This is a genomic window from Streptosporangium sandarakinum, assembly GCF_050942225.1.
In the GTDB taxonomy this organism is placed as follows: Bacteria; Actinomycetota; Actinomycetes; order Streptosporangiales; family Streptosporangiaceae; genus Streptosporangium; species Streptosporangium nondiastaticum.
On sequence record NZ_CP192034.1, the window covers coordinates 946,852 to 1,404,127 of the forward strand.

Consider the following 457,276-nt stretch of genomic DNA (forward strand, 5'->3'; position numbering starts at 1 on the left):
CCAGATCGTGGCCGAGCGGTTCGGCGACTCCCCGATCGCGTTCGGCTGGCTGTCGGCGAGCATGGCGATCGGCTCGGTCGTCGGCGGGCTGATGTCGGGCTGGGTGGGCCGGATCCGGCGGCAGGGCCTGGCCCTCACGTTCGTGATCGCCGCCTGGGGGCTCAGCGTCGCCGCCTCCGGCCTGGCGGGCGCGCTGTGGGCGATGGTCGCACTGCTCGCCTTCGGCGGGGCCGCCGACCTGGTCTCCTCGGTGTGGCGGCAGACGATCCTGCAAACGCACGCGCCCGACGAGATGCGCGGGCGGATGCAGGGGGTGTTCATGGTCGTGGTGGCCGGGGGACCCCGCCTCGGGGACCTGCGCGCCGGGGCCACGGCCACGTGGTTCGGCGCCACCGGGGCCTGGGTCGGCGGCGGGATCGCGTGCGCGCTCGCCGTACTCGTGGTGGGGCTGGCGGTGCCCTCATTCAGGGGTTACCGTGCGGGCACACGCGAGGTTTGACCTGTTCGGGAAGCATTGGACATGCTGCGGTGTTGCCGTCCTATGCCACCACGGACTCGATCTCCCAATAGGGTCGGGGTCTGAGACTTCTTCCGTCCCGCGTTGCCCTTCGCGGAACGTCGCGTGATGGACGAGGCATCGAGATAGGACGGAGGAGCCTTGACCGCACACGGCCTGATCGACACTACGGAGATGTACCTCCGCACCATCTTCGAGCTGGAGGAAGAGGGGATCGTCCCGCTGCGGGCCCGGATCGCCGAGCGGCTGCAGCAGAGCGGCCCCACCGTCAGCCAGACGGTCGCCCGCATGGAGCGCGACGGCCTCGTCCGCGTGGAGGGCGACCGCCACCTGGCCATGACCGATCTCGGCCGCACCCTGGCGACGCGCGTCATGCGCAAGCACCGCCTGGCCGAATGCCTGCTCACCCAGGTGATCGGGCTGCCCTGGGAGGAGGTGCACGTCGAGGCGTGCCGCTGGGAGCACGTCATGTCCGAGTCGGTGGAGGCCCGGCTGGTCTCCCTGCTGAACAACCCGACCGAGGACCCCCACGGCAACCCCATCCCCGGCCTCGACGAGCTCGGTGTCGAGGGCCCCGGGAACGGCTGGGAGTCGCTGCCGTCGATGGCCGCGCTGGCCGGACCCAGAGATATACCCGTCGTCGTCCGCCGAATTAGCGAACAAGTGCAAAGCGATCCGGCTGTGATGCTTAAACTCAAGCAAGTTGGGATACAACCCGGACGCGAGGTAACGCTCGCGGCGAGCGACGACGGTGTGCGGGTGACAGGTGACGACGAGGCGGAGAACCATCTTGCGGAGCTTCCGCGGGAGATCGCCGCGCACGTCTTCGTCTCCACTCGCTGACCAGGGCCCCTCTGCTTGGTTGGATCCCCCTGGGGAGCCCCTCCGCTTCCACTCCCAGGCCGAGACTGCAGCTGGAGCAACCGTGGTTCGCTTTGCGCACACCCGTCCTCAAGGGGTGGTCACCGGATGAAGCGGTGGGGGGATCTCTCACCGGAAACCGCCGACCACCTCACGGCCGGTTCCGTTCTCGACCACGCCGAGATGGCCGTGGTCGTCACCGACAGATTCAGCAACATCCTCTACCGGAACCCGTTCGCCGAGAGGCTCTTCGGCCGCCCCGCGGCCGCGGCCTCCCGGGAACAGGCGTTCTCCCTCGGCGTCATGGAGAAGGATCACCCGCTCGCCGGTGAGCTCGCCAAGCACGTCCTCAAGGGCGGGGTCTGGGAGGGCACCTTCGACGTCCGTCGCGGCGACGGGACGATGATCTACGTCCGGGCGCAGGCCGTGCCGCTGCGCCACCCCTCGGGGTCGGTCAGCGGCATCGTCATCACCGCCCGCGAGGCGATGCGCAGCAACGAGCGGGAGAAGGACCGCTTCGGCCTGCTGGAACGGATCGGCGAGCGGCTCGCCGGGTCCCTCTACGTCGAGGAGACGCTCAAGCGGGTCGCCGAGATGCTCGTCCCGCAGTTCGCCGACCACTGCTTCATCGAGCTGATGGAGGGCGACCGGCTGACCCGCAGGGTCTCCACCCACGTCCAGGGCTGGAGCCCGCCGCCGGACACCTGGGCGCCGCTCGGGGCCGAGATCCGCTACCCCCCGGGTCACTACGCCGACATCGCGCTGCGCCGCCAGGAGACGGTCCTGGTCGAGGACTTCGCGCAGACCAACTACCCCAGCCCCGGCGAGGCCAACACCCGTCTGGCCGCCGAGATCGGGCTGACCTCGGCCATCGTGGCGCCGCTGTGCGTGCGCGGCGAGACCCTCGGGCTGATGTACCTCGGGCTGTCCAACCTCACCGACCGGCGCAGCCCGCACTACGACGCCTTCGACCGCGACTTCGTCGGGGCCATCGCCACCCGCGTCGCCGTGGCCGTGGACAACGCGCTGCTGTTCGAGGAGGAGCGGCACACCGCCGAGTCCTTCCAGAAGTACCTGCTGCCCCCCGCGCCGCTGCCCGAGCTCGACGGGCTGGAGATCGCGGTCCGCTACTACCCGGCGGCCCCGCTCGCCAGCCACGGCCAGGGCATCCAGACCCAGGTGGGCGGCGACTGGTACGACGTCATCCCGCTGTCGGCGGGCCGGGTCGGCATCGTCATCGGCGACGTCGAGGGTCGCGGCGCCAAGGCCGCCGCCGTCATGGGTCAGCTGCGGGCCGCGCTGCGCGCCTTCGCCCAGGACGACAAGCCGCCCGCGGAGATCCTCGCCAAGCTCGACGAGTGGACCCGCATCATCGCCACCCCCGAGCGCGACGACAGCGGCACCGACGTCAGCGTCCCGCCCATCGTCACCTGCCAGTACCTCGTCTACGACGCCTGGTCGCGGCAGCTCTCCTTCGCCAACGCCGGCCACGCCCCGCCGCTGCTGCTGCACAACGGGGTCTGCCGGGAGCTGCAGATCGAGGAGGTGGGCCAGCCCCTCGGCGTCCGCGCCAAGGGCATGCACGCCGACCTGGTCTACAAGGAGGAGACCCGGACCCTGCCCCCGGGCGCCGCGCTCGTCCTCTACACCGACGGCCTCGTGGACCGCCGCCCGGTGCGCGACGCCGACGGCCGGGCGCCCACCGAGGAGGAGACCTTCGACATCCTCCGTGGGCGGCTCGTCCAGGAGTCGGGCTCGTCGGTGGAGCGCATCGCCGACGCGGCGACGATCGCGGTGCCGGGCGAGATCGACGACGACATGGCGATCCTGGTGGTCAGGTCCGCCCCCGACGACCTCGACGTCGAGGAGCGCACGTTCCCGGCCCAGCCGATCATGGTCGGTGAGGCCCGCCGGATGGCGTTGGACGCGTTCACCGGCTGGAGCGTCCCCGAGGAACGCGCCGAGCTGGCCTGCCTGCTGGTCTCCGAGGTGGTGACCAACGTCGTGCTGCACGCCGCCACCGCCAGCGTCCCCCGGCGGGAGCTGCCGATGGACGGTCCCTCGCTGTCGTCGCTGTCGTTCGACGAGTCATGGGGCGACGGCCCCGACTTCGACGACGAGGTCACCGCCGAGAAGGAGTTCACGCTCCGGCTGCGCCGGGGCCGCGACGCGGTCTGGGTGGAGGTCTTCGACCAGGACCTGCGGCTTCCCCGGATCCGCAGCGCCGGGGAGAACGACGAGGGCGGCCGGGGTCTGTACCTCGTCGACCAGCTCGCCAGGCGCTGGGGGTCACGGCCCACCAAGGAGGGCAAGGCCGTCTGGTTCGAGATCCCCACCAAGACCCGCTGAGGCCCCGGTCCGTCGAGGTTCCGGCCCATTGGGTCCCGGTCCATCGAGGTTCCGGTTCGCCGAGGTCCCGCCGAAGCGCCGTCCCGCCGCCGAACCCTCCCCGGCGGCGTCCGGCCCGGTGGCCCTCCGGCCGTCTCCTCCGCCGGGGCGGTGGTACGGCGCGCGCGGCTGGTCGGCCTCCGCGCGAAGTGCTTGACTCGTGGGCATGGAACTGGCCTTCGAACGGCGCGGGGTGGGTCCGCCCCTGATCCTGCTGCACGGAATCGGGCACCACTGGCAGGCGTGGCTGCCGGTGCTCGACCGTCTCGCCGCCGAGCGGGACGTCGTCGCCGTGGACTTCCCCGGCTTCGGCGTCTCACCGCCGCTGCCGCCCGGCACGCCGTACACCCCCGAGGCGCTCGCCGACGCGGTAGAGGCGTTCTGCGGGGTGCTCGGCCTGCGCGAGCCGCACGTCGCGGGCAGCTCCCTGGGCGGTTACGTCGCCCTGGAACTCGCCGCCCGAGGGGTGGTCCGCACCGCCACCGCCCTCTCCCCGGCCGGGTTCTGGAACCGTACCGAGCTGGCCTATGCCCGCGCGGTGCTCCGGGCGGCCAGGTCGCTGGCGCGCGAACTGCCAGCCGGACGCGCCCGTCCCCTCGCCGAGCACCGGATCGGCCGGACGCTGGCGATGGGCCTGATGACGGCCCATCCGGACCGGCTGCCCGCCGAGGCGATGACGGCCGCCACCGAGGCGCTCGCCGGAGCGCCGGGGTTCGACGACGTCCTCGACGCGTTCCTGTGGACGATGCCGCCCGCTCCGCCGAAGGTGCCGATCACCATCGCCTGGGGCGAGCGCGACCGGCTGCTGCCCCGGCGCCAGGCCGTGCGGGCGGCCCGGTGGTCGGGACAGCGGGTACGGCTGCTGCGGGGATGCGGGCACCTGCCGATGAGCGACGACCCCGGACTGGTCGCCCGCGTCATCCTGGAGGGCTCCTCCGGCTGAACCCGCGCCGGGGTGTACGGCGCGCGGCCGGGCTTACCGGGTTCCGCGGCGGCGGTTGCGCAGCGCCGCCACTCCCGCGACCACGGCGGCCAGCGCGCCCGCCGTCACCGCCGTCGCGGTGTGGCGGCGCTGCTGCACGGCGGTGCCGGCCAGACCCCAGACCAGCGTGGCGGGATAGGAGATCGAGCGGGGCCCGACGGCGGTCACGGCCGTGGCGACGGCTCCGGTCACGGCCAGTGCCGGGACCGCCCAGCGGCGCTGCGGGTCGGCCGCCGCGGGGCCGTCGACGGTGCCGTCGAGCACCGAGATGGCCGACGCCAGGGTGAGCCAGCCCGCGAACCCGGCGAGCGGTTCCCGTACCGCCCAGCGCCACCCGTCCCGCCGCCCGCGGTCCCCGCGGGAACCGTCCCCGGCGGCGTCCGGGGTACCGGGGCGCCCGGCTTCGCCCGTGCTCCCCGAGCCTCCAGTGGGGGCCCAGGAGCCGGTCCCGCCGCCGAAGGGTCCCTCGGTGGCCTCGGCCCACTTCCGCTCCTCGGGGGTGTCCCGGCCGGTGAGGGCGTAGGCCGCCATCGCGGACGCCCAGGTGACGCCCACCAGGGGCAGGAACGCCCGGGTGCCCTGCGCGCGGCTCCACAGGCCCGCGCCGAGGTAGCCCAGCGCGGCGGGCAGGGCGAGGCGGCCGAGGACGTGGTCGGCGCGCCGCCGCGGCATCGCCTGGTAGGCGGCGTAGGCCAGTGAGCCCGCGTAGATCGGCCCCCAGATGCCGAAGGCCCGGCTGGGCGGGACGATCGCCGACGGCGACCGGTCCGCGTCGCCGTAGTTCCCGGTGGCCCCCAGCGTCAGGCCGGTCACCACCGCCCCCGCCGTCAACGCCTGCCGTGCCGCGCCCTGCCGCATGCCGTCTCCCATGTCCCCGAATCCACCGCGAGTGGCCCGGCGAGACGCGTCGCGTCTCGGCCGACCGGGTTCCCGCGTGCCGCGATGGCCCTTCGACGGGCTCACTTCCCCGGACGGGCCCGCCCATTCGGCGCGGACCCGGTGCTCGGCGGAGACGGCCGGCGCGGGCCGGCTCGCGGCCGGCCCGTCCCGGAGGTACGGCGGACCACGGAAACGCCCGGCCGGCGGGCAGGGCCGGTCACCGGCCGGGAGGTCCGGGCGCGGTCAGCGGAACGTCCGGCCCCACAGGGCGAGGACCACCAGGATGAACACGATCACGATGCCGGCGTAGCCGACGGGGCCGAGCCGCAGTGCCCGCCGCATCCGGTTGAGACCCCAGGCGAACAGGATCGCCAGGAAGATCAGCAGAATCAGCCCGCTGTCCATCACCACCGCCTCAGGGAGTCCACGCAGACCAGTATGCGTCGACGGAGCCGATCACGCGGCGGGTAACGGCCGGATGCGATCACATGAGATCGTTGCACCTCATGAACGCTTCACCGAAGATATCGCGCATCCTGCCGGCCGCCGCCCTCGCCGTCGGTCTTCTGGCCGGGCTGACCGCCTGCTCCGGTGACGGTGACGGCGGCGAGTCCGCCGCGCCGGCTCCCGCCGCCTCGGCGACCGAGCCTTCCACGGCGCCCGAGACGGCCTCGGAGCCGCCCGCCACCGCCCTGCCCACCGCCACCGCCCTGCCCACCGTGACGGCCACGCTCACCGCCTCGCCCGCCGCGACGCCGAGCGTCTCCGGCATGCGGGGGCTGGACGGGGACCTGGTGGGGGACGTGCAGCTCCAGGGAAGCGACGCGATCACGGTGGCCCCCGAGGGCGAGGCCGCGCGGCAGGCCGGGCTCACGCCGTTCACCGAGGTGCTCGACGTGCAGGGCGGCATCTGCACGAAGGGTTCGCTTCCGCACCGGTGCACCATGGACCAGCTCCGCAAGGCGCTCAAGGCAGGGAAATCCCTCTACGCCAAGGTCACGATCAAGGACGGCTTCGCCATGCGGGTCGAGGAGATCGTCCCGGACTGACCGGGGCGCGGAAGCCGAAGAGCCGGCCTGGGAGGCCCGGAGGCCGGCCGGAACCTCAGAAGCCGAAGGAGCGGCCGATGATCTCCTTCATGATCTCGGTGGTGCCGCCGTAAATGGTCTGGACGCGGCTGTCGATCCACGCCCTGGCGACCGGGTACTCCAGCATGTAGCCGTAGCCGCCGTGGAGCTGGAGGCAGCGGTCGATGACCCTGTTCTGCAGCTCGGTGGTCCACCACTTGGCCTTGGCCGCGTCCACGACGCCGAGCTCTCCGGCGTTGAGCGCCCGGACGCACCTGTCCACGTAGTGGCGGGCGATATCGACCTCGGTGTCCAGCTCGGCCAGCACGAACCGGGTGTTCTGGAAGCTGCCGACGCTGCGCCCGAAGGCCGTGCGGTTCCTGCAGTACTCGATGGTCGTCCGCAGCACGGTCTCGGCGGCGGCCACCGCCGCCACGGCGATCGACAGCCGCTCCTGCGGGAGGTTGGCCATGAGCTGGTAGAAGCCCTGCCCCTCCTGCCCGCCCAGCAGGTTGGCGGCGGGGACCCGGACGTCGTCGAAGAACAGCTCCGCCGTGTCCTGGGCGTGCATGCCGATCTTCTCCAGGTTGCGGCCCCGGGTGAAGCCCTCCATGCCCCGTTCGACGACGAGCAGCGAGATGCCCCGGGCGCCCGCGTCCGGGTCGGTTTTGGCGACCACGACGACGAGGTCGGCGTTGATGCCGTTGGTGATGAAGGTCTTGGAACCGTTGACGACGTAGTGGTCGCCCTCCCGCACCGCGGTCGTCCGTACGCCCTGCAGGTCGCTGCCCGCGCCGGGCTCGGTCATCGCGATGGCGGTGATCAGCTCGCCGCTGACGAACCCGGGCAGCCAGCGGGCCTTCTGCGCGTCGTCCGTCAGGCCCAGCAGGTAGGGGGCCATCACGTCGTTGTGCAGGGAGAAGCCCAGACCGGACGCGCCGGCCGCGATGATCTCCTCGACGATCACGGCGTTGTAGCGGAAGTCGGTGATGCCGGCTCCGCCGTATTCCTCGGGCACCGTGAAGCCGAACATGCCGACCTCGCCGGCCTTCTTCCACACCTCGCGGGGGACGATGCCGTCCTTCTCCCACCGGGCGTGGTGCGGGACGACCTCGCGGGCCAGGAACTCGCGCACGGTCTCGCGGAAGAGCAGGTGCTCCTCCTCGAACAGGTCTCGCTGCATCGACGGATCCTCCCGGGGCGGTCCTGAGGTCGTGCGTAACAGAATACGATTCTGTTGCCGCCGCGGTACAGTCCGGCCGATGACGCCGGCGCGGCTCCCGTCCGGGCCCCGACCGGCCGGAACGCGTCGCTCCCGCAGGGTGTCCTCCCGGGGGACGGCGCATCACAACTGCGCCACGGTCCCCTGTGGATTCGCTGATCCCGCTGCGCCAAAGATGTCGAAAACCGTACGATCTACCCTTGGTTTGCTATGGGTGGCCCCAAACAGCGGCCCCGGCGATCGGAGTGTTGTGGTGGTTCGGTGGCGGTCCAGGCTGAGCAAGCCCGTCGCGGTCTCGATGCTGGGGCTGCTGGGCGGGGCACTGGTCGTGCTCCCCTCGGGACAGGCGAGCGCCAACGCCGCCGAGCTGGTGGTCGACTACCAGTGCACCGGTAACGGTCCGGACAGCATCGCGCAGAGCGGCCCGGTGCGTCTGCGGACCCGGGTGTCGGTCCCGACGACGCTGACCGTGGGCCAGCCGCTCAACATCGGCTGGAAGCTGGGCTACCTCGGCAACGCCAGGTTCGGCTCGCCCGGCTTCTTCGCGCCCGGCGCCGCGGTCACCGCCACCGGCACCGTGGCGCTGTCGGGCGTCTGGAGCGGAGACCTGAAGCCGGTGGGCGCGGTGGAGCAGCCCCGCCAGCTCCAGCCGGGCACCATCCTGAAGCTCCCCGAGACGATCTCCGACTTCGCGCACACCGACCAGGCCGGGACCCTCAAGGTCACGCCGCGGAACATCGTGCTGGACTTCACGCCCCCGGCCGGCGAGGTCATGGTCAACGACGACGACCCCCGGGTGGACTACTCCGGGGGCGGCTGGAAGGACCTGAACGACCAGCCCATCCAGAACAACGACTACCACTACGACCTGCACCGCACCGAGGAGAAGGGCGACACCGCCTCCTTCACGTTCACCGGCACCGGCATCGAGTACGTCGCCCAGCGTGACTACCGCGCCGGGAAGGTCCGCTTCTACATCGACGGTGAGGCCGCCACCCCCGCCTACGTCGACGCCTCCAAGAAGGCCGACGGCTCCCCGTCCACCGACGCCGGCAAGGGCGGGCTGACCCTGTGGCGCTTCCGCGGGCTCAGCTACGGCAAGCACCTCGTCCAGGTGGTCAACGACGAGCAGGGCAAGTGGGGGCAGCTCGACGCGTTCCGGGTGATCACCAAGGAGCTGGCCGCCCCGCCGAAGGCGCACCGGGTCACCTGCAAGATCGTCAGCAATCCGGTGTCGGTGAACGTCGTCATCTCGGACCCCTCGTCGACGACCCCGCCGCCGAACACCACCCCGCCGACCTCTCCGAGCCCGACGGAAGACCCGACCAACACGCCGACGGGCGGCCCGACCACCCCTAACCCGCCGACGTGCCTCCCGACGAACCAGCCGCTCGTCCCCACGGTCACGCCGACGCCCACCCCCACCCCGACGAGCACGCCGACGGCGACCCCGGATCCCACCGCGACACCGACCTCCACGGAGGACGCTCCCGCCGTCGCGGATGACCCGAACGTGGCTCCGGAGGGCTTCGACAAGGCCGCGAGGACCCCCACCCCGCCGGAGACGCCCGCGCCGACCGACCCGCCGACGGAGCGGATGCCGATCGCCCCGACGCTGACCCCGGCCCCGACGCAGACGCCGACGTGCCCGCCGGCCACCCCCACGAACACGCACACGAGTACGTGGAGCCCGACGCCTACCCCGACATGCGTCATCATCACTCCCACGCCGACGCCCACCTCGACGGTCACGCCGACCCCTACGCCCACCGTCTCGTGCTCGCCGACGGCGAGCCCCACGCGGACCACGCCGACCCCCGCGCCCACCCAGACCACGCCCACGCCGACCCAGAGCAACAACGCCAACGGCAACACGTCGACCCCGAAGCCGACGCTGACCGTGACGGCGACCGTCACCCCCACCAGGACCGCCCCCACCACCCCGCAGGTGGCGATCACCCCCTCGGGCGGCGCCCAGACCGGTGAGGCCCCCGAGGAGGAGGGCGGCCCCTCGGGTCTCATGCTGGTCGGCGCCGGAAGCGCCATGCTCGCGGGCAGCGGGATGGGCGGCGTCGTGCTCGTACGGCGGCGCGCGGCACACGCCCGCGGCCGGAGCTAGGTAAGGAGGCGCCGGATGTACTCAGGGCCCTCGCACGGCGGCCCCGGACCCTACGGGCACGACCCCCACGATCCGTACGGCGCCGGCCGCCCGCCCAGGAGCGCACGGAGGCTGCTGATGCCCGCGCTGCTCGTGGTCGGGTCGCTCGGCGGGATCGGAGCGATCATGGCGGGGCTGCTCACCTTCCTGTCCCCGGCGGACGAGGAGGAGTACTACCGGGCCTCGGAGTCGCAGTCGGCGACCGGCACGGCGCCGCAGAACCCCCCGCCGCCGGTGGCGGCGGGGGAGGAGAACCCCGCGCTGACGCTCTCGGCGGCCGTCGGGCCGGGCGGGCTGGACGGGCCGCTGACGGCCGCCGCCCCGACGGCGCCGCCTCCGCTGCCCGTGGTCCAGCCGCCGGAGCCGCTCAGGACCGCCGCGGGCGTGCGGCCGAACAAGCTCTCCATCGGGAAGATCGGCTTGCTGGCCCCCCTGACGCAGCTCGGGGTGGACGCCAAGAAGGAGGTCCAGACCCCTCCGCTGAGCAAGCCGAAGCTGGCGGGCTGGTACAGGCACGGACCCGTCCCCGGCCAGCAGGGCCCCTCGGTGATCCTCGGCCACGTGAACACCAAGAGCGGTCCCGCCGTGTTCAGCCGCCTGAAGGAGATCAAGCGCGGCGACAAGATCAAGGTGTCGCGGTCGGACAAGGCCGTGGTGGAGTTCACCGTGGACGGCGTGGAGCAGGTCAGCAAGAAGGCGTTCCCGTCCAAGCGGGTCTACGGCAACACGGGTGAGGCCACCCTGCGCCTGATCACCTGCGGCGGCGTCTACAACCCGAGGATCGGCCACTACACCGACAACATCATCGTCTACGCCACCCTCTCCAAGGTCGTCCGCCGCTGACCGCCGGACCGAGGCGGCGTACGCGCGGCCGTACCGGGGCGGGCGGAGCCGGATCGGCACCGGCACGCCGGGCCTGCCGTACGGCGTCGCCGCTGGTCGGAAGGCCGATCGTTACCCTGGAGGGAACGGGGCCGTATCCGCCCGCGACGCGTGCCGTGCCGCGGGCGGGGAGCCGGGGACCGAGGGTCGCGGCGGGGCCGGAGGGGGTGTCGCGCATGGACGGGCGGGTGGAGCAGGTCCGCGAGATCCTGCACGAGGCGGCCGAGACGCATGACCGGGTCTATCGGATCACCGACGGCGTCGACGACGACTGGCCGTACTGGTACGCCGACTGGCTGGTCAACCTCTCGGAGCTGCCGGAGGCGCTGGGCACCGAACCGCTCCGCAGCCGGCTCGTCTACGAGCTGGTCAGGCTGGACGCGGAGTACGCGACGGCCGACCGGTCGGAGCCCTGGGAGGTCTTCTACGCGCGGGGCCTGGTCGACCGCCTCCGTCCCGGCCGCGGCCCCCTGTCGTAGCGGCGCGGCGCCGGAGATCCGGGAGGACCGATGGACGAGTCGAAGCTGCGGAGGCTGGTGGAGCGGGTCACCGGTGACATGGGGGCGGCCTTCGGGGCGGCGACCGTCATGCTGGGAGACCGGCTGGGCCTGTGGAAGGCCCTCGCCGGGGCCGGGCCCCTCACCCCGGAGGAACTGGCCGGGCGCACCGGCACGGACCCCCGGCTCATCGCCGAGTGGCTCGCCGCCCAGGCCGCCGCCGGGTACGTCGACTACGCCGACGGCGTGTACACGTTGACCGACGAGCAGGCCGCCGTGTTCGCCGACGACTCCAGCCCGGCGTTCATGGTCGGGTTCGCCGAGGTCATCGGATCCGTCCACCGCGACGAGGCCAAGGTGGCGCGGGCCTACCGCGGCGAGGAACCGCTCGGCTGGGGCGACCACGACCCGGCGCTGTTCCGCGGGGCCGAACGGTCCTTCCGGTCCGGCTACGCCGCCAACCTCACCGTGAGATGGATCCCGGCGCTCGACGGCGTGGAGGCTCGGTTGCTGGCCGGCGCCCGGGTCGCCGACGTCGGCTGCGGGCACGGCACCTCGACGCTGGTGATGGCGGCGGCCTACCCGGAGTCCCGCTTCACCGGGTTCGACCAGCACGGGGAGTCGATCGCGCGGGCGCGCGGGCTGGCGGAGCGGGAGGGGCTCGCCGGCCGGGTGAGGTTCGAGCGGGCCGATGCGTCGGCCTACCCCGGCAACGGTTACGACCTGGTGTGCCTGTTCGACTGCCTGCACGACATGGGGGATCCGGTGGGGGCGCTGCGGCACGTCCGCGCCACGCTGGCCGGTGACGGCACCGTGCTGCTGGTCGAGCCGTTCGCCACCGGCAGGCTGCCCGACGACTTCACCCCGGTCGGGCGGGTCTTCCGCAACGCCTCCGCCACGGTCTGCGTGCCCAGCGCGATATCGCAGGGCGGCACGGAGGTGCTGGGCGCGCAGGCCGGACCGGAGCGGCTCCTCTCCGTCGCGCGCCGGGCCGGCTTCACCCGGGCGCGCGAGGCCGCGGCCACCCCGATCAACCTGGTGCTGGAACTCAGACCCTAGGCGGCCCGGCCCGCGGAGGACGCGGGCCACCCGGGCCGCACGTCCGCCCACGCCGTACCCGGTGGGAGGAACGGGCCCCGCGCCTCCCACCGGCCGGATCCGGATCACTCGATCGCGGCCAGGTCCACGATGCGCATCCTGTCCGCGAGGCGGACGGCCAGCAACCGGTCGTCGCCGCCGTTGGGAATCGTCAGGCTCACATAGGTCTGCTTCTTGATGTGCCGCCCCCGGATCACTCTCGCGGGGATCGTGCGCTTCTCCGGCCGCACGCCGAGGTCGGCGGACCTTCCGGTGTCCGCGTCGTACAGCGCCACCCCCGCCGGAGCGGCCTCCCTGCCGTTGAGCTGGAACATGAAGAACCGTCCGAGGCCCGCCTCGGCGCCCGGCGCGGACCGCGTCGGCAGCTCGCGCTCCCCGGAGCCGTCGCGGTCGCGGACGAACCACGTCGCGGAGACGCCGTTCCTCGTCTTGACGCCCACGCACCGCTCGACCCCGCACCGGACCTGCTCCTCCCCGGGGTTGACCACGGCGTCGCGCCGCTCGCCGGTCTCGGCGTCGAGCAGCTCCCGGAAGACCACCTTCCCGCGGTGGACGCCCACCCAGGGCCACCGCAGGATGCGGTGCCGTTCGGCGCCCTTCACCGGCCGCGGCCGACCGCCGCTCAGCGGCACCCGGTGGACGCCGCCCTTCTCGTAGGCGAAGACCACGTCCGAGCCGGCGACGGTCAGCCCGTTGATGTGGCCCTCCTTCATGACGTCCCCCAGGGGGACGTCGGTCACCGGCCGGGGCCGGCCGCCGGTGACCGGGACCGTCCAGATCCGGGCGACCCGCCGCCGGCCCGGCTCCTTGTACGACGACCACCACACGATGTTCCCGCCCCCGGCGGCGACGTCGTCGGCGTAGATGGCCGAGCCCTTCGTCGGTGGGATCTCGGTGATCCGGGTGGGCCGGCCGCTGTCCAGGTCGTAGCGCCACAGGAACTGGCGTTTCCCGTCCAGCGCCGTCGTCATGACCAGCAGCGTGCGGTCGTCGAGGAGCAGTTGCGGCTCGTACTCGCGGCCGTCCGGCAGCTTGGCCGGGAGGTCGTGCACGGCCTTCGGCCACACCTTCGTGACGGACGGCGGCATCTCGTCCGCCGGAGGCTCGGCGTGCTTCGTCGCGCCGGGAGAGGCGGACGGCCCGCTCTCGCCCGTCACGGGCGGTGGCGCGGCCGGTCCGCGGAGGGTGTTCACCGCGGCGCCCGCGCCGATCACCACGGCCGCCACCGCGGCGGCCGAGAGCAGAGCCGCCGTCCGGGTCCGACGGCGGCGGTGGCGCGCCTCGACGGCCGCGGCCAGCCCGGCCGACGCCCGCGGCGCCTGGTCCGCCGCCCCGGACAGGACGCGGCTCAGCGTGTCTTCGAGGTGGGTCATCGTGTGCTCCCGTCGGTCACCGGTGCGGAGGAGAGGGCGGCGCGCAGTTTGTCCAGGCCACGGAACGCCTGGCTGCGCACGGTTCCCGTGGAGATGCCGAGCACCTCGGCGATCTCGGAGTCGGAGAGCTGCTCGTAGTACCGCAGCACCAGGACGGCGCGCTGCCTGCGCGGCAGCTCGGCGAGCCGCAGCCAGAGGCCCTGCTCCTCGTCGGAGGGGAAGAACGTGTGCCCGGCCCGTTCCGGCGGCGTCCAGGTGAGACGCTCGCGCCTGCGGCGCCGCCACAGGCTGATGTGCAGCCGCGCCATCGTGGTACGGACGTACCCCTGCGGTTCGTCCTTGCGCCGGACCCTCGGCCAGGCGCCGCGCAGCCGTACCAGCGCCTCCTGGACCAGGTCGGCGGCGTCGTGGGGGTTTCCGGTGAGGACGTGGCCGTACCGGAGTAACGCGTCCCCGTGTTCCGCCACGAAGCCCTCGAACCCGGATGCGTCATCCAATGGTCGTCCCTTTCTCATTCGTCATGACCCGGACGACCTTCGGGGTGGATGCGTTGCACGGCGGCCGGCACCGATTCCGGCGTGCGGCGCGCGTGACGCCGATGTCCGGCCGTTAGCCGTTCGGCCGGAACGGGTAGATCCACACCAGTCTCCCCCCGTGAGAACGAGTGGCGGGAGTGACACTGGTGAGCACTGTCCGGGCCGGAGCGGCGGCCCTTCTCATCGCAGTGGCGGCGGTCGGAGCGCTGAACCACCAGAACGCGGGCGGACGGCACGGCAGGCCGGGTGGCGACCGGCACCACGTGAAGTCGCTGTTCGACCGGCACGGCAAGTCGCTGTTCGACCGGCACGGCAAGTCACCGGGCGGCTGGCGCACGAAGTCGAGGACGGGCTGGCACCCGCGGCAGGGGGCCGTACGGCGGGCACAGACGGAGTCCGGCCGCCACGCCCGGCCGGGCGGCGGGCGTCCCGCGACGCACCGGGACTCCGACGCCGACGAGTACCGCGACTCGGGCGGCGAGAGCAGCACGAGATCAAGGAGCGAGCACCGGGTGAGCTCCGCCGCCGACTGGCGTCTGGGCCCGCTGGACGGCCGGACCATGCGTCCGGTGGCGTACCGGGCCGAGTACCCCGGCGGCGTGGCCGGCGGGGCCGAGCGCCACGGCAGGGCGCCGATCGTCATCGCGCACCGCGGAGCCAGCGCGCTGCGGCCCGAGCACACCCTCCTCGCCTACAACCTCGCCGTCCGCTCGGGGGCCGACTACATAGAGCCGGACCTGGTCTCGACCAAGGACCACGTGCTGGTGGCCCGGCACGAGAACGAGCTGTCGCAGACCACGGACGTGGCCCTCCACCCGGAGTTCGCCGCCCGGCGGACCACCAAGGTGATCAACGGTGTCCGCCGTACCGGCTGGTTCACCGAGGACTTCACCCTCGCCGAGCTGCGCACCCTGCGCGCCAGGGAGCGGCACCCGGGTCGGCGGGGTGGTTCCGTCTACGACGGCAGGGCGGCGATCCCGACCCTGGACGAGATCGTCCGGCTCGCGCAGCGGCGCGGCGTCGGCGTCTACGCCGAGACCAAGTTCCCGAGTTACTTCGCCTCGATCGGGCTGCCGCTGGAGGAGCCGCTGCTGGCCACCTTCAGCCGGTACGGCTGGGACGACGCGGCGGACCCGGTGTTCATCGAGTCCTTCGAGACCGGCAACCTGAGGAAGCTCGGCGCCATGACGCATCTGCGGCTGATCCAGTTCATCGGCGGCAGGAGGGCGCCGTTCGACCTGGTGGCGGCCGGTGACACGCGGACCTACGACGACATGGTCACCCCGGAGGGGCTGCGGGAGATCGCCGGTTACGCCGACGGCATCGGCGTGAACACCCGGCGGATCGTGCCGCGCGCCCCCGACGGGAGGCTGGGGCCGCCGACCTCGCTCGTCGACGACGCCCATGCCGCCGGGCTGCTGGTGCACGTGTCGACGGTCCGCGCGCAGAACGGCCGGCTCCCGGCCGACTACCGCCTGGGCGACCCCGCCGTCAGGGGGTACCGGGGCGCCGCGGGTGACGTGGCCGGCTGGCTGGACCGGCTGTACGGCCTCAAGGTGGACGGGGTCTTCGCCGACGATCCGGGCGTCGCCCGCGCCGCGCGGGACCGCCTGTTCCCACGCGTGTGACCGGCGGGGGGCCGGTGACCGGATTGCTCGTTATTCGCCGAACCGGTCCGGGTATATAGGGATATATCGATCTGTCCCCCGCCGTTGAGTGGGGGTGCCGGATGCCGAGCAGGACGCGCGGCGGTCTGCTGGCCGTGCTCGCGGGCGGAACCGCGTTCGCCGCCCTGTACGGCGCGCACCCGGCGTCCGACCGGCCACCCGTCACCGCCCCGGCCCCGGCACTGGTGCCCGGACCGGGGCGGAGCGCGTGCGCGGACAGGAAGCCGATCGTCATCGCGCACCGCGGTGCCAGCGCGCTGCGGCCCGAGCACACCCTCCTCGCCTACGACCTCGCCATCGGGACGGGCGCCGACTACATCGAGTGCGACCTGGTCTCGACCAGGGACCACGTGCTGGTGGCCCGGCACGAGAACGAGCTGTCGCAGACCACGGACGTGGCCCTCCACCCGGAGTTCGCCGCCCGGCGGACCACCAAGGTGGTCAACGGCCGCCCGAGGACCGGCTGGTTCACCGAGGACTTCACCCTCGCCGAGCTGCGCACCCTGCGCGCCCGGGAACGCTGCCCCGGCCAGCGGCCCGGCAGCGCCGCCTACGACGGCCTGGACCGGATCCCGACCCTGGACGAGATCGTCCGGCTCGCGCAGCGGCGCGGCGCCGGGCTGCACATCGAGACCAAGATCCCCTCCTACTTCGCCTCGATCGGGCTGCCGCTGGAGGAGCCGCTGCTGGCCACTCTCGCCCGGTACGGCTGGGACGACGCGACCGACCCGGTGTTCATCCAGTCCTTCGAGACCGGCAACCTGAAGAAGCTCCACGCCATGACCCGGCTGCGGCTGATCCAGTTCGTCGCCGACGCCGGCGCGCCGTACGACCTGGTGGCCGCCGGGGACCCGCGCACCTACGACGACATGGTCACCCCGGCGGGCCTGCGGGAGATCGCCCGGTACGCCGACGGCGTCGGGGTGGTCACCCGGCGGATCGTCCCCCGCGGGCCGCACGGCAGGTCGCTGCCGTCCACCTCGCTCGTCACGGACGCCCACGCCGCGGGGCTGCTGGTGCACGTGTCGACGGTCCGCGCGCAGAACGGCCGGCTCCCGGCCGAGTACCGCCGGGGCGACCGCCGGGACCCGCGCTACCGGAGCCTTCCGGGTGACGCGGCCGGCTGGCTGGGCCGGTTGTGCGGGCTCGGGGTGGACGGGATCTTCGCCGACGATCCGGGCGTCGCCCGTGCCGGGCTGGACCTGGTGCGGGCGACGCACCCGGCGGCGGTCCGGCCGACCGGCGCCGGTGGTGGCGCGACACGGGCCGCCGGGGCCGCCGTGACAAGCGACGTGGGGGTCCGGGTCACCGGGACGGGGGCCTCCGGGACGCGGGCCGACGAGGATCCGCTGAAAAGTGGTGGATCACTCCGAAGACGGGTGGATACCATCACGGCATGACCTGGCGACAATGATTCACGACCTGAGGCCTGAGCGGGGCACGCTGCCGCGGACCGCCGGGGATGCCGAGCATCCCGTCCGCGAAGCATCCCCGTGAGAAGGACCTCATGATCACCACTTTGCCGCGTGCCTCGGACGCACGCGTGCGGCGGCTGGCCGCCACACTTTACGCGTACACGTTCCTGGACGACTTCACCCTGCTCTACCCGCTCTACGCCCTGCTGTTCGCCGACACCGGTCTGTCGACCGCCGAGATCTCCTCGCTGCTGGCCATCTGGTCGCTCACCTCCCTGGTGATGGAGATCCCATCCGGGGCGTGGGCCGACACGGTCTCCCGCCGGCTGCTCCTCGTCCTGGCGCCGCTGCTCGCCGGGGCCGGCTACGCCCTGTGGTTCCTGTTCCCCTCCTACGGCGCCTTCGCCGCGGGCTTCGTGCTCTGGGGCACCGCGGGGGCGTTGCAGTCGGGAGCGCTGGAGGCGCTGGTCTACACCGAGCTGGAGCGCGAGGACGCCGTCGGCCGCTACGCCGGGATCATGGGCCGGGCCCGCGCGCTCGGCACCGGCGCCGTGATGGCGGCCACCGCCCTGGCCGTCCCGCTGTTCGCCGCGGGCGGCTATTCGCTGGTCGGCGTGGCCAGCGTCCTGGTCTGCCTCGTCTGCGCGGCCGTCGCGGCCGCCTTCCCCGAGCACCGTACGCACCGTTCCCACCGGGGGACGGGCGGCCGGGACGGCGACCCCGCACCGGACGCGCGCGACCGCGCCTCCGGGCCGGACGCGCCGGACGCGCCGGACGTGCCGGACCGGGACCGTGCGCCCGGGTCGGACGCGCGGGACCGTGACGGCGGTCCCGGAGGGGACGCGGAGGACCGGGACGACGGCACCGGGGAGGACACGGAGCCGTCGTCGCCGCGCGCCTACCTCGGCATGCTGCGCGCGGGCCTGCGGGAGGCGCGCGGTGACCGGGCCGTACGGCGCGCCCTGCTCCTGGTGCCCGCGGTGGCGGCCCTGTGGGGAGCGCTGGAGGAGTACGTCCCCCTCCTCGCGGCCGGCACCGGGGTGGCCACGGAGACCGTGCCGCTCCTGGTGCTCCTCGTCTCCGCGGGGGTCGCGGCCAGCGGCTTCCTCGCGGCGGCCGGGAGCCGCCTGACCGGCCGGGGGCTCGCCGTGCTCCTCGCCGTGGGGGCGGTGGCGCTCGGCGCGGGGGCGGCCGCCGGGAACGCGCTCGGGTTCTTCGCCATAGCGGCGGCCTTCTGCGTCTTCCAGACGGCGACCGTACTGGCCGACGTACGGCTGCAGAACACCATCGCGGGCCCGGCACGGGCCACCGTGACGTCGGTCGCCGGCCTGGCCACGGACGTGGCCAGCCTCGGGGTGTACGGGGGTTACGCCGCCGCCTCGGCGGTGGCCGGGCACGGCATGATCTTCACTCTCTCCGCCGTGCCGTACCTCCTGATCGCCCTGTTCCTCGCGAGCCGACGTGACTCCGGACGGAGTCGGCGGGACCCCGGACGGAGTCGGTGGAACTCCGGACGGAGCCGGCGGGACCCCGGGTGACCTCCCGCGGCGCCGGGAGCGGCTGACGCGGCGGCCGTCGGCCGGGCGGCCAGGCGGCCGCCGGTTCGACGGGCCGCCGGCCGATTGACCTGCGGTTCGGCGGGCCGCCGGCCGGGTGACCTGTGGTTCGGCGGGTCGCCGGCCGGGTGAACGGCGGCCCGGCGGAGCCGTGGGAGCGGTCCATCGTGGCACCGGGAGGGTGCGCTCTCCTCCCGGTGCCGCGGTGGGACCCGGCCCTCCCCGCGGCCAAGGGGAAGGTGGCCGCGACGGGGCTGGAAGGAATTTGTGCCCGTTTTGTGGAGTTGCGTGCATCTCTAGGCCACCGTTCATAGGATCTATGCCGAACCGTGACCATGGTTTGGAATCGTGGACGACCGCCCCGGGTGGCCGACCGGCCACGTGGAGAGAACGGAGAGCACCGTGCTGGAGTCCAGGACGCGGCGCCGCGTCGCGGCCAAGATGACCGCGATCGCGGTGGCGGGCGCGGGCGTCCTCTTCGGTGCCGTCCCCGCCATCGCCTCCCTGGTCGCCACGCCGAAACCGGTCACCTACACCTGCACCGCGCTCACGGGCGGCGGCGCCTCGGCCACCCACACCTTCCAGGTGGAGCTGGCCGGTCCGGCCACCGCGCCCACGCCCAGCTCCACCGCCGTGGTCACCTTGAAGATCGGCTCGCCGGCACCGGCCCTGGCCGCCCCCACCGCGTTCGGCGCGGGCGACCGGATCGCCGTCGACGCCGACGTGGTCGTCACCGGCTCGCCGCTGCCGTCCCCCGTGGCGACGCCGTCGGTTCAGGCCACGACCACCTCCGGAGCGGTGGCCTCCGGCGGGTCGATCACGTCGTTCCCGACCATGCTGGTCACGGTGATGCCGACCGCGACCGGCGTCTTCGCGGTCCGCCCCGACTCCTTCACCCTCCTCCACGTCCCGGCCACCGGCACGGGCACGGAGAACGAACTGTACGACTGCGTCGTCGACCAGACCTCGGCCACCGGCGCCGCGGTCCTGGTGACCGTCCAGGCCACGAGCACCGGCACCGGCACGCCCACCTCGACGTCCACCGGCACGTCCACCCCCACCCCCACCCCCACCCCGACCGACACGGCCACCGAGACCCCGGACCCGGTGGTCACCATCACCACGACCCGCACCGCCGGGGACGACGAGGACGAGCAGATCGAGAAGACCCCCGGCGGAGGCGCCTCCACCGGCGGCGGCGGCGAGGCCGGGCCGGACGCCCGTGTGATCATGCTCGGCGGTGCGCTGATGGTGGCGGGCGCCGCCGCGGGCGGCCTGATGCTGCGCCGCCGCACGGCGACCAGGGGCTGACCGGGGTGACCCGGTGACGCTCCCGACGCCGCCAGGCCGCCCGCCGATGCGCCCCCGCGGACCGGTGCCGCCGTACCCGGGGCGACCGGCCGGCCCGCCGTACCCGCCGCACGAGGGGTACGGCCCGCCGTACGACGGGCGGTGGCCCGGCGGCCGGACCGACGACGGCGGGAGGATGCTCCGGTCGGTGCTCATCCTGGCGGGCATCGCCGGGGTGGTCACCGTGCTGGTGGGCCTGCTGCTCATGCTGGCTAAGCCCGAGGAGTACGGCCTGGCCGACCGGCGCACCGCGCTGCCGCCGCGCAGCCAGGTGAACGCGAGCGCCGGCCCCTACTTTCAGGCGCCCCCGACCGCGCCGCCGCCCACGCCGGCCCTGCCGCCCGCGCCCCCGATGCAGCCCTCGACGCCGGTCCGCGTGGTCATCCCGAAGCTCGGCGTCAACGCGCCGATCAGGTCCGTCGGGCTGGACCGGCAGGGCGCGATCGAGGTGCCGCCGATCGGCAAGCCGAACCTCGTCGGCTGGTACCGCTCCGGGCCCACCGCGGGGGAGGCCGGACCGGCGATCATGCTGGGGCACAAGGACACCTGGTCCGGCAGCGCGGTCTTCAGCCGCCTCGACGAGATCCGCAACGGCGACCTCATCGAGGTGCATCGCAAGGACGGCGTGATCGCGATGTTCACCGTGGGCGGGCTCGAACAGGCGGAGAAGTCGGTGTTCCCGACCCAGCGGGTGTACGGCCGGTCGCGTGACGCCCAGCTTCATCTGATCACCTGCGGTGGCACCTACGACCGCAACACCGGCCACTACACCGACAACGTCATCGTCTACGCGACGATGACGGGAACGCGGCGAGAATGAGCCCTGCCTTCCCGGCCGCCCGGCGGCCCCCGCGCCCGGTCGTCTCCGCCGCCCGGTTCCCCGGGGCGCCGCGACCCGGTGCCGCCGCGAGGACCGCGGACACGGAAACCGCCGCGGAGCCCGCCGCGAAGACCGCGGCCGTGAAGACCGCCGTGGAGTCCGTCGCGGACTTCGCGCGCCGGCGGCGGCACGGCCTGATCCTGGGCGCCCTGATGGCCCTGGCGGCGACGGCCTACTCGACGCTGAGCCTGGTCAAGTTCGCCACCTTCAAGGCGAGCGTCTTCGACCTGGTCATCTTCGACCAGGCGGTGCGCGGCTACGCGCGTTTCGGGCCGCCCGCCGTGCCGTCGGTCGGCATGTCCTACGGCATGGGCATGGACTTCCTCCAGCTCGGCGACCACTTCTCGCCGATCCTCGCGGTCCTGGCGCCGCTGTACTGGCTGTACGACGACCCGCGGACGCTCCTGGTCGCCCAGGCGGTGCTGCTCGCGCTGGCCGCGATCCCGATCCGGCGTTACGCCGAGCGCCGCCTGGGGGCGGTCCCGGCCCACCTGGTGGCGGCCGCCTACCTGGTGTCGTGGCCGGTCGCGCAGGCCGCCGGGTTCGACTTCCACGAGGCGGCCTTCGTCCCGCTGCTCAGCGCGATCATGATCGAGCGGTTCGACGCCGGCCGTCCGGCCTGGGGTGTGGTGGCCGCCGCCGGCCTGCTGCTGGTCAAGGAGGACATGGGGCTGCTCGTCGCGGGGTTCGGAGTGTACCTCTTCCTCACCCGGCGGCGGCTCGAAGGGGCCGCGTTCGTCTTCTTCTCACTGGGCGCGCTGGTGATGATCCGCGGCGTGCTGATGCCGATGGCCGGGTCGCCCCCGGCGGGGTTCCACTGGGCCTACGGCGCCTGGGGCACGAGCCTGGGGGAGGTCGTGCTGGGCGTCGCCCGCGACCCGGCGGGGGCGCTGTGGCAGATGGTCAGCCCCGAGGTCAAGGTCGACACCCTGGCGTTCCTGCTGTGGCCGGTGCTGCTGACCGCGCTGGCCTCGCCGCTGACCCTGGTGGTGGTCCCGCTCGTGGTGGAGCGGTTCCTGTCCGACCGGCCGCAGTGGTGGGGGGCGGACTTCCAGTACAACGCCTTCGTCGTCGCGATCCTGTTCTGCGCCGGGGCGGACGGCGTCCACCGGCTGCGGGGCCGGCTCGCGGCCCGCCGGGGGAGGCTGGCCGGGGAGGAGGCGACCGGGCGGCCCGAAGCCGGACGGACGGACACCGAGCGGCCGGAGGCCGGACGGTCCGAAGCCGGTTCGCCCGAAGAAGGGACGTCCTCGGGGAACCGGTCCGTGGACGGTCCGGTGAACCGGCGCGTCCGGTGGGACCCGGTGCCGCACTGGGCGGTCGCGATCCTCGTGGTCGGCCTCACGCTCGTCCCGAAATTCGCCCTGGGCAACCTCGTCGAATCGTCCTTCTACGAGGGCGAGCCGCACGTCGCCGCGGCCCGCGAGGCGGTCGCCGCGGTCCCGGACGGAGTGGTCGTCGAGGCGGTCAACAGCGTCGGTCCCGCGCTCACCGCGCGGACGACCGTACTGCTGTGGGGGCCGCAGAGCCACAACGCGCCCTGGGTGGTGGCCGACGTGGCGCGGTGGAGCTACCCGTTCGGCGACTTCGACTCGCAGCGGCGCCGGGTGGACGAGGCCCTGGTGAACGGCTACCGCAAGGTCTACGACCGCGACGGATACATCGTGCTGAACCGCCCCTCCTGAACACGACAGTGGGAAGGCTTCTCCTGTAATCTCCTAATAACCGAACATTGCTCGGTTTCATGAGCAGGAGGCACTGTGGCAGAGGCGTACATCGTCGGGGCCGTCCGCACCCCGGTCGGCAAGAAGAAGGGCGGGCTGTCCACCGTCCACCCCACCGACCTGGCCGCGCACACGCTCAGGGCGCTCATCGACCGCACCGGCGTCGACCCGGCCGCGGTGGAGGACGTCATCATGGGCTGCGTCATGCAGTTCGGCCCGCAGAGCATGGACATCGCGCGCAACGCCTGGCTGTCGGCGGGCCTGCCTACGAGCGTCGCGGGCGTCACCATCGACCGCCAGTGCGGCTCCTCCCAGCAGGCGGTCCACTTCGCCGCCCAGGGAGTGCTCTCCGGCACCCAGGACCTCGTGGTGGCCGCCGGCGTGGAGTCGATGAGCGTCGTGCCGATGGGCTCGTCGATCACCGCCGCGCTGGAGAAGGGAATGCCCTTCCCGTTCGGTGAGGGCTGGGTCGAGCGGTACGGCAAGCAGGAGATCTCCCAGTTCCGCGGCGCCGAGCTGATGTGCGAGAAGTGGGGCTTCGAGCGCGAGGAACTGGAGCGGTACGCCTACGAGAGCCACCAGCGGGCGGCCAAGGCCATCGCCAACGGCCACTTCCGGGACCAGATCGCCCCGATCAACGGCGTCGAGGACGACGAGGGGCCGCGGCCGGACACCACACTGGAGAAGATGGCGTCGCTCAAGACCCTCCGCGAGGGCGGGCGGATCACCGCGGCGACCTCCTCGCAGATCTCCGACGGCTCCGGCGCGCTGCTGATCGCCTCCGAGAAGGCGATCCGCGACCACGGCCTGGTCCCCAGGGCCCGGATCGTCACGCTGGCGCTCACCGGCGACGACCCGGTCTACATGCTGACCGCGCCGATCCCGGCGACCCACAAGGCCCTGCAGCGGTCCGGGCTGTCCATCGGCGACATCGACGTCACCGAGATCAACGAGGCGTTCGCCCCGGTCCCGCTGGCGTGGATCAAGGAGCTGGGCGCCGACCCCGCCAAGGTCAACCCGAACGGCGGCGCCATCGCCCTGGGCCACCCGCTGGGCGGCACCGGCGCGATCCTGATGACCAAGCTGGTCCACGAACTGGAGCGCACCGGCGGCCGGTACGGCCTGCAGACGATGTGCGAGGGCGGCGGCCAGGCGAACGTCACCATCATCGAGCGGGTCTGACCCGCCGGGGCTCCCGAGGAGTTCCCGAGGGGAGCGCGCGAGGCGAAAGGCCGCCCCGGCCCGGTCTTCCGGGTCCGAGGCGGCCTTTCGCCCGTCACCGGCCGGGCGGGCCCGCCGCCAGGAGGACCCGCCCGCCCTCAAAGGGACGCGCTTTCGAGAAGACGCGCCTTCAAGGGAACGCGCTTCCAAAGAGGCACGCCTTCAAGAAGACGCGCCGCGCCGAGGGGGCCCGCCGTCAGCGGCCGCCCTTGCCGGGGATCCGGCGTGGCTGGTGGGTGGGCCTGGCCGGAGTGCGGGGCATCGCCACGCGCCGGGGCGCGGCCGGAAGCCCGCGGCCGGGCGGGAGGGCGCGGGGCGAGCCCCCGGGCGTGCCGTCCTCGCCAGGCCGGTCGGGGTCCTGGGACTGATGGGTGAAACGGATTCGCATGTGCCACTCCTCGAAGATCATGAAGACGCGGCCGAAGGCCGTGCCGGAGACTCAGCCGCCGCGTCGAACGAACGGGCCAGAGAGCTGAGCGCGGGCGGACCAGTCATCGCTGGTCGACGCCGGCTTCTAGGAGTTGATCCACATGCGGCCACCGTACGGCGGGCCCGCCGTACGGTGCAATCCATTTATCCCGCCCGGGACCGGGCCGGGGGCGCGGTGGCGCGCCGTGTCCCCGAGCCGGTCCCGGCGGATCTCCCCCGATCTCCCTTGGTTTCCCCCGATCTCCCCGAGCCCCGGTGGTCCCCGGCGGATCGGGGCCTCGGCGGTCCCGGTGAATCGGTGGCTCCGGTGGTCGTCAGCGGATCGGCCGGTGCACGTTCTCGGCGGCCGACGGGCCGGGCTCGGCGGCCGCGATCCACGGGCCCTCGATCGAGGGGTCGATGATCCCCTCCTCCAGGAACGCGTACCGGTCCTCCAGCACGCGCGCGGCCAGTCGCGCGTCGCGGGAGTCGGTGTTGTCCCACAGCCGGTCGAACAGCGCGTCGGCGCGGAGCCGCGCCTGGTGGCAGAAGGCGTCGGCCAGCTCGACGGCCCTGATGCCCAGGTCGGTGGCGTCCTCCCGGGCCCGGACGCACGTCGCGGTGATCGCGAACAGCTCGGCGCCGATGTCCACGATCCGGCTGAGGAAGCCCTGCCGGTGCTCCAGCCTTCCCTGCCAGCGGGACATGCCGTAGAAGGTGGACCGGGCCAGCCTGCGGCTCGTCCGCTCCACGTAGCGCAGGTGCGCGGCCAGCGGCCCGAACTCCGCGTAGGAGCCGGGGACGCTGCCCGGGCCCGTGACCAGCGTCGGCAGCCACCGCGCGTAGAACCCGCCCGCCTTCGCCGCCGCGCGGAGCCGCGCCGCGGTGTCCAGGGACGGGTCGATCACCCCGCCGGCGGCCGACAGGTGGGCGTCCACCGCCTCGCGGGCGATCAGCAGGTGCATGATCTCGGTGGACCCCTCGAAGATCCGGTTGATCCGCAGATCCCGGAGGAACTGCTCGGCCGGAACACCGCGCTCACCCCGCGCGGCCAGCGACTCGGCCGTCTCGTAGCCGCGCCCGCCGCGGATCTGGACCAGCTCGTCGGCCACCCGCCACGCCATCTCCGAGGCGTACAGCTTGGCCAGCGCCGCCTCGATCCGGATGTCGTTGCGCGCGTCGTCGGCCAGTCGGCACGACAGGTTCGTCACCGCCTCCAGGCCGTAGGCCGTGGCCGCGATGAAGCCGATCTTGGTGGCCACCGCCTCGTGGCCGCCGATCGGCCGGCCCCACTGCTCCCGCGCGCCGCTCCACTCCCTGGCGATCTTGACCGCCCACTTGGAGATCCCGGCGCAGACGGCGGGAAGGGAGAGCCGCCCGGTGTTGAGCGTGGTCAGCGCGATCTTCAGGCCCTGGCCCTCCCTGCCGATCAGGTTGGCCGCCGGGACGCGCACCCGGTGGAACCTGGTCACACCGTTCTCGATGCCGCGCAGGCCCATGAAGGCGTTACGCCGCTCGACCGTGATCCCGGGGGTGTCGGCCTCGACGACGAACGCGGAGATCCCCCTGTCGGTGCGGGCCATCACGACCAGCAGGCTCGCGATGACCCCGTTGGTCGTCCACAGCTTCACGCCGTCCAGCACGTAGTCGTCGCCGTCCCGTTCGGCCGTGGTGGCGAGCCGCGCCGGATCGGAACCGACGTCGGGTTCGGTCAGCAGGAACGCCGACACCTCGCCCTTCGCGCAGCGGGGCAGGAAGGCCCGCTTCTGCTCCTCGGTGCCGAACTGCTTGAGCGGCTTGGGCACCCCGATCGACTGGTGCGCCGACAGCAGCGTCCCGAGGGCCGGGTTGCAGGACCCGGCGAGCATCAGCGCCCGGCCATAGTCGAGGTGGCTCAGCCCGAGCCCGCCGTACCGCTCCTCGATGGTGATCCCGAACGCGCCGAGCTGCGCGAGATCCTTGATCACCTCGTCGGGTATCCGGGCGGTCCGCTCGATCAGCGCCGGGTCCACCCGGGTCTCCAGGAAACGCCGCAGGGCGTGCAGGAACCGCTCGCCCTTCTCGGACTCGGCCTCCGGCGGGACCGGTGCCGGATGGACCAGATCGAGGCGGAAGTCGCCCAGGAAGAGCTGCCTGCCGAAGCTGGGCCGGGTCCACTCCTTCTCCCGGGCCTGCTCGGCCACCTCACGTGCCTTGGCGTAATCGGTCATGCTGACCTCCTCGGACGCGGATGCTTCGAGGTTACGCCCCGGTAACAGACCGGAGAAAGGCCAGGTGGCCCCCGGGAACCCGGGTGGTTCCCGTCGCCGAGGGAAACCCCGGGAACACCGGGGACGCCGGGAGGATGGTCCGGCGGGAACACCGGGAACAGCAGGAAGAAGGCCCGGGAGATCGGGCGCCCGCGGCGGACCGCCGTCCGGCCGGACCGCCGGTCCCTACCGCGGCACGCGGGCGACGCAGAAGACCGTCTGCCCGAAGGGCGGGCGGATGAAGCGCTCGATGAAGCGGGTGGTGGGCACCACCGTGCGGTCGTAGATCTTCACCAGCCGGGGGTCGGGGTAGCCCACGCCGCCGCGGCGGACCGCGGCCCACCAGGCGATGCCGCCGAGGAAGTTGATCGGCTTGAGCACGCCGATGTCCAGGCCCGCCCGGGAGACCGTGCTGCGCAGCGTGGCGGGGGTGTAGCGGGTGACGTGGCCGACCTTGCGGTCGAAGTCTCCGTAGAGCTGCATGTAGCCCGGGACCCAGATGATGATCCGCCCACCGGGAACGGTCACCTTGGCCAGGGAGCGCAGCGCCTCGACGTCCTCCTCGATGTGCTCCAGGACGTTCATCATCACGACGGTGTCGACCTTCTCGCCGATCGGGATGTCGGTCGGCAGGCCGAACTTCAGCACGTCGATGTCGTCGCGGCCGGCGAAGCGCTTCTTGAGCTGCTCCACGCAGTAGGGGTCGAAGTCGCTGACCACCAGCCGGTCGAGCCGGGGCAGGAACTGCTCGGCGAAGTGCCCGAGGCCGGAGCCGATCTCCAGCATGGACCGGCCCACGTGCGGGGCGACCATGTCGAACTCGTACTGCCGGTAGTTCTTGGCCTCGTCCCCACCCAGGTGGTTCTCCAGGGCCTCGTCGCCGGCCGCGGGTTGCACTACGCGGTCATACCCAGACATGAGGTTCCGTCCAGCTCGATCACTCAGGAGCCGCGGCACCGGCTGGCGCACGCGGCCATGGACAGCCCAAGAGTCTAGTGGCCGTCACCCCGGGACGGCCTCGCGAACGGGCCGCGCCCCCCGGGACGCGCGCCCGTCCGGCTTCCACACCTCCGTTCGGCTTCCACACCTCCGTTCGGCTTCCACACCTCCGTTCGGCTTCCACACCTCCGGCCGGTTTCCGCGCCTCCGTCCGGCCTCCACGCCACCGGACGCACCCTCCTGACCGGCCTCGCACCTCTGACCGGCCCGACACCCTCCTGATCGGCCTCGCACCTCTGACCGGCCCGACATCCTCCTGGCCGGCCTCGCACCTCTGACCGGCCCGGCACCCCACCCGCCCTTCCGCCACCCGGACCGGTCACCGTTCGCCCGGCGGGGGGACCGCACTCCTGGTACGGTTCCCTGCGTCCCGGGCGGGCAGGGGCTCTGCCCGCCGTCCACCTCGGCCAGGGAGGCGGGAGGCCGTTCCCTCCGGTGAGCGGAGGAGTCACGGAAACCACCTTCGTCGGCCGTCACGCCGAGACGGAACAGGTGACCCGCCTGGTACGGCGGGCCCGCCTGGTCACGCTCACCGGGCCGGGCGGCGTGGGGAAGACCCGGCTGGCACACCGGGTGGCCGAGATGATCGGGGCGGAGACCCCCGGCGGTTTCCGGATCGTCGACCTGTCCTCGCTGACCGACCCGCACGAGCTGCCGCGCACCGTCGCCGCCGTCCTGGGCCCCGCGCCGGGCGACGAGTCCCTCCCGCCGGTGCCGGAGGCCCTCGCCGCGCGGCTGGACCCCCGCGGGTCGCTACTCGTGCTCGACACCTGCGAGCACCTGGCCGAGCCGGTGGCCCGCCTGACGGTCGCCCTGCTGGGCGCCGCACCGCGCCTGCGCGTGCTGGCCACCTCCCGGCGGCCGTTGGGCCCGCCGGGCGAGCACGTCTACCCCGTCCCGCCGATGCGGACCGAGGACGCGGTGGCCCTGCTGCGCGACCGCGCGGCCATCGGCCCCGCCCCGGCCTCCTTCCCCGCCCCCGGTCTCAACCCCGACTCCGGCCAAGGCTCCGGCTCCGGCCAAGACCAAGGCCCCGGCTCCAGTCAAGGCACCGGTTCGACCCCGGACCCGGACGGGCTGGCCGCGCTCTGCGAGCGGCTCGACCGGATCCCGCTGGCCGTCGAGCTGGCCGCCGTACGGTTGCGCGCCGCGCCGCCCGCGTTCTCGCCCGCGCTGCTCGCGCGGTCCCTGGACGACCGCTACGCCGTACTGACCGGAGGCGGCGGCCCGGTACGGCACCAGTCGATGCGCGCGGCCATGGGCCGGAGCCACGAGCTGTGCGGTCCGGCGGAGCGGCTGCTGTGGGCACGGCTGTCCGTCTTCCCCGCCGGGTTCGACCTGGAGGCGGCCGAGCGGGTCTGCGCGGGCGGGCCGCTCCCGGCCGGGGCGGTGCTCGACGCGCTGACCGGCCTGGCCGACCAGTCGCTCGTGCGGAGGGAGGAGCACCCGGCCGGGGCGCGGCTGCGCATGCTGGACACCGTCCGGGAGTTCGGCGCCGAATGGCTGCTCCGCCTGGGGGAGACGGGTGATCTCAGGGGCCGCCATCGTGACCACTACCTCCGTCTGGCCGGGCGCTGCGCCGCCGAGTGGCCCGAGCGGCAGGTCGAGTGGGCCGGGCGGATGCGCGCCGAGCGGCACAACCTCCGCGCGGCGCTCGACCTGTGCCTGGCCGATCCCGCGCGGTCGCGGGCCGGCGCGACACTGGCCGGCTCGCTGTGGTTCCTGTGGATCTGCTGCGGCCTGCCGGACGAGGGCCGCCACTGCCTGGACGCGGCGCTGCGCATGCACGCCGAACCCGGCCCGGAGCGGTTCCGCGTCCTGTGGGCCCGATCGTGGGTGGCCCTGCGCCAGGGGGATCCGCAGACCGCCGGGCGGCTGCTCGACCTGCTGCGCGCGGAGGACCGCGAGGGCCACGCCACCGGCCACGCGCTCCAGATCGAGGGCCTTATCGCCCTGGTACGCCGCGAGTTCGTCCGGGCCGCCCGGCTGTTCGGCCGCGCCGCGGACGGGTGCGCGACCGGCGGCGCGGAGGGCCCCGGCGGTGTGGAAGGCCCCGGCGGTCCCGGCGGCCGTGGGGGCGGCATGTCCCCGGAGCCGCCCGCCTGCCACGCGCTGGCCGCCCTGAGTCTGCTGGCCGCGGGCCGGGCGGGGGAGGCCGCGGAGACGCTGGCCCGCGACCGGCGTCCGCGCGACGATCCCGGCGGGGAATGGAGCCACGCCCAGACGGAGTACGCCCTGGCCTGGATCGAGCGGATCGGGAACCGCGGCCGTACGGCGGCGCGCCACGCCCGGACGGCGCTGGCGGGGGCGTGGCGGCTGGGGGACCCGCTCCTGACGGCGGCCTGCCTCGAACTGGTCGCCTGGACCGCCACCACCCCGCCGGGCGCGGCCGGGAACGCGGAGGCGGAGGCCGCCGGCGGGCGCGTGGCGGCCGGGCTGCTGGGAGCGGCCCAGGCCGCCCGGGACTCCCGGGGGGCGCGGGCGGCCGGCTGGCCGGTCGACGCCATGATCCGCGGGTGGGCCGCGGCGGAGGCCGTCCGGGTGCTCGGCGGTGCAGGATTCGACACCCGCTTCACCGAGGGAATGGCCTTTGACCTGGCCTTCGCCGTCGATTATGCGCTGGGGGAGAAGAATCCGTAACCGCCGCCGCCGGCTCGGGTCGGCTTCGCCGCCGCTTCCGTGGTTGGCTTGCCACCTCACGCGGGGGGTGCGGAGCGGTGGGGGAGACACGCACGTGCCGGGGGAACGTCCCGGCGGAGATCAGCAGCCTCGTCGGGCGGCGCGAGGAGCTCGGCGGGATCGCCGCGCTGGTCGCCCGGTCGCCGCTGGTGACCCTCACCGGCGTCGCCGGGGTGGGCAAGACCAGGCTCGCGCTCGGGGCGGCCGGCGTGCTCGGCGGCTCCTTCCCCGACGGAGCGTGGTTCGCCGAGCTGTCGGCCGAGCAGAACGGAGCCCTCGTCGGCCACCGGGTCGCCGCGGTCCTCGGCCTGCCCGAGCAGGCGGCCCACCCTCAGGCCGAGGTGCTGGCCGGATTCCTCGCCGACCGGCGGCTGCTGCTGGTCCTGGACACCTGCGACCACCTGCGCGGCGCCTGCGCGGAACTGCTGCGCCCGATCCTGGCCCGGGCCCCGCACGTCCGGGTGATCGCCACCTGCCGCCGCCCGCTCGGCGCGCCCGGCGAGCGGGTCCTGCGGGTCGGGCCCCTGGACGCGAGCGGTCCCGGCTCCGACGCGGTGCGGCTGCTCGGCGAGCGGGCCCGCGCCGCGGTACCCGGCCTCACCCTCGACGAGGCGGAGGCGACCCGGATCTGCCGGCTGCTGGACGGCGTCCCGCTCGCCATCGAACTCGCCGCCCGGCGGCTGCGGGCCCTGTCGGCCCGGCAGGTCGCCGACCGGCTGGGCGACCGCCTCGGGCTGCTCACCGGCGGCGGTCCGGCGCCGTTCGGGCGGCACCGGACGCTGCGCACCGCGGTCGGCTGGAGCCATGAGCTGTGCTCCCCCGCCGAGCGCCTGCTCTGGGCCCGGCTGTCGGTCTTCCCCGGAGACTTCGACGCCGATGACGCGCGCGCGGTGTGCGGCGACGAGGCGCTCGCCGACCCGCCGCTGGCCCGGCTGGCCGAGGCGTCCCTGCTGGAGAGGCGCGGAGACCGCTACCGGATGCTCGGCATGACCCGCGACTACGGCGGGGAGTGGCTGCGCCGCCTGGGCGAGGAGGACGCCCTACGCCGCCGCCACCGCGACCACTACCTCGCCGCCGCGCGCCGCGCCGGGGCCGAGTGGTACGGCCCGCGCCAGCGGGAGTGGGCCGCCTGGACCCGCCGGGAGCTGCCCAACCTGCGGGCGGCCCTCGACCGCGACGACGGTCCCGACCTGCCCGGCGCCCTCTGGTTCGCCTGGTGCTGCCTCGGCCTGGCCGATCCGGGCCGCCGTTACCTCGACCGCTCGCTGCGCCGGCACACCCGGCCGGGCCCGGCGCGGACCCTGGCCCTGTGGGCGCGGGCGCAGGCCGCGCTCTCCGCCGGCGACGCGGCGGCGGCCCGCGCCGGAGCCGTGGAGGCATACGAGGCCGCGACGGCCGGGAACGACCCGGACATCGCGGGGCGGGCGCTCCAGTGCGCCGCGGCGGCCACCCTCGCCCTCGGTGACCCGGGGAGGCCGGGCGCCTCGTGGTCGCGGCGTTCGAACTGCTCGGGCGGGCCGCCCGGGACGACCTCGGCCTCGCCCTCGCCGAGGTGACGCTCGCCCGGACCCTGTGTGCGCGGGGGCGTTCGACCGGGCGGTGGCGATACTCGACCGGCGGGCGCGCCGCGCCGTACGCGGTGAGCTGTGGACGCGCGCGGAGGGCGAGCAGGTGCGCTCGCTGGCCGAGCTGGGCCGGGGGACGCGGGCGCGGCCGAGACCTCCGCGCGGGCGGCGCTCGACGCCAGGTGGCGTCTGGGCGACGGGACCGGCGCCGCCCTGGCGATGGAGCAGCTCGCCGCGGCGGCGGCGCGCCGTGGTGACGGGCGGCGGGCCGCCTGGCTGCTGGGGGCGTCCCGGCGGGCACGGGAGGACTCCGGCGCGTCGGTGAACGGAGTGTTCACCGGCGACGCGGCCACCGGCGGCGGACCCGCGCACGGCACCACGCTCCCGGACGCCGCGGGCGGCCCGTCCGGATCCGGTGCGCCGGTGGGCGGGTCACCGGGGTGGGATGGGTCCGGTCACGGCACGCCGGTGTACGGCGGGCCCGTGTACGGCACGCCCGGCTTCGCGGTCGGGCGGGAGCGGACGGAACGGAGGGCCCGGGCGCTGGCGGGCGACGTCGCGCACGATTGGGCGTTCGCCCGTGGGCTGGCCACGGCACCGGGGGTCGCCGTGGCGCTGATCCGGAACGCCGGTGACGCCGTCCATCCGCCCACCGGACGCGCCTCCTCCCGGACCTGACCCTTCCGGGACCGGCGCCGGATCCTTCCGGGGCCCGCGCCGGTCCGCCGGATCCGGCGCGCCCTCCCCGGTCCGACAAAAGGGATGTTTCCGTAATTTCCCTACGCGTGGGGGAAGTTCGGCCTCGGCGCGGCGGTGAGATATGCGCCGGAGGAGAAGGAAACCCCCACCGGCAAGGGGCCTGTGGCCCGGTCCGTGACCCTGACGGGATGCGATTCCTGAGCGACCCACGTTCAGCAGGAAGCCCAGCAGGAGGGAGCGCGAACCGGTGGAACCCCATCCATGGTGGCGAGGGAACCTGCCCGCGGAACCGAACCGTTTCGTCGGACGCCAGGCCGAGGTCACGAAGGCGCTGAAACTCCTGGCCGACACGTCGTCGGTCACGATCACCGGCGCGGCGGGCGTCGGCAAGACACGGATCGCCCTCAGGGCGGCGGCGGAGTGCCGCGACTTCCACCCGGACGGCGCCTGGCTGGTGGAGCTGTCCGGCGAGCGCGACGGCGGCCTGCTCCCGCACGCCGTCGCGGCCGTCATGGGCATGCCCGAGCGGTCCGCCCGGCCGCAGGACGACCTGCTCGTCGAGTTCCTCGCGGGAAAACACCTCCTGCTGATCCTCGACTCCTGCGACCGGCTCGCCGCCGCCTGCCGTGAGCTCGCCGTCCGAATCCGGGCCGAGGCGCCGGGCGTGCGCCTACTGCTCACCTCCCGGCGGCCGCTCGGGCTGCCGCATGAGGCGGTGCTGCCCGTGGAGCCGTTCCGTCCCCCTGCCCCGAGGACCTTCGCCCCGCGGACTCCGGCCCCGCGGACTCCGGCCCCGCGGTCCCCAGAACAGCGGACCCCAGAACAGCGGACCCCAGAACCGGAGACTCCGGATCCGTGGACCTCCGCCCCGTACCCGGCCGACGCCGCGACCGACGACGCGCTCCGGGTCTTCCTCGACCGGGCCGAGGCGACGGCGCCCGGCCTGGTGACGGGTGAGGCGGCCATCGGGGCCGCCGAGCGGATCTGCCGGCTGCTGGGCGGCGTCCCGCTCGCCCTGGAACTCGCCGCCGGGCATCTCCCGGCGGCCCCGCGCCCCGCCGGGCCTCTCCCGGCCACTCCTCCTTCCGCCAGATCCCTTCCGACGCCCCCGTCTCCCGCCGGGTCCCTTCCGGCCGGATCACCTTCCGCCGGGTCCCCGGCCGGACCGGTGGAGTGGCTCGCCGACCGGCTGGAGGAGCGGTTCGAGCCCCGGCCGGCCGCCCACCCGCCGTTCTTCCGCCCCCAGCGGCTGCGCGCCGTGATCGACTGGAGCCACGAGCTGTGCTCCCCGGCCGAACGGCTGCTCTGGGCCCGCCTGTCGGTCTTCGCCGGCCCCATCGACCCGGAGTCCGCCCGGTGGGTGTGCGGCGACGAACGTCTCAACGGCGTGCCGGACCTGCTGGCCGGCCTCGCGGCCAAGGGGCTGCTCACCCCGGTCCCCGGCGGCTACCGGCAACCGGAACCGGTCAGGGAGTACGGCGCGGAGCGGCTGGCCCGGCTCGGGGAAGAAGCCCGGATGGTCCGGCGGCACCGCCACCACCACCTCGGGCTGGCCCGTCGCGCCGAGGCCGGCTGGTACGGCCCGGCGCAGGAGGAATGGGCCGCCCGGCTGCGGTTCTCGCTACCCGACCTGCGCCGCGTGCTCGACTCGCCGTCCGATCCGCTGTCCGCCGAGCTCGCCGGGATCCTGTGGATCATCTGGCACTGCATGGGCCGGCTGAACGAGGGCCGCCGCCACCTGGGGCGGGTGATCGCCGCCGCACCGGTGGCCGATCCCGGCCTGCCCCGGCTGCTGTGGGCCGACGCGTGCGTGGCCGCCGCCCAGGGAGACCCGGAACGCGCCCACCGCAGGGCCGAGGCGGCGTTGTCGGCCGCCCTCGACTGGTCCGACCACGCGGCCGCCGGGTACGCCCGGCTGGCACTGGCCTGCCACGCCCTGCTCACCGGTGCCCTCGGTGAGGTACGGCCCGCCGTACGGCGCGTCCGCGAGCACTTCCACCGTGCCGGGGTGATGACCGTCGGGGAGCCGCTCGCCCTGGTGGTCGCGGCGATCGCGGATACCTGGCGCGGCGAGTTCGCCCGGGCCGTCACCACGCTGGAGGAGGCCGGGCGGCAGTGCGAGGCCCGCGGCGAGCTCTGGGCCCGCGCCCAGTGCGACCACGTGCTGTCCATCGCCCGGCTCGGCCTGGGGGAGGCCGACGAGGCGGCGCGGGCGGCCGGGCGGTCGCTCGCCGCCCGGTGGCGCCTGCGCGACACGGCGGGCGCGGCGGAGGCCCTGGGCCAGCTCGCGGTGATCGCCTCGATCCAGGGGGACGCCCGCCGTACGGCCCGCCTGCAGGGCGCCGAGAAGCGGATGCGCGGCCTGTCCGGGGCGCGCGGACCCGGCCGGGAGAGCGTGTGCGAGCCCGGGACGGTCGCCGAGCGGACCGCCCGGCAGCTCCTCGGCGACGACGCCTACGACGCCGCCTTCGCCGAGGGATGCGACGACGACCCGGGCTCCGCGGTGCTCCACGCCCTCGGCTGAGGGGCCGGCGCGATCGGCGCGTGCCCGGGGAACCCCCGCGGGTCCGGGGCTTCCCGGGAGGGGCCGCGGCCGTGGGGCGGTTCGTGCGGGGACTCCCGCGGAGCCCCGGGGGGCTTCCCGGGGACGCCGCGATGCGGTGGAATCTTGGGGCGCGCCCCCGATCCCGGGGCGGCACCCCCCCCGAAGGAGCCCCCGGCGGACGACGACGAGGCGATCGCCCGTTCCCTGGACGGCGACCTGGCGGCCTACGAGGTCCTGGTCGCCCGCTACAGCGCGCTCGCGCACCGCACGGCGGCGATGCTCGGGGCCGGCGACGAGGCCGAGGACGTCGTCCAGGAGGCGTTCGTCAAGGCGTACCGCCACCTGGGCGGTTTCCGGCGCGGCGCGCCGTTCCGCCCCTGGTTGCTGCGGATCGTGGCCAACGAGACCCATGACCTGACCCGTTCCCGGGGCCGCCGCGCGGAGCTGGCCGCGCGGGTCACCGAGCTCGGCCCGCCGGGCGCGTCGCAGAGCTCCGAGGACGCGGCCGTCGCCACCGACCGGCGCGCCCGGCTCCTCGACCTGGTGCGCGCGCTTCCGGAGCGGGAACGCCAGGCGGTCGTCTGCCGGTACTTCCTGCAGCTGTCCGAGGCCGAGACCGCCCAGGTGCTCGGGCTGCCGGTCGGCACCGTCAAGTCCCGGACCTCCCGGGGCCTGCGCCGGCTGCGCGAGGAGGTGGACCGTGACCTCACCTGACGACACCCCGCCGGGCGTCCCGTCCGAGGGCGCCGGAGCCGGTGGCGGTGTGCCGTCCGGGTCCGATCCCTCCCGGGCCGCCGCGCCCGGTGACACCGGCGGTGTCGAGGCCGCGCTCCTGGCCCTGGGGGAGGCGCTGGAGGTCCCCGCGCCGCCCCCGGCCGAGGTGGCGCTGGCCGTACGGGCCCGGCTCGAAGCCGCAGGGGAGGGCCGTCCCGCCGGGGCGCCCGGCGGCGGTCCGCGCCCGGAACCGTCCTCCCGCCCCGGACCGCGGCGCGCGCCGGGGCGGCGCGGTGACGGGCGGGGGCCGGGGCGCGTCACCCGGCGGCGCGCGGTCGTCGCGGTCGTGGTCGCCGCCGCCCTCCTGTTCGGGGTCACCCCGGCGGGGCAGGCGGCGGTCGCGCGGGTCCTGCGGTTCGCCGGGATCGAGCTGCGTGTCGGCGGCCCCGGGCCGCTGCCCTCCGGGGTGGCCGAGCCGCTTCCGGGAGAGCGGCGGGTCACGCTGGAGGAGGCCCGGCGGCAGGCGGCCTTCCCCGTCTCGGTCCCCGCCGGACTGGAGGACCCCGCCGACGTCCGGGTCGCCGACGGCGGCCGGGTGGTGTCGCTGCTCTGGCCGGGTATCCGGCTGGACGAGTACGACGGCGTGCTCCAGGTCGTCTTCCGCAAGGAACTGGGGCCGCCCTGGCCCGATCAGGTGACGGTCGGCGCCTCGACGGGATGGTGGATCCCGGGCCCGCACGGCCTGGTCTACCTGCCCCGCACGGGGGTCGGTGAGGCGCCCGCCCGTCCTCGCCGGGCGGACCCGACCCTCATCTGGCAGAAGGGGAGGACGGGCCTGCGCCTGGAGGGGGTCGCCGACCTCCGGCGTGCCCTGGAGATCGCCCGGTCGGTCCGCTGAGCCCCTGAGTCCGCCGAGCCGGGTTCCGCCGTACGGCTCAGGCCGGGGACGCCAGCCAGGCGTCGATGTCCGCGAGCAGATCCCGGCGCACGTGCTCCGGGGCCGCCGACGCCCGGATGGACTGCCGGGCCAGTTCGGCCAGCTCGGCGTCGGCGAAGCCGTACACCTCCCTGGCAAGCTCGTACTGCCGCAGCAGCCGAGAGCCGAACAGCAGCGGGTCGTCGGCGCCCAGCGCGATCGACACGCCCGCGTCGAACAGCCGCCGCAGCGGCACGTCCTCGGCCCGCTCGGCCACGCCGAGCCCGACGTTGGAGGACGGGCAGACCTCGCAGGTGATCCCCCGCTCCGCCAGGCGCTCCATGAGCCGCTCGGACTCGGCCGCCCGCACGCCGTGCCCGACCCGGTCGGCGCCGAGCAGGTCGACGCACTCGACCACGCTGCCGGCGCCCAGCAGCTCCCCGCCGTGCGGCAGGGACAGCAGCCCGGCCCGCTTGGCGAGCCGGAACGCCCCGTCGAAGTCGCGGGCCCGGCCCCGGCGCTCGTCGTTGGACAGCCCGAACCCGACCACGCCCTGGTCCATGTGATGGGCGGCGAGCCGGGCGAGCGTCTTGGCGTCGAGGGGGTGCCGGGTGCGGTTGGCGGCCACCACGACGGCCACGCCGATCCCCGCGTGCCCGGCGGCCTTGCGCGCGGCGTCGAGCATCAGCTCCAGGGTCCGGGTGAGACCGCCGAACCTGTGGGCGTACCCCGACGGGTCCACCTGGATCTCCAGCCAGCGCGACCCCTCCGCGGCCTCGTCCTCGGCGGCCTCCCGCAGCAGCCGGTAGACGTCGTCCTCCCGCTGCAGGACCGACCGGGCGATGTCGTACAGCCGCTGGAAGCGGAACCAGCCGCGCTCGTCGGTCGCCCGCAGCTTCGGCGGCCAGTCCTGGACCAGCGCGTCCGGCAGGTGCAGGCCGTGTCCCCGGGCCAGCTCCACCAGGGTGGTGTGCCGCATCGAACCGGTGAAGTGCAGGTGGAGATGAGCCTTGGGCAGTGCGCGCAGGGGACGTGCCATTTCCATATGGTGCCCTACCCGCGGCGCTCCCGCGCACCGTACGGCGGGGCGGCCCGATGCAGGAGGCTGCCGGGGCGGCTGGGGCTCCAGGGAAAGACGGGTTTCACCACGCGGTTACTCTACGCCTCTTTGCGATTACTTCACGTTGTTGGGGCCGGGTCGCAGACGGCGGCCCCGCACGAGCAGGAGGCACCAATGAGACGCGTGACCACCACACTCGGCGCACTCGCCGCGGCCGCGGCGCTCGCCCTGACCGTCTCCCAGCCCGCCCAGGCGGCCCAGGGGGCGCTGATCATCAACGGGGCGGTCTACTACGACCCCAGCGGCTGCTACGGCTCCGACGTCTTCCCGCTCGACGTCGAGAACCAGACCGACGACTACGTCTACATCTGGAACGGCCCCTACTGCACCGGGGAGGTCGTCCTCGTGCTGAGCCCGGACACCGCCGCCGTCGTGGAGGAGGGGGTCAGCGTCTCCGTCGAGTGAGCCGGGCCCGGCCGCGGGGGTTCGCCTCCCCGCGGCCGGGCCGGCCGTACGGCTAGCGCGACTGGGTGAGGAACTTGGCGACCCGGCTGACGCCCTCGACCAGGTCGTCGTCGCCCAGCGCGTAGGACAGCCGGAAGTAGCCCGGGGTGCCGAACGCCTCGCCGGGCACGAGCGCGACCTCGGCCTCCTCCAGGATCAGCTCGGCGAGCTCGGCGGACGTCTGCGGCCGCCGGCCGCCGAAGTCCCGGCCCAGCAGCTCCTTGACCGACGGGTAGGCGTAGAAGGCGCCCTTCGGTTCCGGGCAGAGCACGCCGGGGATCTCGTTCAGCATGCGGACCATGGTCCTGCGGCGGCGGTCGAACGCCTCACGCATCTCCGCCACGGCCGACAGGTCGCCGGCGACGGCCGCCAGCGCCGCGGCCTGGGCCACGTTGGAGACGTTGGAGGTGGCGTGCGACTGCAGGTTGGTCGCGGCCTTGACGACGTCCTTGGGGCCGATCAGCCAGCCGACCCGCCAGCCGGTCATCGCGTAGGTCTTGGCGACGCCGTTCAGCACGACGACCCTGTCGCCCAGCTCGGGGACGGCGGTGGCGATGCTCACGAAGCTCGCGTCGCCGTACGTCAGGTGCTCGTAGATCTCGTCGGTGACGACCCACAGGTCGTGCTCGGCGGCCCACCGGCCGATCGCCTCGACCTGCTCGGGGCTGTAGACGGCGCCGGTCGGGTTGGACGGCGAGACGAACAGCAGGACCTTGGTCCGGTCGGTGCGGGCCGCCTCCAGCTGCTCGACGCTCGCGAGGTAGCCCGTGGTCTCGTCGGTCACGACGTCGACCTGGACGCCGCCGGCCAGCTTGATCGCCTCGGGGTAGGTCGTCCAGTACGGCGCGACGACCAGGACCTCGTCGCCCGGGTCGAGCAGCGTGGCGAACGCCTCGTAGACCGCCTGCTTGCCGCCGTTCGTGACCAGCACCTGGGCCGCCTCGATCCGGTAGCCGGAGTCGCGGAGCGTCTTGTCGGCGATGGCCTGCTTCAGCTCGGGAAGGCCGCCGGCCGGGGTGTACTTGTGGAAGCGCGGGCTCCGGCACGCCTCGACGGCCGCATCGACGATGTAACCGGGAGTCGGGAAGTCCGGCTCGCCCGCGCCGAAGCCGATGACCGGGCGGCCCGCCGCCTTCATCGCCTTGGCCTTGGCGTCCACGGCGAGCGTGGCGGACTCGGAGATCGCGGAGATACGCGCTGAGATGCGAGGACGGGTCATGGCTCCATGGTTACAGAACCGTGGCCCGCCTTCCGACGCACATCCATGATGTGGACGTCCGCGCGCCGGACCGGCGAAGCCGCCGGAGACGCCGGGCCGTACGCCGGGCCCGGCACGGGGATGCGACCCGGCGGGTCGAAAGGAGGCGTGACCAGGACGATCGTCCGCCGGTTCGACGTACGGGCCATTCCCACGTAGACTCCGGCATGGTCTTACCGCCCTCCGCGTGAATCGGCGGTCAAGACCGTGAGCCACGGACAAACTTCGGTCCAACCGATGTATGGTGGTTCATGTCTTAGGGCACTAGCGCAATTGGTAGCGCACCGGTCTCCAAAACCGGCGGTTGGGGGTTCGAGTCCCTCGTGCCCTGCGAGGAGCGGTCCGCGCATCAGGGCGTCTAGCGCGCCGCAGGCATGCGTTGGACACGACGGATTTCGGGTGAGGACTGTGGCGATCGACACGCGCGGCGAAACCGCAGACAAGCCGAGCGGTGAGAAGAAGGCCAAGCGTACTTCTCCTGCCCTTTTCTACCGACAGGTCATCGCTGAGCTGCGCAAGGTCATCTGGCCCACGCGCAAGGAGCTCATCTCTTACACCGTCATCGTCCTGGGTTTTGTTCTGATCATGGTCGCGATCGTGGCCGGTCTCGACGCGATCCTCACCGAAGGTGTGCTGCGGATCTTCGGCGGAGCCTGATCCGCCGCCAGGCGCGCTCATCCCCGCGTCGTACCGCGGTAAGTCAATAGCCATCGACGGAAAGAGAATGAGTCACCGTGTCCGAGTCTTCACAGACGGCCGGCGAGCACCCCGAGGACCGGGTGAGCGAGCCGGAAGAGGCCGTCGACGTCGAGGCGAGCTCGCCGGTCGAGCCCGCCGAGACTGACGTCGAGGCCGACACCGAGGCCGAGGAGGCCCCGGTCGGCGCCGTCGATGAGGACGGAGACGTCCTTCCCGACGTCGACCCGGTCGAGGAGTTCAAGCGCGAGCTGCGGGGCCAGTACGGCGAGTGGTACGTCATCCACTCCTACGCGGGCTACGAGAACCGCGTGAAGTCGAACATCGAGACCCGCACGCAGTCCCTCAACATGGAGGACTACATCTTCCAGGTCGAGGTGCCGACCCATCACGTGACCGAGGTCAAGAGCGGCAAGCGCCAGCTCGTCAAGGAGCGGGTGCTGCCCGGCTACGTCCTCGTCCGGATGGAGCTCACCGACGAGTCCTGGTCCGCGGTGCGCAACACCCCCGGCGTGACCGGCTTCGTCGGCCTGTCCAACAAGCCGAGCCCGCTGAGCATCGACGAGGTCGCCAAGCTGCTCGCACCCGAGCCGTCCGAGGAGACCAAGAAGACGACCTCCAAGGCCGCCGCCGCGACCGTCGACTTCGAGGTCGGCGAGTCCGTCACGGTCATGGACGGCCCCTTCGCGACGCTCCCCGCGACGGTCAGCGAGATCAGCGTCGAGTCGCAGAAGCTCAAGGTGCTGGTGTCGATCTTCGGTCGTGAGACCCCGGTCGAGCTGTCGTTCAACCAGGTCTCGAAGATCTGACCGGTTCACATACACTAAGTCGTTCGGTGGCCGTGTCCGCGAAGCACGGCCCGCCGACATGCTCCCGCACGCTCTGCGCGGGAGCCGCGTCAACCCGAAGAGGACCCGGAGAGAACCATGCCTCCTAAGAAGAAGATCGCGGCACTGGTCAAGGTCCAGCTTCCCGCTGGCCAGGCCACGCCCGCCCCGCCGGTCGGTACCGCCCTCGGTCCGCACGGCGTCAACATCATGGACTTCGTGAAGCAGTACAACGCTGCCACCGAGGCCCAGCGCGGCAACATCATCCCCGTTGAGATCACCATCTTCGAGGACCGCACCTTCACCTTCGTCACGAAGACGCCCCCGGCGCCTGAGCTGATCAAGAAGGCCGCCGGTGTGGCCAAGGGCTCGCCCGTCCCGCAGAAGGACAAGGTCGGCAAGCTGACCCGCGACCAGCTGCGCGAGATCGCCCAGACCAAGATGCAGGACCTCAACGCCAACGACATCGAGGCGGCCGAGAAGATCATCGCCGGCACCGCCCGGTCGATGGGCATCACGATCGCCGACTAGTCACGGCGAGCCGGGCGTGAGCGGGCGTGGACCGAGGAGGTCCACCGGTCCCGTGAGTGCCCCGGAGGCGGGCGCGACCGACGTCGCGCCGGCACCACGACCTCGAAGCAAGTGGAGGGGCCAGGCGCTGGCCCGTACCACGGACACTCGGATCCAGGAGTGAGCAAGTGAAGCGCAGCAAGGGCTACCGCAACGCAGCGGCCCAGATCGACCGCGAGAACCTCTACAGCCCCGCCGAGGCGGTCAAGCTGGCCAAGGAGACCAGCGTCGCCAAGTTCGACGCGACCGTCGAGGTCGCGCTGCGGCTGGGCGTCGACCCCCGCAAGGCCGACCAGATGGTCCGCGGCACCGTCAACCTCCCGCACGGCACCGGTAAGACCGCCCGGGTCCTGGTCTTCGCGACCGGTGACCGTGCCGAGGAGGCCCGCGCCGCGGGCGCCGACATCGTCGGCGCCGACGAGCTGATCGACGAGGTCGCCAAGGGCCGTCTCGACTTCGACGCGGTCGTCGCCACGCCGGACCTCATGGGCAAGGTCGGCCGCCTGGGCCGCGTGCTCGGCCCGCGTGGCCTCATGCCGAACCCCAAGACCGGCACCGTCACCCCGGCCGTCGGCAAGGCCGTCACCGACATCAAGGGCGGCAAGATCGAGTTCCGTGTCGACCGGCACGCGAACCTGCACTTCATCATCGGCAAGGTGTCGTTCACCGAGCGTCAGCTCATCGAGAACTACGCCGCCGCCCTTGAGGAGGTGCTGCGTCTCAAGCCGTCCGCGGCCAAGGGTCGCTACGTCAAGAAGGTCGCCTTCACCACGTCCATGGGCCCCGGCATCCCGGTCGACCCGAACGTGACGCGGGTGGCGGCCGCCGACGCCGAAGCCTGACGGCGATCACCTCTTCGAACGCGAGAGTCCGCGCGTAGACCCCGCCACGGCGGGGCTCCGCGCGGACCCCGGGGCCTCAACCGAATCGGCCATTCGGTTGAGGCCCTTCGTGTTTCCTTCGTCCCTGCGGACGACGCGGACGACACGTTCGCCGCGTAGTGTCTGGGGCAGGTTGAGGGGGAAACGAAGGGGTGATGATTAATGCGCCGATATGCTCCCGCACTCGCACTGGGAGCGGCCGCGCTGGTCACGGCCACGGGATGCGGTGCGCAGAGCGCCGGCTCCGGCGTGACGAGCGCCGGCTCCCTCGGGAACATCAAGCTGGCAGCCGCCGACGCGGTGCTGCAGAGCGCGCAGAAGGCGGAGGAGGCCACCTCCTACACCGCCGACCTGGTGGCCGAGACCACCGGCGGTGACCAGGGGACGGGCAAGATCCAGGGCACCGTGCGCTACCAGAGCAAGCCCGCGCTCGCCGCGGACGTCACACTGAGCACGATCGCCTTCGGCGGGCAGAACGTCCCCGGTGGGGTGCGCGCGATCCTCACCGACGACTCGGTTTACGTGAAGTCGGAGACGCTGCGGCAGTTCGCCGACACGACCAAGCCGTGGGCCAAGGTCTCGCTCACCGACCTCGGTGCCGGGGAGCAGGCGAAGATCCGCGACTTCATGGCCCAGGCCCAGCAGTTCGACCTGGCCGGGACGGTCAAGATGCTCACGACGTCCGAGGACGTCAAGGCGGTCGGCACCGAGACGGTCGGCGGCGTGGAGACCACCCACTACAGCGGCACCTTCCCGGTGGACAAGGCCGCCCAGGCCATCGACCCGGCCAAGCGCGAGCAGCTCCAGCGGCAGCTCGCGGAGGTCAAGGACGTGAAGTTCGACCTCTGGGCCGACGCCCAGAGCCTGCCCCGCAAGGTCACGATGAGCGGCTCGGAGCAGGGCACCACGTTCAACGCGACGGTGCTCTTCAAGAACTTCAACGAGCCCGTGCAGGTCGCGGCCCCGCCCGCCGACCAGGTGGAGGAGCTGCGCGGGCGCACCGGCGGCAACTGACGTCGCCGCCTGGCCCGACCGATCTCTCGTACGGCCCGCGCCCCGGCCCCTTCCGGCCCGGGGCGCGGGCCGTACGGCTTCGAGGGCGGAAACCGGCGGTTCGCGGGCCTGTGAGGCGCCGTACGGCCCGGCGCGGCCGGGAGCGGGGGGAGATCGCCGAGGGGAGGCGGCCGGGGGCCGGACGTGGTTCGTACGGCGATTTGGCACATGTTCCGGCAGGGCGTATGCTGTCCGTGCCGAAGACCGCCGGTCGTCGTCATGCCTCATGGTGTGTCGACCCAAGGATCCACGTCGTGGACGGCCCGCGTAGGTGTGTAGTGAGTTTCCATTGGGAAAATGCCTTCCTTATGTGAGCCCCGTGCGCCTGCGCCGGGGCTTGTTCTTTTCTCGGGCCTTTGCCGGCGGCACATATGGAAGGAGGCCCATGGCGAAGGCGGAGAAGGCGACGGCCGTAGCCGAGCTCAAGAGCAGCTTCGAAGGCTCGAGCGCCGCCGTTCTGACCGAGTACCGCGGTCTCACCGTCGCGCAGCTCAAGCAGCTGCGCGTCTCTCTCGGTGAGAATGCGAAGTTCGCCGTGGTGAAGAACACGCTGACCAAGATCGCGGCCAACGAGGCCGGGATCAACCAGCTCGACGACCTGCTCGCGGGTCCGTCGGCGATCGCGTTCGTCAAGGGCGACGTGGTCGAGGCTGCCAAGAGTCTGCGTGACTTCGCCAAGGCCAATCCCCTCCTGGTCATCAAGGGCGGTGTCGTCGACGGCAAGTCGATGACGCCGGACGAGATCAGCAAGCTTGCCGACCTTGAGTCGCGTGAGGTTCTCCTCGCGAAGCTGGCCGGCGCTCTGAAGGCCAAGCAGGGCCACGCGGCCGCTGTCTTCAACGCGCTGCCCACCAACATGGCTCAGCTGGCCGAGGCTCTGCGTGCGAAGCGCGCGGAGGCGGGCGAGTAGGTCCGCGCAGGCGGTCCGGGGGATTAGCGCACACGAACCGCGGTCCCAGTTCTTAAGTTTTTAGATCCATACGGAGGAAACCATGGCGAAGCTCACCACCGACGAGCTGCTCGACGCTTTCAAGGAGATGACCCTCCTTGAGCTGTCCGACTTCGTGAAGCTCTTCGAGGAGACCTTCGACGTCAAGGCCGCCGCCCCGGTCGCCGTCGCGGCCGCCCCGGCCGCCGGTGGCGCCGCCGGTGCCGCCGAGGAGGCCGAGGAGCAGGACGAGTTCGACGTCATCCTCGAGGCCGCCGGCGACAAGAAGATCCAGGTCATCAAGGAGATCCGCGCCCTGACCAGCCTGGGCCTCAAGGAGGCCAAGGACCTCGTGGACGGCGCTCCCAAGCCCGTCTTCGACGGCAAGGTCAACAAGGAGCAGGCTGAGAAGGCCAAGGCCGCCCTTGAGGGCGCCGGCGCCACCGTGACCGTCAAGTAAGACCGTCGCGTAAGAAGTATCACCGCGGAAAGAGCGGGTCCACCAGGTGCCGGTGGCCCGCTCTTTTCGTGTCTCCGGGGTCCTCTCCGGCCCTTCCCGGGTCCTCGCCGGGCGCTTCCCGCACTCCGCTCCCCGGTCCTTCCCAGGGCTCTCCCCGCCTTCCGGTCCCCGGCCCTTTCCCGCTCTTCCTCCGCGCCTCTCGCCTTCCGCCCCGGGTTCCTCCCCACCCATGTGCTCTTCCGCGTCCTCCTCGGTGTGGAAAGGCCGATGGCTCCGGCCGCCGGCGGGTTATGATCCGCCCGATGGGGCTCACCGGCCCGGTGGCCCGCGCCGTACGGCCGCCGGCTCGCGTCACGCGGGCCGGGATGGGAGGTGGGGTTCCGATGAACGCCTCCCGGCGTCGCCTCCCGGGGCCCGCCGGTCTCGCACCGGGCCTGCTGGTCCTGGTGCTGCTCGGGGCGGCCCTGTGGGCGGGCGTGGGCCTGCGGGAGGCCCGGGCGGCGGCCGACGACCGCGAGGCGGTGCTCAGGGCGGCGAGGGAGCACGCCATGACCCTGATGTCGGTCGGATACCAGAACGTCGACGCCGACATGCGGCGCGTCCTCGACACCTCGACCGGGCAGGCGCGGGCGGAGTACGCCCGTGACGCCGCCTCCCTGCGGGAGACCACGGTCAGGGACAGGCTCCTGCGGACCGGGGCGCTGCGCGCCTCCGGGATCGTCTCGCTGACGGGGGACACGGCCGTGGCGCTCGTGGTCGGCGACGCGGTGGTCCGGGGGGACGGGAGCGAGAGCGCCCCCCGGGAGCAGTTCTACCGGTGGCGGATGCAACTGGTCAGGACTTCCGGAGGCTGGCTCGTGTCGAGGGTGGAGCAGGTCGCGTGAGGGGCGGATCCCGGACGGTCGCCGCGGCGCTGGGCGCCGTCGCGCTCGTGCTCGCGGTGGTGACCTGGGTCGTGTACGGCGACCTGAGCCGGCTGCGCCAGGAGGAGGCCGACGGTCGCGAGGCGCTCGCGGCGGCCCGCCTGGCCGCCCCCGACATGCTCTCGTACGACTACCGCACGATCGAGCAGGATTTCACGCGGGCGGCGGGATACACCGCCGGCGGCCTCACCGAGCACTACCGCCAGCTCGCCAAGTCGCTGGCCCCGCAGGTCAGGCAGGAGCGCACGGTCCAGCAGGTGACGGTGGCGGGCGCGGCGGTGGAGTCGGTGCGGGCCGGCCGGGTCGACGTGCTGCTGTTCACGAACGTCGGCACGGTCAGGACCCCGCCCGGCGAGAGCGAGCCCCGGCGGCAGGTCATCCAGAACCGTGCCCGGTTGGGCATGGTGAAGCAGGGTTCACGCTGGCTGGTGGCGGAGCTGTCCACCCTGCTTGGCACCCCTCCTCCCGCCTGACCGGCGTGGCGCGCCGGTCAATTATCGGCAAAATCCATGTTTGGGTTCAGCGCCGATCGGGGTAGATGAGCCACGGTAGTGTCGATCGTCGGCCCGGCATGGGCTAGCGTTCGAGCCGTCGTGCGACTGAGCGTTAGCCTCGGCGGGTCGTCGGGTATCGTCCTGAGGCCGATGGTGACGCGCGGTTCGCGGCGGGGAGAACTCCCGGCGTCTCGGCCGTTCCTCGGCTGAAATGTCAGCTCGCGGGCTTGACGTTTCGGCGCTGACGGGCGATGCTGCGACCAACGTGGAGCATGCAGCGAGAGTGGACTGGACAGGTGTATGCCGTTCGGCTACACTGCCCCTTTGCGCTGCCCTTTGACGACCCGCTTCTTTTGGTGCTCCGATGCATGGTCGTCTGGCGTGCGTGTAGTCAGTCCGCCGCGAGCCCTCGGAAGGACATCTGTTGGCAGCCTCGCGCAACGCCTCCGCCGTACCCGCTGGTCCCCGTCGTGTGTCGTTCGCACGCATCCAGGAACCGCTTGAGGTTCCCGACCTTCTCGCTCTGCAGACCGAGTCGTTCGACTGGTTGCTGGGCAACGAGAAGTGGAAGGGGCGGGTCGAGGCGGCTCGCCAGGCCGGGCGCAAGGACGTTCCGGCCCAGTCGGGTCTCGAAGAGATCTTCGAGGAGATCAGTCCCATCGAGGACTTCTCCGGGACCATGTCCCTGTCGTTCCGCGACCACCGGTTCGAGCCGCCCAAGTACTCCGTTGACGAGTGCAAAGACAAGGACATGACCTACTCCGCCCCGATGTTCGTCACGGCGGAGTTCATCAATAACACCACCGGTGAGATCAAGAGCCAGACCGTGTTCATGGGCGACTTCCCGCTCATGACCGGCAAGGGCACCTTCATCATCAACGGCACCGAGCGTGTCGTGGTCTCCCAGCTGGTCCGCTCTCCCGGTGTCTACTTCGACCGCAGTGTCGACAAGACCTCCGACAAGGATCTGTACGGCTGCAAGGTGATCCCCTCGCGGGGGGCCTGGCTGGAGTTCGAGATCGACAAGCGTGACAGCGTCGGGGTGCGCATCGACCGCAAGCGCAAGCAGGCGGTCACGGTGCTGCTGAAGGCGCTGGGCTGGACCAGTGAGCAGATCCTGGAGCGGTTCGGCCAGTACGAGTCGATGCGCGCCACGCTGGAGAAGGACCACACCGCCGGTCAGGACGACGCGCTGCTGGACATCTACCGCAAGCTGCGGCCGGGTGAGCCGCCGACGCGGGAGTCGGCGCAGGCGTTGCTGGAGAACCTGTACTTCAACTCCAAGCGCTACGACCTGGCCAAGGTCGGCCGCTACAAGATCAACAAGAAGCTGGGCGTCGACGCCGACATCACCCAGGGCACGCTGACCGAGGACGACATCGTCGCCACGATCGAGTACATCGTCAAGCTGCACGCCGGCGAGACCTCCATGCAGGGGGCCGGTGGCGGTGAGATCGTCGTGGAGACCGACGACATCGACCACTTCGGCAACCGGCGGCTGCGCAACGTGGGCGAGCTGATCCAGAACCAGGTCCGGCTGGGCCTGGCGCGGATGGAGCGCGTGGTGCGTGAGCGGATGACGACCCAGGACGTCGAGGCGATCACGCCGCAGACCCTGATCAACATCCGCCCGGTCGTGGCGTCGATCAAGGAGTTCTTCGGCACCTCCCAGCTGTCGCAGTTCATGGACCAGACCAACCCGCTGGCCGGCCTGACGCACAAGCGGCGTCTGTCCGCGCTGGGTCCGGGTGGTCTGTCGCGGGAGCGGGCCGGCTTCGAGGTCCGTGACGTCCACCCCTCGCACTACGGCCGCATGTGCCCGATCGAGACGCCCGAGGGCCCCAACATCGGCCTGATCGGCTCGCTGGCCTCCTTCGGCCGGGTCAACTCCTTCGGCTTCGTCGAGACTCCCTACCGGAAGGTCGTCGACGGCCGGGTCACCGAAGAGGTCGAGTACCTCACCGCCGACGAGGAGGACCGGCACGTCATCGCGCAGGCGAACACGCCGATCGCCGCGGACGGCAGCTTCCTGGAGGACCGCGTGCTCGTCCGCCGCAAGGGCGGCGAGTTCGAGTCCGTGCGCGCCTCCGAGGTCGGCTACATGGACGTCTCGGCGCGCCAGATGGTGTCCGTCGCCACCGCGATGATCCCGTTCCTGGAGCACGACGACGCCAACCGCGCGCTCATGGGCTCCAACATGCAGCGCCAGTCGGTGCCGCTGCTCAAGAGCGAGGCGCCGCTGGTCGGCACGGGCATGGAGTACCGCGCCGCCACCGACGCCGGTGACGTGATCAACGCCGAGAAGGCGGGTGTGGTCGAGGAGGTCTCGGCCGACTACGTCACGGTGATGAACGACGACGGCACCCGCACGACCTACCGGGTGGCGAAGTTCAAGCGCTCCAACCAGGGCACCTGCTTCAACCAGAAGCCGATCGTGGCCGAGGGTGACCGCATCGAGGCCGGTCAGGTCATCGCCGACGGTCCCTGCACCGACGACGGTGAGATGGCGCTGGGCAAGAACCTCCTGGTGGCGTTCATGCCGTGGGAGGGCCACAACTACGAGGACGCCATCATCCTGTCCCAGCGGCTGGTGCAGGACGACGTGCTGTCGTCGATCCACATCGAAGAGCACGAGGTCGACGCCCGCGACACCAAGCTGGGCCCCGAGGAGATCACCCGGGACATCCCGAACGTGTCGGAGGAGGTGCTGGCCGATCTCGACGAGCGGGGCATCATCCGCATCGGCGCCGAGGTCGTGCCCGGTGACATCCTGGTCGGCAAGGTCACCCCGAAGGGGGAGACCGAGCTGACGCCGGAGGAGCGGCTGCTGCGCGCGATCTTCGGGGAGAAGGCCCGTGAGGTGCGTGACACCTCGCTGAAGGTGCCGCACGGTGAGCAGGGCAAGGTCATCGGTGTGCGGGTGTTCTCCCGTGAGGAGGGCGACGAGCTGCCGCCGGGCGTCAACGAGCTGGTCCGGGTCTATGTGGCGCAGAAGCGCAAGATCACCGATGGGGACAAGCTCGCGGGCCGGCACGGCAACAAGGGCGTCATCTCCAAGATCCTCCCGGTGGAGGACATGCCGTTCCTGGAGGACGGCACCCCGGTCGACATCATCCTCAACCCGCTCGGTGTGCCGGGCCGGATGAACGTCGGGCAGGTGCTGGAGACCCATCTGGGGTGGATCGCCGCCCGGGGCTGGGACATCTCCGGCATCGAGGAGGCCTGGGCCGAGCGGCTGCGCGACAAGGGCTTCGCCGAGGTCGAGCCGCGCACCAACGTCGCCACCCCGGTGTTCGACGGCGCCAGCGAGGAGGAGATCGTCGGCCTGCTCGGCAGCACGCTGGTCAACCGCGACGGCGGCCGCATGGTCGGCCCGAACGGAAAGGCGCAGCTGTTCGACGGCCGCTCCGGTGAGCCGTTCCCGCACCCGATCTCGGTCGGTTACATCTACATCCTGAAGCTGCTCCACCTGGTGGACGACAAGATCCACGCGCGGTCGACCGGCCCGTACTCCATGATCACCCAGCAGCCGCTCGGCGGTAAGGCCCAGTTCGGCGGCCAGCGCTTCGGTGAGATGGAGGTCTGGGCGCTGGAGGCCTACGGCGCCGCCTACGCCCTGCAGGAGCTGCTGACCATCAAGTCCGACGACGTGCTGGGCCGCGTGAAGGTCTACGAGGCCATCGTCAAGGGCGAGAACATCCCCGAGCCGGGCATCCCCGAGTCCTTCAAGGTGCTCATCAAGGAGATGCAGTCGCTGTGCCTGAACGTCGAGGTGCTCTCCAGCGACGGCATGTCCATCGAGATGCGCGACACCGACGAGGACGTCTTCCGCGCGGCGGAGGAGCTCGGCATCGACCTGTCCCGGCGCGAGCCGAGCAGCGTCGAAGAGGTCTGATCTAGAAGCTGAGGAGGGGATTACAAATGCTGGACGTCAACTTCTTCGACGAGCTTCGGATCGGACTGGCGACGGCCGACGACATCCGTCAGTGGTCGCACGGCGAGGTGAAGAAGCCCGAGACCATCAACTACCGGACCCTCAAGCCCGAGAAGGACGGCCTCTTCTGCGAGAAGATCTTCGGTCCGACCCGGGACTGGGAGTGCTACTGCGGCAAGTACAAGCGCGTCCGCTTCAAGGGCATCATCTGTGAGCGCTGCGGCGTCGAGGTGACCCGGGCCAAGGTGCGCCGTGAGCGGATGGGCCACATCGAGCTGGCCGCGCCGGTCACGCACATCTGGTACTTCAAGGGCGTGCCGTCCCGTCTGGGATACCTGCTCGACCTGGCCCCGAAGGACCTGGAGAAGGTCATCTACTTCGCGGCCTACATGATCACGCACGTGGACAAGGAGCTGCGCGAGCGTGACCTGCCGTCGCTGGAGGCGAAGATCTCCGTCGAGCGGCAGCACATCGAGCAGCGCCGTGACGCCGACGTCGAGGCCCGCCAGAAGAAGCTCGAAAGCGACCTGACCGAGCTGGAGGCCGCCGGCGCCAAGGGCGACCAGCGCCGCAAGGTCCGCGAGGGCGCCGAGCGTGAGATGCGCCAGCTCCGCGACCGGGCCCAGCGCGAGCTGGACCGCCTGGAGGAGGTCTGGAGCCGCTTCAAGAACCTCAAGGTCCAGGACCTCGAGGGCGATGAGCTGCTCTACCGCGAGATGCGCGACCGCTTCGGCCGCTACTTCCGCGGCGGCATGGGCGCCCAGGCCATCCAGGAGCGCCTGTCCAACTTCGACCTCGACGCCGAGGCCGAGAACCTCCGCGAGACGATCCGCAGCGGCAAGGGCCAGAAGAAGGCCCGCGCCCTCAAGCGTCTCAAGGTCGTGTCCGCGTTCCTGAACACGCGCAACTCGCCCAACGGCATGGTCCTCGACTGCATCCCGGTCATCCCGCCGGACCTGCGCCCGATGGTGCAGCTCGACGGTGGCCGGTTCGCGACCTCGGACCTGAACGACCTGTACCGCCGGGTGATCAACCGGAACAACCGCCTCAAGCGTCTCCTCGACCTCGGCGCGCCCGAGATCATCGTGAACAACGAGAAGCGGATGCTCCAGGAGGCCGTCGACGCGCTGTTCGACAACGGCCGCCGCGGCCGCCCGGTCACCGGTCCCGGCAACCGCCCGCTGAAGTCCCTCAGCGACATGCTGAAGGGCAAGCAGGGCCGGTTCCGCCAGAACCTCCTGGGCAAGCGTGTCGACTACTCCGGCCGTTCGGTCATCGTCGTCGGCCCGCAGCTGAAGCTGCACCAGTGCGGTCTGCCCAAGCAGATGGCGCTGGAGCTCTTCAAGCCGTTCGTGATGAAGCGCCTGGTCGACCTGAACCACGCGCAGAACATCAAGTCGGCCAAGCGGATGGTCGAGCGGGCCCGCCCGGTCGTGTGGGACGTCCTCGAAGAGGTCATCACCGAGCACCCCGTGCTGCTCAACCGCGCGCCCACCCTGCACCGCCTGGGCATCCAGGCCTTCGAGCCGCAGCTGGTCGAGGGCAAGGCCATCCAGATCCACCCGCTCGTCTGCACCGCGTTCAACGCGGACTTCGACGGTGACCAGATGGCCGTGCACCTGCCGCTGTCGGCCGAGGCGCAGGCCGAGGCCCGCATCCTGATGCTGTCCACCAACAACATCCTGAAGCCGGCCGACGGCAAGCCGGTCACCATGCCCACCCAGGACATGGTCATCGGCCTGTACTCGCTGACCACCGAGAAGGACGAGAGCGAGAACGCGCCGGGTCAGGGCCGGATCTTCGGCTCGGTGTCGGAGGCCCTCATGGCCTTCGACCGCCGCGAGCTGGACATCCAGGCCAGGATCCAGGTCCGGGTCGACGGGGACGTCCCGCCGCCGCGCGGCTGGCAGGGCCCCGAGGGCTGGGAGCCGGGCGACCCCTACCGCCTGGAGACCACGCTCGGCCGCTGCCTGTTCAACCAGACGCTCCCGGCGAACTACCCGTACGTCAACTTCCAGGTCGGCAAGAAGCAGCTCTCGGCCATCGTCAACGAGCTGGCCGAGAAGTATCCGAAGGTGGAGGTGGCGGCCGCGCTCGACGCGCTCAAGGACGCCGGCTTCTACTGGGCGACCCGGGCCGGTGTGACGATCTCCATCGAGGACGTCATCGCGCCGCCGAACAAGGCCACGATCATGGAGACGTACGAGCGCCGGGCCGACAAGGTTCAGCGCGAGTACGAGCGCGGTCTGATCACGGACGAGGAGCGCCGCCAGGAGCTCATCGAGATCTGGACCCACGCCACCAGCGACGTGACCGACGACATGCAGCAGGCGTTCCCGAAGAGCAACCCGGTCTGGATGATGGTCCAGTCGGGTGCCCGAGGAAACCTGATGCAGGTCCGGCAGATCTCCGGCATCCGCGGTCTGGTGTCCAACACCAAGGGTGAGACGATCCCGCGTCCGATCAAGGCCTCGTTCCGCGAGGGCCTGTCGGTGCTGGAGTACTTCATCTCCACCCACGGACAGCGGAAGGGTCTGGCCGACACCGCGCTGCGTACCGCCGACTCGGGTTACCTGACCCGTCGTCTGGTGGACGTCGCGCAGGACGTCATCGTCCGCGAGATCGACTGCGGCACCGACCGCGCCGTCCCGCTGCACGTCGGTGAGCGTGACGCCCAGGGCAACCTGGTCAAGGCCGAGAACGCCGAGAGCAACGTGCACGGCCGCATCCTGGCCGAGGACGTCGAGGTGGACGGCAAGGTCATCGCGAGCGCGGGTGTCGACATCAACGACATCCACGTCACCGCGCTGGTCGAGGCCGGAGTGGAGACCGTCAGGACCCGCAGCGCCCTCGTCTGCGAGGCCAAGATCGGTGTCTGCGCCACCTGCTACGGCCGTTCGCTCGCGACCGGCAAGCTCGTGGACGTCGGCGAGGCGGTCGGCATCATCGCCGCCCAGTCGATCGGTGAGCCCGGCACCCAGCTGACGATGCGTACCTTCCACACCGGTGGTGTGGCGGGTGCGGACATCACCCACGGTCTGCCCCGTGTCCAGGAGCTCTTCGAGGCGCGCGTCCCCAAGGGCGTCGCCCCGATCAGCGAGGCCGAGGGCCGGGTCCGCATCGACGAGACCGACAAGACCCGGAAGATCGTCATCGTTCCCGACGACGGTTCCGACGAGGTCGCCTACCAGGTCTCGATGCGGTCGCGGATGCTGGTCTCGGAGGGGCAGCACGTCAAGGTGGGCCAGCAGCTGGTCGCCGGTGCGGTCAACCCCAACGAGGTGCTGCGCATCCTCGGCCCGCGGGCCGTGCAGCTGCACCTGGTGGCCGAGGTCCAGCAGGTCTACCGCTCGCAGGGTGTGTCCATCCACGACAAGCACATCGAGATCATCGTCCGGCAGATGCTCAAGCGCGTGAACGTGCTGGAGTCGGGTGACACCGACATGCTGCCCGGTGAGCTCGTCGAGCGGCCCCGCTTCGAGCGGATGAACCGCGAGTGCGTGGCGGAGCAGGGCACGCCGGCCTCCGGCCGCCCGGTTCTGATGGGCATCACCAAGGCGTCGCTGGCCACCGAGTCCTGGCTGTCGGCGGCGTCCTTCCAGGAGACGACCAGGGTGCTCACGGACGCGGCGATCCACGCCAAGTCCGACTCCCTGCTCGGCCTCAAGGAGAACGTCATCATCGGTAAGCTCATCCCGGCCGGTACCGGCATGCCGCAGTACCGCAACGTCCGGGTCGAGCCGACCGAGGAGGCCAAGGCCGCGATGTACACGGTCGGCGGCTACGACGGCTCCGCGGCGGACTACACCTTCGGCTCGGGCTCCGGCGAGGCCGTGCCGCTGGAGGAGTACGACTTCGGTCAGTACAACCGCTGAGTGTGACGCCGACGGCGCCCGTCCCCTCCGGGGGGCGGGCGCCGTCCGCTTTTCCGCCGGATTCTTATTGATCTCTCTTGACCGGAATGTTGCGGTGGAGGCCGGATGTTAACGAGAAGAACGGCCGGAGAAGTCCCGCACGACCGGTAAACTCGTCATGGACCCAGCAGCGGCCGGCGGTGAGTCGGTCGCGGGAGTCATGGCACGAATACGGGTGTCCGATGAGACGGCCGGCAGGCGCAATGGTTTTGACGCGTTGCGCTTGACTGGGTAGTCTTGCCCATCGTGCCCATGTCTTCATGGGCTCTCATGCGTGCGCGTCGACAGGTTCCCACGGGGAGTCGGCAGAGGCGCCGTGTGGCCCCCTCCACCGGGCAGGTTCGGAGATGGCGCGACAAGTGCGCGACACGCCCGACCGCGTGGGTCGGAGTGGGCGGCCACTTCGCAGGTCATGACACCGGCAGTACCTGCAAAGGCAACAACATTCGAATCACCGGCAAGCACGAACGGAGACGCGGTGCCTACGATTCAGCAGCTGGTCCGCAAGGGCCGCCAGGATAAGGTCACCAAGACCAAGACCCCGGCGCTCAAGGCCAGCCCCCAGCGACGCGGCACCTGCATGCGCGTTTACACCACGACCCCCAAGAAGCCGAACTCCGCCCTCCGCAAGGTCGCGCGTGTCCGGCTCACCAACGGCATCGAGGTCACGGCCTACATTCCGGGCGTCGGCCACAACCTTCAGGAGCACTCCATCGTGCTCGTGCGTGGCGGTCGTGTGAAGGACCTGCCGGGTGTTCGCTACAAGATCATCCGTGGCTCGCTCGACACCCAGGGTGTCCGCAACCGCAAGCAGGCCCGTAGCCGTTACGGCGCGAAGAAGGAGAAGTAAGAATGCCTCGCAAGGGTTCTCCTGGTCGTCGTCAGCTCATGGCTGACCCGGTCCACAACTCGCCGCTGGTCACCGCGCTCATCAACAAGGTGCTCCTGGACGGCAAGCGCTCCATCGCGCAGTCCATCGTTTACGGCGCCCTCGAAGGTGCTCGGGAGAAGACCGGCAACGACCCGGTCGTCACCCTGAAGCGCGCGCTGGACAACGTCAAGCCCACCCTCGAGGTCCGCAGCCGCCGCGTCGGCGGTGCGACCTACCAGGTCCCGGTCGAGGTGCGCGCCGCGCGCAGCACCACCCTGGCCCTGCGTTGGCTGGTGCAGTACTCCCGCGCCCGCCGCGAGAAGACCATGACCGAGCGCCTCATGAACGAGCTGCTCGACGCCAGCAATGGCCTCGGCGCCAGCGTCAAGAAGCGCGAGGACACCCACAAGATGGCCGAGTCCAACAAGGCCTTCGCCCACTACCGCTGGTAACAGCGGGTTCGACGAGACGACGAGGACGCGAGAGAAGTGGCCACCACGACCGCTCTTGACCTGGCCAAGGTCCGAAACATCGGCATCATGGCCCACATCGACGCGGGCAAGACCACCACGACCGAGCGCATCCTGTTCTACACCGGCATCAACTACAAGCTCGGTGAGGTCCACGAGGGCGCAGCCACGATGGACTGGATGGAGCAGGAGCAGGAGCGTGGTATCACCATCACCTCCGCTGCTACGACCTGCGAGTGGCTCGGTCACACGATCAACATCATCGACACGCCGGGCCACGTCGACTTCACCATCGAGGTGGAGCGCTCGCTCCGCGTCCTCGACGGCGCCGTCGCCGTGTTCGACGGTGTGGCGGGTGTCGAGCCGCAGTCCGAGACGGTCTGGCGCCAGGCCGACGGTTACGGCGTGCCCCGTATCTGCTTCGTCAACAAGATGGACCGCGTCGGCGCGGAGTTCCACCGCTGCGTCGACATGATGGTCAGCCGGCTGAACGCCACTCCGGCGGTCCTCCAGCTTCCCTGGGGCGTCGAGGCCGACTTCAAGGGCGTCATCGACCTGGTGAAGATGAAGGGCCTGCTCTGGAGCGCCGAGGCGGCCAAGGGCGAGATGTACGAGGTCGTCGACATCCCGGCCGAGTACGCCGACGCCGCCCGTGAGTGGCGCGACAAGCTCGTCGAGACCGTCGCCGAGAACGACGACGAGCTGATGGAGCTCTTCCTGGAGGGCACCGAGCCCACCGAGGAGCAGCTGGTCGCGGCCATCCGCCGCGCGACGCTGGCCAGCGCCATCAACCCGGTCCTGACCGGCACCGCGTTCAAGAACAAGGGCGTCCAGCCCCTGCTCGACGCGATCGTCGCCTACCTCCCGGCGCCGACCGACATCCCGGCCTTCAAGGGCCACGCGGTCGGCAACGAGGAGGAGACCGTCGAGCGTCACGCGGACGTGAGCGAGCCGTTCGCCGCGCTGGCCTTCAAGATCATGAGCGACCCGCACCTCGGCCGTCTCACCTACATCCGCATCTACTCGGGCACCCTCGAGTCCGGCTCCGGGGTCATCAACTCCGTGAAGGGCCGCAAGGAGCGGATCGGCAAGATCTACCAGATGCACGCGAACAAGCGCGAGGAGCGCCCGTCCGCGCACGCCGGTCAGATCGTCGCCGTGATGGGCCTGAAGGACACCACCACCGGTGACACCCTGTGCGACCCGGCCCACCAGGTCGTCCTGGAGTCGATGACGTTCCCGGCCCCGGTCATCAACGTCGCGATCGAGCCCAAGACCAAGGGCGACCAGGAGAAGCTCAGCACCGCCATCCAGCGGCTGGCCGAGGAGGACCCGTCCTTCCAGGTCCGTCGTGACGAGGAGACCGGCCAGACGGTCATCTGGGGTATGGGCGAGCTCCACCTGGAGATCCTCGTCGACCGGATGCGCCGCGAGTTCAAGGTCGAGGCCAACGTCGGCCGGCCGCAGGTCGCCTACCGGGAGACCATTCGCCGCAAGGTGGAGAAGGTCGACTACACCCACAAGAAGCAGACCGGTGGTTCCGGCCAGTTCGCCCGGGTCATCATCGACCTCGAGCCGCTCGGCGAAGGCAACGACGGTTACGAGTTCGCGAACAAGGTCTCCGGTGGCCGCATCCCGCGGGAGTACATCCCGTCGGTGGACGCGGGCGCCCAGGAGGCCGCCGAGTTCGGTGTTCTCGCCGGCTACCCCATGGTCGGGGTGAAGGTCACCCTGCAGGACGGCGCCTTCCACGAGGTCGACTCGTCCGAAATGGCCTTCAAGATCGCTGGATCGATGGCCTTCAAGGAGGCCGCGCGCAAGGCGGACGCCGTGATCCTGGAGCCGGTGATGGCCGTCGAGGTCACCACCCCCGAGGACTACATGGGCGACGTCATCGGCGACCTCAACGGCCGCCGCGGGCAGATCCGGGCGATGGACGAGCGCGCCGGCGCGCGTATCGTCCAGGCGCTCGTGCCGCTCTCTGAGATGTTCGGCTACGTGGGTGACCTTCGTAGCAAGACGCAGGGGCGCGCCAGCTTCAGCATGTTGTTCGACTCCTACGCGGAAGTGCCTGCGCACATCGCCAAGGAGATCGTCGCGAAGGTGCGGGGCGAGTAAGTCCGGCATCCGTTCCGGTGGCGGAGGCGATCTGATCGCCTCCCTGCCGGGGGTGCGGGGAGCGAGTGCTCGCCGGCCGGTCCCGTGAGGGACCGGCCTCCCCAAGCCCGAGTGAAAAGACGCAAGTCAAGTCAGAATCTCTAAGGAGACAGACAGTGGCCAAGGCCAAGTTCGAGCGGACCAAGCCGCACGTAAACATCGGCACCATTGGGCACATCGACCACGGCAAGACCACTCTGACCGCGGCGATCACCAAGGTGCTCCACGAGCGTTTCCCTGAGCTCAACGAGGCGACCCCGTTCGACAAGATCGACAAGGCGCCCGAGGAGAAGGCCCGCGGCATCACGATCTCCATCGCGCACGTCGAGTACCAGACCGAGAAGCGCCACTACGCTCACGTGGACTGCCCCGGTCACGCCGACTACGTGAAGAACATGATCACCGGTGCGGCCCAGATGGACGGCGCGATCCTCGTGGTCGCCGCCACCGACGGCCCGATGCCGCAGACGAAGGAGCACGTCCTCCTGGCCCGCCAGGTCGGCGTCCCCTACATCGTCGTGGCCCTCAACAAGGCCGACATGGTCGACGACGAGGAGATCCTGGAGCTCGTCGAGCTCGAGGTCCGTGAGCTTCTCTCGGCCCAGGAGTTCCCCGGCGACGACCTGCCGGTCGTCCGCGTCTCCGCTCTCAAGGCCCTTGAGGGCGACGAGAAGTGGGGCGACAGCATCATCGAGCTCATGACCGCCGTGGACGAGAACGTCCCCGAGCCGACCCGTGAGACCGAGAAGCCGTTCCTCATGCCGATCGAGGACGTGTTCTCGATCACCGGTCGCGGCACCGTCGTCACCGGCCGTATCGAGCGCGGCATCGTCAAGGTCAACGAGACCGTCGACATCGTCGGCATCAAGGACACCAAGACCACGACCACGGTCACCGGTGTCGAGATGTTCCGCAAGCTCCTCGACGAGGGCCAGGCCGGTGACAACGTCGGTCTGCTCCTCCGCGGCATCAAGCGCGAGGACGTCGAGCGCGGCCAGTGTGTCATCAAGCCGGGCACCACGACTCCGCACACGGAGTTCGAGGGCCAGGTCTACATCCTCTCGAAGGACGAGGGTGGCCGCCACACGCCGTTCTTCAACAACTACCGTCCGCAGTTCTACTTCCGTACGACTGACGTGACCGGCGTTGTGAACCTGCCGGAGGGCACCGAGATGGTCATGCCCGGTGACAACACCGAGATGACCGTCCAGCTCATCCAGCCGATCGCGATGGAGGAGGGCCTCAAGTTCGCGATCCGCGAGGGTGGCCGTACCGTCGGCGCCGGCCGTGTGACGAAGATCATCAAGTAGTACGATCGCGGAGTGGCGGTCGGCCCTCGACTCAGAGGGCCGGCCGCCGCACCACGAGGTGGCCGTGCCGTACGGCGCGCGCCGCCGGGCGAGACCCACGAACCGTGATCTCGCAGTTGGTTCGGCCGAAGTGACCGAAGTAACTGCCAGATCACGGAAGAAAGCGCAGACCGTAAGCGTCTGCTACGTGGGGCACGGACGAGGACGCCACGCCGGAGACGGCGCGGGCCGCCAGGCCCGGCGGACTCGGCCATCACATAGCGGCCACAGGCCGCACGCAACTTTTTCAGACGACAGCGAAGGACACCGAGGCCATTATGGCGGGACAGAAGATCCGCATCCGGCTCAAGGCCTATGACCACGAGGTCATCGACAGCTCGGCCAAGAAGATCGTCGAGACGGTGACGCGGACTGGCGCTAAGGTCGCGGGCCCGGTTCCGCTGCCGACCGAGAAGAACGTGTACTGCGTCATCCGCTCGCCGCACAAGTACAAGGACAGCCGCGAGCACTTCGAGATGCGCACGCACAAGCGGCTCATTGACATCATCGACCCGACGCCGAAGACGGTCGACTCGCTCATGCGACTCGACCTTCCCGCCGGCGTTGACATCTCGATCAAGCTCTGAGGGAACGCACTGACATGGCTAAGCAGATCAAGGGCGTCCTGGGCAAGAAGCTCGGCATGACCCAGGTCTTCGACGCGGACAACCGGATGGTCCCGGTGACCGTCGTCGAGGCCGGTCCGTGCGTGGTGACCCGCGTCCGCACCACCGAGAAGGACGGCTACTCCGCCATCCAGCTCGGCTTCGGGCAGGTCGACCCCCGGAAGGTCAACAAGCCGCTCGGCGACTACCTCCGCAAGCACGACATCACCCCGCGCCGTTACTTCGCGGAGATCCGTACCGACGACGCGAGCGACTACACCCTCGGCCAGGAGCTTCTGGCCGACACCTTCGAGGCCGGCCAGTTCGTCGACGTGACGGGCAAGAGCAAGGGCAAGGGCTTCGCCGGTGTCATGAAGCGGCACGGCTTCGGGGGTCTGGGCGCTTCGCACGGTACCCAGCGCAAGCACCGCTCGCCGGGTTCCATCGGTGGCTGCGCCACCCCGGGCCGCGTCTTCAAGGGCCTGCGCATGGCCGGTCGGATGGGCAACGTCCGCACCACCATCCAGAGCCTCAAGGTCCACGCTGTGGACGCCGAGAAGAATCTCATCCTGATCAAGGGTGCGATCCCCGGCGCCAACGGCAGCCTGGTCCTCGTCCGCACCTCTGCCAAGAAGGGGGCTGCCAAGTGAGCACCATTGACGTCCTCGACGTGCGCGGGGCCAAGTCGGGCACCGTCGACCTGCCCGAAGACATCTTCGGCGCCAAGGTCAACATTCCTCTGATCCACCAGGTCGTCGTGGCCCAGCTCGCCGCTCGCCGGCAGGGCACCCACAAGGCCAAGACCCGCGGTGAGGTCAGCGGCGGCGGCAAGAAGCCGTACCGCCAGAAGGGCACCGGCCGCGCCCGCCAGGGCTCGACCCGCGCCCCGCAGTTCGCCGGCGGTGGCACCGTCCACGGCCCGGTCCCGCGGGACTACAGCCAGAAGACGCCCAAGAAGATGAAGGCCGCCGCGCTGCGCGGCGCCCTCTCCGACCGGGCCGGCGGCGGCCGCATTCACGTGGTCAGCGGCCTGGTCGAGGGCGAGACCCCGAAGACCAAGGCGGCCCTGGAGTCGCTGCGGAAGATCACGCAGGCTCGCAGCGTCCTCGTCGTCGTCGACGAGGGTGACGAGCTCACCTGGCTCAGCCTGCGTAACGCTCCCGAGGTCCACCTGCTGGACGCGGGACAGCTGAACACCTACGACGTGCTCTGCTACGACGACGTCGTTTTCACCCAGGCGGCGTACGACCAGGTCGTGGCGCGTCTGGGCAAGAGCGGGAAGGAAGACGCCTGATGGAGAAGATCGCCGACCCGCGCGACATCATCATCAAGCCGGTTGTCTCCGAGAAGAGCTACGGCCTGATCGACGAGCACAACAAGTACACGTTCCTGGTGCGGAAGACGGCCAACAAGACGCAGGTCAAGATCGCCATTGAGCAGATCTTCGGCGTCAAGGTGGCCAGCGTCAACACCATCAACCGCCAGGGCAAGCGCAAGCGGACCAAGTTCGGCTTCGGCCAGCGTCCCAGCACCAAGCGCGCGATCGTGAGCCTGGTCGAAGGCGACCGGATCGACATCTTCGGTCAGGTCGGCTGACCCGCTCGCACGTAAGTACCCGGCCGGAGCGCCCCCCGTCCCACGACGGGGGGCATTCGGCCGGATCAACCGACAAAGGATGAACGAAAAAGATGGGCATCCGTAAGCTCAAGCCGACGACCCCGGGTCGCCGCGGCGCCAGCGTCTCGGACTTCGCCGAGATCACGCGCAGCACGCCCGAGAAGTCGCTGCTGGCGCCCCTGCACAGCAAGGGCGGCCGCAACGTCCACGGCAGGGTCACCACCCGCCACCAGGGCGGCGGCCACAAGCGCGCCTACCGGATCATCGACTTCCGGCGCCACGACAAGGACGGGATCCCGGCCAAGGTCGCTCACATCGAGTACGACCCGAACCGCACCTCCCGCATCGCACTGCTGCACTACGCCGACGGGGAGAAGCGCTACATCCTCTGCCCGACCGGTCTCAAGCAGGGCGACCTGATCGAGAACGGCCCCACGGCCGACATCAAGCCGGGTAACTGCCTCCCGCTGCGCAACATCCCGACCGGTACCTTCATCCACGCGGTGGAGCTCCGTCCGGGCGGTGGCGCCAAGCTGGGCCGGTCCGCCGGTGCGCAGATCCAGCTTCTCGCCAAGGAGGGCCAGTACGCCACGCTGCGCATGCCCTCCGGCGAAATGCGCCAGGTCGACGTCCGCTGCCGGGCCTCCATCGGCCAGGTCGGCAACGCCGAGCAGGGCAACATCAACTGGGGTAAGGCCGGCCGTATGCGGTGGAAGGGCAAGCGCCCCACCGTTCGCGGTGTCGCGATGAACCCGGTCGACCACCCGCACGGTGGTGGTGAGGGTAAGACCTCCGGCGGCCGTCACCCGGTGAACCCCAAGGGCAAGCCCGAGGGTCGTACTCGTGCGGCGAACAAGGCCAGCGACCGGCTGATCATCCGCCGTAGGACCAAGCGGAAGAAGCGGTAGGAGCAGCCAAAATGCCACGTAGCCTTAAGAAGGGTCCCTTCGTGGACGACCACCTTCAGAAGAAGGTGGACTCGCAGAACGAGAAGGGCACCAAGAACGTCATCAAGACGTGGTCGCGGCGCTCCATGATCGTGCCCGACATGCTCGGTCACACGATCGCCGTCCACGACGGCCGCAAGCATGTCCCGGTGTTCGTCACCGAGTCGATGATCGGTCACAAGCTCGGCGAGTTCGCCCCCACGCGGACGTTCCGCAGCCACGTCAAGGAAGACCGCCGCAGCCGGCGGTAAGCGCCTCAGCGAAGCAGAAGTAAGAGGAGTAAGCGATGGAAGCCAGGGCTCAGGTGCGGTTCGCGCGCCACACGCCCATGAAGGCCCGCCGTGTGGTGGACCTCATTCGCGGGCTGCCCGCTTCGGAGGCGCAGGCCGTGCTGCAGTTCGCTCCCCAGGCGGCGAGCGAGACCGTGTACAAGGTGCTGTCGAGCGCCATTGCGAACGCGGAGCACAACTTCAAGCTCGACCGCGACACGCTCTTCGTGAGCCGTGCGTGGGTCGACGAGGGCCCGACCCTGAAGCGGTTCCGTCCCCGCGCCCAGGGTCGTGCCTATCGGATCAACAAGCGGACGAGCCACATCACCGTGATCGTGGAGTCCCGCGAGCCGAAGGGGAGGACCCGCTAGTGGGTCAGAAGGTAAACCCGCACGGGTTCCGCCTCGGCATCACGACCGACTTCAAGAGCCGGTGGTATGCCGACAAGCTCTACAAGTCGTACGTCGCCGAGGACGTGGCGATCCGCCGCATGCTCAAGAAGGGCATGGAGCGGGCCGGCATCTCCAAGGTGGAGATCGAGCGGACCACCGACCGGGTACAGGTCGACATCCACACCGCCCGTCCGGGCATCGTCATCGGCCGCCGCGGCGCCGAGGCCGACCGGATCCGCGGTGACCTCGAGAAGCTGACCAAGAAGCAGGTCCAGCTGAACATCCTCGAGGTCAAGAACCCCGAGATCGACGCCCAGCTCGTCGCGCAGGGTGTGGCCGAGCAGCTGTCCAGCCGTGTCTCGTTCCGGCGGGCCATGCGCAAGGCGATGCAGTCGGCGATGAAGAGCGGCGCCAAGGGCATCCGGGTGCAGTGCTCCGGCCGTCTGGGCGGCGCCGAGATGTCGCGTTCGGAGTTCTACCGCGAGGGCCGCGTGCCCCTGCACACGCTCCGCGCCGACATCGACTACGGCCTCTACGAGGCCCGCACCACCTTCGGCCGCATCGGCGTGAAGGTGTGGATCTACAAGGGTGAGGCCCCGACCAGCCGCGCCGAGCGCGAGGCGGCCGCCGCCGGCGCCCGCGCCGGTCAGCGTCGCGACCGCGACGACCGTCGTGGCGGCGCCGACCGTCCTCGTCGTGGCGCCGGTGACCGTCCGCGCCGCGGTGGCGCCGGTCGCGGCGACCGCGCCCCCAGGAACGAGGCGGCCTCGCAGGCTGCCCCCGAGACCGGCCCGGCTACGCAGCCGGGTGCTGAAGGGAGCTGACCATGCTGATCCCTCGCAGGGTCAAGCACCGCAAGCAGCACCGGCCTGACCGTCACGGCGCCGCCAAGGGTGGCACCAGGGTCGTGTTCGGCGAGTTCGGCATCCAGGCGCTTGAGCACTCCTACGTGACCAACCGCCAGATCGAGTCGGCTCGTATCGCGATGACCCGGCACATCAAGCGTGGCGGCAAGGTCTGGATCAACATCTACCCGGACCGTCCGCTGACCAAGAAGCCGGCCGAGACCCGCATGGGTTCCGGTAAGGGTTCGCCGGAGTGGTGGATCGCCAACGTCAAGCCCGGCCGCGTCATGTTCGAGCTGTCGGGCGTCGCCGAGCCGGTGGCTCGTGAGGCTCTGCGTCGTGCGATGCACAAGCTCCCGATGAAGTGCCGGTTCGTCAAGCGTGAAGTGGGTGAGGCGTGATGGCTAAGGGCCTGACCGCCGGTGAGCTGCGGGCGGAGGACCAGGACACCCTGGTCCAGAAGCTGAAGGAAGCCAAGGAGGAGCTGTTCAACCTCCGCTTCCAGGCCGCGACCGGCCAGTTGGAGAGCCATGGGCGGCTGCGCGCCGTCCGCCGCGAGATCGCCCGTATCTACACCGTGATGCGTGAGCGGGAGCTCGGCATCGTTACGGTTGAGAAGGAGTCGATCGATGGCTGAGACCGCTGAGAGCACGACCCAGGCGCGGAACTACCGCAAGACCCGTGAGGGCCTGGTCGTCAGCGACAAGATGGACAAGACCGTCGTGGTCGCCGTTGAGGACCGCGTCAAGCACCCGCTGTACGGCAAGGTCATCCGCCGGACGACCAAGTACAAGGCGCACGACGAGGCCAACGCCTGCGGCGTCGGCGACCGCGTCCTTCTGATGGAGACCCGGCCGCTGTCGGCCAGCAAGCGCTGGCGGGTCGTCGAGATCCTCGAGAAGGCCAAGTAAAGAACGCGCGCCCCGTGGGGAGTGATCCGTTCACTCCCCACGGTGGTGTCCAAGGGGGCGAAGAAGACCTTCGCCCCGCCTGCGGCGGCGGCCCGCAGGCGGCAGAACCCCGTCGCACCGCGTAGGCTGCGACGGGCGGACCCGCCCGCAGGGCTGTCCCGGGGGAAAAAGACCCAGCAGGTTCCGCAAGGCTCACCCGAGGGTGAGAACCGGCGAGACAAACAGGAGTACAAGTGATCCAGCAGGAGTCGCGGCTCAAGGTCGCCGACAACACGGGTGCCAAGGAGATCCTTTGCATCCGGGTGCTCGGTGGCTCAGGCCGGCGCTACGCGGGAATCGGCGACATCATCGTCGCCACGGTCAAGGACGCCATTCCGGGCGGCACCGTGAAGAAGGGCGACGTCGTCAAGGCGGTCGTCGTCCGCACTGTCAAGGAGCGCCGCCGGCCCGACGGCTCCTACATCCGCTTCGACGAGAACGCCGCCGTCATCATCAAGGACAGCGGTGACCCTCGTGGCACGCGTATCTTCGGTCCGGTCGGACGCGAGCTGCGTGACAAGAAGTTCATGCGCATCATCTCGCTCGCGCCGGAGGTGTTGTAAATGCCGAAGCTTCACGTGAAGAAGGGTGACCTGGTTCAGGTCATCGCCGGCAAGGACAAGGGTGCCAAGGGCCGGGTGATCGCCGCCTTCCCGCGTGATGAGCGCGTGGTGGTCGAGGGCGTCAACCTGATCAAGAAGCACTCCAAGGAGACCCACCAGGGCCCGCGCGGCGCCAAGACCGGCGGTGTGCAGACCATGGAGGCTCCCATCCACGTGAGCAACGTCAAGAAGCTCAAGGATGACGAGAAGCCTGCCAAGAAGGAGTCGGCCAAGTCCGCCTCCGACGAGTCGGGTGAGGACAACTGATGACCGCTGAGACCACCGAGACCGTCCAGGCCGCGCGGCCCGCCCCGCGCCTCAAGCAGCGTTACCGCGAGGAGATCATCGCGAAGCTGCGCGAGGAGTTCGGGATCGAGAACATCATGCTGGTGCCCACGATCACCAAGATCAAGGTGAACATGGGCGTCGGCGAGGCCGCTCGCGACTCGAAGCTCATCGAAGGCGCCGTCCGCGACCTCACCGCGATCACCGGTCAGAAGCCGGCCGTCGTCCGGGCCCGCAAGTCCATCGCCCAGTTCAAGCTGCGTGAGGGCATGCCGATCGGCGCCCACGTCACGCTGCGCGGCGACCGGATGTGGGAGTTCCTGGACCGGCTGCTGTCGCTGGCGCTGCCGCGTATCCGCGACTTCCGCGGTCTGTCGCCCAAGCAGTTCGACGGCAACGGCAACTACACCTTCGGCCTCACCGAGCAGGTCATGTTCCACGAGGTCGACCAGGACAAGATCGACCGCCAGCGGGGCATGGACATCACGGTCGTGACCACCGCTAAGACCGACGACCAGGGCCGGGCGCTGCTCAAGCACCTCGGATTCCCCTTCAAGGAGGCCTGATCATGGCGAAGACGTCGCTCAAGGTCAAGGCTGCTCGCAAGGCCAAGTTCGAGGTCCGGGCGTACACTCGGTGCTCGCGCTGTGGTCGCCCGCGCGCCGTTTTCCGGAAGTTCGGCCTGTGCCGCATCTGCTTCCGCGAGATGGCGCACCGGGGCGAGCTGCCCGGCATCACCAAGTCGAGCTGGTAGCCGTCCGCGCGGCCGTACGGGTCCCACAGGGACACGTGGAGCCGCGCGGCGCCGCCGGCCACATCAGTAAGTCCATTCACCGGGCGCCGTTCCAGGCGCCCATGACCGCACCGCAGGTCCCCTGGGGAAACCGCGGTGAGGAAGGCCACCGGCCATGACGATGACCGACCCGATCGCAGACATGCTCACGCGTCTGCGAAACGCGAACTCGGCGTACCACGACACCGTGGCGATGCCGTACTCGAAGATCAAGGCGCACATCGCCGAGATCCTCCAGCAGGAGGGTTACATCCAGTCCTGGAGCGTCGAAGACGCCAAGGTTGGAAAGAACCTCGTGGTGGAGCTCAAGTTCGGGCAGAACCGTGAGCGTTCGCTCTCTGGCCTGCGCCGGGTCTCCAAGCCCGGCCTGCGGGTCTATGCGAAGAAGGACAACCTGCCTCGGGTTCTGGGCGGGCTGGGCGTCGCGATCATTTCGACGTCCGGCGGTCTGATGACCGACAAGCAGGCCAGCAAGCGTGGAGTGGGCGGGGAAGTCCTCGCCTTCGTTTGGTAGAAGGGAGAAGTCACAGCATGTCGCGAATCGGACGGCTGCCCATCCCTGTACCGAACGGCGTGGACATCGCCATCGATGGCCGGAATGTCACGGTCAAGGGCCCCAAGGGCACGCTTTCACACACGGTCGCTGAGCCGATCGAGGTCGCCAAGGGTGAGGACGGCAATGTGACCGTCACGCGCCCCAGCGACGAGAACAAGATCCGTGCGCTGCACGGCCTGTCCCGCACGCTGATCGCCAACATGGTGACCGGTGTGACCCAGGGATACTCCAAGACCCTGGAGATCGTGGGCGTCGGTTACCGCGTCCAGGCCAAGGGCCCGACCCAGCTTGAGTTCTCGCTCGGCTTCAGCCACCCGGTGATCATCGACGCGCCGGAGGGCATCTCCTTCCGCGTCGAGAAGCCGACGCTGTTCCACGTGGACGGCATCGACAAGCAGAAGGTCGGCGAGATCGCCGCGAACATCCGCAAGCTGCGCAAGCCCGACCCGTACAAGGGCAAGGGTGTGCGCTACCAGGGCGAGGTTGTCCGCCGCAAGGTCGGAAAGGCTGGTAAGTAGGCATGGCTGGCAAGACTGCGTTCGGCAAGCACACGGCCGCCCGCGCCGTCTCGCGGGCCCGCCGCCACGGCCGAGTCCGCAAGAAGGTCGTCGGTACGGCCGAGCGTCCCCGCCTGGTCGTCAACCGCTCCACGCGGCACCTGTTCGTCCAGATCGTCGACGACGCTCAGGGCCACACGCTGGTGAGCGCCTCCACCATGGACGCCTCCCTGCGTTCGGCCGCCGGCGCCAAGACCGACAAGGCCAAGCAGGTCGGCGAGCTTCTCGCTCAGCGGGCCAAGGCCGCCGGGATCACCGCCGTCGTGTTCGACCGCGGTGGCAACCGCTACGCGGGTCGCATCGCGGCCCTCGCGGACAGCGCCCGCGAAGGCGGGCTGGAGTTCTGATGGCCCGTCTTACGAATGAGAAGAGGAACCACTAATGGCTGGAGCACCGCGTCGCGGTGGTGCCGCCGGTGGCGAGCGGCGTGATGGTCGTCGTGACGACCGCCGCGGTGGCAACGCTGACAAGGGCGTCTCGTACATCGAGCGCGTCGTGAAGATCAACCGAGTGGCCAAGGTCGTGAAGGGTGGTCGGCGCTTCAGCTTCACCGCCCTCGTCGTCGTCGGCGACGGCAACGGTCTGGTCGGCGTCGGCTACGGCAAGGCCAAGGAGGTGCCCGCGGCCATCGCCAAGGGCGTCGAGGAGGCCAAGAAGCACTTCTTCCGCGTGCCCCGCATCCAGGGCACCATCCCGCACATCGTGCAGGGTGAGGAGGCGGCCGGTGTCGTCTTCCTCCGCCCGGCCTCGCCCGGTACCGGCGTCATCGCCGGTGGTCCGGTGCGCGCCGTGCTGGAGTGCGCCGGCATCCACGACGTGCTGTCCAAGTCCCTGGGCTCGGACAACCCGATCAACATCGTGCACGCCACCGTGGCGGCTCTGAAGGGCCTCAGCAGGCCCGAGGAGATCGCCGCCCGCCGTGGCCTGCCGATCGAGGACGTCGCGCCCAAGGCCATGCTCAAGGCTCGTGCCGAGGGCATCGCCGAGGCCGCGGCGGCTAAGGCGGTGAGCTAGGCGATGGCACGCCTGAAGATCACTCAGGTTCGCTCGAAGATCGGTGGCAAGCAGAACCAGCGTGACTCGCTGCGCTCGCTCGGTCTGAAGCGCATCGGCGATGTCGTCGTCAAGGAGGACCGCCCGGAGATCCGCGGCATGGTCTCCGTGGTGACGCACCTCGTCACCGTGGAAGAGGTCGACTAGACATGGCAGAGAACACTCCGCTCCGTATTCACCACCTGCGGCCGGCTCCCGGCGCCAACAAGTCGAAGGTCCGCAAGGGTCGCGGCGAGGCGTCCAAGGGCAAGACCGCGGGTCGTGGCACCAAGGGCACGCACGCCAGGACCACCAACACCCCCGGTTTCGAGGGTGGCAACGTTCCGCTCCAGCGTCGCCTGCCCAAGCTGAAGGGCTTCTCCAACGCCATGTTCAAGACGACCTACCAGGTCGTCAATCTGGACAGGCTCGGCGAGCTCTTCCCCGAGGGTGGCGACGTCACCATCGAGGCGCTGATCGCCAGGGGTGCGGTTCGCAAGAAGCAGCCGGTGAAGGTGCTCGGTACCGGCGACATCTCCGTGGCGTTGAACGTGCAGGCGCACGCCTTCTCCGCCAGCGCGAAGGAGAAGATCGCCGCTGCCGGTGGCTCCGTCTCCGAGCTGTAGGCATGGCATGACGTGGCGCGGGGGCTCATAATGGGCCCCCGCGCCCGTAGTGCGTTAGAGTTCGCTGGACAGTGGGCTTCGACTACTCACGCGGGCTCGTTGACTTGAGATAGTAAAGATGCGCCACCCCCGCACCATAGTTGACCGACCTCGCCTTTCAGGCGCGCAGGAGGGACCGTGCTGACCGCGTTTACCCGAGCGTTCCGTACGCCGGACCTGCGTAAGAAGCTGCTCTTCACACTGGGCATCATCGCGCTTTTCCGACTCGGCTCGGTTCTTCCGACCCCGGGTGTAAACAACGAGAACATCGCCCGATGCCTCCAGCAGGCGCAGGCCGGCGATTCCGGAAACATCTACGGCATGGTGCAGCTGTTCAGCGGTGGCGCCCTGCTGAAACTTTCAGTGTTCGCGCTGGGCATCATGCCCTACATCACCGCGAGCATCATCCTCCAGCTCCTCGTGGTGGTCATTCCCCGGCTGGAGGCGCTGAAGAAGGAGGGGCAGGCGGGCCAGACGAAGATCACGCAGTACACGCGTTATCTGACGATCGGCCTGGCGATCCTGCAGTCCACCGCCTTCATCGCCCTCGCGCGCAGCGGGCAGCTGTTCCCGCAGTGCCGCGAGGAGATCCTCATCGACAAGGACAACATCTTCGCCATCGTCACGATGGTGCTGACGATGACCGCCGGCACCGGCGTCATCATGTGGCTGGGTGAGCTCGTCACCGACCGCGGCGTCGGCAACGGCATGTCCATCCTGATCTTCACCCAGGTGATCGCGGTCTTCCCGGCCGAGCTGCTGAACATCGCCCGCCAGAAGGGCGCCTTCGTCTTCGCGGTGGTGATCATCACCGGTATCGCGATGATCGCCCTGGTGGTCATGGTCGAGCAGGCGCAACGCCGGGTCCCCGTGCAGTACGCCAAGCGAATGGTCGGCCGCCGGATGTACGGCGGGACCTCGACCTACATCCCCCTGAAGGTGAACCAGGCGGGCATCATCCCCGTCATCTTCGCCTCCTCGCTGCTGTATCTCCCGCAGCTGCTCACGACCCTCTTCAGCAACTCCGCGGAGGAGCCGAACCAGGTCGTCCAGTGGATCGAGCAGAACCTGGTGCGGGGCGACACCCCGGCGTACATGGCCACCTTCTTCGTGCTCATCGTCTTCTTCACCTACTTCTACGTGTCCATCACCTTCAACCCCGTTGAAGTGGCCGACAACATGAAGAAGTACGGTGGTTTCATCCCGGGCATCCGCCCGGGCCGGCCGACGGCTGAGTACCTGAACTATGTGCTCACGAGGCTGACCGCTCCCGGCGCGCTGTACCTGGGCCTGATCTCCATGGTGCCGATCGTCGCGCTCGCGGTCGTCGGTGCGAGTCAGAACTTCCCGTTCGGAGGAACGAGCATTCTGATCATGGTTGGTGTCGGTCTCGACACCGTGAAGCAGATCGAGAGCCAGCTTCAGCAGCGCAACTACGAAGGCTTCCTGAAGTAGTGCGTCTCGTCCTGGTCGGGCCCCCCGGAGCGGGTAAGGGGACGCAGGCCCAGTTCATCGCATCGAACCTGTCCATCCCGAAGATCTCGACAGGTGACATCTTCCGTGCCAACGTCTCGGGCGGCACGGAGCTCGGCAGGATTGCCAAGGAGTACATGGACCGCGGCGACCTCGTGCCCGACGAGGTGACGATCGCGATGGTCCGCGACCGCCTCTCGGAGAGCGACGCGCAGGACGGTTTCCTGCTCGACGGCTTCCCCAGGAACGTGCCCCAGGCCGAGATCCTGAAGAAGATGCTCTCGGAGTTCGGCGCGGCCCTCGACGTCGTCCTCGAGCTCGTGGTCGACGACGAGGAGGTCGTGCGCAGGCTGGCGGGCCGCCGTACCTGCGGCCAGTGCGGCCGCATCTGGCACGTCGACTTCGACGACAAGAAGGACGACGTCTGCGACGTCTGCGGCGGCCGGCTGTACCAGCGTGAGGACGACTCCGAGGAGACCGTCCGCCACCGGCTGGAGGTCTACCAGGAGCAGACCGCCCCGCTCGTCTCCTTCTACGCCGACGAGAACCTCCTGGTCGGCGTGGACGCCACCGGACCGGTGGAGGAGATCACCCAGCGCGCGATGGAGGCCCTGCGTCCCTTCGCCGACTAGCGGCCCGACCACGTCCCGGACCGGGAACGGCCCGGCTCGGGTCCCGTTCCCGGGGAACGACCCGCGGAGCCGGGACCGGAAGTCCGGAGACATGTCATTCAGCACGCCACCCATGGAAACCCCACGGGTGGCGTGTTGTCATTTAGGGCAGAATCGGGGGAATTGGGCCCCTCGACCGCCCGTTGAACCACCCCAGGGGGTGCGCACGTGTTCAAGAAGAACAGGCACGGAATCCAGCTGAAGACGCCCGAGCAGCTGGAGAAGATGCGGGCGGCGGGCCTGGTGGTCGGCCGGACGCTGCAACTGCTCCGCGAGAGCGTCCAGCCGGGGATGACCCCGCTGGACCTCGACGGCATCGCGGAGAAGGCCATCAGGGACGAGGGCGCGATCCCCTCCTTCAAGGGCTACCAGGGCTTCCCGGCGACGATCTGCGCGTCGGTGAACAACGAGGTCGTCCACGGGATCCCGAGCGACCGGCGCCCGCTGCGCGAGGGCGACATCATCTCGATCGACTGCGGGGCCATCCTCGACGGCTGGCACGGCGACTCCGCCGTCACGATCCCGGTGGGCGAGGTGGATCCCAAGCTGACCGAGCTGATGCGGGTCACCGAGGAGGCCATGTGGCGGGGCATCGCCGCGCTCACCGTCGGCCGCCACCTCTCCGACATCGGCCACGAGATCGAGAGGTACGTCCGCTCCCAGGGCCGCTACGGCATCCCCCAGGAGTACGGCGGGCACGGCATCGGCACCGAGATGCACATGGACCCGTGGGTCGCCAACCACGGCCGCCCGGGCCGGGGGCCGCGCTTCGAGGCGGGCATGTGCCTCGCCGTGGAGCCGATGCTGAACCTCGGCACCGACCGGACCAGGGTGCTGGCCGACGACTGGACCGTCGTGACCGTCGACGGAAAGGCCTCCGCGCACTTCGAACACAGCGTCGCGGTGACCGATAATGGTCCGTGGGTACTGACCGCCCTTGACGGGGGAAGAGAGCGGCTTGCCGACCTGTTGGGAGACGCGGGCTAGGCGATCTGCCCGCCGGTGAGCGGATGTGATGCCGATGGCGGTTGGTCCGGAGATGCGAGCCTCTGACGGAGACCGTGACAGGGTCGCCGCGGCGCTGAGGGAGCACTACGCGCAGGGCCGGCTCACCACGGAGGAGTTCGACGAGCGTCTGGAGCAGCTCTACACCAGCAAGACCTACGGCGAGCTGGCCCGGCTGACCTCCGACCTCCCCGACGTCGACCTGCGGAGCCTTCCCGAGCCCGTCTCCCGGCAGCCGGAGCGGAGCGGGAAGGCCAAGTCCGGCAAGGGGTCCGGCGACCTCAAGGAGGCGTGGCAGGCCTGGGCGGTGGTCGGCGCCATCAACTGGGGGATCTGGTTCTTCGTCGGCCTGGTGAGCGGTCTCGACTTCGCCTATCCCTGGCCGCTGTGGGTGATGGGGCCGTGGGGCATGGTCCTGCTGGTCATCACGATGTTCTCCGGCTCGGGCCGCCGCCGGGATCCCTGACGGTCCCCCGGCGCCGGGCCCGGCCCGGCCGGCGCCGTACGGCCGGGCCGTGGCCGTACGAGACCCTCATCTTCCGGAAAGGCCCTCCGGCGGTCCGCCGCCGGAGGGCCTTTCCGGCGTTGTGCGTGATCTTTACCCCCTGAGGATCTTGGTCCCCGGGCGGCCGGGTACATGATCGCCATCGGTGGGCCGTGAGGTGGGGGTGGGCGATGGGGCCTGGTCGCGACGTCGCGACGTGCGTGAGAGTCCTCGGGATGTGCGCGGCCGTGTTCGTGCTCTCCGGCGGCGCCGCCGCGGGGGACGACGTGAGCGTCACCCCGTCCACGGCCCGCCCGGGACAGCTCGTGATCGTCTCCGTCGACCCGTGCGTCGCCCCCGCCGTCGCCTACTCCGCCGCCTTCGACACCACCTCCGCCCGGCTCGGCGACCACGACGGCGCGATGTACGGCACCGCCCGCGTCGGCTTCGACACCACCCCCGGCTCCTACGTCGTCACGGTCCGCTGCGTCCGGGGCGGGCCGTACAACGGCACGTTCACGGTGGGCGCGCCGCTGCCAGCCGGGCACTCCGGCGGGGACCCGGACCGGGAGGCGGAGGCGGCGTCCGCCGTCCGGACGCTGTGGCTGTTCGGGGCGCTCGCCACCGTGGTGACGGTGCTGGGGGCGGGGCTGACACTGGCGATCGGCCGCCGGGCGCGCGGCGACCGCGAGACCTCGCCTGCGCAAGGGGACGGCCCGATCTGAGGTATCCTGGATAGCGGTTGTGTCAAGGTACCGGCCGTCTGTTTCGCATTTCACCGCCCGGTGCCGTACACTCCTTCTTCGGTTCACTATGACCATTGCGCGTCGGCGGTTCGCAACCGTCGCTCTCATCGAAGCGCGTGGTCGCGGCTGCTTAGTGTTCCGATGCCTCAGACGACCGATCAGTGAAACGCGAGGGCCATGGCCAAGAAAGACGGCGCCATCGAGATCGAGGGCACTGTGGTTGAGTCGCTCCCGAATGCGATGTTCCGGGTGCAGCTCGACAACGGCCACAAGGTCCTGGCCCACATCAGCGGGCGGATGCGAATGCACTACATCCGGATCCTTCCCGACGACCGGGTTGTCGTCGAACTGAGCCCCTACGACCTCAGTCGTGGGCGGATCGTCTACCGATACAAGTAAGCGTCTGAGGGACGAATTAGGACTATGAAGGTCAAGCCGAGCGTCAAGAAGATCTGCGACAAGTGCAAGGTGATCCGCCGGCACGGTCGCGTCATGGTGATCTGCGACAACCTGCGCCACAAGCAGCGCCAGGGCTAGTCGAAGAGCAAGGCCTTACATGAGTCCGCTCCACGTGGCGGACTCGTCCCATGTGGGGCCGAAGAAAGCAAGCGCGTCTCACACCCGTGCAGGCGGCCCTCACCGGGCCGGACCACGCGGGAGACCCCCGGTCGGAGGCCGGGGCCCTCGCCCCTGGGCATGGGGAGGGGCAGTGCGGCGCAGGACCTCCGCCACAACGAAGGAGAATGCCCGACCATGGCTCGCCTGGTTGGCGTCGACCTCCCCCGCGACAAGCGGCTGGAGATCGCTCTCACCTACATTTACGGAATCGGCCGCACCCGCGCGCTGGAGGCCCTCAAGGCCACCGGTGTGAGCGGCGACCTTCGCGTTCACCAGCTCACGGACGACGAGCTCGTCCCGCTGCGTGACTACATCGAGGCCAACTTCAAGATCGAAGGTGACCTCCGCCGCGAGGTCCAGGCCGACATCCGCCGCAAGATCGAGATTCAGTGCTACCAGGGCATCCGGCACCGCCGCGGCCTTCCCGTGCACGGTCAGCGCACGCAGACCAACGCGCGTACCCGCAAGGGCAAGAAGAAGACCGTCGCCGGCAAGAAGAAGCCCGGTAAGAAGTAGTCCGCGCAGCCGCAGGACCGAAGACCTCAGGAGTGAAGGCAAGCAATGCCTCCTAAGAGCCGCCAGGGCGCGCCCAAGAAGGTGCGTCGCAAGGAGAAGAAGAACGTCGCTCATGGGCACGCCCACATCAAGAGCACGTTCAACAACACGATCGTTTCGATCACCGACCCGAACGGGAACGTGATCTCCTGGGCCAGCGCCGGCCACGTCGGGTTCAAGGGCTCTCGTAAGTCCACCCCGTTCGCCGCCCAGATGGCCGCTGAGAACGCCGCCCGCCGCGCCATGGAGCACGGCATGCGCAAGGTCGACGTCTTCGTCAAGGGCCCCGGCTCCGGCCGTGAGACCGCGATCCGCTCGCTGCAGGCGACCGGGCTCGAGGTCGGGTCCATCCAGGACGTCACCCCCGTGCCGCACAACGGCTGCCGTCCGCCCAAGCGCCGTCGCGTCTGACGCCCAGGAGAAGATAGAAAATGGCTCGTTACACGGGTGCGGACTGCAAGCTCTGCCGCAGGGAGAAGACCAAGCTCTTCCTCAAGGGCAAGAAGTGCGAGTCCGCGAAGTGCCCCATCGAGATCCGTCCTTACCCGCCGGGTGAGCACGGCCGCGGCCGTCCGAAGGAGTCTGAGTACCAGCTCCAGCTTCGTGAGAAGCAGAAGACCCGCCGCATCTACGGCATCCTCGAGAAGCAGTTCCGCAACTACTACGAGGAAGCCAACCGCAAGGGCGGCAAGACCGGCGAGAACCTCCTCCAGATTCTGGAGAGCCGTCTCGACAACGTGGTCTACCGCGCCGGCTTCGCCGAGTCCCGCGACGCCGCCCGCCAGCAGGTGCGCCACGGCCACTTCCTGGTGAACGGCAAGAAGGTCGACATCCCGTCGTACCGCGTTCGCGAGCACGACATCGTCGAGGTGCGGGAGCGTTCGCGCAACCTCCTGCCCTACGAGGTCGCCCGCGCCACCGCCGGTGACCGCACCTTCCCGGCCTGGCTGGGTGTGGCCCCCGAGGCCATGCGCATCCTGGTCCACCAGCTCCCGGTCCGTCAGCAGATCGACACGCAGGTCCAGGAGCAGCTGATCGTCGAGCTCTACTCCAAGTAGCGCTCACGCGGGTGCCGTACGGCTGAGCCGTACGGCACCTATGCTGTTTGTAGCGAGCGACGTCAAATAGCGGGCGTCGCCATCCAGGGGGAGAACCCACATGCTGATCGCTCAGCGTCCCACCCTCCTCGAGGAGTCCCTCGAGGAGACCCGCTCCAAGTTCGTCATCGAGCCGCTGGAGCCGGGCTTCGGCTACACCATCGGCAACTCGCTGCGCCGCACGCTGCTGTCGTCCATCCCGGGCGCGGCCGTGACGAGCATCCGCATCGAGGGCGTGCTGCACGAGTTCTCGACCGTCCCGGGGGTCAAGGAGGATGTCACCGACATCATCCTGAACCTCAAGGAGCTGGTCGTGTCCTCCGAGCACGACGAGCCGGTCGTGATGTACCTGCGCAAGCAGGGCCCCGGCGACGTCACCGCCGCCGACATCGCGCCCCCCGCGGGCGTCGAGGTGCACAACCCCGAGCTGCGCATCGCCACCCTGAACGGCAAGGCGAAGCTGGAGATGGAGCTGACCGTCGAGCGCGGTCGCGGCTACGTCTCCGCCGCGCAGAACAAGCAGCCGGGCCAGGAGATCGGCCGTATCCCGATCGACTCCATCTACTCCCCGGTGCTCAAGGTCACCTACAAGGTCGAGGCGACCCGTGTCGAGCAGCGCACCGACTTCGACCGTCTGATCCTGGACGTCGAGACCAAGCCGTGCATGAAGCCCCGCGACGCGGTGGCCTCGGCCGGTAAGACCCTCGTCGAGCTGTTCGGCCTCGCCCGCGAGCTGAACGTCGAGGCCGAGGGCATCGACATCGGCCCGTCGCCGACGGACGCGGCCCTGGCCGCCGACCTGGCGCTGCCGATCGAGGAGCTGAACCTCACGGTCCGCTCCTACAACTGCCTCAAGCGCGAGGGCATCCACACCGTGGGTGAGCTCGTGGCCCGCAGTGAGCAGGACCTGCTGGACATCCGCAACTTCGGTGCGAAGTCCATCGAGGAGGTCAAGCAGAAGCTGCACGAGATGTCGCTCGCGCTCAAGGACTCCCCGCCCGGGTTCGACCCGACCGCGGTGGCCGGCGGCGGCTACGACGACGACGACAGCGCGTACGTCGAGACCGAGCAGTACTGAGTTTCATCATCGGGGGTCCTAGGACCCGCCGGCCCGACCCCGGTACCTCGTACGGCCGGGGCGGGTTAACTACAAGGAGATCGAAATGCCTCAGCCCACCAAGGGTGCCCGTCTCGGTGGAAGCCCTGCTCACGAGCGGCTGATCCTGTCGAACCTGGCCACCCAGCTGTTCCAGCACGGCCGGATCACCACCACGGTCGCCAAGGCCAAGCGGCTTCGCCCGCTGGCCGAGCGGCTGATCACCAAGGCGAAGAAGGGCGACATCCACAACCGTCGCCAGGTGATGACCGTCGTCCGCGACAAGGGCGTCGTCCACCACCTGTTCACGGAGATCGCCCCGACCTTCGCCGAGCGTCCCGGTGGCTACACCCGGATCACCAAGATCGGTAACCGCAAGGGCGACGCCGCCCCGATGGCCGTCATCGAGCTGGTGTCCGAGCCGCTGAACACGGTCCGCACCACCACGGCTCCGGCCGCCCCGGCCCCGAAGGCGGAGGAGACCGAGGCCCCCAAGGCTGAGGAGACCCCGGCCGCCGAGGCTCCGGCCGAGGAGACCACCGAGGCCCCGAAGGCCGAGGAGGCCGAGGCCAAGAAGGACGAAGCCTGATCCGTCAGGCCCGCTGAACGGGCCCGGCATCCCCTTTCGCGGGTGCCGGGCCCGTTCCGCGTTCAAGGGCTCCACGTTGGGGGCTCTGAGCTCAAAGCGCGCTTCATGGGAGGAACATCGTGGTACGGCTGCGCCTGGACCTCGCCTACGACGGCACCGACTTCTCCGGCTGGGCCAGGCAGCCGGGACGGCGGACGGTCCAGGGTGAGATCGAGGAGGCGCTCGGGAAGGTCCTCAGGATCCCCGAGCCGCCGGCGCTGACCGTGGCCGGCCGGACCGACGCGGGGGTCCACGCCCGGGGCCAGGTGGCGCACGTGGACGTGGACGCCGGGACGCTGGGCACGCTGGACAGCCGGCATCGCCGGACCGAGCCCCTCCCCGGCCTCGAAACGGCGGAGGGCGTCGCCGTACGGCTTCCCGTGCTGGGCCGCAGGCTCACCGGAGTCCTGCCGCCGGACGTCAGGGTGTACGGCGTCACGGTGGCCCCGGAGGGCTTCGACGCGCGGTTCTCCGCGGTGTCCCGCCGCTACGCCTACCGGGTCTGCGACGCGCCCGGCGGGGTGGACCCGCTCCGGCGCCACGAGGTCATCTGGTACGGCCGGCCCCTCGACCTCGGCAGGCTGAACGAGGCGGCGCGGACCCTGCTCGGCGAGCACGACTTCGCCGCGTTCTGCAAGAAGCGCGAGGGCGCCACCACGATCCGCGAGCTGCAGCGGCTCGACTGGGTGCGGGAGGGCGACGTCCTGGTGGCCACCGTGGTGGCCGACGCGTTCTGCCACTCGATGGTCCGCGCGCTCATCGGGGCGCTGCTGCCCGTCGGCGAGGGCCGCCTGCCGGTGGACTGGCCGGGCGGGGTGCTGACCCGGGCCGTGCGCGACTCCGGAGTGCGCGTCGCGCCGGCGCACGGCCTGTGCCTGGAGGAGGTGCGCTACCCCGAGCCCGGGGAGCTGGCCCGGCGGGCCAAAGAGACCCGCCGGGTGCGCACGCTCAGTCGGTGACGGCCGCGCCGCCGGTCTGACCCGCCTGCCCGGCCACCGCGCGCTTCTCGACGGCCTTGGCGGTCTGGTCGCGGAAGGCCCCGCTGACCCTGCCGAGGATCTTCTCCTTGGCCGCCGGGGTGTGGCCGTCGCTGAAGGTGGCGTAGCTGAAGACGATGTAGCGGCCCCACACCATCCCCGACGCGTAGCCACCGGCGATGCTCACGCGCTCGGCCCCGGAGCCGGCGGACCCGGGCAGGCCGCGGAACCACAGGTTGCTGCCGAGGTTCTTCTCCTGGTCGGCCGCGATGGCCGACGCCCGGTCAGGCAGTATGGCGATCCCGGTGGTCACGGCGTACTTCCGCTTCTTGTCCACGTACGTCGCCCGCAGCACCTGACGGCAGTCGCGGTTGCTCAGCGCGCTGGCGAACTTCCCGGCCGCCGCCTCCTGGCACTGCTTGGTGACGTCGGTCCTGACCCGGACGAAGGTGGCCGAGCCCACGGTGACCTTCTTGGTGAAGGCGTCCTTCACGGTCATCCTGCCGGGGTCGGTCTTCTCCGAGTTGATCACCTGGGTGTCGGTCAGCTTCGGTTCTTCCGCGGCCGCCGGGTCGTCCGTGGGCCCGGCCTCCCCGGCGGTGGGGACCGGTTCGGCCACGGCCGGCGGCTTCGGGTCGTCGGAGGACCGCTGGACGAGGACGACGCCGGTGCCGACGCCGGCCGCCAGGACCACCGCCGCGGCCGCCAGGATCACGACCCGGTTCCGCCGGGCGGAGGGGGCGCGGTGGACGGCGCGGGCGGGGTGGGCGCCACCGCCGAGGGTGGGGTGAAGGGGCCGCGCTCCTGCGCGACCGCCTGCATCGGGACGGGCGGCTGGGCCGCCTGCGACGCGGGGATGGGCGGGAAGAGCGGCGGCAGCTCCGGTATGCCGCCGGGCGGGGTCGCCTCCTCGGCCGGCGCCGGGCCGGGGCGCGCGGGGAGGCGGCCCCCGCGGTCCCGGGGGCCGCCGCGCCCTCGCGTGCCGGGTCCGGCGTGCCGGGCCGGGCCTGTCCGGCGGGCGCCTGCGCGGCCGCGTCCGGTACGGCGGGAGCCGCGGGGAGGGAACCGGGGGAGCCGGGGGCGGCCGTTTCGGCGTGCGCGGCCGGGCCCCCGGTGCGGGCCCGTCCTGCGCCGTACCGGCGGGATCGGCGGGCCGCTCCGCGGCGGCCGGGCGACCGGGCCCGGCCGTACCGGCGGGATCGCCCCCGGGGCCGTCCGCGCCGGGCGGCCGTACGGCGGCGTCACCTGACTCGCCGGGACGGCCCGCGGCGTCGTCGTGCTCGGTCCAGACCGGTTCGCCGGTGGCGGCCGGCCACCTCGGGGCGTCGTGGGCCCCGGGCTCGGTGGAGGGCCAGACCTGCATCCCGGCGGCGGCGGCGGTGAAGGCCGGCGGCGGCTGCCAGGGCGGGGCCCCCGGCACGATCGGCGCGGTGGTCAGCGGGACGGGGCCGCCGGGCCCGTCGCCCGGACCGCCGGGCCGGCCCGGCGCGCCCGGCGGGGCCGGTGGACCCGCCCAGGCGGGGCCGGACGGGGACGGGGCGGGCCCGCCCGGTCCCGCCGGCGGGGCCCACGGCGGCGAGGAGGGGCCCTGAGGGGTCTGGGGAGCCTGCGGGGCCGCCGCCCACGGCGGCGCCCCGGATCCGGCGCCCTGAGCGCCCTGAGCGCCTTGGGCGCCCTGGGGGCTCTGCGGGGCCGCGGGGCCCGCCCAGGGCGGGCCGGAGTGCTCCGGCGGCACGGGTGCCCCCGGCTGGGGGACGCCTCGCCGCGAGGCGGGGGGCTGTGGAGGACCGGAGGACTGTGGAGGCTGGGAGGGCTGTGGGGTCGACACCTCGTCGTCGGGGTCGGCGTACCAGTCGTAGGGGGCGCCGTCGTCGGGGACCGTCCACGGCTGGGCCGCGCCCGGAGCCCGCTCCGGCCACGCCGAGGGGTCGCGGGACTGGTCGTAGGGCTGGTCGTCACCTGAGGGGGTGGTCCGCTGCACCGGCGGCGAAGGCTGGCCGAAACTCGGCGGCGGCGTCGTCGGTGCGGCCGAACGTTCGGCTTCGCGTTCGTGCTCGGACCCGGATTCCTGGCCACGCATACGGGGAAGCGTAGCGATAGCCGCAAGATCGTCAGGCGGGTATGGACGTCCGCGCCCTTTCCGGCCCGCCCGTTTCCGGGCCGGAAGCGGGCGGGCGGGCGTTCTGTCAGGGGCGCTTCCCGGTCAGCGAGCGCGCCTCCAGAACGGGCGTGACGGTCGCGTCGACGGCCCCGAAGGCCGCCTGGTTCAACTTCTTGACCTCGGTCTTCTTCGGCAGGTGCCCGTCCTTGTACTGGAACCAGATCAGCACGGCGTAGTGGCCGTGGGCCCATCCGCCGGCGAACGCCTCGCCGCTGCCGAGAGATTTGGTGACTTTGTCCTTACCGGGCAGCGCCTTGAGATATTCCTCCAGGGACTTGCCCCGCACCGTGGAGACGACCTTGGACGCCGCGGCCGACGTCTTGAGGTTGGCGACCCCGACGGTGCCGATGATCTTCCCTGAGGAGTCGCGGAAGCTGGCCCGCAGCAGCTGGGTGCACTTGCCGTCGGTGAGCGCCTTCTGCAGCTTGTCGCCCACCACGGCGTCCTTGCACTTGGTGTCGTTCCTGCGGACGGTCATCTCGAACCGCTGGCCGCCGTGGGCGACCTTCTTCCGCTTGAACACCTCGTTGAGGGTGAGCCTGCTGGGGTCGGTGGCCCGCGAGGCGGCGAACCCGAACTTGCCGCCCGGCGCGTCGGGCAGCTGCGCGCCGGAGGTCCGGGCCGGCGGACTCGCGGTGGCGGCCGGCGGGACGTCGTCGGAGCCGGCGAGGGCCGCCAGGCCGAACCCCGCGGCGACCAGCACGGCCAGTCCGGCCCCGATGAAGATGAACGGCCGGTAGGAGCGGGGGCCCTCGTCATAGGGGCTCCACGCCTGGCGCGGACGCTTCGGCGCCCCGGCCCGCTCATCGGCGCGCGACGCCCCCGTCGGCGGCCGGGGGGCCCGCTCGTACGGCGCGGCGCCGGGCCGGGCGCCCTCCCCGGGGAGGCGGCTCCGTGGCGTTCCGGCGCGCCGTACGGCCGTCCCGCCTCGTCGCGGGATCCGGAGGGGTCGCTCGGGGGCTCGAACGCGTCGCGCGGCTCCCGCGGATAGGGCGGCTCGGACGCGGGGTTCCGTTCGCGCGCGTACGGCGGCTCGGGCATGCGGTAGGGCTGCTGCGCGGACGCGCCGCCGGGCTCCGAGGGGTCGTACGGCTGTTCGTGCGGCCTGCCCGGCGAGGCGAACCAGCCGCCGTCACCGGCGGGCGGGCCCCCGGGCCGGTCGTGCGACGCGGGCCCGGGCGGGCGCTCACCGCGCGAGGGCGGTGTCGGCGCGTCGGGCAGGACATACGGCTGGCGGCGCGGCGGTTCACCGGGAAAACCCATGCGCCGAGACTAGGCCATGTGCTGCAGATCTTCCGCCCGCCGGAGGCCCGCCCGCGCGGATCGGTCTGGGACCCCGCCGGGGTCCCGCCCCGCGCGGCGCGGCCTGGGCGCGGTCTAGCTGTAGCCGAAATCCTGCGTCCACCAGGGGCCGTCCGGGCCCTCGGCCAGGCCGACGCCGGTGGCGGCGAGCCTGCAGTCGAGGATGTTGCGCCGGTGGCCGGGGTTGGCCATCCAGTTGCGGACCGTCTCGGCGGCGGTGAAGTAGCCGCGGCCGATGTTCTCGGCGCCCCCGTCGTGGTAACGGACCGCCTCCATCCGCTTCCAGGGCGAGGCGCCGTCGGGGGAGTTGTGGGAGAAGAGTCCGCTGGTCGCCATCTCGGTGGAGTGGGCCCGGGCCGATCTGACCAGCCGCGAGTCGATCCGCAGCGGCGCGCAGCCGGCCCGTCTGCGCTCGGCGTTGGTCAGCCGGACGACCTCGCGCTCCATCGTGCTCAGGGACGTCATGACCCGGGTCGTGCCCGTGCCGTCGCCGTTGAGGTAGCGGGGGGCGTCGTCGGTGGGGTCGGTGAGGGGGTGGCGGGGACCCCTGCTGGCGCGCGTGGTCGGCTGCGGCGACGGTGTCACGGGGGCGGTGGGGCGCACGACCCGGGCGAGCGGGGCCCGGCCGCCCAAGCCCTCCGATCCGGAGGCCGAGGGGGAGGGCCGCGCCGGGTCGGAGTTGTTCAGGTACACCTGGCCGGTGGTCGTCACCTCGCGGCTGTTCCTGCCGAGCAGGAAACCCAGCAGCAGCACGAGGGTCAGGCATGCGAACAGCCCCATGCGGCGAAGGCTGGACCGATGGGTGCGCCGGGGGTGAGGGAACTGCCACATACCGCTGTCAAAGATAGAGATGTTTCGGAAGAGGAAGAAGAGAATGCCCGGAACGTAGCGGAACCGTTCTGCGGGCCCGGGCGCGGCGATCCCGGAGCAGTCGCCGGTCATGGGTACACTGGTCGCAGGCACCGGCGTGCGGCCGGGTCTTTTTGACCCATGTCCTTCACCGCCGGTATCCTCTTAGTTCGTTGTGTGCGAATTGGTCTCCTCCATCAAGACCGATACGCGGCGCGTCCGGCGTCATCTCCTGAGGATTGGGAGACGGAAGGTCCGGGCTGTCGTGTGCCCGCACCTACCGACCAAGCCGCTGTCGTTTCCGACAGTCCCGAAGACGCGAGCAAAGAAGGCATACGACCGTGCGCACGTACACACCCAAGCCTGCTGAAGTCGAGCGTCAGTGGCACATCATCGATGCCACCGACATCGTGCTCGGCCGGCTGGCAAGCCACGTCGCGATCCTGCTTCGCGGTAAGCACAAGCCGACCTTCGCCAACCACGTCGACACCGGTGACTTCGTCATCGTCATCAACGCCGACAAGGTCGCGCTGACCGGCAACAAGCTGGAGCAGAAGAAGGCTTACCGTCACTCGGGCTATCCCGGTGGTCTGCGTTCCATGACCTACGGCGAGCTCATGGACAAGCGTCCTGACCGCGCCGTCGAGAAGGCCGTGCGGGGCATGCTGCCCAAGAACGCCCTCGGCCGAAAGATGATCAAGAAGCTCAAGGTCTACTCCGGCTCCGAGCACCCGCACCAGGCCCAGAAGCCGGTGCCGTTCGAGCTGACCCAGATCGCCCAGTAGTCGCCCAGCTGCTTATCGCCAGCAGCGTCGGCCCGATGGCCGGCGCCAAGTAGGAAAGTAAGAGGAGAACCGTGGCTGAGCCCACCGGTGTCGAGACGCCCATCGAGGGCGAGCAGGAAGCTTATCTGTCGGAGGAGTTCCCCTCCGAGTACACCACCGAGTCCGTTGCCGGCGGCGAGGCCGCCGTTCGCAAGCCCATCACGACGGGCAACTCCTACGGCACCGGCCGCCGCAAGGAGGCCGTCGCCCGTGTCCGCATCGTGCCGGGCACCGGCAAGTGGACGATCAACGGCCGTCCGCTGGACGTCTACTTCCCGAACAAGGTCCACCAGCAGATCGTCAACGAGCCCTTCGTGACGCTCGGCGCCGAGGACCAGTTCGACGTCATCGCCCGCATCGACGGCGGCGGCGTGACCGGCCAGGCCGGTGCCCTGCGCATGGGTCTCTCCCGCGCGCTGGCCACGCTGGACGTCGAGGTCAACCGCCCGCCGCTGAAGAAGGCCGGCTTCCTGACCCGTGACGCCCGCGCCACCGAGCGCAAGAAGTACGGTCTCAAGAAGGCCCGCAAGGCTCCGCAGTACAGCAAGCGTTAAGTTGGGGCGCCTCTTCGGCACCGACGGGGTCCGTGGGGTCGCGGGGAGCGACCTCACGGCCGAGCTGGCCATGGAGTTGTCCGTGGCCGCGGCTCATGTCCTCGGCGATGCCGGAGCGTTCAACGCCGGTACGGGGCGGCACGACCGCCCCGTCGCGGTCGTGGGCCGGGACCCGCGGGCTTCAGGAGAGTTCCTGGAGGCCGCCGTGGTCGCCGGCCTTGCGTCGTCCGGCGTGGACGTCCTCCGGCTCGGCGTGCTGCCCACCCCGGCGGTCGCTTACCTCACCACGGCTCTCGGAGCCGACACGGGCGTGATGATCACCGCCTCCCACAACCCCGCCCCCGACAACGGGATCAAGTTCCTCACCCGCACCGGTCACAAGCTGCCCGACACGGTGGAGAACGAGATCGAGCGGCGGCTCGGCGAGAAGTGGGACCGCCCGGTCGGTGCCGCGGTCGGCCGCGTGCGCGAGGCGTACGGCGAGGCCGATCGTTACGTGTCCCACCTGCTGTCCACCATGACGGGCCACTTGGACGGCCTGCGGGTGGTCGTCGACTGCGCCAACGGCGCGGCCCACGTGGTCGCCCCCGAGGCCCTGCGGAGGGCCGGCGCGACGGTCGAGACCATCGGCGCGAGCCCGGACGGCCTCAACATCAACTCCGGGGTCGGCTCGACCCACCTGGAGCGGCTCCAGGAGGCCGTGGTCTCCGGCGGGGCCGACGTCGGCATCGCCTACGACGGTGACGCCGACCGCTGCCTGGCGGTCGCGCACACCGGCGAGGTGATCGACGGCGACCAGATCATGGCGGTGCTCGCCCTGGCGCTGCGCGCCGAGGGCAGGCTGGCGGCCGACACCGTGGTCGCCACGGTCATGTCCAACCTGGGCTTCAAGATCGCCATGCGGAACGCCGGCATCGAGGTGATCGAGACCGCAGTGGGCGACCGCTACGTGCTGGAGGCCATGAAGGCGGGCGGCTACAACCTCGGTGGCGAGCAGTCCGGCCATGTCCTGATGCTCGACCACGCCACCACCGGCGACGGCGTGCTGACCTCCCTCCAGCTGCTGCAGGTGGTCGCCCGCGAGGGCAGGCCGCTGGCCGAGATCGCCTCGGTGATGACCCGGATGCCGCAGGTCCTGATCAACGTCAAGGACGTCGACCGGGCCAAGGCCTCGGTTCCGGAGCTGTCGGCGGCGGTCGCCGTGGCGGAGTCCGAGCTCGGTGAGACCGGCCGGGTGCTGATCCGGCCGAGCGGCACCGAGCCGATGATCCGCGTCATGGTGGAGGCCGCCTCGGCGGAGCAGGCCGAGCTGATGGCGGGCCGCCTGGCCGAGGTCGTCCGTACGGCCTGCGCCTGACCGCCGGACCCCCGGACACGCGAACGGCCCCCGCCCGGCATGCCGCCGGGCGGGGGCCGTTCGCCGTTCCCCGGCGGTCGCCCGGAGGCGGCCGTGAGGATCAGGTGAAGGTCATTCGTCGCCGGTGAGGGAGAAGCCTCGCAGGCGATGGCCGGCCCAGACGATCGCGCCGACGGTGACGACCAGCAGGGCGACGGCGGCGAAGCCGATCGTGATCCCGGTGGACAGGAACGCCGAGGACGACACCTGGTCGGCGACGGTCTGGGCCCACTGCTGGATGGAGAACCTGCGGGCGCCCGGCACGAAGTTGCCGACCACGCCCTCCCACACCAGGGCGTAGGCGATGCCGATCGTGACCGCGTGCCGGGTGATGATGCCCAGCAGCATGAACACCGCCGCGTACGCGATGCCCCCGGCCAGGGCGCCGGCGGCGAAGCCGTACGCGATGCCGGACTCGGAGCCGACCAGCAGGTAGGACGCGGCGAAGGTCGGGACGGCGCCGAACAGGGCGAGCAGGGAGGCGGCGACGACGAACTTCGTCCGCGCGATGACCGGCCGGGAGATCGGCTTGGACAGCAGGTGGACGACCGTGCCGTCCTCGATCTCCGGGGCGATCACCCCGGTGCCCGCGATCAGGCCGAGCAGCGGCAGCATCGTGCCGATGGCGAAGGTCTGCATGAGCGTGACCGCCGCCTGCTCACCGGCCTCGCCGATCCACCGCAGCAGCACGGCCAGGCCGAGGAGCACCAGCGGGAGCAGGACGAGCAGCCAGATCCTTCTGCGGCCGAGCAACGCGCGGTAGGAGATCCCGGCGATGACACCGTTCATCAGCTGCTCCTGTCGATCAGGTAGGAGAAGACGCTTTCGAGGTCCTCGTCGGCCGGGGAGACCTGCGTGATCCGCACCCCGGCGTCCCTGGCGACCCTGGGCAGCAGCCGGGTGAACCGCCGGAAGTCGACGGCCTGCACCTCCAGGCCCTGGCCGGTGAGGGAGACCGCGCTGGAGGAGGGGTCGGCGACCAGGGCCGACGCCAGGCGGCGGTCGTCGCTGGAGCGGATCCGGAACACGTGGGGCCGGTCGGTCATCCTGCGGCGGATCTCGCGGAAGTCGCCGGAGGCGGCGTGCCGGCCGGCGACCATGACCTCGATGTGCTGGGCGACGCGCTCGACTTCCTCCAGGATGTGCGAGCTGAACAGGATGGTCTTGCCCGCCGCCCCCATGCCGGTGACCAGGTCCATCAGGTGCATGCGCTGGCGCGGGTCCATGCCGTTGAACGGCTCGTCGAGCAGGAGGACCTGCGGGTCGTGGACGAGGGCGGCGGCGACCTTGATCCGCTGCCGCATCCCCTTGGAGTAGGTCTCGATCCTGCGGTCCCTGGCGGGTTCCATCTCGACCAGGGCGATCGCCTTGCGGGCGGCGTCCTCGGGGTCGGGGAGGCGGTGCAGCCGGGCCCCGGACAGCACGAACTGCCAGCCGGTGAGGAAGCCGTAGGCGGCCTCGCGCTCGGGGACCAGGCCGATGGAGCGGTAGATCTGGTGGTTGCGCCAGATCTTCGTCCCGTCGAGGGTCACCGTTCCGCTGGACGGGGCGAGGAACCCGGCCATCATGTGCAGGAGCGTCGACTTGCCGGCGCCGTTGGGGCCGAGCAGGCCGGTGACGCCGGGTCCGATGGTCATGGTGACGTCGTTGACGGCGACGACGTTGCCGTACCAGCGGGAGACCTGGGCCAGTTCGATCCTCATCGCGAGGCCGCCTTCCGGTAACGCAGGATCAGGGCGGTCACGGACAGGGCGATCAGCGCGACCACGGCCAGGATCGTCACGACGACGCCGGCGCCCGCCGGGTAGGTGGTGGGGCCCGAGGCCTTCGCGCCGAGGAGGCCCACCTGGACCGCGGCGTCCACGAGGAAGAACGGATTGATCACCCACGCCCACGCGGCGGCGGTGTAGTCGTTCACCGACTCCAGCATCGCCGCGAGCGCGCCCGAGACCGCCGAGGTGAGCAGGTAGAACGCGATGACCGCGGCGACGCCCAGGCCGCGCCGGGGGGTGAAGGAGGCGATCGCCACCCCCAGACAGGACAGCGTCACCGCGAGGACGACCGCCCCGGCGAGGGCGGTGAGATAGTCGGAGGTGTGGGCCGGGCCGGGCGGGTCGATGACCAGTTCACCGACGAACAGCACGGTGAGCGGGACGGCCAGGACCAGGAACATCGCCGCGGTCATCGCCGCGACCTTGGCGCCGACGTAGTCGAGGAGCCGCACCGGCCGCGACAGGTAGAGCGGCAGCACCCGGAAGCGCAGGTCGGGCGCGACGGTGTACGGCGACTGCGCGGCGAGGAAGACGGCGAGCACGACCTGCATGGTGACCGCGTAACCGGTGTAGGAGATGATCGGGTCCCGCTTGATCAGCGCCATGACCCCGATGGAGACGACCGTCGGGAACATCATGATCGTCGCGAGCGCGAACGGGATGATCTTCGAGCGGGCCGGGCGGCCCAGCCCGAACACCCCGCGCAGGGTGTGCAGGGTCAGCGCCCCGGCGGCGTGGGCGCGGCCCAGCCGTACCCCGTCGTAGTGGCGGTAGCCGATGTCGTGGATGACCCCCGCGGGGGCCGCGGAAGGCGCGCCGGAGGGCGCTGGAGGCGTCTCGGGCACGGCGGTCCTCTCACGGGTGCGGCCGGGACCCGCCGGGGGCCCCGCCGGGCGGCTGGGCGTGTCCAAGCCGCTCCGGTCGTCCGGCAGGTCGGGTGTGCCGGGGCTGTTCCGGTCGTCCGGCAGGTCGGGTGTGCCGGGCCGGTTCCGGTCGTCCGGCAGGTCAGGCATCGGCGGGCTCCCGGAAGACGTCCTCGATGCGCTGGCGGCCCTGCTCCATGCGGACGAGGTGGAGGTCGAGGTCGCAGACGGCGTCGCGGAGCGTGTCGAAGGTCTCCGGCGTGCGGACGTCCACCAGGAGCGTACGGCCGTGCGGGGTGACGGTCTCGCCCAGCTCGGTGAGCCGGGCGGCCAAGGCGTCGCGGCCCTCCTCCACCTCCACCATGACGGTCCGGGTGGTCTGCGTGAAGTCGGAGATGGGGGAGGAGCGCAGCAGCCTGCCGCCGTCGATCACGATGACGTGGTCGCAGATCCGCTCCAGCTCGCCCAGCAGGTGGGAGGTGACGAGCACGCTGATGCCGAACTCGGTGCCGATCCTGCGGATCAGCGCCAGCATCTCGTCGCGGCCCTGGGGGTCGAGCCCGTTGGTGGGTTCGTCCAGGAAGACCAGCCGGGGGTCGTGCGCCAGGGCCTGGGCGAGCTTGACCCGCTGCTTCATGCCGGTGGAGTAGCCGCCCATGGCGCGGTAGCGCTCCTCGTACAGGCCGACGTGGCGCAGCACGTCGGCGGCGCGTTCGCGGGCCGCGGTGCGCGGCAGGCCGGCCATCTGGCCCATGTGGACGGTGAACTCCGTGGCCGACAGGTCGGGGGGCAGGCAGTCGTGCTCGGGCATGTACCCGACGGCGCCGCGGATCTCGGCGCCCCGGGTCGTCACGTCCATGCCCAGCACCTCGGCCCGGCCGGCCGAGGGCGCGAGCAGGCCCAGCAGGATCTTGATCAGCGTCGATTTGCCCGCGCCGTTCGCGCCGACCAGGCCGGTCACGCCGGGGCCGACGTCGACGGTGAGCCCGTCGAGCGCCGTCACCCGGGGAAATCGTCTGGTGAGTCCCTCGGTGGCGAGGATAGTCATACCCGGACACTATCCACCGGCCGCGCCGGGAGCCTCCGCCGTGCGGACGAATCCGCCTCGGCCGAAAGGCCGGTCCGGCCCTACCGGCCGCCCCGCCGAAGCCCCGGCCCCCCGCCGCGCTCCAGGCCGCGCGGCCCGCGCGCGGGGAACCGTACGCCGAACCGCGCCCAGTAGGCCCGCTGGACGACCAGGGTGACCGTACCGGAGATGACCATGCCGGCGATGTTCACCGCGAGCTGGGTGACCGAGCCCGCCACGTCGGCCCAGCGGCCGAGGGCGACGGCGACGGCGAGGTATCCGGCGGCGGGCACGGTGGTGACCGAGATGAAGACGCCCACCAGGGCCGAGGACTTGCCCGCGGTGACCGACAGCACCCCGGCCGCCCCGGCCAGCAGGGCCACGACGAACGACCAGCGGTCGGGCTTGACGATGAACTCGATCTCCTCGTGCCCGCGCAGCGTGCCGGTGTCGATCCAGCCCAGCGCGCGGAAGGCCAGCGCGCAGGCGAGCGTGACCGCTATGGCGACCGCGAACCCGGTGAGGAGCGTGCGCAGGGCACGGACGATCAGGTGCCGGTCGCCCCTGAGCAGCCCGAAGCAGACGGCCGCGACCGCGCCGAACTCCGGGCCGAGCACCATCGCGCCGACGATCAGGATCGGCGAGTTCACGATCACGCCGACCGCCGCGATCTGTGTGGCGATCACCAGGAACGCCAGGAAGGCCCAGCTCAGCTCGGTGTCGTCCTCGACCCGCTGGGCGAGCTCGTCCCAGACCACCGCGTCGTCGCCGTGGCCGGGCGCCTCCTCCTCCGCGCGGGTGGCCACCTCGGAGACCGACAGGTCGACCCGTTCGCCCGCGATGGACCCGAGGGTGTCCAGGTCGAGGTCGCGCAGGCAGTCGATCATCTCGCTGGCGGCCTCGCGGGCGATGTCGAACTCCACGAGGTCGCCCTTGGGGGAGCGGGCCGCGCCGTGCAGCACGACGACGTTGGCCACGCCGACGGCGCCGTCGAGCAGGCTGAGGACCTCGTCCGTCCGTTCGGACGGGCTGATCACGCGGAGATGCAGCACGCGACTCCCCCTACCCGTCAGATGCGGCGCAGTCCCACCCGGCGGACGGAATGGTCGGCGCCCTTGTGCAGCACCAGGTCGGCCCGGCCCCGGGTGGGGGCGATGTTCTCGACGAGGTTGCGTTCGTTGATGTCGCGCCAGACGTTCCTGGCGAACTCGGTCGCCTCATGATCCGACAACTCGGCCAGGTGCCGGAAGTAGGAACGCGGATCCTCGAAGGCGGTACGGCGCAGCTTGTGGAAGCGGTCGAGGTACCAGTTCCGGACGTGCTCGACCTTCGCGTCCACGTAGATGGAGAAGTCGAAGTAGTCGTTGACCGCGAGGGCGGCGGGCGGGGCGGGCTGCAGCACGTTGAGCCCCTCGACGATGAGGATGTCGGGCCGGCGGACGGTCTGCGTCGCGCCGGGGACGATGTCGTACTCCAGGTGGCTGTAGACCGGGGCGGTCACCTCGGGCCGGCCGGCCTTGACGTCGGCGACGAACCTGACCAGGGCCCGCCGGTCGTAGCTCTCCGGGAAGCCCTTGCGGTGCGTGATGTCCCGGGCGGCGAGGACCGCGTTCGGGTACAGGAAGCTGTCGGTGGTGATCAGGTCCACCCGGGGGTGCTCGGGCCAGCGGGCCAGCAGGGTGTGCAGCAGCCGGGCGGTGGTGGACTTGCCGACGGCGACGCTGCCGGCGATGCCCAGGACGTACGGCGCGGGCCCGGCGCCCGTTCCGAGGAAGGTGCTGACCGCCGCGCTGCGCTGCCTGCCCCCGGTGAAGTGCAGGTTGAGCAGCCGGGTGAGCGGCAGGTAGATGTCGGTGACCTCGGCCAGGTCCATCGGGTCGTCGACGCCGCGCAGCCCCTTCAGCTCGTCCTCGGTAAGCGTCAGCGGCGTGTTCCTGCGGAGTCCGCTCCACTGCTCGCGGCTCAGCTCCACGTACGGAGTCGCCTCCCAACCGTTGGTCATAGCCAGCAAGCGTACTGATCGGTCGGGTGCCGCTCCGCGCGGGTCCGGGCATGCTGAGCTCCGCTCAGGGCAAGGTTCTGCCCGATGGCGGGCAGGATTCTTGGTTTCTCTCGGGGGTTCTCCATAGGCTCGTCGGTCGATCTCACAGGAAGAGGGAGGTTGGACATGTGCGGAATAGTGGGATATGTCGGTCACCGGCCGGCGGTCGAGGTCGCCGTCGAGGGTCTGGGCCGGCTGGAGTACCGGGGCTATGACTCCTCCGGTGTCGCGCTGGTCGGCCCCGGCGGGGAACTGGCCGTGGAGAAGCGGGCCGGAAAGCTGGCCAACCTGCGCTCGGCGCTGATGTCGCGGCCCCTCCCCGAGGCGACGGTCGGCATCGGGCACACCCGCTGGGCGACCCACGGCGCGCCGACCGACCGCAACGCCCATCCGCACACCGACTGCCGCTCCAGGATCGCAGTGATCCACAACGGCATCATCGAGAACTTCGCCGAGCTCCGGGCCGAGCTGGAGGACGACGGGCACAAGCTGCTGTCGGAGACCGACACCGAGGTGGTGGCGCACCTGCTGGAGCGGCACGCCGCCGACGGGCTGGCCGAGGCGATGCGCCGGGTGTGCCGGAGGCTGGAGGGGGCGTTCACGCTGCTGGCCGTGTCCGCCGACGAGCCCGACGTGGTGGTGGGCGCCCGCCGCAACTCGCCGCTGGTGGTCGGGCGGGGCGAGGGGGAGAGCTTCCTCGGCTCGGACGTGTCCGCGTTCATCGCCTACACCCGCGAGGCCGTCGAGCTGGGCCAGGACCAGGTGGTCGAGCTGCGCGGCCCGGGGATCACGGTCACCGACTTCCACGGCGCCCCGGCCGAGACGCGTGACTACCACGTCGGCTGGGACGCCTCCGCCGCCGAGAAGGGCGGCTACGACCACTTCATGCTCAAGGAGATCGCCGAGCAGCCGCGGGCGGTCGCCGACACGCTGCTCGGCAGGATCGGCTCCGACGGGCTGCTCACCCTGGACGAGATGCGGCTGTCGGACCAGGAGCTGCGGGACGTCAGCAAGATCATCGTGGTCGCGTGCGGCACCTCCTACCACGCCGGCCTCATCGCCAAGTACGCCATCGAGCACTGGGCCCGCGTCCCGTGCGAGGTCGAGCTGGCCAGCGAGTTCCGCTACCGCGACCCCATCCTCAACCGCGACACGCTCGTCATCGTGATCAGCCAGTCGGGCGAGACCATGGACACGCTGATGGCCGTACGGCACGCCCGCGAGCAGCGGTCGCGGGTGCTGGCCATCTGCAACGTCAACGGCTCCACGATCCCGCGCGAGTCCGACGCCGTCCTCTACACGCACGCCGGCCCGGAGATCGCCGTCGCCTCCACCAAGGCGTTCCTCACCCAGCTCGTCGCCTGCTACCTCGTGGCCCTCTACATCGCCCAGGTCCGCGGGGTGAAGTTCGGCGACGAGATCACCCAGATCCTGGACCGGCTGGCCGGGATGCCCGCCAAGGTGGAGGAGGTGCTGGCGACCATGGAGCCGGTCCGCGCGCTGGCCCGCTCACTGGCCGACGAGCGGTGCGTGCTCTTCCTCGGCCGGCACGTGGGCTTCCCCGTCGCCCTCGAAGGGGCGCTGAAGCTCAAGGAGCTGGCCTACATGCACGCCGAGGGGTTCGCGGCCGGGGAGCTGAAGCACGGCCCGATCGCGCTGATCGACCGGGGCCTGCCCGTCGTGGTGGTGGTCCCCTCCCCGTCGGGTCAGCGCGTCATCCACGACAAGATCGTGTCCAACATCCAGGAGATCCGGGCGCGCGGGGCCAGGACCATCGTCATCGCCGAGGAGGGGGACACCGCGGTGGAGCCCTACGCCGACACGCTGATCCGCGTCCCCGCCGTGGAGACCCTGCTCCAGCCGCTGGTGGCCGCGGTGCCGCTGCAGGTCTTCGCCTGCGAGCTGGCCACCGCCAAGGGCCACGACGTCGACCAGCCCCGCAATCTGGCCAAGTCGGTCACCGTGGAGTAGCCCCTTTCATGATGCCGCCGCCCGACCCCGCCCGCCCCGGGCGGGGCGGGGCGACGCGGTGACGCGGCGGCCGGGAGACGGGTGCGGACGGTAGCCTGAGGCGGTGATCGTGGGCATCGGGGTGGACGTCGTGGACATCGCCCGGCTCGAAAAAGCGCTGGCGCGGACCCCCGCCCTGCGGGAGCGGGTGTTCACCGAGGCCGAGCGGGACCTGCCGACGCCCTCCCTGGCCGCGCGGTTCGCGGCCAAGGAGGCGGTGGCCAAGGCGCTCGGCGCCCCGCCGGGGCTGGACCACCTGGAGGCCGAGGTGCGCCGCGGCGCGCACGGCCGCCCGGAGCTGCACGTCAGCGGCCGGGTCGCCGAGGTCGCGGAGCAGCTGGGCGTGGGGCGCTGGCACCTCTCGCTGACCCACGACGGGGGCGTGGCCATCGCCTACGTGATCGCCGAGGCCTGACCGCGGCCGGCCGGCGGGTCGGCCGTACGGCCCGGCGGCGCGGCGGCGCGGGCCGGGAACGCGGCGCGGACGGAACGGACGCGGCGGGACACGGGGCCGCGCGGTGGCGGCGGGCCGGCCGTACGGCGGGCCGTGCCGGAGCATGCGCCGGAGATCGCCGCGGGATAGCGTCGGAGCCATGCTGACCGCGTACACCTCCGATCAGATAAGGGCCGCCGAGGCGGCGCTCATGGCGAAGCTGCCCGAGGGGACGCTCATGGAGCGGGCCGCCGCGGGCCTCGCGGTCGTCTGCGCCGGAGCCCTCGGGAGGGTGTACGGCTCCCGCGTCGTGGTGCTGGCCGGCGGCGGCGACAACGGCGGCGACGCCCTGTACGCCGGGGCGCGGCTCGCCGCCAGGGGCGCCCGGGTGCACGCCGTGCTGGCCGGGGCGCGGGCCCACGAGGGCGGGCTCGCGGCCCTGCGGCGGGCCGGGGGCCGGGTGACGGACCTCGGCGGCGCGGCCGGGGAGACCCCGGCGGGCCCGGCGGGCGGTGGGACGGCGGACTCCGCGACGGACTCCGCGCGAGGGTCCGGGAAGGGCTCCGTGCGGGGTTCGGCGAAGGGGCCGGCGGTGGGCGCCGGGGTGCGGCGCCTCCTCGACGGAGCCGACCTCGTGGTGGACGGGCTGGTGGGGATCGGCGGGACGGGCGCGCTGCGCGAGCCGTACGCGACCCTGGCCCGGCTGGCCGCCGAGGGGCCCGCGACGGTGGTCGCGGTGGACGTGCCGAGCGGGGTGGACGCGAGCACCGGGCGGGTCGACGGGCCGGCGGTCCGGGCGGACGTCACCGTCACGTTCGGGGCCCGCAAGATCGGCCTGCTCACCGATCCGGGCGCGGCCCGCGCCGGCCGGGTGGAGCTGGTGGACATCGGGCTGGGACCGTACCTCCCCGACCCCGGGGCGTCGGCGCTCACCGACGCCGACGTGGCGCTGATGCTGCCCCGGCCGGGGGTGGAGTCCGACAAGTACCGCCGGGGGGTCGTGGGCGTCGCGGCCGGAAGCCACCGCTACACCGGCGCGGCGGTGCTGGCCGTGGGCGGGGCGGTGCGGGCCGGGGCGGGCATGGTCCGCTACGCGGGCCCCGCCGAGCCGGTGGCCCAGGTGCGGGCGCGCTGGCCCGAGGTCGTCATCACCCCGCTCGAACCGGGCGAGGGTGTCGGCGAGGTGGGGCGGGTGCAGGCGTGGGTGCTCGGGCCCGGCCTGGGCACCGGCCCGGAGGCGCTCGCCGTCGCCCGCTCGGTGCTGGCGAGCGACGTCCCGGTGCTGGTGGACGCCGACGGCCTGACGCTGGTCGCCGAGAACCGGTCGCTGCTGCGCCGCTCCGCGCCGGTGCTGATAACCCCGCACGCGGGCGAGCTGTCGCGGCTGCTGGACGTGCCGCGGTCGCGGATCGAGGCCCGCCGGGTGGAGTACGCGCGGCGGGCCGCGGACGAACTGGGCGTGACGACCCTGCTGAAGGGCTCGACCACCGTGGTCGCCGAGGACGAGCGGCCGGTCAGGATCAACCTCACCGGCAGCTCGTGGCTGGCCACCGCGGGCACCGGCGACGTGCTGGCCGGGGTCGCGGGCGCGCTGCTGGCCGCCGGGCTGGGACCGTACGACGCGGCCTCCTGCGCGGCGTACCTGCACGGGCTGGCCGGGCGGAACGGGCCGGTCTCGGCGTGGGACGTCCTTTCGGGCGTCCCGGGGGCGGCCAGGGAGGTCATGGACCGGCTCGGGGAGGACGACAGAGCTGCCAAACTGGAAAGATGAATTTCCCGACGACGCCCGCCGAGGCGCGGGTGGACCTCTCCGCGATCCGGGACAACGTCGCCCTGCTGGCCGGCCGGGCCCCCGGGGCGGAGGTCATGGCCGTGGTCAAGGCCGACGGTTACGGGCACGGCATGGCCGCCAGCGCGCGGGCCGCGCTGGAGGGCGGGGCCGCCCGGCTGGGCACCGCCCAGATCCGTGAGGCCCTCGCACTGCGCGACGCCGGCGTCACCGCGCCGGTCCTGGCGTGGATCATCACGCCCGGGGAGCCGCTGGACGAGGCGGTCGGCCGGGACGTGGAACTGTCGGCGGCGGTCCCCGGCCTGGTGGACCGGATCGCCGAGGCGGCGGTCCGCGCCGGCCGGGTCGCCCGGGTGCACCTGAAGATCGACACCGGTCTGTCGCGTGGCGGCGCGGCGTTCGGCGACTGGCCCGCGCTGCTCGACCGGGCCCTGGCCCGTCAGGCCGAGGGGACGATCGAGATCGTCGGGATCTGGTCGCACCTCGCCTGCGCCGACGATCCGGGGCACCCGTCGGTCGAGTCCCAGCTCGCCGTCTTCGACGACGCGCTGGCCATGGCGGAGAAGGCGGGCGCCGCGGGCTCCCACGTGATCCGGCACATCGCCAACTCGGCGGCGACGCTGACGCTGCCGCAGGCGCGCTACGACATGGTCCGCCCCGGCATCGCGGTCTACGGCCTGAGCCCGGTGCCCGGGCTCGGGGATTTCGGTCTCCGCCCGGCGATGACCCTGACCGCGCGGATCGCGCTGACCAAGCGGGTTCCGGCCGGAACCGGGGTGTCCTACGGACACCTTTATGTCACGGATCGCGAGACCACGCTTGGACTGGTACCCCTCGGGTATGCGGACGGCGTTCTGCGATATGCGACAAATCGGGCGGAGGTGATGGCGGGTGGGCGACGCCGCCGCATCGCCGGACGGGTCTGCATGGACCAGTTCATGATCGACGTGGGGGACGACCCGCTGGCCGAGGGCGACGAGGTGATCCTGTTCGGCGACGGCTCACGCGGCGAGCCGACCGCCCAGGAATGGGCGGATTCCCTCGGCACGATCTCGTATGAGATCGTGACCCGGATCGGTTCGCGGGTCCCGCGCGTTCACCGGTGAGAGGCACGTCAGGGGGTCGTATGAGCACTGCCACACGGCGAAGGGTGGGGGTCGCCGGCGCGCTCGTCGGCGCCGCGTCCGCCGGGGTGGCCGCCGCGGCCTTCGCCAAGCGCTACGCCATCGGCCGCATCAGGCTCCGGCCCGACCTGGAGGCCGGCGAGCCGTTCGGCGAGCTGCGCGGACGGCCCGCCGCGGTCACCGCCTCCGACGGCCTCGTCCTGCACGCCGAGGTCGACGGCCCCGAGGACGCCCCGCTGACCGTGGTGTTCTGTCACGGCTACACCCTCAACCTCGACTCCTGGCACTACCAGCGGCGCGACCTGCTCGACTCCTACCGGATGGTGCTGTGGGACCAGCGCTCCCACGGACGCTCGCCGCGCGCGCCGGTCGACGACCACGGCTCCCTCATCGACCGGCTGGGCGAGGACCTCGCCGAGGTGATCGAAGAGCTGGTGCCCGGCCCGTGCGTGCTGGTGGGCCACTCCATGGGCGGCATGACGATCATGGCGCTGGCCGACCGCCACCCCGAGCTGTTCGAGGAGAAGATCAGGGGGGTCGCGCTGATCTCCACCTCCGCCGGCAGGCTGGGCGAGGTCTCCCTGGGACTGCCCGCCCTGCTGGCCAGGGCCGTGCACACGGTCACGCCGGGCACGGTCTCGCTGCTGGGCCGCCGGGGCGCGCTGGTGGACCGCGGCCGGGAGGCGGCCAACGACCTGGCCTTCCTGATGCTGCGCCACCTGGGCTTCGGCGACGCCACCAACGTCAGCCCCACGGTGGTGGACTTCGTCGAGTCGATGATCCGCTCCACCCCGTTCGAGGTGATCGCCGACTTCTACCCGGCGCTGATGGCCCACGACAAGCTGGCCGCCCTGGGAGTGCTGGACGACGTGCCGACCTCCATCATCGTGGGGGACAAGGACTGGCTGACGCCGGTGGACCACAGCAAGGCCATGGCGGCTGCGCTGCCCCGCGCCCAGTTCACCGAGGTTCCCGACAGCTCGCACCTGGTCCAGCTCGAACGGCCTACCGTGGTCAACGACGCACTGCGCGACCTGATCAAGCGGGCCCTCGCCGACGAGGCCGCCGCCAACGCTGCCAACGCCGCCGAGGCCGACAGGACCGCCGGGGCCGGCGGCGACGGCGGCGACGGCGCCGGGGGCCCGCGCGGGTGACCGGGCCACCGGGCGCGGTCCGCAGGACGCGACCATCGCAGGGGAGTTGATCGAGAAGTGAGAATCGCGGCTACCGCCGAGGAGATGCGGGAGCTCGGCAGGGAGCTGGCCGGGCTGCTGCGCCCGGGCGACCTGGCGGTGCTGTCCGGGCCGCTGGGCGCGGGCAAGACGACCCTGGTCCAGGGGATCGCGGACGGGCTCAAGGTGCGCGGCCCCATCACCTCGCCGACCTTCGTCATCGCCCGGGTGCACCCCTCGCTGTCCGGGGGCCCGGCGCTCGTGCACGTGGACGCCTACCGGCTGGGCGGCGACCTGGAGGTCGACGACCTCGATCTCGACGCCTCGCTGGAGGAGTCGGTGACGGTCGTGGAGTGGGGTGAGGGCCTGGTCGAGGGCCTGGCCGAGGACCGGCTGGAGATCTCCATCGAGCGCGGCGAGACCGGCGAGGAGCGTGCCGTACGGCTGCGCGGGGTCGGCGCCCGGTGGGAGGGCGTCGTCTGACGGAACCTCGCGCGTCCGCTCCGCGTCCCAGTTGGTATAGATCAATGATTGTCCCAAGCGGGTTTGCCCTTGTTTTAAGGGGAACAGGTGCAGTGGTGCCGGGCGAGGGTCGTCGGCCGGAGTGGGAAGTGGAGTGCGACGGTGCCAAGCGTCAAGCATGCCGCGGTTCTGGGGGCCACTCTGGGCGGCCTCACTCTTCTCGGGGTGACCGGATGCACGGCCGAGGCGGACTCGGGGTCGGGGGCGACCACCTCGCCCGCGGCGTCGCAGACGTCCGTCAGCAGGGGTGACATCGAGGTCCAGCTCCAGCCTGCCCGGGTGAAGGCCGGGCAGAAGGTGTGGATCCTGGCCAACTGCCCGATCCCCCAGGGCGGACCCGAGCACCGCGGCACCGGGTCGTCCCGGATCTTCCGCACCGCGGTGACCCTCGACCCGATCCTGGTCACGCCCAGTCCCGCCCCCTCGTCGAGCGCCGCGCCGACCGCGCGGCCGTGGGTCCGGGGCCAGGCCACCGTGGCCCCCGGCACCGCGGCCGGCGTCTACGAGGTCAACGCCCGGTGCGAGGGCACCAACGACACCGGCAAGGCGAGCCTCCGGGTGGTGGGCGACGCCAAGCCCAGCGCCAAGCCCACCGCGGAACCCAGCGAGGAGGCGTCCGACGAGCCGACCCGCAAGCCGAAGCCCCGGCCGACCCGGACCGTCATCAGCACCCGCGCCCCCTCCACCGGCGGCGGCGGCACCGCGGCCGGTGGCCCGGAGGACGACGGCACGCCGCTCGGGGTGCCCGGGGTGCTGCTGGCCGCCGCCCTGCTGGGCGGCACGGGGGTCGTGATCGCCCGGCGTCGCCGCCCGTAACCGCCGATGGCCGCCCCCACCCGCTGGTCACGCGTCATCACCGCCGGGATCGTCACCGGCTTCGTCATGGTGCTCTTCCACCGGGGCGCCGACGTGGACGTCCCGGACATCCGCGACACGGTGGTGCCCGAACGCGTGGAGATCCCCTCGCTGGGCATCAAGGCGCCCCTGATGAAGCTCGGGGTCAAGAACGGCGAGGTCGAGCTCCCGCCGTACGACAAGCCGAACGCGGCGGGCTGGGTCAAGGACACCGCGGTGCCCGGCGACGAGGGCCCCGCGGTGATCCTCGGGCACGTGGACACCAAGACCGACCCCGCGGTCTTCTACCGGCTCAAGGACATCCGCGAGGGGCAGGTCGTCAAGGTCAGGCGCAGCGACGGCGAGGTCGCCCAGTACCGGGTGGACTCCGTCGAACGGGTGAGCAAGGACCGCTTCCCGGCCGACAAGGTCTACCTCCAGGACGGCCTGCGGCTGATCACCTGCGGCGGGGACTTCGACTGGGACAGCCACGAGTACCGCGACAACGTCATCGTCTACGCCACCCTCGTCGAACCGGCCGACCCCAGGACCTGACCCCGGGAGCGGCCGGGGGCGCCCGGCCGTCCGCCGTACGGGAGACGCGGGCGCGTCGGCCGGCACCGGCGGAAACGACGGGGCAGCCGGTGAAAACGGCGAGAAAATCGTCGTGAAATCCGCCGCTCCTACTCTCACAGCCAGAGATCAAGCAAACGGTCCCGGCAGTGGGAGAGAACGGCATGACAATGCTCGACAGCGGGACACGTGCCGAGCGCACGGAGTCACCCGCGAGTCCAGACCAGGAAACCGCGATAGCGATCGACGGCCTGGTGAAGGCCTACGGTGCCCACCTCGCCGTCGGTGGCCTGAACCTGACCGTGCCCGCCGGGGAGGTCTTCGGCCTGCTCGGCCCCAACGGCGCGGGCAAGACGACCACGGTGGAGTGCCTGGTCGGCCTCAGGGAGCCGACCGAGGGCCGGATCAGGGTGCTCGGCCTCGACCCGCTGCGCGACCGGGCGGAGTTCGTCCGGCGGGTGAGCGTTCAGCCCCAGGAGGGGGCGCTCTTCGCCACGCTGACCGTGACGGAGACCCTGCGGCTGTGGGCGTCCCTGCACGCCGCGCCCCGCACCGTGGCCGGCACGCTCCGGCGCATCGGGCTGGAGGAGCAGGCCGGGACGCGCGTCAAGGCCCTCTCCGGAGGCCAGCGCCGCCGGCTCCTGCTCGGTGTCGCGGTGATCGCCAACCCCGAGGTGCTCGTCCTCGACGAGCCCGCGGCCGGGCTCGACCCGCAGGCCCGCCAGCAGCTGTGGGAGCTGATCAGGGCCGAGCGCGCCGAGGGCACCACGGTCCTGCTCACCACGCACGACATGACGGAGGCCACCGAGCTCTGCGACCGCGTCGGCATCGTCGTCGGCGGCCGGATGGTCGCCCTGGGCACCCCCCGCGAGCTGGTCCACCGGCTGGGCGCGGCCCACGAGGTGTCCTTCGAGACCGGCGCCGACCTGGCCGCCGTCTCGGCGCTGGAGTGCGTCACCGGCGTCTCGGCGGAGGGCGGACGGGTGACGGTCACCACCTCCGACACCGACGAGGTCGTCCGCGTCGTCGCCGGGCTCGACGCCCGGCACATCGAGGTCCGCACCGGCCACCTGGAGGACGTCTTCCTGCGGCTGGCGGCCGGGCACCACGAGAGCGTCCCCGCCGGGCACCACGAGAGCACTCCCGCCGGGCATCGCGAGAGCGTCCCCGCCGGGCGGAACGGGGGCGGGCGATGACGGCCGTCACCCCGCCCGCGGCCGGAGGCCGGCCCGGCGCCTTCGCGGAGCTGACCCGGGCCAGCGCCCGCGAGCTGGTCAGGGACCCGAAGAGCTTCTTCTTCGTCCTGGTCTTCCCCCTGCTGTTCATGGCGATGTTCCTGTTCATGGGCACGCTCAACCCCTCGGAGGGCGGCGGCTTCGACCCCGTCCGGTCGGGCATCCCCGTGGTGCTGATGATGGCGTTCATGTCGCTGGCCTTCTTCGGCACCGCCACCCCGCTGATCACGATGCGACAGCAGGGCACGCTGCGCATGCTCGGCACCACGCCGCTGCGCCGGACGACCTTCATCCTGGCCCAGGCGCCCGTCCGGCTGGCCATCGCGCTCGCCCAGCTCGCCGTAATGTCGGCCGCCGCCCTGGCCACGGGTTTCCTGCAGCCGTCGGCGATCGGCAGGCTCCTGGTCACCTGCGCGCTGGGCCTGGTCATGCTCTTCGCGGCCGGCTACCTGGTGGCGGCGCGGATGCGCAACGCGGAGCTGGCCAACGGCGTGCTGGCGCTGGCCATGCCGGTGCTGCTGATGCTCTCAGGGGTCTTCCTGCCCATGGAGATCCTGCCGGAGGCGGTGCGCACCGTGGCCGGGCACCTGCCGACCACCTACTTCGCCGACGCGCTGCGCCAGGACCTGACCGGGGTGGCCGGGGGACCGGTGGTCACGAGCTGGCTGGTGATGGCCGGGGTGGCGCTCGTCGCCGCCGCCGGGGCCGTCTCCCTGTTCAGCTGGACGGACGGTGAGAAGCGATGAGCGCCACCGGAACCGAGACGGCAGGCACCACCGCACCCGAGACGACAGGCGCCACCGCACCCGAGGTGACGAGCGTCGCCGGCCCCGAGGCGACCCCCGCCGCCGAGCCCCTGGGCGCGCTGGCCGAGCTGGACCGCCTGATGGGCCCGTACGGCCTCGCCAGCCGCGTGCGGCGGCTCCCCAACCACCCCGGCGAACCCCGGTTCGCGATCTTCACCGCCTCCATGGGCGACCTGACCGCGGTCTCGCCGAACATCGCCGAGTCCGCCGCGGGCTCCGACATCCGCGGCGGCATGGACGGCGCGGGCGGCGGCCTCGGCACCGAGCGCGCCGGCCGGCTCTGCGTCGCCGAGTCGCTGGAGCGCTACTCCAGCTGCGTCTTCGACGAGGCGGCCCTGCGCTGGGCCACCGCGGAGGAGCTCGGCGACGAGGCGCTCGACCTGGGTACGGTGCCACGCTGCTCCCCCCGGGAGCTGGCCCACCCCAAGAGCATCGTCACCGCCCCCGACCCGGCCGGGCCGATGCGCTGGACCAGGGGCTGGTCGCTGACCGGGAACCGGCCGGTGTGGGTGCCGGCGGTGATGGTGTGGATGCACATCCGGGCCAAGTCCGCCGCCGAGCGGCTCACGATGCCCATCTCGACCGGCTGCGCGGCCCACTCCGACCTCGCCTCGGCGCTGGTGGGGGCGATCTGCGAGGTGGTGGAGCGGGACGCGATCGCCCTGACCTGGCTGCAGCGCATCCCCTGGCCGCGCATCGAGCTGGACGAGATCCCCGGGCGGCTGGCGCCGTACGTGGAGCGGCACCGGGCCGGGCACGTGCGGACGCACTTCTACGACGCGACCACCGACCTCGGCGTCCCGACGGTCTACTCCATCGACCTGACGCCGGACAACGAGGTCCTGGGCCAGCTCGTGATGTGCAACACCGACCTGGACCCGGCCGTCTCGATCGGGAAGATCATGCGGGAGTCGGCGTCGTCGCGGATCGCCATGCAGGTGCCCCGGCCCCGGCCGGCCGATCCCGACGAGTTCCTGCACGTCTTCCACGGCGCCTCCTACATGGGCGCGCCCGAGCGGGTCGGCGACTTCGCCTTCCTGCTGGACGGCCGGGAACGCCGGCCGCTGTCGGCCATGCCGGACCTGTCCACCGGGACCGCCGCGGGCGACCTGCGCCTGCTGGTCGAGCGGCTCGGCGCGGCCGGCTGCGACGTGATCGCCGTCGAGATCACCACGGACGAGGCCAGGGACGTCGGCTTCCGGGTGGTCCGGGTGATCATCCCGCAGCTCATGCCGCTCTCCTTCGTCCACACGGCCCGCTACACCGCGCACCCCCGCCTGTACGAGGCTCCGGCCCGGATGGGTTACCCGGTGCACGCCGAGGCCGACCTCAACCCGCTGCCCCAGCCGTTCGCCTGACGAGGAAGGACACCGCGATGCACGAGCTCCACATGATCACGCTGGGCGGCTTCGGCGCGGCGGTGGCCGGCCGGGTGCGCGAGCTCCGGGACGGCGTCGCCGTCACCCCGGCCGACGAGCACGGCCACCTGGATCCCTCGCTCTGGCCGGCCGCCAGGGTGCGGGTGCTGGCCTCCTTCCGGCCCGCGCCGCGGCTGGAGGAGACCCTGGACGGCGCGTCCTTCGCCTACCGGACGCCCTGGTTCCCCGTCGTGCTGGAGCACCCCCGCCTGCGGGTCGGACCGGTCGCCGCCCCCGGGCACGGCGCCTGCGCCCGCTGCTTCGCGACGCGCCGCCGCCAGCACGACCCGACCCACCACCTCGGCGCCGTGCTGACCGGCGCCTATGACGCCGACCCCGCCCTGGGGCCCGGAGGTCACCTGCCGCACCACACCGAGCTGGCGGCGCTGCTGACGGTCCGGCTGACGGACTCGCTGCTCGCCGACGGCGGCGCCGCCGAGGCCGGGCACGTGCGCCACGTCCACCTGCTCGACGGGACGCTGGGCCGTTCCACGGTCGTCGGCGTGCACGGCTGCCGCCGCTGCCGTTCCACCCCCGACCAGCGCGAATCGACCTGGCGCGACCTCGCCGACGAGCTGCCGGAGCTGCTCGCCCCGGCCGCCGGACACTAGTGATGGGACGAAACATGGCCAAGCCGAGCCTGGTCCCCGCGGAGGCGATGAGCCACGCGGTGGCCACCGACCCCCAGTTCCGGATGCCCCGGCGCCCCCGCCTGGTTCCCGGCCTGGTGACCCTCCCGCTGCCCGACGGCCTGCTCGTCGAGGGCACCCCGACCCGGCAGGCGCTGCGCGGTACCGCCGCCCGGGACCTCATCCCCCGGCTGCTGCCCGAGCTGGACGGCCGCAGGGAGGCGGCCGAGCTGGCCGCGGACCTGGGGCTGTCTCCGGCGCACCTGCACCAGGCGGTGTCGCTGCTGTACACCTGCGGGATGCTGGAGGACGCCGCCGGGCCGGCGGTCCCCGAGGACACCCCGGAACCCGTCGCGACCTTCCTGACCCGGTCGATCGATTCCAGCCGGGTGAACGTCTCCGGGGGCGAGGCCGTACGGCGGCTCGCGGCCTCCGAGGTCGCCCTGGCCGTCGCCGACCCGGTGCTGGCCGGCGCGGTGCGGCGGCTGCTGCTCGCGGCGGGGGTGGGGACCGTGCGGCCCTGGACCGGCGACCCCGCGGGGGTGGATCTCGTCATCACCTCCGGTGGAGAGCCCACGGCCGGAGGGCTCACGGACAGAGAGCCCACGGCCGGAGGGCTCACGGACAGAGAGCCCACGGACGGAGAGCTCGCGGACAGAGAGCCCACGGACGGGGAGACCCCGCCCGGTGGGGACCCGTCCGGGGCCGGGGCGCCGGTGCTGCCGGTCCGCCTCGCCGGTGACGTCGCCTGGCTCGGGCCGTACGTCGACACCTCCTTCACCGCGTGCCTGTCCTGCGTCACCGCGCAGCGCGACGCGGCCGAGGACGGCGGCGGGCCGGCCACCCTGGACCGGGGGCTCGCCGCGGAGACGGCCGCCGCGCTCGTCACCGCCGACGCCGTCGCCCTGCTGTCGCGGATCGGCTCCACGCACGTCCTGCACGGGCTGGTGAGGGTGGATCTCGGCACCTGGCACCAGCGCTCCTACCCGCTGGCGGCGCTGCCGGACTGCCCCCGGTGCGGCGGCGGCCCCGGGCTCGACCCCGGCTCCCGCCCCGACCTCGATTCCGATCCCGGTTCCCGCCTCGACCCCGGGACCGATCACGGCTCCGACCCCGACTCCGGCTCCGACTCCGGCTCCGCGACCGGAGCCGGACCCGGGACCGAGGTTCCGGTCGCGCTCGGGTACGAGGAGTCGGTCAGCTTCCCGCCCCGCCGCCTGACCAACCCGCGCGACCACCAGATCCACTACCGGCCGGGCAACCTGGCCCTGCAGGTGGAGTGCAAGCGCTGGCCCTCGGCCCGCCACGTGGAGCTGCCCGACGAGCCCTTCGGCCCGGTCCGCGGCCCCGTGCCCGCCACCGCGCGGGTGCCGCGGCCGGTCCGGCTGGACGCGGCCACGCTGGGCGCGCTGCTCCGGCGGGCCGGCGGCCTCCGCGACGACGGCGCCGCCGCCGCGCGCAAGGTGCAGCGCTGGGCGCCCACCGGCGGCAACCTCGGCTCCCCCCAGCTCCATGTGATCGTCCGCGACGTGTCCGGCCTGGACCCCGCGGTGTACGGCTACCGCGCCGACACCCACCGGCTGGCCGTGCTGTCCTGGGCCGACCCGTACGCCGAGGTGGCGGGGCTGCCCGACGCCGAAGCCGTGGTCGTCGTCACCGGGGCGCTCGCCCGGGTCGCGTCGAAGTACTCGACCTTCGCCTGGCGGGTGCTGCACCTGGACGCGGGCGTCACGCTCACCCAGCTCCGGCTGGCCGCGGCCGACCGCGACGTCGCCACCCGCGTGGTGACCGCCTGGGACGACGCGGCGCTGGCCGCGCTGCTGTCCGCCGAACTCGACGAGGAACCGGTCACCGCGGTCCTCGCGATCAACCCGCTGGAGTCCCGATGACGACCTCGCTGCGCGACCACACCACGCTCTTCGCCCTGTTGCGGGAGCAGAGCAGGCTGACCGCCGAGGACGTGCGGACCGGACCGAGGCGGAACGGCGAGCCGGTCCCGCCGGTCGGCCCCCGCCGGCCGGTCCCCGCCGGGCTCACCGAGGTCCGCCCGGTGGCGGCCCCGAAGTCCGGACGACCGCTGGAGGACGTCCTGCGGACCCGGGTGTCGATCCGGGACTACGCCGAGCGGCCGGTCCCCGTCGAGGTGGTCGCCGCCGGCCTGGCGACGGCGTTCCGGCTGGACCGCGAGGCCTGGCCCGAGGAGTGGGCGGACGGCAACGGCCTGGGCGTGCTGGTCGCGGCCCGCCGGGTCGCCGGCCTGGCACCCGCCCTCTACCGGGCCGACGAGGACGGCGCCCGCCTGGTGCCGCTCGCCGGGCTAGCCGACGGGCGGGCCGCCGAGGAGATGGTGCTGCAGATCGAGTACGCCGCCAGCCCCGTCATCCTCGCGGTCACCGGCTCGCTGTCCACCGCGCTGCGGCGGCACGGCGCCCACGGCCACCGCACGCTGCTGGCCAGAGCCTCCGGCCTGGCGTACGCGGCCCTGGTGGAGAGCTGCGCGCACGGCCTGGCCGGCAGCGTCTTCGCCGGGTTCCTGCAGTCGGGCATGCGGCCCCTGGTCGACCTGGACGGCTACCGGCAGCGGCAGCTGTTCGCGGTGTCGCTGGGCTACCCGGCCGCCCCCTGAAGACCCCCGTGCGGCGCCCGCCGTACGGAGAGAAGCCCCGTGCGGCGCCCGCCGTACGGAGAACGAGGAAGAACCCACGGAGAGGAAGAACGAGATGGGTGACGCCAAGAAGAACGAGCCGGTGGACCTCTACGCGGAGGACCTGACCGACGTGGAGGCCGAGGACCTCCCCGGCGAGACCGCGCTCGCCTCCCTCAGCTCGCTGACCACCGCCGGCTCGGCGTCCTGCCCGGCCAGCTCCGCCAGCTCGCTGACCACGGCCGGCACCTTTGGCTGACCGGTCCCGCTGACCCCCTGAACCGTCCGAGGAGAGTCGGAAGTGGAGATGGATCTTTTCGCCGAGGAGATCAGTGACGACGAGCTGTACCTGTACCAGCTCGACGAGACCACGCTGCTGGCGTCCATGAGCACCGCCAGCACGCTGGCCTGAGCGTCCTGCCTCCGCCCCCGCACGGGGGACGCGGGGTGAGTCACCACCCGGCATTCCTCGGCAGACCGCACGACCTCAAACCCCCCAACCCCTTGAGAGGACCGACCACCATGGCCGACGAGAACGACATCGACCTGTTCGCGGAGGAGCCCGAGGAGCTCGCCGTCGAGGAGCTCGCCGACACCAACCTGCTGGGCACCTGGAGCAGCGCCGGCTGCGCCGGGACGGCCTCCTGCCCCGCCTCCACGGCCTCCAGCGCCTCCAGCGGCTCGTCTTTCGGCTGATCGACAAGGAGGAACGAGATGAACGACCACGACAAGGACCAGATCGACCTGGCGGCTGAGGACCTGGCCGCCGAGAGCCTCGACGAGGTGACCGCGGCGGGCTTCACCACCGCCAACACGGCCTTCACGGCCGGCTCGGCCAGCTGCCCGGCGTCGTCGGCCAGCACCGGGTCGTCCTTCTCCAGCACCGGCAACTGATCCGGGAACGGCGCGGGGACGGGTGCCCCGGGAACGAAGGCAGCGCTCCCGTGGCACCCCACCCGGCCCTCCCGGCCGGCAAAGGCTTCTGACCACGGGGGCTCCCGACCACAGCGAGGGAGCTCCCGGCCACCACGAAGAGAAGAGAGAACCATGAGCGACGTCAGCAAGGACCGGATCGACCTGGCGGCCGAGGACCTGGGCACCGAGGAACTGGACGAGGTGACCTCGGCGGGCTTCACCACCGCCAACACGGCCTTCACCGGCGGCACCGCGAGCTGCCCCGGCTCGTCGGCCAGCACCGCCTCCACCTTCTCCAGCAGCGGGGGCTGATCCCCGTGAACGCGGGAGCGCCGGGACCCGCGAAGGTCCCGGCGCTCCCAGCGCTCTCAGCGCGATGCGGCTCCGATCCGCGAGCCGTCGAGGGTGAAGGCAGCACCCTCGACGCAGAGACCAGAAAGGCGCATTATGCGATCCGCCCCCCAGGATACCTCCGCCGGCCCGGCGGCGGCAGGCCGTACCGCGGCGCACGGTCCGGCCGGCCCCGAGACCGACTGGATGGTCTCCGTTCCGCTGCAGATCAGGCCGGACGTCGAGGTGATCACCGGTATCGACGACCGGCCGCTCCTGTACAACTCCGCCACCGGGCGCTACCTCGCCCTCACCCCCGCCGGCGTCCGCATGCTCGACCTGCTCGACGGCAGCAACACGGGCGGGGCGATCCTCGACCGGCTCACCGCTCACCGGGACGACCGGGAGACGGCCCGCGTCCGCGTCGGCGCCTTCCTCGACGACCTGCGGCAGGCGGGCGTGCTGACCGTCGAGCCGCGCGAGCCGGACCGCAGATCGAAGATCCTGAAATTCTCGCTCCGCGAGCACATGCCCAGGCTCAAGCTCACCGGCCGTGTCGGGCACGTCATGGAACCGCTCGCCGCGCTGCTGCGGCGGCTCCCCGTCCGGGTGCTCAACGCCGCGGTGCTGGCGACGGCGCTCGCCGGCCTGGCCGTCGGCCTGTACGCGCTGCTCCACCCGGCCGGCCACGGCTACCCCGCGCTGTGGTGGACGGCCATGCCGATCCTGATCGTCCAGGTGATCTTCCACGAGGCCGCGCACGCGCTGGTCTGCCAGTATCTCCGCGCCCCCATCAGGGAGGCGGGGATCGGCCTGATGCTCTACTTCATGCCGGTCGCCTACGTCGACCGGACCGACGCCTACCGGGTCAGGAGCCGCGGCGGCCGGGTGATGATCGCCCTGGCCGGTCCGCTGAACGACCAGGTCTGGTACGGCGCCGCCGGCGTCGTCGCGCTGACCGTCCCGGGACAGGTGGGCGACATCGCCTACGTGCTGCTGGTCCTGCAGACCATGCTGACCGTGGTCAACCTCAACCCGCTGCTGCCCTCCGACGGCTACCACGCCATCGCGGCCGCGAGCGGCGCGGTCAACCTCCGCGGCCGGGCCTTCGCCTACCTGGCCCACGTGGCGCTGCGCTCGCCGCTCCCGTCCGGTATGCAGGCGCTGGGCCGCTGGAGGCGGGCGGGATACCTGCTGTTCGGCGCCCTGTGCCTGCTGTACGCGGTGGGCCTGGCCGTACTGGTGCTGCGGAACCTGTGGAACATGATCGGAGGGATCGTCTGATGACCGTGATCCTCCCGCCTCCCGCCCGGCCGGACGGCGAGCACGCCGCCCCCGTCCCGCAGGACGTCGGGCACGTGGCCCCCGCCCTGGCGGACGGCGAGGTGGGTGACCTGCGGATCGACCGGGTGAGCGGGCTGCCCGCCGCCGCGGCCGACCTCGACCTGGTGGAGACCGGGCGGCTGCTGGACGAGACCGCCGCGGCCGAGGAGATCCTCGCCGGGCTGGCCGACCCGGTCAGCGACGTCCTCTACCGGCTCGTGCCCCGCCTGGACCACGACCCCGCGCTGCGGCGGCTGGTGCTGAAGGTCAGGCGCGCCACGCACGGCGACAGGCGGCCCGGGGCCGGCGCGGAGGACCTCGGCCGCATCGCCGCCGAGCTGGACGGCGACGACGCCTCGCTGTTCCGCCGCTGGAGCGCGGCGGCCCGCACCCGCGCGGACCTGCTCGGCCGGCTGCCCGCCGTCTACGAGGAGGAGACCGCGCGGGCCGGGCGGCGGCTGGGCGCGCTGCTCGCCGAGTCCGCGCTGTCCACCGGCATCGCCCACGCCAGCGCCGGCCTGCTGCGGCACGTGGACCTGACGGACCTGCGGCCGGGCGGCAAGGCGTCGCGTTCGGTGCTGTCCTACGCCGCCCGCGCCGCCCGTAAGACCAGCCCCTTCTCCACCTTCACCGGCGTCGGCCTGCACGGCAGGCCGAGCACGGGCCGCAGCGTCACCGCTCTGTCGCAGACCCACGTCTTCGCCTGGCTGCAGGCGCTGGTCCGCGACGAGCGCCTGGTGACCGCGTTCGAGCTGGAGCCGATGGGGGCGCTCCGGACGATCGACGGCGAGCCCCGGGCGCTGGTCTCGGCGTACCGGATCGGTGACGCCTTCGCGTGGCGGACCGACGAGATGGTGGACGTCACCGCCTACCAGGCGATCATCCGGTCGCTGGCCGGCGTCGGCCGGGCGGGCGCCGCCGAGTACCTCATCAGGCTGGGCGGCGAGGACCCGTTCGCCGCGCTGCAGCGCCTGCTGGACGCCGGGATGCTGCGCGTCGTGGCGCCGTGGCCCCGCGGTGACCGCGCCCCGATGCTCGCCCTGGCCGAGTGCGTTCGCCGCGTCGGCACCGAGTACGCCGCGCGGACCGCCCGCGAGCTGCGCGAGCTGCACGCCGACGCCGTTGCCCTGGCCGGGCAGGACGGCGAGCGGCGGGTGCGGACGCTGGAGTCGATGGCCACGCGCGCCACCGACGCCCTCGGCCGCCTCGGCGTCCCCGCCGAGCGGACCGGGTTCGCCGTGTACGACGACGCCGAGGCGGTCGCCGACGTCCCCGGCCTGGGCGAGCACGTCTCCGCCGACCTGCGGGAGCTCGCCCGCCGGATGCGTCCGATGATCTTCCGCAGCCACCTGTACGACATGCTCGTCGAGATCTTCGTCGAGCGGTACGGCGCGGGCGGCCGCTGCCCGGACGCCCTGCGGTTCTGCATGGAGGTCTCCAACATCCCGGACCTGACGCGGCGGCTGTTCGCGGCGGTCCGCGCGGACGCGCGCACCAGGGGCCGGCCCACCGACCGTGCCTGGCTGCCCGTCGGCCACAGCTCGGCGCCGCCCACCGCCGCCGTCGCCTACCAGGTCGCGGCCCCCACCCCGGAGGCGGCCGGCGCGGGCGGGCACCTGCTGGTGGTCAACCAGTTCAACGCGGGCTCCGGCGGCCTGGTGTCGCGGTTCCGCGCCACCCTGGACGGCCCGGACGGGCTGGCCGGGCGGCTGCGCGCCTGGGTGGGCGGCAACTTCCCCCGGGCCCGGCCGCGCGAGCTGGTCATCTCCGCCGACGTCAACGGGCTGCAGTACTCCTGCGCGGGCGCCATGCCCGCGCTCACCTGGCCCAGCGAGACCCCGCACGCCGACCCGGGGGACTCCGTCGCGGTGAGCGAGCTGTCGGTGGTCCACGACGCCGCGACCGGCACGCTGAACCTCCTGGACGCCCATGGCGACCCGGTCGCCCCGGTCTACCTCGGCGTGGTGCCCGCGCACATGGTGCTGGGCCCGGCGCGTTACCTGATGGTCATCGGGGACCCGTGGGTGCGGGGGGCGCGGATGGCCTGCACCCGCGGCCCGTCGGAGCCGGTCACCGAACCGGTGGGGGAGGTCGAGCGGGTCGGGCGCGAGGGTTTCGGGCGGGTCGTGACACGCAGGGCCGCCTGGCGGCTCCGCCCGGAGTCCTTCCCCCGCCCGGACAAGGGGGAGTCCCCGGACGCCTACTTCCTGCGCGCCGACCGGTGGCGGCGCCGGCACGGCATCCCCGAGGAGGTGTTCGTCTCGCTGGAGACGCCCGGCATCTCACTGGAGCACGGCAAGCGCAAGCCGGTCCCGCTCAGCTTCCGTAGCCCGCACTCGCTGCACGCCGCGGCCGGTCTGGACGTCACCGGGGTGGTGGCGATGTCGCTGGCCGAGTCCCTGCCGGGCCGCGACGGCCACTGGCTGCCCGGCCCCGGCGGACGGGCGCACGCGGCCGAGCACGTGTCGTTCGTCCGGTGGACCCGGCCTCCGATCCCGCCCCGGTCCGGGGAGGGGTGACCCGATGTTCGACGTGCCCGAGTGGTGGTTCGTCCGCCTGTACACCGGCGGGTTCGCCGCGAGCGACGTGCTGGTCAGCGAGGTCCTGCCGCCGCTGGTCGCCGAGGCCCGGGCGCACGGCGCGTTCCGCTGGTTCTTCATCCGCTACACCGATCCCTCCGGACCCCACCTGCGGGTACGGGTGTTCGGCCCCCGGGAGACCGTGGACCGGATGCACCGTTCGCTGGCCAGGGTCCAGCGCCACGCCGACGCGGTGGTGGCCGGCACCGGGGCGGATCCGGGCTGGCTGGCGCCGTTCCCCATGCGCCGCATGCTGGGCGACTCCGGAACCGGCCTGGCCTCGGCGCTGTACGAGCCGGAGTACGGCAAGTACGGCGGAGCGCCCGGCGTGGAGCTGGCGGAGCGCGTCTTCGAGTTCTCCAGCGACCTCGCCATCTGGGCGACCGCCCGGTTCGGCAAGATCCCCGAACGGGCGGCGCTCGCGGTGCTCCTGCTGCGCGAGGCGGTCCGGGCGATGCTGGAGGGCCGGCCGGGGGATCTCGGCCCGGAGCCGGTGATGCCCCCGGCGGACCGGCGCCGGCTCAACGTGAGCTGGGACCGCTACTGGCACCGGCACCTGGCCTGGTGGACGGCGGACCTGGCCAGGCACGCCCCGGAGCTGCAGGCGCAGCTCCGGCTGCACGCCGAACGGGACCCGCACCGGGTCCGTTCGATCACCGGGGAGCTGTGCGGCGACAGCTCGGTCGATCCCTGGCTGCGCCGCTGGGGCCAGGTGATCGACGACTCCCTGGTGCGGGCCCACCGCATGCGCATAGGTCTCACTCCGCAGCACCTTGTTTTCCACCAGGCGCACATGATGATGAACAGGCTGGGCTTCCTTCCCCGGGAGGAGGCCTTCCTCGGCGTCATCGCGGCCGGGTCACCGGCGGAGACCTCTTCCGGATCGTCAGCCGACACTGGAGCAACCGGCACTGGAACAACCGGCACTGGAACAACCGGCAGTGCGACAGTCAGCATTCGAAGGAGAGAGCAATGACGAACGTCGTGACAGGGCGGTCCACGGGGATCCGCCGGGGCCTGCTCATCGCCGCCGCCGGAACGCTGATCATGGGCGTCGGCATGACCGTGGTCCGGGATGCCGCGTGGATCCTCGGCGCGGGGGTGGCGGTGCTCGTCGTGGGATGCGTCCAGGCGGCGATGGCCGCGCGCGGGCGGGCGGGGACGCGGCGGCGGACGTCGCCCGCCTGGATCGGCGGTGTCGCGGTCGCCTTCGCGGCGGTCATGATCGCCGCGGTCCGGATCGCGGGCGCCGGCCACTGGTGGGTGTGGACGGTGGTGGGCGCGCTCGCCGCCGTCGTGCTGGTGGCCGTCGCGCTGCGGCAGGGGCGTGCCTGAGGGCGCCCCGCCGCCCGGCGCCCCGGCGGGGGCCCGCGTCCCGGACGACCCGGGACGCGGGCCCCCGCCGTTTCCCGCTCCGCGCCCGCCGTTTCCCGGTCTTCGACCTCCAGCCGCACCGGCCGCCCGGCCGTCCTGTGCCCGGCCGGCCCGTGCCCGCTGTCCTGTGCCCGGCCGTCCCGCCTCCCTCCGCCGTCCCGTTCCCGGCCGTTCTCCGCGAGGTCCGCCGCGCGGGGAAGGGGTCGGCCCCATGGCCGTGAGCAGGGAGAACAGCGCGAAGAAATTGGCGGGAAATAGGCGGCCCCTAGTGTCTGGAGGTGTCAAGCGGACGCTACGGAGATGAGGAAGTCGACATGAAGCGCGAGGCCAAGACGATGCTGGCTCTGGTGATCTGCGGCCTGATCCTCGGCCCGGTGGCGGCGGAGGCCGCTCAGGGACCGGCCGGCGGCGAGTGCGTCCCGGTGTCCTGCGACCAGGGCCAGGAGCCCGGCAACGGCCCCGGTCCCGGCCACAACGGCGGCAACGGCCACGGCGGCCCCAGCGGGGGCTGGAGCGGCGGCGACATGTGGGGATGACTCAGGGGACGAGGTCGCCCGGCTGCGCGCCGAGATCCGCCAGGGCCGACAGGGCGCGCTTCTCCCAGATGGGGGCGGTGTCGTCGGCCGCGATGGCGGCGGTCTCGCGCAGCAGGGCGACGGCCCGCTCCGGATCCCCACCGGCGATCATCGCCTGGGCCAGGGAGAAGCAGGCGCGGGCGTGGGCCGCGGCCTGTCCCGCCTCCTGCGCCACCTGGCGGGCCCGGGAGAGGGTCTCGCGCCCGCGGTCGAGCATCCCCTGCAGGATCTGCGTCTCGCCGAGCCCGCACAGGATGTACGCCTCGCCCAGCGCGTCGCGGCGCTGCCGTACCAGCTCCAGGGCGTCCTCGAACGCCGCCGCCGCCCGCCGGACGTCACCGCTGCGCAGGTGGAGCTCGCCCAGCCGCCACAGCGCCTGGGCCTGGCCGCGCCGGTAGCCGACCCGCTCACAGATGGCGAGGGCATCCCGCAGCCTGGTCCTCGCGAGCTCGTAGTCCCCGCGCAGGATCGCGATCTGCGCCATGCAGCCGAGGACGTGCGCCTCGGCCGCGCGGTCGCCGGCGTCCCGGAGCGCGGGCAGCGCGGCCTCGTAGCGGGCGAGCGCCTCGGCGTGGTGACCGCGGAAGTGCTCCGAGAGCCCGAGGTAGCGCTGCGCCAGGGCCTTGCCGTGGGCGTCGCCCACCTTCTCGAACAGCTCCAGGGCCGTGTCGAGCAGCCGGGAGGACTTCACTCCGTAGTACAGCTCCAGGCTGCCCAGACTGTAGGACATGGCCGCCTCGCCGAGCAGCGCGCCGCTCCGCCGTACGGCGGCGAGGGCCTGCTCGTGCGTCCGGCGCCAGTCGTCGAGGTAGCCCCTGGCCTCGAACAGCGTGACGCCGGCCAGCGCGAGCTCCCAGCACAGCTCCGGGAACCCCGACTCGGCCGCCTGCGTCACGCCGACCACCAGCGTGTGCCGTTCGGACTCCAACCAGTCCAGCGGCATGGCGAGCAGGTTCTCGTCCAGCCCGTCCGGCGGCTCCCAGTAGGCGCTCGCACCCCGGATGATCGTGAAGTCGCCGCCCCGCTCCCGGCGGTTGGCCTCGTGCGCCAGGGCGAGGAGACGGCCGAGTACGCGGGCCAGCGCGCCGCTGCGGCACTCCTCCGGCTCCTCGGCCAGCACCCGCTCCCTGGCGTAGAGCCGCACCAGGTCGTGCATGCGGTGCCGGAGCCGGCCCGAGGCGTCCGGGCCCACGGTGTGCACGAGCTGGGCGTCGAGCAGCTCCTCCAGGCAGACCTGGGCCTGGCCGAGACCGGTGCCGAGCAGGGCCGCGGTCACCCAGTCGGCGAAGTCCGGCATTCGCAGCAGGCCCAGTCGCCGGAACAGCTCCGCGGCCGGCCCGCTCAGCCCCTGGTAGCTGAGCGAGAAGCCGGCCCGCAGCCCCACCTCGCCGTGACTGAACTCGGCGAGCCGGCGCTGCTCGTCGTCGAGCCGGGCGGCCAGGCTGGCCGGGGTCCAGTGCGGCCGGGCCAGGAGCCGGGCGCCCGCGATGCGCAGGGCGAGCGGCAGCCCGTCGCACAGCTCGGCGAGCCTGGCGGTGGAGCGGGGGTCGGCGGCGATCCGCTCGGGGCCGACGATGGTGCCGAGCAGGGCGGCGGACTCCTCGGGGGTCAGCGTGGGCAGCCGCATCGGGTGGGCGCCCTCACGCACCACGAGGTCGATGAGCTGGTCGCGGGTGGTGATGACGACCGCGCAGCCTGGGCTGCCCGGCAGCAGCGGCCTGACCTGCGCGGAGGTGCGCGCGTTGTCCAGCACGAACAGCACGCGCCGGTTGGCGAGCATGCTGCGCAGCAACGCCTCGCGGTCCTCCAGCCCGGCCGGCACGCGCTCGCCGGGGACCCCGAGGGTGCGCAGGAACCGGTCGAGGGACGCCTCCGGGGTGAGCGGCTCGGTCTGCGCGGTGTAGCCGTGCAGGTCGATGAAGAGCTGCCCGTCGGGGAAGTGCTCGGCCACCCGGTGGGCCCACCGTACGGCCAGGCCGGTCTTGCCCGCGCCGCCCATGCTGGTCACGACGATGCAGGCGGGCACGCCCGCGGCCCGGCTCTCGGCGAAGACCCGGTCCATCTCGGCCAGTTCGCGCTCGCGGGCGACGAATCCGGCGACGTTGGACGGGAGCTGGGCGGCCGTCACCGGGGCCGCCGGGACGGCGGGGATCGACGGGCGCGGGGCGGGGGACACAGCCAGCTCGCCCCGGAGGATCGCGTCGTGGGTGAGCCGGAGCTCCTGGCCCGGGTCGACCCCCAGTTCGTCGGCCAGGAGCTTACGGCCCTGGCGGTAGACGTCGAGGGCCTCGGCCTGGCGGCCGGCCCCGCACAGCGCCCGCATGAGCGTGGCGCGGAGCCTCTCCCGGAAGGGGTGACGGCCGACCAGGTCGGTGAGTTCGGTGATCACCTCACCGCCGAGGCCGTGGACCAGCCGCAGATCCAGGTATTCCTCGATGACGCCGAGCCGCCACTCCTCCAGCCTGGCGGCCTCGGTGCTCATGATGTCGCTGTCGAGGCCGGACAGGGTCTCACCGCGCCACAGGTCCAGGGCCGACCGAAGCCGTTCGGCCGCGGTCGCGGGATCGTTCTCCTCCGCGGCCGCGCGGCCGGCCCTGACCAGTTCCTCCGCCGTGTTCAGGTCGACGGTGACGGCCTCGGGGCGGAGCTGGTAGCCCGGTGGCACGGCCGCCACCAGCTGCTCACCCGGGCCGTGCAGGACGCGGCGCAGCCGGGTGACGCAGATGGCTATCTGGTTGCGCGCGGACGCCGGGGGACGTTCGCCCCAGACGGCGTCGATCATGAGGTCGAGCGGGACGACCCGGCCGGCGTTCAGCGCGAGCAGCGCGAGAACGACGCGCTGACGCCGGCCGGTTATCTCCAGGGCCGTTCCGTCCACCATTGCGTCCACGGATCCGAGGACCCGTACCTTGCGGAGGTCGCTCAAAAAATCTCCCCGTGACCGGCCGAAACCCCTTCATGGCTTTCGTGATCATCAATGTCTTGAAATTTAGGGTATAGAACGCCATTCGTGAATCTTTTACTCTTATGTCTGACTTTTGGTTACGGTGGAGAGAATCCTTTTCCGCTCCGAACGCGCCGCCGGGACCGGCGGGGAGAGCGGGATTCCGGTGGGACGGCCGCCGGCCGGGGCCCGGCACCCGGACGGCCCCGATCTCCGCGGGCCCGAGGCGGGAGAGCGGGATTCCGATGGGGCGGCCCCGATCTCCGCGGGCCCGAGGCGCGGACGGCCCGGTCCTCACGTGGTTCTCCACGGGCTCGGGGCCCGGGCGGCCGCCGGGAAGCGGTCCCGGCTCCCGCGCGACGGACTAGGCTAACTGTTCGTGCTGGTCCTGGCCTTTGATACCGCGACCCCCGCCGTCACCGCAGCGCTGCACGACGGTGAACGGGTCCTCGCCGAGTCGACGACCGTCGACGCCCGCCGCCACGGCGAACTGCTCGTGCCCACGATCGAGACCGTCCTGCGGGAGGCCGGCGCCACGCTCGCCGACGTCACCGTCGTCGTCGCGGGCGCCGGACCCGGCCCCTACACCGGCCTGAGGGTCGGCCTGATGACCGCCCAGGCCCTCGCCGCGTCGCTCGGCGTCCCGGCGTACGGCGTGTGCACGCTCGACGCCGTCGCCTACGGCAGCAGGCTGTCCGAGCCGTTCCTGGTCGCCACCGACGCCCGGCGCAAGGAGGTGTTCTGGGGCCACTACGAGGACATGCGGACCCGGCTGTCCGGCCCCGCGGTGAGCCGGCCCCACGACCTGCCCGCCGACCTCCCGCTCGTCGGCGCGGGCGCGCGGATGTACGCCGAGGTCGTCGGCGCCTCCCGGCTGCTGGACGCGCCCGAGTACCCCTTCGCCGGGGCGCTGGCGTCGCTGGCCGCCGAGCAGCTCGGCGAGCCCGACGTCCGCGAGGTCGTGGAGAGCGGCACGCACCCCGTGCTGAGCCTGCCCCGCCCGGTGTACCTCCGCCGCCCCGACGCCCAGGTGCCCGCCGCGCCCAAGAAGGTCGGCACATGACCGTGACGCTGCGCACGATGACCGAGGACGATCTGCCCGCGGTGCTGAAGATCGAGCGGGACACCTTCCCCGCGGACGCCTGGAGCGAGGGCATGCTCCGCGACGAGCTCGCCGGACAGCCCGGCACCCGCCACTACGTGGTGGCCGAGGCCGGCGACGGGATCATCGGCTACGCCGGGCTCTTCGCCGCCGGCGACCAGGCCGACGTGCAGACCATCGCCGTCGCGGCCGACCGGCGGCGCACCGGGGTCGGCGGCGCCCTGCTCACCGAGCTGCTGGCCGAGGCCGGACGGCGCGGCGTGCGGTCGGTCTTCCTGGAGGTGCGCGCCGACAACCCCGCCGCGCAGGCGATGTACGAGCGGTTCGGCTTCGTCCGGCTCGGCCTGCGCCGCCGCTACTACCAGGACGGCACCGACGCGATCACGATGCGGAAGGATCTCATCCATGAGTGACGAACCCCTGGTCCTGGGCATCGAGACCTCCTGCGACGAGACCGGGATCGGCATCGTCCGGGGACACACCCTGCTGGCCAACACGATCGCCTCCAGCGTCGACGAGCACGCCCGCTTCGGCGGCGTGGTGCCCGAGGTGGCCTCCCGGGCGCACCTGGAGGCGATGACCCCCACCGTCGAGCGGGCGCTGGAGCAGGCGGGCCTGCGCTTCTCCGACATCGACGCGATCGCGGTGACCGCCGGGCCGGGGCTGGCCGGCGCGCTGCTGGTCGGCGTGGCCGCCGCCAAGGCGTACGCGCTGGGCCTCGGCGTCCCGCTGTACGGGGTGAACCACCTGGCCGCCCACGTGGCCGTGGACCAGCTCGAACACGGCGCCCTGCCCAAGCCGTGCATCGCCATGCTCGTCTCGGGCGGTCACTCCTCCCTGCTGCTGGTGCCCGACGTCGCCAAGGACGTCATCTCGCTCGGCTCCACGGTGGACGACGCCGCGGGCGAGGCGTTCGACAAGGTGGCGCGGGTGCTCGGCCTGCCGTTCCCCGGCGGCCCCTACATCGACCGGGCCGCCCGCGACGGCTCCGGCACGGCCATCGCCTTCCCCCGGGGCAAGTACGACGACGGCACCCTCGACTTCTCGTTCTCCGGCCTGAAGACCGCCGTGGCCCGCTGGGTGGAGGCCAGGGAGAGGTCCGGCGAGCCGGTCCACGTGCCCGACGTGGCGGCGTCGTTCCAGGAGGCCGTGGTCGACGTGCTGACCCGCAAGGCCCTCCAGGCGTGCCGCGAGCACGGCGTCCAGGACCTGCTGATCGGCGGCGGCGTGGCGGCCAACTCCCGGCTGCGCGCCCTGGCGCAGGAACGCTGCGACGCGGCCGGGGTGCGGCTGCGCGTCCCCCGGCCGGGGCTGTGCACCGACAACGGCGCGATGGTGGCCACCCTGGGCTCCGACCTGGTGGCGGCGGGCGTCACCCCGTCGTCCCTGGAGATCCCGGCCGACTCCTCGCTTCCGATCACCACCGTCCACGTCTGACGGTACGGCCCCGCGCGCCCCGGAGACCACGGGGCGCGCGGTCCTTTCGCCGCGGGTCAGGCCGGGCTGCAGATGAGGGCGAACGGCCGCTCCCCGACGCGGGTGAGGACCACCGTCGCGGATCCGCCGCCGGAGAGCCGCAGATCCCTGCGCAGACGCTCCACGTCGACCGCCGAGCCGCGCTTCTTGACCGTCACGGTGCCCGCCCCGCGCTCGCGCAGCGCCGCCCGCAGCCGCTTGAGCGAGAACGGCATCATCTCGTGCACCTCGTACCGCGCCGCCCAGGGCGTGGTCGCCCCGGTGTCGCCGGTGATGTAGGCGATGCGCTCGTCGAGCAGCCGGCCGCCCACCTGCCGGGCCACCTCCGCCACCAGGTGCGCCCGTACGGCCGCGCCGTCCGGCTCGTAGAGGTGGCGGCCTATCGCGCCCACCGGGGCGGGCTCCGCGCCCGGATCCGGCGTCAGCGTCACGCCGGACGGCAGCATCGTGGCCCTGCGCCCCGCGTCCCCGGCCAGGCCGCCGCACCAGATCGCGGCCTCCTTGACGTCGCCGCGCCAGGAGACCCACTCGGCCTCGGCGCCGGCCGGGATGAACTCGTACGGGATGCCGGGGGCGACCTTCAGGCAGGCCGCCGGGGCCTTCGCCACCATGCCGAGGACCTCCGGCCACGGCGGAGAGTAGGCCATCGGGTCGAACGTCCTGCCCCGCGCGGTACGGCGGGCGGGATCGGCGAACAGCACGTCGAAGGCCGTCGGGTCGACCGTGGCGGCCTCGGCCGCGCGGACCGTGACTCGGTCGCCGAGGCCCAGGGCGTCGGCGTTGGCCCGGGCGACGGCGGCGGTGAGCGGGTCGGCGTCCACGGCCTCCACGACGCAGCCCGCCCTGGCCAGCGCCAGCAGGTCGCCGCCGATCCCGCAGCAGACGTCGGCCACCCGGGAGCCGGCCGGGACGCGCCGGGCCCGGTGGTCGGCCACCTCGCGGCGGGTGGCCTGCTCCAGGCCGTGCGGGGTGAAGTACATGACCGCGGCGTCGGAACCGAACTTCTCCCGCGCGCGCTCCCTGAGCGCCGCCTGGGTGAGCGCCGCGGAGGTCAGGGCCGCGTCGTAGGTCCTGCGCAGCCGCGTCACCGCGGCCACCGGGCCGTCACCCGCGGCCTCGGCCGCCGCCGCGAGGGCCTCCTGGCCACGCGGCGTCAGCAGTTCCCGGAATGCGTCGAGGTCCACACCGCCCGACGCTACCGCCTGGCCGGGGACCGCCGGTGCGTCGCGGTGACCCGCTCAGTCGGGCAGGCAGGTCAGGACGAGATCGATGTCGAACGGCTCGCCGGTCTTGAGGCGGTCGTGGTGGATGCCGGTGACCATGTAGGAGCGGGTGACCGGGTCCAGCTGGTAGACGTGGATCACCGGATCGCCGCCCTTGTCCTCCACCAGCCAGAAATGCGGGATGCCGGCCTCGGCGTAGAGCTTCGGCTTGACCTCGCGGTCACGGAACCTGGATTCGGGGGAGACCACCTCGATGACGAGATGCACCTCGTCGGGCTTGTAGGAGGTGCGGGAGCGGTCCTTCGCCGCCTCGGCGTCGATGACGACGACGTCCGGGCACGGGCGCTGCTTCTCACCGAGCACGAGGTCCATCTGCGTCACGGCCTTGAGGTGATGGGGCGCCTGCGCGTTGAGGGCGGTGCGGAGCCCGTAGATCACGGACTCGTGGAAACGCTTCTGGGGGGACATGAAGACGAGGGCTCCATCGACGAGTTCGACGTGCTTGAAGAAGTCCGGCTCGCCGTTCGGGCCCTCGTCGGGCAGGCGGTCGAGATCGTCGGCGGTCCACCCGCCGGCCGGGGGGCGGGGCCAGTTGGCGAGCGGGTCGCGGTCGTCACCTCGCGTGCCCGTCTTCTCGCAGACAGTGCTGGTCACGTCGTCCACCGTAGCGTCATTCCCGTTTCTTTTCGTGACCATCGCATTACTTCCCGTCGATGTCCGTCGTCCCGCTTCCCTCTCATGTTGCCCCCGGCGAAGGCTCCTGTCCCCTTGTCGAGGGCGCCCGGAGCGTCGGCGGGCGGTTCGTGTTGACTGTCAAGGCCTCCTTGCATACTGTTCCGTATTGGCACTCTCCCGGTGAGAGTGCCAATGCAAGCGCGACGAGGCTGGTCTGACACCCGCGACGGCAGACCGCTGGTCGCCTCTTCTAGATCATTCAAATCTGAAGGGGAGGTCCGACGTGACGACCGCCACCAAGGTTCCCGTTAAGCCGCTCGGCGACCGCATCGTGGTCCAGCCGCTTGAGGCCGAGCAGACCACCGCCTCCGGCCTGGTCATTCCTGACACCGCCAAGGAGAAGCCCCAGGAGGGCAGGGTCCTCGCGGTGGGCCCGGGCAACTGGGACGAGGACGGCGACAAGCGCATCCCGCTCGACGTCAAGGAGGGCGACGTCGTCCTCTACAGCAAGTACGGCGGCACCGAGGTGAAGTACGGCGGCGAGGAGTACCTCGTGCTCTCCGCCCGTGACGTGCTCGCCATCGTCGAGAAGTAGTTCATCGCTTCCGACGTTTCCGAGATGACGCATCGAGCCCCGGGTCGCGAGAGCGCCCGGGGCTTCGATGCTCCCACGTGCCCCCAGAGAGGACTGTCATGCCCAAGATCCTGTCGTTCGAGGAGGACGCCCGCCGCTCGCTGGAGCGCGGTGTCAACGCCCTCGCCGACGCCGTCAAGGTGACCCTCGGCCCCCGCGGCCGCAACGTCGTCATCGACAAGAAGTTCGGCGCTCCGACCATCACCAACGACGGCGTCACCATCGCCCGCGAGGTGGAGCTGGAGAAGCCGTACGAGAACCTCGGCGCGCAGCTCGCCAAGGAAGTCGCGACGAAGACCAACGACATCGCCGGTGACGGCACGACCACCGCGACCGTCCTCGCCCAGGCGATGGTCCGCGAGGGTCTGCGCAACGTCGCCGCCGGCGCCCAGCCGCTGAGCCTCAAGCGGGGCATCGACCTCGCGGCCAAGGCCGTCAGCGACAGGCTGGTCGAGACCGCCCGTCCGGTCGCCGACAAGAAGGAGATCGCCCACGTGGCGACGATCTCCGCGCAGGACGCCAAGATCGGCGACCTGATCGCCGAGGCGTTCGACAAGGTGGGCAAGGACGGTGTCATCACCGTCGAAGAGTCCAACACCATGGGCCTGGAGCTGGAGTTCACCGAGGGTCTCCAGTTCGACAAGGGTTACCTGTCGCCCTACATGGTGACCGACCAGGAGCGCATGGAGGCGGTCCTGGAGGACCCCTACATCCTGATCACCCAGGGCAAGATCTCCTCCGTCGCGGACTTCCTGCCGCTGCTGGAGAAGGTCGCGCAGACCAAGAAGGCGCTGCTGGTCATCGCCGAGGACGTCGAGGGCGAGGCCCTGGCGGTCCTGGTGACCAACAAGATCCGCGGCACCTTCACCTCCGTCGCCGTCAAGGCCCCGGGCTTCGGTGACCGCCGCAAGGCCATGCTCCAGGACATCGCCATCCTCACCGGTGGCCAGGTCGTCAGCGAGGAGATCGGCCTCAAGCTGGAGCACGTCGGCCTGGAGGTGCTCGGCACCGCCCGTCGCGTCGTGGTCACCAAGGACGCCACCACCGTCGTGGACGGCGCCGGCGACGCGCAGGCGATCGAGGACCGCGTCCGTGAGATCAAGGTCGCCATCGAGCAGTCGGACTCCGACTGGGACCGCGAGAAGCTGCAGGAGCGCCTGGCCAAGCTCGCCGGCGGCGTCTGCGTGCTCCGGGTCGGCGCGGCCACCGAGGTGGAGCTCAAGGAGAAGAAGCACCGCCTGGAGGACGCCATCTCCGCGACGCGCGCCGCGATCGAGGAGGGCATCGTCTCCGGTGGCGGCTCCGCGCTCGTCCACGTCTCCAAGGCCCTTGACGACCTGGGCCTGAGCGGCGACGAGGCGACCGGTGTGGGCGTGGTCCGTCGGGCGCTCGTCGAGCCGGCCCGCTGGATCGCCGAGAACGCCGGTCTGGAGGGCTACGTCGTTACGTCCAAGGTCTCCGAGCTCCCGGTCGGCCACGGCCTGAACGCCGCGAGCGGCGAGTACGGCGACCTGATCGCTCAGGGTGTCATCGACCCGGTCAAGGTCACCCGTTCGGCCGTCCAGAACGCCGCCTCCATCGCCGGCATGCTGCTGACGACCGAGGCCCTCGTGGTGGACAAGCCCGAGGAGGAGGCCCCGGCCGCCGCCGGTGGTCACGGCCACGGTCACGGTCACGGCCACTGATCCGCGCGATCGGCCGGTACGGCCCGCGTCCCGTTCGGGGCGCGGGCCGTACGTGTTTTCGGATAGCCCGAAAGGGGCCCCAAAGCGTCACGGCGGAGAGCCGGTATGAGAAACCCCCTTATGGGAAATCACTGACATATTAGACCGGTCTATGAAATATATTTTCATCACATGACCCTTACTGTCGTCACGCGATTACACCCCGTTATCGGCGTGTCAATGTGACCAATCCGTAGCCGTTGGTCATGGGGACAGGCCCGAGCGATACGGGCATCATGCGTAACGTGACCGAGGGATGCGTCGCCGACGCCAAAAGAGGGGTAAGGCTTGCGACGAGATCTGAAGGGAGCGCCCACAGGGATGACCTCAAGGATCTGACGAGCCTCGCAGTTCAAGGTGATCGAACCGCGATCGAAAGTCTGATCGCACAGTTGCGGCCAATGGTCGTCCGTTATTGCCGCGCTCGTCTGGGCCGGGTTTCCGGTCAATATCACATCGCGGACGACGTGGCCCAGGAGGTGTGCATCGCGGTGCTGTCCGCGCTGCCCCGCTACCGCGACATGGGGCGCCCTTTCGCGTCCTTCGTCTTCGGCATCGCCTCCCACAAGGTGGCCGACGCCCTGCGCAGCTCCGTGCGCTCGGCCGTGCCCACGCAGGACCTCCCGGACGGGCCCGACGACGGCCCCGGCCCGGAGGAGACCGTGGTGCGCTACATCGAGGCCGAGCACGCGCGCAGGCTGCTGTCCAGGCTCCCCGACAACCAGCGGGAGCTGCTCATCCTGCGGGTGGTGTCGGGCCTGTCCGCCGAGGAGACGGGTAATGTACTGGGCATGTCACCAGGAGCGGTTCGCGTCGCCCAGCATCGGGCGCTGGCCCGGCTGAGGGCGATGGCGGAGCTGGAGTCGACGGCTTGACCCCGAACCCGTCGAGCGGTGCCCGGCGAGGGTCGCGCCGTCCCCGGCGCGGGTCCGGCCGGGCCGGCGAGCACCCCGAGCGAGCGCGGTCATGACCACCGTCCACCCGCTCCGTCCGGCGCGCGAGCGCGGGCCGGACGACGGCGGGACGTGCGACGGCGCGGCCGTGGCCGGGGCCGACGCCCTGCTGGAGGCCCTCTCCCGCAGGGAGCCCGTCTCCACCGCGGATCCGGCGATCGCCCTGCTCGCGGCGCTGGTCGACGACGTCGATCAGCGGCGTTCCTCGGTGTCGATCACACCGTCGACGTAGCCCCTGGCGTACTCCCAGGTGACGTAGTCGCTCGGGTCGGGCTGGTAGGCGGGCTCGTGCACCTGCGGCCAGCCTTTCTCGATCATCTGGCGCAGGTTGCCGCGCAGCAGCTCCCAGCCGAAGTAGTGCTGTTCGCCGCACTCCGGGCAGTCGAGGACCAGCCCGAGCACGCCGTGCGGTTCGAGCAGGGAACGGAAGACCTCCACGTCGGCCAGGTCGGTCATGGCCTCGTCGCGTTCGGCTGAGGTCAGCGGTTCGGCGTCGCCTGGCTCTCCCAGGGTCGCCGCCGGGTCGTCGGGGTCGTCCGCGAACGGGTCGCGTGGGACATCGTCGAGCACTATCCCACCTTATGACCTCGATGCGATGGGCAGGCCCCGAACTGTCCGAGCCGTCCGGGACGTGACATCCGCGGCGAACCGTACGGCCGCCGAACCGGACCCGCCGGGTCCCGCGTCCGGCACCCGCGGTGAACCGTACGGCCCGCCGCGCGGGACGACCGTACGGCCGCCGAACCGGACCCGCGCCCGGCGCCCGCGTCCGGGGCCGCGCGCCCGGTGTCCCGGGGTTTCGCGCCCGGCGTCCCCTGCTTGGAAGCCAGACCCTAAACTTGCATACGGGGGCCGGCGCCTTTCCCCAGCCATGAGAGCGCCGAGGCAGAAGGGTTGCAGATGGCCAAGTTCACCGAACCGGGACTCACGTTCGACGACGTGTTGCTCGTGCCCGCCTTCTCGGACCTGCAGCCGGGTGAGGCCGACACCCGCACCCGTCTGTCACGTGGGATCACGCTGAGCATCCCGCTGATCTCCGCGGCGATGGACACGGTCACCGAGGCCCGGATGGCCGTCGCGATGGCCCGCCAGGGCGGCATCGGCATCCTGCACCGCAACCTCTCCATCGAGGACCAGGCCCAGCAGGTCGACCTCGTCAAGCGCTCCGAGGCCGGGATGGTGACCAACCCCGTCACCTGCTCGCCGGACGACTCCCTCGCCGACGTCGAGCACCTGTGCGGCACCTACCGCATCTCCGGCGTCCCGGTGACCGACGCCGACGGCGTCCTCGTCGGTATCGTCACCAACCGCGACATGCGCTTCGAGACCGACCACGGCCGCCCGGTACGCGAGGTCATGACCCCCATGCCGCTGGTCACCGCGCCGGTCGGGGTCTCCAGGGACGACGCGTTCGACCTGCTCAGGAAGAACAAGATCGAGAAGCTGCCGCTGGTCGACCCCGCCGGGCGGCTCCGCGGGCTCATCACCGTCAAGGACTTCACCAAGAGCGAGCAGTACCCCCTCGCCACCAAGGACGCCGACGGACGGCTCGTCGTGGGGGCGGCCATCGGCGTCGGGAACGACGCCGAGAAGCGGGCCTCCGCCCTCATCGAGGCCGGGGTGGACGTGATCATCGTCGATGTCGCGCACGGCCACTCCAAGGGGCTCGCCGACATGATCTCCAAGATCAAGGCCAACAGCGGCGTCGAGGTGATCGGCGGCAACATCGCCACCCGCGCCGGCGCCCAGATGCTGGTCGACGCCGGCGCCGACGCGGTCAAGGTCGGCGTCGGGCCGGGCTCCATCTGCACCACCCGCGTGGTCGCCGGCGTCGGCGCCCCGCAGGTGACGGCCATCCACGAGGCGTCCCTGGCCGCCGGTCCCGCCGGGGTGCCGGTGATCGGCGACGGCGGCCTGCAGTACTCCGGTGACATCGTCAAGGCCATCGCGGCCGGCGCCGACGCGGTCATGCTCGGCTCCCTCCTGGCGGGCTGCGAGGAGTCGCCGGGCGAGCTGATCTTCATCAACGGCAAGCAGTTCAAGTCCTACCGCGGTATGGGTTCGCTCGGCGCGGTCCGCAACCGCGAGCGCGGCGGCGCCTCCTTCAGCAAGGACCGCTACGCCCAGGCCGACGTCGGCGGTGAGGACAAGTTCATCCCCGAGGGCATCGAGGGCCAGGTCCCCTACCGCGGCCCGGTCGCCGCGGTCGCCCACCAGCTCGTCGGCGGCCTGCGCCAGGGCATGTGGTACTCCGGGTGCCGCACGATCTCGGAGATGCACGCCAGGTGCGAGCTCATGCCGATCACCGCGGCGGGCCTCAAGGAGAGCCACCCCCACGACATCCAGATGACGGTCGAGGCCCCCAACTACCACCGCCGGTAGGGGGCCGGCCGCGGATGCCCGGGGCGGACGACGGAAACGACCGACTCGTACCAGGCACGCCGAGCGGGCGGGCCGAGACGACAGGTACGGCTCGCGCCCGATCGCGTGCGCCGCACCCGCACGAAATGGGAAAGACAGGCATATGACTCAGGTGGAGATCGGGCGCGGCAAGAACGGCCGTCGTGCCTACGCGCTGGACGAGATCGGCATCGTCCCGTCCCGGCGTACCCGCGATCCGGAGGAGGTCTCGATCGCCTGGCAGATCGACGCCTACCGGTTCGAACTGCCCGTCGTGGTGAGCCCGATGGACAGCGTCGTCTCGCCCGCGACCGCGATCGAGGTCGGCCGGCTCGGCGGCCTCGCCGTACTCGACCTCGAAGGGCTGTGGACCCGCTACGACGACCCCGCGTCCCTGCTGGCCGAGGTGGCCGAGCTGCAGGGTGAGGCCGCCACCCGGCGGCTCCAGGAGATCTACAGCGCGCCGATCAAGGAGGAGCTGATCGGCCGCCGCATCGCGGAGATCCGCGAGGCCGGGGTGACCACGGCCGTCCGGTTGTCCCCGCAGCGCACGGTCCAGTACCACAAGGCCGTCATCGACGCGGGCGTGGACATCTTCGTGATCCGCGGCACCACGGTCTCCGCCGAGCACGTCTCCGGGCGGGCCGAGCCGCTGAACCTCAAGCAGTTCATCTACGAGCTCGACGTTCCGGTGATCGTCGGCGGCTGCGCCACCTACACCGCCGCGCTGCACCTGATGCGGACCGGCGCGGCCGGCGTGCTGGTCGGCTTCGGCGGCGGCGCCTCGCACACCACCCGCACCGTGCTGGGCGTGGCGGTCCCGATGGCCACCGCGATCTCCGACGTGGCCGCGGCCCGCCGCGACTACATGGACGAGTCCGGCGGCCGCTACGTCCACGTGATCGCCGACGGCGGCATGGGCACCTCCGGCGACATCGCCAAGGCCATCGCCTGCGGCTCGGACGCGGTCATGGTCGGCTCGCCGCTGGCCCGGGCCGCCGAGGCCCCCGGTCGCGGCTTCCACTGGGGCTCCGAGGCCCAGCACCCCGAGCTGCCCCGCGGCAAGCGGGTGAGGTTCGACACGGTCGGGACGCTGGAGCAGATCCTGCACGGCCCCTCCTCGGTCGCCGACGGCTCGATGAACCTCATGGGCGCGCTCAAGCGCACGATGGCCACCGCCGGATACTCCGACCTGAAGGAGTTCCAGCGCGTCGAGGTCGTCGTCGCCCCGCAGGGCAGCTGACGTCCCGCCCCCGGCGCTTCGCCGATCACGGCCGTGGCCTTCCGCCGGCCACGGCCGTGACCTTCCGCCGGTCGGCCCGCGGCCTTCCGGTCGCGTCCGTGGCGCCGGGGTACGTCCGTGGCGCCGGGGCGCGGTCGCGCGGCGCGTGACGGTCGTACGGCGCGCGACGTCCGCGCGGTGCGCCACGGTCGTGTGACGCGCGACGGTCTGTACGGTGTGCGACGGTCGTGTGACACGCGACGTCGGACAAATGTGAGCGACAGGCGCGAAAATGACGTATGACGGAAAATCTGTGAACATTCCCCTGTGCCGGATGATCCGCAGCTCCGCCTCGCCCTCAACGAGGGGCCGTTCCACGCCGCGCTGCGCGCCGCGGTGGAGGCGCGGGGCCTGACCCTGGAGCGACTCCGCCGGCACCTGGAGGAACGCGGGCTACGGGTCGGGATGACGAGCCTGAGCTACTGGCAGCAGGGCCTGCGCCGCCCGGAGCGGCCCGAGTCGCTGCGCGCCGTACGCGCGCTGGAGGAGATCCTCGCCCTGCCGCCGCGGTCCCTGATGGGGCTGCTCGGCCCGCCGCGTCCCCGGGGGCGCGGGCAGGGCGCGCGGTCCCCGGCGGACGACGGGGAGCCCGCCGTCCCGCTCGCCGGATCGGCGCACACCCTGTCGGCGCTGCTCCACGACCTGGACGGGGTGGCCGACGACCGCCGCCTGCACGTCACCGCGATGTACGAGACTCTGCAGATCGGGACCGACCGCAGCGCCACGCGGCGCGAGACGCTCCAGGTGGTGCGGGCCCGCCGGGACGACCCCGACCGGTTCATCATGGTCTACCGGGGCGACCTGGGATGCGACGTGGAGCGCGTGCGGATCAGGGCGCTGGAGGACTGCCGGGTCGGCCGGATCCGGCGCGACGGGGCGACCGCGCTGGTGGTGGCCGAGCTGCTGTTCGGCCGGGCGCTGGAGGCCGGTGAGACCCAGGTGATCCGCTACGAGCTCGCCGACCCGAGCGGCGTGGAGACCACCGAGTACGAGCGGACCTTCCGGTTCCCCGCCGACCAGTACGTCCTGCGGGTCGCCTTCTCCCCGGCCGCGCTCCCGGCCCGCGTCCGCCGCTTCGCCCGTCACGCCCCCGGTCCGGGCGACCGCGACCCGGGTGACCACGGGGCGGACGAGCATGGAACGGACGACCGCGGGCCGGACTACCGCGGGCCTACCGGGTGGGAGCCGGGCGGGCGGGAGGACACGGAGAGCGCGGAGAGCGCACTGACCCTCAACGCCCACCACGCGGTCCACCTGGTGACCGGGCCGTTCGGGCCCGGTGCGGTCGGCGTCCGCTGGGACTGGCCCTGACCGGCCCGGCGGGCACGCGGAACCCGGGGCGGCCTTCGGCGAGCGGAGGATCCGGCTCCGGCGTCCGGCCTCCGGAGCCCGCGACGGCCTTCCGGTGGTCGGGACGACCGTGACCCCCGGTGCCCGCTCTTCCGGGGCCGGGAGTCCCGTGATCTCGGGGCTCAGCCTGCCAGGACGCCCAGGAGCCGGGCGACCTCGGCGGCGACGGCCGTACGGCCCGACCCCAGGTACTTGCGGGGGTCCACGACCTTCTCGTCGGCCGCCAGGTGCTCGCGGACCGCGCGGGTGAAGGCCACGTTGAGGTGCGTGGCGATGTTGATCTTCTTCATGCCCTGCCGTACGGCGGCGCGCAGGGTCTCGTCGGGCACGCCCGAGGAGCCGTGGAGCACCAGCGGCACCGGTACGGCGGCGCGCAGCCTCGCGATCAGTTCCAGGTCGAGGACGGCGTCCTTGGTGGTCATGGCGTGGGAGCTGCCCACCGCCACGGCCAGCGCGTCGACGCCGGTCCTGGCGACGTAGTCCACCGCCTCGTGCGGCCTGGTCCTGACACCCGGCGCGTGCACCCCGTCCTTGCCGCCGACCTCGCCGAGCTCCGCCTCCACCCAGACGCCGCGTTCGTGGCACAGCGCGGCGACCTCGGCGGTGGCGGCCACGTTCTCCTCGTCGGGCAGCGCCGAGGCGTCGAACATCACCGACCCCAGGCCCAGCTCCAGGGCCTCCTCCACCAGCGCCCGGTCGGTGGCGTGGTCGAGGTGCACCGCGACGGGGACCGCCGCCGCGCGGGCCACCGCGAGCGACGCGGCCGCGATCGGGGCCAGGGATCCGTGGAAGCGGACGCAGTTCTCGCTGATCTGCAGCACGACCGGCATGCCCGCGGTCTCCGCGCCGGCGACGATCGCCTCGGCGTGCTCCAGTTGGATGACGTTGAACGCGCCGACGCCCGCCGGGGCGGCGTCGATGATGTCTCCGATGCCGGCAACAGGCATGGTCACCCTTTCGTCTACGGGGTCCGGGCCGGGCCCGGGGTGGGAGGGGTTCATGGGGAGATGGGGACGGCGTGAGGAAGCGGACGGATCAGGGGCCGACAGGGTCCACCCGGATGCCGGGGAGGACCTGCCGGAACGTCTCCTCGTCGAAGTCGCCCGCGACCGGCGCCGCCACCGCGGCCGCGCCCAGGGCCGCCGCACGGCGCAGCCGGTCCGGCCAGGGCGTGCCCTCCACCAGGCCCAGTGCCAGCCCCGCGACGAGCGCGTCACCGGCCCCGGTCGGGTTCCCCGCCACCCGGTACGGCATGGCCGCCCGCCAGGCCCCCTCGGGGGTCACCGCCAGGAGCCCGTCCGCGCCGAGGGAGACCACGACCGACTCCGCCCCGTCGCGCCGCAGGACTCCGGCCCCGGCCAGCGCGTCGGTGATCGGTGCGTGCCCGGCCCCCGGAACGCCGGCCGGTGTCCCGCGGGTCTCCGAACCACCGGCCTGCGCCCCACCGGACTCCGGACCACCGGTCTCCGGAGCACCGTCCGGCGCCCGGAGGTCCGCGGCGGACAGGGCGCGGGCCAGCTCCTCGGCGTTGGGCTTGAGGACGGCGGGGCGGCCCGCCGGGGCGGCGCGGAGCGGCTCGCCGTCGGCGTCCACGATCGCCGGGACGCCGCGCCCGCGGGCCCGTGCGGCGAGTTCGGCGTAGAAGCCGGCCGGAACCCCGGGGGGCAGGCTGCCGGAGATCACGACGGCCGCGGCATCCCCGAGCCGCCGGTCGTAACCGCGCAGGAAGTCGTCCAGCTCCGCCTCGGTGACCACCGGGCCCGGCTCGTTGAACAGGGCGGTGCGCGGACCGGCCGTCCGGGCCGGGGCCGCGTCCTCCGGGGCGGTGCCGTCCGACGCCGGGCCGCCCCCGACCGGACCGGCCGGCGCCGCGCCGTACGGGAGCGGGGCGGGGTCGCAGACCGCGAGGGTGGCGCGCGACTCGGCGGCGATGGGGGTGAGGGCGGCGGGCAGGCCCGCCGCGGACAGGTCGGCTTCGGCGGCCCGGCCGTTCGGCCCCCCGGCCAGGCCGGTGACGAGGACGTCGCGGCCGAGGGCGGCCAGCACCCTGGCCACGTTGACCCCCTTGCCGCCGGCCCGGCGGTGGACGGACCGCACCCGGTTGACGCCGTCCCAGTCGACGCCGTCGGCCACGTAGGTGACGTCCAGCGCCAGGTTGAGCGTGACGGTGAGGATCGTGCCGGAACCGGCCGCGGAGGAGCTCATCGGAAACCTTTCGGCGGGACCTCCCGACCCGGCCGGGGAGGGCCGGGCCAGGAGGTCAACGGGGTTCGGTGATCCAGCTTCCGTGCCTCATGACGCCCGCGACCTCCAGGTCGTCGGTGAGGACCACCAGGTCGGCCTGCCTGCCGACGGAGACGGACCCGAGGCGGTCGTCGAGGCCGAGCACCCGTGCCGGGGTGAGCGCGGTGACCTCGGCGGCCTCGGTCATGGACAGCCCGGCCTCCCGGACGGCGCGCCGGAAGGCGACGTCCATGGTGAGCGTGCTGCCCGCGATGGAGCCGCCCTCGGCGAGCCGGGCGACGCCGTCGGTGACCTCGACCTTCATCGGGCCGAGCAGGTAGGAGCCGTCGCCCATGCCGGCCGCCGCCATCGCGTCGGTGATCAGGACGGTCCGGGCGGGGCCCGCGACGTCGTAGGCCAGGCGGGTCATCGCCGGGTGCAGGTGCACCCCGTCGTTGATCAGCTCGACCGTGACCCGCTCGTCCTCCAGCAGCGCGGCGATCGGCCCCGGCTTCCGGTGGTGCAGCGGCGGCATCGCGTTGTACAGGTGCGTCGCGACGCGGGCGCCGGCGTCGACGCCGGCGAGGGTCTGCTCGTAGGTGGCGTCGCTGTGGCCGAGGGCGGCGATCACGCCGTTGGCCGCCGCCTCCCGGACGGTGTCCAGCGCGCCGGGCAGCTCCGCGGCGATGGTGAGCATCCGGACGTGCCCCCGGCCCGCCGCGAGCAGGCCGGCGAACTCCCCGGGCGATGGGTCGCGCAGCAGAGCGGGGTCGTGCGCGCCACAGCGGGCCCGGGAGATGTAGGGGCCCTCGAAGTGGATGCCGGCGAGCAGGCCGTCCTCGCACAGGTCGGCCAGGGCGGAGGTGGCGCGGGCCAGGTCGTCCAGGCTCGCGGTGACCAGGCTCGCCATCAGCGTGGTGGTGCCGTGCCGGGCGTGCAGGGCGGCGATCCGGCGTGCCTCGTCCTGGTCGCCGTTCGGGAAGGATCCGCCCGCCCCGCCGTGGCAGTGGATGTCGACGAAGCCCGGAACGACGTACCGGCCCCCGAGGCTGTGGCCCGGTCCGGGGGCGGTGCCCCGGCCCACGTGGGTGATGCGGCCGTCTTCCACGGTGAGCCAGCCTTCGTGCACGCCTTCGGGGGTCACGACACGGGCGTCGGCGAGAGTGATGCTCATGGCCCTATCCTCTCCGGTTCCCGGTGGGTCCGGTTCGCGGAGGTACGGCGGGAGCCGTCACGATGCGCAGCGCCATGGGGGTTCCTCCCCACCCTTTCTGCGTCAGCCGGGGAGGATGACGGAGCGGGTCAGGTGCATCGGCCGGTCGGGGTCGAGACCGGCGGCGCGGGCCCGCGCCACCGCCACCCGCTGCACCCTGACGAGCTCGGCCATGGGGTCGAGGCCGCTCTCCACGAACGACCCGCCGGTGGCCTCCACCTCGCCGCGCAGGCCGTCGGGGGCCTCGCCGAGCATCCAGGTGATCCGGCCGGGCCCGGCGATGCTGATCGGCCCGTGCCGGTACTCCATCGCGGGGTAGGACTCGGTCCACGCCCGGCACGCCTCGCGCATCTTCAGCGCGGCCTCCAGGGCCAGGCCGTACGTCCAGCCGCGGCCCAGGAACGTGAACTGCTCGGCGGAGATCAGCTCGTCGGGCAGCGGTTCGGCGAGCACCCGCTCGGCGTCGGCGATCGCGCCGGAGACGTCCTCGCCGAGGTGGGCGCGGAGCAGGGCGAGCTGGGTGGTGGCGAAGCGGGTCTGCACGACCGACTCCTCGTCGGCGAAGTCCAGCACCACGACCTCGTCGGCCAGCGTCATGATCGGGGTCGAGGGGTCGGCGGTGATCGCCGTCGTCGGCGTGCCGGTGGGCCGCAGCCGCTCCAGCAGCTCCAGCACCTCGGTGGTGGTGCCCGAGCGGGTCAGGGCGAGCACCCGGTCGTAGGAGCGCCCGGCCGGGACCTCGGAGGCGGCGAAGGCGTCGGTCTCGCCGTGTCCGGCCCGCTCGCGCAGGGCCGCGTACGCCTGGGCGATGAACCAGGAGGTGCCGCAGCCGACGACGGCCACCCGCTCGCCCCGGCGCGGGAGCGCGCCCGCGGGCACCTCGGCGACGCGGCGCCAGCAGTCCGGCTGGGATGCGATCTCGGCTTCGGTGCGAGTGGTTCCGGCGGTCCCGTCAGTCACGGCTTGCCTCCCGATGGTTCGTTTATGAGTGATTTATAGCAGAAATGAGCAAGTTCGCGCACAGGTGAGTTTCCTGCCGGGCTGTGTCAGGCTGGGCACCGTGAGCCGCTATGAGCGCTGGAACGCGATCCTCGAACTGCTCTCGCAGGAGGGGCGCCTGTCGGTGGAGCGGGCCGCCGAGGCGCTCGCCGTCTCCACGGCCACCGTCCGCCGCGACTTCGACCAGCTCGCCCAGCAGCAGATGCTCATGCGGACGCGCGGCGGCGCGGTCGCGCAGAGCGTCAGCTACGACCTGCCGCTGCGCTACAAGACGGCCCGCCGTACCGGGGAGAAGCAGCGGATCGCGCGGGCCGCGGCCGAACTGGTGAAACCCGGCGCGGTCGTCGGCGTGAACGGCGGCACGACCACCTCGGAGGTCGCCCGGGAGCTGGCCCTGCGCGCCGATCCGGAGACCGGCTTCACCCTCGTCACGAACGCCCTGAACATCGCCGCGGAGCTGACCGTGCGGCGGCACGTGAAGATCGTCGTGACCGGAGGGGTGGCGAGGCCGCAGTCGTACGAGCTGATCGGCCCGCTGGCGTCCGGGGTGCTGGAGCGGGTGTCCCTCGACATCGCGTTCCTCGGCGTGGACGCGATCGACCCCGATGCGGGCGCGTCGGCCCGCCACGAGGGCGAGGCCGAGGTCAACAACCTGCTGATCGGCCGGGCGGCCCGGGTCGTCGTGGTGGCCGACGCCTCCAAGGTCGGCCGCCGGGCCTTCGCCCGGATCTGCCCGATCGGCGCCGTCGACGTCCTCGTCACCGACGAGAGCCTGCCCGGTGAGGCCGCGGCGCGGTTCGCGGAGGCGGGCGTGGAGGTGATCCGCGCCTGACCGCACCCGTCCCGCGCCTGACCCGCGCCCGGTCCGTGCCCGACCGCGCCAGGTTCGCCGGTGCGGCGGCGCCGTACGGCCGGCGGGGCCGGCGGGGCAGGCGAATGTGGCGCTGATCTCACCGCCGGGCGCTACTCCCCGGTAGTGTCGTTCGACCTTGTGGGGTAAATACCTCGCGCAAGGTGACATTCCAACCCCCAGGGGGATGCAGCATGACGGTGCGAACGGGCACGGCACGCCTCGGTCCCGAGGAGCGGGGCACCGCGCTGGCGCAGATGGCCGCCCGGGAACTCGACGTGGTGGTGATCGGCGGCGGGGTCGTCGGCGCCGGCGTCGCTCTCGACGCGGTCACCCGCGGGCTGAGCGTCGGCCTGCTGGAAGCCCGCGACTTCGCCTCCGGAACCTCCTCCAGATCCTCCAAACTGATCCACGGCGGCCTGCGCTACCTCGAACAACTCAACTTCGACCTGGTCAGGGAGGCGCTGCAGGAGCGGGCCCTGCTGCTGCAGCGGATCGCCCCGCACCTGGTCCGCCCGGTGCCGTTCCTCTTCCCCCTCACGCACACCGGCTGGGAGCGCCCGTACGTCGGGGCCGGCCTGGCGCTGTACGACTCGCTGGGTTTCTCCTTCGGGTTCACCCGGGGCGTGCCCGGCCACCGCCACCTGTCGCGCAGGAGGGCGCTGCGGCTCGCGCCCGCGCTGCGCAGGTCGGCGTTCACCGGCGCGGTGCAGTACTGGGACGCGCAGGTGGACGACGCCCGCTACGTGATGACCATGCTGCGTACCGCCGCCACCTACGGCGCGCACGTCGCCTCCCGGACGCAGGTGGTCGGCTTCCTGCGCGAGGGCGAGCGGGTCACCGGGGTCCGGGTGCGCGACCTGGAGGCCGGGACCGAACTGGACGTGCGGGCCCGGCAGGTGGTCAACGCCACCGGCGTGTGGACCGACGACATCCAGGAGCTGGTGGGCGGACGAGGGCAGATCCACGTCCGCGCCTCCAAGGGCGTCCACCTGCTCGTGCCGCGCGACCGGATCCACTCCCTCACCGGGATCATCCTGCGCACCGAGAAGTCGGTGCTCTTCGTCATCCCCTGGGGGCGGCACTGGATCATCGGGACCACCGACACCCGCTGGGACCTGGACCGGGCGCACCCGGCGGCCTCCCGGGCGGACATCGACTACGTGCTGGAGCACGTCAACGCCGTGCTGTCGGTGCCGCTGACCCGCGACGACGTCGAGGGCGTCTACGCCGGGCTGCGGCCGCTGCTGTCGGGGGAGTCGGAGGAGACCTCCAAGCTCTCCCGCGAGCACATGGTGGCCCACCCGGTGCCGGGGCTGGTCATGGTGGCCGGCGGCAAGTACACGACCTACCGGGTCATGGCCAGGGACGCGGTGGACGCCGTGGCCCACGGGCTCGACCAGCGGGTCCCGCGCTCCTGCACGGACCGGATCCCGCTGGCCGGAGCCGAGGGCTACCAGGCGCTGTGGAACGCGCGGCAGCGGCTGGCCGTCTCCTCCGGGCTGCACGTGGCGCGGATCGAGCACCTGCTCCAGCGGTACGGTTCCATGATCGGCGAGGTTCTCACGCTGATCGAGGAGGACCCGTCGCTGGCGCGGCCGCTGGCCGGCGCCGACGACTACCTCCGGGCGGAGATCGTCTACGCCGCCACCCACGAGGGCGCCCGCCACCTGGACGACGTGCTGGCCCGGCGGACGCACATCTCGATCGAGACCTTCCACCGCGGGCTGGCCGTCGCGCAGGAGGCCGCCGAGCTGATCGCCGGCCCGCTGGGCTGGGGCGAGGAGCAGGTCCGGCGCGAGGTGGAGTACTACACCAAGCGGGTCGAGGCCGAGCGCCTGTCCCAGGAGCAGGACACCGACCAGGAGGCCGACGCGGTCCGCCTCGGCGCACCCGACGTGGTGCCCGCCGTGGTGCCGAGGAGCGCGTGACCCGGTACGCCGGTCACCGGGTCATGAGGTGCCCCGGATCTTCCGGACGGGTCCCCGACCACCGTCGAGGGCGTACCGGAAGATCCGGAGCGCCTGGGCCGGATCGAAAGAGCGGGACGCGCCGGCCGGGCCGAGCCGTCCGCCGTTGACGGAGCATGAGGCCGGGCGGGGCGAGGACGCCGCTTCCGGCGCGCGACGGCGGGCGCTCGTGGTTCCGGACGGTCAGGCGGCCGGGTCGGTGCGGTCGCGGTGTTCGAGGGCGTCATCGGCGCGGGCGCCGGACAGGATGGCGTCGAGCAACCCGGGATAGCGGGCGTCCAGGTCCTCGCGCCGCAGAGCGAGCAGGTTCTCCCGGCCCGAGGGTTGCTGCCGGATGACGCCGCTGTCCCGCAGCACCCGCCAGTGATGGGTCATGGTCGACTTCGCGGTGATCCCCAGGGTGTTCAGGACGCTGGTGCAGTTGTGCTCACCGCCGGCGTCGAGCACGCGTACGGCCGCCAGGCGCACGGTGTTCCCCAGCGCCGACAGCACGTCTTCGATCCGGATCTGGTCGCGGTGGGGATGACGGAAGGCCATGGTTCAACCGTACCGCGATTGTCGTACATTCGCCCTTCGCCGTGGCATATTACGAATGTACGTAAATATGCGTACAATCGTTTCGGTGGGCGGGCTTCCGCATGCCCGCAACCGGCTCCCTCCGAAGGGCGTCCCATGACCGCACCCACCGCGCCGCCCGCACCCTCCCCGGGCGCCGCCGAGCCACGACTCCGCTGGATCCTGGGCCTGCTCGCCCTGGCCCAGCTCATCTACGCGCTCGACCTCAACATCGTCTTCGTCGCGCTTCCCCGGATCGGCGCCGACCTGGGCTTCCCCGGCCAGACCCAGCAACTCGTGGTCAGCGCCTACGTCGTCTTCGCCGGCGGTTTCCTGCTGTTCGGCGGCCGGGCGGCCGACCTACTCGGCCGCCGCCGCATCTTCGTCATCGCCCTGATCCTCTACGCCGTCTCGTCACTGGCGGGCGGGCTGGCCACCGGCCCAGCCGTCATCATCGCCGCTCGCGCCGTCCAGGGAATCGGCGGAGCACTGCTGCTGCCCTCCACCCTGGCCCTGCTCAACGGCCTGTTCGCCGAAGGCCCGCAACGCAACCGCGCACTCGCGGTCTGGGGTGGCGCCGGCGCCAGCGGCCTGACCATCGGCGCCCTGCTCGGCGGCCTGCTCACCCAGCACTTCGGCTGGCCCTCCGTCTTCTTCGTCAACGTCCCCCTGGCCGGGCTGGTCGCGCTGGCCGCCCTGGCCGTCATCCCGCGCGACCCGGCCGGGCGGGAACGGCGCAGATTCGACATCCCGGGCGCGCTCAGCGTCACCGCCGGATCCACACTGCTGGTCTTCGCCCTGGTCGAGGGTCCCGAGCTGGGCTGGGGCAGTCCCCTGGTGATCGGCGCCTTCGTGCTGGCCGCCGCACTGCTGGTGGTCTTCGCGCTGGTCGAGGCCCGCAGCGCCGATCCGCTCATGCCGTTCCGGCTCTTCCGCAACCGCAGCCTGACCGTCGGCATGCTGGTGACCTTCGTTTACATGGCCACCTTCGGCGTACTGCCGTACTTCCTGACCGTGCTGCTGCAAAGCGTCCACGGTTACAGCGCCCTGCAGAGCGGGCTGGCCTTCCTCATCCCCTCACTGGCCATCGCCGCCGGCACCCAGGGCGGCGAACGCCTGGCGACCCGCATCGGGACCCGCGCCACGCTGCTGATCGGCTTCGCCGTCGGCGTGCCCGGCACCGCCATCCTGGCTCTCGGCTTCGACGCCGGAGCCGGCTACGGCCTGCTCGTGCCCGGCCTCATCGTCTCCGGCCTCGGCCAGGGCGTCGTCTGGACCGCCATGTGGATCGCCGCGGCCACCGGTACCGCCCCCCACGAACAGGGCGTGGCCAACGGCATCGCCTCCACCACACTCAACATCGGCAACGCCATCGGCCTGGCCGTCTTCACCGTCATCGCCGAGTTCGGCACCGAGGGCAGGACCGGTCAGGCCCTGCGCGCCGCCACCGCCGACGGCGGGTTCCTCGTCGTCCTGCTCACCGCCGCGGCGATGATCGTCGGACTCCTCATCACCCTCACCCTGCCGCGCCTCCGCCGCGAATCCCCCGGCACCGTACGGCGCGACACGTCCCGGGCGGCCACCGGCTGACCACCACGGGCGCGGCGAACGACGGCGGCCCCGTGGTTGGGCATGTGCTCACGGGGCCGCGTCGTGGCGGGCGCGGCGGCGTCCGCGGATGAGCAGGAACGAAGCCGCCGCCAGTGCGGGCAGGACGATGCCGGCGGTGACGATCGCCGCCACGAGGGAGCCGCCGCCGTCCATGGTGGCGGCGGCCATCCTGGCGGCTCCCGCGGCGGGGAAGTGGATGTCGGCTTCGGCGGTGTGCCGGACCAGTCCGCTTTCGAGGTGGAAGCGGACGTGCCAGGGGCCGTCGGGGACGCGTTCGGTGAGGGGTGCGATGACGGGGCCGGCGTCGCCGGGGGCGAGCGTGGTTCCCGTCCGGACCTGGTAGGGGCCCGCGGTCAGGCTGCCGTTGGTGAGCGTCACCTCGCCGCTCAGGTCGAGCGCGCGTCCTCCGGTGTTGCGCACCTGGGCCGAGACGATCTGCTGCCCGTCCGGCGCCCGTTGGGCGGTCAGCGTGTCGATGGTGAAGTCCGCGGCCGGTGGGTTGTCGCCGCCGACGGACAGGTAGACCCGGACGCCGACGCGGTTGACCTGCCGCAGCCCTCCTCCCGGCGGCGGGTCCTTGGCCACCTCGGCCCAGATCATCGCGTAGCGCTCCCCCGGGGCGGCGCCTTTCGGCACGTCGACGGTCGCGGTGACCATCGAACGGGCGCCCGGGGCGAGCAGGATCTCGCGCCGGTTCGTGCTGATCCAGGTGGACAGGTCGTTGGGGGTGCGGCCGGGGGCGAAGCGGAAGGCCCGCTCGCGGATCTCGGCCGCCGCCGGGTAGAGCGAGACGACCCAGGGAGAGTCGGTGGTGTTGGACACCTCGACGCGGCGGTGGATGACCGTCCCGGGTTTCAGATGGTCGACGATGTAGCTGCGGGCCCGCGAGTCGGCGCGCGCCTGGAGCGGCGCGTCGACCAGGCGGATCCCGATGCCGTTTTCGCGGGTGTGATCGACGGTGGCCGCCGCCGCGGCACCGGGGTGGAGCGTGGCGGTGGCGTCGGCGTGGAGCGTGGCGGTGGCCGAGGCGATGGCCCCGGTGTGGGGCATGGCGGTGGCCGAGGCGATGGCCCCGGCCACCAGCAGTCCGCGGAGGAGGTCGTGGATGCGCACAGGCTGTCGCCGTCTCGGGAGGGTCAGCCGACCGAGTGGGTGACCGTGCCGGTGTAGATGCCGGCGACCTTCCCGTCCGGGATGGTGATGGTGAGCGACGGGTTCCAGGTGGCGCTGTTGTTGCCGACGAGATCGGTTCCGGTGAAGGCGACGCGCGGCACGTTGATGATGCCGCCGGGGCCGAGGGTGAAGGTGCCCGTGCCGGTGTGGTCGTTTTGAGAGCCCGGCGTGTAGACGACGTTGATGTTGGGGATCGTCTCGGGCGGGGTGGCCGCGCCGGTGGTGAAGTCGGTGCTGATGGCGGTGGCGGTCCAGGAGCCGTTCAGGACGCCGCGCTTGTCGGTCACCGTGACGGGGCCTATCGGCCCGGAGACGCTGGTGGCGTCGGAGGCCACCGTGCCCAGGTCGACCGCGTCCGGGGCGTCGATCGTGAGGTCGCCGCTGTCGATGGTGAACGTGACGATGGTGTCGTCGGACGCGGCCGTGGCCGGTGGGGCGATGGCGGCCGCGAGGCCGAGGCCGGCGACTACGGCGGCCGTGGTGAATTTTCTGCGCATCGTTACTCCGGTTGCCAAGCATGGATGTGATAGGCGAGCCGAAGCGGACAGGCCGGACTATTGGGTGATTCAAGGGACCTGTCGCTACACCTCGCATTAGAAGGTAACTGTATGTAGTCAAATGGTGATCGAGGGCGCGACCATGGTTCTTTCAATGGGGGTCCTGAAATGCGGCTTCACCCTTTGCCGGGCCGGCCCGCACGGGCCGGTCCGGCAAAGGGTGTGACGCGCCGGGTCAGCGGGAGAACGCCCGGAACCCGGCGGCGCGGAGCCGGCCCCTGGCGGTGTGCCACCGGTCAGTCGAACGGTATCCAGCCCCGGTCGGCGAGGCCGTTCAGGGCGCTGACCTTCAGGCCCAGGTCGGAGACCGTCCACAGGTCGTCGCCGATCACGACCGAGCGACGGATGCCGGGATCGTAGGCGAAGCGGGCGTCGCCACGGCCCCCGGGGCGGGGGTGCGTGACGGTGCCGGTCCGGGTGACCGAGGAGTCGTCGATCCGCAGGACCAGGGCGCCGCCCGTGGGCCGCTCACCGCTCCAGGAGTTCAGCGGGACGACGGCGGCGCCGGTGGCGGGCCAGTAGAGGAAGGCGTGCGGGTCCCACTCCGCCTCGGAGCCGGAGTCCTTGGCGAACATCCGCGACAGCAGGCGCGGGGCGGCGGGGTCGGAGACGTCGAACAGTGACACCTGGGTGCCGAGCGTACGGCCCCGCTCGCTCGCCTCCTGCCCGATGCCGATCAGCCGCCCGTCGCCCGCCGGGTGCAGGTAGGCGGAGTAGCCGGTGATCTTCAGCTCACCGGTCGCCCGGGGAGCCTTCGGGTCGCGCAGGTCCAGCGTGTAGAGGGGGTCCACCTGCCGGAACGTCACCACGTAGCCGACCGGGCCGATGAAGCGGACCGAGTAGATCCGCTCGCCCCGGCCCAGCCCGCCGACCTCGCCGACCTTCCCCAGGGTCCGGGCGTCCAGCACGTACACGGCGCTGGAGGAGTCACTCTCCCCGGCCGCCGGGCCCGAGAGGTCCGCGGAGGTGGTGGCGACCCGCAGGTGCCCCTCGAACTCCGACAGGGAGTACTGGTTGAGCAGCCGACCCGGGACCTTGCCGGAGGCGACGTAGCGCGGAGCCCCGGGCGCACCGATGTCGAACCGGTGGATCTCGGTCTCCTCGGGCGGCAGGACCGGTGTCGTCTCGGGAGCCGCCGTCCCGGGCGCGGTCTCGGTCGTGGGTGGCACGGGGGCGGGCTCGGAGGGGGTCGGCTCGTCGCGGGGCGCCTGCGCGGTGTCCGTCGGCTCGGCGGTGACGGCCGGCCGTTCGGACGGCGTCGGCTCGTCGCGGGGCGCCTGCGCGGTGTCCGTCGGTTCGGCGGTGACGGCCGGCGGCTCGGACGGCGTCGGCTCGTCGCGGGGCGCCTGCGCGGTGTTCGCGGGCGTCGCCGTCCCCGGGCCCGGAACCGCGGGCTTCCCCGGTGTCGTGGACTCCACCGGGGGAACGGGCGCCGCCGGAGTCGCGGGTGTGGCCGACGGCGCGTCCTCCACGGGCGGCTCGACCGGCCGGGGCCACAGCATGCGCGGGTTGCTGGTCACATACAGACTGGAGGCGGTGCCGTACACCGTGTCGCCGTCGGCCGCCACGCTGATCGGGTCCGGCGCGGCGATCCCCTTCGCGCCCGCGGCCAGATCTACGCTGTAGACGGTCAGCATCGACGTGCCGGTGTACTCGTCCGGGTGGCTGACCCGCTCGCAGCCGACCGTGCCCTTGGTGGCGCGCCCCGCGGCGTCCGTCGTCTCGAACGCCGGCAGCCACGCCCCGGCCGGGGCCTTGGCCACGACGTCGCGGTTGTGCCGGATCCGCTCGGCGTCCGTCAGGTCGGGACCGGGGTCGGGGAAGGCGATCTCCGGCTGGCTGCGGACCACGATCCGCACCGTCGAGCCGGTCATCCTGGCGTCCAGGTGCGACCCGGACGCGGTGAGCGTGCCGGTCACCGTGGGCTTGCCCGCCAGGTCCACGAGCACGTACCGCGGCCCGGAACTCGGCGCCCGCTTGGCGATCGCGCCGAAGGGGATGCCTCCGCCTCCGGAGAACAGCACCAGCGCCCGGTCGCCGCTGACCAGCAGGTCGGCCGGGGCCCAATTCTGGTCGCCGTCCACCAGCTTCAGCGTGCCGGTGACCTTCCTGGTGGCGGCGTCCACCACCCGCAGCACGCCCCGGTTGACGACGATCACCCGCTTGCCGTCGGTCTTGACCAGGTCGGGCTCGTCCGCCCCGGCCTCGTGGACGTTGGTGGTCGAGTGCTCGGGGGCGGCGGTCTTGGCGCGGGGCGCGGCGGTGTCCGCGCGCGCCTCCATGTACATGATCTGCGGCGGCCCCAGGCCCCACGGGCCGACGTTCCGCGCCGCGGCCGCCCGCAGCCCCGCCAGCATGTCGTCGCAGCCGTCGTAGGAGACCAGCCTGATCCTGCCCAGGTCGACCGGCGCCGTACGGCTCGCGCCCGGCCCCGCCTGCTCGCACCCCGAGGCGAGCAGGGCCACGGCGAGGGCCGCGGCGAAGGTGGAGGTGAGGGTGGTGCGGGTGGGGGTGAGGGCGGCGCGGGACGCCGGGCGGGAGGCCGCGCGGGATACGGCGCCGGCCGTACCTGTGGATGTCCTCATGCTCCTATGACGGGCCCGGATCGCGCCCGGTTCATGGGAGGGCCCGGATCGCACCCGATGGGGTGGGGAGCGGGCCGCGGCGGGTCCGGGTCGCGTCCCGTCCGGAGGCGGGAGGTGTACCGACCGGTAGCCAGGGTGGCCGCTCCCGAATATTCTTCGAGCATGGCTGTCACCCTTGGCGCTACCAGGACCCTCGACCCGACCATGGTCGAACGTGTCGCCCGGCAGGTGGTCTCGTCCGGCAAGACCCAGGAGATCATCGCGCCGTTCACCGGCGAGGTCCTCGCCGAGCTGCCCATCTCCACCGCCGACGACGTCCGCGCCGCCCACGCCCGGGCCCGCGAGGCCCGCGCCGCCTGGGCCGCGCTGCCCGCCGCCGAGCGGATCCGGCCCTTCCTGCGACTGCACGACGCCATCCTCGACCGGCGCGAGGAGATCCTCGACGTCGTGCAGTGGGAGACCGGCAAGGCGCGCAGGCACGCCTTCGAGGAGGTCCTCGACGTCGCGGGCTGCACGCTGTACTACGCGCGCCGGGCCCCCGGCCTGCTGGAGACCCGCCGCCGCGCGGGCATCTTCCCCGTCGCGACGAGGACCTTCGAGGCGCGCAGGCCCAAGGGGACCGTGGCGCTGATCTCGCCGTGGAACTACCCCCTCTCGCTCGGCGTCACCGATGTCGTCCCGGCGCTGCTCGCGGGCAACACCGTGGTGCACAAGCCCGACACCCAGACCGCGCTGTCCACGCTGTGGACGATCGACCTGCTGGTCTCCCTCGGCATGCCCCGGGACATCTGGCAGGTCGTCCTCGGTGAGCCCGCCGAGATCGGCGACCCGCTGCTCGACGGCGCCGACTACGTCGCCTTCACCGGCTCCACCCGGGGCGGCCGGAAGATCGCCGAGGCGGCGGCCCGGCGGCTGATCGGCTGCTCGCTGGAGCTCGGCGGCAAGAACCCGATGCTCGTGCTCGACGACGCCGACCTCGACGTCGCCGCCCAGGGCGCGGTCCGCGCCTGCTTCACCAACGCCGGGCAGCTGTGCATCTCCGTCGAGCGGCTCTACGTCCACGACGCCGTGTACGACGCCTTCACGGAGCGGTTCGTCCGCCAGACGAAGAACATGCGCCTGGGCGCGGGGCTCGACTGGAGCGTCCAGATGGGCTCCCTCACCTCCCGCCGCCAGCTCGACGCGGTCACCGCCCACGTGGACGACGCCGTGGCCAAGGGCGCGGTCGTCCTGGCCGGCGGGAAGGCCCGGCCCGACCTCGGTCCGCTGTTCTACGAGCCGACGATCCTGGCGGACGTGGACGAGACCATGAGCCTGTGCCGCGAGGAGACCTTCGGCCCGGTCGTGTCGCTCTACCGCTTCACCGGCGAGGACGAGGCGGTCGAGCGGGCCAACGACACCGCCTACGGCCTCAACGCCTCCGTCTGGACGCGCGACGTCGCCCGCGGCCGCGCGCTGGCCGCCCGCATCAAGGCCGGAACGGTCAACATCAACGAGGGGTACGGCGCGGCCTACGCCTCCTACGACGCGCCCATGGGCGGCATGAAGTCCTCCGGCCTCGGCCGCCGTCACGGCGCCGAGGGCCTGCTGAAGTACACCGAGGCGCAGACCGTCTCCAGCCAGGCGACCTGGATGGGCTTCGAACCGATCCTCGGCATGACGTACGACAGGTACGCCGACACCCTGGCCGGGCTGCTCAAGGCCATGAAGCGGCTGCACCTGAAGTAGGAGGGCGGGCCGCGCACGGAAGGGGGCGGCCCGGTCCGACGCGCCGGGCGTCCCCCTGTCACGTCGGGCGTCCCCCTGTCACGTCGGGCGTCCCCCTGTCACGTCGGGCGTCCCCCTGTCACGCCCCGAAGGGAATCGCGGAATGTTCAACTACGACGTGCTCGTCGTCGGCTCCGGGTTCGGCGGCGGCGTCGCGGCGCTCCGGCTGACCGAGAAGGGCTACCGGGTCGGGGTGCTGGAGGCCGGGCGGCGGTTCGACGAGGACACGCTGCCGAAGACGTCCTGGCGGGTCCGCGACTTCCTGTGGGCGCCGGCGCTCGGCATGAAGGGCATCCAGCGCATCCACGTGCTGCGCGGCGAGAAGGGCACCGGCGTGATGGTCCTGGCGGGCGCCGGGGTCGGCGGCGGCTCGCTCGTCTACGCCAACACCCTCTACGAGCCCCTCGACCCGTTCTTCCGCGACCCCCAGTGGGCGTCGATCACCGACTGGAAGGCCGAGCTCGCCCCCTACTACGACCAGGCCCGGCGGATGCTGGGGGTGACGGTCAACCCGACCGTCACCCGCGCCGACGAGATCGTCAGGAAGGTCGCCGACCGGATGGGCGTGGGCCACACCTTCCACCCGGCGCCGGTCGGGGTCTTCTTCGGCCGGCCCGGCGTGGAGGTGGACGACCCCTACTTCGGCGGGGCCGGGCCGCGCCGCCGGGGCTGCACCGAGTGCGGCGAATGCATGACCGGCTGCCGGCACGGCGCCAAGAACATGCTGACCAAGAACTACCTCCACCTGGCCGAGAAAGCCGGTGCGAGGATCCACCCGGAGACCACGGTCACCTCGGTCCGCCCGCTGACCGGCGGCGGCTACCGGGTCGAGGTCACCCGGACCGGGACGCCGTGGCGGCGCCGCACCCTCACGGCCGGGCAGGTGGTCTTCGCGGCCGGGACGTACGGCACGCAGCGGCTGCTGCACCACCTCAAGGCGTCCGGCGCGCTGCCCGGCCTGTCGGACCGGCTGGGCACGCTGACCAGGACCAACTCCGAGGCGCTGCTCGGGTTCGAGCGGCCGGCGGGCAGCCCGGGGGAGAAGCTCAACCGCGGGGTGGCGATCACCTCCTCCATCCACCCCGACGAGCACACGCACATCGAGCCGGTCCGCTACGGCGACGGCTCCAACGCGATGGGCCTGCTGCGCTCCCTGCTGATCGACGGCGACACCGGCGACGGGGGGACGCCGCGCTGGCGGAAGTTCCTCGGCGAGGCGCTGCGCCGGCCCCACCTGCTGCCGAGGCTGTTCGACCACCGCCGCTGGTCCGAACGCACGATCATCGCCCTCGTCATGCAGGCCAAGGACAACTCGATCACGCTGTCCGCCCGCCGGGGCGTGTTCGGTCGGCGGCTGCGCTCCGGGCGCGGCCACGGTGAGCCCAACCCGACCTGGCTGCCGGCCGGGCACGAGTTCGCCCGCCGGGCCGCCGAGGAGATCGGCGGCATGCCCGGCGGCTCCTGGCTGGACCTGTTCGACATCCCCGCCACCGCGCACTTCCTGGGCGGCTGCGTCATCGGCGCCGACGCGGGCAGCGGCGTGATCGACGCCTACCACCGCGTCCACGGATACGACGGCCTGCACGTCGTGGACGGCTCCGCCATCTCGGCCAACCCGGGCGTCAACCCCTCACTGACCATCACCGCCCAGGCCGAGCGGGCCATGGCCCTGTGGCCCAACCGGGGGGAGGCCGCCCCCGGCCCGCGCCGGGCTCGCCGTACACGCGGATCGCGCCGGTCGCGCCGCGCGACCCGGTCGTCCCCGAGGCCGCCCCCGGCGCGCTGCGCCTGCCGATCGTCGCCGTCACCTGACGGCCCGCGCGGTCCGTACGGAACCTGCCGGTCCGCGGACGGAACGGTTTCGTCCGGATCGCGGTGTCAGGCGGGCACGTTCCGCGGTGCCCCAGGGCCGGTCCTGACCGTCCGGTTCTCAGGAGACCGCGTGGCAGAGACGCGCGCGGTCCTCGGCGGGGAGCCGGCGCTGAAGACGGTGCGCGCGGATCAGCGAGTCCGCGACCTCGCACACCCGCGCGACCTCCACCTCCATCGGGGACACTTCGGCCAGACGGTTCTCATGCAGCCAGGTCACCACCTCGGCCCACGACCAGAGGCTGACCCGCGGGCGCCGTACCTTCGGTGCGGGGAACCCGCCGGGTCCCCGGCGGCCGGCGGCCCAGTGGTCGGCGGTGGCAAAGCTTCTCCCGGTGCGCTCCGCGATCTCGGCGAGCGTCACCAGATCCTCGCTGGCACCGGTGATCTCGACACCGGCCGCCCGGCCCTGGGCGATCGCGGAGGCGACCGCCTCCACTGCCGTGGAGGACTCCCGATCGAACGAGGCGACACCGGGCCCGCCCTCGCCGGGGTCCAGTGACACGGTGGCGTCGTCCCACCCCGCTTCGTACAGGGCGTCGATCATCTCCTCACCCGCCGGAGCCGTGAAGTGCAACTCGAAGCTGTAGACGGTCATCGACACCGTCCTCCTTCCGCCATGTCGTCCTCAGACGTGTGCGGGCAGTGGTCGGCGAGACGGCGCAGGCGTCTCGCATGAACTTCTGGTGACCGTGGCGTCGACCAGATCGAAGTCGGCGGTCTGCATCCGTCCTGCCCTCCGGGACAGCGGGCGCGCCCCCACGCATGACCTTCCGCCCTCTCTATGATCCACCCTCTCGCGATCATGTAATCGATCGCGGCCCGTATCTCCTTGCTGGGGTGCCGGTCCATGTAGAGATAATGCTACATCATGTTGAGTTAATTCTACAGAACGGGAAACCGCTCGGTGAACGGCTCATGGACGCCCTCCCGGGAAACCGGTCGCGGTTGGTCATCCGGTGCCGGGTGACCCAGTATTCCGGTGTGACGTGGGATGTGGAGGAGTTCGTGCGGGCCGCCGCGGCGACCGTCGAGGAGCTGGCCGCGCACGTGGACGAGAGCCGGCGGGGCCTGACACCGGTCCTGGGCCGCCGCCCGCCGTACGAGCTGGCCGAACGGCTCGGCCTGGCACGCTGGATCCGCGAGGGCGGGATGACGCCGGAGAGCCACGCGGAGTTCCTGGCGGCCTACCTCGCGGAAGGGAGCCGGCCGCACCACCCCGCCTCCCTCGGCCACCAGATCGCCGCCCCCGACTTCCCCGCCGCGCTCGCCGACCTCGTGCACGGCGTGACCAACAACCCGATGGCGGTCTACGAGATGGGCGCGGCGGCGGCGACCGTCGAGTTCGAGGTCGTGCGCTGGATGCTCGGCAAGGCCGGCTTCGGGGAGACCGGCGGCGGGGTGCTCACCCACGGCGGGTCGCTGGCCAACCTCACCGCGCTGCTGGCCGCCCGCGCCGCCGCAGCGCCGGACGCCTGGGCCGAGGGGATGCCCGGAGACCTCGCGCTGCTCGTGCCCGAGGCGTCCCACTACTCGCTGGCCCGCGCCGCCGCGATCCTCGGACTGGGGGAGCGGGCCGTCCTCCCGCTGGACGCCGACCCGCTCGGCCGGATCGACGTCGCCCGCCTGCCCGCGGCCCTGGACCGGGTACGGCGGGCGGGCCGGCGGCCGATGGCCCTGGTGGCGAACGCCTGCGCGACGGGCACCGGCCTCTACGACGACCTGCGCGGCGTCGGCGGGTTCTGCGCGGCCAACGGGATCTGGTTCCACGTGGACGGCGCCCACGGCGCGTCGGCCCTGCTGTCGGAGGGACACCGGCACCTGCTCGACGGGATCGAACTGGCCGACTCGCTGATCTGGGACGCGCACAAGATGCTGCGCACGTCCGGCCTGGCCGCGGCCGTGCTGACCCGGCGCCGGGACGACCTGGACGCGGCGTTCCGGCAGCGGGCGAGCTACCTGTTCTACGGCGCCCAGGACTTCGACTCGGCCGGCCGGACGGTGGAGTGCGCCAAGGCCGCACTGGGCCTGAAGATCTTCCTCAACCTCGCCTGGCGGGGCGAGCGGGGCCTCGGCGAGTACGTCGCGGGCCGGTACGCCACCGCCCGCCGCCTGTGGGAGCTGGGCCGGGAGCGGCCCGGGTTCGTCTTCCCGTACGAACCGCAGAGCAACATCGTCTGCTTCCGGTACGGCACGGGCGACCAGGCGGCGATCCGCGAGCGCCTGATGGCGGACGGCTCCTTCCACCTGACCTCGGCCGAGATCGGCGGAGTCCGTCACCTGCGGGTCACGGTCATGTCCCCGTCCACGGACGACAAGACCCTGGAGGCACTTCTCGACCGGATCGCCGGGACGGGGGACCGGACGGCCTGACGCACCGTGAACCGCGAACGGCCGTCGCCACAAAGGAGGGACAACAATCGATCATGGCGATATGGCGGGATCCCAGAGGTTCTCCGCCGTACCGCCATGATCGATATGCCGTACGGCGGGGCAGGACGAGTTCGGCCGAGCCGCCGGGGCGGTGGGTGCCGAGGCCGTGAACCGGGCGAGCGCTCAGGCCGGGGCGGTGAGGCGGTGGCGGACCCAGACGTTGGGCTCGACGTAGACGGCGTGGTCCTGCTCGACGTCGCAGTGGACCGGGGCGAGGGCGCCGGGCACCTCGACCGGGCCGCTGACGTCGAAGGGCAGGCCGGTCCACTCGCGCCACTCGGCGAGCGTGCCGGGCACCGTCATCGAGCGCGGCGCGACCTTGACGATCGTGCCGCCCGCGCGCACGTGGACCCGGAGCCACGGGTCGGCCGGCAGGCCGTCGGGACGGGTGCGGGCGGCGTACTCCGCCATCGGGGTGCGCGGCTCCAGGTGCTTGGCGTTGGGCCGTACCGGGGCCAGCAGCTCGCCGAACCCGAGGCGGGCGGCGTTGTCGCGCAGGGCGGCCAGCATCACCGGTGACAGGCCGGTCCCCAGACGGTCGGGACGGACGGTGATCTCCAGGGCGGACACCGTGTCGGGCTCGCCGCCGGTCAGCCGGGTGTGCCAGGCCCGCAGTATCGCGGTGTCCCACCCACCGTCCGGCAGCTCGTCACGGGTCCGGGTGAACGGCACGCTCATCGCCTTGGCCACGAGCCGCCCCGGCTCGTCGTCATCGTCGGCGACCAGCACGAACTCGGCGTACTCCTCGACGACCTCGTAGAACGGCGACGCCATCGGATCGTGGAACATGAACTCCGGCCAGGAGCTGGGCATGTCCGACAGCGCGTCGCGAAGGTGGGGACGCTCGGCCAGCGTGGTGATGTGGAGGGGCACCGGCGCATCCTCCCACCGCCGCCCCGCGCCGCTCGACCGCTTTTCCGCTTTTCCGCGGGCCGCCGGAAGGCCGCGCCGGGAAGGCCGCGCCCCCGTGCCGCCCGTCGCGGGGGCGCGGCCCACGCCGCGCGCCCGCTTCCCGGCGGGTCGCCGACGACGGCGGGCGTCCGCGCGGCTCCCGGTTCGGGGCTCGGCGTGGAAGGTCGTCTGGGATAGCTTCGCCTACATGAGTGAACTCGACTCCCGCCTGCGTGCGGTGTGCGACATGGCCGTGGCCGAGTCCCGGGAGGCGGCCGGGCGGCACGAGTACGACGGGATGGTGCAGGACCTCTCCCCCGAGGGGGTGCGCGCGGGGCTGGCCGCGCTCGGGAAGGGGGCGCCGCCGGACGACCCGCACGACGCCGCGCACCTGGAGATCTTCGAGGCGGCCACCCGGGCCGCGTTCGGCGAGCTGGAGCTGCACCGGCGCAACCCGCTCGCCCACCTGAACAACCTCGACCTGGCCTGCTACGACCGGGAGTACGCCCCGGAGGCGGAGCGGACCGCGGCCAGGCTCGCCCACCTCGCCCGCTGGCCCGAGGCGGTGGAGGGCGCGATCGCCTCACTCGACCGGCTCAGCGCGCCGGTCGCCGGCGCGCTGCTGGGGGCGGTGCGCGGCCTGGCGGCCGGGGTACCGGAGGACGCGGACGAGCCCGTGCGGGAGGCGGCTCTCAAGGCCCACGCCCGGCTGGTGGAGCACGTGGAGGAGGCGTCCCGCTCCGGCGACCCCGACGCCTCGCTCGGCGCCGAGGGGCTGGCCCTGCTGATGGGCTCGGGTGACGGCCTGCCGGTGGACCTCGGCGCCCTCGCCGCGCGGGCCGACGCCGAGCGCGACCGGCTCATGGAGCGCCTCACCGAGTCGTGCGCGAAGCTGGACGCGGCGGGCCGCCCCCCGCTGGAGACGGCGCGCGAGCTGATCCGCGACCACCCCGGCATCGACGGCGTGATGGACGCCGCGCGGACCGGAGCCGAACGGGCGATCGCCTTCACCCGGGAGAAGGACCTGGTGCCCTACCACGACGGCGAGTGCCTGGTCGGCCTGGCGCCCGAGTCGCGCCGCTGGGCCATGGCGATGATGTGCTGGGCCGCGTCCGGCGAGCCCGACGGCCCCTCGTGGTACTACATCACCCCGCCGGAGCCCACCTGGCCGGAGCGCGACATCGAGGAGTGGCTGGAGGTCTTCAGCGCGACCACGCTGCCCGCGATCAACGTGCACGAGGTCGCGCCGGGGCACTTCTCCCACGGCCGGGCCCTGCGTCACGCGCCCTCCGACGTGCGCCGGACGCTCATGTCGCTGGCGTTCGCCGAGGGCTGGGCGCACTACGCCGAGGAGCTGTGCGTCGAGGAGGGCTTCGCGCCCGACGACCCCCGCTTCGAGATCGGCGTGTGGCTGGAGGCGCTGATCCGGGTGACCCGGCTGGCCTGCGCGATCGGCGTGCACACCGGCTCGATGACGGTCGAGGAGGGCGCCCGCCGCTTCGAGGCCGACACCCACATCAGCGGTCCGGCGGCGATGTCGGAGGCGGCGCGGGCCACCTTCGACCCGACCTACGGCCGCTACACCTGGGGCAAGCTGGAGATCCTCGACCTGCGCGAGCGGGCGCGGGCGGCCTGGGGCGCGGAGTTCTCGCTCAAGCGCTTCCACACCGCCATGCTCGACCTCGGCTCCCCGCCGCTGGGCCTGTTGCCGAACATCCTCTGAGCGTTCTCCGGAGGCTCTGCGGAAGTCCTCCGCCGGACCGCCGCGGGCCCGTCGTGAGACGCGACCCGCGGCGGTCCGCGCCGCCCCGTCCTTCCCGGCATCCCATACGGTCTCCCGGCACCCGTACGGTCTCCCCGGAGCCGGAGCCGGAGCCGGAGCCGGAGCCGGAGCCGGAGCCGGAGCCGGAGCCGGAGCGCCGTACGGCTTTTCCGGCCCCCCGAAGTCTCTTTTCCGGTCCGTCGCGGATGCATTGACGAGCGCCGATAGACTGAAGGCACCGCTGTGGTTTCTTTGGGGGTCTTGGTGTCTGATTTCGACACGGTCCTGGTCGTCGACTTCGGCGCGCAGTACGCGCAGCTGATCGCGCGACGGGTGCGTGAATGCCACGTCTACTCCGAGATCGTCCCGAGCACGATGCCGGTCGAGGAGATGCTGGCCAAGAAGCCCAAGGCCGTCATCCTGTCCGGCGGCCCCTCGTCGGTCTACGCCGAGAACGCCCCCGCCGTCCCCGCGGGCCTGTTCGAGACCGGGGTGCCGACCTTCGGCATCTGCTACGGCTTCCAGGCCATGGCCCAGCAGCTCGGCGGCACGGTGGCCCGCACCGGTCTGGCCGAGTACGGCGGCACCCCGCTGGAGGTGCGGCAGGAGGGCGTGCTGTTCGCCGGGCTGCCCGTCGCGCAGGCCGTGTGGATGTCCCACGGCGACAGCGTCTCCGCGGCCCCCGAGGGGTTCGTCGTCACCGCCGCCACCGCGCAGACGCCGGTCGCCGCCTTCGAGAGCCCCGAGCGGGGCCTGTACGGCGTGCAGTTCCACCCCGAGGTGCTCCACTCCGAGCACGGCCAGGCGGTGCTGAAGCGCTTCCTCGACGCGGCCGGCTGCCGCCCCTCCTGGACGATGCTCAACATCGTCGAGGACGCCGTCGAGGCGGTCCGCGCCCAGATCGGCCCGGAGGGCCGGGCCATCTGCGGCCTGTCCGGCGGGGTCGACTCCGCGGTGGCCGCAGCCATGGTGCAGCGGGCCATCGGTGACCGTCTGACCTGCGTCTTCGTCGACCACGGCCTGCTGCGCAAGGGCGAGGCCGAGCAGGTCGAGCGCGACTTCGTCGAGGCGACCGGGGTCAAGCTGCGCGTGGTCGACGCCCAGGAGCGCTTCCTGAAGGCGCTCGACGGGGTCACCGACCCCGAGGAGAAGCGGAAGATCATCGGCCGGGAGTTCATCCGGGTGTTCGAGGACGAGCAGCGCGCCATCCTCGCCGACGGCCCGGTCGACTTCCTGGTGCAGGGCACCCTCTACCCCGACGTGGTCGAGTCCGGTGGCGGCACCGGCACCGCCAACATCAAGTCCCACCACAACGTCGGCGGCCTCCCCGAGGACCTCCAGTTCACGCTGGTGGAGCCGCTGCGCACCCTGTTCAAGGACGAGGTCCGCCGGGCGGGCGAGGAGCTGGGGCTGCCCCCGGCGATGGTCTGGCGCCAGCCGTTCCCCGGGCCGGGGCTCGGCATCCGGATCGTCGGCGCGGTCACCCACGAGCGCCTGGAGATCCTCCGTGAGGCCGACGCCATCGCCCGCGAGGAGCTCTCCCGCGCCGGGCTCGACCGGGAGATCTGGCAGTGCCCGGTGGTCCTGCTGGCCGACGTCCGCTCGGTGGGCGTCCAGGGCGACGGCCGCACCTACGGCCACCCGATCGTGCTGCGCCCGGTCTCCAGCGAGGACGCCATGACCGCCGACTGGTCCCGCGTCCCGTACGACGTGCTCGCCCGGATCTCCACGCGGATCACCAACGAGGTCCGCGAGGTCAACCGCGTCGTCCTCGACGTGACGAGCAAGCCGCCGGGCACCATCGAGTGGGAGTAGACGAACACGGCGCGGCCCCGCGGAAGAACGGTCTTCCGCGGGGCCGCGCCGTGTTCGCCGTCTAGAGGGCGGGGACCCGGTCGAGGAAGCCGTGGACCTCCCGGATCCGGCCATCCCCGGTCAGGACCGCGACGTCGAAGCCGACCACGATGGCCTCGCCGCCCTCGGGGCCGAGGTGCCAGGTGAAGCGGGCCACGTCGTGGTGGGCGTCGACGTCGCCGGCGAGGGTGAAGACCATGCCGGGGAACTGCCCCTGGACGGCGGTGATGACGGCGTCGATCGCGTCGCGGCCGGTGACGTCGGCGAGCGGGTCCACGTAGCGGGCCTCCTCGGCCCAGATGGTGCCGATCTCCGCGCGGCGCTCGGCGGCGTCGGTCATGTTCCAGGTGGCCAGGTAGCGCTCGACCAGCTTGGCGACGTCGTTCATCTCGTTCTCCTTCGTGTTTCCCGCGGTTGTCCTCGCAGGTCACAAAGTTACGGAGAACGGCGGATCGCGGAATCCGTCATGCACCGGTACTTGCCGGGACCGCTATCCGTCCGCCCGTCGGGCCGGCCTCCGGCCGCACCTGGGAATTGTGGGTTTTTATCCTTTTTCTGACCGGCAAGCCGGTAAGTTGGGACGGGTGTCAACGAGCGCCGCCCTTCCCCCGCCCCCGCGACCGACCTCCGGGGCCCGGCTCGCGTGGCTGGACGCGCTGCGCGGCCTGGCCGCCGTCGCGGTTCTGCTGGAGCACCTGCTGCCGTGGTTCATGCCCGCCCTGCGACCCTACTGGTTCAACCTCGGCATGTACGGCGTACTGGTCTTCTTCCTGGTCAGCGGCTACATCATCCCGGTGTCGCTGGAGGGCCGGGGTGACGTCCGGGCGTTCTGGATCGGCAGGGGGTTCCGGCTCTACCCGGTCTACCTGCTGGTCGCGGCGATCGTCCTGGTGATGGCGGTGTGGCTGCCGGTCCGCGAGCAGGTGCCGCGCGACCTGGCGGGCGTGCTCGGGCACGCCACGATGCTGCTGGACGTGCTCCACATGGGCGGCCTGGCCGACACCATGTGGACGCTCTCCTACGAGATGGTCTTCTACCTCCTGGTCACCGCGCTGTTCACCGGCGGTCTGCACCGCCGGAGCGGGACTCTGGCGGTGGGGTTCGGCGTCGTGGCGGTGGCGGCCGGGCTGGTGCTCTCCGCGCCGCTGCTGAAGGGATCCTGGCCCGCCTACGTGGCCGGCGCGGTGTTCGCCGTGGGGATGTTCTGCCTGATCAGCGGCAAGTTCCGGGTCACCGCCGCCTGGATGCTCGGCGTGACGGCCGTGCTGCTGACGGTCTTCAGCAGCTTCGTGCCGTGGCTGGGCGCGGCGATCCTGGCCGTGATGTTCACCGGGACCGCGATCCGCCGCTGGGAGCAGGGCTCCGGCCGGCTCTGGCCGGTGGCCGCGGCCACCGTACTGGTGGCGCTGGCCCCGGTGTGGTCGCCGCAGGCGGGCTGGTGGTGGGTCCAGCCCGGCGTGTGGTTCACCACGATCGCGCTCGCGGGGGCGACGTTCGCGGGCGCGATGGCCCTGCGCGAACGTCGCCTGCCCCGCTCGCTGGTCAGGCTGGGCCTGATCAGCTATTCGCTCTACCTCCTGCACCACCCCCTGCTGAAGGCCGTCTCGGCCGTCGCCGGGGACGTCCGGGCCATGCGGCCGGCGGTGCAGGTGGCGGTTTCGGTGGCGACCATCGCCGCGGCGGTGGTGCTGAGCCTGCTCACCTACCGCTACGTGGAGGTGCCCATGCAGCGGCTGGGCAGGCGGGTGGCCCGGAGATGGTCTCAGAGGCCGTCTTCGGGCGACTCGGCGTACTCGCCACCGCCGTCGAGCGGTGTGTCGGACGAGAGGTCGTCGTCCTTCTCGCTGCCGACCGGGTAGATGTCACCGGGCTTGAGGTCCTTCACGCCGCGCATGGCGGAGACCCCCACCATGTGGTAGCCCTGCTTCTTCAGCGCCGCGAGCAGCTTGGGCATCACCGTGACGGTCTGCGGGACCCAGTCGTGCATCAGGATGACGCCGTCGCGCTTGGCGTTCTTGAGCACCTCGTCGTAGATGGCCTTCTCGTTCTTGGTGGCCCAGTCGCGGGAGCCGCCGTTCCACAGGACGATCGGGAGTCCCATCTCCTTGGCGATCTCGACCACCCGGTTGTCCAGCTCGCCGTACGGCGGGCGGATCATGGCCGGAGCCTTGCCGGAGGCCTTCTTGACGACCTCGACGGTCTTGTTCAGCTCCTCGCGGATCCGGTCCTCGGACAGCTCGCGCAGGTGCGGGTGGGTGTAGCTGTGGTTGCCGATGTCGTGGCCCTCGGCGACCATCCGCTTGACGAACGCCGGGCGGGACTTCGCGTACTGGCCCTCCAGCATGAAGCTGGCCTTGGCGTCGTACTTCTTGAGGGTGTCGAGCAGCTTGTCGGCGTACTTGCCGGGGCCGTCGTCGAAGGTCAGCGCGATGCACTTGACCTTGGCGCAGTCCACCGGCGCGGGCTTCGGCTTGGGCGAGGGCTTGGCCGTCGGCGTGGGCGAGGGCTTCGGCGTGCTCGCCGGCTTCGCCGTGATGTCGGAACCGCTCCGCGTCGCGCTCCAGGCGACGGCCGGGACGGAGGTCAGGGCCAGCGCACATGACGTGGCCAGCAGCATGCGGACAGGAGACTTCATGAGGGGGCTCCGGGTCAAATTGACGTCGGTTGAATGGGAATCTTATCGAGGCTCCCGATGGCTTCTGGGGCCTATGCGTCACGATGTCCTGTGAAAAGCCTGGTTTTATGTCGCTGAATAAGTGTTTTGTGGTGGTTTGGTGGGCGGGCGCACCGGGAGACAACAGGCGGATGAGCCCGTCCCCGTCCAACGGCAAACTTGACAACTCATGCGGTCACGGCCGGGTATAACGGCCCGAACGGACCCCCGGCGTACCCGATGATGGGCACGGCCCCCCGCCCCGACGCGCTGGGAAGACGATGACGATCATTACGGTGGGGCCGCGTCCGGCCGGGGAGAGCGGGCCGGACGGCGGCGGGGACGGCGGGGGCGGCACGCCGGCCCGGGAGCGATGGTTCCCGCTCGCCTGCTACGCGACCGGCCAGCTCGTGCTGCTCGGCTGGTGGCTCGCCCTCCATCCCGGGCTGATGAGCCCCGACACCGTCTCCTACGTCCGGCACGTCACCACCGGGCCCTGGACCGCCACCCACTCGGTCGCCTACGACGCCCTGCTCCGGCTGTCACTGCGGGTCACCGGCGACCTGTCGCCGGTGACCCTCCTGCAGACGACGGCCATGTCCGCCGCGCTGGCCCACCTCGCCGGCGCCCTCAGGCCGTACGGCCCGCGCCGGCGGTGGCTGGTCGCGGCGGTGGGCTGCGCGGCGCTGCTCCCGCCACTCGGCGCCTTCACCGTGACCATGTGGAAGGACGTGCCGTTCACGATCTGCGTCCTGTTCGCCGCCGGGACGGCCGCCGGGATCGCGGCCCGGCCGCGCGCCGGGACCCGGCACGGAGACGGAACCCCGTCGGGAGCCACGGTCCCGGACGGCGTCCCGGCCCCCGCCCGCCCGCGCCCGCGCGGCGGGGGCTGGGACCCCGCCTGGCCGTCCTGGGCGCCGAGCTCCTCGGGGCGGGCCTGTTCCGCAACAACGGCTTCGTCGTGGCGCTGATCGCCGCGGTCCTGCTGGTCCCGCTGCTGCCGGTCGCGCGCCGGTGGACCGCGGCGGTCGCGGCCGTCGCGGTGGCGGTGCCGCCGCTGCTGATGAGCAGCGGCTACCCGGCCCTCGGCGTCGCCCCGCCGCCGCGCGTCTTCGCCTACCAGACGGTCTTCGGTGACCTCGCCGTGGCCTACGCCGAGCGCCCCGGACTGTTCGACCGCGGGCAGCGGGAGCTGCTGACCGGGATCGCCCCGATCGGCACCTGGCTGCGCGGGGCGACCTGCCACACCGTGTCCCGCGTCTACTTCGACCCGGACTTCGACGGCCGGGAGGCGGAGCGGCGCGTCTCGGAGGTCATGGACCTCTGGCGGGGCCTGCTGGTCCGCGCGCCGGGCGTGATCCTGGACGCCCGGCTCTGCCGCGCCGCGCTCGCCTGGCAGGTCGGCTCGACCGCCGGAGAGCCCGGCGGGGAGCTCTACCGGTTCTCGCTGCGTGACCCGGTGCTCCCGCCCGGCTGGGAGGGCACCCCGGTCGCCGCGGTCATGCGCGGCCGGCCGCTCTCCGAGGGGCTGCGGGCCGCCGCGCTGTCCGCCCTGGACGCGGCCGGGGCCCACCGGCTCGAATGGCTGCTGTGGCGGGGAGCCCTCTGGTGCTACCTCTGTTACGCGACGGCCGCGCTGGCCCGGCGGCGCACCGGAAGCCGGGCGGTGGCCGCGGTGGCCGCCGTGGTCTGCGCCCAGCAGCTCGGCGTGCTCCTCACCAACACCGCCCAGGACTTCCGGTTCATGGTGACGCCGATCATCATCGGGGTGCTGCTGGTCCCCACGTTCCTGCGGGAGACGCGGGCCCTGCTGTCACCCCGCTGACCCCCGCTGACCCCGCGGGCGGCCCGCGCCCCGGTCCCTCCGGTGTACGGCGCGGCCCGCGCCCCGGCCCCCCTCAGCGGTCGATCTCGTCGAACAACGCCTCCCACCGGTCCAGGACGCGCGGCAGGAGATACCCCCGCATCCGCTCCCGGCCCCGGGACCCCATCTTCCGGCGCAGCTCCCCGTCCGACATCAGGCGTTCCAGCGCGGCGGCGAACCCCCGCGCGTCGCCCGGCCCGACCAGGAGGCCGTTGTCCCCGTCGGCCACGAGCGCGCGCACCCCGGCCGAGATGTCGCAGGCCACGGCGGGCAGGCCGCAGGCGGCGCCCTCCGCCAGCACCAGCCCCCAGCTCTCGGCGTCGCTGGTCAGCGTGACGACGGAGGCGCCGAGATACTCGGCCTCGACGTCCGCCACCTGGCCGCGGAAGACGATCCGGTCGCCGAGTCCCGTGGCGCGGGCCTGCTCTTCCAGGGCGGCCCGCACCGGGCCGTCGCCGACGATCCGCAGCTCCCACGGCTCGGCGGCGGACGGGGCCGCGGCGGCGAAGGCGTCGATCAGCAGGTCGATCCGCTTGGGCCTGACCAGCCGCCCCGCCGAGACGATCCGCGGGGCGCGGAGCGGGGCCGGCTCGTCCGGGAAGACGCCGACCGGGTTGGGCATGACCCCGCAGTTGGCGAGCCGGTGGCGGGTGAAGGCCGCGGCGTACTCCTCGCACAGGAAGAGGGCCTTGTCGTAGTGGGCGTAGTGCTTCCTGATCAGCCGCAGGTGCGGGGTGCCGGCCGCGTCCTCGTAGGTCTGGTGGTACTGGCCGATCATGGCGAGGTGCGGCATGGGCACGTCGGAGATCCAGTGGGCGGCCCACGGCGAGGCGACGACCATGTAGCCGCCGGTGACCTCCTCGGCCAGCCCGGCCAGTCTCCGCTTGGCGGCGGCCACCTCGTCCGGGGACCGCCGGGGCCTGCCCGCGCGCCGCGGGAACGGCAGCCGGCGGGCGGGCGCCTCCGGGGCGGGCGTGCCGTACAGCGTGACGTGCCGGTAGGCGGGGTCGGCGACGTAGGACTGCGGCTGCCGGGAGGGGTTGATGCTGACCAGCGTCACCTCGTGCCCGCGCTCGGCGAGCCCCTGCGCCAGGGTGTGCAGGACCCGCTGGGAGCCGCCCATGGAGTCCCCGTCGGTGCTGACGAAGAAGACGCGGCGCGGTCGTGCGGTGCTCATCGGGTGGCCTCCGGGAGGCGTGCGGTCCATCGAGCGGTCTGCGGAGGAGGCACGGTTCATCGGGCGGCCTCCGGGAGCCGGGGGGCTTCGAGGGATCGGGGGGCTTCGGGGAAGAACGCGTCCACGACCGCGCGGGCGGCCCGCCCGTCGTCCAGGGCGCACCAGCGGGCGCGGAAGTCCGCGTACCGCTCGCCGTACCGCTCGGTGACCGTGTCGAGCCGGTTCAGCGCGGCGACGAGCTCGCCGGGGTTGCGCAGCAGCGGTCCCGGGGCGAGCCGCTCCAGGTCGAAGCAGACGCCCCGCCGGTCCGTGGCGTAGTGCTCGTAGTCGTCGGCGTAGTAGAGGATGGGCCGCCCCAGGCAGACGTAGTCGAACATGATCGAGGAGTAGTCGGTCACCAGGACGTCGGAGGCCAGCATCAGATCGTTGACCTCGGGGTAGGACGAGGCGTCCCGGACGAAGTGGCCGAGCGGGTCCGGCACGGTGAAGCGGTCGAAGGGGTGGGCGCGCACCAGGATCACCCAGTCGCGGCCCAGCTCGGCGGCCAGGACCTGCGGGTCCAGCCGGATCGACTCCCCGCTGAAGCGCCGTTCGTCGCGGTAGGTGGGCGCGTAGAGGATCACCCGCCTGCCCTCGGGGACCTCGAAGAACTCCCGCGCCCGCCGCGCCCGCTCGCGCTGCTCGGGCTCGTCGTGCCGGACGAGCACGTCGGTGCGGGGATACCCGGCGTGCAGCGCCTCACCGGTGAACCCGCTGGCGTCGCCGAAGTCGCGGCGGAAGTCCGGGCCGGGGGTGAGCAGGACGTCCCAGCGCGCCACCGCCTCGGCGTACCTCCTGGCCATGGCCGGCTGGGCGCGCAGCCGGGGATCGTCCAGGCCCATCTTCTTGAACACCTGGCCGTGCCAGGTCTGCAGGTACCGGGTGGCCCGGCGCTTGCGGTAGCAGTACGGGAGGTTGTGGCTGTCCACCCAGTAGCGGGCGCGGGCCAGGAACCACGCGTGGCGGAAGGTGTTGCGCCTGACCAGTACGGCGTCGCGGGGGAAGTGCGCGGTGTCGCCGGTGTGCGACCAGACGACCCTGATCGGGGCGTCGCGCCGCCGTAGCTCCTCGTAGACGTAGCGGGGGTTGCCGGTGTAGGCGCCGCCCTCGGCCGACTCGAACACCGCCAGCCGCCGGTCCACCGGCGTCAGCGCGGCGGCCAGCCGGTAGAAGCGGCCCAGGTTGCGCGGGGTGGCCAGGCGCAGCGGGAGGTCCCGCCACAGCTCGGCCGCCCGCGCGAGCCGCCCCCGCCGGGGGGCCGGGCCGATCCGGCGCGCGGTCAGGCGGAACGGGACGTCGGCCGACGCCTCCAGCACCAGACGGCCGGCGGACAGGGTGCCGGTGGAGGTGAACGACAGGTCGGGGAAGGCCAGCACGGGCCGGGAGCAGGAACGCCCGCCCTCGGTGAGCGACAGCTCGACCGACTGGGGTTTCACCGCGTCCTCCGGCCAGTCCAGCGCGGACAGGTCGATCGTCACCTCCCACTCCCGTGTCCCGTCCGGCACGGATCCGTCCGGCGCGGATCCGGCGGGCGCGGGCTCACCGTGCGGCGCGGCCGGTTCGGACGCGGGCCCGCCGTACGGTGCGGCCGGTTCGGATACGGGCCCGCCGCGCGGCGCGGCCGGCACGGGTTCGGCCGGTAGCGCGGCGATCGTCCGTTTCCGGCCGCCGATCCGCAGCCGGGCGGTCGGCGCGCGGCCGTCGAGCACCCGGCCGGGGTCGTAGGTCCGCAGGCGGAGCCGTACCCGGTCGCCGGACGCCTCCAGGTCGGCGAGCTCGTGCCGGAGCAGCGCGGAGGCCAGCGGCTGCTCGCCCAGGTGCGACTCGGTGACGTCCAGCTCCTCGCGGCCCCGCTCGGTCGCGGGGACCGTCTCCCCCCAGAAGACGCGGGCGCCGTGCCCGGTGACGGTCCGGGGCGGGACCCACCTGCCGCCCAGCTCGACGGCGGCGACGGCGGCCTCCTCGTGGCGGCCCTCGCGCAGCAGCTGCACGCACACCCGCTCGGCCCGGCTCGACCGCCGGACGGCCGCCGGCTCCAGCGTGTCCACGTACGGGACGACGATGTCGGCGAACGCGGCGACCCACCCCGGGTCGCGCCGGGGCAGGTCACCGAGGTAGAGGCGCAGGTCGTGGGAGAGGAAGCGGAAGTCCTTGTCCTCCTTCAGGTCGAGGGAGCCGGTGGCGGCCAGCACCCGGTCGGTGAGCTCGGCCGCCGCGATCCGCTGCCGCACGTTCTCCAGCTCGTGCCGCCGGGAGGAGATCGACGTCGTCGCCGGGGCGGCGGCGAGCAGCCACCGGTAGACCGGCCAGGGGACGACGGCGAACAGCTTGCTGTGGCAGAACAGCTCCGTGGACCAGACGATGTCCTCGTGGTGGATGCCGGTGGGGAAGCGGATGCCGGTCGCCTCCAGGAAGGCCCGCCGGTACAGCTTGTTGGTGGCCAGGCAGTTGAACAGCAGCTCGGGCTCGGCGCGGACGCCGTGCACGACCCGGCGCTCGGCGAAGAGCCGGGGGTACCAGAGGGTGGTGTTCCCGGTCCCCTCGTCGACGCGCTCCACGGTGCCCATGACGAAGTCGGCGCCGGTCGCCTCGGCCTCCAGCAGCAGGCTCTTGCAGGCGTGGCGGGGCAGCTCGTCGTCGCTGTCGAGGAACATCACGTACGGCGCCGCCGCGGCGTCCATGCCCGCGTTGCGGGGGGCGCCGCAGCCGCCGCTGTTGGCCGGCAGCCGGATGCAACGGACCCTCGGGTCCTCCCGGGCGAGCGCCGCGACCACCGCCGGGGTGTCATCGCCGGAGCAGTCGTCCACGATGATCACTTCGAGGTTCTTGAGGGTCTGGCTGAGGACGGATCGTACGGCTCGCGGCAGCCGGGGCGCGTCGTCGTAGGTGATGACGACCACGCTGACGTCCGGAACCGTGGAACGCTGTGTCATGGATGCGAACTCCGGTCGGATGTAAGGGGGTTTGCAGGGGTCCGGCGGGCGTCCCGCCGCGCGGGGCCCGCCGCCCGCCCGGCGGAAGGGCCGGGCCGGAGACGGGGCGGAAAGCCCGGGACGGGCCGAAGGGCCCGGGACACGGCGGAAGCCACGGGAGGAGCCGGGGCCGCGGGGCGGATCACGGATGCGGGGCGGCCGTCTCCACCAGGACGGGGGCGGCACGGCCGGTGCCCGCGGGGGCGGCGCCGCCGCCGGAGGAGCCGGGGCCGGAGCGCTCCTCGTGGTAGTCGGCGTCGACGTTGACCTCCCACACGTCGTGCCGGGCGCCGTCGGCGACGTTCTCCACGGCCAGCATCGCGGTGAGCATCGAGTGGTCCTGGTTGTTGTAGCGGTGCATGCCGTTGCGGCCCACCGGGTGGACCTCCGGCCACTCCACGTCGAGATACTTCCTGATCGTCCCGACGTGGCCCGCGTAGCCGGCGTCGTAGACCGGGTACGCCTTCGGCATCCGCACCACGTAGCCCTGCCGGACCGCGCCGGGCGTGACCAGGCCCAGCCGTTCCAGCTCCCCGGTGCCGAAGGCCACGAGGTCGTCGTCGGGGGCGTCCCACAGGTCGTCGCCCTCGTTGACGAAGTACTCCAGGCCCAGGCACGTCAGGCCCTCCCGCACCAGGTAGGGCGACCAGGAGCCGTAGTTCTGCACGCGGCCCAGCCGTACCTCGGGGGAGTGGATGTAGATCCAGTTGTCCGGGAAGGAGAACCGCTCGGGCACCACCAGCGCGACCGTCAGGAAGTCGCGGTGCCGCAGGCCCGCCGCGGCCTCGGCCACGACGTCCGGCACGTCCGGGCCGAACGCCCGGACGAGGTCGCCGAGCGGCATGGAGGAGATCAGCGCGTCGCAGCGGACCTCCCGGCTGACGCCGCCGTCCATGACGGTGACCACCAGCCCGCCGGAGCCACGGCGCACCCGCCCGACCCGGACGCCGAGACGCACCGGGCAGCCCCGCTCGCGAACCCGCTCGGCGCAGGCCTCCCACATCATGCCGGGCCCCAGCCGGGGATAGCGGAACTCCTCGATCAGGCTGGTGACCTCGGTGCCGCCCCGGCCCGGCCGCAGCGCGGCGAGCACGGCCCGGCCCAGCGAGAGGTTCCTGATCCGCTGCGCCGCCCAGTCGGCCTGGATGCTCGCCGCCGGGACGCCCCACACCTTCTCGGTGTAGGTGCGGAAGAAGATCTCGTACAGCCGGCGGCCGAACCTGGCGGTGACCCAGCCCTCGAACGTCGACTGGTCGGCGGGCGGGCGCAGCCGGGCCCCGGCGTAGGAGGCCACGCAGCGCGCCGACTCCAGCGGGCCGAGGTTGCGCAGCGCGTTGGACGCCCGGAGCGGGTAGTCGAAGAAACGGCCGCCGTAGTGGATGCGGCTCATCCTCGGCCGGAGCAGGAAGTCCTCCTCGCCGAGGATCTCGTTCCAGAACTCCTCGACCCGCGCCACCTTCGTGAAGAAGCGGTGGCCGCCGATGTCGAAGCGCCAGCCGTCGCGCTCCACGGTCCGGCTGATCCCGCCGACCACGTGGTCGGCCTCGAAGACCTCACACGGCAGGCCCCGCCGGGTCAGCTCGTAGGCGGCGGTGAGCCCGGCGGGCCCCGCCCCCACGATGACTGTCGACTCCATGCGCTTCCCCCCGCGGACGATTTCCCCGTTCCCGGCCGTTTCCGGTTCCCCGTTCCCGGTCGATCCCGGCCGTTTCCGGCGACCGGCGGCCCGGCGAGTCGATCGTGTCGGACCGGGGGGCGATTACGGAGGGTCATCGCGACTTGCTAGGGAGTGTGCATTCCCAGCCTTGACCCGTCGCTGGGGAAGCGGTGCCTCCCCGTTGGGAGACGCCCGCGGCCACCCCGCCCGCCCGGCGGCCCCGCCGGACCCCGCGCGCGGCCGCACGGAGACGCGAGGGACGGTCAAGACTCGGTCAGCTCGTTCCATCGCGGCCGCATTCCGGTGCCCGCCGGACCGCGGACGCGGCCATGCTGGGCCGGGCGATTTCCGACTACCGGAGGACCGATCGTGGCCCTAGTGAGCGTCATCGTGCCCATCTACGACGTGGAACCGTACCTTGAGGCGTGCCTGGCGTCGGTGGCCGCGCAGACCTGGAGCGACATCGAGGTCGTCATGGTGGACGACGGCTCGCCCGACTCCAGCGCGGAGATCGCCGCCGCCTTCGCCGCCCGCGACGGGCGGTTCCGGCTCGTCCGGCAGGAGAACGGCGGCCTGGGCACGGCGCGCAACACCGGTGTCCGGCACGCCTCAGGCGAGTTCCTCGCCTTCCTCGACAGCGACGACCTGCTCCCGCCGACCGCGATCGAGACGATGGCGTGCGCCCTGCTGGAGAGCGGCTCGGACCTGGCGACCGGCAACGTGCTGCGCTTCAGCGGCCACGGGGTGCGCCAGTCGCCGATGCACCGGGCCATCTTCACCAGCCCGGCGAGGCGGACCCACGTCACCCGCGACGACATCCTGCTCAAGGACCGGCTGGTCACCAACAAGCTGTGGCGCCGCGCCTTCTGGGACCGCAACGACCTGCGCTTCCCCGAGGGGGTGCTGTGGGAGGACATCGCGGTCGCGGTGCCCGCGCACTTCCTCGCCGAGGCCGTGGACGTGCTGAGCGTCCCCGTCTACCTGTGGCGGGAACGCGAGGGAGAGAGCACCTCGATCACCCAGAACCGGGCGCACGTCAAGGGCGTCGAGGACCGCTTCGCCGCGGTCCGCTCGGTGCGGGACTTCCTCGTCCGGACCGGCCGCGCCCGCCACCTGCCCGCCTGGGACCGGATGGTCCTCGACAGCGACCTGCCCAACTTCCTGCAGGTGCTCGACCAGGCCGACGACGACTTCCGGCGGCGCTTCCGCGACCTGGCCCGCGCCTACCTGGAGGAGGCCGGCCCGAAGGTCCTCGCCTCCGTCCCCGCGCCGCGCCGCGTCAAATGGGAGCTGGTACGGCAGGACCGGGTGGACGACCTGCTGCGGGTGCTGGAGTGGGAGCGGACCGCCAAGGCGAACACCCGCGTCACCGGCGGCGGCGTGCGCGGCTACCACCTCAACTGCCCGGTGCCGCTGCCCGGGTCCGTCACCCGGATGCGCAAGGAGCTGGACCTGCGCCAGCGGGTGGACGAGCTGCGCCGGCAGGACGACCGGCTGGTCGTCGACGGCCGGATCTCGCCGCGTCACCTGCGCCCCCGCAAGCGGATCCAGCAGCACGTCGCCGCCTGGCTGGTCGAGGAGGACACCGGCCGCCGCGTCCGGCTCCGGGTGCGCAGGCGGCGCGGCCCGTCGCTGGTGGACACCGGCCCGCGGCGCCGTAAGGACTGGTGCGGGTTCCGTCTGGCGATCGACACGGCGGAGCTGCCCGCGGGCTCGTCATGGCGGGTCGAGCTGCGTGTCCTGCACCGCGGCCTGGTACGGCGCGCCACGCTGGGCCAGCCCGGGCCGGCCGCGCGGCGGCCGGTGTTCGCCGAGCACGACCGGGGGACGGCGGTGTGGACGGAGTGGACGGCCGCCGACGAGCTCAGGCTGCGGGTCGACCGCCCGGCCGCCCGGGTCACCGGGCACCGGGTGGTCGACGGCAGGCTGTGGATCAGCGGCCGGTGCGAGGACGACCTGGGCGCCGGCCCGCACCTGCGGCTCACCCGCCCCCAGGGCGGGCGTGACCGCCGCTACCCGATGATCATCTCGGACGGCGGGACGTTCGACGCGATGATCGACCTCGACGGGGTGCTGTCCGAGCGGTGGCCGGACCTGGACCCGTCGAGCCTGGAGATGAGCGCCCTGAACCCCGGGGCCGAGTGGCGCTTCGACGTCCTCCCCCAGGTGGGGCCCGCCCGGCCGCTGGTCGTCGACGACGGCGTGGAGCGCGGCCTGCACCGCAGGCACGGCCGCGACGTGGTGGTGAGCCGGTCGGCGTCGGGCGGGCTGGTGCTGCGCGAGCAGCGGCCGACCTTCCACGTCGAGCGGGTCTGGTGGAGCGAGCGGGGCCACCTGGAGCTCGCCGGCGCGCCGATGCGCCCGATCGACGGCCCGGCGTGGCTGGTCGTCACCTCGCGCGGCCGGTTCAGCGAGCGGCTGTTCCCGATCGACGGCGAGCGCGTCACCGTGACCCCCGAGGCGTCCGAGACCCTCGGAGGCCGCCTGCCGCTGCCGTCGGGCGCGCACGGCTTCACGGTCCGCACCGCCGCGGGCGACATGCGGGTGGAGTTCCACCAGGCCGAGCCGCTGGAGCACGCCACCGGCAACCGCACCTTCACCTTCGACACCGACCTGATGGCGGAGGCGGTGCTCACGGTCGGCGGCGACCTGGGCGCCGAGGGGCGGCCCAAGCAGCAGCGGCTGCTGCGCGAGGAGTTCTACCCCGCCCGGCGCGCCGAGCCGCGGCGGGACGCCGTCCTGTTCGACAGCCACGGCGGGCGGCAGTTCTCCGACAGCCCCCGGGCGATCTACGAGGAGCTGCGGCGGCGCGACGCGGACCTGGAGTTCCTGTGGTGCGTCCGCGACGGCCAGGTGGAGCTGCCCGAGGGGGTCACGCCGGTCCGGCGGTACGGGCGAGAGCACTACGAGGCGCTGGCCCGCTGCCGCTACGTCGTCACCAACGTCGACCTGCCCGGCTGGTTCGAGCGCCGCCCCGACCAGGTCGTGCTGCAGACCGGCCGCGGCACGCCGCTCAAGCGCGTCGGCTTCGACGTCGAGCGGATGCCGCTCGCCCGGCCCGACCACCACGAACGGCTGGCCTGGAAGGTCGCCCAGTGGAGCCACCTGGTCTCGCCGAGCCCGTGGTGCACCCCGGTCCTGCGGCGCGCCTTCCGCTTCGACGGGGAGATCCTGGAGACCGGCCTGCCCCGCAACGACGTCCTGCGGCACGGCGACGCCGCCCGGATCAGGGCGCGGCTCGGCCTGCCCGAGGGCCGCCGGGTCGTCCTGCACCTGCCGACCTGGCGCGACGACAAGCTCTACGCCAGGGGCCGCTACCGGCTGGACCTGCGGCTCGACCTCCAGCGGATGCACGAGGAGCTGGGCGGCGACCACGTGCTCCTGATCCGCCGCCACCCGAACGTGGTGGACCGGGTGCCCCGGGCCGGCGGGGACTTCGTCCGGGACGTCTCCGGCTACCCGGACGCCACCGAGCTGTACCTGGTCGCCGACACGCTGGTCACCGACTACTCGGCGGCGATGTTCGACTTCGCGGTGACCGGCCGGCCGATGGTGTTCCACGTCCACGACCTGGAGCACTACCGCGACGAGCTGCGCGGCTTCACCTTCGGCTTCGAGGCCGACGCGCCCGGCCCGCTGGCCCGCACGACCGAGGAGGTGACGGCGGCGATCAGGGGCGCCGCCGAGGCGGAGGCGAAGTACGCGGCGCTGTACGAGGAGTTCCGGGCGAGGTTCTGCCCGCTCGACGACGGCGGCGCGGCGGCGCGGGTCGTGGACCGCGTGTTCGGCTGACCGCGCGGGGCGCCCCCCGCGGCGGCGGGGGAGGGACGCGGGCCGTGTGTCCGGCCGGCCGGTCCGGTCCCTCCCTTTCCCAAAGCCGTGGATCTCAACGGCGCGGGACGGTCAAGAACTGGCATGGACATCGTCCGGTAGTTACAGAGCGTAGATGTGAAGCGACCATGTGTCGCCATGCTTGGACGCATGAGGGCCTATTCGTTGAACGACGTTCACGCGACCCGCAAACGAAGAGACTCCTGGTGGACGGTGTTCCTGGTCGATCCGGTGGCGTGCAGGCTCACCCTGTTCGTCGCCAACCGCACCTCCGTCACCCCCAACGGGCTCACTCGTCTGTCACTGGCCCTCGGGATGGGATCGGCGGCGTGCTTCGCGCTCGGACGGCTCGTGGCGGGGGCCGCGCTGTTCTACGTGAGCTTCATGGTCGACTGCATGGACGGCAAGATCGCCCGCCTCAAGGGGACGGGGACCGCCTTCGGCCTCTGGCTCGACTACGTCGGCGACCGCATCCGGGTCGTCTGCTGCGCCGGGGGGCTGGCGTTCGGGCAGTACACGGCGACGGGGGACCTGGCCTACATCCTGCTCGGCGCCGGCGTCGCCGTACTCGACCTGTTCCGCTACGTGAACGCACCGCAGATGAAGCGGGTGCGCGAGGTGGTCAGGGAGAACCGGGCCGAGCGCCAGGCCGAGCGCCAGGCCGGGTCCCACCCGCTGGAGTCCCGGCCGCCCAGGTCCGCCAGGAGACCCACGTTGCGCCGCAGGGCCGACCGGTTCCTCGCCCGGCACCGGGTGCGCAGCCACCTCATCAGCGGCATCGAGTTCCACGCGGCGGTGTTCGTGGTCGCCCCGCTCATCGGGGTGGTGGCCCTGCTGCCGGTGGTCGCCGTGGCAGGGGGACTGCTCCTGCTGAACGAGGTCTTCCTGATCCACCGAATGTGGCTTTTCGCCCGGGCGGTGCCCTCCGCACCGCGCCCGGAGAGCATGCAGCGCGTAGCTGTCTGATCATCTTCTACGGGGGTTCGTCGTCATGCAGTCAGACCGACCTGTGTTCGTCATCGGGTGCCCGCGCTCGGGCACCACCATGCTGCAACTCATGCTGCACTCGCATCCGCGCATCGCGGTGCCGCCCGAGACGAGGTTCGTGGTGCCCGGCTACTACCGCAGGTTCGTCTTCGGCGACCTGCGCGAATCGGGGAACCGGCGCCGGCTGGCCAAGTGGATCGTCAACGACAAGGACACCAAGTTCAAGGAGCTCAAGCTCGACGGCGACAAGCTGATCGAGGACATCGTCGCCGGCCCGCCGACGCTGGGCTCGGCGATGGGCATCGCCTTCCGCTCCTACGCCGAGCAGTACGGCAAGTCCCGCTGGGGCGACAAGCGGCCCAGCTACTACCACCACGTGGACCTGCTGCTGCGGCTCTTCCCCGACGCCCAGTTCGTCCACCTGATCAGGGACGGCCGCGACTGCGTGGCGTCGCTGAAGGAGATGCCCTGGTACACCAAGGACATCTTCCACGCGGTGGTCAACTGGGCCGAGGCCATCGACTACGGCCGCCGCCACGCGAAGAACCTCCCGGCCGACTCCTACTACGAGCTGCGCTACGAGAACCTGACGGCCGACCCCGCGACCGAGCTGGCCGGGCTGTGCGAGTTCCTCGGCGAGGACTACGACCCGGCGATGTGCGAGCCGTCCCACGTGGCCCGGGTGGCGATCCCGCAGCACAAGGTCTGGCACAGCAACACCCACGGCGAGGTGACCACCGCCCGGTCCGGTTCCTGGCGGACCCGGCTGGAGCCGTGGGAGATCTCGGTCTGCGAGACCGTGCTGGGCGAGCGGCTCCAGGCGTTCGGCTACGAGCCGTCCGGTGCCCCCAAAGCCGAGAAGGCGCACGTCGAGGCGTGCGAGAAGGCGGCGTCCAAGCGGCGCTGGGCACGCCGCCGCAAGGAGTTCCGCGACCGCGTCAACCGGCTCCGCGAGCCGAGCCCGGTGGCGGCGCAGCTCACCACCCGGCAGCTCGGCGAACTGGCGAAGGTCTGACCGATGGAATCCGACCGGCCGATCTTCATCGTGGGCTGCCCCCGCTCGGGCACGACGCTGCTCCAGCTCATGACGCACGCCCACCACCGCATCGCGATCCCCCCGGAGACCCGGTTCATGGTCACCGCCTACCAGCGGCGGCTGCACTTCGGTGACCTGGAGGACCCGGCGCGCAGGCGCGAGCTGGCCGAGTGGGTGGTCAACCGCCGCCAGTCCCGCTTCCACGAGCTGGGGCTGGACGGCGAGAAGGTCATCGAGGAGATCGTCGAGGGCCCGCCGACGCTGGGCTCGGCGCTGGGCACCGTGCTGCGCGCCTACGCGGCCCGGCACGGCAGGCCGCGCTGGGGCGACAAGCGGCCGTCGTACTTCCAGCACGTCGAGGTGCTGCTGCGGCTCTTCCCCGACGCGCAGTTCGTCCACCTGATCAGGGACGGCCGCGACTGCGTGGCGTCGCTGAAGGAGATGCCCTGGTACAACGGCACCGTCTACAGCGCGGTGGCGGCGTGGGCCGAGGCGATCGACTTCGCCCGGCACGGCGCCCCGAAGCTGCCCGCGGGCAGCTACCACGAGCTGCGCTACGAGGACCTCACCTCGGCGCCGGAGGCCCAGCTGCGCAGGCTGTGCGAGTTCCTCGGCGAGGACTACGACCCGGCCATGTGCGAGCCGCAGCGGGTGGCCGACATCGCCGTCCCGGAGCGCAAGACCTGGCACTCGCGCACCCACGACGAGGTGACCACCGCCAGGACGGGCTCCTGGCGCGACCGCCTCGATCCGTGGGAGGTGTCCCTGTGCGAGAGCGTCCTCGGCGAGCGGCTCCAGGCCTACGGCTACGAGCTCAGCGGGGCGCCCAGGACCGACGCCGCGCGGATGGTCGCCTACGAGCGCACCGCCGCCAAGCGGAAGCTGGCCCGGGTCAAGCGGGTGGCCTTCGACCGGCTGATCCGGCTCCGCGAGCCCAACCCGCTGGGCGCGCGGCTCACCTCGGCCCAGATCGTGCTGGCCGGGGTGCCCCAGCCGCGCACCGAACCCGTCTCGGTCAACGGGTGACCGGTACGGCCCGCCGCCATCCCGCCCGCGCCGCCGGCCGCCGGGTGCCCGGATCGGACGGCGGCCGGTCGATCGGTCAACGGGTGACCTGCGCGAACAGGGCCTCCCAGTGGTCCAGGATCCGCTCGGGGCGGAACGCCTCGACGTGGGCGCGGGCGGCGGCGCCCAGCCGCCGCCGCTCGTCCCCGGAGACCATCAGCCGGGCGAGCGCCGCCGCGAGGGCCGGCACGTCGGCGGGGGGACCAGCAGCCCGGTCCTCTCGTGGGCGACCAGCGACCGCACCCCGCCCGACACGTCGAACGCCACCGCCGGCACGCCGCAGGACGCGGCCTCGCCCACGACCAGCGGCAGCCCCTCGTGCTCGCTGGAGAGGGCCAGCAGCGACGCGGCGAGGTACTCGCGCTCCATGCCGGACGCGGGCACCACACCGCGCAGGACCACCCGGTCAGCCACCCCGCACGCCGCCGCGTGCCCGCGCAGCCGTTCCCGCTCCGCGCCGTCCCCGACCAGGTGCAGCTCCCACCGCCCGTCGGCGGCGCCGCCGACGGGCGGGTCGTGCGTCGCCGCCTCGCCGTACGACGGTCCGCAGGGACATCCGCCGTCCACGGCCCGGACGGCCTCGGCGAAGGCGGAGATCAGCCGGTCGAACCGCTTGACCCCCTCCAGCCTGCCCACCCCCAGCACCCGGCGGCCGTCCAGCCCGGAGGCCCGGTACGGCCGGCCGGGCAGCGGGTTGGGGATCGCCCACGTGTTGGGCAGCAGCGCCTGCTCGGCGAACCGCCGCGCGTCGTCCTCGCTGAGGAACACCGCCGCCTCCAGCTCGCCGTAGCGGTCGCCGACCGCCCGCAGGTGCCAGGAGCCCCGCGCGTGCTCGTAGGAGCCGTGGTACTGGCCGATCGGCAGCAGCCGATCCGGCAGCACGCCGGTGACCCGGGGCACCACGCCCGGCGAGGTGAGCACCGCGAAACCGGGCCCCGCCTGCCAGAACACCTCCCGCAGCCGCCGGCGCTCCCGCCGGGCGGCCACCCGGGAGATCCGGCCCGCGCCCGCCGGCGTCGCGTGGATCACGTGGTGGCGGTAGCCGGGCCGGTCCACGTATCGGACGGGCGCCTCGGCGCGGTGCAGCCCCACCACGTGCACGTCGTAGCCCCGGCCGGCCAGGCCCTGCGCCACCGTGTGGGTGACCCGCTGGATCCCGCCGAGCGTGTCGGCGTCCAGGCACGCGAACACCACCGACGTCACCGGCCCACCCCCCGAAGCCACGCCCCGGCCGCCCGGAACGGGCCGCTCCGAACCGTGAGCCGCCCGGGGCGGGGCGTCGGCGGGACGCCGAAGAAGGCGTCGACGACCCTCTCCGACGCGTGCCCCTTCTCCTCCGCGCACCACAGTGCGTGGAACTCCGCGTACCGGGCGGCGAACGACGCCGACACCGACGGCAGGTCCCGCAGGGCGTCCACCACCTCCCGCGTCGTGGTCAGGCAGGGTCCGGGGGCGATCGCGGGCAGGTCGTGGCGGACGCCCCGCTCCAGGCGCCGGTACTCGTCCCAGTCGTCGATCAGGAACAGCATCGGCCGCCCGGTGACGGCGTAGTCGCACATCAGCGACGAGTAGTCGGTCAGCAGCGCGTCCGAGGCCAGGATGAGGTCGTTGACCTCCCGATACGACCCGGCCGGGCGGACGAAGTGGCGCAGGTGCCGCGGCACGGTGTACCGCTCGACGGGGTGCGGGCGCAGCACCACCACCCACTCGCCGGCCAGCTCCCGGGCCATCAGATCCAGGTCGGCCCGGACCGACCGGCCGGAGAACAGGTCGTGGTCCCGGTAGGTAGGCGCGTACAGCAGCACCTTCCGCCCCGGCGGGATCTCCAGCTCGTCCCGCGTCCGCCGTACGGCCTCGTCGTCGCCGCGCACGAGCACGTCGCACCGGGGCGAGCCGTACCGCAGCACCGGGCCGCGGTAGCCGTTGGACGGCAGGAAGATCCGCTCGAACTCCGCGCTCGGCGAGACCAGCGCGTCCCACCGGGCCACCGCCGCCCGCCACCGCGCCCGCGGCCCGGGGAAGTCGGCCCGCAGGTCCGGGGCGTCGAAACCGACGGTCTTGATGCCCTGGCCGTGCCAGGTCTGCAGGTAGCGGGTGCCGACCGGCTTGGGGAAGTCCAGCGGCATGCCGTGGCTGTCCACCCAGTACCCCGCCCTGGCCATGGTCCACAGGTGGCGCCAGCTCAGCCGCCGCACCAGGCGCGCGCCGGCCGGGAAGTTCCGCCGGTTCCGCGCCACCGACCACACCATGGTGAACGGGGCCCGCCGCCGCAGCAGCTCCTCGTAGACGTAGCGGGGATTGCCGGTGCAGCCGGCGCCGACGTCCGACTCGAACAGCACCAGGTCCCGGCGGGGCGGGACCACCCTGACCAGGCACCGGTAGACGCCGAGCTTGACCCGCGGGGCCCCGGCCCGCCGGATCGCCCGCCGTACGGCCGCGCGACCGGCCCGCGCCACCCGGGCCGCGGGCCGCAGCGCGCTCCGCCTGCGGCGGCGCACCCGCAGGAACCCGGCCCGGCCCTCCATTCCGAGGACGACCGTGTACCAGAGGAGGGTGACGGTGACCGGCCCGGTTCCCGGGTCGGCGAGCAGCGGGCCGGCGGTGGACCGGCCGTCGGGGCGGACCACCACGACCCGCGGATCGTGGTTGAGCTCGCGGAACGCGCCGAGCACGCGGAGTCCGCGAAGTCCGCGGGGTCCCGTGCCGGGACGGTCGCGCCCGAGCGCGGCCAGGTCGACGGTCACCTCGCTGACGTGGACGCCGTCGTCCCGCCGCCGCGGGGACAGGCGTGTCCGGCGGCCCGCGACGTCGAGGTACGCGCGCCAGCCGGGATTGGCGGCCAGCACCCCGAACGGGTCGTAGGTGCGGATCGTCAGGGTGACCTCCGTACCCGTGCGACCGCCCGCGCCCGTCTCCGCGTCCTTGCCGGTGCCGGTCACGGTCGCCTCGTGGCGGAGCCGGGAGGCGCCGTACGGCAGCTCGGCCATCCGCAGCGCGGTGATGTCCATCTCCTCCGGAGGGATCGCCGCGCCCGGCTCCCGTTCCCCGGCCGGTGCGGCGGCGTCCGGTTCCCCGGCCGGCACCGGCTCCCCTGAAGAAGCCCGTTCGCGGCCCCCGCCGGATGTCCCGTCCGCCCCCGGCGGCCCGAAGGCCCAGTAGGTCCGCCCGTCCCGCCGTACGGCGAAGCGCGGCGGGACCTCCGGATCGCTGAGCGACCGGGCGGCGACCACCAGCTCGTCGGCCCGTCCGGTGACGATGAGACGGCAGCAGACCCGCACGACCGGGTCGATCCCCGCGAACTCCCGCGGCCCGAACTCCGCCAGGTAGGGGCCGACGACCGCGGCGAACTCCGCCGCCCACGCCGGATCGCGGCGGGGCAGCGGGTCGAGGTAGACCCGCAGGTCCTGCCGGAGGAACCGGCGCCGCCGGTCGGGAACCAGGTCGCCCAGGCCGTTCCCGCGCAGCACGTCGTCGCTGAGCCGGGCCGCCCGGACCCGGTGCCGGACGTTGTCCATGTCGGTGACGCGCAGCGAGATCGACGGCTTCCCCGGGTCGCCGGTGGGGACCCGGTGCCACAGGTAGACGACCCACGGCACCACGGCGAACCGGCGCGCCGCGCAGTACAGCTCGGCGCTGAAGACGTGGTCCTCGTAGTGCAGGTCCTCCCGGAACGGCAACCGCCGCAGCAGCTCGGCCCGGTAGAGCTTGTTGGTGCTGAAGGAGTCGAGGAACATCTCGGGCTCGCGGGCGATCCCCTCGACGGTCCTGCGCCGGGCGAACAGGTGCGGGTAGTAGGGGCGCGTCCGGCCGCTCGCCTCGTACAGCCGGGAGATCTGCCCGGTGACGAAGTCGGCGCCGGTCCGCTCGGCCTCCAGCAGCATGCTCTTGCAGGCGTGCCGGGTCAGCCGGTCGTCGCTGTCGAGGAACACCACGTGGCGGGCGCGGGCCGCCGCCACCCCCTGGTTGCGCGGCGCGCCGCAGCCGCCGCTGTTGACGTCGCGGCGCAGGTAGCGGACCCGGGCGTCCGCCCGCTGGAGCTCACGCGCCACCCGCTCGGTGCCGTCGGTGCTCGCGTCGTCCACGATGATCACTTCGATGTTCCGCAGCGACTGGCCGAGCACGGAACCCACGGCCCGGGGCAGGCGGGCGGCGTCGTCACAGGTGATGACGACCACGCTGCAGTCCGGCGGATTGATCACATTTCGAGATGTTCCCTGGACCGGGAGAGGGTTCGTCGGATTTGCGTATTGCGCACCGGAGTTTTTACCCGCGCCCGGCCGGCACCGTCCCGGGGGCCCGCCGGGTCCGCGGGGTCAGCGCCGGCCGAGGCCGAGCCGGTGGGCGACGCGCGTCATCAGCTTGGACATCCTGGAGGGGAACGCGTCGGGTCCGGGAACGGTGACGGGGCGGACGCGGCCGTTGTGAATGGCGCCGATCTTCCAGCCGGCTTCTGTCCGCACCACGACGATGGTCTGCCGTGACAGCCGCCGCCTGGGGAGCGTGGACCGCCAGGGCATCAGGACGGAGGCCGTGCCGTGCACGATCGCCACGTCCGGCGTGAGGTGGCGGACCGACTCCAGGTCGCCGACCAGCGCCGAGCCGGCCAGGACGCCGCGGAAGAGCTTGTCGTGGTTGTGCTGGTGGGCCCGGCGGCCGCGGGCGATGGTGCCGTCGTAGGAGACGTACTCGGAGTCGTCGGTGAACAGCGCGCCGAACGCCTGGGCGTCACCCGCCGTCCAGGCCGCCATGAAGTCGGTGAAGAGCTTTTCGATCTGGGCGGCGTCGCCGGTTCGCGTGCCGGAGGCGGATCCGGTGGGGGTGGTCGAGTGCATGGTGGTGCCTCCACGAGTGATATCTTCGTTTCGTTCAGCGAAATGTACGATAACAGAAAGATTCGAATGTCGAAACATGATGTCATCGGAGAGATCGCCATGGAGCTCCGGCGACTGCAGCAGAGCTTCGACGCCTTCGACGAGGCGGCAGCCGCCCGGCTCGGCCTCAACCGCACCGACCTGCGCTGCCTCGACGTGGTACTGGCCGAAGGCCCGGTGCCCGCGGGCCGGATCAGCGCCGCGCTGAAGCTGAGCCCCGCGGCCACCACCACGGTCATCGACCGGCTGGAACGCGCGGGCATGGTGGTCCGTTCCGCCGATCCGGGCAACCGCCGCCGCGTCCTGGTCACCGCGACCGACGCCGCCCGGTCGGCCGAGGCCGAGATCTTCGTCCCCGTCGGTCAGGCGGGTGCCCAGGCGTTGCGGAAGTACGGGCCGGACGAACTGGCCGTCATCCTCGACTTCCTGCGTACCGCCCGCGGGGTCCAGGAGGAGCAGGCCGCCCGGGCCAGGGCCGTGTCCTGAATCGGGGCCGGTGATGACGAGGCATCCTGTCCGTCCCGCGCCATGCCGCGGCGATATCCCGTTGCCCGTGCCCGCCGGGCACCGGATCATTCCGCCATGGAACTCAAGATCAGGCCCGGTGCTCCGGAGGACGTGGCGGCCGTGGAACGCGTGCGGGTGACGACGTGGCGAGCCGCCTACCGCGGCCTCATGCCCGACGACTACCTCGACGCGCTCGGAGTCGATCCGGACCGGGTGGTCCGGATGGAGCGGGGGCTGACCGACGCTCTGGCCGAAGGACGCACGCCGCTCGTGGTCGCCGAGACGGAGGGCGAGATCACCGGTTTCGTCAACTTCGGCCACTGCCGGGACGAGGAGATCGGCGGCGGAGAGGTCTTCTCCCTCTACGTGCTGCCCGAGGCGCAGTCCGCCGGACTCGGACGGGCCCTGCTGGCGGACGCGGTGACCCGGCTGCGCGCCGCCGGGCACGAGGAGATCGGCCTGTGGGTCGCGACCGGCAACGGCCAGGCCCGCCGCTTCTACGAGCGCTTCGGCTTCGTCCCGTCCGGTCGCACCGGCACCCATCCGCTGCCCGAGCCGTACCCCCCGATCGAGGACACCCACTACCGCCTCGCCCCGACGACGCCCGGCGACGCGTCGCTCCTGCCCTGAGGACCGTCCCGGGAAGCCGTCGATCCCCGGGAGGCAGGGGCCGCCCGCCGCGGGCCGGAAAGGTCACGCACCGGCACGGGGCGGGGCCGGACCCGGTGAGAACCGGGTCCGGCCCATCGGGAGACGGCAGGCATGACACGAACAGAATCGGCCGAGAGGGTGGAGGAGGACGGTGATGCGGAACTCATCCGTCGCTCGCACGACGATCCGGAGTGGTTCGCCGGGATCTTCGATCGCTACGTCCGGCAGATCCACCGTTACGCGGCCCGTCGGCTCGGCACCCAGGCGGCCGACGACATCGCGGCCGAGACGTTTCTGATCGCCTTCCGGCGGCGCGCGTCCTACGACCTGACGCAGCGGCTGGCCAGGCCGTGGCTGTACGGCATCGCCACCAGGCTGATCGCCAGGCACCGGCGCAGCGAGGAACGGTTCCTGAGGGCGCTGTGCCGTACGGGCCAGGACCCGCTGCCGGAACCGATGGCGGACACGGTCGTCGACCGTGTGGCGGCCCAGGAGAAGGACCGCGTGCTGGCGGGGGCGCTGGCGGCCCTGTCTCGGGGTGATCGCGACGTGTTGCTGCTGGTGGCGTGGGGCGACCTGTCGTACGAGGAGGTCGCCGAGGCGCTCGGCATCCCGGTGGGGACCGTGCGCTCGCGCCTGCACCGGGCCCGGAGGAAGACCAGGGCCGCCCTGGGAAATGACGATCCGACAAGACAGGACGCGTGATGGACGAGATCAAGGACTTTCGCGGTTCCACCCCTGTGATCACCCGCCGGGCGGAGGACGCGGCACGTGCCCGGTTGCTGCGGGCGATGCGCGAGCCGGCCCCCGCACCTCGCCGGCGTCTCATGCCCCGCCCGGTATGGCGCCTGGCCTTCGCCGCGTCGCTGTCGGTGGCCGTGGCCGTGGGAGGGGGCATCGCTCTCACGGGTGACGACGGCGGCCGATCGGTCCTCACCCCCGTGGCGAGCGTCCAGCAGCTCGGCGAGCGAGCCGCGAGAGCCGCGGCGACGAACCCCTACGAGACCGTTCCCTCTCCGGGCAAGTGGCTGTACGTCAAGGAGACGATCGCGCCGCTTCGCGAGGAACCCGAACCCGAGGTGGACCGGGACAAGCGGACCACCTTGGAGCTGTGGAACAGCGTGGACGGCAGGCAGACGGCCCTGGACGACGGCAAGGGCAGGCTCGTCATCCACGAGGCCGGTCCCGGCGTCACCGCCGCCGACCTGGCCGAGGCGCCCGTCACACCGGAGCGGGTGCTCGCCCGGATCAGGGCGGCCGTCGCCGAGACTCCCGCGCCGCCCGGCGATGACGTACCGGACGAGCAGCGGATCGTCGAGACGATCTCCCGGGTCATGAACGAACAGGCGCTCGAACCGGAAGTGCGGGCCGCGCTGTTCCGTGCACTGCCGATGATCGAAGGCGTGTCGGTCAAGCAGGACGCGGTGGACGCGGCCGGCCGGCACGGGGTCGCGTTCGCCTACACGGGGCGGTGGGAGCGCTTCGAGATCATCCTGAATCCGGAGGAGTACACCTATCTGGGGACGTACGGCGAGACCGTCGCCACCCGCACCTACACCACCCCCGCCGGAACACGCGAGGTCAAGGCGGGTACCCCCGTCGTGTGGACCGCGCATCTGCGGGCCGGGATCGTCGACGAGCCGGGCGAACGGCCGTAGAGGTGTGCGGCTGAGAACCCGGAAAGGGGTGAAAAATCCGGGAAGGGGGCGGTGGGTGAAGGGCAAGAAGAGACGTCCTGTCCTTCCGGCAAGGGAGACCCTTGCATGATCACCGTCCCCGACGCCGCGTCGGTCGCCGACCCCGAGCGGTTCGGCGCCGTCTTCGACGCGCACTACGAGGAGATCCGCCGCTACATCGGACGGCGGCTCGACCTCGACACCGCCGAGGACCTCGCCGCCGAGACCTTCCTCATCGCCTTCCGCCGCCGCCACCGGTTCGACCCCGCCCGGGGCGGGGTCCGCCCCTGGCTGTACGGCATAGCCACCAACCTGATCGGCCGCCACCGCCGGGCCGAGGTACGGCGTTACCGGGCCCTGGCCAGGACCGGCCCGCCACCCGACGACGACGGCCACGACCAGCGGATCGCCGACCGCGTGACGGCGGGGGTGACGGTCGGCCGGCTCTCGGGGGCGCTGGCGGGCCTGTCGAAGGGCGAGCGCGACGTGGTGCTGCTCGTCGCGTACGGCGGGCTGACCTACGACGAGGTCGCCCAGGCCCTCGGGGTCGCCTACGGCACCGTGGCCTCACGGCTCAGCAGGGCCAGGAACAAGCTGCACACGTCGCTCGGGACGGAGGTCCGATGAATGATTTCAGGCTCGTCGACGCGGTGATGCCCGACGTCACGCCGCCCGACCCGGCGAAGGTCGCCGAGGCGAGGGCGCGAGTGCTGGGCGGTCGGAAACCCCGGAGGGTCCCCCGGTGGGCCGGGGTGCTGGTGGCGGCGACCGCGACCGTCGCGGTCATCGGCACGGTCACGGTCGTCCCGAGGCTCGGCGGCGACCCGGCCGGGCAGGCCGTCACGATGACGCGGGCGAGCGCCGGTGAGGTGCTCGCCGCCGCCGCCGACCGGCTGGCCCGGCGGCCGGAGGCGACCGGCCGCCGGTACTGGCGCGGGGAGACGGAGCACTCCAACCGGGTACGGGTCAGCGTCGCGGGGCACACGTTCCTCGTCGAGGAACGCGGCGGACAGGTCCTGTGGGTGGGACCGGGCCGGAAACGGGTCATCGTGGCCAGCGGGCTCGGCACCCGGCCGGTGACCGCCGCCGACCGGGCCGAGTGGAAGAAAGCCGGCTCGCCCCGGCTCTGCGGCTCGGACACCGACTGCGAGAACGACATGCTCCCCGCCGGGAAGACGCGGTACATCGTCACCGACGCGGAGGAGGTGCTCCAGCGGGCGACCCTGGAGCTCAGCGCGCGGGAGATCCGCGACCTTCCCCGCGACCCCGCGGCGCTGAGGGAGAGGCTCCTGTCGTACTGGCCCGCCGAATGGAAGGCCAGGAAGAAGGACGTGCCCGCACAGGTGGTGCGGGCGGAGGCCGCCGAGCGGGACGACTGGCTGTGGAGCATCGGCGAGAGCCTCCTCCTGGACACCCCGGCCACGCCGGGGACCAGAGCGGCCGTCTACCGCATGCTCGCCGGGCTGCCCGGGGCCCGGGTCGTGGACGGGATCCGGGACGCCGACGGACGGGTGGGGGTGGCCGTCCTGCGCGGGGGCGGGCCCGGCGAGCCGGAGAAGCAGCTCGTGATCGACCGGGAGACGGGCGACCCGCTGGGGGTTCGGGAGGTGCCGCCCGCCCCGGCCACCGGCCGGAAGACCCTTCCGGGGACCGGCGTGTACTCCAGGGTGGTCAAGCGGCTCGGCTGGACCGACGACGAACCGGCCGTTCCGAAGGGCTGTGATCCGGACAGCGGGAAGGGGTGCCTGCGCTGAGCCGATCGTCTGCACCGTGGGCGACACCGTGAGAGACGGAGCGGAAGGGGCACGAGCAGGCGGGCGGGTCAGCGGCGGCGCAGGGCCCTGCGGGTCAGCCAGGCCGCGACCGCCAGGCCCGCCACGGCCCCCAGCAGCGGGGCGGCACGTCTGAGCAGGGGGATGCCGGCGATCTCCATCAGGTCGAGGGCCTCCTCGTCCGCGGTGAGGGAGGTCCGGGAGGTGCCGGCCGGGTGGGTGTCCCGGCCGGCGGCCCGCTCGGCCCCGGCCGGTGAGAGCTCCGTGACCGGGGCCAGGTTCTCGGAGGCGCCGGCCGTCTCCGGCGTGTCAGCTCTCTCCGGCTCCCTGGAAGCCTCGGATCCCTCGGGCGTCTCGGTCGGGGAGGGCACGGCGGCGAGGTGGCGGGGCGACTCCTTCCGGCCGTCGGCGGCCCGATAGGCCGTGGCCTGACCGTTCGCCTCGGGGGTGCCGGCCCTGCCCTGCCCGTCCGTCCGCGGTGTTCCGGCCGTGCCCTGGCCGTTCGCCTCGGGGGTGCCGGCCGTCCGGCCGGGCGGGGCCTGCGCCGGGACGGCGGACTCCGGTGCGGGGATCGGCGGCAGGGGGACGGTGTCCGCCGTGGCGGGCCCCGTCTCACCGGCCTCCAGCAGCGCGGCGAGGTTGGCCGCGAACCTGTCGATCAGCTTGGCACCGACCTCGCCCATCATGCCCCGGCCGAACTGCGCGGGGCGGCCGGTCACCTTGAAGGAGGTCTCGACGGTGACCCGGGTGGCCGAACCGGCCGTGCCTCCGGATTCCACCGAACTCGCCGAACCCGCGGCGACCTCCTCGGAGCCCGCCGTGCCCGCCGTCCCCTCCGCGCCCGGTCGTCCGGGGCCTCCGGCGTCATCGGGGCGCAGTCGCGCGGTGACCGTCGCGTTCGCCGTGCCGGAGCCGCGGGCCTCCCGGCCCGAGGCCCGCAGGGCCAGGGTCCGGGCGTTCTCGTCCACGTTCTCGAACGCGGCCTCTCCCCGGTAGGTCACCGTGATCGGCCCGACCTTCACCTTCATCCGGCCGGTGAAGGAGTCGCCCTCCGCCTTCTCCAGTGCGGCCCCGGGCAGGCACGGCGCGATCCGCTCGACGTCGAGCAGCACGGACCACGCCTGCTCGACGGGAACCGGAACGGTGAACTCGTGCTCGAACCGCATCGCCATCGATCCACTCCTCGTCACCGGACCAACCTGGACCAACCGAACAACCGCATCAATCGCACCGGCCGGATCCGCCGTTCTCCGGTTCGGTGCGGACCTTCCCGCATCGGACCGGCGGCTTCCACCCATTTGTCTGCCCCATCCGCCGGGAGACGAACTCCCGGCGGATGGAACACGAACCCCAGCCGCCGGGGGGCGAACCCTCGCCCATCGGCACGCGAACCCCACCCGCCGGAAGGCGAACCCCACCCGCCGGGCGACGGACTCCCCGGTGGCTCAGCCGAGCGCGGCTCCGACCGCCCGGCGGGTCAGCACCCGGGCCAGATGGCGGCGGTAGTCGGGCCGGGCGTGCAGGTCGGCCGGGGGCGAGGTGCCGGCGTCCGCCTGGGCGCAGGCATCCCGGAGCGGGTCGCTCCCGTTGGAACCGGAGGGGGAGGGGGCGACGCCGCGCAGTGCGGCCTCGGTCACCCGGGCCCGCACCGGGGTCGGGCCCATGTTGGTCAGCCCGATCCGTGCCTCCTCGATCGTCCCGCCGTCGCCGCGCCGTACGGCCGCCGCCACACCGACGGTCGCCCACGCCTGGGCGGTCCGGTGGAACTTCTCGTAGTGGAAGCCCCAGCCGGACCCGAGCTTGGGCACCCGGACGCCGAGCAGCACCTCGCCCGGTTCCAGCGCCGGCTCCAGGTAGTCGACGAAGAACTCCGCGGCCGGGATCTCCCGCTCGCCGTCGCTCGACCGGACGACGAACACGCAGTCCAGCGCGAGGGCGACGGCCGGCAGGTCACCGGCCGGGTCGGCGTGGGCCATCGACCCTCCGAACGTGCCGCGGTGCCGTACGGCGGGGTCGGCCACCGTGGCGGTGGCCAGCGCGACCAGCGGGACGTGCTCGCGCACGACGCCGGAGCGCATCACCTCGTCGTGCGTGGTGAGCGCCCCGATGTACACGTGGTCGCCGCGGTCCGCCACGCCGCGCAGCTCGGGCAGCCGCCCGAGGTCCACCAGCGCGGACGGGTAGGCCAGCCGCAGCCGCAGCAGCGGCAGCAGGGACTGGCCGCCGGCCAGCACCTTGACCTCGTCGCCCGCCGTCTCGGCGTCGGCGAGGACCCGGCAGGCGTCCTCCACCGACGCGGGCCGGATGTAGTCGAACGGCGCGGGGATCACCGGGCGCCTCCCTCGGGTGCGATTTCGGACGTGGACGGCACGGCGGCCCGGGACTGCGCCGGAACGGTCACCTCAGCCTCGGCGAGCGCCCGCCAGATCCGTTCCGGCGTGCACGGCATCCGCACGTCGCGCACGCCGTACGGGCGCAGCGCGTCGGCGATCGCGTTGACCACGGCCGGGGTCGAGGCGATCGTCCCGGCCTCGCCGACACCCTTGACGCCCAGCGGGTTGCTCGTCGCCGGGGTCTCGGTGCGGTCGGTGGTGAACTCCGGCAGGTCCGCCGCGGACGGGATGAGGTAGTCGGCCATCGTCGTGGTGACCAGGTTGCCGTCGGCGTCGTGGACGGCCTCCTCGAACAGCGCCTGGCCGACGCCCTGCGCGATGCCGCCGTGCACCTGGCCCTCGACGATCAGCGGGTTCACCACCGAGCCCACGTCGTCCACGGCGACGTACGACCGGATCGCGCACCGTCCCGTCTCGGTGTCCACCTCGACCGCGCACAGGTGGGTGCCGTGCGGGAAGGAGAAGTTGTCCGGGTCGAAGGTCGCCTCGGCGTCCAGCCGGGGCTCGAAGCCGCCGGGCAGGTCGTGCGCGGCGAAGGCGGCCAGCGCCAGCTCCTGGATGGTCCGCCCCTCGTCGGTCCCGCGAACCCGGAACCTCCCGCCGTCGAACTCGACGTCGTCGGCGGACGCCTCCATCAGGTGCGCGGCCAGCTCGCGGGCCCGCTCCTTGACCTTCTCGCAGGCGGCGAGCACGGCGACGCCGCCGACGACCAGCGAGCGGGAGCCGTAGGTGTCCATGCCCCGGTGCGCGACGGAGGTGTCGCCGTGCAGCACCGAGACGTCCTCGAACGGCACGCCCAGGGCGTCGGCCGCGATCTGGCTCCAGGCCGTCTCGTGCCCCTGTCCGTGCGGGCTGGTGCCGGTGACGACCTCGACCTTGCCGGTGGGCAGCAACCGGACCGCTGCGTGCTCCCAGCCGCCCGCGCCGTAGCTGAGCGAGCCGAGCACCCGTGACGGCGCCAGCCCGCACATCTCGGTGTAGGTGGAGACGCCGATGCCGAGCTGAACCGGGTCGTGCCGCTCGCGCCGGTCGGCCTGCTCGGCCCGGAGCCCGTCGTAGCCGAACATGGCCAGCGCCTTCTCGGTCGCGGCCTCGTAGTCGCCGGAGTCGTAGGTGAGCCCGGCGATCGTGGTGTACGGGAACTCCTCGCGGGTGATCCAGTTGCGGCGCCGTACCTCGACGGGGTCCATGCCGAGCTCGTGGGCCAGCTCGTCCACGGCCCGTTCGATGGCGAAGGTCGCCTCGGGGCGGCCGGCGCCCCGGTAGGCGTCGGTCGGCATCTTGGTGGTGAAGACGCCCGTGCAGGTGAAGTCGTAGGCGTCCATCTTGTAGATGCCGTTGTACATGAACGCGCCGAGCAGCGGCACGCCCGGCGTGACCAGCATCAGGTAGGCGCCCATGTCGGCGAGCAGCTCCACCCGCACGCCCCTGATCCGCCCGTCGCGGTCGGCGGCGACGGCGATCCGCTGGAGCTGGTCGCGGCCGTGGTGCACGGTGAGGTTGCCCTCCGAGCGGGACTCGGTCCACTTCACCGGCCTGCCGAGCCTGCGGGCCAGCAGCAGGGCGAGCACCTCCTCGGCGGTGACCTGGAGCTTGGACCCGAAGCCGCCGCCCACGTCGGGGGCGACCACGCGCAGCTTGTGCTCGGGGATGCCGGTGGTCATCGCCAGCATGACGCGCAGCACGTGCGGGATCTGCGTGGCGGAGTAGAGGGTGAAGCCGTCGCCGTCGGTGGTCGCGACGACCGCCCTGGGCTCCATCGCGGTCGGGATGAGGCGCTGCTGGACGTAGGCGCGGTCGATCACCACGGGGGCGTCGCGGAACGCCGCGTCGATGTCACCCCCGGCGAACTTCCAGGTGAAGGCCCGGTTTCCGGCCTCGTGGACCTTCGGGGCGCCCTCGGCGAGCGCCTCGGTCATGTCGAGCACCGGGTCCAGCGGCTCGTAGTCGACCGCGATGGCCTCCAGCGCGTCGGCGGCCCGGTACCGGTCGGTGGCGACCACGCAGGCCACCGCCTCGCCGGGGTAGCGGACCTCGTCCACCGCCATGGGCGGGTGGTCGGGGATGACGATGTCCTCGGTGACCGGCCAGGCGCACGGCAGGCTGCCCTGCTCCTCGGCGAGGTCGCGGCCGGAGTAGGCGGCGACCACGCCGGGCAGGGAACGCGCGGCGGAGACGTCGACGCCGGTGATCCTGGCGTGCGCCATGGGGCTGCGCAGGAACGCCACGTACAGCATGCCCGGGAGCTGGATGTTGTCGGTCCACATGGTCCGGCCGGTGACGAGCCGGGCGTCCTCCTTGCGCCTGCGCGCCCGGCCCATCTCGCGCTCGGCGGAGGGCTCGCTCACCTGACCGCTCTCGGCGATCCGCCCGGCGACCAGGCCGGCGTCGAGTTGCTCGGTCATGACGCGGCCGCCTCCCGACCCTCCGCGGCGCCCGGCGCCCGCTCATGCGGCACCCGCGACATCTCCGCCGCGGCGCGCCGTACCGCCCGGACGATGTTGGTGTAACCGGTGCACCGGCACAGGTTGCCCTCCAGGCCCCGGCGGACGGCCTCCTCGGAGGGGTCGGGGTCGTCGCGGAGCAGGTCGATCGCCGCCATGATCATGCCCGGGGTGCAGTAGCCGCACTGCAGGGCGTGCTCGGCGTGGAAGGCCTCCTGCATGGGGTGCCACCGGCCGTCCCGCGCCAGGCCCTCGACCGTGACGACCTCACTCCCGTCAGCCTGTACGGCCAGCACCGAGCAGCTCTTGGCGCTGCGGCCGTCGAGCGTCACCGTGCAGGCGCCGCAGTTGCCGGTGTCGCAGCCGACAGGGGTCCCCGTCTTGCCGAGGCGGTCTCTGAGCAGGTGGACGAGGAGGAGGCGCGGCTCGACCTCCTCCTCGTAGGTGACTCCGTCGACGCTGACGGTGATCCGGGGCATACGTCCTCCAGGCAGCCCCTGGCGGGGCGGGAGAGATGGAAGCCGACATGAGTGAACGTACGCCCCTGTCCTGCCCGGTCAAGGTTTTCGCGAAGCCGGGGTTCACGCCAGCGGAAGGTCATCTTCTCCGGTGCGCGGGCCGCGGATGCGGCGGTCGGCCTCGTCGATCGGGACGTCGTTGATGCTCGCCTCGCGGCGCCGCATCAGGCCGTCGTCGGCGAACTCCCACAGCTCGTTGCCGTAGCTGCGCCACCACCGGCCGTCGGCGTCGTGGCACTCGTACTGGAACCGTACGGCGATGCGGTTCCCGCCGAACGTCCACAGCTCCTTGCGCAGCGCGTAGTCCAGCTCCCTGGCCCACTTGCGGGTCAGGAACTCCCGGATCTCCGCGCGGCCGGTGAGGAACTCGTCGCGGTTGCGCCAGACGGAGTCGGGCGTGTAGGCGAGCGCGACCCGCTCGGGGTCGCGGGTGTTCCAGGCGTCCTCGGCGGCCCGCACCTTGGCCCGGGCCGTCTCCTCGGTGAAGTTCACGTCTCCTCCAGGGATATCGCCTGCACGGGGCAGGCCCGTGCGGCCTCCTCGACCGCGCCGATCAGCTCGTCGCCCGGTTCGGTGACGTAAATGAGCCGGTCGTCGTCGTCCAGCTCGAAGACCTCCGGTGCGGCGAACACGCACTGGGCGTGTATCTGGCACAGTTCCCGGTCCACCACGACCCTCATCGGATGTCCCCTCTCTCTTCCGGCTCCGCCTCTCCGGGGCCCGCCGGGTCCGTCCCGGGTGCGGGGCGGACCGGCGGGTTGAAGCGGGAGTGCCTCTCGAACGTCCAGCGCAGCGGGCTCGCCCCGCGCACGTGCACGGCCCGTTCGACGTCGAACGCGACCAGCCGCTGCGCGCCCGGCACGTCGCCCGGGTCCCACTCCACGCGCGCCCGCCCGGTCAGGTGCAGCGCGTCGCCGCCCTCCCAGTCGAGGAAGAGCAGGCCGCAGGCGTCGTCCAGCTCCAGGTTGCCGAGCGTCATGAACATCGCGTTGCCCGCGTAGTCGGGCCAGACCAGCCGCCGCTCGCCGGTCACCCGGACGAACCCGGAGGCGCCGCCCCGGTGCGACAGGTCGGCGCCGAACCCGGTGGCCCGGGTGGCGACGAAGAACGTGTCGGCGGCCTCGATCCACGCCCGGTGACCGGCGGTGAGAGCGCCGGTCACCGGGGCCCCCGCGGAAGGCCCGGCGACCTCACCGGTGACGGTCCGCGACTGGATGTACTTGGGGCAGTTGGCGTAGGTCTGCTCGGTACGGATCGTCAGCCGCCCGCCGTCCCGGCGCACCGTGCCGTTGACCCGCATCCGCCGCCGGGTGTGCGGCTCGACGGCGAGCATCCCGATCTCGCCCTCCGCCAGGCCGGCCAGCGGGTCGTGCCCGCCCGGGACGGCGTCGATCACGACGGTCCGGTCGTCCACGGCCCGGGCGAACCCCGCCGGGCCGGTCAGCAGGGTCGCCCACGGCCGCCCGTCCCGGCCGGTCGCCCCGATGAGCAGCATCCGCTGCGCGGCGAGGAAGCCGGCCGCCACCGGCGGTATCTCCGGCCGGGTCCCGGCCGACCCCCAGTCGTCGGCGTCGACCCCGGCCCGCCGCCGCACCGCCAGCTCCCCCGGGTGTCTCAGCGCTGTTCTCATGCCCGTTCTCTCCGGTCGTCCCAGCAGAAGTCTCCCCGTCTTCTCAGAAGAATCCGCAGGTCGGGGCGCCGGTGGTCGGGGCGGGGCGGTCACCGGCCCCGTCGGGCGCGAAGATCTCCAGCCGGATGCCGTCCGGGTCCTCGAAGAAGATCCCCCCGGAGGAGGCGCCCTCGCCGTGCGGCACCACACCGTCGTGGTGGAGCGTGGCGCCGAGCTCCCGGACCACGCTCTCGGCCCGCCGTACGGCCTCGATGTCCGGCACCTGGAAGGACAGGTGGTGCAGGCCGGGCAGACCGGTGGCGAAGCGGCCCTCGCTCTGCTGCCAGAGGGTCAGCACGAGCGCGCCGTCGAGGCCGAGGAGGGCGAAGCGGCGGTCCTCCCGGCCGGACTCGCTGACGATCTCGAAGCCGAAGATCTTCACGTAGAAGTCCCTCGACCGGTCGAGGTCGGAGACGTTGAGGCCGATGTGGCCGGTCTGGAAGCTCATGGATGCCCTCTCTCATTTTTCTAACGGATGGTTCCGTTAGAAGTCGAAGGCAAATATAACGCGTAGATATTCATGGAGGCGTTAGAAAGTAGTGATATGAGTCACATTGTCGCCGGGAAGAGGTGTTCGTCCGCCGGAAGGTGAAGTCGTTTCGCCTGGTGGACCGGGGGGCGGGCTTTCCGTCCACGACGCTTCCGGAGAGAGACGGGGAACCAGTGGTCATAAAAGAGAGCGGCGCTCTTGAGTCTGTCGCTCCATAGTGAGAGCATCGCTCTCGTAAATAAGCGCCGTTCCGCCTATTCGGCCTCAGGAGCCCCCATGAACCGTGCCCGGCTCACCGCCTCGGCCTTCGCCGCAGGCGGCGTCCTCTTCCTGCTCTACCAGGCCGCCCGGCCCTACGCCGACGAGACCACCCTGGAGGGCGCCGCGGCGATGGCCTCCCCCTCCTGGGCGGCCGCTCACCTGGCCGCATCGATCGGGTTCGTCCTCGTCTCGCTGGGAATCCTCGGCCTGTACCTCGTGCTCGGCGGGCGCCGCCTCCTGCCCGCGGCGGTCGTGGCATGGCTCGGCGCGGGCCTCACGCTGCCCTACTACGGCGCCGAGACGTTCGGCCTGCAGGTGATCGGGGCGCGGGCCGTACGGGACCGGGACGTCACCCTGATCGAGCTCGTCGACCAGTTCCGCTTCGCGCCCGCGGCGGTCACCGTGTTCGCCGCCGGGCTCGTGCTGCTCGCCGTGGGCGTCGTCATGGCCGCGGTGGAGATCCGGCGCTCCGGTGCTCTCCGGCGGTGGAGCGGTCTCCCGCTGGCGGTGGGGTTCGCCCTGTTCATCCCGCAGTTCTACGGTTCCCCGGCGGTCCGGATCGCGCACGGCGCGCTGCTCGCCGCGGGCGGTCTCTGGCTGGCGTACGACCTGTGGCGGGCCGACGGCCGCGCGACGGCTCCGGCCAGGACGACGACCGGGACGGCGACCGAGGCTCTGGCCGGGGCGGGGACGGCGGCCGTGGGCGCGGCCCGCTGACGGCGGCGGCCGGACGGCCCGGGTGCGGCGGGGGACCGCCGCACCCGGGCGGACGCGTGTCCGCCGGAGGGTGGGATCCGGGAGGCGGGATCCGGAGGCGAGGACGAGCGGGCCGTGCCGCGCCCACGGCGGGACCGCGGGTCAGTCGTCCCGGTGCTGACGGTAGTGGCGGGCGGCGCGGGCCCGGTTGCCGCAGGCCACGGAGCACCACTCCTGGCGGGCGTGCTCCCTGACGAAATAGAGCACGCATCGGGGGGCCGGGCAGGCGCGGAGCAGCTCGCGACGAGGGCCGGCCAGGAACGCGATCGCCGCGGACGCGAGCGCGGCGCGGGCTCGGGCGGAGTCGCCCGCCGCCACGGCCGGGACGTTCCGGGCCGATGGTGCCGAAGAGGATGAAAGGTCCGACGGGGCCGACGACTCCGGCGGAACCGGAGGAGCCGATGAGCCCGGCGAATCCGGCGGGACCGACGGGTCCGGTCCGGTGGGCCACTCCAGCCGGGGAGCGGTCGGGACGGCCAGCGCGGTGGCGTTGACCAGGTCGAGGGACTCGGCGAACCCCGGCAGTCGTCCGGCGTCCGCCCTGCTCGCCGGGCCGGGGGCGACGGCCCTGGCGAACAGGGCCCGTACGGCCTGCCGCAGCTCGACCAGCTCGCGGCGCACCTCCTCGGAGGCGGTGAACCCGGCGGGGAGGTCCAGCTCCGCGGCGTGCTCGCGGCACCATGCGGTCGTGCCCGCGACGTCGGAGAGCGTGTCCGTCAGCCCGGCCCGCGTCGCGCGGACCGTGCTGACGAACTCCAGAATCGGCATCCTCCAACTCTAACGCGTGACGGCACTCGCAACCGTGAGACGGTGACCGCCGGGCCGCCGGTCCCGGCCGCGAACCGCAAGGCGCGAACCGCGGTTCGCCGGTTCGCCGGGCCGCCGGGCCGCCGGGGCCGGTCAGCGGCGGATCAGCCGGGCGAGGATGGCGACCAGCCCCGCGAGGCCCAGGCCCGCCAGGACGGCCGGGAGCATGATCAATGGCTCGACCGACGGCCGGTCGATGAGGACGACCCCGGCCGCGATGAAGATCATTCCGCTGAGCAGGGCCATCCAGTCCGTGCGGTGCGCCCGCCGCCGGCGGGGCCGCTCCATCTCAGGCCGCACGTCGTACCTCCACGTCTCCGATGCCCGCGCTGATCCGCAGGACGATGGTCGCCGGGGCGCCCTTCGGCGGCGCCTCCGGCTTCAGCACCCTGACGTGCCGGACGCCGGTGCCGCCCTGGACCATCTGATCGATCTTCACGTCGCCCAGTTTGGCGGTTCCCTCGACCTCGACCCGCGCCGTCGGCGGCACGATCACCAGCATCTCGCCTATCGCCACCGACGCCTCCACGAGCGTGCGCGAGCCCGCCGGGAGCTGCAGCGCGCTCAGATCCACGGTGCCGTCGCCGACGCCGATCGCGTAGTCCCCGCCGCCCTTCCCGGTGATCTCCGACATCGTGGCCGGCGCCCAGTCGTAGGTGCCGAAGCGCCCCGGCATCCCGGACAGCAGCGACGCCGTCAGCACGGCGATCGAGACGAGCGTGCCCGCCGCGACGAGGGCCGCGCCACGGCCGAACCACGCGGCGACGAGGAGGCCGCCGCCGATGACGACCAGCACCGCGCCGCCGGCGACCGTCATGCCGGCCGCATCGGAGGCGGATTGGGCCGCCAGGGTGATCCCGCCGACGATCAACGCGAGGATCAGGGTGACGCCCGCCACGAACGACCGGGGCCGCTCGGGCCGCTCACGCCGCTCATGCCGGACGGACGTCTCGACCGGCCCGCCGAGCAGGGCGAGGTCGTAGGGGTCGTCGTAACCGCCGGGAGGGCCGCCGTAGGGGCGGTCGTAGGGGCGGTCGTACGGCTGCCGCCTGCCGGGGTCCAGCGGCCGGTAGGGCCCGTAGGGGGAGAACGGCTCGCCGGAGGAGTCGTAGGAGGGGGTGAACGGCCCCGCCGGAGAGGCGGAGGAGGCGAACGGTCCCGCGTGAGAGCCGGTGGGCGACGGCCCGGCGGGCCGATCGTCCTCACCGGGCGGCGACCCGACTGATGCCGCAGCCGCCGGCTCCGGCTCCGGAACCGGGCCGACCTCGGGGAACACCGCGGTCTGAGGCTCCGGCTCCGATCCCGGGACCGGGCCGACCCCGGGGAACACCTCGGTCTGCGGCTCCGCGGGGGAGGCTCCGGCCGGCGACCCGGCGGGGGCGGCTCCGGGCGCGGCTTCGGGCCCGGCGGGCATGCCCTCGGGCGCCGGGCGGCGCTCGGTGACCCCGGACGGGCCGGGCGCCGCCGCAGGGCGGCTCCCGGCGGGTCCGGCCGGCCGGACCGGCGCGGCCGGTTCCGGCGGCGCGGCGTGCGGTCCCTCCGCGAAGGCGGCCGGCCGGGCCGGGTCGAAGACGGCCGTCCCCGCGAGGGACCCGCCGTACGGGCCGGCGTGCGGCTCGCGGTGCTCGTCCCGGAAACCCCCGTGGGGGCCGCCGTACGGCGTGCCGGACCCGTCGGGGACTCGGCTGCCGCGCAGCCGCTCCGGCAGGGACCGCAGCGTGGCCAGCAGATCGACCCCGCGCGAGTGCGCGGCCATCAGGGCGATGGCGAAGAGCGTGCCGACCACGACCGTGCCGGTTCCGATGCCGCCGGAGGACACGTTCACGATCAGACCCAGGGTGAACACCCCGGCCAGCAGCGCCAGCACGGTCTCGCCGTCGAAGGAACGCCGGGTCCACTGCTCCATGTATCCCGGGCCGCCGTCCGGCTCCCGCATCAGCAGGAACGCCGCCACGTACAGCATGATGCCGATGCCGGAGCCGAGGACCAGCATGGCGAAGCCGAGGCGGAACAGCAGCGGGTCGACACCGGTGTGACGGCCGAGACCGGCGCAGACGCCGGTGAGCATGCGGCCTTCGTCACCGCGCCGGAGCGGCCCCCGCCCGCCGGACGCGAGGGGGGACGACGGGCCGGTCCCGGAGGTGAAGGGAGACGACGAGCCGGTGGGGGTGCTCGCCGGGTCGTGGGCGTTCCCGGAATCGGTCATGTCACCTATCGTGGCCTTTCTGCCTCCCGGGTCGCATCCGGGACACCCCTGAACCGTCCCCGAGGATGCGGGCCGCCGTCAGGGTCGCCTCAGGGGAACGCCTGATGCGCTGGCAGACTCTCCCATGTGACGATGCAGGCGATATGGCTGACCGAGAGACGATTCGTGACGCGGCCCCGGTGACCTCCGGAGAGCCCGACCCCTTCCCCCGGCTGGTGCGCCCCGTGCAGGGACGCCTGGTGGCCGGGGTGGCCGAGGGCGCCGCCGCCCAGCTGCGGCTCGACCCCGTCGTGCTGCGGCTGGCGTTCGTGCTGCTCACCGTCCTGGACGGGGTCGGCGCGGTGGCGTACGCGGCGCTGTGGTTGTTCACGCCGCGCGAGCCGTACGAGGGCAAGGAGCCCGCCCGCGACTGGAGCCAGGTCGCCTCCTACGCGGCGGTCGGGCTGGCGCTGCTGGCGCTGGGCTGGCTCACCGGCGCCCGGACGGGCGGGATCGGCGCCTGGCCGATCGCGGTCGGCGGGATAGGCTCGCTGATCCTGTGGCAGCAGGCCGACCCCGACCGGCGGCGGCGCTGGATGAGCACGACGGTCGGCCAGGTGCGCCGGAACCGGGTGCGCACGTTCGCCGGCCTGGTGCTGGTCGTCGTGGGCGCGATCGGCTTCCTGGTGGCCACCGACGAGCTGGACGCGGCCAAGCCCGGCATCGTGTTCACGCTCGTGGTCGTCGGCGGTGTCGCGCTCATCGCGGCCCCCTGGCTGGCCGGGCTGTGGAAGGAGTTGCAGCGCGAGCGCCGCGAGCGCATCCGGCAGGAGGAGCGCGCCGAGGTGGCCGCGCACGTCCACGACTCCGTGCTGCACACGCTGACGCTGATCCAGCGCAACTCCGAGGACCCCCGCGAAGTGGCGCGGCTGGCCCGCTCCCAGGAGCGTGAGCTGCGCAACTGGCTCTACCAGCCCAAGCAGGACGCCGACGCGTCCCTGGCCGCGGCCGTGCGCCGGGTCGCGGCGGAGGAGGAGGACGCGCACGGCGTGCCGATCGAGGTCGTCTGCGTGGGCGACTGCCCGCTGACCCCCGAGCTGTCGGCGATGATGCAGGCGGCCAGACAGGCTATGGTCAATGCGGCGAAATACTCCGGGTCCTCCGTCATCTCCGTCTACGCCGAGGCGGAGCCGGAGGAGGTCACCGTCTTCGTCCGGGACCGGGGCGCCGGGTTCGACATGGACCAGGTTCCCGAGGACCGGATGGGCATCCGCCAGTCGATCATCGGCCGGATGGAACGACACGGAGGCGGCGCCCGGATCCGGACCGAACCCGGAGAGGGCACCGAAGTCATGTTGACCATGAAGCTGGAGAAGGCGTGACCGAGCGGGCCGGGAGCGGCGGCGGCCGGTGCGGGCGGTCCGCGAGGCGCGTGGGGAGGGTGCATGAGCGCCATCAGGGTTCTGATCGTCGATGACCACCGGCTGTTCCGCTCGGGGGTCCGCGCCGAGCTGGGCGACTCCATCGAGGTGGTGGGCGAGGCCGAGGACGTGGAGTCCGCCGTCCGGGCGATCGGCGAGCTGACGCCGGACGTGGTCCTGCTCGACGTGCACATGCCCGGCGGGGGCGGCCAGGAGGTGCTGCGCCGCGTCCTGGGCGCGGGCTCGCAGGTCCGCTTCCTGGCGCTGTCGGTCTCCGACGCCGCCGAGGACGTCATCGGGGTGATCCGCGGCGGAGCCCGCGGCTACGTCACCAAGAACATCAGCGGCCGTGAGCTCACCGACGCGATCCGCCGGGTGGCCGAGGGCGACGCGGTGTTCTCCCCGCGGCTGGCCGGTTTCGTGCTGGACGCCTTCGCCTCCAGTGAGGCCCCGCCGATCGACCCCGAGCTCGACTCGCTGACCCAGCGCGAGCGGGAGGTCCTGCGGCTGATCGCCCGCGGCTACGCCTACAAGGAGATCGCCAAGGAGCTGTTCATCTCGGTGAAGACGGTGGAGACCCACGTCTCGTCCGTGCTGCGCAAGCTCCAGCTCTCCAACCGCCACGAGCTGTCCCGCTGGGCCACCGCGCGCCGCCTGGTCTGATCGGCCGGCGCCGTACGGCCGGCCGCCCGCGCGGCCCGTCCCGGACCGGCCGCGCGGCGCCGATCCGCCGGCTCGCCGTACGGCGCCGGGCCGCTCGGGCCGCTCGCGCGGACGGCTGGTGCGGTCTGGAGTGCCGCGGTCTGTACGAGCCATGCCTTGATGGGCGTTCGATCCCTGTATGTGAGTGCTGTTTCATCGCTCGGAGGGCTGGGAGTCGCCGCCCATGGCACCGAGCAGGGGTACGGGCACGGGCACGCCGTCCACCGTGACCAGGCCGTCATGGACCGTGGCCCGCGGCTCGGTCCCGCCCGGCACGATGAGCGTGAGCAGCCGTGAGGCCTCCGGGGAGACGACGGTCACCGACTCGGCGGTGCGCAGGTGGCCGGTGGCGATCAGACCGGGTCGCACCCCCTGCCCGCCCGCCGGCCGCGGCGGCCCGGCCTGCGGGACGGTGAACTGGAACAGCGTCACCCGCCGCTCGCCGTCGCCCAGCACCACAACGCCGTCGCGCCGGTCGAGCACCTCCAGGGACGGGTCGAAGTGCCACAGGCTCCGCACGGCGGAACCGGCCGGCACCGAGTCGAACACCGCCATCAGGTCGCGCCGGTGCTCGACCAGCACCTCCCGGGTGCGGACCACGCCGTAGGCGTCGTCGGTGAGCCGGAACACCTGCCGCGACGGCCCCTCCTCCCGCGCGGTCAGCCGCGTGGCCGTACCCGGCCGGAAGCGGGCCCCGGCCACGACGGGCACGTTGTGCGCCTCCGGCGAGCGCGTCCACTCCACATAGCCGGTCCGCTCATAGGAGTGGAAGCCCCCCTCGACGAGTACGGGCCGTCCCCGCGCGTGGTAGGTGACCCCCAGGTGGTCCTCGTGGCCGTGCAGCCGCCGCCCCGGCCCGAACCTGATCGAGTAGAACGCCGCCCGGGGATCGCCCCACGCCGTCCTGCCGAAGACGTAGCCGGCGGTGAACACGCGCACCGGCGGCTCCGCGTGTTCGAACCGGGGTGGCCGCAGGTCGGCCGGGCTGTCACCGATGGGCGTCAGCCGCCCGTCCGGCTGGGTGGCGTGGGTGATGTACGCCTCCAGCGCGGCGCGCCGGGCGGCCAGCCGGGGCGGGACCGCCAGGCCGCTCCGCTCGATCGCCCGCAGCGCCACCCCGAGCCGCCGGTGAACGTAGTGCCCGTACCTCGGCGCCTGCTCGTGCAGCACCCCCTCCTCGTCGATCGCCAGCTCCGCGGAGGCCGTCATCCTGCGCACCGCCAGGTCGCGCCAGGCGTCCCTGCCCAGCCGGACGCCGACGACCAGCAGCGCGATGTCCTGGTCGAGGCCGTGGTTGTGACCGTGCCGGTAAAGCGCCGGATCGGCCAGCAGCCGCCCGTGCTCCCGCAGGCTGTCCCGCACCGGCGGGGTGTCCACGTGCTCGCTCAGGCACACCAGGACGGGCGCGCGCAGGGCGACCGCGTGCTCGGCCCACGCCCACGAGCTCGTGTCCGGCCGGCCGCGCGGGTTGCGCCGGATCCAGTCCTCGACGAGGGCGGCGGCCCGGTCGAGCGGGGCCGGGTCGCCGGAACGCTCGTGGGCGGCCACCAGCCCGCCCGCCCAGCGCAGGGTGTGCAGGTTCAGCATCCATGACCGCCTGCCGTACGGGTCGGCCCGCCAGTCGACCTCCTGGCCGAGGTCGGCGGGCGGCAGGCCGGCGAGCCGGACCCTGCCGCGCGTCACCTCCTCCACGTCGATCGCGGGGAAGTCGCCGGACAGGCAGACGACCGGGCCACAGGACCGGCGGGCACGTCGGAACACGCGTACTCCCAGGGGCGGCGGGCACGCCGGACACGGCGCGCTCCCGAAGGTTTCCGGGCACGCCGAAGCCGCGCCCGGTCGGACGAAGGAGATCGCGCGCCCCGGCGGCGCGCGGGCGCGCGAAGGCGCGCCGGGCTCACGGAGCCGGGCTCAGGGTGCCTGGCTCACGGGGTTGGGGTCACCGAGGCGGCGTCACGGAGAGGGGACGTCGTCGGTCCAGCCCGCGGCCAGGACGATCTCATCCCGTTCGGCGGACGCGTTCCGGCCGCCGCCGTCCGCCCCGTCGGAACTGGACAGCACCTGCGAGCTGACCGGGTCGATGACCAGGTGGCGTTGCGCGCCCGAGGCGTCCAGCGTGAACGCGAACAGCCGGCCCGGCCGGCCCGTCGGGTCGGTGGCCTGACCCAGGTAGCGGACGTTCGGCAGGTCGGCGAGCAGCCGGTAGGCCGCGGCCCGTACGGCGGGCGGCGAGGGCTTGCTCCACAGCAGCCCGCTCACCGCGTCGGCCAGCACCCCCTCACCGGAGCCGGGCGGCAGCAGCGCCGCGACCCGCCGCCTGAGCGCGTCCGTCCCGGTGGGCAGCCGCTCGATGTCGCGCAGCGACAGGGCCCTGCCGGCCATGGTGAACGGCTTCGTGACGGGCCGGGGGCGGCGTCGGCGTCCGGCCCGGTGATCCAGGCGCGGCCGTCGCGCGCCGCCCACAGCGTGGTGGTCTTCCCGCCGGCCCGCCGCGTGACACGCCAGTACGCGCCCCGCGGGACGGGGTCCGATGCCGCCGTGGTCGCCGCCGCCAGTAGGACCGACCTGCCGGACCCCGCCGACGGGCCGGCCGTGGGAGCGCCGGACGCCGGGCCGCGCCCGGCCACGGCGTCCCGTGCGGGATCGTGCGGCCGGTCCGCTCCTCCGGTGACGCCGTACGTGAGCAGCACCGCGGCCAGCGTCGCGACCGCCCCCGCGAGCGGCATCATCCACGGCATCCGCCAGCGGCGGGAACGCCGGGCGTCCAGCCTTTTCCGAACCCGCGTCTTGGCCGCCGGGTTCAGCGGCGGCTCGCCGTACAGGTCGCGGACCCACTCCAGCTCATCCACGCTCGGCCTCCTCCGGCACCAGCATCGGGTTGGTCCCGCCCAGCGACGCGCGCAGCTTCCTCCTGGCCCGGCTCAGCCGCGAGCCGACCGTGCCGTACGGGATGCCGAGCGCCGCGGCGACCTCCTCGTGGCTCAGCCCGGCCAGCGCGACCAGCAGCACCACGTCGCGGTCGCGCTGCGACAGCTCCGCCAGCGCCGCGGCGAGGTTCGGCCGCAGGCTCTGCGCGCTCACCCACGTCGCCACCCGGTCCTCCGGGCCCGGCGCCTCGGTGTCGGCGCCGTAGCGGCCCATCGCCCGCAGCGTGCGCGCCTCCAGCCGGCGGTGCCTGGCGACGAGCTTCGTGACGATGCCGTACAGCCACACCCGCACGCCGGCGCGGGCGGGGTCGTACTGCGCGCGCTTGCGGAAGGCGACGAGAAACGCCTCGGCGACGACGTCCTCGGCGTGGTCCGGGCCGAGCCGCTGGGCGACGTAGCCGTGGATCTCGTCGAAGTGGGCGTCGAACACCTCGCTGAACGCCTCCCCCTCGGCGAGACAGCCCTTGACGGGCGCGGCGGGCGCGGCTGGTACGGCGGACCCGGGCTCCCGGGCGGCCCACGACATCGCCGTCACGATGCTTCCCCCGTCATCTCCAACCTTCCCGACGCGACCAAGCGGACATCTCTTATCTCCCGATCCGCGAGATCGCTTTCACGCCCGCCGGACAAGCAGGCATCTCTTGTCTCCCGACCCGCCGGATCGCTTTCACGTTCACCGGACAGGCGGACATCTCTTGTCTCCCGATCCGCGAGATCGCTTTCACGCCCGCCGGACAAGCAGGCATCTCTTGTCTCCCGATCCGCGAGATCGCTTTCACGTTCACCGGACAGGCGGACATCTCTTGTCTCCCGATCCGCGGGATCGCTTTCACGCCCGCCGGAGAGGGGCGCCGCCCCGGACGGCGCCGACGGCGTGGTGGGTGGGGCGGCGGGGCCACACGCTCCCACGGATCACCGGGAACGAGGCCGGATCACCGGGAACGAGGCCGGGGGAGGAAATATCACCGATCCTCCCCGGGGGTAAGGCTGACATTCCGCCCATTCTTGAACGAGCCACCATGTGCGACCATGCGAAGTATGGGTCGTGACGTGCCCGCGATGGTGTTCAGCCGGGACGATCGGCGGCGATACCGGGAGAAGGTTCGCCGATGTCTCGACGTCTTCGCGCAGATGCTGCGGGAGTCCAGGTTCGAGTTCGACCGGCCCAGGGCCGGTCTGGAGATCGAGCTCAACCTCGTCGACGAGCGCGGCGAGCCCACGATGAAGAACGCCGAGGTGCTGGCGGCGATCGCGCAGCCGGACTGGGGCACCGAGCTCGGCCAGTTCAACGTGGAGATCAACGTCAGCCCGGAGGCCCTGTCGGGGGACGGCGTCGCCCGGCTGGAGAAGGTGGTGCGCGACCGCCTCAACCACGCCGAGGAACGGGCCCGGACGGTCGGCGGGCACCTGATGATGGTCGGCATCCTGCCCACGCTGCGCGAGAGCGACATGCACGAGGGCACACTGTCGGCCAATCCCCGCTACAGGCTGCTCAACGAGCAGATCTTCGCGGCCCGGGGCGAGGACCTGCACCTGCTGATCGAGGGCGAGGAGGTCCTCGACGCCTACGCCGACAGCATCACCCCCGAGGCCGCCTGCACCAGCCTCCAGCTCCACCTCCAGATCAGCCCCCAGGCGTTCGCCGCCAACTGGAACGCGGCCCAGGCCGTCGCGGGCCCCCAGGTCGCGGTGGCGGCCAACTCGCCGTTCCTGTTCGGCCGCAGGCTCTGGCAGGAGACCCGGATCCCGCTGTTCGAGCAGGCCACCGACACCCGCCCGGTGGAGCTGAAGACACAGGGGGTGCGGCCCAGGGTGTGGTTCGGGGAGCGGTGGATCACCTCGGTCTTCGACCTGTTCGAGGAGAACGCCCGGTACTTCCCGGCGCTGCTGCCGCTGTGCGACGACGCCGACCCCCGCGAGGAACTGTCCCGCGGCGTGACCCCGCAGCTCGGCGAGCTGACCCTGCACAACGGGACCGTCTACCGGTGGAACCGGCCGGTCTACGCGGTCGTCGGCAACGTCCCGCACCTGCGGGTGGAGAACCGGGTGCTGCCCGCGGGCCCCACGGTCGCGGACATCGCCGCCAACGCCGCCTTCTACTACGGCCTCATGGGGGTGCTGCCGTACACCGAGCGCCCGGTGTGGACGCGCATGTCCTTCGCCGCCGCCGCCGACAACCTGCACGCCGCCGCCCGGCACGGCCTGGACGCCCGGCTCTACTGGCCGGGACTCGGCGAGGTGGCCGCCGCCGAGCTGGTCCTGCGGCGGCTGCTGCCGCTCGCCCACGAGGGGCTCGACCGGTGGGAGGTGGAGCCGGCCGTCCGCGACCGGCTCCTCGGCATCATCGAGAGGCGCTGCGTGACCGGCAGGACCGGGGCCCACTGGCAGGCCGAGGCGGTGGAGGCGTACGGCGGCGCCGACCGGCACGAGGCCCTGCGCCGGATGACCCTGAGCTACGTCGAGCACATGCACACCAACGAGCCCGTGCACACCTGGCCGTCCCCCTGACAGCCGCCCCGCCCGGCCCGATCGCCCACCGGCCCCACACGGCCCGTCCGTCCCACCCGCTCCACACGTCGTGATCAGCGGACGTGTCGGAACGTAATCGCGTGTGTACCACGCACACCGCCACCCGCTGGGCCACGATTGGGGTATGAGCAGCTTCCGCCGCGTCGTCCTCGCGCTCCTCCTGCTGGCCGTCACCGTGTCCTGCGGCAGCGAACCCACGGAGACCGGCGGGGAGCGGCCCGGCGACGACCGGGGGAGCGTCGAGGCCACCACGCCCGCCCCGCTCGGGCAGGACTTCGAGTCGGACGTCAGCCTGGCCAAGGGGCTCGCCGAGCAGTACTGGAAGCAGACCTTCGCCGCCGCCGGGTTGAGCTACCGCCCCATCAGCGCCTTCATCCCCTACACCGGGCAGAACGGCCCCGCCTGCGGTGGCCAGCCCGCGGTGCCGGACAACGCCTTCTACTGCCCCTTCGGGCACTTCGTCGCCTACGACGAGAGCTGGATGCGCGACCTGTACGACCGGATGGGCGACGGCTCCGTCTACGTGATCATCCCGCACGAGCTGGGGCACGCCGTGCAGACCCAGCTGAACAACGCCGGCGGCCTGAGCATCCAGCGGGAGCTGCAGGCCGACTGCTACGCCGGCGGCACGCTGGGCGCCCTGGTCAGGGGCAACGCCCTCCAGGCCGAGCCGGGCGACAAGGACGAGCTGCTGCTCAACCTCGCCGCCGCCGGAGACCCCACCGACGACTGGCTGCGCCCCGACGCCCACGGTACGGCGCAGCAGCGCCAGCAGGTCTTCGCCCGGGGCTACAACGAGGGCACCGCATCCTGTGAGACCCGCTGAGACCCGCTGAGACCCGCTGAGGACGCGATGTGACGCGCTGAGGGACGCGCGTGAGGCCCGCCGAGGCCCGCTGAGCCGCCCGGTCGCGTCCGGCGCGCCCTCCGGTGCGCGATCACGGCGGGGGCGGGGCGGAACGGGGTGACGGACGAGCCGGGGGCCCCGGGGTACGCCCGCCCGGTTACGGGTGAATCCACCGGAAGGCTGATGCCGTACCACCGCACGCGGCCTACGCTGAGGTCCGGTGATCGACCAGGGGGGTGGGCCATGCGCAGGATGACGCCCGAGATCGGCTGGGCCGTACGGGGTGCCTGCCGCGCGAGCGATCCCGAGCTGTTCTTCCCGTTGACGCAGTCGGCGGAGCAGGAGGCGCGGGCCAAGGCGGTCTGCGCCAGGTGCCCGGTGCTGGCCGACTGCCGGGCCTACGCCGTGCGAAGCGGGGAACCGGAGGGCATCTGGGGCGGCCTGACCGTGCGGGAGCGGCGCGGCCTGCGGTTCCCCGCGGGATGGCGGCGGCCCGCGGCCGGCTGAGACCGGGGCCGGGACCGCCCGGGACGAAGGCATGGGGGGACGGAAGGGGAGGCATGGGCGAGGCGGAGGCGGCGCGGGGACGGGCGGGGCGACGTCCGGTGGGTTCCGGGGAAGGGCCGGAGACCGGCGCGACGGACCGCAGAGCAGGCGGCGGAGACGAGGGGGCCGCACCCGGGGGCGCGGTGGCGGGCCGGAAAACGGGCGGCGGAGGTGACGGGGCGGCGCTCGCGGGCGCGGTGGCCGTGCTGGCGGCGGCCAACGTGCTCAACAACCGGATCGCGCCGCGCCTGGCCCCGCTGACCTCGGCCGCGGCCACCGGCGTGCTCCTGGCCCTGGCCCGGAGCCGCGGGATCACCTGGGCCGAGATCGGGTTCCGCGACCCCGCCCGGGGCCTGCGGATCGGTGGCCTCCTCGCCTCGGCCGTCGCCGGCGTCTACGCGGCGGGGATCGCCCTCCCGGCCACCCGCCGTCTCTTCCGCGACGAGCGGGCGCTGTCGCTGTCGCGTGCCCGTGTCCTGGAGGAGGCGCTCCTGCAGGTGCCGTTCGGCACGGTCCTGCTGGAGGAGGCCGGTTTCCGCGGCGTGCTGCCCGCCCTGGTCGCCCGCTCGCACGGCCCCCGGACGGCGACCGCCGTCTCCTCGGCGCTGTTCGGCCTGTGGCACGTGCTCCCGGCGGTGGACATGGCCGCCGCCAATCCCGCGCTGACCCGCCTGGCCGCCGGTGGGACGCAGGCGGATCCGGCCGCCGCCCCTCCCGCGGGCGCCCCCGGAACGGGCCACGGAACCTGCGGGACCGACGGGACCGTACGTCCGGAGCGGCCGGGGCGTCCGGAGCGGCCGGGGCCGCGGCGGCCGTCCGGGGCGGAGACGGCGCGGGTGGTGGCCGGGTCGGTGGCGACGACCGCGCTCGCCGGGCTCCTCTTCGGCGAGCTGCGCCGCCGGGGCGGGCTGGCCGCGCCGGCGCTGCTGCACCTCGCCACCAACTCGCTGGGCTACCTGTTCGCCCGCCTGGCCCCCGGCGACCCGCCCGCGGCGGCCCGCGGCCGGGCCGCGGTCACTCGGTGACGACCCGCTGGAAGCCCTCGGCGTAGCTGCCCTCGGGCAGACCGGCCTCGGCGGCGATCTGGGAGAAGCGCGACCGCAGGAACTCCTCGAAGCCCTCGACGTGGGAGGTCTGGCTCGCGTGGGCCCGCAACGCGGCGATCTTCCGGTCGAAGGCGCCGGTGACGTCGACGAAGTGGTCGGGGGAGGAGCCGCCGTTGAGCCAGACCTCCCGGACCGTCCAGGCGTCCAGTCCCTCGTCGCGCAGCAGCTCGGGGAAGGCGTACGGGTTGCGGGCGTCGGGGTAGACGGCGTCGAGGGCGCTGGCGCCGACCGCGCGGTGGTCGGGGTGACTGGGGGCGATGAACGAGTAGTTGCGCTCGGGAGTGTGAGTGATCACCAGGTCGGGCCGTACCTGGCGGATGACCCGGGCGATGTCGCGCCGCAGCTCCAGGCCGGGCACCAGCGTGCCGTCGCGGTGACCGAGGAAGCGCAGGTCGGTCACGCCGACGGCCTTGGCGGCGGCCGTCTGCTCGGTACGGCGCAGCTCGGCCATGCCCGTGTTGTCCAGTTCGCGGTCGAATCCGCCCGCGTCGCCGTCCGTCACGATGCAGTAGACGACCTCCACGCCGCGGTCGGTGAACTGGGCGATCGTGCCCGCGGCGGCGAAGTCGACGTCGTCGGGGTGGGCGGTCACGACGAGCACCCGGCCTATCTCGTTCTCAGACAGCATGCCTGACCCTTCCGCTGCTTTCCGGTTTCCGCTGATATCCGGCTAGTACGTGATTCTCGCAACTTCCTGCGGGCCTGTCGGCATTCCTTCGGGGCGCGGGCCACGGTTGTCGGCCGGTCGGCCTAATCTAGGTGACGTGTCGATCCCAGCCGCCTCAGTGACCCACCCGTTGCTCGACGGGCTCAACCTCCAGCAGCGCGAGGCCGTGGTGCACCACGGCAGCCCGCTGCTCATCGTCGCGGGCGCGGGGTCGGGCAAGACGCGGGTGCTGACCCACCGCATCGCCTACCTCCTGGCCGAGCGGGGCGCGCGGCCGCAGGAGATCCTGGCGATCACCTTCACCAACAAGGCCGCCCGGGAGATGAAGGAGCGGGTCGACCGGCTCATCGGGCCGCGCTCGGCGGCGATGTGGGTGATGACCTTCCACAGCGCGTGCGTGCGGATCCTGCGGCGGGAGGCCGGGCGGCTGGGCTTCCCCACGAGTTTCTCGATCTACGACCAGGCCGACTCCCAGCGGCTGATGGCGATGGTCTGCCGCGAGATGGACCTCGACCCCAAGCGCTACCCGCCGCGGTCGTTCTCCGCCCAGGTCAGCAACTTCAAGAACGAGCTGATCGACTACGAGACGGCGGCCGGGCAGGCGGCGAGCCACCTGGAGCGCACGCTCGCCGAGGCGTACCGCACCTACCAGCGGCGGCTGACCGAGGCCGGCGCGATGGACTTCGACGACCTCATCATGATGACGGTCACGCTGTTCCAGCTCTTCCCCGACGTGGCCGAGCACTACCGCCGCCGCTGGCGGCACGTCATGGTCGACGAGTACCAGGACACCAACCACGCCCAGTACACGCTGATCCGCGAGCTGGTCGGCACCCCGGAGCTGCGCACCGCCGACGGCGAGCTGGTCAGGGAGGGCACGGCCGGGATCGCCCCGGCGGAGCTGTGCGTGGTCGGCGACGCCGACCAGTCGATCTACGCCTTCCGCGGTGCGACGATCCGCAACATCCTGGAGTTCGAGCGCGACTACCCCGACGCCAAGACGATCCTGCTGGAGCAGAACTACCGCTCCACCCAGACGATCCTGAGCGCGGCCAACGCGGTGATCGCGCGCAACGAGAGCCGCAAGCCGAAGAACCTCTGGTCCGACCAGGGCACCGGCCCGAAGATCGTCGGCTACGTCGCGGACAACGAGCACGACGAGGCCATGTTCGTCGCGCAGGAGGTCGACCGGCTCTCCGACGACGAGGGTGTCACGCCCGGCCAGGTGGCGGTGTTCTACCGCACCAACGCGGCCTCCCGCGTGTTCGAGGAGGTGTTCATCCGCACCGGCCTGCCGTACAAGGTGGTCGGCGGGGTGCGCTTCTACGAGCGCAAGGAGGTCCGCGACCTGCTGGCCTACCTCCGGGTGCTGGCCAACCCGGGTGACGTCGTCTCGCTGCGCCGCATCCTCAACGTGCCCAAGCGCGGCATCGGCGACCGGGCCGAGGCGATGGTGGAGGCGTTCGCCGCCCGGGAGCGGATCCCCTTCGCCGAGGCGCTCCGGCGGGCCGAGGAGGCGCCGGGGATGGCGACCCGCTCGGTCAAGGCCATCAAGGAGTTCCTCGCCCTGCTGGACGACCTGACCGCCAAGGCCGCCACCATGCCGCCGTCGGAGCTGGCCCAGGAGGTGCTGGAGGCCACCGGCTACCGCGCCGAGCTCGCCGCCTCCGGAGACCCCCAGGACGAGAGCCGCCTGGAGAACCTCGACGAGATGATCTCGGTGGCCTCGGAGTTCGAGGAGGCCAACCCCGAGGGCACCCTTGTGGAGTTCCTGGAGCAGGTCTCACTGGTGGCCGACGCCGACCAGATCCCCGCCGACGACGGCGGCCAGGGCGTGGTCACGCTGATGACCCTGCACACCGCCAAGGGCCTGGAGTTCCCGGTGGTGTTCCTCACCGGCATGGAGGACGGCGTCTTCCCGCACGTGCGCTCGCTGGGCGAGCCCAAGGAGCTGGAGGAGGAGCGCCGCCTGGCCTACGTCGGCATCACCCGGGCACAGCAGCGGCTCTACGTCTCCCGGGCGGCGGTGCGCAGCGCGTGGGGGGCGCCCGCGTTCAACCCGGCGTCCCGGTTCGTCTCCGAGATCCCCGGCGAGCTGGTCGACTGGCGCACCGACCCGGGCAAGAACGCCTGGGGCGCCGCCACCCGCCGGGAGCCGCGCGCCGCCGCGCCCGCGAAGAAGCCCGGCGGCCGGCAGATCCCCAGCCTCACCCCCGGCGACCGCGTCACCCACGACAAGTTCGGCCTCGGCACGGTCGTGTCGGTGGACGGCGTCGCGGAGAAGACCAAGGTGAAGATCGACTTCGGCAGCGGCGGCGAGAAGACCCTGCTCCTGGCCTACGCGCCGGTGGAGAAGCTCTGACGGCCCTCCCGGACGCCGGGGCCCACCGGGCGCCAGGGAGCCGGATGCCCTGGATGTTCCGGATGGCCGCCGTTCCGGACGTCAGAGGCCGGTGACCCGGATGTCCGGGGCCGGTGACCCAGGTGTGCGGGGCCGGTGACCCGGATGTCCGGAGCCGGTGACCCGGCCTCCGGGACTCCGGGACCGGCGGCTCGGTCTCCGGGGCCGGAGGATCAGCTCCCCGCCCCCGCCTCCCCGGACGCGGGGGCGGGGGTGGGCGCGGTGAGGGTGACGGGGGTCCCCCAGGAGGAGAAGCGCACGTCGCTGATGCGGGTCACGCGCATGTCGCGCGGTGGCACCGCCCAGGAGGTGACCAGCCGGGCGGGGAGCCGGTCGCGGCCGAGCCACAGGCGCCAGCTCACCTTCGTGGCCGCCACGGCGGCGGCGGGCCGCTTCCCGCCGAGAGAGGCGCGGTAGGACGGCGAGACGCGGTAGAGCGCGCCGAGGGTGGTCGTCCCCTTGAACGTCGACGGGCCGCCCTTCTTCCCGGCCGAGCCGCCCTTCTTCCCGGCGGGCAGCAGCGACTTCAGCGTGGCCGGCTCCAGGAGCATGACGGGGGTGAAGAAGGGGGAGGCGGCGCGGGCGGAGGACCTGACCCATTTCCTGCCGATCATCCCGCCGCTGAGGTAGGTGTCCCCGCCGACGGTGCGCGTGCGCAGCGGCGTGGCGTCGTCCCCGGGGAGGTCGGACTTCGACAGGACGTCGTGGCCCGCGACGCCGGAGGGGCCGAACTCCACGGTGCCGCGGCGTTTCTGGGCGGAGAGGAGCTCCCGGCCGGAGTAGGTCCGGCCGCTCTCGACGATCCGCACGCCGTGTCCCGCGACGAACCGCGCCTGCAGCGCGGCCGCCGGGTCGGCGGGCGCGGCCTTGGCGGCGGCGGGAACGGCGGCGGTGGGTACCGCCAGCGCGGTGGCCGCCACGATGATCCATCGCTTCATGGGGGTCTTCCTCCTGAGGATAGAAGATCAGAAACCCTATGGCATGTCATGTGGAATGCAGGCATTCATAACAATAAAAGTGGTGAAAAGCACTTTCAGTGGGAAAGATCCGCCAGAAAGCGCGGCCCCGGAGAACCGTGACGGGCACGCGCCCCGGAGTACTCCGGGCGCGGCCGTTAGGCTGCCGTCAGCTCAGCTCCCACGTCACGCGTGGGACACGGACAAGGAGGTCTGGATGGACGCCGAGCCGAGGATCCGCGTCGTCATCGCCAAGCCCGGCCTGGACGGGCACGACCGAGGTGTGAAGATCGTCGCGAGGGCGCTGCGGGACGCCGGGATGGAGGTCGTCTACACCGGCCTGCACCAGACGCCCGAGCAGATCGTGCGCACCGCGATCCAGGAGGACGCCGCGGCGATCGGGCTGTCCATCCTCTCCGGCGCGCACATGACGCTCTTCGCCAAGGTGATCGAGCTGCTCGCGGAGAACGACGCGAGCGACATCGTCGTCTTCGGCGGCGGGATCATCCCGGAGGCGGACCTGCCCGAGCTGGAACGGATGGGCGTGGCCCGGGTCTTCACACCAGGGGCGACCACCCAGGAGATCGTGGAGTGGGTGCGGGGCGCGATCCCCACGCGGGTCTGACCCGCGGGGCGCGGCCCCCCGGCGATCCGGTGGCCTCCGGCACCTGACATCCGGACGGCCCCCGGCATCGGGACGGCCCTCGGTATCCGGACGGTCCCCGGCATCCGGGCGGTCCCCGGCGTCCGGCCCGCTCTCGGCACCCGAGGCGGTCCCCGGCGCCGGGGCGGCCTCGTCCGCCGTTTTCGCGGACGCTTCCCCGCCGCGTCCCGATATGATCCCCAGGACATTCGCCACCCCTGCCCCAGTGGCCCCGCCCGTAGCCGTTCGCGGACCCGGTGACCTGGTCATGCGCGCGGGGGGCTAGGCTTCATTGGCGCAAAAACCGCCGGGCTCCCCTCACACCACGGAGCCGGCCCGCAGACATTTTCAGTACACCAGCCGGACAAGCAAGGACGGACCCTCGTGGACCTGTTCGAACATCAGGCGAAGGAGCTCTTCGCGGAGTACGGCATCCCGGTGCCGCGCGGTATCGTCGCGCACACCGTGGAGGAGGCGCGCGCGGCAGCCGAGCAGCTGACCGGCCGTGTCGTCGTCAAGGCTCAGGTCAAGACCGGTGGCCGCGGCAAGGCCGGCGGCGTCAAGGTCGCCGACGACGCCGCCGACGCCGAGCAGAAGGCCAACCAGATCCTCGGCATGGACATCAAGGGCCACACGGTCCACAAGGTCCTGATCGAGGAGGCCAGCGCGATCGCGGAGGAGTACTACTTCTCCTTCCTGCTCGACCGCGCCAACCGCACGTTCCTCGCCATCTGCTCCGCCTCGGGCGGCATGGACATCGAAGAGGTCGCGCACACCGCCCCCGAGAAGGTCGCGAAGGTCCCCGTGTCCCCGCTGGACGGTGTGACCCGCGACAAGGCCCGTGAGATCGCCGCGGCCGGCGGTCTGCCGGAGAAGGCGCTGGACGGCGCCGCCGAGATCATCGAGAAGCTCTGGGCCGTCTTCGTCGACGAGGACGCCTCCCTGGTCGAGGTCAACCCGATGATCCTGTCCGCCGACGGCCAGGTGAAGGCCCTCGACGGCAAGGTCACCCTCGACGACAACGCCACCTTCCGCCAGGCCGAGCACGAGGCCTACGCGGACAAGGCCGCCGAGGACCCGCTGGAGGCCGCGGCCAAGGCCAAGGACCTCAACTACGTCAAGCTCGACGGCAGCGTCGGCATCATCGGCAACGGCGCGGGCCTGGTCATGTCGACCCTCGACGTCGTCGCCTACGCCGGTGAGGCGTTCCCCGGGCAGCCCAAGCCCGCCAACTTCCTCGACATCGGCGGCGGCGCCTCCGCCGAGGTCATGGCGGCCGGCCTGGAGATCATCCTCTCCGACCCGTCGGTGAAGTCGATCTTCGTGAACGTCTTCGGCGGCATCACCGCCTGCGACGCGGTCGCCAACGGCATCGTCTCGGCCTTCCAGCTCCTGGAGAACCGCGGCGAGACCGTCAGCCGCCCCCTGGTCGTCCGGCTGGACGGCAACAATGCCGAGCTCGGACGCAAGATCCTGGCCGACGCCGCCCTGTCCGGCGTCGAGCTGGTCGACACGATGGACGATGCGGCCAAGCGTGCCGCCGAGCTCGCCGCGGTAGGTGCGTAATGGCCATCTGGCTCAACGAGAACAGCAAGATCATTGTTCAGGGCATGACCGGCGGTGAGGGCACCAAGCACACCCGCCGCATGCTCGCCTCCGGCGCCAAGGTCGTCGGCGGCGTGAACGCCCGCAAGGCCGGCATCACCCACGAGGGCCTGCCCGTCTTCGGCACCGTCGCCGAGGCCATGGAGAAGACCGGCGCCGACGTCTCGGTCGTCTTCGTGCCGCCGGCGGCCACCAAGGCCGCGGTCAAGGAGGCCATCGACGCCGAGATCCCGCTCTGCGTGGTCATCACCGAGGGCGTCCCGGTCCACGACACCACCGAGTTCTGGGCCTACGCCGTCGCCAAGGGCAACAAGACCCGCATCATCGGCCCGAACTGCCCCGGCATCGCCTCGCCCGGCGCCTCCAACGCCGGCATCATCCCGGCCGACATCACCACCGCCGGCCGCATCGGCCTGGTGTCGAAGTCGGGCACGCTGACCTACCAGCTCATGTACGAGCTGCGCGACTTCGGCTTCTCCACCGCCGTCGGCATCGGTGGCGACCCGGTCATCGGCACCACGCACATCGACGCTCTCCAGGCGTTCCAGGACGACCCGGACACCGACGCGATCGTCATGATCGGCGAGATCGGCGGTGACGCCGAGGAGCGGGCCGCCGCCTACATCGAGCAGCACGTGACCAAGCCGGTCGTCGCCTACGTCGCGGGCTTCACCGCCCCCGAGGGCAAGACCATGGGTCACGCCGGCGCGATCGTGTCCGGCTCGGCCGGCACCGCCCAGGCGAAGAAGGAGGCTCTGGAGAAGGTCGGCGTCCGCGTCGGCAAGACCCCGAGCGAGACCGCCCGCCTGATGCGCGAGATCATGCAGAACCGCTAGCCGGTCCGCGGGCCGTGTCGCGGCCCGCCCGGTTCGGTGGCCCGTCCGGCTCACCGGTGAGAGGCGCCCGCCGTCCGCGGGCGCCTCTTCCGTTTCCCGGCCCGGCCGCCCGCGCCGTACGCCCCGCCCGCGCCGTACGGTCCCTCCGGCGTGCGCCCCTCCGTCGTTCCACCCCCTCGGTCCCGCTTTTCCGTACGGCTCGCCTTCCCGTTTTCCGTACGACCCGCGACACGCGGGGGGATGAGTCTCGTCCGCGCGGAAGATCCTGAGACCATCGGTTATCGTGACGGCCCTTCTCGATCAGCTCCGGACGGCTCCCCGTAACGTCCTCAGCCGCCTCCCCCTGCCCGGCGTCACGGGTGACGACGACGACGTCCGCCGCCCGCTTCCCGTCTCCGGGATGCTCGCCGCCGCGTGGACGCTGGGCGTGGGACTGGCGGTGCTCACCACGCTCACCCTGGTCGGCTGGGTCGCCTCCCCCCGCGGCTCGCTCGGCCCGGGGCTGCCCGGGGTGTTCCGCGCCGCGGCGCAGCTCTGGCTGGCGGCCCACCACGCCGGGTTCGCGATCCCCGGCGGCTCGATCGGGCTGCTCCCGCTCGGCCTGACGGTCCTGCCGGCCTTCCTGCTGTACCGTGCCGGGATCTGGATGGCCCGCGACGCCGACCTGCGGCTGCGCCTGCCCGCCCGGCTGCCGAGGAACAGCCCAAAGGAACAGGCCGACGCCCGCCGCCGGGCGCAGCTGGTCCTGATCGCCCAGGCGGGTGTCTCGCTGGCCGCGCCGTACGCGCTGCTGGCCGGGGTGATCGCGCTGGTCACCCGGAACGAGATCACCCAGCCCTATCTCGGCGACACCCTGGTCAGCCACCTGGTGCTGGCCTTCCTCGCGGGCTCGGCGGCCGTCGCCCGGACGATCGGGCCGTGGCGGTCGATGCTGCGCCTGCTGCCCGAACGGGTGCGCTCGGTCGTGGTGAGCTCGGCCGCGGCGCTGGGGATCATGCTGGTCGCGGGGGCCGCCCTGGTGCTCGGCGCCGTCGCGGTCAACTTCGACCAGGTCCGGGAGCTGTCGGACGTCCTCGCGCCCGGCTTCGTCGGCGGGCTGCTGCTCCTGCTGCTGCAGGGCCTCTACCTGCTCAACGCCTTCGCCTGGGGCATGGCCTACATCGCGGGGCCGGGCTTCAGCCTCGGCGCCGGCACGCTGGTCGCGCCCACCGGCGTCCAGCTCGGCACGGTTCCGAGCCTGCCGATCCTGGGCGCGCTGCCCGAGGCGGGCCCCACACCGGCGTGGGTGATGGCGGTGATCGCGCTGCCGTTCGCCGCGGGGGCGGTGGCCGGCGTGCTGGGGGTGCGGATCGCCCCCTCACCCTCCTACGAGGGCGCGCCGCTGTGGGGCTTCGTCTGCGGGGTGGTGACCGGCGCGGCGGCCGGGGCGCTGGCCGCGCTGTCCGGCGGCTCGCTCGGCGGGGCGCGCCTGTCCGCGGTGGGGCCCGCGGGCTGGGAGGTGATGCTTTCGGTGACGCTGGAGGTCGGCGTCGCGGCCGGCATCTCGGCGGGCCTGACCAACTGGTGGCTGATCTTCCGGGGGCACAACGCGGCCGTGGTCCGGGCCGCGGCCAGGGTCGGCACGGCCACCGCGCCGGTCCGCCGGGCCGGGGCCAGGCTGTTCCGGGCCGCGGGGGCGGTGGCCGGCCGGGTCGGGCTGGCCGAGCCGGACGAGCCCCGCGCGCTGCCCGGCCACTGGCTGGACGCCACCGAGTGCGACACCCAGCCGATCCCGGTGGTCAGGGACGACTGGGAGGACGAGCACGCCTCGGCGGCGGACCCGCAGGAGCCCGCGGACCCACAGGAGCCCGCGGAGACCACGAAGCCCGTGAAGACCGCGAAGGCCGTGAAGCCGGTGAAGCCGGTGAAGGCCGTGAAGCCGACGGAGGCCGGTCCCAGGGTGCCGCGCCCGCCCCGGCGCGACATCGTGGACGAGTCGGACGACCGCGGCGGTCACGTGATCTACGTGGACCCCTACGCCTGGGATCGCGACTAGGGCCTGTACGGACTTCTGATCTTTGGATGGGCTGAAGGCTCCGTAACCACATGACGGCTTCGCGGAGACCGCGAACATGGCAGGGGCATGCCGCCTCCGGTCTTCGCCTCCTGATCGGGCACCCGTCCTGACCGGAGATGCCGCCTCCCGGGCAGATCGCCACGAGCATCTCTCCGATCAGTAATGTTCCCGGGTTTCCGGACATGGATGGACGACCGTTGATCCATGTGAGGAGGCCGGATGGGACCGAATTCCCATAACCGGTTCGTGCAGATATACGAACATGCCTATCGCCCCATATTGGGCTATGTCCTGCGCCGGTGTGCGGATCCTGAGGACGCGGCGGACGTGGTCGCCGAGACCTTCGCGACGGCATGGCGGCGAATCGATGAGATCCCGCCGGGGGACGAGGCCAGACTCTGGCTGTACGGCGTCGCCCGTAACACCCTCGCCAACCATCTTCGCGGCGAACGGAGGCATGAGCAGCGCGCCGCCGCGCTGCGCGAGCAGATCATCGCCTCCCTGGCTCTGAGCGGCCCTCCGCCGGCTGAGTACACGCAGCTCGGCCGGGTCTTCAGGGCTCTGTCCGACGACGACAGGGAACTGCTCTCACTGGTCGCCTGGGAGAAGCTCGACACCGAGCAGATGGCACGCACGCTCGGGATCACCCGCAACGCCGTACGTGTCCGCCTGTATCGCGCGCGCAAGCGGTTCGCGCGTGCCCTGGCCGCCGCGGGCATCGACCTTCCGCTCCTTGAGAGGACTGCGCAATGAACCTGAACGATCTCGCCAGGGTGCACGACGACGAACTGGGCGGCGAGCCCGCCGGGCAGGTGTCCGGAGCGGTCGCCCAGGCGCTGCTCGCCTCGATCACATCCGAACCATCAGGCTCGATCACATCCGAACCATCAGGCTCGATCACGTCCGAACCATCAGGGCGGAACGAGAAGTCCCGCACCAGGAAGCTGCGCGGGCCGGTGCCGTGGCTGGCGTCGGCGGCGACCCTGGCTGCGGCCACGGCCCTGGTGGTCGCTCTGGTGACCGTGCCGGAGGGGCAGGAGCCGGTCCCTTCGCCGGTCGCGACCTCACCCGGCGAACAGGCGTCGGCGCGTCACATTCTGCTCGCCGCCGCGACCGCGGCGGCCAAGGCCCCCGCGTCGGGTTCGTACTGGCGCACCACCACGATCAACGGCATGGACGCGGTATCGCCTGACCATGGCTACGTCATCAGGCGGACCAGTTCCAGGGATCAGTGGCTGGCGCGCCGTCCCGGGGAACAGAGCTGGTGGATCGACCAGTACCTCGGCGCGAAGCCGCTCACCCGCCAGGACCAGGAAGCCTGGCGCAGGGCGGGCTCGCCGACCCGGTGGACCTTCCCCATCGACACGACCGGATACGTCGGCGTCGACTCGGGAGAAGTGGTGCGGGCCGGCACGGAGGAGAAGAAGGCTGCGCGCCTGCTCGGCAAGTGGAAGAACTCGGGTGGGCCACTCGTGAAGGAGCTCATCAGCTGGGAGGAGATCCGCCGTATCCCGTCCGGCGACCGAGAGCTCCGCGCCTACCTCGAACGGCGTGTCACCGCCGAGGTCGAGGGCGACGACGGCCAGGATCCGCAATGGCGGGAGTCGGCCGTCAGCGGGGCCTGCATGGAGATCGTCTTCGGCCTGCCCGTCTCGCCCGCCGTCCGCGCCTCCGCCTACCGCATCCTGGCCGGCATGCCCCAGATGAAGTCGCTGGGCAGGGTGAAGGATCCGCTGGGCCGCATGGGCGAGGCCATCGGCTACCAGGTGAACCCGCGGCACAGGGAGGCGACCTACGATGTCGTGCACATCATCGATCCCTTGACCGGTCTGCCCCTCGCGCGGTCGTCCACGACCACCGTCAAGCTCGCCGGCGGCCGTACCGCGAAGGCCACCAGCTTCGTCGCCTACCAGCAGATGGGCTGGACCGACGCGGAGCCGCCGCTGCCCTCCGGGCGCGACTGATCCCATACCCCTGTGACGGGACCCGTCCACCGCCTGAGCGGATCTCCGCCGGGGCGGGGGCCCACGGGACAGAACCCGGACCCCGGATCCTCGCCGTGGCGGGACCGGCGGGCCGGGATCCGGCTCAGGGGGCGGGCGATGCGAACCGGGGCCGGCGCCCGGTCCGTGGACGACACGGACAGGGACCGGCGGCCGGTCAGGGGGCGATCGGCAGCCGGAGTTCGCCGGGCTGGACGAACGGGAGTTTCTTCTCCATCGCCCGCTCCAGGCGCTGCACGCACTCGTTCTGCGCGGCGACGGTGCCCGCGCCCGTGCGGCAGTCGGTGTAGGCGGCCAGCTCGTCGCGGAAGTAGAACTGCGTGGCCGCCAGCGCCAGTGCCAGCAGCAGCGCCAGGGCCGACACGACCATCCCGACCACGCCGGTGCCCGCGGGCCTGGTCTCCGACCGGAGGGTCCGGACCGCGCGGATCGAGACCACGAGGGCGATGACCGACATGACGATTCCCGCGAGGGGGAGCAGAATCGTCAGGATCACCGCGGCGACCGCGAGCCAGAGTGCCCGCCGTCCCGCCCCCTCCGTCGGACGTGCCTTGACCGGTGTCGTCACCTGACCTCCTTGCATAGCGGCTGCGGACAGGCAGATACCCTTGCAGCGGCGTGAATCCCCGTCCGAATGGAGTGTGTCGGTGTCATCCCAGGCCGTTCGGCTTGTGGTTCTCGTGTCCGGTTCTGGAACCAACCTACAGGCCCTTCTGGACGCCGCGGCCGATCCGGCGTACGGCGCCGAGGTCGTCGCCGTGGGCGCCGACCGCGACGGGATCGAGGGGCTGGCCCGCGCGGAGCGGGCGGGCGTCCCGACCTTCGTCGAGAAACTGGCCGATCACCCCACGCGCGACGACTGGGACCGCGCCCTCGCCGGCCGGATCGCCGGTCACCGTCCCGATCTCGTGGTCTGCGCCGGGTTCATGAAGATCCTCGGCACGCCGACGCTCTCGGCCTTCCCCGTGCTCAACACCCACCCCGCCCTGCTGCCGGCCTTCCCGGGCGCGCACGGCGTCCGCGACGCCCTGGCGTACGGCGTGCGGGTCACCGGCTGCACCGTGATGCTCGCCGACGCCGGCGTCGACACCGGGCCGATCATCGCCCAGGAGGCCGTGCCCGTGCTGGACGGCGACGACGAGGCGGCCCTGCACGAGCGCATCAAGACCGTCGAGCGCGGCCTGCTCGTCGGCGTCGTCGGCCGGATGGCCCGCGAGGGATGGACCATCACCGGCAGGAACTTTCGCTTCGGACGTGCCGGCCGGTGAGCCGGACGCGCCGGAAGAGGACGACCCGGCACATGAGCCGGGCGCCCCGGACAAGACCGGAATCGATCAGGAGGACCAGGAAGTGAGCCGCATCGCCATCCGGCGCGCGTTGATCGCCGTTTATGACAAGAGCGGGCTGGAGGAGCTGGCTCGGGAGCTCGACGCCGCTGGGGTGGAGATCGTCTCCACCGGCGGCACCGCCGCCAGAATCGCCTCGTTCGGCGTTCCCGTCACCCCGGTCGAGACGCTGACCGGCTTCCCCGAGTGCCTCGACGGCCGGGTCAAGACCCTCCACCCGCGCGTGCACGCGGGCCTGCTGGCCGACGGCGGCAACCCCGCCCACGTCAAGCAGCTGGAGGAGCTGGAGATCGATCCGTTCCAGCTGGTGGTGGTCAACCTCTACCCGTTCCAGGAGACGGTCGCCTCCGGCGCGTCCGACGCCGAGTGCGTGGAGCAGATCGACATCGGCGGCCCCGCGATGATCCGCGCCGCGGCCAAGAACCACGGCACCGTCGCCGTCGTGGTCGATCCGGGCGCCTACGGCGACGTGCTCGCCGCGGTGGCCGAGGGGGGCTTCACCGTGACCGAGCGCCGCCGGCTCGCCGCGGCCGCCTACGCCCACACCGCCGCCTACGACACCGCGGTCGCCTCCTGGTTCTCCGACGTCTACGCGGCGGAGGACGGCGCCTGGCCGCGCTACATGGGCGCCGCCTGGACGCTCAGGACGCCGCTGCGCTACGGCGAGAACCCGCACCAGGGCGCGGCGCTGTACTCCGGCGGGCGGGACGGCCTGGCCAACGCCGAGCAGCTGCACGGCAAGGAGATGTCCTACAACAACTACCTCGACGCCGACGCCGCCTGGCGGGCGGCCTGGGACTTCGCCGAGCCCGCCGTGGCGATCATCAAGCACCAGAACCCCTGCGGCATCGCGGTCGGCGCCGATGTCGCCGAGGCGCACCGCAAGGCCCACGCCTGCGACCCGGTCTCCGCCTACGGCGGCGTGATCGCGGTCAACGGCGAGGTCACCGAGGAGCTGGCCGGGCAGATCGCCGAGGTGTTCACCGAGGTCGTGGTCGCGCCGTCGTTCAGCGCCGGGGCGCTGGAGACGCTCACCCGCAAGAAGAACATCCGGCTGCTCGCCTGTCCGGAGGGGCCGGGCAACCGTACGGAGTTCCGCCGCATCGACGGCGGCCTGCTGGTGCAGACCGCCGACCGGGTGGACGCCCCCGGCGACGACCCCGCCGCCTGGGAGCTGAAGGCCGGCCCCGCGGCCTCCCCGGAGGTCCTCGCCGACCTGGCCTTCGCCTGGAAGGCGTGCCGCTCGGTGAAGTCCAACGCGATCCTGCTCGCCGCGGACGGCGCCAGCGTCGGCGTCGGCATGGGCCAGGTCAACCGGGTGGACTCGGCGCAGCTCGCCGTCAACCGGGCCGGTGACCGGGCCCGCGGCTCGGTGGCGGCCTCCGACGCGTTCTTCCCGTTCGCGGACGGCCCCGCGGTGCTCATCGAGGCCGGGGTGCGGGCCATCGTGGAGCCCGGCGGGTCGATCAGGGACGACGAGGTGATCGCCGCGGCCCAGGCCGCCGGGGTCACCCTCTACTTCACCGGGACCCGTCACTTCTTCCACTGACGTCTCCGCCCGCCGCGCCGTACGGCCCCGTGTTCCGCCCGGGGTCGTACGGCGTCCGGGCGGCGCCCATACGGCGCCCATACGGTGCTCATGCGGTGCTCATGCGGTGCTCGTGCGCGGGCGTCGCGGCTGGGACGGCCGGGCACCGGAGACAAGGAAGTGGCCAAGAAGACAGAAACTTCTGGTCAAAACAGGTTTAGGGCGCGGCTAATGTGAAGCGATTCGTGTCGCCTGCGCGTGGAGATCGCTCATGTCGCTGCTTGCCGTCATCCTGAACGCTTTTGTGATCATGAGCGGACTCTGGCAGAGCCCCTGGCTCCTGCTGATCGTCGCCGCCGGTGCCGCGTACCTGGGGGCGAAGATCGTGGAGGTCATCCCCTTCACCCGCCGGATCATCGAGCGCCGGGAGCGGGCGGCCGACGACCTCACCTGAGGCGGGGCCGCGCGCCGCCTCGTGGAAGGATGGGGCCCATGAGCGCGCGGACTATGGACGGCAAGGCCACGGCGGCGAAGATCAAGGCGGACCTCGCGCGGCGGGTGGCCGCGCTGCGGGAGCGGGGCGTCGTCCCCGGTCTCGGCACGGTCCTCGTCGGCGACGACCCGGGCAGCCAGATCTACGTCGCGGGCAAGCACCGCGACTGCGCCGAGGTCGGCATCGCGTCCATCCGCAGGGACCTGCCGGCGACCGCCACGCAGGCCGAGGTCGAGGCCGTCGTCGACGAGCTCAACGCCTCCCCGGAGTGCACCGGCTACATCGTCCAGCTCCCGCTGCCGCGCCACCTCGACACCATGGCGCTGATCGAGCGGATGGACCCGGCCAAGGACGCCGACGGCCTGCACCCGATCAACCTCGGCCGCCTGGTCCACACGGTGGACGCGCCGCTGCCGTGCACCCCGCACGGCATCGTCCTGCTCCTGCAGGAGTACGGCGTGCCGACCAAGGGCGCCGAGGTGGTGGTGGTCGGCCGCGGCATCACCGTGGGCCGCTCACTCGGCCTGCTGCTGACCCGCCGGACGGAGAACGCCACCGTCACCCTCTGCCACACCGGCACCCAGGACCTGGCGGCCCACACCCGGCGCGCCGACATCGTCGTCGCCGCGGCGGGCGTGCCGCACCTGATCACCGCCGACATGGTCAAGCCCGGCGCCGCCGTGCTCGACGTCGGCGTCTCCCGCGTCGACGGGAGGATCGCCGGTGACGTCGCCCCCGACGTCGCCGACGTCGCGGGCTTCCTCACCCCCAACCCCGGCGGGGTGGGGCCGATGACCCGGGCCCTGCTGCTCAGCAACGTGGTCGAGGCCGCCGAGAGGCAGGTCGCCGCGGGCTGAGCCGGGCTCAGGACGCGCGGCGCCCACCGGGGGTGCCCGCGGCCTGCGACTCCACCGCGCCGCCCGAACGCTGGGGCGGCACCACGGGGGTCGGCCTGACCAGCCCCAGGGCGACGACCTCGTTGGCCAGCCTGGTGCGCCGGTTGGTCCCCTCCGGGATGCGGAACTTCTGGTAGAGGCGCAGGAGGTGCTGCTTGACCGCCGCCTCCGTCACCACCAGGTCGTCGGCGATCTCCCGCGCGGTGGCCGGCGCGACGAACGCCTCGTCGGAGAGCGCCGGGCGGCACAGCGACGTCAGCACGTCGACCTCCCGCCTGGTCAGCTCCGGGGCCGCGGTTTTGCGGAGCTCGACCTCCGGGACGAAGTCCTCGCGCGGTACCCCGCCGATCCGGCCGCGCGCGGCGCCGAAGGAGACGACGTCGCCGTCGTCGAGGACCCTCCGGGCGATCGGCCTGCCGTTCACCCGCGTGCCGTTGCGGGACAGGCCCAGGTCAACGACGTACAGGTAGGGTCCGCGCCGGACGAATTCCGCGTGCAGCCGGGACACGCTCGGATCGGTGAGCCGGATGTCTACTCCCCGGCCACGTCCGATGGTCGTGATCTCGGGGCGCAACGGGACCACCTCGCCTGTGTCCTCGATGCGTATGAACGGCCCCTCCACGGCAGTTCCTCCCCAGGTAGCCCGCCGTAACTATTCCTACAGCCTCGGCTTACCCAAACGAGGTGATGGGGAATCTCCTTTGCCAGAAGGAGAATCGGCTTTGAAATTCGTCTTGCCCTCCTGAGAGGGTTTCCCCTGCTCACAGGTAGACTCCGTACAAGATAAGCGGAGGAAACACTTATGGCGGACAAGCCCACCAAAGGCCTCGCCGATGTCGTGGCCGCCTCCACGGCGATCAGTGACATCGACGGTCAGGCCGGTCGCCTCTTCTACCGTGGCTATGACATCCACGACCTGGCCGGCCGCACCACCTTCGAGGAGACCGCCCATCTCCTGCAGTACGGCAGGCTCCCGAACGCCGGGGAGCTCGCGGCCTACGGTGCGGAGCTCGCCGGGAGCCGGAGCCTGGGCGAACTCGCCGAGTCGTGCCTCCCGCGGGTCGCCGGGCGCCAGTCGCCGATGGAGGCGCTGCGCACGCTGGTCTCGCTGGCCGGCGGCGACGACCCCGACAAGGACTCCAACGCCCCCGAGGCCAACCTGCGCAAGGCGGCCCGGCTGACCGCGCGGCAACCGGTGCTGGTGGCCCGCTACCACGCCGAAAGGACGGGCGCCGACCTCCCCGAGCCCGATCCCGAGCTGGGGATCGCGGCCAACTTCCTGCTGCAGATCACCGGCCGCGTCCCCGACCGGCGCGCGGTGGAGATCTTCGACACCTGCCTGGTGCTGCACGCCGACCACACGATGAACGCCTCGACGTTCGCCGCCCGCGTCTGCGCCGCGACCCTGTCGGACATGCACTCGGCCATCGTGGCGGCCATCGGCACCCTCAAGGGCCCGCTGCACGGCGGCGCCAACGAGCAGGTCATGCGCACCCTCCAGGCCCTCGACCCGTCCGGGGTCGCGCGGGCCGTACGGGAGAGGCTCGCCGCGGGCGAGAAGATCATGGGATTCGGGCACCGGGTCTACAAGACCGAGGACCCCCGCGCCACGCACCTGCGCCGGATGTCGCGGGAGCTGGCGGAGGCGTCCGGCGACGACACCCTGTACCGCATGTCGAAGGAGATGGAGGAGGTCGTCTTCGAGACGAAGGGCCTCTATCCCAACGTCGATTTCTACGCCGCCACCGTCTACCACTACCTTGGCATACCGACCGACCTGTTCACCCCGGTCTTCTCGGTCAGCCGCATGTCGGGATGGACGGCGCACGTCATCGAGCAGCACTCCGACAACCGTCTCATCCGCCCCGACAGCGAGTACGTCGGCGAGCGCGACCAGAAGTGGAAGCCGATAGGCGAGCGGTGAGCCGGACGCACATGACGACGAACGAACCGGCCGCCCCCGGACAGGGCGGCGGCCACGGGGGCGAGCGATGAGCCGAAGCAGACCGCGGCAGGAGCGGTGGGGGCCCTACCCGATCGTCCTGCTGGGCGCCGTCCTGGCCGTGGCGTCCACGGCCGTGGTCGGCGACCCCCGATGGGGCGGGTTCGCCCTCGGTGTGATCATGGTGCTGGCCGCCCTCGTCCGGCTCTCGGGCGGCGGCGGCATCCTGGCCGTGCGCCGCAGGGCGACCGACACCCTCACCCTCGCCGTATTCGGCGTCGCCCTGATGGGCGGCGCCGTGGCGCTCGCCTGGACGGAGCTCACCTCGCGATGAGCGCGGAAGCGGCGGTGCCCGAGCGACGGGCGGAGCGCGGGGCGTTCCCGCCCGTCCGATAGCCTCAACGGCCAGTGAGCCTCAAAAGGACTTCTGGCCCGTGATCAGTTCAGAAGGGGAACCACACGCATGCCCAAGATCAAGGTAGAGGGTCCGGTCGTCGAGCTTGACGGCGACGAGATGACCCGGATCATCTGGCAGTTCATCAAGGACCAGCTGATCCTTCCCTACCTCGACGTCGACCTGAAGTACTACGACCTCGGGATCGAGCACCGCGACGCCACCGACGACCAGGTGACGATCGACGCGGCGAACGCGATCAAGCAGTACGGCGTCGGCGTCAAGTGCGCCACCATCACGCCGGACGAGGCCCGGGTCGAGGAGTTCGGCCTGAAGAAGATGTGGAAGTCCCCGAACGGGACCATCCGCAACATCCTCGGCGGAGTCATCTTCCGCGAGCCCATCATCATGTCCAACGTGCCGAGGCTCGTCCCCGGCTGGACCAAGCCGATCGTCGTCGGCCGTCACGCGTTCGGCGACCAGTACCGCGCCACCGACCTGAAGGTCCCGGGCGAGGGCACGCTGACCCTCACCTTCACGCCGAAGGACGGCTCGGAGCCGATCGAGCTGGACGTGTACGACTTCCCCGGCCCCGGCGTCGCGATGGCGATGTACAACCTGGACGAGTCGATCCGCGACTTCGCCCGCGCCTCCATGCGGTACGGCCTGTCCCGCAACTACCCGGTCTACCTGTCGACGAAGAACACCATCATGAAGGCCTACGACGGCCGCTTCAAGGACATCTTCGCCGAGGTCTTCGAGACCGAGTTCAAGGCCGACTTCGAGGCCGCCGGCCTGACCTACGAGCACCGCCTGATCGACGACATGGTCGCGTCGGCGCTCAAGTGGGAGGGCGGCTACGTCTGGGCCTGCAAGAACTACGACGGCGACGTCCAGTCCGACACCGTCGCGCAGGGCTTCGGCTCGCTGGGCCTGATGACGTCGGTGCTGATGACCCCCGACGGCCGCACCGTCGAGGCCGAGGCGGCCCACGGCACCGTGACCCGCCACTACCGCCAGCACCAGCAGGGCAAGCCCACCTCCACGAACCCGATCGCCTCGATCTTCGCGTGGACCCGGGGCCTGGCCCACCGCGGCAAGCTCGACAACACCCCCGCGGTCATCGAGTTCGCCGAGAAGCTGGAGCAGGTCTGCATCGAGACCGTCGAGGGCGGCCAGATGACCAAGGACCTCGCCCTCCTCGTCGGCGGCGACGCCAAGTGGCTGACCACCCAGGACTTCCTGGCGGCCCTGGACGAGAACCTCAAGAAGAAGATGGCCGCGTAAGGACGCGCCGGGATCCGTCAGGATCCGTCGGGATCCGTCCAGGGCCCTTCCCGGATGCGGAGGGGCGCGGAACCACGGAGAGGGCCGCCCCCGCGGGGGCGGCCCTTCTGCGTCTCCCGGCCTTCCAGAGCCCCGGGACGGCTCCCGGACGGGGAACGCCCGGAGAGGCGCCCGGGGACGCTCAGGGCGCCGTCAGGGCGCCGAACACGATGGGCTCCCCGTCGGGGAGGCCCTCCACCGGCCGGGTCCGGCCGGTGACGGCGTCCACCCGGTAGAAGGCCGTCCGGCCGCCGTCCTTCTCCTTCAGCCTGACGACGACCTCCCGGGTGCCCAGCCAGCCGACGACCTCGGACTCGGCCGGCCGCTTCGCGGCGGGCAGCGGCAGGCGCCTGACCACCTGCCGCGACCCGGCGTCGATGATGTGCAGATCCCCGGCGCCCGCCCGCTCCCCGCCGTCCCCGGCGGCCTTCACCGCCGCCGAGTGCCGGCCGTTGGGGGAGTCGCACCAGACGCGGTAGTTCTGCCGGAGCCACCCGGCCGCCTGGACGGTGGCCGCCCGCCGCCCGTCCGGCAGGGACGCGGACCTACCGGTCGCGAAGTCGGTCCGCAGCCGTCGCCCGCCCAGCTCCACGGTGAACCGCCGGCCGTCCGCCGAGACGCTCACCCGGGTGCCCGCCGCGACGTCGGAGGGCGCCAGCACCGGGGACAGGTACCGCTTGACCCCGGTCCGCAGGTCGTGGGCGACGTACCTGCGCTCGGCGGCGCTGAGATAGGCCACGCGGTGGCCGTCCGGGCTGACGGCCGGCTCCACCCGCAGGCCCTTCTCGCCGCCGCCCGCCAGCTGCTGCGCCGCGTCCCCGACGCGCAGCGTGGACTCGCAGCGGCCGGGCCGCCCGCACGTGGCGGACGCGAGCTCCGAGCGGTCCGCGTCGGACAGCTCCAGCGTCCAGCCGGCGCAGGTGACATCACCCGCGCCGCCCGCCGGTACGGCGCCGCCGGGGCACTTCGCGGGGATGGCGTAGCGGATCGCGAGGGGGGTGCGCGGCGGCTTCCACGGCTCCGGCGTGGGTCCGGGCGTGGGGGCCGCCCGCATGGTGCGCGGGGTGGGCGTGGCCGCCACGCTCTCCCCGGTCGTCGGGGTGGAGTGCCCGCGCAGCGACGAGGTCCACGCCATCCCCGGCGGCAGCAGGACGAAGGCGGCGATCATGCCGATCGGCACCAGGACCGCGGCCATCGCCAGAAGGGCGCCCCGGCTGCGGCGGCGCCGCAGGGCGCGCAGGGCCCGCGTGGTGAGGTCGGGCACCGACGCCTCGCCCGCCTGCGTGGCCAGCCGCTTGGTGAGACGCGCCACGTCACCCTTGGTCAGGGTGTCCACCGCCTCGTCGAGCTCCTTCTCCACGGTCTCCACGGGCAGGCCGAGGAGGTCCGCCATCTCGGCGCGGGACCGGCCGTCGTGCAGGCAGGCGACGACCAGGACGCGCTGCCGGGGTGGGAGCCGTACCAGGGCGGTGTTGCCCGCCGCGCTCGGCTTGCGGAGGAAGCGGCGGTACAGGGTGACCTGGGCGTGCGTGGTGGGGTTCTCCCACGGCGTGGGCGGCCAGGTGAGGCCCACGGTGTGGAAGGACCACAGGGTCAGGCGGATGGCCTGCTCGTGACTGCCGGTCAGGAGGAGTGCCGTGCCGACCAGGGAACGCTGGTCACGCTCGACGAAGTCACGATAACCGATATATCGGCGCATGGGGTTCTCTGCTCCGGCCTTACCTGAGGGGACGGTCAACGGTAGCGATCTAAGCGGTTTCCGCGCCATCTCGGGGCGATATGGCGATCAACGGACGAGTGGTCATGCCCACACCCCCGTCCGGGGCCCGCCCGGGAAAGGGGCGGCGGGGTCCGCGCCGGGAAGGGCGGCGGGGAATCCGAGCTCACTTCGGGGGAGGCCCGGGACACCGTAAAGTTCAGCTGGTCGGGCATTAACGAAATCATGGGGACGGCATGCCGGAGATCGCGCCACTGGAGGCCTGGGAGCCTCGACGGCTCGGTCGGTTCCGTGTCGTCGGCCGCGTCGGCGAGGGCGGCCAGGGGATCGTCTACCTCGGCGAGAGCGAGTCGGGGGAGCGGGCGGCGATCAAGCTCCTGCACGTGAAGTTCTCCGGCGACGCGATCGCGCGGTCCCGGTTCGCCCGGGAGGCGCGCGCCGCGCGGCGGGTCTCCTCGTTCTGCACGGCCGCCGTGATCGAGGTCGACGTCGAGGGCGACACCCCCTACATCGCGAGCGAGTACATCGAGGGCAGGTCGCTGCGGGAGACCGTGGAGAGCGACGGCCCGCTGCGCGGCACCGCGCTGCAGCGGCTGGCGGTCGGCACGGCCACCGCGCTCACCGCGATCCACCACGCGTCGATCGTGCACCGCGACTTCAAGCCGGACAACGTGCTGCTGGCCGCCGACGGGCCGCGCGTGGTCGACTTCGGCATCGCCCGCATCCTCGACTCCACCGGCACGATCACCAGCCGCGCCATCGGCACCCCGGCCTACATGGCGCCCGAGCAGATCTCCGGTGACGACGTCGGCCCGCACAGCGACGTCTTCTCCTGGGGGGCGACGATCGCGTTCGCCGCGACCGGCGAGACGGCCTTCGCCGGGAAGTCGCTCGCCATGGTGCTCAACCGCATCCTGAACCACGAGGTGGACGTCACCGCCATGCCGGAGCCGCTGCGCGGGGTGGTCCGCTCGGCGCTGGCCAAGGCTCCGTCCGCGCGACCCTCGGCCGACCAGATCCTGCTGCGCCTGCTGGGCCGCCCGGAGTCGGGGAACGTCTCCCCGGCCCTGCTCAGCAGCGGCGTGCGGGCCGCCGACCCGGTCTCCGGGCCGCTCCCGGCCACGGGGGCCGGCCCGTCCCCCGCCACGGGTACGGACTCCGGGCCGGGAGCGGCTCCCGGAGCGGACGCCGGCTCCGGCGTCGACGAGTCCACCAGGCCCATGCGGCTGCCCACCCCGGGCGTCACGCCCGTGCCGCCCGCCGCGCCCCGCGGAGCCACGCCCGTGCCGCCCGCCGCGCCGCCGGGCCGGCGGGCCACCGTCCCGTCCGACTCCGCCACGGGGCCGCCTCCCATACCCGGACCCGGTCCCGGCCTTGGCCCCGGACCCGCCGTCGTTCCCGCTCCCGGTTCGGACTCCGGAGCCGGAGCCGGAATCGGAACCGGAGCCGGCGTCCCGGTTCCGGGCTCCGGCGGGTCCGGGCGGCCGTCCGGGCGGCGCCGGGTCGTCATCGCCGTCCTCGCCCTGGTCGTCCTGCTGGGCGGGGGCGCGCTCGCCGCGACCGCCGCCGGCTGGCGCCCCTGGGCCGCCTTCCGGACCGGGCCCGTACCCTCGTCGTCCCCGTCGCCGACGAAGTTCGCCTCGGTGGCCGACAAGGCGGCCCGGACCCGCAGGCTCTCCGTGGGGCTGCGCGACTACCTGCCGGGCATCGCGCTGAACAGCGGCGGCGGGTGGAGCGGTTTCGAGGTGGACCTCGCCGTCGAGATCGCCAGGGCGCTGGGGGTGCCCCGGGGGAACATCGAGTTCCGGGCCACGAGCCGGCAGGAGCGGCCGGCCCTGCTGGCCTCCGGCGCCCTCGACCTCGTCATCTCGACCTATCCGATCACCCCGGGCGACGACGTCACGTTCGCCGGGCCCTACTACGTCGCCCACACGGACGTGCTGGTCAAGGACTCCTCCCCGATCACCTCGGCGGCCGGTCTGGAGGGCGGGCGGCTGTGCGGACCCGATGGCGCCGCGGCCGAGCGGGTGCGCAAGGAGGCGGGCCGGCTCACGGTCGTCCCCGCCCAGAACTACACCGAGTGCGTGAACATGCTCGCCACCGGAAAGGTCGACGGGATCGCGGGCGACGACCTGGTGCTGGCCGGGTTCGCCGCCCGGGAGGGCGTCCGCTACCGGGTGCTCGGCCTGCGGCTCACCGACGAGCGCTACGCCGTGGCCATGCGCAGGGGCGACGTGCGCACCTGCGAGGCCGTACGGGGGGTGGTCGCCGACCTGTACGGCAACGGCACGATCGGCAAGCTGCTCGACCGGCACCTCTCCCGGGTGAGGTTCCCCACCCGGGAGCGCAGCATCCCCGCCATGGCCGCCTGCCGCTGACCCTCGCTCGTCACTCCCCGCCGGGCGGGTCCCCGGCGGCGCGCTCGATCTCCGCCGCGGTCTCCTCGGCCCAGTCGCGCACCACCCGGGTCTGGCGGATGCCCAGCTCCAGGGCGTGCTCCCCGAAACCGGGCCGCTTCCACGACGCCTTCGCCGCCATGAGCGCCTCCAGTTCGGCCAGCCGGGCGGTGTAGACCTCCGCCTCGGCGCGGAGCCGCGCGGCGGCCTCGTGCGGCTCCAGCGTGGGCAGCAGGAACGCCCGCAGCGCGCCCTCGCTGCGGATCGACCGCGTCGGAGTCCCCTCCAGGAGCCACTCGCGCAGCTCCCGGCGGCCCTCGGCGGTGATCGTGTAGGTCTTGCGGCCCCGCGGGCCCTCCTCCTCAACCGTGACGAGCCCGTCGGCCGCCATCTTGTTCAACTCCGGATAGATCTGGCTGTGCCGGGCCTGCCAGGCGTGGTTGATCGAGCTCTCGAACCGTTTCGCCAGGTCGTAGCCGCTCGAAGGGCCGGAGGTGGTCAGCAGGCCGAGGAGGGCGATCCGGAGTGACATGCCCTCATCATACTTAAGAGTTGACATGTAAAAAGTGACATATAAATATCGACGTGTGTCTTCTGACGTGTCCCCATCCCCGCCCCAGGCCCCCTCGGCCCCCTCGGCCCCCTCGGTCACCACCGCGACGGCCCCTCCGGCCTCGCCCGCCCCGGGCCGCTCCGGGAACGGCCTGCTGCTGGTCGCCGTGCTCGGCGGCATGTTCCTCGCGATGCTGGACCAGACGATCGTCGGCACCGCGCTGCCCCGGATCGTCCAGGACCTCGGCGGCGGCGACCTGTACACCTGGGTCGTCACGGCCTACCTGCTGACCGCCACGATCACCGTCCCGCTGTACGGCGGGCTCTCCGACACCTACGGCCGCAAGCCGCTGCTGCTCACCGGCATCGGGCTGTTCCTGCTCGGTTCCGTCCTGTGCGGCCTCGCCCAGGACATGGGTCAGCTCATCGCCTTCCGCGGGTTGCAGGGGCTCGGCGCCGGGGCGCTGCTGCCGCTCTCCCTGGCCCTGGTCGCCGACCTGTTCCCGCCGGAGAAGAGCGGCCGGGTGCAGGGCGCGCTGGGCGGGGTCATGGCGCTGAGCTACGTCGCCGGGCCGTTCCTCGGCGGACTGTTCACCGACCACACCGGCTGGCGCTGGGCCTTCCTGGTCAACCTCCCCGTCGGCCTGGGCGTCGCCGCGATCATCGTCGCCAGGCTGCCCCGGGTCGCCGGGCAGGGGCGCGGCGTCCGCCCGGACTACCTGGGCATCGCGGTGTTCAGCGCGGCGATCGGCGCGCTGCTGGTCGGCCTCACCGAGAAGGGCGCGGACGGCCACACCTGGACCAGCGGGCCCGTGCTGTGGCCGATCGTCGCGTCCGTCCTGCTCCTGGTCGTGTTCGTCCTCGTCGAGCGCCGCGCGGCTCAGCCGATCGTCCCCCTGGCGCTGTTCCGGGTGCGGACCTACACGCTGGCCAACGCCGCCTCGTTCGCCACCGCGTTCTGCCTCTACGCCGCCGTCGTGTTCCTGCCGCGCTACTTCCAGGAGGCCCTGGGGGTCAGCGCCACCGAGTCGGGCGTGCGGGTCTACCCGCTCATGCTCGGCATGGTCGCCGGCAGCGTGGTCACCGGCGCCCTGATGACGAGGACCCGCCGGTACAAGCCGTGGCTGCTGGCGGGCGCCGTCCTGATCGCCCTGGGCGCCCTGCTCTGCGGCGGGCTGACGCCCGCCACTTCCGCCCTGACGCTGGCCTGCTGGATGGGCCTGCTGGGCCTGGGCATGGGGCCCATGCTGTCGGGCCTGACCGTGGCGGTCCAGATGTCGGTCCCGCCGCGTTTCATCGGCACCGCCACCGCGAACCTGACCTTCTTCCGGCAGATCGGCGGCGCCGTCGCGCTGGCCCTGGCCGGGACCCTCTACACCGCCGTGTTCGCCGCGGAGGCTCCGGTCGGCGGGACGGCCGCCGCGCACGCCGCGGCCACCGCGAGCGTGATCCCCTGGCTCGCCGCCGGCGGGTCGGCCGTGGCGCTCGCCGCGCTGGCCGCGCTGCCCGGGGGCCGTATCCGGATGGGTGCCTCAGGGCCGGGAACACTCGACGGGTAACATCCGAGCGTCACAGTTCATCCTCGAGTGGGGGAAGGTCATGGCCCAGACTCCCGTAAAGGTCACCGTCACCGGCGCCGCCGGTCAGATCGGCTACGCGCTGCTGTTCCGCATCGCGTCGGGCCAGTTGCTGGGCGCCGACGTCCCGGTCACGCTGAGCCTGCTGGAGGTCCCGCAGGCGGTCAAGGCGGCCGAGGGCACCGCGATGGAGCTCGACGACTGCGCGTTCCCGCTGCTGCGCGGCATCGAGATCACCGACGACCCGAACGTCGCGTTCAACGGCGCCAACGTCGCGCTGCTGGTCGGCGCCATGCCGCGCAAGGCGGGCATGGAGCGGGGTGACCTGCTGGAGGCCAACGGCGGCATCTTCGGCCCGCAGGGCAAGGCCATCAACGACCACGCCGCCGACGACATCCGCGTGCTGGTGGTGGGCAACCCGGCCAACACCAACGCGCTCATCGCCCAGCAGCACGCCCCGGACGTCCCGGCCGAGCGCTTCACCGCGATGACCCGCCTCGACCACAACCGCGCGCTGTCGCAGCTCGCCGCCAAGCTCGGGGTCGCGGTCGCCGACATCAAGAAGATGACCATCTGGGGCAACCACTCCGCCACCCAGTACCCCGACCTGTTCCACACCGAGGTCGGCGGCAAGATCGCCGCTGAGCAGGTGGACGAGTCGTGGCTGCGTGACACGTTCATCCCGACCGTCGCCAAGCGCGGCGCGGCGATCATCGACGCCCGTGGCGCCTCCTCCGCCGCCTCGGCCGCCAACGCCGCGATCGACCACGTCCACGACTGGGTCAACGGCACCGAGTGGACCTCCGCCGCGATCGTCTCCGACGGCTCGTACGGCGTGCCCGAGGGCCTCATCTCCTCCTTCCCCGTCGCCTCGCGCGGCGGCCGGTGGGAGATCATCCAGGGCCTGGAGATCGACGCCTTCTCCCGCGAGCGCATCGACGCCTCGGTGCGCGAGCTGGAGGAGGAGCGCGACGCCGTCCGCAAGCTCGGCCTCATCTGAGCCGCGCGACCACCTCGCCGGGCCGTACCCGGCGAAGCCCGTGAAAGGGGTCCCGGCCGTCCGGGGCCCCTTTCGCTTTCCCGCGATCGCGACGGTACGGCGGTTCCGTGCCGGACCGGGCCCGTGACGTGCCGAAATCCGTCCCGGCGGCGTGTCATTCCCGCGGGAAGGCGGCACACCGGCGTTAAATGATCATTGATGCTCGGGGGATCGGTGGTCATGGCGCGTGGTACGGCGGGGGTCGTCGCGGGATTCATCAGTCTTGCCCTGCTGGGGGCGTGGGGAATGACACCGTCGTCGCCCCGCCAGGAGAAGAAGACGATCGGGGCGGACATGTCCGTCCGGCTGGTGTCGTCGCCCAAACCGGCGCAGCCCGGCCAGATCCTGATCTACCGGGCCGAGGTGCGCAACAACGGCCCCGAGGACGCGGTGCTGCCCCTGCTGACCGTGCGCCTGCCCCGGGGGGTGGACGTCCTGCGCGTCGACGTGGCCGAGTGCCGGCCCGGGGCCACCGCCCGGGAGGTGGTCTGCCCCTCCCAGCGCGACGTCCTGGCCGGCGAGACCGGCGGCGTGACCGTCAGCGGCCTGGTCCGTCCGGGCGCCGGCGGCCCGCTGACGGCCACCGCGACGCTCTCCTCCGAGGTCGTGGACGCCAACGAGGCCGACAACGTCGCCCGGGCGGTCACCCCGGTGGACGAGGGCGCCGACCTCGCGGTGCGGCTGTCGGGCGAGCGGCGGGCCGGACGGCGGGTCACCATGGGCGCGGTGGTCCGCAACCGGGGGCCCCGGACGGTCCGCGACGCCACGGTCTTCTTCGACACCGGCGCGGCTCGCCTGCTGTCGGTGCGGGGCGCGCGCTGCCACCCCTCCGAGGGGCACGTCGGCTGCCGGCTGGGTGCGGTCGCCTCGGGCGAACGGGTGGGCCTGCGGCTCGCCCTGCGCGCCGCGGGGCGGGCGCCGCGGGCCAGGGCGACGGTCTACTCCCCGCACGTGGGCGACCGCCGTCCCGCCAACAACATCGCCCGCATCGACCTTCGCTAGGGCCCGTGCCGGGGGACGCCGGGCGGCCGACGGCATCGGCCGCCCGCCGGGCGCGCCCGGCATGCCGTACGGAGTGGCCGGCGTGGCCGGCGTGGCCGGCGGTCGCCCGCCGGACGCGTTCGGCCCGCCGTACGGGGTCGTCAGCGGGGCAGGGCGGCCCAGGCGTCGGCGACGATCTCGGGGAGGGTCGTGCGCTCCGGCTTCCACCCCAGTTCGCGCTGGATCCTCGCGGAGGAGGCGACCAGCACGGCCGGGTCCCCGGGCCGGCGCTCACGGACGACCGCCGGGATCGGGTGGCCGGTGACCTCGCGGCAGACCTCGATGACCTCCCGCACCGAGAAGCCGGTGCCGCTGCCCAGGTTGTAGACCTTGTGCTCGCCCGGCGCGCAGGCGTCCAGCGCCAGCAGGTGCGCCCGCGCGAGGTCGGCCACGTGGATGTAGTCGCGCACGCATGTCCCGTCGGCGGTGGGGTAGTCCGTGCCGAACACGTCGACCGACTCGCGCCCGCCAAGCGCGACGGCGAGAACGTTAGGGATCAGGTGGGTCTCCACGGTGTGCCGCTCGCGATAGGAGCGACCGTCGCGGGCGGTGTGGGCGCCGCCCACGTTGAAGTAGCGCAGGCTGACCGCGGCCAGGCCGTACACCCCGGCGAAGGCGGTCAGCGCGGTGTCCACCGCGAGCTTGGAGGCGCCGTAGGGGTTCGTGGGCCGGGTCGGGTCGCTCTCCTCGATCGGGGAGCGCTCGGGCTCGCCGTACACGGCGGCGGTGGAGGAGAAGACGATCCGGCCGACCCCGGCGGCGCGCATCGCGTCCAGCAGGGCCAGGGTGCCGCCGAGGTTGTGGTTCCAGTAGAGGGTGGGCTCGCGCACCGACTCGCCCACCAGGGACCTGGCCGCGAAGTGCAGCACGCCGTCCATGCCCGCCAGCGCGTCCGCCGCGTCGGTGATCGAGCCCTCGACGAAGCGCGCGCCCGCCGGAACCGCGTCGGCGTGCCCGGTGGAGAGGTCGTCGAGAACGGTGACCTGGTGGCCCGCCTCGACGAGCTGGGCCGCCACGACGCTTCCGATGTATCCGGCCCCCCCGGTGACCAGCAGCTTCACAGACCCTCCTGTTTGGTGGTGTTTGTAATTGTTTATTTATGTATGCCTGACGCCAGCATATGCTGTCACATCAAATATCGGGCACAGTCGAAACGGGCGACGGTCATGATGGAGACGTACTCATGAACGGCGTCGTGGCGAACATCGCCCTGGTGCTGCTCTTCATACTGATCGGCGGCTTCTTCGCGGCCGCCGAGATGGCCATGGTCTCCCTCCGGGAGAGCCAGGTGCGCAGACTCGGCTCCCGGGGGCGCAGGGGGGCGCGGGCGGCCCGGCTGGCCCGCGATCCCAACCGCTTCCTGTCGGCCGTGCAGATCGGCGTGACCGTGGCGACCATGCTGTCGGCGGCGTTCGGCGCCGACACCCTCGCCCGGGGACTGGTCCCGACGGTGGCCGGCTGGGGGGTGCCCGCGACCGTCGCCGCCCCGCTGTCCCTGGTGCTGGTCACGCTCGCCATCTCCTACTTCTCCCTGGTGCTGGGCGAGCTCGCGCCCAAGCGGCTCGCCCTGCAGCGCGCCGAGGGCATCTCGCTGCTGGTCGCGCCGTTCCTGGACCGCATGGCCGCGCTGTCGCGGCCGGTCATCTGGGCGCTGTCGAAGTCCACCGACGGCGTGGTCAAGCTGCTCGGCGGCAACCCCGAGGAGGACCGGGAGGCGATCACCACCGAGGAGCTGCGCGACATGGTGGTCGGCCACCAGGAGCTCACCGCGGACGAGCGCCACCTGATCGCGGAGGTCTTCGCCGCCGGCAAGCGGCAGCTCCGCGAGGTGATGCTGCCCCGCACCGAGGTGGAGTTCATGTCGGCCGACACCCGGCTGGCCGAGGCCGCCGTCCTGGCCGCCGCGATGCCGCACTCCCGCTTCCCCGTCTACCGCGACTCCTATGACGACATCGTGGGGTTCGTCCACATACGCGACCTGCTCGACCCCGTGCTGACCGGGTCGATCGAGCCGATCAGCGAGCTGGTGCCGATCCGCCCGGTCAAGCTGGTGCCCACCACCAAGCGGCTGATGGCCACCCTGTCGGAGATGCGCCGCGAGGGCCACCACCTGGCCATCGTGGTCGACGAGTACGGCGGGACCGCCGGCATCGTCACGATGGAGGATCTGGTCGAGGAGCTCATCGGCGACATCCGCGACGAGCACGACGTGGAGGACAAGCCAGTCGTGCTGCCGGCCGGGGAGGTCGAGCTGGACGGCCTGGCCAACCTCGACGTGGTGGCCGCCGAGACCGGGATCCGCCTGCCGGACGGCCCCTACGAGACCCTCGGCGGGTTCGTCATGGCGACCCTGGGTCATCTTCCGGCGATGGGGGAGCGGGTGGAGATCCCCGGGTTCGAGCTGTCGGTCACCGGCATGGACGGCCGCAGGGTCTCGCGGGTCCGCGTCAAGCGCCGCCTCCCTCCGGCGGAGCCGGCGGGAGCGGCCGGACCGGCGGGAGCGGCCGGGTCGGCGGGGGCGGTGGAGGCACCGACCACTCCCGACAGCTGACAGAATTGCATGCTATGGCCAGTCCTCGTGTCCTGTCCGGTATCCAGCCCACCGCCGACTCCTTCCACCTGGGCAACTACCTGGGTGCGGTGCGGCAGTACGTCGCCATGCAGGAGGGCTACGACGCCTTCTACTGCGTCGTCGACCTGCACGCGATCACGGTGGAGCACCAGCCGGAGGTCCTGCGCAGGCGCTCCCGCGTCGCCGCCGCCCAGCTCTTCGCCGCCGGCCTGGACCCCGAGCGCTCCACCGTCTTCGTCCAGAGCCACGTCCGCGAGCACACCGAGCTGGCCTGGGTGCTGATCTGCCTCACCGGCATGGGCGAGGCCGCCCGGATGACCCAGTTCAAGGACAAGTCGGCCCGGTACGGCGAGAGCTCGGCCGGGGTCGGCCTGTTCACCTACCCGATCCTGCAGGCCGCCGACATCCTGCTCTACCAGGCCGACCAGGTCCCGGTCGGGGCCGACCAGAAGCAGCACCTGGAGCTCACCCGCGACCTCGCGCAGCGCTTCAACCACCGCTTCGGCGAGACGTTCACGATGCCCGCGGCGCACATCGTCAAGGGCGTCGAGAAGATCACGGACCTCCAGGACCCCACGGCCAAGATGTCCAAGTCCTCCTCCTCGCCCACCGGCATCCTCGACCTGCTGGAGCAGCCCTCCACGCTCCGCAAGAAGGTCATGCGGGCGGTCACCGACACCGGTTCGGAGGTCGTCGCCGACGAGGAGAACAAGCCCGGCGTCACCAACCTGCTGCGGATCCAGTCCGCGCTGACCGGCACGCCGATCCCCGAGCTGGAGGCCCGGTACGCCGGGCAGGGCTACGGCACCTTCAAGAAGGACGTCGCCGAGGCCGTCATGGAGACCTTCACGCCGATCCGGGAGCGGACCGAGAAGCTGCTCGCCGACGAGACCGAGCTCGACCGGATGCTCGCGACCGGCGCCGCCCGCGCCCGCGCCGTGGCCGCCGAGACGATGGCGAAGGTCCGCGACCGCGTCGGTTTCCTGCCCTCCCTCTGACCGCCTCCCCGCCCCCTCCCGGATCGTCGCCGGACGCGGGGGAACCCCGGGCGCGGCGCTCCCGCGCCCGGGACGGAACCCCCGTACGGTGACCCGGGCGGGACGCCCGCGCCGGGCGGTGCGTCCGCGCGCTGCGCCGCGATGATCCGGGTAGGGAGAGCACGTGAAGAGCGTGCAGGAGCGGATCCGGGTGATCCGCGAGCGGGGCCGGGGCGTCATCGAGGACAACCGGATCAGGTGGCCCTGGGTCGATCACCTCATCCGGAGCGTGCAGCGCTACCAGGTCCAGTCCGGCGACCGGCTGGCCGGGGCGGTGACCTATTTCGCGTTCCTGTCGTTCTTCCCGATCATCGCGCTGGCCTTCGCGGTCTTCGGCTACTTCCTGACGCTGGACGTCAACGCCACCGTGGCCCTGCAGAAGGCCATCGACGCCTACCTCCCCGGCCTGTCGTCGAGGCTTCCGATCAAGCAGATCGCCGACTCGCGGGCCAGCGCCGGGATCATCGGCCTCATCGGCCTGCTCTACGCCGGGCTCGGCGCGATCGACGCGCTGCGCGGCGCGCTCCGCCAGGTCTCCATGACCACCGAGCCGCCGCTGAACTTCCTGCTGGCCAAGCTCCGCGACCTGGCCGCCTTCGTGCTGATCGGCATCACCGCGATCACCTCGGTGCTGGTCGGCGGCTTCGCCACCCAGGCGGGCGGGACGGTGGCCGGGTGGCTGGGGCTGGAAAGCTCGCCGGTCGGCTGGACGGCGGTCCGGCTCGCGGGCCTCGCGGTCAGCCTGCTGGCCGACGTCGTCCTCTTCCTGATCATCCTGCGCTGGGTGGGCCGCTCCCGGCAGCCGGCGAAGGCGCTGCTGCGCGGCGCGTTGCTGGGCGCGATCGGTCTCGGCCTGCTCAAGCAGCTCGCCACCTTCATCCTGGCCCGGACGCTGAACAACCCCATCTACGGGGTGTTCGCGGTGATGGTGGGGCTGCTGGTGTGGATCAACCTGTCGGCCAGGGTGATCCTCTTCGCGGCGGCGTGGACGGAGACCGCCATGTTCGGCCCGCCGCCCGAGCCGACGCCCGTCCCGTCCGGCGCCCTGCCGTCCGGCGCCCTGCCCGGTGCCGATCAGCCCGGTGGTGATCGGCCCGGTGGTGATCGGTCCGGCGACGAACGGTCCGGCGACGAACGGCCTGACGGCGAACGGCCCGGCGAGGACCCGCGGGGCCGGGCCTGACGGGCGCCGGCGCCCCCTACCGGCCCCGATCCCGTCCCGGCCGGCCTCGGTCCGCCCGGGACGGTCCCGCGGACGGGTCTCAGTCCGCCCGGCGCCGGCGGCGCAGGCCGTACACCAGCCAGGTCGTGCCGCCGAGCAGGACGGCGCCCAGCGCGTACCAGACGACCGGGGAGGGGCCGCCCGCGGGCTCGCGGGCGGCGGCGGCCGGGGTGGCGCTCGCGCGCACCTGCGGCGCGGCCGGGACGACCGGGGTCGGAGCGGCCTCGGGGACCGGGTCCACGAGCCGCCCGACGGGCGTGACCCTGCCGCGGGCGGAGAAACCCCAGTCGAGCAGCTTGGCGACCTCGTCCCAGAAGTAGCCGTCGTGCCGCATGATCGACACGATGATCGTGTGACCGTCGCGGCGGGCCGCGCCGACGAAGCTGCCCAGGGCCTTGGTCGTCCAGCCGTTCTTGACGCCGATCATGCCCGGGTAGCGCCAGAGCAGCCTGTTGTGGTTGCCGATCTCGTAGTAGCCCTTGGGCGCGGGGAATTTGTCGGTCTTCAGGCTGACGTAGCGCCGGAAGTCCCGGTCGGCCAGCCCGGCGCGGGCGATCAGCGCCAGGTCGTACGCCGAGCTGCTCTGGCCCGGCTTGTCCAGCCCGCTGGGCGTCTTGGCCACCGTGTCGTACGCCTGGAGGCGCTTGGCCTCGGCGTTCATCTCCCGCAGGGTCTTGTCCAGCCCGCCGTTCGCCTCGGCCAGCGCCATCGCGCAGTCGTTGCCCGAGACCAGCATCAGGGCCTTGAACAGGTCCTCGGCGGTGTAGAGCGGCTTCGCGACCAGGCCGACGGCGCTGCCCTCCTGGTTCACCGCGTTCAGGCTCGGCCTGATCTTCAGTTTCTTGTCGATCTTCGGGATGAGGGTGAGCGCGGTCAGGGTCTTGAGCGTGCTCGCCGGGAGGAACCGGCCGTGGGGGTCCTTGGCCGCGAGCACCTCGCCGGTGTCGGCGTCGGCGATCACGTAGGACCGGGCGGCCGTCTTGGGCGGGGCCTTCGCCCCGAGAGGCGCGATCACGCCGTGCCTGCCGAGGTCGGCGCCGCCGACCGGCCCGTTCTCCGCGCGGGCGGGCGCGACCGGCGCGCTGTCCGTACCGGCGGCCGTGACCTGCGCGTCACCCGTGCGGGCGGGCGCGGCCGGCCCGCTGCTCGCGCGGGCCGGAGCGGCCGGAGAGGCGGCCTCCGCGTGGGCGGGAACGCCGAGGAAGGCGGTCGCCGCGATCAGCGCCCCCGCGGGCGCGGCATGTCTCATCCCCATAGTGATCTCAGGGTAGCTTCGCCCGGTTTCGGAGAAGCCCACCCACGCCCTGACCAGGGGTGAATGTCGCACCGCGATACTGAAGCCATGCAAATGTCGCGAAAGATCGCCGGATTCCTGGTCGGCGTCGCCGCTTTCATGATCTTCGAGTGGATCAATCTTGGCTTCAACCTCGCCGACGGGCACCCGACGTCCTTCTACGTGGTGCACGGCGTGCTGGTGGCCGTCAACATCCTCCTCGCGCTCGTCATCGGCACGATCGGCGTGCGGGGACTGCGGGGACTGCGGGGCCTGGGGAGCCCGCGGGGTCCGCGCGGTTCCTCGGACCCGCGCGGGCTACACGGCCCGGCGGAGGGCGTCCAGCGTCCGAAGGTGTAGCTCGGCGGCCTCCTCCGCCGAGTCGCCGATGCTGGTGAAGCCGAGCTTGCCGTACTGGGAGATCGCTCCCATGAGGTGCAGCACGTTGCCCGTGCGCCGCTCGCGGTCGAACCCCAGCCCGAAGTCGTGCACCAGCTTGACGACGTCCCCGGGGGTGCGGCCCCGCAGGTTCTCGGCGTCGCAGTTGTCGGTCGCCACGTAGTGCTTGGCGCGGTCCCCGCGCCGCAGCGTGCCGGAGGCAGGGTCGTAGACGGCGCCGGTGCTGAGCATCGCCGCGCCCAGGGGGTGCGTGGTGCCGCCGATGCGCAGGTTGACCTCGCACAGCAGTGCCCGGTAGCCGCCGTCGGTCTTGACCGCGAAGAAGTCGACGCCGAACAGCCCGACCACCCCGCGGGCGGCGAGGACCCCGGCGATCCGCTCGGCGCAGGCGGCCACCTCGGCGCGGTACTCCGGCCGGGCCGGGAAGACGCAGCCCTTGTAGACGTCGCCGTTCGGGCCGCCGAGAACCTGCTCGTGCGTGGCGATGACGCCGTGGCCGCCGCCCGGTGTGACCATGGCCAGGGCGCTGGGGGAGTGCAGCGGCCGGCCCTGGACGAACTCCTCGATGACCGCGCCCCGTTCGGCGATCTTCTCGGCGAACGTGGTCCAGGTCTCGTCCGCCGCCGAGAAGCTCGTGGGGCAGGCGGTGAGCGACCGGTCGTCCTTGATGACGATCGCGTTCCCCAGCCCGGAGTAGCTGTTGTTGAGCTTGACCATCAGCTTGGAGGCCGGGGCCAGCGCGCGGGCCGCGTGCTCGACCTCGGTCAGTGACCGCAGGTCGGAGAAGCCCCGGGCGGTGGGCACCCCCGCCTCCTCGGCCAGCATCCGCCCGCCGCTCTTGGAGCCCAGGTGGGCCAGCGAGGTGGCCGGGCCGTAGACGGGCAGGCCGAGCAGCCCGGCGAGCCGTTCCTCGTACTCGCTGACCACGAACGGCACCAGGCACGCGCCGCCGGGCCGGCCGGCGGTCCGGTCGAGGATCCGGTCGAGGAGGTCGGGGCGGTCCAGCAGCGCCGCGCTCAGCGGACAGGTGTCCGGATCGTCGAGGCTGATCATCTGCAGGCGCGTGCGGGCCTCGTCCGGGTCGTCGAGGAAACCGAGGTAGTAATCCACGATCGCGGTGTCCACGGGCATCGAGGTGACGTAGATGATCTCGACGGAGGGGCGCCTGAGTGTCAGCAGCAGGAACAGCAGTCGCTCCTCGTAGCAGAGGGCGCCGGTGATCCTGCGCAGCTCGTCCTGGGGCAGGGACAGCGATGGGATGACCACCAAGGTCCCCTCATCCGGTTCGAAGATGCTCAATCTGGAGTGATTCTCCCCAAACGGGATGTGAGCGATCATATGCGGAGTGAAGCACGCATTCCTATCGGTAGCATCACTCCGCCGGGTTCGATCACTGGCACCTGAGGTGACGTAAATTGCCAGTTCGTTGATGTTTCAAGGGAGCCGATACGGGCCACTCCCTCGGCGCATGCGGCGGCCCGGCACGCCGGGGTTCTCGCCCGGGGCCGTCTCTCCGCCCTGCTTCCCCGGATCCTCCCCCTGTCACCTCCGGCGTCCGCTTACCGCAATCGCCTCCGGCGCCCGCCTCCCGGGGCCGCTCCCGGCGTCCCCCGGCGGTCTCCGGCGCCCGGGCACCCCCTCCCACCCCCCCGGTACGGCTACCGGCATGGCCAATACGGGTCATCACCCCTGGTTCCAACGGGTCAGAAGGTGCCCGAGAAGGCCACGGGGCGACAAAACATTTGGTCCAGATGGCGGCGAGGGGCCGCGTGGGAGGGATAAAGTCGATGTCATCGTCGGTACGCCGGTCGCCTCACACTGGCTCGCACCTCCGTGTCGGCGTTCCTTGATTCGCGCCGGCGCGGTCCACGCATCCACTCCGGCCCATCGGCGCGACGGCCTTTTTCAGGCTGCCCGTTGGATCACATGATTCCGGGGCAGTTGTTCATGATTGCCGCGACGTTCGAAGCCGCTGACGCGGATGGGAAGGTGCACAATGCGGGGGCGTAATCTCCGGGGAGAGCTCGACGCGTTTCTCGCCGGGTCCGAGCAGGAGCTCATTGACTTCCGCCGTGACCTGCACATGCACCCGGAGCTCGCCTTCGCCGAGTACCGCACCACGCAGCGGATCGCCGACCGCCTGATCGCGGCCGGCCTCGTCCCCGCGGTGCTTCCCCGCGGCACGGGCGTGATCTGCGAGGTCGGCAGCGGCGACGGGCCCACCGTGGGGCTGCGGGCCGACATCGACGCGCTGCCCGTGCCCGACGAGAAGGACGTGCCCTACAGCTCGACGGTCCCGGGCGTGTGCCACGCCTGCGGTCACGACGTGCACACCACGGTCCTGCTCGGCACCTCGCTCTTCCTGGCCCAGCAGGCCGAGGCCGGGCTGCTGCCCGGCAGGGTCCGGCTGATCTTCCAGCCGGCCGAGGAGCTCCCCGGCGGGGCGCTGGAGGTCATGGCCTCCGGCGGCATCAGCGGCGTCGACCGCATCTTCGGCCTGCACTGCGACCCGCGCCTGGACGTCGGCAGGGTCGGCCTCAAGTCCGGGCCGATCACCTCCGCCTGCGACCGGGTCTCCATCCGGGTCAGCGGCCCCGGCGGCCACACCGCCCGCCCGCACCTCACCGCCGACCTCGTCTTCGCGCTCGCCAAGATCCTCACCGAGCTGCCGGCCGCGCTGTCGCGCCGGGTCGACCCGCGCTCGTCGCTGAGCCTGGTCTGGGGCCGGGTCGAGGCGGGCTCGGTGGCCAACGCGATCCCCGACGACGGCGTGGCCGAGGGCACCGTGCGCTGCCTGGACGAGGACGCCTGGCACGCCGCCCCCGACCTGATCAAGGGCCTGCTCGACTCGGTCGCCGGCGCCTACGGCGTCGAGGCGCACATGGACTACATCCGGGGCGTCCCGCCGGTGGTCAACGACCCGGTCAGCGTGCAGATGCTCACCGAGGCCGCCCAGGGCGTGCTCGGCGACGGGGCTCCCGCGCCGACCCAGCAGAGCCTGGGCGGCGAGGACTTCGGCTGGTACCTCGAGTCGATCCCCGGCGCCTACGCCCGGCTCGGCACCCGCACCCCGGGCTCACCGCACCTGGCCGACATCCACCAGGGCACCTTCGACGTGGACGAGAGCTGCATCGGCGCCGGGGTGCGCTTCCTCGCGGCCACCGCGCTCACCGCCCTGTGGGAGGGGCAGCGGCCCAGCAGCGGCGAGCCGCTCGTGTCGCTGAACGCCGACAACTGACGTCCCGGCCGACGGCCTTCCGGTGGTCGCGCCGTACCCCGGCGGGGCGGGTGGGCGGCCGTACGGGGCGCCGGAGACCGGCCCGCCGGAAAGATCTACGATCCCGTCCATGATGTGAGATGCGCTACACCGGGGGCGGTGGCCGGAACGGTCCGGCGGACGGCCCCCGGAGGGGAAACCGCCGGGCGACGGGCGGTTCGGCGCGGCGACCGACATTACCGGTAGGTAGACGGGGCCGCCGCCCTGTGTCACAGGGCGGCCTGAGCTGCATAACGGACCTGTTTCGGACTCGTGTCCTGGTTTGGTCAACGCTGGTCAACCAACTATCTTCCGTGCAGGGTTGCCGTGCGTCTCTTCGCGCGTGCACGAATTCGCGAAGGGAGTCCGTCTTGCTTCAGAACCGATACGGCAGGCTGGCCGCCGCCGTACTGGCGGGCAGCATGCTCATGGGAGCTGCCGCGTGTGGTGGAAGCGAGGATTCGTCGGCGAAGCCCGCTGACGGCGGGAGCAGCAGCGCCGCCGCCGGCGGCGGCAAGGGCGCCAAGGTCGGTCTGGCCTATGACATCGGCGGCCGCGGCGACCAGTCGTTCAACGACGCCGCCGCCGCGGGCCTGGACAAGGCCAAGGGCGAGCTGGGCCTCGCCGAGACCAAGGAGCTGGAGGCCGGCAACGGCGAGACCGAGGCGGCCAAGGAGGAGCGGCTGCGCCTGCTCGCCGACGGCGGCTACAACCCGATCATCGCCATCGGCTTCGCCTACTCCGGCCCGCTCAAGAAGGTCGCCGCCGAGTTCCCGGACACCAAGTTCGCGATCGTCGACGACGCCGACGCCACCGGCCCCAACATCTCCAACCTGATGTTCGCCGAGCACGAGGGCTCCTTCCTCGTCGGCGCCGCCGCGGCGCTGAAGAGCAAGAAGGACCACGTGGGCTTCGTCGGCGGCGTCCGGGTGCCGCTGATCGCGAAGTTCGAGGCGGGCTTCATGGCCGGCGCCAAGGCGGTCAAGCCCGACATCAAGATCGACAGCAAGTACATCAGCGAGCCGCCGGACTTCGGCGGCTTCAACGACCCGGCCAAGGGCAAGACGGCCGCCCAGGGCATGTTCGACGCGGGCGCCGACGTGGTCTACCACGCCGCGGGCGGCTCCGGCGGCGGCGTGTTCGAGGCCGCCAAGGCCGCCAAGGGCATGGCCATCGGCGTCGACTCCGACCAGGCGAAGACCGCCGCCCCCGAACTGCAGAGCGTCATCATGACCTCGATGGTCAAGAAGGTCGACGTCGCGGTCTTCGACTTCCTGAAGAGCTACGCCGACGGCGCGGTCAAGAACGGCGCGATCACCTACGACCTCAAGGCCGGCGGCGTCGACTACTCCACCACCGGTGGCCAGATCGACGACATCAAGACCAAGCTCGACGAGTACAAGCAGAAGATCATCTCCGGCGAGATCACGGTTCCCGACAAGAACTCCTGACCGGATCTCGTTTCTGAGCCGACAGTGATGAAGGGCCCGGTGGACGACTCCCCGGGCCCTTCCGTCCGTTCCCACCCTCACTCACTTTCCGTGACCTGGGCCGTCCGTGCGGAGGAGGCCGTCATCAGCACCTCGACCCCGGCCGTCGAGCTCGAGGGAATCACCAAGAGATTCCCCGGGGTCGTGGCCAACCGCGACATCTCCCTGTCCGTACGACAGGGGCACGTCCACGCCGTCGTCGGCGAGAACGGCGCGGGCAAGTCCACCCTCATGAAGATCCTGTACGGCATGCAGCGCCCCGACGAGGGAGAGATCCGCGTCAACGGCAAGCCCGTGAGCTTCCGCTCCCCGGCGGACGCCATCGAGGTCGGCGTCGGCATGGTCCACCAGCACTTCATGCTCGCCGACAACCTCACCGTCCTGGAGAACGTGGTCCTGGGCAGTGAGCCCCGCAAGGGCGGCCTCGGCCTCGACTTCGGCTCGGCCCGCGAGAGGATCCGGGAGATCTCCCGCTCCTACGGCCTCGGCGTCGATCCCGACGCCCTGGTCGAGGACCTCGGCGTCGGCGCCCGGCAGCGGGTGGAGATCCTCAAGGTCCTCTACCGCGGCGCCCGGATCCTCATCCTGGACGAGCCGACCGCCGTGCTCGTGCCCCACGAGGTGGACGAGCTGTTCGCCAACCTGCGCGGACTGGTCCGCGAGGGCCTCACGATCATCTTCATCTCCCACAAGCTCGACGAGGTCCTGTCGGTCGCCGACGCGATCACCGTCATCCGGCGCGGTACGACCGTGGCGAGCGTCGACCCCAAGGACGTCACCGCCCGGCAGCTCGCCGAGCTGATGGTCGGCAGCGAGCTGCCCAGCCCCGAGACCCGCGAGTCCACCGTCACCGACACGGTCGAGCTGTCGGTGCGGGGCCTGACGGTCCGCTCCGCCGACGGCCGTCCCGTCGTCGACGACGTCAGCTTCGACATCCGCAAGGGCGAGGTGCTCGGCATCGCCGGCGTCGAGGGCAACGGCCAGGCCGAGCTCGTCGAAGCGATCATGGGAATGCGGGCCGTCGAGGGCGAGATCCGGCTCGGCGGGCAGGACATCTCCGCCTGGCCGACGCTGCGCCGCCGCGAGGCCGGCATCGGCTACATCCCCGAGGACCGCCACCGGCACGGGCTGCTGCTGGAGGCCCCGCTGTGGGAGAACCGCATCCTCGGCCACCAGACGCGCCGGCCCAACGTCAAGGGGCCCTGGATCGACCGGTCCGGGGCCCGCGCCGACACCCGGCGCATCGTCGAGGAGTACGACGTCCGCACCCCCGGCATCGACGTGGACGCCGCGGCGCTGTCCGGCGGCAACCAGCAGAAGCTGATCGTCGGCCGGGAGATGAGCGGCGACCCGGTGTTCCTCATCGCGTCCCACCCGACGCGCGGCGTCGACGTCGGAGCCCAGGCCGCGATCTGGGACCACCTGCGCGCGGCGCGCGCCGCGGGCCTGGCCGTACTGCTGATCTCGGCCGACCTGGACGAGCTCATCGGCCTGTCCGACACGCTGAAGGTGATCCTGCGCGGCCGGATCGTCGCGGACGTCGATCCGCGGGACGTGACCCCCGAGCGGCTGGGGTCGGCCATGACCGGTGCTGGAGAGGCGGCATGAACATCTGCGTAACGCGAGGCACGGCCGGGGTGGTCGTATGAGCCCCGCCGAGTCGAGCTTCACCGACCGGCTGCTCGGCCGGGTCAGGCTCGGCGGCCTGCTCTCGCTCGCCGCGCCCGTCCTGGCCATCGTCTTCGCCGGCCTGATCACCTCGATCGTCCTGCTGGTCACCGGCGGCCCGCCGCTGGAGACGCTCGGCGTCATGGTCGACTACGGCGTGCAGCCGCGGACGATGGTGCTCACCCTGAACTACGCGACGACGTACTACCTGTCGGCGCTGGCGGTGGCGGTCGGGTTCCGGATGAACCTGTTCAACATCGGCGTGGACGGCCAGTACCGCCTCGCGGCGCTCATCGCCGCGGCCGTGGGCGGCGCCGCCGTCCTGCCGGGCCCGCTGAACACCGTGCTCGTCATCGTCGTCGCCATGCTGGTCGGCGCCGGCTGGGCGTCGATCGCCGGCCTGCTGAAGGTCCGGCGCGGCGTCAGCGAGGTCATCTCCACGATCATGCTGAACGCCATCGCCACCGCCCTCGGCGCCTGGCTGCTCAACACCGACCGCCTCGCGGTCGAGGTCGCGGGCAGCAACAACATCGGCACCAAGCCGATCCCGGAGGCCGCCCGGGTGCCCGGACTGGAGATCATCCCCGGGACCGGGACGAAGGTGTTCGGGCTGATCCTCCTGGCGGTCGCCATGGGCGTGCTGTACCACGTCCTGCTCAACCGCACCCGTTTCGGCTTCGACCTGCGCGCCACCGGCCGCTCGGAGTCGGCCGCGGTGGCCAGCGGCGTCAACGTCAGGAAGATGGTCCTCATCGCGATGATCATGTCCGGCGCGATGGCGGGCCTGATCGGCATGCCGCAGCTGCTGGGCGCGTCCTACAGCTACAGCCTGGACTTCCCCACCGGTCTCGGCTTCACCGGCATCGCGATCGCGCTGCTGGGCCGCAACCACCCCGTCGGCATCGCGCTCGGCGCCCTGCTGTGGGGCTTCCTGGACGCCTCGTCGAACATCCTGCAGCTGCACGACATCTCCCCGGAGATCGTCGCCATCATGCAGGGCACGATCGTCCTCTCGGTCATCGTCGCCTACGAGCTGGTCCACCGCTACCAGATCTCCGCCGGGCAGCGCCGGGTGAGCAAGGAACTGGCCGGCAAGACCCCGGCTCAGCCTGAAGGAGCGTCGGCATGAGCGAAGGTGCCCTCACCGTCGAGAAGGGGCGGGTCCAGGAGCCGGGCGGGACCGGGAAGTTCCGGCTGACCTGGCGGCTCCTGCTGCTCGGCCTCGGCGCCCTGGTTGTCCTGCTGTCGGTCGTCCGCGTCCTCACCGGCGCGGGCGACCTCACCTCGGCCGGAGCGGTCAACGCGGCGGTCGCGCTGGCCGTGCCGATCGGCCTGGCGGGGCTCGGCGGCCTGTGGTCCGAGCGGGCCGGCGTGGTCAACATCGGCCTCGAAGGCATGATGATCATGGGCACCTGGTGCGGAGCCTGGGGCGCGATCCACTTCGCCAACCCCTGGGCGGGCGTGGTGGCCGGCGCGGTCGGCGGCGCCCTGGGCGGCCTGCTGCACGCGATCGCGACCGTGACGTTCGGGGTCGACCACATCATCTCCGGTGTGGCGATCACCATCCTGGGCGGCGGCGTCACCCAGTTCCTGTCCAAGATCACATTCGCCGAGATGCCCGGCGGCGGCGACACGCAGTCGCCGCCGGTTCCCAAGCCGGGGACCGTCAGCCTGCCCGGGGTCTCCGACGCGCTGACCTCGCTGGAGTCCAAGCAGTGGTTCCTGCTGTCGGACCTGGCGGGCATCCTGCGCGGCCTGACCACGAACGTCTCGCTGTTCACCATCCTGGCGATCCTGCTCGTCCCGCTGACGTTCTACGTCCTGTGGCGGACGGCCTTCGGCCTGCGGCTGCGCGCCTGCGGCGAGCGCCCGGTGGCGGCGGAGTCGCTGGGCGTCAACGTGTACTACTACAAGTACGTCGCGGTGGTCGTCTCCGGCGCCCTCGCCGGCCTCGGCGGGGCGTTCCTGTCGCTGGTGGCCGCCAGCGCCTACCGTGAGGGGCAGAGCGGCGGCCGCGGCTTCATCGGCCTCGCCGCGATGATCTTCGGTAACTGGCGTCCGGGCGGCCTGGCGGCCGGCGCGGCGCTGTTCGGCTACACCGACGCGCTCCAGCTCCGCCGGGGCGGCGAGTCGGTGCACGCACTGCTGCTGCTCGTCGCGATCCTGATCGCCGGCCTGGCGGTCTACCAGCTCGTCCGGCAGCACCGCACCCGGGCGGCGCTGATCACCGCCGTCGCCGCGGTCGCGGTGTTCGCCGTGTTCGCGCTGACCGACACGATCGCGGCGCAGTTCACCTCGGTCACCCCGCACATCACCACGTTGCTGGTGCTGTCACTGGCGGCGCAGCGCCTGCGCCCGCCGGCCGCGAACGGCGTGCCGTACCGCAGGGGACAGGCGAAGTGACCACGACATCTGGGGGGTCCTCCATGGGCAAGGCCGACGAGACGGGCATCGACTGGGCGGCGCTGAAGACCGCGGCGGTGCAGGCCATGACCAACGCGTACGCGCCCTACTCCAAGTTCCCGGTCGGCGCCGCCGCCCTGGTGGACGACGGGCGGATCGTGTCCGGCTGCAACGTCGAGAACGCCTCCTACGGTGTCGGCCTGTGCGCCGAGTGCGGCCTGGTGTCGGCGCTGCAGGCGGGCGGCGGCGGCCGGCTCGTCGCCTTCACCTGCGTCGACGGGCACGAGGAGCTGCTCATGCCGTGCGGCCGGTGCCGCCAGCTGCTGTACGAGTTCGGCGGCGGCGAGCTGCTCGTGGAGACCGTGGACGGTCCGAAGCCGATGGCGGAGATCCTGCCGTACGCCTTCGGGCCCGACAACCTCAGCCGGGGGGACTGACCGTGGACGCCATCGACGTCATCGTCACCAAGAGGGACGGCCGCGAGCTGTCCACCGCGCAGATCGACTGGGTGATCGACGCCTACACCCGGGGCGTCGTCGCCGACGAGCAGATGTCCGCCCTGGCGATGGCGATCCTGCTCAACGGCATGACCCGGCGGGAGATCGCCGAGTGGACCGCCGCGATGATCCGCTCGGGGAACCGGATGGACTGGTCGGCGCTGCCCGGCCGTACCACCGACAAGCACTCCACCGGCGGCGTGGGCGACAAGATCACGCTGCCGCTGGCCCCGCTGGTCGCCGCGTGCGGCGGCTACGTGCCCCAGCTGTCCGGCCGCGGCCTCGGCCACACCGGCGGCACGCTGGACAAGCTGGAGTCCATCCCGGGCTGGCGGGCCTCGCTGTCCAACGCCGAGATGCTCGACGTGCTCGGCGAGGCCGGCGCGGTCATCTGCGCGGCGGGCGAGGGGCTGGCCCCGGCCGACAAGAAGCTCTACGCGCTGCGCGACGTCACCGGCACCGTCGAGGCGATCCCGCTGATCGCCTCCTCGATCATGTCGAAGAAGATCGCCGAGGGCACCGGCGCGCTGGTCCTGGACGTCAAGGTCGGCTCCGGTGCGTTCATGAAGACCCCCGAGCGGGCCCGCGAGCTGGCGACCACCATGGTCGAGCTGGGCACCGACGCCAAGGTCACCACGGTCGCGCTGCTCACCGCCATGGACCGCCCGCTGGGCCTGGCCGTGGGCAACGCGCTGGAGGTCACCGAGTCCGTTGAGGTCCTCGCCGGCGGCGGCCCCGCCGACGTGGTCGAGCTGACCGTACGGCTGGCCCGCGAGATGCTCGCCGCCGCGGGCCTGACCGGCGGCAAGGACCCCGCGGACGCGCTGCGGGACGGCTCGGCGATGGACGTCTGGCGGCGGATGATCAGCGCCCAGGGCGGCGACCCCGACGCCCCGCTGCCCGTCGCCGCCGAGACCACGCAGGTCCTCGCCCCCGCCTCCGGCGTGCTCGCCACACTGGACGCCTACGGCGTGGGCCTGGCCGCCTGGCGGCTCGGCGCGGGCCGGGAGCGCAAGGAGGACCCGGTGTCCTTCGGCGCGGGCATCACGCTGCACGCCAAGCCCGGCGACGAGGTCCGCGAGGGGCAGCCGCTGATGACCCTGCACGCCGACGACGCCTCCCGCTTCGAGCGGGCGCTGGCGGCGCTGGAGGGCGCCTACACGGTCGGCGAGACCGCCGACCCGGGCCTGCTCCCGCTGGTCATCGACCGCGTCACCGCCTGACACCGTTCGCCCGGCGCCCGCCGTCCGGCTCGCCGCCGGACCGCGGGCGTCGGTGCGCTCAGGCCGCGCGCTCCGGCGGGGCGGCCTGAGCGGTCGCGGGCGGCGGGGCGGGCATCGAACGGACGGCCAGGACGACGGACACCAGGCCGCACAGCGCGACCGCGGCGAGCTGGCCGATGTCCACCGCCATCATCGTGGCGGTGGCCGGGTCGGGCCCGGTGACCAGGTCGAGGAGGCGGACGAGCGCCACCGGCACGGACAGCGCCGCCAGTGCCAGCGGCCAGGCGGGGTTCCTGCCCGCGCCGCCCCTCAGCCACATCACGGCGCGGATCAGGCTCGTGACCAGGAGTGCCAGGCAGGCCAGCCCCGGCTCGCCCCACCACGGCCAGATCCACGACCAGACCCCGAAGTCGGTCTGCGCGGCCAGCGCGATCGGGGCCAGGGCGTTGAAGGCGAGGTTGAGCACCGCCGCGGCGGACAGCGCCCACAGGACCGGCCGCCAGGACGGCGTCCGCGGCGCGTCACGGTGGAACCCGGACAGGAGCGCCAGCATGGGGACGATGAGCAGCAGGAGGTGCGGAGCCGTGGTCTGGGCGAACATGTCCCAGAACGCGGCGCTCGGCGCCTGGAGGCCGGGGCCGTAGTACAGGACCGCGGAGAGCGGTGTCAGGGCCACGGAGATCAGTGCCGTGACCTTCGCGACGCGGGGACGGCCCCGGACGAGCGCGACGAGGGCCGCGATCGGCAGCAGCGCGCCGAACAACCCGACGATGTCGCGGACCCGCTCCGCCGTCCCGGGGTCCCCCGGGGAGACGGGGACGGCGGGCGGCGTGCCGAAGACCCCGTACGACCTCAGCAGGTCGATGAGCCAGTCGCAGCTCCTCATGGCGAAGAAGGCGAGGCCCAGCACGGCCGTCAGGCGGACCGCCTCACCCCAGACGAGCTGCCGCGGCCCCGCGCCGCCCCCGCCGAGGCGCACCCGCACGGCCAGGGCGGCGACGCTGGCGACCTCCGACCAGCGCGGCCGGGGGTCGTCGGCGTCGGTCAGGCCGCCCGAACCCTCCAGGAAGGCGTCGACCATCTCCTCCTCGCGCTCGGCGCGGTAGGAGGCGGGCAGCAGCCGCAGCACGCGGCGGTAACGCTCTTCGAGCAGGCCGCTGTACTCGCTCACGCCACCTCCTTCGCCGGTCGCGTGCGCGGGGCCGCCGTACTCATCACCACGCTCGTTCACGCCACCTCCTTCGCCGGTCGCGTGCGCGGGGCCGCCGTGCCCGCCGGTTCGCTCGTCACGCTCGCTCACGCCATGCCTCCCGCGTGCCGGGCGCTTAACCGGGTGCGGGCGGCCTCGACGTTCCCGGCCAGCCGTACGGCCTCGGCCTCCAGGGCGCGGGCGCCGGGTTCGGTGAGGCGGTAGTAGCGGCGCAGCCGCCCCCGCTCGGCCTCCTCGCGGTCCAGGGCCACCAGCTCGTCGGCGGCCAGCCGGTCCAGCACGCCGTACAGCGTGCCGATCTTCAGCTCGACCCGCCCCCCGGACAGCCTCTCGACCTCCTGGACGATGCCGTAGCCGTGGCGGGGCTCGTCGACGAGGGCGGTGAGGACGAGGAACGCGGGTTCCGTCATCGTTCGCGGGCTCATGCTCCCACAATATATTGGGAGACAGGATATTGGGCGGGGTGAAACCGAATCCGCCGGCGCGCCGGGTCCGGGGGTCGGCGGGCGCGCGGGGTGGCTCGAAGGCGTGCGGGACGGTTCGGAGGTGCGCGGGACGGCGTGGGACGGCGCGGAAGCGCGCCGGGTGGCTCAGGCGGGAGAGGTGAGACGTTCCGCGGGGGAGAAGACCTCCGCCAGGACGGCGCGGTGGGTGGGCCTGGCCTCGGCGTGGCGGGCGCGGCCCTCGTCGGTGATGAGGACGAAGACGCCCCGCCGGTCGGCCTCGCACATCCCGCGGCACACCAGTCCGGCCTTCTCCAGGCGCGCGATGAGCCGCGAGCAGGCGCTCTGGCTGAGGTGGACCGCGTCGGCCACCTCCTGGACGCGGTACTTCTCCCGGCCGCCCTCGACCATGCGCTCCAGGACCTCGAACTCGCTCATGCCGAGCCCGTGCCGCTCGGAGAGCTCGCGCTCCAGCACGCAGGAGGTCGTGGCGTGCTTGGCCAGCACCTCGCGCCAGGCGCCGACCAGGGACTCCTCGCTCATGCGCGGATCGTACCATGTGTGAACATTTAATGCACAGGAATTAAATTCGTTTGCATTAGATGCATCTGCATGGAAAAGTATGCGGCATGATCCATTCCTCCCCCGACGAACGCTGGGACGCGAGCCTCTGGGCCGCGCTCACGGTGCTCTCCGCCGTGGTGTTCCTCGACGCCCTCGACGTGTCGATGGTCGGCGTGGCCCTGCCGTCCATCCAGGCCGACCTGGGCCTTTCCACCTCCGCCCTGCAGTGGGTGGTCAGCGGCTACGTGCTCGGCTACGGAGGGCTGCTCCTGCTGGGCGGCCGCACCGCCGACCTGCTCGGCCGGCGCCGGGTCTTCCTGGCCGCGCTGGCCGTCTTCGCGGTGGCCTCGCTCCTCGGTGGCGTGGTCAGCGACGGGACCCTGCTGATCGCCGCCCGGTTCGTCAAGGGCGTCAGCGCCGCCTTCACCGCCCCCGCCGCGCTGTCCATCATCACCACGACCTTCGCCGAGGGCCCGTCCCGCAACCGGGCCCTCAGCGTCTTCACCGCCGCGGGCGCCAGCGGTTTCTCCCTGGGCCTGGTCATCTCCGGCTTCCTGACCCAGCTCGGCTGGCGCTGGACGTTCCTCATGCCGGTCCCCGTCGCCGTCATCGCGCTGGTCGCGGCACTGCGGTTCCTGCCCCGGCGCGAGGAGGAGCGGGCCGAGGGCGGCCACGATCTCATCGGCGCCGTCACCATCACCGCCTCCATGCTGCTGCTGGTGTTCACCGTGGTCCAGGCCCCCGAGGCCGGATGGGGCTCGGTCCGCACCGTCGGCTCGCTGGCCGGGGTGGTGGCGCTGCTGGTCGCGTTCGTGGTCACCGAGCGGCGGGTCAGGCACCCGCTGGTACGGCTCGGCATCCTGCGGTCCGGCCCGATCGTCCGGGCCAACCTCGGCCTGGTCATCCTGTTCGGCTCCTACGTCGGCTTCCAGTTCGTGGCCATGCAGTACTTCCAGAACTTCCTGCACTGGTCGGCCCTGGCGACCGCGCTGGCGTTCCTGCCGGCCGGGCTGCTGGTGGCGGTGACCTCCACCAAGATGGGCGACCTGGCCGACCGGTTCGGCACCGCCCGGCTGATCGTCATCGGCTCGGCCGCGCTGGCCGGCGGCTACGCCTTCTTCCTCCGGGTGAACGCGGACCCGAGCCTGGTCACGCTGGTCATCCCCGGCATGGTCCTGCTGGGCATCGCCTTCGCGCTGTCCTTCCCGTCGCTGAACATCCAGGCGACCAACGGCGTCGCCGACGACGAGCAGGGGCTGGCCTCCGGCCTGCTCAACACCTCCGGGCAGGTCGGCGGGGCGGTCGTGCTGGCCGTCGTGACGGCCGTGCTCACCTCGAACACGAGCGCCGACCCGCTCGACGGCTTCCGCGCGGCGATCACCGTCTCGGCGATCCTCGGGCTGACCGGGCTGGTGGTCGCGCTCACCGGCCTCCGCCGTGCCCGTACGGCCGTCCCCGCGGCGGACGGCGGGACGCCGGACGACAGGGTGCTGGAGACCGTCTGACGTGGTTCCGGCGCTTTCCCCCACCTGACCTGCGATGATCGAAGCGGCGCGGCGGCCGGTGCCGTCCACGGGGTGAACCGCCCCCGCTCCCGGGGCATCTAAGACGTAGGAGGCCCACCATGAAGCGCATCCGCGTCGCCCTCACCCTCGTCCTTCTCGGCCTGCCGGCCGCCGGCTGCGGCGCCGCCGCGCGGGACACCGGTTTCACGCCGGCCGACCCGCCGGCCGCCACGGCGACCTCGGACGCCCCCGGGCGCCGGGCGCCTCCTCGGCCCCCGCCGCGCCGCCGTCCTCCCCGGCCGCCACATCCGCCGCGCGGCCGGGGCGGAAACCCCCGACCGGCACCCGGGAGATCGAGGTCGAGCGCGACCTCGACGAGTCGCCGATCGTCACCGGCGCGCGGTTCGCCGAGCACGACGGTTTCGACCGCGTGGTGATCGACGTGAAGGGCGCCCTGCCGGGGTACACCGTGCGCTGGGTGCCCAAGCTGGTCCAGGAGGGGTCGGGCGACCCGATCGACGCCACCGGCGGGGCCTACCTGGAGGTCAGGATGCGGCCGGCCGCGGCGCACGGCGGCTCCGGGAAACCCACCTGGACGGGCGGGCCGATCTTCCAGGCCGGGCTGGGCAACGTGCAGAACGTGGTCAAGACCGGCGACTTCGAGGGCGTGGTGGGCGTCGGCATCGTCCTGGACCACCGGGCGGGATTCCGGGTGACGGAGCAGCGGAGCCCGAACCGGCTGGTCATCGACGTCGCCCACTGACCGCTCCCCGGCCGGTTCCGGCCGATTTCCGTCCGATTCACGGCTGGTCCGCGGCCGGGAAAGTGACAAACTGGTCGGATGGTACGCAGAATCGACAGCGCGACGCGGATCCCGGTCCCCGGCGGCAAGGTGATCGACGAGTACGTCGGCCGGGTCAACAGCGGTGACGAGACCGTCTCGATCGCCCACATGAAGGCCCCGGCGGGGTGGGAGGAGCCGGCCCAGACGCCGGAGTTCGCCGAGTACACGCTGGTCCTCAGGGGCACCGTCATCGTCGAGCACGCCGGGGGCACGACCGAGGTCGGCGCCGGGCAGGCGTTCGTGAGCGAGCCGGGGGAGAAGATCCGCTACAGCAGCGGCCCCGAGGGCGCCGAGTACGTCGCGGTCTGCCTGCCCGCCTTCTCGCCCGAGGGCGCCGGGCGCGAGGAGTAGGCCCGGCCCCCGGGCGGTGCCGCGCGGCGCCTCCTTTCGTGTCCACGGCCCCGCCGCTCCTCCCACGTGGGAGGGGTCCCCGCCGGGCCTTCCGGCGGGCGGGATCGATCCGCCCGCAAGATTTCCGTTCCGACCTGCGACGTAAGATGGCGAGATGAGTCAGCTACCCACCCTTGAGGAGATCCGCCGGGCTCCGAAGGTGTTGCTCCACGATCACCTCGACGGTGGTCTGCGGCCGGAGACCATCGTGGAACTCGCCCGCGAGACGGGCTACGACCGGCTGCCCACGAACGACCCGGAGGAACTGCGGACCTGGTTCCGCGAGGCGTCCGACTCCGGTTCGCTGGAGCGCTACCTGGAGACCTTCGACCACACCGTCGGCGTCATGCAGACGCGCGAGGCGCTGGTCCGCGTCGCCGCCGAGTGCGCCGAGGACCTCGCGGCCGACGGCGTCGTCTACGCCGAGGTGCGCTACGCCCCCGAGCAGCACACCTCCGCCGGGCTCAGCCTGGAGGAGGTCATCGAGGCCGTACTGGAGGGCTTCAGGATCGGCTCCGAGGGCCGCGACATCCGGGTGGGCACCCTGCTCACCGCGATGCGCCACCAGGCCAGGTCCATGGAGATCGCCGAGCTCGCGGTCCGCTACCGCGACGTCGGCGTGGCGGGCTTCGACATCGCCGGTGCCGAGGCGGGCTACCCCCCGACCCGGCACCTCGACGCCTTCGAGTACCTCCAGCGGGAGAACGCCCACTTCACCATCCACGCCGGCGAGGCGTTCGGGCTGCCGTCGATCTGGCAGGCGATCCAGTGGTGCGGCGCCGACCGTCTCGGCCACGGGGTGCGGATCATCGACGACGTCACGGTGACGGGCGACGGCGAGGCCAAGCTCGGCCGGCTCGCCGCCTACGTCCGCGACAAGCGCATCCCGCTGGAGATGTGCCCGACCTCCAACCTGCAGACCGGTGCGGCGCCGTCCATCGCCGAGCACCCGATCGGCCTGCTGCGGAGGCTGAACTTCCGGGTCACCGTCAACACCGACAACCGGCTGATGAGCGGCACCAGCGTCTCGCGGGAGTTCGCCAAGCTGTCGGAGGCGTTCGGCTATGGCTGGGACGACCTGCAGTGGTTCACGATCAACGCCATGAAGTCGGCGTTCCTGCCGTTCGACGAGCGCCTCGCGCTGATCAACGGCGTCATCAAGCCCGGTTTCGCACGGCTCAAGTGGCAGGCGTGAGCGGGGCTCCGGGAGTGGGGTCGGTGGTATGAAGCAGGTGTTCCGGTCGAGGGCCGCGTTGATCCTCGGCTGGGTCTGGATGGTGTTCGCCGCGCTCAACGCGGTGGACCTCGTCGTCCGCTACAGCGGGCCGGAGTCGATGGTCGCGGGCGCGGTGCTGGCGGTCATCACCGCGCTGGTCTACATCACCTGCCTGCGGCCCGGGGTCGTCCTGGCCGAGGACGGCGTGCTGGTGCGCAACCCGTTCAGGGACACGTTCCTCCCCTGGACGGCCGTGGACGACGTCACGGTCTCCCACTCGATCAAGATCACCTCCGGTGACACGGTCGTACGCTGCTGGACGCCGCAGACCTCCGGCCGCGAGCGGGCCTCGGCCGCGCGCCGGGCGCGGCCCGCCCGCACCGGCGGACGGTTCCGCACCGAGGCGACGCCCACCAAGGGGGAGCAGGCCGCGGCCCAGCTGCTGGCGGGCAAGACCCACGCGGACTGGGTGGCCGAGCAGATCGCCGAGCGGGCCGAGTCGGCCCGCCGGGCCGCCGCCTTCGCCGCCGCGCAGACCGCCGGCGCGGCGGGGGCCTCCGGTACGGCGAAGGCCCCCGGCTCCGGTACGGCGCCGGCCGCCGGGGACGCGGGGGACGCGGGGGACGCCGGGCGGGCCCCGATCAGGCTCACCTGGGCGCCGGCCGCCATGATCGCCCTGCTGGGCGCGCTCGCCGTGGTGGTCGCCGCCGTGGTGGTCTCCTGACGGGAGACACCGGGTCGTTCCGACCCGACGGGCCACGGGCGGGGACGGCCGGCGCGCCGCCCCCGCCCGCCGTATTCTCCGCCCCGCCTCCCCGGCGACGGCCCGCCATCGGAGGACGCATCCTCCCTCGGTCCATGTCGGGCGGCGGCGAAACCTGTCGGTTTCTCGTCCCGTCAAATGTCGGTCAGCGATCCGTGGAATGTCGGTCAGACATCCCGTGAAATGTCGGCGTTCCCTTCTGAACTGCGATTTCAAGTGGTCGTGGAATGTCGGCCGGTCTCCTGTGAACTGTCGGGTGCACGCCCCGTGAAATGTCGGTCTGATCTAGGCTGAGTCCGTTGCCGAGGGGAGGAGCACCGTGTCCGAGTTGATCTCACGTCGTGTGATCGGGCACGCGGAGGAGTTCCTGGACGCCTTCCGGGTGGTGATCGTCAACGGGCCGAGACAGTCGGGTAAGACAACCTTGCTCCAGCAACTCGATGCCGGAAGAGGCGGGACATACCTCACTCTGGATGATGGTCCGCTGAGAGCGGCCGCGCAGGCTGACCCATCCGCCTTCATCACCGATGGATCGCGCCCGATGATGATCGACGAGATCCAGCGAGGGGGAGACGATCTGATCCTGGCGATCAAGGCGCAGGTCGACCGAAACCCCGAGCGCGGCCAGTTCGTCCTGGCGGGATCCACGAGATTCCTCTCCACGCCATCGTTGAGCGAGTCCCTGGCCGGGCGAGCCGGCATCCTGGAGGTCTGGCCCTTCGCGCAGGAGGAACTGGCTCCCACCGGCGGGTCCTTTCTGATCGCCGCCTTCGACAACCCCGAGGCGTTGCGCTCGTCCTCACTCAGTGGCCATGAGCGCAGGGACTACTTCGAGCTCGTCTGCCGGGGGTTCTATCCCGAGGCGATCGGAATGAGGTCGGAGTTCACCCGGGGCAGCTGGTATCGGACCTACGTCCAGTCGGTCATCGACACGGACATCAGGGAAATGGCCAGGGTCGATGAACCGAGCAGTCTCGGGCAACTGCTCAGCCTTGCGGCGGCGAGCACCGCGCAGGAGCCGAACATCATGAAGATCAGCAGCGATCTACAGCTTCACCGGACCACGGTCAGCCGCTACCTCGGCTTGCTGGAGACCGTCTTCCTGATCCGCCAGATTCCGGCATGGTCCAGAAATCTCACGGCCCGGGCGGTTCGTCGCCCCAAGCTTCACGTCACCGATACCGGCCTCGCCGCTCATCTGATCGGCATCGATGCGGACGGCCTCGCCGCGAGGGTCTCCCCGGCGCGCGGACCTCTCGTCGAGTCGTTCATCGTCAACGAGATCGCGAAGCAGGCCACGTGGGCGCCGTTCCCTGTGGGTCTTCACCACTGGAGGGTCAGCCAGGGCGCCGAAGTGGACCTCGTCCTCGAACGGAACAATGGGCGGGTCGTCGGCGTGGAGGCCAAGGCGACCGATGCCGTCAAGCAGGATGACTTCAAGGGGCTCATCGCACTACGTGAAAGTCTCGGTGAGAGCTTCGTCCACGGGTTCGTCTTCTACACCGGGGCGAGATCGCTGTCGTTCGGGGACAGGCTGACGGCGTTGCCCATCAGCGCCCTGTGGGACAGATAGTCACCACATCCAGGCTAACCGCCCTGGGCGAGACCACGGTGCCAGTCCATCGATGTCCTCTGACCCGACGGCGGACGGCATGGTCCGCTCGTCTTTCTCGCTTGTCGAGCGGACCCGGCGGACGGCCATGATGGTCTCATCTTTGAGAGTCTCATTTCTGAGTGTCTCAGAAATGAGACTCTCAGCTTTGAGACGCTCAGAAATGAGACCATCGTCCGCGGCGGTCACCGAGAGCTCGGGCGCCGGTTCCGGGAAGGAGCGGAACCGGGCCCCACGGGGGACCCCGGTCCCTACAGGCCCAGGGCGGCCGACAGGTCGGCGCGGAGGGCCTCCAGGTCGGCGGCGGCCCGGGTCCGCGCCTCGGAGACCTCCCCGGTGACCGGGACGACGACCTCCAGATAGCACTTGAGCTTGGGCTCGGTGCCCGACGGGCGGACGACGACGCGGGCGCCGCCGGACAGCCGGTAGCGCAGGCCGTCGGTGGGCGGCAGGCCGCCCGCGCCCTCGCGCAGGTCGTCGGCGGACTCGACCTTCCGGCCGCCCAGCTCGGCCGGGGGCGTGGCGCGCAGCCCGGCCATCGCGCCGGCGATCAGGGACAGGTCGTCCACCCGGACCGAGAGCTGGGAGGTGGCGTGCAGGCCGTACCGGCGGGCCTGGTCGTCCAGCAGGTCGAGCAGGGTGCGGCCGTCGCGCTTGGCGCGGGCGGCCAGCCCGGCGACGGTCAGCGCCGCCCCGATGCCGTCCTTGTCGTGCACCGGCAGGCCGGTGTCGGTGCCGACGCTGTAGCCCAGCGCCTCCTCGTAGCCGAAGACGAGGTCGCCGCCCGCGGCCCGCATGATCCACTTGAAGCCGGTGAGGGTCTCGGCGTGGCGCACGCCGTACCCGGCGGCGATCTTGCCGAGCAGGGACGACGAGACGATGGTGGTGGCGACCAGGCGCTCGTCGCCGGAGGTGTTCCGGATCACGTGCTCGCCCAGCAGGGCGCCGAGCTCGTCGCCGGTGAGCATCCGGTGGCCGCCGTCCGGCAGGGGCACGCCCACCGCGCAGCGGTCGGCGTCGGGGTCGTTGGCCAGCACGATGTCCGCGCCGATCCGCCCGCCGAGCTCCAGCGCGAGGTCCATCGCGCCCGGCTCCTCCGGGTTGGGGAAGGCGACGGTGGGGAAGCCGGGGTCCGGGGCGGCCTGGGCGTCCACGATGACCGGGGCCTCGAACCCGGCCGCCAGGAAGGCGCCGGTCAGCGTCACCGCGCCCACGCCGTGCAGCGGCGTGTAGGCCACCTTCAGATCGCGGGCGTCCCCGATCGGCAGCGCGGTGACCGCGTCCACGTAGGAGGCCACGATCTCCTTGCCCAGCGTGGTCCAGGTGTCGTCGTCGGGGGAGCCGAGCGGCAGCCGGGAGACGTCCCCGACGGCGTCGATCGCGTCGGAGATCTCCCGGTCCACCGGCGGCACGATCTGCGAGCCGTCGCCCCAGTAGACCTTGTAACCGTTGTCCCGGGGCGGGTTGTGGCTGGCGGTGACCATCACACCGGCGTCGGCGACGAGGTGCCGCACGGCGAAGGCCAGCACCGGGGTGGGCAGCGGGCCGGGCAGCACCGAGGCGCGCAGCCCGGCGCCGGTGAGCACGGCGGCGGTGTCGCGGGCGAAGACGTCGGAGTTGTACCGGGCGTCGTAGCCGATCACGACGTGCCTGCCCGGCCCCAGCACCCGGGCCAGGCCCGCGGCGGCGCGCATGACGGTGACCCGGTTCATCCGGTTGGGGCCGGCGCCCAGCTCGCCGCGGAGCCCCGCGGTGCCGAACTCCAGCTTGGCCCCGAACCGCTCGCGCAGCGCCGCCTCGTCACCGCCCTCCAGCAGCGCGCCGAGCTCGGCGCGGGTCTCCGGGTCGGGGTCCTGGGCCTGCCAGTCCCGCGCGCGCCGTACGAGATCGCTGTTCAACGTCGCCTCCTGCCGGCGGCGGCCCGCCGCCTCCGCCGGGTCCGTCATCGGGCCGGCCCGCCCCGCGGGCCCTGCCGGGTGGTTTCTCGGCGTCCCGGCCTCCTCGCGGACCGGGACGGGGGTCAGAGCTTGTCGACGACCTTCGACAGCAGCCCGCCCATGCGCGAGGCGGTGGCGCGGCCGACCTCCAGCACCTCGTGGTGGTTCAGCGGCTCGCCCACCAGCCCGGCGCCCGGGTTGGTGACGAGCGAGATCCCCAGCACCTCGGCCCCGCCCTCTCGGGCGGCGACGGCCTCCAGCACGGTGGACATGCCGACCATGTCGCCGCCGAGGGCCCGGCACATGCGGACCTCGGCCGGGGTCTCGTAGGTCGGGCCGCGGAACGCGATGTAGACGCCCTCCGCCATCGACGGGTCCACCTCGCGGACCAGGTCGCGCAGGCGCGGGGTGTAGACGTCGGTGAGGTCGATGAAGGTGGCGCCGGTGATCGGGTTGGCCCCGGTCAGGTTGATGTGGTCGCTGATCAGGACGGCCTCGCCGACCGCCTGCGTCTCCGGGCGCAGACCGCCCGCGGCGTTGGTCAGCACGATCGTGCGGGCGCCGGCGGCGATCGCGGTCCGCACGCCGTGCACGACCGGCTCCACACCGCGGCCCTCGTAGAGGTGGGTGCGGCCCAGGAAGATCAGCGCGATCTTGCCCAGCGCGGTCCGCACCGCGCGGATCCGGCCCGCGTGGCCCGCGACCAGGGGCGGGGCGAACCCGGGCAGGTCGGTCACCGGGACCTCGGCGATCGTCTCACCGATCGCGTCGGCGGCCGGGACCCAGCCCGAACCCATCACCAGGGCGACATCGACGGACTCGACTCCCAGGGCGTCCTTGAGAGCGGTCGCGGCGTCCTCGGCGAGTGCATAAGGGTCATTCGTCACGCATCAGAGGTTACTCGCCGTCAGGGCGGCGACGCCGCACCGCGGAACGGGCACGGTCCGGTGCCGTCCGCGAGAGCGCTCGTGCCCTCCTACGGCTCAGCTCCCCAGGGAGGAGCAGGGGCGCTCGCGCAGCGCCCGGACGTAGTCGTCGGGCGCCCCGGCCTTCTCCGCCGCCTCGGCCAGGATGCCGAGGTAGCGGGCGGAGGGCAGCCCGCCCTCGTAGCCGTCGAGCACGTAGAACCAGGCCACGATCTCGCCCTCCAGGGTCTGCACCCGGAGCCTGACCTTGTGGTAGAGGCCGGCCGCGGCCCCCTCCCACTGGTCGAGGGTGGTCTCGTCCCACTCGGGCACGTCGTAGAGGACGACGAAGACCTGCTCGCCGGCCTCCTCCACGATGGTGGCGAGCGCGCCCTCCCAGCCGAGGTCGTTCCCGCCGAACGTCAGGCGCCAGCCCTGGAGCCAGCCCGATCCCCGCATGGGGGAGTGGGGGGCCCGCTGGGCCATCTGCTTCGGGTCCATGTTGCTGCCGTAGGCGGCGTAGACAGGCACGGCACCAAACACTAATCGAAGAACCGCCCGGCGATCACGCAGGCTCGGCCGGTGTCGATTTTCCCCGCCGTCGCCGTGGGTTCCGCGGCTTTCCCGGGGTACGGCGAGCCGACCGGTCCGGTAATGCGGAAGAATAGGGATGTGACAAGGATCGTTATCATCGGCGGCGGACCCGGCGGTTACGAGGCGGCACTCGTGGCCGCGCAGCTCGGCGCACAGGTCACGGTCGTCGAGCAGGACGGTCCCGGCGGGGCCTGCGTGCTCACCGACTGCGTGCCGTCCAAGACGCTGATCGCCAGCTCCGTGCGCAAGCAGGCGCTCCTCGACGCCAGCATGCTGGGCGTCCACTACACCGGCGGCCCCGACGGCGACGCCGGCGGCGTCATCGCCGACATGCCGGAGGTCAACCGGCGCGTCAAGGAGCTGGCCCGCGCCCAGTCGGCCGACATCGCGGCCAGGCTGGCGGCCGAGGGGGTCGAGGTGGTCCGGGCACCCGGGCGGCTGGTCGACCCGCAGGTGGTCAGGGCCGGCGACCGGACGATCCGGGCCGACGTGGTCATCGTGGCCACCGGCGCGACCCCGCGCATCCTCACCGGCGCCGAGCCCGACGGCGAGCGCATCCTCACCTGGCGCCAGCTGTACGACCTCGGGGAGCTGCCCGAGCACCTCATCGTGGTCGGCTCCGGCGTCACCGGCGCGGAGCTCGCGGGCGCCTACCGCTCGCTCGGCTCGGAGGTCACGCTCGTGTCCTCGCGTGACCGGATGATGCCCAACGAGGACGCCGACGCCGCGGAGGTCCTGGAGGAGGTCTACCGCCGGCGCGGGATGAACGTCATGGGCCGCTCCCGCGCGGAGTCGGTCAAGCGCACCGCCGACGGCGTGGTCGTCACGCTGGAGGACGGCCGCACCGCCGAGGGCAGCCACTGCCTGATGACGGTCGGCATGGTGCCCAACACCGCGGGCATCGGCCTGGAGGAGGCCGGGGTCACCCTCGACCGGGGCGGCTTCGTCCAGGTGGACAAGGTCTCGCGCACCTCGGCGCCCGGCGTGTACGCCGCCGGCGACTGCACCGGTGTGCTGATGCTCGCCTCGGTCGCGGCGATGCAGGGCCGGATCGCGGTCTGGCACGCGCTCGGCGAGGCGGTGCAGCCGCTCCGCCTGGCCACCGTCGCCTCCAACATCTTCACCGACCCGGAGATCGCCGCGGTGGGCGTCACCCAGAAGTCGATCGAGGCCGGCGAGATCGAGGCCACCGTCGTCAAGCTGCCGCTGGCCACCAACGCCCGGGCGAAGATGCAGGGGTTCAGCGACGGCTTCGTGAAGCTGTTCTGCCGCCCGCACACCGGCATCGTCCTCGGCGGCGTGGTGGTCGCCCCCCGCGCGTCCGAGCTGATCCTGGCGGTCTCGCTGGCGGTGCAGCAGCGGCTCACCGTCGACCAGGTCGCCCACACCTTCGCGGTCTACCCCTCGCTGTCCGGCTCCATCACCGAGGCGGCCCGCCGCCTGATGCAGCCGATGACCTCCAGCGGCATCTGACCCCGCCGGCGGTGGTCCGGGCCGCGCCGCGGCTCAGCCGCGCCGGCGGCGCCGCCATCGGGTCCGTACGGCCCAGCCCGCCAGCAGCAGGATCATGCCCGCCGCGCTGAAGGCCACCATGACGGGCCCGACGGCGGGCCGTTCCGGCAGGAGGTCCGTCTCCGGCGGTCCGACCTGGGGGTTGGACGCCGCGGACCTGGGCCGCCGGTTCCACGGGTCGCGGAGGCCCGCCGGGAAGCCCCGGGCGCCCGCCAGGTCCACGCCGCGGGCCTGGTCGAAGGTGGTCCCCTCGATGACCGCCCCGGTGAAGTCGGCGCCGCGCAGGTCGGCCTGGCCGAGATCGGCGCCGGTGAGGTCGGTGCCGGTGAAGGTGGCGTCGCCCAGCCCGGCCTGGTTCAGGTCGGTCCCGCCGAGCCTGCCCCGGGTGAAGTCGGCCCCGACCGCCGCCACCTGCTCCGCGTTGCTCTCCTCCAGGTTGGCGCCGACCAGCTTGGCCCCGGTGAGGTCGGCCTGCCCCAGGTTGGCGCGGACCAGTTTGGCCCCGGTGAGGTCGGCGTGCGGGAACCTCGCCTGCACGGCCTCGGCGTCGGCGAGGTACGCGCCGCGCAGGTCGGCGTGGTCGGCGCGCACCTCGCCGAGCTGCGCCTCGGTGAGGTCGGCGGCGCGCAGGTCGGCGTAGCGGAGCGAGGCCCCGGTGAGGTCGCTGCCGCGCAGGTCGGCGCCGCGCAGAATCGCTCCGGTCAGGTCCTCGTGGGCTAGGGTCACGCCGCTCAGTACGGCCCTGCTCAGGTCGGCGCAGCGCAGGCCGGCCGGGAGCGGGGCGCGGGTGAAGTCGCCGTCCCTCAGGTCGTGGCCCTCTCCCGGGCGGCAGGGACCGTCCCGGCCCCCGGGCGCGCCGGCCGCGGCGGCCGGGGGAGCGGGGCGCAGGACGGCGTCACCGCCGCGGCGACGAGGGCGAGGGCCGCGACGGCGGTCGCCGGGGACGCACAGACGCCGGGTACGGGCATCGGCGGCGCGGGAGCCCGGAGGCCGGGTGCGGGGGTACGGGACGGCGACGGCGCACGGGGAACCTCCTTCGGGCGGTCCCGGCCGCGCGGCGGGCCGTCGTGCCCGCCCCGGCGCCCGCTCACCCCTGCCGCGCCCTCCGTACGGCGTAGCCGCCGGGGGGAAGCAGCGGACCGTCCGGGACCTGCTGTTCATCGTCTCCGTGGTTGACCGCGAACACCCATTCGCCACGCCGTACCAGCTCAAGGGGGGACGGCTTCAGTCCCAGCAGGCGGGCGAGGTCCGCGTCGGGGAGGCGGGTGGAGACGTAGAGGGCGGTGCCGGCGCCGTACCGGTGGCGGGTGATCGCGGGCAGGCCGTGGAGCGCGGCCCCGGCGCCCCACCCGGCGTCGTGGGGCCCGATCCCTGGAGCCGGGACGGGCGTGCCGTAGCGGACCGGTGCCTCGGTGTCCCACAGGACCGCCGCCCCGGCCTCGACCGGCGCCCGGCACGCCTCCTCCGGGAGGGCAGCAGCGCGCCGAGTGTCGACGGGGACACCGTGATCACCGCCGTCCCCGAGGGGGAGGGGCTGCGGGTGATCGTCTCGGGAGGCGCGCGCGTCACGGGCGTCGAGGTGGTGGGCGCCGACGTCCCGGTCGTCCTGACCGCCGTCTAGGGGGCGGTCCCGCCCGGGGCGGGAACGGCCGCCGCGGCCCGGACGGGGTTGACCGGACTTTTGTCCGGTTTACCCGATTGTGACTTGACGCTGCCGGAAACATGGGCGTTACATGTCCTCCATCCGTAAACGTTTTCAGAGACGTGACGCCGCCTACTGAAAACGTTTACCGTCTTTGGAGGCCGAGGTGGGACATGAGTGACGAGCCGACGATCACGACGATCGCCCGGCGGGCGGGCGTGTCGATCGCCTCGGTGTCACGCGTGCTCAACGGCCTCCCCACCAGGGCGGAGACCGAACGCCGCGTGATGAGCGTGGCGCGCGAGCTCGGCTACGTGCCGAACTCGGCGGCGAGGTCGCTGAAGTCACGGCGCAGCAACCAGATCGGCTTCGCGATGGCCGACATAGGGAACCCGGTCTACCTCGCGATGGTCCGGGAGATCCAGCCGATGCTCAAGGCGGCCGGCTACCGGCTCGTCCTGCACTCCACCAACGCGGACGCGGCCGACGAGATCGACGTGCTCCGCGGCCTCGGGGAGCGGTACATCGACGGGCTCATCATGATCCCGCTGAGGGTGACCGACGGGCATCTGGAGATGTTCGCCGCCGCCCGCGCGCCCATCGTGGTCATCGGCTCCGTGCCCGAGGGCACCCCGGTGGACAACGTGCGGGTCGACTCCAGGGCCGGCGTGCGGCTCGTCGTCCAGCACCTCCACGGCCTGGGCCGGCGCCGCATCGGCTTCGTGAACGGCCCGCTGGACACCGTTCCCGGCGCGGCCCGCTCCGCCGCCTACGCCGAGGCGCTGGAGACGCTCGGCCTGCCGTACGACCGGAACCTCGTCGAGGTGGGTGACTTCTACCGCGCCGACGGCGCCCGGGCGGCGGCCCGCCTGCTCGAACGCGTGCCGGACCTCGACGCGCTGCTGTGCGCCAACGACCTGATCGCCCTCGGGGCGCTCGACGTCCTGCGGCGCGCGGGGCGGAGGGTGCCCGAGGACGTCGCCGTGGCGGGCATGGACGACACCGACCTCGCCACGATCGCCTGGCCGCCGCTCACCAGCGTCTCGCTCGGCTCGGCCGAGCGCGGCCGGGCGGCCGCCGAGCTCCTGCTCGACCGCCTGGACCGCGACGGCCGGGCGCCCCGCACGGTCACCGTCGAACCCCGCCTCGTGACCCGCGCCTCGACCATGGGGGAGGAGACTCCATGACCCTGACGGCCGAAAGAACACGGGAACCCGCGGCGGATCGCCGCGGCAGGCCCAGAAAGAGCCGGCAGGGGCGCGAGACGCTCCTCCTGATGCTGCCGGCGCTGATCCCGGTGCTGATCTTCAGCGTCGGCCCGCTGCTCTACGGCATCTACCTCGCCTTCACCGACGCCAGGTCCGGGCGCAACTCCGTGACCTCGTTCGTGGGCCTGTCGAACTTCGGCGACCTCCTCACCGACGGAGACTTCTGGGCGTCGTTCCGCATCGGCCTGATCTGGGCGGTCTCGGTCACCGTGCTGCAGTTCGTGGCCGCGCTGGGACTCGCCCTGCTGCTCAACGAGAACCTGCGGTTCCGGGCGTTCACCCGGGTGCTCGCCATGGTGCCGTGGGCGATGCCGCCGGTCGTCATCGGGCTGATGTGGCGGCTCGTCTACCACCCCAACGCCGGCATCCTCAACAGCACGCTGCAGGGGGCCGGGCTGCTCGACCACAACGTCGACTGGCTCAACGACTTCTCCATCGCCCTCCCCGCGGTGATCGTCGTCGGGATCTGGACCGGCATGCCGCAGACGACCGTCGTGCTGCTCGCGGGGCTGCAGGGCGTGCCCAGGGAACTGCACGAGGCCGGCCACGTGGACGGGGCCACGACGTGGCGCCGCTTCTGGAGCATCACGCTGCCGCAGCTCCGCCCGGTCATCGTGACGATCACCTCCCTCGACTTCGTCTGGAACATCAACCAGTTCGGCCTGGTCTACGTCCTCACCCAGGGCGGTCCGGGCGGGCAGACCCGGCTGCCGATGCTCTTCGCCTACGAGGAGGCGTTCCGCTACGGCTTCTTCGGCTACGCCGCCACCCTCGGGGTCGCGATCGTGATCGTCGTGCTGGCCGTACTGGGTCTCTACATCGGCCGGCAGATGCGGGAGGTGAGCTGACATGCGCAGGCCGCTGCAGTACCTCGCCCTCCTCGGGTACATGGTCTTCCTGGCCTTCCCGCTGCTCTGGCTGCTGTCCACGGCGCTCAAGACGTCGCAGGAGATGGCGAGCCTGACCCCGACGTGGATCCCGCGCCACCCGGTCCTCATCAACTTCGCCGACGCGTTCACCGAGCAGGACATCGTCGGCAGCGCGCTGCGCAGCCTGGTGGTCGCGGTCGCGAGCTCCGTGCTGACGGTCGTGCTCGCCCTGCCCGCGGCCTACTCCATGGCCCGCCACCGCTCGCTCGTCAACAAGTTCGCGATCGGATGGGTGCTGGTCAGCCAGGTCTTCCCGTTCATCCTGATCATCATTCCGCTGTTCATGGTGCTGCGCAGCCTGGACCTGGTGAACACGCTGCCCGGCCTCACGGTCGTGCACGTCACCTTCACGCTGCCGTTCGCGCTGTGGATGCTCCAGGGATACGTGCGGTCCGTGCCGCGCGAGCTGGAGGAGGCGGCGGCGGTCGACGGCGCGGGCCGGATCCGCGCGCTGGTGAGGATCGTGGCGCCGCTCCTCGCGCCCGGTGTGGTGGCCACGCTGCTGTTCGCCTTCATCTCCTCGTGGAACGAGTTCCTCTTCGCCCTGGTCGTCCTCAAGGACCCCGACGTGGCCACGCTGCCGCTGACCCTCGTGAAGTTCACCGGCGCCGAAGGCGTCGTGCGTCTCGGCCCGCTCGCCGCGGCGTCGCTGCTCGCCACGATCCCGAGCCTGGCGTTCTTCGCGATCATCCAGAGACGGCTCAGGTCCGGCCTGCTGGCCGGCGCCGTCAAGGGATAGCCGATCTTCAAAACCCCCCGACACCAGCGGGGCGGGCCGAGCCGGACCCGGCGGAGCCGTACCCCTCGATAGGAGAGTCCGTTGCGTACCAGAACCGCACTCGTGGCGGCCGCCACCGCGATCGCCGCCCTGACCGCCGGCTGCTCGTCGGGCGACGGTGGCGATGGCGGCAAGGCCGGTGAGCCGGTGAGCCTGAAGTTCCTGAGCCTGGCCTGGCAGAAGGAGTCCGTCGCCGCCAACAAGGAGATCGTCGACGAGTGGAACAAGGCCAACCCCGACATCAAGGTCGAGTACATCCAGGGCAGCTGGGACAACGTCAACGACCAGCTCGTCACGTCGTTCGAGGCCGGTGACCCGCCGGACGTCATCCACGACGACTCCCCGGCGCTGGCCGGCTTCGCCTCCCGCGGTTATCTCCTGGACCTCTCCGGCAAGCTGCCCGCCGACCTGAAGAGCGACATCCCGCAAGCCGCCTGGGACACCGTGACCTTCGGCGACGGCAAGGGCGGCCAGGGCGTGTACGGCGTGCCGTTCCTGCAGGAGTCGCAGGTCATCATCGCCAACAGGAAGCTGCTCGACAAGGCCGGGGTGCCCGTCCCGACCCCCGAGGACCCGTGGACCTGGGACGAGTTCGAGGAGATCAGCAAGAAGCTCACCAAGGGCGACACCTTCGGGGTGGCCTGGCCGCTGAAGACGCCGGTGAACAAGGTGCTCAACCTCGCGCTCAACTTCGGCGGCACCTTCTTCCAGACCGACGGCGCCAAGGCGACGGTCAAGGTGGGGCCCGAGGAGCGCGAGGTGATGCAGCGCGTCCACGACCAGCTCTACAAGGACAAGACCGCCGACCCGTCCGCGCTCGGCATGGGCACCGCCGACCCGCTGCCGGGTTTCTACGCGGGCAAGTACGCCATGCTCCCCGCGAGCGTCTACCTGCGGCAGCAGGTCGTCGAGCAGGCGCCGCCCGGCTTCGAGTGGGTCACGATCCCGCCGCTGAAGGGCACCAGCGCCGACCAGGGGGCCGCCTCGCAGACCCTGTCCGTCGCGGCCGACAGCAAGCACCCCGACCAGGCGACGAAGTTCATCTCCTTCTTCCTCAACAGCACCAACCAGGCCAAGCTCGCCAAGGGTGACTGGCTGCTCCCGACCAGCGTCAAGGCCGCGAGCGACCCCTCCATGACCACCGAGGAGAACGGCTGGAACGTGGCGACCGCCTCCGCCAAGAACCTCGTGGTCGCGCCCTACCTCAAGGTGAACGGGTTCGACGAGTGGAAGAGCAAGGTGGCCACCCCCGCCCTGCAGCAGTACTTCGCCAACAAGATCACCCTTGACGAGGCGGCCAAGACGCTCGTCGACGAGGGCAACAAGGTGCTGGAGCGGTACAACAAGTGATGCTGACCCGCGCCCGGGGGTGCCTGCTCGGCCTCGCGGCCGGCGACGCCCTCGGGCGCCCCGCCGAGAACCTCGCCCCGGAGGAGATCGCCCGGCGCTGGGGCCGTCTCACCGAGATCGAGCCCGGCAAAGGCGGCACCGACGACACCGAGTACACCCTCTTCGCGGCCTCCCTGCTCTGCCGGTACGGCGCGGCGATGACCCCCGCCGACGTGGCCAGGGAGTACCGCGAGCAGATCATCCCGGGCATCGACGGTCCGATGCGGGGCGCGGGCTTCTCCGAGCTCGGCGCGATCCAGGCGCTCCGCCGGGGCCTCACCCCGCCGCTGTCCGGCCTGTGGCACCCGCACGGATGGTCGGACGGGCTGGCCATGCGCGCCGCGCCGTACGGGATCTTCGCCGCCGGCCGTCCCGCGGAGGCAGCCCGGCTGGTGGCGGTGGACGGCGTGGTGAGCAACAGCGGCGAGGGCGTGTACGGAGGCCAGGCGGTCGCGGCGGCGGTGGCCGTCGCGATGACCGGCGCCGCCCCCGGCGAGGTCGTCCAGGCCGGGATCGCCGCCGTCCCCGAGGACTCCTGGACCTCCCGCAACCTGCGGGCCGCCGTCGAGGCCGTCGCCACCGGCTCGGTGGAGGAGCTGTACGCGGCCGTGGTGGTGCGCCACTACCCCTGGACGGACCTCGCGCCCGAGGCTGTCGCCCTCGCCTTCGCCGGTTACCTCATGGGGGCCGGAGAGGTGGAGGGGTCCGTCGTCTCCGCCGCCAACCTCGGCAGGGACGCCGACACGACCGCGGCCATCGCGGGCGCCCTCGCGGGGGCGGGGCGCGGCGAGGCCGCCGTTCCGGAACGCTGGGCCGCGGAGATCGGCCCGGCCACGGGAAGGTGCCTCCCGGTCGTCGCCGGGCGGCACGTGCTCGACGCGGCCACCGACCTGGTGGCGGCGACGGGGAGGGTGGCGTGAGCGTGTCCGCGGGCCGGTACGAGAAGTAGAGGAGAGACATGTCATCGGGGGACAGGATCCGCGGCGCCTTCGTCGGCCTCGCGATCGGCGACGCGGCCGGCTGGCCGTCGGCGCGGCACCGCTCCACCCTGCTGGCGCCCTGGAGCAGGCGGCTGGAGCGGGAGCTGGACGCCTTCGCCGAGGAGCACCGGGTCACCACGCTGCCCGTGCCGTTCTCACTGAACCAGCCGGTCGAGCCGCTGGCGATCGGGCCGTCCGACGACGCCGAGTGGCTGGCCTGGACCGCGCTGACGATCCACGAGGACCGGGCGGAGGCGTTCGGCAGGCTCGCGGAGCGCTCCGACCTGCGGGTACGGATCTCGGTACGCTCGGCGCTCGACAACCTGGCCGCCGGCAAGCGGCCGCCCGCCAGCGGGCACGACAACCCGCACTTCTTCGACGACGCGGCGGCGATCCGGGCCGTCGCCTTCGGGGCGGCCGGCGCCGACCCGCGGGCCGACGCCTCGGTCACCAACGCCGGGGACGGCGTCCACGCCGCCGCGGCGATGGCGGCGGCGATCGCGGAGCTCGTCGCGGGCGGGCCGATGCCCTCGGCCGTGGAGGCGGCCCTGGCCGAGCTGCCCGAGGACACCGCGATCGGCCACATGACCCGGACGGCGCTCGCGGTGGCACGCGAGGCGGGCGACCCCTTCGCGGCGGTCCCGGCCCTCGACGCGGCCCTGCTGGACCACGTCTACAGCTACGGCGTCGCGGCCGCCCAGACGGTCGCCGCCGCCCTGGCGCTCGCGGAGGTGTCCGCGGGCGCGCTGAGCGCGGCCGTGCCCGCCGCCGCGTGCCTGTCGTCGCTCGCCGACTCCGCTCCGGCGCTGGCCGGGGCTCTCACCGGGGCGCACACCGGCTACCAGGCCCTGCCGGAGGGCTGGTGCGCCACGGCCCGCACACTGGTCGGCTGCGGCATCCCCGATCTGGCCGGAACGGATCTCATCGACATCGCTGGAGGACTGGCATGACGCCGCTGGAGGACCTGCTGACCGACAAGGCCGTCGGATGCGTGGCGGGCGCCGCGGTCGGCGACGCGATCGGCGGCGCGACCGAGGGCTGGACGCCCGAGCAGATACGCCGGCGCTACGGCGGCCACGTGACGGGCATCGTCCCGCCGTACTTCGAGGACTGGCGTAACGCCCGTCCCATCGCGCCCTACCACAAGGGCGACGGCCACGTCACCGACGACACCCTCATGACCCACGCCCTCATCCGCGTCTACGAGAAGGTGGGCGGTCATCTCGACGCGTACGCGGCGGCCGAGCACCTGGTGCCCGAGATGATGGGCGAGAAGCGCTGGATCCCCGAGCTGGAGGCCGAGGCGCTGCCCCTGCAGCGGGTCTTCCTCGCCGAGAAGTGGCTGGTCCTGCGCCTGCACTACGGCCACGTGGACCCGCGTGAGGCCGGCGTCGGCAACATCGTCAACTGCGGTGCCGCGATGTACATGGCACCCGTCGGCATCGTCAACGCGGCCGACCCGGACGGGGCGTACGCCGAGGCGATCGACCTGGCCGGCGCCCACCAGTCCAGCTACGGCCGGGAGGCCGCCGGAGTGCTGGCCGCCGCCGTCGCCGAGGCCATGCGCCCGGGCGCGACCCCCGACTCGGTGGTCGCGACCTGCCTGCGGCTCGCCAAGGACGGCACGCGGGCCGCCATCGAGGCCGTCTGCGACCGCGCCCGCGGCCTCGACCACTGGGAGGGCTCCTTCGACGCCCTGCGCGAGGCCGTCGCCCCCTACGACACCGTCGCCGACACCTACCGCGACCAGGGCCTCGGCGCCCGCCGGCCGAGCCGCCTGCACAGTATCGAGGAGATCCCGCTGGCGCTCGCGTTCCTGCTCATCGCGAAGGGCGACTACCGCGAGACCGTGCTCGGCGGGGTCAACTACGGCCGTGACGCCGACTCGATCGCCAGCATGGGCGGCGCGATCGCCGGGGCGCTCGGCGGAGCCGGCGCGGTGCCGTCCGAGTGGCTCGGTCCGGTGGCGGAGGCCAGCAGGATCGACCTGGTGGCCCCCGGCGTGTCCATCGCCGAGGTGGCCCGGCGGGTCCACGCGGACGACCTCGCCGCACGGCGGGCGCACGAGGCCGCCTTCGCCTCCCTGATCCGGGACGTTCCGGCGGGAGGGACGGCGTGACCGACCACCTGATCCGGCTCACCTGGGTGCAGCCGGAGGACCTGGTCGGCCACGAGCTGCGTCAGGCGGCCGAGGACGGCCGCCTCCCGGAGGCCGCCGCGCTCGCCGCCCGCTGGCACGCCGCCGGAGGGCACGACGCGCCGCCCAGGGCGGGCGCCTCCCCGCGGCCGGCCGGCCCGGCGCTGCGCGAGCTGGCCGGTGCGCTGCTGGACGAGCTGGCGGCGATCCCCTCCCCGCTCCCCGAACCCACCGGGCTCGCCGAGATCACCCTGGCCGCCCCCGGGGGCTTCCCCCGCGTGGCCGCCGACCCGGCCCGGCTCCCCGACCGGCTGCTCGGCGCCTGGCTGGGACGCGCCGCCGGGTGCGTGCTCGGCAAACCCGTGGAGAAGATCCCCCGCGAGGGCATCAGGGAGATCGCCGAGGCCACGGGCAACTGGCCGATCCGCGGCTGGTTCACCGCGGTGGGCCTGCCGGACGAGGTGGCGGCCCGCTGGCCGTGGAACAGGCGCAGCGCCGTCAACTCGCTCGCCGAGAACATCGACGGCGTGCCCGAGGACGACGACCTGAACTTCCCGCTTCTCGGGCTCGCCCTGCTGGAACGCTTCGGACGCGACTTCACCACCGCCGACGTGGCCGCAATGTGGCTGGACGAGCTGCCCGCGGGCCGGGTCTTCACCGCCGAGCGGGCGGCGTACCGCAACCTGCTCGACGGGATCGAGCCGCCCCGCACCGCGACGCACCGCAACCCGTTCCGGGAGTGGATCGGCGCCCTGATCAGGGCGGACGTCTACGGCTGGGTCAATCCGGGCGATCCGGCGGCCGCCGCCGCGCTCGCCTGGCGGGACGCCCGCCTCAGCCACACCGGCAACGGCGTCTACGGCGCGATGATGGTCGCCGCCATGTGCGCCCACTCCCTCGTGGCCTCCTCGGTCGAGGACGTGATCGCCGCCGGGCTCTCCGTCGTGCCGGCCGGGTCGCGGCTGGCCCGGGCGGTACGGGACGCCGTCGAGGACGCCTCGTCGGAGCCGGACTTCGAGCGGGTGGTCGACCGGCTGTACGAACGCCACGGCGACCTGCACTGGGTCCACACGATCAACAACGCGGCGCTGATCGCGGCGGCGCTGGTCCACGGGCGCGGCGACTTCACGGCGTCGATCGCGGGGGCCGTCGCCGGCGGCTGGGACACCGACTCGGCCGGGGCGACGGTCGGCTCGATCGTGGGCGGGCTGCTCGGCGCCTCCGGCGTCCCCGACCGGTGGAAGCCGGGGAACCGGCTGGCCAGCAGCCTGCGGGGCTTCGACGGCATCGGCTTCGACCGGCTCACCGGCCGCACCCTGGCCATCGCGGAGGAGAGGGCATGATCTCGGTCTTCGGCAGCGCCAACATGGACCTGGTGGCCTACACCCCGGTCGTGCCGAAACGCGGCGAGACGGTCACCGGGCGGGCGTTCGCCGCCGTCCCCGGCGGCAAGGGGGCGAACCAGGCCGTCGCCGCGGCCCGGGCCGGCGCCGACGTCGCGTTCATGGGCGCGGTCGGGGACGACGCCTTCGGGCCCGTCGTACGCGAGACGCTCGGATCGGCGGGCGTCGACGTCAGCCGCCTCCGGGTCGTGCCGGGTTCCTCCGGCGTCGCCCACATCGTCGTCGACGACGACGGCGGCAACTCGATCATCGTGGTCCCCGGTGCGAACGGCGCCGTCACCGCCCCCTCGGCGGAGGACCTCGCGGTCATCGCCCGCTCCGACGCGCTGCTGCTCCAGCTCGAACTGCCCATGGAGGCCGTGGTGTCCGCCGCCCGCCAGGCGCGGGTCCCCGTCGTCCTCACCCCGGCCCCCGCCCGGGAACTGCCCCGGGAGCTGCTCGACGCCGTGGACCTGATCGTGCCGAACGAGCACGAGGCCGAGGCGCTCACCGGCCTCGCCGATCCGCTGGAGGCGATGGAGGCGCTGCTGGAACTCGTCCCCGAAGCGGTGATCACCCTCGGCGCGGAGGGAGCGCTGTACGGCTCCCGCGCGGGCGGGCGGCTGCGCGTGCCCGCCGTACCGGTGCGGGCGGTCGACACCACCGCCGCGGGGGACACCTTCGTCGGCGCGCTGGCCGTGGCGCGCGCCGAGGGCAGGCCGCAGGAGGAGGCGCTGCGTTTCGCCGCCGCGGCGGCGGCCCTGTCGGTGCAGCGGGAGGGGGCCAGCACCTCCATGCCCGGCCGCGCCGAGATCGACGCGGCGCTCCGATGACCCCCGCCGGAGCCCGCCCGCGGCGCCCGGAAGCCCCGTCCGGACGCCGAACCCACCACTGAACGCCGAACCCACCACTGAACGCCCAACCCGCCGCCGAACGCCGAACCCGTCGCGCCCCGGGCCCGGACGGCCACCGGACACCGGTTCCAGCCGTCCCGGCCGGGAGACGCGCCGTGAATCTGGAGGAACGACAGTGAAAGCCCTGGAAGGGATCCGCGTCCTCGACCTCGCGACGCTGTTCGCGGGACCGATGGCGGCCATGATGCTCGGCGACTTCGGCGCCGAGGTCATCAAGGTGGAGCATCCCGCCAAACCGGATTCCTCGCGGGGGCACGGACCCGGCGGTCTGTGGTGGAAGATGCTGGGCCGCAACAAGCGGACGATCACCATCGACCTGTCGGTGCCCGAGGGCCAGGACCTGCTCCTCACCCTGGCGCGTGACGCCGATGTGATCATCGAGAACTTCCGCCCGGGAACGCTGGAGCGGTGGAACCTCTCCTACGACCGGCTCCGCGAGGCAAACCCGCGCCTGGTGCTCGCCCGCGTCACCGGGTTCGGCCAGTTCGGCCCGTACGCGAGGCGGCCCGGCTTCGGCACGCTGGCCGAGGCGATGAGCGGGTTCGCCGCGATGACCGGCGAGCCGGACGGGCCGCCGACGCTGCCGCCGTTCGGCCTGGCCGACGGCATCTGCGCGCTCGCGACCGCCTACGCCGTGATGACGGCGCTCCACGCGCGCGAGTCCGGGGGCTCCGGGCAGGTCGTCGACATGTCGATCATCGAGCCGATCCTGACCGTGCTCGGCGCGCAGCCGACGATCTACGACCGGCTCGGGATCGTGCCGCCCCGCACCGGCAACCGGTCGGTCAACAACGCGCCGCGCAACACCTACCGGTGCGCGGACGGCTCCTGGGTCGCGGTGTCCACCTCGGCGCAGAACATCGCCGAGCGTGTCATGCGCCTGGTCGGGCGGCCGGAGTACATCACCGAGCCGTGGTTCGCCACCGGGGCGGGACGGGCCGAGCACGCCGCCGAACTGGACGAGGCCGTCGCCGCGTGGGTCGGCGCGCGCACCCGCGAGGAGGTGCTCGCCGCCTTCGAGGAGGCGCAGGCCGCGGTGGCGCCCGTCTACGACGTGCGCGACGTGCTGGCCGATCCGCAGATCGCCGCCCTGGACGCCGTCACCACCGTGGAGGACCCCGAGCTGGGACCGCTGCGGATGCAGAACGTCATGTTCCGGCTGTCGGACACCCCCGGCGAGATCCGCTGGACCGGCCGCGCCCACGGCGCGGACACGGTCGGCGTCCTGACGGAGGCGGGGCTCTCGCCCGCCGAGATCGAGGCGCTGCGCGACAGGGGAGTGGTGTGATGCTGACCTGGTTGTACGCGCCCGCCGACCGGCCGGACCTGGTGGCCAAGGCGCTCGCCGGCCCGGCCGACGTGGTGATCGTCGACCTGGAGGACGCCGTCGCCCCCGGCAACAAGGACCTGGCCAGGGCCGAGGTCGTGGCGCTGCTCGCCACCCCGCGGCCGCGCGTGCAGGTCCGGATCAACGACACCCGCACCGCCTGGGGCCAGGCCGACCTGCGCGCCGTCGGCGCCCTGGCCGCGGGTACGGCCGGCATCCGCGTGCCCAAGGCCGAGTCGGCCGGTCAGATGCGCGACGTCGCCGCCGCCGTGCCGGGCGCCGAGCTGCACCCGCTCATCGAGTCCGCTCTCGGCCTCGAACGGGCCTACGAGATCGCCTCGGCCGACCCGGCGGTGGCGAGCATCGGCCTGGGGGAGGCCGACCTGCGGGCCGACCTGGGCGTCAGCGACGAGGCGGGGCTGTCCTGGGCGCGTTCGCGGCTGGTGGTCGCCGCCCGGGCCGCCGGGCTGCCCGCGCCGGCCCAGTCGGTCTACACCGACTTCCGCGACCTCGAAGGTCTGGCCGAGTCGTGCCGCGCCGGCCGGGCCATGGGCTTCCGCGGCCGGGCCGCCATCCACCCGGCCCAGCTCCCGGTCATCCGCGACGCCTACCGTCCCGGTGAGGGGGAGGTCGCGGCGGCCCGCGAGATCGTGGCGGCGGCCGGGGCCGGCGCGGTCGCCCTCCCCGACGGCCGATTCGTCGACGAGGCCATCGTCCGTCAGGCCAGACGTGTCCTCGACGACCAGCTCATCCATGGTGAAAAGGGGATTTAGCGGGTAACGCCCCCAGGTAGCCCTTTATAGGGCTAAAGCGATCGAATCTGCACACTTCGCTTCCTGGGGGAGACAGCGTATGACCACCACGACCCGTCCCGCGGACGCCTCCGGCCGGTTCGCCATCGGGGGCGACCTCACCGTCAACCGCCTCGGCTACGGCGCCATGCAGCTCACCGGCAAGGGGGTCTGGGGCGAGCCGCGCGACCCGGAGGAGGCCGTACGGGTGCTCCGCCGCGCGGTCGAGCTGGGCGTGAACTTCATCGACACCGCCGACTCCTACGGCCCGTTCGTGTCCGAGATGCTCATCAGGAAGGCCCTGCACCCGTACCCGGACGACCTGGTGATCGCCACCAAGGCCGGCCTGACCCGCTCCGGTCCCGACGACTGGCGCCCGGTGGGCCGGCCCGAGTACCTGCGCCAGCAGGTCGAGCTGAGCCTGCGTCACCTCGGCGTCGAGCGGATCGACCTGCTCCAGCTGCACCGCGTCGACCCCATGGTGCCCCTGGCCGACCAGGTCGGCGAGCTGGCCGCGCTCCAGCGGGAGGGCAAGATCCGCCACATCGGCCTCAGCGAGGTCGGCGTCGAGGAGCTGGAACGGGCCGGTGAGACGGCGACGATCGTCTCGGTGCAGAACCTCTACAACCTCGCCGCGCGCGACGCCGATCCGGTCCTCGCGCGCTGCGAGGCGAACGGCCTGGCCTTCATCCCGTGGTTCCCGCTCGCGACCGGCGAGCTGGCCAGGGAGGGCGGCCCGCTGGACGCCCTGGCCAAGCGGCACGACGCCACGCCGTCGCAGCTCGCGCTGGCCTGGCTGCTGCGGCGCTCGCCGGTGATGCTGCCCATCCCGGGCACCTCCTCGGTGGCGCACCTGGAGGAGAACGTCGCCGCGGCGACCCTGGAGCTGAGCGACGAGGAGTTCGCGGCGCTGACGGACGCGGTCTGACCGCGCCGGCGGACACGGCCTGCCCGGCCGGCGGACACGGCCTGCCCGGCCGGCGGACACGGCCGGCCTGGCCGGGGTCGCGGTCCCGGCGGGCCGCCCCGTACGGATTCCCTGCTGTCCCAGTGCGAAGAACCTTGAAAATCGACTCGCAGAGAACTTGCGGAGGCGTTGCCAGATAACTTATAAATTGACTTAGAGGTTTTCGGGACGGCAGGCGTGAGGAACCTGCCCGGTTCAACGGAGGTGGTTACCGATGCTGCTGACGTCGATCGACCCGTTCGTGCAGGAGTTCGACCGTCAGTTCGACCGGCTCGCGCGACAGGCCCTCGGATGGGGCCAGGGCGACACGCGCGGGGCCATGCCGCTGGACGGCGTCCGCCGCAAGGATGACGTTCTTCTCAAGTTCGACCTCCCCGGCGCCGACCCCGACTCCGTCGAGGTCACCGTCGACCGGGGCGTCCTGACGGTGAGCGCCCGGCGCGAGGAGGAGTACGCCGAGGACGACCGCCTCTTCGTGCGCGAGCGTCCGATGGGGACCTTCACCCGCCGCGTCTACCTCTCCGAGCACCTCGACAGCGAGAAGATCGACGCCGCGTACTCCAACGGCGTCCTGGCCCTGCGCATCCCGGTGCTGGAGCGGGCGAAGCCCCGCAAGGTCGAGATCCACAAGGTCTCGTCGTCGGAGCAGAAGTCGATCAAGGCCTGAGGCCGGGCCTGATCGTCGGACCTCTTCGGGGCGGACGCCGGTGCCGGCGCCCGCCCCGCGGTCTTCCCGAACCCCCGAAAAGGAGCAACGATGGTCAGGCTGCCCTTCGACGACGAGAACGCGCCGCTGTACTCGGTCGGCCAGGTCGCCGACATGCTCCAGGTCGAACGGGCGTTCCTGCGCCGCCTCGACGAGCACGACGTGGTCCGGCCCGCCCGTTCCGGCGGCGGGCAGCGCCGCTACACCCGCGGTGAGATCGGCGAGCTCCAGGACGCCATCAAGCTGGTCGGCGAGGGCATGACCCTCGCCGCCGTCCGCCGCATCTTCGAGCTGCAGCACGAGGTCCGGCGGCTCCGGGAGGAGCTCGCCAGGGAGCGCGCCGCCCGCGGGAAGCCCGGAGAGTCCTGAGCCGCGACGCGGACCGCTCGGGCCCGCCGTACCGGGAAGGGATCCCGGTACGGCGGGCCCGCGGCTCAGCCCTTGACGGCGCCCACGATCACCCCCTTGGTGAAGTGGCGCTGGACGAACGGGTAGACGAACAGGACCGGGACCAGCGCGACCACCACGATCGCCATCTGGACGGCCAGGCCGGGCGGCAGGGCCTGCCCGGGGATCGTGCCGGTCCCGCTCTGGCCGACGAACAGCGACTGGCCCTGGAGGGCGGGGCCGTACCACGCTGTCGAGGAGGATGGCCAGCGCGATCGGCACCGGGAAGTAGAAGACGAGCTGGAACGCGGTGATCGACAGGGTGCTGAGCGTCGCGTCCCAGAAGCCGTCGTCGAGCAGCAGCCACTGGAAGTTGGACATCCCGACCCACGGGCTGTCGGCGATGCCGACGTAGGGCGAGTAGTCCTGGAAGGCGATGACGTTGCCGAGCAGCGGGACGTAGTGGAAGGCGATCAGCAGCCCGATCGCGGGCAGCGTCATCAGCAGCAGCTGCCAGTCGCGGCGCAGCCGGCCCTGAAAAGGGACACGGGCACCCGGGCTTGTCGAGAAGGCCCTTTTACCGACATGCTTGGAGGCGCCGGTGCCGGCGGGTGAGGTCAGGTCACCCGCCGGTCCGGTCCTCGACGCGTTCCTAAGCACGGCCGTTGTCCCGCAGGATCTTCATGCGCTTTCCCTTCGTCGGCTCGGGGATCAGGGGGGTGTCCGCGGAAGAGGGGTCGCGATAGCGCTAGTTCGTCTGGTGGCCAAACAAATCAGTCGAGGCTGACCCCCGCCACAAGGGAGCGCCGACCCGGCGTCCGCGGGGGGCGGCCACGGATCGGTGAACGATGGTGCATGATGGGGCCAGCCTGGCCGAGCCGGAACGGGACTGACCTTGATCACATCTACGAGCGACCCGCAGCCGGCCGACTTCGCCGACGTGCGGGCCACCAACCTCGCCGTCGTCCTGCGGTTCGTGCGCGAGCACGCCCCCTGTTCGCGGGCGGACATCGCCGCCTCCACGGGCCTGAACAAGGCGACGGTCTCCAGCCTGGTCGCCGACCTGATCGACCGCAGGCTGGTCCGGGAGACCGGGCTGACCGAGAACCGCGTCGGCCGCCCGGCGACCATGCTGGTGCTCGACGGCTCGCCGTACGCGGCGATCGGCGTCGAGATCAACGTCGACTACGTCACCGCCGTGGCGGTGGACCTGTCGGGGGAGCGGCTGCTGTCCTGGCGGCGCTCCTTCCAGGGGCCGGACGTCACGGTGTCGCAGGCGATGGCGGTCGTCGCCGGGCTCGTCCGCCGTGTGACGACCCGGATGGCCCGGGAGGAGCGGCAGGTCCTCGGCCTCACCGTGGCCGTGCCCGGCCTGGTCGGCACCGACGGGGTCGTCCGCGTCGCGCCGAACCTCGGCTGGCGCGACGCGGACCTATGCGGCGACCTCGCCAAGGCGCTCCGCGACCCCGGGTTCCCGGTGCAGGTGGACAACGACGCCAACCTCGCGGCGCTGGCCGAGCACCGCTTCGGACCGTGGGCGGGGACCGCCGACCTGGTGTACCTCACCGGCGGGATCGGGGTGGGCGCCGGGGTCATCCTCGACGGGCGGCTGCGGCGCGGCGGGCGGGGCTACGGCGGGGAGATCGGCCACATCCAGCTCGACCCGCTCGGCGCCGAGTGCCGTTGCGGCCGGCGGGGCTGCCTGGAGGCGGTGGCCGGGATCGGCGCGGTGCTGGAGCACGCGGCGCTCTCGCCGGCGGAGGTGGAGGTCGAGCTGGAGGAGACGGTCCGGCTGGCCCGGACCGGCGACGCGCACACCCTCGACGTCCTGGCCGGCGTCGGCCGCGACCTCGGCCGGGGCGTCTCGGTGATCGCCAACCTCCTCAACCCCGAGGTGGTCGTCCTCGGCGGCTACTACGTGCCCCTCGCCCCCTGGCTGCTGCCCGAGATCGAGGCCGAGGCGCGCGGGCGGGTGATCGCGCCGGACGTCGGCGGCTGCCGCGTCGTGGCCTCGGCCCTCGGGTACGGCGCCGCCGCGCTCGGCGGCGCCGCCCGGGTGCTCGACCTGGTGGATTCGGGGCGTTTGCCGCGGATCTCTTGACCTGGGTCGCACGGGCGTGCACCTTCGGGGAAGCTCCGTTCGAAACACGCGTGTGATGAGCGGAGCGTTCCCGGATCAATCATCGAAGCGCTTCGACGGCCCTGAGCGCCTCCCATCCGACCGGTTTTCGAAGCGTTTCGATACCCCCAAGGAGAAGGGCTCCGTGAACCGGGCCAAGGCCGAACTCAAGGTCGCGCGGGCGCATGCCAAGGTGACCGACACACGCCGAGACTGGGCGCACAAGCTCTCCACCTCGTTGATCCGCGACAACCAAGCGGTCTACGTGGAGGACCTTGCGGTGTCCGGCATGGCACGTACGAAGCTGGCCAAGAGCGTGCACGATGCGGGCTGGTCACAGTTCGTCGGCATGCTGGAGTACAAGGCCGCACGATACGGCAGGTACCTCGGGAAGATCGACCGATGGTCCCCCTCCTCGAAGCCGTGCTCAGCATGCGGCACTATCGCCGGATCGATGCCATTGAACGTCCGGTCCTGGACCTGCCCGTGCGGCACGACCCACGACCGGGACATCAACGCTGCGATCAACATTCTCGCCGCCGGACGGGCGGAGAGGCTAAACGACTGTGGAGCGCAGGTAAGACCGGTACTCGTTCCGGCGCAGTGCGGCGAAGCAGTAACCCACCCGAAGCCTACGCGGCAGGCGGGAATCTCCGTCCTTTAGGGCGGAGAGGATGTCAAGACTTCACCGAGGTCCGCACCGGGCTCGCGGACGTCCGCGGGGTCCGCGATCTCTATATGGTGTTCGAGAACGCTGGGATCACCCTGGCCGGCCTCACCTTCGGAGAGCGCGCGTGAGCGAGTGCGGCGAGCGAGGAGGCGCATGAGCGGACGGACGGTGACGATCGCCGAGGTCGCCCGGCACGCCGGGGTGGCGGTGAGCACGGTCTCCTACGTCCTCAGCGGGAAGCGGTCGATCTCCGCCGACACCCGGCGGCGGGTCCTCGACAGCGTGCGGGCGCTCGGGTACCACCCCAACGCCGGGGCCAGGGCGCTGGCCAGCAGGCGGGCGAACGTCATCGCCCTGGTGCTGCCGCTGCGGGCCGGGATGCACGTCCCGGTGCTGATGCAGTTCGCCACCTCGGTGGTCACCGCGGCCCGGGGCTACGACCACGACGTGCTGCTGCTGACCGCGGACGAGGGGGCCGAGGGGCTGCGCAGGGCGGCGGCGAGCGCGCTGGCCGACGGCCTGGTGCTGATGGACGTGGAACTGCACGACAGCAGGGTGCCACTGCTGCGCGAGCTCGCCGAGCCGAGCGTGCTGATCGGCTTCCCGGCCGACGCGGCCGGGCTGACCTGCGTGGATCTCGACTTCCACCGGGCCGGCGCGCTCTGCGTGGAGCACCTGGCCGAGCGGGGGCACCGGGAGGTGGCGCTGCTCGGCGCCCCCTCAGTGGTCTACGAGCGCGGCACCGGGTTCGCCCGCCGTACCAGGGAGGGGTTCACCGAGGCCGTCGCCGGGCACGGCATGACCGGTACGGCGCTGCCGTGCGAGGAGGGCTTCGGGGAGGCCGCGGAGACGGTGCGGCGGCTGCTGGAGACGCGGCCGGGACTGTCGGCCCTGGTCGTGCACAACGAGGCGGCGGTCGGCCACGTCCTCGGGGCGCTGCGCCAGTACGGCAGGCGGGTCCCCGAGGACGTCGCGGTGGTGGCGATCTGCCCCGACGACATCGCCGAGCGGGCCGGTCCGGCGCTCACGTCGGTGCTGGTCCCGGCCGAGGAGGTGGGCCGCGAGGCGGTACGGCTGCTCATGGCCAAGCTGGAGGGCGCCGCCGTACCGGACGCCACCCTGCTCGCCCCCCGGCTGACGGTGCGCGGGAGCACCTGACCGTCCGGCGGCGCGGACGCGCCGGGCCGTCCGACGGATGAGGCGCCCGGCCGTCCGACGAACCCGGCGGCGCGGACGTGTGCCGGGCGGAGGCGGGCGGGTGAGGTCCGGACATGCGGACGGGCGCGTCCCCTCGCGGGGAACGCGCCCGTCTTCGCCGTCTCAGGAGGCGGCCGTCAACCGGTCACCGGAGGGTCACCAGTCGCCGCCGCCGAAGTCGCCGCCGCCGAAGTCTCCGCCGCCGCCGAAGTCACCCCAGCCGCCGCCGCCGAAGTCTCCGCCGCCGCCGAAGTCGGCACCGCCGCCCGCGTCGGCGACGCCCTGCTCGTAGCCCATGCCGTAGCCGCCCATGCCCCAGCCGCCGCCCATCATGCCGCCGAGCATGGTGCCGACGAGCATGCCGGTCATGATGTCGCCGAAGCCGCCGTAGTAGCCGTAGGCGTAGGGCTGGTAGGCGGGGCCGGCCTCGTAGTACGGGCGGTAGCCGCCGTTGACCATGACCTGGCGCGTCTGCGGCTCGAAGCCGCGCTCGACGGCCTCGGCGTCGGCCGCGCAGGCCGGGACGTCGCGCACCGCGCCGCCGGGCGGGGCCCAGCGCACGTCGCGGGCGGACGGGCCGTGCTGCGGGTTGAAGAAGCACGGGGAACGCCGCTCGGGCAGCGGCTGGTGGTTGACGCGGGCCTTGACGCAGGCGAGGGCGTAGCGGCCCTCCTCCAGCGTGGAGGTCACGTTGCGCAGCTCGTCGGGGCGCTTGACCGCGTCCAGCTCCACCTTGGCCCGCTCGTAGGAGTCGAGGGCGCGCTGCCAGTCCTGCTGGTGCTGGGCGCCGTCGCCGAGCAGCTTGACGTCGGTGTCGAGGTCGGTGATCTCCTCACCGAACTTGGTGACGTCCTCGTCCACGGTCTGCTTGACCGCGGCCAGCTCCGCCGCCTCGCGGGCCTCGCGCTGCTTCTTCTTCTTACGGGAGTAGAAGAAGATGCCGAGGCCGCCGGCCAGGGCCAGCACCAGGATGCCGACCAGGACGCCGCCCCCGCCGCCTCCGGAGCCGGAGGAGGAGCTGGAGCCGGAACCCGAGCCGAGCCCGGCGCCGGTGGCCGCGTCGTCGGCCAGCTTGACGAAGTTGACCACGTTGTCGGTGGGGCTGGAGCCGGTCTTGGCCCGGCCCAGCAGCTCGTCGACGTCGACGCCCCGGATGTTGGAGACGCCGAACGGGGTCTTGCCGCTCATCAGCAGGATGGTGGACTTGCCGCCGACGTCCTTGCGGATGGAGGTCAGCAGGGTCCTGGCCTGCGAGGAGCTGGTGACGGCCCCCTCCGGCAGCAGCCCGACGTAGACCGAGGAGGTCTGCTCGACGGCGCCGCGGATCTTGTCGGCGGCGTTCGCGGGGATGCCGGAGGCGGGGTCCACGTAGAAGTGGTCGCCGTCCTTCAGACCCGAGGCGATCGTGCCCGGGTCGGGCGCCGCGGCGTGGGCGGCCGGGGCGATCATAAAGACGGCCAGCAGCCCGGCGAGCATCGCGACGAGCGCGGCGCCGAGTCGGCCCGGTGCGGTTTTTGTCGTGGTCACGGCAAGAAAGCCTCCTTCGCCCTTCAGGACGAACAAGCGGACGTCAGAGTTCCCCACTTCCCGACCGTATCCCTTCCAGACGTCCCGCGGGGCGCCCGGGGCGGCGCGGCGTCCTCCGCGCCGCCGGCGGACTCCGGTCAGGCGTCCTTGATGTCGCAGATCACGGCGCCCGCGGTGACGGTCTGGCCGGGCGTGGCCGACAGGCCGGTGACGGTGCCCGACTTGTGCGCGGTCAGCGGCTGCTCCATCTTCATCGCCTCCAGCACCACGACGGTGTCGCCGGCCGCGACGGTGTCGCCGTCGGCGGCCACCACCTTGACGATGGTGCCCTGCATCGGGCTGACCAGGCTGTCGCCCCCGACCGCGGCCTTTTTGCCCGCCCCACCGGGGTTCCCCCGGCGGGGCGGCCTGGCGGAGCCCCGGGCCGGGGCCGGCGCGGCGAACCCGGCCGGCAGCACGACCTCCAGGCGCTTGCCGCCGACCTCGACGGTGATGTGCTCCCGCTCGGCGGGCGCGCCGGAGTCGGCCACCGGGCCGGAGTACGGCTCGATGGGCGTGGCGAACTCGGTCTCGATCCAGCGGGTGTGCACCGAGAACGGATCGGAGGTGAAGGCCGGGTCCTCGACGACGGCGCGGTGGAAGGGCAGCACGGTCGGCATGCCCTCGATCTCGAACTCCGCCAGCGCCCGGCGGGCGCGCTGCAGCGCCTGCTCGCGGGTCGCGCCCGTCACGACCAGCTTGGCGACCAGGGAGTCGAAGGACTGCGGCACGGTCATCCCGGCCTCGTAGCCGGCGTCCAGCCGCACGCCCGGCCCGGACGGGACGCGCATCGCGGTGATGGTGCCCGGCGCGGGCAGGAAGTTGCGCCCGGCGTCCTCGGCGTTGATCCGGAACTCGAACGAGTGGCCGCGCAGCGGCGGGTCGTCGTAGCCCAGCGGCTCGCCGTCGGCGATCCGGAACATCTCACGCACCAGGTCGACGCCGGCGACCTCCTCGGTCACCGGGTGCTCGACCTGCAACCGGGTGTTGACCTCCAGGAAGGAGACGGTGCCGTCCTGCCCCACGAGGAACTCGCAGGTGCCCGCGCCGACGTAGCCGGCCTCGCGCAGGATCGCCTTGGAGCTCGACCGCAGCAGCTCGACCTGCTCGGCGGTCAGGAACGGCGCGGGGGCCTCCTCGACCAGCTTCTGGTGGCGGCGCTGCAGCGAGCAGTCGCGCGTCGAGACCACCACCACGTTGCCGTGGGCGTCGGCCAGGCACTGGGTCTCCACGTGGCGGGGGCGGTCGAGGTAGCGCTCGACGAAGCACTCGCCCCGGCCGAACGCGGTGACGGCCTCACGGACGGCGCTGTCGTACAGGTCGGGGATCTCCTCGGCGGTCCTGGCCACCTTCAGGCCGCGCCCGCCGCCGCCGTACGCGGCCTTGATCGCGATGGGCAGGCCGTGCTCGGCGGCGAAGGCCAGCACCTCCTCGGGACCGGAGACCGGGTCGGGGGTGCCGGCCACCAGCGGCGCCCCGACCGCCTGGGCGATGTGACGCGCCTGGACCTTGTCGCCGAGGGCGGTGATCGCGGGCGGCGGCGGGCCGATCCAGGTCAGGCCCGCGTCGATGACGGCCTGGGCGAAGGCGGCGTTCTCGGCGAGGAAGCCGTAGCCCGGGTGGACGGCGTCGGCGCCGCTGTCGCGGGCGACGCGCAGCAGCTTGTCCACGTCCAGATAGGTCTCGGCCGGGGACTGGCCGCCCAGCGCGTACGCCTCGTCGGCGACCCGCGCGTGCAGCGCGTCGAGGTCCTGGTCGGCGTAGACCGCGACGCTGGCCAGTCCGGCGTCCCTGCACGCGCGGGCGATCCGCACCGCGATCTCACCACGGTTGGCGATCAGGACCTTGTGCACCGACGTATTCCCTTCGTGCGTTCGTACGGCCTGGCGGGTCTTCCGATGGAGCATCGGCCTGGCGGGCCTTCAACGGAGTGTAAGCGTCATCTGATCGCCGGGTCTCGTCCGGGTTGCTCGGTCCGGTGACCGTTTCGCCGGCCGCCGGTCGTCCCGCCGTCCGGCGGCCGTCCCCGCGACACGCGGACCGGTATGAGAAACCGGATGAGAACCGCGGCGGCCTTTCGGGTGGGCTTTCGAGCGGGAAGGAAGATCCATAGCCGCTGCGCATATTCGGGAAATCATTGTGGTCCGGTCGCTTATCGTGATTTCGTTTGGTGATCCCCGACACCGATCCCGAAGGAGACGGGCATGAGCCAGAACTTGCTCGGCGGAAATCCCGCGGAAATGCAGCAGATGGCCACCCAGTTCACCCAGCAGGCGGACCAGGTGAGGGCCACGATGGCCGCGTTGGACCGGGAGGCCGGCAAGGTCGGCACCGCCTGGACCGGTCCCGGCGCCCAGCGGTTCAGCGAGGCCTGGCAGAACTACCGCGCGGCCTTCCAGCGGATGTCCGAGGAGCTCGCCGAGGCGTCCCGGGTCATCAACACCTACCGCGGCAACATCGAGTCGGCCACCCGCTGACCCGATCCGGTCTCGGCGCCGTTCCCGGACACCACGGCACAGGGGACGGCGCCGCGGCGCGCCGGACAGAACGGCCCGGATCGGGGTAGGAACCGGCCATGTCCCCTTCACCGCCTCCGCCCCCGCGAGTGGACCGGCCGGTGATGTACCACCGCTGGTCCCACATCACGTTCCTCCACTGGCGCTACCCCGCCGAGCTGATCCAGGCGACGCTGCCGCCCGGCCTGAAGGCCGACACCTTCGACGGCGCGGCGTGGGTCAGCCTGACCCCCTTCCTGCTGGAGGGGGTGCGGCCACCGGGGATCCCGGCCCTGCCGTGGCTGTCCCGCTTCCCGGAGACCAACGTGCGCACCTACGTGCGCGACGAGCGGGGCCGCGCCGGGATCTGGTTCTACTCGCTGGACGCCGGCCGCCTCCCGGCCGTTCTCGGCGCCCGCCTCACCTACGGGCTGCCCTACTTCTGGTCGGACATGGCGGTGCGGGTGGACGGCGCGCGGCGCCGCTACCGTTGCCGCAGGCACCGGCCGCTCCAGCCCGGCGGGCACTGCCACGCCGACGTGGAGACCGGGCCGCCGCTGGACGCCCCGGACGAGGCCGCGATCTTCCTGACCGCCCGCTACCGGCTGTTCACCCTCTTCGCGGGCACGCTGGCCTCGGCCGAGGTCGAGCATCCTCCGTGGCCGTTGCATGAGGCCCGCCTGGAGCGCCTGGACCAGAGCCTCGTCCGGGCGGCCGGGCTGCCCGCCCCGGACCGTCCGCCGCTCCTGCACTCCTCTCCCGGTGTGCCGGTGGCCGTCGGAATGTGGCACCCGGTCCGCTGACGCGCGCCGACCGGGTGCCTCCCGGGGCCGCCTCGGCGCCGGACCACCGGACGCGTCCCGATGCCGCCCGGAGCGGGCCTCCGGATCTCTCAGAAGCCGCCGGAGCGGGCCGCCGGACGCGTCCCGGGCCGCCCGGCGGGCTCAGCCGGGCAGGGCGGTCTGGATCGGGGTCGTCGAGCCGAGCGTGACCAGCAGGCCCCGGCCGGGCGGGCCGCCGACCGCGCCGCGCGGCAGCCGGATCGTGAACAGGTCGCCGTCGGCGGGGCTCTGCACCGCCAGCAGCAGGCCGGTCCGGGACTTGCGGGCCTCGGCGACGAAGCCCCGGTAGGCGGTGGTCAGGTCTCCGGTGGCCCCGCCGATGATCAGCCCGTGCTCGCCGTCGCGGCCGGTGCGCAGCACCTGCTCCAGGGTCATGCCCAGCGGCGAGTCGGGGGAGACGAGCTCGGCGTCGTCGACGACGACCACGTAGCGCTCCCGCCCGGCGACGGCCCCCTCCAGGTCGCCGTCCGCGCCGAGGACGGCCACCACGCCGGGGACGTCCGCCAGGTCGCGCAGCGGGCTGCGCCGCGGGGCGACCGCGATCACCGGCGTGCCGCGCTCCAGCAGTGAGCGGGCGGCGGTCACCAGCGCCGAGGACCGGCCGGACCGGGGCGGGCCCGCGACGACCGCGCCGGGGCCGTGGGCCAGCAGGTCGAAGCCCATGGGGGTCAGCGAGTCGCCGCCGGCGCCGAGCAGGGCCCACAGCGGTGAGGGCGGCTCGTGTGACGGCGCCAGCGCCATGGCCTGCGCCGCGGTGATCCGGGTCGGCAGCGCGTCCACCCGCAGCGGCGGCTCGCCGTCCCAGACCCATCCGGCGGGCCCGGCCGCGGCGGCACCCGCCGGGGACGCCGCCAGGTCGCCGCCGAAACGGGCGGGGATCGCGCGTGACAGCGCCTGGAGCTCGGCGACCTGGGCCGGGCCGGACGGGTCGTCGCACAGCAGCCCGATCTGGTGCTCGACGACGCCGTGCTCGCCGACCGACACCGCGCGGCCGGGGGCGAGCGCGGCGGGCAGGTCCTTGACCGGCAGCCCGGCCAGGCCGTAGTCGGCCGGGTCGGCCAGCCGCAGGATCAGCCGGTCGTCGAACACCGTGGAGATCTGGCCGATCAGCGCCGACCGGTCGCCGGTCACCACGGCGCGCAGCCCGACCGCCGGACCCTCGCGCAGCAGCTGCATCATGGCCTCGACCAGCCGGCCGTAGTCGTAGTTCTCGAACGCGGCGACGAACCCCTCCCACCGGTCGAGCATCAGCACCAGCCAGGGCGGCCGCTCGCCGGGAGGAACGGGAAGCCCGGAGGAGACCGTGGAACCGGGGGAGCCGGTGGAGCCGGCGCGCAGCTCGGCCAGCGAGGCGTGACCGGCCTCGGCGAGGAGCTGCTGGCGCCGCCCGACCTCGGCGCGCAGCCGGGTCAGCAGCCGTTCGACCCGGTCGAGCTGGTCGCGGGTCACCACCGCGCCGCAGTGCGGCATCGTCATCAACGGCAGCAGCGCCCCCGAACCGCAGTCGATCACGTGCAGGTGCACGTCCTCCGGGGACGCGCCCGCCGCGATCGCCCCGGCCAGGGTGCGCAGCGCGGTGGAGCGCCCGCTCCGGGGGGAGCCGGCCAGCAGCAGGTGCCCCCGCGGGCGAGGTCCAGCGTCAGCGCCCGCCGGTCCTGCGCCCACGGCAGGTCCGTCACGCCGAAGGCCAGCGGCGGCACCTCCTCCTTCCCCGGCCGGTACGGCGCCGCCCCCTCAGGCTCCGGGAGGCCCGGGGCGACCACCAGGTCGGGGAGCGGGTCCAGCCAGGGGCTCGGCTGCCGGGGGACGCCGGCGACGCGGGCGGCGTCGGCCAGGGCGTCGGCGAGCACGGACAGGTCGGTGACGGCCGCCCCTCGGCCGCCGCGTCCGGGGCGGCCGGCGAGTGCCCCAGGGCCCGCCAGCCGACCTCGGTGACCCGGGCCCTGACCTCGCTCGCCGCGCCGGGGCCGCGCCCGCCGATCCGCGCGGTCTGCACGGCGACGGCCGCGCCCGCGCCCGACTTGACGTAGCACCGGCCGGGAGCCGACTTGGGGATGTGCGCGGCGTCCGGCCGGTCGATGACGTCGGAGGACTCGGCGGCCTCGGTCACCCGCAGCGCGATCCGCAGCGAGGTGTTGGCCTGGATGTCGGCGGTCACCACGCCGCCGGGCCGCTGGGTGGCCAGGACGAGGTGGATGCCGAGCGAGCGGCCCCGCCTGGCGATGTCCACCAGCCCGGTCATGAAGTCGGGCAGCTCGGTGACCATGGCCGCGAACTCGTCGATGACCAGCACCAGCCTGGGCAGTGGGGGCAGCTGCGCGCCCCGGCCGCGCAGCGGCGTGGGCGGGGTGAGCGGGGCGCCGCCCCCGGCGACGAGCAGGTCGCGGGAGGCGCGGGCCGTCTGGGCGTCGCGCAGCTCGTGGTAGTCCTCGATGTCCTTGGCGCCGGCGGACAGCAGCAGCCGCTCGCGCCGCCGGATCTCCGCGGCGAGGGAGGCCAGGGCCCGCTGGGTCAGGTGGCCGTCGAGGTCGCTGACCATGCCGACGGTGTGCGGGAGCCGTACGCACTCCTTGAAGGCGGCGCCGCCCTTGTAGTCGATCAGCACGAACGTCATCTCGTCGGGCCGGTTGGCCACCGCGAGGGAGCAGATGAGCGTCTGCAGCAGCTCCGACTTGCCCGCGCCGGTGGTGCCGGCGATGAGGGCGTGCGGGCCGTCGACGCGCAGGTCGACCGAGAACGGCCCGTCGGGGCCGACGCCGATCAGCGCCTCGGTGGAGCGGCCCCAGCGCCCGGCCAGGGCCTCGCCCGACACCGACGGCAGCCGCAACACGTCGAGCAACCGCGCGGAGCCGGGCAGGGCCGTGGCGGAGTCGTCGCGGCTGACGTCGCGCAGCGGCGCCAGGGCCCGGGCCAGCCGGTCGCACCAGGTGGCCGTGACCTGGTCGGCGAGGATCCCGCCGATGCCGTCCAGTCCGCCGCCGCGCAGCCGTACGGTGCCGTCGGCGGCCACGTCGGCGACGGTGGCGCACTCCTCGGGCAGCAGCCGCTGGTCGTCGTCGATCGCCAGGGTGTACACGCCGGCCCGCGGGCCCTGGCGCAGCACCTGCGGCATGCCGGGCAGGGCGCGCAGGACCTGCGCGCCGTCCAGGACGACCAGCACGTCGTAGGGGCGCTCGTCGTAGACCGGGACCGGCTCGTCCCGCCCGGCCCCGGTCCCGCCGCCGAGGTCGGCCCAGCCCGCCGGGGCGCGGCCGATCCGGGCGGCCGGGTTGTCCTCCTCGCCGAGCCGTTCCTCGATCAGCGTGACCAGCTCGCTCACCCGCCGGGCCGCGGCCTCGGGGTCGGCGCCGACCAGCGCGACGCAGTCCTCGCCGCCGTGCGGGGCGCAGTGGGGCAGCCAGCGCACCCAGTTCCACCGCTCCTCGCCGTCGCCGTGCGCCGACAGCACCACGATCGCCAGGTCACGCGGGCTGTGCAGGACGGCGGCCTGGCCCACCAGCCAGCGCGCCAGCCCGGCGGCCCGGGGCCGCGGGCCGGTCAGGCCGGCGACGCCCAGCCGCCGCATGGCCAGGGCCACCGGCACCGCGTGGCAGGCCGGGGGTCGGGCGGGACGAAGTCGGCGGGCGCGGACCGCTCGGGGACGAACTCCAGGCCGGCCGGCAGGTCGGCGAGGCCGACCCGCAGGCGCAGCGCGTCGGGGTCGTGGTCGCGGCGCTCCCACAGCCGCCGCCGGGGACCGGTCGCGGTGAGCAGGACCTCCGCGGGGTCGGGCGCGGCGGCGCGGCGCTCGGCCTCGTCGGCGGCGCGGGCCGCCTCCACGGCGGCCTCGAACTCCCGCATCCGCTCCCGGTGGCGCCTGAGCTCCCTGCGGTACTGCTTGCGGCCGTGCCGCCGGTCGCTCACCCACTGGCCGATCATGATGAGCGGGGTCATCAGCGCGATCAGCAGGTAGTACCACGTCTTGGTCGCCCAGGCCATGCCGACGCCGAGCAGGAGGGGCAGGAACGCGGCGAGCAGCTGCAGCCGCATGCCCTCGGCCCGTTTCGGCTCGGCCGGGACCTCGAAGCGCCGCTCGCCGCCGGGGGAGCGGAGCCGGGGCGGCCGGTTGTAGGCGAGGCCGCCGTCGGGCTGGGCGTCCAGGTGGGCGTCGGGGGGCTCCACGGCGGTCAGCGTCAGCACGGTCGTGCCGCAGGTCAGCAGGGCGTGTTCGGGCCAGGGCACGGGGCCGTCGAGGGGCTCGCGGTCCAGGCGCGGCGCGGCGCCGGCCCCGCCTCCCGCGCGGGATCCGCGTCCCGTGCGCGGCCCGCCTTCCGCACGCGGCCCGTCTCCCGCGCCGGCCTCGGAGCGGCCTCCCGGAGCGGGCTCCACGGTGATCGCCTCGGGGGTGAGGCGGATCACCGCGGCCTCGGCGGGCAGCCCCGGGTCGGGGACGGACACCGCGCAGGCGGGGTCGGAGCCGACGACGTGGACGCCCAGGCCCAGCCGGTGCACCGACCCGGCGGCCGGGCCGCCGACGACGCGGATCTCCACGATGCCGCCGGGCTCCTCGGCGATCGTGGCGCCGGCCAGGTCGCGGTCGAGGGTGACGAGGTCGCCGTCGCGGAGCAGGCCGAGGACGGGGGCTCCGGGGTCGAGGGCGCGGCCGTCGAGCCAGAGGTCCGGCGGCTCGGCGGCGGCCGGGTCACGGCCCAGGCCGTACGGTGCCTTTGTGCGGGTCAGCCGGACCACGTTGGTCGGCCGCTCGCCGCCCTGCCCGGAGAGCGACTCCGCCAGGCGGCCCACCGTGGTGGTCTCGTCCGCCTCGATCACGACGTCGCGGTCGGCGTGCTCGCCGAGCACGGTGAGCATGATGCGCATCGCCGCTCTCCTCGGTCAGGGGCCGGGTCCACGGTACAGAGCGGGAACCGCCCGGGACGAGGTGTTTGCGGCAATGCCGCGGGTCCCGGGGCGGTATGTGGAAAACGTGCCCGCCTGTGGACAACCGTCGGGTGTTACCGGCCGGTCATGGCGTCTCTAATGGGATTCGATGTTCCTTGGGACGGGAGCGGACTGGGGACGGGTCGTGCCTTCCTGTGGATAACCCGGCGGTTTCCCCCACTCCCGAGGGCACTACATCCGACAAAAGGGATTTTTCACTTTAAATCCGTCAAAGCTGGCGTGGGTCTGGGGCGATCCCGGGCGGTCCGGGCGGTCGATGGCGGAGCGCCTGGCGGCCGGGGCGTGACGTCCCGCTCGGCGCCGCGCCCGGCACGGTGACACCGGGGAGACGGCGCGGCGCCCGAATCGGTCGCCGGACGGAGCGGCGCGGCGCCCGGCGGTGGAACGGTACGGCCGGGACCACAGGGACCGAGGGGAATATTGGGACAGTAGATATGTGCATTAATTCATGTCCTTATCACCCGGATATGCCCCCTGTCATGTGGCGAAAGGGATAGCTTCTCCGGAGCCGCCGTTGACAGACCTGTTCCTATCAAACGAGCATGGGACCCGGCTTTTGTCCGGCGCTTCATCGGCATGGTGCGCATAATGGCGTAAATTCGACCAGTAGTCCCAACGCGTTAATCACTCTGGGAGTCCCCCTGCCCATGAGGACCAGTGAAAAGCCGGCGAGCCGCGTACCGCTGAACGCCGAGCGGCCGGGGTCGGCGAGTTCCCTTTCCGGCCCGGCGTCGCGCAAGCTCCCCGTGCCCCCGCGCGAGCGCAAACCCGCCCTCGCGGCCCTCGCCGTACTGCTCATCCTGGGCGGCGCGCTCGCCACGACCCTCCTGGTCATGCGCAGCGGGGACCGGGTCTCCGCGATCGTGATCTCCCAGCAGGTCGGCGCGGGTCAGCCCTTCACCGAGGCCGTGATGCGCGAGGCGCAGATCGCCGACACCGGCGTCGGCTACGTCGCCTGGGCCGACCGCGCCCTCGTCGCCCGCAACTTCGCCCGCGTCACCCTTCTGCCCGGCACCCTCCTGACCCGCGACATGGTCGTCTCCGCCAGCAGGGAGCTGGGCCCCGGCAAGGCCCAGGTCGGCCTCTCCCTCAAGCCCGGCCAGATGCCCGGGACGCTGGAGCGGGGCGACCGGGTCCAGGTGATATACGTCCCGAGCCGGGGCGGCGGCGGCAACGCCACCAGCCGGGTGCTGGCCCCCAACGCCCTGGTCCACCAGGTCGGCGGGTCCGGCCAGACCCAGGGCAGGTCGTCCGGCCTGGTCACGGTGATCGTGGACAGTTCCATCTCCCCGACGGTCGCCGCCTACGCCTCCAGCGGCGAGATCGCGCTGGCCGAGCTGCCCGGAGCGCGCTGAGGTGGCGCTCATCGTGCTGGCCGCCGACAAGGGCGCCCCGGGCGTGACCACGGCGGCCACCGCGCTCGGCGCCGTCTGGCCGCACCCGGTGCTGCTCGCCGAGTGCGACCCGGCCGGGGGAGACCTCGCCTACCGCCTCCCGGCCGCCGACGGCGGGGTCCTCAACCCCGCCCGGGGACTGCTGACCCTGGGCGCCACGGCCCGCCGCGGCCTGCGGCCCGAGCAGATCCACGAGCACACCCAGAAGATCATCGGTGGCCTCGACGTGCTGGCCGGGCTGACCCACGGTGAGCAGGCCGCCGGGCTCACCTGGCTGTGGGGGCCGCTCGGCCGGGCTCTGGCCGCGGTTCCGGGCGCCGACGTGCTGGCCGACTGCGGCCGCCTCGGCGGGCACCCGCAGACGGCCGAGCTGGTCGCCGAGGCGGAGCTGGTGCTGCTGTTCACCCGGGCGAGCCTCGACCACGTCGCCCACCTGCGCGAGCGCCTGCACGTCATGCCCCGTGACCCGCAGATCGCGGTCGTGGTGATCGCCGACCCCCGCCAGTACCGCACGGCCATCGAGGAGGTCCGCCGGATCGTCACCGCCACCGGCCGCCGGGTCGCCTTCGTCAGCGGCCTCGCGCACGACCCCAAGGGCGCCGAGCTGCTGCGCGGCCAGTGGGGCGGCCGGCTGGACCGCTCTCTGATCATCCGTACGGCGCGCGAGCTCGCCGCCCGAGTCGTCGCCACCGTCCGAGCCCCGGAGCCGGCCGTATGACCGTCGACCACACCCTGGTGAAGCGCTTCCGGCAGGAGGTCGGCGACCGCCTGGCCCACCAGCGACGCCTCGACCAGGCCAGCGGCCTGGCGCCGATGACCGGCGAGGACGAGCGCCAGTTCGCCCGGGCGCTGATCGCCCAGGTGCTGGAGGAGTTCGCCCGCGGCGAGATCGGTGTCGGCCGTACCCCGCCCACGGCCGAGGAGGAGGAGGCGCTCGCCGCCGGCATCCACGCGGCCCTGTTCGGCGTCGGCCGCCTGCAGCCGCTGCTGGACGACCCCGAGGTCGAGAACATCGACATCAACGGCTGCGACCGCGTCTTCGTCGGTTACGCCGACGGCCGGGAGGGCCTGGCCGAGCCGGTGGCCGACAGCGACGACGAGCTGGTCGAGCTGATCCAGATCCTCGCCGCCTACAGCGGCCTGTCCAGCAGGCCGTTCGACACCGCCAACCCCCAGCTCGACCTGCGCCTGCCGGACGGCTCCCGCCTCTCGGCGGTCATGGACGTCACGGTCCGCCCGGCGGTGTCCATCCGCCGCGCCCGGCTGGGCAAGGTCTTCCTCAGCGACCTGGTGGGCAACGGCACGCTCACCCCGGAGCTGGGCCGCTTCCTGGCGGCCGCGGTGGCCGCGCGGAAGAACATCATGATCTCCGGCTCGACCAACGCCGGGAAGACCACCCTGCTGCGCGCGCTGGCCAACGAGATCCCGGCCGCCGAGCGCCTGATCACGGTGGAGCGGGCCCTGGAGCTCGGCCTCGACCAGTTCCCCGAACTGCACCCCAACGTGGTCGCCTTCGAACAGAGGCTGCCCAACTCCGAGGGCCAGGGCGAGATCAGCATGGCCGAGCTGGTCCGCCGCTCCCTGCGCATGAACCCCTCGCGGGTGATCGTCGGCGAGGTCCTCGGCGACGAGATCGTCACCATGCTCAACGCGATGACCCAGGGCAACGACGGCTCGCTGTCCACCATCCACGCCAACTCCTCGATGGAGGTCTTCAACCGCATCGCCACCTACGCCCTGCAGGCGACCGAACGGCTGCCGATCGAGGCCACCCACATGCTCATCGCGGGCGCGATCGACTTCGTCGTCTTCATCGAGAAGCGCAACGAGTACGCCGCGGGCGGCCGGCTGCGCCGGTTCGTCTCCAGCGTGCGCGAGGTGGCGGGCGTGGACGGCCGGGTGCTGTCGTCGGAGGTGTTCGCCCAGGCGCCCGACGGCCGGGTCGTGCCGCACGCCCCCCTGTCGTGCGCCGAGGAGCTGGCCCGGCACGGCTACGACCCGGGAGGCTGGTCATGATCGCCGTCCCGCCCGGGCTGCTCGACCCGCTGGTGATGCTCGCCGGCGCGGCCGTCGGCGCGGGCCTGTTCCTGCTGGGCCTCGCCCTGTACGGCATGCGCCCCCGCCCGGCCATCCCCGGTCGCGGCCCCCGCCGCAAGGAGGTCCTGCGCGCCCTGTCCACCCGCTCGGCGGTCGGCGCGATCGCCGGGGTGGTCGTACTCGTGGTGACCGGCTGGCCGGTCATGGCGGTGGGCGCCGTCCTGCTCGCCCTGGGCTGGCGCGGCCTGTACGGCGGCGCGGCCGAGGAGCGCACCGCGATGCGGCGGCTGGAGGGGCTGGCGGCCTGGACCGAGTCCCTGCGCGACACCATCGCCGGGGCCGCCGGACTGGAGCAGGCCATCCCCTCCTCCATCCGGGCCGCGGCTCCCACCCTCCGCCCGCATCTGCGCTCCCTGGTGGACCGCCTGCACACCCGCATGCCGCTGCCCGACGCGCTGCGGCTGTTCGCCGACGAGCTCGACGACCCCTCGGCCGACCTGGTGGTGGCCGCGCTGATCCTCAACTCCAAGCTGCGCGGGCCGGGCCTGCGCGACGTGCTGGGCGCGCTGGCCGTGTCGGCCCGCGAGGAGCTCGACATGCGCCGCCGGGTCGAGGCCGAACGCCGCTCCACCCGGCGCAGCGTGCAGATCGTGGTCGGCACGGCCGTCGCCTTCGCCGTCGCCCTGGTGGTGTTCAACCCCTCCTACGTCGAGGAGTACGACAGCACCCTCGGCCAGGCCGTGCTCGTGGTGGTCGCCGGGTTCTTCGGAGCCGGGTTCGCCTGGATGCGCCGCCTGGCCCGCTTCGACAAGCCGGCCCGGCTGCTGGGCCTGCCGTCCACGGGGGAGGTGCACGAATGACCGAGGGCGTGCTCGCCGGCGGCGTGCTGGGGCTCGGCCTGTTCCTGCTGGTCCGGGCGCTGTTCCCGGCCCGGCCCGGCCTGGTGACGCGGCTGCTGGCGCTGGACGCCGCCCGGGAGGGCACCGACGCGCCGCGCGCCCGGCTCGTCCTGCCCGACGAGGAGGTCAGCGCCTTCCGGCGCTCCCTGGGGGAGCGGCTGGCGCGCTTCTACGCGGCGCGCGGCTGGGAGGCCCGTTCGGCCCGGGCCGACCTCGCGCTGCTCGGCAGGTCGTTCGAGGGGTTCCTGGCCACCAAGGCGTTGCTGGCCGCCTCCGGGCTGCTGGCGTTCCCGCTGCTGGTGGGCTGGCTGGTGCTGATGGGGTGGGGCATCTCGCTGACCGTGCCGCTGTGGGCCGCGCTCGCGGTCGCCGGGGTCTTCTTCGTGCTGCCCGATCTTCAGATCAAGAGGGACGCCGCCCGGATGCGCCGTGACTTCCGGCACGTCGTCGGGGCCTTTCTGGATCTGGTCGCGATGAACCTCGCGGGCGGGCGCGGCGTGCCCGAGGCGCTGATGATGGCGGTCTCGGTGGGCAGCCCGAACGCCGACGACGACGGCGCCAACTGGGCGATGGCCCGCATCCGCGAGGCCCTGGGCAACGCCCGGATCGTCGGCATCACCCCCTGGCAGGCGCTCGGGCAGCTCGGCGACGAGATCAACGTCGACGAGCTGCGCGATCTGTCCGCCGCGCTCGGGCTGGTCGCCGACGACGGCGCCAAGGTCCGCACGTCCCTGACCGCCCGCGCCGCGACCCTGCGGCGCCGCGAGCTCGCCGAGGTGGAGGGGCAGGCCGGCGAGCGCTCGCAGTCGATGCTCGTCGCCCAGCTCCTGCTCTGCGCGGGCTTCGTGATCTTCCTGAGTTACCCGGCCGCTATGAAGATGTTGGGGTCCTGACCATGCTGAGCAACCATCCGTGGATCGTCTATACGGCCGCGTTCCTGAGCACGAGGATCGAGCGGGCCCGCAACGCCCCCACCCGGGGCGCCTCGGCCGTCGAGTGGGTCATCATCACGGCGATCATCGCCGGGGTCGCGCTCGGCCTGGCCACCCTCATCAAGACCCTCGTCGAGGGCAAGCAGGCCGAGATCTCCAACCAGTTCGGCGGGGGTGGAGGCGGCGGCGGTGGGGGCGGCGGGGAAGGGGCCGGCGGTGGCTTCGGTGACGGCTGAGCGTCGCCGAGAGCGAGGGGCCGCCGCCGTCGAGCTGGCGATGATCATGCCGGTGGTGCTGGCGATCATCCTGCTCGTCGTGCAGTTCGCCCTGTGGTTCCACGGGCGGCAGGTCGCCGACGCCGCCGCCAGGGAGGGGGCCCGCCTCGCCCGGATCGACACCGACTCCTGGGAGTCGGACGCCACCTCCCGGGCCGAACAGGTGCTCCGGGCGGTCGGCCCGAAACTCCTGGAGGGCGCCGCCGTGACGGCGTGGGACGAGAACGGCCGGCGCGGCGTCGAGATCACCGCCACCGCGGTCCAGGTGGTCCCGCTGCTGCCGGAAAGGACGCTCACCATCACCGCGCGGTTCGGAGGCCCCGTCGAGTGCTTCCGGCCCGACGACGGGAGCGAGGGATGCCCGTGAGCGCCTTCGCGAGGCTCGGCGGACGGCCGCCGCCCCGGGCCGGCGGCCCGCGTCACGGCCGGCGCGGCAGGACACCCGTAGCCCGGTACGGCCGATGCGGCCGGTGCGGCGAGCGCGGCTCGCTGACCGCCGAGACGGTCCTGCTGGCCCCGGTCTTCCTGCTGTTCCTGCTGCTGCTCGTCGGCGCCGGACGGCTGGTCGAGGCCCAGGGCGAGGTCAACGGGGCGGCCAGGGACGCAGCGAGGGCCGCCTCGGTCGAGCGCTCGTTCGCCGACGCCGAGTCCGCCGCGGAACAGGCGGCGCAGGACTCCCTGTCGGGGCAGTGCGAGCCGCAGGTCAGCCTGGAGGGCAGCCGATGGGAGATGGGCGGCCGGGTCCGGGCCGCGGTCACCTGCTCCCTCGACCTGAGCTTCCTCGGCTTCGGCGCGGCCAAGGAGATCAAGGGCGACTCGGTGGTCCCGCTGGAGGAGTTCCGGAGGGTGGAGGAGGACGGCGGGTGAACGCCATGCGGCGGCGGGCACCGTGCCCCGGGCACGCCGAGCCTCCCGGTCATCCGTGGTCTCCCGGGCGTCCAGCGCGTCCCGGACCGGTCCGGCGGGCGGGCGAGCGGGGGTCGATGTCGGTCTTCACGGTGGTCTTCTCCGTGGCGGTCTTCCTGCTCGCCGGACTCCTGGTGGACGGCGGGGCCGCCATCAACGCCCGGCTGCGGGCCGCCGACATCGCCGAGCAGGCGGCCCGGGCCGCGGCCGACCGGATCGACGAGGAGACGCTGCGCGCCACCGGCCAGGTCCGGCTCATGGACGAGGGCGAGGTCTGCGCCGAGGCCGAGGAGATCGTCTCCGCCCACGCCACCGGCGACGTCCGGATCGCCGGGTGCTCCGTCGGCGCCGGGCAGGCGGAGGTCACCGTGGGGGTCACCGTCGCCTGGAAGGCGGTCTTCCTCGCCGCGCTCGGTTTTCCGGGCTCCGACATGAAGGCAGAGGCCACCGCGGGCCCGGACACCGGGGACGACGCCTGATGGCCCGCCCCGCCCCACCCGGGCACCGCCCCGGCCCGCCGCGACCGGCGAGCCATACCGATCGGGGCGTACCGCCCGCCCGGCCCCCGGGACGGGGCGAACCTGGACGAGGAGGGGAACTGAGAGGGAGAGGCATGCCACCGCGACAGCCCGTGCGCATCAGGCCCAGACGCACGCCGGGCGACGTGCTCGCCGGACTCGGCGCGCTGGTCCTGCTGGTCGCGCTCGTCGGCGGGGTCCCCTACGCCCTGCTGCGGCTGGCCGGGCCGCCCGTCCCTCCCGAACTGCTCGACCTGGACGTGCTGACCAGCCAGGTCGGCACCAGCACGATCATCGCGATCCTGGTGCTGCTGGTCTGGCTCGCCTGGCTGCAGCTGACCGCCTGCGTGATCGTCGAGGTCTACGCCGGGATACGCCGGGTCGGCATGCCGGCCCAGGTCCCGTTCTCCGGCGGCACCCAGGCGCTGGCCAACCGGCTGGTCTCGGCGGCGCTGCTGCTGTTCACCGTGTCGGCGGTGGTGGTGCCGATCGCCCGGCCCAGCGGCCCGCCGCCCCGTCCCCCGGTCGCCGCGGCCGCCGCGGACGCGCTGTCGGCCCTGCCGGCCCCGGTCTCCGGGGAGCAGCGGGCGCCGCTGGCGCCGGTCGCGAAGGTCAAGAAGGTGTACGTGGTGCAGCCGCCGCACGGCCGCCACCACGAGAGCCTGTGGGAGATCGCGGAGAAGTGCCTGGGCGACGGCCGCCGTTACCCGGAGGTCTACCGGCTCAACCAGCACAAGGAGCAGCCCGACGGCAGCCGCCTGCACATGGCCGACCTGATCAGGCCCGGCTGGGTGCTCGACATGCCGGACGACGCCAGGAACGTGCACGTCGTCCCGGTGGACCAGCCGCGCGACGAGACCCTCAAGGATCATCCGTACAAGCCCGCCGAGCTCGACGGGCGCACCCAGCACGTCACGCCCGGCACCCGGGACCTCCCGGCGGGGGAGGAGACGCGGACCGGGAGGCACGCGGAGGTCTCCCCTCCCCAGGACACCTCGGTCCTGCCCGGCGACGGCTCCGGCGACCGCCGGACCGGCGAGGGGACCGTCACCACGCGGCCCGGCGACTCCGGCCGTGCGGAACGGCCCGCCCCCGCCGAGACCGGCCGCGGCACCGCGGAGCCGTCCCGGACCGGTGAACGCGGCACCGCGGAGCCGTCCCGGACCGGCGAGCGCACCGACCCCGCTCGGACCGGTGAGCACGCCACCGGGCGGGAGCACGCGCCGGGCGACCCCGGCAGCGGGAGCGCCACGGAGCGGCCGGTCCCCCTGACTGGGCCGCCGAGCCCGAGACCGGGGCGCCGCTGCTCGACTACCTCGCCGGGGCCTCCCTGCTGGCGGCCGGGGTGCTGGCCGCACTCGGCGGCAGGCGCAGGCGGCAGCTCTGGGAGCGGGCGCTCGGCCGCCGGGTCGTCCGGCCGCGCGACGACGCCGCCGAGGCCGAGGTCGCGCTCCGGATCGGGGCCGACGCGCCGGGCAGCCGGATGCTCGACCTCGGGCTGCGGCTCCTCGGCAGGTCGCTCGCCGAGCAGCGGCGCGTCCCGCCGACCGTCTACGCCGCGTACCTGTCCGCGCAGACCCTCGACCTGTGGATCCACCCGCCGCAGGAGGACGCCCCCGCCCCCTGGGTCTCCTGCGACGGGGGCCAGGTCTGGCGGCTGCCCGCCCAGGAGGGCCGGATGATCGACGAACGGTCCCTCGCCGACGCGCCCGCGCCGTACCCGGGGCTGGTCTCGCTCGGCTCCAACGGCGAGGGCCGGGTGCTCGTGGACCTGGAGGCGGCCCACGGCCTGATCAGCCTGAAGGGGGAACGGACCACTTCGGCGCTCGCCGCGCTCGCCGTGGAGCTGGCCACCAACCGCTGGTCCGACCGGATGCGCGTCACGCTGGTCGGCTTCGGGGAGGAACTGGCCGTGATCGCCCCCGACCGGATCCGGTGCGCGGGCACCCTCGCGGACGTCCTGCCCGAGCTGGAGGCCACCGCGAACGAGCGCGGCCACGGCGACGACGTGCTCACCGGCCGGATCCACGGCCGCGCCGCCGACCCGATCTGGCCGCCGCACTACGTGCTGTCCGCGGTCGCCCCCACCGCCGAGGAGGGCCGCCGCCTGGCGCTGCTGGCCAGGAAGGGCGTCCGGACGGCAGCCGGGTACGTCGTGGCGGGCGAGGCGCCGCACGCCACCTGGAACTGGGAGATCACCGAGGACGGCCGGGCGCTCGTCGACGCGCTCGGCTTCGACGTCACCGCCCAGCTCCTGCCCCGCCGCCACTACCGCTCCCTGGTGGAGCTGTTCCGCACGGCCGAACGGCTCGACGGCGAGCCGCTGCCCGACGAGCCGGAGCCGCAGCCGGCCGCGGGGGCGCCCTCGGTCGAGGTGCGGATCCTCGGCCCGGCCGAGGTGCTCGGCCCGCCGCCGATGGAGGAGGGCCGCGCCGCCCTGGCCGTGGAGCTCGTCGTCTACCTCGCGACCCACCCGGGCGGCGTCCACCCGGTCGTGCTGGGCGGCATCCTGTGGCCGCGCGGCGTGCAGTCCGCGGTCCGGGACGCCACCATCGCCCGGGTCGTGGACTGGCTGGGCACCGACCGTTCCGGCCGGCCCAACCTCCACACCGACGACGCGGGCCGGCTCCGGCTGGGCCCGGAGGTGCGGACCGACTGGTCGCTGTTCCGCGCGTTCGCGCGCCGGGCGCAGGCCGACCCGACCATGCGCGCCGTACTGCTGGAGAAGGCCCTGGGCCTGGTGCGCGGCCCGTTGCTCGCCGACCGCCCGCGCGGCCGGTACGCCTGGCTGGCCGCCGACGACCTGGAGTACGACGTGACCGCCGCCGTCGCCGACGCCGCCCACCGGCTCTGCGAGGTACGGCTGGCCCGCGGCGAGGCCGACCGGGCCGTCGGCGCGGCGCGGGCCGGGCTGCTGCTCGCCCCCGACGACGAGGGGCTCTGGCGGGACCTGCTGAGGGCCACCCACCTCACCGGCGACGCCGCCAGGCTGCGGGCCGTGGCGGACGGCCTGCACCGGCGCTCCGACCGGCCCGGCGGGGGCGGGATGGCGCCGGAGACCGAGGCGCTCATCGACGAACTGCTGCCCTCGTGGCGGGTGCGTTCGGCGCCGTCGGCATGACCGGTCGGAAGCGGTACGGCGCCGCCGGGCGGGGAGCGCGGTGGCGGCCGGGAAGAGCCGGAGACGTGGAAGGACGAGGGACAGGGATGACCGGGGACGGAGGGAGAGGCGGAACCATGCTGATTCGTGCATACCGGTGGTTCCGTGCGGCGGGCGCTCCTAACGTGACCGTCATGCGAGCGTTGGCCGCGCTGGCCCTGGCCGCGCCGGTGGGCTGCTCCTCGCCGCCCGCCCGGCCGTTCACCCCCGTCGACCTCCCGGCCGACCCGCCGGGCGCGTCGCGGGACGCGGCGGGGAGCCCCGCCCCGGAGGGCACGGGCGGTCCTCGGCGCACGGACGGCGCCGTCTCCGGGCCGAAGGAGGAGACCATCGTGATCTCCCCCGACGTGCGGGTGGTGGTCGAGTGGCCCGCGGTGTCCGACCCCGACACCGCGGGGATGGTCAAAGCGCTCCGCGACTACCGCGCCGGGTCGTACAGCGCGGTAGTCACCCGGGGCGCCGACACCGCCTACCTGAACGCGATGCGGGACGAAGGGGCCTGGCAGGGCCGCGAGTGGGTGGGACGGTTCCTGGAGCACCACACGTCGCTGCGGGGCGTCTCCCGGATCTACGCGATGAACGTCGCCGCGGCCGACGGCCGCGGGGCGACCTTCAAGGCGTGCATCGACGAGACCGGCATGCGGCTCCTGGACGCCGGCACGGGGAAGGCGGTCCGCCGGCAGCCGTCCTGGACCAGGAGGCCGTTCCTGCAGACCGCCGGGATGCGCCGCGGCGACGACGGCGTCTGGCGGATCGTTCTTCTCCAGTACGAGGAACTGCCCGGCGAACCCGCGAAGGGGTGTCTTCGATGATCGTGAATGTGGCCGTCGCGGGCCTGCTCCTGCTCGCCCCCGGCCCGCAGCCGGACGGCGGCGGTGGCGGCGGGGTCCGGACCAGCCAGAGCGGCAACACGAGCAGGATCGAGCTGTACAACTCCCAGATCCGCCTGTCCGGGTCCGGTCTGGGCGCCAAGAGCGACGGATACCAGGTCAAGCGCCACTGCTGGTACGAGCCGGGCAACAACGCCGAGGACGAGATGAACTTCCGCAACGGCCGTCAGCAGCGCGCGGAGAAGACCTGGGGCGAGACCCCCGACGACGCCTACCTGGACAAGTACAAGGACAAGGTGGGCCAGGAGGGCCGCTGGTGGCACGTCGCGCACGACGGCACCGACGCCGGGGTCGCCTGCTTCGGCGGCATGGAGCCCGAGATCTGGGTGCCGCCGAACACGACCCCGCCGAACGGGATCACCATGCAGGAGCTCCTCGACATCGCCCGCGCCGCGCTGACCGTGCCCGAGCCGAAGATCAAGCTGAACCCCGACGTCAAGAGCTACGTCAACCTGCCGACCTGGGTCTGGCTCGACGACGCCGGCCAGACCACCAGGTCGGTGACGGCCACGATCCCGGGCTACATGAGCGCCACGGTGACCGCGAACCTGAACGACATGACGATCAAGTCCGGGACGACCGACGACCGGGCCAAGGTCATGACGGACTGCGGGCCGACCGGCAAGCCGTACGCCAAGGGCGGGGAGTTCACCTGCGGCGTCCAGTACCTCCACGCCTCGGTCGACCAGCCGCGTCGCGTCTACGAGCTGACGGTGACCTCGGTGTGGGAGGTGACGGCCCAGGGGCAGGGCGGCGTCGTGCCCTTCGCCTACGACCCCATCCAGGTCGGCGCGACCCGCGACGTCGAGGTGGGCGAGGTGCAGAGCACCGTCACCGGGACCGACTGAGGTACGGAGCACGTCGCCGGGCCGGCCGGGATCGCGGAACGGGCACGGGCGGCGGGCCGTACCGCGTCCCGGCGAGTCCCGTCCCCGGCCGGTCCGGGCGGTGCGGGTGGTCAGCCGAGGGCCTTCTCGTGGGTGAGCAGCCACTGCTTGACCGGGGTGCCGTAGTAGTAGCCGCCGAAGCCCCCGATGGACGGCAGGACGCGGTGGCACGGGACGAACGGCGCGATCAGGTTCTGCGCGCACGCCCCGCCGGCCGCCCGGGCGGCCGTCCTCGGCATGCCCGCCCGTTCGGCTAGCTCGGCGTAGGTGACCGTGGTCCCGGCCGGGACCTCCCGCAGCGCGGTCAGCAGCCGTTGCCGCCCGGGCGACCCCGGCTGGGACACCTCGACGGTGTCGAGTGCCGTCAGGTCGCCGTCCAGATAGTCGCGTACGGCCCGCGCCGCGTGGCCCAGGTCGTCCACCCTGGTCAGGCCGTGAGCCCGCATCGCGGGTGAGAGCCTGGCGAACATCTCCTCCGGGTCGGCGGTGAAGCCGGCCGCGACGAGGATCCCCTCGTGCGAGAGCAGCGACAGCGGTCCGGTCGGGGTGGGCAGGACCTGCGCCTCGATCGTCGTAGTCGTCATTCTGAACTCCAAAGGTGCAGCGCGGCGTAGGCCCGCCAGGGCCGCCACCGCTCGATGTGATCTTCGGGAATGCCCAGGCTCACCATGGCGCGCCGCAGCCCGAGGTCTCCCCGGGGCCAGGCGTCCGGGTCGCGCAGGGCGCGCAGCGCGATGTAACCGGCCGTCCACGGGCCGATCCCCGGCACCTCCAGCAGCCGGGCGACCGCCTCGGCCGGTTCCTGCGCGCCGTCCAGGTCGATCTCGCCGCCGGCGACCTTCGCGGCGAGCGCACGCAGCGTGGTCACCCGCCGCCCGGTCAGCCCGAGCCCGGCGAGGTCGGCCTCGGCGAGGTCGGCGGCGGTGGGGAACAGGAGGTTCGGACCGCCCGCGCCGGTGCCGCCCGCGCGGGTGCCGTTCGCACCGGTGCCGTTCACCTCGCCCGCGCCGCCGGCCGCACCGATCGCACCGATCGCGCCGCTGATCTCGCCGCCGGCCGTACGGCCGGCACGCGCGGTGAGGCGGCCCAGGATGGTGCGGGCGCCCGCGACGGAGATCTGCTGGCCGATCACGGCGCGGACGGCGGCCTCGAAGCCGTCCCAGGCGCCGGGGACGCGCAGCCCGGGCCGGGCTGCGACCAGCGGCGCGAGAGCGGTCGCGCCGAGGGCGTCGGAGATGGCCGCGGGATCGGCGTCGAGGTCGAGGAGGCGGCGGGCACGGGCGACGACGCGGGCCAGGTGGCGGGTGTCGTCGAGGGTGACGTCCAGCCGGACGTGGTCGGGGAGCGGGGTGAGGGTGATCGTCCCCTGGGGCACCGCGCGGCTGTAGGAGATCTCGTCGGCCCGCTCCAGCCCGGGGATCGCCCGCGCCGCCAGGAACCGCATCAGCGCCCCGGCCTCGTACGGCTCGCGCCGGTGCAGCCGGAGCGTCAGCGCGTTGCCGGAGGCGGCGCGGCCCGCGGTGGCCCGCAGCTCGCCGGGGGTGAAGCCGTAGGTCTCCTTCATGGTCGCGTTGAACTGCCGGACGCTGCCGAAACCCGCGGCGAACGCCACGTCGCTGATCGGCAGCCCGGTCTCGGTCAGGAGCTGCTTGGCCAGCAGCAGGCGCTTGGTCCTGACCACGGCCAGCGGCCCCACGCCGAGTTCGGCGGCGAACAGCCGGTGCAGGTGCCGCTCGGTGATGTGCAGCCGCCCGGCCAGCCGGGTGATCCCGCCGTCGTCGGCCGCCCCCTCGTCGATCAGGCGGAGCGCCCGGCCCACCAGGTCGCCGCGGTGGTCCCAGCCGGGGTCGCCGGGGCTGAGCTCCGGCCGGCAGCGCTTGCAGGGCCGGAACCCGGCGGCCTCGGCGGACGCCGCGTGGCGGTAGAAGCGGACGTTGCGCGAGGTCGGGGTGCGCGCCGGGCAGACCGGGCGGCAGTAGATGCGGGTCGTGGTGACCGCCGTGTAGAAGCGCCCGTCGAAGCGGGCGTCCCGGGCGGCCACCGCTCGGTAACAGGAGTCGAAGTCGAGCTCTGTCGTGGACACACCTGAAACGCTAGTCCCAGCACAGGCGGGACGGCTGGCGGGAATCGGACGCGACCGTGGATCGGGTCCGGGAGGCGGGACCGGACCGGGGCCGGAGCCGGCGGAGCTGGGATCGGCGGGACCGGGACCGGGCCCGGGACGCGGGACCGGACCGGAGCCGCGCCGGGGGAACCGGGATCGGGTTCAGCGGGAGGAGATGCCCACTCCGATCTCGAACTCGCGGTAGACGCGGGCCCAGAAGCCGTCGCGGAGCCACACCCGGGCCTCGGGATAGGGGCGCAGCGAGTGGCCGAGCTCCTTCTCCGCCTCGATCAGCAGCTCGGTGTCGATCACCGTGGGCAGCAGCGGGCCCGGCAGCAGGTCGCGGATGTTGTCGCGGCCGCGGGTGAGGATCCACTTCTGGGCCACGTGCTCGCCGACCTCCTCGACCCGCGGGCGGCTGGGCCCGAGCTTGGCGGCCTGGCCGGGGGAGACCTTCGGCTTGATCGAGGCGGGCGTCCGCCCGGCGAAGACCTGGGCGGGGGAGGGGGTGGCCGGGACGACCGGGACCGGGGCGGGGGCGCGGCTGAAGAAGGAGCGCAGGAAGTCGGCGCTGATGATCTCGACCGTGTCGGCCTCCCAGACCAGGCGCTCGGCCTGGTTGGTGCCGTACGGCGGCTCCACCCCCCACAGGTGGATCCGCACGCCGTACGCCTGGGCGGCCTCGACGGCGGGGACCATGTCCTCGTCCCCGGCGAGCAGGATCGTGTCGCTCACCGCGTGGTGGCGGGCCAGCGCCTCCAGGTCGCTGCGGATCTGCGCGTCCACGCCCTTCTGCTGCCCGCGCGCGTTGAGGTTGCCCAGGCGCACCTTGACCCACGGGAGCTGGGCGATGACGCGCTGGTCGACGGTCGGCACCCGGTCACGGGCGGCGTCGTACCAGTAGATCCGCAGCAGCTCGCCGTGGATGCGCGTCTCGGCGTGCTTCTGCAGCGCCTGGATCAGCTCGTCGGCCGCGACGCGGTATTCCTTGCGCTCCTTGGCGCCAAGCAACACCTCCCCCGCCGCGGCGTACAGGTATCCCACGTCGACCAGGACGGCGTACTTCGCGATGACGGGGTGCGAGGTGAGGTCCAGGATGGTCATGTCGTCCTCCAGGCCTCGGACTAGCTGATCGGCTGGCTATATGCGCCCATTTCTTAGATAGTCCCAACTCTCGTGCGGCTTGACACCCTGTTCCCGAGATCTATCGCGGTAATCCGCTCGATCGCCAGGCGCCTTGTCCGGTGGGGAGCGGCTTTCGCAGTCGGTAAGCGGGATCGCGCCAGTTTCCGGGCTTTCGTACGGTTTTACCCTCCGGTGCGGTCCGCGAGGCGATCGCGATCACCAGCGCCGCGACCTCCTCGGGCCCGGGTTCACCATGGACGATCTTCAGCTCGGTCACAGCGGAATGTTCCCATGCTTCTTCGGCGGAAGGGTGGCGCGCTTGTTGCGCAGGGCGCGCAGCGCGCGGACGATCTGCACGCGGGTGTCGGAGGGACGGATCACGGCGTCGACGTACCCGCGCTCGGCCGCGAGGTAGGGATTGGCCAGCGTGTCCTCGTACTCGGTGACGAGCCGGGCGCGCTCGGCGTCGGGGTCGTCGGCCGCCATCAGCTCGCGCCGGTAGAGGATGTTGACCGCGCCCTGCGCGCCCATGACGGCGATCTGCGCGGTGGGCCAGGCCAGGTTGACGTCGGCGCCCAGGTGCTTGGAGCCCATGACGTCGTAGGCGCCGCCGTACGCCTTGCGGGTGATGACGGTGACGAGCGGGACGGTCGCCTCGGCGTAGGCGTAGAGCAGCTTGGCGCCGCGGCGGATGATCCCGTTCCATTCCTGATCGGTTCCAGGAAGGAATCCGGGAACATCTACGAATGTCAGCACGGGAATGTTGAAAGCGTCACAAGTGCGGACGAATCTCGCGGCTTTCTCCGACGCCGCGATGTCCAGCGTGCCGGCGAAACTCATCGGCTGGTTGGCGACGATCCCCACCGGGTGTCCCTCGACGCGGCCGAAGCCCACCACGATGTTCGGCGCGAACCGCGCGTGCACCTCCAGGAACTCCCCGTCGTCCAGGACGTGTTCGAGCACCGTGTGCATGTCGTAGGGCTGGTTCGCCGAGTCGGGGATCAGCGTGTCCAGCTCGCGGTCGGCGTCGGTGACCGACAGAACCGGCTCGGTCTCGAAGACCGGCGGCTCGTCCAGGTTGTTGGACGGCAGGTAGGACAGCAGCGCCCGCGCGAACTCCAGGCAGTCCTCCTCGTCGGACGCCTCGTAGTGCGCCACGCCCGACCGGGAGTTGTGCGTGTGCGCGCCGCCCAGCTCCTCGAACGTCACCTCCTCGCCGGTGACGGTCTTGATGACGTCGGGGCCGGTGATGAACATGTGCGACTTCTCCGACACCATCAGCACGAAGTCGGTGAGCGCCGGGGAGTAGACCGCGCCGCCCGCGCACGGGCCCATGATCAGCGAGATCTGCGGGATCACGCCGGAGGCGTGGACGTTGCGCTTGAAGATCTCGGCGTACAGGCCGAGGGAGACCACGCCCTCCTGGATGCGGGCCCCGCCGGAGTCGTTGATGCCGACGACCGGGCAGCCGGTCTTCAGCGCGTGGTCCATGACCTTGACGATCTTCTCGCCGAAGACCTCGCCCAGCGAGCCGCCGAAGACCGTGAAGTCCTGGGCGAACACCGCCACCGGACGGCCGTCCACCGTGCCGTGGCCGGTCACCACGCCGTCGCCGTACGGGCGCTCGCGCTCCAGGCCGAAGTTGCCCGACCGGTGCCGGGCCAGCTCGTCGAACTCCACGAAGCTGTCGTCGTCCAGGAAGGCGAGGACCCGCTCCCTGGCCGTCATCTTGCCCTTGGCGTGCTGCTTGGCCACCGCGCGCTCGGAACCGGCGTGCTTCGCCTCGTCCAGACGCCGCTCCAGGTCGGCGAGTTTGCCCGCCGTGGTGTGAATGTCGATTCCGGTGGCCACCGGCTCAGCGCTCATCGGTCCCTCACCCTTGTCGTCAACTCCCTGCGAGGGTAACCGTCCCGGGCCCTCTCGAACTATCGGGGGCGCTCATTCGTTCAGCGGACTGGAATACTTCCTCCGAAAGCGACAAACGGCAGAGTAGGGGTCATGACGGACATCGTCGAAGCGGTACGCACCCGGCAGCTCGTCAAGAGATTCGGCCAGCAGGTGGCCGTGGGCGGTGTCGATCTCATCGTGCCCAGGGGCGGCTTCGCCGGCCTGGTCGGGCCGAACGGCGCGGGCAAGACCACCACCCTGAGCATGGTCACCGGCCTGCTGCGCCCGGACGGCGGAACCGCGCACATCGACGGCCTCGACGTCTGGCGCGAGCCGATCGCGGTGAAGGGCCGCATCGGCGTCCTGCCCGAGGGCCTGCGGCTGTTCGAGCGGCTGTCCGGCCGGGAGCTGCTGGCCTACAACGGCCAGCTCCGCGGCATCCCCAAGGAGGAGGTCGAGCGGCGGTCGGCGGAACTGCTGCGGGTCATGGACCTCGTCGACTCGGCCGACAAGCTCGTCGTCGACTACTCCACCGGCATGCGCAAGAAGATCGGGCTCGCCGCGGCGCTCCTGCACAACCCCGCGGTGCTCTTCCTCGACGAGCCGTTCGAGGGGGTGGACCCGGTCAGCGCCAACACGCTGGTCGAGGTGCTCCGGCGCTACACCGCCTCCGGCTCGACCGTCGTCTTCTCCAGCCACGTCATGGAGCTGGTCGAGCGCCTGTGCGACTGGGTCTCGGTGATGAGCCGCGGGCAGATCGTCGCGCAGGGCCCGCTGGACGAGGTCCGGGCCGGGCGGAGCCTCAACGAGGCGTTCCTCGGCCTGGTCGGCGCCCACGGCCACGGTGGCGGGGAGGAGGGCCTGTCATGGCTGGGCGCGACCTCGGCGTGAACGGCGGCGCGGACGGCGGCATGAGCGGCATGAGCGGCACGGGCACCGGGACCACCGCCGGGGACGACCGGCCGGTGCGGACCACCGACGCGGTGCGGGTGGGACCCGGCGTCTTCGTCCGGCTCAAGCTCCGGCTGGTCGCCGGGGGCCTGCGCGGCAGCGGCGCCCGCCTGGCCGGGTTCGTCTTCTCGGTGATCGCCGCGGTGGTCGTGGCCGGCTTCGGGTTCTTCCTCCTGGCCGCGCTCCGCGCGGCGCCCGCCGACACCGCGCGGGACGTCACGACCGTGCTGTTCACCATGCAGCTGATCGGCTGGGCGGTCGTGCCGCTGCTGGCGTTCGGCCTGGACGACACCCTCGACCCGTCCCGGCTGGCGCTGTTCCCGCTGCGCACCGGGCAGCTCGCGACCGGCATGTTCGCCGCCTCGATCACCGGCGTCTGGCCGCTGGCCACGCTGGTGGCCGCGTTCGGCGCGGTCGCCGGCCTGGCCACGGGGGCCGGCGGCGCCGTGGTGGGCGCCGTCGCGGTGCTGCTGCAGTTCGCCCTGTGCATCGTGCTCTCACGGCTGGTCACCACGGCCCTGTCCGGCGTACTGCGCACCCGCCGGGGCCGCGACGTGCTCGCCGTCTCCGCGATCTTCGTCGTCCTGGTGGCCCAGCTGCCCAACCTGCTGGTCAACGGCGGGCTGGCCGCCGACCCGCTCGCCATGCTGGGCGCTCTGGCGTCGGCGCTGCGCTGGACCCCGTCCGGGATGGCCGCGCACGCCGTCGCCGACGGCGGCCCGGCCGCCCTCGCCGAGCTGGCCGTACTCGCCGTCCTGGTCCTCGTGATCGGCCGGCTGTGGATCGCCGCGCTCCGCCGGGCGCTGGTCACGGCGGACGCCTCCACCGAGGCGTCCACCGTCCGCAGCTCGCGGGGCCTGCTGGCCCGCGTCCTGCCGGACGGCCCGCTCGCCGCGGTCGCGACCAAGGAGCTCAAGTACGCCCGCCGCGACCCGCGCGGCCGGGTCGGCTGGTTCGCCGCCATCGTGGTCACCGGCATCATGGCGTTCACCATGAACGGCGACGGCCGCGCCGTGCCGAGCCTCGCCGTCCTCGCGATCGCCCCCGGCTGCATCGGCGCGCTGATGATCGCCCTGCAGTCGATCAACCTCTTCGGCATCGACGGCCGCTCGCTGTGGATGAACTCCGTCGCCTACGGCTCGGCCCGTGACTGGCGGACCGACATCGCCGGGCGGCACCTGGCCGTCGCGACGATCGCGGTCCCGCTGCTGACCGTGCTGGCGGTCGTCGCGGCACTCCTCGCGGGCGAGCTCCCGTGGGCCGTCCCCGCCGCGCTCACCGCCTGGGGCGTCCTCGGCGCCGGGCTCGGCGTGGGGGCCCTGACCAGCGTGCTGATCCCGTACACCGTGCCGGAGCGGCTGAACGCCTTCACCGGCGCCGCGCCGGGGCAGGGCGGCGTCGCCTTCGCCGCCTCCTTCGGCGGGCTGATCGCCGGCGGCGTGCTGTCCCTGCCGATCGTGCTGCCGGTGCTGCTGGCGTCCCCCTGGTTCTGCGTCCTGGCGGTGCCGTACGGCCTGCTGGTCTCCTGGGGCGGGCGGCGGCTCGCCGGCGGGCTGGCCTTCGGCCGCTACCCGGAGATCCTGGCCGCCACCTCCCGGGCGAACTGACCGCCCGGCGCGTCCGGTCCCGCGCCCACCTCGGCGCGCGCCCGTTCCGGCCCCGCACCCGCCCGCCCGCGTCTCACACCGGGCGGGCGGCCCGCGCCGGATTCCGCCAGTGGTCTAGTCCAATAGGTGAGACCGCTCCTCACGGGAGATAACGGACTGGATACGCTGGCGAGCATGCCCGCCATCGCGAACGAACAGGCAGAACGCTCAGCGCAGGCCGCGCAGCAGGCAGAGCGTTCCTCCGCCGTCACCGAGATGCCCGAGGAGCTGCGCGCGGACGTGCGGCTCCTCGGAGAGCTCCTGGGGCAGGTCATCGCCGAGTACGGCGGCGACGACCTGCTCGCCGACGTCGAACGCCTCCGCAAGGCCGTCATCGCGGCCCGCCGCGGGGAGATCTCCGGCGATGAGGTCACCGCCCTGGTCGCCGAATGGCCGATCGATCGGGCGGTGCAGATCGCCCGGGCGTTCACCTGTTACTTCCACCTGGTCAACCTCGCGGAGGAACACTTCCGCATCCGCACCCTCCGGGTCCGCGACACCGGGAAGGAGCCGCTGCCCGACTCCATCGCCCAGGCCGTGCAGGAACTCGGCGAGGAGAGGGTCGCCGAGCTGGTGGAGGGGCTGCGGCTGCACCCGGTGCTGACCGCCCACCCCACCGAGGCCCGCAGGCGCGCGGTGGTCACCGCGATCCAGCGGATCAGCGGCCGGCTCACCGACTACAACAGCCCCGGCCGGGGCGCCGCCGAGCGGGCCGAGACCCGGCGGCGGCTGCTGGAGGAGATCGACCTGCTGTGGCGGACGGCCCAGCTCAGGTCCACCAAGCTCAACCCGCTCGACGAGGTCCGCACGGCCATGGCCGCCTTCGACGAGACCCTGTTCCGGGCGGTCCCGATGGTCTACCGCTCGCTGGATGCGGCCCTCGGCGTGGACACCGGCGCCCGCGCCCCGAAGGCCCGCGCCTTCATCCGCTACGGGAGCTGGATCGGCGGCGACCGCGACGGCAACCCCAACGTCACCGCCAGGGTGACCAGGGACGCCATCCTCATCCAGGCCGAGCACGTGCTGATCGCCCTGGAGAACGCCGCCCAGCGGATCGGCCGGACCCTCACCCTGAACGCCGGCCAGACCCCGCCCTCGCCCGAGCTGCGCGCGGCGCTCGCCGCCGCCGAAGACCACCACCCCGAGCTGGTCTCGGAGATGGCCACCCGCTCGCCGCGGGAGCCGCACCGGCAGTGGCTGCTGTTCGTCGCCGCCCGCGTCGCCGCCACCCGGCAGCGCGGCCTCGACCTGGCCTACCGCTCACCCGAGGAGTTGCTGGCCGACCTGCGGCTGGTCCAGACGTCCCTGGCCGGCGCCGGAGCCGCCCGGCAGGCGTACGGCGAGCTGCAGCACCTGATCTGGCAGGTGGAGACGTTCGGCTTCCACCTGGCCGAGCTGGAGGTGCGCCAGCACTCGCAGGTCCACGCCGAGGCGCTGGCCGAGATCCAGGCCGGGCGGACCTCCGAGCGGACCGAGGAGGTGCTGGCCACCATCCGGACCGTCGCCTGGATCCAGGAGCGGTTCGGCGTGACGGCCGCCTCCCGCTACGTCGTCTCCTTCACCCGCTCCGCCGACGACATCGCCGCGGTGTACGAGCTGGCCCGGCACGCGCTCGGCGACCGGGCGCCCACGCTCGACGTGGTCCCGCTGTTCGAGTCCGGGGCCGACCTGGCGAACGCCCCGGCCGTGCTGACCGGCATGCTCGACATCCCCGCCGTCCGGGACCGCCTGGCCACGGGCGAGCGCCGCCTGGAGGTCATGCTCGGCTACTCCGACTCCGCCAAGGAGCTCGGGCCCGCCGCGGCGACGCTGAAGCTGTACGAGGCGCAGGAGGCGCTGGCCGCCTGGGCCGTCGTGCACGACGTGCGGCTGACGCTGTTCCACGGCCGGGGCGGGGCCCTGGGCCGCGGCGGCGGACCGGCCAACCGCGCCGTGCTCGCCCAGGCGCCCGGCTCGGTCGGCGGCCGGTTCAAGGTCACCGAGCAGGGCGAGGTCATCTTCGCCCGCTACGGGCACGACGCCATCGCCCGCCGCCACATGGAGCAGGTCACCTCGGCGGTGCTGCTCGCCTCCACCCCGTCCGCCGAGGCACGCACGGCCAAGGCCGCCGCGCGCTTCCGCGGGGTGGCCCGGCAGGTCGCCTCGGCCTCGGAGAAGGCGTACCGGGCGCTGACCGAGGCGCCCGGCTTCCCCGAGTGGTTCTCCCTGGTCAGCCCGCTGGAGGAGATCGGCTCGCTGCGGCTGGGCTCCCGCCCGGCGCGGCGCGGCCTCGGCGCGCCGCGCTCCCTGGACGACCTGCGGGCCATCCCGTGGGTGTTCGCCTGGGCGCAGACCCGGGTCAACCTGCCCGGCTGGTACGGCCTGGGCAGCGGCCTGGCCGCGGTGATCGACGAGATCGGCCTGGACGAACTGCGCGCCGCCTACCGCGAGTGGCCGCTGCTCGCCTCGCTGCTGGACAACGTGGAGATGTCGCTGGCCAAGACCGACCGCGACATCGCCGCCCGCTATCTCGCGCTGGGCGGCCGGGACGACTTCGTCCGGCAGGTCCTGGCCGAGTACGACCTCACCCGCCGCCTGGTCCTGGAGGTCACCGGCCACACCCGCCTGCTGGAGAACCGCCGGGTCCTCTCCCGCGCCGTCCAGCTCCGCGACCCGTACGTGGACGCGCTGTCGCACCTCCAGCTCCGGGCCCTGTCGCGGCTCCGCGCCGACCACGAGGTGTCGGAGGAGGAGCGCGAGAGGCTGTCCACCCTGCTGCTGCTGTCGGTCAACGGCGTCGCCGCCGGCCTGCAGAACACCGGCTGATCCGCCCCGCCCCGGAGCGGATCCTCACGGTGTGGCGATCCGCTCCGGGGCCGAGTAGACGTTGAACCGCTCGTCGCGCAGGAAGCCCACCAGCGTCATCCCGAACTCCCTGGCCAGATCGACGGCCAGGGAGGAGGGCGCCGAGACCGAGCAGACGACCGGGATCCCGGCGCTGAGGGCCTTCTGCGCGATCTCGTAGCTGCTGCGCCCGCTGACCAGCAGAACGCTGTCGCGCAGCGGCAGCCGCTCGGTCATCAGAGCCCAGCCGACCAGCTTGTCCACGGCGTTGTGCCGCCCCACGTCCTCGCGGACCGCCACCAGGTCGCCGGCGGCGGTGAACAGGCCGGCCGCGTGCAGGCCCCCCGTCTTGCCGAACACGCTCTGGGCCGCGCGCAGCCGGTCCGGCAGGCCGTACAGGACCTTCGGGGCGACCTGTACGCCGGTGCCCGCGGGCAGCGGCGCGCACCGGTCGCGCAGGACCTCCAGGCCGGCGGAGCCGCAGACGCCGCAGGCGCTCGACGTCATGAAGTGCCGGTCGAGGGCGGGCAGCTCGGGCAGCCTGCCCTGGCGCAGCCGTACGGTGACGGTGTTGTAGCGGGCCTCCCGCGGCAGGTCCTCGTCGGTGCAGTAGGCGATCGAGGACAGATCGCCGGAGGTGATGACCCCCTCCCCGTACAGGAACCCGGCGGCCAGCTCGAAGTCGTGGCCGGGGGTGCGCATGGTGATCGCGACGGTGCGGTGGGCGCCCCCGGGGACGTCCGTGGACGTGGGCGCGGACCCGTTGGCCGCCCGGGGCCGCGGGGTGGCCGAGCCGACGTGGCGGGAGGCGCTCAGCCGGATCTCCAGCGGCTCCTCGGTGGCCAGGTCGTCCCGCCGCTCCCTGACGATGTCGCCGGACACCGCGAGGACGCGGGTCCGAGTGCTCGGCCCCGGCCGGGGCAGATCGGCGCGACTTGTGCTCATGTCTCTCATCTTTCCCGCCCCTCGGAGCGGTGCCGGCAACCGGTGGAGCCTTTGACTTCCCCGCCGCACCCACGGTATTCCCCGGTATTCCCCGGCGTCGCTCCCGGTCGTCGCCACGGTCCGGTCACGGTCGGCCGGGGGGAGGGGGGATGATGGACGGGTGCCCGACTCGCCCTTCACCGACCTCGACCGGCCGCCGCTCTCCGAGACGGCGCTCAACCGCGCCCTGGTACGGCCCGGCGGCCTGTGGTCCGGCGTCACCGTCGTCGAGCGGACCGGTTCCACCAACGCCGACCTCGCGCAGGCCGCCCGCGAGGGCGCCCGGCAGGGGACCGTGCTGATCGCCGAGGTCCAGTTCGCCGGCCGCGGCAGGCTGGGCCGGGCCTGGACGGCGCCGCCACGCTCCGGCCTGGCGCTCTCGGTGCTGCTGCGCCCCGACCCGCCCCCCGCCCGGCACGGCTGGCTGCCGCTGCTCGTCGGCCTGGCCGCGGCGTCGGCGGTGCGCCGGATCGCCGAGGTGGACGTCCGCCTGAAGTGGCCCAACGACCTGCTGATCGGCGAGCGCAAGCTCGCCGGGGTGCTCGCCGAGCGCATCGACGGCGCCGTGGTGGTGGGGATCGGGCTCAATGTGAGCGCCCGCCCCGAGGAGTTGCCCGTGGAGACCGCGACCTCCCTCGCCATCGAGGGCGCCGCGTGCGTCGACCGCGACCCGCTCGTCCGCGCGGTGCTGCGGGAGATCGAGGCCCACTACCGCGACTGGTCCGAGGCCCAGGGCGATGCCGACGCCTGCGGGCTGCGGGCCGCCTACCTCGCGGCCGGCGCGACCGTCGGCCGTGAGGTCCGGGTGGAGCTGCCGGGGGAGCGGGTGCTCGCCGGGCGGGCCACCGGCGTCGACGCCTCCGGGCACCTGCTGGTGGAGTCGGGGGGCGAGGAGCACGTGCTGAGCGCCGGCGACGTGGTCCACGTCCGTCCTCGCGCCTCCTGACGGCCGGAGGCCGGACGTGCCACGATTTGCCCATGGGTCTCCCGGATCACCACCTCACGGAGGGCGAGCAGCGCATCCGCTCGTTCCGCCCCCACTGGCGACAGCTCGTCGTGCCGTTCCTGGCGCTGGTCGTCATCGTCGTCGCCTCGGGCGCCGCGATGTTCTACATCCCCGCCTTCGAGTACGCCGGCTACGCCCGGATCGCGGTCGCGGTGATCTCCGTCGGCCTGCTGACCGTCTGGTCGTTCGTGCCGTACCTGAAGTGGAAGAACACCTCCTACCTGATCACCTCGCACCGCCTGTCCATCGGCACCGGCGTGCTGAGCAAGTCGCACGACGACATCCCGATGGCCAAGGTCAACACGGTCAGCGCGGAGCAGACGCTGGTGGAGCGGATCCTCGGCTCCGGCACGCTCCACGTCGAGTCGGCCGGTGAGCAGGGCCGGATCGAGCTGCGCGACATCCCCCACCTCCAGGCGGTGCGGGCCGAGCTGTTCCGGGCGATCGACGAGGCCGACGATCCCGACGAGGACGGCGAGGACGACGGCGCGGGCGGGGCGGGCGGCCCGGAGCCGAAGGGCGACCTGGACGGGACGGGCCGCCGGAGACGGTAGGGGCCTCCCGGGGCCGCCGTACGGGCCGAATGCCGTGCGGAGGTCGCTGTAGGGGCCGGGACCGCCGTACGGCCGGGGGCCGCGCGGCGGGCACGGCCACGTGGCGTAACCTCCTGGGCGGGGAGGCGAGAAGGGGGGTGAGGGGAAGTGACCGGACGTCCGACGGCCGAGCAGATCGAGAGCGTCTTCGCCGGGGACCGGCCCCGCTACACCCGTATCCAGGTGGCCGAGCTGGCCGGGGTGCCGCAGAGCCTCACCGAGCGCATCTGGCGGGCCCTGGGGTTCGCCACGCTGCCCGACGACGCGGTGGCCTTCACCGACGCCGACGTGGAATCCCTCCGCCGGGTCAGGTCGATGATGGACGACGGGTCCATGGACGACGAGACCACCGTCCGGATGGCCAGGGCGCTCGGCCAGACGACGGCCAGGCTCGCCCAGTGGCAGGCCGACATCCTGATCGGCACCATGCTCGACCCGGGGCGGACGCCCACCGACGACGACCTCGCCGCGGTCCTCGACACCTCGCGCCGCCTGCTGCCGGACCTGGAGCGGATGCTGGTGCACGCGTGGCGCGCCCAGCTCGCCGCCGCCGGGACCCGCCTGCTGGCCGTCGCCGACATGGCCGAGGAGATCTCGCCGGCCCGGCGGACCCTCGCGGTGGGCTTCGCCGATCTGGTCTCCTTCACCCGCCTGTCCCGCTCGATGGACGAGCGGGCCCTGGCCGGGCTGGTCGAGGGGTTCGAGTCCCGCGCCTCCGACATCGTCGCCGCGAACGGCGGTCGCCTGGTCAAGACGCTCGGCGACGAGGTGCTGTTCACCGCCGCCGACCCGCGCCGGGCCGCCGCGATCGCGCTGGAGCTCGCCGAGACGACGGACCGGGACGGCCCCGGCGTGCGGATCGGCCTGGCCCACGGCCCGGTGCTGCCGGTCATGGGTGACGTCTTCGGGACCACCGTCAACCTGGCGGCCCGGCTGACCGCCATCGCCCGTCCCGGCACGATCCTCGCGGACGAGGGGGTGGCCACCGCCGTCGAGGGCGCGCCGGGCGTGGAGGTGGTCCGCATGCGCCGCCGGCCGGTCCGCGGTCTCGGCATGGTCCAGCCGTACGTGCTGCGGGGGAGCTAGCCCGTACGTGTCGCGGGGAAGGACCGTACGTGCCAGGGGAGACCGGCCGTACGTGCAGCGGGGGAGCCGAGCCGCCCGGACGGGGCCACGGTCCGTGCGGAGTCGTGCACGTTTCGCGGGGACTGATAAGGATTGAGGCGTGGGCGTCCCGGGGGACCGCTTCGGGGGCGCCGACCGACCGGTACGAGCTCGAAGATCTGAGGTGCATGACATGCCGTACACCGTTCAAGGCGTGGTCGCGCGGGCGAAGGGTGAGCCCGTCTCGCTGGAGACGATCCACGTCCCCGACCCCGGCCCCGGCGAGGCGGTGGTGAACATCCAGGCGTGCGGCGTCTGCCACACCGACCTCCACTACCGCGAGGGCGGGATCAACGACGAGTTCCCGTTCCTGCTCGGCCACGAGGCCGCCGGGGTGGTCGAGGCGGTCGGCGAGGGCGTCACCGAGGTGGCCCCCGGCGACTACGTGATCCTCAACTGGCGGGCGGTCTGCGGTGAGTGCCGCGCCTGCCGGAGGGGCCGCCCGTGGTACTGCTTCAACACCCACAACGCCACCCAGAGGATGACGCTGGAGGACGGCACGCCCCTCACCCCGGCCCTCGGCATCGGCGCGTTCATCGAGAAGACCCTGGTCGCGGCGGGCCAGTGCACCAAGGTGGACCGGCAGGCGCCCGCGACCGCGGCCGGCCTGCTGGGCTGCGGCGTGATGGCGGGCATCGGCGCCGCGATCAACACCGGCGCGGTGACCCGCGGCGACAGCGTGGCCGTCATCGGCTGCGGCGGCGTGGGCGACGCCGCCGTCCACGGCGCCCGGCTGGCGGGCGCGACGAAGATCATCGCGGTGGACGTCGACGACCGCAAGCTCGGCTGGGCGAAGGAGTTCGGCGCCACCCACACGATCAACTCCCGCGACGCCGACCCGGTGGAGGCCATCCGCGAGCTCACCGGCGGCAACGGCGCCGACGTGGTGATCGAGGCGGTCGGCCGCCCGGAGACCTACCGGCAGGCGTTCTACGCCCGCGACCTGGCCGGGACCGTCGTGCTGGTCGGCGTGCCCACCCCGGAGATGACGGTCGAGCTGCCGCTGCTGGACGTCTTCGGGCGCGGCGGCGCGCTGAAGTCGTCGTGGTACGGCGACTGCCTGCCCAGCCGCGACTTCCCGATGCTCATCGACCTCTACCTCCAGGGCCGGCTCGACCTCGACCGGTTCGTCTCCGAGACGATCGGCCTCGGCGACGTCGAGGAGGCGTTCGCCAAGATGCACCGCGGCGAGGTCCTGCGCTCGGTGGTGGTCCTGTGACCGCCGGAGAGGGCGCGGCGATCGGCAGGGTCGTCACCTCGGGGACGTTCTCGCTGGACGGCGGCACCTGGGAGGTCGACAACAACGTCTGGCTGGTCGGCTCGGGCGACGAGGTCGTCGTGATCGACGCGGCGCACGACGCCGAGGCCATCGCCGCGGCGGTCGGCGACCGCACGGTCCGGGCGATCGTCTGCACCCACGGGCACGACGACCACGTCGGCGCCGCCCCGGCCCTCGCCGCGCGGACCGGCGCCCCGGTCATGCTCCACCCGGCCGACCAGGTCCTGTGGGACATGGTCCACCCCGGCACGCCGTACACGCCGCTGGCGGACGGGCAGGTGATCTCGGCGGGCGGGGTCGAGCTGACCGTCATGCACACGCCGGGTCACGCGCCCGGCGCGGTCTGCCTGTACGCCCCCGCGCTCGGGACGGTCTTCACCGGCGACACGCTGTTCCGGGGCGGGCCGGGCGCGACGGGCCGGTCGTTCTCGTCGTTCGAGACGATCGTCGAGTCGATCCGCGGGCGGCTGCTGACGCTGCCGCCGGAGACGGTCGTGCGCACCGGGCACGGCGACTCCACCACGATCGGCGAGGAGGCCCCGCACCTGGAGGAGTGGCTGGCCCGGGGGCACTGAGCCCACCCGGCCCGGCCGGCCCGCGGCGCGTCGGACGCCGCGGGCCTTTTCGGGATGATCGCCGGGACGCGCCCGTCAAATCCCTTACAGGGGGATTTGCGGGTTCTGTTATCCGGGTCATTGGGAAGACTGCCCTTTCGAGGTTCTTCCGATGCGGGAGCCGTACCACGCGACCGCGGGGCGTTGCGGCGTGACTATCCGGGATTTATCAGTGTTTGCCCAGGTCAATGGATAGGTCAATGACGAGTCAAACCGCGCGCTGTACCGGGGAAACGATCCTCTAAGGTCCTACGATCGCGTTATGACCTGTGTACTTCTCGCCGAGGATGACACCTCGATCTCCGAACCGCTCGCGCGTGCGCTGCGCCGCGAGGGTTACCAAGTCGAGGTGAGCCCCGACGGCCCGCAGGCCCTGGAGCGGGCGCTGTCGGGTGGCATCGACTTGATAGTTCTTGACCTCGGCCTGCCCGAGATGGACGGCCTCGAAGTCGCCAGGCGCATTCGCGCGGAGGGGCACGGCACGCCCGTGCTCATCCTCACGGCCCGCGTCGACGAGGTCGACACCGTCGTCGGCCTCGACGCCGGAGCCGACGACTACGTCACCAAACCCTTCCGCCTCGCCGAGCTCCTCGCCCGGGTGCGCGCCCTGCTGCGGCGTGGCACGTCCGAGACGCCCGTCGTGCAGGGCGTCCGCATCGACGCCGACTCCCGTCGCGCGTGGATGGGCGACAAGGAGCTCCACCTCACGACCAAGGAGTTCGACCTGCTCCGGGTCCTCGTCCGGGACGCCGGAAAGGTGGTCACCCGCGAGCAGATCATGCGCGAGGTGTGGGACACCAACTGGTGGGGCTCCACCAAGACCCTGGACATGCACATATCGTGGCTGCGCCGCAAGCTCGGCGACGACGCCGCCAAGCCGCGGTACATCACGACCGTCCGGGGGGTCGGCTTCCGCTTCGAGCGAGAGTAGGGGATGCGCCGCCGGCTCCTCTCCTCCACCCTGCTCGTCGCGGTCATCGCGGTGCTGCTGCTCGGCATCCCGCTCGGCGTGGCCGTGAACCGGCTGATCGAGGAAGAGGCGACCCAGGGTCTCGTCTCGCAGGCCAAGAGCCTGCTGAACGAGGTCGAGTACGCCCGGCTGCAGGACCAGCCCATCGATCCCGTGCAGCTGGCGCGCAAGTATCCCGACCGGTACATCCAGATCTACGTCAAGGGCACGCCGCCGCAGGTGACGACGGTGGGAACCGAGCCCTCGGACAATCGCAAGATGACCGAGGACGCCCAGTCGGAGAACGGGGTGTACGTCGCGGTCACCCGGGACCGCACCGCGGTGGCGCGGGAGGTCCGGGCGTGGCTGCTGCTCATCCTCGGGCTGGCCACGGCCGCGCTCGCGGTGGCGGTCGGGCTCGCCATCGTGCAGTCGCGCCGCCTGACGCTTCCGCTCAGCGACCTGGCGATGATCGCTGAGCGGCTCGGCTCGGGGGACGCCCGGCCGAGCAAGCACCGGTACGGGATCCAGGAGCTCGACCGGGTGGCCGAGGTGCTCGACCGCAGCGCCACCCGCATCTCCGACCTGCTGGCCAGGGAACGCGAGTTCGCCACCGACGCCTCCCACCAGCTCCGCACCCCGCTCACCGGCCTGACCATGCGGCTGGAGGAGATCGTCGCCGCCGCGCACGACCCGTCGGTCGTCAAGGAGGAGGGCGAGGCCGCGATCGTGCAGGCCGAGCGGCTCACCGCCGTGATCGACGAGCTGCTCGCCGCGGCCCGGCGACAGCGGCACGCCCAGGCCGAGGCCGTCAAGCTCGACCGGATACTGGAGCAGCAGCTCACCGAGTGGGGTCCGGCGTTCCGCCGGATGGGGCGGGACATCCGGCTGGAGGGCACGCGCGGCCTGCGCCCGCTGGCCACCAGCGGCGGCATCAGTCAGGTGATCTCCACGCTGCTGGAGAACTCGCTGCGGCACGGCGACGGCACGGTGACGGTGACCACCAGCGAGAAGGACACCTCCGTCGTGGTCGAGGTGGCCGACGAGGGGGAGGGCATCGCCGACGACCTCGCCGGCCGGGTGTTCGAGCGGAACGTCAGCGGCAAGGGCGGCACCGGCCTGGGGCTGACCCTGGCCCGCGCGCTGGCCGCCGCCGACGGCGGCCGCCTGGAGCTCGTACGGCCCCGCCCCGCGGTGTTCGCGCTGTTCCTGCGCAAGGCCGAGACGCCGAGGAACCGGGTGGTCAGCGGGCCCGCGTGATGTCGTCGGGCAGTTCCTTCGGCACCTCTTCCGTGGCAGCCAGGAAGACCCACTTCTTGTAGGACCAGAAGCGGAACAGCGTGCCCAGGCCGATGCCGACGAGGTTGGCGAGGTTCATGCTCAGCGGGTCGGTCAGCTTCAGCGTGTAGTGGGTGAAGCCGAGGCAGAGCAGGCCGATCAGCAGGGCGACGGCGTTGAGCAGGAAGAACAGGAAGTACTCCCGGGCCAGGCCGCTCTGCTCGTGGTGGCGGTAGGTCCAGTAGCGGTTGCCGAAGTAGGCGAAGGTGGTCGCCACGACCGTGGAGGCCACCTTGGAGGTCAGCGGGCCCTGGTGCAGGCCGTACTGGACGAGGTTGAAGCCGCCGGTGTCGATGAGGAAGGCGATCCCCCCGATGGTCCCGAACTTCGCCAGTTCCTTCGCCAGGTCGGCGAACCGCAGGTAGGCGCGTCGCAGAAACTCCACGTCTTTGCCTGGTCCTTTCGGTCGGCTGAGGACCCGCCGCTCGGGGACCCCGGACACTTGCGCTGTCAGGGTACCGGGATACCTGCCCGTTCCGCGTCCCGGTGGATCGGTGGGGATGTCAGCGGTCGGGTAACACATTCCACGAAATATCAGGATGAGTCGGATAAATCGGTCAACATCACGTTGCTCCGACCGAAGGCCGCCGGACATGCATGATCACCGTTTTCCACGGCCGACACGGACGGAACCGGTCCGGGGACGTCACGTGGCAGGCCGCTCCGGGGCTCGCGGCGACCGGCCGTACCGGGCCGGTAAACTCGACCGACGTGAGCAGCCCTTCCTCCGCACCTTCCATCGGCCCGGTCGTCGGCATGATCGGAGCCGGTCAGCTGGCCCGGATGACCCAGCAGGCGGCGATCGCCCTCGGAGTGGAGCTGCGGGTGCTGGCCGGCGCCCCCGGCGAGAGCGCCGCCCGGGTGATCTCCGACGTACGCCTGGGCGACTACCGCGAGCTGGCCGACCTGCGCGACTTCGCCAAGGGGTGCGACGCCGTCACCTTCGACCACGAGCACGTCCCCACCGAGCACGTCCGCGCGCTGGCCGCCGACGGCCTCGCCGTGCACCCCGGCGCCGACGCGCTGGTTCACGCCCAGGACAAGGCCGTGATGCGCGAGCGGCTGACCGCGATCGGCGCCCCCTGCCCACCCTGGCGGCGGATCGAGACCGCCGCCGACGTCGAGGCGTTCGGCGCCGAGCACGGCTGGCCGGTCGTGCTGAAGGCGGTCCGCGGCGGCTACGACGGCCGCGGCGTCTGGGTCTGCCGGTCCGCCGAGGAGGCCGCCGAGGTGCTGGCCTCCGGGGTGCCGCTGATGGCGGAGGCGTTCGTGCCGTTCGAGCGCGAGCTGGCCGTCCTCGTCGCCCGGTCCCCGCACGGCCAGGGCGTCAGCTACCCGGTGGTGGAGACCGTCCAGCGCGACGGCATCTGCGTGGAGGTGCTCGCCCCCGCTCCCGGCCTCGACCCCGAGCAGGCCGCGGTGGCCCAGCGGATCGCCCTGAACATCGCCCACGAGCTGGGCGTGACCGGGTTGCTGGCCGTCGAGATGTTCGCCACCCCCTCCGGGCTCGTGGTGAACGAGCTGGCCATGCGCCCGCACAACAGCGGCCACTGGACCATCGACGGCGCCCGCACCTCCCAGTTCGAGCAGCACCTGCGCGCCGTGCTCGACCTTCCCCTCGGCTCGCCCTCGATGTCGGCCCCCGTCGTGGTGATGGCCAACCTCCTGGGCGGCGACGACCCGGACGTCTTCTCCCGCTACGAGCACGTGATGGCCCACGACCCGGGGATCAAGGTCCACTTCTACGGTAAAGAGGTACGGCCCGGCCGCAAGATCGGCCACGTCACGGCCCTCGGCACCGACCTCGACGAGGTCCGGGCCCGGGCCAGGCACGCCGCCGTCTACCTCTCCGAGGGCGTCTACACCTGAGCGTCCACGGCACCGAGAGCCCCACGGCGCGGTCCGCGAGACGGCGAGACCGTTGAGGTCACGAGACCACGAGACCACGAGAGCATGAGATCGCGAGGAGAAGGCATGACCGACGTCGGCATCGTCATGGGCAGCGACTCCGACTGGCCGGTGATGAAGGCCGCCGCCGAGGCGCTGGCCGAGTTCGGGGTGGCGTTCGAGGCCGACGTGGTCTCCGCGCACCGCATGCCCGACGAGATGATCGCCTACGGGGCGGAGGCCGCCGGGCGCGGCCTGAAGGTGATCATCGCGGGCGCCGGGGGAGCCGCCCACCTGCCCGGGATGCTCGCCTCGGTCACCCCCCTGCCGGTGATCGGCGTGCCCGTTCCGCTGAAGTACCTCGACGGCATGGACTCCCTGTTGTCGATCGTCCAGATGCCCGCCGGGGTGCCGGTGGCGACCGTCGCCATCGGTGGCGCCCGCAACGCGGGGCTGCTGGCCGTACGGATCCTCGCCGCCGCCGACGAGGAACTGCGGGCCAGGATGGAGGCGTTCCAGGTGACGCTGAAGGAGCAGGCCCACGCCAAGGGCGCCAGGCTCCGCGCGGAGGCCGCCGACCTCGGGGCCTGAGCGCGCCGGGCGGGCGGTTCACCCCGGGTGGTCCGGCGGCCCCGGCGAGCGGGGCCTGAGCGCGCGCGGGACGGGTGGCTCAGGGGTGCCGGGGCGTGCCGAGCCGGGCGGCTCATGAGTTCCCGGGACGCGCCGAGCCGGGCGGCTCATGAGTTCCCGGGACGCGCCGAGCCGACGGGCTTCGAGGCGGGAGAATCGACCGGCGTCAAGATCGGAAGACCGCAAAAAGGCGCAATATGGTGCAGATGCAGTGATATCTCGGTGGCACCGGGGATAGCCGATCGCATCCAGGGAAGAAACAGACCTCCATGCTATGGAGGTGAGAATCATGCGGAACGCGATACGCGCCGTCCTCGGGCTCACCGTGGCGGTGACGGCGGTTTTCGGAAGCCTGGGAGCGGGGGACCACTCCCAGAACAACGGTGCGGAGAAGCGGTCCGTGTCCACCCGCTGACCCGCCCGTTTCGGGAAGGCGCCCGGCCGTCCGCGGAGCCGGAGGATCGTCCGGAAAGCACGGGAGGACGTCCGGAGGGGACGGCGACGGCCGTCCCGCGACGCCGGTGCGGGGTCCAGGCGGCGGGGCACCCGAGACGGACGGTTCCGGCCGCTTCCCTTGGCCGGCCGTCCCTCACATGTTCCTAGCCGACGGGTTCCCGCCGGTGAGCGGCGTCGGCCGCCTCGGTCTCCGCCATCAAGGAAAGCAGGTCACCGGCCCGCCTCGCTTCGACGGGCCGGGGGTCGTCGGTGATCCAGCAGGGGAACGCCCAGAAGGAGCGGGCCCAGGGACGCCAGAGGACCACCCATCCGGGGCGGCTGGCCTGCAGGGCGCGGGCCAGATCGTCCGGGTCGGTGCTCCTCGGAGCCTCTGAGGTCATGGGGGCCACCGGAGTCCCGGGAGCGCCGGGCGGGCCGGGGCTGGCCGCCCGGTCCGGGCGGGGGCCGCCTACCGCGACCGCGGCGTCGAGGAGCTGTCCTCGTCCCGCCGCTGCGCGGGCAGGAGGGGGCGGATCGCCTCGGCGGAGGTCGGCTCGGCGGCGGTGCTCGCCTCGCCCGCCGGCGCGATCGGTTCTGTCCAGGACCATTGCTGCCACCAGCTTTCTTCACGGGATGCGGCGCGGACCTCTTCGGTGAGGGCGCGCAGTTCGGGATCGGTCCTCACCGGCTGGGGAGGACGGCGGTAGGCCACACGGACCCGTCCGAGCAGGCCCCGCCGCTCCAGGGACTCGGCCAGCGCCTCCAGGTCGCCCGTGGGGTCGAGGTCGGGCCCGGTCCTCGGGGCGCCCGCCGTTCCCAGGTCGCCCGGGGCGGGCGTCGCCTCCGGGCCGCCCGGGCCGCCCGGGCCGCCGGGCGCGAGCGCCGTTGCGGGGAGGCCGGAGGCCGGCGTGGTCTCCGGCGCGTCATGGACGTGCGAATCCGGAGCGTCCCCCCGATGGACCGCGGCTCCGGGACGGGGCGCCGCGGCCGTCGCGGCCGGGGCGTCGTCGGTGATGATGGTCATGATCTTCTCCGTGCGGAAAGGGATGGGCGTCGGGTTCGCGTGCCGCCGCCCGTCTCGGGGGCGCGTGGACGGGGCACGTCGCCGGGTGGGTCTCCGCTGGGTGGGGGACTCCACCGGGGACGGTCCGGCCGGGCGGTGGTGGAGGGCACCCGGCAGGACGCGTGGTGGTGACCCCGCTCCCTCCCTCCTCCGGTGAGGGAGCGGAGCCACCCGCTTTTCCGGAAGGGATGGCCGACGGTCGTCCGCGCCGTGCCCTCCCGGGCCGTGACCCGCGCCGCCGCCATCACCCGGAACCCGGCGGCGCGGGCGGTTCATGATCGGAAGGCTCGGTCAGCCATTTCGGGCATGCTCGCCGTCCTTCCGGTCGCTCGTCGAACTGCGCTTCACAGCGTGGCACGAGTTGATTACTTTGCGTGAGAGATTGGCCGCAAAGCGTTCGGGCGTGGTCCCGACGGGCCATCCCGGGGCTGGTCGTTCCACCCCGTCCCCGGCGTACGGAAGATTCACGGCAGGCCGTTGCGGGCGAGGGAGACGGTCCGGATACTGACCGGGATACCGAGGAGCGTCCCGGGCGGGCGCCGGGCCCACGGCGAAGGCGGTGTGAGATGGAGGCGGATCTGAGCGGCGCCGTCTGGCGGAGGGCGGCCTCCGGGGACGACGGCGGCGAATGCGTCGAGGTGGCTGTGGTGGACGCCCCGGCAACCGGCCACAAGGCCGATCTCGGCCCCCTTTACGTGCTGCGCGACTCCAGGGACCCTGACGGGCCGAAGCTGTTCTTCACCCGGGCGGAGTGGGACGCCTTCGTGGGCGGCGTGAAGCTCGGCGAGTTCGACGACTGACCCGTCCGGAACACCGAAGGAGGGCCCCACCGAGGTGGGACCCTCCTGCTCTTCGCGAGTACGGGTGACCTTTCGTACGGCACGCGGCCCGGTCAGCCCTTGATCAGCTCCAGGATGTCGGCGTTGAGCTGATCCCTGTGCGTCACGTACAGGCCGTGACCCGCGGTCGGGTACTCCTTGTAGACGGCGTTCGGCATGAGCTCCGCCGTACGCCGGCCGGTCAGCTCGACGCGGGCCGACTGGTCGGCGGCGCCGTGGACGATCAGCGTCGGGACGGTCATCGCGCGCAGCGCGTCCCGGTGGTCGGCGGAGAACATCTCCCGCCAGACGGCGGTCGTGGCCCAGGGGGACGCCTCCAGGCACTGCCGCATCGTGAGGTCGATCAGGGCGGGGGAGACGTCGTTGCCCAGGTGGGTGGCGAAGAAGCCCTGCGCCCGGTCGGCGAACCACTTGGGCCGGTCCTTCTGGAACCGGGCCACCGTGGCCTCGCTCAGCGCCTCGGGGACGCCGCCGGGGTTGTCGTCGGTCAGCTTCAGGAACGGCAGGACCGCCGCGACGAACGCCACGCGCGCGACGCGGTCCTCGCCGTGCCGGGCCAGGTAGCGGGCGACCTCACCGCCGCCGGCCGAGTGCCCCACCAGAGTGACCTCCCGCAGGTCGAGGTGCTCGATCAGGGCGGCGAGGTCGTCGGCCCGGGTGTCGGTGTCGTACCCGGTCGAGGGGCGGTCGGAGCGGCCGTGGCCCCGCCGGTCGAAAAGCACGCAGCGGTACCCCCGCTCGGCGAAGAACGGCACCTGGTACTCCCACATGTCGCTGCTCAGCGCCCAACTGGAGACGAACACGATCGGCGCGCCGGCGCCGTAGTCCTCGTACGACAGGCGGGTGCCGTCGGCGGTCTCGAAGTACGGCATGTCGGTCTCCTCACTGGCCGGGGTCTCGGGGGACGCGCTCGTCCCGCCGTCGGAACACTCCGGGGGCGCGCTCGTCGCCGCCGTCCGGAACACTCCCGGAGGTGCGGTGCTCGTCCCCGTGGCTCGGAACATTACGGAAGACCGGTATCCCGCCGAATCAGTCGCCCATCGGCAATTCCCCCGCCGCCCTTCAGTCGGCTCGACGACTGACGGAGAGTCGACGACCCCGCGACTCGCGGGGTCGTCGGTCCGGCCCTCTCCTGGCCTGTGACGGGTGCGGTAGAAAGGCACCCGTGACTGAAGACCACCGAAACAGCCCTCGACGGCGGAACCGACCGGGTACGGCACGCCTCGCGAAGATCCTGGCGGGCGCCCTGACGGCCGGAGCGGGCTTCGGCGCGGCGACCTCCCTGACCAACGCCGTCTCCGATCACTACGCGGATCTCGAAAGCCGGGCCGCCACCACCGGTGGGATGTCGGCGCTGGAGATCGTGAGCGTGCTGGTGGACTCCGGCTGGGCGTGGGCGGGGTTCGCGGTCCTCGTGGGCTGGCTGGTCGCGCGCGCCGACGACGGTCGTTCCGGGATGACGGTCCCGGCCGCCGCCGGCGCCCTGGCCCTTCTCGCGGCCACGGCGGCCTACAGCTTCGTGGACACCGTCCGAGGCGGCGGGCCGCTGTCCTCCTGGTACGAGTCCGAACCCCTCGTGTGGTGGATCACCAGCGTCCTCTTCGGGGCGCCCCTGGGGGTTGTGGGCGCCTGCGCCAGGAGGCCGGGAACGGTCGGCCTGCTGGCGAGGCTGACCGTTCCGGTCGGCGCGGCCGTACAGATGGTCGTGCTCCCACCTGGCAGGAACGAGCGGATCGAGGTCATGGGACAGGCGATCGTGTGGACGGCGGCTGCCGCTGCCGCCGGCTTCGTCGTCGTCCGCTTCCTCGGCGCGCGGCGGCACCGGCCCGCGACGGTGGGCGTGGAGTCGCCGTGACCTCCTGCGGCTCCGGCGGATGCGCGGAGCCGGCCGGTGTCGTACGCGAGACTCGCGGGACACCCCGGTACGCGAGGCGGGCCGTGCCGGGGGCGGGGTGTTTCGTCGCCGGAGGCGGGTAGGGCCCGGCTTGAGCACGGCCGTACAGGACGAGAGGGAGGGGTCGTCATGAGCGGTATCGGAGACTGGGCGAAGAAGGCCGAGGACCTCGCCAGGGAGCATCCGGATCAGGCCGACCAGGTGCTCGACCAGGGGGAGCGGTTCGCCGGCGAGCGGACCGGACACAAGTACGACGAGCAGATCGGCAAGGGCGTCGACGCCGTCCAGCGACGCTACGGCGGCGGTGACGCGGGCCCCGAGGCCGATCCCCGGGGCGGCACGGAACCCGTGGATCCCCGTGGGGACGCCGGTCCCGAGGCCAGTCCCCAGGGCGGCCGGAACGACGCGGGCCCCGAGGGGCGCGTCCAGGGAGGCTGACGCCGCCGGACCGCCCGGGGTGAGGTCCCGTCCGCGGAACCTCACCCCGGGCGGTCAGGACGTGCAGCCGTGCTGATACGCCGTGACGGCGGCCGTGATCGCGCTGATGGGGGCCACGGCGTCCCGCCCGGCGGGGCGCCGCTACGGGCGGCCGAGTGCGCGGTAGTGCCAGCCCGCGTTGCGCCAGACCTCGGCGTCGAGGGCGTTGCGGCCGTCCACCATCTTGCGGGCGGCCACGACGGCGCCCAGCGCCTCGGGGTCGAGCTCGATGAACTCCCGCCACTCGGTGAGCAGCAGCACGACGTGGGCGCCGCGGGCGGCCTCCAGCGCCGACTCGCCGTACGACAGGTGCGGGTGGGCCCGGCGGGCGTTCTCCTGCGCGACGGGGTCGTAGACGGTGACCCGGCCGCCCTGCTCACTGATCTTGACGGCGACGTCGAGTGCGGGCGAGTCGCGGATGTCGTCGGAGTTGGGCTTGAACGCGGCGCCCAGCACGGTCAGCGAGCAGCCCCGGAAGGAGCCGCCGGCCAGCTCGCGGGCGAGGTCGACCATGCGGGCCCGGCGGCGCATGTTGATCGCGTCCACCTCGCGCAGGAAGGTCAGCGCCTGGTCGGCGCCGAGCTCGCCCGCGCGGGCCATGAAGGCGCGGATGTCCTTGGGCAGGCAGCCGCCGCCGAAGCCCAGGCCGGCGTTGAGGAACTTGCCGCCGATGCGGTCGTCGTAGGACAGGGCCTGCGAGAGCTGCTTGACGTCGGCGTGCGCGGCCTCGCAGACCTCCGCCATCGCGTTGATGAAGGAGATCTTGGTGGCGAGGAAGGCGTTGGCGGCCACCTTGACCAGCTCGGCGGTCGGGTAGTCGGTGATCACCATCGGGGTGCCGGCCTCCAGCATCGAGGCGTACACCTCCCGCATGACCTTCTCGGCCTTGTCGGAGGCCACGCCCAGCACGATCCGGTCGGGCTGCAGGGTGTCCTGGACGGCGTAGCCCTCGCGCAGGAACTCCGGGTTCCACGCCAGCTCGGCCCCGGCGCCGATGGGCGCCAGCCGGACCAGCTTGTCGGCCAGGCGCTGGGCGGTGCCCACCGGGACGGTGGACTTGCCGACGACCAGGCACTCGCGTTGCAGGTGCGGGGCCAGGGCCTCGATCGCGGCGTCGAGGTAGGAGACGTCGGCTCCGTACTCGCCGGCTTTCTGGGGGGTGCCGACGCACAGGAAGTGCACGTCACCGAAGGCGGCGGCCTCCTCGAAGGAGGTGGTGAAGCGCAGCCTGCCCGCGGCGAGGTTGCGCCGCAGGATCTCCTCCAGGCCGGGCTCGTGGATGGGCAGATCCCCGGCCTGCAGCCGAGCGATCTTCTCGGCGTCGACGTCGACGCCGAGGACTTCGAAGCCCAGTTCCGCCATGCACGCGGACGTCGTCGCACCCAGGTATCCGGTTCCCACCATCGTGAGGCGGTAGGCCACTGGCGTTCCTTTCGGTTCTGCCCGATTCTGTGCCGTCAGAGTATCGGCATCCTAGGAGACCACTTTGCCACCTGCATAAACAGGCAGCGATACATCTCACACGGGATGGATCGGTCCACGCATTGTTGGACGTCCTACTATTTGCCCATGAGCTTCCCTCTCTACGCCCTGCCCGAAGAGCACCAGATGCTCAGGGAGACCGTCCGCGCCCTCGCCGACGAGAAGATCGCCCCCCGTGCGGCCGAGGCCGACGAGACGGGGGAGTTCCCCTGGGACGTCTACAAGGCGCTGGTCGCCGCTGACCTGCAGGCCATCCACGTTCCCGAGGAGTACGGCGGAGCGGGGGGCGACGCCCTGGCGGCCGTGATCGTCATCGAGGAGGTGGCGCGGGCCTGCGCGTCTTCCTCGCTGATCCCCGCGGTCAACAAGCTGGGCACCGTACCGCTGCTGCTGTCGGCGTCGGAGGAGCTCAAGCAGCGCTACCTCGCGCCGGTCGCGCGCGGTGAGGCGATGTTCTCCTACGCCCTGTCGGAGGCCGAGGCGGGCAGCGACGCCGCCTCGATGAAGACCCGCGCGGTGGCCGACGGCGACCACTACGTGCTCAACGGCGCCAAGATGTGGATCACCAACGCCGGGGTGTCGGAGTACTACACGGTGATGGCCGTGACCGAGCCGGGCGCGGGGGCTCGCGGCATCTCCGCGTTCGTGGTGGAGAAGAGCGACGAGGGCGTCAGCTTCGGGCCCAAGGAGAAGAAGCTCGGCATCAAGGGCTCCCCGACCCGCCAGGTCATCCTGGAGGACGTCCGCATCCCGGCGTCCCGCATGATCGGCGCTCCGGGCACCGGTTTCAAGACCGCCCTGGCCACGCTCGACCACACCCGCGTCACGATCGCCGCCCAGGCGCTGGGCATCGCCCAGGGCGCCCTCGACTACGCGGTCGGCTACGTCAAGGAGCGCAAGCAGTTCGGCAAGGCCATCGCCGACTTCCAGGGCGTGCAGTTCATGCTCGCCGACATGGCGATGAAGCTGGAGGCCGCCCGGCAGCTCACCTACGCCGCCGCCGCCAAGTCCGAGCTGGCCATGCACGGCGAGCCGCAGGCCGATCTGACGTTCTTCTCCAGCGCCGCCAAGTGCGCCGCCTCCGACGCGGCCATGGAGATCACCACCGACGCCGTGCAGCTCCTCGGCGGGTACGGCTACACCAGCGACTACCCGGTGGAGCGCATGATGCGCGACGCCAAGATCACCCAGATCTACGAGGGCACCAACCAGATCCAGCGCATGGTCATGGCCCGCCAGCTGCTGAAGTAGCCGCCGGCACGTGAGAACCCCGCCGCCGCGGTCCGGGCGGCGGGGTTCTCACGTCTCGACCGGTCGCCCGCGCCGGAGCGGCACGCGCCGTCCACCGGCACGTCCGCGTGACGGCGCCGGCCGGCGCCCCTGACGGCGGCGTCAGGGGCGCCGCCGGAGGGCGGCGTGGGCCGCGTGGAGGCGCTGGTCGGCGGGGCGGCCGGAGGCGTCGCCCGACACCTCGTCGGCCCATTCGAGCAGGCGGAGCAGATGGGGGTCGGTCGCGGCCGTGGTGACGGACGGGCTGCCGAGGACGACCTCGCCGCCGGTCCCGTCGATGGAGATGAGCGTCCCCTCGGGGAGCACCTGCCCGCCGGCCCGCACAGAGGCACCGGTGACGGTGAGGTCCGAGACGCCCACGACGGCCGGTTTGCCCATCGTCCGCGCGACGATCGCGGCGTGGCTGGCCGGGCCGCCGCGGGCGGTGACAATTCCGGCGGCGACGGCGATGCCGCGCATGTCGAGCGGTGAGGTCTCCGGCCGCACCAGGATGACGGGGCCCTCCGCGGCCATCCGGACCGCGCCGTCCGCGGTGGTCGCCACGCGGCCGGCCACGACGCCCGGACAGGCCCCCAGCCCGCGGGCGAGGACGCCGGCCCCGCCGGTCGCGGCCAGGCGGCGGGTGCGGGCGTGCCGGAGATCGTGGGGGGAGACCCTGAGCAGCGCCTCGCGGCGTCCGATCACGCCCTCGTCGGCGAGATCCGTCGCGAGACGGACGGCGGCGGCGCCGGTGAACCGGCCCGGCCGGGCCTGCAGGAGCCACAGCTCGCCGGTCTCGAAGGTGAACTCCAGGTAGCACGCGTCACGGTGGTGCGCCTCCACGCGGTCCAGGGCGTCCAGAAGGGCGGCCCACACCTCCGGCTCCCGGTCGGCCAGGTCGCGCAGGGGAAGGGTCGACGATCTGCCCGAGACGACGTCCTCGCCCTGGCGGCCGAAGAGGACCTCGCCGAACGGGACGCGTTCGCCGGTGTTGGGGTCGCGGCTGAACGCGACACCGGTGCCGCTGCGGTCGTCGCGGTTCCCGAACACCATCGCCTGCACGATCACGGCCGTGCCGAGGTCGTGCGGGATGGCGTGCACCTCGCGGTAGGTCGTCGCGCGCGGCGTGTCCCACGAGGAGAAGACCGCTGCGACGGCCAGCCTGAGCTGTTCGGCCGCGTCGTCCGGGACGGGCCGGCCGGCGCGCCGCCCGATGACGGCCTCGACCTCGTGGATCGCGCGGGACAGGCGCCGGACGTCGCCGGACCCGTGCCGGGCCGCCTCGCCCACGGCGGTGCCGCCGGGTCCGTGGCCGGTCGCCTCGCCTACGGCGGTGGCATCGGGTCCGCGCCCGGTCGCCTCGCTCACGACGGCGTCGAGGGTCTCCGCGGTCAGGTCCGTGGTCGCGGTGGCGAAGCCGTACAGGAACCTCAGCCGCGCGTCGAGCGCGAACCGGGTGTCGTCCGTCTCCGCCGCCAGCGCCGCCGTGGCCGCGGTGGTGAGGCCGAGGTTGAGGACCGTGGTCATCATGCCGGGCATCGACTCGCGCCCGCCGGAGCGGACGGACACCGCCAGCGGCCTCCCGGGCCCGCCGAGCCTGCGGCGCGTCGTGTCCTCAAGGGCGGCGACGGCGACCGCGAGTTCGTCGTCGAGACCGTCGGGCGGCCGCCCGTCACGGAGGAAGGCGCGGCACGCGTCGGTGCCGATGACGAACCCCGGCGGCACGGGCAGCCCGAGCCGCCGCAGCAGGACGAGGCCGTACGCCTTGCCGCCGATGGCGTCGGCCGTCTCCCCGATGTCCGGCGAGAGCGGGTGGATCCACCTCATCGGGGGATGCCCAGGGTGGCGAGCAGGTCCTCGTGGAGCTGGAACCACACCGTGTGGTACGACGCCATGTCGTCCGTCACGTGGTCGAGCGCGCCCGCGGTCGCCCGCGCGAGCGCGTCGGCGAGGCGGACGCGGTAGCGCCCGAATCGCGGCAACGCCGCGGACAGGTCCGCGCAGACCGCCTGGGCCCGCCGGTCGAGGTCGGTGAGCCGGCCGAGGACCCGGGCGTCGTAGGCGGGGTCGGTGTGGTCGTTCATCGTCGTCGTTCCGCCGACGGGGCGCAGCTGCCAGGCCCCGCAGATGTCGAGGAGCTCCGGGTTGAGGACGAGGAAGCGGTCGTACGCGTCGGCCACGGCGGTCCGGGCGCCGGCCGCCTCCAGCTCCTCGGTGATCCGCCGGGCGTCGGCGGCCCGGCCGGCCTCGGTGAGGCCCCATCCGCCGAAGAAGCCCGCCGTGTACGTGACGTGGCCCGCGGTGGCGAGGTCGATGAGTTCGGACTCGACGTCGGACTCGCCCAGCCCCGTCACCGCGGCCACCCTGGCCAGGTCGGTGAACCCGGCGCAGCGGAGGGCGTGGAGCACCAGCAGGTCGTCGCCGGTCGTGGAGGCCGTCATGCTTCGCCCCCGCCGTGTCGCGTGGCGTCCGGAGCACCGGCGTCCGGAGCACCGGCGGCCGCCGCGGCGTGGGCCGCGCCCCGGCCCTCGGCCCGGGCGACGATCCTGCCGTCCCTGACCCGGACGGCGGCCTCGGTCGCGTCGCCGACGCCCGGCAGGCCGAGGGCCGCGGCTACCAGGGCACGATCGTCGAGCACCAGGCGGAGGGTCGGCCACGCGCCGGGGGCGAACACGCGCCGCAGGCACGCGGTGAGGTCGTCGACCCTGAGCCGTACCAGACGGCCGATCTCGGCCGGGTCGCCCGTCACGACGACCACGGTCACCCGGTCGCCCGGGAGGGCGCCGCGGACGGCCTCCTCCGCCGCGGCCAGCCGCCCGGCCCCCAGGACCGCGATCACACCGTCGTCGCCGAGGCCGATCGGGCGGCCGGTGATCCTGTCGGACACCTCGGCCGGCGGCGTCCAGGGGTCGTCGCAGGGGCGCGCCGGGGAGACGTAGGGCAGGTGCGGCGGGTCCCAGGCGTCCGCCAGGTCGATCCCGGCCAGATGGTCGCAGGCGCGCACCACGTCGAACGGGTCGCCGAACCCGGGCGCGGTCTCGGCCAGGCCCGCCGAGCCGTTCAGCAGCGTCAGCACCAGCTCGGCCAGCCGTACCCGCCGGACGCCCGGCGGCGGGTACGACTCAAGTGCGAGGGCGAGCAGCAACGCCTCCAGGCGGGCGGTCTGGGTCAGCGCGGTCCGGGCCGGTTCGTCGTCGAGCACGCCGGACAGCGAGCGCAACCGCAGGTGACCGTCGGCCGGTGAGTCGCCGGTCAGCGGCAGCCGTTCGAGCCAGACCCGGGCGAAGGCGCCCAGCGACCCGGCCACCGAGTCCGGTGACGGCCGCGGGGCCTGCCCGGCGGCTCCGGTGATCCCGTCGGACCCGTCGGACCCGTCGGACCCGTCGGACCCGTCGGCCTGGCCGGCCTCGCCGGCGGAGCGTTCGACCAGGTCGGCCAGCACCGCCAGGTACAGCGCGCGCTTGGTCGGGAAGTTCGAGTACACCGCGCCGCGGGTCATCTCGGCCCGCTCGGCGATCCGGTCGATCTTCGTCACGGCGTATCCGTGCTCGGCGAACTCCCGCCTCGCCGCGGCCAGCACCGCCGCGCGGGTGCGCTCCTGCTGCTGCGCCCGGGTCAATCGCGCCATCACCACTCCCCACCCGTCATCACGTCATCAGGATACTCACTGAATCCAGATTATATGAACATCCGAATGGGGGGCGCGGGGTCCGCGCGCGGCGAACGCGGAAAAAGGACCGCGCCCGCCCTCCCGGAGCGATCCTGCGGGCCTCACGGGCCTCACGGGCCTCTGAATCTCATGGACCTCACGGGCCTCGCGGCCTCGCGGGCGGGGGGACGGGCGCGGCGCGGTGCCCGCCGGTCCGTCAGGACCGGCCGCTGGACACCGCGCGGTAGTGCAGATCCTGCACGTACGGAGTCGCCGTGACCTTGTACGGCGAGGTCACCTCGGTCACGGCGGCGCCGTTCCGGGCGACCGACGCCGAGACGGTCCCCGCCTTCAGCGCGAACGTCCGGGCGGAGACCCCGGCGGGCGCGTCATAGGTCTGCGTGGTGCCGCCGACCGTGACCGACACCTTGCCCGCCGCCGTCAGCATGGTGAGCACCTCGACCGTGTCGCGGGACGGCGTGCCGCCCGCGCGCGGCTTCATGAGCTTGGTCTCCGGGTAGGACGGCTGGGCGGCGTACGGCTGCACCCGGTGGGTCAGGTACGCCACGTCCTCGGTGATCTTCGGGCAGCCGAGCTTGTAGCAGGTCAGGTAGTACGCGCTGATGTCGAGGTAGGTCCAGCCCGCGTTCCGCGACGGGGCGAACTGGGTGTTCTCCGAGTAGTCGTTCCAGGTCGTGAGCTGCACCCACTCGGCCTTGCCGTCGATCGCGCCCTTCCAGGTGGCCCGGAGGTTCTCGGTGTTGGCCGCCTCGTCGTAGATCCCCTGGTTGGGGCGCTCGTCCTGGACGGAGACCGGCTGCATCCAGATCCTGCCCATGCCGTGCGCGGTGTTGATGTTCGTGGTCAGGGAGGAGTTGGCCGCGGGGTTGCGGTTGCCCCAGTTCGCGAAGCCGTAGCTGATCGGGCCGAAGGCGTCGCGGTACTTGTTGAAGTCGAGGAGGCAGGGCACGAGGGCCACCTTGATCCCGTGCTCGGTCTCCATGGTCTTCATCCAGTCGGACCACCAGGCGGCGGTGCGGCCCTCGGCCTTGAACGGGGCGACGACGAGCCGCCCGTCACCGAGCCGGTAGACCGACTTCGAGGCGGCGAGATCCGCCAGCGCGGTGGCGAGGGTGGCGGCGTCGACCGAGGCCAGGCCGTTCATGTCCGGCATGAGGACGATCTTGAAACCCGGGTCGACGGCCTCGGCGGCCGCGACGAGCTTCCGCACCCTCGTCCACTGGCTGCTCGTCACCGACAGGATGTCGACGGTGAAGCCGTCCAGGCCCGCGGCGACGGCCTGCCGCACCTCGGTCTCGTAGTCGGCCGACGCCCAGTCGCCGCTGAGCGGGGCGCGGCCCAGCGGCCGGTCGCGCAGCAGCCCGCCGTACGCGGAGTGCTTGCCGCTCTCGCCGTCCGGCTTGAGGTAGTTCCGCGCGTAGTAGTCGCTCGCCGGGTCCTGGTTGTCCAGCGAGACCGGGTACGGCGGGAAGTAGTGGGCGAACACCTTCCGGGCGGAGGCCCGCAGCTGCGTCGTGCCGGGCATGGCGAACGGCAGCGGACCGGCGTTCGCCTCGTCCCCGGAGCCCTCGGTGTAGCTGACGGTCAGCCTGGGGCCGCGGTCGCCGCTCTCGCGCGAGGAGGACAGCACGGTCGGGGTGTCATCGGTCTGGGTGAGGGCGAAGGAGTAGGTCCCGTCGCCGGTGACGGCCGAGGAGACGTCCAGCTTGGCCGTCTGGCCGGAGGTGAATCCGGTGTGCGAGCCGGCCGCGTCGCCGAGGGCCGGGCGGGTGTTCCAGGTGGCCGCCTCCGTCCAGCCGCCCGTCACCGTCCGGGCCGTCACGGTGGTGGCGGTCGTCCGTGTCGAGGTGACCTCCAGGGTGGCCTTGACGTTCTCGGCGTCGTCGGGGATGCCGGTGACCTTGAACCTGGTGAGGGCGATGCGCTGACCGGTGGCAGAGCTGCTGCTGCAGGTGCCGCCGCAGACCGACAGCCAGGTCGCGGTGGCGAAGTTCTTGGCGGGTTCGGCCTGGCTGACGAACACGTCGTCCGTGGCGGCGAAGGTCGCGCTGACGGGCGTGGCCGCGGATGCCGGGACAGGGGCCGAGGCGGGCGCGGGCGCCGGGGTGAGCGCGGACGCCGGGGTGGTCGGCGCGGCGCCCAGGGCGGCGAGCGTCACCAGCGCCGCCAGCGCCGTCCGATAACGGTTGATCATGAGGCTTCCTTGGTTCGAGACGTGGGCGCCCACCGGGTGCGGGACGCCCACTCATGATCAAGAGTGGAGTCGAACCGCCTCCTTGATCACCGTTTTACGGATAAATCCCAATTTGGAACGGTGCTATTTCGCAGCCCGGCGGCCGGTTCGTCAGGAGGTGGTTCGAGGGTCTCTCGACTCCCGCAGGCGGCGGCGGTAGGTCGCGGGCGGTGCGCCGTACGCCGCGCGGAACGCCCGGTTGAAGTGCGATTCGCTGGTGAAGCCCCACCGGAAGGCGACGGCGCGGACCGGCAGGTCGTTCCGCGCGGGGTCGGCGAGGTCGCGGCGGCAGCGTTCGAGCCGCCGCCGCCGGATCCAGCCGGCCACGCTGAGCCCCTGCTCCTCGAAGAGCTTCTGCAGGTGGCGGACGGAGACGTGGTGCTCGGCGGCGACGAGCGCGGGGGAGAGATCGGGGTCGGCCAGCCTGCGCTCGATGAACGCCTGGGCGCGCGCGACCGTGCCCGCGCGGGAGGTCTCCGCGGGAGACGGGTCCGTGCCCGGCTCCCGGGTCAGGAGAGCCGAGAGCAGGCCGAGGACGGCGGTGGCGACCCGTACGTCCACGCCGGGGACGGGGCACGCCCGCGGCGGGGCCGTGAAGCCGTCGAAGCCGTCGAAGCCGTCGAAATCGGCGGAACGGGCGGTATCGTCGAGGCGCATGATCTTCTCCCGCCGGTCGCCGCGGTGTTCCGGTGTGTGCCCCGGGTCCCGGCCTGGCACGTGCTCCGGGCACGCCTCCAGAGCATCATTCGGACGGCCGCGGGAGGCAACGCCTTTCAGCTCTGGTTGAAAAGGGGTTCCGGACGGGAGGCAACCGGCATGATCCGCCTGCACTTCACCGAGACGGACCTGCGAAGGGTCACGCTCGCCCCGGCTCCTGACGCGCTGCTGGAGATCGGCCTGAGCCTGCGCCGGCTCCGCGGCGCGCCGGGCGGCACGGGCTGGTCACGGCCCGCCGTCCTCGAATGGAACAGGGAGATGGCCACCGGTCAGGGGGCCCGCGTCGGCAGACTCCTCGACCTCGTCTCCTGCGACGCGGCGATGCCGGCCTTCCTGTGCCAGCCGGACGCCGGTGACTTCGCCGCGGGCATCGAGCGGGTCAGGCGGACGCCCGGCGCCGAGCTCGCCGTCGATCTGAGCCATCTGACCCCCTCCCGGGAGGTCTCCGGGTGGTACCGGGAGCTCGCCGACGGCGGCGCCGCGGCGCGGCGGACCCTCGTCAGCGAGCTGGACGACTACTTCACCGCGTCGATGGAGCCGCTGTGGCCGCGGATCCGGTCGGCCGCCGCGGCCGACCGCGCGCTCCGCGCCGAGACGCTGATGCGGGGCGGCGTCGACGCCCTCCTCGCCACCCTCGGCGTCGCCTGCCGGTGGGAGCCGCCGACCCTGCACGTCGGTACGGCCGGCACCCACGACATCCCGCTGTGCGGGCGCGGGCTGACGCTGGTCCCGTCGTACTTCGCGTCCGCTCCCGTGGTGGGCTACCGGCCCGGCGGGACCGTCGCCCTGGTGTACCCCATGGCCCCGGAGGAGCGGCCGGACGGCGCCTCGGCCGTCCTGGGGCCGCTGCTCGGCCGTACCCGGGCCGCCGTGCTCGCCGCCCTGCGCAGGCCCGCCACCACCACGGCGCTGGCCGAGCGGACCGGCGTCTCACCCGCCTCCGCCAGCCAGCACGCCGCGGTCCTGCGCAACGCCGGGCTCGTCTCCACGATCCGGACGGGCAGCGCCGTGCTGCACACGCTGACCCCGCTCGGGGAGGCCCTGCTGCGCGGCGGTCCGGCCCGCCACGGCTCCGGCCGCTGAACCGCCAAGCCCCCACGAGCGCCGCCTGACCGGCCGGGCCGGCGACCCGCCACCCGGGCGACCGGTCCGGCCGGAACGGTCAGGCGGCGGCCTCGTAGGCCTCCCGCAGGGAGGAACGGGTCTCGAAGTAACGATCCAGATTGGTGATCGTCAGAAGATGTGTGATCATCCCTGGGCCCACCACCAGGATCAGACGACCCTGGGCGTCCCTGACCCGGGCGAGCGCGCTCACCAGGACGCCCAGGCCCACGGAGTCACAGAACGGCACCTGCGTCAGATCCATCACCAGGCAGGGACGGCCAGGGGCGTCCAGGACGCGGTCCACCTCGGCTCGCAGCCGGGGTGCGACCGCCATGTCCAGTTCGCCCGCCGCCCGTACCACCGCGCACGGGCCCTGGCGCCAGCTCTCCACCTCGAACGTCGGATTTGAAAAAACCACGGTCATCACCTCCGTGCGTGGTTTCTGCCCGGGGCGGTGGTTTTCATGTGGAAAAATTACTTTTTACAGATGTTCTCCGTCGCCGTCCTGGCCGCCGGGGTGGCGCTGGGCGCGGACGGTCCCGCGGACGAGGTGGCCGACGGCGCCGCGGCCTCGTCGACGGTGACCTTCCGGACCCCCGGATACCGCCGGCCGACGACGACCTCGATCCGGTCGCCGAGGTCGTCCACCTGGCGCGTCTCGGCCCCGTGCAGGGCGGCGGCCACGGTCCGGGCCGAGTCCTCACGGCCGGGACCGTATCGGACCACCGTCCCGTCGTGGTCCTTCTCAGGGGTGTTGCCGGCGGCCGCGGGGACCATGAAACCGGCCCCCTGCAACTCGCCCCTGACCCGCGCGCCGAGACCGGGGGTCGTGGTGCCGTTGAGCACCTTGACGGAGATCCGCGAGGGCGGCACGGTCAGCGCGCCGGCCGTGGACGAGGGGGCGGGCGAAGGGGAGGCCGTCGCCGGGGCGGACGCGGCGGGGGAGGCGGGTTTCGAGGGTTTGACGAGCGGCTCGTCGGCGGCGATCCGGCGGAACAGCTCCCTGGCCGCGTCCTTGTCCCACAGCACGGCCGACTCGCCCGTCGGGGTCTTGTAGTCGACGTCGGCGAGCGGGACGGTGGCGAAGGCGACGTCGTCGGTGGAGACGTCCTTGATCTGCCGGGCCAGGCCGAGCAGATCCTTGCGGAGCGCGTCGTCCACCCGGAGCGTGCCGAGGGTGCTGTCGACGAACGAGACGAGCCTGGCCGGGTTGGTCAGCGTGCCGCCGCTGAGCGCCTGGTGCAGCAGGGCCGAGATCACCTGCTGCTGACGGTCGATCCGGTCGAGGTCGGAGCGGGCCGTGGCCCGGGTGCGGGCGTAGGAGAGGGCCTTGACGCCGTTCAGCGGGTACGTCCCCGGCTGGAGGTTCAGCCCGGTCTTGGGATCGTTGATCGGAACCGGCGTGCAGACCGAGACGCCGCCGAGCGCGTCCACCACGTCGATGAAGCCGAGCACGTTGACCTCGACGTAATGGTTGATCGTCAGCCCGGTCACGGCCTGCACCGCGCGTACGGCGAGCTTCGGGCCGCCGAGCTGGTACGCCGCGTTGATCTTGTGGTCGCCCTTGCCGGGGATCGTCGTCCAGGTGTCGCGGGGAAGGCTGACCACGGTCGCCCTGCCGTGGTCCTCCGACAGGTGGACCACCATCATGGTGTCGGTGCGCTGCCCGGACTCGCGGCCCAGCTTCAGCGCGTTCTGCTGCTGCCTGGAGAGGTCGTCGCGCCGGTCCACGCCGACGACGAGGATGTTCATCGCGCCGGTGGGCCGCGACCCCGCCACCCCCGCGTCGACCGCCTGGATCTTGCCGGCCGCGTAGTTCGGCAGCGCCCACATCACCCCCGAGCCGCCCAGCACCAGGGACGACAGCGCGCCCGCGACGAGCAGTCCGCGCCGCCGGGACCGCGCCCTCCCGGCCGGCCTGCGCTCATGCCGGGGGGCCAGCCGTACCTTGCCGTAGGCGTCGCCGCCGATCTGCACACCCGAGTCGTCGTCTTCCGGGTCGCGCATCCATGGCCCCCTAGGCTCCGGCTCGGCTGGGTCGATGAGGTACCGGTTCGTACAGTAGCGTGAGCCACGCCATGAAGCAGTTTCCCGACTCGCCCGCGCCGGCGTCGTCCCCCGAGACACGTGTCTGGCCCCCCATCTCCGTCGTCATCCCGGCGCTGAACGAGGAGCGCCACCTTCGGGAGGCCGTGCGGCAGGTCCTGTCGCAGCGGTACGCAGGCCCGATCGAGGTCGTGCTCGCCATCGGCCCGTCCAGGGACCGCACGCAGGAGGTCGCCGACGCGATCGCCGCCGAGGACCCCCGGGTCGTCGTGGTGCCGAACCCGACCGGCCGCACTCCCAACGCCCTCAACGCCGCCATCGCCGCCTCCCGCCACGGCATCGTGGCGCGGGTGGACGGGCACGCCATGCTCCCCGACGACTACCTCAGGGTGGCCGTGGAGACCCTGGAGGAGACCGGCGCCGACAACGTCGGCGGCGTCATGGCCGCCGAGGGCGTCACGCCGTTCGAGCAGGCCGTGGCCCGCGCCATGACATCCAAGATCGGCGTCGGCGGCGCCCGGTTCCACACCGGCGGTACGGCGGGCCCGGCCGACACGGTCTACCTCGGGGTCTTCCGCCGCGAGGCCCTGGAGCGGGTCGGCGGCTACGACGAGCACTTCCAGCGCGCCCAGGACTGGGAGATGAACCACCGCATCCGCGAGACGGGCGGCCTGGTGTGGTTCCAGCCCCGGATGCGGGTCTCCTACCGGCCCAGGCCCTCGGTCAAGGCCCTCGCCAAGCAGTACTTCCACTACGGCCGCTGGCGCAGGGTGGTGGCCAGGACCCACGAGGGCACCATCAACCTGCGCTACCTCGCGCCCCCGGTGGCGGTGGCGGCCATCATCGCGGGTTTCGTCGTGTCCCCGTTCTTCTGGCCCGGCCTGCTGATCCCCGGGGGATACGCGCTGGCGATCCTGGCCGGCTCGGCCGTGACCGGCAGCGGCCTGCCGACGGGCGCGCGCCTGCGGCTGCCCCTCGTCTACGCCACCATGCACATGTCGTGGGGCTGGGGGTTCCTGACGAGCCCCCGGCGGCTGAGCAGGCCCGGCGCGGCGTCCGGTTGAGCGGCGCGGCGGGCCGAACGACCCGGCGCCGGTGTACGGCCGGACGGATCGGTGATCGGTCCGCCCGGTCCGTCCTGTCCGCCCGCGGGCCGGGCCGCCGCGCGGTTCATCCGTGCGCGCGCACGGCCCGCTCACAGGCGCCGTTCACCGCGTCGTTGAAGCGGGTCATGGCGTCCGGGTGGTCCGGGCCGAGCAGGTAGGTCCGCAGCTTGCGCCGCGTGGCCGCCAGGGCGTCCTCCCCGTCCTCCTCCATGGCCCGCAGCACGGCGGGCAGCTCCCGCAGGTCCGCGGAGAGCAGGTAGCCGCCCTCGGTGCTCGGGTAGCGCTCGCGGAACGCCTGCTCCGGCAGCCCCGCCACGTTGGTCACCGCGTACGGCTTGCCGCTGGCGACGAAGTCCGCCACCACGCTGGAGATGTCGGTGACCAGCAGGTCCGACTGGTTGAAGCAGTCGTAGAGGGCCGGCTCGGGACCGGTGACGACCAGGTGCCTGACCGCCCCGGCGCCCGGGCGACGTCCCCCGCCCGAGGGGTGGCGGGCCATCGACCGGTGCAGTTCCGCCCGGTCCAGCAGCGCGCGGACCTGCTGGTGGGCGCGGTGCGCGGCCGGGTTGCGGTAGCCCGTCAGCGGGTGCGGCTTGTAGATCACCCGGACCGCCGGGGAGTGGGCCAGCAGGGCCCGGACGATCGCCGGGCCCATCGTCATGATCGAGGTGTGGAACAGGTCGTCGGTCCACCCCTCCCAGGTCGGCGCGTACAGCACCGTGCGGTACGGCAGGCCCGGCCCGCCGGTGCCGACCCCGCTGAGCTGGGGGCGGCCCACCTCGTGGACGTCCTCGTCGCGCACGCCCACCCGGGCACGGAGGTAGCGGTCGCGCCCGGCCTGCCCGGCCACCCACACCTCGTCGTAGACCTTGGTGAACGGGTTGAACGACGCCTCCTTGTCGCTGTCGCCGTGCCCCACGAAGACGCTGCGCATCCCCCGGATGCGGAGCATGTGGATGTTCTTGCCGACGTTGGCCGGATACAGGCACACCCGCACACCGGCGAGGGCCTCGAACCCCATCAGGTCGGCCGCCGAGGGGATGCACACCACGGGCAGCGAGGTCTCTCCCAGCAGCCGCAGCATCTCCCGCTCCCGCAGCACCACCACGGCCCGGCGGTCGATCCGCTCCAGCGGGCGCAGCCACATCCGGGCCTGGTAGGCCGAGTCGGGGGGACCGGAGAAGTAGAGGGCGACCTCCGGCCGGTGGGCCGCCAGGCGCTCCCCGGCGGCCCGCAGCACCGCGGCGCCGTCGCCGAGCGGCCGGACCCGGCGCAGGTGCGGCAGCAGGCACAGCGCGCCCGCGCCCGCGACGGCCAGCGCCCCGGCCGCCCCCGCGGCGCCCGGCAGGGCGGTGCCGGACATCGCGCCCAGGGCCGCGCCGCCCACCGGGAACACGTCCAGGTACAGCGGCCGCATGCCCCGGTGGTCGGTCAGGACGCGCCACGGCGGGGGCGGGACCCGCACCGCGTCGAGGTTGCGGGTCAGCACCGGCATCCGGTTGAGGGTGCGCTGGTGGAGGAGCGCCAGCCCGGCCAGCAGGCCCCGCGCGCCGTGCACCGCGAAGATCCCCAGGACCAGGCCCGCGAACCAGGGCGACGCGGTGCCCGCCGTACGGGCGACCAGGACGATCACCGCCGTCTCCCGCGTCACGAACCGGAGCGTGACGCCCAGGTGCGCCCTGGCCATCAGGTCGACCAGGGGGCGCGCCCGGTACCGCGCGACGACCTCGGCCGCGTAGGACACCGCGCACAGGGCCAGGAACAGGCGTGGCCGGGGCCACAGCGCGGTCACGAGGAGCGCCGGGTACGAGCCGAGCACGGCGGCGGCCGCCACCAGTGCGCGAAGGTCACGCTTCATCCTTAGAAGGTAACTTTGACCAGGCTGTTTGCCCTGGTAGGCGCGCTGTGCCGCGTTCCGCCGGGGTACGGCGGAAACCCCGGGAGGACGCCGGGACGCGGGAGGGCCGATGGGGCGCCGGGTCAGCCCGCGTCGACGCGGACGTCGATCACGTGCCCGGTGATGTCGGAGATCAGCACGTCCAGCGAGGTCTCGGCGACGGCGCGCGGCGACAGCAGGGTGTGCGCGGGCTCCTCGCCGAACGCGCGCACCCGCATCGGGGTGCTGGTCCGCTCGGGGTTGACGCAGTTGACCCGCACGCCGTCCTCGGCCCACTCGTCGGCCAGCGCCTGGGTCAGGTTGACCACGGCGGCCTTGGTGGAGGAGTAGAGGCTGTAGCCGGCCCGGCCCCGGGTGTAGGAGGACGAGGTGTACAGCAGCAGGTGGCCCCGGGTCTCGCGCAGGTGGGGCAGGGCGGCCCGGGCGATGTTGACCGGGCCGATGTAGTTCACCCCGACGGTCTCGGCGACCGTGGCGTCGTTCGCCTCGCCGAGGTCGCCCATGTGCAGCACCCCGGCGGTGTTGACGACGTAGTCGATCCGGCCGGTCTCCTTGGCCGCGAGGTCGAGCGCGTCGCTCACCGCCTGCGGGTCCTCCACCCGCACCCCGTTCAGCGAGCGGGAGAAGGGGAACACCTGGGCGCCGTGCCGCCCGGCCAGCTCCACGACCTCGGCGCCGATGCCGTAGCTGCCGCCGAAGACCACCACGGTCCTGCCCTGCAGCGCCTGCCGGTGGGCGAAGGCGGAGTGGTGCGGGGCGGCGCCGGCGGCGAGCTGGAAGAGCTTGTCGGCGATGAACACGTCCACCGGGTGGGTGACCTTCATGTTGTGCTCGCTGCCCGGCACGATGTAGATCGGCACGTCGGGCAGGTAGCGCAGCACCACGCCGCAGTCGTCGGTGGGCGGCTGCCGGTCGAAGTCGGGGTCGGCGAAGGCCCGCTCGTACGCCTCGCGGACCACCGAGAGCCGGAAGCACTGCGGCGTCTGGCCGCGCCGCAGCCGGGACCGGTCGGGGACGTCGCGGACGATCTCCCCGCGCGGGCCGGGGGCGGCCACCACGATCGTGTCGGAGCTGGGGATCGCCACGTCGACGGCCGAGTACACCTTCAGCGCCTCGACGCACTCGGTGATGATCCGCGGCTCCAGCAGCGGCCGCACGGCGTCGTGCAGCAGCACGTCGCACTCCCGCGTGCCCAGCGCCTGCAGCGCCCGCCAGGTGGTCTCCGGGCGGGTCGCGCCGCCCTCCAGGACCTTGCTGACCTTGCGGAAGCCGTTGCGGGCGACGAGCCGCTCCACGTCGGCGGTGAAGCCCGGCGTCATCAGCACCACGATCTCGTCGATCTCCGGCGCCGCGTCGAACACCGACAGCGTGTGCTCCATGATCGTCCGGCCGGCGACCTTGATGAGCTGCTTGGGGGTGTTCAGCCCGACCCGCTGGCCGACGCCTCCGGCGAGAACGACGGCGACGGTGCGGAGGCGTGGTTCCAGAGCGGCCAAGGTCAGCTTCCTTCGACGGTGCGGTTACCGCGAGCGTAATGGGTGCGTACCCGATCGCAGGCCGCGCTCCCGTGCTATCCGGTCAAGATCTCGCTACGCTAAGTGCGCACTCCCGATTCGCACGGTCATCCCGTCGGATACGAAGGAGCCCGGTCTTGCACGACTCCCACGCGCCCGCGCCGTCCGGCCCTCGCGCGTCCGACGACCTCCCGCCCCCCGGCGGTCTCCGTGAGCCGTACGGCGGGCCGCCCGAGTTCGGTGACCTGCCGTTCGACGACCTCCCGGCCGCGCCGCCTGGCGGTCCCCACGCGCCCGGCGGCCCGCCGGCCGGCCGCGCGGGGCCTCCGGGCGGTCCGCCCCGGCACGGCCGCCGCCGTCGTGCTCGCCACCACCGCCGGCGCCGCGCTGCGCTGCGGCGGCGGCACGCTGCTCGACCGGCTGACCGACCAGCTCGTCGCGCTCTCCGTCGGCGAGGTCCACGTGGTGGCCCGCTCGGGCGACATCACCCGCGCCACGGACGGGGCCTACCTGATCGGGGCGGAGGGGTCGCACGGCCTGGCCGACGACCTGCGCCGGGTCGCCCGGGTGGCCCGCGCCGCGACCGGCCCGGTGGCCGTGCTCGCCGGGGACCTGGTGGCGCACACCGAGGCGCTGGCCGTACTCCTGTCCGCCCCGGGCGGCGGCACGACCGCGCTGGTCGTCACGGACGGTGACGAGCCGGGGCCGCTGCGCCCGCCGGTCCGGGTCGAGGGCGGCAGGGTCGCCGCTGCGGGCACCTCGCTGCACGAGGTCGCCGGGGCCGACGGCACCTTCCGGGGGCGCTGCGGGTGGGCGAGGCCGACCTCGGGCGGCTGGCCGAGACCGCCGAGACGCTCGCCGGCCTCGCCGAGACCGGCGTGTTCGGCGCGATGGGCGGCGCGGAGGCCGGTGACCTGCTGCTGGCCGGGCTGGTCCGCTACGGCGTCCACGTCCGCGCCCGAGGGCTCGGGCGGCTGCGCTGCGAGCGGGTCGCCGGGCAGGAGGACGCCGACGCGGCCGTGCGGCGGCTGAACGAGGTGGACGTGGCCCACGCCCGGCTGGACGCCGCGGTCAAGGCCGACGACGGCTTCTTCGCCACCTACGGCGTGAGCTCCTGGTCGGGGCACCTGGTACGGCCGGCCGCCGCGCTCGGGCTGACGCCGAACGCGGTCACCTGGTTCTCGGCGGGGCTGGCCCTCCTGGCCGCCGCCTGGTTCTCCGCGGGCACCCGCCCCGCGCTGGTCGCCGGGGCCGTCCTGGTCTACCTGTCGTTCGTGCTCGACTGCGTCGACGGCCAGCTCGCCCGCTACACCCGGATGTTCTCCCCGGTCGGCGCGTGGCTGGACGCCACCTTCGACCGGGCCAAGGAGTACGTCGTCTACGTGGGGCTGGCCGTCGGCTACGCGGCGGGGCACGGCGCCGTGGGCGGCGGCCCGGAGGGCATCTGGGCGCTGGCGGTGGCGGCGATGATCCTCCAGGCGCTCCGCCACATGATCGACTTCTCCTACGCCGGGTCGCGCGCCGACGCGGGCGCCGCGCGGGCCCGCTCCGCCGGGCCGTCCGCCGCGACCGGCGGGCCCTCGGGCGTCCCGGCCGACGCCGCCGCGCGGCTGGCGCCGTCCCGTCCCGCCCCGCCGTCCGGGGCCTCCGCCGGGAGCACGGACGCGGGGGGTACGGACACGGGGGGCACGGACACGGGGAGCACGGACGGGCAGGAGCCGGGGGAGCGGGCGCGGGCCGTACCGCAGGAGAGCCCGCCGCCGGGGAACCCGGTCGTGCGGCTGTCGCGGCTTCTGGAGCGGAGCTCGACCACCCGCTGGCTCAAGAAGATCATCGTGCTCCCCATCGGGGAGCGGATGGCGCTGATCGCGGTGACCGCCGCGCTGTTCAACGCGCGCGTCACCTTCCTCGCGCTGCTGACCTGGGGCGGCGTCGCCGCCCTCTACACGCTCACCGGCCGGATCGGCAGGTCGCTGAGCAAATGACCATGACCACGAGCGACGGGTCCCGCGGGGGCGCCGCCCGGCCGCCGGGCGGGGGACGGGCCGCGACGCGGGCGGTGAGGCGGATGCGATCGTGACGACCGTGCAGATGACGACGGCGCCGCGCGGCACCCTCGTCGCCTACCGCGACGACGGGGTGCTGTCGCGGGCGATGGGCGCGCTGGTGGCCGGGCAGCTCCCGCCGCTGCCGCCCGTGCTCGCCGGCACGTTCGTGGCCGCGGTGCTGCTGCTGGTCGGGGTGGCCGGCGCCGACGGCCTGGCGGTGTTCGCCCCGGCGGTGGCGCTGCTGCTGGCCGGTCCCGGCAGCTCCCACCCGCACGACGGCCGGCTCGACTGGCTGGTGCCGCCGATCCTGCGCCTCACCGAGTACGGCTTCGCGGCCGCGGTGGGGTTCGCGCACGGCGTGCCGTACTGGCTGATCTTCCTGCTGCTCGGCGCGATGGCCTTCCACCACTACGACCTCGTCTACCGGCTGCGGCAGCGGGTCTACCCGCCGGCCTGGCTGGCCACCGCCGGCTTCGGCTGGGACGGCCGGATGCTGCTGATCGCGCTGGGCGGCCTCGCCGGGCAGGTCACGCTCCTGTTCGTGTTGCTCTCCCTTTACCTGTGGGGGCTCTTCGGGTGGGAGAGCGTCACCTGCTGGCTGGCCGCGCCGGGCCCCGGGGCGGACGCCGCCGAGCCCGGTGAGCCCGCCGACGCCGGATGAGGAACCTCCGGTGAACCTCCGAATACACCATCGGGGCGTAAAGGCAACTAACCTTTGGGGCCAGGAGCGCCCGAGGAGGGGCTCATTCGGATGAGGAGTGCACGTTGCTGGGAATGGTGCTGGCCGCCGGGGCCGGACGACGCCTGCGGCCGTACACCGACACGCTGCCCAAGGCGCTCGTGCCGGTCGACGGCGACACCACGATCATGGACATCTCGCTGCGGAACCTCGCGGCGGCCGATCTCCGTGACGTCGTGGTCGTCGTCGGCTACCAGGCGCAGGCCGTACACGAGCGCAAGGCCGAGCTGGAGCGGCGGCACGGCGTGAAGCTCACCCTCGTGCACAACGACAAGGCCGAGGAGTGGAACAACGCCTACTCCCTGTGGTGCGCCCGCGACTACTTCGAGCAGGGCGTGCTGCTGGTCAACGGCGACACCGTGCACCCGGTCTCCGTGGAGCACACCCTGCTGTCGGCGCCGGAGACGAGTGACATCCTGCTCGCGGTCGACGACGTCAAGAAGCTCGCCGACGAGGAGATGAAGGTCACCCTCGACGGCGACGGCCACCTCGCGCGGATCACCAAGCTGATGGACCCGGCCACCGCGGCCGGCGAGTACATCGGCGCGACGCTGATCCGTCCCGGCGCCGCCGAGCGGCTGGCCGACGCCCTGCGGGCCACCTTCGAGCGCGACCCGCAGCTGTACTACGAGGACGGCTACCAGGAGATGGTCGACCGCGGGGAGAAGATCGCGATCGCCCCGATCGGCGAGGTCTCCTGGGTCGAGGTGGACAACCACGACGACCTGGCCAAGGCGCGGGAGATCGCGTGCCGATACTAGCCAGGATGCTCCCCGCCCCCCTGACCATGGAGGTGCGGCGGGGGGCGATCGCCCAGCTCGGCTCGCTGCTGGCCGACAGCCGGGTGGCGACCTCCGGGCGGGTGGCGGTGGCGGTGGGCGCCGGTCAGGGTGACAAGATCACCTCGATCATCGCCCCCTCCCTCGGCGAGGCCCGGATCTTCCGGGTGCCCGACGGCTCGGTGGACGCCGCGGTCACGCTCGGCGCCGACCTGCGCAAGGGCGCCTACGAGGCGGTCGTCGGCATCGGCGGCGGCAAGACCATCGACGCCACGAAGTACGCCGCGTCGCTCGCGGGCATCCCGATGGTGGCGGTGGCCACCAACCTGTCGCACGACGGGATCTGCTCGCCGGTGGCGTCGCTGACCCACGACGGCGGCAAGGGGTCCTTCGGCGTGCCGATGCCGCTGGCCATCATGGTCGACCTCGACTTCGTCCACGACGCTCCGTCGTCGCTGGTCCGCTCCGGCGTCGGCGACGTGGTGAGCAACCTGTCGGCGATCGAGGACTGGCAGCTCGGCAACGCCGAGCGCGGCGAGCCGATCGACGGCGTGGCCTGCGCGATGGCCCGCACCGCGGCGGAGGCGGTGATGGGGCGGTCCGACTCGGTCGAGTCCGACGCGTTCCTGACCGTGCTGGCCGAGGCGCTCATCCTCTCCGGGATGTCGATGGTGATCGCCGGGTCCTCCCGTCCTTCGAGCGGTGGAGATCATGAGATCCTTCATGCCGTGGACCAGCTCTTCCCCGGCACCTCCAACCACGGCGAGCTCGCCGGGATCGGTGCCGCCTTCTGCTTCTTCCTGCGCGAGGACGAACGGAGACTCGGCGAGGTCGCCGAGTGTCTGCGCTCGCACGGCCTCCCGGTCAGCCCCGCCGACGCCGGGCTGAGCGTGGGGCAGTTCACCGAGGCGGTCGTACTGGCTCCGGCGACCCGCCCGGGCCGCTACACGATCCTTGAGCACCTGCGCCTGTCCGAGGCCGAGATCCGCGATCGGGTGGAAGATTATGTCCGGACCATCGGTCGCTGAGTTCCGCGCGGTCGCCCAGCCGCACTCGACCATGGACCGCAACAGCGGTGAGCACTGGGCCGGCGCGCTGTACATGCGCAAGCTGTCGATCTACGTCACCTGGGTGCTGGCCAAGACGCCGATCACCCCCAACCAGACCACCTGGCTGATGATCCTCACCGGGCTGCTGGCGGGCGCGGTCCTGGCGGTGCCCACCCTGTGGGCCGCCGTGCTGGCCGCCCTGCTGGTCCAGCTCTACCTGCTGCTCGACTGCTCCGACGGCGAGCTGGCGCGGTGGACCGGGCGGACCTCCATCACCGGCGTCTACCTCGACCGGGTCGGCCACTACTTCGCCGAGGCGGCCATGCTCATCGGGCTGGGCTTCCGGGCGTCGGAGGTCCGTCCCGACTGGTACACCGTGCTGGGCTTCGCCGCGGCGCTCGGCGCGATCCTGATCAAGGCGGAGACCGACCTGGTGGACGTGGCGCGCGCCCGGTCCGGCCTGGTCGCGGCCACCGAGGCGTCGGCGGAGCACTTCCGCTCACGCGGCCTGGGAATGGCCCGCCGGGCCGCCGCCGCGCTGAGGTTCCACCGGATCGTCCAGGCGGTCGAGCTGTCCCTCCTCGTGGTGGTCGCCGCGATCTGGGACCAGATCGCCGGCGGCCTGGCCGCGACCAGGGTGCTGACGGTGGCCTGCGTCGTGGTGGCCGTGCTGCAGATGGCGCTGCACCTGGTCAGCATCCTGGCCTCCCGGCGGCTCTCGTGAGCACCGGGCGACCGGAGGACGGATGCCGGGGAAGTGAACGGCGCGGAACCGGACGGCGTCGCGGTGCGTCGTAGGTGCGGAGATCCCGCGTCGTTTGGCGGGTGTTTGCCGACGGTTCCGATACGCTTGTCCTCCGTACCAGAGGGCTCCAGCAATGCCACAGCCGCCCGACCCAGCAGACTGGTGATCATGAAAGTATGTTCCGCACGTGCTCTCGACGCGTCAGGACGATGACCCGTTGAAGATTTCGTGCGTCATCCTCACCATGGGCACCCGGGTCCCCGAGCTGGGCCGCGCGGTCGAGTCCGCGCTGAACCAGGTCGACGGCGACGTCGAGGTGGTCATCGTCGGCAACGGCGCGGACGTCCCCGAGCTGGCGGTGACCGTGCCGCCGGGCTCGTCGGCGTCGATCAAGACGATACGGCTCAGCCACAACACCGGCATCCCGGCCGGCCGCAACCGCGGCGTCGAGGAGTGTTCGGGCGACGTCGTGCTCTTCCTCGACGACGACGGCTGGTACGGCGACACGAACCTCGTCTCCCACCTGCGCGAGCGCTTCTCCACCGAGCACGACCTCGCGGTCGTCTCGTTCCGGGTGAAGGACCCCGACGGCGGCGCCGGTCAGCGCCGGCACGTCCCGCGGCTGCGCGCGGGCGACCCCGAGCGGTCCTCCCCGGTCACCACCTTCCTGGGCGGCGCCTGCGCCATCCGGCGGTCGGCCTTCCTACAGGTCGGCGGTCTCCCCGAGCGGTTCTTCTACGCCCATGAGGAGACCGACCTGGCCTGGCGGCTGCTGGGTGAGGGCTACCGGATCGAGTACGACGCGCAGACCGTCATGTACCACCCGCAGGTCCCGCCGACCCGGCACGCCGACTTCTATCGCCTCAACGCGCGCAACCGCGTCTGGCTGGCCCGGCGCAACCTGCCCTGGGCGCTGGCCGTGCCGTACCTCGTCAACTGGATCGTGCTGACCCTGGTCCGCGAGCGTTCCGGCACGGCGCTGCGCGCGTGGTTCAGGGGGTTCACCGAGGGCCTGCGCGAGCCGGCCGGGGAGCGCCGTCCCATGGGCTGGAAGACGGCCTGGCGGATGCTCCGCCTGGGCCGCCCGCCGATCGTCTGACCGCTCGCCCGGGGCCGCACGGCGCACGCGGAACCGGGGACGGGCGGCGTGCGCCGCACGACGTCCGCGTTCCCGGTTCCGGGCCGGCGCATCAGTCGCTGGTCATCGTGGGGGCCGGTGAGCCCGTCGTGGGCTTGGGCACCCGGATGGTCTTGCCGGGCCGCTGGCCGCTGCTGCGGGCCTGCAGGGTCGGGTAGCAGTCGTAGTAGCAGTAGTAGGCGTCGCAGTAGCGCAGGAAGCAGATCCAGCCGCTCGCGGTGGCGTCGGCGGTGCAGGCGACGGCGGGCGCGGCCTGCGCCACCCGTGCCACGAGCGGGGCCGAGGCCGCGTGGGCGGCCGTGGACAGCGAGGCGAGCAGGCCGCCGGCGAGCAGTGCCCCGGTCAGGGCCGCTCCGGTGCTGCGGATGAGGGTGTGCATGGTCCTCCTCGATCGGGCGTGACGTTCGACGAGAAAGAACGTAGTTCTTTCGTTACGGAGAGTCACGAACCGTGCGTCGGCGCGGTGCCCTCCGGAACGCGATGATCGAGCCTCTCAGGGTCACCCGTTGCGCGTGTGCGTCCTGCCGATCGCCGAGGACGGGTGGTCGCGTACCGTGCTCTCCGGCGGGTGCGGACGCGCCGCCGGGCTGGCGATGGCGGCGCCGTCGATCGAGGCCGCGAGCACGTCGCGCTCGCGGCCGGTCCGGGGCGGCGCGACCCGGGTCTCAGGCGGTGGCGCCGCCGTCGAGGACGAGGTCGAGCCCCACGGCGTAGCCGGCCTCGTCGGAGGCGAGCCAGAGCACGGTGCCGGTGATCTCCTCCAGGGAGCCGACCCTGCCGATCGGCGACTGCTCCTTCATCCGGGCGGCCCGGTCGGCCTCGGTCTCGCCGGGCCGCATCGACATCGGGGTGTCGAACGGGCCGGGGCTGACCGCGTTGACGCGGATGCCCTCGCCGACGCACTCCAGGGCCGTGGTCCGGGTCAGCGCGCTGACCGCGGCCTTGGACGCCGCGTAGGCGCCGAGCCCGGGGAGCCTGCGGTGCGCGCCGATGTTGGAGGCGATGTTGACGATCGCGCCGCCGCCCCGGGCGCGCATCGCCCTGATCTCGTGCTTCATGGCGAGGAAGACGCCGGTCGTGTTCACGGTGAGGACCCGGGTCCACTCCTCCTCCGAGGTCTCCGCGACCGGGGCGGCGGTGAAGGTCCCGGCGCTGTTGACCGCGACGTCCAGGCCGCCGAACCGGCCGGTGATCCCGTCGACGAGCGCGGCCACGTCCGCCGGGTCGGTCAGGTCGGCGGTGAACGCGGCGGCCCTGGCGCCCTCGGCCTCGGCGAGCTCGACGGTGCGCTCCAGGGCCTCCCTGCGGCGGCCGGCCACCGCCACGGTCGCCCCCTCCCGCGCGAATCCCAGGGCGACGGCCCGCCCGATGCCGGAGCCTCCGCCGGTGACCAGCACGACCCTGTCGGTGAATCTCATCTCTTCCACACCTCTACCGGATGTCCCGGACGCGACGGTCCCGCCGTGCGCCCAAATTTTGGACTGATCGTTCCTTAATCATGGCACACGTGATCCCCCCTAGGCTCGCGGGGTGCACATGGACCTTTTCACGATCATCGTCGAGGAGTACGACCCGGCCATCGAGTTCTTCACCGGGGTCCTGGGGTTCGACCTGGTGGAGGACTCGCCGTCGCTGACGAACGACGGGCGCCCCAAGCGGTGGGTCGTCGTGCGGCCGCCCGGCGCCCGGACCGGCGTCCTGCTCGCCCGGGCCGACGGGGAACGGCAGCGCGCCGCCGTCGGCGACCAGGTGGCCGGGCGCGTCGGGTTCTTCCTGCGGACGGACGACTTCGACGCCGCCTACGAGCGGATGACCGCCGCCGGGGTCGAGTTCGTCACGCCGCCGCGCGCCGAGCCGTACGGGCGCGTCGCGGTGTTCCGCGACATCGCCGGCAACCGGTGGGACCTGCTCGGCTCCGCCTGACCCCGCGCCGGCCCCGGGATCAGACGTTCACCTGCGGCAGCTCGACGGCCACCGTGAGCCCGCCCTCCTCGCGGGGCTCGGCGCTCACGGTGCCGCCGTGCGCCTCGGCGACCACCCGGACGATGGACAGCCCGAGACCGCTGCCCCGGTCGGAGCGCAACCGGTCCCCGTGCAGCCGCCGGAACGGCTCGAAGATCGTCTCGACCTCGTACGGCGGCACGGGCAGCCCGGTGTTGGACACGACCAGCTCGACCCGGTCGGTCCGCCGCCGGGTGGACACCCACAGCTGCCCGCCCGCGTGGTTGTGCCGGATCGCGTTCTCCACCAGGTTCTGGACGAGCCGCTCGACCAGCACCGCCTCACCCGCGGTGGGCGCCGGGTCGAGCAGCCGGTGGACGGTCACCCCCTGCTCCTTCGCCTCGCCGGCGGCCAGGTCGAGCACGTGCTCGGCCACGTCGGCCAGGTCGAAAGGACGCCGGTCGAGCACGGCGCGCTCGCCCTCGGCCAGGGCGAGCAACCCGTTGATCAACCGCTCGTGCCGGGTGTTGACCACCAGCAGGGACTCGCCGAGCCGCTTGACGTCCTCGCTCGCGTCCGGACGCCGGACCGCCACGTCCACCAGGGTGCGGTTGATGGTGAGCGGTGTGCGCAGCTCGTGCGAGGCGTTGGCGATGAACCGCCGCTGCCCGTCGAAGGAGCGGGACAGCCGGGCCAGGACGACGTCGATGGTGTCGGCGAGATCCTTGACCTCGTCGGGCGGCCCCTCGTGCGCGATGCGTTCGGTGAGGTCGTGGCTCTGGGAGACGCGCAGCGCGCTCGCCGTGACCGTCCGGACGGGGCGCATCGCCCAGCCGCCCGCCCGCCAGCCGGCCGCCGCCGCCAGCCCGCCGCCCGCGAGGACCGCGACACCACCCCAGGTCAGCACGCTTCTGACCGTGTCGGCCTGGTAGACGCGCCTTACCTGCGCGACCCGCTGACCGGCGATGTAGTACTGCTTGCTGTCGGGCGTGTAGACGTTTCCCGCGACACTGATCCACCGGGGCTGCCGGAGCCCGTCACGGGGCTCCAGGCTCTGCCGTACGACGAGGGCGAGCGCGGCGACCAGGACGATCCCGACGAGGACGAACACTCCACCGCAGGCGAGGGCGAACCGGAGCCTGACACTGCCCTTCATGGATTCCTCCGGTGTGGGGACCCCGCCTCCGGAGAGGCTCCGGCGGGGCTTCGGGAATGAGGGGAGATCACGGGATCCGGTACCCCGCCCCGGTGATCGTCTCGATGACCGGCGGGTCACCGAGCTTACGGCGCAGTTTCATCATCGTCGTGCGCACCGTGTTGGTGAACGGGTCGATGTGCTCGTCCCACACCTTCTCCAGCAACGTCTCGGCGGAGACCACCGCTCCGCGGGCGCGCAGCAGCTCGGCCAGCACGCCGAACTCCTTCCGCGCCAGCGGCACGTAGCGGCCGTCCCGGAACACCTGCCGGTGCGCCCAGTCCAGGCGGACGCCCGCCCGCTCCAGGATCGGCGGGTCGGCCGCCCGGACCCGCCGGCCCAGCGCGTGGACCCGCGCCACCAGTTCCTCGAACGCGAACGGCTTGGGCAGGTAGTCGTCCGCGCCGAGCGACAGGCCGGTCACCCTGGAGCGCACGTCCCCCGACGCGGTGAGCATGAGGATGCGCACGGCCGCGGCGTCGGCCACCACGGCCCGGCACACCTCGTCGCCGTGCAGGCCCGGCAGGTCCCGATCCAGGATCAGCACGTCGTAGTCGTTGACCCGCACGCGCTCCAGCGCCGCCTCGCCGTCGTAGGCGACGTCCACGGCGAGAGCCTCCCCGCGCAGCCCCTCCGCGATCGAGTCGGCGAGCATCCGCTCGTCCTCGGCGATCAGTACCCGCAACGTGCTGCCCCCCATGCCATCAACGCCATGCGATGCCGTCGGATCGCGCCACCATGCCATCAACGCCATAACGCGGACGTAACCGGATCAGGTGACGACGAGTTTATCGATCATCCGTTTCAGTTCCCCTTCGACGCCGGGAACCGCCCGGCCCCGAACCGGGGGTCCTGCCGTGCTCACCTCACCCGGCGACGTCCGGGCCGAATCCGTCATCGCCGAGGGCGCCGCACGCCGCCGTCCGCGCCGGGCGTTCCTCGCCGGCCACGTCCTGTTCGCCGTCGTGATCACCCTGGCGGCGGCGCTGCGCGTGGTCGTCATGCTCGGCTACGACACCGCCCAGCTCTACTGGTACGACTCGTTCACCTACCTGGACACGGCCGTCCACCTGAAACCCGGCGGCGCGTTCCATCCCGCCGGGTACTCGCTGTTCCTGTGGCTGCTGCGGCCGTTCCACAGCGTCGAGCTGGTGGTGGGCGCGCAGCACGTCATGGGGCTCGGCATGGGTCTGATGATCTATCTCCTGTTGCGCCGCCGTTCGCTGCCCGCGTGGGGCGCGACGCCGGCGACGCTGCCCGTGCTGTTCAACCCGGCGTTCCTCCGGCTCGAACACGCGGTGCTCTCCGACACCCAGGTCACGTTCCTCGTCATCGCCGCGCTGACGGTCATCATGTGGCGGGCGAAGCCCTCCGTGCGGTCGGCCGCCGCGGCCGGGGCGCTGCTGGCGGCGGCCGGGCTCACCCGGACGGCCGCGGTGCCGTTGCTCGCCCTGTTCGTGCTCCACCTGCTCCTGCGGCGGGCCGGATGGCGGCGGGTGGTGGCGCTGGTGGTCGCGGGAACGCTGCCGCTCGCCGCCTACGCGGGCTGGTACCGCCAGCACCACGGGCGCTTCGCGTTCAGCGGCTCGGACGGGGTGGCGCTGTGGGCGCGCACCATGACGTTCGCCGACTGCTCGAAGATCAGGCCACCGGCCGCCGAGGCGCGTCTCTGCCCGAACGGCACCGTCGTCGACGCGGCCTCGGAGTACGTGTGGGCCGCGGGCGCCTCACTCAACCGCCTGCCGGGGGACCGGTTCTCCCACAACGACCTGGCCAGGTCGTTCGCGGTGCGCGCCATCGCCGCCCAGCCGTTCGACTACCTGCGCGAGGTCGCCTCCGACGCGTCGCTCGCGTTCGCGCAGACGCCCGTGCGCCACCCGAAGCGGATCGTTCCGGCCCTGACGTTCCCGGTGGGATCCTGGCCGCTGCCGTCGTTCCCGCTGATCGACCAGGTTCGGAGGGAGTACGACCCCGCCATCCGCGGGATGTCGTCCGTCGCGCCCTACGACGCGTTCTTCACGGCGTACCGCTACCCGAACGTCCTGCACGGCCCGCTGTTCGGGGTGCTCCTGCTGCTCGGCGGACTCGGCGCGATCGGGCGGCGGCGTGCCGCCCTGCTGCCGTGGGCCGTGGCGATGTTCCTGTTCGTCGGGCCGATCGCCGCGCTCGACTTCGACCACCGCTACATGCTGCCCGCGATCCCGGTGGCGTGCGCCGCCGCCGCGCTGGGCGCGGCGAGCCTGTGGCGCACCCGCCCCGGCCGCCGCTGAGCTCTCCCGCGCCGCCGCCCCGGGCCCTAGAGGGTCTTGGCCTCCTCGAAGCGCATGGTCACGTGCGAGGCGGTGGCGGTCAGGAAGGCGCCGCCGGGCAGGCCCAGCTCGCTCAGCTCCCTGGCGACGGGGTGGTTGCCCAGGCGGATCAGGGCGCCCGCCGGACGCACCCGCCCGCCGCGCGGCGCCACCGACCAGGGAACGCGGCGGGTGACGCCGTCCAGATGGGTGTAGGCGTCGGTGCGGGCGGTCAGGCCGGGCGCGGGCACCGGCAGGCCGGGCCGCAACAGGAGGTCCAGCACCAGGCGGCCGTCCTGGCGGACGACGCACCGCTTGTAGGGGGACGACAGGCGCAGGTCGATGTCGGCCAGCTCCTTGGGGAAACCCCAGATCGTACGGCCGGCCTCCAGGGTGAACCCCTGGTCGACGGGGAGCCAGTGGACGAACACCCCCGCCCCGTCCCGCAGCAGCTCGGAAAGGCCGCGGCGCAGACCGCGGCGGGGCGCCGGACCCGCCTCCGGCGGCCGGACCAGGAAGGTCACCCCGAACTCGTGGTAGGCGCCCAGGTCTCCCTCGGTGTAGTCCAGGAACGCCAGCGTGCACAGCGCCTTGCCGGGAAGCACCTCGACGACGTCGAGCCCCGAGTAGGCGATCACGGCGCGGGCCGCGTCGGCACGGACCAGATAGGAGGCCGTGCAGGCCATGGCGTCCCGGATGCGGACCGGCGTGGCGACCTCGCGGCCCTGGATCAGATGGCGTGCCATGGCTCCTCTAGACCAATCTTCGGCTCTCCCGTCACTGTGGTTTGGCATACCCCCGAAGAACCCGGCATTCACGTGCCGGGAGGGGAACCCGGCGGGCTCCGCGAACCTCACGGGTTCCGGTGGCGGGCGGGAGGACGCTCAGGCGGCGGCCGGGGGCCCGCCCGGACCGGGCCGGCACGCGGGCCGGGGCGGTCCGTCAGGCGGGCAGGGGGCGGGGACGGGCGGGTGCCGGGGCGGTCCGTCAGGCGGGCAGGGGGCGGGGACGGGCGGGTGCCGGGGCGGCGCCCGTCGCGGCCCAGCCCTCCAGCAGCTCGACGAACCCGCCCGCGTGGTCGGCCCAGTTGTGGTGGCGCAGCGCCTCCCGGTGGCCGCGCGCGCCCAGGTCCGCCGCCCGGACGGGGTCGTCCCGCAGCGCCAGTACGGCGCGCAGCGCGGCGTCCACGTCGCCGAAGGGCACCACCACGCCGCAGCCGGTCCGCTCGACCACCGCGGCGGCGGCCGGGGCCGGGGTGGTGATGACCGGGAGTCCCCTGGCCATGTACTCGACGACCTTGGCCGGTACGGCCCGCCCGGCGCCGGGCAGGTCGTGCGGGAGCGCGAGCCCGGCCAGGGCGCCCTCGGCCATCCGCGTCGCGTGCCGGTCGGGCACGTGGCCGTACCAGTCGAGCAGGCCCGCCCGCTGCGCGTCGCGGACCGCCGGGCGGACCGCCGGGTCGGCCTCGCCGATCAGGTCCGTCCTGATCCCGTACGGCGCCAGCCGCCGGGCCAGCTCGACCAGCTCGGCCACGCCGCCGTCCGCGCGGAGCCTGCCCAGGTGGACGACCCGCCCACCGGCGGGCGGCCGCGGCGGCCGCTCGGGCACCCGGGCGGCGCGGGGGACCACGGGATGGGACAGTTGGAACCGCTCCCGGTGGGAGGCGTCGGCCAGGATCAGGTGGACGCGGTGCTCGGCGCGGGACTCGGCGAGGCGGAGCAGGGGCCGCGGGAGGCGGAGCCCGGGGAACGAACCGGCCGCCCACGGCCCGGAGGCGTCGTCGCGGACGTCCCAGACGGTGACGGGGCGGCGGCGGGGCAGCCTGAGCAGCGACGCGAGGTCGCAGACGAGGAGCAGGTCGGCGTCCTCGGTCCCGCGCCGCAGCGCCCCGCGCACGGCCCGCAGCGCCCGGCCGTGGTGGGCGCCGAGCGCGCGCGGGACGTCGATCGCGCGGATACCGGGGGCCGGGGTGACGTTGCAGTCGGTGAAAGGGGCGACATAGGTGACCTCGTGCCCCGCGTCGAGGAGGGCCCGGATCTGCCTGTGCATGATCCGGGCGTCCTCGGGATGGTGGACGATCGTCCCGACACATACCCTCATACGCCGATGCTGGGCGGAGGTTCCGTCCTCACCGGGTGTGCCGGGTTAATCACCGGGGAAGCGGGGCTGAACTCTCCCTGCGGGCGGGCCCGGCGGCCGGGTCCACGGGCGTCGCGGCGGCGGGCATGTCCGCGGCGGGCACCGTCGAGGACGGGCGCGCCGCCTCCCCGGCCGGGCGCCGGTAGAGCCACACCAGGCGCGGCTCCAGCAGCCACTTGAAGGCCGTGCGGGTCACCGGCAGGCAGAGGATGATCGCCAGCACCAGCGCGCTGCAGGTGATCGCGATCACGCCCAGCGGGCCGTACAGCCAGGGGAAGCTCAGCCACTTCTGGTCCTTGGCGACGAGCACGACGACACCGTGCAGCAGGTAGGCGTAGAGGGTGCGGGTGCCGAGGTCGGAGAACCACGTCTGGCGCCGCGGCACCACGGCCAGCAGTGCCACCGAGAGCACCAGCCCGGCCAGCAGCATCGCGCCGCGCACGCCGAGGCCGAGCCACCAGCTCATGTCCATGGACTTGAAGCTGTAGCGGTAGTAGACCGGCTTGAGGCTGACGTGCGGGGCGATGAAGATCGCCACCGCGGCGCCCGCGGCCAGGACGACCCCGCCGGTGATCCGCACCCACAGCGGCTTGAGCAGGTCGAAGTGCTCCGGCTTGAGCACCAGGCCGATCACGTAGAAGGGGAGCAGGCCGAAGAAGCGGTCGATGCTGAAGTCGCCGGAGATCTCCGAGAAGCCGGCGACCATGGAGATGACGAGCGCGACGAGCACCGGCTGCCGCATGCGGTTCCAGATGGGCGTGGAGATCCGCCACAGCACCAGGGCGAGCAGGTACCAGTTCAGCCACGCCGGGTCGATGATCGTCAGGGACCACTTCTGGCCGACCGCGTAGCGCAGCAGCGCGTACCCCAGCTCCACGACCGCGTACGGCACCAGCATGGTGTCGACCAGCTTGTTGATCTTGGCGTTGGAGTTCCAGAAGTTGCGCCCGAGATAACCGCTGACCAGCACGAACGCGGGCATGTGGAACGTGTAGATGAAGAGGTACGCGGCCTTGGACGAGTGCGCCGCCAGGGTCGGGACCAGCGAGTGGCCGGTCACCACCAGGGCGATCAGGACGAACTTGACGTTGTCGAGGTACGGCTCGCGCTTCTTCTTGGCCGGAGGGGCGGGCGGCTCCTCCTCGGGCCGCGGCTCCTCGTCCGCCTCGGGGTAGCGGCCCCAGCGCGACGACTCGGTCTGGGGCTTGTCCCAGTAGGAGAACGGCCGCTCGCCGGCTCCGGTCTCCGGCCGGGCCGGGGCGGAGGCGGCCGACGCCCACGCCGGGATGTGCGCGCCCGTGGGCGCCGGCGTCCACGCCGGGTCCAGCGGGTCCGGCGTCCCCCGGCCGGGGCGCTTCGTGCGATCCGGCCGCCCCGGGGTCCGGGACACCGCCCCCGGGGGCGGGGGCGCCCGGCGCCCAGGGGTCCTGGGCCGTCCGGTCGTGGTACGGCGCCCGCGCCCGCGGCGGGTCCCACGGCTCCTCGACCCCGGCCGGCGTCCACGGCTCCTCGACCCCGGCCGGCGCCCAGGGCTCCTCGGCCCGGGACTGCGCCCAGCCGTCCCGGGGGTGGGCGACTCGGCCCCCCAGCCGGGGGTCTCGCCGCGGCCGGACGCCGGAGCGTGCCGGCCCGGGGCCTCGTGGAAGCCGTGAGTCTCCCGGAGCGGGGACTCGTGCGACCCGTGGGCGTGCCGGCCAGGGGCCTCGTGCGAGCCGGGCGCGGGGGAGTCCCAGGGGGAGGCGGGCGATTCCCGGGCGGGCTCACGGTAGGGCGGGTAGCCCCACGCGGTGACCTCGCCGGCCCCCTCGTCCCGGGTCCGGTCGTCCCCGCGGTGGTCCCGGTCGTCTCCGCGGTGACCCCGGTCGCCGCCACGACGGCCCCGGCCGCTCTCGCCCGGCGGCTCCGGCCAGGAGGGCTGGGGCGCCTCGGACGCCGGCCACCGGTCGGGCGTCCGGTCCTGCCCGCCTCCGGACCCGCCGGGGCCGTCGTCTCGGGGAGCCGGTACCTGGAAGGGGAATCGGGGATCACTCACGGGGCAAACGCTCGGCTATCTCTCGGAAGGCGGAAGGTGGGCTCGATCATCTCTCTGAAACGGGACCGGTGGGTCGCGCCGGCGGGACGCCCGGGGATCGCCGAGGGATGCGGCAGAGTGAGGTCCGCCTCGCCGACCCGACAACCCTAGACCGGGAACGCGGCCGATGTCGCACAACGGCTCCGGCGGACGCCGGGTTCCCCGGAAAACGTGACCTGGTGCCCAGCCCGCCGTGACCCGGCGCCCGGCGTCCGGGGCGGCGTCCGTCGCGGACGCCGCCCCGCGCGCCGGGCGCGGGCCGCGGGCTTCGCGGATCACTGGCAGGGGTCGGTCTTGCTGTCGACGACGTTGCCCTTGAGGGAGTCGGGGATCTTGGTGGGGACGCGGACGCCCTTCCAGTCGTTGCCGATGACCAGCTGGATGATCGGGCCCTTGGGAGGCGTGGTGACCGGGATGGTCGGCGCGTAGTTCTGCACGTTGGTGGGCCGCATCTTGCCCGCGACGGGGGTGAGCTTGTCACCCGAGAGCCGCAGGGCCAGCGCGTCGCCGTACGCGGCGCCCTCGGTCTCGGCCTTGGCGTAGCGGACCGAGGTGGTGGGCACGCCGGTGGCCGGGCCGGCGTTGCCGGTCTGGACCACCACGAAGCCCTGGTCGGCCAGTTTGGCGGCCGCCTCGCCGGCCACGCCGGGCCTGCCGGTGCCGTTCAGCACCTGGATCCGGACCTGCTCGTTCTTGACGGCCGGCTTGGTGGACGCCTTGTCCGGCTGGGTCACCTCGGTGTCGGCGCGGATCGCCTCGAACAGGTTGGCGGCCTCGGGCCGCCAGACGACCCGGTTCTTGTCGGCCGGGTCGGGCATCCACGGGACGGTGATGGCCTGCAGGCCCTTGGCGGTGAGCTTCTTCGCGCTCTGGGCGATCTCCAGCATGCGGTTGACGTTGAGGTGGCTGTCCATGGTGAGCGAGCCGGCCGCGGCCTTCAGGAAGGAGTTCAGCTTGATCGGGTCGGTCAGCAGGTCGGAGCTGGTGGCCTTCTTCATCACCTGGTTGAGGAAGACCTGCTGCCGTTTGATCCGGCTGAGGTCGCTGCCGTCGCCCATCGAGTATCGGGCCCGGACGTAGGCGAGGGCCGTCTCGCCCTTCACGACGTGGTTGCCCGCCTTGAGCTCCAGCTTGGCCTTCTTGTCCACCACGTCCTTGGAGACGCAGATCGGGACACCGCCCAGCGCGTCCACGATGTTCTTGAACCCGGAGAAGTCGACCTTGACGAAGTGGTCGATGTGGATCTGGGTCAGCGACTCGATCGTCTTCCAGGTGCAGGCGATGCCGCCCTCGTTGAACGTCGCGTTGATCATTCTGGGGCCGGGGGGAATGACCGCCTTGGTCTGGGGGCTACGGCATTCGGGCACCTGGACCACGGAGTCCCGGGGGAAGCTGATCAGGGTCGCCTTGTCGCGGTCCGGGGAGATGTGGAGCAGCATGATCGTGTCGGTCCGCTCGCCCAGGCCCTGCATGTGCTGGCCGTACCTCTTGTTGCCGGCGCCTTCGCGGGTGTCGGAGCCCACGATGAGTACGTTGAGCGCGCCGGTCTCCGGCGGGCGGTTCTTGCCGAGCTCGTCATCGATGTTGAGTTTCTTAAACTCGCCCTCGATGTCGTGGTAGACCTTGTAGCCGCCCAGCGTGCCGAGGACCAGCAGGCCGGTCACCCCGATGCCGATCCAGCGGCTCAGGCCCAGCCCACCGCGTCGCGGTGACCTGGATGAGCGGCGGGACACCGGGGGCTCCTCGGGCGGGGGCCGGTCGTCGCCGCCCGCGCGCCGCGCGGCCCTGCGGCCGGGCCCGGTGGGCTCGGCCCGTCGGTCCTTCACAGCGACTTGCCGATGGTCGCTCATGCGATCTCCTCGCCTGGCGGCAACGTCCGGTGCTGTCTCAGCTCGCTCATTGCGCCCAAAGAGTAGGTCACGAGACGAGTGCCGGACGACATGATGATGCGAACTTGGTCATGACAGCCCTGACAGCCCCCGTGAATGATCCGGCGGCCAGCATACTCAGATACGGACATTTCTTGGAATGTTATGTAACGAAGGTTTAGACGCCATAAAAGCGGCAGCAAGACAGGCCGCCGGTACGGCGGGCAGCACGTAGCGGTAATCGAACTCCGCCACCGCGGGGGGCATGACCAGCAGCAACACCGCGGTCGCCCACGGCAGCGGCCAGGCCGCCGGCCCGGCCCCGGCCGGTCCGCCGCTCACCCCTGCGGGCCCCCGCCGGAACCGCCACGACCGCCCCGCCGGGCCCCGCCGGAGCCGCCGTACCGCCGCCGTCACCGGCGGGACGAGGACGATCACCAGCACCACCGTGCCGGGCAGCCTGGCGACGCTCTGGTAGGCGCGCATCCAGCCCGCGTACGGCTCGGCGATCCGGACGTCGATCGGCCCCCGCTCGTAACGCCGGGCGAACTCGGCGCCCACCGTGGCCGGGTAGCGGCCCGGGGGCGGGGGCGGCGTCGCGGGGAACTCGTAGTAGCCGTAGACCTCCGCGTCGGGGTAGACCGGGCGGTCCGGGGTGAAGGACCGGGCCAGCTCCGACAGCACCGAGCCGAGGTAGTCGAGCGGCTGGCGGGTGATGGCCAGCGACGCGAACCGCCCGGCCAGCGCGTCGTTCTCCTCGGTGAAGGTGATGCCGGGCAGTCTGACCAGCGGCGAGTCCTTGCTCCAGACGTACTCCTGGGCCGGGGGCCGCGCCGCCGGAGGGCGCGGGTCGCACAGCACGGCCAGGTCGGGCGGCGGCCTCATCACCGCGCAGTCGGCGAAGGTCATCGTCTTGCCGTACAGGAAGACGCCGTTCGCGCCCACCAGGCCGAACCGCTGGTGGGAGGTGTGGAACCAGAGGGCGTACCCGGCGATCGGCACCAGCGCCGCCGCGATCATCACCCCGGCTGCGAGCACCCGGCCCCGCGCCCGGTAGACCAGCCAGGCCGCGAAGAGCGCGACCAGCGGCAGGCCGACCGTCCTGGTCAGCGTCGCCGCCGCCGCCAGCAGGCCGATCCCGCCCGCCGCCACCAGCCCTACGGTCCGGCTCGGAGCGGACGAACCTGGAGAAACCGGTCCAGTCGCCCGGGACACGGCGAGGCATACGGCCGACATGACCAGAGTGGCGAACAATGTGTCTGAGACAAGCAGGTGCTCCAGCTCGATCTGGTAGGCGTCCAGCAGCGGAGGGACCGACGCGAGCACCGCCGCCCAGCCGGGGGCGCCCAGCCGCCGGGCGGTGAGGTAGACGAGCACACCGACCAGGAGACCCAGCAGGTGCTGGACCGACGCGACGAGGGCGAAGCTGTGGAAGGGCTCGAACAACCGCAGGAACATGGAGTACCCGGCCGGCCGGACCAGGTCGGGCCGGGGCTTGATGGCGGTGACGACGTAGGTGTAGGAGTCGGGGAACCACAGCGCGGGCCGGTATCCCAGCACGGTGACCACCCGCAGGGCGGCCCCGAGGCCCAGCACCCCCAGAAACCACCGGTGACGCCGCACCCCTCCGGCCACGCCGCGCGGGAGCCGTCCACGCGCCCACGCGCCCGTGTCCCGCAGGAACCGCCGGTATCGCCGCACCCGCCCGCCCACGTCCAGCCCCCTTCGCGCGCTGCGTACGCTACCGGCTCCGGCCCGGGCCCCGCGCCGGACGCAGCACCCGGCACCGCGCCGGACGCCGCACCCGGTCTTGCGCCCGTTCCGGCTCCGGACGCGGTGCCCGTTCCGGCCGCCCGTCGCCGCCGGTTCCGGCCGCCGCTACGCTCGGGTCCAGCTATGAGGCCGTCACCACCCTCGACGCCGGCCGCCGAGGCCGGCTCACGAGACCGCGAGCGCGGGCCCTCGGCGGGCACCGTGCTCGCCGTGCTGTCGGCCGCGCCCGCGCTCGTGCTGGTGGGCTGGCTGCTGGCCGGGCTGCCGCTGCTGCTGCTCGGCTGGTTCCGGCCGCTCGTCGCGGTGCCGCTGGGCCTGCTCGCGGCGGCCGCCCTGTGCCGGTACGGCCTGCGCCGCCTGCCCGAGACGGTCGAGGCGACGGCCCGGCAGACCGGCGCGGTCGTCGCGGTGGCGCTGGGCTCGGCGGTCTTCAACGCCGTCTTCCACAGCGAGCAGCTCGTCGTCCGCCGCGACCCCGCGACCTACGCGCAGACCACGATCTGGCTGGCCCGGCACGGCTCGCTGCCGATCCCGCGGGACATCGCGGCCCTCGGCGGGCCCGACCCGGCGCTGCTGTTCGAAAGCGCGGGCTTCTACGACTCCGGCGGCGCGGTCGTGCCGCAGTTCATGCCCGGCCCGCCGCTGCTGTACGCGTTCGGCCACTGGCTGGGTGGCCTGACCGGGCTCCTCCTGGCGCCGCCCGTGCTGGGGGCGCTGGCGGTGCTGGTCGTCGCCGGGCTGACCGCCCGGCTGGCGGGCGGGCGCTGGGCGCCGGTCGCCGCCCTGCTGCTCGCGGTCAGCCTCCCGTTCCTCTACACCGCCCGCACGACGTTCAGCGAGATCCCGTCCCTCATCCTGATCTTCGGCGGGTTGATCCTGCTGCACGACGCCCGGGCCAGGCTCCGCGCCGGCGTCACCGGCCTCGGCTACCTGCCCACCACGCCCTCCGCCGAGCTGCCCGGGGAGGTCCGCGAGGCCCAGCCGCGCGCCGCGCTGGCCGGAGCCGCACTGGCCGGTCTGGTGTTCGGGCTGGCGGTCCTGGTCAGGATCGACGGGCTGCGCGACGTGCTTCCGGTGCTCGTCTACGCCGGTCTGCTCATCGCCATGGGCCGGACCGGCCTGCGGGAGGAGGGACGGCTCGGCCTCCCGCTGCTCGGCGGGCTCGTCGTGGGCACCGGGCTGGGGGTCGCCGCCGGCTACCTCCTGTCGCGGCCGTACCTGAAATATCTGTCCAGCTCGCTCACGCCGCTGCTGCTCATCTGCGGCGCGGTCGTGGCCCTCACCGTGGTCGCCGCGCTGCTGGCCCGGCCGCTCGCCGCCGCGCTGCGCCGGGTCGCGGCGCTGCGGTGGCTGCCGGAGACCGTCGCCGGCCTGGTGGTCGCGGTGATGGCCGTCTTCGCCGCCCGGCCGTGGCTGCACCAGGTCACGAGGGTGCCGACCACGCGGGCCGACCGGCTGAACGCCCTGTTCATCACCAACACCCAGCGGGCCAACGGCCTGCCGGTGGACGGCACCCGCCTGTACTACGAGGACTCCCTGCACTGGGTGATGTGGTACATCGGCGTGCCCGCCGTGGTGCTCGCCACGCTGGCCGCGGCCGTCCTGGCCCGCAGGCTCGCCCGCGGCACCGGGTTCGGCTGGCTGCTGCCGCTGGCCGTGATCGGCTGGACCACCGTCACGACCCTCTACCGCCCGGCCATCACCCCCGACCACCCCTGGGCCGCCCGGCGGCTGGTCCCGGTCGTCCTGCCCGGCCTGATCGTGCTCGCCGTGTGGGGCCTGCGCTGGGCGCGCGACAAGATCCGCCGGATGGGCTACGGTCCGGCCGCGCAGCGGAGTCTGACCGTCGTGGGCGCGGCGCTGCTCGTCGTCCCCGCCGCCGTGACCTCGATCGGCACGGCCTTCACCCCGGTCGAGCGGGGCGAGCGCGCGGCCGTCGAGGCGATGTGCGCGGCCCTGCCCGAACGGGCCTCGGTGCTGATCGTCGAGCGGGTCACCGGCGACCGGCTGACCCAGGTGGTCCGGGGCGCCTGCGGCGTCCCCGCCGCGCGGGTCGCCCTGCTGTGGGGCTCCGACGTCGCCGGTAAGACCGACGTGCTGCGCCTGGCCTCCCGGATCCGCGCCGCCGGCCGCGTCCCCGTCCTGCTCGCCGTCAAGGGGAGCCAGCTCACCCGGTACGGCGAGCCGGTCCAGGTGATGGCGCTGCGCACCCGCCAGGACGAACGCTCCCTCGTCAGCCCCCCGGACGGCACCTGGTCCACCGCCATCGACGCCTGGATGACCGTCCCCGCCGAGAACCCTCCCTCCGGGTCCTGACGGCCCTCACCACCGAGGACGTTCTGTGACCGGAGGAGGCGGACGGGGAGCCGGAAGGCCGGCCGGCGGCCCGCTCGGCGGAGCCGCGCTCACCCCGCCGCCGGCCGCGTGACCTCCTCCCGAAGGCTCAGGGGCGGCCCCTGCGGGGATCCCGGACCGGGGCATGTGGCCACGGGGCTCGGATAGGCTGAGTATCCTCGCCGGACGTGAGTACGACCGAGACGACCTCCGAGAGTGGACCAGCCGTGGACGCAACGCCGTACGTGACGATCGTTCTGCCCTGTTACAACGAGCAGGACCACGTCATCGACGAGGTCGAGCGCATCTGCGCGGCCATGGACGCCAGCGGGTACACCTACGAGCTCGTGGCCGTCGACGACTGCTCCACCGACCAGACCCTGGCCAGGCTGCAGGAGGCCGCGCCGCGGTTCCCGAACATGCGGATCAGGGCGTTCCACCGCAACGGCGGGTCGGGCACCGTCCGCCGGATCGGCACCCAGGAGGCCCGCGGCGAGATCGTCGTGTGGACCGACGCCGACATGACCTACCCCAACGAGCGGATCCCCGAGCTGGTCCAGCTCCTGGAGAAGGACCCCACGATCGACCAGGTCGTGGGCGCGCGGACCACCGAGGAGGGCTCGCACAAGATCCTGCGGGTGCCGGCCAAGTGGTTCATCCGCAAGGTGGCCGAGCGGCTGGCCGGGCAGAAGATCCCCGACCTCAACTCCGGGCTGCGGGCGTTCCGCAAGTCCGTCGCCAGGCCCTACCTGCGGCTGCTGCCGCCCGGGTTCTCCTGCGTCACCACGATCACGCTGTCGTTCCTGTCGAACCAGCACGACGTCTACTACCTGCCGATCGAGTACAGCAAGCGGGCCGGCAAGTCGAAGTTCAGCTTCATCTCCGACGCCTACCGCTACATCCTGCAGGTGCTGCGGATGGTGATGTACTTCAACCCGCTGAAGGTCCTGATGCCCCCGGCCATCTGGCTGGTCTGCATCGGTATCGTCAAGGGGATCTACGACAACGTCATCCACCCCTTCTACCTCGCCAGCAACACCATCGTGATCTTCATCTCCGGGTTGCTCATCGGTTCGCTGGCGTTGCTGGCGGACCTCATCGTGCGGTCCAGGAGCGAGTAGATGCGCATCGCGATCGTCGGGCCGGTCCACCCGTACAAGGGCGGCGGGGCCGCGCACACCGCCGAGCTGGCGCACCGGCTGCGCGACGCCGGCCACGACGTGGTGGTCGAGTCGTGGCGGGCGCAGTACCCGTCGTTCCTGTACCCCGGGCAGCAGACCGTGGACACCCCGGACGAGCGGCCCTTCCCGAACGTCCGCCGCGACCTCGACTGGCGGCGGCCCGACGGCTGGTTCCGCGCCGGACGCCGCCTCGCGAGCGCCGACCTGGTGATCCTGGTGCTGCTCAGCTCCGTGCAGGTGCCGCCCTACCTCGGCATCCTGTCCGGCCTGCGGCGGCGCACCCGGGTGGTGGCGCTGTGCCACAACGTGCTGCCGCACGAGCGCAAGCCGTACGACGAGCCGCTGGTGCGGGCGCTGCTGCGCCGGGTGGACGGCGTGCTGACGCACTCGGAGAAGCAGGCCGGGCTGGCCCGCGGGCTGACGTCCGCCCCGGTGAGGGTGGCCGAGATGGCGCCGCACCTGCCGCGGGGGCTGCGTGGGAACGACCACGTCGAGGGCGTGACGAACCGGCTGCTGTTCTTCGGCCTGGTCCGGCCGTACAAGGGGCTCGACCTGCTGATCCGCGCGCTGCCCGAGGGCGTTTCGCTGCGGGTGGCCGGGGAGTTCTGGGGGGTCCGCGAGAAGATCGAGGCGCTCGTCAGCGAGCTGGGGCTGACCACCCGGGTGGAGCTGCGGCCGGGCTACGTCGCCGACGAGGACCTCCCGGCGCTGTTCGCCGACGTGGACGCGCTGGTCCTGCCCTACCGCGGTGGTACGGCCAGCCAGCAGGTGTGGCTCGGCCACGAGCTGGGGGTGCCGGTGATCGCCACCCGGGTCGGCACGCTCGCCGACCACGTCACCGACGGCGTGGACGGCCTGCTCGTCGAGCCGGGGTCGGTGGAGGAGCTGCGCGCGACGCTGGAGAGGTTCTACCGGCCGGGCGAGCCCGAGCGGCTGCGCGCCGGGGTCAAGGCCGTCGACCCCGACCCCTACTGGGCGGCGTACGCCGACGCGCTGGTCTCCGCCGGGGCCTGAGCCCGGCGGCCGAGCAGCCAGCCGATCCCGGCCCAGGCCAGGTCGGTGAGGGTGAACGCCAGCCGGGAGACGAGGGCGACGACGGAGACGACGGCCACCGTCTCCACGGTCCCGAGGCCGCCCGCGTCCTGGCTCAGTCCCGACATGAGAGCCGCGGCCATCGCGGCCTCGCGCACGCCGACCCCCGCCGGGACGACCGCGATCAGCAGGCCGGTGGCCCAGGCGGCGGCGTAGGCTCCGGCGCCGAGCGCGTAGAGGGAGAAGTCGCCGGTCAGGTCGCCCAGGACGAGCCAGGCGTGCAGGCCGTACACCAGCCAGCCGAGGAGCGTCCAGCCGAGGGCCGCGAGCAGGGCGCGGCCGGGCAGCACCCGCTCGACCGGCTCCCGGCGGGCGATCCGCAGCGCGAGGTTCAGCCCCCAGGTGAGGACCCTCGGGTGCAGGCACACCGCGATCACCGGGATGACCAGGACGAGATACCACGTCCGCCCGGCCATCGACCGGGCGGTGAACGGCAGCGTGGCGGCGGCGAGGCCGACCGCGCAGCCCAGCGAGACCAGCAGGGCCAGCGAGGTGGCGCTGAAGGTGCGCCGGGGCGGACAGCCGTGGTCGCGGCCCAGTTCCATCATCGCCGCGTAGGCCCAGACCGACCCCGGGACGTACTTGCCGAGCTGCCCGACGAACAGCACGCGCGCGGCCACGCGCAGCGGCAGCGGCGAGCCGAGCCCGGCGACCACCCGCTGCCAGGCGACGAGCATGCAGCCCGCCCCGGCCATCACCGACGCCCAGGCCCCGGCCACCGACCACCACGACAGCTCCGCCAGCGCGCGGCGGGTGTCGTCCCAGTTCCGGGTCAGGCCGTAGCCGAGGAAGCCGATGGCGACGAGGGCGAGGAGAACCCGCAGCAGGCGGCTTGTCCGGAGTCGGCGCAGCATGCGCCCACAGTACGGCCGGGACCGTACCGGGCGGTAGGGAGCGGGCGCGCCGGTACGCTTGGGCGGCATGGCGGCGCCGGTGAGAACGCGCCGCCGGGCGGCCGACGACGACGGACGCCGACGGACGCCGACGGACGAGGAGCCGGAGGCGCCGCCGGGCGACCGGAGCCGGCGGACGACGGACGACGGGCCGGACGCGCCGGGTGACGGCGCGGGCGAGCGGGGAGCGGTGGACGACTCGGTGAGCGGAAAGGCGAGCGGTAAGGCGACCGGGAGGCCGGGAGGCGGGGCGGGCGGGGAGCGCCAGGCCCAGCTGGAGTACTCCGAGTTCCAGGCGGCGATGCTGGACGAGGAGAAGCGCCGCCGCAAGGCCGCGAAGATCGTGGCGGTGCTGGGTCACTTCCTCGGCCGCGACAAGGACGTCCTGGAAGGGCTGACCGTCGCCGACATCGGCTGCTCGGCCGGGTTCATCGCCGACGAGCTGGCCTCGGCGGGCGCGCGCCGCACCTTCGGCGTCGACATCGACGTGCCCGGCCTGCGCCGGGCGGCCCAGCGGTTCGGCGACCGGGTCCGGTTCGTGTGCGCCGACGGCACCGCGTTGCCGTTCCCCGACTCCTCGATCGACGTGCTGGTGTTCAACCACATCTACGAGCACGTCGTCGACCCCGACGCGATCATGGCCGAGATGCACCGGGTGCTGGCCGACGGCGGCGTCCTGTACCTCGGGCTGGGCAACCGGCTCGGGGTGATGGAGCCGCACTACAAGCTGCCGTTCCTGTCCTACCTGCCGCCCGCCCTGGCCGACCGCTACGTGCGCCTCTTCGGCCGGGCCGACAGCTACTACGAGCGATACCGCACCCGCAGCGGCCTGCGGCGGATGGCCCGGGGGTTCCGGGTGTGGGACTACACCTTCCCGGTGCTCGCCACCCCGGCGGCCTTCGCCGGGTCGGAGCTGTTCCCGGGCGCGGCGGGCCGCGCGGCCACCGCCGTGCTGTCCCGGCTGCCCCGCCCCGTCCTGCGGGCGCTGCTGCCGGTGGTGCCGACCTACCTGTGGGTGGCGACCAAGGGCGGCCGCCGCCCGGCCGGGCCGTCGCTGCCCCAGCCGCCCGACCCGGTGGCCACGCGGTGAGTCCGGTGGCCGGACGATGAGGTCCCGGGGAGGCCGCATGCCCGTGGAGAGGCCCGAGGACCGTCGGGAAGAGGAAGAGGGAGCCGTGCGGCCCGCCAGGCCGGCGAAGCCGCTGCGCAGGCTGGTCCGCGTCGCGTTCCTGCTCGTCGCCCTGGGGTTCGGGGCATGGGCGGTGGCGCGCCAGTGGACGGAGATCAGCGCCGGTTTCGCCCGTCTGTCGTGGCCGTCGCTCGTGCTGTCGCTGGTCGCGGTGGTCGCGGCGCTGGGCGGCGGCATGATGACGTGGCGGTCGCTGCTGGCGGACCTCGGCTCGCCGCTGCCGGTGCGCGCCGGGGCGAAGGTCTTCTTCGTCGGGCAGCTCGGCAAGTACATCCCCGGCTCGCTGTGGCCGGTGCTCGCGCAGATGGAGATGGGCCGGGAGCTGGGCGTGCCCCGGCCGCGCAGCGCCGCGGCGTTCTTCCTGACGCTGCCGGTGCAGCTCGCCAGCGGGCTGGTCGTCTCGGCGGTGACGCTGCTGGTGGCCCTGCCGGGGACGGCGGTGCCGTACGCCTGGGTGTTCCTGCTGGTGCCGGTGCTGGCGGTGGCGTTCGAGCCGCGGGTGATCAACGCCGTCCTCGGGTTCGGGCTGCGCAAGCTGGGCCGCGGCCCGCTGGAGCGCCCGCTCACCCGCCGGGGCATGCTCACCGCGCTGGGCTGGGCGACGCTCGGCTGGATCGCCTACGGCCTGCACCTGGCGGCGCTCGTGACGCAGCTCGGCCCCTCCGGGGCGTCGGCGGTGCTGTTCTCCATCGGGGCGTTCGCGCTGTCGTGGTGCCTGGGCATCATGACGTTCGTGGTCCCGGCCGGCGCGGGGGTGCGCGAGGTGGCGATGGTGGCCGTCATGGCGCCGGTCCTCGACCGGGGGCCGGCCATCGCGGTGGCGCTCTGCTCCCGGGTCGTGATCGTCATCGGCGACCTCGTCTGCGCGGGCGCGGCCGGCCTGGCCGCGCGGCGCGAGGTGCCCTCCCCGCACGACGCCGCCCGGGAGGAATCCGGGTGAGCGGCACGGTGTGAGGTGCCCCCGCATGATGCCGCGCGGGGAACCCGGGTGAGCGGTACGGCGTGAGGTGCCCTCCCCCGCATGACGTCGCCCGGGAGAGTCCGGGTGGGCGGCACGGGGAGAACCTGTGTGATTCGTCGCACATTTCCCGAGGCTCTGGCAATAGAGTGAGGGACCGGAGAGGGGCGGCCCTTCCGCGCGCATCACACCGAACCCGTTGGGGGGAGTGATCCTCGGTGACGTTCCGGGTGCTTGTGGACGCGGCCGCGGTCCCCGCGGACCGCGGCGCACTGATCAGATACGTCGACGGGCTCGTCGCGGCGCTCGACCGGGCCGGCACCGACCTCGCGATCGTCTGCCAGCGGGCCGACGGCGAGCGGTACGCCGCGCTCGCGCCGTCGGCGCGGATCCTCACCGGCCCGCTGCGGATCGCCAACCGCGCGGCCAGGCTGGCGTGGGAGCAGACCGGCCTGCCGGTCCTCGCCCGGCAGGCCGGCGCCACGGTGATCCACGCCCCCTATTACTCGATGCCGCTGCGCTCGGGCCTGCCGACCGTGGTGACCGTCCACGACGTCACCTGCTTCACCGAGCCCGCCCGGCACGACCCGCTCAAGGCGGCGTTCTTCCGCTCGGCGACCCGCACGGCCGTACGGCACGCCGCGCGGGTGATCGTGCCCTCCAAGGCGACGCGGGACGAGCTGGTCCGGGTGCTCGCGGCCGACCCGACCCGGATCGACGTCGCCTACCACGGCGTGGACCCGGCGCTCTTCCATCCGCCGTCCGCGCGGGAGGTCAGGCACGCCGCCGACCGGCTCGGCCTGCACGGCGCCCCCTACGTGGCCTTCCTCGGCCCGCTGGAGCCGCGCAAGAACGTCCCCAACCTCGTCCGCGGCTTCGTCCGCGCCGTCGGCGACCTGCCCGCGCCTCCCGCGCTGGTGCTGGCCGGGGGTACGGCCGGCGCCCGCGACGCCGGCGTGGAGGACGCGGTGCGCGAGGCGCCGTCGCGCCTGCGGGTGCTGATGCCGGGATACCTCGCCTTCACCGACCTGTGCGGCTTCTTCGGCGGGGCGACGGTGGCGGCCTTCCCCTCCCTGGGAGAGGGCTTCGGGCTGCCGGTTCTGGAGGCGATGGCCTGCGGCGCCCCGGTGCTCACCACGCACCGCGCCTCGCTGCCGGAGGTGGGCGGCGACGCGGTCGCCTACACCGAACCCGACGACGTCAGCATCGGCGAGGCGCTGCGCGCGCTGCTGGCCTCCGGGGAGCGCCGCCGGGTGCTCTCGGCGGCCGGTCCGGCCCGTGCCAGGGAGTTCACCTGGGAGGCTTCCGCGGAGGCGCACGTCGTGTCGTATCGGCGCGCGGTCGAATAGTGAGCTAACCTCGCGGGATGATGGAAACCCCTTTGCCGGATCTTGAGGCGATCCTCCTTGTCGGTGGACAGGGCACGCGCCTTCGTCCGTTGACCCTCGGCACGCCCAAGCCGCTGCTGCCCACGGCGGGGGTTCCCTTTCTCGCGCACCAGCTCTCGCGGGCCCGCTCGTTCGGCGTGCGGCGCATCGTGTTCGCCACCTCCTACCGGGCGGAGATGTTCTCCGAGGCGTTCGGGGACGGCTCGGCGTTCGGCCTCTCGCTGGAGTACATGACCGAGGAGACGCCGCTCGGCACCGGCGGCGCCATCCGCAACGCCGCCGAGGCGCTGACCTGCGGCCCCGACGCGCCGGTGCTGGTGCTCAACGGCGACATCCTGTCCGGCCACGACATCGGCGCGCAGGTCGCCATGCACGTCGAGCGGCGGGCCGCCGTCACCCTGCATCTGACCGAGGTGGACGACCCGACGCGCTTCGGGTGCGTGCCGACCGACGACGAGGGCCGGGTGACGGCCTTCCTGGAGAAGACCCCCAACCCGGTCACCAACCGGATCAACGCCGGCTGCTACGTCTTCACCCGCTCGGTGATCGACACGATCCCGGCCGGCGAGGTCGTCTCGGTCGAGCGGGAGACCTTCCCCTCGATGATCGAGGCGGGCGTCCCGGTGCTCGGGTACGCCGACGCCTCCTACTGGCTCGACGTGGGGACGCCCGCCGCGTTCGTCAAGGGCTCCCGCGACCTGGTCCTCGGCCGCCTCCACTCGCCGGCCCTGCCCGGCCCCACCGGCGAGTTCCTCGCCCTGCCCGGCGCGGTGGTCTCGCCCGAGGCGAAGGTCGAGGGCGGCTCGACGGTGGGCGCCCGCGCGGTCGTGGAGTCCGGCGCGCAGGTCTCCGGCAGCGTGCTGAGCGACGAGTGCGTGGTCCACGAGGGGGCGACGGTGGTGGACTCGGTGATCGGGATCGGCGCCGAGATCTTCCCGGGCGCGGTCCTGCGGGGGGCGGTGATCGGCGACGGCGCGGTGGTCGGCTCCGGCAACGAGCTGCTCGCGGGCAGCCGTCTCTGGCCGGGTGTCGTGCTGCCGGAGTGCGCCGTCCGCTTCTCCAGCGACGTCTGACCGCGGTTCGCGGGTACGGCCCGGGGGCAAGGGGAGCGGCATGGGAGGGCGTTTCCGCAGGGGCCCCGGCGCGGCCTGGCCGCCGCGCGGCGCGGACGGCTCCTGGACGGTCGGGCCGGTCGGGACGCCCGGCGAGGCGCTCCGGCCGTCCGAAGCCGGGACCAAGGCCGGGACCGGGGCGTCGCCGGTCCTCACCGGCCCGGCGGGCGGCGGGCCGAAGCGGCGCGAGTGGCCGCAGGACCGGCCGCTCGACCTGGAGCTCGTCCTGGCGCCGCACCGGCGGGGCGGCGGTGACCCCGCCTGGCGGATGACCCCCGACGGGGCGGTATGGCGGACGTCACGGACCCCCGACGGTCCCGGCACGCTACGGGTCTCGCTGCGGCACGGCCGGGTCAGCGGCGCCGCGTGGGGACCGGGGGCCGGCTGGCTGCTGGAGACCCTGCCTGCGCTGCTCGGCGCCGACGACGACCCCGAGGGGCTCGTCCCGGCGCACGACGTGGTCCGCGTCGCCGCCGGACGGCACGCGGGCCTGCGGATCGGGCGCACCTTCCGGGTGCTGGAGGCGCTGGTCCCCGCCGTTCTCGAACAGAAGGTCGTGACGGCCGAGGCGTGGCGGGCGTGGCGGTGGCTGCTGCGCCGGTACGGCGAGCCCGCCCCGGGCCCCGCGCCCGAGGGGATGCGGGTCTTCCCCGCCCCCGAGGTGTGGCGGTCGATCCCCTCGTGGGACTGGCACCGGGCGGGGGCCGAGGCCGTACGGGCGCGGACGATCGCGAACGCCGCGTGGCACGCCGCCAAACTGGAGGCGGTCTCGGGCAGCGCCGAGGCCGACCGGCTGCTGCGGGCGCTGCCCGGGGTGGGGGTGTGGACGTCCGCGGAGGTGCGGCAGCGCTCGCACGGCGACGCGGACGCGGTGTCGGTGGGCGACTTCCACCTTCCGTCGCTGGTCGGCTGGTCGCTGGCGCGGGAGCGGACCGACGACGCGGGGATGTTGCGGCTGCTGGCCCCCTACCGGGGCCACCGGCACCGGGTCAGCCGGCTGCTGGCGCTGTGCGGTGAGCGGCCGCCCGCTCGCGGGCCGCGGCTCGCCGCGCGCGACTTCCGCTCTTTCTGACCGGGAAGCGGTCCGCGAAGGCCGTGGCGGGCTGCCAGTCGCGGCCGTCGCGTGAGTCGGCACCGGCCAGCGGGCCGAGGGCGGCGACGAGGCCGAGGGCGAGAAGAAACCAGATCATCATCGGCTCCTGTCAGGGATCTCCTTGGGACTCCTCAAATATATGTTTACGCATGCATTTACGTCCATCGAGACTTTCTTTACCTGATAGTTCAGATCTGCTGAAATGTCCGGACGGCGATCCGGACCCGCGGCGAGCCGGCCGGGGAGCGGGCCGTAATGTGCCCCCATGAGCGTGAACCCCACCGACACCGCGACGCGGCGAGCCCTGGCCCGTGCCCGGGACGGCAAGACCCTCGACGTCACCGAGGCCACCGTCCTGCTGCACGCGACCGGAGAGCACCTCGACGCCCTGCTGGAACACGCCGGGCGGGTCCGGGACGCGGGCCTCGCCGCCGCCGGGCGGCCGGGGGTCGTCACCTACAGCCGCAAGGTCTTCATCCCGCTGACCCGGCTCTGCCGCGACCGGTGCGGCTACTGCACGTTCGCCGTCGCCCCGCACCGGCTGGAGAGCATGTACCTCGGCCCCGACGAGGTGCTGGACATCGCCCGGCGGGGCGCGGAACTGGGCTGCAAGGAGGCGCTGTTCACCCTCGGCGACCGGCCCGAGGACCGCTGGCCCCAGGCCCGCGAGTGGCTGCACGCCCACGGCTACGACGACACCCTCTCCTACGTCCGCGCCATGGCGATCCGGGTCCTGGAGGAGACCGGGCTGCTGCCGCACCTGAACCCGGGCGTGCTGTCCTGGCGCGACCTGCAGCGGCTCAAGCCGGTCGCGCCGTCGATGGGCATGATGCTGGAGACCACCTCGCGGCGGCTGTTCGAGGAGAAGGGCGGCCCGCACTACGGCTCGCCCGACAAGGACCCGGCGGTACGGCTGCGCGTCCTGGAGGACGCCGGGCGCACGAACGTGCCGTTCACCAGCGGCATCCTCATCGGCATCGGCGAGACCGTCGCCGAGCGCGCCGAGTCGCTGTTCGCGCTGCGCGCGGTGGCCCGCGAGTACGGCGGGCTCCAGGAGGTCATCGTCCAGAACTTCCGCGCCAAGCCCGACACGGCGATGCGCGGCATGCCCGACGCCGACCTGCGGGAGCTGGCCGCCACGATCGCGGTGGCCCGGCTGGTGCTCGGACCGCGCGTGCGGTTGCAGGCCCCGCCCAACCTGGTGGACGGCGAGCACGCCCTGATGATCCGGGCCGGCATCGACGACTGGGGCGGCGTCTCTCCGCTGACGCCCGACCACGTCAACCCCGAGCGGCCCTGGCCGCAGATCGACGACCTCGCCGCCCGCACCGCCGCCGCCGGGTTCACCCTGCGCGAGCGGCTGACGATCTACCCCGAGTACGTGCTGGCCGGCGAGCCGTGGCTCGACCCCCGGCTGCGCGGGCACGTGGCCGCACTCGCCGACCCGGAGACCGGCCTGGCCCGCGAGGGCGCGACGCCGGTGGGCCGCCCCTGGCAGGAGCCGGACGGCGGGTTCGCCGCCGCGGGCCGTACCGACCTGCACACGGCCGTGGACACCGAGGGACGCAGCCGCGACCGCCGCGACGACTTCGACCACGTCTACGGCGACTGGGACGCCCTGAGGGACCGCCTGCCCGCGGGCCCGCCGTCCGGGGACCGTGCCGGGCGGGCGCCCGCGGCGCTGCTGGGGGAGGTGTCGGAGGCGCTGCGGCGGGCCGCGTCCAACCCGGCCGGGCTGACCGAGGAGCAGGCGCTCATCCTCCTCGACACCGCCGGCGACGCCGACGGCGCGGGCGCGGACGACGCCGCGCTGGACGAGCTGTGCCGGATCGCCGACGACCTGCGCCGCCAGGCGGCCGGGGACGACGTGACCTACGTCGTCAACCGGAACATCAACTTCACCAACGTCTGCTACACCGGCTGCCGGTTCTGCGCCTTCGCGCAGCGCCGTACCGACGCCGACGCCTACACGCTCAGCCTGGAGCAGGTCGCCGACCGCGCCTGGGAGGGGTGGCAGGCCGGGGCGACCGAGGTGTGCATGCAGGGCGGCATCCACCCCGACATGCCGGGTGACGCCTACTTCGACCTCGCCCGCGCGGTCAAGGCCCGGGTGCCGGACATGCACCTGCACGCCTTCTCGCCGATGGAGGTCGTCAACGGCGCCAGCCGGCTCAACGTGTCCGTCGAGGAGTGGCTCGCCGGGGCCAGGGAGGCGGGCGTGGACTCCCTGCCGGGGACCGCGGCCGAGATCCTCGACGACGACGTGCGGTGGGTGCTGACCAAGGGCAAGCTGCCCGCCGCCGAGTGGGTCGAGGTGATCACCACCGCCCACCGGCTCGGCATCCCGACGACGGCCACGATGATGTACGGCCACGTGGACACCCACGCCCACTGGGTGCGGCACATCCGGCTGATCCGCCGTATCCAGGAGGAGACCGGCGGCTTCACCGAGTTCGTGCCGCTGCCGTTCGTCCACACCAGCGCCCCCATCTACCTCGCCGGGATCGCCCGGCCCGGACCGACGGCACGGGAGAACCGGGCCGTGCACGCGCTGGCCCGCGTCCTGCTGCACGGCGCGATCGGCAACATCCAGTGCTCCTGGGTCAAGCTCCGCGACGACCTGTGCCGCCAGGTGCTCCAGGGCGGCGTCAACGACCTCGGCGGCACGCTGATGGAGGAGACGATCAGCCGCATGGCCGGATCCGAGAACGGCTCCTTCAAGACGATCACCGAGATCGCGGCGATGGTCGCCCCCACCGGCCGGCCGGTCCGGCAGCGCACCACCTCCTACGGTGTGCCGGACGCCGAGCGGCTGGCCGCCGCCGCGGCGAGCGACGGCGTCTGCCGCAGCGTACGGGCCCCGCTCCCGCTGGAGGCGCGCTGAGCCTGCCGGACGGGCATCGCGGGGGCGTTCCCTCCGAAAGGAGGGGCGGCCCGCGACGTCCCCGCCCGATGATCAGGAGAACAGGGCGGTGAGCCAGTCCTGCCAGGCCCGTTCGGCCTTCGCGGCGTCGGCGTCGGGGGCGAACAGGTGGTGGCCCAGGACCATCACGTCGCCCCGTTCCGGGCCGGAGTGGATGAACCGGTAGAGGCCGTCGGCGGTGCGGACGCCCAGCAGGGACCGTCCGGCGGCGTAGTCGACCACGCCCTCGACCGGGGCGAGCCCGTCCACCGTGACGCGGGCCGGGTCGCCCGCGGCGGGGTCGCCGGGCAGGCCGAGCGCGCCGGTGAGCAGCGACCAGGCGCGGTCCTGGTCGGCGGACCCAGGGCGGAAGGCGGAGACGACCGCCGTGGCGGTGCGGCCGGGGAAATGGAGCAGGTAGGCGGCCAGGGTGTGGAGGTACATGTCCCAGCCCTCCTGCATGGCCTCGTACTCGGCCTCCCAGTCGTCGCCGAGGAAGCCGTGCTGCGCCAGGCGCAGCACGGTGCTGCCGCCGTCGCGTCCCTCGATGAGGTACTCGAAGGCCATGAACCTGCCGTCGGGGGCCTCCTCGCCGCGGTGGGCGAACCGCTTGCCCGGCTCCCAGGCGGTGATGGTGGAGCCCTCCGCCATGCCGCCGAGGGTCATCCGCGTGCTGCCGCCCTCGCCGCCGAGGACCTCGTTGCGCCCCATGAACCACGAGTCGATGCCCGGACCGGTCGCGATGGCCTCCCACACCTCCTCGGGGGTGGCCGGAAGGGTGATCTCCTTGCGCAGATCGAACTCGTGCAGCATTCAGCTCTCCTCGGTGCCGTCGGACCCGGTGGTCCGAGTCTGCACCGATTCGGGAGTGACGCGCGGATGAATCGCGATGACGAGGCGGTGGGGCCGCCCACCCTCGGCCGTCTCGTCGTGGTACTTGGCGACCAGCGCGGTGACCGCGCCGGACAGCTCCTCGGCGAAGGCGGCGCGGTCGGCCGCCGAGGCGAAGCGCACCTCGCCGTCGATGGCGAACGTCGCCACCCGCTTCTGCGCCCGGGTCGCGCCGCTGATCAGCTCGCCCACGTCGCGCACCAGCCGGGAGGCGACGGCCAGCAGCCAGCGGGCCGACAGCCGGTCGGGCGCGCGCGACGGGTCGGGCGCCACCGGGGCCAGCGCGACCGGGGAGATGACGTAGGAGGAGGCGGTGGCGCGCATCACCCGCTCGGTGACGTTGCCCTTCCTGCGCTCCTCGACCAGCTCCACCAGGCCGTGCTGCTCCAGGGTCTTCAGGTGGTAGTTGACCTTCTGACGGGGCAGGCCGACCTTGGCGGCCAGCATGGTGGCCGAGGCCGGCTCGGCCAGCTCGGCCAGCAACCGGGCCCGGATCGGGTCCAGTGAGACCTCGGCCGCGGCCGGGTCGTCGATCACCGCCACATCCAGCATGCCACCACTGTATCCGACAATCTTTATTGTCGGAAGGGCGGGATCCGGCCTACCGGACCGCGATGAAGTCGTCCGCCTTCCTCGGGGCCCGCTCGCGCGGCGGCGCGGCCGGGCGGCCGATCGCGACGGCGCCCATCGGGTCCCACGTCGCGGGCAGGTCCAGTACCTCGCGGACCACGTCGCGGCAGAACATGGTGGACGACACCCAGGCCGACCCCAGACCCTCCACCGCGAGCTGGACCAGGAAGTTCTGCACCCCGGCGCCCGCCGCGACCACGAACATCTCCCGCTCGGCCGCCGCGCGGCGCCGGTCGGGGTAGGTGTGGGAACCGTCCATGACCAGGCAGGGCACGGCGAGGTACGGCGCCGCCCGCAGCACCTCCCCGCGCCTGACCCGCCGCTCGATCGACGCCTCGGAGAAGCCGTCGCCCCGCAGGTCGGAGATCCACGCCTCCCGCATGGCGTCGAGCAGCCGCAGACGGGCCTCGGCCGACTCCAGCAGCACGAACCGCCAGGGGGTCGTGTGGTGCGGCGCCGGGGCGGCGATCGCCGCGTCCACCGCCCGGCGGACCTTGGCGCCGTCCACCGGCTCGGCGGCGAACTCACGGATGGTGCGGCGGGCGAAGACCACGTCGCGCGAGCCGTACCGGAACATGTCGTCCTCGGACTGGCGGACCAGCTCCCGCACGCCCGGCCCGTCCTCCTCGGTGGTGTACTCCGCCATGCCGCGGATCACCGCCACCGGGGTCTGTGCGATCTTGCCCTTGACCAGGTCTCCGGCGGCGGCGAACTCGTCGGCGATCGCGGTGAGGGTCACCTCGAGCGGGTTGCCGTAGTCGTCGGACAGGCCCCGGTAGTCGAGCATGGCGGTCATCCCGGCCACGCCCACGGCCATGTCGGTCTGGCCGTTGCGCCAGGGACGGCCGAAGGTGTCGGAGACGATCACCGCGACCGACACGCCGAGCCGCTCCCGGATGCTCCTGCGGACGGCCACGGCGGAGGCGTCGGGGTCGACCGGGAGCAGCACGACGGTGCCGGGCTCGGAGTTGGAGGCGTCCACCCCGGCGGCGGCCATCACGAACCCGTGCGAGGTCTCGGCGATGACGGTCTCGCCCCGCCGGGCGACGACCCGCCGGGTCTCGTCGGCGACGGCCTCCGAGCGGCCTACGCCGCGGCGGACCCGGCCCTCGGCCTTGCTGGAGATCTTGGAGGTGACCACGAGGATGTCGCCGTCGCGGAGGTCGGGCATGGCCGCGGCGATCAGCGCGCCGACGTCGTCCCCCTCCCGTACCTCGGGCAGCCCGGGGACGGGGAAGATCTCCAGTCTGGTCTCGGCGGGCTGCTCGTCCTGCTTGCGGCGGGTCCTGCTCATCTTTCCTCTTCGTCTTGTGCCCCGGCGGCTTCGTTCCGCGCTCCGGTGGCTTCGCTCCCGGTCCCGGTGGCCCGGCCGCGCGAGGCCGCGAGGTCGGTGGCCATGTCGAGCGCGGCGCGGGCGATCGCGGTCGCCGCCTCGACGTCGTGCATGATCAGGGGGCGGGCCTCGACGCGGACGCCGTCGAGGCCGACCCCGGCGTCCTCCTCGGCGACCAGCCAGCCGTCCAGCAGCGGCGAGCCGTACAGCTCCAGGACGGCCTGGGCGGTGGTCTCCACACCGATCGCGGCGAGGCAGGCGTCGGCCATGCCGCGGACCGGGGCGCCGCCGACGATGGGGGAGACCCCGACGACCGTCTTGCCCTCAAGGGCCTCCCGGATGCCCTTGATCTGCAGGATCGTGCCGATGCTGACCACCGGGTTGGACGGCGGCAGGATCACCGCGTCGGCCTCGGCGACGGCCTCCAGCACGCCGGGGGCGGGCCGGGCCTCGTCGGCGCCGACCAGGACGATCCGCTCGGCCGGGACGGACGCGCGCATCCGCACCCACCACTCCTGGAAGTGGATCGCCCGGCGGCCCAGCTCGTCGGAGACGACCACGTGGGTCTCGACGCGGTCGTCGGTCATCGGGATCAGCCGCACACCCGGCTCCCAGCGGGCGCACAGGGCCTCGGTGACCGCGGACAGCGGGTATCCGGCCCGCAGCATCTGGGTGCGCACGATGTGGGTGGCGAAGTCGCGGTCTCCCAGGCCGAACCACTGCGGTTCGACGCCGTAGGCGGCCAGCTCCTCCTTGACGACGTGGGACTCGTCGCGCCGGCCCCAGCCCTGCTCCTCGTCGATGCCGCCGCCCAGGGTGTACATCACGGTGTCGAGGTCGGGGCAGACCTGCAGGCCGTACAGGACGATGTCGTCACCGGTGTTGCCGATGACCGTTATCTCCGAGTCGGGGGCCGCGGCGCGCAGGCCGCGCAAGAAGCGGGCGCCGCCGATACCGCCGGCGAGGGACACGATGCGCATGACGTCCAGTCTTCCACTGCCTCGTGGCGGCCGGTCCGGAAGCCCGGCGTGAGGCGGCGGCCGCCTTGTCTTGATCGTTACGGGAGCCGTCCGCGCAGGCGGGAGCACCGATACGGTCGTCCGAAATATACGGCAGTGTCCTTAATGGTTGTCTTGTGGGTCTGGTGAGGTTGCAGAGAGTTCCGACGTGTAAGTCGGCCATGTGCAAAACTGGCTCGGATTTACCTGACGACCCGGTGGGGGTAGTTGTGAACAACGTCGAGGCTGACCGGCTCCGCGGACCGGCCGCGTGGCTCATGGTCGCCACGGCGGCCATGAACGTCCTTTTCGGCATCACGCGGCTGCTGTTCGGGCTGTCCGGCTACGGCGAGGTGTCCTTCGCCGTCCGCGCCCAGGCGATCCTCGGCGGCCTCGCCTCCCCGGTTTTCGTCGCGCTCCTCGTCGGCGGCGTCCTGCTCGGAAGCCACTTCGGCCCGCCGGTCGCGCGGCTGAGGCTCATGACCCAGGTGGCCGTGGCCGCCCTCGGCCTGATGACGCTGTTCGGCGCGATCGGCCTGATCGGCGGGCTGTTCGCCGGTGACGACGTCATGGGCCTGCTGGAGTTCCTTCTCCTCAACGTTCCGGCGCTGGCGCTCGCCGCCGTCGGGCTGCTCCACCTGCTGCCCCGGATGTCCGCGGCCGCTCCCAAGGCCCGGCCCGCCGGGTTCGCCGAGGGAAGCGGCCTCGGCGCCGTCGGCGGCCTGGGCGGCGCGCAGGAGCAGCGCCCGCAGGAGCGGCAGTACGCCCCGGCGCAGGAGCAGCCCGTCCCGGCGCCCCCGCAGGCCGGACCCGCCGGGGGCCGGCAGGACCAGCCGTTCCAGCAGGGCTTCCCGCAGAACCCGGCCCAGCAGCCCGATTCGCCGCATGCCCCCCAGTACGGCGCCCCGCAGGCCCCCCAGCAGGCCCCACAGCAGGGTTTCCAGCAGCAGGAGGCCGCCTTCCAGCAGGGTCAGCCTGGCCACCAGAGCCACCAGGGCCAGCAGGGCTTCCAGGGGCCGGGGATCCCGCAGGGCCCCGCGGAGCAGGCGCCCGCCGCCCAGCACGGGTTCCCGGACCAGGGCGCGCAGCCGGGTCTCCGGCCGCAGGAGGCCCCGTCCGGCGCCCACGGCCAGCCCCAGCACTCCCGGGGCCTTCCGGCCCTCCCGCCCGCGCAGAGCGGCACGCAGGGTCCGGCGGTTCCGCAGGGCCCCGCGGCCCCGATGGTCCCCGAGGGGCACGGCGGCGGCTACCCGTCCGAGAACCACCTCCAGTCCGCCGCGACCACCGCCTACCCGGCCCAGCCGAGCGAGGGCCACGCGCCTGCCTACGCGCCGCCGGCCGGCGAGGGGCACGCGCCTGCCTATCCGCAGGCCGGTGAGGGGCACGGGCCGACCTATCCGCAGGCCGGTGAGGGTCACGCCCCGGCCGCCTACGCGCCGCAGGCCGGCGACCAGGGGTACGGCGCGCAGCCTCCGGTCTACAACCCGGCTCCGGCACAGCCCTCCCTGCCCCCGCAGACCCCCGCGGCCCCGGCCGAGCAGCCGTACACGCCCGGCCCGTACGTGGCGGCCGACGTCCAGCCCGCGGCCACGCCGTACGAGCAGCCCGCGGCCACGCCGTACGAGCGGCCGGCCGCGCCGTACGAGCCGCACGCCCCCTACGCCGCCCAGGCCGACCAGACCCGGCCCCCGACCTATGGCGAGCCGCAGCCTCCCGGCTACGACCGGCGGCCGGCCGAGAGCGGAATGGGCGGTTACGCTCCGCAGGCCGAGCAGCAGACGCCGTTCTACACGCCCCCGCAGGAGACCTACCCGCCGCAGGAGGGCTACTCTCCGCCGGCCGAGGCCGGGGCGCACACCGCCTTCGACGGCCGGCCGCAGCAGTCCTTCCCGCAGCCGCCGGAGAACTACGGCCAGCCGCTCACCGGCTACTCCGGCGGCGAGTTCGCCTGGCAGACCGAGCAGGGCACGCCCTACCAGGCGCCCGCCCCGGTGGACCCCCGCTCCCAGCAGATCGCCCAGGCCTACCAGCAGGCGGAGAGCTACGCCCAGCAGGCGGAGAGCTACGCCCAGCAGGCGCAGGGGACCGAGCCGCAGCTGCGCGTCCCGGAGTACATGTCCTCCCCCGGCTCCCCGGGCCCGCAGACCGGCGGCTACGACGACCCCTTCGGACATCCGCAGGCCCCCCAGGGTCCGCCCGCGGCGCAGCCGTACCAGCAGCAGGGCGGGCAGCAGGGCGGCGGGCAGTGGGACGCGCATGAGGAGTCGACGATGCGGCTCACCCCCGGCGCCTATCAGGGAGACCCGCTGAACGACCCCGACCCCGGGCTCAGGCCGTGGGACTCACGCCCGACCATCGACCCGACCGCGATCTACAAGCCGGAGCGCTCGGCGCAGGTCACGGGAGAGGAAAGCACGGATAGAGAAAGGGTGGGCCCCGGTCAGGAGCAGAACATGTCCTGGTACGGTTCCGACCGCCGAGAGCACTGAACGCCCAGGCGATCGTCATGATCGCCTGCCGATCGCCCTCGTGGCGAGGAGCCACGACACGCCGACCGGGGAGAGCAGGTCTTTCCCCGGACATCGGCATGCCGCTTGACGTCACACAGGCCACGCGCGTGTAATTACACACGTGTTGTTACGCCTTCCTCCTGCTGGGTAGGAGGGGGGCGTTCATAGGGGGGCTCGATTTGCGGGCGGGTGGCAGGGAGGTGTGCAGTGGCCGACCTGGTCATCGCACAAGACGGCATCGCTGAGGAGCAGCTCGGCTGGCAGGAACGCGCGCTGTGCGCGCAGACCGACCCGGAGGCGTTCTTCCCGGAGAAGGGGGGCTCCACCCGGGAGGCCAAGAAGGTCTGCCGCTCGTGCGAGGTGCGTGCCGAGTGCCTGGAGTACGCGCTGGAGCACGACGAGCGGTTCGGCATCTGGGGCGGGCTCTCGGAGCGAGAGCGTCGCCGGATCAAGCGCGAGGCGGTCTGAGGGTTCCGGCAGACGATGAGGGCGTCCGGAGAGGGCGTCCGGTGACATGACGAGGGGTCACGTGACCGTGGGGGGCGCGTGGCCCTTTTTTCACGCCCGCGCCCCCTGACCGCCCGCCGTACGGCCCGCCGCCACGCGAGGCCGGTGTCCCTCCCCGGGCACATGATCCTTCCCCGGCGGACATGACCTTTCTCCCGCCCCTGACATGGCCTGACAGCCGTGTCGTATCGTTGTCGCCGATCATCACCCCCTCATGGACGCGAGACGCATGTCCGTCACCGACGCCCCCTCGCCCCCCGACACCGTGACCGCGATCATCGTCAGCCACGACGGCGCCCGATGGCTGGGGGAGACCCTCGACGCGCTGCTCGGGCAGACCCGCCCGGTGGACCGCGTCGTCGGGGTGGACACCGGCAGCCGCGACGGCGGCGCCGAGCTGATGAGAAGGGTTCTCGGCCCGAACGCCGTGCTCTCCCTGCCCCGCCGGACCGGTTTCGGCGAGGCCGTCGCCGCGGTGCTCGACCGGCTCGGCCCGGCGGACGGGCGGGAATGGCTCTGGCTGCTGCACGACGACTGCGCGCCGGACCCCGGTGCGCTGCGGGCCCTGCTGCGGGCGGCCGGCGACGATCCGGAGATCGGGGTGCTCGGCCCCAAACTCCTCGACTGGGTGGACCGGAGGGTCCTGCTGGAGGTCGGCGTCACCGTGGACCTGGCGGGACGCAGGGACACCGGGCTGGATCCCCGCGAGTACGACCAGGGCCAGCACGACGCCGACCGCGACGTGCTGTCGGTCTCCACGGCCGGGATGCTCGTCCGCCGGGACGTCTGGGAGGAGGTCGGCGGGCTCGACCCCTTCCTGCCGCTGTTCCGCGACGACCTCGACCTGTGCTGGCGGGTCTGGGCCGCCGGCTACCGGGTGCGCAACGTCGCGGGCGCCCTCGCCTGGCACGCCGAGGCCGCCGCCCGGCGCCTCCGCCGCGTCGGTGCCGGCGGAGGCGCCGCCGCCGGCGGAGGGGCCGACGGCGGCGGCGTCCGTGAAGGCGTCCGCGGAGGCTTCGGCGACGGCATCGGCCGTGGCGGCGAAGGCGGCCGTCTCCGCCGCCTGGACCGGCGCAACGCCGTGTTCGTGGTCATGGCGAACCTGCCGCCCCGGTCGTTGCCGTGGGCGCTGGCCCGCAACATCGCCGGCTCGGCCTGCCGCGCCCTGCTGCTCCTGCTGGGCAAGCGGCCCGCCGCCGCGCTGGACGAGATCGCCGCGCTCGGCTCGGTGCTCGCCCGTCCCGCCCGGCTGGCCGAGGCCCGGCGGGCCCGCGCCGCGGGACGGCGGCGGTCCCACCGGGCGGTCGCCCGGCTGCTCACTCCGCCGGGGGCGGGCTACCGGCGGGTGGCCGAGTGGCTGGAGGGCCGCCTGTCGGGCGCCGGGATCCCGGAGTCCGCGGGCCGCCACGCGGTGACCGCGCCCGGGGAGGACGGCGACGAGCTGCTCGCCGACGCCGGGGGGATGCAGCGGTTCCTCGGCAACCCCGGCGTGCTGCTCTTCCTGGCGCTGACCGCGGTCACGCTGGTCGCGGAGCGCTCCCTGCTCGGCGGCTCCCGGCTGGGCGGGGGCGCGCTCGTCCCGGTGATCGGCGGGGCGTCCGACCTGTGGGACCTCTACATCGGCGGGCCCCGCCCGGCGGCGCTGGGCGGCGACGCGTGGGCCCCGCCGTACGTCGCGGTGCTGGCCGCGGTCTCCACGGTGCTGATGGGCAAGACCTGGCTCGCGGTGTGGCTGCTGCTGCTCGGGTGCGTGCCGCTGGCCGGGGTGTGCGCCTACGTGGCGGCCCGCCCGTTCGTCCCGGGCCGGTGGGCGCGGGCCCTGCCGGCCGCCTGCTACGCGCTCCTGCCGGTGGCCACCGGCGCGATCGCCGCGGGACGGCTCGGCACCGCCGTGGTCTTCATACTGCTGCCCGCCTGCGCGGCGCTGGCCGTCACCGTGCTCACGGGCGAGCGCCGCCGCGCCCGCCGAGCCGCGTGGGCGCTCGGCCTCCTGCTGGCCGTCGGCACGGCCTTCGCGCCGCTGCTCTACCCGCTCGCGCTGGTCCTCGGCGCGCTCGCCGCGCTGGCCTTCCCGCGCCGGGGCATCGCCGCCTCGGTCGCGATCGTGTCCGGTGTCCCGGTGGCGCTGCTGCTTCCCTGGCTGGCCGGGATGGCCGCGAACCCGGGCCGGCTGCTGCTGGAGGCCGGCCTGCACCGGCCCGGTCTCGCCGATCCCGCGCTGCCCGCCGGGACGCTGCTGGCACTCGGCCCCGGCGGACCGGGCGTGCCGCCGGCCTGGGTGACCTGCGGCCTCGTCGCCGCCTGCGTCGCCGTGACGGCCATGCGGCGCGACCGCCCGGTCGCCGCGATCGGCTGGGGGTCGCGCTGTTCGGCCTGCTGGTCGCGATCCTGGTCAGCCGCACCACCGTCTCCTCCCCGGACGGCGACGCCGGCCCCCCCTGGCCCGGCGTGCCGCTCGCCTTCGCCGCCACCGGGATGCTGACGGTGGCGGTCCTCGCCGCGCGCCGGGCCGCGGGGTTCCTGACGGCGAACACAGGAGGTACGGCGAGCAGGGTAGGCGCGGCGAGTGCGATGGGCGCGGCGAGTGCGGTGGGCCGGGCGCGCCGGGCCACCGCGCTCGCCGTCGTGGCGGCCGCCTGCTCCACGCCCCTGCTCGCCGCGGTCGCCTGGGTCGCCCGGGGCGCGGACGGCCCGATCAGCGGGAACGTTCCGGACGCGATGCCGGCGCTGGCCGCGGTCAACTCGGGCGACCGCGACCTGACCCTGCTGCTGCGCGCCCGGGGCGGTGGCTTCACCTTCACCGTGCTGCACCGCCGTACCCCGCTGGTCGGCGAGGCCGACGTCCCCGTGCCCGCGGAGCCGCGCGACCGGGTCGCCGTCGCGGCGGCCGGGCTGGTCTCGGGCCGGGGCGGCGACGACGTCCGGGTGCTGGCCGCCCACGGGGTGCGGTTCGTCGCGGTGGCCTCGCCGGTGGACCCGCGGGTCAGCCGCGCGCTGGACTCCCAGCCCGAGCTGGCCAGGATGAGCCTGTCGCGCAGGGTGGGCGTGTGGCGGGTGACGCTCCCGGTCACCCCCCTTCCGGCGGCCCCGGACGACCCGTGGCACGGCCCCTGGCTCTGGGTCCAGGCGGTGATGGCGGCGGCCGTCGCGGTCATGGCCGCTCCCGGGTCGCGTGACGAGCCCGCCCCGGGTGGCTCCCGGGGTGACTTTCGGGGCGGCTCCCGGGCGGGCGGGGAGGCGGTGGCCCGTTGAGAGCCCTCGTCGAACGCCGTCCCGGCCCGCCCCGGCTCGTCCTGGCCGTCCTCGCGGGCCTGGCCGTCCTGTACGGCCTCGCCGCCGCGACCCGTCCGGAGACCGCCGTCGCGCCCGCTCCCGCGCCGCGGAAGGTGCCGGTGGCCTCCGTGACGGCCGTCTGCCCCGACCCCGGCGGTTCCGACGTCGGCGTCGTCACCCCGCCGGGCGGCGGCGGGCGGGGCGCCGCCGCGCTGGTCGCCGGGGAGAGGACGCTGGCCACCCTGACCGTCCCCGCCGGCCTCTGGCAGGAGAAGCTGAAGGCCGGCTCGCCGCCGCTCGTCGTGACGGCCTCCGGGAGCATGGCGGCGGGGCTGGAGGCGGCGCAGACCCGCCGGGAGACCTCGGGCGAGCAGCGGGGGCTGGCCGGAACACGGTGCGTGGAGCCGGGCGCGAGCGCCTGGCTGGTCGGGCCGGGCCCGGCCGCGGCCGACGTCACGCTCCACCTCGCCAACGCCGACCTGGCCCCGGCGGGCGTGGAGATCACCGTCTACTCCGGCGAGGGCCCCGTGGCCGGCGGCTCCGGCGACACGATCGTGGTCGAACCGGGTGAGAGCCGCGCGATCAGGCTGCGCGACATCGCCCCCTCGCCGCTGGTCATGGCCGTCGAGGTGAGCACCGCCTTCGGCCGGGTCACCGCGGCGGCCCACGCGGTCATGAGCGGCGGGCGGGGCGTCGACTGGCTGCCGCTCTCCGCGGATCCGGCCACCCGGGTCGTGGTGCCCGGCGTCCCCGGCGGCGGGGGCCGGCGCGACCTGCTGGTCGCCTCACCCGCCGAGACCGACACGATCGTCGAGGTCCGGGTCGTCACGCCCGACGGCACCTACGCCCTGGACGGCCACGACGCGATCGAGGTGCCCGCCGGGTCGGTCGCCGCCATGGACCTGTCCGCCGGCCTGGACGGCAGGCCCGCCGCGGTCCTGCTCACCTCCCCGGTGCCGGTCGTGGCCGCGGTGACGGCCACCGGGACCGGCGACCGGGTGGATGTGGGCTTCACCGCCGGGGCCGCCCCGATCGACCTGGGCAGCGTGGTCGCCGACAACCGCACGGGCGGCAAGAAGAGCTCCCGGCTGGTGTTCAGCGCGCCGGAGACGGCCGGGAGGGTGAGCGTCACGATGCTGCCGCGCAAGGGGAAGGCGCCGGAGCCGATCGAGGTGGAGATCCTCGCCGCGCGCACCAAGGAGGTCGAGCTGCCCGACGTGGACGGCGCCTTCGCGGTGGTCGCGGAGCCGCTGCCCGGCTCGGGGCCGGTGTACGGCGCGCGGGTGATGGACGAGCGCCTCAAGGACGGGCGGGTGCTGACCGTCCAGCCGCTGGCAGCGGCCCGGGTCTGGGCGGTGGTGCCGCCGGTGACCGGGTCCGCGGCGACCGTGCTGCCCTGAGGGCCGCCCGGCGGGCGGTCACGGGTACGGCGGGCGCCGGCTCCGCGGAAGGGCTCTTTTCAGTCCTCGTCCTCGTAGCCCGGGTCCACCGTCTCCGGCGACAGCCCCAGCAGCCCGGCGACCTGCTCGACCACCGTGTCGTGCACCAGCGCGCCGAGCTGCTCGCGGTCGCGGGCCCGGGCCTCCAGGGGGCGCCGGTAGATGACGACGACGGCGGGCCTCTTGCCCGCCGCGGGCTCGGACCGGCCGAACGGGATCGGCTCGCCGCCGAGCAGCCCGGGGCCGTCGCCCAGGTCGGCCGCCGGGGGAACCTCCTCGACCGCGAACTCCACGGTGGCGAGCTGCTTGCCCCAGCGGGGCTTGAGCCGGTCCACGGCGTCCAGGACGAGATCGTCGAAGCGCTCGCCGCGGGACTTGGCGATCGGCACGTGAGAGGGCGCCAGCGGGCCGCGCATACCGCGTCCGTGCCGGTCGCGGCGGCGGGGAGGGCGGGGTCTACCGGGTGCCGAGCTCACGGGCCAAGCTTAGGCCGTGTTCCTCCGGCGTTCCCCCGGTGTTCCCCCGATGTCCGCTCCGGCCCTTCCGGTCACGCGGTGTGGCGGGCGGACCCGGAAACGGCCGCGCGACGCCGCGGGTGCGCCCGGGAACGGCGCCCCCGGCGCGGGGGAACGCGGCCGGGCACCGGTCCCGCCGTGGCGGGCGCAAGCCGTACAGGCGGGTGAAAGCCGGGACACGTGTCCGAATTGTGGCGACACGCTCGTTAAGAGCGCTCAGGTAGTGGCGCCTCGGACGCTTACCGGATACGGTCCCACCGTGAGCCCCGTCCGCCGCTGTTCCCGCACCGCGTGCAGTCAGCCTGCCGTATTCACGCTCACGTACGTCTACGCCGATTCGACCGCCGTTCTCGGGCCCTTGGCGACGTACGCCGAGCCGCACTGTTACGACCTGTGCGCCGAGCATGCCGAGCGGCTGACAGCGCCTCGCGGCTGGGAGGTCGTCCGCCTGCCCAGCGAGGGCGCGCCGCCGAGCACGGACGACCTGGAGGCCCTGGCCAACGCGGTGCGCGAGGCCGCCAGGCCCGCCCCGGGCGGCGGCACCGAGCCGGTCGGCCAGGGGGTCGAGGTCGGGCGGCGCGGTCACCTCAGGGTGCTCCGCTCGGCTCAGCCCCAGCGTGACCGCTGACCCTACTAGGCTGGGGTCGGCAGACACGACATAAAGGGGCGGAGCTGGAGTGGGCGACCTCGCCAGGATCTTCAAGGCGTACGACGTTCGCGGCGTCGTGCCGGACGAGTTCGACGAGGAGACCGCCGAGGCGGTCGGGGCGGCGTTCGCGGAGGTGACCGGGGCCCGCACCGCCGTGGTCGGCCGCGACATGCGCGCCTCCTCCGAGCCGCTGGCCGCGGCGTTCGCCCGCGGGGCCGCCTCGCGGGGGGTCGACGTGATCGACATCGGCCTCGCCTCCACCGACATGCTGTACTACGCCAGCGGCAGTCTCGGCCTGCCCGGTGTGATGTTCACCGCCAGCCACAACCCGGCCCGCTACAACGGCATGAAGATGTGCCGGGCCGGGGCCGTGCCGATCGGCGGCGACACCGGCCTCACCGAGATCCGCGACCGGGCGGCCGAGCTGCTGGCCGCGGGGATCGGCGGGCCCGGCGGCGGGAGCGTGTCCCGGCGCGACCTGCTGCGGGGGTACGCCGACCACCTGCGCACGCTGGTCGACCTGTCCGGCATCCGGCCGCTGCGGGTCGTGGTGGACGCCGGCAACGGAATGGGCGGCCACACCGTCCCCACGGTGTTCGACGGACTGCCGCTGGAGCTGACCGCCCTGTACTTCGAGCTGGACGGCGACTTCCCCAACCACGAGGCCAACCCCCTGGAGCCGGAGAACCTCCGCGACCTGCAGAAGGCCGTCCTCGACACCGGCGCCGACATCGGCCTGGCCTTCGACGGCGACGCCGACCGCTGCTGGGTGGTCGACGAGCGCGGCGAGTCGGTCTCGCCCTCGGCGATCACCGCGCTGGTCGCGGTGCGCGAGCTGGCCAAGCGGCCCGGCGCCCGGATCATCCACAACCTGATCACCTCGCGGAGCGTGCCGGAGATCGTCGCCGAGCACGGCGGCGAGCCGGTCCGCACCCGGGTCGGCCACTCGTTCATCAAGGCCGAGATGGCCGGGACCGGCGCGGTCTTCGGCGGCGAGCACTCCGCGCACTACTACTTCAGGGACTTCTGGTCCGCCGACACCGGGATGCTGGCCGCGCTGCACGTGCTGGCCGCGCTGGGCGAGCAGGACCGGCCGCTGTCGGACCTGCTCGCCGCCTACACCCGCTACGCCGCCTCCGGCGAGATCAACAGCACGGTCGCCGACCAGGCGGCGGCCGTCGAGCGGGTCCGCGAGCGGTTCGCCGCCCGCGACGGTGTCACCTTCGACGAGCTGGACGGCCTGACCGTGTCCGGCCCCGGATGGTGGTTCAATCTCCGTCCGTCCAACACCGAGCCGCTGCTCAGGCTGAACGCCGAGGCGGCCGACGAGATTCAGATGGCAGCGATCAGGGACGAAGTCCTCGCTGTCGTGAGGAGCTGAGCGAGTGAAGATCGACGACTGGCTGCTTGAGATCCTGGCCTGCCCCAACTGCAAGTCACCGCTGCGCGCCGAGCGGGAGACCGACGAGCTCTCCTGCACCTCGCCGTCCTGCGGCCTGGTGTACCCGGTCCGCGACGACATCCCGGTGCTGCTCGTCGACGAGGCCCGGAAGTCGTGAGCTGGGAGCCGGACCGGCTCGACGACCAGGAGTGGCTGGCCGCGGGCGACCCCTCGGGGATGCTGCCCGCGGTGGCCTCCTCGGCCGCCCAGGTCCGCGCCTACCACCGGGCCGCGGCCGAGACCGACCTGTCGTCGCTCGCCGACGACGGCAGGCCCCGGGCGGTCGTGGTCGCGGGCATGGGCGGCTCGGGCATCGCCGGTGACATCCTGGGCGCGGTGTGCGGCCCCGGCGCCCCGCTGCCCGTCACGACGGTGCGGTCCCTGCGGCTGCCCGGGTGGGTCGGCGCGACCGACCTCGTGATCGCGGTGTCCTGCTCCGGCGGGACCGAGGAGACGCTCGCGGTGGCGATGGAAGCCGTCCGCCGCGGATGCCGCCTGCTCGCCGTGGGCGCGCCCGGCTCGCAGCTGGAGTCGGTCGCCCGGCAGGCGGGCGCGCCGTTCGTGCCCGTCACCGTCGGAGGTCAGCCGCGCGCCGCCGTATGGGCGCTGTCGGTGCCGCTCGTCGTCGCCGCCGCCCGGATGCGGCTGGCCGAGGCGCCGGACGAGCTGTTCGAGGGCGTGGCCGTACGGCTGGAGGACATCGCCCACCGGTGCCGCCCGGCCAGCGAGTCGTTCATCAACCCCGGCAAGTCGCTGGCCATGGAGCTGGCCGAGACGGTCCCGATGATCTGGGGGTCGTCGCCGCTCGCCGCGGTCGCCGCCTACCGGTGGGCCTGCCAGCTCAACGAGAACGCCAAGTACCCGGCGGTCTGGGGCGAGATCCCCGAGGCCGGCCACAACCAGGTGATGGCGCTCGACGGGCCGCTGGCCACCCGGGACATCTTCGCCGACGAGTCGGCGCGGTCGCTGCGGCTGGTCGTGCTGCGCGACACCGAGGAGCACCCCCAGGTGGCGCGGCGCCGCGAGGTCTCGGTACGGCTGGCCGAGGACCGCGGGGTGCACGTCACCCAGGTCTCCGCCGAGGGGACGCACCCGCTGGAGCGGCTCGCCTCCCTGATCGGACTGGGCGACTACGCGAGTACGTACCTCGCTCTCGGGTACGGGATCGACCCGACCCCGGTGGGGGCGATCACGGAGCTGAAGGCGAGAATCCCGCAGTAGGCGGGGACGGACCGATGGGATCGATTGTGGAAGCAGCAGGGAGGCCGGCGTGAGCGCGGGCGGCGGTAACAAGGCGATCATCGCGGCGCTGGCCGCCAACCTGTCGATCGCGGTGGCGAAGTTCGTGGCCTTCCTGATCACGACGTCGTCGTCGATGCTCGCGGAGTCCATCCACTCCGTGGCCGACTCGGGCAACCAGTTGCTGCTGCTGGTGGGCGGCAAGAAGGCCGAGCGCAGGCGCACCCGGGAGCACCCGTTCGGCTACGGCCGCGAGCGTTACTTCTACGCCTTCGTCGTGGCGGTGGTGCTGTTCACGGTCGGCGCGCTGTTCTCCCTCTACGAGGGCTGGCACAAGATCTCCGACCCGCATCCGGTGGAGACCCCGATCGTGGCGTTCGGTGTGCTGATCTTCGCGATCGTGGCGGAGGGCTTCTCCTTCCGCACCGCCATCAAGGAGTCGAACCCGCTGCGGGGCAAGCAGTCCTGGATGCAGTTCATCCGCCGCTCCAAGTCGCCGGAGCTGCCGGTCATCGTGCTGGAGGACTTCGGCGCGCTGGTCGGCCTGGTGCTGGCGCTGGCCGGCGTGACGATGGCCGTGATCACCGGCAACGGCGTGTGGGACGGCATCGGCACGATGGGGATCGGCGTGCTGCTCGCCATCATCGCGGCGATCCTCGCGGCCGAGACCAAGTCGCTGCTGATCGGCGAGAGCGCCGGCCCGGAGGTCGAGCGGCGGATCTGCGCGGCCCTGGAGGAGACGCCGGAGGTCAGCCGGGTCATCCACATGCGGACCCTGCACCTGGGGCCCGAGGAGATCCTCGTCGCCGCCAAGATCGCGGTGGACCACGACGACACGGCCGCGATGGTGGCGCGCGGCATCGACGAGGCCGAGCAGCGCATCCGCGCCGCCGTGCCGCAGGCCCGCGTCATCTACCTGGAGCCGGACCTCGACCGGGCGGCGGCCGGTGGCTCGTCTGCCCCGGCCGGTGACCCGTCGCTGAGCCGTCCGTAACGCTCTTCTCCGAAGGGGCCCGGCCGTCGTGCCGGGCCCCTTCGGCGTTGCCGGCGGCCTTCCGGGGGTCTCCGGCGCCCGTGGGGCGGCCATGCGGCGGGGCTTCCGCCGTGCCCGGGGGGCGGCCCTGCAGCAGGCGCAGCGCCTTCTCCTTCTCGAAGTCCAGCGCCCGGCGCGGGGCCTGCAGCCTGCCGATCCGCAGGCCGAGCTCGCGGACGGCCTGCGCCACCGCCGGGTCGCTCAGCACCCGCAGCCCGAAGGCCAGCTCGGCGGGGGAGACGTCGAACCGCCTCTCCAGCTCCACCCCCTGGGCCACCGCCGACAGCTCCTCGGGGCCGAACCGCCGGTGTGAGCCGCGGCTCCTGACCGGGGGCAGCAGCCCGAGGGCCTCGCGGTAGCGGAGCATCCGGGGGGACATTCCGAGCCGCCGGGCAGCTTCCGTGATCCGCATCCCGGCCTCCCGCCGATTCTGACATTCTTCTGTCAGGTTACCCGTTTGGAAGATGCGTCCGGCCGGATCGGCCGCCTAAACTCGTACCGACGACTTTCCGACCGAGTGGCGAGCCGGGTCCCCGAGCGAAGCGGGGCCGCCGAGAGCGGCGGGGCCCGGGACGAACGCGACCACTGATCAAAGGGGTAACACATGGACTTCAAGGTCGCCGACCTTTCCCTTGCCGCCTTCGGGCGCAGGGAGATCCAGCTCGCCGAGCACGAGATGCCGGGCCTGATGGCCATCCGCAAGGAGTACGCCGAGGCCAGGCCCCTGGCCGGTGCGAAGATCATGGGCTCGCTGCACATGACGATCCAGACCGCCGTGCTCATCGAGACCCTGGTCGCGCTCGGCGCCGAGGTCCGCTGGGTCAGCTGCAACATCTTCTCCACCCAGGACCACGCCGCCGCGGCCGTCGTCGTGGGCCCCGAGGGCACCGTCGACGACCCCAAGGGCGTCCCGGTCTTCGCCTGGAAGGGCGAGACCCTGGAGGAGTACTGGTGGTGCACCGAGCAGGCGCTGAACTGGCCCGGCGGTGACGGCCCCAACATGATCCTCGACGACGGCGGCGACGCCACCCTGCTCGTCCACAAGGGCGCCGAGTACGAGAAGGCCGGTGCCGTCCCCAGCGCCGCCGAGGACGACCCGGAGGAGTGGAAGGTCATCCTCGACCTGCTCCGCCGTACGGTCTCCGAGGAGAAGAGGTGGACGAAGATCGCCTCGCAGATCAAGGGTGTCACCGAGGAGACGACGACCGGCGTCCACCGCCTGTACGAGATGTTCAAGGCCGGCACGCTGCTCTTCCCGGCGATCAACGTCAACGACTCGGTCACCAAGTCGAAGTTCGACAACAAGTACGGCTGCCGCCACTCCGTCATCGACGGCCTCAACCGCGCCACCGACGTGCTCATCGGCGGCAAGGTCGCGGTCGTGTGCGGCTACGGCGACGTCGGCAAGGGCTGCGCCGACGCCCTCCGCGGCCAGGGCGCCCGCGTCATCGTCACCGAGATCGACCCGATCTGCGCCCTGCAGGCGGCCATGGACGGCTTCCAGGTCACCACCCTGGACGACGTCGTCGGGATCGCCGACATCTTCGTCACCACGACGGGCAACTTCAACATCATCACCGCCGAGCACATGGCGAAGATGAAGCACAACGCGATCGTGTCCAACATCGGTCACTTCGACAACGAGATCGACATGGCCGGGCTGGCGAAGATCCCGGGCATCGTCAAGACCGAGGTCAAGCCGCAGGTCCACACCTGGACCTTCCCCGAGGGCAACGCCATCATCGTGCTCGCCGAGGGCCGCCTGATGAACCTCGGCTGCGCCACCGGCCACCCCTCGTTCGTGATGTCGAACTCCTTCACCAACCAGGTGATCGCCCAGATCGAGCTGTTCACCAAGACCGAGCAGTACCCGATCGGCGTCTACGTGCTGCCCAAGCACCTCGACGAGAAGGTCGCCCGGCTGCACCTCGACGCGCTCGGCGTCAAGCTGACCAAGCTCACCAAGGCCCAGGCCGACTACATCGGCGTGGACGTCGAGGGCCCCTACAAGCCCGACCACTACCGCTACTAAAGGCCTCCGAAGGCTCCGCCGCCCGGCCCCCGGGCCGGGCGGCGGAGATCCGGGAACAGGTCTTCCGGCCCCCGCGGCGAACCGCGGGGGCCTTCGGGCATATGGGGCGTCGGGTACACGGGGCTTCAGGCATACAGGGCTCCGGGCATACGGGCCTCCGGGCACGCGGGGTTTCGGGCATACGGGGCTCGGACCCGCGGGGCTTCGGGCACGCGGGGTTTCGGGCACATGGGGAGAGACGTGGACAGCGAGCTCGTGGCCGCCGGAGAGCGGCGGATCGGCTGGGCGGCGCGGGCGATGCCGGTGCTCACCGCCCTCGGGGAGCGGTTCGCCGCCGAGCGGCCCCTCGACGGCCTGCGGATCGCCGCGTGCCTGCACGTGACCGCCGAGACCGCGGTGCTCATGGGCGCGCTGCGGGCGGGCGGGGCCGAGGTCGCGCTGGCCGCCTCCAACCCGCTGTCCACCCAGGACGACGTCGCCGCCGCCCTGGCCGGATACGACGTGGCCGTGCACGCGCTGGCCGGGGTGGACCGGGCGACGTACTACCGGCACATCCACCGGGCGCTCGACATCGGCCCGGACATCGTCCTCGACGACGGCTGCGACCTGGTCAACATCCTGCACACCGAGCGGACGGAGCTGCTCGACGGGGTCACCGCGGGCTGCGAGGAGACCACCACCGGGATCATCCGGCTGCGGCAGATGGCGGCCGAGGGGGCGCTGCGGTTCCCCGTCGTCGCGGTCAACGACACCCGGACCAAGCGGATGTTCGACAACCGCTACGGCACCGGCCAGTCCACGATCGACGGCATCATGCGCGCCACCAACACCCTGCTGGCCGGCAAGACCGTGGTGGTCGCCGGGTTCGGCTACTGCGGCCGGGGCGTGGCCGAGCGGGCCAGGGGGCTGGGCGCCCGGGTGGTGGTCACCGAGATCGACCCGGTCAAGGCACTGGACGCCTCGCTGCAGGGTTACGACGTGCGGCCGATGCGCGAGGCGGCCCCGGCCGGGGACGTGTTCGTCACGGTCACCGGCAACCGCGACGTGATCAGGGGCGAGCACCTGGCGGTGATGAAGGACGGCGCGATCCTCGCCAACGCCGGGCACTTCGACGTGGAGATCGACGTGCGGGCACTGGACGACCTGGCCGTGGACGTGCACCACGGCGTACGGCCCAGCACCGACGAGTACGTCCTCGCCGACGGCCGGCGGCTCCTGCTGCTGGCGGAGGGCCGCCTGGTCAACCTCACCGCCGCCGAGGGGCACCCGGCCGCGGTCATGGACATGTCCTTCTCCGCGCAGGCGCTCGCGGTCGCGTGGCTGGCCCGGGAGGGGGCGGAGCTCGCGCCGGGGGTCTACGACGTGCCGGAGGAGGTGGACGTCGAGGTGGCCCGGCTGCGGCTGGCCGCCGCCGGGATCGAGGTGGACGTCCTCACCGGCGAGCAGGAGAGGTATCTCCACTCCTGGCGGCTCGGCTCCTGACGCCCTCGCCGCCGCCGCGGCGGCCCGACGTCCGCGGCGCGTGCGGTGGTCGCGCGGCGCGGGACCCCGCGGGCGGCGGGTCAGAGGCCGGCGAGGATCTCCCGCATCCTGTTGATCTCGGCGGTCTGGCCGACGGAGATCTCGTTGGCCAGCTCTTCGATCTTGATGTGTGAGCCGTCGACCAGGACCTGCCCCGACATCGTCAGCGCGCCCTGGTGGTGGGCGGTCATGAGCTCCAGGAAGAGCCGGTCGAAGTCCTCGCCGGAGGCGGCCTTGAGGGCCGCCATCTGCTCGGGGGTGGCCATCCCGGGCATGGAGGGCATGGCGGCGTGGTCGCCGTGCTGGTCGGGGACCCGCTGACCCTGCTGCCGCAGCCAGGTGATCATGTACTGGATCTCCGGGCCCTGGGCGTCCTTGATGCGCGCGGCCAGCCCCTTGACCTTGGTGTTCCGGGCCCGGGTGGGGGCCAGGGACGCCATGTCGAGCGCCTGCCGGTGGTGGACGATCATGTCCTGCACGTACTTGACGTCGGCTGCGTTGGCGGTGGGGGAGGGCACGGCGGTGGCGGCCTCACCGGGACTGAGCGTCCTGGCGGGCTCACCGGGGCGGCCGGGCGCGATGATCGGCGCCGTCTGCAGTGCCTGGGCAGGGGGGCGGTCGGCGCCGGCGCTGCACGCGCTCAGGCACAGGACGGCGGCCACGGCGACGAGCGCTCCGCGCACCCGACCTCCTCGAACGTATCCCGGTAACAACGTCGGAACACCCTAATATGCCCATAAGGGGTAGGTAAATAGAGCAAAACGGAAAAACTTACTGACACTGTGAAGGCTTGTACGACCCTCGCTTCAGGATGAACGATTCAGACATTTATGCGACTTTTATGGCGCATATGGCAAGGAGGTTCATCAGTGTTCACCCCCCGAGGGAAGGGTCTGACCGGCCGCTTCCTCATCGTGGCGGGCGTGGCGGCGGCGCTGTCGCTGTCCACCGTGCCCGCCCAAGCCGCTGACATCCCCGCCCCCGGCGAGATCGTCATGAGCGAGAACATCGAGCACGTCACCAACGTCCCGAAGCCCGCGGCGCTGGCGGACATCAACACCGACATCGCCTTCCAGGGCGACTACGCCTACGTGGGCAACTACAGCGGCTTCTCCATCTACGACATCAAGCACCCCAAGCGGACCTCGGTGGTCAGCTCGGTGGTCTGCCCCGGTGGCCAGATGGACATGGCCGTCTACGGGAACCTCCTCTTCGGCGCCGTCGACTCCTCCCGCAACAACGACTCCTGCAGCAGCACGTCCCAGAGTGCGGCGAACAAGAACTCGTGGGAGGGCGTCCGGATCTTCGACGTCAGCGACAAGAAGAACCCCAAGTACGTCAAGGCGGTCGAGACCAACTGCGGCTCGCACACCCTGACCCTGGTGCCCGGCAAGGGAGCCGACCGGAGCAACGTCTACGTCTACGTCTCCTCCTACGGCCCGAACGACTCCTTCCCCGACTGCAGGACGCCGCACGACAAGATCTCCATCATCAAGGTGCCGCTGGCGAAGCCGGCGGACGCGGCGGTCGTCAGCACCCCGGTGCTCTTCCCGGACGGCGGCAACCCCGGCGAGCCGGACAAGCAGTACCCCTACCGCACGTCGGCGACCACCGGCTGCCACGACATCACCTCCTACCCGGAGAAGGACATCGCGGCCGGCGCCTGCATGGGCGAGGGCATCCTGATGGACATCTCCGACCCGGTGAACCCCAAGGTCACCTCGACCGTCCGTGACGACGAGAACTTCGCGTTCTGGCACTCGGCGACCTTCAACAACGAGGGCACCAAGGTCATCTTCACCGACGAGCTCGGCGGCGGCGGCGCGGCCACCTGCAACGAGGCGATCGGCCCGAACCGCGGCGCCAACGCCTACTACGACCTCTCCGGCACCACGCTGACGTTCCGGAGCTACTTCAAGATCCCGCGTCACCAGGCCGACACCGAGAACTGCGTCGCGCACAACGGCTCGCTGATCCCGGTCAAGGGCAAGGACATCATGGTCCAGGCCTGGTACCAGGGCGGCATCTCGGTCGTCGACTTCACCGACTCGGCCAACCCGCGCGAGATCGCGTTCTTCGAGCGCGGCCCCGACAACACCGCTCCCGCGCTGAGCGGCGGCTTCTGGTCGGCCTACTACTACAACGGCTACATCTACGGCAGTGACTTCAACCTCGGCTTCGACGTCCTGCGGATCAACGACCCGCTGACGAACCAGGCCAAGAGCGTCAAGATGGACATCTTCAACGCCCAGACCCAGCCTTCCTACGGTCACGGCGCCAACCACGGCGGCTGATCGCGCACCGATCGGCTCTTCCTGAGCGTCGCCGAGGGGGCGGTGGGAGAAGATCCCGCCGCCCCCTTCGCGTGCCGTACGGCGTGCCGGGCCGGGTCAGGCCGGGGGGACGAACCCGCCGGGGGTCGCCCCGGGAGCCGGGGGCCCCGGGGGCGGCGCCGGAGGCCGGTCCCGCATCACGGGCGGCGGGCCGTACGGCGCCGCGGGCGGAGGACCGTACGGCGCGGCCGGCGGAGGAGCGGCGGCGGGCCGATGGGCGGCGGGGAAGGGCGCGGCGTACGGCGGGTACCCGGGCGCGCCGCCTCGCCCGGACAGCCGTGCCTGGTCGCGGCGGCGGCGCTCGGCCAGGACGGCGGTCAGGTAGGCGAACGGCGGGACGCCCGGCGGCGGGGGCGGGGAGACGAAGGCCGACATCTCGGCGGCGATGCGCGCGCCCATCTCGTGCTGGACGGCGGGTGACAGGTCGCTCCGGCGGGTGAGGTACCGGGCGGCGGTCGCCGCGACCTCCTCGGGCAGTCGGGACAGCTCCAGCGTCGCCGCCCACGCGGCCAGCGGCGGCGGCATCTCCAGCGGCGGGCCGTACCGGCGGGGGGCGCGCTCGGCGATCACGATGGTCCCGGCGAAGACGTCGCCGAGGCGCTTGCCCTTCTCCGAGACCAGCGAGCTGATCAGGGCTGGGGCGCCGCTGAGCGTCCAGATCTCCAGCACCCCGGCCAGGCCGCGGAACAGGGCCTGGCGGAACCGCTCGGGGCCGCCGTCGTCGCTGACCACCCGCAGGCCCAGGGCCAGCTTGCCGAGGCTGCGCCCGCGCGAGAGCGTCTCGAAGATCACCGGATAGCCGACCAGGACCAGCACGGACAGCGCGATGTACACCATGGCGGTCAGCGCCGGGTCGGAGACGAGCAGCAGGCTGCCGGCCACGAAGGACGCCCCGGCCAGCGTCACGAGCTGGACCAGGATGTCGATGAGCAGCGCGGCCACCCGGCTCGGAAGCTGGGCGATCCGGACTTCGACGACGACCGCCTCGCCGGTTACGACCTCGGACACACCAGCACCCTACCGGCGGCCGGGTCCCGGGCGCCTGCCCCGGAAGCACGGGGTCCGGCGGCCCGGAAGCGGAAGGTGATCTGTGACGCAGGCCACCACCGGCGGGGATGGTGTTCATGTAATCGATTACATACCCTCATGTAATCGATTACACGGGAGGGCCGGTGGCACGTATCAAGGATGTGGCCGTTCGCGCGGGTGTGTCCGTCGCCACGGTCTCCCGGGTCCTCAACGCCAATCCCTCGGTGTCCGAGGAGACCCGGAACCGGGTCTACGCCGCGATGACGGAGCTGAACTACGTCCCCAACGCGGTGGCGCGCTCGCTGCGCACCGAGGCGACCCGGACACTCGGCCTGATCATCGGTGACATCCTCAACCCGTTCTTCGCCGAGCTGGCCCGCGCGGTCGAGGACACGGCGCGCAAGGCCGGCTACACCGTCGTCATCGGCAACGCCGACGAGCGGGCCGAGGAGCAGGACCACTATGTGCGCACCCTCATCGAGCAGCGGGTGGACGGGCTGCTGATCTGCCCCACCGCCGAGGTCACCCCGCTGGTGGAGCAGGCGGCCGCGACGGGCGACCCGCTGGTGTTCATCGACCGCGTGCTCCCCGGCATGGACGTGCCGTCGGTCCGGGTCGACGGGACCGCCGCGATCGGCGAGCTCGTCGGCCACCTGAAGAGGCTGGGGCACCGGCGGGTGGCCCTCATCTCCGGCCCGCTCCGCCTCTCCACCGGCCGGGAGCGCACCGACGCCTTCGTGAAGGCGGTGGCCGAACACGGGATGGAGCTGCGCCCGGAGTACATTCAGTCGGGGGACTTCCAGCTGGCCAGCGGCCGGGCACTCAGCGCCAGGCTCCTGGACCTGCCGGAGCCGCCCGAGGTGATCTTCGGGGGCGACAACCTGATGACCCTGGGCGCGCTGGACGAGATCCGGGCGCGCGGTCTGCGCATCCCCGAGGACGTGGCACTGGCGTCCTTCGACGACGTGCCGTGGTTCCCCCATATGAACCCCCCGATAACAGCCATCAGCCAGCCCGTCGCCGAACTGGGCGCGCGCGCCGTGCGGGTCATCCTCGACCGGCTCCACGGGCGGCCCGCCGGGTCGGTGGTCCTGCCCGCCGTACTGGTGCCCAGGCAGTCGTGCGGGGAAGGAAGGAACGTCTCGTGACGAACGACGACAGCCCCCGGGGCGGGGCGGCCGGAGGCGAGATCCTCCGCGTCGAGGGACTGCGCAAGGAGTTCCCCGGCGTGGTGGCCCTGGACGGGGTCGACTTCGACCTGCGGGCCGGCGAGGTCCACGTCCTGCTCGGCGAGAACGGCGCGGGCAAGAGCACGCTGATCAAGATGCTCTCCGGGGCCTACCGCCCCGACGCCGGACGGATCGTCGTCGACGGCGCGCCCGTCGAGATCCGCGGCGCCGGAGACGCCCAGCGGCTCGGCATCGCCACCATCTACCAGGAGTTCAACCTGGTCCCCGAGCTGTCCGTCGGCGAGAACCTCGCGCTGGGCCGCCCGCCCCGCCGCTTCGGGCTCGTCGACACGAAGAAGATGCACGAGCGGGCGCGCGAGCTGCTGGCCCGGGTCGGCGTGGACGTCGACCCGCGCACCCCGGTCGGCCGCCTCGGCATCGCCCGCATGCAGATGGTCGAGATCGCCAAGGCGCTCGCCCTGAACGCCCGGGTGCTCATCATGGACGAGCCCACCGCCGTGCTGACGACCAGCGAGGTCGAGCGGCTGTTCGCCATCGTCCGCCAGCTCCGCGACCAGGGCGTGGCGATCGTGTTCATCACCCACCACCTGGAGGAGATCCCGCAGGTCGGCGACCGGGTCACCGTGCTGCGGGACGGCCGCTCGGTCACGCAGGTGCCGGCGAGCACGCCGGAGAACGAGCTGGTCAGGCTCATGGTGGGCCGGCCGATCGACCAGCAGTACCCCCGGGAGCCCGCGGCGCCCGGCGAGCCGCTGCTGCGGGTCCGGGGCCTGGGCCGGCGCGGCGCGTTCGAGGACGTCTCCTTCGAGGTCCGCGCCGGCGAGGTCGTCGGCCTGGCCGGGCTGGTGGGCGCGGGCCGTACGGAGGTCGCGCGGGCGGTCTTCGGCGCCGACTCCTACGACACCGGAGAGGTCCTGGTGAACGGCCGCCCGCTGCCGCGCGGCGACGTCCACGCGGCCATGGAGGCCGGTCTCGGCCTGGTCCCGGAGGACCGCAAGGGCCAGGGGCTGGTCCTCGGCGCCGACATCGCCGAGAACCTCGGGCTGGTCACGCTCCGCCGGGCCAGCCGCGGTGGATTCGTCGACCGGGCCGGGCAGCGCCGGGCCGCCGCCGACGTCGCCGGACGGCTCGGCGTGCGGATGAGCGGCCTCGGCCAGGAGGTCCGCACACTCTCCGGCGGCAACCAGCAGAAGATCGTAATCGGGAAATGGCTGCTCGCCGACGCGAGCGTGCTCATCCTCGACGAGCCCACCCGCGGCATCGACGTGGGGGCCAAGGTCGAGATCTACCAGTTGATCAACTCGCTCACCGCCTCCGGGCACGCGGTGCTCATGATCTCCAGCGATCTCCCCGAGATCCTCGGGATGAGCGACCGCGTGCTGGTGATGGCACGCGGCAGGCTCGCCGGAGAGCTCGCCGCGCGTGAAGCGACCCAGGACTCGGTGATGGCCCTGGCCGTCAGCGAGGTGGAGGATGCACGTGTCCACTGATGTGCTCAACGGGACCGCCAAGGCGACGCGGCGCCGGCACCCGGCCGCCGCCTGGCTGGCCGAGAACGGCGCGCTGGTCGCCCTGGTCGTGCTCGTGGTCGGCCTGTCGCTGCTGTCGGGTGACTTCCTGACGGTGACGAACCTGCTCAACGTGGGCGTCCAGGCGGCGGTCACCGCGATCCTCGCCTTCGGCGTCACCTTCGTCATCATCACCGGCGGCATCGACCTGTCGGTCGGCTCCGTCGCCGCGCTGTCGGCGATCGTGCTGGCCTGGCTGGCGACCGACTCGGGCCTGCCGTGGCCGCTGGCCGTCCTCGTCGCCCTGGCCGTCGGCCTGGTGTGCGGGCTCGCCAACGCGGCCCTGATCGCGTACGGCAAGCTGCCGCCGTTCATCGCCACCCTGGCCATGCTGGGCATCGCCCGCGGCCTGGCCCTGGTCATCTCCCAGGGCAGCCCGATCGCCCTGCCCGACGCCGTCACCCACCTGGGCGACACCATCGGCGACTACCTGCCGATCCCGGTCCTCGTCATGATCGCCATGGGGCTGATCACCGCCCTGGTCCTGAGCCGGACCTACTCCGGGCGGGCGATCTACGCCATCGGCGGCAACGAGGAGGCCGCCCGGCTCTCCGGCATCAAGGTCGACCGGCAGAAGCTCATCACCTACGGCCTGTCGGGTCTCTTCGCCGCCATCGCCGGCATCGTCCTGGCCAGCCGGCTCGCCTCGGCGCAGCCCCAGGCGGCCTCCGGCTACGAGCTCGACGCCATCGCCGCCGTCGTCATCGGCGGGGCGAGCCTGTCGGGCGGCAAGGGCCGGGCCTTCGGCACCTTCATCGGAGCGCTCATCCTCGCGGTGCTGCGCAACGGCCTCAATCTGCTCTCCGTCTCCGCCTTCTGGCAGCAGGTCGTCATCGGAGTGGTGATCGCGCTCGCGGTCCTCTCCGACACCCTGCGCCGCAAGGCCACCACCTGAGAACCACCCCGAGGGGAAAGAAACATCATGATCAAGCGCACCATCAGCATCGCCGCGGCCGGAGCCGCGCTCGCCCTGGGTCTCACGGCCTGCGGCTCGGGTGGCTCGGACGGCTCCTCCGCCGGCGGCTCGGGGGCGTCGGGCGGGGACATCAAGATCGGCATGTCGGTCTCCACCCTCAACAACCCCTACTTCGTCCAGCTCCGCAAGGGCGCCGAGGAGGAGGCGAAGAAGGAGGGCGTCGCGCTGACCGTCACCGACGCCCAGAACGACGCCTCCCAGCAGGTCAACCAGATCCAGAACTTCGCCGGCCAGAACATGAAGGCGATCGTCATCAACCCGGTCGACTCCGACGCCGCCGGGCCCGCGGTCAAGGCCGCGGAACGTTCCAAGATCCCGGTGATCGCCGCCGACCGCGGCGTCAACGGCGGCACCGTCGCGCAGACCGTGGCCTCCGACAACGTCGAGGGCGGCCGGCTCGCCGCGCAGGAACTGGCCAAGGAGATGGGCGAGAAGGGCAAGGTCGTCGTCCTGCAGGGCGTGCCCGGCACCTCCGCGGCCCGCGACCGGGGCCAGGGCTTCACCGAGGGCATCAAGGCGTTCCCGAACATCCAGGTGATCGCCCAGCAGCCGGCCGACTTCGACCGGACCAAGGGCCTGGACGTCATGACCAACCTCCTGCAGTCCAACCCCGGCATCACCGGCGTGTTCGCCCAGAACGACGAGATGGCCCTCGGCGCCGTCAAGGCGCTGGGCGCCAAGGCGGGCAAGGAGGTCAAGGTCATCGGCTTCGACGGCACCCCCGACGGTCTCAAGGCCGTCCAGGACGGCACGCTGAGCGCCACCGTCGCCCAGCAGCCGGCCCTCCTCGGCCAGCAGGCCGTCCAGGGCGCCGTCAAGGCCGCCAAGGGCGAGAAGGTGGAGGCCACGGTCGCCGTGCCCGTGAAGATCGTGAACAAGGACAACGTCGCAGAGTTCGCGGGCTCGTGATGAGCGACCGCATCACCGGATCTCCCCGGCCGGGGGCGGGCCCCGGCCGGCCGGCGTCGCCGTACGACGTGGTGGTCGTGGGGTCGGTCAACGCCGACCTGGTGGTCCGCGTCGCCCGGCGGCCCGCGCCGGGCGAGACCGTGATCGGCTCGGAGCTCGTCACCCACCCCGGTGGCAAGGGCGCCAACCAGGCCGTCGCCGCGGCCCGGCTCGGCGCCCGGGTCGCCATCCTCGGCCGGGTCGGCTCCGACAGCCACGGCGAGTTCCTGCGCGAGGCGCTGCGCATCGACGGTGTGGACCTCGGCCACCTCATCGAGACGCCCGGCCCGAGCGGGGTCGCGTTGATCTCCGTGGGCTCCGACGGCGACAACAGCATCATCGTCTCGCCCGGCGCCAACGGGCGGCTGACCGAGGACGACATCGCCGCCGCCGAACGCCTGCTGTCCGCGGCGCCGGTCGTCTGCCTGCAGTTGGAGAGCCCGCTGGCCACGGTGGTGGCGGCGGCGCGGGTCGCGGGCCGGGTGGTCTTCAACCTCTCGCCGCCGGCGGTGGTGCCGGACGAGCTGCTGGAGGCGTGCGACCCGCTCATCGTCAACCAGCACGAGGCCGCGCTGCTCCTCGGCAGCCACGACACCCCCGGACGGCAGGCACGGGAACTGCTGTCGCTCGGCCCCCGCTCGGTGGTCCTCACCCTCGGCGCCGACGGCGCGATCGTCGCCGAGGGCGATGACGTCACCGCGGTGCCGAGCCCGAGGGTGGAGCCCGTGGACACCACCGGCGCCGGCGACGCGTTCACCGGGGCGCTGGCCTGGCGCCTGTCGCAGGGTGACCACCTGGTCGCCGCCACCTCGTTCGCGGTCCGGGTGGGTGCCGCGTCCGTGCGCCGGCACGGCGCGCAGAGCTCCTACCCCCGGATCGGGGACCTGGAGTCGCTGTGAGCCCGGAGACACCGCGGGCCCGGAACGGCCGTGAGGGTGGAGCCGCCGTGAGCCCGGAATCGTCGCGGGTCCGGAACCGCCGTGAGGATGGAGTCGCCGTGAGAGTGGGGTCGCCGTGAAGCGCGCGGGAATCCTCAACGCGGCCCTGTCCGGCGCGCTCGCCCGTCTCGGCCACACCGACGAGGTGCTCGTCTGCGACGCCGGGATGCCGCTGCCGCCCGGGGTGGAGGTCGTCGACCTCGCCTTCCTGCCGGGGGTCCCGGCCTTCGCCGACGTGCTGGACGGCCTCCTCGCCGAGCTGGTCGTGGAGGGCGCCGTCGCGGCCGAGGAGGTCCGGGCGGCCAACCCAGCGTGCCACGCGCTGCTCGGCGAACGGCTGCCCGCCCTGGCCCATGTCCCGCACGAGCGGCTCAAGGAGCTGTCCCGCTCCGCCCGGCTGGTGGTGCGGACCGGCGAGGCACGGCCGTACGCCAACGTGATCCTGCGCTGCGGCGTCGCGTTCTGAACCGCTTGAACCACTGAACCGCTTGAACCACTGAACCGCTTGAACCACTGAACCGCTTGAACCACTGAACCGCTGAACCGCTGAACCGCTGAACCGCTGAGCGACCGAGCGGCTGAGGCGCTGAGCGACTGAACCGCGGAGCCGGCGGTCCGTGCGGTCTATGCGGTCCTGTGGCCCGTGCGGTCCTGTGGCCCGTCCCGAGCCGGATTCGGACGGGCCGCACGGAAGTCCCGGCCGCGCGGAAGGTGGATACGCTTTCCGGGTGGACATCGACGCGTTCGTCACCGCGCACCGCCCCTCCTGGGACCGTCTGGAACACCTGGTCCGGAGGCGCAGGTCACTGGACGGCGCCGAGATCGACGAACTCGTGGAGCTCTACCAGCGGACCGCCACCCATCTCTCCATCGTGCGTTCCGGCCCCACCGACCCGATCCTGGTGAGCCACCTGTCGTCGCTGGTCGCCCGGGCCCGCTCGGCGGTGACCGGCGCGCACGCCCCCGCCTGGCGGGAGTTCGTCCGGTTCTTCACCGTCTCGTTCCCGGTGGTCGCCTATCGCGCCCGGTGGTGGTGGCTCGGCACCACCGCCGCGTTCCTCCTGGTCTCGGCGGTCGTCGCGGTCTGGGTGGCGGGAGACCCGGCCGTGCAGGCCGCGATCGGCACCCCGGAGGAGATCACCCGGCTCGTCGACCACGACTTCGCCGACTACTACTCCGAGCACCCCGCGGCCTCCTTCGCCGGACAGGTCTGGGTCAACAACGCCTGGGTCTCGATGCAGGTCATCATCATGGCCGTGCTGCTCGGCCTGCCGATCCCGTACGTGCTGTGGCAGAACGCGCTGAACGTCGCGGTCTCCGCCGGGCTGATGGCCTCCCGCGGCAAGCTCGACATCTTCTTCGGCCTGATCACCCCGCACGGCCTGCTGGAGCTGACCGCGGTGTTCCTCGCCGCGGCCGTCGGCATGCGCCTGGGCTGGACGGTCATCGACCCCGGCCCCCGCAGGCGCGGCGAGGCCCTCGCCGAGCAGGGCAGGGCCGTCATGAGCGTGGCCCTCGCGCTGGTCGCGGTGCTGCTGGTCTCGGGGCTCATCGAGGGGCTCGTCACCCCCTCGCCCCTGCCCACCTGGGCGCGGATCGGCATCGGGGTCGTCGCCGAGGCGGCCTTCCTCACCTACGTGATCTACTTCGGCCGCCGCGCCCTCCGCGCGGGCGAGACCGGCGACCTGGAACGCGCCCCCGACGTCACCCCCACCTCCGGCTGACACCGAACCGGAGTACGAAGGACCGCACGTGGGACACCCGTGGCAGGTTTGGAAACGGCTTGCCTGTCATACCCACTGCACGCGGAGGATGTATATCTCCCGCTGCGGCTCCAGGACCAGATAGGTCACCAGACCGCCTTCTCCGAACGAGATGATCCGCATGTTCCCGTCGGGGCTGGCGGGGTTCGCCGGCCTGCCGGTCCATGGGGCGGTCTCCAGAAGGGCGAACACCTCAGCGAGGTAACGGACGGCTTCGGTCGGCAGCGCTGCGATCTGTTCTTCGGAGAGCGGATCGGGCGGTGTGATGGTGTACACCTACGTGTCGGTCCCGCGCTCGGCCAGTATCTCCCGCCAGGACCGGTTGCCCCGGGGAAGCGGGCGGCCCTGCTCTGCCAGGGCCCGCGCGTGGGCGGCGCGTTCGTACATCTCCTCGCGGCCCGCCCGGTCGCGGATCGAGTCACAGGCGATCAGCCACCAGGTGTGCACGAACTCCGTGAGTTTCCCCAGGTCAAGGCTGACCCGTACCTCGTCCAAGGCGAGCCGCAGACCCGAGTCGAAGGCGGCGCGGTCCTGTGGCAGGGCCAGGGCGGCGCGGATCGAACGCAGGTTCTTCTCGGGGAGAGGCGCATCCGCGCCTACCTCATGTGGCTGCGCTGTCATCGATGTCCCCTCCGCTGTTGTTCCGTCCCAAGTCTAGGAGGCTCCGTACCGGAGGGGTCTTGCCGAATCGAACACACCCCGGGGCGGCGAGGCCGCGCCGGGAGCGCCCCGGCCAGACGCCGAAGCAGGGTGACCGTCGGAGCGGTTCCGCCCTCCTCGATGCACTCGATCTCGTCCTCGGTCATGTCCGTACGCTCGGCGAGTTCGGCGACACTGAGTCCCAGTGCGTTACGCCGGTCGTACAGGGCCTTGCCGAAGGCCAGTGCCTCCCGGATCATGAGGCGTTCGAGATCGTCGGCCTGTGGCCGCGGCCGCGCCCAGCGGGTGTGACAACCGGCCACCGATCCGTCACTAAAGGTCATGGCCAAAAGCTATCCGTGATGATCCGGGGATGTCCGGCGTTTCGCGTCACCTGTTCCGGCGGGGCGGGGGTCAGAGGCGGCCGGCGGCCTTGAGGGCGAGGTAGGCGTCGGCGAGGGCGGGGGCGAGCTGCTCGGGGGCGGCGTCGACGACCTCGACGCCCTGGCGGCGCAGCCGGGCGGTGATCCGGCGCCGGTCGGCGCCCTGGCGCTCCGCCGCCGCCGCGTCGTACACCAGCTCGGGGGTGCCGCGCCCGGCGGCCATCGCCGCCACCTGCGGGTCGGACGCGGCCGCCAGCAGCACCAGGTGCCGGGAGGACAGCTGGGGGAGTACGGGCAGCAACCCCTCCTCCAGCGACGCGGCATTGAGATCGGTCAGCAGGACGACCAGGCAGCGCCGCCTGGCGCGGGCCAGGACGGCCGCGACCATGTCGGCCGCGTCGGCCTCGACCAGTTCGGCCTCGATCGGCGCCATCGCGTTGACCAGCGACGACAGCAGCTCGGTACGGCCTGCCCCGGACACCCAGGCGCGCACCGACCGGTCGTGGGCCATGAAGTCCACCCGGTCGCCGGCCCGGGCGGCCAGCGCGGCCAGCAGCAGCGCCGCGTCCATCGACCAGTCGAGCCGGGGCCAGCCCGGCGCGGTCTCCGCGCCGCCCCGCCCGCCGGGAAGCCCGCCCGAAAGGCCGCCGGGAAGCACACCCGAAGGCCCGCCGAGCCCGGCTCCCCGGCCCGCGGAGGAGCGGTCCTCCCGGCCGGCGAGCGGGACCGGGGCGGTGCCGACCCGGCCGGCCGAGGTGCGCCCGGTGTCCAGGACGATCAGCACCCGCCGGTCGCGTTCGGGCCGCCAGGTGCGGACCACGACGTCGGAGCGGCGGGCGGTGGCCCGCCAATCGATCGACCGCACGTCGTCGCCGGGCACGTACTCGCGCAGCGAGTCGAACTCGGTGCCCTGGCCCCTGACCATCGACGGGTGCGCGCCCTCCAGCTCCCTGAGCCTGGTCAGCTTGGCGGGCAGGTGCTTGCGGCTGAGGAACGGCGGCAGCACCCGCACCGACCACGGCACCCGGTGCGAGCCCTGGCGGGCCGCGATGCCCAGTGGGCCCAGCGACCGCACCGTGACGGCGGCGGCCTCCCGGTCGCCCCGGCGCACCGGGGTGAGCGTCAGCGTGAGGCGGCGGCGCTCCCCGGCCGGGACGTCCAGCGCGAAGCGCCGGGGGCGGCTCCGGCCGAGGGCGGCCAGGCGTCCCGCAGCAGGCCCCGGACCCGCCGGCGGCCGGGGTTCTCCACGATCAGGTCGACCGTGGCGGTCTCGCCGAGCCGTACCAGGCGGTCGCCGGAGCGGGTGAACCGCAGCGGGCGCACGCCCCCGGCCAGCAGCAGGTCCACCGCGACCAGCGCGGCCAGTAGCAGCGCCACCCCGGCCACGGCCGGTCCCGGCCGCGGCGCGAACAGCACGACCAGCGTGCCCAGCAGGGCCAGCAGGGCGGCCCGTCCCGTCAGTGCCATCGGATCGCTCAGCGGGGGACGGGGACGGCGGCGAGGACGGCGTCGATCAGGCCGTCGGCGGACGCGCCCTCCAGTTCGGCCTCGGGGCGGAGCTGGACGCGGTGCCGCAGCGCCGGCCGGGCCAGCGCCTTGACGTCGTCCGGGGTCACGTAGGCGCGGCCGGACAGCCAGGCCCAGGCGCGGGCGCCGGCCAGCAGCGCGGTGGCGCCGCGCGGCGAGACGCCGAGCTGCAGCGACGGCGACTGCCGGGTGGCCCGGGCGATGTCCACGATGTAGCCGAGCACTTCGGGCCCGGCGTGCACCTGGCGGACCGCGGCGCGCCCGGCCTCCAGGTCGGCGGCGGTCGCCACCGGCCTGATGTGGGACAGGTCACGCGGGTCGAAGCCGAGGGCGTGCCGCTCCAGCACGGCTACCTCCTGCTCGCGGGAGGGCAGCGGCACGGTCAGCTTGAGCATGAACCGGTCGAGCTGCGCCTCGGGGAGCTGGTAGGTGCCCTCGTACTCCACCGGGTTCTGGGTGGCGGCCACGATGAACGGATCGGGCAGCCGTCGCGGCACGCCGTCCACGCTGACCTGCCGTTCCTCCATCGCCTCCAGCAGCGCCGCCTGCGTCTTGGGCGGGGTGCGGTTGATCTCGTCGGCGAGCAGCAGGTTGGTGAAGACCGGTCCGGGCCGGAACTCGAACTCCGAGGTCTTCGCGTCGTAGACCAGGGAGCCGGTGACGTCGCCGGGCATCAGGTCGGGGGTGAACTGCACCCGCTTGAAATCCAGCGACAGCGCCGCCGAGAGGGTCCGTACGAGCAGGGTCTTGGCGACCCCGGGCACGCCTTCGAGCAGCACGTGTCCCCGGCACAGCAGGGCGATCACCAGCCCGGTGACCACGGCGTCCTGGCCGACGACGCCCTTGGCGACCTCGGTGCGCAGCGCCCCCAGCGCCTCCCGGGCGGCGTCCGCGCCGCCGTTCGCTCCGGTGGGCCGCTCGTCACACACGTTCACGAATCTCTGACCTGCCTCTCCAACATGTCCAGATATGCGGCCAGGGCGACCAGCCCGGCGTCGTCGGCCGGCGGCGGGCCGTACAGGGCGGACGCCACCTGCGGCGCGGCCTGCCCGGTCCGCTCGGCGAGCGCGCTCACCCTGGCGTCCGGCCCGGCCGCCGACGGCAGCCCGAGCCGGGGGACGACCCGGTCGGCGAAGCCCTCGCGCAGGGCGGCGGCGGCGCGGTCGCGGGCCCGCCTGGCCCGGTACAGCCTGGCCCTGCCCTCGGCGGTCTCGGCGGCCCGCACCACCACGGGCAGGCGTTCGGCCACCACCGGGCCGAGCCGCCGGCCCCGCCAGAGCGCCAGCAGCACGACCGCCAGCGCGAGCTGCGCCACGGCCCATTTGACCCCCGGCGGGACGAGATCGTAGATGCCCTGCTCGCCGGTTTCCGCCACCGCCTCCCCGGGAGGGGGAGGGACCAGCCAGACGAGCGTGGGCCTGGCGCCGGCGAGGTTCATCGCCAGCGCGGCGTTGCCGTCCTCGGCCAGGCGCAGGTTGGTCATGAAGTCGCCGTCGCCCACCGCGGTGATCGTCCGGTCGCCGTCGCGGTAGCCGACCATCGTCGGGTCGTCCCCGGCGGGGTAGCAGCCCGTCCCGCCCCGGGGGACGGCGAAGGTCGTCCCGCCCAGGTGGACGCTGCCCGCGGCGGCCGCGGCCGGCAGCGCGCAGCGGGGCTCGCGCGAGCGCGTCCGGGCCTCCCCGGTGGCGCGCAGGCCGGGGCGAGCGTCCTCAGCCGCCGGTCGCCGCCGACGAGCAGCAGGTCACCCGGCGTCCCGGCCAGTCGTGAGGCGTCCCCGGCGGTGAGCGGGAAGGCGTCGGTGACCAGCAGCGTGCTGTCGGCGGTCGCGGCGGCCCGCGCCTCGGCGGCCGAGGTGACCCGCGTGATCCGCACGCCGCGGCCCTCCAGCAGCCGGGCGAGCGCCCCGGCGCCGGACAGCGAGGTGTCGTCGGGGTCGAGCCGCCGGTCCTGGCCGCCGGTGCCGCCGAGGAGCACGCCGGCGACGGCGGCGGCCACCACGATGAGGGCGACCAGCAGCACGCCCCGGCCGCCGCGCCACAGGCTCGCGGCGGTGGGGGAGACGGACGTCGAGCCGGTTCCGGGGGCGGCGGCGAGACCCGCGGTGCCCACGGAGTCCACAGGGCCCACGGAGTTCACGGGGCCCGCCGGGTTCGTCCCCGCGTGCCCGGCGCCTGCGGTGTCCGCGGTGTCAGCGGTGCCTGCGGGGTTCATCGGGGTCCTCCCCACGCGCCCGCGCCGCCGGCCGGGTGCGCCGGGGCGGGGGCCGCGTCCGCCGGGCGCGCCGCGCGGAGCCGCTCGTCGAGGTCGCGCAGTGTCTCGTACGCCCCGGCGGTGCCCGGGGCCTCGCCGTACGTCACGTCGTCGAAGATCCGGGCCGCGGCGGCGAGCCCGGCGGCCAGGCCGGGCAGCGCGCGGCCGGCCTCGGCGGCCAGTTCGGCGGCGGTGCGGCCCGGGACGGGATCGACGATCGCGCGGTCCTCCAGGTCGCGGGCGACGGCCCGCAGCCGCTCGCGGACCGCCTCGGCCCAGGCGCCCTCGGCGGCCAGCCGTTCGGCGGCGGCGCGGTGCTCGGCCGCGGTGCGCCGGCCGTCGCCGAAGACCTCCTCGCGGCGGGCGGCGCGGCCCCCGGCCGTCCGCCGCGCGACCACGGTCAGCGCGACGACCGCGGCGACCACGAGGGCGACGAGCACCACCCGGACGGTCACGCTCCCCACGGTCCCGAGGGAGTCCTGGTCGGTGAGGTCGCCGATGAACTGGTTCACCGCCCGGACGGCGCGGTCGAACACCGACTCCCTGGCGTACCCGGCCCGGAGCAGCTCGCGGGCCGCCTCGCGGCGGGCCTCGTCACGGCCGACGTCGACCGGTGCGCCGAGGCCCGCGAGGGTCGGGAAGGTCAGGAGTGGGGCCACGAAGCTCCCTGCCCGGCCTGCGGGTACGGGCCCGGCGCGCCGGGCGTGGCGGACGGCAGCCACAGGTCGTCGGCCGACGCGTGGACCCAGCCCTGGCGCCGCTGTTCGATCGCGGCGGTCTGCAGCACGAGGTCGAACGCCTCCGAACGCATCCGCCGGTCGGCGTAGAGCAGGCCGTTGACCCCGGCCAGGAACGGATAGGTGATCATCGCGCCGACGGTGCCGCCGACCGCGATCAGGACCGCCGTGGCGATCTGCGCGCCGGTCGAACCCTGACCTCCGACGCTGATGAGGGCGGCGGCGAAGGTGAAGGGGACGGCGACCACGAAGGTGATCAGGAAGGTGATGATCCTGGTGAGGATCAGGATGCCGAGGGTCCGCCAGAAGCCGCCGTTCACCAGCCGCCAGGACCTGCGCATGGAGTCGAGGACCCCGCGCCGCTCCAGCACCGCGGCGGGCGCGGCGAGCGCCAGGCGGGTGGAGATGAACGCGGCGTAGGCGATGTAGCCGAGCACCGCCAGCGCCCCCGCCGCGACCGCCGTCCCGGGGCCGGCCCCGGCGCCCGCCAGCGCCACGACCACCACCGCGATCGCGACCACCGGAACGAGCAGGAGCAGCGCGTTGAGCGCCACCAGCCCGAACAGCGCGGGCATGCGGCCGCGGGACATCCGCCACGCCTCGCCCGCGGTCGTCCGGCCGCCGAAGACGGCCCGGCCCAGGATCCGGGTCAGCACGCCGGTGAGCAGCGTCACCACGACGAACTCCACGGCGGAGGAGACCAGTACGTCGCCGTACTGGCCGAGGAAGCCGGTCTCCCCGACGCCGTCCAGCGCGGAGGGGTCGTTCACGGCCGCGCCGACCTGGCCGAAGATGACCGCCTGGCCGATCGCGGTGGGGATCGCGCCGAGCACCGCGGCGATCGCCGAAAGGCCCAGGACGGTCTTGGGGTTGGAGCGGATCAGCCTGATCGCGCCGTCGAGGATGTCGCCGAGGCCGAGCGGGCGCAGCGGGATGATCCCGGGCCGCAGCGCGGGCGGCGGCGGGCGGTGGCCGTACGGCGGCTGCGGTCCCGGGCCGTACGGCGCCTGGGGTCCCGGGCCGGGGACGTACGGCCCGCCGGGGTGGGGCGGCCCGCCGTACGGCGCGGAGCCGTTCTGGACGGGTCCGGGGTGGGAGGCGGGCGGCGGCCCGGGCGCGGTCCACGGCGATCCCGGGGCTCCCTGGTAGGGCGGGGGCTGGTGGGCCGCCCAGCCGGAGGGGGTGTCGGGAGCGGGACCGTGACCGTCTGACATATCCCAATCCTGGCATGTCGTGGGTGCCGATTGTGATGGGCGGGACGACGGATCCCGGTTTCCGGCCGCCGGATCGGCCGGATCGCGGGCAACCGGGACCCCGCAGGGATGGCCGAGACCGGGTTCTTTACTCCAGACTGGGAATGTCACCACCTCCGCTTGGCGTCCGGGGTGGCCGGGAACGGAGGGGGTGACACGGGGGCTGGGCCATGGCTTTGCCGTGCGTGGGCCTAAAATTCGCCTTCCGAATGCTTGACGTCAGTGCCTGTGCCACCCACTGGTCAGGCAAGGGTAATCTTCGGTAACCGTGCATTCACCCCAAAACTCCCAGACGGCGTAACGAATGAGGGGCCATGAAAGGACGCGTGCTGGTCGTCGACGACGACGCCGCTCTCGCCGAGATGCTCGGCATCGTCCTACGGGGAGAGGGCTTCGAGCCCTCCTTCGTTTCCGACGGCGACAAGGCGCTCGACGCGTTCCGTGACACCCGGCCGGATCTCGTCCTGCTCGATCTGATGCTGCCGGGGGCCGACGGCATCGACGTCTGCCGTCGCATCCGCGCCGAGTCCGGCGTGCCGATCGTCATGCTGACGGCCAAGAGCGACACCATCGACGTGGTGCTCGGCCTGGAGTCCGGGGCCGACGACTACATCGTCAAGCCGTTCAAGCCCAAGGAGCTGGTGGCCCGGGTCCGCGCCCGGCTGCGCCGCACCGACGAGCCGACGCCGGAGATCCTGCAGATCGGTGACATCACCATCGACGTGGCGGGCCACTCGGTCAAGCGCGGCGAGGAGACGATAAACCTCACGCCGCTGGAGTTCGACCTGCTCGTCGCGCTGGCCCGCAAGCCGCGCCAGGTCTTCACCCGTGAGGTCCTGCTGGAGCAGGTGTGGGGCTACCGCCACGCGGCCGACACCCGCCTGGTCAACGTGCACGTCCAGCGGCTCCGGGCGAAGATCGAGAAGGATCCCGAGCACCCGGAGATCGTGGTGACGGTCCGCGGGGTGGGCTACAAGGCCGGCCCTGCCTGAAGACCCGTCGCGGTCTCCCCGGGATCCCGACATGCCCTCCAGTAAGCGCCTCCGAACCCCGCGCCGGGTGGCGCGGGGACTCCGCCGCCGGGCCCGATGGCTGGCCGGCTGGGTGCGCCGTGTCTTCTGGCGTTCCCTCCAGCTCCGCGTGGTCACCAGCACGATGGTGATCTCCATCGCGGTGGTCGCCGTACTGGGGGTCTTCCTCATGCAGCAGATCGTCGCGACCACGCTGGAGTCCCGGGAGCGCGCGGCCAGGAGCGAGGCGCAGGCCGACCGGAAGGCCGTGCTGGGCTACCTGAAGAACCAGCCCGGCGGCGAGACGTCCAAGCAGCAGGCCGACATGGTGGGGGCGCTCCAGGCGGGCGGGGACAGCCCGCTCGGCCAGGCGATCGTGGCGCTGGCGGGCCGGGCCGGCGCCGTACCCCGCTACTCGGTGGTCATCCGCAACGACAACCGGCCCGGCGAGTTCTACGTCACCACCAACATCGACCCGGTGAGCATCCCCGAGAGGCTCCGCGCCGACGTGCTGAAGAAGCAGCCCGAAGAGGTCACCACCTACTACGGCAGGCTGTACTACGAGGGCGGCGACTCGCGGCCCGGCATGATCCTCGGCACCCGCCTCGACACCTCCGGCACGCCCCTGGACAGCGGCTACGAGATCTACCACCTCGTCCCGCTGGACCAGGAGGAGAAGACCCTCACCTCGGTCCTGCGGATGCTCATCCTGGTCGGGGTCGCCCTGGTGCTCCTGCTGGCCGCCATCGCCTCCCTGGTCACCCGCCAGGTGGTCATCCCGGTACGGCTGGCCCGCCAGGCCGCCGAACGGCTGGCCGCCGGCCGCCTGGACGAGCGGCTCAAGGTCCGCGGCGAGGACGACCTGGCCCGGCTGGCCGCCTCCTTCAACGAGATGGCCGCCAACCTGGCGCTGAAGATCCACCAGCTGGAGGAGCTGTCGCAGGTGCAGCGGCAGTTCGTCTCCGACGTCTCACACGAGCTGCGCACCCCGCTGACCACCGTGCGGATGGCCGCCGACCTGCTCTACGACGCCCGGGAGGACTTCGACCCGATGGTCGCCCGGTCGGCCGAGCTGATGCAGAACCAGCTCAACCGGTTCGAGACGATGCTCGCCGACCTGCTGGAGATCAGCCGCTACGACGCGGGCGCGGCCGAGCTGGACATCGAGCCGGTCGACGTCAGAGACGTGGTGCTGAGCGCCGTCGCCGACTCCGAGGCGCTGGCCGAGCGCCACTCCACCCGCTTCGACCTGCGGCTGCCCGGCGAGCCCTGCATGGCGGAGATGGACCGCCGGCGGGTCGAGCGCGTCCTGCGCAACCTGCTGTTCAACGCGATCGAGCACGGTGAGGGCCGCGACATCATCGTCACGGTCGGCGCCGACCGCGACGCGGTGGCGGTGGCCGTGCGCGACCACGGCGTAGGCCTGAAACCGGGCGAGGAGAACATGGTCTTCGACCGGTTCTGGCGGGCCGACCCCTCGCGGGCGCGCACGATCGGCGGCACAGGCCTGGGGCTGGCGATCTCTCGCGAGGACGCGATGCTGCACGGCGGCTGGCTCCAGGCGTGGGGCGCGCCGGGCGAGGGGTCGCAGTTCCGGCTGTCGCTGCCCAGGACGGCCGGGTCGCCGCTGCGCGGGTCGCCGTTGCCGCTGGTCCCGCCGGAGGTGGAGATGCGCCGGACGTGGCGGGCGCACATGACGCCGGTGCTGTCGCCGGCGACGGCCGACGGGGGACGCGATGCGGACTGAGACCGTGGTCCACGGAACGGAACGGCCCGCCCCCTCCGGGCGGACGGCCAGGGCCCGGCGGCTGACCCGCACCGGGCGACGCATGGGCGCGGTGAGCCTGGTCATGGCGCTGAGCTGCGTGTCCGCCGCCTGCTCGGTCATCCCGGTCGGGGGCCGGTCGGCCGTCGTGGACGACGTGCGCAAGGGCAACCCGCTGGGCGACCCGTACGCGCGGGTCATCGCCGTGCCTCCGGAGGCCGGCTGGACGCCCGAGCAGGTCGTCGCCGGGTTCCGCGCCGCGATGGCCAGCGTCGACGACCGCGACCGCGGCATCGCGCGCAGGTACCTCACCGACGACTTCGCCCGCAAGTGGGACCCGCAGAGCGGGGTGACGGTCTACAAGCAGGGCGAGGTCCAGCCCCCGCCCGAGCAGGGCGACGGCACCGCCCGGGTCGTCCTGAAGGGGACCCTCACCGCGATCATCGACCAGGACGGCCGCTACCGGCCGACCGGCGGCCCGCTGAACGAGCCGTTCAGCCTGGTCAAGGGGCCGAGCGGGTGGCGGATCAACGCGGCGCCCGACGGGCTGCTGCTGTCGGAGGCCGACGTCGAGCGCGCCTACCTCAAGGCGAACCTGTACTTCCTGGACTCGGCGTGGAAGGGGTTGGTGGTCGACCAGGTCCGCGTGCCGATCGACCCCACCGCCAACTTCGCCAAGACGATCGTCCAGCGGCTGCTGAAGGGGCCGAGCAGCCTGCTCAAGGGCGCGGTGAACACCGCCTTCAAGCCCGGCACGCAGCTCCTCGGCGTCGACACCCAGGACGACCGCGTGGTCATCAACCTGTCCAAGCCGGTCGACTCCGACCTGATCGGCCCGATGTCGGCCCAGATCGCCGGGACGCTCGCCGAGCTGACCAGGGGCGGCTGGGACTTCGAGGTGCGGGTGAAGGGCGAGCCGTACTACTCCGACAGCCTGCTGCCGATCGACGCCCAGGAGCACATCGACTTCGACACCTGGATGACCCCCGGCGACGTCCACCCCTACTTCCTCGCCGACGGCGCGCTGCGCACGCTGGGCCGGGACAACGTCGGCCAGCCGGTGCCGGGCCAGGCGGGGGAGAACGACGGCGCCCGCACCCGTCCGGCGATCAGCGACCAGTGGCAGGTGGCGGCGCTGTCGGCCGGCGAGCGGGAGATCGCGGTCACCCAGATGACCCCCGGCGGCCAGTGGCGGCCCTGGATCGCCGGCACCTCCCTGACCCCGCCCTCCTGGGACCGCTACCACACCCTGTGGACCGTCGACCGGCTCGACGACCACACCTCGAAGGTGCTGCGGCACGACGGCAGGAAGCAGTACGACGTCTCCGCCCCCGACCTGGAGACGGTCCGCGTCGAGGCGCTCCGGATCGCCCGCGACGGGGTGCACGTCGCGGCGGTGGTGCGGAGCGGCACGGAGGAGGAGGTGAAGATCGGCACGGTCACCGGCCAGGGGGCCGCCACCAAGATCACCAATCTGCACCCGGTGGTGAACGTCGAGCCGAACCAGACCGTCAAGGACATCGCCTGGAAGGACGGCACGACCCTCTACGTGCTCACCGGCAAGTCCGAGCTGCTGGAGGCGTCCGTCGTCGCCGAGCCCAAGCAGCTGCCGTCCAACCCGCAGATCCAGAGCATCACCGCGCTGAACGGCTCCCTGCTGGCCGGGGCGAAGGACGACGACGGCAACTGGCAGCTGCTGTCCTGGAACCGCAACTCGGCCCAGTGGGAGGCCGTGGTCAAGAACGAGAACGGCTCCACCTCCTTCACCAAGGACGGTCCCTCCTACCCCGCCTACCCGCTGGGCTGAGCCGATGACGCGTGCTCACGGGCGTTTCTGTCGGTGGCGCGTGAAACCGTGGGCACGTGTCGACCGTTCTGCTCGATCTGGTCCTGCCGCCGCGCTGCGCCGGGTGTGACGCCCCGGGCGCCCTCGTCTGCCCCCGCTGTACGGCGGAGCTGCACGGCGAGCCCGCGCGCCGGATGCCCGCCCCCTGCCCGCCCGGCCTGCCCGAATGCTGGTCGGCCGCCGAGTACGCCGGCGGCCCGCGTCGGGCGATCCTCGCCTACAAGGAACACGGCCGTACGGCGCTCGCCCACCCGCTGGCCGGCGCCCTGGCGCTGACGGTGGCCGCGGCGGCGGGTGAGCGGCCCGTCATCCTCGTCCCGGTGCCCAGCGCCCGTCCCGCGCTGCGGCGGCGCGGGCACGACCCGGTGACCGGGCTCGCCGAGCTGGCAGCCGGATACCTCCGCGCGGCGGGATGGCCGGCGACCGTCGCCCGGGTCCTCACCCAGCGCCGCCGGGTCGCCGACCAGGCGGGCCTGAGCGCCCCCCGGCGCGCCGAGAACCTCGCCGGGGCCTTCCGGGTCGTCGCGGGCCACAACCGCGCCCGGCTCGGCTTCTGGGCCGGGAGAGGGGCCGTCGTGCTGGTGGACGACGTCCTCACCACCGGCGCGACGCTCGCCGAGGCGGCCCGGGCGTTGCGCGAGGCGGGCACGGAGGTCCCACTGGCCGCCACGGTCGCCGCGACACGCCGAGAGAACGGATTTCGAAACCATCACCGTAAGTAATGTAACGGCCGGAAAACGGTCCCGTCCGGTGGTGGTGCCCGCCTGTCCGGATCGGCTCCGCGAGGTCCTCCGGGGGCGCTGAGAAGCGGGCACGTGCCGGAGCCGCTCGGTGAAACGGCCGCCCTCGACCCGCGCGGGCGCGTTTAAGATCACGCAAAGTGACCGGCAAAGGCGGGGCCAAGCTGACATTCGGCCGCGATGCGGATAGCGTCTGAACATGGCACCCGCCCGGGTCCGTGGTTGCGCCGGACCGGCTCCCGCGAGGAGACCGGCCTGGCTAGCCGATGCCAGCCGCAGGCTAAACGGTCCACGTAAGACGACTTTTCGTCGATCGATCACGGTGCGGCTTAGAGGTAAGTCCTGCCTTCCCGGGGAGCCAGATGTTCCTCGCCAGAAGAGAAGGGCAGTAGTGGCAAAGAGCTGCGAGACCCTCAGCAGGCGGATGTGGGGACGAAGACCAGGTCGGCCGGGTGGGTGCCGCCGCTCAACACCGTCGAGGTTTCGAAGGGGGGCTGTGCATGGACATCATCGTCAAGGGCCGGCACACGGGAGTGAGTGACCGGTTCCGAGACCACGTGACCGCCAAGCTGGCCAAGATCGAGCGTCTGGACAACAAACTCATCCGCATCGATGTGGAGGTCTCCAAGGAGACGAACCCGCGCATCAACGGCCCGCGGGAGCGGGTCGAGCTCACCATCCACTCCCGGGGACCCGCCATCCGCGCCGAGGCCTCGGCCGACGACCGTTTCTCCGCCCTCGACATCGCGCTCGGGAAGCTCGAAGGCAGGCTCCGGCGCCTCGCCGACCGGCGCAAGGTCCACTACGGCAACCATTGCCCCCCTTCGGTGGCCGAGTTGACCGCCGCCGCGCTCGCCGAGTCCTTCGAGATCGACCCCGCCGGGGTCCGTGTCGAGCCCGCGACCGTCGGCGGTTCCGGCGACGAGTACCGCTTCGAGCCCGAGCCCGCGGCGGAGGCCGGCGACCTCTCCGAGGACAGCGCGATCGTCCCGATCCAGATGGACGGCGACGGGCCGCTCGTCGTCCGGGAGAAGACCCACAAGGCCGATCCGATGACCATCGACCAGGCGCTGCTGGAGATGGAGCTGGTCGGTCACGACTTCTATCTCTTCCGGGACAAGGAGAGCGGCCTGCCGAGCGTCGTCTACCGGAGGCGAGGTTACAACTACGGAGTGTTGCGGCTCGTCGAACCCTGACGAACCCGTACGAAGATCCTCTCCGACCACCCCGAGGACCTGAAACCGTGTAATCATGGCGGTCCAACGGCTCTGGCCCCCCGAGGAGGAGGCGTGACGGAATCCGATGAGACGACCCGCGCTGCCAGGAGCGGTGACCCGATCCGCGTGCTGATCGTCGACGATCACGCGTTGATCCGCCGCAGCCTGGAGATGGCGCTGGCCGCGGAGACGGACATCGAGGTGGTCGGCGAGGCGAGTGACGGACAGGAGGCGGTCGAGCTGGCCGACCGCCTCACCCCGGACGTCGTGCTCATGGACGTCCGGATGCCCCGCAGGAGCGGCATCGAGGCCACGCGCGAGATCAAGGCCTCGGTGCCGAGCACGCGGATCATCATGTTGACGGTGAGCGACGAGGAGGAGGACCTCTTCGAGGCGATCAAGGCGGGGGCCACCGGCTACCTGCTGAAGAACGTGCAGCTCGACGAGGTGCCCGAGGCCGTCCGCGGCGTTCACGAAGGGCAGTCCCTGATCAACCCGGCGATGGCCGCCAAGCTCATCACCGAGTTCGCGAACATGAGCCGCAAGGAGGCCGAGCGGCCTCCCCAGCTCCCGGTCCCGCGCCTGACGGACCGCGAGATGGAGGTGCTGCGCCTGGTCGCGAAGGGGATGAACAACCGCGAGATCGCCAAGCAGCTGTTCATCGCCGAGAACACCGTGAAGAACCACGTCCGCAACATCCTGGACAAGCTCCAGCTCCACTCCCGGATGGAAGCGGTGGTCTACGCGGTCCGCGAGCGGATGCTCGAGATCACCTGATCGGCGGGCACGGCGCCCGCGGCCGGTCGTGACCGGCCGCGGGCGCCGTGCGGTGAGGCCGTCCGCCGCGGGACCCCGTCCTCGGCGTCCTCGGGGGCCCGGTCACGGAGACCCGGCGGGCGCCCCGGGTCAGAGCGCCTCGGCGAGCGCCGCGGACAGCGCGACGGTCACGGCCGGATCGGCCCGCTCGACGCGTACGGCGTCGCAGCCGACCCAGGCCGCCGCCTCCGCGAGGGCCTCCGCCATCGCCTCGACGGCTCCGCGGCCCGCGCGGGGTTCGAGGCCGACCTGCCGGGCGACCAGCGTGGTGCCCTCCCGCGCCGGGTCCACCCGGCCGATCAGGCGGCCGCCGGACAGGACCGGCATCGTGAAGTAGCCGTGGACCCGTTTGTCCTTCGGGACGTACGCCTCCAGCCGGTGGTCGAAGCCGAAGACGCGGGAGGTGCGGGGGCGATCCCAGACGAGGGAGTCGAACGGCGACAGCAGGGTGGTGCGGTGCCGTCCCCGGGGCTCGCCCTCCAGCGCCGCCGGGTCGGCCCAGGCGTCCGCCGCGCGCTCGGGCCAGCCGGAGACCCGCACCGGGACCAGCCCGGTGGCGCCGGAGGCGAGGGCCCCGTCCAGGAGCGCGGCCTCGGGCGCCTTGAGGCGGAGGAAGTCGACCAGGTCGGCCCGGGTGGCGACGCCCAGGGCGCGCCCGGCGGTCCGGGTGAGGCGGGTGACGCACTCGGTGTCGGAGAGGTCCTCGGCCAGCAGGTGCGCCGGGACGGCCCGCTCGGTCAGGTCGTACACCCGCCGCCAGCCGACGCGGCGGGTGCAGACGACCTGCCCGGTGTCGAGCAGCCACTCGATGGCGATCTTCGCGTCCGACCAGTCCCACCAGGGGCCGCCGTTCTTGGCGCCGCCGAGGTCGGCGGTGGTGACCGGGCCGCTCTCGCGCACCTGGTGCAGCACCTTCTCCACGGTCGGCGGCACCTCGTGCCAGCGGTACTTCCTGACCGCGTAGTACCGGCGGCGGAAGGCGTAAAGAGGCCAGTCGTCGATCGGCAGCACGCACGCGGCGTGGCACCAGTACTCGAACGCGCGGGCCGGGTCGTCCCAGTAGGCGCGCTCGACCTTCGCCCGGCCGACGGCGCCGAGGCGGGCGTAGGCGACGAGCTCGTGCGAGCGGGCCAGGACGGAGATCGTGTCGAGCTGGACGGCGCCCAGCCGGCGCAGCACGGCGGGGACACCGCCGCGGCGGGCGTCGGCGCCCAGGAAACCCTGGGCGCGCAGGATGATCCGGCGGGCCTCGTCGGCGGAGAGTGCGACCGTCATGAGCGGCCCCGGGGCAGGCATCGCGTCAGCATGACGCCGAGACTAGCGCCTCACACCGACGAAACCGGTATGCCGGTTAGCGACCCCGGGCGTCCGGGAACTCGCGGGGGAGCTCGACCGAGACGTCCCGGAACACCCCGAACACCGCGACGAGGACGCCGCCGAGGACGCAGACGGCCGTGCCCGCCCAGAACATGAACCAGTCGGGACCACGGCACAGACCGATCCCGCCGACGGCGAAACCCAGGATGAGCACGGTCACGGCGAGCCAGGACGACGCCCTGCCGGCGTGGCCCGCGCCGTGGTCCGAATGAGGTGCGCCGTCCGGCATGGCGGCGTCTCCTTCCGGGGATGACCCGAGGGGGACGACGCGCCCGTGCGGCAACGGCCGTCATCGTGCGCGTGGGCCGATCGGCATACCCTTTAGTCTGGGAAGTAGTCCTGATGCAAGGACACGAGGGACTCCGCGGTCGTGGAAGGCGTCGCCGAGGATGGCTGTGCCGGGTGGCGGAACCGCCTACGATGGCTGCGGAGAACCATGTCTCGTCCTCATCCGGGCCCGTCCGGTCCGGAAGACCTGCGAGGAGCCTTACCTAAAGTGCCAGCCTTTCTCGACAAGATTCTTCGCGCAGGCGAAGGCAAGCTTCTGCGTAAGCTCAAGCGGATCGCCGACCAGGTCAACTCCATCGAGGACGACTTCACGAGCCTGACCGACGCCGAGCTGCGCGCGCTCACCGACGAGTACAAGCAGCGCCACGCCGACGGCGAGTCCCTCGACGATCTGCTTCCCGAAGCCTTCGCCACCGTCCGCGAGGCCTCCCGGCGTGTGCTGGGCAAGCGCCACTTCGACGTGCAGATCATGGGCGGGGCCAACCTGCACATGGGCAACATCTCCGAGATGCGCACCGGTGAGGGCAAGACCCTGACCTGTACGCTGCCCGCCTACCTCAACGCCATCTCCGGCAAGGGCGTGCACGTCATCACGGTCAACGACTACCTCGCCAAGCGCGACGCCGACGAGATGGGCCGGATCCACCGCTTCCTCGGCCTGGAGGTCGGCGTGATCCTGGCGAACATGCCGCCGGAGGAGCGCCGCAAGCAGTACAACGCGGACATCACCTACGGCACGAACAACGAGTTCGGCTTCGACTACCTGCGCGACAACATGGCCTGGTCGCTGGAGGAGTGCGTCCAGCGCGGCCACAACTTCGGCATCGTCGACGAGGTGGACTCGATCCTCATCGACGAGGCCCGGACGCCGCTGATCATCTCCGGCCCCGGCGAGCAGTCCGGCAAGTGGTACGCCGAGTTCGCCAAGATCGCCCCCCGCCTCCGCCGCGGCACCGAGGGCAAGGACGGCGAGGAGAGCACCGGCGACTACGCCGTCGACGAGAAGAAGCGCACCGTCGGCATCTTCGAGTCCGGCGTGGAGAAGGTCGAGGACTGGCTCGGCATCGACAACCTCTACAAGCCCGAGCACACCCACCTGGTCGGCTTCCTCAACAACGCGCTGAAGGCCAAGGAGCTCTACAAGAAGGACAAGGACTACATCGTCGTCGACGGCGAGGTCCTGATCGTCGACGAGTTCACCGGTCGCGTCCTGCACGGCCGCCGCTACAACGAGGGCATGCACCAGGCCATCGAGGCGAAGGAAGGCGTCAAGATCAAGGACGAGAACCAGACTCTCGCCACGATCACGCTGCAGAACTACTTCCGCCTCTACACCACGCTGTCCGGCATGACAGGCACCGCGGCGACCGAGGCCAACGAGTTCCACCAGACCTACAAGCTCGGCGTCGTCCCGATCCCGACCAACCGGCCGATGATCCGCAAGGACCAGGCCGACGTGGTCTACAAGACCGAGGACGCCAAGTTCCTCGCCTGCGTCGAGGACATCAAGGAGCGCTACGACCGGGGCCAGCCGGTCCTGGTCGGCACCACCAGCGTGGAGAAGTCCGAGCGGCTGTCGAAGGAGCTCAAGCGCCGGGGCGTCCAGCACGAGGTCCTCAACGCCAAGAACCACGCCCGTGAGGCGGCGATCGTCGCCGAGGCCGGCCGCAAGCACGCCGTCACCGTCGCCACCAACATGGCCGGTCGAGGCACCGACATCATGCTCGGCGGCAACCCCGACTTCCGCGCCGACCAGGAGCTGCGCAGCCGCGGCCTCGACCCGGTCGAGACCCCGGAGGAGTACGAGAAGGCCTGGCCCGAGGCGCTGGAGAAGGCCAAGTCAGCCGTGGCGGCCGAGCACGAGGAGGTCACCGAGCTCGGCGGCCTCTACGTCCTGGGCACCGAGCGCCACGAGTCGCGGCGTATCGACAACCAGCTCCGCGGCCGGTCCGGCCGCCAGGGCGACCCGGGCGAGTCGCGGTTCTACCTCTCCCTTGAGGACGACCTCATGCGCCTGTTCAACTCGGCCCGGGTCGAGATGATCATGACGCGGCTCAACATCCCGGACGACGTGCCGATCGAGTCCGGCATGGTGTCGAAGGCCATCGCCTCCGCCCAGCACCAGGTCGAGCAGCAGAACTTCGAGATCCGCAAGAACGTTCTGAAGTACGACGAGGTCATGAACCGGCAGCGCAAGGTGATCTACGCCGAGCGTCGCCGGGTGCTGGAGGGCGCCGACCTGCACGAGCAGATCCGCGGCTTCGTCGGCGACGTCGTCGACGGCTACGTCACGGGCGCCACCACCGAGGGCTTCGCCGAGGAGTGGGACCTCGACAAGCTGTGGAAGGCGCTGGGCCAGCTCTACCCGATCACCCTCACCGTCGACGACGTCGCCGAGGAGGCCGGCAGCCGCGAGGAGCTCACCGCCGAGCTGCTGTCCGAGAAGATCAAGGCCGACGCGCTGGCCGCCTACGACCGCCGCGAGGAGGAGCTGGGCTCCGAGGCGATGCGGGAGCTGGAGCGCCGGGTCATCCTGTCGGTCCTCGACCGCAAGTGGCGTGAGCACCTCTACGAGATGGACTACCTCCAGGAGGGCATCGGCCTGCGCGCGATGGCGCAGCGCGACCCGCTGATCGAGTACCAGCGCGAGGGCTTCGAGATGTTCTCCGCGATGCTGGAGGGCATCAAGGAGGAGTCGGTCGGGTACCTGTTCAACCTCGAGGTCGAGGTGCAGACCAACCCGATCGTCGAGGAGCACGACCACGACCACGAGCACGAGGACGCGGCGATCGCCGAGACCCGCTCGATCATCGCCCGCGGACTGCGCGGCCCGGAGCGCCCCTCCGAGCTCGAGTACTCCGCGCCGGGTGAGAGCGGCGAGATCGAGCACACCCGCGTGAGCACGAAGGCCGAGCGCGACGCCTACGGCGACGTGGAGCGCAACGCCCCCTGCCCCTGTGGCTCGGGCAAGAAGTACAAGCGCTGCCACGGCGACCCGCGGAACGTCCAGGCCTGACAGGTCACCACCCGGAAAGGGGCCCGCACGGCCGACGTGCGGGCCCCTTTCCGGCTTTCAGGGGGTGGTCTCCACGTCGGTGCACAGCCACCGCGTCCCCCGCCGTTCCAGGCGCAGCGCCAGGACGCGCGGCCGGTCGCCGCAGTGCACCAGGACGCACATCTCCACCACCCCGTCCCCGGGCCGGGACACGTGCGGGACGCCGACCAGCGGCGGCCGGGCGCCGCCGATGACCTTGCCGGTCCGGACCAGCTCGGCGTGGGCCCGGACGGTCATGTGGGCGGACAGGCTCGCCGGCGGCCGGCGTCCGGACAGGGCCTCGGCGACGGCCTGGCCCAGGGCGCGCAGCCGGCGCTCGTCGGGGGCCGCGCCCGCCGGCCCCCACACCGGCGTCCGGCGGTCGCGGGCCCCGGCCGGCCCGGGCTCGCGGACACCGTCCGGCTCGGGCCCTCGGGCGCTGACCGCCTCGGGCTCTCGGATGCTGACCGGCCCGGGCTCGCGCGCGCCGGCCGCCTCGGGCTCGCCGGCCGGCGCGAGGGCGCCCTGGACGTAGGGCGGAGTGCCCTGGGTGTACGGCGGGGCGCCCTGGGTGTACGGCGGGGCGGCCGGGCCGGACGGCGGCGGGCGCTCGTCGTCGTAGGGCGGCTCCGCCGGGGGATGCGGTGCGAGCCGGGGGAGCGGCACGGGACGCGGCGGGCGGGAAAGGCGCGGTGGGCGCGGATGGCGGAGGGACCGTGGCGGGCGCGGCGGGTGCGGAGGGCACGACATGGGGGGCTCCGATCGTCGTCGGCTGACCTGACGCGTTCAGGAGTTTCCGGCCGCCCGTCCAGATACCGCCGCCGCCAACTTCCCGTCCGGCCGTGCCGGTTCGCCCCGGTAGGTGAGGAAGGCCGGTCCGACCTGGCGCGGTCTCCGGCCGGGTGGGACGGGTTCCGGCGCGGATCGCGGCGTCCGGCGGACGTCCGGAACGCCCCTCAGGAGGCGGACCCCGCCGGGGGAGCCTTCTCGCCAGGGTCGCGGGCCGGGCCGGCCTCCGGTCGGGCGGACGGCTCCCCGAGCGGCCGTTCCGCGGCGGCGCCCGCCTCCGGTCCGGCGGACGGCTCCCCGGGCGGTCCGGGCGGCCGTTCCCCGGAGGGGGCCGTGGGCGGCGCGGCGGGCGCGAGGGCGTCGCCCTCGTCCGGTTCCCGGCCCGGGGTGGCGAGGTTCATCCTCCTGATCAGCACGGTGAACAGCAGATAGTAGACGGCGAAGTAGACCAGGCCGAAGCCTATGATCAGGGCGAGCCGGTGGGTGTTGGACTTGCCCGCGTTCAGCAGCATGTCGATGGCGCCCGCGGAGAAGGTGAACCCCAGGCGGGCGTCCAGCTCGGCCATCAGGGCCATCGACAGGCCGGTGAGCAGCGCGTGCACCACGAACAGCACGGGCGCGACGAAGATGAAGGCGAACTCCAGCGGCTCGGTGATGCCGGTGACGAAGGCGGTGAGGCCGGCCGACAGCATGATCCCGCCGACGGTCGCGCGCCTGCCGGGCGGCGCCGCCCGCCACATCGCGATGGCCGCGCCGAGCAGGCCGAACATCATCATCGGGAAGAACCCGGTCATGAAGATGCCGGCGCCGTCCTGGCCGGCGAAGTAGCAGTTCAGGTCGCCGGCGGCGCTCCTGGTCGCGCCGTCGACGCCCGCCTGGCACTCCGGGAGGGTGAACCAGACGATCGTGTTCAGGAAGTGGTGCAGGCCGACCGGGATGAGCAGCCGGTTCGCCACGCCGTACACGCCGGCGCCCACCGGGCCGTGCAGCGCGAGCCAGTCGCCCGCGTTCGCCAGCCAGTCGCCGACCGGCCGCCACAGCAGGCCGAAGACCACGCCGAGGAGCAGCGCGGCGACGGCGGTGACGATCGGGACGAAGCGCCTGCCGCCGAAGAAGGCGAGCCAGGCGGGGAGCTTGGTGCGGTAGTAGCGCTGCCAGAGCAGGGCGGCGACGATGCCGATGACGATGCCGCCCAGGACGCCGGTGGGGTTCTCCGCGCCCAGGTCGAGCGCGGGAACGGGCCGCCCGTCGGGCCCCACGACGCTCAGCGCGACCTTCCGGTAGACCGCCGAGTCCTGCGGGGCGGCGAAGAACAGCGTCCGGGACACCCGGTCGAAGACGAGGTAGCCGACGAGCGCGGCCAGGGCGGTCGAGCCGTCGGCCTTGCGGGCGAACCCGATCGCCACGCCGATCGCGAACAGCAGCGGCAGGTTGTCGAACAGCGCGCCGCCCGCCGCCGCGAACACCCCCGCCACCTGGTCGAGGATGGGATCGTCGGTACGGCCGAGCAGGTCGTCCTGGCCGATGCGGAACAGGATCCCGGCGGCGGGCAGCACCGCGATCGGCATCATCAGCGAGCGCCCGACCCGCTGGAGCACCGCGAAGACCGCAGGGAAAGAAGGTCGCTTCACTGGCGTGGTCCCTCCGTTCGGGACGGGCGGGGCGCGTCAGACGCGCCGCGGCGTCTCCAGGACGGTGCGGAGCTGGTAGCGGTCCGCGCGGTAGGTGGACACCCCCAGCTCGGCGCAGACGCCTCCGGCGAAGGAGCGCCGCTGTAGCAGCAGCACGGCCCCGCCGCGCGGCAGCTTCAGCAGGTCGGCGTCGCCGGGGTCGGCGATGCCGCCGTCGATGGTCAGCTCGCCCGCGTCGAGCACCAGCCCGTAGCGGGTCTCCAGCAGGGCGTACAGCGAGCGGCCCGTCAGGTCGTGGTCACCGAGGTCGGGTGCGATGGAGACCGGGATGTGGGCCCGCTCGATGCACATGGGCTCGGCGTCGGCGGTCCGCAGCCGCTCGATGAAGTGCACCTCCTCGCCGGGGCGGATACCGAGCTCCCTGGCGAGGTAGGCGCTGGCCCGGACCACGCGGCGGTCGAGGTCGCGGGAGCCGGGTTCCATGCCCCGGGAGCGCATCTCGTCGCTGAACGAGGTCAGCCGGAGCGCCATCTCGATCTTCGGGCGGGCCACGAAGGTGCCCTTGCCCGGGACGCGCTGCAGCCTGCCCTCGGAGACCAGGTGGTCGACCGCCTGCCGTACCGTCATGCGGGACAGGCCGAAGCGCTGGCAGAGCTCGCGCTCGGACGGGATCGCCGTGCCGATGACCAGCTCGTCCCTCTCGATCATGTCGAGCAGGATCTCCCGGAGCTGGAAGTACTTCGGCACCGGGCTGTCCGGATCGATCCGGGCCACGGCGTCCCCCTCTCTGACAGGTATCCAGCCACTCGATCTGGGATGTGGTGATGAGCTATGGTTCGTACTGGTCTAGTCCGGACTAGACCACGTGCCGGAAAAGGGTGTCAACGTACGGACCGGAGACGGATCGATAACGGCCCGATCTCGTCCGTCCGAGCCGAAGGATGAACGAGATGACGACCAAGATGCGCAGCGAGATCGCCGAGCAGCCCGCCGCGCTGCGCGCCACCCTGGACGCGCTCCTCCCCCGGGTCGGGGAGGTGGAACGGCTCGCCCGGCGGACCCGCCAGCTGCTGTTCATCGCCCGCGGCACCTCCGACAACGCCGCAGTCTACGGCCGTTACCTCGCCGAGGCGCACACAGGCCGCCTGTCCACCCTCGCCGCGCCGTCGATCGCCACCACATACCGCCGCAGGCTGGACCTCGACGGCGTCCTGGCCGTGGCGCTCTCCCAGTCGGGCCGGACCGAGGAGATCGTCGAGACCCTCGCCTGGGCCAAGGACTGCGGCGCGGTGACCGTGGCCGTCACCAACGGCGGCGAGGACAGCCCGCTCGCCCAGGCCGCCGACCTCGCCCTGTGCACGCTCGCGGGCGAGGAGAAGGCCGTCCCGGCCACCAAGACCTACACCACCCAGCTCGCCGCCCTGGCCGTCCTGGGCCTCGGCCTGGGCGCCGACGTCGACCCGGGCGACCTGCGGCGCGTGCCGGACGCCGTGGAGAAGCTCATCGCCGAGCCGGGAGACCTGGAGGCGATCGTCGAGGGCCTGGCCGACAAGCCGGGCGCGGTGATCTCCGGCCGGGGCCTGGCCTTCTCCACCGCCCTCGAACTGGCCCTCAAGCTCAAGGAGGCGTGCTACCTGCACGCCATGGGCCTGTCGTACGCCGACCTGCTGCACGGCCCGATCGCGGTGGTGGACGCCGACACCCCCGCCGTCCTCGTCGCCGCGGGCCAGGGCCCCACCCTGGCCGGTACGGTGGCCCTGGCCCGGCGGGTCACCGAGGCCGGCGCCCAGGCGTTCACCGTCGGCGGCGGCACCGAGCTCGCCGCCGCCTCCAGCGCCGCGCTGAACGGCCCGGACCTGCCCGAGTGGGTCGCCCCGCTCGGGCTGATCGTCCCGGGGCAGCTGCTGACCGAGGCCCTGGCCCGCCGGCTCGGGATCGACCCCGACGCCCCGCGCGGCCTGAACAAGGTCACGCAGACCGACTGATCACCGAGTGTCGTTTAGCCTGGTCACAGACCGCAGGCAAGGGAGGGCGACATGGCGGCTGACGCCGACGCGATCATCGCGGGCCTCGGGGGCGCGAGCAACATCATCGAGATCGAACCGTGCATCACCCGGCTCCGCACCGAGGTGCGCGACGTCTCCAAGGTCGACCAGGCGGCCCTGCGGGCGGCCGGCGCGCACGGGGTGATGGCCACCGGCAACGTCGTCCAGGTGGTCGTGGGGCCCGAGGCCGACACGATCGCCGGTGACATCGAGGACATCATCGGCTGACGCGCCGGTCCGTCCCCGCCCCGGCGCACGGGGGGAAGACCGAGGGGGATTTGCGATGATGACGGTTATGGCCCCCGTCACGGGGACGGCCGTGGACCTGGACGCGGTGCCCGACCCGGTGTTCTCCAAGGGCCTGGTCGGCCCCGGGATGGCCGTCGAGCCCGAGCGGACGGCCGGCCGGGCGGTCTCGCCGATCACCGGCACCATCGTCAAGCTGCACCCGCACGCCTTCGTCGTCGTCGGCGACGACGGCCGCGGGGTCCTCGTGCACCTGGGCATCGACACCGTGCAGCTCAGGGGGGAGGGCTTCGAGACGCTGGCCGCGGAGGGGGACCGGGTCGGCGCGGGGCAGCCCGTGGTGGCCTGGGACCCGGCGCGGGTGGCGGCGGGCGGGCGCTCACCGGTCTGCGCGGTGGTGGCGCTCGACGCCCCCGCCGAGGCCGTCACCACCCTCGCCCGGGGCCCCGTGCGCGCCGGGGACGGGCTCTTCCGGTGGGCGTGGGCCCCTTGAGGGGGTATGACGTGTCCGGGCGTGGCCGGGTCCCGGTACGGTGTGCGCCGCATGGCCGGGCCCCGCAGGGGCACGGGATCCGCGGCGGCCGATCACCGGCCGCCGTACCGTGGAGGCCGCCCGGGTTCCACCGGGCGACAGGACACCGGGTGGTCCGGACCGCCCGGCAGACACTCGCAGGAGGAGTTCGTGACCCAGCGTCAAGTCACCGTCGAGGCCGAGGTCGGCCTGCACGCCCGTCCGGCGGCGACGTTCGTGCAGACCGCCGCCAAGGCGCCCCTGGACATCACCATCGCCAAGGGGAGCGGCAAGCCGGTGAACGCCAAGAGCATCCTGTCGGTCCTGTCGCTCGACGTGCGCAAGGGCGACATCGTGGTGATCGCCGCCGAGGGTGACGGCGCCGACGAGATTTTGGACCGGCTGGCCGAGATCGCATCGGCTCCGTGAACCAGCTGACGGGGACGGGCGTCAGCCCCGGCGTCGGCTTCGGCCCGGCCTTCGTGCTCGACTGGGAGCCCCCCGTCCCCGAGCCGGGGGCCGGGCACGGCGGTGACGCCGAGGCGGAGCGGGCGCGGGCCGAGCGGGCCCTCGCCGACGTCGCCGCCGACCTGGAGGCGCGCGGGGCCAGGGCGGGCGGCGAGGCCCGGGAGATCCTGAACGCCCAGGCGCTGATGGCGCGCGACCCCGGCCTGGCCACCGGGGTGGGCGAGCTGATCGACGCCGGCGCGTCCGCCGCCCGCGCCGTCTACGAGGCGTTCGGCGCCTACCGCGCGATGCTGGCCGGCGCCGGGGGATACCTGGGCGCGCGCGTCGCCGACCTGGACGACGTCCGGGACCGGGCCATCGCGGTGCTCGACGGCCGGCCGCCTCCCGGACCGCCGGCCTCCCGGGACGCCCTCGACGGCCCGCCGGGACCGTACGTCCTCGTCGCCCGCGACCTGGCGCCCGCCGACACCGCCGCCCTGTCGCCGGACGTGGTCGCCGCCTTCGTCACCGAGGAGGGCGGGCCGACCAGCCACACCGCGATCCTCGCCCGCGCGCTGGGTGTGCCGGCCGTGGTGGCCTGCCCGGGGGCGGCCTCCATCGCGGCGGGCACGCCGCTGCTGGTGGACGGCGCCGCCGGGACCGTACGGCCCGCCCCGCCGGACACCGACGTGGCCGCCGCCCTCGGGGTCGCGGCCGGCAGGGAGGCCGCCCTGGCCGCGGTCACCGGCCCCGGCGCCACCGCCGACGGCCACCCGGTGCCGCTGCTGGCCAACATCGGCGGCCCGGACGACATCGAGGCGGCCCTCGCGCACGGCGCCGAGGGCGTCGGGCTCTTCCGGACCGAGTTCCTCTTCCTGGACCGGTCGGCGGCGCCCGGCGAGCGGGAGCAGGAGGAGGCCTACCTCGCGGTGCTGGACGCCTTCCCGGGCGGCCGGGTGATCGTGCGGGCGCTCGACGCGGGGGCGGACAAGCCGCTGGCGTTCCTGCCGCCGCCGCGCCCGGAGCCCAACCCCGCGCTGGGCGAGCGGGGCCTGCGGCTGCTGCGGGCCCACCCGGAGATCCTGGAGACGCAGCTGCGCGCCCTGGCCCGGGCCGCGGCGCGCTCGCGGGCCGATCTCCAGGTGATGGCCCCGATGGTCGCCACCGCGGAGGAGGCCGCCTGGTTCGCCGCCGCCTGCCGGGAGGCCGGGCTGCCGTCCGCGGGCGTGATGATCGAGATCCCGTCGGCCGCGGTGCGCGCCGCCGACCTGGCCGCGGAGGCGGACTTCTTCTCCGTCGGCACCAACGACCTGGCCCAGTACACCCTGGCCGCCGACCGCCAGGTGGGGGCGCTGACCGGGCTGCAGGACCCCTGGCAGCCCGCCCTGCTCGACCTGGTCGGCCTGGCCGTGGCCGGCGCGGCCGAGCGCGGCAGGCCGTGCGGGGTGTGCGGGGAGGCGGCGGGCGACCCGGCGCTGGCCTGCGTGCTCGTCGGGATCGGCGTCACCTCGCTGTCGATGGCCGCGCCCGCGCTGCCCGCCGTACGGGCGGCCCTGGCGCGGCACTCCCGGGAGGAGTGCGTGCTCGCCGCGGCCGCCGCCGTGACCGCGGGCTCGCCGTACGAGGCGCGCGCCGCGGCCCGGGCGAACCTGCCGGGCCTGGCGGAGCTGGGCCTTTGACCGGCGGATGGGATGTTTCCGGCCCGGAGATGGGGCGGTGCGGCGCGTCCGTCGGTGGGCACGGATAGCGTGGGACGCATGGTTCGGTGCATTCGTACGACTGGTCTGGCAGTGATGGCGACTATGGTGGCCGGCTGCGCCGCCTCGGGAGCGGCCTCGCCCGCCGGGTCCGCCGCGAGCCGGGAGAACGGCGCCGTCGCGAGCGCCACCGCCACGGCCGCCACCACCGCGCCCGCCGCCCCGTCCGCGACCCCGGACGGCTCGCAGGCGCCCCCGGCGTCCCGGGCGTCCGCCTCCTCGAAGGTGGAGGCCGTGCTCGCCCGGATGAGCCTGGAGGAGAAGGTCGGGCAGCTCTTCATGCCGGTGGTGTACGGCGCGGACCCCGGCACCGTGTCGGGGGAGAACAGCGCGCGGTTCGGGGCGGACACCCCCGCCAAGGTCGTGGCGAAGTACCGGCCGGGCGGGGTGATCCTGTTCCCCTGGGCCGGCAACATCAAGAGCGTCCGGCAGGTGGTGGCCCTGACCAACGGGCTGCAGAAGGCCTCGCCGAAGATCCCGCTGCTGATCGGCGCCGACCAGGAGAACGGCCGGGTCTCCCGCCTCGCGCCGCTGGTCACGGCCATGCCGGGCGCGTCGGTCATCGGTGCGACCGGCGACCCCTCGCTGGCCCGCAAGGCCGCCGAGGTCACCGGGAGCGAGCTGCGTGCCCTGGGGATCAACCTCGACTTCGCCCCGGTCGCCGACGTGAACATCAACCCGCGCAACCCGGTGATCGGCCCGCGCGCCTACGGCTCCGACCCCGCCAAGGTCTCCCGGATGGTCGCCGCGGCGGTCAAGGGGTTCCACGACTCGGGGACGGCCACGGCCGCCAAGCACTTCCCCGGCCACGGCGACACCGACGTCGACAGCCACAGCGGGCTGCCGGTGATCCGGCACTCCCTGTCGCAGTGGCGGAAGCTGGACGCGCCGCCGTTCGCCGCCGCCATCGGCGCGAAGACCGACGTGGTCATGAGCGCCCACGTGGTCATGCCGAAGCTCGACCCGTCCGGCGACCCGTCCACGCTGTCCAAGCCGATCCTGACCGGGCTGCTCCGCGACAGGCTCGGCTTCGACGGGGTCGTCTCGACCGACGCCCTCGACATGGCGGGCGTGCGGAAGAAGTACGGCGACGCGCAGGTGCCGGTCCGGGCCATCCTGGCCGGGGTCGACCTGCTGCTGATGCCCCCGAACTTCACCAAGGCGTACGACGCGGTGCTGGCCGCGGTGAAGTCGGGAAAGATCTCCCGGGCGCGGCTCGACCAGTCCGTGCGGCGGCTGCTGACGCTGAAGGAGGCGCGGGGGCTGCTGGAGCGCGCGCCGGTCGCCGATCCGGCGAAGGCCGAGAAGGTGCTGCGTTCGGCGGAGCACCGTAAGGTGGCCCGGCTCATCGAGTCCCGGGCCCGCTGACCGGGCGGCCGTGTCTAGGCCGGCTGGAGGCCCCGGCGCTCCAGGACGGAGGCGACGATCGCCCGGATGGCGTAGGCGGCGATGGCTTCGAGCGCGATGACGGCCAGTTTGGCCAGCAGCGACGTCAGGATGGCGGGCATGGCGACCTCACAGGGGAGAAAATTTCTTATAAGCGATAATTCATGACAAATATGGACTAAACGCCCAGGTTAGGTTACCGGGGGATGAACAGGCGGTGACACCTTGCGGGCCGGCACCTGCAGCGCCGCCTCCACGACCGTCGCGGCGGCGGCGCTGCCCAGGGCGACGGTCCACCCCACCGGCCCGAGCGGGCGGCAGCCGAAGAACCGGCACACTCCCGGCACCGACACCGTAAGGCCCAGTACGGCCAGCGAGACGGCCGAGGCCAGCAGGACCATCCGGTCCCGGCGGCCGAGCACCAGGGTCTGGAAGAGCTGCGCCGACACCAGCGCCACCAGTCCCATCGTGTTCGCCCGGCCCGTCGTGCCGGTCATCCGGCCGATCCACCACGCGGCCCCGGCCGCGCTCGCCGTGGTGACCGCGCGCAGGTAGATGTCCCGGGTCAGGGAGGCCCCCAGTGACGCCTCCGGCCCCTCGGCCAGCAGCTTCTCCGGGCTCGTCGACGCCGGCGGCCGGACGGCCACCGCCAGCGCGGGCAGCATGTCGGTGAGGAGGTTGACCAGCAGCAGCTGGCGGGCGTTCAGCACGTTCCGGCCGGACAGCAGGCTGGAGCCGACCGCGAAGACGATCTCGCCGATGTTGCCGCCGAGCAGGACGCTCAGGGCGTCGCGCACCGAACTCCACATGGCCCGGCCCTCGGTGATCGCGTCGACGATCGTCTCGATCCGGTCGTCGGTCACCACGACGTCGGCGGCGGCCCGGGCCGCGGGGGTGGCGCGGGAGCCCAGGGCGATGCCCACGTCGGCGACGCGGATCGCGGGCGCGTCGTTGGCGCCGTCGCCGGTGACCGCCACGACCTTGCCGGACCGGCGCAGGCAGCGGACGATCCTGGCCTTGTGCGCCGGGGTGGTCCGGGCGAGGACCGCCGCGTCCGACAGCGCCTCGGCCAGCTCCTCGTCGTCCAGGGCGTCGATCTCCGGGCCGGTCATGACCCGCCCGCCGTTCAGCGCGTCCAGCTCGGCGGCGATCGCCTCGGCGGTGCTGGGATGGTCACCGGTGACCATGATGATCCGGACGCCCGCTCCCATCAGGCGGCGGACGCTGTCGGCCGCCGTGGGCCTGACCGGGTCGGCCAGGCAGAGGAATCCGAGGAAGCGCAGCTCGCGGATGCGCTCCTCGTCCAGGTCCCGGCGGCCGGAGGCCGGACGCTCGGCCACCGCGAGCACCCGGTACCCCTGAAGGGCCAGCCGGTTCACCTCCTTCTCCAGCTCCGCGCGCACCGCACCGGTCAGCGGGGTCTCGCGGCCGTCGCGCAGCACCGCCGTACAGCAGGTGATCACGATCTCCGGGGCGCCCTTGACGCTCAGCAGCGCCCCCGCCCGGCCCGCGCCGAGCACGGCGTGGTAGCCGCGGCCGGGTTCGAAGGGCAGCTCGTCGATCCGGAGCCACCCCTCGGCGCCGTCCCCGGGCGTCACCTCCAGCCGCCGGGCCCCCTCCAGGACGGCGCGGTCGGTGGGATGGGCGACGGGCCGTTCGGCGTCGTGCCGCGGCCCGGCCCGCATCCCCGCGGCCACGATCCGCCGCAGCTCCGGGGTCAGCGCCTCCACCGGCCGGTCGGACCGCCCGTCGGAGACGCGCCGCAGGCTGATGCGCCCCTCGGTCAGCGTGCCCGTCTTGTCGAAGCAGAGCACGTTCACCCGGCCCAGGGCCTCGATGGTCGAGGGGTTCGGCACCAGGGTGTTGCGTCTGGACAGCCGCCGGGCGGCGGCGAGCTCGGCGACCGAGGCGACGAAGGGCAGCCCCTCGGGCACGGCGGCGACGGCGAGGCTCACCGCGGGCGCCAGCGCCTGCGCCACCGGCCTGCCCCGCGCCAGGTCGGTGACCAGGAGCAGCAGGCCCGAGCCGATCGCGGCGGGGAGGATCTCCCGGCTCAGCCGCCGCAGCCGCAGCTGCACCCCGGTCGGCGGGGCCGCTCCGCGGTGATCCCCGCGGTGCGGGCCGCCTCGGTCGTCCGGCCGGCCGCGACGACCACGGCGAGGCCGTGCCCGGCCGCCACCGTCGTGCCCTCGTAGACCATCGAGGTCCGCTCGGCCAGGGCGGACGCGCCGACCGGCGCCGGCGACTTGGTGACGAGCTGCGACTCGCCGGTCAGGCTCGCCTCGTCGACCTCCAGGCCCACCGCCCTGACCACCCGGCAGTCGGCCGGTACGGCGTCGCCCGCCCGCAGCTCGACGACGTCGCCCGGCACGAGCTTCTCCACGGTCGTGCTCTCCTGGCCGCCGGGGCGGCGCAGCCGTACGCGGAACGCGACCGTCTCGGTCAGACGGCGCAGGGACCGGTCGGCGGCGAACCGCTGGCCACCCCCGATGAGCGCGTCGATGACCATGACCGCGGCGATCAGCACCGCGTCGGAGACCGAGCCGACCAGGGCCGACAGGCCCGCGCCCGCGGTCAGGACCGGCGTCAGCGGGTTGGCCAGCTCCTCGGCGGAGGCGCGCAGCAGCGAGGCGGGGGTCTCGGGGCGCTCGGCCCCGGCGGCGGTACGGCGCCGCAGCGCCTCGGCCTCGCTGATGCCCCGGGGCGAGGAGCCGAGCCGGGTCAGGACGTCCTCGGCCCGCATCGCGTGCCAGGGGTCGGGTCGGCGCGGACCGGCGCCGCCACGCGCCCGACGTCGCGGCCCGACCACTCGCCGACGGCGATGGCCAGCAGCGCCGTGCCGTCGCTGACGAGCTGCGCCCAGCGCACCACCGCCGCCCTCGGCACGAGGACCGTCAGGCCGGTCCCGAGCAGCGCCGTCGCGACGCCGATCCACACGCACCGCTCGCTCGTCCGGTGCGCCGGGCCCAGGGAGCTCAGCAGCAGGTGGGCCTCGCCGGGTTCGCAGATCACGTCCGCGTCCCACGGCACCGGGCCCGACGGCCGCAGCACGCCGACGCCCAGGTCGGCCTGGGCCAGCGCGGCGAGGGAGCGGTTCGACACCACGGCCACGCCGTGCCCGTCCGCCTGGAGCGCGCGGACCCTCGCGACGAGCCCGGAGCCGCCCGGCACGCTCTCGCCGACGCCCAGCCGCGGACCGAGTTCCGCGAACGCCGGGAGCTCCGGGTGGCCGCCGGAGAGCAGTACGGTGCCCGCGTCCCGGGCCGCGGCGACGAGGGCGTCCGCCAGGGGATCGACATCCGGCGCCACGCCCACCAGCGCGACCGGCACGCCCTCCCGCCGCACGCCGACGGCCCGCAGCCCCCGGCTCTCCCACTCGCCGAGGTCGTCCGGCGGGGGAGGACCGCCCGGGGGGAGGAACCCGGCGGGGTCGGCGAGCGGTTCGGCCGTCCATCCGTCGTGCTCGCGCCGCGCGCCGGGGTCGGAGAGGTCGATCAGCCCGTACAGCCGGGCCCGCAGCTCGTCCCCGTCCGTGTGACCGGCCGAGTCCCCGGCCGTGCCGCCGCCCGTGCCGCTGTCCGTGCCACCGGCCGCGCCGCCGATCACGTCGTCGGTCAGCGGGACGACGCGGTCGATCGTCCAGGAACCCGTGGCGAGGAGGCCGGCGTCGAGGACGACCGTGTCCACGCCGTCCATCCGGCGCAGGGCGTTGCCCCTCAGCACGATCGCGCCGCGCCGCGCCGCGGCCCGGCCGACCGCGCCCGCGAACGCCTCGCGGCCCAGCTTCGCGGCCCTGGGCGTCGCGCTGACCAGCATGGCCAGGCCCTGCTCGCGGTTGCCGCTGAGCAGGCGTGTCAGGCCGGACACGCCCACCGCCAGCGGGCTCGCCACGCGCTCGAACCGGTCCACCGGGCTGTGGGACATCGGGGCCGTGCGGGGCGTCCGCGCCGCCCGGATGTGGCGGTAGCCCCCCTCCCTGGTGGCCAGCTCCTTCTCGTGCTCCCGCCAGGCCCGCAGGGCGCCGCGCGTCTCCGCGTAACGGGCGGCCGCGGTCACCGACTGGACCGCCATCCCGAACGGGCGCATCGCGAGCGTCTGGCCGACGATCCCGGCGGTGGTGAACAGCGTGTCGGTGACCGCGCGCCCGAGGCGGCGTTCCAGCCCCGCGCGGATGAACGGGGTGGAGTCGACCAGGTTGAGGACGGTGGGGGCGGACGGGGGGAGCAGCGGCGTCCGCAGCGCGCGCCCGGCGACCGCCAGGCCGGCCCCGAGCAGGCTCGCGCCGAGCCGGATACCGGCCCGCATGTGGTTCTCCGCCAGCCGGGACGACGGGGACCGCGGGCTGTGGTCCGTCGTGTCCCCGGCCTCCTCCACGGGGCCCGGTTCGAACTCCTCCTCCCCCGCCTCGCCCTCCAACTGGTCGACGATGGACAGCAGCCTGCCCAGGTCGGCCGAGGCGCTGTCACAGCCGACGAAGACCCATCCCAGGACGCCGTTGACCTCCGCCCGGCCGATGCCCTTCATCGACAGCAGCCGCTCCTCCAGCCGCCGCGCCATCCGCCCGGTGCCCGGACCGCCGATCCTCCGCAGGTCGATGCGGACCCCGCCGGGACAGGCCCGCACCTCGCGAGGGGCCGGCAGGGCGGCGCGGATCGGATCGGGCACGATTCCCCAGAGCGCCTCGATCGGCGATCTGAGCGCGCGCGGCACGAACATTCGGCTCTCTCCAGTGAAAAGGAAACCGGGCCGACCCGGCCTCGTGGATCATGGCCCGATCGGCCCTGTCACCCTGGCGTCGCGTCCCGCGCCGCCGCCCCCCGGACGTCCCTCCGGTGTCCTCCGGACGCCCCGGCGGTGTCCTTCCGGCGGGCACCGCCGGGATTCCCGGTGTCCTCCCGTGCCGGCGTGCCCGCCGCCGTCACCCGGAGGCGCCCTCCGCGCCCGCGGCCCGGGCGGTCCGCGACGCGGACCGGGTGGCGGGCGAGGCGGCTCCGGCGGCCCCGGCGGCCGGGGAGGCCGCCTTGGCGGCCGCGGCGGTGGACCGGGTGGCCCGCGCCGTGCCGCCGGCGGCCGAGGTGGCCCGGGTGGCCCGGGTGGTCCGGGCGGTGCCTCCGGTGGCCCGCGTGGTGCCGCCGGTGGCGCGGGTGGTGCCGCCGGTGGCGCGGGTGGTCCGGGTGGCCCGGGTGCGCGTGGTGCCCGCCGTACCGGTCGTCCCGGCGCCCTCGGCGGGGGTGCTCACGGAGCCCGGCCCGGAGGCCGGGACGGGCGGCGCGGAGGGCGAGGCGGCCCGCTCCCTGCGGGCACGCTGGGCGATCACCGTTCCGACCCCGATGGCCGCCGCCACCGGCCACTCGATCAGTCCCGCGACCGCGAGCGCGCCGAGCCCGCCGTAGTAGACGAGCCGTTCCGGCGGCGGGAGGAGGGACCGGGCCGTGTCGACGGCGTGGCCCGCCTCCTGCCGGTTGATGTGCGGCAGGTGCATGTGCGGGGGACGCAGCTGCACGGTCAGCATGGGCAGGTTCAGCGTCAGCGCGTGGCCGTCCGTGCTCTGCTCCGCGGTCCCGCGCTGCTCCGTCGTCCGGCCGGTCGCCGCGGGCTCCGGCGCCGTCGCGGCGGAACCCGCCGTCGCGCGGCCGCGTGACGGCCGGGACGTCCGGCTCGACGTCCGACTCGACGTCTGGCTCACTGTCATGGCCCCTCCTGGACGGAGTTCTGAGGAAACGGTCAAAACAAAACCCGCAGAAGCCTCATCAGGCCATCTACGTGCTGTTTCATGGGCATGCCGCCATTCCCATAGCGTTCCTCCCGCGGCGCTTCCGAAACGCTTTATGCCTGGTCAGATGGGTGTTCACCACGCAAAGCCATCGGCATTCCACGCTCTTTCCGGAAATATAAGGAAGAGGCGACGGAGAGGGTGTTTCGCCCTCCGGTGATCAGGGGGAGGATAGGACCCCCGTTGGCTTCGTCCGGATACGTCCTAATCTGGAGCCGATGCCGAGAAGGAGGCGGGATGCTCAAAGGTGTGCTCATCGACTGGGGCGGGGTGCTGACGACGAACCTGTCCGAGGCGATCACCGACTGGATCGTCGCCGACCGGATCGACGCCGACCACTACCACGGCGTGATGCGTGAGCTGGTGCAGCACGCCTACGAGGGGTCGGGGCCGGCCGAGAACGTCGTGCACGCCCTGGAACGCGGGGAGATCTCCGGGCCCGACTTCGAACGCTCCCTGGCGGCCATGCTGATCACGACGGACGGCGTGCCGCCGGCCGCCGAGGGGCTGCTGGAGAGGATGTTCGCCGGGTTCCTCCGGATCGAACCGATGTACGACATGCTCCGCGCGGCGCGCGCCGCGGGCCTGCGGACCTGCCTGGTCTCCAACTCCTGGGCCAACGAGTACCCCCGCGACGGCTGGGAGGAGTTCTTCGACGAGGTCGTCATCTCCGGCGAGGTCGGCATGCGCAAGCCGGAGCCGAGGATCTTCGAGCACGCCCTGGGCCGGGTGCGCCTCACCGGTGAGGAGTGCGTGTTCGTCGACGACATCGAGGCCAACATCGTCGCCGCCCGCGCGCTGGGCATCGTCGGCGTGCACCACCGGGAGGCGGAGGAGACCATCGTGGAGCTGGAGACGATCCTCGGCGTGCCGCTGCGCTGAGATCCCCACCGCGTCCTCACGGCGTCCTCACGGCGTCCTCACGGCGTCCTCACGGCGTCCCCACTGTCCCCACAGTGTCCCCCGCCGCGTCCTCGCCTCGCGCCGCGTGCGGCCCGGCCGTCCGGGCTGGCACACTCGATGGGTGATCGGCGCCGCACCGGCGCCGGTGTGGGATGAACAGATCGAGGCATGGATGCGCGTCTACCTGCCCTGCACGCTTCCGGCGCTGGCCCGCGTGCTCTCCGAGGGCGAGCTCGGCCCGGCCCCGCTGACCGGCTACGCGGTCACACCCGCGCTGGTCGAGTGGTACGCCTCGGGTGACACCGAGGAGCTGGAGTACATCGCCCTGACCGACGCCGCCCGGGCGTCCCTGCGGATGCTGGCCGCCGACCGCGCCGACGGGGTCAAGGCGGCCGCGCGCCGGGTCGTCGTCGCCGCCGAGGTGCCGGACGACGAGGTGAGCATGGGCGCGGAGCCGGAGGAGCGCGCCCGGGTACGGCTCGCCGCCGCGGTCCCGATGACGCGGATCGCCGCGGTCCACGTGGACGAGGAGGCCGCGGCGGCGGACGTCGAGGCCGCGATCGCCGCGCTGCCCGAGGCCGACCGCGGGGACGAGGACGCGCGGTTCACGGTGGACGGCGCCGAGGCCCACGAGCTGCTGTGGTACGCCACCCAGGAGATGCCCGACCTGCTCGGCTGACCCCGCGCGGCGCTCTCCCCGTCCGCGCGCTCCGGAGCCGGAGTGGGTTCGCGCGGCGGCCGGGTGGGCGGGGCCGGACGGCGCGACGGCCCCGGGGCCGGGGCCGGGCGGCGCATGCCCGGCGTCGCCGGGACACGCGAATCACGCAGGTCACGCAGGTCACGCGGGCCCCACCCGGCGCGGCCGTGTCGTCCTGGAGGGCTACGCTTGTGCGGCTATGACGAAACACATTGTCTGGGACTGGAACGGCACGCTCTTCCACGACATCCACGCCGTGGTGGAGGCGACGAACGCGGTCTTCGAACCCCACGGTCTGGCCCCCTACGACGTCGAGGGCTTCCGGGCGGTGTACTCCCGCCCCATCTGGACGGCCTACGAGCGCATGCTCGGCCGCCCCCTCCTCGACGGCGAGTGGGAGAGGCTCGACTTCGAGTTCCACGAGCACTACCACCGGCTGATGCCGGAGTGCGGTCTCGCGGCCGACGCGCTGTCCGCCCTGCGGAGCTGGGAGGAGTCGGGCGGCGGGCAGTCACTGCTGTCCATGTGGGCGCACGACCGGCTGGTGCCCAAGGTGACCGAGCTGGGGATCGCCCGGCACTTCCTGCGGATCGACGGCCTGCTCGCCGGCTTCGGCAGCCGCAAGGCCGAGTCGATGGTGGCGCATCTCGCGGCACTCGGCGTCGATCCCACCGACGTGCTGGTGATCGGCGACAGCCTCGACGACGCGCACGCGGCGCAGCACGTCGGGGCGCGGGCGGTGCTCTACAGCGGCGGCGTGACCGGCAGGGCGGCCCTGGCGACCTGCGGCGTCCCGGTCGTCGACACCCTCGCCGACGCCCTCGACCACGCCTGACGCGCGCCGGGCCGTACGTCCCCGGTCACGCCCGACGCCCCGCCGGGCCGCACATCCTCGGCATCGGGAGGGGCGCGGGCCCGGCGGCGGCCGTACCCTTGGCATCCGTACCACCGGCGTCCGCGAGCCCCCGCCCCGGCGGCGTCCGCGACCCCCACCCCCGGGAGGCCACGATCAACCGCCTGGTTCTCTGGAACATCGACCTCACGCTGGTCGACGTGTCCATCGTGACCCGCGACGCGTACGCCGAGGCGTTCCGCCGGGTCACCGGCCGTCCGCTGGTCAAGCTGACCCAGCACAACGGCCGCCCGGACTCCGAGATCGTCTTCGAGATGCTCGCCCTGAACGGGGTCGTCGCCACCGACGACCACCTGCCGGCGTTCCTCGACGCGCTGGCCGTCGCCTTCGCTGCCCGGCGCGGCCTGCTGACCCGGGACGGCCGGACGATGCCCGGCGCGGCCGACGCGCTCAGGGCCGTGGCCAGGCTCGACGGCACCGTCCAGTCGGTGCTCACCGGCACGATCAAGAGCAACGCCGTGCACAAGCTGACCGCCTTCGGCCTGGACCGGCACGTCGACTTCGAGGTCGGCGGCTACGGCGAGGAGGTCTACCCCAAGGCCACCCTGCTCCAGGTCGCCCAGGGCCGGGCCAAGGTCAAGTACGGCACGGCCTTCGACGGCGGCAACACCGTGCTGATCGGCGACTCGGCCCGCGACGTCCAGGCCGCCCGGATCGCCGGGGCCGCGATGATCGGCGTCGCCACCGGCCGCTCCCTGCCGGCCGAGCTGCACGAGGCGGGCGCCGACGTGGTGCTGCCCGGCCTGGCCGACCCCTCAGAGGTCGTCGCCGCCGTGGCCGGCCTCACCTCCCCGTCCCGTAAGGCCGGCTGAGCCACGGGGCGTTCCGGGCCGCGCCGTGTCGGGCCGCGAACCGCCGTTCCCGGGTGCCCGGGGTGTTCTCCGGGGTCCTCCGTCCCGCCCGGGACGGAGGCTCCGCGTTGACCTTGTCGCGACGTCAACGTTTCTAATGGCGGTATGAAGATCGGCGAACTCGCCGCGCTGGCCGGGGTCTCCACCCGGACGGTGCGTCACTACCACCGGATCGGCCTCCTTCCCGAACCGGAGAGGCTGACCAACGGCTACCGGGACTACCGCCTGCGTGACGCGATCGCCCTGGCCCGGGTGCGGAGGCTGGCCGAGCTGGGGCTGTCCCTGGACGAGATCCGCGACGTGCTGGCCGACGACCGGGGCCGGGACCTGGAGGAGGTGCTGGCCGAGCTGGACGCCGACCTCGCCCGGCAGCAGATGGTGATCGCCGACCGGCGCGCCCGGCTGGCGGCCCTGCTGGCCGACCCCGCCGGCCTGCACCCCGACGCGACGGTGTCCCCCGGCGTCGCGGAGGTGCTGCGCGGCTTCCCGGCCGGGGAGTCGGCGCTCGCCGACCTCGACCGCGAGTTGCTGGCGCTGCTGGACACCGCGGTCACCCCGGAGGGCCACGAGCGGCTGCTCGGCCTGATGCGCCCGCTCACCGAGCCGGCCGCCGCCGCCCGGTGGAGGGCCGTCTACGAGCGGCTCGACGAGCTGGCCGAGGCCGACCTCGGCGATCCCCGTGTCGCCGAGGTCGCCGCCGACGTGGCGGCCTGCATTCCGGGCGAGGCGGCGGCGATGGCCGCGGCCATGGGCGACCTCGCCTCCACGGAGGCGGAACGGTGGCTGCGGACGCTGTACGCCGAGGTGTCGCCTGCCCAGGCCGAGGTGTTCCGGCGGGCCGTCGTCATGATCGCCCGGGAATCCGAGGAGAAGCCCGTGGAGGGACGATGACGCTCCGGATCGCGCGTGCCGCACTGCTCGCCGTACCGGCCGCCGAGCTGGTGCTCGCGGTGGCGCTGCTGTCGGGAGCGCCGCTGCCGGTCCCGGTGGTCGTGGCGGCGGAGGGGCTCATCGCGGCGGTGTTCACATTGGAGGCGGTGACCTTCGTCCGGCTGTTCCGTGACGAGCGCCGCCGCGGCGCGGGCCGCCGGGCCGCCGCCCGGGAGGTCGCGCGCCGGCTGGTACCGGAGCCGGTGCGCAGGTTCATCGGGTTCGAGGCCCTCAGCATGGCCTCCCTCGCGCTGTGGGCGGCGCGCCGCCGCGACGGCGTCCCACCGGGCGCGGTCGCGGTGCCGTACGCCCGGGGGCAGTTCTCCACGGTCCTGCTCCTGCTGTTCGCGACGGTGGTGGAGGGGACGGCCGTGGAGCTGATGCTGCAGGGCGGGAGCGTGCCGTGGGCGGTGCACCTGGTGATGCTCGCGCTGCACGTCTACTCGGTCGTCTTCCTCCTGGCGTTCGGCGCCGCCTGCGCCACCCGGCCCCACGTCGTCTCCGATCGTGAGCTGCGCGTCCGGTACGGGGTCTTCTTCGACCTGCGCGTCCCCCGCGAACTGATCTCCTCGGTACGGCGGGCGTCCGGCTACGGCGAGTCCGGCATGGTGACCGTGAAGGACGGACGACTCGGCGTGGCGGTCTCCTCCCAGACGAACGTGGTCGTCGAGCTGGCCGAGCCCGTCGTCGCGGTCCGCCCGTTCGGCCGCCGCGCGGAGGTCCGGGTGATCCGGTTCTTCGCCGACGACCCCGCCGCGGCCCTGGCCGCCCTGCGCCCGCCGGTTTCCGGCCCGGCCCCCGGGGCGGGCCGGAAACCGGTGCGGGACGCGGCCCGGCCGGACCCGGCGATCCCGTGACCCGGCGGCCCGGAACGCCGGATCCGTGATCGGAGAACGCCGGATCCGTGATCGGAACCGGTCGGCGGCCCGCCACCCGGAACCCCGGTCCGGCGGTCCGGTTCAGGGCGAGGCGAGGCCGTTGAGGAACCGGGCGGCGATCGGGGCGGCCACCGCCGCTCCCTCGCCGGCGCCCTCCACGATCACCGAGAACGCCAGGTCGCCGCGGTAGCCGATGAACCAGGAGTGGGTGGGCGGCTCCTTCCCCGAGCCGAACTCCGCGGTCCCGGTCTTGCCCGCCGTACCGGAGGGGAAGGAGACCCCCTTGGCGGTGCCGTCCGTCACCACCGCGGGCATCAGCGTGCGCAGCGCCCGCACCACCGCGGGCTCCAGCCTCCTCGGCTGGGCGGCCGGCAGCAGGGCGGCGTCCACGAGGCGGGGCGGGCGCCAGGAGCCGTCGGCGATGGCGGCGGCGACGGTGGCCATGTTCAGCGGGCTGGTCAGGACGCGGCCCTGCCCGATCGCGGCCGAGGCGAGGTCGGTGTCGTCCTTCGGGGCCGGGAACTGCGCCCGTACGGCGGGCACCCCCGGGTCCACCGGCCCGCCGAACCCGAAGCTCGCCGCGACCGAGGACAGGCGCTCGGCGCCGAGCCGTTCCACGCTCAGCGACCCGAACGTGGTGTTGCACGAGTGCGCGAACGCCGCCCGCAGCGGCACCGTGCCGAAGTCCTCGAAACCGGCGTTGTGGAAGGCGTAGCCGCCGATGTTCCGCTCGGCGGGGCAGCCGACCGGCTGATCGGCCGTCATGCCGCCCGCGACCAGGGCCGAGGCGGTGACCACCTTGAAGGTGGAGCCGGGCGGGTAGTGGCCGAGCAGCGCCCGGTTGAACCCGCCGGGCTGGTTGGCCACCGCGAGGACCTCACCCGTCGAGGGGCGCAGCGCGACGAGCGAGGCGGGCTTGGTCACGCCGTCCATGGCGTCGGCGGCGGCGCGGTGCACCCGCAGGTCGATCGTGGTGGTCAGCTTCCGGCCCGGCCGCGCGCCCGCGGTGGCGAGCGTGGTGACCCGTTCGGCGTCCCGCACCAGGTCCACCCGGCCGCCGGAGGAGCCGGTGAGGCGGGCGGCGTACCTGTCGGCGAGCCCCTCGACGAGCTGCTGCACCGAGCCGGGCGCGGAGGGGGTGTCGATCCTGGTGCCGTCGGCGGCCAGGATCGGCGCCCGCTCGGGCCGGGACGGCACGGCCTTGATCCGCAGGCCCGGGCCGAGGCGGGGGTGGATCGCCGTCGGGGTCCACCGCACCCGCCAGGCCCGCTCGTGCTCGACCACCCGCAGTGACCCGTCGTAGGACCAGCGCACCGGGCCGTCCAGCGTCGCCCGGAACCGGACCGTGGAGCCGTCGGCGTCGTCGGCGTCGTCGCCCCCGGTGACCCGGAAGGCGGCCCCCGACATCTTCAGGTCCGACCGGAAGCGGGTGTACCAGCGGTCGAAGTCACCCGGCGGGTCGACGGTCAGCGCCCGCATCGCCCGGTAGTCCTGCCGGGTCCAGGCGGCGAGGAAGTCCCGGGCGGTGTCCTCGGGCGACCCCGGCGTGCGCAGCAGCCACACGCCCGCGCCCGCCGCGGCGGCGGCCAGCGCGACCGCGGCCGCGCCGTACCTGTATTTGTTCCTCATGGCTCGTCCCCCTGTCTCGCAGGTCGAGGAGACCAGAGGCGTCCCAGCGATGTCCAATATTGATATCTGCTGCTGATCTATAGCGAAGCCGATATGATCCCTGCTCATGGACATCGTCCGCCATCTGCGCTACTTCACCGTCGTCGCCGAGGAACTCCACTTCGGCAACGCGGCGATCAGGCTCGGCATGGCCCAGCCGCCGCTCAGCCAGCGCATCCGGCGGCTGGAGGACGAGCTCGGCGTGCGGCTGTTCGACCGCTCCGCCCGCCAGGTGCGGCTGACCGAGCAGGGGCGGCTGCTGCTGCCCGAGGCACGCGAGATCGTGTCGCGGGTGGAGCGGCTGCGCGAGCTGGCCGGGCGCGGCGAGGGCGCGGTGCTGCGGGTGGGGGTCCTGCCCGACCTGGGGTCGGCGGTGATCGCGGCGCTCATCGCCGGGTTCCGGGAGCGGGCCCCCGACGTACGGCCGGCGCCGGCGGAGATGTGGAGCGCCGACCAGGTCGCGGCACTGCTCGACGGCACCCTCGACGTGGGCGTGGTCCGGCACCCGGTGGCCGTGCCGGGCCTCCGCTTCGGCCCGGTGCTCGTCCAGCGTCCCGGCGTGGTGCTGGCCGAGTCCGACCCGTTGACGGCGTCGGCGTCGGTGCACCTGGCCGACCTGGCGGGGCGGCGGCTGGTGCTCTACCCTCACGAGCCCGGACTGCACGAGGAGACGCTCACCGAGTGCCGCCGCCACGGGTTCGTCCCGGAGGAGGTCCACGAGGCGCAGACCCTCGGCCTGGTCATGGCGGGCACGGCCGTCGCCTTCGGGCCGCAGGTCGCCCTTCCCGGGCTGCGCTGGAGGCCGCTGCTGGGCACCCCGCTGACCTGGCAGGTCTCCACCGCCTGGCGCGGAGAGCCCGGGGAGGCTGCCGTAGCCTTCGGTGCGGTGGCGGTACGAGTGCTGAAGGAGAACGCCGGGATGACGGACGACGGAGTGGCGCCGGCCCGGCGGGTGCGGGCCCGCCCCGCCTCCGGGTTCCTCGCTTGACCTCCGCCCGTCCCGGCCCCGGCGACCGGGCTTCCCTCGCCCAAGGAGATTCGATGACCGGCCTCGGCACCCTCTTCCGCTCCGCCGGGGTGACGGGCTTCCTGCACGCCGTGGACGTCGACACCGGCGCCGAGGTCGCCCACGACGCCGACGACGCCGTGGTCACCGCCTCGATGTTCAAGGTGGCGCTGCTGGTGGAGTTCTTCCGGCAGACGGACCGGGGGCTGCTGGACCCGGCCGAGCGGGTCACGGTCATGGCGGACCGCCACACTCCCGGGGCCACCGGAGTGTCGGCGATGTCCGACGACGTGACGATGTCCCTGCGCGACCTGGCCTACCTGATGATGGCGGTCAGCGACAACACCGCCGCCGACACGCTGATGGACCGGGTCGGTCTGTCGGCGGTCAACACCATGCTCGCCGGTCTGGGGCTGACCGGCACACGGGTCGAGCACGACTGCCGCGGGCTGTTCGCGAGCATCGTCGAGGACTCCGGGCAGGAGGAGATGCCCACCGACCCCGCCGTGCTGGCACGGCTGCGGGCGCTCGACCCCGCGCGCACCAACCGCAGCACCCCGCGCGAGACGACGCGGCTGTTCGGCATGATCTGGCGTGACGAGGCGGCCTCGCCGCGGTCGTGCGCCGCGATGCGCAGGCTGCTCGGCCTGCAGGTGTGGCCGCACCGCCTGGCGGCAGGCTTCCCCTACGACGACGTCGCGGTCAGCGGCAAGACCGGGACGCTGCCCACGATCCGCAACGAGGCCGGCGTGGTGGAGTACCCCGACGGCGGGCGTTACGCCGTCGCCGTCTTCACCCGCTCGTACGGCACCGCCCACAACCAGCCCCGCGCCGACGCGGTGATCGGCGCCGCGGCGCGGGCCGCCGTGGAACGGCTGCGCGGCTGAGCGGCTGAGCCACGTGGCCGGCGCACACCCCGTGCCCGGCCGGTGTGTGCGCCCGGGGGATGACATTCGGGCGGGCCGCCGACAGGATGGGGACCATGGTTGAGGAAGGTGCGCTGCTCTGGGAACCCTCCCCGGAGGTCGTGAGAGACGCCAAGGTGACCCGCTACATGGAGTGGCTCGGCCGGCCGGGCGACTACGACTCCCTGTGGCGGTGGTCGGTGGACGACCCCGCCGGGTTCTGGACGTCGGTCTGGGACTACTTCGAGGTGGCCGGCGAGCGCGGCGACGGGCCCGTGCTGTCCGGGACGATGCCCGGCGCGGAGTGGTTCGCCGGCTCGACGCTGAACTACGCGGCCAACGCGCTGCGCCGCGCCGCGTCCGACCCCGGCCGCCTCGCGGTGGTGGCGCGCGACGAGACCGGTGAGCGCCGGACCCTCACGCTGGGGGAGCTGGCCGGTGAGGTCGCGCGGGTCCGCGCGGGCCTGGCCGCGCTGGGCGTCGGCCGGGGCGACCGGGTCGCCGCCTACGCGCCGAACGTGCCGGAGACGCTGATCGCCTTCCTCGCCACGGCCTCGCTGGGGGCCGTCTGGTCGTCGTGCTCCCCGGACTTCGGGGCCTCCAGCGTGATCGACCGGTTCACCCAGATCGAGCCGAAGGTGCTCATCGCGGTGGACGGCTACCACTACAACGGCAGGCGGTTCGACCGCTCCCAGGTCGTGCGGGACATCGCGGCCAAGCTGCCGACCCTGGTCGCCCGGGTGCGCGTCCCCTCCCCGGGCGCGCCCGCCGGAGCCGGGACGCCCGCGACCGAAGCGTCCGGTGAGGGGACGCCCGGCGCCGCCGGGGACGGCGGGCGGGTGATCGGCTGGGCGGAGCTGCGGGCCGCCGAGGGGCCGCTCGACTTCGAGCCGGTGCCGTTCGGCCACCCGCTGTGGATCGTCTACTCCTCCGGTACGACCGGCCTGCCCAAGCCGATCGTGCACGGCCACGGCGGCGTGGTGCTGGAGCACCTCAAGGCGCTCTCCTTCCACCAGGACCTGGGCGAGGACGACGTCTTCTTCTGGTACACCACCACCGGCTGGATGATGTGGAACTACCTCGTCGGCGGCCTGCTGGTCGGCGCGACGGTGGTGCTCTACGACGGGTCGGCCGCCCACCCGGGCACCGACGCGCTGTGGCGGCTGGCCGCCGAGGAGGGGGTGACGTACTTCGGCGTCGGCGCGCCGTACATCGTGACCTCGATGAAGGAGGGGGTGCGGCCGGAGGGGCTGGAGGCGCTGCGCGGCGTGGGCTCCACCGGTTCGCCGCTGCCGCCGGAGGGGTTCGCCTGGATCGCCGAGGCGCTGCCCGCGGTCCAGCTCGGCTCGTTCTCCGGGGGCACCGACGTCTGCACCGGCTTCGTCGGGGCGGTCCCGCTGCTGCCGGTCCGCGCGGGCGTCATCCCGTGCCGCTGCCTGGGCGCGAAGGTGGAGGCGTTCGACCCGTCGGGCCGGCCGGTGATCGGTGAGGTGGGCGAGCTGGTGCTGACCGCGCCGATGCCCTCGATGCCGGTCATGTTCTGGAACGACCCGGACGGCGCCCGCTACCGGGAGAGCTACTTCGCCGACTACCCCGGCGTCTGGCGGCACGGCGACTGGATCAAGATCCTGCCGGACGGCGGCTGCGTGATCTACGGCCGCTCCGACTCCACCCTCAACCGGGGCGGCGTGCGGATGGGCACCAGCGAGTTCTACCGGGTGGTGGAGCGCTTCACCGAGATCGCCGACAGCCTGGTGATCGACACCGGCCAGCTCGGCCAGGACGGCCGGCTGCTGCTGTACGTCACCATGGCCGAGGGGGCCGAGCTGTCCGGCGACCTGCTGGCCAGGCTGCGCACGGCGCTGCGCGAGGAGCTGTCCCCCCGGCACGTGCCGAACGAGGTCATCGAGGTCCCGGGCATCCCGCGCACGCTCAGCGGCAAGAAGCTGGAGGTGCCGGTGCGCAAGATCCTTCTCGGCGTCCCCGCCGAGAAGGCCGCCAACCTCGACGCCATGGCCAACCCGGAGGTGCTCTCGCACTTCACGCCGAACGAGGACTGACGCGGATCGCTGAAGCACGGCTCGGCGAGCCGTGCTTCAGTGGTCCGCCCGCCACGGAAAGCGATGATTCCGGGCCGTCTCCCCGGCCGCGATCCGGAGCCGGACGGCCTGGCCTTCTTCGCCGGAGGGACGGCGGGCCGAGACGACGTTCGGGGCGGTCAGCGGCCTCCCACCGTACGGTCAGCGGCTCTCCGCCGTACGGTCGGCGCCGAACAGCGGCAGGCAGGGCTCCAGGCCGTGGATCGCGATGTCGTCCCGGGCGGTCCAGGCGTCGCGGGCCAGGCGCAGCCGGTGGAGCTCGGCGGCCTCGCCTCTGCGGCTGCGGATCTCCACGCCGTCGGGGACGTAGCCGAGCTTGCGGGAGACCCCGAGCGAGGCGAGGTTGTCGGCGAACGCGCCCGAGAGGGCGTGGCCGGCGCCGAGGCCCGCGAAGGCCAGGTGCAGCACGGCGGCGCGCATCTCGGTGCCGATGCCCCGCCCCTGGAACCGGCGGCCGATCCAGGAGCCGGTGTCGACCTGCCGGGTGACGGCGAAGTCGGTGGCGCCGATCTCCTGGGTGCCGACGACCTCCCCGTCCACGACGGTGACGAAGGAGCAGCTCCACTTCTCCGGAGTCCACGCGCCCCACTGCCGGAAGTGGAAGGCGACGGTGCTCCGCGCCCGCTCGTCGGGCTCGGCGTCGGTCCACGCGAAGAGGAACGGCATGACCCCGGGGTCGTGGACGCCTTCGGCGGCGAGGCCGGCCAGGGCGTCCAGGTCGTCGAGGGACGGGAACCGCAGCTCCAGGCGAGGGGTGGTCACCCGCAGTCCGAAAAGGGGCCAGTTGCGCATTTCCCGATGGTGCCAACCCGGACGGGTGGCGATCCACCCGTTTTCGGCGGACCCCCGGCTCCCGCGATCCGCTCCGCCACGCCGTACGGCCGGCGGGACGGCCTGCCGGAGCGGCGAGGGCCGGCCCGGGCCGCCGGTGATGCGCGAACCTCGCGAAGACACCCGCCCGGGGCCCTACCATGGGGAGAGAGCGGGGGCTTCCCCGCCGCCCGGACCGCACGAGGCACCCCCCGGCGTCCGGCCGGACCGCTGCGGCGGCCCGCCGGAGCATCGACGCCACGTTGACGTTTCCTGGCTTTTCGGGTGATATGCAGGGCGGCGGCATGTTCTGGTCAACGGGGACCGGAACACGTGGCCGCTGGAGGTGTTGTGCCGCGGGCCATGCCCGGTGGGCGGAGTTTCGGTGGGCGGGGGGCGCGGTGTCGCCGCCTCATCCAGGCCACCCTGTGCGATGCTTTCCTCACCGCCCCCATTCGGCGGGGACCGTCCCTCCCGCACCACGGGACCGCCGGTCCCGCCCCGGCGACGGCGGCTTCCATGCCGACGACGGCGGGGAGCCGCGGGGCCCACGACGCGCCAGGCTCCGACGATCCGCGGCGACCGGTCGCCGACCATGAGAGCCACGCCGACCATGACGGCCACGCCGATCACGGCGGCCCGGTCGCCCGCTCCACCGCGGGGACACCACGCCGCACTCCGCTCCCGTCCGCGCCGGGCGCCGGCCGTACGGGCGCGGGATGCCCGGGTGCGGGCCGGGCGGGTACGGCGTGCCCGGATGCGGGCCGAGCGGCGGGAGACCCGCCGCCGGGAGAACCGCGGCTTTCGTATTACTTCCTCCGACCCGGGGAACTACGGATTAAGCCGTAGATCCCTCCAACTATGGAAAACCCCTCACAAAGGAGTGAGAGCGACATGCCGCTCAATGAGGCCAAGGACGAGCTACTCAGGAGTGCCGCCGAGATGTGCGCGCACACGCCGGGTAGCGAGCACGTGGGCGCCGAGGAGGCCCTCGCCTATCTGCGGCTGTACTACCGGCATGTCGCCCCCGAGGACCTGCTGAGCCGCGACCCGGTCGACGTCTACGGCCCGGCGATGGCCCAGCGGCAGCTCGCCGAGCAGCGCCCCCAGGGCCGCGCGCTGGTGCGGGCCTACAACCCCACGCTGGAGGAGCACGGCTGGGACCCCGGATGCTCGGTCATCGAGGTGGTCACCGACGACATGCCCTTCCTCGTCGACTCGGTGACGATGGAGCTCGACCGCCACGAGATCGGCGTCCACCTGGTCGTCCACCCCCAGATGCGGGTGCGCAGGGACATGACCGGCAGGCTGCTCGGCCGCGGCGAGGACGACACGACGGGGCAGATGCTCGTCGAGTCCTGGATGCACTTCGAGGTCGACCGCCAGGCCGACGCCGCGGCCCTCAAGGCGCTTGAGGACGACCTGCAGCGGATCCTGTCCGACGTGCGCTTCGCCGTCGAGGACTTCGTCAAGATGCGGGCCCTGGCCGTGCAGACCGCCGAGGACGTCTCGCTCAACCCGCCGCCGCTGGAGCCGGCCGAGGCCGAGGACAGCCTGGAGCTGATGCGCTGGCTGGCCGACGGCCACTTCACGTTCCTCGGCTACCGCGAGTACCGCCTGGAGGAGGGCGAGGACGGCGACAGCCTGCGCCAGGTCCCCGGCACCGGTCTCGGCATCCTGCGCCACGACAAGTCGGGCTCGGAGAGCTTCGCCGCCCTCACCCCCGAGCTGCGCGCGAAGGCCCGCGACCGGCAGCAGATGATGATCATCACCAAGGCCAACACCCGCGCCACCGTGCACCGCCCGGCCTACCTCGACTACGTCGGCGTCAAGATGTTCGACGCCGCCGGGGAGGTCGTCGGCGAGCGGCGCTTCCTCGGCCTGTTCACCCACGTGGCCTACAGCGAGTCGATCTCCCGCATCCCGGTGCTCCGGCGCAAGCTGGCCGAGGTCCTCGACCTGGCCGGGTTCACCGCCGACAGCCACGACGGCAAGGACCTCATCGAGATCCTGGAGACCTTCCCCCGCGACGAGCTCTTCCAGACCTCGGTGGAGCAGCTGCTGCCCATCGCGCTCGGCGTGCTCAGGCTCCGCGAGCGCAAGCAGGTCAGGCTCTTCCTGCGCCCCGACGACTACGGCCGCTACATCTCCTGCCTGATCTACCTGCCGCGCGACCGCTACACCACCAAGATCCGCGTCAAGCTGCAGAACCTCCTGCTCAAGGCGATCGGCGGCACCTCGCTCGACTACAGCGCCATGATCGGCGAGTCGGCCCTCGCCCGGCTGCACGTGGTGGTCCGCGGCGAGCGCGGCCGGCCGCTGAGCGCCGACACGGTGAACGTCGAGGAGCTGGAGGCCAAGCTCGCCGCGGCCACCCGCTCCTGGGACGACGACCTCGCCGCCGCGATCGTCGAGCTGAGTTCCGAGGAGGAGGCCCCCGGCCTCGTGCGCCGCTACGCCACGGCGTTCCCCGAGGGGTACAAGGCCGACTTCCCGCCGCGGATGGCCGTCGCCGACCTGCGCCGCCTGGAGGAGCTCGCGGAGTCGTCCGACGAGCTGGGGATGAACCTCTACGAGCCCTACGACGCCGCCGAGGGCGAGCGCCGGTTCAAGATCTACCGGATCGGCGCCCCCGTCTCCCTGTCGCAGGTGCTGCCGCTGCTGCAGCGCATGGGCGTCGAGGTGGTCGACGAGCGGCCGTACGAGATCGACCGCGACAACGACCCCGACACCAAGGACGCCTGGATCTACGACTTCGGCCTGCGCTACACCCCCTCGCAGGAGGTGGACCGCGACGAGTTCAAGCGGCTGTTCCAGGACGCGTTCGAGGCGCTGTGGCACGGCCGGGTGGAGAGCGACGGCTTCAACGCGCTGGTCCTGGCCGCCGGCCTCACCTGGCGGCAGGCCGAGATCCTGCGGGTCTACGCCAAGTACCTCCGCCAGGCCGGCACCACCTTCAGCCAGCACTACATCGAGCAGGTCCTGCTCGGCAACGTCCGCGTGGCCCGGCTGCTGGTGCGCTACTTCGAGGCGAGGCTCGACCCCCGCCGCGCCGAGGACGTCCGCGACGAGC

At 73.0% G+C, this 457,276-nt stretch carries 418 protein-coding genes, 1 tRNA gene and 2 pseudogenes (2 of these 421 running past the window's edge); 285 read left to right on the forward strand and 136 right to left on the reverse strand.

Features of this window, described 5'->3' with window-relative positions; translation table 11 throughout:
* From ACQP10_RS04630 to ACQP10_RS04645, 4 genes are all read left to right on the forward strand, one after another.
* Window positions 1-499, forward strand: partial view of an MFS transporter gene (locus ACQP10_RS04630; protein ID WP_346017613.1) — the end only. It extends 749 nt beyond the left edge of the window; the window shows 499 of its 1,248 coding nt (coding positions 750-1,248); its start codon lies beyond the left edge, outside the window; the stop codon is at window positions 497-499.
* A 159-nt stretch (window positions 500-658) separates the two neighbouring features.
* Window positions 659-1,360: a metal-dependent transcriptional regulator gene (locus ACQP10_RS04635; RefSeq protein WP_179819737.1), complete on the forward strand. Its 702-nt coding sequence runs from the start codon at window positions 659-661 to the stop codon at window positions 1,358-1,360.
* Window positions 1,361-1,486: 126 nt separating this feature from the next.
* Window positions 1,487-3,727, forward strand: a complete 2,241-nt coding sequence (locus ACQP10_RS04640) for an ATP-binding SpoIIE family protein phosphatase (protein WP_179819736.1) — start codon at window positions 1,487-1,489, stop codon at window positions 3,725-3,727.
* A gap of 205 nt (window positions 3,728-3,932) precedes the next feature.
* Complete coding sequence (locus ACQP10_RS04645) at window positions 3,933-4,709, forward strand: alpha/beta fold hydrolase (protein WP_433540947.1); 777 nt, start codon at window positions 3,933-3,935, stop codon at window positions 4,707-4,709.
* 33 nt (window positions 4,710-4,742) lie between these two features.
* On the opposite strand, the gene ACQP10_RS04650 is transcribed toward ACQP10_RS04645, so the two are convergent.
* Window positions 4,743-5,618, reverse strand: coding sequence for a hypothetical protein (locus ACQP10_RS04650; RefSeq protein ID WP_433540948.1), 876 nt, complete (start codon window positions 5,616-5,618; stop codon window positions 4,743-4,745).
* Window positions 5,619-5,870: 252 nt separating this feature from the next.
* Entirely contained in the window at window positions 5,871-6,032 is a 162-nt protein-coding gene (locus ACQP10_RS04655; protein WP_179819733.1) for a hypothetical protein, read from the reverse strand.
* 101 nt (window positions 6,033-6,133) lie between these two features.
* Here ACQP10_RS04655 and ACQP10_RS04660 point away from each other — a divergent pair, with 101 nt between their 5' ends.
* A complete protein-coding gene (locus ACQP10_RS04660) occupies window positions 6,134-6,676 on the forward strand; it encodes a hypothetical protein (RefSeq protein ID WP_346017610.1) in 543 nt (180 codons plus the stop codon).
* A 55-nt stretch (window positions 6,677-6,731) separates the two neighbouring features.
* Here the strand turns inward: ACQP10_RS04660 and ACQP10_RS04665 are convergent, their stop codons facing one another.
* On the reverse strand, window positions 6,732-7,877 hold the full coding sequence (locus ACQP10_RS04665) for an acyl-CoA dehydrogenase family protein (protein ID WP_346017609.1): 1,146 nt from the start codon (window positions 7,875-7,877) through the stop codon (window positions 6,732-6,734).
* 292 nt (window positions 7,878-8,169) lie between these two features.
* Between ACQP10_RS04665 and ACQP10_RS04670 the strand changes: the two genes are divergently transcribed.
* The 4 genes from ACQP10_RS04670 (at window position 8,170) to ACQP10_RS04685 (ending at window position 12,512) form a co-directional block, all read left to right on the forward strand.
* Complete coding sequence (locus ACQP10_RS04670) at window positions 8,170-10,035, forward strand: hypothetical protein (protein ID WP_433540949.1); 1,866 nt, start codon at window positions 8,170-8,172, stop codon at window positions 10,033-10,035.
* Window positions 10,036-10,050: 15 nt separating this feature from the next.
* Entirely contained in the window at window positions 10,051-10,917 is an 867-nt protein-coding gene (locus tag ACQP10_RS04675; RefSeq protein WP_346017607.1) for a class F sortase, read from the forward strand.
* Window positions 10,918-11,132: 215 nt separating this feature from the next.
* Window positions 11,133-11,435, forward strand: a complete 303-nt coding sequence (locus tag ACQP10_RS04680) for a hypothetical protein (RefSeq protein ID WP_346017606.1) — start codon at window positions 11,133-11,135, stop codon at window positions 11,433-11,435.
* 30 nt (window positions 11,436-11,465) lie between these two features.
* Entirely contained in the window at window positions 11,466-12,512 is a 1,047-nt protein-coding gene (locus ACQP10_RS04685; protein ID WP_389990982.1) for a class I SAM-dependent methyltransferase, read from the forward strand.
* A gap of 104 nt (window positions 12,513-12,616) precedes the next feature.
* On the opposite strand, the gene ACQP10_RS04690 is transcribed toward ACQP10_RS04685, so the two are convergent.
* Together ACQP10_RS04690 and ACQP10_RS04695 are read right to left on the reverse strand one after the other, a co-directional pair.
* The gene (locus tag ACQP10_RS04690) at window positions 12,617-13,924 is read right to left on the reverse strand and encodes a TolB family protein (protein ID WP_433540950.1); all 1,308 of its coding nucleotides are present in this window, start codon (window positions 13,922-13,924) and stop codon (window positions 12,617-12,619) included.
* Complete coding sequence (locus ACQP10_RS04695; RefSeq protein ID WP_346017603.1) at window positions 13,921-14,421, reverse strand: SigE family RNA polymerase sigma factor; 501 nt, start codon at window positions 14,419-14,421, stop codon at window positions 13,921-13,923. The genes ACQP10_RS04690 and ACQP10_RS04695 overlap by 4 nt, the downstream gene beginning before the upstream one ends.
* A gap of 185 nt (window positions 14,422-14,606) precedes the next feature.
* Between ACQP10_RS04695 and ACQP10_RS04700 the strand changes: the two genes are divergently transcribed.
* The 7 genes from ACQP10_RS04700 (at window position 14,607) to ACQP10_RS04730 (ending at window position 24,234) form a co-directional block, all read left to right on the forward strand.
* Window positions 14,607-16,088 (forward strand): glycerophosphodiester phosphodiesterase, encoded by a 1,482-nt coding sequence (locus ACQP10_RS04700; protein WP_346017602.1) that lies wholly within the window; start codon window positions 14,607-14,609, stop codon window positions 16,086-16,088.
* 101 nt (window positions 16,089-16,189) lie between these two features.
* Window positions 16,190-17,527 carry a glycerophosphodiester phosphodiesterase family protein gene (locus ACQP10_RS04705; RefSeq protein ID WP_433540951.1) on the forward strand — a complete coding sequence of 446 codons (1,338 nt, stop codon included), beginning with the start codon at window positions 16,190-16,192 and terminating at the stop codon, window positions 17,525-17,527.
* Between the two features lie 107 nt (window positions 17,528-17,634).
* Window positions 17,635-19,080: an MFS transporter gene (locus ACQP10_RS04710; protein ID WP_433540952.1), complete on the forward strand. Its 1,446-nt coding sequence runs from the start codon at window positions 17,635-17,637 to the stop codon at window positions 19,078-19,080.
* A gap of 366 nt (window positions 19,081-19,446) precedes the next feature.
* Window positions 19,447-20,409 (forward strand): hypothetical protein, encoded by a 963-nt coding sequence (locus ACQP10_RS04715; protein WP_433540953.1) that lies wholly within the window; start codon window positions 19,447-19,449, stop codon window positions 20,407-20,409.
* A 13-nt stretch (window positions 20,410-20,422) separates the two neighbouring features.
* Entirely contained in the window at window positions 20,423-21,268 is an 846-nt protein-coding gene (locus tag ACQP10_RS04720) for a class F sortase (RefSeq protein ID WP_399499111.1), read from the forward strand.
* Window positions 21,269-21,408: 140 nt separating this feature from the next.
* The gene (locus ACQP10_RS04725; protein ID WP_433540954.1) at window positions 21,409-23,013 is read left to right on the forward strand and encodes a DUF2079 domain-containing protein; all 1,605 of its coding nucleotides are present in this window, start codon (window positions 21,409-21,411) and stop codon (window positions 23,011-23,013) included.
* A 75-nt stretch (window positions 23,014-23,088) separates the two neighbouring features.
* A complete protein-coding gene (locus tag ACQP10_RS04730) occupies window positions 23,089-24,234 on the forward strand; it encodes an acetyl-CoA C-acetyltransferase (RefSeq protein WP_346017596.1) in 1,146 nt (381 codons plus the stop codon).
* A gap of 235 nt (window positions 24,235-24,469) precedes the next feature.
* Here ACQP10_RS04730 and ACQP10_RS04735 read toward each other — a convergent pair whose 3' ends face one another.
* From ACQP10_RS04735 to ACQP10_RS04745, 3 genes are all read right to left on the reverse strand, one after another.
* On the reverse strand, window positions 24,470-24,661 hold the full coding sequence (locus ACQP10_RS04735) for a hypothetical protein (RefSeq protein WP_346017595.1): 192 nt from the start codon (window positions 24,659-24,661) through the stop codon (window positions 24,470-24,472).
* A gap of 355 nt (window positions 24,662-25,016) precedes the next feature.
* Window positions 25,017-26,891, reverse strand: a complete 1,875-nt coding sequence (locus ACQP10_RS04740; protein ID WP_346017594.1) for an acyl-CoA dehydrogenase family protein — start codon at window positions 26,889-26,891, stop codon at window positions 25,017-25,019.
* Between the two features lie 225 nt (window positions 26,892-27,116).
* Window positions 27,117-27,827 (reverse strand): class I SAM-dependent methyltransferase, encoded by a 711-nt coding sequence (locus ACQP10_RS04745; RefSeq protein WP_229811395.1) that lies wholly within the window; start codon window positions 27,825-27,827, stop codon window positions 27,117-27,119.
* 537 nt (window positions 27,828-28,364) lie between these two features.
* Between ACQP10_RS04745 and ACQP10_RS04750 the strand changes: the two genes are divergently transcribed.
* The 6 genes from ACQP10_RS04750 (at window position 28,365) to ACQP10_RS04775 (ending at window position 37,029) form a co-directional block, all read left to right on the forward strand.
* On the forward strand, window positions 28,365-30,569 hold the full coding sequence (locus ACQP10_RS04750) for an ATP-binding protein (RefSeq protein WP_433540955.1): 2,205 nt from the start codon (window positions 28,365-28,367) through the stop codon (window positions 30,567-30,569).
* Between the two features lie 77 nt (window positions 30,570-30,646).
* Window positions 30,647-32,164, forward strand: a complete 1,518-nt coding sequence (locus ACQP10_RS04755; RefSeq protein ID WP_433540956.1) for an ATP-binding protein — start codon at window positions 30,647-30,649, stop codon at window positions 32,162-32,164.
* 90 nt (window positions 32,165-32,254) lie between these two features.
* A complete protein-coding gene (locus ACQP10_RS04760; protein ID WP_433540957.1) occupies window positions 32,255-32,851 on the forward strand; it encodes a hypothetical protein in 597 nt (198 codons plus the stop codon).
* A 268-nt stretch (window positions 32,852-33,119) separates the two neighbouring features.
* The gene (locus tag ACQP10_RS04765; RefSeq protein WP_433540958.1) at window positions 33,120-35,396 is read left to right on the forward strand and encodes a hypothetical protein; all 2,277 of its coding nucleotides are present in this window, start codon (window positions 33,120-33,122) and stop codon (window positions 35,394-35,396) included.
* A 144-nt stretch (window positions 35,397-35,540) separates the two neighbouring features.
* A complete protein-coding gene (locus tag ACQP10_RS04770) occupies window positions 35,541-36,131 on the forward strand; it encodes an RNA polymerase sigma factor (RefSeq protein ID WP_346017590.1) in 591 nt (196 codons plus the stop codon).
* The gene (locus ACQP10_RS04775) at window positions 36,118-37,029 is read left to right on the forward strand and encodes a hypothetical protein (RefSeq protein ID WP_433540959.1); all 912 of its coding nucleotides are present in this window, start codon (window positions 36,118-36,120) and stop codon (window positions 37,027-37,029) included. Before ACQP10_RS04770 ends, ACQP10_RS04775 begins: the two co-directional genes overlap by 14 nt.
* 37 nt (window positions 37,030-37,066) lie before the next feature.
* On the opposite strand, the gene ACQP10_RS04780 is transcribed toward ACQP10_RS04775, so the two are convergent.
* Window positions 37,067-38,086 carry an adenosine deaminase gene (locus tag ACQP10_RS04780; RefSeq protein ID WP_346017588.1) on the reverse strand — a complete coding sequence of 340 codons (1,020 nt, stop codon included), beginning with the start codon at window positions 38,084-38,086 and terminating at the stop codon, window positions 37,067-37,069.
* Window positions 38,087-38,290: 204 nt separating this feature from the next.
* On the opposite strand from ACQP10_RS04780, the gene ACQP10_RS04785 reads away from it, so the two are divergent.
* Window positions 38,291-38,572, forward strand: coding sequence for a hypothetical protein (locus ACQP10_RS04785; protein WP_179819712.1), 282 nt, complete (start codon window positions 38,291-38,293; stop codon window positions 38,570-38,572).
* Window positions 38,573-38,624: 52 nt separating this feature from the next.
* Here the strand turns inward: ACQP10_RS04785 and ACQP10_RS04790 are convergent, their stop codons facing one another.
* Window positions 38,625-39,830, reverse strand: coding sequence for a pyridoxal phosphate-dependent aminotransferase (locus ACQP10_RS04790; protein ID WP_346017586.1), 1,206 nt, complete (start codon window positions 39,828-39,830; stop codon window positions 38,625-38,627).
* Between the two features lie 297 nt (window positions 39,831-40,127).
* On the opposite strand from ACQP10_RS04790, the gene ACQP10_RS04795 reads away from it, so the two are divergent.
* The 50 genes from ACQP10_RS04795 to truA all read left to right on the forward strand — a co-directional run bounded on the left by ACQP10_RS04795 (window position 40,128) and on the right by truA (window position 78,843).
* A tRNA-Trp gene (locus ACQP10_RS04795) sits at window positions 40,128-40,200 on the forward strand.
* Window positions 40,201-40,277: 77 nt separating this feature from the next.
* A complete protein-coding gene (gene secE / locus ACQP10_RS04800; RefSeq protein ID WP_179819710.1) occupies window positions 40,278-40,526 on the forward strand; it encodes a preprotein translocase subunit SecE in 249 nt (82 codons plus the stop codon).
* Window positions 40,527-40,603: 77 nt separating this feature from the next.
* Window positions 40,604-41,374, forward strand: coding sequence for a transcription termination/antitermination protein NusG (gene nusG / locus ACQP10_RS04805; RefSeq protein WP_346017585.1), 771 nt, complete (start codon window positions 40,604-40,606; stop codon window positions 41,372-41,374).
* A 117-nt stretch (window positions 41,375-41,491) separates the two neighbouring features.
* Window positions 41,492-41,923: a 50S ribosomal protein L11 gene (gene rplK / locus ACQP10_RS04810; protein WP_179819708.1), complete on the forward strand. Its 432-nt coding sequence runs from the start codon at window positions 41,492-41,494 to the stop codon at window positions 41,921-41,923.
* 167 nt (window positions 41,924-42,090) lie between these two features.
* A complete protein-coding gene (gene rplA / locus ACQP10_RS04815) occupies window positions 42,091-42,804 on the forward strand; it encodes a 50S ribosomal protein L1 (RefSeq protein ID WP_346017584.1) in 714 nt (237 codons plus the stop codon).
* A gap of 201 nt (window positions 42,805-43,005) precedes the next feature.
* Entirely contained in the window at window positions 43,006-43,857 is an 852-nt protein-coding gene (locus tag ACQP10_RS04820; RefSeq protein ID WP_179819706.1) for an LppX_LprAFG lipoprotein, read from the forward strand.
* A 424-nt stretch (window positions 43,858-44,281) separates the two neighbouring features.
* Window positions 44,282-44,806 carry a 50S ribosomal protein L10 gene (gene rplJ, locus ACQP10_RS04825; RefSeq protein WP_179819705.1) on the forward strand — a complete coding sequence of 175 codons (525 nt, stop codon included), beginning with the start codon at window positions 44,282-44,284 and terminating at the stop codon, window positions 44,804-44,806.
* Window positions 44,807-44,888: 82 nt separating this feature from the next.
* Window positions 44,889-45,284, forward strand: a complete 396-nt coding sequence (rplL, locus tag ACQP10_RS04830; protein ID WP_179819704.1) for a 50S ribosomal protein L7/L12 — start codon at window positions 44,889-44,891, stop codon at window positions 45,282-45,284.
* Between the two features lie 302 nt (window positions 45,285-45,586).
* On the forward strand, window positions 45,587-46,168 hold the full coding sequence (locus ACQP10_RS04835) for a hypothetical protein (RefSeq protein ID WP_399499122.1): 582 nt from the start codon (window positions 45,587-45,589) through the stop codon (window positions 46,166-46,168).
* A complete protein-coding gene (locus tag ACQP10_RS04840) occupies window positions 46,165-46,680 on the forward strand; it encodes a hypothetical protein (RefSeq protein WP_346017581.1) in 516 nt (171 codons plus the stop codon). Before ACQP10_RS04835 ends, ACQP10_RS04840 begins: the two co-directional genes overlap by 4 nt.
* Window positions 46,681-47,125: 445 nt before the next feature.
* Window positions 47,126-50,596: a DNA-directed RNA polymerase subunit beta gene (gene rpoB, locus ACQP10_RS04845; protein ID WP_346017580.1), complete on the forward strand. Its 3,471-nt coding sequence runs from the start codon at window positions 47,126-47,128 to the stop codon at window positions 50,594-50,596.
* Window positions 50,597-50,622: 26 nt separating this feature from the next.
* Window positions 50,623-54,510 carry a DNA-directed RNA polymerase subunit beta' gene (locus ACQP10_RS04850; protein ID WP_179819700.1) on the forward strand — a complete coding sequence of 1,296 codons (3,888 nt, stop codon included), beginning with the start codon at window positions 50,623-50,625 and terminating at the stop codon, window positions 54,508-54,510.
* 517 nt (window positions 54,511-55,027) lie between these two features.
* Window positions 55,028-55,399: a 30S ribosomal protein S12 gene (gene rpsL, locus ACQP10_RS04855; RefSeq protein ID WP_012887826.1), complete on the forward strand. Its 372-nt coding sequence runs from the start codon at window positions 55,028-55,030 to the stop codon at window positions 55,397-55,399.
* 2 nt (window positions 55,400-55,401) lie between these two features.
* On the forward strand, window positions 55,402-55,872 hold the full coding sequence (gene rpsG / locus ACQP10_RS04860; RefSeq protein WP_179819699.1) for a 30S ribosomal protein S7: 471 nt from the start codon (window positions 55,402-55,404) through the stop codon (window positions 55,870-55,872).
* Window positions 55,873-55,959: 87 nt separating this feature from the next.
* Entirely contained in the window at window positions 55,960-58,008 is a 2,049-nt protein-coding gene (gene fusA / locus ACQP10_RS04865; protein WP_218912117.1) for an elongation factor G, read from the forward strand.
* A gap of 155 nt (window positions 58,009-58,163) precedes the next feature.
* Window positions 58,164-59,357, forward strand: coding sequence for an elongation factor Tu (gene tuf, locus ACQP10_RS04870; protein ID WP_179819697.1), 1,194 nt, complete (start codon window positions 58,164-58,166; stop codon window positions 59,355-59,357).
* A 317-nt stretch (window positions 59,358-59,674) separates the two neighbouring features.
* Complete coding sequence (gene rpsJ / locus ACQP10_RS04875) at window positions 59,675-59,983, forward strand: 30S ribosomal protein S10 (protein ID WP_012887830.1); 309 nt, start codon at window positions 59,675-59,677, stop codon at window positions 59,981-59,983.
* Between the two features lie 14 nt (window positions 59,984-59,997).
* Window positions 59,998-60,651, forward strand: a complete 654-nt coding sequence (gene rplC, locus ACQP10_RS04880) for a 50S ribosomal protein L3 (RefSeq protein WP_346017579.1) — start codon at window positions 59,998-60,000, stop codon at window positions 60,649-60,651.
* The gene (gene rplD / locus ACQP10_RS04885) at window positions 60,648-61,295 is read left to right on the forward strand and encodes a 50S ribosomal protein L4 (RefSeq protein WP_346017578.1); all 648 of its coding nucleotides are present in this window, start codon (window positions 60,648-60,650) and stop codon (window positions 61,293-61,295) included. Before rplC ends, rplD begins: the two co-directional genes overlap by 4 nt.
* Window positions 61,295-61,597: a 50S ribosomal protein L23 gene (gene rplW, locus ACQP10_RS04890; RefSeq protein ID WP_179819694.1), complete on the forward strand. Its 303-nt coding sequence runs from the start codon at window positions 61,295-61,297 to the stop codon at window positions 61,595-61,597. The genes rplD and rplW overlap by 1 nt, the downstream gene beginning before the upstream one ends.
* A 92-nt stretch (window positions 61,598-61,689) precedes the next feature.
* On the forward strand, window positions 61,690-62,526 hold the full coding sequence (rplB, locus tag ACQP10_RS04895; RefSeq protein WP_179819693.1) for a 50S ribosomal protein L2: 837 nt from the start codon (window positions 61,690-61,692) through the stop codon (window positions 62,524-62,526).
* An 11-nt stretch (window positions 62,527-62,537) separates the two neighbouring features.
* Window positions 62,538-62,816 carry a 30S ribosomal protein S19 gene (gene rpsS / locus ACQP10_RS04900; protein ID WP_179819692.1) on the forward strand — a complete coding sequence of 93 codons (279 nt, stop codon included), beginning with the start codon at window positions 62,538-62,540 and terminating at the stop codon, window positions 62,814-62,816.
* Window positions 62,817-62,851: 35 nt separating this feature from the next.
* Window positions 62,852-63,205, forward strand: a complete 354-nt coding sequence (rplV, locus tag ACQP10_RS04905) for a 50S ribosomal protein L22 (RefSeq protein ID WP_179819691.1) — start codon at window positions 62,852-62,854, stop codon at window positions 63,203-63,205.
* Complete coding sequence (rpsC, locus tag ACQP10_RS04910) at window positions 63,205-64,050, forward strand: 30S ribosomal protein S3 (protein WP_179819690.1); 846 nt, start codon at window positions 63,205-63,207, stop codon at window positions 64,048-64,050. The genes rplV and rpsC overlap by 1 nt, the downstream gene beginning before the upstream one ends.
* A 2-nt stretch (window positions 64,051-64,052) precedes the next feature.
* The gene (gene rplP, locus ACQP10_RS04915; RefSeq protein WP_012887838.1) at window positions 64,053-64,472 is read left to right on the forward strand and encodes a 50S ribosomal protein L16; all 420 of its coding nucleotides are present in this window, start codon (window positions 64,053-64,055) and stop codon (window positions 64,470-64,472) included.
* Window positions 64,472-64,708 carry a 50S ribosomal protein L29 gene (gene rpmC, locus ACQP10_RS04920; protein ID WP_068928352.1) on the forward strand — a complete coding sequence of 79 codons (237 nt, stop codon included), beginning with the start codon at window positions 64,472-64,474 and terminating at the stop codon, window positions 64,706-64,708. Before rplP ends, rpmC begins: the two co-directional genes overlap by 1 nt.
* Window positions 64,701-64,982 (forward strand): 30S ribosomal protein S17, encoded by a 282-nt coding sequence (gene rpsQ, locus ACQP10_RS04925; RefSeq protein WP_179819689.1) that lies wholly within the window; start codon window positions 64,701-64,703, stop codon window positions 64,980-64,982. Before rpmC ends, rpsQ begins: the two co-directional genes overlap by 8 nt.
* Window positions 64,983-65,215: 233 nt before the next feature.
* Complete coding sequence (rplN, locus tag ACQP10_RS04930) at window positions 65,216-65,584, forward strand: 50S ribosomal protein L14 (protein WP_179819688.1); 369 nt, start codon at window positions 65,216-65,218, stop codon at window positions 65,582-65,584.
* The gene (gene rplX, locus ACQP10_RS04935; RefSeq protein ID WP_346017577.1) at window positions 65,585-65,890 is read left to right on the forward strand and encodes a 50S ribosomal protein L24; all 306 of its coding nucleotides are present in this window, start codon (window positions 65,585-65,587) and stop codon (window positions 65,888-65,890) included.
* A complete protein-coding gene (gene rplE / locus ACQP10_RS04940) occupies window positions 65,890-66,474 on the forward strand; it encodes a 50S ribosomal protein L5 (RefSeq protein ID WP_179819686.1) in 585 nt (194 codons plus the stop codon). Before rplX ends, rplE begins: the two co-directional genes overlap by 1 nt.
* 2 nt (window positions 66,475-66,476) lie before the next feature.
* Window positions 66,477-66,662, forward strand: coding sequence for a type Z 30S ribosomal protein S14 (locus tag ACQP10_RS04945; RefSeq protein ID WP_068896544.1), 186 nt, complete (start codon window positions 66,477-66,479; stop codon window positions 66,660-66,662).
* A 154-nt stretch (window positions 66,663-66,816) separates the two neighbouring features.
* Window positions 66,817-67,215, forward strand: coding sequence for a 30S ribosomal protein S8 (rpsH, locus tag ACQP10_RS04950; protein ID WP_179819685.1), 399 nt, complete (start codon window positions 66,817-66,819; stop codon window positions 67,213-67,215).
* Window positions 67,216-67,232: 17 nt separating this feature from the next.
* The gene (gene rplF, locus ACQP10_RS04955; RefSeq protein WP_179819684.1) at window positions 67,233-67,775 is read left to right on the forward strand and encodes a 50S ribosomal protein L6; all 543 of its coding nucleotides are present in this window, start codon (window positions 67,233-67,235) and stop codon (window positions 67,773-67,775) included.
* A gap of 2 nt (window positions 67,776-67,777) precedes the next feature.
* The gene (gene rplR / locus ACQP10_RS04960) at window positions 67,778-68,161 is read left to right on the forward strand and encodes a 50S ribosomal protein L18 (RefSeq protein ID WP_179819683.1); all 384 of its coding nucleotides are present in this window, start codon (window positions 67,778-67,780) and stop codon (window positions 68,159-68,161) included.
* A 34-nt stretch (window positions 68,162-68,195) separates the two neighbouring features.
* On the forward strand, window positions 68,196-68,828 hold the full coding sequence (gene rpsE, locus ACQP10_RS04965; RefSeq protein WP_179819682.1) for a 30S ribosomal protein S5: 633 nt from the start codon (window positions 68,196-68,198) through the stop codon (window positions 68,826-68,828).
* 3 nt (window positions 68,829-68,831) lie between these two features.
* Complete coding sequence (gene rpmD / locus ACQP10_RS04970; protein ID WP_068896549.1) at window positions 68,832-69,014, forward strand: 50S ribosomal protein L30; 183 nt, start codon at window positions 68,832-68,834, stop codon at window positions 69,012-69,014.
* Window positions 69,015-69,016: 2 nt separating this feature from the next.
* Window positions 69,017-69,472: a 50S ribosomal protein L15 gene (gene rplO, locus ACQP10_RS04975; protein WP_179819681.1), complete on the forward strand. Its 456-nt coding sequence runs from the start codon at window positions 69,017-69,019 to the stop codon at window positions 69,470-69,472.
* Between the two features lie 177 nt (window positions 69,473-69,649).
* Complete coding sequence (secY, locus tag ACQP10_RS04980) at window positions 69,650-70,966, forward strand: preprotein translocase subunit SecY (RefSeq protein WP_346017576.1); 1,317 nt, start codon at window positions 69,650-69,652, stop codon at window positions 70,964-70,966.
* Entirely contained in the window at window positions 70,966-71,616 is a 651-nt protein-coding gene (locus ACQP10_RS04985) for an adenylate kinase (protein ID WP_179819679.1), read from the forward strand. Before secY ends, ACQP10_RS04985 begins: the two co-directional genes overlap by 1 nt.
* 207 nt (window positions 71,617-71,823) lie before the next feature.
* On the forward strand, window positions 71,824-72,642 hold the full coding sequence (map, locus tag ACQP10_RS04990) for a type I methionyl aminopeptidase (protein ID WP_346017575.1): 819 nt from the start codon (window positions 71,824-71,826) through the stop codon (window positions 72,640-72,642).
* Between the two features lie 52 nt (window positions 72,643-72,694).
* Entirely contained in the window at window positions 72,695-73,126 is a 432-nt protein-coding gene (locus tag ACQP10_RS04995; RefSeq protein ID WP_346017574.1) for a DUF1707 SHOCT-like domain-containing protein, read from the forward strand.
* Between the two features lie 254 nt (window positions 73,127-73,380).
* Window positions 73,381-73,869, forward strand: coding sequence for a hypothetical protein (locus ACQP10_RS05000; protein WP_389992965.1), 489 nt, complete (start codon window positions 73,381-73,383; stop codon window positions 73,867-73,869).
* Window positions 73,870-74,067: 198 nt separating this feature from the next.
* A complete protein-coding gene (infA, locus tag ACQP10_RS05005; protein WP_012887858.1) occupies window positions 74,068-74,289 on the forward strand; it encodes a translation initiation factor IF-1 in 222 nt (73 codons plus the stop codon).
* 24 nt (window positions 74,290-74,313) lie between these two features.
* Entirely contained in the window at window positions 74,314-74,427 is a 114-nt protein-coding gene (gene rpmJ, locus ACQP10_RS05010) for a 50S ribosomal protein L36 (protein ID WP_003956441.1), read from the forward strand.
* A gap of 216 nt (window positions 74,428-74,643) precedes the next feature.
* A complete protein-coding gene (gene rpsM, locus ACQP10_RS05015) occupies window positions 74,644-75,024 on the forward strand; it encodes a 30S ribosomal protein S13 (RefSeq protein ID WP_179819675.1) in 381 nt (126 codons plus the stop codon).
* A 45-nt stretch (window positions 75,025-75,069) separates the two neighbouring features.
* Window positions 75,070-75,474, forward strand: a complete 405-nt coding sequence (gene rpsK / locus ACQP10_RS05020) for a 30S ribosomal protein S11 (RefSeq protein WP_020542285.1) — start codon at window positions 75,070-75,072, stop codon at window positions 75,472-75,474.
* Between the two features lie 20 nt (window positions 75,475-75,494).
* A complete protein-coding gene (gene rpsD, locus ACQP10_RS05025) occupies window positions 75,495-76,121 on the forward strand; it encodes a 30S ribosomal protein S4 (protein WP_179819674.1) in 627 nt (208 codons plus the stop codon).
* 100 nt (window positions 76,122-76,221) lie between these two features.
* Window positions 76,222-77,238 (forward strand): DNA-directed RNA polymerase subunit alpha, encoded by a 1,017-nt coding sequence (locus ACQP10_RS05030; RefSeq protein WP_179819673.1) that lies wholly within the window; start codon window positions 76,222-76,224, stop codon window positions 77,236-77,238.
* A gap of 85 nt (window positions 77,239-77,323) precedes the next feature.
* The gene (gene rplQ / locus ACQP10_RS05035) at window positions 77,324-77,845 is read left to right on the forward strand and encodes a 50S ribosomal protein L17 (RefSeq protein WP_389992970.1); all 522 of its coding nucleotides are present in this window, start codon (window positions 77,324-77,326) and stop codon (window positions 77,843-77,845) included.
* 119 nt (window positions 77,846-77,964) lie between these two features.
* A complete protein-coding gene (truA, locus tag ACQP10_RS05040) occupies window positions 77,965-78,843 on the forward strand; it encodes a tRNA pseudouridine(38-40) synthase TruA (protein ID WP_389992973.1) in 879 nt (292 codons plus the stop codon).
* Here truA and ACQP10_RS05045 read toward each other — a convergent pair.
* The 3 genes from ACQP10_RS05045 to ACQP10_RS05055 all read right to left on the reverse strand — a co-directional run bounded on the left by ACQP10_RS05045 (window position 78,833) and on the right by ACQP10_RS05055 (window position 83,104).
* Complete coding sequence (locus ACQP10_RS05045; RefSeq protein ID WP_433540960.1) at window positions 78,833-79,576, reverse strand: hypothetical protein; 744 nt, start codon at window positions 79,574-79,576, stop codon at window positions 78,833-78,835. The two genes, truA and ACQP10_RS05045, sit on opposite strands and share 11 nt — an antisense overlap.
* Window positions 79,577-81,047: 1,471 nt before the next feature.
* Window positions 81,048-81,725 carry a hypothetical protein gene (locus tag ACQP10_RS05050; protein WP_433540961.1) on the reverse strand — a complete coding sequence of 226 codons (678 nt, stop codon included), beginning with the start codon at window positions 81,723-81,725 and terminating at the stop codon, window positions 81,048-81,050.
* Window positions 81,726-82,399: 674 nt separating this feature from the next.
* Window positions 82,400-83,104, reverse strand: coding sequence for a CAP domain-containing protein (locus ACQP10_RS05055; RefSeq protein ID WP_346017568.1), 705 nt, complete (start codon window positions 83,102-83,104; stop codon window positions 82,400-82,402).
* 410 nt (window positions 83,105-83,514) lie between these two features.
* Between ACQP10_RS05055 and rplM the strand changes: the two genes are divergently transcribed.
* The 3 genes from rplM (at window position 83,515) to glmM (ending at window position 85,908) form a co-directional block, all read left to right on the forward strand.
* Window positions 83,515-83,958: a 50S ribosomal protein L13 gene (gene rplM / locus ACQP10_RS05060; protein WP_189246815.1), complete on the forward strand. Its 444-nt coding sequence runs from the start codon at window positions 83,515-83,517 to the stop codon at window positions 83,956-83,958.
* Window positions 83,959-84,029: 71 nt separating this feature from the next.
* A complete protein-coding gene (gene rpsI / locus ACQP10_RS05065) occupies window positions 84,030-84,551 on the forward strand; it encodes a 30S ribosomal protein S9 (RefSeq protein ID WP_179819666.1) in 522 nt (173 codons plus the stop codon).
* Window position 84,552: 1 nt separating this feature from the next.
* A complete protein-coding gene (glmM, locus tag ACQP10_RS05070) occupies window positions 84,553-85,908 on the forward strand; it encodes a phosphoglucosamine mutase (protein ID WP_346017567.1) in 1,356 nt (451 codons plus the stop codon).
* A 111-nt stretch (window positions 85,909-86,019) separates the two neighbouring features.
* Here the strand turns inward: glmM and ACQP10_RS05075 are convergent, their stop codons facing one another.
* The 6 genes from ACQP10_RS05075 to coaA form a co-directional block, all read right to left on the reverse strand.
* Entirely contained in the window at window positions 86,020-86,736 is a 717-nt protein-coding gene (locus ACQP10_RS05075) for an ABC transporter permease subunit (protein ID WP_346017566.1), read from the reverse strand.
* Window positions 86,736-87,650, reverse strand: coding sequence for an ABC transporter ATP-binding protein (locus ACQP10_RS05080; protein ID WP_179819661.1), 915 nt, complete (start codon window positions 87,648-87,650; stop codon window positions 86,736-86,738). The genes ACQP10_RS05075 and ACQP10_RS05080 overlap by 1 nt, the downstream gene beginning before the upstream one ends.
* A complete protein-coding gene (locus tag ACQP10_RS05085) occupies window positions 87,647-88,732 on the reverse strand; it encodes an ABC transporter permease (protein ID WP_433540962.1) in 1,086 nt (361 codons plus the stop codon). The genes ACQP10_RS05080 and ACQP10_RS05085 overlap by 4 nt, the downstream gene beginning before the upstream one ends.
* Complete coding sequence (locus tag ACQP10_RS05090) at window positions 88,725-89,630, reverse strand: ABC transporter ATP-binding protein (protein WP_399500031.1); 906 nt, start codon at window positions 89,628-89,630, stop codon at window positions 88,725-88,727. The genes ACQP10_RS05085 and ACQP10_RS05090 overlap by 8 nt, the downstream gene beginning before the upstream one ends.
* An 80-nt stretch (window positions 89,631-89,710) precedes the next feature.
* On the reverse strand, window positions 89,711-90,700 hold the full coding sequence (locus ACQP10_RS05095) for a DUF389 domain-containing protein (protein WP_346017563.1): 990 nt from the start codon (window positions 90,698-90,700) through the stop codon (window positions 89,711-89,713).
* Window positions 90,701-90,717: 17 nt separating this feature from the next.
* The gene (gene coaA, locus ACQP10_RS05100; protein WP_346017562.1) at window positions 90,718-91,650 is read right to left on the reverse strand and encodes a type I pantothenate kinase; all 933 of its coding nucleotides are present in this window, start codon (window positions 91,648-91,650) and stop codon (window positions 90,718-90,720) included.
* A gap of 165 nt (window positions 91,651-91,815) precedes the next feature.
* On the opposite strand from coaA, the gene glmS reads away from it, so the two are divergent.
* The 23 genes from glmS to ACQP10_RS05215 all read left to right on the forward strand — a co-directional run bounded on the left by glmS (window position 91,816) and on the right by ACQP10_RS05215 (window position 113,935).
* Complete coding sequence (glmS, locus tag ACQP10_RS05105) at window positions 91,816-93,660, forward strand: glutamine--fructose-6-phosphate transaminase (isomerizing) (protein ID WP_346017561.1); 1,845 nt, start codon at window positions 91,816-91,818, stop codon at window positions 93,658-93,660.
* 103 nt (window positions 93,661-93,763) lie between these two features.
* Window positions 93,764-94,114, forward strand: a complete 351-nt coding sequence (locus ACQP10_RS05110) for a holo-ACP synthase (RefSeq protein ID WP_179819656.1) — start codon at window positions 93,764-93,766, stop codon at window positions 94,112-94,114.
* A 178-nt stretch (window positions 94,115-94,292) separates the two neighbouring features.
* Window positions 94,293-95,903: an NAD(P)H-hydrate dehydratase gene (locus ACQP10_RS05115; protein ID WP_433540963.1), complete on the forward strand. Its 1,611-nt coding sequence runs from the start codon at window positions 94,293-94,295 to the stop codon at window positions 95,901-95,903.
* The gene (alr, locus tag ACQP10_RS05120; RefSeq protein WP_389992995.1) at window positions 95,900-97,027 is read left to right on the forward strand and encodes an alanine racemase; all 1,128 of its coding nucleotides are present in this window, start codon (window positions 95,900-95,902) and stop codon (window positions 97,025-97,027) included. The genes ACQP10_RS05115 and alr overlap by 4 nt, the downstream gene beginning before the upstream one ends.
* A gap of 20 nt (window positions 97,028-97,047) precedes the next feature.
* Window positions 97,048-98,199, forward strand: coding sequence for an alpha/beta fold hydrolase (locus ACQP10_RS05125; protein ID WP_346017559.1), 1,152 nt, complete (start codon window positions 97,048-97,050; stop codon window positions 98,197-98,199).
* 84 nt (window positions 98,200-98,283) lie between these two features.
* On the forward strand, window positions 98,284-98,700 hold the full coding sequence (gene tsaE, locus ACQP10_RS05130) for a tRNA (adenosine(37)-N6)-threonylcarbamoyltransferase complex ATPase subunit type 1 TsaE (protein ID WP_218912107.1): 417 nt from the start codon (window positions 98,284-98,286) through the stop codon (window positions 98,698-98,700).
* A 204-nt stretch (window positions 98,701-98,904) separates the two neighbouring features.
* Window positions 98,905-99,555 carry a hypothetical protein gene (locus ACQP10_RS05135; RefSeq protein WP_179819651.1) on the forward strand — a complete coding sequence of 217 codons (651 nt, stop codon included), beginning with the start codon at window positions 98,905-98,907 and terminating at the stop codon, window positions 99,553-99,555.
* 6 nt (window positions 99,556-99,561) lie between these two features.
* Entirely contained in the window at window positions 99,562-100,128 is a 567-nt protein-coding gene (locus ACQP10_RS05140; protein ID WP_346017558.1) for a class F sortase, read from the forward strand.
* A gap of 182 nt (window positions 100,129-100,310) precedes the next feature.
* A complete protein-coding gene (locus ACQP10_RS05145; protein ID WP_346017557.1) occupies window positions 100,311-101,342 on the forward strand; it encodes an ABC transporter ATP-binding protein in 1,032 nt (343 codons plus the stop codon).
* The gene (locus ACQP10_RS05150) at window positions 101,339-102,127 is read left to right on the forward strand and encodes an ABC transporter permease (protein WP_433540964.1); all 789 of its coding nucleotides are present in this window, start codon (window positions 101,339-101,341) and stop codon (window positions 102,125-102,127) included. The genes ACQP10_RS05145 and ACQP10_RS05150 overlap by 4 nt, the downstream gene beginning before the upstream one ends.
* Complete coding sequence (locus ACQP10_RS05155; RefSeq protein WP_346017555.1) at window positions 102,124-103,545, forward strand: YcaO-like family protein; 1,422 nt, start codon at window positions 102,124-102,126, stop codon at window positions 103,543-103,545. The genes ACQP10_RS05150 and ACQP10_RS05155 overlap by 4 nt, the downstream gene beginning before the upstream one ends.
* 17 nt (window positions 103,546-103,562) lie before the next feature.
* Complete coding sequence (locus ACQP10_RS05160; RefSeq protein WP_346017554.1) at window positions 103,563-104,216, forward strand: TOMM precursor leader peptide-binding protein; 654 nt, start codon at window positions 103,563-103,565, stop codon at window positions 104,214-104,216.
* Window positions 104,217-104,230: 14 nt separating this feature from the next.
* Entirely contained in the window at window positions 104,231-106,123 is a 1,893-nt protein-coding gene (locus ACQP10_RS05165) for a TOMM precursor leader peptide-binding protein (RefSeq protein ID WP_433540965.1), read from the forward strand.
* On the forward strand, window positions 106,120-106,860 hold the full coding sequence (locus ACQP10_RS05170; protein ID WP_179819645.1) for a hypothetical protein: 741 nt from the start codon (window positions 106,120-106,122) through the stop codon (window positions 106,858-106,860). The genes ACQP10_RS05165 and ACQP10_RS05170 overlap by 4 nt, the downstream gene beginning before the upstream one ends.
* Window positions 106,861-106,954: 94 nt before the next feature.
* Entirely contained in the window at window positions 106,955-107,137 is a 183-nt protein-coding gene (locus tag ACQP10_RS05175) for a thiocillin family RiPP (protein WP_346017552.1), read from the forward strand.
* Window positions 107,138-107,400: 263 nt separating this feature from the next.
* Window positions 107,401-107,574 carry a thiocillin family RiPP gene (locus tag ACQP10_RS05180; RefSeq protein WP_346017551.1) on the forward strand — a complete coding sequence of 58 codons (174 nt, stop codon included), beginning with the start codon at window positions 107,401-107,403 and terminating at the stop codon, window positions 107,572-107,574.
* 18 nt (window positions 107,575-107,592) lie between these two features.
* Entirely contained in the window at window positions 107,593-107,772 is a 180-nt protein-coding gene (locus tag ACQP10_RS05185; protein ID WP_346017550.1) for a thiocillin family RiPP, read from the forward strand.
* 153 nt (window positions 107,773-107,925) lie between these two features.
* On the forward strand, window positions 107,926-108,105 hold the full coding sequence (locus tag ACQP10_RS05190; protein WP_346017549.1) for a thiocillin family RiPP: 180 nt from the start codon (window positions 107,926-107,928) through the stop codon (window positions 108,103-108,105).
* Window positions 108,106-108,330: 225 nt separating this feature from the next.
* On the forward strand, window positions 108,331-109,407 hold the full coding sequence (locus ACQP10_RS05195) for a PqqD family peptide modification chaperone (RefSeq protein WP_399500025.1): 1,077 nt from the start codon (window positions 108,331-108,333) through the stop codon (window positions 109,405-109,407).
* On the forward strand, window positions 109,407-111,965 hold the full coding sequence (locus tag ACQP10_RS05200; protein ID WP_433540966.1) for a hypothetical protein: 2,559 nt from the start codon (window positions 109,407-109,409) through the stop codon (window positions 111,963-111,965). Before ACQP10_RS05195 ends, ACQP10_RS05200 begins: the two co-directional genes overlap by 1 nt.
* A 4-nt stretch (window positions 111,966-111,969) precedes the next feature.
* A complete protein-coding gene (locus tag ACQP10_RS05205; protein ID WP_433540967.1) occupies window positions 111,970-113,001 on the forward strand; it encodes a lantibiotic dehydratase C-terminal domain-containing protein in 1,032 nt (343 codons plus the stop codon).
* Complete coding sequence (locus tag ACQP10_RS05210) at window positions 112,998-113,360, forward strand: hypothetical protein (RefSeq protein WP_389993018.1); 363 nt, start codon at window positions 112,998-113,000, stop codon at window positions 113,358-113,360. Before ACQP10_RS05205 ends, ACQP10_RS05210 begins: the two co-directional genes overlap by 4 nt.
* 353 nt (window positions 113,361-113,713) lie before the next feature.
* Window positions 113,714-113,935 (forward strand): hypothetical protein, encoded by a 222-nt coding sequence (locus ACQP10_RS05215; protein ID WP_179819637.1) that lies wholly within the window; start codon window positions 113,714-113,716, stop codon window positions 113,933-113,935.
* A gap of 1 nt (window position 113,936) precedes the next feature.
* Here ACQP10_RS05215 and ACQP10_RS05220 read toward each other — a convergent pair whose 3' ends face one another.
* On the reverse strand, window positions 113,937-116,855 hold the full coding sequence (locus ACQP10_RS05220; RefSeq protein WP_433541879.1) for a BTAD domain-containing putative transcriptional regulator: 2,919 nt from the start codon (window positions 116,853-116,855) through the stop codon (window positions 113,937-113,939).
* 442 nt (window positions 116,856-117,297) lie between these two features.
* Here ACQP10_RS05220 and tsaB point away from each other — a divergent pair, with 442 nt between their 5' ends.
* The 3 genes from tsaB to tsaD are packed head-to-tail and all read left to right on the forward strand — an operon-like array spanning window position 117,298 to window position 119,457.
* Window positions 117,298-117,981: a tRNA (adenosine(37)-N6)-threonylcarbamoyltransferase complex dimerization subunit type 1 TsaB gene (gene tsaB, locus ACQP10_RS05225; RefSeq protein WP_399500021.1), complete on the forward strand. Its 684-nt coding sequence runs from the start codon at window positions 117,298-117,300 to the stop codon at window positions 117,979-117,981.
* A complete protein-coding gene (gene rimI, locus ACQP10_RS05230; RefSeq protein WP_346017542.1) occupies window positions 117,978-118,433 on the forward strand; it encodes a ribosomal protein S18-alanine N-acetyltransferase in 456 nt (151 codons plus the stop codon). Before tsaB ends, rimI begins: the two co-directional genes overlap by 4 nt.
* Window positions 118,426-119,457, forward strand: coding sequence for a tRNA (adenosine(37)-N6)-threonylcarbamoyltransferase complex transferase subunit TsaD (tsaD, locus tag ACQP10_RS05235; RefSeq protein ID WP_179819633.1), 1,032 nt, complete (start codon window positions 118,426-118,428; stop codon window positions 119,455-119,457). Before rimI ends, tsaD begins: the two co-directional genes overlap by 8 nt.
* Before the next feature lie 56 nt (window positions 119,458-119,513).
* On the opposite strand, the gene ACQP10_RS05240 is transcribed toward tsaD, so the two are convergent.
* Together ACQP10_RS05240 and ACQP10_RS05245 are read right to left on the reverse strand one after the other, a co-directional pair.
* Window positions 119,514-120,680, reverse strand: coding sequence for a class I SAM-dependent methyltransferase (locus ACQP10_RS05240; RefSeq protein ID WP_399500019.1), 1,167 nt, complete (start codon window positions 120,678-120,680; stop codon window positions 119,514-119,516).
* A gap of 54 nt (window positions 120,681-120,734) precedes the next feature.
* Complete coding sequence (locus ACQP10_RS05245; RefSeq protein WP_346017540.1) at window positions 120,735-121,373, reverse strand: Uma2 family endonuclease; 639 nt, start codon at window positions 121,371-121,373, stop codon at window positions 120,735-120,737.
* A 304-nt stretch (window positions 121,374-121,677) separates the two neighbouring features.
* On the opposite strand from ACQP10_RS05245, the gene groES reads away from it, so the two are divergent.
* From groES to ACQP10_RS05265, 4 genes are all read left to right on the forward strand, one after another.
* Window positions 121,678-121,989: a co-chaperone GroES gene (gene groES / locus ACQP10_RS05250; RefSeq protein ID WP_179819630.1), complete on the forward strand. Its 312-nt coding sequence runs from the start codon at window positions 121,678-121,680 to the stop codon at window positions 121,987-121,989.
* Window positions 121,990-122,087: 98 nt separating this feature from the next.
* Entirely contained in the window at window positions 122,088-123,713 is a 1,626-nt protein-coding gene (gene groL, locus ACQP10_RS05255; RefSeq protein ID WP_346017539.1) for a chaperonin GroEL, read from the forward strand.
* A 275-nt stretch (window positions 123,714-123,988) separates the two neighbouring features.
* The gene (locus ACQP10_RS05260) at window positions 123,989-124,627 is read left to right on the forward strand and encodes a sigma-70 family RNA polymerase sigma factor (protein ID WP_189246777.1); all 639 of its coding nucleotides are present in this window, start codon (window positions 123,989-123,991) and stop codon (window positions 124,625-124,627) included.
* A gap of 91 nt (window positions 124,628-124,718) precedes the next feature.
* Window positions 124,719-124,937, forward strand: coding sequence for an anti-sigma-D factor RsdA (locus ACQP10_RS05265; RefSeq protein ID WP_346017538.1), 219 nt, complete (start codon window positions 124,719-124,721; stop codon window positions 124,935-124,937).
* On the opposite strand, the gene ACQP10_RS05270 is transcribed toward ACQP10_RS05265, so the two are convergent.
* Entirely contained in the window at window positions 124,898-125,275 is a 378-nt protein-coding gene (locus ACQP10_RS05270) for a DUF5319 family protein (protein ID WP_179819626.1), read from the reverse strand. The genes ACQP10_RS05265 and ACQP10_RS05270 overlap by 40 nt on opposite strands.
* A gap of 330 nt (window positions 125,276-125,605) precedes the next feature.
* Between ACQP10_RS05270 and guaB the strand changes: the two genes are divergently transcribed.
* The 3 genes from guaB to ACQP10_RS05285 all read left to right on the forward strand — a co-directional run bounded on the left by guaB (window position 125,606) and on the right by ACQP10_RS05285 (window position 129,698).
* Complete coding sequence (gene guaB / locus ACQP10_RS05275) at window positions 125,606-127,087, forward strand: IMP dehydrogenase (RefSeq protein WP_346017537.1); 1,482 nt, start codon at window positions 125,606-125,608, stop codon at window positions 127,085-127,087.
* A gap of 142 nt (window positions 127,088-127,229) precedes the next feature.
* Window positions 127,230-128,348, forward strand: coding sequence for a GuaB3 family IMP dehydrogenase-related protein (locus ACQP10_RS05280; protein WP_189246774.1), 1,119 nt, complete (start codon window positions 127,230-127,232; stop codon window positions 128,346-128,348).
* Between the two features lie 306 nt (window positions 128,349-128,654).
* A complete protein-coding gene (locus ACQP10_RS05285) occupies window positions 128,655-129,698 on the forward strand; it encodes a hypothetical protein (RefSeq protein WP_433540968.1) in 1,044 nt (347 codons plus the stop codon).
* Window positions 129,699-129,859: 161 nt separating this feature from the next.
* Here the strand turns inward: ACQP10_RS05285 and ACQP10_RS05290 are convergent, their stop codons facing one another.
* The 4 genes from ACQP10_RS05290 to ACQP10_RS05305 form a co-directional block, all read right to left on the reverse strand.
* Complete coding sequence (locus ACQP10_RS05290) at window positions 129,860-130,684, reverse strand: class II fructose-bisphosphate aldolase (RefSeq protein WP_346017535.1); 825 nt, start codon at window positions 130,682-130,684, stop codon at window positions 129,860-129,862.
* A gap of 88 nt (window positions 130,685-130,772) precedes the next feature.
* Entirely contained in the window at window positions 130,773-131,942 is a 1,170-nt protein-coding gene (locus ACQP10_RS05295; RefSeq protein ID WP_433540969.1) for a 1-phosphofructokinase family hexose kinase, read from the reverse strand.
* A gap of 55 nt (window positions 131,943-131,997) precedes the next feature.
* Window positions 131,998-133,134 (reverse strand): N-acetylglucosamine-6-phosphate deacetylase, encoded by a 1,137-nt coding sequence (gene nagA / locus ACQP10_RS05300; RefSeq protein WP_389993048.1) that lies wholly within the window; start codon window positions 133,132-133,134, stop codon window positions 131,998-132,000.
* A gap of 102 nt (window positions 133,135-133,236) precedes the next feature.
* Complete coding sequence (locus ACQP10_RS05305; RefSeq protein ID WP_389993051.1) at window positions 133,237-134,133, reverse strand: SIS domain-containing protein; 897 nt, start codon at window positions 134,131-134,133, stop codon at window positions 133,237-133,239.
* 100 nt (window positions 134,134-134,233) lie between these two features.
* On the opposite strand from ACQP10_RS05305, the gene ACQP10_RS05310 reads away from it, so the two are divergent.
* Entirely contained in the window at window positions 134,234-135,004 is a 771-nt protein-coding gene (locus ACQP10_RS05310; protein ID WP_346021762.1) for a DeoR/GlpR family DNA-binding transcription regulator, read from the forward strand.
* Between the two features lie 212 nt (window positions 135,005-135,216).
* Window positions 135,217-136,953: a glycerol-3-phosphate dehydrogenase/oxidase gene (locus ACQP10_RS05315; RefSeq protein WP_346021763.1), complete on the forward strand. Its 1,737-nt coding sequence runs from the start codon at window positions 135,217-135,219 to the stop codon at window positions 136,951-136,953.
* A 222-nt stretch (window positions 136,954-137,175) separates the two neighbouring features.
* On the opposite strand, the gene ACQP10_RS05320 is transcribed toward ACQP10_RS05315, so the two are convergent.
* Window positions 137,176-137,529, reverse strand: coding sequence for an ArsR/SmtB family transcription factor (locus ACQP10_RS05320; protein ID WP_346021764.1), 354 nt, complete (start codon window positions 137,527-137,529; stop codon window positions 137,176-137,178).
* A gap of 135 nt (window positions 137,530-137,664) precedes the next feature.
* Here ACQP10_RS05320 and ACQP10_RS05325 point away from each other — a divergent pair, with 135 nt between their 5' ends.
* Window positions 137,665-139,137: an MFS transporter gene (locus tag ACQP10_RS05325; protein WP_346021765.1), complete on the forward strand. Its 1,473-nt coding sequence runs from the start codon at window positions 137,665-137,667 to the stop codon at window positions 139,135-139,137.
* Window positions 139,138-139,185: 48 nt separating this feature from the next.
* Here the strand turns inward: ACQP10_RS05325 and ACQP10_RS05330 are convergent, their stop codons facing one another.
* From ACQP10_RS05330 to ACQP10_RS05340, 3 genes are all read right to left on the reverse strand, one after another.
* Window positions 139,186-140,271, reverse strand: a complete 1,086-nt coding sequence (locus tag ACQP10_RS05330) for a peptidase (RefSeq protein WP_389993061.1) — start codon at window positions 140,269-140,271, stop codon at window positions 139,186-139,188.
* A 23-nt stretch (window positions 140,272-140,294) separates the two neighbouring features.
* On the reverse strand, window positions 140,295-140,828 hold the full coding sequence (locus tag ACQP10_RS05335; protein ID WP_346021767.1) for a hypothetical protein: 534 nt from the start codon (window positions 140,826-140,828) through the stop codon (window positions 140,295-140,297).
* A gap of 296 nt (window positions 140,829-141,124) precedes the next feature.
* A complete protein-coding gene (locus ACQP10_RS05340; protein ID WP_433540970.1) occupies window positions 141,125-143,473 on the reverse strand; it encodes a beta-propeller domain-containing protein in 2,349 nt (782 codons plus the stop codon).
* A gap of 162 nt (window positions 143,474-143,635) precedes the next feature.
* On the opposite strand from ACQP10_RS05340, the gene ACQP10_RS05345 reads away from it, so the two are divergent.
* Together ACQP10_RS05345 and ACQP10_RS05350 are read left to right on the forward strand one after the other, a co-directional pair.
* A complete protein-coding gene (locus tag ACQP10_RS05345) occupies window positions 143,636-145,201 on the forward strand; it encodes a succinic semialdehyde dehydrogenase (RefSeq protein ID WP_179819613.1) in 1,566 nt (521 codons plus the stop codon).
* A gap of 142 nt (window positions 145,202-145,343) precedes the next feature.
* Window positions 145,344-147,052 (forward strand): annotated as a pseudogene (locus tag ACQP10_RS05350) (GMC oxidoreductase).
* Window positions 147,053-147,170: 118 nt separating this feature from the next.
* On the opposite strand, the gene ACQP10_RS05355 reads toward ACQP10_RS05350, so the two are convergent.
* Complete coding sequence (locus ACQP10_RS05355; protein ID WP_386149065.1) at window positions 147,171-147,707, reverse strand: helix-turn-helix transcriptional regulator; 537 nt, start codon at window positions 147,705-147,707, stop codon at window positions 147,171-147,173.
* Window positions 147,708-148,093: 386 nt separating this feature from the next.
* Between ACQP10_RS05355 and ACQP10_RS05360 the strand changes: the two genes are divergently transcribed.
* On the forward strand, window positions 148,094-149,482 hold the full coding sequence (locus tag ACQP10_RS05360) for a pyridoxal phosphate-dependent decarboxylase family protein (RefSeq protein WP_346021771.1): 1,389 nt from the start codon (window positions 148,094-148,096) through the stop codon (window positions 149,480-149,482).
* Window positions 149,483-149,665: 183 nt separating this feature from the next.
* Here the strand turns inward: ACQP10_RS05360 and ACQP10_RS05365 are convergent, their stop codons facing one another.
* Complete coding sequence (locus tag ACQP10_RS05365) at window positions 149,666-150,415, reverse strand: N-acetyltransferase (RefSeq protein WP_433540971.1); 750 nt, start codon at window positions 150,413-150,415, stop codon at window positions 149,666-149,668.
* Window positions 150,416-150,641: 226 nt separating this feature from the next.
* Here ACQP10_RS05365 and ACQP10_RS05370 point away from each other — a divergent pair, with 226 nt between their 5' ends.
* Window positions 150,642-152,156, forward strand: coding sequence for a DUF885 family protein (locus ACQP10_RS05370; protein ID WP_399500010.1), 1,515 nt, complete (start codon window positions 150,642-150,644; stop codon window positions 152,154-152,156).
* 282 nt (window positions 152,157-152,438) lie between these two features.
* Complete coding sequence (gene guaA, locus ACQP10_RS05375; protein ID WP_346021774.1) at window positions 152,439-154,010, forward strand: glutamine-hydrolyzing GMP synthase; 1,572 nt, start codon at window positions 152,439-152,441, stop codon at window positions 154,008-154,010.
* A gap of 61 nt (window positions 154,011-154,071) precedes the next feature.
* On the opposite strand, the gene ACQP10_RS05380 is transcribed toward guaA, so the two are convergent.
* Window positions 154,072-154,437, reverse strand: coding sequence for a nuclear transport factor 2 family protein (locus ACQP10_RS05380; protein ID WP_433540972.1), 366 nt, complete (start codon window positions 154,435-154,437; stop codon window positions 154,072-154,074).
* Between the two features lie 196 nt (window positions 154,438-154,633).
* Between ACQP10_RS05380 and ACQP10_RS05385 the strand changes: the two genes are divergently transcribed.
* The gene (locus ACQP10_RS05385) at window positions 154,634-155,908 is read left to right on the forward strand and encodes an acyltransferase family protein (RefSeq protein WP_433540973.1); all 1,275 of its coding nucleotides are present in this window, start codon (window positions 154,634-154,636) and stop codon (window positions 155,906-155,908) included.
* On the opposite strand, the gene ACQP10_RS05390 is transcribed toward ACQP10_RS05385, so the two are convergent.
* Complete coding sequence (locus tag ACQP10_RS05390) at window positions 155,812-156,684, reverse strand: polysaccharide deacetylase family protein (RefSeq protein ID WP_346021777.1); 873 nt, start codon at window positions 156,682-156,684, stop codon at window positions 155,812-155,814. The genes ACQP10_RS05385 and ACQP10_RS05390 overlap by 97 nt on opposite strands.
* A gap of 299 nt (window positions 156,685-156,983) precedes the next feature.
* Between ACQP10_RS05390 and ACQP10_RS05395 the strand changes: the two genes are divergently transcribed.
* Window positions 156,984-157,673 carry a hypothetical protein gene (locus tag ACQP10_RS05395; protein WP_433540974.1) on the forward strand — a complete coding sequence of 230 codons (690 nt, stop codon included), beginning with the start codon at window positions 156,984-156,986 and terminating at the stop codon, window positions 157,671-157,673.
* A complete protein-coding gene (locus ACQP10_RS05400; protein WP_433540975.1) occupies window positions 157,664-158,527 on the forward strand; it encodes a hypothetical protein in 864 nt (287 codons plus the stop codon). The genes ACQP10_RS05395 and ACQP10_RS05400 overlap by 10 nt, the downstream gene beginning before the upstream one ends.
* A gap of 73 nt (window positions 158,528-158,600) precedes the next feature.
* Here ACQP10_RS05400 and ACQP10_RS05405 read toward each other — a convergent pair whose 3' ends face one another.
* The 3 genes from ACQP10_RS05405 to ACQP10_RS05415 all read right to left on the reverse strand — a co-directional run bounded on the left by ACQP10_RS05405 (window position 158,601) and on the right by ACQP10_RS05415 (window position 164,390).
* On the reverse strand, window positions 158,601-159,743 hold the full coding sequence (locus tag ACQP10_RS05405; protein ID WP_399500007.1) for a glycosyltransferase: 1,143 nt from the start codon (window positions 159,741-159,743) through the stop codon (window positions 158,601-158,603).
* Window positions 159,744-159,799: 56 nt separating this feature from the next.
* On the reverse strand, window positions 159,800-162,715 hold the full coding sequence (locus ACQP10_RS05410; RefSeq protein WP_433540976.1) for a CDP-glycerol glycerophosphotransferase family protein: 2,916 nt from the start codon (window positions 162,713-162,715) through the stop codon (window positions 159,800-159,802).
* 181 nt (window positions 162,716-162,896) lie between these two features.
* Window positions 162,897-164,390, reverse strand: coding sequence for an NAD(P)/FAD-dependent oxidoreductase (locus tag ACQP10_RS05415; RefSeq protein ID WP_433540977.1), 1,494 nt, complete (start codon window positions 164,388-164,390; stop codon window positions 162,897-162,899).
* 399 nt (window positions 164,391-164,789) lie between these two features.
* Here ACQP10_RS05415 and ACQP10_RS05420 point away from each other — a divergent pair, with 399 nt between their 5' ends.
* The 4 genes from ACQP10_RS05420 (at window position 164,790) to ACQP10_RS05435 (ending at window position 171,291) form a co-directional block, all read left to right on the forward strand.
* Complete coding sequence (locus ACQP10_RS05420) at window positions 164,790-168,203, forward strand: bifunctional glycosyltransferase/CDP-glycerol:glycerophosphate glycerophosphotransferase (protein WP_433540978.1); 3,414 nt, start codon at window positions 164,790-164,792, stop codon at window positions 168,201-168,203.
* 189 nt (window positions 168,204-168,392) lie between these two features.
* On the forward strand, window positions 168,393-169,208 hold the full coding sequence (locus ACQP10_RS05425) for a CDP-alcohol phosphatidyltransferase family protein (RefSeq protein WP_433540979.1): 816 nt from the start codon (window positions 168,393-168,395) through the stop codon (window positions 169,206-169,208).
* Window positions 169,209-169,233: 25 nt separating this feature from the next.
* Window positions 169,234-170,244, forward strand: coding sequence for a sulfotransferase family protein (locus ACQP10_RS05430; RefSeq protein ID WP_346021784.1), 1,011 nt, complete (start codon window positions 169,234-169,236; stop codon window positions 170,242-170,244).
* Window positions 170,245-170,247: 3 nt separating this feature from the next.
* Window positions 170,248-171,291, forward strand: a complete 1,044-nt coding sequence (locus ACQP10_RS05435) for a sulfotransferase family protein (protein ID WP_362746679.1) — start codon at window positions 170,248-170,250, stop codon at window positions 171,289-171,291.
* Window positions 171,292-171,367: 76 nt separating this feature from the next.
* On the opposite strand, the gene ACQP10_RS05440 is transcribed toward ACQP10_RS05435, so the two are convergent.
* From ACQP10_RS05440 to ACQP10_RS05455, 4 genes are all read right to left on the reverse strand, one after another.
* Window positions 171,368-171,520, reverse strand: a complete 153-nt coding sequence (locus ACQP10_RS05440; protein WP_433540980.1) for a hypothetical protein — start codon at window positions 171,518-171,520, stop codon at window positions 171,368-171,370.
* A complete protein-coding gene (locus ACQP10_RS05445; RefSeq protein WP_433540981.1) occupies window positions 171,487-172,533 on the reverse strand; it encodes a glycosyltransferase in 1,047 nt (348 codons plus the stop codon). Before ACQP10_RS05445 ends, ACQP10_RS05440 begins: the two co-directional genes overlap by 34 nt.
* Complete coding sequence (locus ACQP10_RS05450) at window positions 172,530-175,529, reverse strand: bifunctional glycosyltransferase/CDP-glycerol:glycerophosphate glycerophosphotransferase (protein WP_433540982.1); 3,000 nt, start codon at window positions 175,527-175,529, stop codon at window positions 172,530-172,532. Before ACQP10_RS05450 ends, ACQP10_RS05445 begins: the two co-directional genes overlap by 4 nt.
* Window positions 175,530-175,643: 114 nt before the next feature.
* Complete coding sequence (locus ACQP10_RS05455) at window positions 175,644-176,162, reverse strand: SgcJ/EcaC family oxidoreductase (RefSeq protein ID WP_346021787.1); 519 nt, start codon at window positions 176,160-176,162, stop codon at window positions 175,644-175,646.
* A 66-nt stretch (window positions 176,163-176,228) separates the two neighbouring features.
* On the opposite strand from ACQP10_RS05455, the gene ACQP10_RS05460 reads away from it, so the two are divergent.
* The 6 genes from ACQP10_RS05460 (at window position 176,229) to ACQP10_RS05485 (ending at window position 180,789) form a co-directional block, all read left to right on the forward strand.
* Window positions 176,229-176,687 (forward strand): MarR family winged helix-turn-helix transcriptional regulator, encoded by a 459-nt coding sequence (locus ACQP10_RS05460; protein ID WP_346021788.1) that lies wholly within the window; start codon window positions 176,229-176,231, stop codon window positions 176,685-176,687.
* Window positions 176,688-176,783: 96 nt separating this feature from the next.
* Window positions 176,784-177,338, forward strand: a complete 555-nt coding sequence (locus ACQP10_RS05465) for a GNAT family N-acetyltransferase (protein ID WP_346021789.1) — start codon at window positions 176,784-176,786, stop codon at window positions 177,336-177,338.
* A 132-nt stretch (window positions 177,339-177,470) separates the two neighbouring features.
* On the forward strand, window positions 177,471-178,064 hold the full coding sequence (locus tag ACQP10_RS05470; RefSeq protein WP_346021790.1) for an RNA polymerase sigma factor: 594 nt from the start codon (window positions 177,471-177,473) through the stop codon (window positions 178,062-178,064).
* Window positions 178,064-179,017: a CU044_5270 family protein gene (locus ACQP10_RS05475; RefSeq protein ID WP_433540983.1), complete on the forward strand. Its 954-nt coding sequence runs from the start codon at window positions 178,064-178,066 to the stop codon at window positions 179,015-179,017. The genes ACQP10_RS05470 and ACQP10_RS05475 overlap by 1 nt, the downstream gene beginning before the upstream one ends.
* Window positions 179,018-179,122: 105 nt before the next feature.
* Window positions 179,123-179,662 carry an RNA polymerase sigma factor gene (locus tag ACQP10_RS05480; RefSeq protein ID WP_179819591.1) on the forward strand — a complete coding sequence of 180 codons (540 nt, stop codon included), beginning with the start codon at window positions 179,123-179,125 and terminating at the stop codon, window positions 179,660-179,662.
* Entirely contained in the window at window positions 179,659-180,789 is a 1,131-nt protein-coding gene (locus ACQP10_RS05485) for a CU044_5270 family protein (RefSeq protein ID WP_179819590.1), read from the forward strand. The genes ACQP10_RS05480 and ACQP10_RS05485 overlap by 4 nt, the downstream gene beginning before the upstream one ends.
* Before the next feature lie 68 nt (window positions 180,790-180,857).
* On the opposite strand, the gene ACQP10_RS05490 is transcribed toward ACQP10_RS05485, so the two are convergent.
* From ACQP10_RS05490 to ACQP10_RS05525, 8 genes are all read right to left on the reverse strand, one after another.
* On the reverse strand, window positions 180,858-181,979 hold the full coding sequence (locus tag ACQP10_RS05490; protein WP_433540984.1) for an SRPBCC domain-containing protein: 1,122 nt from the start codon (window positions 181,977-181,979) through the stop codon (window positions 180,858-180,860).
* 273 nt (window positions 181,980-182,252) lie between these two features.
* Window positions 182,253-183,137: an FAD binding domain-containing protein gene (locus ACQP10_RS05495; RefSeq protein ID WP_346021794.1), complete on the reverse strand. Its 885-nt coding sequence runs from the start codon at window positions 183,135-183,137 to the stop codon at window positions 182,253-182,255.
* On the reverse strand, window positions 183,134-185,605 hold the full coding sequence (locus ACQP10_RS05500) for a xanthine dehydrogenase family protein molybdopterin-binding subunit (protein ID WP_179819588.1): 2,472 nt from the start codon (window positions 185,603-185,605) through the stop codon (window positions 183,134-183,136). The genes ACQP10_RS05495 and ACQP10_RS05500 overlap by 4 nt, the downstream gene beginning before the upstream one ends.
* A complete protein-coding gene (locus tag ACQP10_RS05505) occupies window positions 185,602-186,123 on the reverse strand; it encodes a (2Fe-2S)-binding protein (RefSeq protein ID WP_179819587.1) in 522 nt (173 codons plus the stop codon). Before ACQP10_RS05505 ends, ACQP10_RS05500 begins: the two co-directional genes overlap by 4 nt.
* A 102-nt stretch (window positions 186,124-186,225) precedes the next feature.
* Window positions 186,226-186,654, reverse strand: coding sequence for a nuclear transport factor 2 family protein (locus tag ACQP10_RS05510; protein WP_399499996.1), 429 nt, complete (start codon window positions 186,652-186,654; stop codon window positions 186,226-186,228).
* Window positions 186,651-186,842: a ferredoxin gene (locus ACQP10_RS05515; RefSeq protein ID WP_179819585.1), complete on the reverse strand. Its 192-nt coding sequence runs from the start codon at window positions 186,840-186,842 to the stop codon at window positions 186,651-186,653. The genes ACQP10_RS05510 and ACQP10_RS05515 overlap by 4 nt, the downstream gene beginning before the upstream one ends.
* Window positions 186,839-187,792: a pyridoxamine 5'-phosphate oxidase family protein gene (locus tag ACQP10_RS05520; protein ID WP_433540985.1), complete on the reverse strand. Its 954-nt coding sequence runs from the start codon at window positions 187,790-187,792 to the stop codon at window positions 186,839-186,841. The genes ACQP10_RS05515 and ACQP10_RS05520 overlap by 4 nt, the downstream gene beginning before the upstream one ends.
* Window positions 187,793-187,835: 43 nt before the next feature.
* A complete protein-coding gene (locus tag ACQP10_RS05525; protein WP_179819584.1) occupies window positions 187,836-188,279 on the reverse strand; it encodes a VOC family protein in 444 nt (147 codons plus the stop codon).
* A 318-nt stretch (window positions 188,280-188,597) separates the two neighbouring features.
* Between ACQP10_RS05525 and ACQP10_RS05530 the strand changes: the two genes are divergently transcribed.
* The gene (locus ACQP10_RS05530) at window positions 188,598-189,299 is read left to right on the forward strand and encodes a hypothetical protein (RefSeq protein WP_389993156.1); all 702 of its coding nucleotides are present in this window, start codon (window positions 188,598-188,600) and stop codon (window positions 189,297-189,299) included.
* A 141-nt stretch (window positions 189,300-189,440) separates the two neighbouring features.
* Here ACQP10_RS05530 and ACQP10_RS05535 read toward each other — a convergent pair whose 3' ends face one another.
* The 3 genes from ACQP10_RS05535 to ACQP10_RS05545 all read right to left on the reverse strand — a co-directional run bounded on the left by ACQP10_RS05535 (window position 189,441) and on the right by ACQP10_RS05545 (window position 192,351).
* Window positions 189,441-190,106: a CGNR zinc finger domain-containing protein gene (locus ACQP10_RS05535; RefSeq protein ID WP_179819582.1), complete on the reverse strand. Its 666-nt coding sequence runs from the start codon at window positions 190,104-190,106 to the stop codon at window positions 189,441-189,443.
* A 132-nt stretch (window positions 190,107-190,238) separates the two neighbouring features.
* Entirely contained in the window at window positions 190,239-190,445 is a 207-nt protein-coding gene (locus ACQP10_RS05540; protein WP_179819581.1) for a hypothetical protein, read from the reverse strand.
* Window positions 190,435-192,351: a PspC domain-containing protein gene (locus ACQP10_RS05545; protein ID WP_433540986.1), complete on the reverse strand. Its 1,917-nt coding sequence runs from the start codon at window positions 192,349-192,351 to the stop codon at window positions 190,435-190,437. Before ACQP10_RS05545 ends, ACQP10_RS05540 begins: the two co-directional genes overlap by 11 nt.
* Window positions 192,352-192,494: 143 nt before the next feature.
* Here ACQP10_RS05545 and ACQP10_RS05550 point away from each other — a divergent pair, with 143 nt between their 5' ends.
* Together ACQP10_RS05550 and ACQP10_RS05555 are read left to right on the forward strand one after the other, a co-directional pair.
* Window positions 192,495-193,712 (forward strand): ATP-binding protein, encoded by a 1,218-nt coding sequence (locus tag ACQP10_RS05550; RefSeq protein ID WP_179819579.1) that lies wholly within the window; start codon window positions 192,495-192,497, stop codon window positions 193,710-193,712.
* 63 nt (window positions 193,713-193,775) lie between these two features.
* Entirely contained in the window at window positions 193,776-194,414 is a 639-nt protein-coding gene (locus ACQP10_RS05555; protein ID WP_179819578.1) for a response regulator, read from the forward strand.
* A gap of 192 nt (window positions 194,415-194,606) precedes the next feature.
* Here ACQP10_RS05555 and ACQP10_RS05560 read toward each other — a convergent pair whose 3' ends face one another.
* The 3 genes from ACQP10_RS05560 to ACQP10_RS05570 all read right to left on the reverse strand — a co-directional run bounded on the left by ACQP10_RS05560 (window position 194,607) and on the right by ACQP10_RS05570 (window position 197,906).
* Window positions 194,607-196,214 carry a heparinase II/III domain-containing protein gene (locus ACQP10_RS05560; protein WP_433540987.1) on the reverse strand — a complete coding sequence of 536 codons (1,608 nt, stop codon included), beginning with the start codon at window positions 196,212-196,214 and terminating at the stop codon, window positions 194,607-194,609.
* A gap of 192 nt (window positions 196,215-196,406) precedes the next feature.
* Window positions 196,407-196,835 (reverse strand): hypothetical protein, encoded by a 429-nt coding sequence (locus tag ACQP10_RS05565; protein ID WP_433540988.1) that lies wholly within the window; start codon window positions 196,833-196,835, stop codon window positions 196,407-196,409.
* A gap of 459 nt (window positions 196,836-197,294) precedes the next feature.
* On the reverse strand, window positions 197,295-197,906 hold the full coding sequence (locus tag ACQP10_RS05570) for an RNA polymerase sigma factor (protein ID WP_346022133.1): 612 nt from the start codon (window positions 197,904-197,906) through the stop codon (window positions 197,295-197,297).
* 512 nt (window positions 197,907-198,418) lie between these two features.
* Here ACQP10_RS05570 and ACQP10_RS05575 point away from each other — a divergent pair.
* The 4 genes from ACQP10_RS05575 (at window position 198,419) to ACQP10_RS05590 (ending at window position 202,327) form a co-directional block, all read left to right on the forward strand.
* Window positions 198,419-199,888 (forward strand): glutamate--cysteine ligase, encoded by a 1,470-nt coding sequence (locus tag ACQP10_RS05575; protein ID WP_179819576.1) that lies wholly within the window; start codon window positions 198,419-198,421, stop codon window positions 199,886-199,888.
* Window positions 199,889-200,033: 145 nt separating this feature from the next.
* The gene (locus tag ACQP10_RS05580; protein ID WP_346021803.1) at window positions 200,034-200,735 is read left to right on the forward strand and encodes a neutral zinc metallopeptidase; all 702 of its coding nucleotides are present in this window, start codon (window positions 200,034-200,036) and stop codon (window positions 200,733-200,735) included.
* A 264-nt stretch (window positions 200,736-200,999) separates the two neighbouring features.
* A complete protein-coding gene (locus tag ACQP10_RS05585) occupies window positions 201,000-201,263 on the forward strand; it encodes a WhiB family transcriptional regulator (RefSeq protein ID WP_179819574.1) in 264 nt (87 codons plus the stop codon).
* A 182-nt stretch (window positions 201,264-201,445) separates the two neighbouring features.
* On the forward strand, window positions 201,446-202,327 hold the full coding sequence (locus ACQP10_RS05590) for a CPBP family intramembrane glutamic endopeptidase (RefSeq protein WP_433540989.1): 882 nt from the start codon (window positions 201,446-201,448) through the stop codon (window positions 202,325-202,327).
* On the opposite strand, the gene ACQP10_RS05595 is transcribed toward ACQP10_RS05590, so the two are convergent.
* A complete protein-coding gene (locus ACQP10_RS05595) occupies window positions 202,317-203,036 on the reverse strand; it encodes a PIG-L deacetylase family protein (RefSeq protein ID WP_346021805.1) in 720 nt (239 codons plus the stop codon). The genes ACQP10_RS05590 and ACQP10_RS05595 overlap by 11 nt on opposite strands.
* Before the next feature lie 142 nt (window positions 203,037-203,178).
* Here ACQP10_RS05595 and pcrA point away from each other — a divergent pair, with 142 nt between their 5' ends.
* Window positions 203,179-205,437, forward strand: coding sequence for a DNA helicase PcrA (pcrA, locus tag ACQP10_RS05600; protein WP_386149250.1), 2,259 nt, complete (start codon window positions 203,179-203,181; stop codon window positions 205,435-205,437).
* Window positions 205,438-205,649: 212 nt separating this feature from the next.
* Here pcrA and ACQP10_RS05605 read toward each other — a convergent pair whose 3' ends face one another.
* Window positions 205,650-206,414 carry a hypothetical protein gene (locus ACQP10_RS05605; protein ID WP_346021807.1) on the reverse strand — a complete coding sequence of 255 codons (765 nt, stop codon included), beginning with the start codon at window positions 206,412-206,414 and terminating at the stop codon, window positions 205,650-205,652.
* Window positions 206,415-206,649: 235 nt separating this feature from the next.
* Between ACQP10_RS05605 and ACQP10_RS05610 the strand changes: the two genes are divergently transcribed.
* The 6 genes from ACQP10_RS05610 (at window position 206,650) to ACQP10_RS05635 (ending at window position 213,536) form a co-directional block, all read left to right on the forward strand.
* Window positions 206,650-207,057: a cobalamin B12-binding domain-containing protein gene (locus ACQP10_RS05610; RefSeq protein ID WP_179819570.1), complete on the forward strand. Its 408-nt coding sequence runs from the start codon at window positions 206,650-206,652 to the stop codon at window positions 207,055-207,057.
* A gap of 402 nt (window positions 207,058-207,459) precedes the next feature.
* Entirely contained in the window at window positions 207,460-208,641 is a 1,182-nt protein-coding gene (sucC, locus tag ACQP10_RS05615; RefSeq protein ID WP_346021808.1) for an ADP-forming succinate--CoA ligase subunit beta, read from the forward strand.
* Window positions 208,641-209,516 (forward strand): succinate--CoA ligase subunit alpha, encoded by an 876-nt coding sequence (gene sucD / locus ACQP10_RS05620; RefSeq protein ID WP_189246719.1) that lies wholly within the window; start codon window positions 208,641-208,643, stop codon window positions 209,514-209,516. Before sucC ends, sucD begins: the two co-directional genes overlap by 1 nt.
* A 283-nt stretch (window positions 209,517-209,799) precedes the next feature.
* Window positions 209,800-211,551: a cell division protein PerM gene (locus tag ACQP10_RS05625; protein ID WP_346021809.1), complete on the forward strand. Its 1,752-nt coding sequence runs from the start codon at window positions 209,800-209,802 to the stop codon at window positions 211,549-211,551.
* Window positions 211,552-211,791: 240 nt separating this feature from the next.
* The gene (locus ACQP10_RS05630; RefSeq protein WP_433540990.1) at window positions 211,792-212,325 is read left to right on the forward strand and encodes an RNA polymerase sigma factor; all 534 of its coding nucleotides are present in this window, start codon (window positions 211,792-211,794) and stop codon (window positions 212,323-212,325) included.
* Window positions 212,322-213,536 carry a CU044_5270 family protein gene (locus tag ACQP10_RS05635; RefSeq protein WP_433540991.1) on the forward strand — a complete coding sequence of 405 codons (1,215 nt, stop codon included), beginning with the start codon at window positions 212,322-212,324 and terminating at the stop codon, window positions 213,534-213,536. The genes ACQP10_RS05630 and ACQP10_RS05635 overlap by 4 nt, the downstream gene beginning before the upstream one ends.
* A gap of 196 nt (window positions 213,537-213,732) precedes the next feature.
* Here ACQP10_RS05635 and ACQP10_RS05640 read toward each other — a convergent pair whose 3' ends face one another.
* Window positions 213,733-214,143, reverse strand: a complete 411-nt coding sequence (locus ACQP10_RS05640; RefSeq protein ID WP_179819566.1) for a hypothetical protein — start codon at window positions 214,141-214,143, stop codon at window positions 213,733-213,735.
* A 112-nt stretch (window positions 214,144-214,255) separates the two neighbouring features.
* Between ACQP10_RS05640 and purN the strand changes: the two genes are divergently transcribed.
* The 4 genes from purN to ACQP10_RS05660 all read left to right on the forward strand — a co-directional run bounded on the left by purN (window position 214,256) and on the right by ACQP10_RS05660 (window position 217,799).
* Complete coding sequence (gene purN, locus ACQP10_RS05645) at window positions 214,256-214,843, forward strand: phosphoribosylglycinamide formyltransferase (protein ID WP_376770471.1); 588 nt, start codon at window positions 214,256-214,258, stop codon at window positions 214,841-214,843.
* An 82-nt stretch (window positions 214,844-214,925) separates the two neighbouring features.
* Complete coding sequence (purH, locus tag ACQP10_RS05650; RefSeq protein ID WP_433540992.1) at window positions 214,926-216,470, forward strand: bifunctional phosphoribosylaminoimidazolecarboxamide formyltransferase/IMP cyclohydrolase; 1,545 nt, start codon at window positions 214,926-214,928, stop codon at window positions 216,468-216,470.
* 250 nt (window positions 216,471-216,720) lie between these two features.
* Window positions 216,721-216,903 carry a hypothetical protein gene (locus ACQP10_RS05655; protein ID WP_179819563.1) on the forward strand — a complete coding sequence of 61 codons (183 nt, stop codon included), beginning with the start codon at window positions 216,721-216,723 and terminating at the stop codon, window positions 216,901-216,903.
* Window positions 216,904-216,941: 38 nt separating this feature from the next.
* On the forward strand, window positions 216,942-217,799 hold the full coding sequence (locus ACQP10_RS05660) for a bifunctional methylenetetrahydrofolate dehydrogenase/methenyltetrahydrofolate cyclohydrolase (RefSeq protein WP_179819562.1): 858 nt from the start codon (window positions 216,942-216,944) through the stop codon (window positions 217,797-217,799).
* 7 nt (window positions 217,800-217,806) lie between these two features.
* On the opposite strand, the gene ACQP10_RS05665 is transcribed toward ACQP10_RS05660, so the two are convergent.
* On the reverse strand, window positions 217,807-218,460 hold the full coding sequence (locus ACQP10_RS05665; protein WP_433540993.1) for an FHA domain-containing protein: 654 nt from the start codon (window positions 218,458-218,460) through the stop codon (window positions 217,807-217,809).
* 180 nt (window positions 218,461-218,640) lie between these two features.
* On the opposite strand from ACQP10_RS05665, the gene ACQP10_RS05670 reads away from it, so the two are divergent.
* The 3 genes from ACQP10_RS05670 (at window position 218,641) to ACQP10_RS05680 (ending at window position 221,461) form a co-directional block, all read left to right on the forward strand.
* Complete coding sequence (locus ACQP10_RS05670; protein WP_179819560.1) at window positions 218,641-219,762, forward strand: citrate/2-methylcitrate synthase; 1,122 nt, start codon at window positions 218,641-218,643, stop codon at window positions 219,760-219,762.
* Window positions 219,763-219,829: 67 nt separating this feature from the next.
* Window positions 219,830-220,114 carry a DUF3017 domain-containing protein gene (locus ACQP10_RS05675; RefSeq protein ID WP_179819559.1) on the forward strand — a complete coding sequence of 95 codons (285 nt, stop codon included), beginning with the start codon at window positions 219,830-219,832 and terminating at the stop codon, window positions 220,112-220,114.
* A gap of 129 nt (window positions 220,115-220,243) precedes the next feature.
* Window positions 220,244-221,461 carry an NADP-dependent isocitrate dehydrogenase gene (locus tag ACQP10_RS05680; protein ID WP_179819558.1) on the forward strand — a complete coding sequence of 406 codons (1,218 nt, stop codon included), beginning with the start codon at window positions 220,244-220,246 and terminating at the stop codon, window positions 221,459-221,461.
* Between the two features lie 181 nt (window positions 221,462-221,642).
* Here the strand turns inward: ACQP10_RS05680 and ACQP10_RS05685 are convergent, their stop codons facing one another.
* Window positions 221,643-223,199, reverse strand: a complete 1,557-nt coding sequence (locus ACQP10_RS05685) for a sigma factor-like helix-turn-helix DNA-binding protein (RefSeq protein ID WP_346021813.1) — start codon at window positions 223,197-223,199, stop codon at window positions 221,643-221,645.
* Between the two features lie 254 nt (window positions 223,200-223,453).
* Between ACQP10_RS05685 and ACQP10_RS05690 the strand changes: the two genes are divergently transcribed.
* Entirely contained in the window at window positions 223,454-225,595 is a 2,142-nt protein-coding gene (locus tag ACQP10_RS05690; protein ID WP_433540994.1) for a serine/threonine-protein kinase, read from the forward strand.
* A 10-nt stretch (window positions 225,596-225,605) separates the two neighbouring features.
* On the opposite strand, the gene ACQP10_RS05695 is transcribed toward ACQP10_RS05690, so the two are convergent.
* Window positions 225,606-226,145: a helix-turn-helix transcriptional regulator gene (locus ACQP10_RS05695; RefSeq protein WP_433540995.1), complete on the reverse strand. Its 540-nt coding sequence runs from the start codon at window positions 226,143-226,145 to the stop codon at window positions 225,606-225,608.
* Between the two features lie 55 nt (window positions 226,146-226,200).
* Between ACQP10_RS05695 and ACQP10_RS05700 the strand changes: the two genes are divergently transcribed.
* The 3 genes from ACQP10_RS05700 (at window position 226,201) to ACQP10_RS05710 (ending at window position 229,783) form a co-directional block, all read left to right on the forward strand.
* Window positions 226,201-227,724 (forward strand): MDR family MFS transporter, encoded by a 1,524-nt coding sequence (locus tag ACQP10_RS05700; protein ID WP_433540996.1) that lies wholly within the window; start codon window positions 226,201-226,203, stop codon window positions 227,722-227,724.
* Between the two features lie 40 nt (window positions 227,725-227,764).
* Window positions 227,765-228,742 (forward strand): malate dehydrogenase, encoded by a 978-nt coding sequence (locus ACQP10_RS05705; RefSeq protein ID WP_346021816.1) that lies wholly within the window; start codon window positions 227,765-227,767, stop codon window positions 228,740-228,742.
* A gap of 198 nt (window positions 228,743-228,940) precedes the next feature.
* Complete coding sequence (locus tag ACQP10_RS05710) at window positions 228,941-229,783, forward strand: hypothetical protein (RefSeq protein WP_346021817.1); 843 nt, start codon at window positions 228,941-228,943, stop codon at window positions 229,781-229,783.
* Window positions 229,784-229,923: 140 nt separating this feature from the next.
* Here the strand turns inward: ACQP10_RS05710 and galE are convergent, their stop codons facing one another.
* Complete coding sequence (gene galE, locus ACQP10_RS05715; protein WP_386149088.1) at window positions 229,924-230,883, reverse strand: UDP-glucose 4-epimerase GalE; 960 nt, start codon at window positions 230,881-230,883, stop codon at window positions 229,924-229,926.
* Between the two features lie 122 nt (window positions 230,884-231,005).
* Here galE and ACQP10_RS05720 point away from each other — a divergent pair, with 122 nt between their 5' ends.
* The 3 genes from ACQP10_RS05720 (at window position 231,006) to ACQP10_RS05730 (ending at window position 234,614) form a co-directional block, all read left to right on the forward strand.
* Window positions 231,006-232,373, forward strand: coding sequence for a hemolysin family protein (locus ACQP10_RS05720; RefSeq protein WP_433540997.1), 1,368 nt, complete (start codon window positions 231,006-231,008; stop codon window positions 232,371-232,373).
* Window positions 232,374-232,387: 14 nt separating this feature from the next.
* On the forward strand, window positions 232,388-233,392 hold the full coding sequence (gene trpS / locus ACQP10_RS05725) for a tryptophan--tRNA ligase (protein WP_346021819.1): 1,005 nt from the start codon (window positions 232,388-232,390) through the stop codon (window positions 233,390-233,392).
* A gap of 163 nt (window positions 233,393-233,555) precedes the next feature.
* A complete protein-coding gene (locus ACQP10_RS05730) occupies window positions 233,556-234,614 on the forward strand; it encodes a YihY/virulence factor BrkB family protein (RefSeq protein WP_433540998.1) in 1,059 nt (352 codons plus the stop codon).
* Window positions 234,615-234,693: 79 nt separating this feature from the next.
* Here ACQP10_RS05730 and ACQP10_RS05735 read toward each other — a convergent pair whose 3' ends face one another.
* Window positions 234,694-235,908, reverse strand: coding sequence for a D-alanyl-D-alanine carboxypeptidase family protein (locus tag ACQP10_RS05735; protein WP_389993208.1), 1,215 nt, complete (start codon window positions 235,906-235,908; stop codon window positions 234,694-234,696).
* A gap of 87 nt (window positions 235,909-235,995) precedes the next feature.
* Here ACQP10_RS05735 and ACQP10_RS05740 point away from each other — a divergent pair, with 87 nt between their 5' ends.
* Window positions 235,996-236,286, forward strand: coding sequence for an SCO4848 family membrane protein (locus tag ACQP10_RS05740; protein WP_389993211.1), 291 nt, complete (start codon window positions 235,996-235,998; stop codon window positions 236,284-236,286).
* On the opposite strand, the gene ACQP10_RS05745 is transcribed toward ACQP10_RS05740, so the two are convergent.
* A complete protein-coding gene (locus ACQP10_RS05745; protein WP_433541880.1) occupies window positions 236,245-237,591 on the reverse strand; it encodes a peptide ligase PGM1-related protein in 1,347 nt (448 codons plus the stop codon). The genes ACQP10_RS05740 and ACQP10_RS05745 overlap by 42 nt on opposite strands.
* Before the next feature lie 730 nt (window positions 237,592-238,321).
* On the opposite strand from ACQP10_RS05745, the gene ACQP10_RS05750 reads away from it, so the two are divergent.
* The 7 genes from ACQP10_RS05750 to ACQP10_RS05780 all read left to right on the forward strand — a co-directional run bounded on the left by ACQP10_RS05750 (window position 238,322) and on the right by ACQP10_RS05780 (window position 246,862).
* Entirely contained in the window at window positions 238,322-239,563 is a 1,242-nt protein-coding gene (locus ACQP10_RS05750; protein ID WP_179819547.1) for an amidohydrolase, read from the forward strand.
* 389 nt (window positions 239,564-239,952) lie between these two features.
* Window positions 239,953-241,032, forward strand: a complete 1,080-nt coding sequence (locus ACQP10_RS05755; protein ID WP_433540999.1) for a BMP family lipoprotein — start codon at window positions 239,953-239,955, stop codon at window positions 241,030-241,032.
* Between the two features lie 90 nt (window positions 241,033-241,122).
* The gene (locus ACQP10_RS05760; RefSeq protein WP_312873172.1) at window positions 241,123-242,679 is read left to right on the forward strand and encodes an ABC transporter ATP-binding protein; all 1,557 of its coding nucleotides are present in this window, start codon (window positions 241,123-241,125) and stop codon (window positions 242,677-242,679) included.
* Window positions 242,680-242,716: 37 nt separating this feature from the next.
* The gene (locus ACQP10_RS05765) at window positions 242,717-243,868 is read left to right on the forward strand and encodes an ABC transporter permease (protein WP_433541000.1); all 1,152 of its coding nucleotides are present in this window, start codon (window positions 242,717-242,719) and stop codon (window positions 243,866-243,868) included.
* Window positions 243,865-245,142, forward strand: coding sequence for an ABC transporter permease (locus ACQP10_RS05770; protein ID WP_179819545.1), 1,278 nt, complete (start codon window positions 243,865-243,867; stop codon window positions 245,140-245,142). Before ACQP10_RS05765 ends, ACQP10_RS05770 begins: the two co-directional genes overlap by 4 nt.
* Before the next feature lie 23 nt (window positions 245,143-245,165).
* Window positions 245,166-245,579 carry a cytidine deaminase gene (locus ACQP10_RS05775; protein ID WP_179823075.1) on the forward strand — a complete coding sequence of 138 codons (414 nt, stop codon included), beginning with the start codon at window positions 245,166-245,168 and terminating at the stop codon, window positions 245,577-245,579.
* Between the two features lie 2 nt (window positions 245,580-245,581).
* Window positions 245,582-246,862: a thymidine phosphorylase gene (locus ACQP10_RS05780; RefSeq protein WP_346021825.1), complete on the forward strand. Its 1,281-nt coding sequence runs from the start codon at window positions 245,582-245,584 to the stop codon at window positions 246,860-246,862.
* Between the two features lie 58 nt (window positions 246,863-246,920).
* Here ACQP10_RS05780 and ACQP10_RS05785 read toward each other — a convergent pair whose 3' ends face one another.
* The 3 genes from ACQP10_RS05785 to ACQP10_RS05795 all read right to left on the reverse strand — a co-directional run bounded on the left by ACQP10_RS05785 (window position 246,921) and on the right by ACQP10_RS05795 (window position 249,058).
* Window positions 246,921-248,093 (reverse strand): hypothetical protein, encoded by a 1,173-nt coding sequence (locus ACQP10_RS05785; protein ID WP_433541001.1) that lies wholly within the window; start codon window positions 248,091-248,093, stop codon window positions 246,921-246,923.
* Window positions 248,094-248,158: 65 nt separating this feature from the next.
* Window positions 248,159-248,497 (reverse strand): PadR family transcriptional regulator, encoded by a 339-nt coding sequence (locus ACQP10_RS05790; RefSeq protein WP_246423947.1) that lies wholly within the window; start codon window positions 248,495-248,497, stop codon window positions 248,159-248,161.
* 165 nt (window positions 248,498-248,662) lie between these two features.
* A complete protein-coding gene (locus tag ACQP10_RS05795) occupies window positions 248,663-249,058 on the reverse strand; it encodes a MarR family winged helix-turn-helix transcriptional regulator (protein ID WP_346021827.1) in 396 nt (131 codons plus the stop codon).
* Window positions 249,059-249,144: 86 nt separating this feature from the next.
* On the opposite strand from ACQP10_RS05795, the gene ACQP10_RS05800 reads away from it, so the two are divergent.
* The 6 genes from ACQP10_RS05800 to ACQP10_RS05825 all read left to right on the forward strand — a co-directional run bounded on the left by ACQP10_RS05800 (window position 249,145) and on the right by ACQP10_RS05825 (window position 255,370).
* Entirely contained in the window at window positions 249,145-250,584 is a 1,440-nt protein-coding gene (locus tag ACQP10_RS05800; RefSeq protein WP_346021828.1) for an MFS transporter, read from the forward strand.
* 430 nt (window positions 250,585-251,014) lie between these two features.
* Window positions 251,015-251,347 (forward strand): AMIN-like domain-containing (lipo)protein, encoded by a 333-nt coding sequence (locus ACQP10_RS05805; RefSeq protein WP_433541002.1) that lies wholly within the window; start codon window positions 251,015-251,017, stop codon window positions 251,345-251,347.
* 78 nt (window positions 251,348-251,425) lie between these two features.
* Window positions 251,426-251,779, forward strand: a complete 354-nt coding sequence (locus tag ACQP10_RS05810) for a cupin domain-containing protein (RefSeq protein ID WP_346021829.1) — start codon at window positions 251,426-251,428, stop codon at window positions 251,777-251,779.
* A 154-nt stretch (window positions 251,780-251,933) separates the two neighbouring features.
* Complete coding sequence (locus tag ACQP10_RS05815; protein WP_346021830.1) at window positions 251,934-253,013, forward strand: adenosine deaminase; 1,080 nt, start codon at window positions 251,934-251,936, stop codon at window positions 253,011-253,013.
* Window positions 253,014-253,041: 28 nt separating this feature from the next.
* Window positions 253,042-253,758, forward strand: a complete 717-nt coding sequence (locus ACQP10_RS05820; RefSeq protein WP_399499985.1) for a PH domain-containing protein — start codon at window positions 253,042-253,044, stop codon at window positions 253,756-253,758.
* Between the two features lie 358 nt (window positions 253,759-254,116).
* The gene (locus tag ACQP10_RS05825) at window positions 254,117-255,370 is read left to right on the forward strand and encodes an ATP-binding protein (RefSeq protein WP_433541003.1); all 1,254 of its coding nucleotides are present in this window, start codon (window positions 254,117-254,119) and stop codon (window positions 255,368-255,370) included.
* Between the two features lie 290 nt (window positions 255,371-255,660).
* Here ACQP10_RS05825 and ACQP10_RS05830 read toward each other — a convergent pair whose 3' ends face one another.
* The 3 genes from ACQP10_RS05830 to ACQP10_RS05840 all read right to left on the reverse strand — a co-directional run bounded on the left by ACQP10_RS05830 (window position 255,661) and on the right by ACQP10_RS05840 (window position 258,782).
* On the reverse strand, window positions 255,661-257,307 hold the full coding sequence (locus tag ACQP10_RS05830; protein WP_433541004.1) for a phospho-sugar mutase: 1,647 nt from the start codon (window positions 257,305-257,307) through the stop codon (window positions 255,661-255,663).
* 122 nt (window positions 257,308-257,429) lie between these two features.
* Complete coding sequence (locus ACQP10_RS05835; RefSeq protein WP_346021834.1) at window positions 257,430-258,233, reverse strand: purine-nucleoside phosphorylase; 804 nt, start codon at window positions 258,231-258,233, stop codon at window positions 257,430-257,432.
* 96 nt (window positions 258,234-258,329) lie between these two features.
* Window positions 258,330-258,782 (reverse strand): gamma-glutamylcyclotransferase, encoded by a 453-nt coding sequence (locus tag ACQP10_RS05840; RefSeq protein WP_189246679.1) that lies wholly within the window; start codon window positions 258,780-258,782, stop codon window positions 258,330-258,332.
* 141 nt (window positions 258,783-258,923) lie between these two features.
* Here ACQP10_RS05840 and ACQP10_RS05845 point away from each other — a divergent pair, with 141 nt between their 5' ends.
* On the forward strand, window positions 258,924-260,318 hold the full coding sequence (locus ACQP10_RS05845) for an NAD(P)H-quinone dehydrogenase (RefSeq protein ID WP_433541005.1): 1,395 nt from the start codon (window positions 258,924-258,926) through the stop codon (window positions 260,316-260,318).
* Between the two features lie 33 nt (window positions 260,319-260,351).
* On the opposite strand, the gene ACQP10_RS05850 is transcribed toward ACQP10_RS05845, so the two are convergent.
* Entirely contained in the window at window positions 260,352-261,518 is a 1,167-nt protein-coding gene (locus tag ACQP10_RS05850; protein ID WP_433541006.1) for a pentapeptide repeat-containing protein, read from the reverse strand.
* Window positions 261,519-261,525: 7 nt separating this feature from the next.
* Here ACQP10_RS05850 and ACQP10_RS05855 point away from each other — a divergent pair, with 7 nt between their 5' ends.
* The 18 genes from ACQP10_RS05855 (at window position 261,526) to ACQP10_RS05940 (ending at window position 279,901) form a co-directional block, all read left to right on the forward strand.
* Complete coding sequence (locus tag ACQP10_RS05855; protein ID WP_433541007.1) at window positions 261,526-261,978, forward strand: hypothetical protein; 453 nt, start codon at window positions 261,526-261,528, stop codon at window positions 261,976-261,978.
* Window positions 261,979-262,172: 194 nt separating this feature from the next.
* Window positions 262,173-263,186: a LacI family DNA-binding transcriptional regulator gene (locus ACQP10_RS05860; protein WP_179819529.1), complete on the forward strand. Its 1,014-nt coding sequence runs from the start codon at window positions 262,173-262,175 to the stop codon at window positions 263,184-263,186.
* 89 nt (window positions 263,187-263,275) lie between these two features.
* A complete protein-coding gene (locus ACQP10_RS05865; RefSeq protein WP_246423945.1) occupies window positions 263,276-264,115 on the forward strand; it encodes a carbohydrate ABC transporter permease in 840 nt (279 codons plus the stop codon).
* Between the two features lies 1 nt (window position 264,116).
* On the forward strand, window positions 264,117-264,935 hold the full coding sequence (locus ACQP10_RS05870; RefSeq protein ID WP_433541008.1) for a carbohydrate ABC transporter permease: 819 nt from the start codon (window positions 264,117-264,119) through the stop codon (window positions 264,933-264,935).
* Between the two features lie 81 nt (window positions 264,936-265,016).
* Window positions 265,017-266,324 (forward strand): ABC transporter substrate-binding protein, encoded by a 1,308-nt coding sequence (locus ACQP10_RS05875; protein WP_346021837.1) that lies wholly within the window; start codon window positions 265,017-265,019, stop codon window positions 266,322-266,324.
* On the forward strand, window positions 266,324-267,283 hold the full coding sequence (locus ACQP10_RS05880) for an ADP-ribosylglycohydrolase family protein (RefSeq protein WP_179823071.1): 960 nt from the start codon (window positions 266,324-266,326) through the stop codon (window positions 267,281-267,283). The genes ACQP10_RS05875 and ACQP10_RS05880 overlap by 1 nt, the downstream gene beginning before the upstream one ends.
* Before the next feature lie 38 nt (window positions 267,284-267,321).
* Window positions 267,322-268,293 carry an ADP-ribosylglycohydrolase family protein gene (locus ACQP10_RS05885; protein WP_389993257.1) on the forward strand — a complete coding sequence of 324 codons (972 nt, stop codon included), beginning with the start codon at window positions 267,322-267,324 and terminating at the stop codon, window positions 268,291-268,293.
* On the forward strand, window positions 268,290-269,462 hold the full coding sequence (locus tag ACQP10_RS05890; RefSeq protein WP_346021839.1) for an ADP-ribosylglycohydrolase family protein: 1,173 nt from the start codon (window positions 268,290-268,292) through the stop codon (window positions 269,460-269,462). The genes ACQP10_RS05885 and ACQP10_RS05890 overlap by 4 nt, the downstream gene beginning before the upstream one ends.
* Window positions 269,459-270,823, forward strand: coding sequence for an ADP-ribosylglycohydrolase family protein (locus ACQP10_RS05895; protein ID WP_346021840.1), 1,365 nt, complete (start codon window positions 269,459-269,461; stop codon window positions 270,821-270,823). The genes ACQP10_RS05890 and ACQP10_RS05895 overlap by 4 nt, the downstream gene beginning before the upstream one ends.
* Complete coding sequence (rbsK, locus tag ACQP10_RS05900; RefSeq protein ID WP_346021841.1) at window positions 270,820-271,695, forward strand: ribokinase; 876 nt, start codon at window positions 270,820-270,822, stop codon at window positions 271,693-271,695. The genes ACQP10_RS05895 and rbsK overlap by 4 nt, the downstream gene beginning before the upstream one ends.
* A 196-nt stretch (window positions 271,696-271,891) precedes the next feature.
* Complete coding sequence (locus ACQP10_RS05905) at window positions 271,892-273,064, forward strand: CaiB/BaiF CoA transferase family protein (protein WP_346021842.1); 1,173 nt, start codon at window positions 271,892-271,894, stop codon at window positions 273,062-273,064.
* The gene (locus tag ACQP10_RS05910; RefSeq protein WP_433541009.1) at window positions 273,064-273,876 is read left to right on the forward strand and encodes an HpcH/HpaI aldolase/citrate lyase family protein; all 813 of its coding nucleotides are present in this window, start codon (window positions 273,064-273,066) and stop codon (window positions 273,874-273,876) included. The genes ACQP10_RS05905 and ACQP10_RS05910 overlap by 1 nt, the downstream gene beginning before the upstream one ends.
* A 79-nt stretch (window positions 273,877-273,955) precedes the next feature.
* A complete protein-coding gene (locus tag ACQP10_RS05915; protein ID WP_179819520.1) occupies window positions 273,956-274,822 on the forward strand; it encodes an aldo/keto reductase in 867 nt (288 codons plus the stop codon).
* 253 nt (window positions 274,823-275,075) lie between these two features.
* Window positions 275,076-275,528: an Hsp20/alpha crystallin family protein gene (locus ACQP10_RS05920; protein ID WP_346021844.1), complete on the forward strand. Its 453-nt coding sequence runs from the start codon at window positions 275,076-275,078 to the stop codon at window positions 275,526-275,528.
* Window positions 275,529-275,618: 90 nt separating this feature from the next.
* On the forward strand, window positions 275,619-275,936 hold the full coding sequence (locus ACQP10_RS05925) for a MerR family transcriptional regulator (RefSeq protein WP_346021845.1): 318 nt from the start codon (window positions 275,619-275,621) through the stop codon (window positions 275,934-275,936).
* A 913-nt stretch (window positions 275,937-276,849) separates the two neighbouring features.
* Window positions 276,850-278,055: an ROK family transcriptional regulator gene (locus ACQP10_RS05930; RefSeq protein ID WP_433541010.1), complete on the forward strand. Its 1,206-nt coding sequence runs from the start codon at window positions 276,850-276,852 to the stop codon at window positions 278,053-278,055.
* A 55-nt stretch (window positions 278,056-278,110) separates the two neighbouring features.
* Window positions 278,111-278,737 carry an RNA-guided endonuclease InsQ/TnpB family protein gene (locus ACQP10_RS05935; protein ID WP_433541011.1) on the forward strand — a complete coding sequence of 209 codons (627 nt, stop codon included), beginning with the start codon at window positions 278,111-278,113 and terminating at the stop codon, window positions 278,735-278,737.
* A 159-nt stretch (window positions 278,738-278,896) separates the two neighbouring features.
* Entirely contained in the window at window positions 278,897-279,901 is a 1,005-nt protein-coding gene (locus ACQP10_RS05940) for a LacI family DNA-binding transcriptional regulator (protein ID WP_179819516.1), read from the forward strand.
* A 195-nt stretch (window positions 279,902-280,096) separates the two neighbouring features.
* Here the strand turns inward: ACQP10_RS05940 and ACQP10_RS05945 are convergent, their stop codons facing one another.
* Both ACQP10_RS05945 and ACQP10_RS05950 read right to left on the reverse strand, forming a co-directional pair.
* Complete coding sequence (locus ACQP10_RS05945; protein WP_346021848.1) at window positions 280,097-281,467, reverse strand: hypothetical protein; 1,371 nt, start codon at window positions 281,465-281,467, stop codon at window positions 280,097-280,099.
* A 137-nt stretch (window positions 281,468-281,604) separates the two neighbouring features.
* Window positions 281,605-283,359 carry an acetyl/propionyl/methylcrotonyl-CoA carboxylase subunit alpha gene (locus ACQP10_RS05950; RefSeq protein WP_433541012.1) on the reverse strand — a complete coding sequence of 585 codons (1,755 nt, stop codon included), beginning with the start codon at window positions 283,357-283,359 and terminating at the stop codon, window positions 281,605-281,607.
* Window positions 283,360-283,710: 351 nt separating this feature from the next.
* Here ACQP10_RS05950 and ACQP10_RS05955 point away from each other — a divergent pair, with 351 nt between their 5' ends.
* Complete coding sequence (locus tag ACQP10_RS05955) at window positions 283,711-283,983, forward strand: WXG100 family type VII secretion target (RefSeq protein ID WP_179819513.1); 273 nt, start codon at window positions 283,711-283,713, stop codon at window positions 283,981-283,983.
* A gap of 98 nt (window positions 283,984-284,081) precedes the next feature.
* Window positions 284,082-284,804, forward strand: a complete 723-nt coding sequence (locus tag ACQP10_RS05960; protein ID WP_346021850.1) for a YqjF family protein — start codon at window positions 284,082-284,084, stop codon at window positions 284,802-284,804.
* Window positions 284,805-284,945: 141 nt separating this feature from the next.
* Here ACQP10_RS05960 and ACQP10_RS05965 read toward each other — a convergent pair whose 3' ends face one another.
* The 3 genes from ACQP10_RS05965 to ACQP10_RS05975 are packed head-to-tail and all read right to left on the reverse strand — an operon-like array spanning window position 284,946 to window position 289,700.
* On the reverse strand, window positions 284,946-286,508 hold the full coding sequence (locus ACQP10_RS05965; protein WP_433541013.1) for an FtsK/SpoIIIE domain-containing protein: 1,563 nt from the start codon (window positions 286,506-286,508) through the stop codon (window positions 284,946-284,948).
* Window positions 286,509-286,518: 10 nt separating this feature from the next.
* Window positions 286,519-288,426, reverse strand: a complete 1,908-nt coding sequence (locus ACQP10_RS05970) for an FtsK/SpoIIIE domain-containing protein (protein WP_433541014.1) — start codon at window positions 288,424-288,426, stop codon at window positions 286,519-286,521.
* Entirely contained in the window at window positions 288,381-289,700 is a 1,320-nt protein-coding gene (locus ACQP10_RS05975) for a hypothetical protein (protein WP_433541015.1), read from the reverse strand. The genes ACQP10_RS05970 and ACQP10_RS05975 overlap by 46 nt, the downstream gene beginning before the upstream one ends.
* Before the next feature lie 728 nt (window positions 289,701-290,428).
* Between ACQP10_RS05975 and ACQP10_RS05980 the strand changes: the two genes are divergently transcribed.
* From ACQP10_RS05980 to ACQP10_RS06040, 13 genes are all read left to right on the forward strand, one after another.
* On the forward strand, window positions 290,429-291,136 hold the full coding sequence (locus ACQP10_RS05980) for a hypothetical protein (protein ID WP_179819509.1): 708 nt from the start codon (window positions 290,429-290,431) through the stop codon (window positions 291,134-291,136).
* Window position 291,137: 1 nt separating this feature from the next.
* The gene (locus ACQP10_RS05985) at window positions 291,138-291,893 is read left to right on the forward strand and encodes a hypothetical protein (RefSeq protein WP_179819508.1); all 756 of its coding nucleotides are present in this window, start codon (window positions 291,138-291,140) and stop codon (window positions 291,891-291,893) included.
* On the forward strand, window positions 291,890-293,191 hold the full coding sequence (locus ACQP10_RS05990; RefSeq protein ID WP_392571274.1) for a CpaF family protein: 1,302 nt from the start codon (window positions 291,890-291,892) through the stop codon (window positions 293,189-293,191). Before ACQP10_RS05985 ends, ACQP10_RS05990 begins: the two co-directional genes overlap by 4 nt.
* Window positions 293,188-294,072: a type II secretion system F family protein gene (locus tag ACQP10_RS05995; RefSeq protein WP_433541016.1), complete on the forward strand. Its 885-nt coding sequence runs from the start codon at window positions 293,188-293,190 to the stop codon at window positions 294,070-294,072. Before ACQP10_RS05990 ends, ACQP10_RS05995 begins: the two co-directional genes overlap by 4 nt.
* Window positions 294,069-295,004, forward strand: a complete 936-nt coding sequence (locus tag ACQP10_RS06000; RefSeq protein ID WP_179819505.1) for a type II secretion system F family protein — start codon at window positions 294,069-294,071, stop codon at window positions 295,002-295,004. Before ACQP10_RS05995 ends, ACQP10_RS06000 begins: the two co-directional genes overlap by 4 nt.
* A gap of 2 nt (window positions 295,005-295,006) precedes the next feature.
* Window positions 295,007-295,279 (forward strand): hypothetical protein, encoded by a 273-nt coding sequence (locus tag ACQP10_RS06005; RefSeq protein WP_179819504.1) that lies wholly within the window; start codon window positions 295,007-295,009, stop codon window positions 295,277-295,279.
* A complete protein-coding gene (locus ACQP10_RS06010) occupies window positions 295,269-295,685 on the forward strand; it encodes a TadE family protein (RefSeq protein WP_312873163.1) in 417 nt (138 codons plus the stop codon). Before ACQP10_RS06005 ends, ACQP10_RS06010 begins: the two co-directional genes overlap by 11 nt.
* Window positions 295,682-296,185 (forward strand): TadE/TadG family type IV pilus assembly protein, encoded by a 504-nt coding sequence (locus ACQP10_RS06015; protein ID WP_433541017.1) that lies wholly within the window; start codon window positions 295,682-295,684, stop codon window positions 296,183-296,185. Before ACQP10_RS06010 ends, ACQP10_RS06015 begins: the two co-directional genes overlap by 4 nt.
* Window positions 296,186-296,301: 116 nt before the next feature.
* On the forward strand, window positions 296,302-296,703 hold the full coding sequence (locus ACQP10_RS06020; protein WP_179819502.1) for a pilus assembly protein TadG-related protein: 402 nt from the start codon (window positions 296,302-296,304) through the stop codon (window positions 296,701-296,703).
* A 134-nt stretch (window positions 296,704-296,837) separates the two neighbouring features.
* A complete protein-coding gene (locus ACQP10_RS06025) occupies window positions 296,838-298,424 on the forward strand; it encodes a hypothetical protein (protein ID WP_433541018.1) in 1,587 nt (528 codons plus the stop codon).
* Between the two features lie 1,022 nt (window positions 298,425-299,446).
* Window positions 299,447-299,863: a bacterial transcriptional activator domain-containing protein gene (locus tag ACQP10_RS06030; RefSeq protein ID WP_433541881.1), complete on the forward strand. Its 417-nt coding sequence runs from the start codon at window positions 299,447-299,449 to the stop codon at window positions 299,861-299,863.
* 173 nt (window positions 299,864-300,036) lie between these two features.
* Window positions 300,037-300,714, forward strand: coding sequence for a hypothetical protein (locus ACQP10_RS06035; protein ID WP_179819500.1), 678 nt, complete (start codon window positions 300,037-300,039; stop codon window positions 300,712-300,714).
* On the forward strand, window positions 300,711-301,640 hold the full coding sequence (locus tag ACQP10_RS06040; RefSeq protein WP_218911672.1) for a hypothetical protein: 930 nt from the start codon (window positions 300,711-300,713) through the stop codon (window positions 301,638-301,640). The genes ACQP10_RS06035 and ACQP10_RS06040 overlap by 4 nt, the downstream gene beginning before the upstream one ends.
* 110 nt (window positions 301,641-301,750) lie before the next feature.
* Here the strand turns inward: ACQP10_RS06040 and ACQP10_RS06045 are convergent, their stop codons facing one another.
* The 5 genes from ACQP10_RS06045 to ACQP10_RS06065 all read right to left on the reverse strand — a co-directional run bounded on the left by ACQP10_RS06045 (window position 301,751) and on the right by ACQP10_RS06065 (window position 306,774).
* A complete protein-coding gene (locus ACQP10_RS06045) occupies window positions 301,751-302,263 on the reverse strand; it encodes a methylated-DNA--[protein]-cysteine S-methyltransferase (RefSeq protein WP_179819498.1) in 513 nt (170 codons plus the stop codon).
* On the reverse strand, window positions 302,260-303,762 hold the full coding sequence (locus ACQP10_RS06050; RefSeq protein WP_179819497.1) for a DNA-3-methyladenine glycosylase 2 family protein: 1,503 nt from the start codon (window positions 303,760-303,762) through the stop codon (window positions 302,260-302,262). The genes ACQP10_RS06045 and ACQP10_RS06050 overlap by 4 nt, the downstream gene beginning before the upstream one ends.
* A 183-nt stretch (window positions 303,763-303,945) precedes the next feature.
* Window positions 303,946-304,887 carry an NYN domain-containing protein gene (locus ACQP10_RS06055; RefSeq protein WP_179819496.1) on the reverse strand — a complete coding sequence of 314 codons (942 nt, stop codon included), beginning with the start codon at window positions 304,885-304,887 and terminating at the stop codon, window positions 303,946-303,948.
* 100 nt (window positions 304,888-304,987) lie between these two features.
* Window positions 304,988-305,185, reverse strand: coding sequence for an acyl-CoA carboxylase subunit epsilon (locus ACQP10_RS06060; protein WP_433541019.1), 198 nt, complete (start codon window positions 305,183-305,185; stop codon window positions 304,988-304,990).
* Window positions 305,182-306,774 carry an acyl-CoA carboxylase subunit beta gene (locus ACQP10_RS06065; RefSeq protein WP_179819494.1) on the reverse strand — a complete coding sequence of 531 codons (1,593 nt, stop codon included), beginning with the start codon at window positions 306,772-306,774 and terminating at the stop codon, window positions 305,182-305,184. The genes ACQP10_RS06060 and ACQP10_RS06065 overlap by 4 nt, the downstream gene beginning before the upstream one ends.
* A 132-nt stretch (window positions 306,775-306,906) precedes the next feature.
* Between ACQP10_RS06065 and ACQP10_RS06070 the strand changes: the two genes are divergently transcribed.
* From ACQP10_RS06070 to ACQP10_RS06080, 3 genes are all read left to right on the forward strand, one after another.
* Window positions 306,907-307,686 carry an ABC transporter ATP-binding protein gene (locus ACQP10_RS06070; RefSeq protein ID WP_179819493.1) on the forward strand — a complete coding sequence of 260 codons (780 nt, stop codon included), beginning with the start codon at window positions 306,907-306,909 and terminating at the stop codon, window positions 307,684-307,686.
* The gene (locus ACQP10_RS06075) at window positions 307,662-309,353 is read left to right on the forward strand and encodes a hypothetical protein (protein ID WP_346021859.1); all 1,692 of its coding nucleotides are present in this window, start codon (window positions 307,662-307,664) and stop codon (window positions 309,351-309,353) included. The genes ACQP10_RS06070 and ACQP10_RS06075 overlap by 25 nt, the downstream gene beginning before the upstream one ends.
* A 174-nt stretch (window positions 309,354-309,527) precedes the next feature.
* On the forward strand, window positions 309,528-312,197 hold the full coding sequence (locus tag ACQP10_RS06080) for a phosphoenolpyruvate carboxylase (RefSeq protein ID WP_179819492.1): 2,670 nt from the start codon (window positions 309,528-309,530) through the stop codon (window positions 312,195-312,197).
* Window positions 312,198-312,221: 24 nt separating this feature from the next.
* On the opposite strand, the gene fdhD is transcribed toward ACQP10_RS06080, so the two are convergent.
* Window positions 312,222-313,160, reverse strand: a complete 939-nt coding sequence (gene fdhD / locus ACQP10_RS06085) for a formate dehydrogenase accessory sulfurtransferase FdhD (protein ID WP_433541020.1) — start codon at window positions 313,158-313,160, stop codon at window positions 312,222-312,224.
* A 160-nt stretch (window positions 313,161-313,320) separates the two neighbouring features.
* On the opposite strand from fdhD, the gene ACQP10_RS06090 reads away from it, so the two are divergent.
* The 7 genes from ACQP10_RS06090 (at window position 313,321) to ACQP10_RS06120 (ending at window position 320,064) form a co-directional block, all read left to right on the forward strand.
* On the forward strand, window positions 313,321-314,145 hold the full coding sequence (locus ACQP10_RS06090) for a biotin--[acetyl-CoA-carboxylase] ligase (RefSeq protein WP_433541021.1): 825 nt from the start codon (window positions 313,321-313,323) through the stop codon (window positions 314,143-314,145).
* A 32-nt stretch (window positions 314,146-314,177) separates the two neighbouring features.
* On the forward strand, window positions 314,178-314,759 hold the full coding sequence (locus tag ACQP10_RS06095; RefSeq protein ID WP_346021862.1) for a PH domain-containing protein: 582 nt from the start codon (window positions 314,178-314,180) through the stop codon (window positions 314,757-314,759).
* Between the two features lie 147 nt (window positions 314,760-314,906).
* Window positions 314,907-315,884, forward strand: coding sequence for an adenylate/guanylate cyclase domain-containing protein (locus ACQP10_RS06100; RefSeq protein ID WP_346021863.1), 978 nt, complete (start codon window positions 314,907-314,909; stop codon window positions 315,882-315,884).
* A 211-nt stretch (window positions 315,885-316,095) separates the two neighbouring features.
* A complete protein-coding gene (locus ACQP10_RS06105; protein ID WP_179819487.1) occupies window positions 316,096-317,181 on the forward strand; it encodes an S-(hydroxymethyl)mycothiol dehydrogenase in 1,086 nt (361 codons plus the stop codon).
* Window positions 317,178-317,816 carry an MBL fold metallo-hydrolase gene (locus ACQP10_RS06110; protein WP_312873158.1) on the forward strand — a complete coding sequence of 213 codons (639 nt, stop codon included), beginning with the start codon at window positions 317,178-317,180 and terminating at the stop codon, window positions 317,814-317,816. The genes ACQP10_RS06105 and ACQP10_RS06110 overlap by 4 nt, the downstream gene beginning before the upstream one ends.
* Before the next feature lie 301 nt (window positions 317,817-318,117).
* Window positions 318,118-318,786 carry a response regulator transcription factor gene (locus ACQP10_RS06115; RefSeq protein ID WP_012888073.1) on the forward strand — a complete coding sequence of 223 codons (669 nt, stop codon included), beginning with the start codon at window positions 318,118-318,120 and terminating at the stop codon, window positions 318,784-318,786.
* A 3-nt stretch (window positions 318,787-318,789) separates the two neighbouring features.
* A complete protein-coding gene (locus tag ACQP10_RS06120) occupies window positions 318,790-320,064 on the forward strand; it encodes an ATP-binding protein (protein WP_179819486.1) in 1,275 nt (424 codons plus the stop codon).
* Here ACQP10_RS06120 and ACQP10_RS06125 read toward each other — a convergent pair.
* Window positions 320,048-320,527 (reverse strand): GtrA family protein, encoded by a 480-nt coding sequence (locus ACQP10_RS06125; protein WP_189246635.1) that lies wholly within the window; start codon window positions 320,525-320,527, stop codon window positions 320,048-320,050. The genes ACQP10_RS06120 and ACQP10_RS06125 overlap by 17 nt on opposite strands.
* A 326-nt stretch (window positions 320,528-320,853) precedes the next feature.
* On the opposite strand from ACQP10_RS06125, the gene ACQP10_RS06130 reads away from it, so the two are divergent.
* The 3 genes from ACQP10_RS06130 (at window position 320,854) to ACQP10_RS06140 (ending at window position 323,074) form a co-directional block, all read left to right on the forward strand.
* Entirely contained in the window at window positions 320,854-322,011 is a 1,158-nt protein-coding gene (locus ACQP10_RS06130) for a 5-(carboxyamino)imidazole ribonucleotide synthase (protein ID WP_312873157.1), read from the forward strand.
* Window positions 322,012-322,116: 105 nt separating this feature from the next.
* The gene (purE, locus tag ACQP10_RS06135) at window positions 322,117-322,620 is read left to right on the forward strand and encodes a 5-(carboxyamino)imidazole ribonucleotide mutase (protein WP_179819484.1); all 504 of its coding nucleotides are present in this window, start codon (window positions 322,117-322,119) and stop codon (window positions 322,618-322,620) included.
* Window positions 322,621-322,948: 328 nt separating this feature from the next.
* Window positions 322,949-323,074 carry a hypothetical protein gene (locus tag ACQP10_RS06140; protein ID WP_346021864.1) on the forward strand — a complete coding sequence of 42 codons (126 nt, stop codon included), beginning with the start codon at window positions 322,949-322,951 and terminating at the stop codon, window positions 323,072-323,074.
* Window positions 323,075-323,258: 184 nt separating this feature from the next.
* Here ACQP10_RS06140 and ACQP10_RS06145 read toward each other — a convergent pair whose 3' ends face one another.
* Entirely contained in the window at window positions 323,259-323,495 is a 237-nt protein-coding gene (locus ACQP10_RS06145; protein WP_179819483.1) for a hypothetical protein, read from the reverse strand.
* A 68-nt stretch (window positions 323,496-323,563) separates the two neighbouring features.
* On the reverse strand, window positions 323,564-324,118 hold the full coding sequence (locus ACQP10_RS06150) for a hypothetical protein (RefSeq protein ID WP_433541022.1): 555 nt from the start codon (window positions 324,116-324,118) through the stop codon (window positions 323,564-323,566).
* 605 nt (window positions 324,119-324,723) lie between these two features.
* On the opposite strand from ACQP10_RS06150, the gene ACQP10_RS06155 reads away from it, so the two are divergent.
* Window positions 324,724-324,957 (forward strand): DUF397 domain-containing protein, encoded by a 234-nt coding sequence (locus tag ACQP10_RS06155; RefSeq protein ID WP_179819481.1) that lies wholly within the window; start codon window positions 324,724-324,726, stop codon window positions 324,955-324,957.
* Between the two features lie 92 nt (window positions 324,958-325,049).
* On the opposite strand, the gene ACQP10_RS06160 is transcribed toward ACQP10_RS06155, so the two are convergent.
* Window positions 325,050-325,868, reverse strand: coding sequence for an alpha/beta fold hydrolase (locus ACQP10_RS06160; RefSeq protein ID WP_179819480.1), 819 nt, complete (start codon window positions 325,866-325,868; stop codon window positions 325,050-325,052).
* Between the two features lie 293 nt (window positions 325,869-326,161).
* Here ACQP10_RS06160 and ACQP10_RS06165 point away from each other — a divergent pair, with 293 nt between their 5' ends.
* Together ACQP10_RS06165 and ACQP10_RS06170 are read left to right on the forward strand one after the other, a co-directional pair.
* Complete coding sequence (locus ACQP10_RS06165; protein WP_179819479.1) at window positions 326,162-326,851, forward strand: hypothetical protein; 690 nt, start codon at window positions 326,162-326,164, stop codon at window positions 326,849-326,851.
* A gap of 168 nt (window positions 326,852-327,019) precedes the next feature.
* Window positions 327,020-327,328: an antitoxin gene (locus tag ACQP10_RS06170; protein WP_179819478.1), complete on the forward strand. Its 309-nt coding sequence runs from the start codon at window positions 327,020-327,022 to the stop codon at window positions 327,326-327,328.
* 141 nt (window positions 327,329-327,469) lie between these two features.
* Here ACQP10_RS06170 and ACQP10_RS06175 read toward each other — a convergent pair whose 3' ends face one another.
* Window positions 327,470-328,789, reverse strand: a complete 1,320-nt coding sequence (locus tag ACQP10_RS06175) for a UDP-glucose dehydrogenase family protein (RefSeq protein WP_179819477.1) — start codon at window positions 328,787-328,789, stop codon at window positions 327,470-327,472.
* Between the two features lie 147 nt (window positions 328,790-328,936).
* Between ACQP10_RS06175 and ACQP10_RS06180 the strand changes: the two genes are divergently transcribed.
* The gene (locus tag ACQP10_RS06180) at window positions 328,937-330,100 is read left to right on the forward strand and encodes an acyl-CoA dehydrogenase family protein (RefSeq protein ID WP_346021865.1); all 1,164 of its coding nucleotides are present in this window, start codon (window positions 328,937-328,939) and stop codon (window positions 330,098-330,100) included.
* 141 nt (window positions 330,101-330,241) lie between these two features.
* Here the strand turns inward: ACQP10_RS06180 and ACQP10_RS06185 are convergent, their stop codons facing one another.
* The 5 genes from ACQP10_RS06185 to ACQP10_RS06205 form a co-directional block, all read right to left on the reverse strand.
* The gene (locus ACQP10_RS06185) at window positions 330,242-331,945 is read right to left on the reverse strand and encodes a pyruvate, phosphate dikinase (protein WP_433541023.1); all 1,704 of its coding nucleotides are present in this window, start codon (window positions 331,943-331,945) and stop codon (window positions 330,242-330,244) included.
* Entirely contained in the window at window positions 331,942-332,559 is a 618-nt protein-coding gene (locus ACQP10_RS06190; RefSeq protein WP_346021867.1) for a transcriptional regulator, read from the reverse strand. Before ACQP10_RS06190 ends, ACQP10_RS06185 begins: the two co-directional genes overlap by 4 nt.
* Window positions 332,556-333,746, reverse strand: a complete 1,191-nt coding sequence (locus ACQP10_RS06195; RefSeq protein WP_433541024.1) for a helix-turn-helix domain-containing protein — start codon at window positions 333,744-333,746, stop codon at window positions 332,556-332,558. The genes ACQP10_RS06190 and ACQP10_RS06195 overlap by 4 nt, the downstream gene beginning before the upstream one ends.
* A 238-nt stretch (window positions 333,747-333,984) precedes the next feature.
* Window positions 333,985-335,982, reverse strand: coding sequence for an endo-1,3-alpha-glucanase family glycosylhydrolase (locus tag ACQP10_RS06200; protein ID WP_433541025.1), 1,998 nt, complete (start codon window positions 335,980-335,982; stop codon window positions 333,985-333,987).
* Window positions 335,983-336,132: 150 nt separating this feature from the next.
* Window positions 336,133-336,678, reverse strand: coding sequence for a helix-turn-helix domain-containing protein (locus ACQP10_RS06205; protein ID WP_433541026.1), 546 nt, complete (start codon window positions 336,676-336,678; stop codon window positions 336,133-336,135).
* A 159-nt stretch (window positions 336,679-336,837) separates the two neighbouring features.
* Here ACQP10_RS06205 and ACQP10_RS06210 point away from each other — a divergent pair, with 159 nt between their 5' ends.
* Window positions 336,838-337,821 carry an ArsR/SmtB family transcription factor gene (locus ACQP10_RS06210; protein WP_399499960.1) on the forward strand — a complete coding sequence of 328 codons (984 nt, stop codon included), beginning with the start codon at window positions 336,838-336,840 and terminating at the stop codon, window positions 337,819-337,821.
* 79 nt (window positions 337,822-337,900) lie between these two features.
* Here the strand turns inward: ACQP10_RS06210 and ACQP10_RS06215 are convergent, their stop codons facing one another.
* Both ACQP10_RS06215 and ACQP10_RS06220 read right to left on the reverse strand, forming a co-directional pair.
* Window positions 337,901-338,260, reverse strand: a complete 360-nt coding sequence (locus tag ACQP10_RS06215; RefSeq protein ID WP_312873154.1) for an STAS domain-containing protein — start codon at window positions 338,258-338,260, stop codon at window positions 337,901-337,903.
* 56 nt (window positions 338,261-338,316) lie between these two features.
* Window positions 338,317-339,849 carry an LCP family protein gene (locus ACQP10_RS06220; RefSeq protein ID WP_433541027.1) on the reverse strand — a complete coding sequence of 511 codons (1,533 nt, stop codon included), beginning with the start codon at window positions 339,847-339,849 and terminating at the stop codon, window positions 338,317-338,319.
* A gap of 71 nt (window positions 339,850-339,920) precedes the next feature.
* Here ACQP10_RS06220 and ACQP10_RS06225 point away from each other — a divergent pair, with 71 nt between their 5' ends.
* The gene (locus ACQP10_RS06225; protein ID WP_433541028.1) at window positions 339,921-340,952 is read left to right on the forward strand and encodes a glycosyltransferase family 2 protein; all 1,032 of its coding nucleotides are present in this window, start codon (window positions 339,921-339,923) and stop codon (window positions 340,950-340,952) included.
* A 106-nt stretch (window positions 340,953-341,058) separates the two neighbouring features.
* Here ACQP10_RS06225 and ACQP10_RS06230 read toward each other — a convergent pair whose 3' ends face one another.
* Window positions 341,059-342,852, reverse strand: coding sequence for a CDP-glycerol glycerophosphotransferase family protein (locus tag ACQP10_RS06230; RefSeq protein ID WP_399499958.1), 1,794 nt, complete (start codon window positions 342,850-342,852; stop codon window positions 341,059-341,061).
* 122 nt (window positions 342,853-342,974) lie between these two features.
* Window positions 342,975-344,387, reverse strand: a complete 1,413-nt coding sequence (locus ACQP10_RS06235) for a bifunctional cytidylyltransferase/SDR family oxidoreductase (RefSeq protein WP_346021873.1) — start codon at window positions 344,385-344,387, stop codon at window positions 342,975-342,977.
* Between the two features lie 827 nt (window positions 344,388-345,214).
* On the opposite strand from ACQP10_RS06235, the gene ACQP10_RS06240 reads away from it, so the two are divergent.
* The 6 genes from ACQP10_RS06240 (at window position 345,215) to ACQP10_RS06265 (ending at window position 350,864) form a co-directional block, all read left to right on the forward strand.
* Window positions 345,215-346,390 carry a CDP-alcohol phosphatidyltransferase family protein gene (locus ACQP10_RS06240; protein ID WP_433541029.1) on the forward strand — a complete coding sequence of 392 codons (1,176 nt, stop codon included), beginning with the start codon at window positions 345,215-345,217 and terminating at the stop codon, window positions 346,388-346,390.
* 91 nt (window positions 346,391-346,481) lie between these two features.
* Entirely contained in the window at window positions 346,482-347,114 is a 633-nt protein-coding gene (locus ACQP10_RS06245; RefSeq protein WP_346021875.1) for a DUF5941 domain-containing protein, read from the forward strand.
* Between the two features lie 104 nt (window positions 347,115-347,218).
* Window positions 347,219-347,953, forward strand: a complete 735-nt coding sequence (locus tag ACQP10_RS06250) for a sugar phosphate nucleotidyltransferase (protein ID WP_179819465.1) — start codon at window positions 347,219-347,221, stop codon at window positions 347,951-347,953.
* A 5-nt stretch (window positions 347,954-347,958) separates the two neighbouring features.
* Entirely contained in the window at window positions 347,959-348,999 is a 1,041-nt protein-coding gene (locus tag ACQP10_RS06255; protein WP_346021876.1) for an iron-containing alcohol dehydrogenase family protein, read from the forward strand.
* Window positions 348,977-349,744, forward strand: a complete 768-nt coding sequence (locus ACQP10_RS06260) for a CDP-alcohol phosphatidyltransferase family protein (protein WP_179819463.1) — start codon at window positions 348,977-348,979, stop codon at window positions 349,742-349,744. The genes ACQP10_RS06255 and ACQP10_RS06260 overlap by 23 nt, the downstream gene beginning before the upstream one ends.
* Window positions 349,745-349,982: 238 nt before the next feature.
* On the forward strand, window positions 349,983-350,864 hold the full coding sequence (locus tag ACQP10_RS06265) for a glycosyltransferase family 2 protein (protein WP_189246610.1): 882 nt from the start codon (window positions 349,983-349,985) through the stop codon (window positions 350,862-350,864).
* Window positions 350,865-350,955: 91 nt separating this feature from the next.
* Here the strand turns inward: ACQP10_RS06265 and ACQP10_RS06270 are convergent, their stop codons facing one another.
* Together ACQP10_RS06270 and ACQP10_RS06275 are read right to left on the reverse strand one after the other, a co-directional pair.
* Complete coding sequence (locus ACQP10_RS06270) at window positions 350,956-351,282, reverse strand: hypothetical protein (protein WP_346021877.1); 327 nt, start codon at window positions 351,280-351,282, stop codon at window positions 350,956-350,958.
* Between the two features lie 286 nt (window positions 351,283-351,568).
* Window positions 351,569-352,321 (reverse strand): SDR family NAD(P)-dependent oxidoreductase, encoded by a 753-nt coding sequence (locus ACQP10_RS06275; RefSeq protein WP_433541030.1) that lies wholly within the window; start codon window positions 352,319-352,321, stop codon window positions 351,569-351,571.
* A gap of 118 nt (window positions 352,322-352,439) precedes the next feature.
* Here ACQP10_RS06275 and ACQP10_RS06280 point away from each other — a divergent pair, with 118 nt between their 5' ends.
* Entirely contained in the window at window positions 352,440-352,826 is a 387-nt protein-coding gene (locus ACQP10_RS06280; RefSeq protein ID WP_433541882.1) for a VOC family protein, read from the forward strand.
* Window positions 352,827-352,845: 19 nt separating this feature from the next.
* Here the strand turns inward: ACQP10_RS06280 and ACQP10_RS06285 are convergent, their stop codons facing one another.
* Both ACQP10_RS06285 and ACQP10_RS06290 read right to left on the reverse strand, forming a co-directional pair.
* Window positions 352,846-354,000, reverse strand: a complete 1,155-nt coding sequence (locus ACQP10_RS06285) for a sensor histidine kinase (protein WP_346021878.1) — start codon at window positions 353,998-354,000, stop codon at window positions 352,846-352,848.
* Window positions 354,001-354,067: 67 nt separating this feature from the next.
* Window positions 354,068-354,724: a response regulator transcription factor gene (locus tag ACQP10_RS06290; RefSeq protein ID WP_346022135.1), complete on the reverse strand. Its 657-nt coding sequence runs from the start codon at window positions 354,722-354,724 to the stop codon at window positions 354,068-354,070.
* A 172-nt stretch (window positions 354,725-354,896) separates the two neighbouring features.
* Here ACQP10_RS06290 and ACQP10_RS06295 point away from each other — a divergent pair, with 172 nt between their 5' ends.
* Window positions 354,897-356,309, forward strand: a complete 1,413-nt coding sequence (locus ACQP10_RS06295; protein ID WP_433541031.1) for a hypothetical protein — start codon at window positions 354,897-354,899, stop codon at window positions 356,307-356,309.
* Between the two features lie 26 nt (window positions 356,310-356,335).
* Here ACQP10_RS06295 and ACQP10_RS06300 read toward each other — a convergent pair whose 3' ends face one another.
* The 5 genes from ACQP10_RS06300 to ACQP10_RS06320 all read right to left on the reverse strand — a co-directional run bounded on the left by ACQP10_RS06300 (window position 356,336) and on the right by ACQP10_RS06320 (window position 364,118).
* Window positions 356,336-357,073 (reverse strand): acetoacetate decarboxylase family protein, encoded by a 738-nt coding sequence (locus ACQP10_RS06300; protein ID WP_179819456.1) that lies wholly within the window; start codon window positions 357,071-357,073, stop codon window positions 356,336-356,338.
* 241 nt (window positions 357,074-357,314) lie between these two features.
* Window positions 357,315-358,427 carry a glycosyltransferase gene (locus ACQP10_RS06305; protein ID WP_433541032.1) on the reverse strand — a complete coding sequence of 371 codons (1,113 nt, stop codon included), beginning with the start codon at window positions 358,425-358,427 and terminating at the stop codon, window positions 357,315-357,317.
* A gap of 49 nt (window positions 358,428-358,476) precedes the next feature.
* Window positions 358,477-359,856: an acyltransferase family protein gene (locus tag ACQP10_RS06310; RefSeq protein WP_433541033.1), complete on the reverse strand. Its 1,380-nt coding sequence runs from the start codon at window positions 359,854-359,856 to the stop codon at window positions 358,477-358,479.
* A gap of 956 nt (window positions 359,857-360,812) precedes the next feature.
* On the reverse strand, window positions 360,813-362,387 hold the full coding sequence (locus ACQP10_RS06315) for an LCP family protein (protein WP_179819453.1): 1,575 nt from the start codon (window positions 362,385-362,387) through the stop codon (window positions 360,813-360,815).
* A 156-nt stretch (window positions 362,388-362,543) separates the two neighbouring features.
* Complete coding sequence (locus ACQP10_RS06320; RefSeq protein WP_312873151.1) at window positions 362,544-364,118, reverse strand: hypothetical protein; 1,575 nt, start codon at window positions 364,116-364,118, stop codon at window positions 362,544-362,546.
* Between the two features lie 183 nt (window positions 364,119-364,301).
* Here ACQP10_RS06320 and ACQP10_RS06325 point away from each other — a divergent pair, with 183 nt between their 5' ends.
* The 3 genes from ACQP10_RS06325 to ACQP10_RS06335 all read left to right on the forward strand — a co-directional run bounded on the left by ACQP10_RS06325 (window position 364,302) and on the right by ACQP10_RS06335 (window position 368,707).
* Window positions 364,302-366,494 (forward strand): hypothetical protein, encoded by a 2,193-nt coding sequence (locus ACQP10_RS06325; RefSeq protein WP_433541034.1) that lies wholly within the window; start codon window positions 364,302-364,304, stop codon window positions 366,492-366,494.
* A 206-nt stretch (window positions 366,495-366,700) separates the two neighbouring features.
* Window positions 366,701-367,633, forward strand: coding sequence for a glycosyltransferase family 2 protein (locus ACQP10_RS06330; protein WP_399499951.1), 933 nt, complete (start codon window positions 366,701-366,703; stop codon window positions 367,631-367,633).
* Entirely contained in the window at window positions 367,634-368,707 is a 1,074-nt protein-coding gene (locus ACQP10_RS06335; protein ID WP_179819451.1) for a glycosyltransferase family 4 protein, read from the forward strand.
* Here ACQP10_RS06335 and ACQP10_RS06340 read toward each other — a convergent pair.
* Window positions 368,662-369,639: a lysylphosphatidylglycerol synthase transmembrane domain-containing protein gene (locus ACQP10_RS06340; RefSeq protein ID WP_179819450.1), complete on the reverse strand. Its 978-nt coding sequence runs from the start codon at window positions 369,637-369,639 to the stop codon at window positions 368,662-368,664. The genes ACQP10_RS06335 and ACQP10_RS06340 overlap by 46 nt on opposite strands.
* A 67-nt stretch (window positions 369,640-369,706) precedes the next feature.
* Here ACQP10_RS06340 and ACQP10_RS06345 point away from each other — a divergent pair, with 67 nt between their 5' ends.
* From ACQP10_RS06345 to ACQP10_RS06370, 6 genes are all read left to right on the forward strand, one after another.
* Window positions 369,707-370,768, forward strand: a complete 1,062-nt coding sequence (locus ACQP10_RS06345) for a class I SAM-dependent methyltransferase (protein WP_246423941.1) — start codon at window positions 369,707-369,709, stop codon at window positions 370,766-370,768.
* 37 nt (window positions 370,769-370,805) lie between these two features.
* On the forward strand, window positions 370,806-371,807 hold the full coding sequence (locus tag ACQP10_RS06350; protein ID WP_389993446.1) for a lysylphosphatidylglycerol synthase domain-containing protein: 1,002 nt from the start codon (window positions 370,806-370,808) through the stop codon (window positions 371,805-371,807).
* Between the two features lie 236 nt (window positions 371,808-372,043).
* On the forward strand, window positions 372,044-373,174 hold the full coding sequence (locus ACQP10_RS06355) for a glycosyltransferase family 4 protein (protein ID WP_433541035.1): 1,131 nt from the start codon (window positions 372,044-372,046) through the stop codon (window positions 373,172-373,174).
* A gap of 20 nt (window positions 373,175-373,194) precedes the next feature.
* The gene (locus ACQP10_RS06360) at window positions 373,195-374,286 is read left to right on the forward strand and encodes a sugar phosphate nucleotidyltransferase (RefSeq protein ID WP_428837525.1); all 1,092 of its coding nucleotides are present in this window, start codon (window positions 373,195-373,197) and stop codon (window positions 374,284-374,286) included.
* 40 nt (window positions 374,287-374,326) lie between these two features.
* Window positions 374,327-375,397, forward strand: a complete 1,071-nt coding sequence (locus ACQP10_RS06365) for a DNA-3-methyladenine glycosylase family protein (protein WP_399499950.1) — start codon at window positions 374,327-374,329, stop codon at window positions 375,395-375,397.
* Window positions 375,398-375,683: 286 nt separating this feature from the next.
* Window positions 375,684-378,302, forward strand: a complete 2,619-nt coding sequence (locus ACQP10_RS06370) for a bifunctional FO biosynthesis protein CofGH (protein WP_433541036.1) — start codon at window positions 375,684-375,686, stop codon at window positions 378,300-378,302.
* Between the two features lie 72 nt (window positions 378,303-378,374).
* Here ACQP10_RS06370 and ACQP10_RS06375 read toward each other — a convergent pair whose 3' ends face one another.
* Genes ACQP10_RS06375 through cofD form a run of 4 tightly spaced genes read right to left on the reverse strand, consistent with a single transcriptional unit; the run spans window position 378,375 to window position 382,154 of the window.
* On the reverse strand, window positions 378,375-379,133 hold the full coding sequence (locus ACQP10_RS06375; protein WP_179819446.1) for an SRPBCC family protein: 759 nt from the start codon (window positions 379,131-379,133) through the stop codon (window positions 378,375-378,377).
* Window positions 379,134-379,763, reverse strand: coding sequence for an ArsR/SmtB family transcription factor (locus ACQP10_RS06380; RefSeq protein ID WP_179819445.1), 630 nt, complete (start codon window positions 379,761-379,763; stop codon window positions 379,134-379,136).
* Window positions 379,764-379,812: 49 nt separating this feature from the next.
* The gene (locus ACQP10_RS06385) at window positions 379,813-381,135 is read right to left on the reverse strand and encodes a coenzyme F420-0:L-glutamate ligase (RefSeq protein WP_346021891.1); all 1,323 of its coding nucleotides are present in this window, start codon (window positions 381,133-381,135) and stop codon (window positions 379,813-379,815) included.
* Window positions 381,132-382,154 carry a 2-phospho-L-lactate transferase gene (gene cofD, locus ACQP10_RS06390; RefSeq protein WP_246423937.1) on the reverse strand — a complete coding sequence of 341 codons (1,023 nt, stop codon included), beginning with the start codon at window positions 382,152-382,154 and terminating at the stop codon, window positions 381,132-381,134. Before cofD ends, ACQP10_RS06385 begins: the two co-directional genes overlap by 4 nt.
* A 236-nt stretch (window positions 382,155-382,390) precedes the next feature.
* On the opposite strand from cofD, the gene ACQP10_RS06395 reads away from it, so the two are divergent.
* The 5 genes from ACQP10_RS06395 (at window position 382,391) to ACQP10_RS06415 (ending at window position 389,862) form a co-directional block, all read left to right on the forward strand.
* Complete coding sequence (locus ACQP10_RS06395; protein ID WP_433541037.1) at window positions 382,391-384,661, forward strand: hypothetical protein; 2,271 nt, start codon at window positions 382,391-382,393, stop codon at window positions 384,659-384,661.
* 228 nt (window positions 384,662-384,889) lie between these two features.
* Complete coding sequence (locus tag ACQP10_RS06400) at window positions 384,890-385,150, forward strand: WhiB family transcriptional regulator (RefSeq protein WP_179819442.1); 261 nt, start codon at window positions 384,890-384,892, stop codon at window positions 385,148-385,150.
* Window positions 385,151-385,403: 253 nt separating this feature from the next.
* On the forward strand, window positions 385,404-387,671 hold the full coding sequence (locus ACQP10_RS06405; RefSeq protein WP_433541038.1) for a glycosyltransferase: 2,268 nt from the start codon (window positions 385,404-385,406) through the stop codon (window positions 387,669-387,671).
* Entirely contained in the window at window positions 387,638-388,441 is an 804-nt protein-coding gene (locus ACQP10_RS06410; protein ID WP_433541039.1) for a hypothetical protein, read from the forward strand. Before ACQP10_RS06405 ends, ACQP10_RS06410 begins: the two co-directional genes overlap by 34 nt.
* Entirely contained in the window at window positions 388,438-389,862 is a 1,425-nt protein-coding gene (locus tag ACQP10_RS06415) for a DUF5719 family protein (RefSeq protein WP_433541040.1), read from the forward strand. The genes ACQP10_RS06410 and ACQP10_RS06415 overlap by 4 nt, the downstream gene beginning before the upstream one ends.
* A 59-nt stretch (window positions 389,863-389,921) precedes the next feature.
* On the opposite strand, the gene ACQP10_RS06420 is transcribed toward ACQP10_RS06415, so the two are convergent.
* A complete protein-coding gene (locus ACQP10_RS06420) occupies window positions 389,922-390,317 on the reverse strand; it encodes a metallopeptidase family protein (protein WP_179819440.1) in 396 nt (131 codons plus the stop codon).
* A gap of 358 nt (window positions 390,318-390,675) precedes the next feature.
* On the opposite strand from ACQP10_RS06420, the gene ACQP10_RS06425 reads away from it, so the two are divergent.
* Genes ACQP10_RS06425 through ACQP10_RS06445 form a run of 5 tightly spaced genes read left to right on the forward strand, consistent with a single transcriptional unit; the run spans window position 390,676 to window position 394,739 of the window.
* The gene (locus ACQP10_RS06425) at window positions 390,676-391,044 is read left to right on the forward strand and encodes a DUF3499 domain-containing protein (protein WP_179819439.1); all 369 of its coding nucleotides are present in this window, start codon (window positions 390,676-390,678) and stop codon (window positions 391,042-391,044) included.
* Window positions 391,045-391,093: 49 nt separating this feature from the next.
* Entirely contained in the window at window positions 391,094-392,446 is a 1,353-nt protein-coding gene (locus ACQP10_RS06430; RefSeq protein ID WP_433541041.1) for a phosphomannomutase/phosphoglucomutase, read from the forward strand.
* Between the two features lie 4 nt (window positions 392,447-392,450).
* Window positions 392,451-392,624 (forward strand): Trm112 family protein, encoded by a 174-nt coding sequence (locus tag ACQP10_RS06435; protein WP_179819437.1) that lies wholly within the window; start codon window positions 392,451-392,453, stop codon window positions 392,622-392,624.
* The gene (locus ACQP10_RS06440) at window positions 392,621-393,727 is read left to right on the forward strand and encodes a bifunctional phosphoglucose/phosphomannose isomerase (RefSeq protein ID WP_346021897.1); all 1,107 of its coding nucleotides are present in this window, start codon (window positions 392,621-392,623) and stop codon (window positions 393,725-393,727) included. The genes ACQP10_RS06435 and ACQP10_RS06440 overlap by 4 nt, the downstream gene beginning before the upstream one ends.
* A gap of 49 nt (window positions 393,728-393,776) precedes the next feature.
* Window positions 393,777-394,739 carry a cation diffusion facilitator family transporter gene (locus tag ACQP10_RS06445; RefSeq protein ID WP_179819435.1) on the forward strand — a complete coding sequence of 321 codons (963 nt, stop codon included), beginning with the start codon at window positions 393,777-393,779 and terminating at the stop codon, window positions 394,737-394,739.
* Here ACQP10_RS06445 and ACQP10_RS06450 read toward each other — a convergent pair.
* Window positions 394,654-395,190 carry a MerR family DNA-binding transcriptional regulator gene (locus ACQP10_RS06450; protein WP_433541042.1) on the reverse strand — a complete coding sequence of 179 codons (537 nt, stop codon included), beginning with the start codon at window positions 395,188-395,190 and terminating at the stop codon, window positions 394,654-394,656. The two genes, ACQP10_RS06445 and ACQP10_RS06450, sit on opposite strands and share 86 nt — an antisense overlap.
* Window positions 395,191-395,382: 192 nt before the next feature.
* On the opposite strand from ACQP10_RS06450, the gene ahcY reads away from it, so the two are divergent.
* Entirely contained in the window at window positions 395,383-396,810 is a 1,428-nt protein-coding gene (ahcY, locus tag ACQP10_RS06455; RefSeq protein ID WP_346021899.1) for an adenosylhomocysteinase, read from the forward strand.
* A 228-nt stretch (window positions 396,811-397,038) separates the two neighbouring features.
* A complete protein-coding gene (locus ACQP10_RS06460; RefSeq protein ID WP_346021900.1) occupies window positions 397,039-398,292 on the forward strand; it encodes an adenosylhomocysteinase in 1,254 nt (417 codons plus the stop codon).
* An 80-nt stretch (window positions 398,293-398,372) separates the two neighbouring features.
* On the opposite strand, the gene ACQP10_RS06465 is transcribed toward ACQP10_RS06460, so the two are convergent.
* Complete coding sequence (locus ACQP10_RS06465) at window positions 398,373-399,014, reverse strand: DUF305 domain-containing protein (protein WP_346021901.1); 642 nt, start codon at window positions 399,012-399,014, stop codon at window positions 398,373-398,375.
* 186 nt (window positions 399,015-399,200) lie between these two features.
* On the opposite strand from ACQP10_RS06465, the gene ACQP10_RS06470 reads away from it, so the two are divergent.
* Window positions 399,201-400,625, forward strand: coding sequence for an LVIVD repeat-containing protein (locus tag ACQP10_RS06470; protein ID WP_346021902.1), 1,425 nt, complete (start codon window positions 399,201-399,203; stop codon window positions 400,623-400,625).
* Between the two features lie 96 nt (window positions 400,626-400,721).
* Here ACQP10_RS06470 and ACQP10_RS06475 read toward each other — a convergent pair whose 3' ends face one another.
* A complete protein-coding gene (locus ACQP10_RS06475) occupies window positions 400,722-401,672 on the reverse strand; it encodes an RDD family protein (RefSeq protein WP_433541043.1) in 951 nt (316 codons plus the stop codon).
* A gap of 164 nt (window positions 401,673-401,836) precedes the next feature.
* Between ACQP10_RS06475 and ACQP10_RS06480 the strand changes: the two genes are divergently transcribed.
* The 7 genes from ACQP10_RS06480 to ACQP10_RS06510 all read left to right on the forward strand — a co-directional run bounded on the left by ACQP10_RS06480 (window position 401,837) and on the right by ACQP10_RS06510 (window position 409,037).
* Entirely contained in the window at window positions 401,837-402,841 is a 1,005-nt protein-coding gene (locus ACQP10_RS06480; RefSeq protein ID WP_179819428.1) for a LacI family DNA-binding transcriptional regulator, read from the forward strand.
* On the forward strand, window positions 402,838-404,373 hold the full coding sequence (locus ACQP10_RS06485; protein ID WP_346021905.1) for a sugar ABC transporter ATP-binding protein: 1,536 nt from the start codon (window positions 402,838-402,840) through the stop codon (window positions 404,371-404,373). The genes ACQP10_RS06480 and ACQP10_RS06485 overlap by 4 nt, the downstream gene beginning before the upstream one ends.
* Entirely contained in the window at window positions 404,357-405,346 is a 990-nt protein-coding gene (locus ACQP10_RS06490; RefSeq protein WP_433541044.1) for an ABC transporter permease, read from the forward strand. Before ACQP10_RS06485 ends, ACQP10_RS06490 begins: the two co-directional genes overlap by 17 nt.
* A 27-nt stretch (window positions 405,347-405,373) precedes the next feature.
* Window positions 405,374-406,336 carry a D-ribose ABC transporter substrate-binding protein gene (locus ACQP10_RS06495; protein ID WP_281395031.1) on the forward strand — a complete coding sequence of 321 codons (963 nt, stop codon included), beginning with the start codon at window positions 405,374-405,376 and terminating at the stop codon, window positions 406,334-406,336.
* Window positions 406,336-407,274, forward strand: a complete 939-nt coding sequence (locus ACQP10_RS06500; protein WP_346021906.1) for a ribokinase — start codon at window positions 406,336-406,338, stop codon at window positions 407,272-407,274. Before ACQP10_RS06495 ends, ACQP10_RS06500 begins: the two co-directional genes overlap by 1 nt.
* A gap of 115 nt (window positions 407,275-407,389) precedes the next feature.
* Window positions 407,390-407,779: a D-ribose pyranase gene (gene rbsD / locus ACQP10_RS06505; protein WP_179819425.1), complete on the forward strand. Its 390-nt coding sequence runs from the start codon at window positions 407,390-407,392 to the stop codon at window positions 407,777-407,779.
* Between the two features lie 262 nt (window positions 407,780-408,041).
* Window positions 408,042-409,037, forward strand: a complete 996-nt coding sequence (locus ACQP10_RS06510) for a stage II sporulation protein M (protein ID WP_179819424.1) — start codon at window positions 408,042-408,044, stop codon at window positions 409,035-409,037.
* A 66-nt stretch (window positions 409,038-409,103) separates the two neighbouring features.
* Here ACQP10_RS06510 and ACQP10_RS06515 read toward each other — a convergent pair whose 3' ends face one another.
* The 9 genes and pseudogenes from ACQP10_RS06515 to ACQP10_RS06555 all read right to left on the reverse strand — a co-directional run bounded on the left by ACQP10_RS06515 (window position 409,104) and on the right by ACQP10_RS06555 (window position 415,826).
* Window positions 409,104-409,352 (reverse strand): hypothetical protein, encoded by a 249-nt coding sequence (locus tag ACQP10_RS06515; protein ID WP_346021907.1) that lies wholly within the window; start codon window positions 409,350-409,352, stop codon window positions 409,104-409,106.
* Window positions 409,353-409,697, reverse strand: coding sequence for a DUF6247 family protein (locus ACQP10_RS06520; protein ID WP_346021908.1), 345 nt, complete (start codon window positions 409,695-409,697; stop codon window positions 409,353-409,355).
* Window positions 409,694-410,059 (reverse strand): helix-turn-helix domain-containing protein, encoded by a 366-nt coding sequence (locus tag ACQP10_RS06525; protein WP_346021909.1) that lies wholly within the window; start codon window positions 410,057-410,059, stop codon window positions 409,694-409,696. The genes ACQP10_RS06520 and ACQP10_RS06525 overlap by 4 nt, the downstream gene beginning before the upstream one ends.
* A gap of 70 nt (window positions 410,060-410,129) precedes the next feature.
* A complete protein-coding gene (locus ACQP10_RS06530; RefSeq protein ID WP_433541045.1) occupies window positions 410,130-411,209 on the reverse strand; it encodes a DUF58 domain-containing protein in 1,080 nt (359 codons plus the stop codon).
* A gap of 11 nt (window positions 411,210-411,220) precedes the next feature.
* Entirely contained in the window at window positions 411,221-411,565 is a 345-nt protein-coding gene (locus tag ACQP10_RS06535) for a hypothetical protein (RefSeq protein ID WP_433541046.1), read from the reverse strand.
* 8 nt (window positions 411,566-411,573) lie between these two features.
* On the reverse strand, window positions 411,574-412,554 hold the full coding sequence (locus ACQP10_RS06540; protein ID WP_346022136.1) for an AAA family ATPase: 981 nt from the start codon (window positions 412,552-412,554) through the stop codon (window positions 411,574-411,576).
* Window positions 412,555-412,556: 2 nt separating this feature from the next.
* Window positions 412,557-413,836, reverse strand: a pseudogene (locus ACQP10_RS06545) (DUF4350 domain-containing protein).
* Window positions 413,833-414,534, reverse strand: a complete 702-nt coding sequence (locus ACQP10_RS06550) for a DUF4129 domain-containing protein (protein ID WP_346021911.1) — start codon at window positions 414,532-414,534, stop codon at window positions 413,833-413,835. Before ACQP10_RS06550 ends, ACQP10_RS06545 begins: the two are co-directional and overlap by 4 nt.
* The gene (locus ACQP10_RS06555) at window positions 414,519-415,826 is read right to left on the reverse strand and encodes a glycerophosphoryl diester phosphodiesterase membrane domain-containing protein (protein WP_346021912.1); all 1,308 of its coding nucleotides are present in this window, start codon (window positions 415,824-415,826) and stop codon (window positions 414,519-414,521) included. Before ACQP10_RS06555 ends, ACQP10_RS06550 begins: the two co-directional genes overlap by 16 nt.
* A gap of 353 nt (window positions 415,827-416,179) precedes the next feature.
* On the opposite strand from ACQP10_RS06555, the gene mtrA reads away from it, so the two are divergent.
* The 6 genes from mtrA to ACQP10_RS06585 all read left to right on the forward strand — a co-directional run bounded on the left by mtrA (window position 416,180) and on the right by ACQP10_RS06585 (window position 423,220).
* Window positions 416,180-416,857, forward strand: coding sequence for an MtrAB system response regulator MtrA (gene mtrA / locus ACQP10_RS06560; protein ID WP_030509347.1), 678 nt, complete (start codon window positions 416,180-416,182; stop codon window positions 416,855-416,857).
* 31 nt (window positions 416,858-416,888) lie between these two features.
* A complete protein-coding gene (gene mtrB / locus ACQP10_RS06565) occupies window positions 416,889-418,622 on the forward strand; it encodes an MtrAB system histidine kinase MtrB (protein WP_179819420.1) in 1,734 nt (577 codons plus the stop codon).
* A complete protein-coding gene (locus ACQP10_RS06570; protein ID WP_399499933.1) occupies window positions 418,612-420,447 on the forward strand; it encodes an LpqB family beta-propeller domain-containing protein in 1,836 nt (611 codons plus the stop codon). The genes mtrB and ACQP10_RS06570 overlap by 11 nt, the downstream gene beginning before the upstream one ends.
* Before the next feature lie 56 nt (window positions 420,448-420,503).
* Complete coding sequence (locus tag ACQP10_RS06575) at window positions 420,504-421,208, forward strand: ComF family protein (RefSeq protein WP_433541047.1); 705 nt, start codon at window positions 420,504-420,506, stop codon at window positions 421,206-421,208.
* 518 nt (window positions 421,209-421,726) lie between these two features.
* Window positions 421,727-422,422, forward strand: a complete 696-nt coding sequence (gene hpf, locus ACQP10_RS06580) for a ribosome hibernation-promoting factor, HPF/YfiA family (protein ID WP_179819417.1) — start codon at window positions 421,727-421,729, stop codon at window positions 422,420-422,422.
* Window positions 422,423-422,515: 93 nt separating this feature from the next.
* Complete coding sequence (locus ACQP10_RS06585) at window positions 422,516-423,220, forward strand: response regulator (RefSeq protein WP_179819416.1); 705 nt, start codon at window positions 422,516-422,518, stop codon at window positions 423,218-423,220.
* Window positions 423,221-423,349: 129 nt separating this feature from the next.
* Here ACQP10_RS06585 and ACQP10_RS06590 read toward each other — a convergent pair whose 3' ends face one another.
* Both ACQP10_RS06590 and ACQP10_RS06595 read right to left on the reverse strand, forming a co-directional pair.
* Window positions 423,350-424,534, reverse strand: a complete 1,185-nt coding sequence (locus tag ACQP10_RS06590) for a winged helix-turn-helix domain-containing protein (RefSeq protein WP_346021915.1) — start codon at window positions 424,532-424,534, stop codon at window positions 423,350-423,352.
* Between the two features lie 76 nt (window positions 424,535-424,610).
* Window positions 424,611-424,865, reverse strand: coding sequence for an HGxxPAAW family protein (locus ACQP10_RS06595; protein WP_433541048.1), 255 nt, complete (start codon window positions 424,863-424,865; stop codon window positions 424,611-424,613).
* A gap of 267 nt (window positions 424,866-425,132) precedes the next feature.
* On the opposite strand from ACQP10_RS06595, the gene secA reads away from it, so the two are divergent.
* Window positions 425,133-427,940 (forward strand): preprotein translocase subunit SecA, encoded by a 2,808-nt coding sequence (gene secA, locus ACQP10_RS06600; protein WP_346021917.1) that lies wholly within the window; start codon window positions 425,133-425,135, stop codon window positions 427,938-427,940.
* A 57-nt stretch (window positions 427,941-427,997) separates the two neighbouring features.
* Here secA and ACQP10_RS06605 read toward each other — a convergent pair whose 3' ends face one another.
* The 3 genes from ACQP10_RS06605 to ACQP10_RS06615 form a co-directional block, all read right to left on the reverse strand.
* Window positions 427,998-428,624 carry an Rv3235 family protein gene (locus ACQP10_RS06605; RefSeq protein WP_433541049.1) on the reverse strand — a complete coding sequence of 209 codons (627 nt, stop codon included), beginning with the start codon at window positions 428,622-428,624 and terminating at the stop codon, window positions 427,998-428,000.
* Between the two features lie 290 nt (window positions 428,625-428,914).
* Window positions 428,915-430,318 carry a PTS transporter subunit EIIC gene (locus ACQP10_RS06610; protein ID WP_433541883.1) on the reverse strand — a complete coding sequence of 468 codons (1,404 nt, stop codon included), beginning with the start codon at window positions 430,316-430,318 and terminating at the stop codon, window positions 428,915-428,917.
* A 96-nt stretch (window positions 430,319-430,414) separates the two neighbouring features.
* On the reverse strand, window positions 430,415-431,152 hold the full coding sequence (locus ACQP10_RS06615; RefSeq protein WP_179819411.1) for a GntR family transcriptional regulator: 738 nt from the start codon (window positions 431,150-431,152) through the stop codon (window positions 430,415-430,417).
* Between the two features lie 176 nt (window positions 431,153-431,328).
* On the opposite strand from ACQP10_RS06615, the gene ACQP10_RS06620 reads away from it, so the two are divergent.
* From ACQP10_RS06620 to ACQP10_RS06645, 6 genes are all read left to right on the forward strand, one after another.
* On the forward strand, window positions 431,329-432,363 hold the full coding sequence (locus ACQP10_RS06620; protein WP_386149140.1) for an SIS domain-containing protein: 1,035 nt from the start codon (window positions 431,329-431,331) through the stop codon (window positions 432,361-432,363).
* Window positions 432,364-432,414: 51 nt separating this feature from the next.
* The gene (locus ACQP10_RS06625; protein WP_179819409.1) at window positions 432,415-432,651 is read left to right on the forward strand and encodes a glucose PTS transporter subunit EIIB; all 237 of its coding nucleotides are present in this window, start codon (window positions 432,415-432,417) and stop codon (window positions 432,649-432,651) included.
* Window positions 432,652-432,706: 55 nt separating this feature from the next.
* Window positions 432,707-433,162, forward strand: a complete 456-nt coding sequence (locus tag ACQP10_RS06630; RefSeq protein ID WP_179819408.1) for a PTS sugar transporter subunit IIA — start codon at window positions 432,707-432,709, stop codon at window positions 433,160-433,162.
* A gap of 189 nt (window positions 433,163-433,351) precedes the next feature.
* Complete coding sequence (locus ACQP10_RS06635) at window positions 433,352-433,609, forward strand: HPr family phosphocarrier protein (RefSeq protein WP_179819407.1); 258 nt, start codon at window positions 433,352-433,354, stop codon at window positions 433,607-433,609.
* The gene (ptsP, locus tag ACQP10_RS06640) at window positions 433,606-435,306 is read left to right on the forward strand and encodes a phosphoenolpyruvate--protein phosphotransferase (RefSeq protein ID WP_433541050.1); all 1,701 of its coding nucleotides are present in this window, start codon (window positions 433,606-433,608) and stop codon (window positions 435,304-435,306) included. Before ACQP10_RS06635 ends, ptsP begins: the two co-directional genes overlap by 4 nt.
* Before the next feature lie 114 nt (window positions 435,307-435,420).
* A complete protein-coding gene (locus ACQP10_RS06645) occupies window positions 435,421-436,752 on the forward strand; it encodes a glycoside hydrolase family 3 protein (protein ID WP_346021921.1) in 1,332 nt (443 codons plus the stop codon).
* A 14-nt stretch (window positions 436,753-436,766) separates the two neighbouring features.
* On the opposite strand, the gene ACQP10_RS06650 is transcribed toward ACQP10_RS06645, so the two are convergent.
* The 5 genes from ACQP10_RS06650 to ACQP10_RS06670 form a co-directional block, all read right to left on the reverse strand.
* Window positions 436,767-436,892 carry a hypothetical protein gene (locus ACQP10_RS06650; RefSeq protein ID WP_268246288.1) on the reverse strand — a complete coding sequence of 42 codons (126 nt, stop codon included), beginning with the start codon at window positions 436,890-436,892 and terminating at the stop codon, window positions 436,767-436,769.
* A 69-nt stretch (window positions 436,893-436,961) separates the two neighbouring features.
* Window positions 436,962-438,848 carry a cation-translocating P-type ATPase gene (locus ACQP10_RS06655; RefSeq protein WP_433541051.1) on the reverse strand — a complete coding sequence of 629 codons (1,887 nt, stop codon included), beginning with the start codon at window positions 438,846-438,848 and terminating at the stop codon, window positions 436,962-436,964.
* The gene (locus tag ACQP10_RS06660) at window positions 438,824-439,513 is read right to left on the reverse strand and encodes a cation-transporting P-type ATPase (RefSeq protein ID WP_433541052.1); all 690 of its coding nucleotides are present in this window, start codon (window positions 439,511-439,513) and stop codon (window positions 438,824-438,826) included. Before ACQP10_RS06660 ends, ACQP10_RS06655 begins: the two co-directional genes overlap by 25 nt.
* A complete protein-coding gene (locus ACQP10_RS06665; protein WP_433541053.1) occupies window positions 439,492-441,486 on the reverse strand; it encodes a hypothetical protein in 1,995 nt (664 codons plus the stop codon). The genes ACQP10_RS06660 and ACQP10_RS06665 overlap by 22 nt, the downstream gene beginning before the upstream one ends.
* Window positions 441,487-441,688: 202 nt before the next feature.
* Window positions 441,689-442,462, reverse strand: a complete 774-nt coding sequence (locus tag ACQP10_RS06670) for a hypothetical protein (RefSeq protein WP_433541054.1) — start codon at window positions 442,460-442,462, stop codon at window positions 441,689-441,691.
* Window positions 442,463-442,780: 318 nt separating this feature from the next.
* Between ACQP10_RS06670 and ACQP10_RS06675 the strand changes: the two genes are divergently transcribed.
* From ACQP10_RS06675 to ACQP10_RS06700, 6 genes are all read left to right on the forward strand, one after another.
* Complete coding sequence (locus ACQP10_RS06675) at window positions 442,781-443,425, forward strand: HAD family hydrolase (protein WP_346021924.1); 645 nt, start codon at window positions 442,781-442,783, stop codon at window positions 443,423-443,425.
* A gap of 193 nt (window positions 443,426-443,618) precedes the next feature.
* Complete coding sequence (locus ACQP10_RS06680; protein WP_346022138.1) at window positions 443,619-444,125, forward strand: DUF6912 family protein; 507 nt, start codon at window positions 443,619-443,621, stop codon at window positions 444,123-444,125.
* A gap of 217 nt (window positions 444,126-444,342) precedes the next feature.
* Entirely contained in the window at window positions 444,343-444,978 is a 636-nt protein-coding gene (locus ACQP10_RS06685) for an HAD family hydrolase (protein WP_433541055.1), read from the forward strand.
* 173 nt (window positions 444,979-445,151) lie between these two features.
* Window positions 445,152-445,868: an HAD family hydrolase gene (locus tag ACQP10_RS06690; protein ID WP_346022139.1), complete on the forward strand. Its 717-nt coding sequence runs from the start codon at window positions 445,152-445,154 to the stop codon at window positions 445,866-445,868.
* A 144-nt stretch (window positions 445,869-446,012) separates the two neighbouring features.
* Entirely contained in the window at window positions 446,013-446,798 is a 786-nt protein-coding gene (locus tag ACQP10_RS06695; protein WP_346021926.1) for a MerR family transcriptional regulator, read from the forward strand.
* The gene (locus ACQP10_RS06700; protein WP_433541056.1) at window positions 446,795-447,694 is read left to right on the forward strand and encodes a hypothetical protein; all 900 of its coding nucleotides are present in this window, start codon (window positions 446,795-446,797) and stop codon (window positions 447,692-447,694) included. Before ACQP10_RS06695 ends, ACQP10_RS06700 begins: the two co-directional genes overlap by 4 nt.
* 102 nt (window positions 447,695-447,796) lie before the next feature.
* On the opposite strand, the gene ACQP10_RS06705 is transcribed toward ACQP10_RS06700, so the two are convergent.
* Complete coding sequence (locus ACQP10_RS06705) at window positions 447,797-449,344, reverse strand: penicillin-binding transpeptidase domain-containing protein (RefSeq protein ID WP_399499926.1); 1,548 nt, start codon at window positions 449,342-449,344, stop codon at window positions 447,797-447,799.
* A 106-nt stretch (window positions 449,345-449,450) separates the two neighbouring features.
* Here ACQP10_RS06705 and ACQP10_RS06710 point away from each other — a divergent pair, with 106 nt between their 5' ends.
* The 3 genes from ACQP10_RS06710 to ACQP10_RS06720 all read left to right on the forward strand — a co-directional run bounded on the left by ACQP10_RS06710 (window position 449,451) and on the right by ACQP10_RS06720 (window position 453,354).
* Window positions 449,451-450,371: a LysR family transcriptional regulator gene (locus ACQP10_RS06710; protein WP_346021929.1), complete on the forward strand. Its 921-nt coding sequence runs from the start codon at window positions 449,451-449,453 to the stop codon at window positions 450,369-450,371.
* Window positions 450,372-450,424: 53 nt separating this feature from the next.
* Window positions 450,425-451,276, forward strand: coding sequence for a serine hydrolase (locus ACQP10_RS06715; protein ID WP_346021930.1), 852 nt, complete (start codon window positions 450,425-450,427; stop codon window positions 451,274-451,276).
* Between the two features lie 95 nt (window positions 451,277-451,371).
* Window positions 451,372-453,354, forward strand: a complete 1,983-nt coding sequence (locus ACQP10_RS06720; RefSeq protein ID WP_346021931.1) for an acetoacetate--CoA ligase — start codon at window positions 451,372-451,374, stop codon at window positions 453,352-453,354.
* Window positions 453,355-453,534: 180 nt separating this feature from the next.
* Here the strand turns inward: ACQP10_RS06720 and ACQP10_RS06725 are convergent, their stop codons facing one another.
* Window positions 453,535-454,185, reverse strand: a complete 651-nt coding sequence (locus ACQP10_RS06725; RefSeq protein WP_346021932.1) for a GNAT family N-acetyltransferase — start codon at window positions 454,183-454,185, stop codon at window positions 453,535-453,537.
* Between the two features lie 912 nt (window positions 454,186-455,097).
* Here ACQP10_RS06725 and ACQP10_RS06730 point away from each other — a divergent pair.
* Window positions 455,098-457,276, forward strand: partial view of an NAD-glutamate dehydrogenase gene (locus ACQP10_RS06730; RefSeq protein ID WP_346021933.1) — the 5' end (the start) only. It continues 2,699 nt past the right edge of the window; only the first 2,179 of its 4,878 coding nucleotides appear in the window; its start codon is at window positions 455,098-455,100; its stop codon lies off the right edge, out of view.

Coding starts and splice junctions, on each gene's coding strand:
- ACQP10_RS04640 (WP_179819736.1), top strand. CDS start 1,487: ATGAAGCGGTGGGGGGATCTCTCACCGGAAACCGCCGACCACCTCACG.
- ACQP10_RS04645 (WP_433540947.1), top strand. CDS start 3,933: ATGGAACTGGCCTTCGAACGGCGCGGGGTGGGTCCGCCCCTGATCCTG.
- ACQP10_RS04650 (WP_433540948.1), bottom strand. CDS start 5,618: ATGGGAGACGGCATGCGGCAGGGCGCGGCACGGCAGGCGTTGACGGCG.
- ACQP10_RS04655 (WP_179819733.1), bottom strand. CDS start 6,032: ATGGACAGCGGGCTGATTCTGCTGATCTTCCTGGCGATCCTGTTCGCC.
- ACQP10_RS04660 (WP_346017610.1), top strand. CDS start 6,134: ATGAACGCTTCACCGAAGATATCGCGCATCCTGCCGGCCGCCGCCCTC.
- ACQP10_RS04665 (WP_346017609.1), bottom strand. CDS start 7,877: ATGCAGCGAGACCTGTTCGAGGAGGAGCACCTGCTCTTCCGCGAGACC.
- ACQP10_RS04675 (WP_346017607.1), top strand. CDS start 10,051: ATGTACTCAGGGCCCTCGCACGGCGGCCCCGGACCCTACGGGCACGAC.
- ACQP10_RS04680 (WP_346017606.1), top strand. CDS start 11,133: ATGGACGGGCGGGTGGAGCAGGTCCGCGAGATCCTGCACGAGGCGGCC.
- ACQP10_RS04685 (WP_389990982.1), top strand. CDS start 11,466: ATGGACGAGTCGAAGCTGCGGAGGCTGGTGGAGCGGGTCACCGGTGAC.
- ACQP10_RS04690 (WP_433540950.1), bottom strand. CDS start 13,924: ATGACCCACCTCGAAGACACGCTGAGCCGCGTCCTGTCCGGGGCGGCG.
- ACQP10_RS04705 (WP_433540951.1), top strand. CDS start 16,190: ATGCCGAGCAGGACGCGCGGCGGTCTGCTGGCCGTGCTCGCGGGCGGA.
- ACQP10_RS04710 (WP_433540952.1), top strand. CDS start 17,635: ATGATCACCACTTTGCCGCGTGCCTCGGACGCACGCGTGCGGCGGCTG.
- ACQP10_RS04735 (WP_346017595.1), bottom strand. CDS start 24,661: ATGCGAATCCGTTTCACCCATCAGTCCCAGGACCCCGACCGGCCTGGC.
- ACQP10_RS04740 (WP_346017594.1), bottom strand. CDS start 26,891: ATGACCGATTACGCCAAGGCACGTGAGGTGGCCGAGCAGGCCCGGGAG.
- ACQP10_RS04780 (WP_346017588.1), bottom strand. CDS start 38,086: ATGGCACGTCCCCTGCGCGCACTGCCCAAGGCTCATCTCCACCTGCAC.
- ACQP10_RS04790 (WP_346017586.1), bottom strand. CDS start 39,830: ATGACCCGTCCTCGCATCTCAGCGCGTATCTCCGCGATCTCCGAGTCC.
- rplK (WP_179819708.1), top strand. CDS start 41,492: ATGCCTCCTAAGAAGAAGATCGCGGCACTGGTCAAGGTCCAGCTTCCC.
- ACQP10_RS04820 (WP_179819706.1), top strand. CDS start 43,006: ATGCGCCGATATGCTCCCGCACTCGCACTGGGAGCGGCCGCGCTGGTC.
- rplJ (WP_179819705.1), top strand. CDS start 44,282: ATGGCGAAGGCGGAGAAGGCGACGGCCGTAGCCGAGCTCAAGAGCAGC.
- rplL (WP_179819704.1), top strand. CDS start 44,889: ATGGCGAAGCTCACCACCGACGAGCTGCTCGACGCTTTCAAGGAGATG.
- ACQP10_RS04835 (WP_399499122.1), top strand. CDS start 45,587: ATGGGGCTCACCGGCCCGGTGGCCCGCGCCGTACGGCCGCCGGCTCGC.
- ACQP10_RS04850 (WP_179819700.1), top strand. CDS start 50,623: ATGCTGGACGTCAACTTCTTCGACGAGCTTCGGATCGGACTGGCGACG.
- rpsG (WP_179819699.1), top strand. CDS start 55,402: ATGCCTCGCAAGGGTTCTCCTGGTCGTCGTCAGCTCATGGCTGACCCG.
- fusA (WP_218912117.1), top strand. CDS start 55,960: ATGGCCCACATCGACGCGGGCAAGACCACCACGACCGAGCGCATCCTG.
- rpsJ (WP_012887830.1), top strand. CDS start 59,675: ATGGCGGGACAGAAGATCCGCATCCGGCTCAAGGCCTATGACCACGAG.
- rplC (WP_346017579.1), top strand. CDS start 59,998: ATGGCTAAGCAGATCAAGGGCGTCCTGGGCAAGAAGCTCGGCATGACC.
- rplW (WP_179819694.1), top strand. CDS start 61,295: ATGGAGAAGATCGCCGACCCGCGCGACATCATCATCAAGCCGGTTGTC.
- rplB (WP_179819693.1), top strand. CDS start 61,690: ATGGGCATCCGTAAGCTCAAGCCGACGACCCCGGGTCGCCGCGGCGCC.
- rpsS (WP_179819692.1), top strand. CDS start 62,538: ATGCCACGTAGCCTTAAGAAGGGTCCCTTCGTGGACGACCACCTTCAG.
- rplV (WP_179819691.1), top strand. CDS start 62,852: ATGGAAGCCAGGGCTCAGGTGCGGTTCGCGCGCCACACGCCCATGAAG.
- rplP (WP_012887838.1), top strand. CDS start 64,053: ATGCTGATCCCTCGCAGGGTCAAGCACCGCAAGCAGCACCGGCCTGAC.
- rpmC (WP_068928352.1), top strand. CDS start 64,472: ATGGCTAAGGGCCTGACCGCCGGTGAGCTGCGGGCGGAGGACCAGGAC.
- rpsQ (WP_179819689.1), top strand. CDS start 64,701: ATGGCTGAGACCGCTGAGAGCACGACCCAGGCGCGGAACTACCGCAAG.
- rplX (WP_346017577.1), top strand. CDS start 65,585: ATGCCGAAGCTTCACGTGAAGAAGGGTGACCTGGTTCAGGTCATCGCC.
- rplE (WP_179819686.1), top strand. CDS start 65,890: ATGACCGCTGAGACCACCGAGACCGTCCAGGCCGCGCGGCCCGCCCCG.
- ACQP10_RS04945 (WP_068896544.1), top strand. CDS start 66,477: ATGGCGAAGACGTCGCTCAAGGTCAAGGCTGCTCGCAAGGCCAAGTTC.
- rpsH (WP_179819685.1), top strand. CDS start 66,817: ATGACGATGACCGACCCGATCGCAGACATGCTCACGCGTCTGCGAAAC.
- rplF (WP_179819684.1), top strand. CDS start 67,233: ATGTCGCGAATCGGACGGCTGCCCATCCCTGTACCGAACGGCGTGGAC.
- rplR (WP_179819683.1), top strand. CDS start 67,778: ATGGCTGGCAAGACTGCGTTCGGCAAGCACACGGCCGCCCGCGCCGTC.
- rpsE (WP_179819682.1), top strand. CDS start 68,196: ATGGCTGGAGCACCGCGTCGCGGTGGTGCCGCCGGTGGCGAGCGGCGT.
- rpmD (WP_068896549.1), top strand. CDS start 68,832: ATGGCACGCCTGAAGATCACTCAGGTTCGCTCGAAGATCGGTGGCAAG.
- rplO (WP_179819681.1), top strand. CDS start 69,017: ATGGCAGAGAACACTCCGCTCCGTATTCACCACCTGCGGCCGGCTCCC.
- ACQP10_RS04995 (WP_346017574.1), top strand. CDS start 72,695: ATGCGAGCCTCTGACGGAGACCGTGACAGGGTCGCCGCGGCGCTGAGG.
- ACQP10_RS05000 (WP_389992965.1), top strand. CDS start 73,381: ATGTGCGCGGCCGTGTTCGTGCTCTCCGGCGGCGCCGCCGCGGGGGAC.
- infA (WP_012887858.1), top strand. CDS start 74,068: ATGGCCAAGAAAGACGGCGCCATCGAGATCGAGGGCACTGTGGTTGAG.
- rpmJ (WP_003956441.1), top strand. CDS start 74,314: ATGAAGGTCAAGCCGAGCGTCAAGAAGATCTGCGACAAGTGCAAGGTG.
- rpsM (WP_179819675.1), top strand. CDS start 74,644: ATGGCTCGCCTGGTTGGCGTCGACCTCCCCCGCGACAAGCGGCTGGAG.
- rpsK (WP_020542285.1), top strand. CDS start 75,070: ATGCCTCCTAAGAGCCGCCAGGGCGCGCCCAAGAAGGTGCGTCGCAAG.
- rpsD (WP_179819674.1), top strand. CDS start 75,495: ATGGCTCGTTACACGGGTGCGGACTGCAAGCTCTGCCGCAGGGAGAAG.
- ACQP10_RS05030 (WP_179819673.1), top strand. CDS start 76,222: ATGCTGATCGCTCAGCGTCCCACCCTCCTCGAGGAGTCCCTCGAGGAG.
- rplQ (WP_389992970.1), top strand. CDS start 77,324: ATGCCTCAGCCCACCAAGGGTGCCCGTCTCGGTGGAAGCCCTGCTCAC.
- ACQP10_RS05055 (WP_346017568.1), bottom strand. CDS start 83,104: ATGGGGCTGTTCGCATGCCTGACCCTCGTGCTGCTGCTGGGTTTCCTG.
- ACQP10_RS05075 (WP_346017566.1), bottom strand. CDS start 86,736: ATGAACGGTGTCATCGCCGGGATCTCCTACCGCGCGTTGCTCGGCCGC.
- ACQP10_RS05080 (WP_179819661.1), bottom strand. CDS start 87,650: ATGAGGATCGAACTGGCCCAGGTCTCCCGCTGGTACGGCAACGTCGTC.
- ACQP10_RS05085 (WP_433540962.1), bottom strand. CDS start 88,732: ATGCCTGACCTGCCGGACGACCGGAACCGGCCCGGCACACCCGACCTG.
- ACQP10_RS05090 (WP_399500031.1), bottom strand. CDS start 89,630: ATGACTATCCTCGCCACCGAGGGACTCACCAGACGATTTCCCCGGGTG.
- coaA (WP_346017562.1), bottom strand. CDS start 91,650: ATGACCAACGGTTGGGAGGCGACTCCGTACGTGGAGCTGAGCCGCGAG.
- glmS (WP_346017561.1), top strand. CDS start 91,816: ATGTGCGGAATAGTGGGATATGTCGGTCACCGGCCGGCGGTCGAGGTC.
- ACQP10_RS05115 (WP_433540963.1), top strand. CDS start 94,293: ATGCTGACCGCGTACACCTCCGATCAGATAAGGGCCGCCGAGGCGGCG.
- alr (WP_389992995.1), top strand. CDS start 95,900: ATGAATTTCCCGACGACGCCCGCCGAGGCGCGGGTGGACCTCTCCGCG.
- ACQP10_RS05125 (WP_346017559.1), top strand. CDS start 97,048: ATGAGCACTGCCACACGGCGAAGGGTGGGGGTCGCCGGCGCGCTCGTC.
- tsaE (WP_218912107.1), top strand. CDS start 98,284: ATGCGGGAGCTCGGCAGGGAGCTGGCCGGGCTGCTGCGCCCGGGCGAC.
- ACQP10_RS05140 (WP_346017558.1), top strand. CDS start 99,562: ATGGCCGCCCCCACCCGCTGGTCACGCGTCATCACCGCCGGGATCGTC.
- ACQP10_RS05145 (WP_346017557.1), top strand. CDS start 100,311: ATGACAATGCTCGACAGCGGGACACGTGCCGAGCGCACGGAGTCACCC.
- ACQP10_RS05150 (WP_433540964.1), top strand. CDS start 101,339: ATGACGGCCGTCACCCCGCCCGCGGCCGGAGGCCGGCCCGGCGCCTTC.
- ACQP10_RS05155 (WP_346017555.1), top strand. CDS start 102,124: ATGAGCGCCACCGGAACCGAGACGGCAGGCACCACCGCACCCGAGACG.
- ACQP10_RS05160 (WP_346017554.1), top strand. CDS start 103,563: ATGCACGAGCTCCACATGATCACGCTGGGCGGCTTCGGCGCGGCGGTG.
- ACQP10_RS05165 (WP_433540965.1), top strand. CDS start 104,231: ATGGCCAAGCCGAGCCTGGTCCCCGCGGAGGCGATGAGCCACGCGGTG.
- ACQP10_RS05170 (WP_179819645.1), top strand. CDS start 106,120: ATGACGACCTCGCTGCGCGACCACACCACGCTCTTCGCCCTGTTGCGG.
- ACQP10_RS05175 (WP_346017552.1), top strand. CDS start 106,955: ATGGGTGACGCCAAGAAGAACGAGCCGGTGGACCTCTACGCGGAGGAC.
- ACQP10_RS05180 (WP_346017551.1), top strand. CDS start 107,401: ATGGCCGACGAGAACGACATCGACCTGTTCGCGGAGGAGCCCGAGGAG.
- ACQP10_RS05185 (WP_346017550.1), top strand. CDS start 107,593: ATGAACGACCACGACAAGGACCAGATCGACCTGGCGGCTGAGGACCTG.
- ACQP10_RS05190 (WP_346017549.1), top strand. CDS start 107,926: ATGAGCGACGTCAGCAAGGACCGGATCGACCTGGCGGCCGAGGACCTG.
- ACQP10_RS05195 (WP_399500025.1), top strand. CDS start 108,331: ATGGTCTCCGTTCCGCTGCAGATCAGGCCGGACGTCGAGGTGATCACC.
- ACQP10_RS05200 (WP_433540966.1), top strand. CDS start 109,407: ATGACCGTGATCCTCCCGCCTCCCGCCCGGCCGGACGGCGAGCACGCC.
- ACQP10_RS05205 (WP_433540967.1), top strand. CDS start 111,970: ATGTTCGACGTGCCCGAGTGGTGGTTCGTCCGCCTGTACACCGGCGGG.
- ACQP10_RS05210 (WP_389993018.1), top strand. CDS start 112,998: ATGACGAACGTCGTGACAGGGCGGTCCACGGGGATCCGCCGGGGCCTG.
- ACQP10_RS05215 (WP_179819637.1), top strand. CDS start 113,714: ATGAAGCGCGAGGCCAAGACGATGCTGGCTCTGGTGATCTGCGGCCTG.
- ACQP10_RS05220 (WP_433541879.1), bottom strand. CDS start 116,855: ATGGTGGACGGAACGGCCCTGGAGATAACCGGCCGGCGTCAGCGCGTC.
- rimI (WP_346017542.1), top strand. CDS start 117,978: ATGACCGTGACGCTGCGCACGATGACCGAGGACGATCTGCCCGCGGTG.
- tsaD (WP_179819633.1), top strand. CDS start 118,426: ATGAGTGACGAACCCCTGGTCCTGGGCATCGAGACCTCCTGCGACGAG.
- groL (WP_346017539.1), top strand. CDS start 122,088: ATGCCCAAGATCCTGTCGTTCGAGGAGGACGCCCGCCGCTCGCTGGAG.
- ACQP10_RS05260 (WP_189246777.1), top strand. CDS start 123,989: ATGCGTAACGTGACCGAGGGATGCGTCGCCGACGCCAAAAGAGGGGTA.
- ACQP10_RS05265 (WP_346017538.1), top strand. CDS start 124,719: ATGACCACCGTCCACCCGCTCCGTCCGGCGCGCGAGCGCGGGCCGGAC.
- guaB (WP_346017537.1), top strand. CDS start 125,606: ATGGCCAAGTTCACCGAACCGGGACTCACGTTCGACGACGTGTTGCTC.
- ACQP10_RS05280 (WP_189246774.1), top strand. CDS start 127,230: ATGACTCAGGTGGAGATCGGGCGCGGCAAGAACGGCCGTCGTGCCTAC.
- ACQP10_RS05290 (WP_346017535.1), bottom strand. CDS start 130,684: ATGCCTGTTGCCGGCATCGGAGACATCATCGACGCCGCCCCGGCGGGC.
- ACQP10_RS05295 (WP_433540969.1), bottom strand. CDS start 131,942: ATGAGCTCCTCCGCGGCCGGTTCCGGCACGATCCTCACCGTCACGCTC.
- nagA (WP_389993048.1), bottom strand. CDS start 133,134: ATGAGCATCACTCTCGCCGACGCCCGTGTCGTGACCCCCGAAGGCGTG.
- ACQP10_RS05315 (WP_346021763.1), top strand. CDS start 135,217: ATGACGGTGCGAACGGGCACGGCACGCCTCGGTCCCGAGGAGCGGGGC.
- ACQP10_RS05320 (WP_346021764.1), bottom strand. CDS start 137,529: ATGGCCTTCCGTCATCCCCACCGCGACCAGATCCGGATCGAAGACGTG.
- ACQP10_RS05325 (WP_346021765.1), top strand. CDS start 137,665: ATGACCGCACCCACCGCGCCGCCCGCACCCTCCCCGGGCGCCGCCGAG.
- ACQP10_RS05335 (WP_346021767.1), bottom strand. CDS start 140,828: ATGCGCAGAAAATTCACCACGGCCGCCGTAGTCGCCGGCCTCGGCCTC.
- ACQP10_RS05340 (WP_433540970.1), bottom strand. CDS start 143,473: ATGAGGACATCCACAGGTACGGCCGGCGCCGTATCCCGCGCGGCCTCC.
- ACQP10_RS05345 (WP_179819613.1), top strand. CDS start 143,636: ATGGCTGTCACCCTTGGCGCTACCAGGACCCTCGACCCGACCATGGTC.
- ACQP10_RS05355 (WP_386149065.1), bottom strand. CDS start 147,707: ATGACCGTCTACAGCTTCGAGTTGCACTTCACGGCTCCGGCGGGTGAG.
- ACQP10_RS05370 (WP_399500010.1), top strand. CDS start 150,642: ATGAGTGAACTCGACTCCCGCCTGCGTGCGGTGTGCGACATGGCCGTG.
- ACQP10_RS05380 (WP_433540972.1), bottom strand. CDS start 154,437: ATGAACGACGTCGCCAAGCTGGTCGAGCGCTACCTGGCCACCTGGAAC.
- ACQP10_RS05390 (WP_346021777.1), bottom strand. CDS start 156,684: ATGAAGTCTCCTGTCCGCATGCTGCTGGCCACGTCATGTGCGCTGGCC.
- ACQP10_RS05395 (WP_433540974.1), top strand. CDS start 156,984: ATGACGATCATTACGGTGGGGCCGCGTCCGGCCGGGGAGAGCGGGCCG.
- ACQP10_RS05405 (WP_399500007.1), bottom strand. CDS start 159,743: ATGAGCACCGCACGACCGCGCCGCGTCTTCTTCGTCAGCACCGACGGG.
- ACQP10_RS05410 (WP_433540976.1), bottom strand. CDS start 162,715: ATGACACAGCGTTCCACGGTTCCGGACGTCAGCGTGGTCGTCATCACC.
- ACQP10_RS05415 (WP_433540977.1), bottom strand. CDS start 164,390: ATGGAGTCGACAGTCATCGTGGGGGCGGGGCCCGCCGGGCTCACCGCC.
- ACQP10_RS05425 (WP_433540979.1), top strand. CDS start 168,393: ATGAGGGCCTATTCGTTGAACGACGTTCACGCGACCCGCAAACGAAGA.
- ACQP10_RS05430 (WP_346021784.1), top strand. CDS start 169,234: ATGCAGTCAGACCGACCTGTGTTCGTCATCGGGTGCCCGCGCTCGGGC.
- ACQP10_RS05435 (WP_362746679.1), top strand. CDS start 170,248: ATGGAATCCGACCGGCCGATCTTCATCGTGGGCTGCCCCCGCTCGGGC.
- ACQP10_RS05455 (WP_346021787.1), bottom strand. CDS start 176,162: ATGCACTCGACCACCCCCACCGGATCCGCCTCCGGCACGCGAACCGGC.
- ACQP10_RS05460 (WP_346021788.1), top strand. CDS start 176,229: ATGTCGAAACATGATGTCATCGGAGAGATCGCCATGGAGCTCCGGCGA.
- ACQP10_RS05465 (WP_346021789.1), top strand. CDS start 176,784: ATGGAACTCAAGATCAGGCCCGGTGCTCCGGAGGACGTGGCGGCCGTG.
- ACQP10_RS05470 (WP_346021790.1), top strand. CDS start 177,471: ATGACACGAACAGAATCGGCCGAGAGGGTGGAGGAGGACGGTGATGCG.
- ACQP10_RS05475 (WP_433540983.1), top strand. CDS start 178,064: ATGGACGAGATCAAGGACTTTCGCGGTTCCACCCCTGTGATCACCCGC.
- ACQP10_RS05480 (WP_179819591.1), top strand. CDS start 179,123: ATGATCACCGTCCCCGACGCCGCGTCGGTCGCCGACCCCGAGCGGTTC.
- ACQP10_RS05485 (WP_179819590.1), top strand. CDS start 179,659: ATGAATGATTTCAGGCTCGTCGACGCGGTGATGCCCGACGTCACGCCG.
- ACQP10_RS05490 (WP_433540984.1), bottom strand. CDS start 181,979: ATGGCGATGCGGTTCGAGCACGAGTTCACCGTTCCGGTTCCCGTCGAG.
- ACQP10_RS05500 (WP_179819588.1), bottom strand. CDS start 185,605: ATGACCGAGCAACTCGACGCCGGCCTGGTCGCCGGGCGGATCGCCGAG.
- ACQP10_RS05505 (WP_179819587.1), bottom strand. CDS start 186,123: ATGCCCCGGATCACCGTCAGCGTCGACGGAGTCACCTACGAGGAGGAG.
- ACQP10_RS05515 (WP_179819585.1), bottom strand. CDS start 186,842: ATGAGGGTCGTGGTGGACCGGGAACTGTGCCAGATACACGCCCAGTGC.
- ACQP10_RS05520 (WP_433540985.1), bottom strand. CDS start 187,792: ATGAGAACAGCGCTGAGACACCCGGGGGAGCTGGCGGTGCGGCGGCGG.
- ACQP10_RS05525 (WP_179819584.1), bottom strand. CDS start 188,279: ATGAGCTTCCAGACCGGCCACATCGGCCTCAACGTCTCCGACCTCGAC.
- ACQP10_RS05530 (WP_389993156.1), top strand. CDS start 188,598: ATGAACCGTGCCCGGCTCACCGCCTCGGCCTTCGCCGCAGGCGGCGTC.
- ACQP10_RS05535 (WP_179819582.1), bottom strand. CDS start 190,106: ATGCCGATTCTGGAGTTCGTCAGCACGGTCCGCGCGACGCGGGCCGGG.
- ACQP10_RS05545 (WP_433540986.1), bottom strand. CDS start 192,351: ATGACCGATTCCGGGAACGCCCACGACCCGGCGAGCACCCCCACCGGC.
- ACQP10_RS05550 (WP_179819579.1), top strand. CDS start 192,495: ATGGCTGACCGAGAGACGATTCGTGACGCGGCCCCGGTGACCTCCGGA.
- ACQP10_RS05555 (WP_179819578.1), top strand. CDS start 193,776: ATGAGCGCCATCAGGGTTCTGATCGTCGATGACCACCGGCTGTTCCGC.
- ACQP10_RS05565 (WP_433540988.1), bottom strand. CDS start 196,835: ATGGCCGGCAGGGCCCTGTCGCTGCGCGACATCGAGCGGCTGCCCACC.
- ACQP10_RS05570 (WP_346022133.1), bottom strand. CDS start 197,906: ATGTCGTGGGCCGCCCGGGAGCCCGGGTCCGCCGTACCAGCCGCGCCC.
- ACQP10_RS05575 (WP_179819576.1), top strand. CDS start 198,419: ATGGGTCGTGACGTGCCCGCGATGGTGTTCAGCCGGGACGATCGGCGG.
- ACQP10_RS05580 (WP_346021803.1), top strand. CDS start 200,034: ATGAGCAGCTTCCGCCGCGTCGTCCTCGCGCTCCTCCTGCTGGCCGTC.
- ACQP10_RS05585 (WP_179819574.1), top strand. CDS start 201,000: ATGCGCAGGATGACGCCCGAGATCGGCTGGGCCGTACGGGGTGCCTGC.
- ACQP10_RS05595 (WP_346021805.1), bottom strand. CDS start 203,036: ATGCTGTCTGAGAACGAGATAGGCCGGGTGCTCGTCGTGACCGCCCAC.
- ACQP10_RS05605 (WP_346021807.1), bottom strand. CDS start 206,414: ATGAAGCGATGGATCATCGTGGCGGCCACCGCGCTGGCGGTACCCACC.
- ACQP10_RS05610 (WP_179819570.1), top strand. CDS start 206,650: ATGGACGCCGAGCCGAGGATCCGCGTCGTCATCGCCAAGCCCGGCCTG.
- sucD (WP_189246719.1), top strand. CDS start 208,641: ATGGCCATCTGGCTCAACGAGAACAGCAAGATCATTGTTCAGGGCATG.
- ACQP10_RS05630 (WP_433540990.1), top strand. CDS start 211,792: ATGGGACCGAATTCCCATAACCGGTTCGTGCAGATATACGAACATGCC.
- ACQP10_RS05635 (WP_433540991.1), top strand. CDS start 212,322: ATGAACCTGAACGATCTCGCCAGGGTGCACGACGACGAACTGGGCGGC.
- ACQP10_RS05655 (WP_179819563.1), top strand. CDS start 216,721: ATGTCGCTGCTTGCCGTCATCCTGAACGCTTTTGTGATCATGAGCGGA.
- ACQP10_RS05660 (WP_179819562.1), top strand. CDS start 216,942: ATGAGCGCGCGGACTATGGACGGCAAGGCCACGGCGGCGAAGATCAAG.
- ACQP10_RS05670 (WP_179819560.1), top strand. CDS start 218,641: ATGGCGGACAAGCCCACCAAAGGCCTCGCCGATGTCGTGGCCGCCTCC.
- ACQP10_RS05675 (WP_179819559.1), top strand. CDS start 219,830: ATGAGCCGAAGCAGACCGCGGCAGGAGCGGTGGGGGCCCTACCCGATC.
- ACQP10_RS05680 (WP_179819558.1), top strand. CDS start 220,244: ATGCCCAAGATCAAGGTAGAGGGTCCGGTCGTCGAGCTTGACGGCGAC.
- ACQP10_RS05685 (WP_346021813.1), bottom strand. CDS start 223,199: ATGCGCCGATATATCGGTTATCGTGACTTCGTCGAGCGTGACCAGCGT.
- ACQP10_RS05690 (WP_433540994.1), top strand. CDS start 223,454: ATGCCGGAGATCGCGCCACTGGAGGCCTGGGAGCCTCGACGGCTCGGT.
- ACQP10_RS05695 (WP_433540995.1), bottom strand. CDS start 226,145: ATGTCACTCCGGATCGCCCTCCTCGGCCTGCTGACCACCTCCGGCCCT.
- ACQP10_RS05705 (WP_346021816.1), top strand. CDS start 227,765: ATGGCCCAGACTCCCGTAAAGGTCACCGTCACCGGCGCCGCCGGTCAG.
- ACQP10_RS05710 (WP_346021817.1), top strand. CDS start 228,941: ATGCTCGGGGGATCGGTGGTCATGGCGCGTGGTACGGCGGGGGTCGTC.
- ACQP10_RS05720 (WP_433540997.1), top strand. CDS start 231,006: ATGAACGGCGTCGTGGCGAACATCGCCCTGGTGCTGCTCTTCATACTG.
- trpS (WP_346021819.1), top strand. CDS start 232,388: ATGGCCAGTCCTCGTGTCCTGTCCGGTATCCAGCCCACCGCCGACTCC.
- ACQP10_RS05735 (WP_389993208.1), bottom strand. CDS start 235,908: ATGGGGATGAGACATGCCGCGCCCGCGGGGGCGCTGATCGCGGCGACC.
- ACQP10_RS05740 (WP_389993211.1), top strand. CDS start 235,996: ATGCAAATGTCGCGAAAGATCGCCGGATTCCTGGTCGGCGTCGCCGCT.
- ACQP10_RS05750 (WP_179819547.1), top strand. CDS start 238,322: ATGCGGGGGCGTAATCTCCGGGGAGAGCTCGACGCGTTTCTCGCCGGG.
- ACQP10_RS05765 (WP_433541000.1), top strand. CDS start 242,717: ATGAGCCCCGCCGAGTCGAGCTTCACCGACCGGCTGCTCGGCCGGGTC.
- ACQP10_RS05770 (WP_179819545.1), top strand. CDS start 243,865: ATGAGCGAAGGTGCCCTCACCGTCGAGAAGGGGCGGGTCCAGGAGCCG.
- ACQP10_RS05775 (WP_179823075.1), top strand. CDS start 245,166: ATGGGCAAGGCCGACGAGACGGGCATCGACTGGGCGGCGCTGAAGACC.
- ACQP10_RS05790 (WP_246423947.1), bottom strand. CDS start 248,497: ATGAGCCCGCGAACGATGACGGAACCCGCGTTCCTCGTCCTCACCGCC.
- ACQP10_RS05795 (WP_346021827.1), bottom strand. CDS start 249,058: ATGAGCGAGGAGTCCCTGGTCGGCGCCTGGCGCGAGGTGCTGGCCAAG.
- ACQP10_RS05800 (WP_346021828.1), top strand. CDS start 249,145: ATGATCCATTCCTCCCCCGACGAACGCTGGGACGCGAGCCTCTGGGCC.
- ACQP10_RS05810 (WP_346021829.1), top strand. CDS start 251,426: ATGGTACGCAGAATCGACAGCGCGACGCGGATCCCGGTCCCCGGCGGC.
- ACQP10_RS05815 (WP_346021830.1), top strand. CDS start 251,934: ATGAGTCAGCTACCCACCCTTGAGGAGATCCGCCGGGCTCCGAAGGTG.
- ACQP10_RS05820 (WP_399499985.1), top strand. CDS start 253,042: ATGAAGCAGGTGTTCCGGTCGAGGGCCGCGTTGATCCTCGGCTGGGTC.
- ACQP10_RS05850 (WP_433541006.1), bottom strand. CDS start 261,518: ATGAACAGCAGGTCCCGGACGGTCCGCTGCTTCCCCCCGGCGGCTACG.
- ACQP10_RS05860 (WP_179819529.1), top strand. CDS start 262,173: ATGAGTGACGAGCCGACGATCACGACGATCGCCCGGCGGGCGGGCGTG.
- ACQP10_RS05865 (WP_246423945.1), top strand. CDS start 263,276: ATGCTGCCGGCGCTGATCCCGGTGCTGATCTTCAGCGTCGGCCCGCTG.
- ACQP10_RS05870 (WP_433541008.1), top strand. CDS start 264,117: ATGCGCAGGCCGCTGCAGTACCTCGCCCTCCTCGGGTACATGGTCTTC.
- ACQP10_RS05880 (WP_179823071.1), top strand. CDS start 266,324: ATGCTGACCCGCGCCCGGGGGTGCCTGCTCGGCCTCGCGGCCGGCGAC.
- ACQP10_RS05885 (WP_389993257.1), top strand. CDS start 267,322: ATGTCATCGGGGGACAGGATCCGCGGCGCCTTCGTCGGCCTCGCGATC.
- ACQP10_RS05890 (WP_346021839.1), top strand. CDS start 268,290: ATGACGCCGCTGGAGGACCTGCTGACCGACAAGGCCGTCGGATGCGTG.
- rbsK (WP_346021841.1), top strand. CDS start 270,820: ATGATCTCGGTCTTCGGCAGCGCCAACATGGACCTGGTGGCCTACACC.
- ACQP10_RS05910 (WP_433541009.1), top strand. CDS start 273,064: ATGCTGACCTGGTTGTACGCGCCCGCCGACCGGCCGGACCTGGTGGCC.
- ACQP10_RS05915 (WP_179819520.1), top strand. CDS start 273,956: ATGACCACCACGACCCGTCCCGCGGACGCCTCCGGCCGGTTCGCCATC.
- ACQP10_RS05920 (WP_346021844.1), top strand. CDS start 275,076: ATGCTGCTGACGTCGATCGACCCGTTCGTGCAGGAGTTCGACCGTCAG.
- ACQP10_RS05925 (WP_346021845.1), top strand. CDS start 275,619: ATGGTCAGGCTGCCCTTCGACGACGAGAACGCGCCGCTGTACTCGGTC.
- ACQP10_RS05935 (WP_433541011.1), top strand. CDS start 278,111: ATGAGCGGAGCGTTCCCGGATCAATCATCGAAGCGCTTCGACGGCCCT.
- ACQP10_RS05940 (WP_179819516.1), top strand. CDS start 278,897: ATGAGCGGACGGACGGTGACGATCGCCGAGGTCGCCCGGCACGCCGGG.
- ACQP10_RS05955 (WP_179819513.1), top strand. CDS start 283,711: ATGAGCCAGAACTTGCTCGGCGGAAATCCCGCGGAAATGCAGCAGATG.
- ACQP10_RS05960 (WP_346021850.1), top strand. CDS start 284,082: ATGTCCCCTTCACCGCCTCCGCCCCCGCGAGTGGACCGGCCGGTGATG.
- ACQP10_RS05975 (WP_433541015.1), bottom strand. CDS start 289,700: ATGCGCATCATGCTCACCGTGCTCGGCGAGCACGCCGACCGCGACGTC.
- ACQP10_RS05980 (WP_179819509.1), top strand. CDS start 290,429: ATGAGGACCAGTGAAAAGCCGGCGAGCCGCGTACCGCTGAACGCCGAG.
- ACQP10_RS05990 (WP_392571274.1), top strand. CDS start 291,890: ATGACCGTCGACCACACCCTGGTGAAGCGCTTCCGGCAGGAGGTCGGC.
- ACQP10_RS05995 (WP_433541016.1), top strand. CDS start 293,188: ATGATCGCCGTCCCGCCCGGGCTGCTCGACCCGCTGGTGATGCTCGCC.
- ACQP10_RS06000 (WP_179819505.1), top strand. CDS start 294,069: ATGACCGAGGGCGTGCTCGCCGGCGGCGTGCTGGGGCTCGGCCTGTTC.
- ACQP10_RS06005 (WP_179819504.1), top strand. CDS start 295,007: ATGCTGAGCAACCATCCGTGGATCGTCTATACGGCCGCGTTCCTGAGC.
- ACQP10_RS06020 (WP_179819502.1), top strand. CDS start 296,302: ATGTCGGTCTTCACGGTGGTCTTCTCCGTGGCGGTCTTCCTGCTCGCC.
- ACQP10_RS06025 (WP_433541018.1), top strand. CDS start 296,838: ATGCCACCGCGACAGCCCGTGCGCATCAGGCCCAGACGCACGCCGGGC.
- ACQP10_RS06030 (WP_433541881.1), top strand. CDS start 299,447: ATGCGCGCCGTACTGCTGGAGAAGGCCCTGGGCCTGGTGCGCGGCCCG.
- ACQP10_RS06035 (WP_179819500.1), top strand. CDS start 300,037: ATGCGAGCGTTGGCCGCGCTGGCCCTGGCCGCGCCGGTGGGCTGCTCC.
- ACQP10_RS06040 (WP_218911672.1), top strand. CDS start 300,711: ATGATCGTGAATGTGGCCGTCGCGGGCCTGCTCCTGCTCGCCCCCGGC.
- ACQP10_RS06045 (WP_179819498.1), bottom strand. CDS start 302,263: ATGACGACTACGACGATCGAGGCGCAGGTCCTGCCCACCCCGACCGGA.
- ACQP10_RS06055 (WP_179819496.1), bottom strand. CDS start 304,887: ATGACCATCCTGGACCTCACCTCGCACCCCGTCATCGCGAAGTACGCC.
- ACQP10_RS06065 (WP_179819494.1), bottom strand. CDS start 306,774: ATGAGCGCTGAGCCGGTGGCCACCGGAATCGACATTCACACCACGGCG.
- ACQP10_RS06070 (WP_179819493.1), top strand. CDS start 306,907: ATGACGGACATCGTCGAAGCGGTACGCACCCGGCAGCTCGTCAAGAGA.
- ACQP10_RS06075 (WP_346021859.1), top strand. CDS start 307,662: ATGGCTGGGCGCGACCTCGGCGTGAACGGCGGCGCGGACGGCGGCATG.
- ACQP10_RS06080 (WP_179819492.1), top strand. CDS start 309,528: ATGCCCGCCATCGCGAACGAACAGGCAGAACGCTCAGCGCAGGCCGCG.
- fdhD (WP_433541020.1), bottom strand. CDS start 313,160: ATGAGCACAAGTCGCGCCGATCTGCCCCGGCCGGGGCCGAGCACTCGG.
- ACQP10_RS06095 (WP_346021862.1), top strand. CDS start 314,178: ATGGGTCTCCCGGATCACCACCTCACGGAGGGCGAGCAGCGCATCCGC.
- ACQP10_RS06105 (WP_179819487.1), top strand. CDS start 316,096: ATGCCGTACACCGTTCAAGGCGTGGTCGCGCGGGCGAAGGGTGAGCCC.
- ACQP10_RS06115 (WP_012888073.1), top strand. CDS start 318,118: ATGACCTGTGTACTTCTCGCCGAGGATGACACCTCGATCTCCGAACCG.
- ACQP10_RS06120 (WP_179819486.1), top strand. CDS start 318,790: ATGCGCCGCCGGCTCCTCTCCTCCACCCTGCTCGTCGCGGTCATCGCG.
- purE (WP_179819484.1), top strand. CDS start 322,117: ATGACCGACGTCGGCATCGTCATGGGCAGCGACTCCGACTGGCCGGTG.
- ACQP10_RS06140 (WP_346021864.1), top strand. CDS start 322,949: ATGCGGAACGCGATACGCGCCGTCCTCGGGCTCACCGTGGCGGTGACG.
- ACQP10_RS06145 (WP_179819483.1), bottom strand. CDS start 323,495: ATGACCTCAGAGGCTCCGAGGAGCACCGACCCGGACGATCTGGCCCGC.
- ACQP10_RS06150 (WP_433541022.1), bottom strand. CDS start 324,118: ATGACCATCATCACCGACGACGCCCCGGCCGCGACGGCCGCGGCGCCC.
- ACQP10_RS06155 (WP_179819481.1), top strand. CDS start 324,724: ATGGAGGCGGATCTGAGCGGCGCCGTCTGGCGGAGGGCGGCCTCCGGG.
- ACQP10_RS06160 (WP_179819480.1), bottom strand. CDS start 325,868: ATGCCGTACTTCGAGACCGCCGACGGCACCCGCCTGTCGTACGAGGAC.
- ACQP10_RS06170 (WP_179819478.1), top strand. CDS start 327,020: ATGAGCGGTATCGGAGACTGGGCGAAGAAGGCCGAGGACCTCGCCAGG.
- ACQP10_RS06180 (WP_346021865.1), top strand. CDS start 328,937: ATGAGCTTCCCTCTCTACGCCCTGCCCGAAGAGCACCAGATGCTCAGG.
- ACQP10_RS06185 (WP_433541023.1), bottom strand. CDS start 331,945: ATGAGGTGGATCCACCCGCTCTCGCCGGACATCGGGGAGACGGCCGAC.
- ACQP10_RS06190 (WP_346021867.1), bottom strand. CDS start 332,559: ATGACGGCCTCCACGACCGGCGACGACCTGCTGGTGCTCCACGCCCTC.
- ACQP10_RS06195 (WP_433541024.1), bottom strand. CDS start 333,746: ATGGCGCGATTGACCCGGGCGCAGCAGCAGGAGCGCACCCGCGCGGCG.
- ACQP10_RS06200 (WP_433541025.1), bottom strand. CDS start 335,982: ATGATCAACCGTTATCGGACGGCGCTGGCGGCGCTGGTGACGCTCGCC.
- ACQP10_RS06205 (WP_433541026.1), bottom strand. CDS start 336,678: ATGCGCCTCGACGATACCGCCCGTTCCGCCGATTTCGACGGCTTCGAC.
- ACQP10_RS06210 (WP_399499960.1), top strand. CDS start 336,838: ATGATCCGCCTGCACTTCACCGAGACGGACCTGCGAAGGGTCACGCTC.
- ACQP10_RS06220 (WP_433541027.1), bottom strand. CDS start 339,849: ATGCGCGACCCGGAAGACGACGACTCGGGTGTGCAGATCGGCGGCGAC.
- ACQP10_RS06225 (WP_433541028.1), top strand. CDS start 339,921: ATGAAGCAGTTTCCCGACTCGCCCGCGCCGGCGTCGTCCCCCGAGACA.
- ACQP10_RS06230 (WP_399499958.1), bottom strand. CDS start 342,852: ATGAAGCGTGACCTTCGCGCACTGGTGGCGGCCGCCGCCGTGCTCGGC.
- ACQP10_RS06255 (WP_346021876.1), top strand. CDS start 347,959: ATGCTCCCCGCCCCCCTGACCATGGAGGTGCGGCGGGGGGCGATCGCC.
- ACQP10_RS06260 (WP_179819463.1), top strand. CDS start 348,977: ATGTCCGGACCATCGGTCGCTGAGTTCCGCGCGGTCGCCCAGCCGCAC.
- ACQP10_RS06270 (WP_346021877.1), bottom strand. CDS start 351,282: ATGCACACCCTCATCCGCAGCACCGGAGCGGCCCTGACCGGGGCACTG.
- ACQP10_RS06275 (WP_433541030.1), bottom strand. CDS start 352,321: ATGAGATTCACCGACAGGGTCGTGCTGGTCACCGGCGGAGGCTCCGGC.
- ACQP10_RS06280 (WP_433541882.1), top strand. CDS start 352,440: ATGGACCTTTTCACGATCATCGTCGAGGAGTACGACCCGGCCATCGAG.
- ACQP10_RS06285 (WP_346021878.1), bottom strand. CDS start 354,000: ATGAAGGGCAGTGTCAGGCTCCGGTTCGCCCTCGCCTGCGGTGGAGTG.
- ACQP10_RS06300 (WP_179819456.1), bottom strand. CDS start 357,073: ATGGCACGCCATCTGATCCAGGGCCGCGAGGTCGCCACGCCGGTCCGC.
- ACQP10_RS06305 (WP_433541032.1), bottom strand. CDS start 358,427: ATGAGGGTATGTGTCGGGACGATCGTCCACCATCCCGAGGACGCCCGG.
- ACQP10_RS06315 (WP_179819453.1), bottom strand. CDS start 362,387: ATGAGCGACCATCGGCAAGTCGCTGTGAAGGACCGACGGGCCGAGCCC.
- ACQP10_RS06325 (WP_433541034.1), top strand. CDS start 364,302: ATGAGGCCGTCACCACCCTCGACGCCGGCCGCCGAGGCCGGCTCACGA.
- ACQP10_RS06335 (WP_179819451.1), top strand. CDS start 367,634: ATGCGCATCGCGATCGTCGGGCCGGTCCACCCGTACAAGGGCGGCGGG.
- ACQP10_RS06340 (WP_179819450.1), bottom strand. CDS start 369,639: ATGCTGCGCCGACTCCGGACAAGCCGCCTGCTGCGGGTTCTCCTCGCC.
- ACQP10_RS06345 (WP_246423941.1), top strand. CDS start 369,707: ATGGCGGCGCCGGTGAGAACGCGCCGCCGGGCGGCCGACGACGACGGA.
- ACQP10_RS06350 (WP_389993446.1), top strand. CDS start 370,806: ATGCCCGTGGAGAGGCCCGAGGACCGTCGGGAAGAGGAAGAGGGAGCC.
- ACQP10_RS06360 (WP_428837525.1), top strand. CDS start 373,195: ATGGAAACCCCTTTGCCGGATCTTGAGGCGATCCTCCTTGTCGGTGGA.
- ACQP10_RS06365 (WP_399499950.1), top strand. CDS start 374,327: ATGGGAGGGCGTTTCCGCAGGGGCCCCGGCGCGGCCTGGCCGCCGCGC.
- ACQP10_RS06370 (WP_433541036.1), top strand. CDS start 375,684: ATGAGCGTGAACCCCACCGACACCGCGACGCGGCGAGCCCTGGCCCGT.
- ACQP10_RS06375 (WP_179819446.1), bottom strand. CDS start 379,133: ATGCTGCACGAGTTCGATCTGCGCAAGGAGATCACCCTTCCGGCCACC.
- ACQP10_RS06380 (WP_179819445.1), bottom strand. CDS start 379,763: ATGCTGGATGTGGCGGTGATCGACGACCCGGCCGCGGCCGAGGTCTCA.
- ACQP10_RS06385 (WP_346021891.1), bottom strand. CDS start 381,135: ATGAGCAGGACCCGCCGCAAGCAGGACGAGCAGCCCGCCGAGACCAGA.
- cofD (WP_246423937.1), bottom strand. CDS start 382,154: ATGCGCATCGTGTCCCTCGCCGGCGGTATCGGCGGCGCCCGCTTCTTG.
- ACQP10_RS06405 (WP_433541038.1), top strand. CDS start 385,404: ATGGACGCGAGACGCATGTCCGTCACCGACGCCCCCTCGCCCCCCGAC.
- ACQP10_RS06420 (WP_179819440.1), bottom strand. CDS start 390,317: ATGCGCGGCCCGCTGGCGCCCTCTCACGTGCCGATCGCCAAGTCCCGC.
- ACQP10_RS06450 (WP_433541042.1), bottom strand. CDS start 395,190: ATGCGGATCACGGAAGCTGCCCGGCGGCTCGGAATGTCCCCCCGGATG.
- ahcY (WP_346021899.1), top strand. CDS start 395,383: ATGGACTTCAAGGTCGCCGACCTTTCCCTTGCCGCCTTCGGGCGCAGG.
- ACQP10_RS06460 (WP_346021900.1), top strand. CDS start 397,039: ATGGGGAGAGACGTGGACAGCGAGCTCGTGGCCGCCGGAGAGCGGCGG.
- ACQP10_RS06490 (WP_433541044.1), top strand. CDS start 404,357: ATGCACGTGTCCACTGATGTGCTCAACGGGACCGCCAAGGCGACGCGG.
- ACQP10_RS06495 (WP_281395031.1), top strand. CDS start 405,374: ATGATCAAGCGCACCATCAGCATCGCCGCGGCCGGAGCCGCGCTCGCC.
- ACQP10_RS06500 (WP_346021906.1), top strand. CDS start 406,336: ATGAGCGACCGCATCACCGGATCTCCCCGGCCGGGGGCGGGCCCCGGC.
- ACQP10_RS06520 (WP_346021908.1), bottom strand. CDS start 409,697: ATGACAGCGCAGCCACATGAGGTAGGCGCGGATGCGCCTCTCCCCGAG.
- ACQP10_RS06525 (WP_346021909.1), bottom strand. CDS start 410,059: ATGACCTTTAGTGACGGATCGGTGGCCGGTTGTCACACCCGCTGGGCG.
- ACQP10_RS06535 (WP_433541046.1), bottom strand. CDS start 411,565: ATGGCACTGACGGGACGGGCCGCCCTGCTGGCCCTGCTGGGCACGCTG.
- ACQP10_RS06555 (WP_346021912.1), bottom strand. CDS start 415,826: ATGTCAGACGGTCACGGTCCCGCTCCCGACACCCCCTCCGGCTGGGCG.
- mtrA (WP_030509347.1), top strand. CDS start 416,180: ATGAAAGGACGCGTGCTGGTCGTCGACGACGACGCCGCTCTCGCCGAG.
- mtrB (WP_179819420.1), top strand. CDS start 416,889: ATGCCCTCCAGTAAGCGCCTCCGAACCCCGCGCCGGGTGGCGCGGGGA.
- ACQP10_RS06570 (WP_399499933.1), top strand. CDS start 418,612: ATGCGGACTGAGACCGTGGTCCACGGAACGGAACGGCCCGCCCCCTCC.
- hpf (WP_179819417.1), top strand. CDS start 421,727: ATGGACATCATCGTCAAGGGCCGGCACACGGGAGTGAGTGACCGGTTC.
- ACQP10_RS06590 (WP_346021915.1), bottom strand. CDS start 424,534: ATGACGGTCGCACTCTCCGCCGACGAGGCCCGCCGGATCATCCTGCGC.
- ACQP10_RS06595 (WP_433541048.1), bottom strand. CDS start 424,865: ATGCCGGACGGCGCACCTCATTCGGACCACGGCGCGGGCCACGCCGGC.
- ACQP10_RS06610 (WP_433541883.1), bottom strand. CDS start 430,318: ATGATGCCGATCGCGGTGCTGCCCGCCGCCGGGATCCTGTTCCGCATC.
- ACQP10_RS06620 (WP_386149140.1), top strand. CDS start 431,329: ATGACGACCAAGATGCGCAGCGAGATCGCCGAGCAGCCCGCCGCGCTG.
- ACQP10_RS06625 (WP_179819409.1), top strand. CDS start 432,415: ATGGCGGCTGACGCCGACGCGATCATCGCGGGCCTCGGGGGCGCGAGC.
- ACQP10_RS06630 (WP_179819408.1), top strand. CDS start 432,707: ATGATGACGGTTATGGCCCCCGTCACGGGGACGGCCGTGGACCTGGAC.
- ACQP10_RS06645 (WP_346021921.1), top strand. CDS start 435,421: ATGGCGACTATGGTGGCCGGCTGCGCCGCCTCGGGAGCGGCCTCGCCC.
- ACQP10_RS06650 (WP_268246288.1), bottom strand. CDS start 436,892: ATGCCCGCCATCCTGACGTCGCTGCTGGCCAAACTGGCCGTCATCGCG.
- ACQP10_RS06660 (WP_433541052.1), bottom strand. CDS start 439,513: ATGCGGGCCGAGGACGTCCTGACCCGGCTCGGCTCCTCGCCCCGGGGC.
- ACQP10_RS06665 (WP_433541053.1), bottom strand. CDS start 441,486: ATGTTCGTGCCGCGCGCGCTCAGATCGCCGATCGAGGCGCTCTGGGGA.
- ACQP10_RS06670 (WP_433541054.1), bottom strand. CDS start 442,462: ATGACAGTGAGCCAGACGTCGAGTCGGACGTCGAGCCGGACGTCCCGG.
- ACQP10_RS06675 (WP_346021924.1), top strand. CDS start 442,781: ATGCTCAAAGGTGTGCTCATCGACTGGGGCGGGGTGCTGACGACGAAC.
- ACQP10_RS06680 (WP_346022138.1), top strand. CDS start 443,619: ATGCGCGTCTACCTGCCCTGCACGCTTCCGGCGCTGGCCCGCGTGCTC.
- ACQP10_RS06685 (WP_433541055.1), top strand. CDS start 444,343: ATGACGAAACACATTGTCTGGGACTGGAACGGCACGCTCTTCCACGAC.
- ACQP10_RS06695 (WP_346021926.1), top strand. CDS start 446,013: ATGAAGATCGGCGAACTCGCCGCGCTGGCCGGGGTCTCCACCCGGACG.
- ACQP10_RS06700 (WP_433541056.1), top strand. CDS start 446,795: ATGACGCTCCGGATCGCGCGTGCCGCACTGCTCGCCGTACCGGCCGCC.
- ACQP10_RS06705 (WP_399499926.1), bottom strand. CDS start 449,344: ATGAGGAACAAATACAGGTACGGCGCGGCCGCGGTCGCGCTGGCCGCC.
- ACQP10_RS06710 (WP_346021929.1), top strand. CDS start 449,451: ATGGACATCGTCCGCCATCTGCGCTACTTCACCGTCGTCGCCGAGGAA.
- ACQP10_RS06715 (WP_346021930.1), top strand. CDS start 450,425: ATGACCGGCCTCGGCACCCTCTTCCGCTCCGCCGGGGTGACGGGCTTC.
- ACQP10_RS06720 (WP_346021931.1), top strand. CDS start 451,372: ATGGTTGAGGAAGGTGCGCTGCTCTGGGAACCCTCCCCGGAGGTCGTG.
- ACQP10_RS06725 (WP_346021932.1), bottom strand. CDS start 454,185: ATGCGCAACTGGCCCCTTTTCGGACTGCGGGTGACCACCCCTCGCCTG.